Source organism: Bradyrhizobium sp. CCGUVB14, assembly GCF_024199935.1.
Taxonomy (GTDB): domain Bacteria; phylum Pseudomonadota; class Alphaproteobacteria; order Rhizobiales; family Xanthobacteraceae; genus Bradyrhizobium.
Genome location: NZ_JANADS010000001.1, coordinates 7,019,918 through 7,481,290 on the forward strand (window position 1 = coordinate 7,019,918; position 461,373 = coordinate 7,481,290).

Genomic DNA, 461,373 nt, shown 5'->3' on the forward strand with positions numbered 1-461,373 from the left:
GCGTGATCCCGGTGGCTCCCTTTGTCCTGACCGTCTTCGGAGTGACGGGCGACCTTGCACGCCGCAAACTCTTGCCGGCCCTGTTTCGTCGCGACTTCGCGGGCCAGCTGCCGGATGCGGCGACCATTTTCGGCGTCGCACGTGGAGCAATGCCTCGGGATGAATTTCTCGCAATCGTGCGCTCCGCGATTCTCGAACATGTGCCGGAATCGAAAGCAGCCACCGTCGAGTTAGATCGCTTCCTCGCCCGCCTTCACTATGTGGCCGCCGATGCAGAGGGCGAGAACGGATGGAGCGATCTTGCAGCCGCCTTGTCGAACTACGCCGGGCGCATCCAGGTCCACTACCTCGCGACTGCGCCGCATCTGTTCGGATCGATCTGCGAGAGGCTGGGCCACTACGGTCTTGCGGAGGGTGACTCGCGGATCGTGATCGAAAAGCCGATCGGCAACGATGTCGAGTCCGCAGTCCGATTCAATCAAACCGTCGGCAATATCTTCCCGGAGGAGCGCGTCTACCGGATCGATCACTATCTCGGCAAGGAGACGGTGCAGAATCTGATGGCGCTGCGCTTTGCTAACGCTCTGTTTGAGCCGTTGTGGAATGCCGCCCACATCGACCATGTGCAGATCACAGTCGCCGAATCGATTGGCGTGGAAGAACGTGGGGCCTACTACGACAAGTCGGGCGCTCTCCGCGACATGGTGCAGAACCATCTTCTGCAGCTCTTGTGCCTTGTCGCGATGGAGCCGCCATACTCGCTCGAATCCGATGCCGTGCGCGATGAGAAGCTCAAGGTCCTCAAGTCGCTTGAACGGATCGACGAGACAAACGCAGCGCTCCTGACAGTCCCCGGGCAGTACCGTGCCGGTGCATGCAACGGTGTCGCGGTTCCCGGCTACACGGATGAGATCGCCAATCGCCAGAGTACGACCGAAACTTTCGTTGCACTCAAGGCGGCCGTTGCAAATTGGCGCTGGACCGGCGTTCCTTTCTACTTGCGAACTGGAAAGCGGCTGCAACAGCGTAGCTCCGAGATTGTCGTGACGTTCCGGAAAGTCCCTCATTCGATTTTCAATTCGGAGTCAGGAAAGGCCTTGCAGACGCGACTCGTGATCCGCCTGCAGCCGGACGAGGGAATCAAGCTCTGGCTCATGATCAAGGAGCCCGGGCCGGGAGGCATGCGGTTGCAATATACGCCGCTCGACATGAGCTTTGCGGAAGCATTCGACGTCTCGGTGCCGGACGCTTACGAGCGATTGTTGATGGACGTGGTCCGCGGCAACGCCACATTGTTCATGCGCCGGGACGAGGTCGAAGCAGCATGGCAGTGGATCGATCCGATCCGCCAGGCGTGGAGCCTGACCAATGAACTCCCTCGTCCCTACGTCGCCGGCAGTTGGGGCCCCTCCGCTGCCGTCGCGTTGATCGAGCGCGACGGCCGAACCTGGGCCGAGGACGGTCCATGACAACGGCTCGGTCCGCCAATGGTGCAAAGGCGAGCGCTGCAGACGGAATGTTCGTAATTGGGAGGCTTGTATGAGCATCGATGCAAGGGTCAATGCGCGGGTCGCGGAAGTGACGGATCGCATCGCTCGCCGCAGTCATGACAGCCGTGCACGCTATCTCGACCGCATCTCGGCAGCGGCGGCTACGCCGGTGCGACGGCGATTGGGATGCGCCAATCAAGCTCACGCCTTTGCCGCTTGCGGAACACACGACAAGAAGCTGATGCAGGATGGCCACGTTCCCAGTCTTGGAATTGTCACGGCCTACAACGATATGCTGTCGGCCCATCAGCCCTACGAACGTTTTCCTGAGTTGATCCGCCAAAGCGCACGCGAAGCCGGTGGTGTTGCCCAGGTCGCGGGTGGCGTTCCGGCGATGTGCGACGGAATTACGCAAGGCGAAGCAGGAATGGAACTCTCGCTGTTTTCGCGGGACGTCATCGCCTTGTCCACCGCAGTCGCGCTGTCGCATCAGACCTTCGATGCTGCGGTGTTTCTCGGCATTTGCGACAAGATCGTGCCTGGCCTTGTCATCGGCGCGCTCTCGTTCGGGCATTTACCCGCCGTCTTCATTCCGTCCGGTCCGATGACCTCGGGCCTTGGCAACGAGGCAAAGGCGAAAATCCGTCAAGACTACGCGGAAGGAAAGCTCGGTCGCGAAGCTCTCTTGGAAGCCGAGGCGCAGGCCTATCACGGCCCCGGGACCTGCACCTTCTACGGCACGGCTAACACCAACCAGATGCTGATGGAGATCATGGGGCTGCAATTGCCGGGCGCATCCTTCGTGAACCCAAATACGCCCTTGCGCGATGAGCTGACCCGCACGGCCGCCAAGCGAGCACTGAGTCTCACTGCGCTCGGCAATCAATATTCCCCGATCGGTCGCATGCTTGATGAACGCGCTTTCGTCAACGGCATCATCGGACTGCACGCGACCGGCGGTTCGACCAATCTGACGCTCCATATGGTTGCGATGGGTGCCGCGGCCGGCCTCACCCTCACCTGGGACGATTTCGCCGACCTCGCGTCGGTGACCCCGCTGATCGCGCGCATCTATCCCAACGGCTCGGCAGACGTGAATCATTTTCACGCAGCCGGTGGGATGAGCTTGCTGATGCGGGAATTGCTGGCAGCCGGGCTTCTGCACCGTGACGTCACAACCGTTTGCGGCGACGGACTCGAAGCCTACCTGCAGGAGCCGGCGCTCGGCGTCGAGGGCACGTTGACCTGGCACGACGGACCGGTCGCAAGCGGCGATCCAGCCGTGCTGCGAGGGACAACTGAACCGTTCCAAACAACGGGCGGCCTTCGGGTCTTGACCGGCAATCTCGGACGCGCCGTCATCAAGACATCAGCGGTCGCGAGCGAGCGCCACATCATTGAGGCGCCTGCACGCGTTTTCCATTCCCAGAACAATCTGCAAAAGGCCTTCGCTGCAGGTGAGCTCGTAGGCGATTTTGTTGCAGTGGTGCGCTTTCAGGGCCCAAAGGCCAACGGCATGCCGGAGCTGCACAAGCTCATGCCGCCGCTCGGCTCCCTTCAGGATCGCGGCCTGAAGGTCGCGCTTGTGACGGATGGGCGACTTTCAGGTGCCTCCGGCAAGGTTCCTGCAGCCATCCACGTCACTCCGGAAGCGGCAGACGGCGGCGCCATTGCACGGATCCGCGACGGCGACGTCGTTCGGCTCGACGCCGCCGCCGGCCGGCTTGAGGTGCTCGTCGATTCGAGCGAGTGGGCCAACCGAGCCGTCGCGCGAGCCGATCTCTCGGCAGCGCATGTCGGTGTCGGTCGCGAACTCTTCAGCTTCTTCCGCGAGCGGGTCAGTTGCGCAGATACCGGCGCGAGTGTTTTTGCGGGTTGAAGCCGCGAGGCGGCGACAGCAATCTCGCCTTGTTGGATTTGAAAAGCAGGTCGCTGTGAAGAGCTTCGTCTTGATTCTTCGGTGCGTCCGTCGTGCAGCCGCCGCCCTTTTTCGCCGGAAAAATCCGATGTTAAGCGTCAATAATTCCTGGTTGCGCGGCCTCGAATTTGTTCGCGCCTATGCATTCACTGGAGCTCCCAGACCCCGGTTCAGAACGCTTGTTCACATCAGTTGTGATGCGATTTTTCTCGATCTCTCGGTGCACACGTCATGCACACGCCACCCGCTAACCAATTGAAACGCTTAAACTCTCGCTCCAGTCCATCATTGGAACAACTAACGCAACAGGCTCGTCCAAGCCGCATGCATGAATCAGAAGCGTCAGCACCATACGGCCGCTAGCCGTGAGGCTCTCTATCAGAACAACTGATAAGGTTTCGGCAATTTTCTTTTTGGTCAGCGAGCGACCTCTGTTTCGCGTAAAATCCTATTAGCCTACCGAAAGGCGCCCCTACCATTTTTCCTTGTCAGTCTTCAATGAACGATCCTGGCCGAAGTGCGAGATTTGGCCTCATACCATGACGCGAGGCGTTCGCGCGAACTAACTATGGTTGGATCCCGATAGATCCATCGGTTAGAACACCTAGTGGAATCAAACAAGGTCCGCGGCGGATTACTCCACGCGGGCAGAACCAAACTTGCCGATGATGTGATCCTGCCGGTGTTTCGTCCGACCGTACCAAAGCTTATGTTGAAACGAATTCGCAAATCCCGGAGTACCATCATGCGCGCGCTTCCCACTCTCCTGTTGATCGGGATCACAATGGCTGTGGCCGCTCCGGCCTCAGCGCAACGGTTCGCCGGCAATGCGCCGGTGTGCCTGCAGAGGTGGCAGTGGGGCGGCTCCAGCTACATCACGTGCCAGTACAATACGTGGGACGAATGTCGCGCGACCGCTTCGGGTCTTTCCGCCATGTGCCTGCAAAACCCCTATGTGCCGCAGCCGCCGTATCCGGAGCGCGGTCCGCGTTATCGATAGGGTCTTCCGACTGTAATCGTCGTGTCAGATTCATCGATTTAACTCTCGCCACCGGTCCCATGCCGCGCGTGGACCGGTTGGAATGGGAATGGGGGCCTTGGCGCATGCAAGCGACGCCGGGGCCCTTTTTGATTACTCCCGAATAACCCTCTCGAAAATCGATCAAGTCATCCGAGACCCTGCGGGAACAGGCCTGTCGGCACAGCATCCGATGACATGAAACAGGCCGCCGAACGGCCCTACCCGGGTCCGCCGATGAGCTTGTCGAAGCCCACCAAAGCGCCAAAGGCGATCCCGGTGACGACAATAAAGGCAGCAAAATACCAGATGCGGTTCATGCGGGACTAACCCGCACGCAGCCGAATGGTTCTGGGGAGCAAGCTCTCCGCCCGTCTGGTGGTCTAGGCCGAGGTTCGGACGGAGAGCTGCGCGCCGGGCCCCCGTCGCATGACAATGCTAGGAACGTGCCATGACAGTGGTGTGAAATTTTCGGCGCAGCTCAGTGGACGTTGATCCTGTCCAGAGGAAGCCGAAGTTCGGCCGCGCGCTCCGCCTGATCCCTCTTGCGGAACTCGGTTTCGACCTGTTCGAACCTGGCAAATTCCTTCTGCGCTGCCTCCAGGAGGCGATTGCGCCGGTCTGAATCACGCTGCGTGCTTTCCGACATGATCAGACTCCCCAAGCTACTCACAGGACCTGTCCCAGATAGACTGGACACCGCGAAAAAGGTTCGACGGAGATGGCGGATTTATGACGGCGCTCTGTTGACCCATATGCCTCACGGCAGCGGAGCATGCGTCCCGCGCAGGCTGATCAAACTCTTCCGATGATGGCATTGTGCAGGTGTTTTGCCCGACGTGTCAAACGAACGAAGCCACACGGCCCGCGTTGACCGGTCCGGAGGATCGGCCATGACATCAAGCCTGACACAAAAAACCTCGCGCAATTTGCCGGGACCCGAGCCGCGCAAGGACAGCGAACGCGTCACGCGCGAGGCGATCATCGCGGATGCCGACAAGACCGACGGCGACGACCGCGATCTCGTTCACGGCGACGGCGGCACCCTCGACATGCCGACGAAGCCCGGCGATCTCTCGCGGGACGATTAGCGTTTCGCGTCTGTCCGCGCGCGTGCGCGGAGCCGGCTCGGCCAACCGACACGGACCAGCGTCTCGTCCGGATCGGAGAGCGCGAATTCGTACATTCCCCACGGCTTGTCTTCGGGTGATTGCCGGAATTCGCGCGCGGCAGCGTCGACATCCTCGAGGTAGAGATAGAGCCCGAACGGATTCCTGCCCGGCGTGAGCCATCCCTCGACCGCGTCCGTCAGATGCAGATACCCGCCCTTCGCGTTCGCGAGCATGCGATAGGTATCGGGCTCTCCCAGAGCCGGCCTTTCGCTGTCCGGGCGCACAAAGCCCAGCCGATTGTAGAACCGCTCCGACGCATCGAGGTCATTGCACGGCAGGATCGCGATCAAGGCTCCGGAAGGGCTCATCCGTGCACTCCAAGTCAAACACTTCAAGTCAAACCGGCAAAATCACCGGCCATTCCAAAACCCGTTTTATCGCGTCGCGTCTGCCTGCGCAAAAAAGCCCGCGGCGGATTTCTCCACGCGGGCCGAACTCTTTCGATGATGCGGTTGTGCCGGTGTTTTGCCCGACGTGTCAACGCGACCGGACGGCCCCGGCGCGGACGGGGGGCTCGGGCGCCGGAGCCGCCATTCCAGGCCGGTCGATCGGCGGGAAGACCGGCCACATAACAAAGTCGCGTCCGGAACCGAAAGTTCCCGGCGAAGGCACTATGATTTTAAGGACGCGACAATCGCTCACGCGGCGTGCGACATCGCCGCTGCGCGCCCTTCCCGTTCCTGCAGCATGGCGATCGAGGCGCGCAGATTGTCCCTGCGCGACCGCAAGGCCTGGGCCAGCATCGAATAGGTGGGACTGCGGGGGTCGGCATTGCCGGCGTTGCGCTCCTCCTCGGCAATGTCGCTGTCGAGCATCTGGATCCGCCAGCGCAGATCGGAGATCAGAGCGTGGAGCGCGGTCGCTTCGAAACGGGACGTTGACTGCATGGGATCGCCTCAATCTGAAACGGCTCGATGGGCCGGGCCGTGATGAAGACGTCATGCAGCAAGAGCGATGCCAGCTCGCTTCGAGGGGAACCGGAGCAAGAGCTAGAGCCTCTCACTCCTCCTTCAGCTTCCGCTCGATGTAAGCATCCACCGTCTCGGCGAATGAGCGCTGCACGCCGACCGAGGTGACATGCAGCTCGAGCGCGTCCTGCTGGAGTGCGCGCAGGCCACGGCTGCGCGCGCTGACCGGCGCCATCGCGACATAATCGTCGATGGCGCTCATCGCGAGCGGAATGCCCTTCGGGTCTCCTCGCGCGATCAGCAGCCGCAGAAAGCTCAGGCAATCAGCCAGGCCCGGCATGGGTCGGTCTCTCAGCCTTGCTGCGATTTCGACTTCGGCTTCCTGACGGGCTGGGTATGGGTGCCGAACAGTGCCAGCAGCAACGCGACTTCTTCCTTCGAACCGACCTGGATCATGATGATCTCCTTTTCGCTCCGTTGGTCGGATCCAACGGCTAAGGCGTTCAGGACGATCTGGTTTCAGGAATGTTTCAGTTCTGTTTCGTCCTCAGGAACGGCCGCATCGCGCAGGGCCGACGCGCGCGTCAGACGTTCGGCTGCCACCCGATAATCGCACCGACGAGGCAGAGTAGCGCGCCGAAGGCCGTGCCGACCATCTGCATCCAGTACCGGATCGGCATGGTGTCGCGGTAAAATTCCTGCCGCGACCAGCGCGACCAGTCCCACCAATCATCGCTGACGAACAGGATCTTCCGCTCGACATAGCCGTACCAGGCCTTGCGGGCGCAATAGATGCTGATCCCGATTGCAGCGAATCGATAAAGGAGATCGAGCGCGGGGTTCATGCAAGCATCCGTTCGGCAGGCCGGGCACGGAAGCCGTGGCCACAGCTCCGCCTGTCTTGGTGTCGCCGGCGGGGATGCAGGTTCAATCGCGGTCGCGCGCCCGGCACAGGTTTTACCGGACGGGTCAAATTTTAATCGAATGCTTGGAAGCGGATTCGGCGGAACGAAATGTCTTCGCGCCATGCTGGCACACACGCGCTCCGAGGAGAGATGTGCGATGTATTACGTCGCCGCCGCATTGCTGGGACTGTCAGGGTTGTTCTATTCAGCGAGCCATCACGAGCTCGGCCAGTTCGGCGCGAACGTGTGCAGCTATGGCGGCCCCTTCTGCGACAATCCGGTGGTCGTCTTCACCGGTGCCGCGCTCGCTGCCGCCTGGGGCATGTTCGTCAGCATCAAGTAGGCGTCCATCACGGCCGCAGCTGGTGATCGCAACCTGGTGATCGCACGCGCCGCGCCTGACCGGCGGGCCGGCTCAGGCCGCCAGCTCCTTGCGGACGGCGGCGGCCGAATTGCCGACCTTGTCGACGGCCCGTTGCAGCTTCTCCCTGGAGACGCCGAGCGCGTGGGTCCAGTATTTGACCTCCCAGGCCTCGTGCATGTTGATCTTGCTGCGGTCCGGCTGCTCGCGCTTCGTCAGATGGTCCATCGCCACGTCCTCCCTCGCAGAGAAGAACGCCACCCGGCACCCGCCGTTCCGAAACGGATCGGCGGCGCGGGGCATCGCGCGCTGGGGATCGGGATGTCCCGTCGCGCACACCGCGAGGCCTGCCGCGCTTAACATTTGTTGTGTTTGCGCCTCTCGCTAACCCATCGTCCACAATGTTGAGAAGCCGGTCCGGCGTCACTTAACCTTTGTTGTCAACAGCACGGCGGGGTCTGTGCTTTTTGGCCATCACGCGTCCAGGCGCGTGGGGGTGAAGGACGTGACAAGCGACAATATCTGGGCGCCGCTGTTTCAGCGCCTGAAGACGACGACCGGGGCGGACGACAAGGACCTGCAAGCTTTCGCGGCGCTGCCGTTCACACTCCGTCACTATCGCGAAAACCAGACGGTGCTGCGCGACGGCGAACAGCCGAACGAATGCTGCCTGATCGCCGTCGGCTTCTGCGCCCGCTCCAAGACCATCGCGGACGGAAGGCGCCAGATCCTGTCGATCCACATTCCCGGCGACCTGCCCAACCTGCAAAACCTGCACTTTCCGACCGCCGACCATGATCTGATCGCGCTATCCGACTGCACGCTGGCCTTCATCGCCCACAAGGCGCTGAACGACCTCATTGGCGCGCGGCCCGGCGTCGGCGTCATGTTCTGGCGCGACACGCTGGTGGATGCCGCGGTGTCCCGGGAATGGATCGTCAATGTCGGCCAGCGCTCGACCCACAACCGGCTTGCGCACCTGATCGTCGAGTTGCGCGAGCGGCTGCGCCTGATCGGCCGCGTGATCGACAACACCTTTGCAATCCCGCTGACGCAGGAGCAGTTCGGCGAAGCCATGGGCGTGACCAGCGTTCACACCAACCGCATCCTGCGCGAGCTCCGCATCGACGGCGTTCTGGAGCTTCAGCGCGGCACGGTACGGATTCTCAACGAGCACAAGCTGCAGGAGCTCGCCCAGTTCGACGGCCGCTACCTGCATTTGTCGCCGTCGTCCTAGACGGAGCGGCCATCGGAGAGCGGCCACGGCCACGGCATGTCGCTGGCCCGCCCAGGAACTTTCCGGCTATGATCGCGCTTAGGCCTTGAATTCGCAATTTCCGGAAGGTCAGCCCTGTCGAACCGATCGCAACATCGCCCCACCAAGCACGAGCGCACCGACGCGCCGGCGAAGTCCGCTCCGATGCTGCTGCAGCGGCTCGGTCCCGGGCTCATCACCGGCGCGGCCGACGACGATCCGTCGGGCATCGCCACCTATTCGCAGGCCGGCGCGCAATTCGGCTACGGGCTGCTCTGGACGATATTCCTGACCCTGCCGTTCATGATCGCGATCCAGCTCGTCAGCGCGCAGATCGGCCGGGTCACCGGCAAGGGGTTGGCCGCCAACGTCCTGCAGCTCGCACCGCGCTGGATCGTGATGGGGCTCGTGGCGCTGCTCGTCGTCGCCAACACCTTCAACATCGCCGCCGACATCGCGGCGATGGCGGAGGCGCTTTCGCTGGTCATCGGCGGGCTCAATCACGAGCACGCGCTGATCTTCGCGGCCGGATCGACCCTGCTCCAGGTGTTCGTGCCCTATCGACGCTATTCGCCGGTGCTGAAATTCCTGACGCTGACGCTGTTCGCCTATGTCGCCACCGCCTTCACCGTGAACATCCCGTGGAGCACGGCGCTGCTTGCCACGGTGTGGCCGAAGGCGACCGTCAACGCCGATTATCTCATGATGGTGGTCGCGGTCCTCGGCACCACCATCAGCCCCTATCTCTTCTTCTGGCAGGCCTCCCAGGAGGTCGAGGAGATGAACCAGGGCACGCGCGACAAGCCGCTGCGCGACCTGCCGAGCGGCGGCGATCCCGAGATCGCGCGCATCAGGGCCGACACCACCGTCGGCATGCTGCTGTCGAACGGCATCGCGTTCTTCATCATCCTGACCACGGCGTCGGTGCTGAACGCCAACGGCGTCACCAACATCAATTCGGCGACGGAGGCGGCCGAGGCGCTGCGGCCGCTCGCCGGCAACTTCACCTTCGCGCTGTTCGCGCTCGGCATCATCGGCACGGGCCTGCTGGCGATCCCGGTGCTGGCGGGCTCGGCGGCTTACGGCGTTGCGGAAATCTTCGGCTGGCGTGCCACGCTGGAGGCAAAGCCGGAGAAGGCGGTGGGCTTCTACACCATCATCGCAGCCGCGACCGTGATCGGCTTCGGCCTCGGCTTTACCGGCATCAGCGCAATCCACATGCTGGTGTGGAGCGCCGTGCTCAACGGCATCGTCGCCGTCCCGATCATGGCCATGATGATGTTGATCGTCTCGAACGAGGCCATCATGGGGCGGTTCAAGGCCCGCTCCTGGCTCATTGTGCTCGGTTGGCTCGGCACCGCGCTGATGGCGCTGGCCGTCCTTGCCCTGCTCGGCTCGTCCGCGATCGGTTAGAGCGGCGACAGCGCCGCCGAAATCTGCGACGCGATGACGAAGGCCGCGAACACGGCCGGCACGCTGATGAACCGCAAGAACTGGTCGACCGAAAGCATTGTTGTCTCCCCCAAGACAAAGCGCCCTCGCACGTGCGCGCTACTCCACCCCTTGCGCGACGTGCTGATCGGCTGTCAGCAACCGATCGGAAACGGCGGCTCCGCTGATCGTGAGGAGCGCCAGAACCGAAATCATGGCCAAGAACTGCATGCCCCTTGATCGGTTCCGATTGTGGCCAAAAACGTCTGGGCTTGGCGCAATTTCGGGACGATCCAGAGAAACATTCATGATCACCCGGAATCCCCGGGCTTTCCGCCACACCGCCGAAAAACGACACCTGGCCAAGCGCTTGCAGGCTTCACGGCCGTCGGTCGTTAGCCTAACAATTGTGGCTGGGCCCGAGCTTGCGCCCGGACCACAAAACCAACAACGCCCGGCCGGGCGACAGGGAGCGACATGACAAAATCATCAAAAGCAACAAGTCTCGAAATCCTCGCTTGCGACGCCGGCTGGAGAAACTACCACTTCGTCAAGGTGACGACGGAAGAAGGCATCGTCGGCTGGAGCGAGTTCGACGAAGGCTTTGGCTCGCCCGGCGTGGGCGCTGCGATCCAACGCCTGTCCGCCCGCGTCATCGGCCAGAATGTCTTTCAGCACGAGCGCATCTTCGCCGAACTGTTTGCCGCCACCCGACCCGCGGCCGGCGGTGTCGTGGCGCAAGCGCTGGGCGCCATCGAGAATGCATTGCTCGATGCCAAAGCGAAATGCCTGGGCGTTCCCTGCTACGAACTCCTTGGCGGCAAGATCCGCGACCGTGTTCGGGTCTATTGGTCGCATTGCGCGACCTGGCGGATCAATCATCCGTCCTGGTACAAGCCGCCGATCGAAAATCTCGACGGCGTCAAGGCGATGGGCCGCGAGGTACGCGAGAAGAAGTTCACCGCGCTCAAGACCAACATCTTTTCCTATGACGACGGCAAACCGACCGGCTGGCGGCCCGGCTTCGGTTCGCCTTTTGCACCCGAGATCAATGTCGACCGCAAGATCCTGCGCGACTTGCGCACGCATCTGGAAGCGATCCGCGACGGCGCGGGTCCCGACGTCGACATCCTGCTCGACTGCAACTTCAACGCCAAGACCGAAGGCTATTTGAAGATCCTTCGCACGATCGCCGACCTCGACATGTTCTGGATCGAGATCGACAGCTTCAACCCGCAAGCCCTCGGCTATATCCGCAGGCAGAGTCCGCATCCGATCTCGTCCTGCGAGACGCTATTGGGCCTGCGCGAATTCCTGCCCTATTTCCACGAGCAGGCGATGGATGTGGCGATCATCGACACACCCTGGAACGGCGTGTGGCAATCGATGAAGATCGCCTCAGCCGCGGAAGCCTTTGAGGTCAACGTCGCGCCGCATAATTTCTACGGCCATCTCTGCTCGATGATGAACGCGCATTTCTGCGCGGCGGTGCCGAACCTGCGCATCATGGAGATCGACATCGACCGCCTCGCCTGGGACCGCGAGCTATTCACGCATGAGCCGGAGATCCAGAACGGTCACCTGATCATTCCGGACCGTCCGGGCTGGGGTACCGAGCCAAATGAGGAAGCCTTGCGCGCCCATCCGCCAAAGACGACAGGCGGGCTTCTCAGCTACGGCCGCAAGAATTGACGCTCACGGCGTTACAGGATTGACGGTCGGGGACGTCTTCGGCCCCGGCCGCTCCGGCTCGACCGGCGATTTTGGTTCGGTCGGAAGCACCTTGGCGCCTGCTGCGTGAGCGGCTTCACCCGTGGTCGCATACATTGCGACGTGAGCCGGCTGCGTCTTGGCACGGCTCCACGGCCCATGGTCGACGACCAACATCGCGGCAATCGTCAAGGCGGCCACAATCATCGCGATCACGCCGGGATGGCGAAGCGCTGAGGACATGGAGTTTGCGAAGCGGCCAGTTGTCATCGAAAGACCCATCATTTTTCCTCTCGCAGGTTAATTCAAATGCGGCCCACGAGTTCCGCGCCAGACTTAAGCAAGTTCCGAGCCAATCCCCGGAACTCGACCGTCTCGCTTCGTTCACTTTACGTCGGGGCGCGCGTCACCGACGAACTTGTCGCGGTTCGGCATTTTGATCGCCGCGAGCGATTTGGCATCGAGCGTCGCATCCGCGCCGACCAAACCATTCAAGTTCAGGATGTACGCTGACACCGCGTACACATCTTCATTGCTCAGCGACTGCGGCGCATTCTGCGGCATGGCGCGACGGATGTAGTCGAATAAGGTCGGCGCATAAGGCCAGAAGCTTCCGACAGTGCGGATAGCCTTGGCGGTCGCGATTGTGCCTTGCCCGCCGACGAGGCGATCGCCGATGCCACCCTCGCCCTTGTCGCCATGGCATGACGCACATTGCTGGGCGAACACCTAGCGCCCATGATTGACCGAACCGCTCCCTGTCGGAAGATTGCTGCCATCACGCCCGACATCGATATTCCAGCCAGCGATCTCGGCCGCCGTCGCCGGCCGCCCGATGCCATAACTCTGCGCTCGCGCGGCGCTCGCCGAAGCGCCGAGCAACATTGCGAGGACGACGCCGCAGATCTCACGCCAGCGCATTGGTCACCTCCCCGTCGGCAGCGACACGCCAGGGCCAGATCGCGTTGTTGTGGTAGAAATAATTCTCGCCACGCACCGCAAGCAGCTCGGCGAGCGTCGGCTGCACATAGCCGGTCTCGTCGATCGCACGGCTCTGGATCACCGCGGGCTTGCCGTCCCATTGCCATGGCAGGCGGAAGCGCGTGAGGGCTCGGGTCAGCACCGGCTCTTGCAATTGCGCGTCTTGCCAGCTCTTCCCATCATCGACGGATACCTCGACCCGCGTGATCTTGCCATGGCCGCTCCAGGCGATGCCGGTGATTTCGTGGAAGCCGGGTGCGTTGAGACGCTGGCTGCCCGAGGGACGCGTGATGATGGACTTCGCTTCCATGTAGAAGGAAAACTCGCGTGCCGTACCATCTGGTAGGAGATCGGTGTACTTTGAGGTCTCCTCGCGCGAATAAGCGGGCTCGGCCGTCACGTGCAGGCGCCTCAACCACTTCACATTCATATTGCCTTCAAAACCCGGCAGGAGCAGCCGCAACGGATAGCCCTGCTGCGGGCGAAGCCGCTCGCCGTTCTGGCTATAGACGAGCATGGCATCCTCAAGACACTTCTCAATCGGAATGCTGCGGGTCAGCGCGGCGGCGTCCGCACCTTCCGCGATGATCCATTTGGCTTCCGGCTTCAGCCCGGCCTCCTGGAGCACCAGCTTCAGGCTGACGCCGGTCCATTCGGCACAGCTCAGCAGGCCGACGAGGTCTGACGCAGTCTTGCCATAAGGCTTGGTGTAACCGGGATTGCCAGAGCATTCGAGAAAGTGGATGCGCGACTCCGACGGGAAGCGCCGCAGATCGTCCATGGTGAAGATCAAAGGCCTTTCGACGAGGCCGTGCAGCATCAGTCGGTGCTGTGCCGGGTCGATGGTGGGAACACCACCGTGATGACGCTCGTAGAACAGGCCGTTCGGCGTGATAATGCCGTCGAGTTCCTGCAACGGCGTCCGGCCGGACGCGGAGATGTACTGTTTGAGGCTCTTCGAGATATTCTTGACGACGCCCTTCTCGAAGGGTGACGGGGCTCCGTAGGGCTGGCTGCCCATCGGCTCACCCGGCGCTTTCATCCAATCCGGAACGTTGGGCGGAAGATTTTCGGTCTCGGCGGCGGCTGATGCACCGGCTCCCAGGACAACGCCACCAGCCACGGCACCACTCCCTTTCAGGAAGCGACGACGTGTGGTCGTTGCGGATTCGTCGCTCGTGTCGATCGTGCTGCTCATAGCGGACCCTCGGATGAAGCTCGGCCCGCATGAAACCTTTCGCGACGCGCATTTGCAATTCGCGCGCATTTCAAAAACAGGCGATTTCGATCGGGACTGACCTAAATCCGCCAGCTACGACAGCAGTTCCATTCTTTGCGATGCACAAACGGCTCGCGCGTCACTCACCGGGCGCGATTGCGTTACTGGGGGTCGGCCGATCTGTGATCTGCTGGCCGAACAGGCTGCCGATCAGTTCGACCGCGGTGCGTGCCGTGCGGCCACGCTCGTCCAGAAACGGATTGAGCTCGACGATGTCGACCGATCCCACCACGCCGGAATCGTGCAGCAACTCCATGATCAGATGCGCCTCGCGATAGGTTGCCCCTCCCGGCACCGTGGTGCCGACCCCCGGTGCGACGCAAGGGTCGAGAAAATCGACATCGAAGCTGACATGCAGCACGCCGTTGCTCGCCTTGACGCGTTCGATGACGCGCCGGATCAGCACTGCGACGCCGAACTCGTCGATCTGGCGCATATCGACAACCCTGATCCGGCGTGCACGCATCAGCTCCTTTTCGAGCTTGTCGATTGAACGCGCACCGAACAGGTCGAGCCGGTCCGGATCAATCGAGGCGCGCGGATCGTCGCCGAGCAGGCCGTCGAGCCCGGCCTCACCGCACAGGAACGCCGCCGACATTCCATGCATATTGGCTGTGATCGTCGTCTCCGGCGTATTGTAATCGGCATGGGCGTCGAGCCAGAGCACGAACAGTTCACGGCCGCGCTCCTGCCAATATCGGGCCATGGCATTGACCGACCCCATCGACAGCGTGTGATCGCCCCCGAGAAAGATCGGCAGGGCACCGGTTTGTGCGATCTCATAGCCGCGACGACTGAGTGTGCGCGTCCAGCGCTGGATTTCGCGATAGTGATTGGCCTTCTCCGGCGGCCTGTCCGCGAGATCCCCGACCTCGGCCACGGAGAGATCGCCGTAATCGACGACCTCGAAATCCAGGCTTTCAAGCAACGTTGCAAGGCCCGCAGTCCGCAGCGCCGCAGGACCCATCAAGGTGCCGCGCTGTGAAGCGCCCATATCGATGGGCGCGCCCAGCAACGCGATGCGCCGGGCTCGATCCGCGATGGTTCGATCGGTCACGGCAATCTCCTGAGATCAGCAAGGCTGCAGCAGCGTAGCAGAGATTCGCATCCGTCGTTTCACGGGGGGAGCCGGAACAAATTCCCGCCCGCCGCATTTTCCCTGCAAGGCCGGCACCCGCCGTTCAAAACGGCGCCTGTCGCGGATAGCCAAAGGTCTTCGGGCCCGCTGTTCAAAACGAGCGCACGCGCGGATAGCCAAAGGTGCCGGCCTCAGTTTCGTCGTCTGGTCTGGAGATCGTACTTGAGCACGGACATACCGCAGCCCAATCCTCAGCCAGGCATGGCCGAGCGCGCCATCGATGCGGCGACCGACGTGTCCCACACCATCGGCGAGGTTGCAGGAGGTTTGCGTGCCGCCGTCGATCGCCTCACCTACGCGATCGATGAAGCGCGAAAGCCCGGACGGCCGCTCGCGACAGTCGCGGCGATCACGCGCGAAGCCCCCTTAGCCAGCCTGTTTGTCGCGTTCCTCTTTGGCGTGGCGGTTGCGCGCCGGCGCTAGGATCAAAACAGGCACTCAGGCCGCGCTGACCGTTTCCAGCCGGTTCACCAAAAATTGCTTCTCGAACGCGTCTGCAGGCATCGGACGGCCGAAGAAGTAGCCCTGCCCCTCCTCGCAGCCCATGCTGACGAGGAAATCTGCCGTCGCACGATTCTCGATGCCTTCGGCAACGACGGTCAGACCAAGCTGCCTGCTGAGGCCGATGGTCGAGCCGACGATCGCCGCGTCGTCGGAATCCGCGAGCAGATCGAGCACGAACGAGCGGTCGATCTTGAGGCCATCGAGAGGAAACTTCTTCAGGTAGCTCAGGCTTGCATAGCCTGTTCCGAAATCGTCGAACAGAATGCGGACGCCGAGCTGCTGGATCCGCTTGAAGATGTCGAGCACCCGGCCCTCGTCATGCAGCAGGATGTCCTCGGTGACTTCGATCTCGAGCAGCGAGGGGGTCAGCCCCGTGGCTTTGAGCAGCTCCGCGACTGAATGCGCGAGATCACCGGAGTCGAGCTGCGACGGCGAGAGGTTGATTGCGACGCGGACAGCGTTGCCCGACAGCTCCCACGCGCGCGCCTGCCGGCCGGCCGTCTCCATCACCCAGTTCGCGATCCGCTCGGACAGTGCCGAGGTGTTGACCACCGGCATGAACTCACCAGGCGAGACATAGCCGCGCACCGGGTGCCGCCAGCGGATCAGCGCTTCGGCCCCAATCAGGCCACCGTCTATCAGACGAACCTGAGGTTGGTAGAACAACTCGAATTCGCCGCGGTCGGCGGCAAGCGCCAGTTCGCTCTCAAGCGTCAGCCGGCTCTCCAGCTCCTGCCTGATCGCGTTTTCGAAGATCACATGGCTGCCACGCCGGGTCGCCTTGGCGCGGCTCAGCGCCAGATGGCCGTTGCTCAGGAGATCGTCCGCGCTCTGTCCACCCTCCGGATAGACGGCGACGCCGACGCTGATCTTGACGCGGTGCTGGCGCGAGCCCGTCACAAGCGGCGCCTCGAACGCGCGCGCAATCCGCTCGGCAAACGCGGCAATCGGCTCGTCGCTCGCCGCGCAATCCAGCACCATCGCAAACTCGTCGCCGCTGAGCCGGGCGACCACCGCCCTGCCGTCGGCCTCGGTCCGCAGGCGCTCGGCGACCGCCCGCAGCACGAGATCGCCGATCGCGTGTCCAAGCATGTCGTTGATCTGCTGAAAGCCATCGAGGCCCAGCACGAGCAGTGCGACCTCGGAGGAACGCCGCTGCGCCACGGTAAGCAGGCTCGCAAGCCTGGCGTGGAGCGTATTGCGGTTGGCAAGACCGGTCAGCGCGTCATACTCGGCGAGATATCTGACACGTTCGGCCTCCCGCTTGCGCACGGAGATGTCGCGGAGGATCGCGCCATACTGGAAGCCCTCCGTCCCCTGCCAGCCCGAGAAACTCGCCTCGACCGGGAAGGTTTCGCCATTCTTGCGCCGACCCTCGAACTCGACGACCACGGCGCCGCCGGGGACCAGAAGCGCCTGGCGCGCAGCGTCGCGTATGGCGAAGGTTTTCGAGCAATCCTCTGTCGGCATCGCGCAAAGCGTTTCGAACGGGCGACCGATCATCTCGGTTGGCATGTAGCCAAAGATGGCACTCGCGCCGGGATTCCAGACCGTGATCCGGTGATCTTCGTCGGTGCAGACCAGACCATCGCCGAGCGACATCGCGATGCGATGAAAGCGGCTCTCGGCGATGCGGCCCAGCAGGCTACGGAAATCGATCTCGTCCAGTGCGATCGCCGTCAGATAGGCGACGATCGCGATGTGGAACAGAGACGTGTCGATGACGAGCGGCCAACGTTCCTGCACAAGCGCCGCAGTCGATTCGATGCCGGCTCCGGCTGCGACCAGGATCGCGACGCGGACACCCGGTGCGACACGGCGCCATGAGTACATCATCAACAGGCAGATCAGGCCCAGGCCCATGATCATGCCGGTATTGGACGTCCAGCGCAGCATGCGGCTCTGAAGGACCGATTCGGTCGCCAACGCCTGCAGGACAGGCCCCGCAACGATGCGGCCATTCGGGACGCTGAACCGGTCGCCCAGCTCCAGTGCCGTGGCACCGACGATGACCTTCTTGTCCCTCAGCTTGTCGAGCGCTGCCGCATCTCCTCGCAGCACGTCGACATAGGACACGATCGGAATGGAAGCAGCACGAATGCTGAAGTCGATCAAGAAGGGTGGCCGGCGATTGGCGTCCTGCCCGGCCAGCACGACGGCCATCGACGGCATCTGCGCGTCGCCCAGCTTCTCGCCGACCGGATAGCGGCGGACGAGGCCATCGGATTCGACCGCGACATTGACGACGGCCGGCCACGACTGGTTGCTGAACGGCTTCAGCGGACGATTGACGTGAGCCGCACCACCGTTGGGCGTCGGCTGCTTGAAGGACGGCAGGATCGTCGAGCCGCCGACTTCCCGAAGCGCGGTGAGGAAGGCGTCGTCGGAGGCCGAATCCGACGGCGTGCTGAAATCGATATCAAAAGCAACATCCTGCGCACCGGCGGCTTCGAGCCTGTGCAGGAGGTCGGCGTGCAGGCTGCGCGGCCACGGCCACACGCCGATCCGATCGATCGAGGGCGCATCGATGGCGACCACGACCACGTTGCCGCTAGCCGCCCGCGACTCCCAGGCGAAGCGAAGGTCGGTGAGCGCGTTGCGGAGCGAGCCGTGCCATCCCGTGGACAGCACGACCGCCAGCGCGATCACGACAAGGATATGTGGTCGATAGCGTTTCACCTTGCTCCCCCGCACTGGCGACGCTCGCCGCCAAGTGCTTCCCCCATTAATCCGACAGCACGGCCCTAGTGATGCTTGTACCAACCGTAGTGGTTGCCGTTGTTGCCGCTGTTACCGTTTCCATTGCCGTTGTTGCCGTTGCCGCTATTTCCGTTGCCGGTCGCACCGCTCACACCACTTATGGTTCCCGAGACGCTGTCGGTCGCGTCCTTGATCGACTGAGCGATGGGCGCCACTGTCGTCGTCGGACTCGATGCCGTTGATGCCGCGGTAGAAGCGGAGGCACTGCTGCTCACGCTGACGGCCGTCACGGTCGTGCTGTTGGCGGTCGCGGTCGTCGTGCTCGACTTGCTGTCGCTCCACACCGTGTCGGTGCTGGCGTTCGCGTTACGCACCCGCCCCGGCGCGACGGTGTCGTGGGCGAGCCCGTGCGTAACCTTGTGGAAGTTCAGCTTGACCTCACCGAGCGAGCTCGAGATGCGGACCACGCCGGATTTGGGCGCGGCCTGGTGTGATTGCGTCGGCGCGCCGGCTGTCCTGGTGCCCTTGTCGATTGCACCAAGCGCATGGATCGGATGGCCGTTCGCCGCATTGCGCGGCGCCGAGAGGCCCGACTTCGGCACGGGAACGCGCTCGATCGTGGAAGCGCGCGGCTTGCCTTGCTCGATCGGATTGAGCGTACCGGAACCGCTGAGGCTGAGACCGGGCTTGCCGTGCTCGAAGGCGGTGGCCACCTGCCCCGGCATGACCTGGGCGATCTGGCCAGTCTTGAAATCGGAGACTTCAACCTGGCCGCGGAGCACGCCGACCTTGGTGCTGCCTGCGCCCACCGTGACGCTGAAATGCGTGCCCTTGACCACCGCGGCGAGATACGGCGTCTCGACCTCGAAATGCTTGACGTTGCGCTTCTCGACCTCCAGCAGGATCGAACCCGCCTGCTGGATGATGGTGGTCGAAAGCCCATCCTTCTGTTCGGCCGGCACGCCGACCACCGAGTTGGGCGAGATCAAGATCGTCTCTTCACCACGCACGAGCAGCACGCGTCCGTTGCGCCCGGTGCGAATGGTATCGCCCGGCTTCAGGGTCTCCTGCTGATTCAATGACACCTGCTGGGCGCCGCTGGTCGCGAGCCAGACCTCGCCGGACGATTTGCTGACCGACCAGACGCCGTCATCCGCAGCGGACGCACCAAACGCAGTTCCCAGGATCAGCGCTGCCATCACGGCGCACTGCATTCCAATTCGGACGAACATGATGACCCTCAGCCTGAAGTAACTGCGAGCCTGATGCGTATCCGAGATCACTCAAGATTGGCTTAGCGGGAACCCGGGAGTCCGGAGCCCGCATTAACCAATCGTTGACCATAAAAACCTATGAAAAATCATGTGGCTACTGAATTCTTACCGGCGCCTGGAGACCTCTCCGTCAAACTACGGAGAACGGTCCGCGCTTGGCGCGGCTGGACGGTATCTTGCTGCCGTGCTGGCACTGCTCGGACCGACGCTTGCGGGAAATCCTCACGCGTTCGCGCAGCAGGCGAACCAGCCGGGGTTCGATCCACGCCAGCCGGAGAAGTATTTTGAAAACCAAACCGAGCAGGAATCTCTGAGCCGGCCTCCGGTGAAGTTACCCTCGGTCGGCCAGCCCAATACCGGCGGCGACACCAAGCCACAATTTGTCCTGCGCGGCATCAACGTCAGCGGCGCCCACGTCATCCCTCAGGATCGCATAGCCGCCCTCTATCAGCCCTATCTTGGCAAGAAGGTCTCGCAAGCCGACCTCGCTGCGATCGCCGGCGCAATCAGCGATCTCTACCGTGCCGACGGCTTCCATCTCAGCCGGGCGATCGTGCCACCGCAGGACATCGCCGATGGCCGCGTCCGGATCCAGGTGATCGAAGGCGCCATCGTGCAAGCCGATCTGAAGGGTGACGGCGCCGAGCAGTTCGGCGTGAGGCCAATGCTCGGGCCGGTCCTGGCCGAGCAGCCGTCGCGGCTGTCAACGCTCGAACGCCAGCTCTTCCTCATCAACGGCAGGCCGGGCGTACGGATCACCGATACCGCACTTGAGGAGATCGGTGGCGCGACCGGTCGCTTCCGCCTCACCGTCTATCTGAAAACCTGGCACGTCTTCACGTCGTTCGGCCTGGACAATCTCGGCTCGTCGTCGGTCGGCCCATGGCAGACCTACGCTACGGGCGCTTTCAACTCCTATCTCACGCCGGGCGACACGCTCGCGGTCAACCTGTCGACCATTGCGAACGATCCGCGCGAGCTCGGCTTTGCGCGACTGTCCTATGACGCGCCAGTCGGCGTCGACGGCGTGCGCCTCGGCGCCTCCGTCCTCTACAGCGCAGTCCGGCCGGGAGATGCGCGCCGTCTCGACAGCGACATCACCACGACCGAGGCTTTCGAGGTACGTGCAAGCACCGTTCCCTTCATGTCGCAATCGTCCGGACTGACGCTCACCATGGCCGGGACTTTCAGCAACGTATCGGAGCACGATCTCTACGGCCCCTGGTACAACGACCACATCAGGACCGCGAGCCTCACGGCCGATTACCGCCTCCAGGATCGCTTCGGCGGCACCAACTACGCGACGATGACCTTCCGCCAAGGCCTCGACGTCTTCGGCGCTTCGCATTTCGACGACGATCTGTTGTCGCGCGACGGCGCGTCCTCGAATTTCTCGGTGCTGAATGTCTGGCTCACGCGCTACCAGACGCTCAATGACGCCTGGTCACTCAAGCTGTCTGCAGCGAGCCAGACCGCGTCGCGGCCACTGTTTACCTCGCAGCAGTTCTATCTTGGCGGCGCAGCCTTCGGCCGCGGCTATGGTGCGGCCGAGATCAGCGGCGATAATGGCCTTGCCGGCTCGCTCGAAGTTCGCTTCGACCAGAAGCTCAACTACCGCTATTGGAGCGGCTACCAGCTCTACGCTTTCGGCGACGCCGGCGCAGTCTGGAACCACGGCTACCGTCTGAGCGACGGCCTTGCACTGACGTCTGCCGGTGCCGGCATACGGTTCTTCCTGCCGCAGGATTTCCAGGCAGATCTGGGCGTCGCCGTGCCACTGAGCTATCGGGCGCCCGACAATGAGCGCCGCAGCCCGCGCTTCCTGTTCACCCTGTCGAGCGCGTTCCGGCTTTGCCCCGAACGCGGCAGGCCGAACTGCCTCTAATCTTGCGCCCCGGCGACGCCGGCACGCGGGCCGTTTTGGGGCCCTTCTCACAGACTTGCCTAAATTTAATCCCGTAATGTGCTCACGATTTCTCGATCTGGGCGTTTTCAATGGCCATGTTCAGTCAAAAGTGATTGAGACGGAACAATGAAAAGGGTTTTTGCAATTCTGGCTTTTCTGTGCGTCCTTGCGGCGGGCCAGTATGTCGTCGTCAGCAAATTCGCGATCCGTCACGAGATGCTGTCCTTGTTCGACGCCACGCGTCAGCGGCCGATCTCGGTCGAAATCGCGGTGCGGCGCGATTACGAGACCAAGGCCAATCTCGGGCTTTGGAAGCTTCCGGTCGCCATCATCAGCAACGGCAACACGGTCAAGGCCACCGAATATTCGTTCCTCGCCAACGTGCTTGCCGCGCGCGGCTATCTCGTTGCCAGCATCCAGCAGGATCTGCCGAGCGATCCGCCCCTGATGACCCGTGTCGGCCAGCAATATGTCGGCCGGCGCGAGGTCTATATGCGTTGCGAGGCCAACATCCTCTACGTGCTGACCACGTTGAAGGGGCGGCAGGAGAACGCTGACTACGATCACATCACGCTGGTCGGTCACTCCAACGGCGGCGACGTCTCGATGTATGTCGCACAGCAGCATCCCGAGTTGGTGTCGAAAGTGATCACGCTCGACAATCTCAGGGTGCCCTTCGTGCTCAACGACCGCATGAAGATCCTGTCATTCCGCTCGAAGGATCCGCATTTCCAGACCGACCCCGGCGTGCTGCCGACGCCGGAGGAGGCCAAGGCGCGCGGCATCGACATCATCCACACCGGTGCGCAGCATACCGAGATGAGCGATCGCGGGCCCGACTCGGTCAAGGAGAAGATCCAGGCGACACTCGATCGCTTCCTGCGCGACAGCGCCAGCAGCGCGCTCGCGCCGGCCGATACGACATCCCCGATGATCATGAATCCCGGCGACTACTAGCCGGGATCCTTTGCGGCAGATCAACGCAGCTCCATGCCGGCCGCGATAGCAGGGCGGTACAGCATGGGAGAGGCAATTGTCGCACCATCTCGAAAGGCTTGATACGGCGAGGCTTGGCCTGCCCCTGGCGCGGTCGCCCGGGCTCGTACGACATATCTATCGCTCGGCCCGCAAGCTGCTGCGGTCGATCATCGCCCGCATCGACCTCTCGCAATTTCCGGGATCATGCTGCGGCTGAGCTTTGCGCCAAGCGCGGCAACAAGCCTCTCGAAATGCAAATCCCTGCCGGAAGAACCGACAGGGATCAGCAGAAAGGATGACGGACGGCGAATGAGGTTCATCCGGTGGCCCATCATGGACCTGCACCGGAATTGAAATGCGCAGCGCGTCCCTGCGCAAGATCAATTTGTAAGCACACGCGCGTGGCGCGAGAAATCAGAACTTTCCCTTGTCAGGATTTGCCCTTGCCGGGCTGCATGAAGTTGCCGGTCATCTGGCGCATGTGATCGCCGGCATTGGTGAACTGGCTTCGCAGGAACTCGGACTGGATTCGCATCGCTTCCTGAAGGTCGGTTGCGTGAACCAGCTTACGAGCGTGCTCGAATGCCGCTTTCATGTTCTGCTCGGTGAAGGCGAGCGCCTGCTTGGATACGTCCGCGCTCGCTCCGGGAACGGACGACATCGATTTGGTGGCGGCATCGAAAAACATGCCGAATGCCTTCTCGGCCTGGTCGATGGTCTTCTCAGCCAGGTCGCGCAGTTCGGCCGGAACTTCGAGCTTCGGTTCGATCATGGTCGCACTCCTCCCTCTTTTTCCTGACTGATTATCACATTTGCCGCACCGCCTTCCAGCGGCCAAGCGCCGGCGACGGACGCCATTTGGCGGTCCGTTTTCCGGCCTGAAAGGTGGACAAAGCGTGATTCCGGCCCGTGGCCGGCTCAAGACAGCGGATGTTCGGGGATGGTTTCGTCGGTGACGAGGTCTTCGACGAGCTTGATGACCTCAAAGCGCTGCCGGGGAGCGAGCTTGAGAAAGGCGCGCAGCAGGCGGAGACTTTCGACGGTACCGTTCGCGGGGGCGCCGAGCTTGAGATGCAGTTCAGCCGCGAAATTGAGGTTTTTCATCTCGCACCTATGACAGGATTCGGCCCTTCGGTGTCGGGCATCGGGAGCCCGGTCGAGAACCGTATGCCGTTACCGAACATCATGGCGACGGCGAACTCTAGGTCGGAACACCCCAGCAGATTGACATGCTGAGCTGCATATCTGGAGAGACTCGGCCCGACCCGAGAAGTTGTAATTATGGCAAGGAACAACCCCTCGAGCAAGCCAAACCGTTGGGCTTAGCGATGCTTTGTCGGCATCGTGGCACGGCAATTCCGGATAACAGGAATACGCGCTGCCGTCACCCACCTGCGTCAAGAAGCAGCAATCAGTCACCACACGTTCCCGATCGCTGTCAATTAGACCTGCGTTTCACCTTGTTTCCGGTGTGAACCGCGATTGGCAGCCGCGGACTAACGCTTCTTGAGCGTATACACGTAATCGTTGAGCCCGATCTGGGCGGTTGTATCGTCCACGAAATGAACGTCGATCTCGCAGCCGGTCTCGAGCGTCCTGATATGAGCCGCGGTGAAACCGAGCGAAACGGCAAGGGCCTTGGGATCCACCTTCTTGTCGGCGCGCTGCATCTCGTCGAATGCGCCCTGGAAGAGCATTTCAGGACCGTAGTCCGTCACCTTGTACTGTGGCTTGGCGCAGGCAAATGGACGCGGACCGGAGATCTCCCTGGCCTTCAGGACCACCGTCTTGCCCATCAGCCGCGTGCGCTCGGCATCGTCAGGTTTGCGGTGCGGATCGGCCCATGGTGCGACCACGGCCGTCGTCAGCGTCCAGCTGCCGATATAGAAGGGATCGGCGGCCACGGCAGGGCCAGCCATCGCGATCGACGCGAGCAGACAAATAGTTCGGGTGAATTTCATCCAACGAGTCCCCTTGATCTCCTGGCTTGGACTCGCCGCCCCGCGTCCGGGTTCATCGCTCGCGATATTTCCCGTTCCGTGAACCGTTGTTCAAGATCGTACGACCAAGCGGTTGCGAAACGGCCACGCAGATCACGGGCGCCATGGCTGATGGACTGTCTGATTCGGGCGCGCGTCAGCACCAAAGGACGACGGCATGCTTTCTCGCTGCGATCTCATCAAGGGCGCCGCGGTTGCGCTTCTCACACTCTCGACACAGGGCGCATGGGCGCAGGAGACCAAGATGAACCTTTTCAAGATCGTCACCATCAAGGACGAGATCATCATCGGGCTGTCGCCCGAGGAGCTTCAGGCGCTCGGCGGCAATGACGCGAGCGCGATTGCGCATGCGTTGGCGCAAAAGGGCGACCTCACCGTCTGGCAGTACAACGTACATCGCGGACAGAACGGTGAGATGCAGCAGGCACCCACTGCCAAGATCGGCCTGCTGGCCAACGCCTCGCTCCGCGTCGAGCCTTACACCACGCCCTACCAGATCATGCCGCATCCGTAAGGAGAGACCGAAGAACGCCGGCGGCGCAAGCCGCCGGCGGCCACATTCAGCGGCGCCGCGCCGATGCATTGGTGGCAAAGCCGTAGACCAGCGCCAGCCGGTCGAGACATTCGCGAAAACGCCGCGCAAAATAGTCGTTCCAGCGCTGGGTGCGGACGGCGCGTCGCTGCCCGATCTGATCCATCGTCAAACCAAGCACCAGCACGTCATGCACCAGCGCGGCGCCGTCGGTGCCGAGCTCGCGCTCGACCTGGTTCAGCCGCAATACGGCCTGACGCTGGCTCTCGGTGATGGGCTCGCGGGAGCGCGCGCCGTCGACATATTCGCGGGTCGGGTCCATGGCCTGAGGGCCCCGCTCCGCCCGCTCCCAGTCGCTCTGGTAGGCGCGGCCACCCCGATATTGCGCCTCATCGATCTGGTGATGCGAGTGCAGCCGGCCGAGCGGATCGTTGCGGATCGACCGCACCGCCACGATCTTGTCGTCCTGATCGAGCGCCAGGGGATTGTCGACCTCAACCTCCGCCAATTCTGCATTGAACGGCAGGTCGCGCGACCGGCGGTCGTGAAGCCCGGTCAATTTGTAGGACATGTTGCGTCTGGCACGTGCCACTCGGAGACTCCTTGCGAATTAAGATCAGAAGGAATGCTGGCCGCACCGGTCAGGCGGTGGAGACCAGCCTCAGCACGACGACACCGGCGGTACGGCCGGACACTGCTCCGGGACCGCGGGTCAGGCGCGCATGCGGCGCGCAATAGCTCGAACCAGGCTGACGCCGGTGACCGCAGAAGCTGATCTCCTCTCCCTCCCCGTCACCACCATAGGGATAGCGGCAATCGCCTCGCTCGAGCTCGAGCAGTGTGATCAGTCGCGGCTGGACACCGACGCAGCGCAGTTTGACCGGATTGGCCGGTCTTAATGCTGAAGGCGGCGGCAGGTTCAGGCCGGGTATTGCAACACGAGGCGGCGAGAGCGGACCGGGCTCGCCCGGCAAGGACGGTACGATCGATGGGCTCGCCATCCGTTCGGGCTCGGCGAGCCCAAGCCGCTTGGCACGACCGATCACCGCATTGCGCGTGTAAGCTGTTCCAAACCTTGCGTTAATCTCCCTTCCGATCTCCGCATATGACAGTCCCTTGAAAAAATAGTCGCGAAGCGCGTCGGAATGCTCCGACGACCAGTGGCCCGGTTCCATGCTGCTGTCCTGTGATGCGCCCGATCGCACGATCCTGAGGCGGAACGCACATTCCGTTATTCCGAAGACAAAGTCAAGCGCGAATTCTGATATTCATAATTGCATCAATTCCGAATTTCGGATTACAAGAGGCGGAGCCAATCGGCAATCGAGGGAATCACCATGTTGGACGTTGCGATGATCGAGCGGGGCCTAGAGAAGACGGGCAAGAGCAAGGGCGGGCTGGCCGCGGCAATGGGCGTTCGCCCGGGCGCGGTGTCGGAGATCCTCGGTGGCGAACGCCTGGTGAAGGCCTCTGAAATCATTCCGATCATGGAATATCTTGAGCTGAATCTCGCGCCGATCATGGGGCGCGTCGGTGCCGGCGCCGTGATCGAGCCAGATGTCGAGCAGGTGCCGCCGGAGGGGCTCGGCGATATCGCGCTGCCGTTCCCGATCATGGAAGAGACCGTGGCCTTCGAGATCGTCGGCGATTCGATGCTGCCCAAATACGAAAGCGGCGACGTGATCGTGGTCTACAAGGACCAGCGTCATCCACTGTCGAGCTTCTACGGCGAAGAGGCCGTGGTCCGGCTCAAGACCGGTGAACGCTATTTGAAGACCATCGAACGCGGGAAATCTCCCTCCGTCGTCAACCTCAACAGCTTCAACGCCAAGCCGATCGTCGGCGTCAAGCTCGACTGGGTCGGAGAGATCTGCCTCTCGATGCCCAAGGGCCAGCTCGAACGGCTGCGCGCGAAGTCGGCCCGCCCCCGCAAGAAGGGGCGATAGGCGCGAATTTCCGATTTTTGGAAATTGACCTTGACTTAATTCCGTTTTTCGGAAATAATCTGCCGCACCCTCGCCGATTGGGGGTGCGGCAGGATCGCTTCATGCAGTATTTCGTCGTGATGATCGACTACGGGCGGCTCGGTCGCGAGGCGATCGTCGACCCCGAGATCACAAGACGCGAGGTCATCTCCCGCGTCACTTCCGGCGAATACCAGAACATCTCGTTCATCCACGAAATCGCAGAGAATTCGGTCGAGGACGTCACCGAGGCCATCCTGGCCGAGGCTGCCCTTCCCCAGATCCCGCCTGAAGATGTCGACCTCCAGGCCATCCGCCACGATCACGCCCGCGACCTGCGCAAGCACGAGAAAGCGTGACGCAGGCCCAGGCGGCTTGCGCCACGATTGCGTTGGAGATCACACCGTCAGAACGGTCGATCCCGTGGTCTTGCGCGCGGCGAGATCGGCGTGCGCCTTGGCAGCATCCTTCAACGGATAGGTCTGGCGCACCTCGATCTTGACCGCCCCGGACTTGACGACGTCGAACAGCTCGTTCGCCATCGCGACGAGATTCTCGCGCTTGGCGGCGTAAGTGAACAGCGTCGGGCGGGTGACGTAGAGCGAGCCCTTCTGCGCGAGCAGGCCGAGATTGAGCGGCTCGACCGCACCGGAGGAGGCACCGAACAGCGCGGCAACGCCGAGCGGCGCGAGGCAATCCAGCGACTTCAGGAACGTGTCCTTGCCGACGGAATCATAAACCACCGGCACCTTCTTGCCGCCGGTGATCTCGTCGACGCGCTTCACGAAATCCTCGCGCGTGTAGATGATGACGTGGTCACAGCCGTGCGCCTTGGCGAGTTTTGCCTTCTCGTCGCTGCTGACGGTGCCGATCACGGTCGCGCCGAGATGTTTTGCCCACTGGCTCAGGATCAGGCCGACACCGCCGGCCGCCGCATGCAGCATAATGGTGTCGCCAGCCTTCACGCGATAGGTCTGCCGGATCAGGTACTGCGTCGTCAGCCCCTTCAGCATCATTGCGGCCGCCGTCTTGTCGTCGACACCGTCAGGCAGCTTCAACAGCCGGTCGGCCGGGATCAGCCGCGCCTCGGAATAAGCGCCGAGCGGTGATGCACCATAGGCGACGCGATCGCCCGGCTTCAGATCGGTGACACCTGGCCCGACCTCCTCGACAACGCCCGCGGCCTCACTGCCGAGCCCGCTCGGCAATGGCGCCGGATACACACCCGAGCGGTTGTAGATGTCGACGAAGTTGAGACCAACGGCAGTGTGGCGGATGCGCGCCTCGCCCTGGCCGGGCTTGCCGACATTGACCTCCTCCCAAACCAGGACTTCCGGACCGCCGGTCTTGTGAAAGCGAATGGCATGCGTCATGGGCGTTGCTCCCTTATCGTTGCAGTGAAGGTCCGAGAACCGGATCGGCCTGTGAAATAGGCATTTGGTCCGCCCGTTACAGTACAGAGACGTAACAAGAATGTCACAGCGAACGACAAACGCTCGCTGTTCCGCCTCTGTTCGAAAGAGTTGATAACGGCATCGACGCAACCGGCAGTAGCCTTTGCGCGGGGTTTGGTGGTCGCCTGCGAAGGAGAGCCGAGATGCCAGCCTATGTACAGCATCATCAGGACATCGAAATCGCGCCTGTGATTTGCCCGACATGCATGGGGTTCCTGCCGATGTACGTGCGCGAGGTCGAGCCGCACTGGAGCCTCGCCAAGATCGACTTCGTCTACGAGTGCGCCGATTGCGGCGCTGAGGTCCGGCAGACCATCCGCAAGCCGGAACTGCTGCGGCACTGACCGCACCGTCGATCGCCCCTTAAGTATTTGCGCTGAACGGAAAAAGCGGCCGTCGGCGCGGATCAGGCCCATCCCAAACGAGGCTTGTTCTTTGCCGGGAACGCAGGCAGAACAAGCCTCAAGCAAGACCTTTGGGAGCGCCCTTTCGTGGCTGAACAGAAGGCCTCGACCTCGATCGAGGCAGTGGAGAGCGGCCTCGCCGCGCAAGGCTATATCGCGAGCCGGCAGATCGCGACCGCCGTCTATTTGTCGCAACAGATCGAAAAGCCGATCCTGGTCGAGGGCCCTGCGGGCGTCGGCAAGACCGAGCTCGCCAAGGCAATCGCCGCCTGGCGCGGCATGAAGATGATCCGCCTGCAGTGCTACGAGGGCCTCGACGAGGCCAAGGCGCTCTATGAGTGGAAATACGCCAAGCAGCTGCTCTACACGCAAATCCTCAAGGACAAGCTCGGCGAGGTCCTTGGCGGCGCGCAGACGCTGCACGCCGCGCTCGAACAGCTTCATGATTTTGGCGACGTGTTCTTCTCCAAGGAATTCGTCGAGCCGCGTCCCCTGCTCCAGGCACTGGAGCAACCGGGCGGCTGCGTGCTGCTGATCGATGAGATCGACAAGTCGGATGCCGAATTCGAATCGCTGCTGCTGGAAATCCTCTCGGACTTTCAGGTCACGATCCCCGAACTCGGCACCGTCTCGGCGATCACGCCGCCGACGGTGATCCTCACCTCCAACAGCGAGCGCGATCTCGGCGACGCCTTGAAGCGGCGCTGCCTGCACCTGCATATTGGCTTCCCCGAGCAGCGGCTGGAAGAGCGCATCGTCGAGAGCCGTGTCCCCGGCATCTCGCAGACGCTGCGCCGGCAGATGGTCGGCTTCATCCACGAAATCCGTTCGCTGGATTTGAAGAAGCTGCCCTCGGTGAGCGAGACGATCGACTGGGCCCGCGTGCTCGTGTTGCTGCAGGCCACCGAGCTCGACACCGAGATCGTCAAGGACACCCTCAACGTGCTCCTGAAATACGAGGCCGACATCGAGGCAGCTCACCCGCAGATCACGACCTTCATTGCCAAGGCGACCCGGTCCAACGTCTTCGGTTGACGCCCGATGCGCGAGAACCTTCATCGTTTCTTTCGAGCTGCGCGGGGGGCGGGCGTCCACGTCTCGCCCGCCGAAAGCATCGATGCGATGCGCGCCGTCGCGCAAGTCGGTCTCACCGACCGCGCCATCCTGCGCGACGCGCTGCTCCTGACGCTCGCCAAGTCGCAAGACGAGAAGCTCGCGCTCGGCGACTGCTTTGATCTGTTCTTCAGCCAGCCCGAGCCTCGACAGGATCAACCCGAGGCCGACGACAGCGACGATGCTTCGCAAGACCCGGATCAATCGCCGCCCGCAAGCTCGGCCAGCGACGCGGGCGAAGGACAGCCTCCGGAAGGATTGGGCCCGCTTGCACAGATGCTGATGTCGCAGGATCGCAATGCGATCTCAGCTGCGATCGCCAGCGCCGCAGGTGCAGCCTCGCTCTCCGACATCCGCTACTCGACCCAGCGCGGCATATTCTCCAGCCGTATCCTCGACGCCATGGGCCTTCAACGCCTGCGCGACGATCTCGACGAGCTGACCGCGACGAACCCGGCGCTCGCCGAACGCCTGCGCGCCGCGCTCGATGGCCTGCGCGAGGCGGTGCGTGATACCGTCTCGCAAGGGCTTGCGCTCTATGCCCGCGAAGAGGCCGAAAATCTCCGCAACGAGATCCTGCGCAACGCGCCGCTGGCTCGCATCGAGCGGCGCCAGGTCGCTGAGATGCGGGCGCTCATCCGCCAGATTGCGCGCCGCCTGCGTGAGCGCTACTCCAAGCCGCGTAAGCGCCAGCGCCGTGGCCATCTCGATGTCCGCCGCACGCTGCGCCGTAACGCCGCCTGGGGCGGCGTGCCATTCCTGACCGCGTGGAAACGCAAGCACCGCGATCGGCCAAAGATCGTGGCGATCTGCGACGTCTCGGGCTCGGTCGCACAGGTCTCGGACTTCTTTCTGCTCCTGATCCACTCGCTGCACGAAGTCGTGGACGACGTCCACTCCTTCGCATTCTCGTCACATCTGATCGAGGTCAGCGAAATCCTGGAGAAGAAGTCGCCCGAAGAAGCGATGGCGGAGATCATGTCGAAGGTCGGCTTCGGCTCGTCGGACTACGGCTCTTCGCTGGTCGACTTCGAGCACGACTTCATGAGCACGCTGACGCCGCAGACCACGGTGATCGTGCTCGGCGATGCCCGCAGCAACAACCTCGACCCGCGTGCCGACATCCTGCGCCGCATCTCCGAACGCTCGAAACGACTGGTCTGGCTCAACCCCGAAGGACGGCTCGCCTGGGGCTTTGGCGATTCCGAGATGCCGCGCTATGCGACCTTTTGCAGCGTGGTGCGGCAATGCGCCACCGCGCAGCAGCTCGAGCGCGCAGTCTCGGATATCGTTGCGACCTACCAGTAAGTCCTCAGTTCAGGCCGACGTCAGCTTCGCGCAAGCTCGACGTGGTGAACGGCATTGCACTCGCGAAAGTGATGGGCAATTTCGTCGAGTGCGCGCTGTTCCCATTCCTGCGCTTGCGTCAGCCAGAAAACCCGACGCTCAAAATCGAGCGCGGCGCGCTCACGGCACAGGGATTCCTGACTGCGAATTTCCACCAGCCTGTTCATGCACTCACACTCCTTGTCGTGTGAAGCCATTCCCTAGGACTCAGCGTAGCAGAGTCACGAACCCAGCGCCTCACCATTTCTGTGCATAACGCGACGCAGAATGAGACAGCAACGCTTCCCGTGCACTGCGGCCGTCGCAGCGCAACATCAAATGAAGATCATCAATTAGTGATAAGCGACGGGACGATAATCGTGTCCGAGCGATCTTAACTATTGTGGCGCAACAGACTGCGGCAATTCGTGAAGAGAAGTTCTAAACAGCGCACCGAATTCCCGACTCATTGTCGTCGCATGGTTTTCATGCAGCGCCGCTAACAGGGGCGCACGAACGTGACTATCGCTTGAGGCAACATGAACGACGATTTCGAACTCGATCTTTCGCCGGATCAATGGGCAGCCCTGCGCACACTTCGTAACCCCGTAGCGAACAATCGCCTCGCGAAGGCCTATCTCCTCGACAGCCTCGTCAAGCTTGGTCTCGTTGTCATTGATGACGGCGTGCCCGCCATGACCCCCATCGGACGCAAGGTGCTGGTGCGCGGATCGTGCCGGCTGCTGGACCTCGCGGCCTGACGACCCGCGTCAGAAGATCTGTGCGATCACGATCGCGTATGCGACGAACACGACCCCGAGCCCCCACACCATCGCCGGAATCTGCGACCGGCGACCGACCGCCACTTCGAGAGCGATGTAGCTCAGCGTCCCCAGCGCCATTCCGTTGATGAGGTTATTGGTCAGCACGGTGATCAGCAGCGTCAGCACGATCGGAACCGCGTTGGCCAGATCGGTCATGTCGATGCGGGCAAGTCCCTGCATCATGAGCACGCCGACGAGCACCAGCGCGGGCGCGGTCGCTTGCGCCGGGATGATGACGAAGATCGGCCAGAAGAACAACGCAAGGAAGAAGAATCCCGCGACGGTCAACGAGGTCAGGCCCGTGCGACCGCCGGCCTGCACGCCGGTGATGGATTCGATATAGGCCGTGACGACGGAGGTCCCGAGCAGCGGCCCGACGATTGAAGCCGTCGCATCCGTCGCGAATGCGGCGGTGGCATTCGGGATCGAGCCGTCCGGCTTGCGCAAATTGGCGGCCCCTGTCACGCCGATCAGCGTGCCGAGCGTCGAGAAGAATTCGGCGCACAGGAAATAGAACAGCAGCGGCAGCGCGACGACGAAATGGCTGAAGAGATAGCCGATGTCGAGCGCCATGAAGGTGCTGGTCGGCCAGCGCGGCCATGCCATGATGGCCGATGGCACTGACGTCACCATCTTGCCGTTGGCGCCTGGAACGAAGAAGCCGATCAGCGTGAGCACCGCAATCGACAGAATCAGCGCAGCCGGCACTCGGCGCACCACCAGCACCGGCGTGAGCAGGAGACCGAACAGCGTCAGCAGCACCGGCGGGCTGCGCAGGGAGCCCATGGCGATGTAAGTCGACGGATTCTGGACCACGAATCCGGCGCCCCGCAGCGCAATGAAGACGATGAGGGTACCGACCGCCGCCTGGATGCCGATCTTCAGCGCTTCCGGCACGTCCTTGGCGACTTTCTCGCGCAGCTTCGACAGGCTGAGAATCAGGAACAGCATGCCGGTGAAGGCGACCATGGCGAGTGCGCCCTGCCAGGGCATTCCCATCTGCTTGACGATGACATAGGTGAAGATGACGTTCGAGCCCATCGCGGGCGCCACCGCAAGCGGCAGATTAGCCCACAGCCCCATCATCACCGAGCCGACGATCGCGGCGAGCGCCGTGGCGCTGACGAGATCGGCACGGTCCATCCCGGCGTTGGACATGATCGCGGGATTCACCGCGATGATATAGGCCATCGCCGCGAACGTCGTCGCGCCGGCCATCACCTCGCGGCCGACGCTGGTGCCACGCTCGGTGAGGCCAAAAGCACGATCAAGCAGCCCCAAGGCTGCGGGTGGTACTGGCTCCGCGGGAGCGGCTTGCGGCTTCGTCATGTCGTCCATCCCCAGTCCTCCCCCTACCACACCACCGGATGCGCTTCGCCGGTCTGCACGTTGATGAATCCAAGCGGCGCCTGCTCGCACGGTGCCACCAGCACCCAACTCCAGGGCGCGCAGGTCAGCGTCGCAAACATGAGCCTCTCCGGAAATCCCGGATACCAGCGCGGCCGGAACGTCGGCTCGTACATCCAGTCGACCTTGCGACCTTCCGCATAAAGCGCCTGCATCTCGGCATCGAGCGCATGCGCCGACCGACAACTCATCAGCCCGCCGACCTCGAAACGCACGGTGGCAACGAGCTCGCCCTCGCGCACCAGCGCCCAACCGCCCTGAAGCTCGATCAGCGCGTTGACCGCCTTTGCCATCGCCGCGTCGGACGAGCCGACCACCCAGATGTTGTGCTTGTCGTGCGCCACCGAGCAGGCAACAGCCGTCTCCGGCGTGCGCGGACCGCAGCCGCGCCAAAACATCTTTGCGACGCGCCCATCGCCGGAAAAGCGATCGACGATGGCGAATTTGGTGATGGCCTCGCTCTCGTCGCGCTGCACGGCACCGTCACGCACCGGCAGCTCGAGGGTGTAGAATTCGGGATGCCAATGGAAGGGACGGATCACCGCCGCCTTCATCGTGGTGCGGCCAGGCTCGGCCGGCAGTTCGAAGTCTTCAGGCTTGATCGAGCGCTTGATGTTGACCGTCTTGGTGGCCCAATCCGGCCACTGGATTTCGGGCACCTGACCAAGATAGCGCTTGCCCTCGGAGACCCGCGCGCCATCGGCCCACACTTCGGCGATCGTAAGCTTGGTGACGTCCGAGAGCAGCACGACATCGCCGAAACGTCCTGGAGCCAGGCTCCCGACGAACGGCGTGATGCGCATATGCCGCGCCGGGTTGATGGTGAGACACTGGATCGCGATTTCGGGCGCAAGACCCGCCTCGATCGCGACCCGCGCATTGTGATCGCTGGCGCCGAGCTCGAGCGTGTGGCTGGCGCTGCGGTCATCCGTCGTGAATGCGATCTGCGACCAGTCCTGCAGGCCCTTCGCAAGCAGCCATTTCACGATCTCATCCATCGCGTAGACGCGCAGCTCGACGAACAGGCCGCGGGTGAGCTTGTCCCAGGTCTCCTCCGGCGTCTGCACTTCGTGATCGGAGGCGAGCCCCGCCGCGGCAAAGGCATTGATGGAAGGCAGATCCCGTAAGCCCGACGCATGGCCCTCGACGACGCCGCGCGCCGCGAACGTCGCCTCGATCATGCCCCAGAGCCGCTTGTAGGAGGGATTGTCGGGATTCCACACCGCCGGCCAGTCCATGACCTCGTCGAGACCGGTGACCATCAGGCTTTCGGCCATGAAGCCCGCCTGCTCATCGCGGCCATACCAGCCGCCGCCCCATTCGTAGGCCGTGGGTGGCACCGCCGAGCCCGGCTGCGGGAAGATTTTGAGCGGCGAGCCGCGGCGGCGCGCCTCGAACCAGAACTCGAGATTGCGGGCGCCGTTGACGTTGGAGAACTCGTGGCTCGCCTCGCAGGTCCAGGTATTGCCGTGCGGCAGCACCAGCGCCGCCTCCCATTCCGGCGTCAGATGCGAGCTTTCGATGTGCTTGTGCACCTCGCCGAAGCCGGGGACCGCCGCAAGATCCGGCCGATGCACGCGCTCGCGGACCTCGCCGGGGTAGCTACCGGCCGGCCCGACCCAGGCAATGCGCCGGCCCTTGAAGACGATCTCCTGATCCTCGCTCCAGGTCCGGCTGTGCACGTCGAGCAACCTGCCGACCCGCAAGGAGCGATCGGCCGGGCGACGGCCGAGCGCCGTCAGCACCAGATCCTGGCGGATGCGAACTTCGTCGGGTGCGTTGATCAGGAGATCATCGGGGATCGCATTCATGGCCTGTCTCACTCCACACCGGTGTTTTCGCGCGCCGGGCTTCGCTTACGCAGCGATTTGCCGGCCTTGCCGTTGCGCGCCGCCGCTGCATCGCGCTGACGGACATCGTTCAAAAGGGTCTTGAGCGCCCACTCGACCGTGTCGGCGATCTCGGCACTGGACATGCCGAAGTCCTCGCGCATTGCATTCCAGGCCAGCACGTTGTTGAGGTAGGAGGCGAGCGCCTCCGCCTGTCGGACCTCCTTTGCGGGGAGATGCCGCACCAGCGGCGCCATCGCCTTGCGATGCTGGTCAATCAGATGCCGTCGGAAACCGGCGCGCACCCGGCGGCCCGCCCGCGTCATCGCAATGGCGCGCGCCAGATGCGGGTGACGGTCGAACCGCTTGCACAGCTTGCGGAAAATATCCGGCAGCTCGTCGGGCGAGCTGAAGGGAATGTAGCTGAAGACGTTGTCCTCGATCCACTCGCCGGCCGCCGCAAACAGCTCAGCGCGGGTCTTGAAGTGGCGATAGATGGTTCGTTCGGCCACCTTTGCCCGCTTGGCGACCGCGGCCATGGAGATGTCGTCGGCCGCCTCATCCTCCAGCGTCTCGACGAAGGCCGCGACGATGCGCTGTCGCGTCATCTCGGCATATTCGTCGCGAAGGCTGGCGATATGTCGCTTTGCTGTACTCATGTCATAAGTCTGACATCAGCCGGATTGGAGGGTCAAGCCGAGACTTGAGGCACGCCGCGCCGCGACAATGGGCGCCTGCACGCTCCGGGGCTGGCGACCCAGGCGAGCACGGCTATCGCCTGCCGCCTGAAAAATGGACTTTTGCGCGTCGCCAAAATCGGATTTGCTCGCCCAAGAACTGCGCGCAACGGCGTCGCGCGGACGGCAAGGGAGCCGACGGAAGGAGCTGATCATGAACGGGCTTGGCGGGCTGAACAAATCGCCTGAGGGTGTGGTCATCGGGCTGGTGCAATTGCAGTTGCCAACCGTCGTGACCAAGGCAGATCTCGCCAGGCAGACCGAGCGTATCGTCTGGATGGTCGGCAAGGCCCGCCGCAACCTTTCCACCATGGATCTGGTGGTGTTCCCCGAATACTCGCTGCACGGCCTCTCGATGGACACCAATCCCGAGATCATGTGCCGGCTCGATGGGCCGGAGGTCGCGGCATTCAAGAAGGCCTGCATCGACAACAAGATCTGGGGCTGCTTCTCCATCATGGAGTTCAACCCGCACGGCAATCCCTACAATTCCGGCCTGATCATCGATGACCACGGCGAGATCAAGCTCTATTACCGCAAGCTTCATCCCTGGATTCCGGTCGAGCCGTGGGAGCCCGGCGATATCGGCATTCCCGTGATCGAAGGCCCGAACGGCGCCAAGATCGCACTCATCATCTGTCACGACGGCATGTTCCCGGAGATGGCGCGGGAATGCGCCTACAAGGGCGCGGAGATCATGATCCGCACCGCCGGCTACACCGCGCCGATCCGCAATTCCTGGCGCTTCACCAACCAGGCCAATTCGTTCCAGAACCTCATGGTCACCGCCAATGTCTGCATGTGCGGTTCGGATGGCTCGTTCGATTCCATGGGCGAAGGCATGATCGTCAATTTCGACGGCAGCGTGCTGGCGCACGGCACCACCGGCCGTGCCGACGAGATCATCACTGCCGAGGTGCGCCCCGACCTCGTACGCGAAGCCCGCATCAACTGGGGTGTCGAAAACAACATCTACCAGCTCTGGCACCGTGGCTATGTCGCGGTGAAGGGGGGCGCCATGGACTGCCCCTACACCTTCATGCAGGACATGGTCGCGGGCACCTACCGGCTGCCTTGGGAAGACCAGGTCAAGGTCACCGACGGCACCTCCTGCGGCTTCGCGGCACCGACACGGATGTTCGGCAAGACCGCGAAGGCCGCGGAGTGAAAGCCTCAGACCCCGGACACGGCGCAGCAATCGGCGCCGTATCGGGGATACCAGGCCGGAAAACCAGACGCTTTCCTGGATAATCCGCGACAATCTGGCACGTTAGTTGCTCCTTTTCGGGATCAAACGTCGCCACAACGGGGGATTTATCATGTCGACCATTGCCGCGGCCCCGGCCGCAGAGCGCAAGCCACTTTACGCCTCGCTGTTCGTCCAGGTGCTGGCGGCGCTGATCCTGGGCATCATCCTCGGCGTGGTCACCCCGGACTTCGCCATCAGCCTCAAGATCCTCAGCGACGCCTTCCTGAAGCTGATCTCGATGATCGTGGCGCCGATCGTGTTCTGCGTCGTCGTGCACGGCATTGCCGGCGCCGGCGATCTCAAGAAAGTCGGCCGCGTCGGCGTCAAGGCGCTATTGTATTTCGAAGCGATGACGACGGTGGCGCTCGTGGTTGGCCTTATCCTGGCCTACGTCTTCGGCCCCGGCCACGGCATGAATATCGATCCTTCGACGCTCGATGCCAAGGCGCTCAGCACCTATGCCGATAACGCCCACAAGCTGCAGGGCGCGGGCATCGGCTCCTTCCTGATGAACGTGATCCCGACCACTTCGTTCGACGCGTTGTCGCGCAACGACGTGCTCCAGGTGCTGTTCTTCGCCGTGCTGTTCGGCGTCGGCCTCGCGCTGGTCGGCGGCGAGAAGGGCGCGCTCGTGACCTCGATGATCGACGCGGCCTCGACGGTGCTGTTCCGCGTGATGGGGCTCATCGTTCGCGTTGCCCCACTTGGCGTGCTCGGTGCGGTCGCCTACACCGTCGGTAAATATGGCGTCGGCTCGCTGAAGCAGCTCGTCTCGCTGGTCATGTTGTTCTACGTCTCGGTCGGCATCTTCGTGCTGGGCGTACTCGGTGGCGTCATGGCACTCGCCGGCATCAACATCCTCAAATTCCTCGCCTACCTGCGCGAAGAGCTGATGATCGTGCTCGCGACCGCCTCCTCGGATGCCGTACTGCCGCAGATCATGAAGAAGCTGGAGCGGATGGGCGTGAAGGATTCCGTGGTCGGTCTCGTCATTCCGACCGGCTATTCCTTCAACCTCGACGCCTTCTCGATCTACCTGACGCTTGCCGTCGTCTTCATCGCGCAGGCCACGAACACGCCGCTGTCCTTTGGCGATCTCCTGCTGGTCTTGGGTGTCTCCCTGATCACGTCAAAGGGCGCGCACGGCGTACCGGGCTCGGCGATCGTGATCCTGGCGGCGACGCTGAATGCGGTGCCGAGCATTCCCGCGATCGGCCTCGTGCTGGTGCTCTCGGTCGACTGGTTCATCGGCATGGCCCGCGCGGTCGGGAACCTCATCGGCAATTGCGTGGCGACGGTCGTCGTGGCCGCCTGGGAAGGTGACCTCGACCGCGCCAAGGCGGCCAAGGTTCTCGAGGGTGGCGAGCTCGTGGATGTGACGGCGGGCTAGAGCATGATCCGGAAAAGTGCGCAGCGGTTTTCCGAAAAGATCACGCTCAAACAATAACCCAGGCGCGATGACGATTCGTCTCATCGCGCTTTGTCCGCAGGTCAGTCATTCCACTGGAGGAGCGGCGTTCCATGCGCCCTCCTCCAGACCGACAGGAAGCGCGGAAACCAGGAATGGGCGACCGCGCCCTTGTAGGCCCAGGTGCGATATTTCAAACCCTGCTCGGAGATCAGCTCCTGATAGCCACCGTGGACTTCGGTCGCGGTGCGAATGTCCTTCAATATCCCTTGCGCGCAGGCGCGGTAGGCCTCGCTGCCTGAGGCCTCGTCGAAGTCCAGCATGCGATCCGCGAACTCGACGTTGAACGTCGGCCAGGACGAGCGCCCCTGATAGGCCGGCGCCGCGATCTTGTGAATCATCTTGTTGCGCGGATTATCCGCCGACACCAGGAAGTGGAACGTGCTGGGAATGCGGAAGCGCGGTTCGGCAATGATCAAATCCGTCGTGGCCGAAAACAAGGCGCGCTCGCTCGCATCGCTCATGTCCCAGAAGCCGCGATGCACGCCGACGAAATCCAGCGCGACCAGGGACACCGGCGTGCCCGCCGGTCCATCCAGCGAATGCCTGATATAGCCGTCCTTGCCGAACAGGCGGAGCAGGTCCCGCTTATACTGCCTGAGGTCGCGCCCGAGCAGGCGCTTCAGCTCGTTCTCGTCGACCACACCGAGCTGCACGCCCCACACGAAGGTCGTGTAGACGCAGGCATTGGTGACAAAACGCCGGCGCTCGGCGCGCGTGTCCGTTGCCGCAGAGCGAGGCCCGCTGGCGTCGCACAGCAAATATCGGACGCCGTCAACGTCGAACGGCTCGAGCTCGCCCGCGAGCTTCAGGATCGCGCGCTTCAGATCGCCGCCGTATTCGGCCAGCAACAGCCGACCGGCATGCGCGCATTGCGACATCGCCAGATAGGACGACGCCCGCTCCTCGGCGGAGAGCATCTGCTGGAGACCGGCGAGAATGCCGAACAGCGTATCCGAAGGACGCGAGAAATAGTTCACGCCGAGATACCGGCCGCGTCCCGCTGGAACGATGGTCGTCGTGACGACGTCGGCGCGGACCGCCTCCAGCAACAGGCGCACGCTCTTTTCGAGCAGCCGCGCCCGGCGCACCGCGTCCTGCGCATCCATGATGGTCTCGGGGTCGAGAACGTCGGGATAGAACCAGGCGAAGTCGCGCGGGTAGTAGGCGGAGGCGTGCGGCGCGCCCGTGACGAGGAACGCTTCGGTCACCGAAAAGGCGCTGTCCATCGAGTGCCGGTAAAGGTCCTCGATCGCCGACAAGGAATGATGCGACTGTCTCAGGAAACGATCACCGAGAAAATTGACCGCCTGAAGCGCATTGGCGACAAAGGTCGCGGCCATGCCCTGGTAAAACCGGTTCTCTCGATGGGCTGGAAAGGAAATATCGCTGTTCATTCGCTTACGTCGGCTGATGTCTGGTGATCCCGCGGCTGGGCAGTCGCTATTTTAGCCCTGTCTGATTCGTATCTCTACCCGGTGACTTGCGGGGGCCTTAGCCCTCCCGCGGCCTGAAATTCTCGATCACCCGCAGCAGCACCCGCGCGCCGGCGTCGACGTCCGCGAGCTCGACATGCTCGTCCGGATGATGGCTGATGCCGCCGCGGCAGCGGACGAAGATCATGCCGACATCGGCAATATCGATCATCGCCATGCCGTCGTGCCCTGCTCCGCTCGGCAGTTCGAAGGCGGAAAAACCTTCGGCGGCGATGGCATTCGCGATCTGATCCTTCAGCCAGGGCGCACACGGTGCGGTGCGGTTCTCGTGGGTGACGTCGAGCTGAAGCGCCAGTTGCCGGCGCTTGGCGATGGCCTCGATCTGCCTGACGACGTCGGCGACCGCGCGCTTGCGATGCATATCGGTCGGCGCGCGCATGTCGATGGTGAACGATACGTCGCCCGGAATGACATTGGTCGCGCCGGGCCTCGCCTGGATATAGCCGACGGTGCCGACCAGGCCGGCCTCGTCGGTCCGGCAAAACTGCTCGATCGCGCCAATGCATTCGGCCGCGCCACTGAGGGCGTCACGGCGCAGTGCCATGGGCACGGTGCCGGCGTGGCCTGCCATTCCGGTGAGCCGAGCCGCCAGCCGCGTGGCGCCCGCAATCGCAGTGACGACACCGACGGGGAGATTCTGTGCTTCGAGCACCGGCCCCTGCTCGATGTGCAATTCGACATAGGCCAGCAGCTCGCGCCGGGCGCGCGCGGCCGCACCGATATGGTCGGGGTCGAGGCCAAATTTGACGAGTGCTTGGCGGATCGACACGCCGTCGCAGTCGCGCGTGTTCAAGACGCTCTCGTCGAAAGTGCCTGCGACTGCGCGGCTGCCGAGCAGCGTCGAGGCGAAGCGCACGCCCTCCTCGTCGGCAAAGCCGACCACCTCGATCGCAAACGGCAGGCGCTCGCAACGGCGGTTGAGCTCGGCGACGCAGGCAATCGCCGTGATCACACCAAGTGGTCCGTCCCATTTGCCGGCGTCACGCACCGTGTCGTAATGCGAGCCGAGCATCAGACAGGGTGCTCCCGGCCGCTCGCCTTCGTAGCGGCCGCAGACATTGCCGATCGCATCGAGATGGGCGCTCATGCCGGCCTCGCGCATCCAGCCGAGGATGAGGTCCGAAGCCGCGCGCAGTTCCTCGGTGAGATAGATGCGGGTGAGCTTGCCGTCTTCTTCCGAGATCGCCGCGAGCTCGTTGATCCGACGCACGATCTCCTCGCCGAGCGATGCATTTTGAACGGCGGTCACGGCAGCCATCTCGATCAAGCTTTCATCCTGAAGACCGCGCGGGCGGTCGCAACCCTAACCGATACAAGTTCGGTGCCAGCAAATTCAGGCAGCCGGCGCACTCCAAGCCAGCGCGTGGTTAGCATGAATGCGGGTGATCGGCCGACCGTCCCAGTCCCATCATGCGCACGTGAGAGCCGGTTTAGGCTGCTTAACTACCTTGCATACAATTAGAAGATACTGCCTATAATTTAAGCTGATGATTTCCTGATCAGGGTTTCAACAACGAATAAAACCTATATTCTTCAATGCGTTATAAATGAATGCCCGCTCCGCAGCCTCTGGCACGAAGCTTGCGACATCCTATCCCGGGCTCCGCCAGACCGGCGCAGCCGCGAGATTGAGGCGGTTCATCCGCCAAGGGAGCAACCAATGGATTTTGGCAGGATTTCACGACGGCATTTGTTGCAGGGCGGTGCCGCCCTCACCCTCGGCGCAGCGGCCGGCGCCCGTCCGGCCTTCGCGGCCGACACGACCATCGGCTTCATCTATGTCGGCTCGCGCGATGACTACGGCTACAACCAGGCGCACGCGCAAGGCGCCGCGGCGCTGAAGAAGATTCCCGGCCTCAAGGTGGTCGAGGAAGAGAAGGTGCCGGAGACCGACGCTGTCGAGAAGACGATCGAGTCCATGATCAACCTCGACGGCGCCACGCTGATCTTCCCAACCTCGTTCGGCTACTACAATCCGCACATGATCAAGATGGCTGCCAAGTACCCGAAGCTGCGCTTCGAGCACTGCGGTGGCCTGTGGAGCGACAAGGACCCGAAGAACGCCGGCAGCTATTTCGGCTATATCGACGAAGCCCAGTACATCTCCGGCATCGTCGCGGGCCTGACGTCGAAGAGCGGCAAGCTCGGCTTCGTCGCAGCCAAGCCGATTCCCCAGGTGCTGCGCAACATCAACGCCTTTGCGCTCGGCGCCAAGTCCGTCAATCCGAAGGCCACCACGCAGGTGATCTTCACCGGGGACTGGTCGATGCCGGTCAAGGAGGCCGAAGCCACCAACAGCCTGATCGACCAGGGTGTGGACGTGCTGACCTGCCACGTCGACGGCCCCAAGACCATGGTCGAGAACGCCGCGCGGCGCGGCGCCTTCGTCTGCGGCTATCACACCAACCAGTCGGCGCTGGCGCCCAAGGCCTATCTCACTGGCGCCGAGTGGAACTGGGAAGCGCTCTATCCGAAGTTCGTCAAGATGATCGCCGCCGGCGAAGGCATCCCGAATTTCTACCGCGGCGGCCTGAAGGAAGAGATCGTGAAGGTCTCGGCCTATGGCGAGGCCGTCTCGGCCGAAGCGCGCAAGGCGGCAGACGAAGCCAAGGCCAAATTCCTGTCCGCGGACGGGTTTGCCATCTTCAAGGGCGGCCTGGTCGACAACAAGGGCAAGACGGTGATCGCGGCCGGCACCGATCGCGGCCAGAAGGATCCCGAACTCGAGAAGATGGACTATCTCGTCGAGGGCGTGATCGGAGCGACTTCGTGACAGCGGAAGCAGCGGATTCCGCCGAGGCGGTCGGGGCAGTTGCCCCGGCCGCCAAGCCGGGGTTTCTCCAACGCCACGGCGGCACGATCGAATATGTCCTGATCCCGGGCGCGGCGCTCGCCGGCGCGCTCGTGGTGTTCGGCATCTTCGTCATGCTGTTCGGCAAGAACCCGCTCGACCTCTATTTCTACATGTATTACGGCGCCTTCGGCACCTGGTTCTCCTGGCAGAATACGCTGACGCGTGCAGCGCCCCTCATCCTCACCGCGCTCTGTACGGCGCTGCCGGCGCAACTCGGCATGGTCATCATCGGCGGCGAAGGTGCATTGCTGATCGGCGCGCTGTCGGCGACGAGCGCCGCGCTGTTGCTTCAGGGCATGCCCCCGCTCGTCGTGCAGATTGCCATGGTCATAGCCGGCGTCATCGGCGGCGGGTTGTGGATCATGCTGGCCGGCGCGCTTCGGCAATATCGCGGCGTCAACGAGACGATCTCGAGCCTGCTGCTCGTCTACATCGCGCTCGCCATCCTCAATCACCTCGTCGAAGGCATGATGCGGGATCCCGCCAGCCTCAACAAGCCGTCGACGCGCGAGATCGGCGCCGCCAACATGATCGGCACGATCCCCGGCACCGACGTGCATTGGGGCCTCGTCTTCGGCCTGATCGCCGCGGTCGCCGCCTACATCCTGATCTATCACACCGTGTTCGGCTTCGCCGCGCGCGTTGCCGGTGGCAACATCCGCGCCGCGAAGATCGTCGGCCTCGGCGTCAGCAGGCTGATTCTGACCATCTGCTTCCTCGCCGGCGGCGCCGCTGGTCTTGCCGGCATGGTCGAGGTTGCCGCCGTGCAAGGCCGCACCAACGCCAATCTCGCGGCAGGCTATGGCTTCACCGGCATTCTGGTTGCCTTCCTCGCCCGACAAAATCCGCTTGCGATCATTCCTGTCGCGATCCTGCTCGGCGGCATCAGCGCCAGCGGCGGTCTGTTGCAGCGCCGCCTCGGACTGCCGGACGCGTCCGTGCTGGTGCTCCAGGGCATCATCTTCGTCTTCGTGCTCGCCAGCGATGCGCTCTACGGCCGCATCGGTTTCCTGAAAGGCAAGTCCTGATGGCAGACGGATCGATCGGACTCTGGACCGTCCCGCTCGCCGTGCTCGGTGGCGCCATCCGCGTGTCGACACCCTTCCTGTTCGTGAGCCTGGGTGAGTGCATCACAGAGCGCTCGGGGCGCATCAATCTTGGCCTTGAAGGCACGCTGGTGATGGGCGCGATGAGCGCCTACGGCATCTCCTATCTCACGGGCTCGCCGTGGTTAGGGGTGCTCGCCGCCGGCATCACCGGCGCGCTTCTCGGTGCGCTACATGCCGGCATCTGTTCGTTGCCTCGCGTCAACGACGTTGCGGTCGGCATCGCCCTGATGCTGTTCGGCACCGGCCTCGCCTTCTATCTCGGCAAGCCGCTGATCGAGCCCACCGCGCCGCGGCTGCCCGCGATTGATTTCGGCTGGTGGAGCGACATCCCGCAGGTGCGCGCCGCACTGCGCGTCAACGTCCTGTTCCTGATCGGCGTCGCGCTGGCACCGATCCTCTATTGGGCCTTCCGCACCACGCGGTGGGGCCTTCTCATCCGCACCGCCGGCGAGAGTTCGGATGCTGCGCGCGCGATGGGCCATTCCGTGCTGCTGATCCGCCTGCGGGCCACCATGGTCGGCGGCTTCCTCGCCGGCATCGGCGGCTCGTTCCTGTCGCTGTTCTATCCCGGGAGCTGGAACGAAGGCCTCTCCTCCGGCCAGGGCATCACCGCCGTGGCGCTCGTGATCTTCGCGCGCTGGGATCCCCTGCTCTGCCTATGGGCCTCGCTCGCCTTCGGCGGCGCGGCGGCGCTCGGACCCGCGCTGCAATCGGTCGGGGTCACCTCCGGCTATCACCTCTTCAACGCCGCGCCCTACATCCTGACGCTGGCGATCATGATCATCACCTGCTCGCCGAAACGCACGTTGACCGGAGCCCCGGCCGAATTGTCGATCACCCGCTAGAGAGCCCAATCATGCCCGAGCGCTATCTCAAGTCCGAGCCCTACGCCTGGCCCTACAATGGCGATCTCCGCCCGCAGAACACCGCGCTCATCATCATCGACATGCAGACCGATTTCTGCGGCGTCGGCGGCTATGTCGACAAGATGGGCTATGATCTCTCGCTGACACGCGCGCCGATCGAGCCGATCAAGAGGCTGCTCACAGCGATGCGCGCCCAAGGCTTTCACATCATTCATACCCGCGAGGGCCACCGCCCCGATCTCTCGGATCTTCCCGCCAACAAACGCTGGCGCTCGCGCCAGATCGGCGCCGGCATCGGCGATCCCGGCCCGTGCGGCCGCATCCTGGTGCGCGGCGAGCCCGGCTGGGACATTATCGAGGAGCTCGCGCCGCTGCCCGGCGAGCCCATCATCGACAAGCCCGGCAAGGGCTCGTTCTGCGCCACCGATCTGGAGCTGATCCTGCGCGTGCGTGGCATCGAGAACATCGTTCTCACCGGCATCACAACCGATGTCTGTGTCCACACCACCATGCGCGAGGCCAACGACCGTGGCTTCGAATGCGTGCTGCTGCACGATTGCTGCGGCGCGACCGACAAGAGCAACCACGATCACGCGCTGAAGATGATCAAGATGCAGGGCGGCGTGTTCGGCGCCGTCTCGACGTCGGATGCCTTCATCGGAGCGATTTCGTGATCATCGGCGAGCCGCCTCCGCCGTCAGGTGCGTTTGGCGTCGACGCCATCGCCATGACCATGCGCTTCGGCGACTTCCTGGCGCTGGATAATGTCGAGCTGAAAGTGCGACCGGGCTCGTTCCACGCGCTGCTCGGCGAGAACGGCGCCGGCAAATCGACGCTCGTCAAATGCATCATGGGCTATTACCACGCGACCGAAGGCGACATCCTCGTCGGCGGCCGCGAGCAGGCGATCGCCAATCCGAAGGATGCTCACGCGCTCGGCCTCGGCATGGTCTATCAGCATTTTACTCTGGTCCCGGCCATGACGGTCGCCGAAAACCTCGTGCTGGCGCGCGATGACGTGCCGGCCGTGGTGAACTGGCCGAAGGAGATGAAGGAACTCGAAACGTTCCTCGCGCGGATGCCCTTCAAGGTGCCTCTCTCTGCAAAAGTCTCCGACATCTCGGCCGGCGAGCGGCAGAAATGCGAGATCCTGAAGCAGCTCTATCTGAAGCGTCGCTTCCTGATCCTGGATGAGCCGACCTCGGTGCTGACGCCGGCGGAAGCCGACGAGGTGCTCGGCATGCTCCGCGACATGGTCGTCAAGGGCGAGCTGACCATTTTGATGATCACGCACAAATTCCGCGAGGTCATGGCCTTCGCCGACGAGGTCACGATCCTGCGCCGCGGCAAGCTTGCCGGCGCCGGCAAGGTTTCCGAGCTGACACCGGATGCGATGGCGCGCACCATGATCGGCGCCGAGGAGCTGACCGTGCAACCACCGCGAACCGGCGAAGCGGGACAGGCGCGGCTGGAGCTGGCAAAGGTTCGCGCGCTCGACGATGCCGGGGCCGTCGCCGTGCATGACGTCTCCCTGACCGTTCGCGCCGGCGAAATCGTCGGCATCGCCGGCGTCTCCGGCAATGGCCAGCGCCAGCTGGTCGAAGTCCTGGCCGGCCAGCGCGAAGCGGAGGGCGGCGAAATCCGCGTCGCAGGCGATCCCTATCATGCCAGCCGCGAGGAGATGCGGCGCCACAAGATGTCGCTTCTGCCCGAGGAGCCGCTGAAGAACGCCTGCGTCGGCGGTATGAGCGTCGCCGACAACATCGCCTTCCGCGAGTTCGACCGGGCGCCCTTCGCGAGCGGCGGCTGGTGGCTCAATCGCGGCGCCTTCCGCGACGATGCGAAGAAGAAGATCGGCCAGTACAAGATCAAGACCCGCACCCCGGATACCCCGATCTCGGCGCTCTCGGGCGGCAACGTGCAGCGCGCCGTGCTCGCCCGCGAACTCGGCAGCGAGGTAGAGGTGCTGATCGCGGCCAATCCCTGCTTCGGCCTCGACTTCGCGGCCGTGGCGCAGATCCACGCCGAGATCATGGCTGCGCGCAACCGCGGCGCCGCGGTGCTGCTGGTCAGCGAGGATCTCGACGAATTGCTCGAACTGTCCGACCGGCTCGTGGTGATGTTCCACGGCGAATTCGTATATGAAGCACGGACCAGCGAAGCCGATCTCACCGAGGTCGGCCGGCACATGGCGGGGCACTAACCGCGGAGGCGCAATGAACGGCGAGCGCGACGAGCACTTCCTTCGCCAGTCCTTCGCGGTCGCCCGCCGCTCCCTCACGCACGGCAATCATCCCTTCGGCTGCATTGTCGTCGATGCCGACGGCAAGGTGCTGATCGAGACCGAGAACGGCTACATGCCGGATCACGACGGCACCGCGCATGCGGAGCGTCTGGCCGCCACGGAAGCATGCCGCACGCTCGGCCGCGAGGTGCTGGCGACGGCCACGCTCTATTCCTCCGCCGAACCCTGTGCGATGTGCGCCGGCGCGATCTACTGGGCCGGGATCGGCCGCGTGGTCTACGGGCTCAGCGAGCACCGCCTGCGCGGCGTCACCGGCAATCATCCGGAGAACCCGACGCTCGACCTGCCCTGTCGCGAGGTGTTCGCGAGCGGCCAGCGGCCGACCGAGGTCGTGGGACCGCTACTCGAAGACGAAGCCGAAGCCCTGCACGACGGCGTGTGGACGAAGTAGGTATCCAGCAATCAGTATCGTAGGGTGGGCAAAGGCGCCCTTGCGCCGTGCCCACCATCTAGAAGTCGTGGGCACGCTTCGCTTTGCCCACCCTACGGCAGCTCTGCTCCTGGCAAACACGAATGGCGCCACGCATCCCTGCGCGGCGCCATCCGGAGATCGTCGCCCGTCAGAACTTCACAGTGATACCACCGTAAACCGTGGACTCGGTGCAGCTCTTGGTGCTCTGGCCGGTTGCGGCGACCGTGCAGACGCCGGGCATCGCATTGTGGTCGAGGCCGAACTTGTTCTGCCAGTAGCGATAGGCGACCCAGAGATCAACGAAGTGCGAGTACTTGTCACCCCAAGCCGCCTTCGAGGCGTCGAAGGTCAGACGGATCGGTTCGCTGTTGAGCTCGGTCTTGGACGCGGTCGAGAACCGGCCGATGCCCGAGAGCGCAGGAAGTCCGTTGGAGTCGCCCTTCGGGCCGTACCAGCCGGCGCGGCCGCTGATCGACCAGAACTGCATGTTCGGCGGCAGGAAACCCAGATCCATGTAGTAGTTGACTTCGACGGCCCAGGTCGGGTTGTAGCTGACATTGCCGTCGGAGTTACAGGTCACGCCGGGCGTACCCGCGCCGAACAGACCGCACTGCGTGAAGGAGTTGTGGTTCGAGAACTCCCAATACATCAACGGAGCGACGTTGATATAGCCCTTGTAGGGAAGGTCGAAAGCGAACTGGAGACCGGCGACGACGTCACGCTTGGCGGGCGCGAGGAAGGTGTTCTCGCTGTTGGCGTCCATACCCACTTCGAACGAGATGTTGTGCAGCGGACCCATGGTGAAGGTCTTGGTGTTGAACAGCTCGTTCCAGCCGAGGGTCGAGCGGAACAGGCCGTAGATCTCGGTGGCACCAGCGCAATTGCTGGCGGTGCCGTTGATGTTCACGCCGGGTGCGGTACAGGGCGAGGCCGGATCGTTTTGACCCGACTTGAACATCGAGATCGTAAAGAAGTTGGTGCCGTAGGCCCAGAGATCGAAATGGGTGAAGGAGTAGACCTGCTTGGCGGTGGTGCCGTTGATGCTGCCGTCGGGGCGAACGCTCCACATGCCGGGATCGGTGCCCTTGGGCATCCAGGAGAACGACACGCGGTTATCGATCACCAGGAAGAACGGGAGGTCAGCCGCCTTCTTCGGCGCCTTGACCTGCATATCCGCCGCGTGAGCCAAGCCACCGATGGCCAGCGTAGCAAGTGACAGCGCCGTTGCTGCAATTGCCTTGAAACGAAACGACATCGTGAATACCCCCAAGTTTGGACACGTAAAAATGAATGTCCCTTGGGGGCGACACTTGCTCCGAAGTCCTGAGGTGAGAAGCCTCAACTTTTTTCAAGGCATGCCGCTTGTTTCGGCAGCGCACCGCGTTTCACTGTGGAATTTTGCAGAGTTAGATGCTGCACCGTCGGCGGCCGTCGACAAAGCCGTGCCGAACATTCCCGTCTGATTCTGTTTGGTTTTTGCGTCGACGCGACAACCCGAGCGCGACTGTCGAAGACGCCTATCGTGGTCACGGCGGAATGCATACGAGCGCTGGCGCGACTTTGCTCAACTTCACGTCAAGCCTGCATAGCGGGTTCCGATTTGGCTTGTACCGTCACAAATTTGCAACAGCCGCCTCGTGCGGCGCGCGACCGCAAGAGCCGTACGAGGGGCCGTCGGTGACGTCCGACCGCTGAAAACGGCCGCGACTCACGCGGACGGCCGCCTGCCGAAGCGTTAAGCAAGGGATGACGCTTTTTCACACCTTACGCGGCGGTTCAAACTAGCCCACTATTGAGGCACTTCATCCCATGCAAGCGCATCAGCGAATGTTAGATCCGACGCCTAACGGCCTGCATTCCGGCGAGTCCCCGTTGCTTCAAACGGTGGGGCTCACCAAACGCTATGGGGATTTCCTCGCCAACGATTCCATCGACATCGACATCCGGCCGAAGGAAATCCATGCGCTGCTCGGCGAGAACGGTGCCGGCAAGTCGACACTGGTGAAGGCGATCTATGGGCTGATCCAGCCCTCTGCCGGTGAGATCCGATGGCAGGGCGATCGAATCGTGCTGTCCGGCCCGTCGGAAGCGCGCAGCCGCGGCATCGGTATGGTGTTCCAGCACTTTTCGCTGTTCGACAATCTCACCGTCGCCGAGAACGTCGCGCTTGGCCTCGACGGCAGGGAAACCTTCAAGGACATGTCGGCGCGGCTGGAACAGGTGTCGAGGACCTATGGCCTGCCGCTCGATCCCAGGCGCGAGGTCTGGCAGCTCTCCGTCGGTGAACGCCAGCGCATCGAGATCGTTCGCGCGCTGATGCAGGACCCGAAATTCCTGATCCTGGACGAGCCGACCGCGGTGTTGACCCCGCAGGAGGCCGACCAGCTCTTCATCGTGCTGGAGCGGCTCAAGGCCGAAGGCCGCGCCATCCTCTACATCAGCCACAAGCTCGAGGAGGTGAAGCGGCTCTGCGATACGGCCACGATCCTGCGCGGCGGCAAGAAGATCCAGACCTGCAATCCCCGGCTCGAGACCGCCGCATCGCTCGCACGCATGATGGTCGGCGGCGAGATCAAGGAGGTGAAGGCGCCCGCAGGCCGGCAGACGACGATACCGCGGCTGGTCGTCAACGACCTCTCGCTTGCGCCGGACGAGGCACATGGTGTGCGGCTCGAGCATATCTCTTTCGAACTGAAGGGCGGCGAAATCCTCGGCATCGCCGGCGTTGCCGGAAACGGCCAGGACGAGTTGTTCGCAGCACTGTCCGGCGAGCGGCTGTCGAAGGATCCCGGCACGGTGGTGATCGAAGGCATCGCCGCCGGCCATCTCTCGATCACCAAGCGGCGCAAGCTCGGCGCCGCTTTCGTGCCCGAAGAGCGGCTCGGCCACGGCACCGCGCCGCGCATGAAGCTGTCGGAGAATGCGCTCCTGACAGGACACGCCGCCAGCGGCATGGTCAATCACGGCTTCATCGACACCGCAGCCACGCTGAAGACCGTGGACAAGACGACCGAAACCTTCGACGTGCGCAAGGCCAAGCGCGATCCTGAAGCCGCGTCCCTTTCCGGCGGGAACTTGCAAAAATTCATCGTCGGCCGCGAGATCCTGCGCAACCCGGCGGTGCTGGTCGTGAGCCAGCCGACCTGGGGCGTCGACGCGGGTGCTGCCGCCGTCATCCGCCAGGCGTTGCTGGATCTCGCGAGCGCAGGCGCCGCGGTGCTGGTGACCAGCCAGGATCTCGACGAACTCGCCGAGATCGCCGACCGCATCGCCGTCATGTTCCACGGCCGACTGTCGGAACCGCTCGCCACGCGCGACGCGACGCGCGAAAAGCTCGGCCTGTTGATGGGCGGCAGCAGCCTGGAGCCGAAGGAGGCCGCGCATGCAGTTGGTGCTTGAGAAGCGCGCCGAGCGCTCCAACGCGATCGCGCTGGTCTCCCCGCTCATCGCGATCGGCCTGACCATCGTGACCATGACCATCCTGTTCGCGATCCTCGGCAAGAATCCGCTGCTCGCCCTGCAAGCCTATTTCATCGCGCCCCTGACTGACGGCTATTCGCTGCAGGAGATCGCGGTGAAGGCGACACCTTTGGTGATGATCGCGATCGGGTTGTCGCTCTGCTATCTCGCCAACGCCTGGAACATCGGCGCCGAAGGGCAATTCCTGATCGGCGCCGTTGCCGGAAGCTGGATCGCAGTGAAGACGCAGGGCACCGACGCCGGTGCATGGGTTCTGCCGGCGATGCTCGTGCTCGCCGCAGCCGCGGGCGCGCTCTATGCGCTGATCCCGGCGATCTGCAAGGTGAAGTTCGGCGCCAGTGAAATCCTCACCAGCCTGATGCTGGTCTATGTCGCCGACCTCCTGCTGGACTATCTCGTCCGCGGCCCCTGGCGCGATCCGAACGGCTTCAACTTCCCGACCACGGCTGAGTTCGATCCTGTCGCGACAGTGCCGCTGCTGATCGAAGGTGGCCGGCTGCATCTCGGCTCGATCATCGCGCTGCTGGTCGTTGCGGCGGCTGCGATCCTGCTCGGGCGCACCATCAAGGGGTTCGAGATTCGCGTCGTCGGTGCCGCGCCGCGCGCGGCGCGTTTCGGCGGCTTCAACGCCAACCAGCTCATCATCCTGACCTTCGCGGTGTCAGGCGCACTGGCCGGCCTTGCCGGCATCATCGAGGTCGCCGGCCCCGTCGGACATCTCCAGCCCGGCATCTCGCCCGGCTACGGTTTCACCGCGATCATTGTCGCCTTCCTCGGCCGATTGAATCCGATTGGAATACTAATTGCAGGCCTTTTTCTCGCACTGACCTTTATCGGCGGCGAGCAGGCGCAGATCGCAATGAAGATCCCGTTGGACGTCACCAAGGTCTTTCAGGGCATTCTGCTGTTCTACGTGCTCGCCTGCGATTCCCTCATTCTCTACCGCTTCAAGCTGGTCTTCCCAAACCGTCAGGTGACCCGTGGAGCTGGTTGAAGCCATCATCCTGTCGGTGCTCGCTGCATCGACACCACTGTTGATCGCGGCGACCGGCGAGCTCGTCACCGAACGCGCCGGCGTGCTCAACCTCGGCGTCGAGGGCATGATGATCGTCGGTGCCGCTTGCGGCTTTGGCGGCGCGTGGCTGACCGGCTCGATTCTGATCGGCGCATTGTTCGGTATCGTCGCGGGAACGCTGATGTCGCTGATCTTCGCGCTGATGGCGCTCGGGCTCGCCGTCAATCAGGTCGCGACCGGCCTCGCGCTGACCATTCTCGGCGTCGGTCTCTCCGGCCTGATCGGGGCCGGCTTCGTCGGCGAGCGCATCACTCCGGCGGCGCATCTTTATATTCCCGGCCTCACCGACATTCCGCTGGTCGGCCGCGTTCTGTTCGGCGAAGACGCCTTCGTCTATTTCTCCATCGCGCTCATTATCGGCGTCTGGTGGTTCCTGTATCGCACACGCGCGGGATTGATCCTCCGTGCCTGCGGCGACAACCACGTCTCCGCGCATGCGCTCGGCTATCCCGTGCTGCGCATCCGCACTTTCGCCGTGATGTTCGGTGGCGCCTGCGCCGGGCTCGCTGGCGCCTATCTGCCGCTCGCCTACACGCCGTTCTTCATTCCCGGCATGACGGCGGGCCGCGGCTGGATCGCGCTGGCGCTGGTCGTGTTCGCGTCGTGGCGCCCGGGCCGGCTGGTGGTCGGCGCCTATCTGTTCGGCGCGGTGACGATCCTGCAACTGCATGCGCAAGGCTGGGGTGTCGGCATTCCCTCGCAATTCATGTCGGCGCTGCCTTACCTCGCGACCGTCATCGTGCTGGTTCTGCTCTCCCGCGCGCGCTCCGGCGGCTCGACTGCACCGGCCGCGCTCGGCACCGTGTTCGTGCCTGACCGCTAGAGTGTTCATTTCCGCGGCGTGCGCGATGGGGCGCACACGTCGCGGATCGTGGCTTTCCCCTGATGTTTGGAGATTGATGATGAGGAAATCACTTCTTGCGCTGGCTGCCGGCCTTCTGCTTGCCGGGAGCGTCAGCACAGCCTCCGCCGCCGACAAGCTGAAAGTCGGCTTCATTTACCTCGGCCCGATCGGCGATCTCGGCTGGACCTATCAGCACGAGCTCGCTCGCCAGGCGCTGGTGAAGGAGCTCGGCGACAAGATCGAGACCACCTATCTCGAAAACGTGCCCGAGGGTCCCGACGCCGAGCGCGCCATCGAGCAGCTGGTCCGCGCCGGCAACAAGCTGATCTTCACGACGTCGTTCGGCTACATGGACCCGACGCTGAAGGTCGCCAAGAAATATCCGAACGTGCATTTCGAGCACGCCACCGGCTACAAGCGCGACAAGAACATGTCGACCTATTCGTCGAAATGGTACCAGGGCCGCTACATCCAGGGCCTGATCGCGGCCAAGATGTCGAAGTCCGGCGTGCTCGGCTATATCGGCTCGTTCCCGATTCCGGAGGTCGTCTCCGGCATCAACGCCACGATGATCGCGGCGCAGACCATCAACCCGAACATCAAGGTCAAGATCATCTGGGCCAACACCTGGTTCGATCCGGGCAAGGAGGCCGACGCCGCCAAGGCGCTGATCGACCAAGGCGCCGACGTCATCATGCAGCACACGGATTCGCCCGCAGCGATGCAGATCGCCAGCGAACGCGGCAAGTTCGCCTTCGGCCAGGACTCCGAGATGATCAAGTTCGGGCCCAAGACCCAGCTGACCTCGATCCTCGACACCTGGGGCCCCTACTACATCGAACGCGTCAAGGCCGAGCTCGACGGCACCTGGAAGTCCGAGGACAGCTGGGGCGGTCTCGACAGCCACATGTTCGCGATGGCGCCGTATACCAACATGCCTGACGACGTGAAAAAGATGGCCGAGGATGCCCAGGCTGCAATCACCGCGGGCAAGCTGCATCCGTTCAAGTGCCCGGTCGTTGGGCAGGACGGCAAGGAAATCGAGTGCAAGGGCGGCGCCAATCTCGCGGACGGCCAGATCCTCGGCATGAATTTCTACGTCAAGGGTATCGACGACAAGCTGCCGGGCAAGTAGCACGCTTCTTGCATTGTCTAAAACACCTGCTCCTCCCGGAGGAGGTTCGGAGGGGGTGGCCAGAAGCACCCGGCACTTGTGGTCGCCCCCTCCTTCTATTTCACCCCGCGTGCATCGCCCGCGCCGCGGAACTATGCCGGCGGATGAGGTCCGGGACGTCCAGTCCCGGGATCGCGCCGTCGACCACGGCCCAATTCCCCGCCACCATCACCCGATCGGCCCGATGAGCCCCGCACAGCACCAGTGCAGCCAGGGCATCGCCGTGGCCGGAAAAGCGCAGCTCGTCCAGCCTGAACAGAGCGAGGTCGGCGGCTTTGCCGACCGCGATCTCGCCGAGCTCCGGCCGACCGACGCACGCGGCCGAGCCCTTGGTGGCCCAGCGCAGCGCATCCTTGTGGCTGACCTTGGTCACGCCGTAGCGCGCCCGCTGCAGCAGGAAGGCGGCACGCACCTCCTGCATCAGATTGGATCCGTCGTTGGACGCCGAGCCGTCCACGCCGAGCCCGATGCCGACACCGGCCTCTTCCATCTCGCACACCGGGCAGCAGCCGGAGGCCAGCAACTGATTGCTGCACGCGCAATGGCTGATGGTGGTCTTCGCCTTGCCGAGGCGCGTCATCTCGTCGGCGTTGAAAAAGATGCCGTGAGCGAGCCAGGTCCGCGCATTGAGCCAGCCGCATTGCTCGAGATAGTCGAGCGGACGACAGCCATACATCTGCTGGCAGAATCTGTTCTCGTCCTCGGTCTCGGCGAGGTGGGTGTGCAGGCGCACGTCGAGCTTGTCGGCAAGGTCGGCGGTGGCGCGCATCAGCGAGGTCGTCACCGAGAACGGCGAGCAAGGTGCCAGCGCAATCTGCACCATCGCATCCGCACCGCGCTGGTGATGCTTTGCCACGACGCGCGCGCTGTCGGCGAGGATCGTGTCCTCGTCCTGCACGACGCTATCCGGCGGCAGGCCGCCATCGCGCTGCGACAGGTTCATCGAGCCACGCGTCAGCAGCACGCGCATGCCGAGCCGTTTGGCGACGCCGACCTCGATGTCGACGGATTCTTCAAGCCCTGCCGGGAAGACGTAGTGATGATCGGTCGTGGTGGTACAGCCCGAGAGCAGGAGTTCGGACATCGCAACGGTGACGCCGAGTTCGAGACGCTCCGGCGTCAGCTTCGCCCACACCGGATAGAGCGCCTGCAGCCAGGGAAACAGCTCGCGGTCCATCGCCGCCGGCAGCGCCCGCGTCAATGTCTGATAAAAATGATGGTGGGTGTTGATGAGGCCCGGCAACACGACGTGCTCGCGCGCATCGAACACCCCGACATCGGCAGTTGCCGGTGTTCCGCCAGCCGGCACGAGTTCAACGATACGGCCATCCTTAACGACGATGCCGCCCGCGGCGCCGTCGGCGAGGATGGCCAGGGGATTCCTGATCCAGATCGGCTTTGCGTCGCTCATGAACCTGTTTCTCCTCGCCGTCGTTAACGAAGGGCCTGCAAGGCAGAGGCCATCCCGAAGGCGTTATTGCTGCGACTTGTTGTTGCCACTTGGCGCTGGTCTTGCAAGACTTTCCCTTGGACAAATTCACCCGGCGCAGGCGTCGTTGCAGCCATGGACTTGAATACCATCACAGCGGTCGCCCATCCGCAAACGCGCGGCGACTTGCCCGTTTGGACGCCAGGTGATGCTTGGCTCGCGGGCGGCACGTGGCTGTTCTCGGAGCCGCAAGTCCACCTCACGCGACTGATCGATCTCACCGACCTGAAATGGCCGGCGCTGGCGATCACTGAGAGCCATCTCGCCATCGCCGCCACCTGCACCATCTCGCAACTCGATGCGCTCCCCTGCCCGACCGACTGGCTCGCGGCACCGCTGATCAGTCAATGCTGCCGCGCGTTTCTCGCCTCCTTCAAAATCTGGAAGACGGCGACCGTGGGCGGCAATCTCTGCATGTCGCTGCCGGCAGGGCCGATGATCTCGCTCACCGCTGCACTCGACGGCGTCTGCACGATCTGGAAAGCCGGCGGCGGCGAGCAGAGGATTCCCGTCGCCGAATTCGTCACGGGCAATCAGCGCAATCGCCTGTCGCCGGGCGACCTGCTGCGGCAGATCGACATTCCGCTTGCTGCACTGAAACGTCGCTCCGCGTTTCGCCAGATCTCGCTCGCGCCGGTCGGCCGCTCCGCGGCCCTTCTGATCGGGAGCCTCGATGGCGCCGGAGCGCTGAAGCTAACCGTGACCGCATCGACCGTGCGCCCCGTCCTGTTGTCGTTTCCAAAGCCGCCCGACGCGGCCGCACTTCGCACAGCAATCAGCGAGGAGATCACCGACGATCTCTATCACACCGACATTCATGGCAAGCCGCTCTGGCGCAAGCACATGACGCTGCGGCTCGCAGAGGAGATCCGCGCCGAACTCCTGGGTGCAACGCCGCCATGAGCGTCGAGGTCAATGGCGCGAAATTCCCGCAAGCGCCGCGCGCCGGCCAGTGCCTCCGCACGTTCTTGCGCGAGCTCGGTCATTTCGGGGTGAAAAAGGGCTGCGACGCCGGCGATTGCGGCGCCTGCACCGTGCTGCTCGACGGCGAGCCCGTGCACAGCTGCCTGATCCCCGCGTTTCGCGCGGAAGGCCGCTCGGTCACCACCATCGAAGGTCTCGGCGGCGAACATGGCGCGCACCCGATGCAGCAGGCCTTCCTCGACGCGCAGGGGTTCCAGTGCGGCTTTTGCACCGCCGGCATGATCCTGACCTGCGCCTCGCTGAACCAGGGGCAGCGCACCGATCTCGGCGCTGCGCTGAAGGGCAACATCTGCCGCTGCACCGGCTACCGCTCGATCGAGGATGCGATCCACGGCAAGACCAATGTCGAGGACAGCGTCGAGGCCGGCGGCGCGTTCGGCCGCAGCCTGCCGGCGCCCGCGGGCCCGGACGTCGTCCGCGGCAAGGCGCGCTACACGTTCGACACAGAGGTCGACGGCCTGCTGCACATCAAGCTGCTGCGCTCGCCGCACGCGCACGCACGAATCGTCGCAATCGACAGATCGGTAGCGATGACGGTGCCTGGCGTGCACGCGATCCTCACGCATGAGGATGCACCGTCGGTGCTGATCTCGACGGCGCGGCACGAGAAGGACTGGATGGACCCCGAGGATACCCGCATCCTCGACGACGTCGTCCGCTTCATCGGCCAGAAGGTTGCGGCCGTGGTCGCCGAGAGTGAGGGGGCTGCCGAGGAGGCCTGCCGTCGGCTGAAGGTCAATTACGAGATCTTGCCTGCGCTGATCGACGCTGAACAGGCGATGATGCCGGGCGCGCCTCTTGTTCATCCCGATCGCACCACGGCGAACCGGGTCGCTGATGCCCGGCGCAATCTCGTCGCGGAGACGCACGGCGAGTTCGGCGATGTCGCTTCCGCCCTCGCTACATCCGCAGTGACCTACGAAGCCACCTTTCACAGCCACCGCGTGCAGCACGCGGCGCTGGAGACCCATGGCGGCCTCGCCTGGCTTGACGATACAGGCGTCCTCAACGTTCGCACCTCGACACAGGTGCCGTTTCTGACCCGGCGCGCGCTGTCGGACATCTTCCAGCTTCCCATGGACAAGGTCCGCGTGTTCTGCGAGCGCGTCGGTGGCGGTTTTGGCAGCAAGCAGGAGATGCTTGTCGAGGATATCCTGGCACTCGCCGCGCTGAAAACGGGACGACCCGTCAAGCTCGAGCTCACCCGCGAGGAGCAGTTCATCGCGACCTCGACACGGCATCCGATGCGGGTCCACATCAAGGCCGGCGCCGATGCCGACGGCAAGCTCACCGCGCTGCAGCTCGACGTGCTCTCTAACACCGGCGCTTACGGCAATCACGGCCCCTCCGTGATGTTCCACGCGGTGAACGAGTCGATCGCCGTCTACAACTGCCCGAACAAGCGCGTCGACGGTCACGTCGTCTACACCAACACGGTGCCATCGGGTGCGTTTCGCGGCTATGGTTTGCCGCAGACCGTGATCGCGGTGGAAGCCGCGATCGACGAGCTCGCCAGGCAGCTTGGCATCAGCCCCTACGACATGCGCCGCCGCAACATCGTCAGGCCCGGCGACCCCATGCTGTCGCCGCCTGAGTCGGAGTATCACGACGTGCTCTACGGCTCCTACGGGCTCGATCAATGCATCGACCTCGTCGAGCGCGCCATGCGGGCCGATGGCCCGCAGCCCGAGCTGTCGGCTGACTGGCTGACCGGCGACGGCATTGCGCTGACCATGATCGACACGGTGCCGCCCGCCGGCCACATCGCGGACGCAATGATCGTGCTCAACGACGACGGAAGCTTCGATCTCACCGTGGGCACCGCCGAGTTCGGCAACGGCACCAGCACCGTGCATCGGCAGATCGCGGCGACAATTCTCGCCACCACCGTCGACCGGATCTGCCTGCGCCAATCCGACACCGCCCATGGCGGCCACGACACCGGCGCCTATGGCAGCACGGGCACGTTCGTGGCAGGCAAGGCGACGCAAGCCGCGGCCATGCAGCTTGCGACCGAGTTGAAGGCGGTCGCTGCCGACGCGTGGCTTTGCGACGCCGGGACCTGCACCCTCGAAGGTGAGTGCGTCGTCAGCGGTGTGCGGCGGATGTCCTTTGCCGAACTGGCGAAGTTTTCGCGCGAAGCCGGCCGTCCTCTCACAGCGCAGGGCAATTCCGGGGGAACGCCGCGCTCGGTCGGCTTCAACGTGCAGGGCTTTCGCATCGCCGTGAACAAGGGCACCGGTGAGATCAGGATTCTCAGGAGCGTGCAGGCCGCGGATGCGGGCGTCGTCGCCAATCCCATGCAGTGCCGCGGCCAGGTCGAGGGCGGCGTTGCGCAGGCCCTCGGCGCGGCGCTCTACGAGGAGATGGTGATCGACGCGAACGGCCGTGTCACCAATCCCAAGTTCCGCGATTATCACCTGCCGTCCTTCGCGGACGTCCCACGCACGGAAGTGTTGTTCGCCGAGACGTCCGACACGATCGGGCCGTTAGGGGCGAAGTCGATGAGCGAGAGCCCGTACAATCCGGTCGCCGCCGCGCTCGGCAATGCGATTGCCGATGCCACCGGCATCCGCTTCACCGCACCGCCGTTCAAGCCGGACCGGCTGTTTCCGGCGCTGCACGACAAGTTCGGCGACGACTAGCTCCCGCGATACGTCGAATAGCTCCAGGGTGTCACCAGCAGCGGCACGTGATAGTGCGCCTCCGGTTCGCTGATCGCGAAGCGCAGCGGGATCTCGTCGAGGAACGGCGGATCTGACAACGGCACGTTGCGCTCGGCGTAATATGTGGCGACGCGGAAGCGGAGCTCGTAACGGCCGATCGGCAGCGGGCGACCGCCGATCAGCGGTTGATCGGTACGGCCATCCGCATTGGTGACGCTGCGCGCGATGACGCGGCTCTCGCCGAGCGCAGCGAGCTCGACGAGCTCGACGGGAATGCCCGGCGCGGGCTTGCCGGCGTGATTGTCCAGGACGTGGGTCGAGAGTCGGCCGTGCACCTTCAGCTTGTCGTCGGCGACGACGAGCTGATCGAGCCGCAGCGCCGAGATGCGGCCGATCTCCTCGATCGCGCGGCGCGTCTCGGTCTTGGCAATGTTGCGCAGGCGCACCTCGAAGTCGCTCAGCACGGAATCCTTGGTGTGACGGCGCACGCAGACGATATAGGGGATACCGAATTTCTCGCGATAGGCGTTGTTGACGCGCTCGAACGCGGCGTACTCCGCCTCCGACAGCCGGTCGAGGCCGGCGCTGTTCTGCTCACTGGTGGATTCCGCCGTCAGGCCCGCCGCGCGCTGGGTCTTGTTGGCGAGATCGGGATGCGCACGGATCAGTGCCAGTTGCACATCGGGTTCGGCGGCCTGTATCGCCGAAATCAGTGCTGCATACAGCTGGTTGACGCCGGCAAACGGCCGCTGCGCTGCGAGCTGCTCGGCGATCCAGGGCGAATATTCGACGACGTTGGCGAGCGCGGCGACGAAGTCGGCCTTGCTTGCAGCGTTGAGGTCGGCGAGCGAGATTTGCGCCATCGTGACTTTACCCGATCCCGAACGCATCGGCGGCAAGATGCGCATGCTTGTCGTGCCAATGCTGCGCGATCTGCAGCCGCGTCGGCACCCAGACGCGCTCGTGCTTGCCGATATAATCGAGAAAGCGGATCAGGCCAGCAGCGCGACCGGGCCGGCCGGCGAGACGGCAATGCAGCCCCACCGACATCATCTTCGGCGCGGTCTCGCCTTCGGCATAGAGCACGTCGAACGCATCTTTCAGATAGGTGTAGAACTGCTCGCCTTCGGCAAACCCTTGCGGGTTGATGAAACGCATGTCGTTGGCATCGAGCGTATAGGGAATGATGAGCTGCTTGCCGTTTGCGCCCTTGACCCAATAGGGCAGATCGTCGGCATAGGAATCGCAGAGATAGAGGAAGCCGCCCTCCTCCATCAGCAGCCGGTTGGTGTTGATCGAGGAGCGCCCGGTGTACCAGCCGAGCGGCCGCGATCCGGTCGCCTCGGTGTGGACGCGGATCGACTCGGCAATCTCGGCGCGCTCCTGCGCTTCCGTCATGTCCTTGTGCTCGATCCATTTCAGGCTGTGGCTCGCGATGTCCCAGCCGGACTCCTTCATGGCAGCTACGATTTCCGGATTGCGCTTCAGCGCCGTGGCGACGCCGAACACGGTGGTCGGCCACTTCCGCTCATCGAACATCCGCCACAGCCGCCAGAAGCCGGCGCGCGAGCCATATTCGAACATGGATTCGATATTGGCGTGGCGCTGGCCGGGCCAAGGCTGCGCGCCCAGCACGTCGGACAGGAACGCTTCCGATGCGCGGTCGCCGTGCAAAATGTTGTTCTCGCCGCCTTCCTCGAAATTAACGACGAACTGCACCGCGACCCGCGCGTTGCCGGGCCATTGCGGATGCGGCGGATTGCGGCCGTAACCGCGGAGATCGCGCGGGTAGCTGCTATCAGTCACTCAGACTTCCTCGAAGCGGATCGGCAGCGCGCCCTTCCACAGCACGCTCTTGCCCAGCGTCGCCAGGTTCTCGAGGCCCGAGGTCACCGTGATGAAGTGATTGCCGGCGAGCTGGCCCATCTTGCTGGCGAAGTGGACGCCGCCATAGGCCATCAGGATCTCGGTTTCGCTGATGCCGCCGGGATAGAGGATGATCTGGCCCGGCGCGGGATAGCTGGTGTGGTTCTCGTAGCCGACGCCGAAGTCGAGATCGCCGAGCGGCATCCAGACGCCTTCGCCGCTCCAGCGCACATGGATGATGTGGCTCTCGAACGGCAGCGCCTTGCGGAACGCCGCGACGGTCTTGGGCGCCGCCTGCTCCTCGAAGCGGGCGTCGAAGGTGAAATCGCCTGCGCGGATAACGAGTTTGCTCATCTCATCTCTCTGGATCGGGGGCCAAGGGATCGGAGGCCCACGGGGAACCTGCAAGCAAAGAGCATTCCGGCGGGCTTCGCGCAAGTGGCGCCGAGCCCCTCACCTGCGGTCGTAAGACCAGCCGAACAGTCCGCTCCGCCGCACCTCCGGCTCGGGCTCCGCGGCCGGTGCGGGAGCCTCCTTCAGTTCCGCCTGCGGCGGGGGCGGCGTGGGCGCCGGCAGGTTCTCGCATTTCATGGAATAGACCAGCTTGCCGTCGGCCGTGCGCCCGATCGGCGCGCAGGGGTCGGGATGCGCCGCCGAGGTTTTCGGAGTCAATTTGACCTGCGCCGCAGCCGGCGCCGCGATCAACAGCAGGATCAGCAGATATTTCGACATCGTTGTCGGGCCTTAAACCGTCATTGGCCCCATTCAACCGGATTGCGTCCGTCAAGTCCATCGGGCCCGGTGGGGCGATTGCCGAATATTTAGCCGGGACCAAAAAACTTGCTCGCCCCTTCGTGAAAGCGGCGCGACCGATCGTGAAGCCAGCGCTGCTGATGCCGGGCGGCCCGCATCGCCATGTGAGGCGTGACGACGATGACACTTCTGACAACCGGGACGTCGTCACGGGAGAAACAACCATGCAAAAGACTTTCACGATTCTCAGCGCTGCTCTGATCGCCGCCGTCACCGTCCAGACCGCTGCGGCGAGCGACCGCCATCATGTCCGCAAGGCGCAACCCGCCCCCATCAGCCAATCGGCCCGCGACTCCAACGCAGCGATGTGGCCATCGCAACCAACGGCCCCCGACTGGTCGCGCTACGCCAACGGCGCAATGTCGGCGCCGGCGGGACGGTGATGGTGGAGGCGTAGAGCGGCTGCAACGCGCAGTGCCGTAGGGTGGGCAACGGCGCGAAGCGTCGTGCCCACGATTCCGGTGATGAAACGCAAAATGCGTGGGCACGCTTCCGCCCTCGCTCTTCGAGCTACGGCGGACAAGTCGCTTTGCCCATCCTGCCCGCACCTCTCGTGCCGACGCTGCCGCGTCCACTGCAAGCCCGGCTCGCGATCAGTGACAACGTACGATCGCCCCTTACCGGCGAAGGTTGACAGGCCGTGCAGGTGTTTTGCCCGTTGGGCAACCGTCAGTACGGATTGTAGTAGCGTGGCCCGCCATAGTAGCCGTAGCCCGGCCCATAATAGCCCGGGCCGCCACCATAATAGCGCGGGCCGCCATAGTAATAATTGTCGTAGTAGTCCTGGCGCCGGCTCTCGGCGATCGCGCCTCCGATCAGGCCGGCCGCGGCGCCCATGAAGGCAAGGCCGGCGGCGCTCGGTCCGCGCCGATAATAGCGGTGACGTCGCGCGGCGCTGAAATCGGTCGCGCTTGATGAGCCTTGCCCTGCCGCCGCGGCCGTTGCCTTGGCCGGCGTCGGGGACGCAGCAGCCGACGGCGATACGGACGCCGCGACCAGGGCGAGAGTGGCGAATGCGGCGAGCGCAGTGCTGCGGCCGACCTTCGAATTCACGGACTTGTCACTCATTTGAACGTCCTCTGCTCTCGCCCAAAAAGGAGATATGGAAACGATAGATAATGCGCAAAGCACTGAAATGGTTTCGTGATCGCGGCAATCTGCCACGCTTTGAACGATTGTAAACTGAACCGCCCGATCCAGCTTGCTCCATTCAACCTGAGCGGATAATGAACAGGCGCGCCGTTTTCCGGCCGCCGTAAGCGTTCACGTGAACCAACGCATCAACCGACGCCGTCGGAATCGATGCTATTTTTTTGGTTCAACGTGACTGACGCGTCCTGCCATGAATGCCTATTCCCTTGGATCAAGCTTCCACATTTTCGTCTTCACCGGTCGCGCTGTCGCGACACCCACCACTGCTGCTCTATATCGCCTCGCGCACCCTGTCGGAATTCTCCTATCAGGTCGCCACGGTCGCCGTGGGCTGGCAGATCTATGCGCTGACCGGCAGCGCCTTCTATCTCGGCCTCGCCGGTCTGGTGCAGTTCATTCCGAGCGCGCTGCTCGTGTTCGTCGCCGGACACGCTGCCGACCGCTACGACCGCCGCCGCATTGTCCAGCTCTGCGAGCTGACACAGGGCCTGGCAGCCGGCTACCTCGCCATGCGACTGCTCACGGGGACGTTGATCGCGCCCGAGATCTTCATCGTACTCGGCGTCTTCGGACTGTGCGGCGCCTTTGAGGCTCCGGCCTCGTCGGCGCTGCTGCCGGCTGTTGCACCTGACGGCATGCTGCAACGCGCGACTGCGCTGTCGACCGGCACCTGGCAGGTCGCGACCATCGGCGGCCCGGCCGTTGGCGGCCTGGCCTATGCATTGTCGCCGAGCGCGCCGTTCACGCTGATGGCAGTGCTGTCCCTGATCGCCTGCGGCCTCAGCGGTCTGATCCGTGTCGAGCGAACGGCGCCTTCCGAGCACGAAAGCATCGACGGACTCTTCGCCGGCCTTCATTTCGTGCGCAACAACCCGGCGATCCTCGGCACGATCTCGCTCGACCTGTTTGCGGTCCTGCTCGGCGGCGCCACCGCGCTGCTGCCGATCTATGCCAAGGACATCTTGCAGGCCGGTCCCTGGGCGCTCGGCGTGATGCGCGCAGCGCCCGCGGTCGGCGCGCTCTGCATGACCGCGGTGATCGCACGCCATCCGATCGCTCGGCGCGCAGGTCTACGAATGTTCCAGGCGGTGATCGCCTTCGGGCTCGCGACCATCGTGTTCGCGCTGTCGCGCAACATCTGGCTCTCGGTGATCGCGCTCGCCGCGATGGGTGCCGCCGACACCATCAGCGTCGTCGTCCGCGTCGCGCTTGTGCAGTTGGCGACGCCCGATGCGATGCGCGGCCGCGTCGGCGCGGTCAACTTCCTGTTCATCAACGCCTCAAACCAGCTCGGCGAGTTCGAGAGCGGCATGGCGGCGGCGCTGCTCGGCGCGATGCCGGCCGCCGCGCTCGGCGGCCTCGGCACCATCGCGATCGCGCTGCTCTGGATGAAGCTGTTTCCGGTGCTGCGCGAGGTCGACAAACTCGAGTAAGCGACCTCTAGGCTCGGTAGCTCCAGTACTTTCGGAGCGCATCGCCTGAGGCCTGGAGGTCGAAGCGCTGGTCGGGCGCGAGCTGCTGCACGATCAGATTAAACATGTCGTTGAGGATCGAACGCTTCTCGCCGAAATAGGAGTGATGCAGGCCGACCAGGCTGGTGTCGACCAGCGACGCATCGATCGTATCGATGCCGTCGACCACCGTCAGGGCATCGCCGGCCTCGCCTGCCCGGGGATAGCCGTGCACGAATTTCGAGGCCAGCAACGCCACATCGCGGGACGAGGCATAGAGCGTGACACGCGCCGCGCAACCCTTGAATTTTGCGGCGAGCTGGACGAAGCGATCGCGGTCGATGTCGGGCGCGGCGAAGATGATCTGGCCGAGCTTTGCGGCGCCGGCCGGCAACTGCCAGGAGGTGACGCGTTCGAGCGTGTTGATGACCGCGCGATTGCCCATGCTGTGGGCGATGATGTGAACCTTGCCGGCGCCGACCTCGCCAAGCGCGAGTTGGAGGAACGCCTCGAAATGATCGCGCGACCAGTCGATCGTGCTCTCGTCCACGGTGTATTTCTTGGTGTCGGCCGCCGACGCCCAGCTGTACAGCAGCGTCCGGCCTGCAAATTTCAGATCGACTGCAAGCTGCCCGGCCCGCCGCGCCGCATCCTCGAACGTCACGTTGTAGCCGTGCACGAAGATCAGGACATCATGCTGGCTCGCAGCGGCAAGCGAGTCCTTCAGGCTCGTGACGAAGGCATCCCGGCCAAGCGCGGCGACAGTTTTGAGGATCACGTGCTTTTCGGGATTGGCCGAGAGTTCGAAACGCCACCAGCTCGGGCTGGTGAGTTCGCCGAGGTCGCGACCGCGCGTGGGCACGCTGACCTCTGCGACGCCCAGGGACAGCGTGCCTCGCGCGCCGCTGAAATAATGCGCCGGCGTGTCGTCGCCTCTGGCGCGATCAGTGCCGTAGAAGACGGGGATGGTGACGACGCCGGTTGTCTCATCCGTGGTCGGCCGGACGGTATCGGAGACGACGGGCGGCGACACGCGGCCGCGACGGGTCACGGTCTCCCTGGTAGCAACGGGCGCTGCCATGTCTGCCATCACGCGTTCGACGAGTTCCATCGCCGGGGGCTCGGCGAGCAGCCGCACGACCAAGAGATCGAGCGTCTGGCGAAGCTTGGCCGGATCCTCGCCCTGGCCGGCGCGCGCGGCGAGCTCCTGCAATTCCTCGCCGTAAGCGGGCCATTTGTCGCCCAGCAGATCCTTCAACCGGGGCCCGAGTTCGAGCAAGGCAAGCAACAGGCGAAGCGTGTCCGACATCGCACGTCCCTCGTCGCTGAATGCGGCCAAGGCACTGGCCCGGCCGTCCATCCCTAGCCTAGAGGTTGTGAACGATCTGGCAAGTCCGCTGCGCGTGCCAGCGTCAACTTGCCATCCTGATCTGTCTGGGGCGCGCGCTTTACGACAACGCGCCCAGCACGCCGCGCGTGGCCTTGTCGATCTCCTCGACATAGCGGCGGCGGGCGAAGGTCTCGGTCAGGAAACCGACCACCTTGCGGCTGTCGGTTGAATCGACCACCGCCAGCATTTCGGCTTCCGCCTCGTCGAACACCGCCATCGCGCTCTTCACGTTCATCTCCGGGATCAGCACGATCTCAGTCAGGCGCGCGAGCTCGATGACCTGGATGTCGTCGGCGATGGTGTCGAGATCGCTGGAGAACAAATCGGGCAGCAGCACGAGTCCCACATATTCGTCAGCATTGTTGACAATGACGATGCCGGGCCGCGATCCCAATGCGAATTCCCGCCGTGTCGCGGCGATCGTGGTGCTCGACGGCACCTTGCCGACGTCGGAGCGCATCAGCCGCTCGACGGTGAGGTTGCGCAGCCAGCCGACGTCGTTGGCGCTGCGGATGGTCTCGCCACGCAGATGCAGGCGCCAAGTCGAGAACGAGTGGCCGAACATGAAGCGCACGCAGATCGAGGTGACGATGCAGCCGGCCAGCACCACGGCGGTGACGTCGACATTGCGGGTCATCTCGAGCACGAGGAACGACATGGTCAGGGGACCGCCGACGATGGCGACGCCGAGCGTCGCCATGCCGGTCAGCATCGCCACCAGCGGATCGATCACGAAGTTCGGACTGATCAACAGCAGCACCGCCGAGAAAAACTTCCCGATCAGGCTGCCGACGAACAGCGAGGCGAAAAAGAGCCCGCCACGGAAACCTGATGCCAGCGAGATCAGGCAGGCCGTCACCTTCAGCGCGATGATGATCGCGATCAGGCCGATCGTCATCTCGTGGAAGAGGTCGAGCACCATGGCGCCGTGGCCGGCCGCCAGCACCTGCGGCGTCACGATGGCGAAACCGCCGACGATGAGGCCGCCGATCACCGGGCGCAGCCAGACCGGCAGCCATTTGAACAGCCGCTCGAACATCGAGGACGAGCGCATCACGGCGATGCCGACGCCGCTGGTGACGAGCGCAAGCCCGATCAGCGCCAGATATTGCTCGACGCCGACGGCGCTGACCTTCGGGATTTCGAGGGAGTAAGGCGCGCCGCCGAGCCATTGCGCGGTCAGCGCGCCGGCGAGCGAGGCTGCTAGGATGGGGGCCGCGCTGCCGACCGAATAGACGCCGACGATCAGCTCGCAGGCGTAGAAGGCGCCGGTGATCGGCGCGCCGAAGGCCGCCGCGATCGCCGCCGCCGCGCCGCAGCCCACGATCAGGCGCAAATCGTTGCGCCGGAGATTGAAGAATTTGCCGAACAGCGAGGCGATGCCCGAGCCGATCTGGGTGTAGCCGGCCTCGAGTCCGACCGAGGCACCGCAGCCGTTCGAGATCAAGGTCTGGCTCGACACCACCACGCTGTCGCGCATCGACAGATTGCCGCCGCGCAGCGCATTGGCCTCGATCGGGTCGACCGCGCTCGAGATCTTCCACCGCCGCCGCCACCATTCCATGATGCCGAGCACGAGGCCGCCAAGCGCGGGCGCGATCATCGCCGCCCAGGGGTTGATATAGGTGTTGGCGGAGAGGCGCACGTCGATCGGGATGCCGTAGATCACGACATGGGCGATCTGCGCGATCTCGGCCATCAGCGTCACGATCGCGCCGGCCAGCGTGCCGATCACGAGCGCCAGCGGGATCAAATAGAACTCGTTGCTGCGCAAAAGGGCGCGCAGCCGGACCATGGTGCGGTTCGTCCCCTTGCCGTCGACGATATGCCTGATCCGCGCGAACACCAGCCGCCCTACCCGTCCGACACGCCGTAGCCGGCCATGCGCTGGCGGACCCGCTCGATTTCGGCACTCGACAGCAGCGGCGGTTTGCCGATCTGGAGACAGCCGTGATATTGCCGCGCCAGCGTCTCGACCTCGACGGCGAGCCACATCGCCTTGTCGAGCGTCTTGCCGACCGCGATCATGCCGTGATGGTCAAGCAGGCAGGCGAGCCGGCCGACGAGCGCGCGCACCGCGTGCTCGGACAGCTCTGCCGTACCGAAAGTGGCATAGGGCGCGCAGCGGATGTTGTCGCCGCCGGCGGCCGCGATCATGTAGTGCACGGGCGGGATGTCCAGGCCCATGATCGCCAGGATGGTGCAATAGGTCGGATGGGCGTGCACGACGGCGTTGACGTCGGCGCGCGCCTTCAGGATGTCCAGATGGAAGCGCCACTCGCTGGACGGCTTCTGGCCGGGGGCATGCGAGCCGTCCTTCGACATGAAGACGATCTGGTCCGGCGTCATGGTGTCGTAGGGCAGGCTCGTGGGCGTGATCAGCAGCCCCTCCTCGTGTCGCAGGCTGATATTGCCTGACGTGCCCTGGTTGATGCCGAGCGCATTCATGCGGCGGCACGCGTCGATGATGGCCTGTCTCTTGTCGAGCTCGTCCGCTGTCATCGACATCCCGATTTCATCTCGACCTTCTTGGCGATGGGCGCTTCTTGCGTTGGGAAGTACGTCAAAGCAATGTGGCAGTGCAAGCGAAAGCGGACCTGTTCAGGCGCCGTCTTGCCGGCGGACCAGCCACATCATGAATTAGATCGTAAAATCAACAGATTAACAGATTACCGCAGCCCTACGACAGGCTGGCCCGGACGGCCGCAATCCCGTTGATCACGAACTGCACCGAATAGGCCGCGAGCAGCATGCCGAGCACGCGCGACAGCACGGCATTACCGGTGCGCCCCAGCGTCCGCGCGATCAGGTGAGCCGAGATGAAGCAGAACATGCAGATCAGGCAAACGGCGAGGACGACCGCGATGATGATCGCGAGCCTCGGCCCATAGCCGGCATTGCCCGTCAGCAGCAGCGTGGTCGCGATCGCGCCGGGGCCGGCCATCATGGGAATGGCCAGCGGAAACACCGCGACATCGGAGGCGTGCTCTGCGGTCGCCTTGTCGGCCTCCCGCGCCTCGCGATGCGGCCGGTCGCCGAAGATCATCTGGTAGGACACGCCGAACAGCAGCAGCCCGCCCGCGATCTGGAACGCGGGGATGCCGATCCCGAGCTGGCGCAGCAGCCAATTTCCGACGAGCGCTATCACGACCAGGATCGAGGCCGCGATGAAGGGCGCGCGCAACGCCACCGTCCGCTTGATCTTGTCGGACATGCCGCCGGTCGCGGCCAGGAACGCCGGCGCAAGGCCGACGGGATCGACCACCAGCAACAGCGTCACGAAGGCGGACAGGGCGAAGTCGAGCATGGGCTGGGCGTCTCGGGCGAGCGTGGTTGTCGCAGCCAGCCATAGCTGCTCGCGGGAGCCTTCGCGAGGAACATTTGCCGATCCCGGTTCTTGATCGCGTGAGGATTGAGGAAGGGCATGCCTTCCCGTGTCACCTCATGAGGAGGATCCATGGCTAAGAAAGCAAAGAAACGTGCATCTAAGAAAAAGACCGCATCGCGGCGCCCGCGTCAGGCGCCTAAGATGCTCAGCGACCTGTTTCTGGAAACGCTGAAAGACATCTATTTCGCCGAGAACAAGATCATCAAGACGCTGCCGAAGATGGCCAAGGCCGCCCATTCGAAGGACCTTGCCGCCGCCTTCAACAAGCATCTGCGGGAGACGCAGGGCCAGGTCAAACGGCTCGAGCAGATCTTCAAGATGCTGGACAAGCCGGCGCGCGGCAAGCCGTGTGAGGCGATCAACGGTATCACCGAGGAGGGCGCCGAGATCATGAAGGATTTCAAGAACGCCCCTGCCCTCGACGCCGGCCTGCTCGCCGCGGCGCAGGCTGTCGAGCATTACGAGATCTCCCGTTACGGCACGCTGCGCACCTGGGCCGAGGAGCTCGGCATGCCCGAGGCGGCAAGGCTCCTCCAGGACACGCTGGACGAGGAAGAGGCCACCGACCACACCCTGACCGAGCTTGCCACGTCGGTCATCAACCTCGAAGCGGAGGCCGAGTACCGCGAAGCCGCCTGATTCCGACCATCCCGCCCAATTGTTGCCTCCGGCGCCGCGGAACATCTCCGCGGCGTCGATGCGTCTGAGCGCAAGGGCCTCGTCTCGATCGAGGGCCAGACATGCCCTGAACGCGCGATGCTGGAATTTGCGGGAACCATCACCATATCCCCGTTTTCCAACCGCAGCGCCTTTCCCGAGTTTTGCCATGCAACCCAAAAACCCCTTCGACTGGATGCTGTCCGAAGCCCTGGACCAGCTGACCCGCGGCGAACGGCTGCGCCAGCAGTTCGGCCGTCAGGAAGCCTGCTGGGAGCCGCCGATCGACGTGCTCGAGACCGAGCATGAGCTTTTGATCCTGGTCGCGCTTCCCGGCGTCAATCCGGACAATGTCGAGACGGTGATCCAGGACGGCGTGCTTATCATCTCCGGCCAGCGCACGCTGCCGCCGGAGCTTCGCAACGCCCGCATCCACCGCCTCGAGCTGCCGCAGGGGCGCTTCGAGCGCCGCATCGCATTGCCCCTTGGCCGCTACGCCATCAGCCGCTTCGTGATGGACGGCTGCGTCGCACTGCGCCTCGCCAAATCCTGAGGTCGATCATGGCCACCGAACAGATGAATACCGCACAGACCAATCCAGACGTGAAGATCCCCGACGACGCGCTGATCATCATCCCCGTGCGCGAGATGGTGCTCTTCCCCGGCGCCATCGCGCCGATCGCGATCGCGCGGCCGAAGTCCGTCGCCGCCGCGCAGCAGGCGCTACGCGAGCAGCGGCCGATCGGCATCGTCCTGCAGCGCAGCCCCGAGACCGACGAGCCCGGCCCGGACGATCTCTACAAGGTCGCGACCATCGCCAACATCGTGCGCTACATCACCGCGCCCGACGGCACGCATCACATCGTCTGCCAGGGCGTGCAGCGCGCGCGCATCCTCGACTTCCTGCCGGGGACGCCGTTCCTGGCTGCGCGCTTCCAGCAGATTCCGGAGCCGACCACGTCGTCGGCCGAGATCGAGGCGCGGGCGCTGAACCTGCAGCGCCAGGCGATCGAGGCGGTCGAGCTGCTGCCGCAGGCGCCGCCCGAGCTGGTCGCGATGTTCCAGAGCACCACCGCGCCCGGCGCGCTGGCCGATCTGGCGACCTCGTTCATGGACATCAAGCCGCAAGACAAGCAGGAGGTGCTGGAGACCATCGACCTCGCTTTGCGCGTCGAGAAGGTGTCGAAGCATCTGGCCGAGCGGCTGGAGGTGCTGCGCATCAGCAATGAGATCGGCCAGAAGACCAAGGCCTCTTTCGACGAGCGGCAGCGCGAGGCGATCCTGCGCGAGCAGATGGCGACCATTCAGCGCCAGCTGGGCGAAGGCGACGGCAAGGCTGCCGAGGTCGCCGAGCTGACGGCTGCCATCGCCAAGGCCAACATGCCGCCGGAAGCGGATGCCCACGCCAAGAAGGAGCTGCGCCGCTACGAGCGCATGCCCGAGGCCGCCGGTGAATCCGGCATGGTCCGCACCTATCTCGACTGGCTGATCGAGCTGCCGTGGGCGCTGCCCGCGGAGAAGCCGATCGATATCAAGGAAGCGCGTCGCATCCTGGATGCCGATCATTTCGGCCTGGAGAAGATCAAGGGCCGGATCATCGAATATCTGGCGGTGCGCAAGCTCGCGCCGCAGGGCAAGGCGCCGATCCTGTGCTTCGTCGGACCGCCCGGCGTCGGCAAGACCTCGCTCGGCCAGTCCATCGCGCGCGCGATGGATCGCCCCTTCGTGCGCGTCAGCCTCGGCGGCGTGCATGACGAGGCCGAGATCCGCGGCCACCGGCGCACCTATATCGGTGCGCTGCCCGGCAACATTATCCAGGGCATCAAGAAGGCGGGCGCACGCAACTGCGTCATGATGCTGGACGAGATCGACAAGATGGGCCGTGGCGTGCAGGGCGATCCCTCTGCCGCCATGCTGGAGGTGCTCGACCCCGAGCAGAACGGGACGTTCCGGGACAATTACCTGGGCGTGCCCTTCGACCTGTCGCGCGTGGTGTTCATCGCGACGGCCAACATGCTGGACCAGATTCCGGGTCCGCTGCTGGACCGCATGGAGCTGATCAGCCTCGCCGGCTATACCGAGGAAGAGAAGCTGGAGATCGCCAAGCGCTATCTGGTGCGGCGGCAGCTGGAGGCCAACGGCTTGACGGCCGAGCAGGCCGAGATCGAGCCGGAGGCGCTGAAGCTGGTCGTCAAGGGTTACACCCGCGAGGCCGGCGTACGTAACCTCGAGCGCGAGATCGGCAAGGTGTTCCGCCATGCTGCGGTGCAGGTCGCGGAAGGCACGACTGCGAAGGTCGTGGTGACGCCGAACGACATCGGCACCGTGCTCGGTCAGCCGCGCTTCGAAGGCGAGATCGCGCAGCGCACCAGCATCCCGGGCGTGGCCACCGGCCTTGCCTGGACGCCGGTCGGCGGCGACATTCTGTTCATCGAGGCCTCGCGCGTGCCCGGCCGCGGTGGGATGATCCTGACCGGCCAGCTCGGCGACGTCATGCGCGAGAGCGTTCAGGCGGCGATGACGCTGGTCAAGAGCAAGGCGTCGCAGCTCGGCATCGATCAATCGGTGTTCGAGAAGAACGACATCCACGTTCACGTTCCGGCGGGTGCGACCCCGAAGGACGGACCGAGCGCGGGCGTGGCGATGTTCACGGCGCTGACGTCATTGCTCACCAACCGCACGGTGCGGAGCGACACGGCGATGACCGGCGAGATCTCGCTGCGCGGGTTGGTGCTGCCGGTCGGCGGCATCAAGGAGAAGGTGGTGGCTGCCGCCGCCGCCGGATTGAAGCGGGTGATGCTGCCGGCGCGCAACAAGCGGGATTACGACGACATCCCGAAGAGCGCGCGGGACAAGCTCGAATTCATCTGGCTGGAGCGCGTCGACGAAGCCATCGCCGCAGCGCTCGAGCCGGCGGAAGCCCAAGTCGATGCGAAGATCGAAGCGGCGGAGTGATGCGATGAAGAAACTGCTGGAAGAAGCGAAGCGATCGCGGAAGACGCAGCGGCTGCGCCAGCTGCTCGATCGTGCCATCGACCGGGTGCGCGATGCGCTCGCGGGACCCGAGCCGCGGCTTCAGCCGATCCCGGTCCGGGCCAGGCGCCGCAAGGGCTGAACCCCTCCGCTTCAGCCCTCGCGGTCACTTAACTCAAAACCAAAAGGCCCCCTCTCATCGAGGGGGCCTTTGCGTTATCAGGCCACGGCGTCCTTGGCGGCCTTGACCGGGCGGGCGCGGACGATCTTCCGGGCCGGCTTGGCCTTGAACATCATCTCTTCACCCGTGAACGGGTTGGTGCCCTTGCGCGCCTTGGTCGCGGGCTTCTTGATGACCACGAACTTGGCGAAGCCCGGCACCAGGAACAGGCCGTTCTTCTTGAGCTCCTTGTGGCCGACGTCCGTCAGCGTCTCCATGACGCTCTTGACGTCGCGCTTGGAAAGCTCGGTGGCGGTCGCGATCTTTTCGATCAGCTGCGATTTGGAAAGTTGGGTCGGCATCGTGTCTCCTCTGATTCGTTGCCGGTTGCATATTAGACCAACCGGCGAAGGCCTATAGCCTTCTGCACAGTTTTGTCGCGGTTTTACGGGCTTTTTTGGCCCCCTGAGGCAAAAAACCCTGCATTTTAGCGGCTTCCTGCGCGGAAGGCGCCTCGGGCAGCGGTTTTTGCCTTGTTTCAAAGGCCCGCAAGCAGCCTTGCTAAAGCTGATTCGATGCTTTCGACAAGCGACGACCGGCATCTTTGTAGGATGCCGGTCGCATTTCACCCTAGAAAATAAGGCTGGATCGCCATCGTGCGGCGTTTTTACCTGCTTTTTACGGGTCGCAACGCACTAGATGCGCTCGATGATGACGGCAGGCGCCATGCCTCCCGCGGCGCACATGGTGACGAGACCGCGCTTGAGGTCGCGCCGTTCGAGCTCGTCGAGCACGGTGCCGATCAGGATCGAGCCGGTCGCGCCGATCGGGTGACCGAGCGCGATCGAGCCGCCATTGACGTTGACCTTGGCGCGGTCGAGCTTGAGATCGCGGATATATTTTTCCGCAACGACCGCAAAGGCCTCGTTGATCTCGAAGAGATCGATGTCGTCGATGGTGAGCCCGGCCTTCGCCAGCACCTTGCGCGTCGCCGGCACCGGCGCGTTCAGCATCAGGGTCGGCGAGTCCCCCATGTTCGCCATCGCCACCACGCGGGCGCGGGCCTTGAGACCATGCGCCTTGGCATAGGACGGTGACGCCAGCAGGATCGCGGCGGCGCCATCGACGACGCCGGACGAGTTGCCGGCGTGGTGCATGAAGTCGATGTCGAGGTCGGGATATTTCTGCAGGATCAGGCCGCGATAGGTCGTGCCCTTGTCGTCCAGCGCATAGTCGGCGACCGCGGGGAATGCGGGCTTCAGGGCCGCGAGCCCTTCCATCGTGGTCTGCGGCCGCGGATATTCTTCGTGGTCGAGTGCGAGGCTGCCATCCTCGCGATGCACGGGCACGAGGCTCTTCTTGAAGTGGCCGCCGGCAATCGCCTGCGCCGCACGCTTCTGGCTTTCGAGGCCGAGCGCATCGACGTCCTGCCGCGTGATGCCTTCCAGCGTCGCAATCGCGTCGGCGCAGACGCCCTGATGCGACTGCGGGTGCCGCGCACGCAAGCGCAGATTGCCGGAGTCCATCATCATCGGACCGCCGCCACGGCGTCCCTCCATCGACATCATCTCGCATCCGCCGGCGATGACGAGATCTTCCGCGCCCGCCATGATCGAGGATGCCGCCATGTTGACGCTGGTGATGCCCGAGCCACAGAAACGATCGAGCGTCACCGCGCTGGCGCGCACGTCATAGCCGGCATCGAGCGCCGACATGCGGCCGAGATCGCCACCTTGCGTTGCGACCTGCGCGCTGCAGCCCCAGACGATGTCGTCGACATCGGCGGTGTTGATGCCGGTGCGGTTCGCAAGCGCACGGAGCACGGTGGCGCCGAGCTGCTGCGGATGAATGCCGGAGAGTGCTCCCTTGCCGGCCTTGCCGACACCGCGCGGGGTGCGGCAGGCATCGATGATCAGCGCGTCGGTCATGGGCGTTGTCCTCTTGTTCTTGACTGTTGAGGACGGTTTTGAATCAGGGGGACAACGGAGTCAATCGGCGCGCCGCGCACCCGCTTCCCACCCCTCCGCAAAAAACGCGAAAACAACCCCATGCAAAGTAGGGATTGGGGTGCCGGGTGCGACCTCGCCTATTCGTAGAGCAATTGACACGTCGGGCAAAACGGGAGCAGCAATCTATGATCGCCAGAATATCAGCCGCCACCCGATCGGCTAACGATGGACGTGCGGCCGCCTGGGTTCATCGGTCGGCGACGCCACAGCCGCGACTTCAACGCGCGGCGCCATCGGCGCAGCCGTTCCGGGCTCCGGAAAATTCAGCACGACGGTCTGCTGGTCGCGCACGAACCTCGCCTCGCGGCCCTGCACCGCGCGCAATCTCCAGCCCTGATAGTCGTCGCCTGTTCTCAGCCGCACGGCAGCCTTGGAGGTCTGGTCGACGAAAATGCCGAGGCTTCGGTCGTCGCCGATAACGGTGCCGACCAGCGAAAGCGGTGGAGGATGCGCCTCCTGCGCCGGCTTCGGCGGCGGTGGCTTCGCGACCGCGACCTCGGTCACCGCGACCGGCGGCGGCCGTCGCGAGGGCGAGAATACCGGACGCTCGCGCGTGCCGCTGAGGCTCTCAAACGAGACCTCCCACAGCGGATTGCCTCTTCGCGCGGGCCCACCCGGCTGCTCGGCGGGCGTGCGCGGCGCCCAAACGGAAGCCGCGATGGAATCCCCGAGCGGTGTTGCGGCGAGATCACCGACGCCACGCGCGGCTTCGTCACTGAAATTATCCGCGGTCAGCGCCGCATGTGGTGCAAGCACGCCGAGCGTGGAGACCAGGAACAGATACCATGTCAGTTTCGCCACGGTTGTCCGCTCCGCCATCCAGTGCGCTCGTTGTTGCATGCGACGTGACCCTGATCAAGCAGATCGACCAAGCCAACATCGCACGCAGGCGCCGACGACTCTCGCGCACGACTGACGACGTCGTCGGACGTTGCTCGCGATGTCTTTCGTCTCAGTCGCCTGCACAGCCCTGATCGTCGTCGCCTGCCAGGTGTGAGTTCCATCGCCTGCGATCGTGCCTGTCATCGTCGTGTAAACAACCTGTCAGAGAGCGGGTGCTACACAACTACCCGCGTCGATACGACGCAGCAATTGTCATCTCTCCGTCATTCCTCAGCGAAGCGGGATCCGGGTCTGTCCATGATTGATTCCGAAGCGCGATCACGTGGTTGGCTTGGTCGGATCGCGCGAAATCAATCGACACGACGATGGCCGATCGGCGTGTTCGCTGTCGTGTCCTGGTTTGCAATGCTGGGGCTCGGAGCGATCAGCTTCGTGGCTTTGCTCGGAACCAGCGGGTTTACTCAGCCCTCACAACCAAAACGCGAAGCCTGTCAGCGGCCGACATCCGGCAGCGCCATACAGGAACCGCAGGACCTTCGCAGCCACGACGGGATTCTGCAGGTCGAGCTTTCCATTCACAACAGCAAGCAGCCGGACGGCTCGACCCGTTACTGCTACCTGACGCCCGATGGCGAGATGTCGCCGACATTGCGGGTCCAGCCGGGCGATCTGCTGATCGTGCGCTTCAAGAATGATCTGACCGAGCTTGCGCCGGCACGCCCGGCCGCGGATCAGCCGCAAGCACTGCCGTTCCCCGCGCCGCTATGTGTGTCGAAAAGGATCTCGGATCCGTGCGGCAGCGACGCCATGCGAGCGACATCGGCCAATCTGCACTTTCACGGGCTGACGGCGCCGCCGGTATGCCATCAGGACGATGTGCTGAAGACGTCGATCCAGCCGGAGGATCCGCCCTTCGAATACCGGTTGCGCATTCCCGCCGACGAGCCGCCGGGAGTCTATTGGTATCACCCGCATATTCACGGCTTCAGCAAGGCCCAGGTGCTCGGCGGTGCGTCGGGCGCGCTGATCATCGAGGGCGTCGAGCGGGCTGCTCCGGAACTGGCTGGCCTCCCCGAGCGGGTGCTGGTGATCCGCGACCTCGACCTTTTGAACCCCGACGCACCGCCCGCAAAATCCGAGCCGATCGTCCCGAAAAATCAGCTCGACAGTGACGGCGACACTACCAACAACGGCACCGGCTTCGGCAGGCCGGCGAAAGACCTGTCCGTCAACTTCGTGCCGGTGCCTTATCCCGATTATCCGCCGGCATCGCTCAAGATGAAGCCGGGCGAGCGACAGCTATGGCGCGTTCTCAACGCCTCGGCGATCACCTATCTGAATCTCGCCGTCGTGTTCCGGCGCGCGCCGCAGCCGCTCGGCATCGTCGCCATCGATGGCGTGCCGGTCCATTTCAACGGCAGCCCGGCGCCTGCGGTCGAGTGGGTCAATCGCATCGGCGTGCCGCCCGGCTCGCGCGTCGAATTCATCGTCGAAGGCCCGCCGCTCGGCGTACCGGCGCTCTTGGTGACGCGAACGGTCGATACCGGGCCGGCCGGTGAGAACGATCCGAACCGCGCGCTCCTGTCGATCACGGCCGCGGACGATGCACCCGAACCGCAATCGAGGCTGCCGGCAAATCCGCAACCACTGCCATCAGCCGTTCGCCCCTGGATCGGAGACGTCACGCCGGCGCGCGTCAGGAAACTGTACTTCTCCGAGCAGCCGACCAATCCGGACGATCCCAACGGCCCCGTGACGTTCTTCATCACCGTGGATGGCGAAAAGCCAAAGCCGTTCGATGCGGGGTCGGACATTGCGGACATCGTCGCCAGGCAAGGCGACGTCGAGGACTGGATCATCGAGAACCGCTCGACGGAATTGCACGACTTCCACACCCATCAGCTTCACTTCGAGCTGCGCGAATGGTCGGGCATGCAGGTCAACGAGCCGTTCGTGCGCGATACCGTCAACGTCCCCTATTACAACGGCCGCATGCTGCAATATCCGAGCGTGCGGCTGCGCATGGATTTTCGCGACCCGAACATCGTCGGCACCTTCGTCTACCACTGCCATCTCCTCGAGCACGAGGACAACGGCATGATGGGACGAATCCGCGTCGAGGCTGCCAACACCGCCGTTTCCACCGAGTCGTCAGGTCAACTACTACCCAAGGGAGCGCAGAATGAGCCTAAATAGACGCAAGTCACGTTTGCTAGACAGTTGCCGCATCGGACTGAGTGCACTGGCGATGGGGCAATTCTGCCTAAGTCCGGTGCTTGCGGGCGGTGCGCCGTCCCCCGCCGATCACTACACGCGGTCACCGATCAAGCACGTCATCGTCATCATCGGCGAGAACCGCAGTTTCGACCACGTGTTCGCCACTTACGTGCCGAAGGATCGCCGGCACACCATCGACAATTTGCTCTCCAGAGGCATCATCAAGCTCGACGCCAACAAGAATGCGGTCCCCGGCCCCAACTTCGAGCAGGCGCATCAGCTGGCGGCAAAGGACATCGGTTCAAAGGACGCGTTCCTGCTGAGCCCGCCGAAGCAGACTTTCCCCAACGACCAGCTGCCGGCTCCGCTGGTCGGCGGCCCCAAGGTCTCCTACATCCCCAACCAGTGCGGCAGCACGCCGATCGCGCAATGCCAGGCGAGCCTGACGCTTGCGCAGCAAACGGAAACCGGCCTGGACCCGAACTACTATTCTTCACTGCTGACCGGCGGCACCGGCCAGACCTCGAAGACGCCGGACCAGCGCATCACCGCCGTCAACACCCTGCCGGCCGGCCCGTTTCAGCTGACCAACGGCAACACGTTCCTCTACGAAAGCTACGCAGCGAGCCCGGTGCATCGCTTCTACCAGATGTGGCAGCAATTGAATTGCGGTAAGGGCTCTGCCAGCCGTGACAATCCCTCGGGCTGCACCGGCAATTTGTTCGCCTGGGTCGAAGTGACCGTCGGCGCCGGCGCCAACGGCGCTGCGCAGCCGGAGACATTCAGCACCCAATATGCGCCGGACGCAGTGACCACGGGGGAAGGTTCGACCGCGCTCGGCTTCTACAACGTGCAAAAGGGTGATGCGCCCTATTTCACGAGCCTGGCGGACAAGTACGCGATGAGCGACAACTTCCACCAATCCGTCAACGGCGGCACCGGCGCCAACCACATCATGTTCGGCCATGCCGACGCGCTCTGGTTCAGCGACTCCGACGGCAAGCCGGCGGCTCCGCCGAACGGCGTGCAGGTCTTCGGCGGCACGCCCGATGCCGGCGTCGTCCATATGATCGAGAACCCCAATCCGGCGTCCGACACCAACAACTGGTACACCGAGGACGGTTACGGCAATAGCTTCAACTCGGGCTATCCGCCTCCGTTCTCCGTCTCGCCCGCCTCGGGCGGCGGATCGTACAGCGACTGCTCCGATCCCAACCAGCCCGGCGTCAAGCCGATCCGGGATTACCTGCAGTCACTGCCGCGCCCGATTGATCCCCACTGCGAGCCCGGCCACTATTACCTGCTGAACAACTACAATCCCGGCTGGTTCGGCAACGGCAAGAACGCCTACGTCGACCATAATCCGTCGAATACGCCGTTCACCATTCCGCCGTCGTCGACCCGCAGCATCGGCGACCTCCTCAACGACAAGAATATTTCCTGGAAGTATTACGGCGACCAGTGGGACAACTACGTCGACGATCCGTACCAGCTCAATTGGGGTGCGACGGGCCCGACCGCGGATGAATACTGCAACATCTGCAATCCGTTCCAGTACGACACGTCCATCATGTCGCATCCGGACCAGGTTGCCGAGCACCTGCACGACTCGACGAAACTGTACGCAGATATTTCCGCTCGCACCCTGCCTGCAGTCTCGATCGTCAAGCCGAGCGGCTTCGTCGATGGCCACCCGGCGTCCTCCAAGCTCGATCTGTTCGAAGGCTTCACCAAGAAGATCGTCGACCAGATCCAGGCCTCGCCCTACGCGCACGACACCGCCATCTTCATCACCTTCGACGAAGGCGGCGGCTATTACGACTCAGGCTACGTGCAGCCGCTCGACTTCTTCGGTGACGGCACCCGCATTCCGCTGATCGTGGTGTCACCGCTTGTGAAGCCAGGCCATATCTCGCACCACTACGCCGATCACGTCTCGATCGTCAAATTCATCGAGCGTAACTGGCAGCTGCCGACGATCACGCATCGCAGCCGCGACAACTTCCCGAACCCGGTCGCCGAGTTCGGCAACCCCTATGTTCCCCTGAACAGCCCGGCGATCAGCGATCTCTTCGACTTCTTCGAGTTCGCGGAGCACGAAGAGCCTGGATTCCCGGGATTCCCCGGCTTCCCGGGGCATTAGTCAGCCTGATCCCAAACCGGATATCGAATGATAGCGGCCGCCCTTCACGGGCGGCCGTTGCTTTTTGGGGATCAACGAACCGGTCGACGTCAATGCAGGAAAAAGATCACGCCCCCGCCGCGTTGTTTGCGATCACGTTGCGGTAAAAGCTCGCGCTGAGCTTTGGCGTGCGCACCTGGGTGTCGAAATTGACGTGATAGAGCCCGAAGCGCTTGTTGAGCCCAAACACCCATTCGAAATTGTCCATCAGGCTCCAGAGGAAGTAGCCGCGCACCGGCACGCCCTCGGTGGCGGCGCGCTGGAGCTGGGCGAGATAATTGCGCAGATACATGATGCGGTCGGTATCGTAGATCTTGCCGTCCTGCATCACCTGATCGTCGCCGGACGTACCATTCTCGCTGATATAGATCGCATCCGTCTTCCAGATATTCGCAGCCAGCTTCGGCACCCAGTAGATCGTCTCGGGGCCGACGCGCAGCCAGTTCGAATTCATGTGCGGAAAGTCTTTCGGGACTGGCAGCGGCATGAAGCCGGCCCCCTGGTCGGAGGCGACGATGTAGTGCTGCGGCGCGTAGATGTTGAGGCCGAGGAAGTCGACCGGCGACGAGATGATCTTCAGCTCGGCGTCGGTGTATTTCGGTGCATCGGCCCCGGCGTAATTGAGGAACGCCTCGGTGTATCGGCCCGTCATGATGACGTTGAGATAACCGGCGTTCAGCTCCCGCAACGCAATCTCGGCGGCACGGACGTTCGCGGGCGTATCGATCGCCGGAATACAGGCATCGATGTTTTCGGCCGGCCCGACGCGCGTGCCGCGGCGACCGTGAGCGCGCACCGCCTGCACGGCGAGCCCATGCGCGAGCGCGCTGTTGTGCCGGATCTGGTTCACTTCGGCCTGCGGCAGGGTCAGGCCCGGCGCATCGATGCCGACGCCGTAACCAAAATAGACGAAGCGGCCGCTCTCGTTGAGCGTGAAGACATTCTTGACGCGATCGGTCAGGTGCTCGGCGACATAGGCGGCGTAATCGCCAAAGATCTTGCAGGTCTCGGTCGAACGCCAGCCGCCAAACCGGTCCTGCAGCGATTGCGGCAAATCCCAGTGATAGAGCGTCAGCCACGGCTCGATGCCGTTCTTCAGGAGTTCGTCGACCAGGCGATTGTAGAAGTCGAGCCCTTTCGGGTTCGGCTTGCCGTCTCCGTCGGGAAACACCCGCGGCCAGGCCACCGAGAAGCGATAGGCCTTGCAGCCGAGCTCCTTGATGAGCGCGATATCGTCCTTGTAGCGGTGATAATGCTCGTTGGCGCGGTCGCCGGTGGTGCCGTCCTCGATCTTGCCGGGGAGGCGGACGAACTTGTCCCAGATCGAGGCCCCTCGCCCGTCCTCCTCGACCGCACCCTCGACCTGATAGGACGAGGTCGCCGTGCCCCAGAGGAAATTCTGCGGAAAGCCGCCGGCGCTGCGCGACACCACTGCGGACATGGCGTCGGCACGTTCCAGCGGAGCGGTCATGCCGGCTGCGGACAACCCCGCGATTTTCGCGAACTGGCGACGCGAGACCTTGTCCGACATTGATGCTGTGCCCCGAATTGATTGATGCGGCGGCACAATGACGGGGCGCAGGCGGTTTGAAAAGCGCCGGAACCGAAGTTTGAGGATGCAGAATTGCGCGGCCCAGGGGCGCGACATGTCGATGCAGGCGGCGGATTCGCCGCGATCAGCGCGAGCGTTTCGGCAGCTTTGGCAACCTGTCGGGATTGAACGCCGGGACCTGCCCGGCTCGCTCGGGGGCTGCCGCCGGCTGCTCCGTCAGGATGAGCGTTCCCTGGAGAACGACGCCTCCTGCCTGCCCGGCCGTCGCCGTGTAGGTCGCGATCTTGTCGGGGCACGTGCCCTTGATGTCCAGCGTCAGCTCATCATAGACGCCGAAGACGGTGACACGTCCTTCGGTATGACGCTTCGTCGACACGGTCGCGGTGAAGCGATCGCCATCGAGCTCCAGGGAACCGTGATACGTCATCAGGCTGTCGCGGCCCCAGATCTGGCCATCCGCGACATGGACGATGCCGGTGCCCTGGTCGAGCGGCGTCTTGTACCACGCTGCGTAGGTGCCGTCCTTCAGCATGGGAGCAGTCTCCCTTGGTCTATCCGTGCCAATCATCCGCACGGTCAGCACTAAGGAACGGTTAATCGCGCGGCCCGTGTCATTCCGGGCTCCAACGAACGAGACGCGGCGTTGGGCGGGCAGAAGCTTCCCCAACCCGCCTCAGAACGTCACCCGAGCTCCCGCGTAGAACGCGCGCGGCCGCGCCGGGCTCAGCGAACGGGGATCATTGAAATTGTTGCCGCCATTCGCAAAGTTCGGCAGCGCGGTGGTATCGAAGAAGGTGCCGTAGGTCGAGTAGCGGTTGTCAAAGACGTTGTCGACCTTGCCGTAGATCTGGAAGTTCTTGGTGATCTGGTAGGACGTGTGCAGGTTGAACACGGCGTAGCTCGGCAGCTTGGTCTCGAGATTGGCTTCGTCGCCGACATAATACTGGCTCGAGACCCAGAGTGCGTCGCCGCCGATTTTCCAGGCATCGGTGAGGGCGTATTCGATACCGGCCTTGATGCGATGGCGCGGGATGGCCGGAATCTGGTTGCCGGGCACAATCGATATGATGCCGCCGTTGGCGACGGCTGTCGGACTGTTGGAGGCGACGTCGAGTGCATCGAGGAAGCGGGCGTCGACGAAGGCATAGCTCGCGTGGAACTGAACCTCGTTGGACTTGAGGCTGATCTCGGCCTCCAGGCCCTGCCGGCGCGTCGAGCCGACGTTCTGGAAGAAGCCGAAGCCCTGCAGCCCCGCGATCGGCAGCGCCAGGATGTCATCGTAGTTGGTCGCGCGGAATCCGCCGATCTTCCAGCCGAGCTGGCCGATGGTCAGATCCTTGGTGCCGCGGAAACCGGCTTCGACGGTCTTGGACACCACCTGCTTCAGATCGGGATCGGAGACGAGAAACGCAGCGATCAGGCAGGGATTGTTCGGATCGGCGCAGCCGAGTTCGAGCGGCGTCGGCACGCGGTTGGCTTCCGAATAGCCGGCATAGGCGGTCAGCTCCGGCGTGATCTTGTAGGTGCCGCCGATCACCGGATTGAAACGGTTGTAGGTGTGGTCGCCGTTCAGGGCGGTGCCGAGCTGATCCTCCAGCGTGACACGGGCGGCATTGAAGCGGCCGCCGCCGGTGATCGCGAAGGCGTCCGTCACGTTGAACGTGTCGAGCGCGTAGAGACCCTGATACTGGTTGACGGTACGCAGCGACACCGGACCGATCGAGGTCGGGTTGCCCGACTGTCCCAGAAAGATGCCGTTGCCTGTGACGACGTAGTTCTCGCCGATCGTCCCGAGCTCGGAGCTCGCGTCGAAATGGGTCACGCTGGCGTCGTAGCTCGCGCCGAGCACGAGACGGTTCTCGTGCCCGAACAGCCTGTCGCTGTTGGTCGCCTGGCCGGAGATGCCGAACGAGGTCGAACGCGTCGTGGTGCGATCGATCTCGCCGAGCACCGCTCCGGTCGCGAAGGGATTGGCGAGCTGGACGCCGTTCAGGCCGAAGGCGGGTGTGGAGTCGTCGCCGAAGCACAGCGTTGTCGGATCGGCGCCGCAGGGTTGAGCGTCGGTCGGGTTGCCGTCCTGGGTCTTCTGGTTGAAGCCGCGCACATGCGCCGTGCCTTCGAAGGTCCAGGTCGGCGTCGCCTCGACCTTACCGGTTAAATTGACGTAGCCGACCTTGTTGGTGTTGGTCTGCGGCGTGGTGTACGTCGCGCCCCAATAGTTTTGGAGCAATTCAATCGGCACGGTGCTAGGGCCGGCCAGATGATTGTCGGCGACGCCCATGTTGACGTGGAATTCGTTGCCCTCGAAGCGGTAGCCGACGTCGCCGTAGAAACGACGAATGTCCGAGGATGAGAAATTGCGGAAGCCGTTGTCATGCGCGCCTTCCAGCGCGCCATAGACCGCCCAGTTGTTGTCGATCTTCTTGCCCCACTGCGCGGAGCCTTGGATGCGGCCGAACGAGCCGCCCATGACGTCGATCTCGGCGCCCTGATAGGTAAAGCCGTCCTTCATCAGCAGGTTGACGGCGCCGCCGAGCGCGTTGAGGCCGAAAGCGGGATTGTTGGTGACGATCGTCGCCGAGCGGATCGCCGCGGTCGGGATCGCGTCCCAGTTCACGGTGTCGGAGAACGCTTCGTTGATGCGCACGCCGTTCTGATAGACGGCAAGCCCCTGCGGCGTGCCGGCCAGCGGCGAGGCGACATAGCCGCGAAACTCGATGTTCGGCTGAAATGGGTTGCCGGTGACTTCAGTGAGATTGACGCCCGGGACATATTGCTGAAGCGCATCGCCGATGTTCAGCGAGCCCGTGCGCTTGATCTGGGACGGATCGACGGCGCTGACGCTCGCCGGGATCTTGTCGACATCGATGCTGCCGGAGGCACCAGGCGAGGTCGGGTAGACGTAGATCCTGGGTGCCGTGGGCTTGCCGACGCTCGCAGCCGTGCGCGCGACCGGCCGCGACGGCGCTCGCCGTGCGGCTGGCGGCGGCGCCACCACCTCCACCGCGGGCAGGTTCTGAACGTTGGTCTCCTCGTCCTGCGCCGCGCGCGCGCTCGTTCCGAAACAGAGTCCGGACACCAGCCCGGTCGAAACCGAGGCCATCAGCAGAATTCGCGTGTGTCCCAGCTTGCGCATTCCCATTGTCCCACCCGTAACCCTCGGCTGTTTTTCGCCGTTTGGTTACGACGAGTGTATTCGGCGGCGGCTCGGGCACCAGCCACAAAAGGTCGCGTACAATCCGCACCCGTTTTCCCGACGAAATCGGGAATTTTTCCCGATCGGGACTTTTCCCCGACTTGACCGGGCGCGATCAGGCCGCCGCGGTCGGAACCAGCGCCTCCACAGTGACGCCGCCCTCGCCGGATGCCACGTTGAGCGTGCCGCCCAGCGCCAGAATGCGCTCGCGCATGCCGACGAGGCCGAAGCCGAGTTTCTGGCCGGGCTCCATGCCGCGGCCGTTATCGCTGACCCGCACCCGGGCGCAGGAGCGGCCGTCGCGGCCCGGCTGCTCCGCCGGCTCGATCACCACATTGATCGCGGTCGCGCCGGCGTGGCGGAACGCGTTGGTGAGCGCCTCCTGCACCACGCGATAAATCGTCAGGTCCGCGGTCTCGCCCGTCACGCCCAGCGCCGGCGAGATCGTGGTTTCGATGGTCACCTCGGGATGGGATTCCCGCCACAGCCGCGACAGCGATTCCAGCGCCTTGCCGAGGCCGAGCTCGGCGAGGCCGACCGGCCTCAGGCGCTCCAGCACGCGACGGGTGAACTGCTGCAGCGCGTTGATCTGCTCAAGCAGCGCGCCGCCGTGTTTTCGCACGGCCTCCGCGCTCGGCGCGCGTCCATCGGCGAGCTTGGCCAGCGCGCTGGCATGCGCGCGCAGCGAGAACAGATACGGCCCGAACTCGTCGTGCAGTTCGCGCGCGATCTCCTTGCGCTCGACGTCCTGGAGCGACACCGCGCGCTCGGCAAGCCGCCGCTTGTCCTCGACCGCCTCGCCGAGCGTCGCCGCGAGATGATTGAGCTTGGTGCAGATCGCAGCGAGCTCGGGCGCGCCGCCGGGCGCCGCGCGCGCGTCGTAACGGCCATCCTCGAGTTCGCCCATCGTCTGCGTCAAGGATTGGAGCGGTGCGAGCGCCCTGCCGACCACATTCATCATCACCAGGAACAGCACCAGCGCGATGACCGAACCGACCTCGAGCTGCGTCACGATGGCGTCCCAGATCTCGGCGATCTCGTCATTGGGATGCGAGGTAATCACCAGCGAGCCGGGCTTGCCATGCACCGAGACCGGCACGCTGACGGCGGTCTGCTCGGGGTGAACCAGGCTGACGAACCAGGCGGGCGGCCCGGAGGTGTCGTCATCGGTCTCCGTGCGAGGCGGCGTCAGCGGGTTCCCGCCGGCGTCCCGGAGCGCAATGCTGACATGGCGGAGCCGATTGAGGTCACGCGCGATCTGGTTCAGCCTGGCATCGGGATCCGGCGCCTCGTTGAGATCGGCAACGATCATCTCGATGAATTCGCGCGCCAGCCGGATCACGCTCTGGTCCTCGGCCTGCACGCGGGGACCGGCTTCCGCGACCTGGCGGCCGATGTTGACGGCGAGCCCGAGCGCAAGCAGCAGCGCCAGCAGGAGGTTGATGCGCCCGCGCAAGGATAGATTTTGCCACATTGCTCTCGCCTGCCCCACGAAGGATCGCTCGCGCCCGTCCGATAGCGTTGACAGAGACGAAGCGCCCGATATCTAATCGGAAGCGTACAGCAATCCCGGCCGGGTTGCATGACCCGACATGAGGCGCACGTCTCGCCTCGTCCGGCATCATGCGGCACGAAAAAAGAGTCCGGTGCTGTCGCGGGGAACGCCTATGCGCATTCTGATCGTCGACGATCATCCCATTGTCGCCTCCGGCTGCCGCGCCGTGCTGGCCGACGAAGGCGAGATCGAGATTTTGGAGGCCGCCGACGCCGAGGACGGCGAATGCGTCTTCATCGTCGAGCGCCCCGACCTCTGCGTGATCGACATCAACCTGCCGACCGTCTCCGGCTTCGAGCTCGCGCGCCGCATCCTCGAGCGCGCGGCCGATGCCCGCATCATCATGTTCAGCATGAACGACGACCCGGCCTTCGCCGCGCGCGCGATCGAGTGCGGTGCCAAGGGCTATGTCTCCAAGACCGGCGATCCCGATGATCTCGTCGAGGCGATCCGCACCGTCGGCAGCGGCGGCACTTATCTGCCGAGCGCGATCGCGCGCAGCATCGCCTTCGCAGGGCCGACGCTGGCGCAAAGCCCGCTGTCGAAGCTGAACGCGCGCGAGATGGAGATTTTGCGGCTGCTCAGCGCTGGAAAGAGCCTGTCCGAGATCGCCTGGCTGGTACAATCGTCCTACAAGACTGTCGCCAACACCTCCTCGATCATGCGCCAGAAGCTCGGGGTGAAGACCTCGGTCGAGCTGGTGCGGCTGGCGATCGACAGCGGCGTGGCCTGACCCAGAGTTTGCGCGCGCCGCAAATTTCGGTCACACAAGCATTGCATTCTTGATGTGGTGAGATGCCACGGAGCACAATTGCATGACGATCCAGACTGTCTCGACCAACACTTCCTATGGCGGCGTGCAGGGCGTGTATCGCCATGCAAGCCAGGCGACCGGCACCGACATGGTGTTCTCGGTCTATGTTCCGCCGCATGCCGACGGCGCCAAGCTGCCCGTGGTCTGGTATCTCTCCGGCCTCACCTGCACCCATGCCAACGTCACCGAGAAGGGCGAATTCCGCAAAGCCTGCGCCGAGCTCGGCCTGATCTTCGTCGCCCCCGACACCTCACCACGCGGGCCCGACGTGCCGGGCGATGCCAACAACGCCTATGATTTCGGCTTGGGCGCCGGCTTCTATGTCGACGCCACGGAAGCGCCGTTCGCGCGCAATTATCGCATGTGGAGCTATGTCACCGACGAGCTGCCCAAATTGGTATCGGGAAATTTTCCCGTCGATGCCAAGCGGCAGTCGATCATGGGTCATTCCATGGGCGGCCATGGCGCGCTGACCGTGGCGCTGCGCAACCCGCACCGCTATCGCGCCGCCAGTGCCTTCGCCCCGATCGTGGCGCCGTCGCAGGTGCCGTGGGGCATCAAGGCGCTCACAGGCTATCTCGGGCCGAACAAGGAGGCCTGGCGCAGCCACGACACGGTGGCGCTGATCGAGGACGGCGCGAAATATTCAGGCTTCCTGGTCGACGTCGGCGAGGCCGATAATTTCCTGAAAGAGCAGCTCAAGCCGGAGCTGCTGCAGGCGGCCTGCAACAAGGCCAACATCCCGCTGACGCTGCGGCGCCAGCCGGGCTATGACCACAGCTATTATTTCATCTCGACGTTCATGACCGACCATCTGCACTGGCACGCGGAGCGACTGAAGGGGTGAGTTCTCTCACCCTACTCCGGCTTGCCGTAGTTCGGCGCCAGCAGGCGGTTGCGGATCAGATAGCTCATCGTGCGCGACCAGGATTCGTCGGTGTTGCCGCGCATGTCGGCGCTGGCGGCCGTGATCATCTTGCCGGTCTTCACGTCGCGCAGATAGATGTTGAGGTTGATGATCAGGTTCGAAACCTTCTGCACCATGCCGGTGATCTCGAGGTCGGCACCCAACTGACCGGCCAGCTTGAGGTCGCAGTCACCGCAGGCCTGCAGATTGGCGTGATGCGCGGCATCCCTGATCGGCGCGATATCGAGCAGCTGGAACCGGCCTGACTCAGCCAGTTCCTTGCGCAGCTGGTCGCTGATATGCGCGAGCCGCGCCTCTTCCGGCCTGGAGCCGTAGAACTCGCCGGGCAGGCTGGTGTCGATCAGCTCGAAATCGAACACGGCGAGCTTCGGCGGATCGGCGGCTGCCTGCGATCCCATCAGCAGCAAAGCCGCGAAACATATCAGCGCTCGCATGATCGTGATTCCGCCCGTGGTGTCGCGACGACCAAATGCGGGGTTGCAAGCCCGGCCAAATCGGTCATGCTTCAAGAGAGACAATTCTTCACCGACGGTCAAGCCGGGGAGAACGTCAGGAGGAAGCATGATCCGATGGTTGCTCGGCCCGATCGGCCTGTGTCTGGCAGCGATGCAAGCGCTCGCGGCCGACCCGGTCACGATCGGCGTCGGCTATCTCGGCGTCGCCGGCACCAGATCGACGCTCTCGCTGGTCGAGCAGCCCGCGGACAATGACGGCGTCGCCGGCGCGAAGCTCGCGATCGAGGACAACAACACCACCGGGAAATTCCTCAACCAGCGCTTCACGCTGGAAGAGCGCCGCATCAAGGAAGGCGAGGACGTGGTCCAGGCCGCGACCGCGCTTGCCGAGCACAACGGCTTTGTCATCACCGACCTGCCGGCCGATGCGCTGTTGAAGGTCGCCGACGCCCTGCGCGACCGCGGCACGCTGCTGTTCAACGCCGGCGCGATCGACGAGCGGCTACGCGAGGCCGATTGCCGCGCCAACGTGATCCACAGCGCGCCCACGCGCTCGATGCTGGCCGATGCGCTCGGCCAGTATCTGGTGTGGAAGCGATGGCCGCGCTGGCTGCTGGTGGTCGGCTCGCATGACGAGGATAAGCTCTACGCCGATGCGCTCCGTCGGGCCGCCACGCGGTTCGGCGCCAAGATCGTGCAGGAGCGCACCTTCGAAGACACCGGCGGCGCGCGCCGCACGGACTCTGGCGTGACGCTGATCCAGCGGCAGATGCCGGTGTTCACGCAACAGGCGCCCGCCTACGACGTGCTGGTCGCCGCCGACGAGAGCGAGGTGTTCGCGGCCTATCTGCCCTACCGCACCTGGGATCCCCGCCCCGTCGCGGGCTCGGCCGGCCTGGTGCCACGCAGCTGGGACGCCGCGCAGGACCAGTGGGGCGCGACGCAGATGCAGAACCGCTTCATGAAGCTGAACTCACGTCGCATGACCGCGCTCGACATGCAGGCCTGGACAGCCGTGCGCATGATCGGCGAGGCCACCTCGCGCACCAATTCGGGCGACGTCAAGAAGGTCACCGATTTCATCAAGGGACCGGACTTCTCCGTCGCCGCCTTCAAGGGCACCAAGCTGACGCTGCGCGACTGGAATCTCCAGCTCCGCCAGCCGATCCTGCTGGTCGACGGCCGCATGGTGGTATCGGTGTCGCCGCAAGAAGGGTTTCTGCACCAGGTCTCCGAGCTCGACACGCTCGGCTACGATCGTCCGGAGAGCAAATGCAAGCTGAAATGAGGACACGGATGTTGCGCGTGGGACTGCTGTCCGGACTGGTGCTGGCGGCAGCGCCCGCGCATGCCTTCGTCGCCTATGTCTCGAACGAGAAGAGCAACACGGTGTCGGTGATCGACACCGACAGCTGGACGGTGACCAAGACCATCAAGGTCGGCCAGCGTCCGCGCGGCATCGAGTTCACCCGCGACGGCAAGTTCGTGATGGTCGCGGTCGGCGACGACGATACCATCCAGGTGATCGATGCCAAGACGCAAGCCATTGTCGACACCCTGCCCTCCGGACCCGACCCCGAATTGTTCACCCAGGACGCCGCCGGCAAGACACTCTATGTCGCCAATGAGAACGACAATACGGTCACCGTGATCGATCTGGAGAAGCGCACACGCCTCGGCGATATCCAGGTCGGCGTCGAGCCCGAAGGCATGACCATCAGCCCCGACGGCAAGACTTTGATCAACACGTCTGAGACGACCAACATGGCGCATTTCATCGACACGTCGTCGCGCCAGATCGTGGCCAACGTGCTGGTGGATGCGCGGCCGCGCTTTGCCGAGTTCAAACACGACTCGTCCGAATTGTGGGTGTCGTCCGAGATCGGCGGCACCGTGTCGATCGTCGATCCCCAAAAGCACGAGGTGATCGGCAAGGTCAATTTCGAGATTCCGGGCTTGAGGAAGGAGGCGATCCAGCCGGTCGGCATCGGCATGACCAAGGACGACAAGATCGCCTTCGTCGCGCTCGGCCCCGCCAACCGTATAGCCGTGGTCGATGTCGCCACGCGCAAGGTGACGAAATATCTGCTGGTCGGCCAGCGCGTCTGGCACATGGCGTTCACGCCGGACGAAAAATATCTGCTCACCACCAATGGCGTGTCGAACGACGTTTCCGTCATCGACGTTGCCGCGCAAAAGGTGATCAAGACCATTCAGGTGGGCGAACTGCCCTGGGGCATCACGATCGCGCCATGACCAGCCCCGCTCCCATCGCCGAACCTCGCGAGACACCACGGCCCGATCCCACCACGGTGCCGGCGCTGTCGATCGACGGCGTCAGCCATTCCTACGGCCCGCGCCGGGCGCTGATGGACGTGTCCTTCAACGTGCAGCCGGCGAGCTTCACCGCCCTGCTCGGCCTCAACGGCGCCGGCAAGAGCACGCTGTTCTCGCTGATCACGCGGCTGTTCGGTATCCAGACCGGCCGCGTCGGCATTTTCGGCCATGACGTCAGCCGTTCACCCGGCGAGGCGCTGCGGTTGCTCGGCGTCGTGTTCCAGCCGCGCACGCTCGATCTCGATCTATCGCTGACACAGAACCTGCTCTATCACGCCGCGCTCCACGGCATCAGCCGTCGCGAGGCGGCCGCGCGCAGCGCCGAGCTGCTCGCGCGCATTGGCCTCTCCGACCGCGCCGGCAGCAAGGTGCGCGATCTCTCCGGCGGGCAGATGCGTCGGCTGGAGATCGCACGCGCACTCCTGCACCGGCCGCGGCTGTTGCTGCTGGACGAGCCGACCGTCGGGCTCGACGTCAAGGCGCGCGCCGACATCATCAGCCATGTCCGCCAGCTCGTCACCGAGCAAGGCATCGGCGTGCTCTGGGCCACCCATCTGTTCGACGAGATCATGGCCGGCGACGACCTCGTGGTGCTGCACCAGGGCAAGGTGCTGGCGCAGGGGCCGATGAGCCGCGTCATCACCGAGGCCGGCGCGCAGGACGTCAACACCGCCTTCATGCGCCTGACCGGTGCGCAAGTGATGCCGGGAGGCGGCGCATGAGCAGCATCACCACGCGCGACGCGCCGCGCGGCTTCTCGGCCGGCGAGTACATGACCTGCCTGACCGGCATCGTCTGGCGCGAGGGCCTGCGCTTCCTGCATCAGCGCGAGCGTTTCGTCTCGGCGCTGGTGCGGCCCCTGGTGTGGCTGTTCATCTTCGCCGCCGGCTTCCGCCAGGTGCTCGGCATCTCCATCATCCCGCCTTACGAGACCTACATCCTCTACGAGGTCTTCATCGCGCCGGGGCTGATGGCGATGATCCAGCTGTTCAACGGCATGCAGTCCTCGCTCTCGATGGTCTATGACCGCGAGATGGGCAATATGCGTACGCTGCTGGTGAGCCCGCTGCCGCGCGGCTTCCTGCTGTTCTGCAAGCTTCTCGCCGGCACCGCGGTGTCGCTGCTCCAGGTCTATGCCTTCCTGATCATTGCCTGGTTCTGGGACATCACGCCTCCCCCGATCGGCTATCTCACCGTGTTGCCGGCGCTGATCCTGTCCGGGCTGATGCTCGGCTCGCTCGGCATGCTGATCTCCTCCGGCATCAAGCAGCTCGAGAACTTTGCCGGTGTCATGAACTTCGTGATCTTCCCGATGTTCTTTGCCTCCTCCGCGCTCTACCCGCTCTGGCGGGTGCAGGAGGGCAGCCCCTATCTCTACTACGTCTGCCAGGCCAATCCGTTCACCCATGCGGTCGAGCTGATCCGGTTTGCGCTGTATGGGCAGATCAACTGGATCTCGCTCGCCGTGGTCGCCGGCTGTACAATCGTCTTCATGATCGCCGCGATCTATGCCTATGATCCCTCGCGCGGGCTGGCACGGCGCGGGCCCGCGGGAGGCGAAGGATGACGGTTCGAACACTCGCTCGGACACTTGCCATGGCAGCGCTTGCGTTTGCGGTCTCGACCGCCGCCGCGCGCGCAGCCGATCCGCGCTATCCCGACTGGCCCTGTTCGCAGGCCAAGGTGCCCGAGATCTCGCTTGCGGCGGTCTGGGCCGGTCCTGCGCTCGACGACGCCGCGAGCAAGTGGAAGGACGACAGCAAGGTCAGCGCCCTGGTCTCGAAGCTTGCGGCGCGCAAGACGCCGCTGGATGAAGCCGAAAAGTCGGTGAAGGAATTCTTGAGCGGCTCCGCGGCCGACAAGACCGCCAACGCAAAACTGCTGTTCGCCGGCCTGTTCGACACGCTGAACGCCCAGCGTTCCCAGGTCATGAGCGGGCTCGAACGCGTCAGCCGCAAGCAGCGCGAGGCCGCCGACAAGATCCGCGACGAGACCATCCAGCTCCAGGCGCTGCAGGACGCGACGCCGCGCGACGACACCAAGGTCGACGCGATGAGCAACCAGCTGATCTGGGAAACCCGCATTTTCGAGGATCGCCGCAAGGTGGTGCGCTTCGTCTGCGAGGTTCCGACCACGATCGACCAGCGCCTGTTCGCGCTCGGCCGCGTTATCCAGCAGGAAATGGAATAGCGTCAGTCCCTCTGACGGCTTTGATAAAAGTTCCCGCGATATCAACGCGATCATTCATGTTTGCCGCGCTATCTGCCGGAACCAAATCGTTCTAGGATGGCTTGTCCTGTGAATCCAGTAACGGGAGGCCTCGATGGGAACAGCAAAATTCATCCTCGCAGGTGCTGCAGCCATCACCGTGCTCGCATCCCCCGCCTTTGCTGACGACATGACCGGAATGGTCACCAGCATCAATCGGCTCAACAACACGATCTCGATCCAGCAGATGCAGAAGGGCACGGTCGGCGGCAGCGCCGGCGGCGCGGGCGCGCTCCAGCAGTACAAGGCCAAGGACGCCGCGATGCTGGATTCCGTCCATGCCGGCGATCGGGTGACATACACCGCGACGGACAGCGACGGCACGGGCACGCTGACGAAGCTGCAGAAGCAGTAGAGATGGGTTCTCACCTCTCCCCGCTTGCGGGGAGAGGTCGGATCGCACTTGCGATCCGGGTGAGGGGGTACAGGTCTCACGACGATGTCGCGCGTGGAGAGAGGCCCCTCACCCCAACCCTCTCCCCGTAAGAACGGGGCGAGGGAGCGCACCTGCGCTCGCTGACGCCCTTCATTCACTGCTCCGGCCGCGGCTCCGGCTGTGCCTCCTCCGTCGGCAACTTCGCATGCTCCCAGCCGTCGGTACCATCAGGGTACCAGGCGACGTTGGCATAGCCGTAAGCGAGCGCGCGCTTGGCGGCGTTCCAGGACATCCAGCAATCGGCGAGGCAATAGATCACGAGCAGCGCGGCCTTGTCTCCGTGCGAGGCTTGCGCAAGACCGCGCTGAAGATAATTGTCCATCGCCGACGGCAGCGCGCCGTAGCCCGTGTCGGGCAGCCAGACGCTGCCGGGAATGTTTTTCCGCGGCGTATCCCGCCACACCGTGCCCGCAGGCAGGTTCTTCGGCTTCGGCGCGCGCGGCAGCACGTCGATGAAGGCACCGCTCTTCGCGCGCCAGATCGCCTCGGTCTCCGCCGTCGTCAGCACGCGCGCGCCTTGCAGCGTCGCCGGCACCGGCGCGCGGTAATTGTCGGTGCGATAGCCCTCGGGCTCGAACGGCTCCTGCTGCTGCGCCAAAGCCGGCCCCGCCAGCATGGCGGCGACGAGCGCAGCGGCAAGAGGCCGCCTCATGGCGCCTTCTTGGCCGCCTCCACACCGAGCGGCTTGTCGTTTTCATCCAGCAACGGCACGCCGAAGTCGAGCAGGATCTTGTTGATCTCGCCCTGGTTCTCCTGAATCAGCTTGTTGAGCTGACGCTTCCAGTTCTGGTCGGCGGCGCGCACGCCCATACCGATGCGATAGACCAGTTTGGGGCCGGTGGTTTCCTTCACCAGCGGCGTCACGTGCATCGCGCCGACCTTCTTGGCGTAGTAGCCCGCCATCGGTCCCCACAACACGCCGGCGTCGATCTTGCCGGCAGCGAGATCGTCGATCATGGCCTGCGCCGAATTGTCGTAGCGCGTGTCGATCATCAACGGATAGGGTTTTGCGTCGCCCATCAGCCCTGCGATGGCCATGTTGGTCGCGGGCGGCGTGCCGGCGACGATGCCGACATGCTTGCCTTTCAACTTCGGGTCTTCGAGCGTGTCGACGTCTTCCAGACCGCTGCCCGCTTTCGCAACCAGCGCATACGACGTGCGATAATAGGGATTGGTGCCCTGCACGAGGTCGTCGCCTTGCGGGAAGCCCATGATGACATCGCAGCGATGCGCCCCCAGCGTCATGCGCACGAAGCCCGTGGCCTGCGGGAAGAAGACGTAGTCGAGCTTCTTCTGAAGCTTGTCCGCGAACAGCTCGGCGAGCTTGTTCTCGATGCCCTCGCCCTTCTCGTTGGAGAACGGCAGATTGCGCGGATCGGCGCAGACGCGCAGCACCTTGGGGTCGACCAGCTCGAACGAGAGGTCACCACTATCGGTCGTCTGCGCGCGAGCGATGTCGCCGATCGCACACGACACCGCCATCACACACAGTGAAATCAACCAGCGACGATGTCGTCCGGCCTCCATCGCGCTTCCTCCTCATTTCATTCGAATGCTATCCATGCAACGCAGGACGCACCATGTTCTGCCAAACTTCGCGTTGGCTTGTTGTGCTGCAGTGCAATGCGGCAAACCCTGAACTGAGGCGGAAACGTGTCGCATCTCACATCAAAGATCGCAGCCCTGTCCCTGCTGGGACTTGCGACGCTAGCACGCGCCGGGGCGGCCGAATTGCCTGTGAGCGAAGTTGCACCGGGAATCTTCGTGCACTCCGGGACCATCGCCCTGATGACCCGCGGGAACGAGGGCGACATCGCCAATGTCGGCTTCATCGTCGGCGAGGCTGCGGTGGCCGTGATCGATACCGGCGGCAGCCTTCGTGAAGGCGAAGCGCTGCTGGCCGCGGTGCGGGCCCGTACCAGCAAGCCGATCCGCTACGTCATCAACACCCACGGCCATCCCGACCATGTCTTCGGCAATGCGGCCTTCGTGGCGGAGGGAACCAGCTTCGTCGGCCACAGCAAGCTGCCCCAGGCACTGGCCACGCGCGGGCCGTATTATCTCGATAATTTCCGGCGCATCATGGGCGATGAGCTGATCGATCCCGTGAAGATCGTGCCCCCCACTGAGCTGGTTCGGGACACCATGACGCTCGATCTCGGATCGCGCCGGCTGACCTTGCGCGCCTGGCCGACCGCTCACAGCGACAACGACCTGACGGTGTTCGACGAGACGACCAGGACCCTGTTCGCAGGCGATCTGGTCTTTCTCCGCCACATCCCGGTGATGGATGGCAGCATCCGCGGCTGGCTCGCCCTGCTGAAGGAGCTGGAGGCCGTTCCGGCAGTTCGCGTCGTTCCCGGTCACGGCCCTGTGAGCGACTGGCCTGCCGCGCTCTCGGATGAGCGGCGTTATCTCTCGACGCTGCTGTCGGACGTCCGTGCCTCGAACAAGAAGGGCGAGCCGATTCGGACCGCAGCCGAGAAGGCCGCGGCCGCCGAGCGGTCGCATTGGGAACTGTTCGACGACTACAATGCCCGCAACGCAACCGCAGCATTTTCTGAAATTGAATGGGAGTAGCGGCCGCGCTACCCTTGTCCAATAATTGCGTCGTCCGCACAGGAGATCAGCTTCGCTGACTCCGAGGAACCTGACCATGATGGGATGCACACGCCGCCTGCCGTTGATCGCCGCGTTGCTCGGCATCGCCTTCGCGCTGCCCGCGAGCGCCGAGGAGGCCTACGATCCCTGGCCTGGCCTGGTGCAGGATAGCTTCAGCAACCGTCCGATGAACGACGGCAATGCTGTCATCGCCATCGAAATGCCCTATCGCGCCGAGGACGCGGCGATCGTGCCGGTGACCCTGCGCAGCAAGCTGTCACCGGGCGATGCGCGCCGCATCCGATCGATCACGCTGGTGATCGACCGCAACCCGGCGCCGATGGCTGCGAAATTCGAGCTTGGCGCGGATGCCAATGTCACCGAGATCTCCACGCGCGTGCGTGTCAATAATTACACCGACGTTCATGCGGTGGCGGAGCTTAGCGACGGCCAGCTCTACGTCTCCAAGACCTATGTGAAGGCGTCGGGCGGTTGCTCGGCCCCGGCGGGGAAGAACGCGGAGGAAGCCCAGAACCGCCTCGGCCAGATGCGCTACCGGCAATTCGCGCGCGAGGAGGCGCCCGCGAGCCGCATCCGCGAGGCCCAGATCATGATCGGCCATCCCAATAATTCCGGCCTGCAGATGGATCAGGTCACGCAGCTCTATATTCCCGCCTTCTTCATCAACCAGCTGAAGCTGACGCAGGACGACAGCCCCGTGCTGTCGATGGAAGGCGGCATCTCGATCTCGGAAGATCCCAACCTGCGCTTCACCTACGTGTCCAACGGCGCGAAGCGATTCCGCGCGGAAGCCAAGGACACGGACGGGCACGTGTTCCGCAACGAGTGGGACGTGGAAAAACCGGGGACGTGAGGCGAGGACCACCCTCCCCTGGAGGGTGAGACACAGCGACACAAATCAGAAACACCGCACCTCGGCCTCGGCCTGGGCCCGCCGCAAATCATTCACGGCCGAATTCGCCTGCTCTGATGTCCGGAACTGGGTGCCGAGATTGCCGCGAACCTGGGACATGCTGAGTGCGGTCTCCGCGGTGACATAGCGTTCGTAGCTGACAATCGAGGCGACCACGTCGATCGAGCAGGAGCATTGCTCGATCGCCTGCCGCGTCTCACCATTGGCTTTCATGCAGCCATAGACATATTCCGCGCGCGCCGACGTCGGATAATCATTGGCCTCCTCGGCCCGCACCGTGCAGACGGTCGCCGCGAGCACGACCATAGCGGCGACAATCGGTCGTACCTGTCCCGCAAAACTCATGAGCATCCTCCCGCTGGTTGCGATGGAAGCTATGCTATGCCTATTGTCCTGAAAAGCACCCTATCCGAGGAAATGGCTCACAAGGTGATGAGAGTTTTGGCACGAATATTGGCGCTCGCAACGACGTTGGCGCTGACGCTGGGTACGGCGGCCGATGCCGCCGACACCATCCGCCTGGCGGTGCAGAAGACCGGAACGTTCTCCTGGGAACTGGCCACCATCCGCGAGGCCGGGCTCGACAAGGAGGCCAATCTGGCGCTGGAAGTCACCGAGCTTGCGAGCCCCGAGGCCGGCAAGATCGCGCTGCGCGCCGGCAATGCCGACATCATGCTGTCGGACTGGCTGTGGGTGTCGCGCGAGCGCGCGCTCGGCGCCAAGCTCACCTTCTATCCCTATTCCAGTGCGCTCGGCGCTGTGATGGTGCCCGCGGCATCACCGATCAAGACGCTTGGCGATCTGAAGGGCCGCAAGCTCGCCGTCGGCGGCGGTCCCCTCGACAAGAGCTGGCTGCTGCTGCAAGCACGGATGAAGCAGGACGGCATCGACCTGAAGTCGGATGCGACGATCGCCTATGGCGCGCCGCCTTTGATCGCCGCCAAGGCGCTCGACGGCGAGATGGATGCGAGCCTGAATTTCTGGAATTTCTGCGCCCAGCTCGAGGCCAAGGGTTTTCGGCGACTCGCCGGCATCGAAGAGATCTTGCCGAAGCTCGGCGCCAAGGGCGCGGTCTCTGCCGTCGGCTATGTCTTCGACGAGGGCTGGGCCGCGAACCACCGCGACGCCGTGGCGCGTTTCATCGCCATGACCCGCAAGGCCAAGCAGTTGCTGGTGACCTCGGATACGGCCTGGGACAAGATCGCCCCGCTCACCGGCGCGAGCGATCCGGCCATGCTCAAGACCTACCGCGACCGCTATCGTGACGGCATTCCACGCCGGAACATCAGCGATGAGGAAGCGGACGCGCGCGTGCTCTATCGCGTGCTGGCCGAAATCGGCGGCCGCGAGCTGGTCGGTCCGGCGGCCGAGCTCGATCCCGGCACGTTCTATCACGCCGTCCCCGGAGACTGAGGTGCTGCGCCTTCTCTCGTTCGCCCTGTTTCTCGCGATCTGGTGGACCGCCGCGCTGTTCGTCGGAGGCGCAAAGCTGCCCTCCCCGCCCGCCGTGCTCAATGTCATTGTCGCGGAAGCGTCGAGCGGCGCGCTGTTCCTGCATCTCGGTGCGACGCTGGCGCGCGTGGCGCTCGCCTTCGTGCTGGCGATGTCGCTCGGCAGCGCCATCGGCTATCTGATGGGCCGGGTCAAGCTCGCCGACCGGCTCGGCGATCCCTGGCTGATCCTGCTGTTGAACCTGCCGGCGCTGGTGGTGATCGTGCTGGCCTATATCTGGGCCGGGCTCACCGAGACCGCCGCGATCGCGGCGATTGCCATCAACAAGCTGCCGACCGCGGTCGTCACCTTGCGCGAGGGCACCCGCGCGCTCGACCGTTCGCTGGACGAGATGGCGATGGTCTTCGCGATGCCGCGCTGGCGCGCGTTCCGCCATGTCGTGCTGCCGCAGCTTGCGCCCTATATCGCGGCCTCCGCCCGCTCCGGCCTGTCGCTGGTGTGGAAGATCGTGCTCGTCGCCGAGCTGCTGGGACGGCCGAACGGCGTCGGCTTCGAGATCGGCGTTGCCTTCCAGCTGTTCGACACGCCGCGCCTGCTGGCCTATTCCCTGACATTTGCCGCGGTCGTGCTCGTGATCGAGACGGCGCTGGTGCAACCGTTCGAGGCCCGCGCAACGCGGTGGCGGCCCCGTGCGGCTTGAGGTCGAGATCACAGGCAAGACTTTCAAAAGTGCCGCGGGCGGAACGCACGAGGTGCTGGCACCCGTCAAATTCGCGCTGCAGTCCGGCGAGGTCGGCGTGCTGATCGGCCCCTCAGGCTGCGGCAAGAGCACGATGCTGCGCATCATCCTCGGGCTCGACCGCGATTTCGACGGCCACGTCGCGCGCCCGCCCGAGGTGCGGATCGGCATGGTGTTCCAGGAGCCGCGGCTGCTGCCGTGGCGATCGGTCGAGCAGAACGTGCGATTGGCAGCACCCGATGTCGCCGAGGCCAAGCTGTCGGAGCTGTTCAAGATCCTGGAGCTGGAGGCGCACCGCAGCCACTTCCCGGGCGAACTGTCGCTGGGCCTCGCCCGCCGCGTCGCGCTCGCGCGCGCCTTCGCGGTCGAGCCCGACCTGCTCGTGCTCGACGAGCCGCTCGCCTCGCTCGACGACGCGCTCGCCGGCCGCCTGCGCGACGAGATCGCGACACTGGTGGCGAGCCGCTCCGTGATGACGCTGCTCGTCACCCACAGCCTCGACGATGCCATCCGTCTCGGCGACCGCCTGTTCTTCCTGTCGCCGCGCCCGGCGCGCATCGTGCAGGAGGTGCCGATTGCCATCCCGCGCGCCGAGCGCGGCGAAGCCGAGATTGCGGCGATCAGGGCGGGGCTTGCGCTGCGCATCCAGGCGGAACAAGGCGACGAACGCGCCGGGCGGGATGTCTCATAGGCAATCGCGCGAGGCGCGTGCTAGGTTGGGTCGCAGCGGAGTCTTCTGATGAAGCGAACGATCGCCCTGACGGCGCTTGGCCTCGCTCTGCTCGCGCCAACATCGCGCGCGCAGGACATGATGCGGGACCTCGATCTGACGTCGCCTGCAATGGTCTCCGCCGAGATGAGCCGGCAGGAGGTCGAGGCGGTGCTGGCCAATGCGAGCGTCGGCGCGCCCGCCGATTTGACCGGCAAGCGGCTATCGGGGCTCGATCTCAGTGGTCTCGACCTGACCAAGGCCGTCCTCCGCGCGGCACGGCTCAACAAGACGAAACTCGCCGGCGCCCGCCTTGACGGCGCGGTCCTCGATCAGGCGTGGCTGTTGGATGCGGATCTCACGGGCGCGAGCCTGAAGGGGGCCAATCTGTTCGCGTCACAGATGGCACGCGCTCGCCTCGACGGCGCCGATCTGACCGGTGCGCGCATTGCGGCCGATCTCAGCGGCGCGAGCCTGGTCGGCGCGTCGATTGCGGATGCGCATCTCGGTGCCGACATGCGCAACCAGTCGATGGGACTGATGCGCGCCGTGCTGCGATCTGCCAATCTGGCGCGGTTGAACGCTCGCAACGCCGACCTGTCCCGGGTCGACCTCGAATTTGCTTCCCTCAAGGGGGCCGACCTGACCGGCGCGTCGCTCAGGAACGCTCAGCTCGGCGGCGCCGACCTGACCGGCACGACCATCATCGACGCCGATTTCGACGGCGCCGATCTCGCCTCCGCCAGGCTGATTGCGCCGATCGGCCTTGACCGGGCCAAGAATTTCGACAAGGCAAAGAACCGTGAGCGCCTGATCAGGGAATAGCGGCGCGCTTTTGGGAGGACTGGCTGATGCGTTGGTGTCTCGTTTTGATCGCGGTGTTGGCGTGTGCCGGTGAGGCCGCCGCGCAGACCAAGGGCAAGGGCATCCGGCTCTGGAATTTGACCAGCGAGACGATCTCCGGCTTCCAGCTCGCACCTAGCGGCAAGACCGATTGGGGCCCGAACCAGTGCCTGAACGACAAGGACAAGGAGGTCGACCACGACGAGCGGCTGCGGATCACCGGCGTCGAGCCCGGCCGCTACGACGCCAAGGTCAGCTATCCCAATTCACGGCAGTGCGTGGTCCGTGACATCGAGATCAAGGCCGATGCGGTGTTCTCGATTGCGGATAAGGATTTGAAGGACTGCACGAAGTAGCTCCTGCTCCTCATCCTGAGGAGCCGCGCAGCGGCATCTCGAAGGATGAAAGGCCCGGCTGCAGCAGCGGGGCCCTGCATGGTTCGAGACGCGCGTTCCGCGCTCCTCACCATGAGGAGCTTAGAGCAGCGCGTCACGCCTTGTCGTTCGGGTGCGGATATTCGCAACGCCAGCGCACGGCCTGCCACTTCGGATGCTCACCGACCCATTGCGCGATATAGGGCGGTGCGGCCATCGAGCATTGCGCCGGCGAACCGCCAAAGTTGAACACCAGATGCTGCTCCTCGCAGGTCGCAGGCGAGAGCACCGCACACACAGTCACCACCAGGTCGATCGGATTCATGCCGGGATCCTTGCGCGAGAGCACTTCAGACTAGCACAAAGGGATACGTCCCGAGCAGCCGGAAGTTTCAATCCGGCGTGAGGAGCAGTCGAGGAACCCGCTTTGCTAGAAGTTGATGCCGAACACCACCCGCGCCTGGTGCCGTTCGAAATTGACGAGATCGAGATTGGCCCCGGATCCGGCCGGCCGGCCCCAGGCCTGCATGCTCCAGCTCAAGGTGAGCCGCGATTGCTCGGAGAGCTGGAAATAGGCGGTCGGTCCGACGAACAGGGCTTGCCCTGAGAACTCGCCAAGACCGATGCCTTCATACTGGCGGAAGTAGCGCATCTCGCCGCCGAGCAGGAAATTCGGCCGCACGCGCACCATGCCGGCGACAGCGGCGCCGATGGTGGAGCTCTTCTCGGACAGCCCGCTCACCTCGAACCGCGCCCATTCGGGCTGGTAGATCAAATTGAGCGCGCCGATGACGAAATTCGGGATCAGCTCGCGATCGAAGGCGAGCGTGAAGTCGGTGCCGTACATCCGTCCCTTGGCGCCGCTGACCTCATCGATGCGATCGCCATGGGTCTCGGCAGCGATCGTCATCCCGAATGGGGCCTTCTCGCGATCGAGCAGGCGATAACGCAGGTCGAGCGAGAGGCCCTGGAAATTGAACTGACGGCGGTCGTCGATATCGGGGACGCCGGTGATGTCGTGCAGCGTCGCGGTGCCGCCGACCTCGACGCGAAAATTGGGCAACGGCACGATTTCGATCTCGACCTCCTGGCCGAGGGTGCGATAGGTGCCACCGCCCTTGCCGAAGCGTCCCGTCGTCTGGGTCTGGAATTCGCGCTCGCCGGGATTGCCGACATCACTGCCGATCATGAAGCCGAAGATATGCTCGGTATCGAAGCCCTCTTCGGCCCTGGCGCACATTGGCGTGAGCGTGAGCGTGCACGCGATCGCCGTCCGGAATGTGTGAGCTCCAATGCGCATCACGAACACTACCACGGCTTCGATGGCCCACGCCATCGAAGCCGTGGCAGGTCGTCAGTCTTACTTGCGCGCAGCGCAGGCGTACATGTTGATTTCCATGCCGACCGGCACTTCCACGATCTTCGGAGCTTTCCAGGCCATTCGGGGTCTCCCCAGGGATTGAGCGCGACATCGCGCCGGGCAAAACCTAGGGCTGCGTCAGTCACGGCGCAAGCCTGGAATCGGACCACGAACACAGCGAACTGTCACGCGGGACGCGCACAGTTCACTCTCGGGCAAACCGCCTTCGCTCCCAGTCAAGCGCGGCTGTGCTCAACGCAACAAGCGCAGCAATGCGCGGCCGGCGCGCGAGTTCAGCTCCTTCGCATCCAGCGTTCCATCCTTGTCGGGATTCGCCGCGTTGAAGCGCTGCTCCACCACTGCGAGATATTCATCGAGCGTCAGCGTGCCATCGTGATCGGGGTCGGCGGCGGCGAGTTCTTTCGCCGTTAACCGTCCGCGCAATTCGCGCATGTCGAGCGTCCCGTCATGATCGGGATCGAGCTTTGCGAACAGCGCGGCGGCGGCCTTCTTCACCTCGGCCAGATCGAGCGTGCCGTCATTGTCGGTGTCGAACATCTTGACCGCGCCGCCGGATGCCGACCAGGCCGGACCGGAGAGCACGGCGAACGTGAGCGCAAGCGCAACTGAGCGACGCGATATCATTTTGACCTCCCTCATCATGAGCCCCGATTCGCGCAGGCTCGCGACAACATAAGTCCGCAAGCCGGCCGCGGTTCAAGCCGAATTGCCATGGTCACCGCGACGAAACCGGGGCCGCGCTGATATTCTCGCGCTGCGTCAATCTTCGCGTCGTGGAAATTGATGCAGCGCATTCGCGCAAGACGAGTGAAATTTCTCGAAGATTACCGCATCAAGCCTGGCATCTGGCGTCCAAACTATCGGCACCGCGCTTTCGACTTTCGTATTGACGGGTTTTGCTTTCGGGCGGAGTGTTGCAATCGCAGCGTCAAAAGGCGCGCATATTGGGAGGAACGGATGAAACGCTTTGCGATGGCCGCGAGCCTCGTCATATCCGCATGCTCGGTTGCGAGCGCACAAACGACCGATCAGTTGGTCAAGGGCGCAACCGATACGTCGAACGTTCTGAACTACGGGATGGGCTACAATCTGCAGCGCTTCTCGACGCTGAACCAGATCAACAAGGACACCGTCAAGAACCTCGTCCCGGTCTGGAATTATTCCTTCAACGACGATCGCAGCGAGGAATCGCAGCCGCTGGTGTACCAGGGCGTGATCTACGTGACCTCCCACAACGCGACCATGGCGGTCGACGCCAAGACCGGCAAGCAGATCTGGAAATCCAAGATCGAATATCCGGCGGAAACGCCGCGCATCGTCTGCTGCGGCATCATCAATCGCGGTGCCGCCCTGTTCGACGGCAAGCTGTTCCGCACCACGCTCGACGCCAACGTGATCGCGATCGACGCCAAGGACGGCAAGGAGCTGTGGCGGCAGAAGGCGGCCGACATCAAGGAAGGCTATTCGATGACGGTGGCGCCGCTGGTCGCGGACGGTGTCGTCATCACCGGTATCTCCGGCGCCGAATTCGGCACCCGCGGCTTCATCGACGGCTGGGATCCGGCCACCGGCAAGCATCTCTGGCGCACCAATTCGATCCCCTCACCGGACGAGCCCGGCGGCGACACCTGGAAGGGCGACACCTGGAAGCTCGGCGGCGGCTCGACCTGGATCACGGGCTCCTATGATCCCGAGCTGAACACGGTCTATTGGGGCATCGGCAATCCCGGCCCGTTCAACGCGGCCGTGCGGCCCGGCGACAATCTCTACACCTGCTCCGTGCTGGCGATGGATCCCAAGACCGGCAAGATCAAGTGGCACTACCAGTTCTCGCCGAACAATCCGTTCGACTATGACTCGGTGGCCGAGATGGTCCTCGCCGACATGAACGTCGAGGGCAAGCCGACCAAGGTGCTGATGGATGCCAACCGCAACGGCTTCTTCTACGTGCTCGATCGCACCAACGGAAAAGTGCTCGCGGCCAATCCTTACGTGAAGGTGAATTGGGCGACCGGCGTCGATCTGAAGACCGGCCGTCCGATCGAGACCGACGTCGTCAAGGATGCGCGCGAGGGCAAGAAGGTCACGGTCTATCCGTCGATCCTCGGCGGCAAGAACTGGGAGCCGATGTCGTTCAACCCGCAGACCGGCCTCGCCTACGCCAACACGCTCGCCTTCGGCGGCAAGTACAAGTCGGAGCCGGCCACCTTCAAGCAGGGTGAATGGTATCTCGGCATGGACCTGACCGATCCCTGGGAATGGGGTGACGGCGCGCGCGGCCATCTGAAGGCGATCGATCCGATGACCGGCAAGGCGAAGTGGGAGGCGGCAAGCGACATCCCGCGCTTCTCCGGCGTGCTGTCGACCGCGGGCGGCGTCGTGTTCACGGGTGCGCTGACCGGCGAGTTCGAAGCCTTCGACGCCGACAGCGGCAAGAAGCTCTGGCAGTTCCAGACCGGCTCCGGCATCGAGGGACAACCGGTGACCTGGCAGCAGGACGGCGTGCAGTACATCGCCGTCACCAGCGGCTATGGCGGCGTCTACTCGCTGTTCTCCGGCGACGAGCGGCTGGCCAAGGTGCCGCCCGGCGGCTCGCTCTGGGTATTTGCGGTGAAGCAGTAACGGCAAGACACGTTGAGAGACATGGCTCACAAGACGGTGGCGATCCTCGCCACCGTCGCGGTGCTGACGGTCGCGCTTGCGGCGACCGTTCGTGCCGCGGATGATTCGAACGGCAATCCGCTGCAGGCGCAGATCGACCACGGCAAGTCGACCTATGCCGAAAAATGCTCGCACTGCCACGGCCCCAACATGATGAATTCCGGCACCATCACGCCGGACCTGCGCGCCTTTCCCGACGACAAGACGCGCTTCGTCACCACCGTGAAGAACGGCAAGAACAACAAGATGCCGCCCTGGGGCGACATCCTCAACGACGACGAGATCGGCGATCTCTGGGCCTTCATCTCGAGCCGGAGGAAGCCATGAGAGGTCGGCTGGCAGCACTCGGTCTCGTCGCGACGCTTGCGGCTTCGACAACGGCTTTGGCAACGGTGGCGTGGGCGGCAGATCCCCTCAATGTCTGCCTTGACGAGGACCGGCCGCCGCTTTCGGCGCATCACCGCGGCAAGCCGGACTCGGGCTTCGACGTGCTGCTGGCGCAGGCGATCGCGGACCGGATGGGGCGCCCGCTCAGGATCCAGTGGTTCGAGAGCAAGCTGGATGAAGATTCGAGCCCGCAGCTCGAAACCAATGCGCTGCTGTCCGACGGCCGTTGCTCGCTGGTCGGCGGCTACGCGCTGACAACGGATTCCCTCGTCAAGCCCGGCGTGCCGACGGCGCGCCTACCGGATTTCGCAGGCGCCACGCGCGATGACCGGCGCCGCCGCGTCTCGCTCGGCGAACTCGCTCCGACCCGGCCTTACGTCTATTCGCCGATGACGGTGGTGCTCGGGCCGAAGGCGCGCGACCGCAAGATCAACGATATCGGCGACCTCGCAGGCCTGCGCCTCGCCATCGAAAGCGGATCGCTCGGCGACGCCATCCTGATGACCTTCGACAAGGGACGGCTGATCGACAACATCACCCATCTCGTGCCCGCCCGCGACGACCTTCTCGGCGCGCTCGATCGCGGCGATTATGATGCGACCCTGATCGATCTCGCCCGCTACGACGCCCACCGCGCCGCGCATCCGGACACCGCGATATCAGCCTCCGGCTATTATTATCCGATCGGGGCCAATCGCGGCTATGTCGGGCTCGGCAGTGATCCCGCTTTGATCGAGGCCGTCAACAAGGCGCTCACGGATCTCGCGGCCGAGGGCAAGATCGCCGAATTCGGCAAGCAAGCCGGCCTGACCTATCTGCCTCCGCGCGAGCCGGCGATCCTCGGAGACGTCTGGACGAAGATCATTCAGCGGTGATGCGGCCTCACGTGCCGCCCCATCACCACTGTCATGCCCCGGCTTGACCGGGGCGTCCAGTACGCCGCGGCCCATCGGATCAATCACTCACGTTTCGGAATACTGGATCGCCCGGTCCCGGCTCCGCCAAGGATACGCCGAGGCCCACAAAGGCGCTCGGCGCGCCGAAGCTTCAGCGAAGGCGGCAAGCCGGGCGATGACAGCGAGGGTGTGGCGAGATCATCGTTGAACGTGCTGAAATCACGAGGCCGCTTCTGTGCTATCTCTGAAGTCTCATTTCACGACGGTGCCCCTTGAACGCCCCGACCACCCCGCCCTCCTCTGGCCTCCGCGATCTCCTCGCCCGCGAGATCAAGAGCAGCGAGCTGTTGCGCGCACTGATCGTCGTCGGCCCGTTCGTGGCCGCTTGGTTCATCTCGCGCGAGACGGCGCTCCTGAATTTGGGACTGATCGCGGTGTCGCTGCTGATTCCGGCCCTGCGGCAGCACTTTCCGCCCAAAGTGGTCGCATGGCATTATCTGGTGATACTCGCGATGTTTGCGGCGCTCTTCCTCGCCGCCCCGATCAAACCGCTGTTCGTGGTTCTGACCGCGCTTGCCGGCTTCCTCGCGGTGGCGGTGACACGTTACGGCGAGCATTTTCGTACGCTCGGCAATTGGGTGTTCATTCCGGCCGTCTACCTCGCCTGCGAAGTGCGCGAAGGCGTGAGCGCCTCGGAGGCGCTGCGGCATGCCGGCATCATCATCGTCTCCTCGCCGGTGGCACTGGCGCTGGTCTGCGTCATCCAGATTTACGATCAGCGGCGGCGCGATAATGCCGCGACCTCGTTCGGGCCGCCTGCGGCCGAGTGGATGCTGCCCGCAGCGGCCACCGCCATGGCGGTGTTCGCCGCGGCGGCGCTGGTCGAGATCCTCGACCTTGCGCAGGGACAATGGGTGATGTGGTCGGCCGCGAGCGTCGTGGTCGGCGATCTCTCGGCCTCCACCGATAAGCTGAAGCAACGCGCCATCGGCGCCTTCGTCGGTGTGCCCTCGGGCTTCCTCGCCGGTCTCGCACTGCCGCAGAACCGCGTCGGCTATGCGCTTGCGGTTCTCGCAGCCACACTGACGCTGATCTCGTTCTCCCGCTATATCGTCGGCTTCGGCCTGCGCTGCTTCTTCATCGCGCTCGCCGCATCCTTTGCCGGCGGCGCCAGCGGCATTGCGGAGGAGCGCGTCGCCAATGTGATCATCGGTGGCGCGTTTGGCCTCATCGCGGTTGCCCTGACCGACATCGTCTGGCAGCGCGTGATGCGGAAAGGTGGTTCGCCCCCTTCGCATCCGACCAAAGCCTAGTGTCGGGAACGCATTTGCGAGCTATGATCGGACGGTACAACCGGACGCCTCTTGCCGTCAGGGACGAGAAAGGCCGCTCGCATGAGACCCGATGCCGTCGCCGTGGCCGCCCTGGTCATCCTGCTTTTCCCGATGGGCTATTTCCTGCTGGCCTCGCCCGCTTTCCTGCTGGTCAAGCTCGACATCCCGCCGGTGACGCAGCTGCTGCGCGGGATGTTCAACATCCAGTTCAGGATGATTAGCGTGGCCGGCATCATCGGGACGGTGGCTTTCATCTTCGCGGGACGACCGCTGTTCGCAGCGGGCATCGGCCTGATCGCGGCCCTCGCGATCTGGGGACGCCCGTGGTTCATGCGCCAGATGGACGATCAGCTCAGCGCCAGAGATGCGGGCAATGCGGACGCGGTGCGCCAGCTACGTCGTTTGCATTGGAGCGGAATGCTCTGCAACGCGGTGCTGGTGGCCGCTCTCGTGGCCAGCATTCCCTACGTTGCCACATCGACGTGAGGGGATCGCGGGTCCGGCCAACGCAACCCGCGACGAGCCGCAGCGTGACGCCCGCTTAATTCTCGTCCACGGCAACAGCGCTCTGCTGCCCCTTGTGGATCGAGGACGGCACCACGCCGAAATATTTCCGGAACACGCGGCTGAAATGCGACGAGCTGGAGAAGCCCCAGGAGAATGCGACATCGGTGATGGTCTTGCCGCCGTGCGCCTCGAGCTCCTGGCGGCAGTTCTGCAAGCGGGCCTGCCAGATGTAGTCGCTCACCGTCGTGCCGCGCTCGGAGAACAGCATGTGCAGATAGCGCTTGGAGCAGCCGAGCTCGGCGGAGATCTGGTCGATGCACAGATCGGGATCGCGCAAGTGCTCGCGGATGAAGAATTGGGCACGCACATACATCGCCTCGGGCCCGACCCGATCGAACATCGTGTCGGCTTCGCGCAGCGGCAGCAGCAGCAGGTCGATCAGCGAATCAGCAACACCGACCGCGCTGTTGGCCGACAGCTTCGCCGCCTCGTCGAACGTGGCATGGACGAAATCATGGGCGATCCGCCCGGTCCCCGTCTTCGCCGACAGCTTGCAGGCCGGCATGCGCTGCGACGGGAAGCCGCGATCGCGCAGCAGCGCCTTCGGCACGATCACCACATCGTGGCGCGTGAAGGCGGGACTGACGATCAGATGCGGGCATGAGACGTCATAGGCGATGATGTCGCCGGGGTTCAGCTCGATGTGGCGGCCTTCCTGCTCGAAATAGGACACGCCGTAGGTCTGGAAGTGAATCTTGATGTACGGGTGTTCATTGGCCTTGGCGCGCGCCAGCGTGTGCGCGATGCGATGCTGGCTGACCTCGATCTGACAGAGCTTCAGGCGCGAAACGGTGGTGTAGTCGATGCGCCCCTCGAGCGAGGATGCTTCGAGCGGATCGACATCGAAGTGTCCGCACAGACTCGTCAGCCCGTCGATCCAGCTTTGGATCTGGCGCTTCGGCGTCAGTCCGGTCGTCGAGAGCGTGTGAATTGTGTCGGACATTAATCCAGCCACTGGTGATACCCGGAGATTCTACGCGAATCGCGGCCAGCGCCTGCTGGAGCCCTCAGCCATGATTGCGTGACGTTTACCTCAAATTTGGGCGGTCTTTTGAACGAGCGCCATCGTTCCTTTGCCACCCTTGAAAGTTAATCCTCCGCCTTAGTTGCAGCGCCGTCAAGGGGAACCTGATCGCTGCGCGCGGCGCCAGGCCGCACGGAAGCCGCTGAATTCGCTACCGCAAAATCAAAAACTTTGCCTCCGTGCGCTGTCGAGCAAAGCGGGTTCACTCTTGGGCAAGTTTCCCGTTGGCGAAGTCGTTAGGGATTGCGGCAGGAACAAAAAGAACGGGCCGCTCCTGCACGTGGACCCGTAGCTCTCATCGGAGGAGGAAACAGCACAGCATCGTTTCTGGTCCCCAACGTGACCGCCCTGCACGAGCAGACGCCGGACGAGAAGCCCGGTGATTGAGCAATGCTTCGGAAACAATAAAACGAGACCAACGGAGGAATGACTATGCGCAAGGTGCTACTGGCGACCTTTCTTGGCTCCGCGGCGGCTCTCGCCGTCGGGAGCGCGTCAGCCAATGACGAAGTGCTCAAGATGTCGCAGAACCCGAAAGACTGGGTGATGCCGACCGGCGACTATGCCAATACCCGCTACTCCAAGCTCAACCAGATCAATGCACAAAATGTCGGCAAGCTCCAGGTTGCCTGGACCTTCTCGACCGGCGTGCTGCGCGGCCACGAAGGCGGCCCGCTGATCGTCGGCAACATGATGTACGTCCATACGCCGTTCCCGAACAAGGTCTACGCCATTGACCTTTCCAACGAGAACAAGATCGTCTGGAAGTACGAGCCGAAGCAGGATCCGAACGTCATCCCGGTGATGTGCTGCGATACCGTTAACCGCGGCCTCGCTTTCGGTGACGGCAAGATCTTCCTGCATCAGGCCGACACGACCCTCGTCGCACTCGACGCCAAGACCGGTCAGGTTGCATGGACCGCCAAGAACGGCGATCCGAGCAAGGGCGAGACCGGCACCTCGGCACCGATGGTCGTCAAGGACAAGGTGCTGATCGGCATCTCCGGCGGCGAGTTCGGCGTTCAGGCTCACATGAGCGCCTACGACATCAAGACCGGCAAGCTGGCCTGGCGCGGCTTCTCGGAAGGCCCGGATGACCAGATCCTGGTCGACGACAAGACCACTGCGCTCGGCAAGCCGATCGGCAAGGACTCCAGCTTGAAGACCTGGCAAGGCGATCAGTGGAAGATCGGCGGCGGCGCGACCTGGGGCTGGATCTCCTACGATCCAGAGATGAACCTGATCTATTACGGATCGGGCAACCCGTCGACCTGGAATCCGAAGCAGCGTCCGGGCGACAACAAATGGTCGATGACCATCTGGGCGCGTAACCCGGATACCGGCGTCGCCAAGTGGGTCTACCAGATGACGCCCCATGACGAATGGGACTATGACGGCGTCAACGAGATGATCCTCTCGGACCAGTCGATCAACGGTCAGGCCCGCAAGCTGCTGACACATTTCGATCGTAACGGCCTCGGCTATACGCTCGATCGCGGCACAGGCGAGCTCCTGGTCGCCGAAAAGTACGATCCGAAGGTGAACTGGACCTCCGGCGTCGACATGGACAAGAACTCCGCCACCTATGGCCGTCCGAAGGTGCTCGACGCAGCTTCGACCGACAAGGCCGGCGAAGATCACAACGTGAAGGGCATCTGCCCGGCCGCGCTCGGCACCAAGGACGAGCAGCCGGCAGCCTACTCGCCGGACACGCAGCTGTTCTACGTTCCGACCAACCACGTCTGCATGGACTACGAACCGTTCAAGGTGAGCTACACCGCGGGCCAGCCCTATGTGGGTGCGACGCTCTCGATGTATCCGCCGCAGGGCGATACCCATATGGGTAACTTCATCGCCTGGGACGGCAAGACCGGCAAGATCGTCTGGTCGAACAAGGAGCAGTTCTCGGTCTGGTCGGGTGCGCTCGCGACCGCCGGCGGCGTGGTGTTCTACGGCACGCTCGAAGGCTACCTGAAGGCAGTCGACGCCAAGACCGGCAAGGAGCTCTACAAGTTCAAGACTCCCTCCGGCATCATCGGCAACGTCACCACCTATGAGAACGGCGGCAAGCAGTATGTCGCAGTGCTCTCGGGCGTGGGCGGCTGGGCCGGCATCGGTCTGGCAGCTGGCCTGACCGATCCGACCGCAGGTCTCGGCGCAGTCGGTGGCTACGCCGCGCTCAGCAACTACACGGCGCTCGGCGGTACGCTGACCGTGTTCTCGCTGCCCGCGAACTAGCCTCAGCTCCGTATCGCTCCGGCGCGTGGATCAACTCCACGCGCCGGCTCGTCTCCACCGAACGCCTTCGAGGAACACCTCTTGCGTAAAATCTGCTCTGTCATTGCTGCGATGATCTTCGTTGCGTCCGGAGGAATTGCTGTCGCGGACGGCTCGGGCGACCCGACCGCCGTCAAGCAGAACGAAACTGGCGAATGGCTCGATAAGGAAGGTAACCCGACCTACAAGGTCAACGGCGAGACCGTCGACTGGTACACCTATTCCGGATACCGCCGCTATCACTCGGACTGCCATGTGTGTCATGGCCCGGATGGCATGGGCTCGACCTATGCACCCGCACTGAAGGATTCGCTCAAGACGATGAGCTATGCCGATTTCCTCGGCGTCGTCGCCTCGGGCCGCAAGAACATCTCCACCGCCGCAGAGAACGTGATGCCGGCCTTCGGAGATAACCCGAACGTCGCCTGCTACATGGACGATCTCTATGTCTATCTGCGCGCCCGTTCCAACGAGGCCTGGGGCCGCGCCCGTCCCGGCAAGCATGAGGACAAGAACGACGCCTATACCAAGAATGAAGACTCGTGCATGGGCAAGAAGTGAACGTTTGGGACCCGGCTGAGACTCAGGTCTTGGCGCCCTGCGAGAATTTGAGGAGTTACCGATGAAGACACGTGCCGCCGTTGCTTTTGAAGCCAAGAAGCCGCTCGAGATCGTCGAAGTCGATCTGGAAGGACCGAAGGCCGGCGAAGTCCTGGTCGAGATCAAGGCGACGGGTATCTGCCATACCGACGCCTACACGCTCGACGGTTTCGACAGCGAAGGAATCTTCCCGTCGATCCTCGGCCATGAGGGCGCCGGCATCATCCGCGAGATCGGTGCAGGCGTGACCTCGGTCAAACCGGGCGATCACGTCATTCCGCTCTACACGCCGGAATGCCGGCAGTGCAAAAGCTGCCTGAGCCAGAAGACCAATCTCTGCACCGCGATCCGCGCGACGCAGGGCAAGGGCGTGATGCCCGACGGCACCAGCCGCTTCTCCTACAAGGGCAAGCCGATCTACCACTATATGGGCTGCTCGACCTTCTCCAACTTCACGGTGCTGCCCGAGATCGCGGTGGCGAGGATCCGCGAGGACGCCCCCTTCGACAAGAGCTGCTACATCGGCTGCGGCGTCACCACCGGCGTCGGTGCCGTCGTCAACACCGCGAAGGTCGAGCCGGGCTCGAACGTCGTCGTGTTCGGCCTCGGCGGCATCGGGTTGAACGTGATCCAGGGCGCCAAGATGGCCGGCGCCGACAAGATCATCGGCGTCGACATCAACGACACCAAGGAGGAATGGGGCCGCCGGTTCGGCATGACCGATTTCGTCAACCCCAAGAAGATCACCGGCGACATCGTCCCGCATCTGGTGACCCTGACCGACGGCGGTGCCGACTACACCTTCGACTGCACCGGCAACACCACCGTGATGCGCCAGGCGCTGGAAGCCTGCCATCGCGGCTGGGGCACCTCGGTCGTCATCGGCGTCGCCGAATCCGGCAAGGAGATCGCCACCCGTCCGTTCCAGCTCGTCACCGGCCGCAACTGGCGCGGCACCGCCTTCGGCGGCGCGCGCGGCCGCACCGACGTGCCGAAGATCGTCGACTGGTACATGAACGGAAAGATCCAGATCGACCCGATGATCACCCACACGCTCAAGCTCGAAGACATCAACAAGGGCTTCGACCTGATGCACGAGGGTAAATCGATTCGTTCAGTCGTCGTGTTCTAGCTCGCAAGCGTCACACCCAAGGAGGATCGACCCATGACTGCACTCCATCCCTCGATCGACAACGGTCTCAAACAAGGCACCGGCCACTTTGCCGGCGGCACGCTCGCCTGCAAATGCAAGGACCATCAGGTCAAGGTCGGCATCAAGGGCGACGTGGCGCACAACCACGCCTGCGGCTGCACCAAGTGCTGGAAGCCGCAGGGCGCGAACTTCTCGGTCGTGGCCGTCGTGCCGCGCCAGAACCTCACCGTGCTCGAGAACGGCGACAAGCTCCAGATCGTCGACGCCTCGGCGGTGATCCAGCGTCACGCCTGCAAGGCCTGCGGCACCCACATGTTCGGCCGCATCGAGAACAAGAACCATCCGTTCTACGGGCTCGATTTCGTTCATCCGGAGCTGTTCCAGGAGCAGGGCTCGCAGGCGCCGCAATTCGCCGCCTTCGTCTCCTCGGTGATCGAATCCGGCGTCAAGCCCGAACAGATGGCCGGCATCCGGTCGCGGCTGAAGGAAATCGGGCTCGAGCCCTATGATTGCCTGTCGCCGGCGCTGATGGATGCGATCGCGACCCACGTGGCGAAGGCCAAAGCCGCCTGACAAGGCCGCAAGACAATTGTCCGTCCCCTCGGGAGTCATCGGAGGGGACGGACAGCTCTCGAATGATTGCGGCGAGTTTGCCGCCTGTGCACTTTGCGTATGCGAGCGCGTTCCGCTCCCTCAGTCCTGGTCTCTGAATGACTGCGCAGTGCCGCCCTCTTCCTGCTTGAAGTCAGCGCGCCTTGCGATTCTCCCTCCCTCGACTGAGGACTACTGCTTCGTCCGCGCAGTCCCTCTGGCGGACGAAGCTTTTTTCACCTCGCGCAGATTTTGTATTTGCCGATCGCGCGGCGTGTTGCCGCGCCCTGCTTTTGACAACCTTCGTTGCGATCTTTTCCCGTCGAGAACAGCTCGTTAAGAACACTTGGCTGTGAACGCCGACCCGGCGCGATGTCTGCTATCATTCCGCCGTGATGATGCCGCGCGACATTCAATCAATTAAGAACAAAACGGGAGGTATCGAGCACATCCGCACATGACGATTCGCATTTCAGCTTCCTGCCGGGATTTGCCCGCGGAGGATCACAGGCGGAGATGCGACGGCACGACGTACGGACCATTTCGCCGATCGACATCGGCAAATCCTGAAATCATCGAGCTTATGAAGAGCGAGGGACGATCATGATCAAATTGAAGATCAACGGCCAGGAACAGAGCTGGGACGGCGACCCGGATCTCCCGCTACTCTGGTTCCTGCGCGACGAGGCCGGGTTAACCGGCACGAAATTCGGTTGTGGCCAGGCCCTGTGCGGCGCCTGCACCGTCATCGTCGACAAGGAGGCGGTCCGCGCCTGCATCACCTCGGTCAACGACGTCGCCGGGCGCGAAATCACCACGATCGAGGGGCTGCATCCCAATGGCGATCATCCCGTCCAGAAGGCCTGGCGCCAGGTCAATGTTCCCCAATGCGGCTTCTGCCAGGCCGGACAGATCATGCAGGCGGCTGCGCTGCTGATGGACAACCCCAAGCCGTCGCATGACCAGATCCGCGAGGCGATGTCCGGCAACATCTGCCGCTGCGGCTGCTACCAGCGCATCGAGAACGCCGTCCACCTCGCATCGACGGGAGTGTGACATGAATTTCATCGACAATCCCCGCAAGCTTCGTGGCTTCGAAAAGCATCTGAAGGTCGAGAAGGTCTCGCGTCGCAGCATCCTGAAGGGGCTCGGCGTCACCGGCGGCTTCGTGCTTGCCGCCCCCGTGATGTCGCGCCAGGCCTTTGCCTATGAGACCGGCGCCGGCAAGATGCCGCATGGCGTCGTGGTCGATCCGCGCGTGTTCGTCGCGGTCGCGCCCGACGGCACCGTCACCATCCTCGCCCACCGCTCCGAGATGGGCACCGGCGTGCGCACCAGCCTGCCCTTGATCGTGGCCGAGGAGATGGAGGCCGACTGGTCCAAGGTCAGGGTGCAGCAGGCCCATGGCGACGAGGTCAAGTTCGGCAACCAGGACACCGACGGCTCGCGCAGCACGCGGCATTATTTGATCCCGATGCGCCAGATCGGCGCCTCTGCCCGAACCATGCTGGAGCAGGCCGCGGCCAAGCGCTGGAACGTGCCGGCGACCGAGGTGAAGGCCGTCAATCACGAGGTCGTCCACAGCGCCAGCGGCCGCAAGCTCGGCTTTGGCGAGCTCGCGGCAGATGCCGCCAAGGAATCGGTGCCTGCCATCGAGGGCCTCAAGCTGAAGGACCCGAAGGACTTCCGCTATCTCGGCAAGGGCCAGGTCAGCATCGTCGATCTCCACGACATCACCACCGGCAAGGCGCGCTATGGCGCCGATGTGCGCCTGCCCGGGATGAAATACGCCGTGATCGCCCGCCCGCCGGTGACCGGCGGCAAGCTCACCTCGTTCGATCCGGACGCCGCGCTGAAGGTGCCGGGCGTCGAGAAGGTGATGAAGGTTCAGGGCTGGCCGTGGCCGTCGAAATTCCAGCCGCTCGGCGGCGTTGCCGTGATCGCCCGCAACACCGGCGCGGCGATCAAGGGCCGCGACGCGCTGAAGCTCGTCTGGGACGACGGCGCCAACGGCAAGTACGACTCGGTCGCCTACCGCAAGGAGCTCGAGGAGGCTTCGCGCAAGCCGGGCCTGGTCGTGCGTCAGGAGGGCGACGCGGACGCCGCGCTGAAGTCCGCCGCCAAGGTCGTGGTCGGCGAATATTACTTGCCGCACCTTGCCCATGCCAGCATGGAGCCGCCGGTCGCGGTCGCCGACGTCAAGGGCGACAAGGCGGAGATCTGGGCGCCGGTGCAGAGCCCCGGCGGCACCCGCGAGGACGTCGCCAAGACACTCGGCATCCCCGAGGGCAATGTCACCGTCAATGTCACGCTGCTGGGCGGCGGTTTTGGCCGCAAGTCGAAATGCGACTTTGCGCTCGAGGCCGCGCTGCTGTCGAAGGAGCTCGGCACGCCCGTCAAGGTGCAATGGACGCGCGAGGACGACCTCCATCACGACTTCCTGCACACCGTCTCGGCGGAGCGGATCGAGGCGGGCCTGGACAAGGACGGCAAGGTGATCGCCTGGCGCCACCGCAGCGTGGCGCCCACCATCGCCTCGACCTTCGCGGCCGGCGCCAAGCACGCGGCGGCGTTCGAGCTCGGCATGGGTCTCGTCGACATGCCGTTCGAGATCGCAAATATCTCTTGCGAGAATCCGGAAGCTGCGGCGTTCACCCGCATCGGCTGGTTCCGCTCGGTCTCGAATATCCCGCGCGCTTTCGCCGTCCAATCGATGGTCGGCGAGATCGCCAACGCGACCGGCCGCGACCAGAAGGAGACGCTGCTGGCGCTGATCGGCAGTCCCCGCATCGTCAAGCCGGCGGTGAAGGACTTGTGGAATTACGGCGAGCCCTATGACAGCTACCCGATCGACACCGCGCGCCTGCGCAAGGTGGTCGAGCTGGTCGCCGAGAAGGGCGAATGGGGCCGTCAGGTTCCAAAGGGCCACGGCCTCGGTATCGCCGTGCACCGCAGCTTCGTCAGCTACATCGCGACCATCGTCGAGGTGGCCGTCGACGAGAAGGGCAAGCTGACGGTGCCGCGGGTCGACACCGCGATCGACTGCGGCACCTATGTCAACCCCGAACGCATCGCGTCGCAGATCGAGGGCGCGGCGATCATGGGCTTGAGCCTCGCCAAATATGGCGCGGTCACCTTCAAGGACGGCAAGGTGGAGCAGAAGAATTTCGACGACTTCCAGGTGATCAGGATCGACGAGGCTCCGCTGGTGACCAACGTCTACATCGTGCCACCCGGCCCCGACACGCCGCCGAGCGGCGTTGGCGAGCCCGGCGTGCCGCCGTTTGCGCCTGCGCTGACGAACGCGATCTTCGCAGCGACCGGCAAGCGCATCCGCGCGCTTCCGATCGGCAAGCAATTGGAGGCTTGACGGAACAGAGACGGCCTCGCGCCGTTTCTCTTCGATCTGACAGGAGCAGATCGATGACCAACATTCCAAGGGCGCTCGCAGTCTCGCTGCTGTCGAGCGCCTTTCTTTTGACCGCGACAGCCGCGTTCGCCCAGAGCACCACCGCGCCGCCGACCACGGCGACACGCCCCACCGCGCCGGAACAGAATTCGCTTCCCAACGCCAGCGCCCCACCCGCCTCCACGACCCAGACCACCGGACAGAGCAGCACCGATCCGAAGGTTCGGGAGATGAACCAGGCGGAAAAGGACAAGGTGGACCGGCAGGGGAAGTAGTGCGGGACGCTCTCGCGCACTGATGCTCCCATTTCGTCATGGCCGGGCTCGTCCCGGCCATCCACGACATTTGCCGCAGCACTGAGAACGTGGATGCCCGGGACAAGCCCGGGCATGACGAGCGCGTAGCAACGGCCGCAATCCCATCACCCCACGCAAAATGCGGCGGACGTTGACCGTCCGCCGCACTCGCCACCCCCCTGCTGCTCCGCCTAATTCGATCCGCCGCGGAGCTTACTTCTTCAGCGCGAACACCCAGATCACGCCGCCTTGCGGCACGTTGGACTCGATGCCGATATTGTTGGTCGCGAGCGCGTCCTGGATGCGCTGCGCGTCCACGCCCCATCCCGACTGGATCGCGATATATTGCGTGCCGTCGATCTCATAGGACACCGGCATGCCCATGATGCCGGAATTGGTCTTCTGCTCCCACAACACTGCGCCGCTCTTGGCGTCGAAGGCGCGGAAGTTGCGGTCGTTGGTGCCGCCGGCGAAGATGAGATCGCCTGCAGTCGCCGTCACCGAGCCGAACAGCTGCGACTTCGGGAAATTGTGCTGCCACACCTTCTTGCCCGTCGCAGGATCCCAGGCCTGGAGCTCGCCGAAATGATCGGCGCCGGGCTTCGCCTTCAACCCGATGTCCTCGGGCTTGGTGCCGAGCCAGAGCTCGCCCGGCTTGAGCGGCACCTTCTCACCGGTGAAGCCGCCGCAGAAATTCTCGTTGGCGGGGACATAGACGAGACCGGTCTTCTGGCTGTACGCGGCCGACGGCCAGTCCTTGCCGCCCCACAGAGACGGACAGAACTCGACGCGCTTGCCGATCGTCGGCTTGTGATCGATGTCGACGATCGGACGGCCGCTTTCGGCGTCGATGCCCTTCCAGACGTCGGTGGCGACGAACGGCCAGCCGGCGACGTAGTTGATCTTCGTCGGCGTACGTTCGAGCACCCAGAAGATCGCGTCGCGGCCGGGGTGGATCAGGCTCTTGAAGCTGCGGCCGTCGCGCTGCAGATCGACCAGCATCGGCGCATCGACCTCGTCCCAGTCCCAGGAATCGTTCTGGTGGTACTGGTGGTAGGTCTTGATCTTGCCGTTGTTGGGATCGAGTGCAATCACCGACGACGTGTAAAGATTGTCGCCGGGATGGGTTTCGCCGGGCCACGGCGCGGCGTTTCCGACACCCCAATAGATCGTCTTGGTGTCCTTGTCGTAAGTGCCGGTCATCCAGGCCGAGCCGCCGCCGGTCTTCCAGTCATCACCCTGCCAGGTGTCGTGACCGGGCTCGCCTTCGCCAGGAATGGTGAAGGTGCGCCACAGTTCCTTGCCGTCCTTGGCATCGTAGGCGACGACGTAGCCGCGCACGCCGAGTTCGCCGCCGGAACCGCCGACGATGACCTTGCCGTCGACGATCAGCGGCATCAGGGTCATGTACTGACCCTTCTTGTAATCCTGCACCTTGGTGTCCCACACCACCTTGCCGGTCTTGGCATCGAGCGCGACGACGTGATCATCGGTGGTGGCGAGATAGAGCATGTCCTCCCACAGCCCGACGCCGCGGCTGGTCGGATGCAGCTGGAATAGATCATCGGGAAGCTGACGCTTGTAGCGCCAATATTCGTCGCCGGTTTTCGCGTTCAGCGCGATCACCTGCCCCATCGGCGTCGCCACGAACATCACGCCGTTGTTGACGATCGGCGGCGCTTCATGGCCTTCGACCACGCCGGTGGCAAACGTCCAGACCGGCGTAAGGTCTTTCACGTTCGAGGTGTTGATCTGCTCGAGCGGGCTATAGCCCTGCCCGTCATAGGTGCGCCGATAGAGCATCCAGTTGCTCGGTTCCGGATTCTCCAGGCGCTGCTGGGTGACGGGCGCATAGCTCTCGATCGGGCCCGCGATCGCGGCGGTCGAGGCAACACAGGTGAAGGCGACGAAGCCGGACAGCAGTAATTGCTTCCTGGTCATTGACCTTTTCATGGACGTTTCCCCTTTTTCATCCGATTGAATTCTTGTGTTGAATTCTTGTCGTTCGTCCCGAAATCCGCCCCTCGGCGGATGCGGCCTCTCGTGAGGCGGGCACATCCCGCAACGTCCATCATCCCGGCTGCGCGCCACCTACCTTTCCGATGAAACCGCCCGCGACGCTGAGCGAACCGTCAGCGAGCGCCAGCGGCAGCGCGGCAAGCCGCCGCGGCGCCGGCCCGAACACCACCTGCGCACCCGCGCGTGGGTCGTATTCGGAGTTGTGGCACATGCACTTGAACACGTCCTTGTCGCCGACATCGCTCTTGACCCAGGCGGTGACGGGACAACCGGCGTGGGCGCAGATCGCCGAATAGGCGACAATGCCGTCGACGGCACGCGCGCGCGTCTGTTCGTCGAGCTCGGCAGGATCGAGCTTGATGATCAGGATCTCGTTCAGCCGCGAGGCACTGCGCACCACCGATGTCTTGGGATCCTGCGGCCAGGCATGCACCGGCGGCCCGCCAAGCGTCAGATCGGATGCCTTGATGAGCTTTCCTTCGTTGTCGCCTTCGGAGAACACGAGCGCATCGCCCTTCTGCGGCCGCTCGTCCGAGCCGGGCGGATCTTCGCCTGCGCGCGCGGGCGCGGAGCAGCCGAGACAGGCGGTGGTGGCGAGCGCGCCGAGCAGCAGCGTTCGCCGCGTTTGCTCCGCGCTCACATCGGCTTCGGTTTCCGCATTGCTGTCGGATGATGATGAGGTGCTGAATGATGCGCGCGACATGCATGCTAGCAGGCGCTGGAACTCTGCCGAAATGAAGGCGAAGAGTTGGCGCCGCAGTGCATCAATATGGCTATGCTCGCTTTGATTGAACACGATCGCACGCATTCAAACGCGTTTTTGCCATTTCAATGTCATGCCGCGCGATCTGCATGATGATTTTGCAGATCAGACCGATGATGTTGGAATTGGTGCAACGCGCTAGTCGTGGCGCGATGCAACCGGAAAGCGATTCAACTGCACGTTTATCGGGCAGGCATTTTGTATTTCAGGACCGGAGCACGTGGCGCGGCGCCGCAATGCGTCCCGCAATGGTCGCCGACGCCATCTCAAAACTGTCGGCGATGCGTCGCGCCTTGTCGATGAAGAGGCTGGCTGCCGGCGGCGGGCAGACCTCGCGCGCGGTCTGTTCGAACAGGTTAAGCCAGCGGTCGAAATGATCGCCGACCAGGCTGAGCGGCACATGCGCCCGCATCGGCGAGCCGTGGTAGCGCCCGCTCATCAGCACCACCGACGACCAGAAGTCTTTGAGCTTGGCGAGATGTTCGTCCCAATTCTGCACGATCGCGAACACCGGCCCAAGCAACGCATCCTCGCGGACGCGTCCATAGAAACGGGTGACGAGTTCCCCGATCATCTCCTCGGTGATCCCGGTGCGCTCGATCGCATCCTGCGTCAACAGGTTCCGCCGTTCGGCCGCAGCGTCCCGCTCGGCCTTCAGTCGATCCGACATGTCGTGGTCCGTTGTTTCTTCCCCTCTCCCCTTGTGGGAGAGGGTGGCTCGCCGCGAAGCGGCGAGACGGGTGAGGGGTTGTCTCGACAAACTCACACATTTGAGTTTGCGGAACCAACCCCTCATCCGGCGCTTCGCGCCACCTTCTCCCACAAGGGGAGAAGGAAAAGGAGCGCCTCATCCGATGTTAGACAAATCACGCGACCGCATCTTTGCGATAGCGCAAACTGCGGGTACTTAGCACCCCGCCTCGCAATCAAGCGCCGTAGCTGTAAAAGCCCTGCCCGGTCTTGCGGCCGAGATGGCCGGCATCGACCATTTCCTTGAGCAAGGGGGCCGGACGGTATTTGGGGTCGTTGAAGCCCTTATAAAAGACCTCCATCACCGACAGCATGGTGTCGAGGCCGACGAGATCGGCCAGCGCCAGCGGCCCGATCGGATGGTTGCAGCCAAGCTTCATGCCGGCGTCGATCTCCTCCGCGGTCGCAATCCCCTCCTGGAGCGCGAAGATCGCCTCGTTGATCATCGGGCACAGGATGCGGTTGACGGCGAAGCCCGGGCTGTTCTTGGCGGTGATCGCCACCTTGCCGACGCGCTGGGCGAAATCGAGCGCCTTGGCGTGGGTGTCGTCCGAGGTCTGCAGGCCGCGGATCAGTTCCAGCAGCGCCATCACCGGAACCGGGTTGAAGAAGTGCATGCCGATGAAGCGATCGGGCCGATCGGTCGCAGCCGCCAGCTTGGTGATCGAGATCGAGGAGGTGTTGGTCGCAAGCAGCGTGCGCGGCGACAGCGTGGCGCAGAGGTCCTTCAGGATCTTGACCTTGAGTTCCTCATTCTCGGTCGCGGCCTCGATGACGAGGTCGCAATCGGAGAGCTTGGCGCGGTCGGTCGTGCCGGTGATGCGCTTGAGCGTGGCGTCGCGATCGGCCGCCGACATCTTCTCTTTCTTGACCAGGCGCTCGAGGCTGCCGCCGACGGTGGCGACACCGCGGCTCACCGCCGCATCGGAGATGTCGACCATCACGACCGAAAGCCCGGCCGCGGCGCAGATCTGGGCGATGCCGTTGCCCATGGTCCCTGCTCCGATGATGCCAACGGTATTGATCATGGAATGACGTCCTTCTCGTTGAGCGGGCGCGACCTTGAGCGGCAGCATGCCCGGTTTGACCTGAATTTCGAGCCGCGGGCCGCCTTGAGTGCTGCACCGCATCCAGGCTCTTCCTTAACCCATCCGTGGCGAGAATAAAGTCGCCTTTCCGCTGGCAAAGGGCATGATTTCGTGGTCTCGCGGCCCGATCGGCCCGAGTTTTGCGGCCCGTTCCGCCCCCTGAAATGCCGAGATTCAAGTTGACGCGCGACCATCATTTCAATAATCGTTGAAATATGGAAAAGACAGATGCCGTCACGGCGCTCGCCGCTCTGGCGCAGGACAATCGTCTCGATGTCTTCCGCCTGCTGGTGCAGGCCGGCCCCGAAGGCATGACTGCAGGCGCAATCGCGGAGGCGCTGGATCTCGCGCCCAATACGCTGACGTTTCACTTCGACCGGCTGCGGATGGCCGGCCTTGTCACGGTGCGGCGCGAAGGGCGCTCGATGATCTATGCGGCGCGGTTCGAGACCATGAATGCGCTGGTCGGCTTCCTCACCGAAAACTGCTGCGGCGGCGTCTCCTGCACGCCCGCATCGTCCTCGAAATCCGCGCGAAAGCGCAACAAGGTTTTGGCCTGAAAGGACAGAGCATGAAGCGCCTGCACGTTCACGTGTCCGTCGACGATCTCTCCCGCTCGATCGGATTCTACTCCGCCCTGTTCGCGAGCAAGCCTTCCGTGGTGAAGCCCGACTACGCCAAATGGATGCTCGAAGACCCTCGTGTCAATTTCGCGATCTCGACGCGCGGGCGCACGCCAGGCCTCGACCATCTCGGCATCCAGGTCGAGACCCACGACGAGCTGCAAGAGGTCTATGCGCGGCTGCACCAGGCCGGCGGCGACATCATCGAGCAGGGGCAGACGGCCTGCTGCTACGCCAAGTCGGAGAAATCATGGATCGACGATCCCGCCGGCATCGCGTGGGAGACTTTTCATACCACCGGCGAAAGCATCGACTACGGCGATGGCAGCGGTGAGAACCGCGCGCGAGTTGCGCATGAGAAGACAGGCGCCTGCTGCGCGCCGCAGGCCGCGCCAAAGCCGTCACAGGCCTGTTGCTGAAGGTGGCGGCAGTGGACGCAATCATCTACCACAATTCCGCCTGCGGCACCTCGCGCAACACGCTTGCCATGATCCGGCACGCCGGCATCGAGCCGCATGTGATCGAGTATCTCAAGACGCCGCCGTCACGTGCCCTGTTGCAGCAGCTGGCCATACGCATGGGTCTTTCGGTGCGCGAGCTGCTGCGCGAGAAGGGCACGCCCTATGCCGAGCTCGGGCTCGACAACCCTGACCTGACCGACGACGAGCTTCTCGACGCCATGATGGCGCATCCGATCCTGATCAACCGGCCGATCGTGGTCACGCCGAAAGGCGTGAAGCTCTGCCGCCCGTCCGAGCAGGTGCTGGATCTCTTGCCCCCGCAGCAGGGCGAGTTCGTCAAGGAAGACGGCGAGCGCGTCCGGCTGGATCGCAGCGCCTGATGCCGGGCCTTGCACAGCGCGCATTTGCCGAATGGCTCGGGACGGCGTTCCTGCTCGCCGCGGTGGTCGGCTCGGGGATCATGGCCGAGAGGCTCGCGGGCGGGAATGTCGCGCTGGCGCTCCTGTGCAACACCATCGCCACCGGCGCCATTCTCGTCGTGCTGATCCTGATGTTTGCTTCCGTGTCAGGCGCCCATTTCAATCCGGCGGTGACATTGGCCTTTGCGCTACGCGGCGAAGTGGCCTGGATCGACGCTGCGATCTACATTGTCGCGCAGATCGCCGGCGCAATCATCGGCGTGTGGATTGCGCATCTGATGTTCGGGCTGCCCGTCCTCCAGATGTCGCTGACCGAACGAAGCGGTGCGGGACAGTGGCTCGCCGAAGCGGTGGCGACCTTCGGACTGCTGCTGACGATCTTCGGCGTCGCGTCGCGAGCCTCGGCTGCCGTTCCCTACGCGGTCGGCCTGTACATCACATCGGCCTATTGGTTCACGGCCTCGACGTCGTTTGCCAATCCCGCCGTCACCATGGCCCGATCGCTATCCGACACCTTTGCAGGCATCGCCCCGCACGACGTGCCGGCCTTCATGATCGCTCAGCTCATCGGGGCAGCCCTCGCCATTCCGCTGGCGGGCTGGCTGTGGGGCAGAGCAAGCGTGAAGCACGCTGCTGCCTACGAATGAATAGAGTGTCCAAACCGCTCGTCACCTGTATTCTCTGACTGTCGGCGGGAACGGCAGGGACCAGTGTGAAGCGGCATCGCAGCCACGATATCGACCATCTCATGACATGCGGCCTGGCCCTGGGGCATCAGGCCGGATGAACGACTTCGCACGCTCCATCGTTGCCGCGTTCACGCTGATTGGCGAAGCCGATCCGGAGCTGCTCGGTATCGTCGCCTTGTCGGTGCGCGTGAGCCTGACGGCCAGCATCATCGCGCTGCTGATCGGCGCGCCGCTCGGGGCACTGCTGGCGATCACCCGCTTTCGCGGGCGGCAGGTGGTCATCGTGCTGACCAATGCGCTGCTCGGACTGCCGCCCGTCGTGGTCGGGCTTGCACTCTATCTTCTGCTGTCGCGCTCCGGCCCGCTCGGCGCAGCGGGCCTGCTGTTCACGCCGGCGGCCATGGTGATTGCGCAGACGCTGCTGGCGACCCCGATCGTGGTTGCGCTGGTGCATCGGCCGGCAAGCCTGCTGTGGGCGGAATATGGCGACCTCGCACGGATCGACGGACTGTCGACACTGCGCAGCATCGGCCTCTTGTTCGCACTCGGCCGGACCTCGCTGCTGACCGCCTTTCTCGCGGCGTTCGGGCGGGCGATCGCCGAGGTCGGCGCCATCATCATCGTCGGCGGCAACATCCGCGGCTTCACCCGCACCATGACGACGGCGATCGCGCTTGAGACCAGCAAGGGCGATTTGCCGCTGGCGCTCGGGCTCGGACTGATCCTGCTCGCGCTCAGCGTCGCCGTCTCGACCGTCGCCTTCCTGCTAGTGGGACGCGTTGGGGAAAAATAGCTGCTCGCCGCCGACCTTGTAGCCGGCGATCGCATCCTGCCCCTTTGGCGCGATCAGCCAGTCGATGAAGGCCTGCCCGTCCTTCGCCTTCACATTCGCATGCTTGTCCGGATTGACGAGCATGACGCCGTACTGATTGAATAGCCGCTTGTCGCCCTCGGTCAGGATCGCAAGCTCGCCCCGATTCTTGAACGACAGCCAAGTGCCGCGGTCGGACAGAAGGTAAGCCCCCGACGACGACGCCATGTTCAGCGCCGGCCCCATGCCTTGCCCGATCTCGCGATACCAGCTGTCCTTCCCGGTCGCAGGATCGATGCCGGCGTCCTTCCACAATCTCAGCTCGGCGGCATGCGTGCCGGACTTGTCGCCACGCGAGATGAACGGCGCCTTTGCCGCCGCGATCCTGCGCAGGGCATCAGCGACGTCCTTGCCGCCGGCAATCTTCGCGGGGTCGCTCTTCGGGCCGACGATGATGAAATCGTTGTACATGACGTCAAAGCGCTTCACGCCCTGCCCTTCGGACATGAACTTGTCTTCGGCCGGCCTGTCATGGACGAACACCACGTCGGCATCGCCGCGCCGCCCGATATCCAGCGCCTGGCCGGTGCCGACGGCAACGACCTTCACCTCGATGCCTTCGGCCTTCGAGAACAACGGCAGCAGATAGCCGAACAGGCCCGACTGCTCCGTCGACGTCGTCGAGGCCACGGTGATGCTGCGGTCCTGCGCGTGGGCGCCTGTCGACCAGACCAGAACCGCGACGATGGCGGCAAGTTTCTTCATTGCGTCGTCCTCACTCCCCCGATGTTTCAAACTAGGCGGGAAGGACGACGCAGGAAAGCCCGACATTCGGCGCAAGATCAGCGGCCGGGGCAGCACCGCATGACGTCATGGCGGCCGCAGCCTCGTGATGATGTTTGATATCTCGTCGAGCTGGGCTTTGGCCGTCGCCAGCAGACCGATCAGATCGCGCGCCGACTGCGCCGATGCATCTGCCCCCGCCTGATCGATCACGCTCAGGCCTTCGGTGAGACGGGCGATGACACGCACGAGCTCGTCGCGGCGCGCCTCGAGATCCGCAAGCGTTGCATCGAAGCGCTCGTCAAGCCGCGCGCTTTGCAACGAGCGGATCGGAACGATCCTGTCTTCCGGAGGATCGGACATGCGAAGGTTCGCCTTGCTGCCCGAATATCCTAAGCGAGGCGGCGCGGAACGTTGCGGCGGTGCTTTGTCGCATCCGGGTTCCCGGACCGGTTTGCGCAGGGAACGCCCTCACGCCGGCCTCACGGCCGTTGAACCCCGCGTGAGCTGCCGCGCAATCATGTGGCACCGCGGAATATCGCCCGTTTCGCCTGATCCATTCAGTGAAACGGTTTGGAGCGTCCCATGACCAAGACAAGCATCACTGCCGCCCTCCTGATCATTCTGCCGCTTGCGATCGCGGGCCCGGCCCAGGCGTGGCCCGGACAGTCGTCAAGCATCGACTGCGCCCGGGGCGGCGAACCCACGGACTGCGAAGCGCTCACCATGGCGCTGGTCCACAAGCACGCCCTTGCGCATCAGCACATCCGCAAGGCCGAGCACGCGGCCGTCCCGCATGCACCAACGCATCAGCCGGATCGCGACGAAGATCCGCTCGCATCGATGCATTTCGAATGAACGCTGTGGCGCGAGGCTGTGCAGATGTTCTGCAATTGGTCCCGCCTAGATTGACAGGGGTGTGACGGCCGGGGCAGTTTTTCACATTGCTGGCGAATCAGCGATTGCCCTTACGGCCCGAGTACCTCTTGGACAACTCCCAGTGCTTTCGAGACTGATATCGTTGCTGAGCCGCATTCCTGCGGTGAAATGGGCGTTCAACCGGCTTCGGCCCCTGCCGCATAGCGGCAGTCTCGACGTGGCGCCGATCGCAGCGGAAGAAGAGCCTGCCGTCATCGCTGTTGCCGAAGCTGCGCCGGCCCTCGATACCGACATCAGCACGGAACCGTTGCATCGCGATGCCGGCATCGAAGTCGCGGCCCCGGTCACCGAAGACAACACTATTATCCCTGTCATCGAAGAGAGCCCGATCGCGGCTGCGACCGATATCAGCGTCAACGACGATTCATCGCTGGAGACGCCGGCAGGCGTCGAGCCTCTCGTCGTCGAAGAGATCGCAGTTCCGTCGCTTGAGGTCGCAATCGCGCCGGTTGATGCGCCCGAACTCACCAGCAGCGAGCCGCCCGCGGAACTCGTGACGGATGTTGAACCTGACGTCGTCGAAGAGACCTCGATCTCCGCTGTCGAAGTCGAAGCCGTTGATGCTCCCGAGCCCGTTGCCGTCAGCGATCTGCCTGTCGAACTCCAGACGACATGCGAACCCGAGTTCGTGAACGGGACACCGGTCTCCGCTGTCGAGGTCGAGGCAATCGAGGCACCTGAGCCCGTCGTCGGTCGCGATGCTGCTCCGGAACTCCCTGAAGATGTCGAGCCGATCGTCACGGAGCAAGTCGTCGTTGCGCCTGTCGAGATGGCGACGATTCCGGTCGCGGTCTCCGAGCCCGTCACTGAAGACGAACCCGTAGCCGTCGCTGCCGTGGAGATCGAGCCGATCGCGGTCGATGAGACGCCCGTCGTCGTCGTCGACGCTGAGGTCCCCGCGCCTGTCGTCGTCGAGGCCAGCATCGACAGCGAGCCCGCTCCCAGCGTCGCCGCAGAGATCGACCCGGTCGTCGCGAACGATCCCGAGCCCGTCGCGGCCACTCTTGCCGAGGCGACGATCGCTGACGCACCCGTTGCCGCCACGCACGTCGACCCGGAACCGGCGCCCACTCCGAAGAGCCCGAGCACGCCGAAGGCGCGCGCAAAGATCGTCGAGCCCGCCGATCGTGCCGCGCTGATCCGGCAACGCTGGACGGAGACCGGGATCAGGATGTGGAATCCGCGGCTTCACGGCACCGGCGAAGCCACACTGAATATCCAGGGGCGCATCGGACTGCTGCCGCCCGAGCCCGGCGAGACGATGCCGCGCTACGACAAGCTCGAATTCAAGATGCTCGGCGGCCAGATCGTCTGCGAAGGCGTGATCGTCGAGGCGCCCGTGCATGCGGGCCAGCGCAGCTTCACCCGGCTCGCCGAGCCGCGTGGCGCCGATCGCACCCGCGAGCCGGTGCGGGAACGCCAGGCCGCCCTCGCCTGATCCTTTTCCTCTGCGATGACGCGCCCCATATGCTAGGCTGACGCCTGGGATATGGGAGATCGCATGTCCGCAAAATTGCAAAGCCTGATCGTGATCGCCGCGCTCTGCGTTTCGCAAGGCGCGCTCGCCGCGTCCCATAAGCGGCCGCGCCACGTCCATGCGGCGCCGCCTGCCAGCGATCCGGCATCCCCTTACAAGGCCAACCGGCTGTCCTTCTCACGTGGCGAGACCATCCTCGACACGCCCGGCCAGACCACCGTGCTGACGCGGCAGATGCTCGACGACATGAACGCGACGAGCTTGCGCGACGCCATGCGCTCGACCGCCGGTGTGACGATCGGGCGCTAGGCCACTTCCCGCATCAAGGGATCGGATAGCCCTTCCAGACCCATTCCAGTGCCGAGGGCAGCGTTTGCGCGATCGTGGGACGATCGACATGCTTGGCGTTGCGCACGAACAGGAACTGATAGTGGTAGCCCTTCTCCGCCAGCACCTTTGCCATCAGCGCGTTGGACAAGGTCCAGTCGTGCATGCCGTCGGGAATGGTCGGATTGGGATAGAACAGATCCTGGTCGCCGCCGAAGAACCAGAAGCGGATCGGCTTGGTCGGCGCGGCGACGATCAGCGGTACGCCGGGCGGCTCGGCCGGCGTCAGCACGCCGGCCTTCGAGATGAGATTGGGCGTGGCCGGTCCCGTCCATGCGCTGTGATATTCCCAGGCGCCACCGCGCAGTGACGGATCATGCGGCCATTGCTGGTTGACCATGGTCGGCGAGAACGCCAGCACGCGGTGATAGAGTTCGGGATGGAACCAGGCCATGGTGAAGGCTGCCACGCCACTCGAGCTCAGCCCCGTGGTCGCGCGTCCTTCGGGGTTCCTGGTGAGCTTGACGCCGGCGTTCTGCTCGACCAGCGGCAGCACCTCGCGCTCGATGAACTGCGCATAGACACCCGACACCGCGTCATATTCGCGGCCGCGCTGGCTGCCCTGCGCATCCTGCCCGCCATTGCCGACCTGGATCGCGATCATCGGCGGCACGCGGCGCTGCGCGATCAGATTGTCGAGCGTGGTCGGCAGATCCTTGTAGGCAGCGGAGCCGCCGTCGCCGATCACGATGAAGGGCGCTTCGGTACCAGGGACATATTGCGCCGGCACATAGACGTCGATGGTGCGCGACCAGATGCCGGGATGGCTGGTGGTGACGATCATGTTCGACTTGTCGTCCGGCGCAGTCACCGTCGTCATGATCGAGGAATTGGTGCAGCCGGCGACGTCGTCGCGGATCAGGCCGGGATTGTAGATCGTGCTGTCCTTCGACGACAGCGTGAAGGATTTTGTCGTGCCGCGCGGCACGCCCTCCTTCGCAATGGTCTCGGGCGCCGGATTGTGGGTGGGACCGATGATGAAATTGCCTTCGGCGCCCGGCGGCGGCAAGGTGCCATCGGGCAGCTCGGTCGCGCGCGGATAGTTCGGATTGGAGGGATCGCGCGTCGGCGGCGTGGTCTTGAAATCGAGGCCGGTGGTATCGATGAAGAACGGCGCCGCCTTGTCGCTGGTGTTGGCGCCCGGCGGCACGGCCATGTTCTGGGTCACGCAGGCCGGCTGCGCGAAGGCGATCGATGTGAAGGAGACGAGGGACATCAGCGTCCCCGCAAGGACGGACAATGATTTGGTCATTTCAGCTCCCGATGTTGACGGGTCTTTCTGGCCCGTCTTGACGCAAATTATGGCGGCCGGCTCGCACGCGGTCAAACGCGATGGGCGCAGTGCAGCAATCGTCGCCATGCTCAAACCGGACAGCGGCCGTTATTCCGCGCATGACGTGGCATTTTTCGAACATCGGGCCGTTGCTGCCGCATCGCGCAACATCTAGCGTGCGACCCGACGACCCGCGGCCTCACCCGCGGTCGCAACGACAACAACAATCCGGGAGGACGATCCATGAGAAAGCTCACGGCCGCGCTATGCGCGATGGCGCTCTTCACCCCAGTTGCGCAAGCCCAGACCATCAAGGACTTCCTGGCGGCAGTCATGGTGAAGTGGACCGCGCCGTTCGAGCCGTTCCAGCTCATCGACAACATCTATTATGTCGGCACCGACGGCATCGCCGTCTATGTCATCAAGACGTCGCAGGGCCTGATCCTGATGGACACCGCGATGCCGCAGTCGACCGGCATGATCAAGGACAACATCGCCAAGCTCGGCTTCAAGGTCGCCGACATCAAATACATCCTCAACACCCACGCCCATCTCGACCACACCGGCGGCTTCGCCGAGATCAAGCAGGACAGCGGCGCGCAGCTCGTCGCCGGCGCGCGCGACAAGCCGCTGCTCGAAGGCGGCTACTATCCGGGCGACGAGAAGAACGCGGACCTCGGCTTTCCTCCGGTGAAGGTCGATCGCACGGTGAAGGAAGGCGACAAGGTCACGCTCGGCGACACCACGCTGACGGCGCATGAGACGCCCGGCCATTCGCCGGGCTGCACCAGCTGGGAGATGACGGTGAAGGACGGCGGGCAGGACCGCGAGGTGCTGTTCTTCTGCAGCGGCACCGTGGCGTTGAACCGCCTGGTCGGCCAGCCGACCTATCCCGGCATTGTCGACGACTATCACGCAACCTTCGCCAAGGCCAAGGCGATGAAGATCGACGTGCTGCTCGGGCCGCATCCCGAGGTCTATGGCATGCAGGACAAGCGCGCGCAGCAGATCAAGAACTCCACGCCGAATCCATTCGTCAAGCCGGGCGAGCTTCCGGCCTACGCCACTGGCCTGTCGGACGATTTCGACAAGGCGCTCGCCAAGCAGACGGCCGCGCTTCAACCGGCGAAGTGAAGGCCGCCGTCACCTCTGCGCGGCGGTCGTCCGCGACCGCCGCAATCGGCGCGCGGCCGAGATTGCTATGGTTAGCAGATCGTAGCCGCGACCATCTCGGACGATCTGCCGCGCGAAACGCCGCTCGCTTCCGCGGCATATCCTTAACAGCCCCTCACCAATGCACGCGGGTGGAAAATCCCGCGGTCGCGTGCAACCAGCGCTGGCGCATCCTCGTGGAACCCGTCTAACGCGCTCTTTACCCCCGCTGTGCAAGATCGCTTTCGTTTGAAGGGATTTGGGGCGCGGATTGCAATGCCTGCCGTCGATTTGAAAGCCTGTCTCGCCGCCACGGTGCGGCTGTTTCGCGTGCCGACCGATCCGGATCTGACGCGCGCGCAGTTCGACGCCTTCTCCAAGCAGATCCCCCTGCTCTACTTCATCCTGATCACCAACACGATCGCAGTGGCTTATACCTACGTGCCATTAGCGCCGGCCTCGCTGAGCATGATCGTGCCGGCCGTGTTGACCGCGGTGACCGCCCTTCGGACCGTCTGGTGGCTGCGCCAGCGGCATGTTGTGCGCAGCGACGCCGACATTCTGCGCAATCTGCGCCTCACCAACTTGATCGCAGCACCGATCGCTGCAGGTTTTACGGCCTGGTCGTTCGCGCTCTATCCCTATGGTGATGCCTTCGCCAAGAGCCAGGTCGCATTCTACATGGCCGTGACCATGATCGGCTGCATCTTCTGCCTGATGCATCTGCGTTCAGCCGCGCTGATCGTGACGCTCGTCGTCAACGTCCCCTATGTGCTGTTCTACTTCGTCACCGGCGAGCCGACGCTGAAGGCAATGGCCATCAACAATCTGCTGGTCTCCGGCGCGATGGTGACGGTGCTGTTCATCTACTATCGCGACTTCGCCGATCTCGTCTCCAATCGCAAATCGCTGCTGATGCAGCAGGCGGCTACCCAAGCGCTCTCGGACGAGAACTTCCGCCTCGCCAACCTCGATTCCCTCACCGAGCTGCCGAACCGCCGTCGCTTCTTCGCCGAGCTCGCGAGCGCCTTCAATGATGCCGACCGCAGACACGTTCACGTCGCGGTCGGCATCATCGACCTCGACGGCTTCAAGCCGATCAACGACAATTACGGTCATTCCGTCGGCGACCGCGTCCTGATCGAGGCCGGCCGCCGCATCCGCGAGGTCTGCGAGGGCTTTGGACCGCAACGGGTGGAGTTTGCGCGCCTGGGCGGCGACGAGTTCGGTCTCGTCGTGTGCGGCGACCCCGAGGATGTCGATCTGGCGCGGCTCGGCGAGCGCATCGGCGAGCAGGTCAAGCTGCCCTACCAGCTCGACACCGCCCATACCGGCCTGTCCTGTTCGATCGGCTTCGCACTTTATCCGAACTCCGCGACGACGTCGGAAGCGCTGTACGAATGCGCCGACTATTCGCTCTACCACGCCAAGCGCCACCAGCGCGGCCGCACCGTGATCTTCTCGGGCGAACTCGAGGCGGAGATCCGCAGCCGTGGCGTGATCGAGAACCTGCTGCGGACGTCCGATTTCGGCGCCGAGATGGAGCTGGTGTTCCAGCCGATCGTCGATGCCATGAGCGAGCACACTGCGGGCTTCGAGACCCTGGCGCGCTGGCACAGCCCTCGCCTCGGCTGGGTCTCGCCCGCCGACTTCATCCCGGCGGCCGAGCGCATCGGCCTGATCCGGCCGCTGACGCAGGTGCTGCTGGCGCGCGCTCTCGCGACCGCAAAGTCCTGGCCCGACCACATCCGCCTGTCGTTCAATCTCTCCGCCCACGACGTCTGCGCGGCCGAGGGCATTTTGCCGCTGATCGCCATCATCGAGAGGAGCGGCCTGCCGCCGCACCGGATCGATTTCGAGATCACGGAGACGGCCGTCACCTTCGACTTCGTCCGTGCCCAGCAATCGATCGCGACGCTGAAGGCGATGGGCTGCGGCATCTCGCTGGATGATTTCGGCACCGGCTATTCCTCGCTGAGCCATGTGCACCGCCTGCCGCTGGACAAGCTCAAGATCGACCGCAGCTTCGTCGCGGACATCAACGAGAATCCGGTCAGCCACAAGATCATCAAGTCGCTCACGGGCCTTTGCGACGACATGGAGATCGCCTGCGTGGTCGAGGGCGTCGAGACCCGCGCCCAGCTCGACACGCTGCGCCGGCTCGGGTGCGACTTCATCCAGGGCTATTATTTCGCAAAGCCCATGCCGGGCGCGGCAATCGAGGACTATCTCGCCAAGGAACGCGAGCGCCTGCACGGCTCAACCAGCAAGGTCGTCGCCTGAGGCATTACACCGCGCAATAGCGCTCCTGGATGTCCTTGTCCGCGAGCAGTGCGGCCGCACTGCTCTCATGCACGACCTCGCCCTGATCGATGATCACGGCGCGGTCGGCCAGGCGCAAGGCCCATTCGACGTTCTGCTCGACCAGCAGCAGCGTCTTGCCTGCGTCGCGCAGGCGGCGGAACAGCACGCCCATCTCCTCGACCAGCACCGGCATGATGCCTTCCGAGGGCTCGTCCAGCAGGATCATCCTGGGATCGGCGATCAGCGCGCGCGCGATCGCCAGCATCTGCTGCTCGCCGCCGGAGAGCGTCACGCCCTCCTGGTCGAGCCGCTCCTTCAGCCGCGGAAACGTCTCGGCGATCTCGTCGATCGCTGCGCGCTCGTCGATCGCGCGGCCGGCTGCCACGAGGCCGAGCCGCAGGTTTTCGCGCACGGTAAGACCGGGAACGATGCGCCGTTCCTCGGGGACATAGGCAAGCCCAAGGTGGAAGCGCTGATGGGCGCGGAGCGGCAACAGCTCCTTGCCAGCAAAACGGACGTGCCCCGTCGCCTTCGGCATCAGCCCCATGATCGCCCGCAAGGTCGTGGTCTTGCCGGCACCGTTGCGGCCAACCAGCGCGACCACCTCGCCCTCCTTCACGTGCAGCGAGATGCCGTGCAGGATGTGGCTCGCGCCGTACCAGGCATGGAGATCGTTGATATCGAGCAGCGCGGTCTCAGCCATAACCTTCACTCTGTCCGAGATAGACCCGGCGGACCTCCGGATTGCTCCTGATCTCGTCGGGCGCGCCGTCCGCCAGCAGGCGGCCGTGATGCAGCACCACGACGCGCTTGGAGAGGCCCAGCACCATCTTCATCTTGTGCTCGACCAGCAGCACGGTGCGCTTGTCGGCGAGCCGCTCCAGCAGTGCGACCATGTCCTTGGTCTCTTCCGGCCCCATGCCGGCGGTCGGCTCGTCGAGCAGCAGCAGTTCCGGCTCCGAGACCAGCGCGATTGCGATCTCCAGCGCGCGCTGCTGGCCATGCGAGAGGAATTTTGCCAGCTCGCCGCGCTTGTCGAGCAGGCCGACCGCGTCGAGCGCGGCGTCGGCCTTGGCATTGAGCTCCGGCAAATGCGCGCGGTTGCGCCAGATGTCATAGCTGACGCTCAGCGCCTGCGCCGCCACGCGCACGTTCTCGTGCACGGACAAGTCCGGGAAGATGTTGGTGATCTGGTAGGAGCGCGAGATGCCCTGATGCACGAAGCGATGCTGCGGCAAGCCGTTCAACTCACGCCCGCGGAAGTGCAGCTTGCCCGAGGTCGGCGTCAGCGCGCCGGAGAGGATGTTGAAGAAGGTGCTCTTGCCCGCCCCGTTCGGCCCGATGATCGAGGTGAGCTGGCCCGCAGCAAAGGACACGGTGATGCCCTCGAGCGCGGTGAAGCCGCCAAAGCGCTTGCCGATGCCGTCGGCACGAAGCAGTTCGCCGGTCATGGCCGCGCCTTTCCGACACCCAGCGCGTCCAGCAGCGTGCCCCAGATCCCCTTGGGCAGGAACAGCACGAACAGCACGAAGATCGCGCCGACGAAGATCTGCCAGTGCGGCGTCCAGACCGAGATGACGTCCTCCAGGACAAGGAATGTGGCCGCGCCGACGAAGGGCCCGAAGAAGCTGCGGGCGCCGCCGAGCAGCACCATCATCACGATCATGCCCGACGTCTGGTAGTGCAGGATATCCAGCGGCACGATCGACAGATGCAGTGCCAACATGCAGCCGCCGAGCGAGGAGATCGCGCCCGACAGCATGAACACGATCAGCTTGCTGCGCTCGACATTGTAGCCGCAAGCCCGCGCCCGCTGTTCGTTCTCCCGGATCGCCTCGATCACCGCGCCGAATGGCGAGTTCAGGATGCGCGACTGGAACCACATGGCGAGCGCCGCGAGCGCCATCAGCACGTAATATTTGTTAACGGGATCGAGGAAGTTGACGGAGAGACCAAACAGGTTGATGCGGTCGACGGTGAAGCCGCGCAGGCCATTCTCGCCGCCGGTGAATGACGCGGCCTGCAGTGCGACGTAATAGACGAGCTGGGCCAGCGCGAGCGTCACCATGGAGAAATAAATACCGCGCGTCCGCGTCGAGACGATTCCGATCGCGGCGGCAAGGCAGGTGCTGAGCAGAACGGCGATCGGCACCGCCATGAACCAGGGCAAACCGTAGCGGCCGATCGCGATCCCGGTGAAATAGGCACCCGCGCCAAAGAACGCCGCCTGGCCGAACGACAGCAGCCCGGTGTAGCCGAACAACAGATTATAGCCCATCACCACGACGCCGTAGATCAGGACGTTGACGGCCAGCGCCTGCGACGGCAGCAGCCAAGGCAACACGGCCAGCACCGCAACCGACAGCAGCACGCGCTGCTCAAGAAGCCAGCCGAGGCCGCCGGACGCGGGCTTGGCGACTGCTTCGCCGCTCGAAGGTGACGTCACGCGGTTCTCCCCCTCACGCCGAACAGGCCTTGCGGGCGGATCAGCAGCACCACGGCCATCAGGGCGAACATGACGATGGTCGCCATTTCCGGCGCAAACAGCGCCACCAGGCTGATGGAAATGCCGACCATGAGACCGGCGACGACGGCACCCACGATCGAACCGAGGCCGCCGATCACCGTGACCACAAAGGCTTCCGCCAGCACCAGCGAGCCCATCTCCGGATTGACGCTGCGCATGGGGCCCGCGAGCACACCGCCAAGCGCGGCAAGCGCGACACCAAGGCCGAAGATCGCAAGCCAGACCCGGCCGATATCGACGCCAAGCACCTGCATGATCATAGGATCACGCGCGCCGGCGCGCACGATCAGGCCGATACGGGTCTTCTCCAAGGCCAGCCAGAGCAACAGAAGTACCACGGCGACCAGCGCAATCACGAACAGGCGATAGCGCGGGAAGAAGCCGATACCGAGATCAAGCACGCCGATCAACTGCGGCGGGGTCGGGAACGGAATGCCGTCGCTGCCGAACACGATGCGCACGCCCTCGACCAGGATGTAGCTCAGACCGAAGGTGAGCAGCAGCGGATCGTCGATCGAGCGTCCGTAGAGCCTGCGGATCAGGACGAACTCGATCAGCATGCCGAAGGCGCCCATCAGGATCGGCGCCAGCAGCAAACCCCACCAGAAGCTTCCGGTGAGAGACGCCAGATACAGCCCCGCATAGGCGCCGATCATGAACAGCGCGCCATGGGCGAAATTCACCACGCCCAACATACCGAACACGATCGTCAATCCGAGCGCAGTGATCACCAGGACCGCCCCAAGGGCGATCCCGGAGAGAAGCTGCATGATGATCAGCGACAGGTCCATCGTCACACTGCTTCAGGTCGCGTGGCCGAGCTCGCTGCAGCTGCGCAGCATGTCATCGGAGCCGGCGTCGTTGGCGAGAATGGCGAACAGATCATTGTCGTTCGCCATGGCCGACTTCTTCTTGGACTCCAGCACCAGCACCGACTGCACCGACTGATGGTCGCATTTGCGGTAATGCTGCGGACCCTTGGTCAGATCGTATTGCAGCTTCTCCAGCGCATCGACGACCTTGTCGGTGTCGGTACCGCCGGCGGTCTGCATCGCCGCCAGCAGCGATCCGACGCCGGAATAACCGTACGCGCCGTAGTCGGTCGGGATCGCGCCGGCATTGGCCGCTTTGAAGGCCGCGTTGAAATCGGCCGCTGTCTTGCTCTGGGTCTCTAGACCCCAATAGTAATTGGCGCCGCCGACCACGCCCTCGAACACGTCGGGGCCGACCGCGAGGCGCTGGTTATGCAGGATCACGGGCACGACGATCTTCATCTGCTGCTTCACGCCGAAATCGACCGCCTGCTTGATCGCATTGGCCTGGTCGCGGCCGAAATTGGAGATGCAGAGCACGTCCGGCCGCATCGACATCAGGCGCGGCATGAAGGTGGAATAGTCGGCGGCGCCGAACGGATGCAGGATCTCGCCGACATTGTCGGCGCCAATCGCAGCTTGCGCGCGCTTGAAGCCGCGCAGCATTTCATGGCCGTAGGCATAATCCGCGACCAGATGTGCGACCTTCATGCCCTTCTTCAGGGTCTGCCGCGCCACGGCAGAAGTCGTCATGTGCGGGTTCAGCGCCTCATGGAAGGTGTATTTGCTGAAATCCTTGGCCTCGTTGATGGTGTCTGACTGGCTGATCGACACATAGATCACGCCGCGGGCACGGGTGACCTCGTTGACTGCGAGCTGCACGGCGCTCGAGAGCGCGCCGACCACGGCATGGACCTTGTCCTTTTCGATCAGCTCCAAAGTGCGGGTCGCGGCCTCGCCGGCGTTGAGCTTGTCGTCGCGCACCAACAGCTCGACCTTGCGGCCGCCGATGCCGCCCTTGTCGTTGACGAGCTTGACGGCGAGCTCCGCACACTTGACCTGATCGCGCGCTTCCGCGGCGAACGGGCCGGTCAGCGGCGTCGGAAAGCCGATGCGGATCGTTTCATCCGCTGCGCGTCCAAGCCGGGGCATGGCGAGCAGCGCCGCACCGGCCGAGAGGCCGGCGAGCGCGGTACGGCGGGATATTTTCGCGGTCGAACCGGATTTGGGCATGATCTCCTCCAACTGTCTTTTTTCTAGAATCGCTTCAGGGCTTTCAGGACTCTTGTGGGCGTGATCGGGATCGCATTGATCGTGGCATCGAACGGCGAAAGCGCATCGTTGACGGCGTTGAGCACGCAGGCGGACGCTGCGGCCGTGCCGGCCTCGCCGACCCCCTTGGCGCCGAGCTCGGTGTCGGCGGTCGGCGTCTCGACATGCGCGATCATGATGTCGGGCATCTCCATCGGCATCGGCACGAGGTAGTCCGCAAGCGAACCGTTCATCAGCTGACCGGTTTCGCTGTAGCGGCATTCCTCGAACAGGGCCGCACCCAACCCCTGCACAATGCCGCCGCGAAGCTGCTCATCCACCAGCATCGGATTGATGACGCGACCGCAATCCTCGACGATGAAATGCTTCAACACCTTGATGAAGCCGGTCTCGACATCGACCTCCAGCAAGCAGCCCTGGATGCCGTTCGTGAAGGCGAAGGGATAGCCCTGCGGCGCGAAGTGGTGACTGACGGTGAGCTGCGGCTGCGTTCCCGGCGGCAAGGTATCGGAGCGGAAATAGGCAATGCGCGCGATCTCGGAGATCGGCATCCGCTGGTTCCGGGTCGCGGCATCCACCACCTGGCCGTCGATGATGTCGAGCGCCGCCGGTTGCTCCTGAAGGATGAGCGCCGCGATCTCCAGAATGTTGCGTTTGAGCACGCGCGTGGCCTGCAGTGCGGTCTCGCCACCGATGCCGGCGCCGCGGCAGGCCCAGGTGGCGCCGCCATGCGGCGTGACCTCGGTATCGCCGGTGACGACCTTGACATGGTCCTGCGCGATACCGAGCTGATCGGCCACGATCTGGCTGATGATCGCTTCGGTGCCCTGTCCCTGCTCGGTGACGGAGATCAGGCAGCGCACCTCGCCGGACGGCGTCAGGCTGAGAGTGGCACCGTCCTGCGAGGAGATGCGCGCACCGCCGACACCATAGAAGGCCGGCCCCGGATTGGTGATCTCGATGAATGTCGCAATCCCGATGCCGCGATAGACGCCGCGCTTGCGCAAGTCCGCCTGCTCGGTACGCAAGGAGTCATAATCCATCATCTCGTGCAGGCGCTTCAAACACGCCTGATGCGACAACGCCTCGAAACGGTAGCCGGTCGGCGAAGTCTGCGGATAGGAATCGTCGGCGATGACGTTCCGCGCACGGATCGCGAAGGGATCGAGGCCAACCTTGCTTGCAGCCATATCGACCAGCCGCTCGGTGACGGCGCAGGCGATGGGATGGCCAACGGCGCGATACTGACTGGTCTGCACCTTGTTCTGGAACAGCACTTCCAGCGTGGCGCGATAGTTCTTGAAGCGATAGGGACCGCCCATCAGGCGGATCACCTGGTTGCCCTCGACCACGCTGGTGCGCGGATAGGTCGAGAAAGCCCCGATCGCAGTGAGATCGAGCACGTCCATCGCAAGAATCTCGCCCGTGGCGTCGAGCGCCATGCGGGCCCGGACGCGATGATCGCGGGCGTGGATGTCGGAGACGAAGGATTCGATGCGGTCGGCGACGTATTTGACGGGACGGCCGAGCAGGATCGAGAGGCCGACCACCGCCATGTCCTCGTGATAGACGTGCAACTTCATCCCGAAGGAGCCGCCGATGTCGGTCGCGATGACGCGGACACGGGCCTCGGGGATGCCGTAATGGCGCGAATAGAGGTCCTGGAACTGATACGGCGTCTGCGTCGCGTGATGCACAGTGAGCATGCCCGCGGACGGATCGTAATCAGCGACGATGGCGCGCGGCTCCAGCGTCACCGCGGTGTGACGGCCGAACGAAAATTCCTCTTCCACCACGTGGGCGGCGTGCGCGAAGGCATCATCGACGGTGCCGCTATCGAGCTGGCTACGGAAGCAGACATTGTTGGTGCTACCGGCATTGATCAGCGGCCCGCCGGCCCGGCGCGCCGCGTCGATATCCACAACCAGCGGGAGGTCCTCGTAGTCGACCCCGATCAGCTCCAGCGCATCCTCGGCAATCGCCCGGCTCTCGGCGACGACCGCGACCACCGCCTGCCCGGCCCAGACGACGCGCTCGAGCGGCAGTGGCCATTGCGGTGTGGAGGTCATGCCCTTGAAGTGATCGAGCGTGCCGGTCCAGGACGTGCAGATCTTTGCCAGATCCTCGCCGGTCGCGACGAGATGCACGCCTTCGAGGGCGCGCGCTTCGTCTGTCTTAATCGCGACGATCTTCGCATGGGCATGCGGGCTGCGCAGGAACGCGGCATAAAGCATACGCGGCAGCTTGAGATCACTGACATAGCGTCCACGTCCAGCCAGCAGGCGCTTGGCGTTGGGCCGCGGCACCGAACGGCCGATATAGGAGTTGGGACGATCGAGCGAGGTCAGCGGCGCGCTCATGGCGTACCCCCGGCTTCCCGCCGTGCTTTGGCAACGGCGTCGATCGCATCGACGATCGCCTCGTATCCGGTGCAACGGCAGTAATTGCCCGACAGCGCGTCGCGGATGTGCTCGCGGCTCGGCTCCGCCACCTGCGAGAGCAGCTCTTGCGCGTTCACCAGCATGCCCGGCGTGCAGAAGCCGCATTGCAGCGCGTTGCGGCGATGGAATTCAGCTTGGAGATCGGCGATGACGCCGCTCTCGGTGAGGCCTTCAATGGTGTTGATCTCGGCGCCATCGGCCTGCACCGCGAACATCAGGCAGGAATGCACGGCGCGACCGTCGATCTGCACGAGACAAGCGCCGCAAGCGCCCATCTCGCAGCCGGCATGGGTGCCGGTCAGCTCCAGCGCGTTGCGCAGGCAATCGACCAGCGTCTCGCGCGGCGCAACCTCGCAGGCGACCTTGCGGCCGTTGACGACGAAGCGGACGCGCACGGTCTCGTCGACTTCATCCAGCAGGGATTCGTCGAAGCCACTCATGCACCGTCCCTCAAGCGCCCGAGCAGGCGCCCCAGCAGCACGCGCGCGAGATGCAGCCGCATCGCCGGCGGCACCTCGTCGCTGTCGGGCGGCGCGAGGTCGCTTTCGAGCGCAACTTGTGCAGCGGCGATATGCTCCGCATCCAGGCTCGACCCGATCAGGGCCGCCTCGGCGCCCTTCACGCGCGTTGGAATATTGCCAACCGAGAAGAAGGAGATGCGGATGTCGTCGATGTGGTCGCCGGCGCAGGTTGCGAGCATGCCGCAGCCGACCAGCGCATAATCGCCGCGACGGCGTGCCAATTCATCGAAGGCAAAGCGCTGGTCAGCCTTGAACAAGGGAATGTAGATTGCGGTAATCAGTTCACCGGGCTGCAAGGCGGTCTCGAACAGGTCGAGGAAGAAATCGTCGGCCTTGATGCGTCGGGTACCGGAGGAGCCGGCGATCTCGATCTCGGCATCGAGCGCCAGCGTCATCGCCGGAAATTCGGAGGCGGGATCGGCGAGCGCGACGCTGCCGCCGAACGTGCCGCGATTGCGGATCGCGGGGTGGGCAACGAAGGGCGCGGCCGCGTGCAACAGCGGCGCGAACTCGGCGATCAGCGGCTCGCTCAGCATTTCGCAATGGCGCGTCAGCGCGCCGATGCGCAAAAAGCCGCCTTCGCGCCTGACGCCGCGCATCTCGGCAATGTGGGTGATGTCGATCAGGAGCCGCGGCGCCTGCAGCCGCAACGACAGCGCCGGCACGAGGCTCTGGCCGCCGGCAATGAAGCGCGCGTCGTCGCCAGCGCGCGCATGAGCATCCAGCGCCTGGTCGATCGTCGCAGCACGAAAATAGCTGAAAGCCCTCGCCTTCACCGCCGTTTCCTCGAGATCCATCGGCTCATCAGCCGGGATGCCAGATTTGTAACCATCTGGTCTCAAAATCCTGACACGCCGCCGGAGAGCGGTCAACAGGAAATGACCATTTGGTCACAAATGCACCTTTAGGCTAAGAAGGCGGAAGAGATCGCGATTCACGGTCAAATGGCGAAGAAGACGCAGAAGACGGCGAAGCGACCGGCCCGACGCAGGGCCGAGACGGACAAGGCCGCGCCAAAGCGCCGCAACATGCGCGCGCCCGACCGCGAGCGCGCGATCGTCGACGAGGCCATCCGCTTCTTTGCCGAGCGCGGTTTTGAGGGCCAGACCCGCGAACTGGCAAAACGCATGGGCATCACCCATTCGGCGATCTATCGCCACTTCCCGAGCAAGGAGGCGCTGATCGAGCGGGTCTACCAGGAGGTCTATCTCAGCCGCTGGTCGCCGGACTGGGGTCCACTGATCCGCGACCGCTCACAGTCGCTGGAGGCGCGGCTGACGCGCTTCTATCTCGACTATGTCGAGCGCGTGTTCGAGTACAATTGGGTGCGGATCTTCGTCTCATCCGGCATGAAGTCGTTCGGCATCACGGGCCGCTATCTCGACATCGTCCGCCGCGAGATCATCGAGCCCGCGGCGGCCGAGCTGCGGCACGATCTGAAATTGCCCGATGCAAAGGCCCATCCGCTCGGCGAACGCGAGACCGAGCTGTTCTGGGGCCTGCACGGCCGCATCTTCTATCTCGCCATCCGCAAATTCATCTACGAGACGCCGATCCCGTCCGATCTCGACGCCATCGTCCGTGACGCCGTCCAGACCTTCATGGACGGCGCCAAGACGACGATGCCGAAGCTCCTGGTTCGCGGCTAGCTACTTCGCAAGGCTCGGCAGGTCGAGCCCCTTGTCGCGGGCGCAGTCGATCGCAATGTCGTAGCCCGCATCCGCATGGCGCATGACGCCGGAGGCCGGGTCGTTCCACAGCACGCGCTCGATGCGCTTTGCTGCCTCGGGCGTACCATCGGCGACGATCACCATGCCGGCGTGCTGCGAATAGCCGATGCCGACGCCGCCGCCATGATGCAGCGAGACCCAGGTCGCGCCGCTGGCGCAATTGAGCAGGGCATTGAGCAGCGGCCAGTCGGATACCGCATCCGAGCCATCCTTCATCGCCTCGGTCTCGCGGTTCGGGCTTGCCACCGAGCCGCTGTCGAGATGGTCGCGGCCGATCACGATCGGCGCCTTCAGCTCGCCGCGCGCGACCATCTCGTTGAAGGCAAGGCCGAGGCGATGGCGATCGCCGAGGCCGACCCAGCAGATCCGCGCCGGCAGCCCCTGGAACTTGATGCGCTCCTTGGCCATGTCGAGCCAATTGTGCAGATGCTTGTCGTCGGGCATCAGCTCCTTGACCTTGGCGTCGGTCTTGAAGATGTCCTCGGGGTCACCCGACAGCGCGGCCCAGCGGAACGGCCCGACGCCGCGGCAGAACAGCGGACGGATATAGGCCGGCACGAAGCCGGGGAAGTCGAACGCGTTCTTCAGCCCCATGTCCTGCGCCATCTGGCGGATGTTGTTGCCATAGTCGAGCGTCGGAATGCCTTGCGCGTGGAAATCCAGCATGGCCTGGACGTGCTCGACCATCGACGTCTTCGACGCCCGCTCGACGCCCTTCGGATCGGAGGCACGCTTGCTCTCCCAATCGGCCAGCGTCCAGCCTTTCGGCAGATAGCCGTTGATCGGATCATGCGCGCTGGTCTGGTCGGTGACGATGTCGGGCTTGACGCCGCGGCGCACCAGCTCGGGGAAAATCTCCGCGGCATTGCCGAGCAGTCCGACCGAAACGGCCTTCTTCGTTGTCGCGGCTTCCGCCATGATCGCCAGCGCTTCGTCGAGGGTTGCGGCCTGGCGATCGAGATAGCCGGTGCGCAGGCGCATCTCGATGCGGCTCGGCTGGCATTCGACCGCAAGCATCGAAGCGCCCGCCATGGTCGCCGCCAGCGGCTGCGCGCCGCCCATGCCACCGAGGCCGGCGGTGAGAATCCATTTACCAGAAAGACTGCCGCCATAGTGGCGGCGCCCAACCTCGACAAAGGTCTCGTAGGTGCCCTGCACGATGCCCTGGCTGCCGATATAGATCCAGGAGCCCGCGGTCATCTGGCCGTACATCATCAGGCCCTGGCGATCGAGCTCGTTGAAATGGTCGAGCGTCGCCCAATGCGGCACGATGTTAGAGTTGGCGATCAGCACACGCGGCGCATCCGCATGGGTTCGGAACACGCCGACCGGCTTGCCGGACTGAACCAGCAGCGTCTGGTCGTTCTCAAGCTTGCGCAAGGCGGCCGTGATCCGATCAAAACTCTCCCAATCGCGCGCGGCGCGGCCGATGCCGCCATAGACGACGAGCTCGCTCGGGCGCTCGGCGACATCGGGATCGAGATTGTTCATGAGCATGCGGAGCGGTGCTTCGGTCAGCCAGCTCTTGGCGCTGATGTCGCTGCCGCGGGGGGCGCGGATGGTGCGGTCATTGTCCAGTCGGCGGTTCATGAAGACCTCTTCAGACAAGTCTTGGAAATGGATCGGGTGAGAGCGAAGTGAGCGCGACGGCCGGGAGCGCATCAGCTTCGATCAGCGCGGCGGCTTTGGCGAGGTCGTCGGCCATGTAGCGATCGGCACCGAGCTCCGCGACCTGCTCGCGAAGCAAGGCGATAACCGCAACGAGCGGCGCGCTGGTTGCATGCGGCGCGCGCAGCGTGATGCCCTGGGCTGCGACCAGAAGCTCGATGCCGAGGATCGCGGCAAGATTGTCGGCCATATCGGAAAGCCGCCGCGCGGCATGCGCGGCCATCGAGACGTGGTCTTCCTGGTTGGCGCTGGTCGGCGTCGAGTCGATCGAGCAAGCCGCGGCGCGCTGCTTGTTCTCGGCATAGAGTGCGGCCGCCGTCACCTCCGCGATCATGAAGCCGGAATTGATGCCGGGATCCGGCGTCAGGAACGGCGGCAGGCCGAAATTGAGCGCTGGATCGACCAGCGTGGCGATGCGCCGCTCGCTGATCGCGCCGATCTCCGACAGTGCCAGCGCGATCGTATCGGCGGCAAAGGCGACCGGCTCGGCGTGGAAATTGCCGCCGGAGACGATCTCGCCGGTCTCCACCAGCACCAGCGGATTGTCCGTGACGGCGTTGGCTTCGACAATCAGCGCGCGTGCCGCCTGCGTGATCAGGTCAAGCGCGGCGCCTGCGACCTGCGGCTGGCAGCGCAGGCAATAGGGATCCTGCACGCGCTCGTCGCCCTCGAGATGCGACAGCCTGATATCGCTGCCGTCGAGCAGTGCGGTCAGCGTTGCTGCCGCGGCGATCTGGCCAGAGTGGCCGCGCAGCGCCTGGATTTCGGGCCGGAACGGCGCCGTCGACGCCATCGCCGCATCGACCGACAGCGCGCCGGTCACGAGCGCGGCGCGGGCGAGGCGAAACGCGCGCAGCACGCCGGCGATGGCGTAGGCCGTCGAGAACTGCGTACCGTTGATCAGCGCGAGCCCTTCCTTGGGGCCGAGCGTCAGCGGCGCAAGGCCGGCCGCGGCCAGCGCCTCGCTGCCTGACACCGTCTTGCCATCGACGATCGCCTGCCCTTCGCCGATCATCACTGCGGTCATGTGCGCGAGCGGTGCGAGATCGCCGGAGGCGCCGACCGAGCCCTGCTGCGGGACCAGCGGATAGACACCGCGCGCCAGCATGGCCTGCAATTGCTCGATGACCTCGCGGCGCACACCGGAGGCGCCGCGGCCGAGCGAGACGATTTTGAGCGCCATCATCAACCGCACGATCGCCTCCGGCGTGGCCGGGCCGACACCGCAGCAATGCGAGACGATGAGATTGCGCTGGAGCAGCGCGGTCTGATCGGGCGGAATCCGTTTTGAGGCCAGCTTTCCGAAGCCGGTGTTGATGCCATAGACCGGCGCGGCAGCCTGCGCGGCCTTGGCGACAATCTGCGCAGCCGCCTCGACGCGCGGCCAGAACGCGGGATCGAGTTCGACGGAATCGCCAGCCAGCACACGCGCAAGATCGTCGAGGCTCACCGTACCCGGCCTGACGACGATTGTTGCGCCCTGCCCGGTCACTGGCCCCTCCAGACACGGCGGTGCAGCGGATTGAAGCCGATGCGGTAGACGAGCTCGGCGGGACGCTCGATGTCCCAGATCGCGAGGTCGCACCATTTTCCGGCTTCCAGCGTGCCGGTCTCCTCCAGCACACCGAGCGCCCGCGCGCCTTCGCGGGTGACGCCGGCGAGGCACTCGGCCACATTCATCCGGAACAGCGTCGCGCCCATGTTCATGGCGAGCAGCAAGGAGGTCAGCGGCGAGCTGCCGGGATTGCAGTCGGTCGCCAGCGCCATGGGGACGCCGTGCTTGCGGAACGCCTCAACCGGCGGCTTCTGGGTCTCGCAGATGAAATAGAAGGCGCCGGGCAGCAGCACCGCCACCGTTCCGGCCTTCGCCATCGCACTCGCGCCGGCTTCGTCGGTGTGCTCCAGGTGATCGGCAGACAGCGCCGAGAACTTCGCAGCGAGCGCAGCGCCGCCGAGATTCGAGAGCTGATCGGCATGGAGCTTGACTGGCAGCCCAAGCGCCGTCGCCGCCTGGAACACCAGCGACGTCTGCTCGGCCGAGAAGGCAATGCCCTCCATGAAGGCATCTACCGCATCGGCAAGTCCTGCTTTCGCGACCGTGGGGAGCATCTCCTTACAGACGAGATCGATGTAGCGATCTTTGTCGCCATCGGCCTCCACCGGTAGCGCATGCGCGCCAAGGAAAGATGTGCGAATAGCAATTTTCCGCTGGCAACCGAGGCTCCGCGCGGCCGTGAGCTGGCGCATCTCGGTCTCGGTGTCCAGGCCATAGCCGGACTTGATCTCGACCGTGGTGGCGCCCTCGCCGATCAGCGCATCGAGCCGCGGCAATGCGCTTGCGACGAGTTCCGCTTCGCTTGCCCTGCGCGTCGCAGCCACGGTCGAAACAATGCCGCCGCCGGCGCGCGCAATCTCCTCGTAGCTCGCGCCCTTCAGGCGCAGCTCGAATTCATGGGCGCGGTTGCCGCCATAGACGAGATGGGTGTGGCAGTCGACGAGGCCCGGCGTGATCCAGCGGCCCTCGCAATCGACCCGCTGGATCGCATCCGCATCCGTCGGGAAGTCTGCGGCTGCGCCGGCATAGGCGATGTGGCCGCCGCGTATGGCGATGACGCCACGTTCGATCTCGCCGAGGTCGGGACGATCGGCCCGCATCGTGGCAAGCCGGGCGTTGTGCCAGATCCGGTCGAAGCGCTCTGCCATACGTGTGTCCCTTGGCCGTGGGATGCTTGACTTATATGTCTAGACATATAATCGTAAGGCGGTTCTGTCCAGCCGGTGTGCAAACATGACCCGACTGCATTTCGCCTCCGCGCTCCTGCCCTCGGGCTGGGCCAATGACGTGCAGGTGGTGATCACCGCCGGCGCGATCGCGGAGGTGACGCCGGACATAGCGCCTGCCGCCGGCGACGAGCGCCACGCCATCGCGATTCCGGGATTGGCGAGCCTGCACAGCCACGCCTTCCAGCGCGGCATGGCAGGGCTTGCCGAACTGCGCGGCAATAGCACCGATACGTTCTGGACCTGGCGCGAAACGATGTACCGCTTTGCGCTGGCAATGACGCCGGACAATGTCGCCGCCGTCGCGACCCTGCTTTATGTCGAGATGCTGGAGCAGGGATTTACCCGCGTCGGCGAATTCCATTATCTGCATCACGATCGCGACGGCTCGCACTACGCCGATCCCGCCGAGATGGCCGCACGCATTGCGCAGGCTGCCGAAGCCTCCGGCATCGGGCTGACGCTGCTGCCAAGTTTTTATGCGCATGGCTCCTTCGGCGGCGCCGCGCCGCACGACGGCCAGCGCCGCTTCATCAACTCGGTCGATCAATTCGCCAAGCTGATGGCCGCCTCGCGCAAGGCGATCGCAAACTTGCCGGGCGCCAATATCGGCATCGCACCGCACAGTCTGCGCGCAGTGGCGCCGGACGAGCTCGCGGCGATTATTCCGCTCGCCGAGGGCGGACCTGTGCACATTCATGCCGCCGAGCAGGTGAAGGAAGTCGAGGATTGCCTGGCCTGGTCGGGACGACGGCCGGTGCAATGGCTGCTGGAACACGCGCCGGTCGATCGACGCTGGTGCCTCATTCACGCGACCCACATGACGGATGAAGAAGTCAGCGCACTCGCCAGGACCGGCGCGGTGGCGGGTCTCTGCCCTGTCACCGAGGCGAGCCTTGGCGACGGCATCTTTCCGGGGCGGGAATTTCTCGACGCCGGCGGGCTGTTTGGTGTCGGTACCGATTCCAACGTACTGGTCGGCGCGGCCGACGAGCTGCGTCAGCTTGAATACGGCCAGCGGCTGAAGCACCGCGCGCGCAACGTGCTCTCAGCCGGCGCCGGCCGTTCGACCGGTCGCACGCTGTTCGACGTCGCTCTTGCGGGAGGCGCCCGGGCTCTGGCACAGCCGATTGCAGGCCTCACGCCGGGTGCCCGTGCCGACCTCGTCACGCTGGACGCTGCACATCCGTCGCTGGCAGGACGCGCGCGCGACGCCGCGATCGACGGCTGGATCTTTGCGGCAGGCAACGGCGCGATCGATTGCGTCTGGGCCGGCGGCAACAAGCTTGTCGAGAGTGGCCGGCATCAATTGCGTCAAGCTGCGCGCGGACGCTTCAACGCAGCGGTGCGGAGGCTCGTTGCATGAGCCTCGCCACCGACGCGGCCGACAAGCCCACGCTCTACAAGCGCATCCGCGCCGACATCGAAAAGCGTATCCTGACCGGCGAATGGCCACCCGGCCACCGCATTCCCTTCGAGCACGAGCTGGTCGCACGCTACGGCTGCTCGCGCATGACGGTGAACAAGGCGCTATCGGAGCTCGCGCAGGCCGACCTGATCGAGCGCCGGCGCCGCGCCGGCTCGTTCGTCCGCCGGCCGCAGCATCAGTCTGCAGTGCTGAAGATCGCCGACATCCGCGCCGAGATCACGGCGCTCGGCCGCGGCTATGGCTATGAGCTGATCAGCCGCAAGCTTCGCGCCGCGACCGCCGCCGATCGCGAGCGTCTTGGTGTCAAGAAAGCCGGCAAGGTGGTTGCGATCAGCTGCCGCCACAGCGCCGACAACGTGCCGTTTGCGGTCGAGGACCGGCTGATCGATCTCGCGTCCGTGCCAAATGCTGCGTCCGCGGATTTTTCGCGCGAGCCGCCGGGTTCGTGGCTGCTCCATCATGTCCCATGGACAGAGGCCGAGCATACGATCAGCGCCATTGTCGCGGATGACCGCACGGCGGAAGCGCTCGACATCGCCGTCGGAGCACCCTGTCTCGTGATCGACCGCTATACCTGGCGCAGCGCGCGCACCATCACTGCGGTGCGGCTGCTCTATCCCGGTGACTCTCACCGCCTTGTCGCCCGATTCAAGGGAGGCTGAGAGAACGATGTCGGCACAAATTGTGCAACGCTTCGGGCAACGGTCCATTGGGGCCGACAGAGATCAACAGGACGTCAAACCATCTGGGCAAGAGGACGACAATCATGCGTAGTTCGACAGTTTTTGCGACAATCATTGCTCTCACAGCCGCCACTCCCGTGCTCGCCGACGACGTCAAGGTCGGCGTCGGCATCTCCGGATGGACGGGCTTCGCGCCGCTGACGCTGGCGAAGGAAGCCGGCATCTTCAAGAAGAACGGCCTCGACGTCACCATCAAGAAGATCCCGCAGAAGGACCGCCATCTCGCGATCGCCTCCGGCGACGTGCAGTGCGCGGCGACCACGGTCGAGACCTGGATCTCCTGGAACGCCAACGGCGTCGCCACCAAGCAGATCTTCCAGCTCGACAAGAGCTTCGGCGCCGACGGCATGGCCGTGCGCAACGACGTCTCCTCGATCAAGGAGCTTAAGGGCAAGACCGTTGCCGCATCCGCGCCAGGCACCTCGCCCTATTTCGCGCTGGCCTGGATGCTGAAGAAGAACGGCCTCACGGTGAAGGACGTCACCGTCGTGAACCTCGAGCCGGCTGCGGCTGCGCAGGCCTTCGTCTCCGGCCAGAACGACGCTGCGATGACCTACGAGCCGTATTTGTCGACCGTGCGTGCTGCTCCGGACAAGGGCAAGATCATCGCCACCACGCTGGACTACCCGATCGTGATGGACACGTTCGGCTGCACGCCGAAATTCCTCAGCGAAAACCCGAAGGCGGCGCAGGCACTGGCCGACAGCTATTTCGAATCGCTCGACATGATCGCCAAGGACCAGGCCAAGGCCTATGAGATCATGGGCGCCGACGTGAAGCAGACCGGCGAAGCGTTCGGCAACTCGGCCAAATATCTGCGCTGGCAGGACAAGGCCGCGAACCAGAAGTTCTTCGCGGGCGACTTCCTCGCCTTCAACAAGGATGCCGCCGACCTCCTGCTCGAGATCGGCATCATCAAGTCCGCGCCGAAGGTCGAGGACCTCTACGACGCAAGCTTCATCAAGTAAGCCCCGACACAGCGCTGGTCCTGCCCCACGGCGGACCAGCGCAAGATCGACCATTCGGATAGACCATCGATGCGTCCCCTGGATTCCGTGACATCGAGGCAGCGCGTGGCCTATGGCCTCGCGTTCTTCGTGCTGTTCGTCGCCCTCTGGTCCTGGGCGACCTTTGGCGGCCATGTGTCAAAAACCTTCCTCGCCAATCCGCTGACCATGCTGCAGGAGGGCTATGACCTTCTGGCCAAGCAGGGATTTCTGTTCGACATCGGCATGACGATCTGGCGCGTCGTCGGCGGCTTTGCCCTGGCCGCGATCATCGCGGTACCGCTTGGCGTATTGATGGGCGCCTACAAGCCGATCGAAGCCTTCCTCGAACCGTTCGTCTCCTTTGCGCGCTATCTGCCAGCCTCGGCCTTCATTCCGCTCTTGATCCTGTGGGCCGGCATCGGCGAATTGCAGAAACTGCTGGTCATCTTCATCGGCTCGGTATTCCAGGTCATCCTGATGGTCGCCGTGACAGTTGGCGCGACGCGGCGCGATCTGGTGGAGGCCGCCTATACGCTCGGCGCCAGTGACCGCGGCATCATCCGCCGCGTGCTGCTGCCCTCCTCCGCACCCGAGATTGCGGAGATCCTGCGGCTGGTGCTGGGCTGGGCCTGGACTTACGTCATCGTCGCCGAGCTGATCGGCTCGTCCTCCGGCATCGGCCACATGATCACCGACAGCCAGGCGCTGCTCAATACCGGTCAGATCATCTTCGGCATCATCGTCATCGGGCTGATCGGCCTCCTCTCGGACTTCATGTTCAAGGCATTCAACGCCTGGCTGTTTCCGTGGAGGCTCGCATGACGACCCTCAAGATCGAACAGGTCTCGCGGACTTTCCCCGCGCGCCACGGCAACGCTCCCACGAGAGCGCTGGAGCCGACCGACCTCTCCATCGGCAACAACGACTTCGTCACGATCCTTGGGCCCTCCGGCTGCGGCAAGTCCACCCTGCTTCGCATCGTCGCCGGCCTCGATCGCCCGACCGGCGGGCGTGTCACGCTTGACGGGCGCGAGGTCGCCGGCCCCGGCGCCGATCGCGGCATGGTGTTCCAGTCCTACACGCTGTTTCCCTGGCTCACCGTGCGAGAGAACATCGCCTTCGGCCTGCGCGAGCGCGGCGTTTCCGAGGCGGAGCGCACCAAGATCGCCGACGCCTTCATCCGCCAGGTCGGCCTGTCCGGCTTCGAGAATCACTGGCCAAAACAGCTCTCCGGCGGCATGCAGCAGCGCACCGCGATTGCGCGCGCGCTCGCCAATGATCCAAAGATCCTGTTGCTCGACGAACCTTTCGGCGCACTGGACAACCAGACCCGCGCCCTGATGCAGGAAATGCTGCTGGGCATCTGGGAGCGCGACCAGAAGACGGTGCTGTTCGTGACCCACGACATCGAGGAGGCGATCTTCCTCGGCAGCCGCGTCATCGTCATGAGCGCGCGTCCCGGCCGGATCAAGGCCGAGATCAATGTGGACCTGCCGCATCCACGCTCCTACAAGATCAAGACCACGCCGGAATTCGTCCAGCTGAAGGAACGGCTGGTCGAGGAGATCCGCACCGAGGCTCTGAAGGTTGCCGAACATGCCTGACACTCACCCCCGCGCCAATGGCGAGCGCGTCCTCGCCGATCTCAATGCGCTGCGTGCCCTCGGCGCCTACAAGACCGGCGTGCACAAGCCAACATTCTCGGCGCCGCACAAGCAATCGCTGGACTGGCTGGTGCGGAAGCTGCCCGAGGCTGGCCTCACCGGCGCGATCGACGGCATCGGCAACATCGTCGGCACCAGCACGAAGTCGGGTCCAAAACTGCTCGCTGGCTCGCATCTGGAAAGCCAGAACTACGCCGGCTGGCTCGATGGCCCGCTCGGCGTCGTCTATGCGCTCGAGGCCGCGCGCGTGCTCAATACCGATCCCTCCGTGAGCGGCTCGGTCGAGGTGGCCGCGTGGGTTGACGAGGAAGGCCATTTCGGCAGCTTCCTCGGCTCGCGCTCCTATGTCGGGCAGGTGACCGAGGCCGAGATCGACGCCGCGCGCGATCGCACCAATGGACGCACCATGCGAGATGCGCTCGGCGACATGGGGCTCACTGGACGACCGCGCGTCACGGCCGAGCCCGGACGGCATGTCGGCTATCTCGAGGCGCATATCGAGCAGGGCGACACGCTCGAGAGCGGCAAGCTCGCGATCGGCGTGGTGACCTCCATCGTCGGCATCTGGCAGTACCGCATCAATTTCACCGGCGAGCAGAACCACGCCGGCACCACGCGCATGGCCGTGCGCAAGGACGCCGGCCTCGCGTTGGCCAGATTTTGCGTGGCGATCGACGAGCGTTTCCCGGCTGCGTGCGGCCCCCGCACGGTCTGGACCACCGGCCGCATCACGCTCGATCCGGGCGCGCCGAGCATCATTCCGGGCGGCGCGGAGATGTTGTTCCAGATCCGCGACGACAATCCTGCCGTGATCGCGCGGCTGGAAGAGCTGTTGCGAACCATGGCGGACGAGGCCAACGCCAAAGGCCCGTGTAACGCGACCGTGGAGCGGATCCGCGTGGGCGCGCCCGCCATGATGGATACAGGCTTCCAGGACGCGATAGACGCCGCAAGCAAGGCCCTGGCCGGCGGACGATCGCTGCGCATGCCGAGCGGCGCCGGTCACGATGCACAGATGCTCGCGACGATCATGCCCGCCGGCATGCTGTTCGTGCCCTCGATCGGCGGCATCAGCCATCACTGGACCGAAAACACCGCCGATGCCGACATCGTCACCGGCGCGCAAGTCTTCGTCGACGCCTGCCGGCGAATTCTGGCAGGCTAGAACGACGTACCGCCACCGAACCTGAACTGCTGGACGATGTCGTATTTGCCCTTCGTCAGCGGCACCGCGTAGTCGAAGCGCAGCGGGCCGAACGGCGAGGCCCAGATCAGGCCGACGCCGACCGACGAGCGCACCACGCTGCTGTCGTCATATTGCAGCCCGCAGGTCGGACAGGCCTTGGTGTTGACTTCACCCGTCGCCGCCCATGACGTCGGCCCCTGATAACCCCAGAGCGAGCCGGCATCAGCGTAGACCGCGCCCTTCAGGCCGACTTCCTTGGGCAGGAACCAGAACGGCATCTGCATTTCCATGGACGCGCCCCAATACTTCGTACCGCCGAGCGCATCGCCGGTGGCGCCGAAGCTTGCATAGGTGATGTCACGCGGGCCGATACCGTTGGGCGCGAAGCCGCGCACGAGGTTCGCGCCCATCTGGAAGTGATCCAGCATGCGCAGATCGTTGTTGCCGATCTTGTTGAGAACACCGCCCTGGAGATGGATCACACTGATAATCTCGGACACCAGCGGCGTGTAGTATTTGGTGTCCAGCGCGGTCTTCAGATAAGTGACGTCGCCGCCCACCCCGGCAAAATCCTGCTTGAAGTCGACGAGCAGGCCGTCGTTGGGGTTCTTGGTGTTGTCGAGCGTGTTGTAGGTCAGCGTGTAACCCACGGCCGACGTCAAGGTCGGGCCGTTCGCCAATTCCTTGCGGATCGGCAGGCTCGATTCGCCGTCAGCGTAGCAGCCGTAGCCGTAGTATCCCGAGCTCGTCGAGTTGGTGGGATCCACTCCGCCCAACACGCTCTGGATATAGGCCGGCGTCGGATTGAAGGCCAGCGACGTGTTGGCTGCGTTGTTGTTGCAATTGTTGTAGGCGGTGGGGAGCGTGATGGTCTGCTGATAGAGCGAGTAGCGGAGCTGGAGCGACAGGTCCTCGCGCAGCGCGAAGCCCAGGCGCGGCGAGAAGCCGAGCGTCGTCACCGAATAGCTGGTATAGCTGTTCGACAAATTCTCGCGCCAGTAGGTGTCAAGTCCGAGTGCGATCCGGTAGTCGAGCAAATAGGGCTCGACAAAGGACAGCGACACGCCGCGGGCGTACTGGCCGTAGGTCACCGACGCCTTGGCATAGAGGCCCTTGCCGAACAGGTTGCGCTCGGAGACCGAGACCTCGGCGAGCGCGCCGTCGGTCGTGGAGTAACCGCCAGAGACCGAGAAATCGCCGGTCGACTTCTCCTCCATGTCAACGATCAGGATCACGCGGTCGCTGGACGAGCCGGGCTCCGTGGTGATCTTGACGGTCTTGAAATAGTCGAGGTTCTTCAACCGGCGCTCGGCGCGGTCGACCAGGGCGCGGTTGTAGGCGTCACCCTCGGAGATGTCGAACTCGCGGCGGATCACGTAGTCGCGCGTGCGGGTATTGCCCCGCAGGCTGATGCGCTCGATATAGGTGCGCGGGCCTTCGTCGACATTGAACACCACCGAGACGGTGTGTGATTCGAAATTGCGATCGCCGCTCGGTCGCACCACGGCGAACGCGTAGCCGCGGCGCGAGGCCTCGATCTGCATCTCCTCGGTAGACTTCTCGACCAGCTCGACATTGTAGAGCGAACCGACATTGACGCGCGACATGCCGCGCAGCGTACTCGCGTCGAAATTGGCGATGCTGGAGCGGAACTCGACCGCGCCGACACGGTACTGCTGACCTTCCTCGATCTTGAAAGTGACGAGGAAGCCCTTCTTGTCCGGATCATATTCGGTCAGCGCCGCCACGACCTGCGCGTCGGCGAAGCCGTTCTTGAGATAGAATCGGCGGATCAGGTCACGGTCGGCCTCGACACGATCGGGATCGTAGATGTCACCGCTTGAGAGGAAGCTCAGCAGATTGGTCTCATGGGTCTTGATCACGTCGCGCAGGCGCGCGGCCGAGTAAGCGCTGTTGCCGATGAACTCGATCGATTTGACGCCGGTCTTGGCGCCCTCCTCAACCGTAAAGACGAGATCGACGCGATTGTTCGGCTGCTCGATGATTTCAGGCGTGACGCGCACGTCGTAGCGGCCCGAGCGGCGATAGATCTCGGCGATCCGCAGCGTGTCGGATTGCACCATCGCGCGCGAGAAGGTCCCGCGCGGCTTGGACTGGACCTCCGCCGTGAGCTGCTCGTCCTTGATCTTCTTGTTGCCCTCGAAGGCAACGCGACCGATCACGGCGTTTTCCACCACCGACACGACGATATGGCCGCCCGCCCGGTTGACTTTCACATCCTGAAACAGACCGGTCTCGATCAATGCCTTGAGACCGTCGTCGAGAGCCGCCTGGTCGAACTGCCCGTTGGGGCTGGCCTTGAAGTAGGAGCGAACCGTCTCGGCCTCGACGCGGCGATTACCTTCGACCACGATCGTATCATTGACTTGCGCCGCCGCGACCGGCTGCGGCAACAGCACCGAGGTCAGTGAAGTTGCAATCGACACGCCACCCACGACCGCCGCGACAAGCCAGGCCCGCAAAAACGACATTCCACACCTCAAGAGCACCTGACTTGCTCTGAAACGGGAAAGCTGTGGCCACGGTGTGGCTTTCAGATTGCTGTACTGTTTCTGCGGATTGAGTTTGATTGATCCGCCGAAGCACATAGCGCCATACGCGCGGCGTTTGCGCAAATCGCCAGAAATATCAGGCAAAACAAGGCTTGTTTACACGCCGCTGGAGCGATGCGAGAGCCGCTGACATCAGCCAACGCGCATGGGATGTCCGCAATGAAGCCGATCGTCACGACCAGTCTCGCGCTGGTCGCCATCCTCGCCTCGACCGTGGCCATCAACGCCGACACGGTCGGCAGGCGCGACCGCCTGCAGCCGTCGAAAGAGGCCGTCTATGAGTACGGTCCGCACGGCCCTGATCGGACCTATCAATCCGGCTCCCGCACGCGCATCTATGTCAGCAAGCGCTCCTGGCTGGATGGCGGGACCGAGGTTCTCCCCGGCGACCGCAAGTTCAGCGACTACGCCCATCCACCCGGCACGTCATTCGCCAATCAGAACAACAACCGCCCGCTCGACCGGCAGCCGCTCAGCTCGGCTTCGGACCTCGGCGGATTTGCGCAGAGGATCCCGCTGGCCTGGTAACGGGCTTGGGGCCATCTCGCATACCCGTCACGTCTTATGTCGCGCCCTTCAACCGATCGGCCATGCGCTCGGCGATGGCGACCGTGGTCAAGTGAGTGTTGGCGCGCGGCACTTCCGGCATGATCGAGGCATCGATCACGCGCAATCCCGTGCATCCGATCACCCGGCATTCGGGATCGACGACCGAACGCGCGTCGCTCGGTGCGCCCATTCTGCAGGTGCCGCTGGCGTGCTGCGCGTCGCTGCACTCGGCGAACAACCAGTCGTCGAGCTCCGCGTCGCCCAGCGGCTCGTCCATGGAACGTCCACTGGCGCCATAGTCGACGCGGCTGGCGATCTCGGTCACCGCAGGCTGCAGGCAGATATCACGCAGGCGGCGAACCCCGTCGCGCATCCGCGCGAGATCGCTGGGGTCGGACAGCATGCGCTCCTCGACTTCAGGATCGACCTCGGGATCGGCCGAGACGATGCGGACGTGCCCCTGGCTGAACGCCTGATAGACGGAGACGGCGATGCGCCCCAGCGTGACTTCCACCATCGATTGCGACGAGCGCGCAAGATTACCGGCAATCATGATCATGTCGTTGTCGCCGGCGCCCGCGAGACCGGACGAGTAGCGCAGGCAGCAATTGGTGTGCCGGTGCATCAGCGTGCTGACCTGACTGCCTTCGCGCAGATGCAGCAATGCGTTGACGATCGGATGGTCCAGCAAATTCTCGCCCGCCGGCAAGTCGGCACGGACCGGGATGCCGAGCCTCTCCAGCACGGCGGCGGGCCCGATGCCGGAGCGCTGCAAAATGGCCGGCGAATGGATGGCACCCGCGCAGAGGATGACGTCACGCGTCGCGCGGGGTGTGTAGGATCGGCCGTTCACGCGGACCATGACGCCGTTGGCGTGCAGCCGGTTACCCTCGAAGGTGATGGTGTCGACCAGCGCGCGACCGACGATGTCGAGATTGGCGCGGTCGCGCGCAGGCTCCAGATAGCCGTCATTGGTGGAGATCCGTAGGCCGCCCTCGCTGTTGATGGCGTAGGGCGAGACGCCGGTGCCCACGGGCGCGTTGTGATCCTCGCACCAGCCATAGCCGAGGCCGAGCGCCGAGGCGCGCAGCGCGCGGTCGACATTGCCCCAATCCGGGATCGGCGCGCGGTACACCGGGATCGGACCGCGATCGCCGTGATAGGGCGCGTCGGGGAAATTCTTGTCCGTTTCGAGCTTGCAGAAATAGGGCAGAAGCTCGTCCCACGACCAGCCGGTGCAGCCCGCGGCCGCCCAGCGGTCGATGTCGTCAGGAACGGCGCGGATTGCGATCTGGCCATTGATTGTCGAGCTGCCGCCCATGGCGCGGCCACGCCAGAGCAGCAGCGGCTGCTGCCGCTCGGTGCGGCGCGCCAGCAGCTTCGGCCAACGGAAGTCGTCGTCACCGATGGCGCGCATGGGGTTCGGGATGCGAATGTGGTCCGGCGTGGTGGCGGTGCGAAGATCCTGCCCCGCCTCGAGCAGCAGCACACGATGCGACGGATCTTCGCTGAGGCGCGCGGCCAACGTCGCTCCGGCGGAACCTCCGCCGATGATGATCGTATCGTATTCCTGTTCAATCACGTCCTGTGCGCTCCTTCGACAGCCCCATGGGACGCGACGATCATTCCTTCAAACCGGTCCCGGCCACACCACGCACGAAATTTCGTCGCATCAGCGAGAAGAACAGCGCGCTGGGAACAAGGGCGACCGCAGCAGCCGCGCTGAGATGGCCGATATCCACGGTGAAGCCGGTCTGGAACAGGGCCAGCCCGACTTCGAGCGTATACGTATCCTTGTTGGTGGTCACGACGAGCGGCCATGCGAACGCGGTCCAGGCCTGGAAGAATGCCAGCACCCCAAGCGCCCCCAGCGGCCCCCGCATCAGCGGGAGCACGATCCGCAGAAAGATCCACCCCTCGCCTGCCCCATCCACCCGCGCGGCTTCCAGCAGCTCGTCGGGGATCGACGTCGTCACATATTGCCGCACCAGGAAGATGCCGAAACTCATGACGAGATAGCCGACCAGGAGGCCGGGCAGCGTGTTCAACATACCCGCGGCCTGAACATTCAGATAGAGCGGGATCATGTAGACTTCGAAGGGCACGACTGACGTCGCGATGATGACGCCGAAGACGGCCGGAAACCAGGGAAGATCGAACTTGCCGAGCACGTAGCCGGCGATGGCGGAGGTGGCGACGATGCTGGTCGTCGAAATCCCTGCAAAGATCAGTGTATTGCCGATCCAACGCAGCAGCGGCGTTTCGTGCAGCACGCCGAGAATGTTCTCCAGTGTCGGCTGGTTTGGAATGATGGTGGGCGGCCAGGCCAGCAATTCTGGCGGCGTCTTGAACGCGTTGCTGATCAGGAAGACCAGCGGCAGCAGCATCATCAGGCCGACAACGGATAGGACAACGTCGATCGCGAGGCCGGCTGGCGTGTTGCGATCGATATCGCTGGACGGATGGTCTGGATCGCTCACGCCCGGCTCCGATCCCGAAACAACCTGAACTGCGCGCCCGTGAGAATGAGCACGATCACGAGAAGGACGACGGCCTCGGCGGCGGCATAGCCGACCCGGTAATTTCGAAAGCTGTTTTCGAGCATGTCGAGGACGAGCACGCGAACCAGATGCCCCGGCGCACCCTGGACGTCCGAGGCCAGGACGAAGGCCTGTGCATAAATGTTGTACGACGAGATCAGCGTGATCACCGACACGTACAGCATCACCGGCTTCAGCAGCGGGATTGCGACGTACCGAAACGCCTGGAACGCGGATGCGCCGTCGAGGCGCGCCGCCTCGTAGAGCGCCTCCGGAACGTTTTTCAACCCGACGAGAAAGATCAGCACGGCATAACCGATCGCCTGCCAGGAGCACAGAACGATCAGGCAGACCACCGACAGGACGGGGTCGAACAGCCAGGACTGCGCCGGGATTCCGAACCATCCGATCAACGCGTTGAGCGGCCCGAGCCGCGCATCAAAAATCCATTTCCAGGCCATGGCCGCCGGCACCAGCGAGACGACGTGCGGCAGGAAGATCGAGGTCTCGTAGAAGCCGCTGCGCCGGAGCCCCTGCCGGCTGTTGATCAGCGCAGCGAGCGCGAGCCCCACGGGAATCGTGATCACCAGCACGCCGAAGGCAACGACGGTGGTATTGAAGATCGCTTCGAGAAACAGCGGATCACTCGTCAGCTCGACGAAGTTGTCGAGCCCGACGAACGGCTTGCGCCGCGAGATGATGTTCCACTTGAACAGGCTGAGACGCAATGTCTCGGCGATCGGGTAAACGCGCAGGCAAGCATAGAGGCCGAGAACCGGGAGCAGCGCCAGAACCGGAAACAGCCATTTCGGCTTGAAACGCATGGAGTCTCCCGGAGCGGCCGCCGGCTAGCGCTGCAAATGTGTCGACGCGACCATCGATTGCGAGCTCACTTGGCCAGCAGATCTTCCCGGGCGAGGATCTTGTCACTCTCCTCAGCGGCAGATTTCAGGAAAGCGTCGATGGCGGCATCGTTTCCTGCCAGCGATTTGTCGGTAAAGGCCTTCTCGAGCCGGGCCGCGAGCCGGGTGAGAATTTCACTCGCGGGACTGATCGCGGGCACCGTGAAGAAGACGTGGTCGGCGGGGGTGTTCACGAACGCGCCGAGCTGGGGGATCTTGCTGATAACCGCAGAGTAGTCGAGCCCCTTGCGATTGGGCACCCACGCCGTGTTCTCGACCAGCCACAGCAAATTCTCCGGCTCGTTCGCCTTCTGAACGAAGTCCCAGGCGATCTGGCTCTTCGGCCCCTTGTTGGGGACGTAGAGATCCACCGGGACCATCAGCGTGCCCTTCGGCAATGGCGCCGTCGCGTATTTGAGGTTGGGCGCCTTCTTGGCAACGTCGCCGATCACCCAGGATTCCCGGATGAACATCGCGGTCTGGCCGAGCTCGAAGGCTTCGGCGTCCGCCTTCATCTCGGGCAACACCGTCCGATAGGTCACGACGTTGTCGAGGTACAGCTTGAGCGCGTTGCGGCCGGCTTCGTTGGCATAGGCGGCGCGCCACTTGCCGCCCTTCTCCTCCAACAGCGTGCCGCCGTGATTATAGAGGATGGTCCAATATTTCTCCGCGATGCCGGAGCCACCACCGCTGAGACGCAGGCTCCAGCCGCTGACGGTCGGCGTGCCGGATGCGTCACGTTGGACGAGCTTCTGCGCATAGGCCGTGTATTCCGCCATCGTCTTGGGAGGCGAATTGAGACCGGCCTTGGCAAACATGTCGGTGTTGTAGAACAGCGCGCCCTGCCCCTGGAACAGCGGCACGCCGTAAATCTTGCCGTCATACGTGGCGGTCTTCACCCGCGTCATGTCGTAATTGGCTTTGACGAAATCCACGATCGCGGCCGGCGGCTCCGGGATGAGGCCCGCCTCCAGATATCGCGCAGCCTCGACCTCCATCTCGATGACGTCTCCGGCGGAGCCGGATGGAAGCGAGAGCGCCAGCCGCTTCTCATGCTCACGCAAGGCGATGGCCTCGACGCTGATGTCGAGATCGGGATACTTCGCCTTCAGCTGGTCTCCGACGCGCTTGTAGAACGGGGCGAGGTCGGGCCAGCCGCTCCAGATGGTCAGCTTCTCCGCCGACGCAGGCAAAGCCAGCATCGGGAGGGCGGCAGCCACCGCCAGCAACCGGGCCGCCGACAGCCAGAAGGATTTCGCAATGAAGGCCATGTCCCCGCTCCCAGAACTCTAAAAATTCCGATCAAAGGCTGTCATGCAACCGGTTGCGTGTCAATTGCGATCCGTTGCCGCTTTCCAAGGCTGTTGACCAAATCGTCAGCGGGTTTTTCGTTTCGCAGGCGCCGGACCGGTGCTCGCGCGAACGACGAGGTGAGAGTTCAGCTTGTGGCGGATCTCGCCCGATGCGCCACCATTCATCTGGCTGAGCAGGAGGCCAACCGCGACATCGCCGGCATCGGCGCAACGCGCCGACACCGTGGTGAGTTGCGGGTAGGTGGTTTCGCCGAGAACATCATCGCAGCCGACCACGCTGAAGGATGTGGGCACGTCGACATCGAGGGCCGCAAGCCCGGCCAGCAGCCCCTGGGCTACGAGGTCGTCAAACGCGATGGCCGCGGTGACGCCGCTGGCGACGATCGGGGCAGCGGCCAATCGGCCAGTGTCGTAGGATGGCGGGCGAGCCGGAATGGCGATCACCTTGAGCCCGCGCTTCGCCGCCTCTTTTCGGACCGCATTGCGCCGCTGCTGATTGGACCATGACGTCGTGGGGCCGCTGACATAGGCGATGTGCCGGTGCCCAAGCTCGGCAAGATGCGCGATCGCAGCCGCAACACCAGGCGCGGTATCGATCAGGACCCGCGTGATTCCGTCGATGTCGCGATTGATGAGGACCAGCGGCCGGCGCGCGGCATAGATGCGGATTTGCGTCTCGTCCAGACGGGAGGAGGCGAGCACAAGCCCCTCCACCTGGCCGATGAACCGCCCGAGCAGCAATTCCTCGCGCGCGGGATCCTCGTCCGAATTGCCCAGAAAGACGCAAAGTCCCGCCCTGTCGGCATGAAGCTGCGCGGCTCTGATCAGCGGCGGAAAGAACGGGTTCGCAACGTCTGAGACGATGAGTGCGACGTTGCCGTGTCGCCCGGTCGACAATGCGCGCGCGACCTGGTTGGGCACATATCCCAGTTTGTCGGCGACCGCCTTGACGCGCCGGACGGTCTCCTCGCTCAGCATTCCGGGGCGCGTGAAGGCGCGCGAGACGGTCGCGCGTGAGACCCCGGAGATCTTTGCGACCTGACTGATGGTCGGCGCAATCTCTGAGCGCCGCTCGCTGCCGTCGGAATCGCGTTTCACCGGTGGCGCCTCCTGTGCGGGATCTCGACATTACACATGCCTTGATCGCCGCCGGGGCGCAAGCTTGACATGCAACCGATTGCATAACATTCTTGCCCTTGTAGGTTGATCTGCGGCCGGACAAGACACGAGTAGATATGATGGCTTCGGTCGCGCCAGGGATCGCGATATCAGAGACGCGGGATGCGATGGGCCGGGCTGCGGCCCTGGACATCGCTGCTGCGCTGCGCGATCGCCTCGCGCGGCAAGATCGCGTGCGGATGGTGTTCGCCGCCGCGCCGAGCCAGGCGGAGATGCTGGACGCGCTGGCCGCAGAGCGCGATATCGATTGGCGACGCGTGATTGCCTTTCACATGGACGAATATCTCGGGCTTCCGGCGCACGCACCCGAGCGCTTCGGCGTGTGGCTCACCCGCCATTTCTTCTCGCACGTCCCTCTGGGCGCCATCCATTTGATCGGACAAGAACCGGATCCGGACCGCGAAGCGGCGCGTTATGCGGCCCTTCTCAGCGATGCCCCGATCGACATCGTGTGCCTCGGCATCGGCGTCAATGGGCATCTGGCGTTCAACGATCCGCCCGTCGCGGATCTGCACGACACCAAGCAGGTCAAGATCGTCGAGCTCGACGCGATCTGCCGTCAGCAGCAGGTCGACGACAAGTGTTTTGCAACACTCGGCGACGTGCCGACGCACGCGATCACCCTGACGGTTCCCCGGTTGCTGGACGCGGATCAGCTTTTCTGCGTGGTGCCCGGCGCGGCGAAGCGAGCAGCCGTCGAGCAATCCCTGTACGGCCCGATCGGCGCGGCCTGTCCGGCGAGCGCATTGCGTACGCATCCGCGATGCATGCTGTATCTCGATCGGGACTCCGTACCGCCACGGCTGCAAGCCACGGCACGCGCATGAGCGATCGGGCGACACAAATCTCGGGCCGCGATCCGGAGACTGGTCAGCCTCATACGATCACCATTTCCGACGGCTGCATCTCCGACATCGCGCCCGGCGGTGCTGATGACGAGCACTGGTTGTCGCTCGGACTGTTCGATCTGCAATTGAACGGTTTTGGCGGCCATGACCTCAATGGCGGCACCGATCCACAGACGGTCCGCGATCTCGCCCTCGCCGTCCATCGCAGCGGCGTATCGCGTTTTGCGCCAACGCTGATCACGGCATCACGTGCTGCACTCATCGATGCGTTGAAGGCGATCGCAGAGGCGCGCGACAGCGACCCGCTGATCTGGCACGCCATCCCCTTCGTCCATGTCGAAGGGCCCCATATTGCGCCCGAGGACGGTCCTCGCGGCGCGCACCCGGCCGAACACGTCAGACCACCGGATCTCGATGAGTTCGACGCCTGGCAAGCGGCCTGCGGCAACCTCGTCGGCCTGGTGACCTTGTCACCGCACTGGCCGAAGACGGCCGACTATGTGCGAGGGCTTCGCGCTCGCGGAGCCCATGTTGCGCTCGGCCATACCAACGCCACGACGGATCAGATCTCCGCAGCGGTCGAGGCCGGCGCCATATTGTCGACGCACCTCGGCAATGGCATCGCGGCCCAGCTACCGCGGCATCCCAACCCGATCTGGACGCAGCTCGCGGAAGATCGGCTCTGGGCAAGCTTCATCGCCGATGGCCACCACCTTCCGCCCGAGACTTTCAAAGCCATGCTGCGCGCAAAGGGCCTCGGGCGATCCATGCTTGTTTCGGACGCCGTCGCGCTCGCCGGCTGTCCACCCGCGATCTACGACATGCCTGTGGGCGGGCGCGTCGAACTGAAGGCGAATGGCCGGCTGGAAGTCGTCGGCACGCCGTTTCTGGCGGGCGCGGCGGCCAGCCTGCCGTTCGGGATCGCGACGGCGAAACGCATGACCGGATTGACACTCGCCGAGGCATTGAGGCTGGCAACGATCAATCCCCGCGCGCCATTCCAGCTTCCGGCTCTCGCAGTCGGCTCGCCCGCCGATCTGCTTCGATTTCGTCTCGGCGATGATGGCTCCATCATTCCCGAGACCACCTATGTTGCCGGTCAGCCCTTTCCGGCCAAGCCTTGAGGAATTGAGATGAACCAACTTCGCATCGGGTTGGTCGGTCCGGGCGCGATCGGTGAAACGCACGCGCGCGCGATCAGGGCGCTCGACGAGGCCGTTTTGGCCGCTGTCGCCGGCGGCACGCCCGAGCAGATTGCCGCGTGCATTGACGGCGAACCCGTTTCGACATTTGCAACCACCGAAGCCATGCTGGCCGGCGCAGAGATCGACGCCGTCGTCATCTGCACGCCGAGTGGCGCGCATCATGATGCAGCCCTCGCCGCCATCAGGTCCGGTCGGCATGTGCTTGTCGAGAAGCCGCTTTGCGTCGATCCAGCCGAGGCTGCATCCCTGGTCCGCGCGGCCGAGAGCTCGCAGCTGACATGCGGCGTGGTCTCGCAGCGCCGCCTCGAGCCGCAGCACCAGGCGATCAAGACGCTGCTCGACGCAGGCCACCTCGGGCAACCGCGCCTGATCGAAGCGGCAATCCACTGGTATCGTTCCGACGCATATTATGCCGAGAAGCCATGGCGCGCCGAAGCCGATCACGGCGGCGGCTCGCTCTTCAATCAGGGCGTCCACAATCTGGATCTGATGCTTTGGCTGTTCGGACCGGTTGCGAGCGTTCAAGGCAAGACGGCGACGCTCGGACATTCACACGCGATCGAAGACACGACGGCGGCGCTGCTGTCCTTCGCCTCCGGCACGCTCGGCGTGATCGTGACGAGCACGGCACTGCCACCGGGACGGCCGGCCATGCTGCGCCTGTTCACCGATCGCGGCAGCTGCGAGCTCGCGCACGACAGCATCGTTCGCTGGGATTTTCCCGGTGTCTCACAGCCGGCGAGCGCGACGGGACCGGGAAGTGCCGCCAACGACCCAAAGGCGATCGGCATCGAGGGGCACATCGCGCAATGGCGCGACTTCGTCGGGGCGGTCCGGGAACGGCGGACACCCGCCACGCCGTTCCGGGATGGATTCGAGGCTGCGCGCGTGGTCACCGCCATCTATCGCTCGGCTGCGGAAGGCCGGGCCGTCACCCCCAAAGACATCTCGCCACTGGTATAGCTCGATGGCCGATAGCGCCCCCATGCTCGACATCGCCATCATTGGCGCCGCTCATCCGCACGTCGAATATGTGCTCTCGGAAATCGCCGTCAGGACCGACGTCAGGATCGTAGCGGTCGCCGATCACGACGCCGCGCGCCTCGCCGAACTCGAACGGCGCACGCAGGCGCCCGGCTACACCGACCCGATCGCGCTTTTGGACGCGCACAAGGTCCAGGCCGTCGCGGTCTTCACCGAATTCGGTCTTCGAGCTCCGATCGTTGCCGAACTGCTGCGCCGGAATATTTTCGCGATCGTCGACAAGCCGATGGCGGTGACGCTTCCCCAGCTCGCCCTGATCGAGGACACCCTCGCAGGCCGCAACCTGCTGACACTTCTGCTCGAGAAGCGCTTCTATCCTGTGACACTCGCGCTTCGTTCGGTGCTCGACAGCGGCGAACTGGGAGACATCGTCTCGATCAGCTCGACCGGACCCCACAAGCTCGTGCCAAGCCGGCGTCCCGCATGGATGTTCGAGCCGTCGACCTATGGCGGCATTCTCGCCGATCTGACGGTCCACGACATCGATCTGGCGCTTTGGCTGACGGGCTACACCAGCGGCACGATCAGCGGCTGGGTCTCGCCTACCCCCGCTGCCGGCACGACGAGCTTCCCTGCCCTGGGACGCGCCATCCTCGCCTGCGACAACGGCCCGCAATTCTCGATCGAAGTGGACTGGATTCAGCCCGAAGCTTCTCCCCGCCACGGCGATTATGCCATGCGGATCTCGGGGACACGCGGGCGGGCGGACGTTCTCTTCGCCGAGAACCGGCTGCTCGTCGAAACCGCGACACGAGCGAGACGTGAGGTCGAACTTCCCCCGGGCGGCTCGCCTGCCGGCTTCGCCTTCGATCATCTCGCGCGCGGCGAAGCCTTGCAAATTTCGGCAAAGGACGCCCTGCGCGCCACGCGCATCGCGATCCTCGCCGAGGAAAGCGCGAAGCAAGGCGGCAAACCGATACGCTGGGGCTGAGAGGCGAAGCTCGACGTTACGGCAGATTGTCCCGCAGAAAAATGTCGATGCGGATGCGCTCCTGGTCGGGGCTGATCGGCTCGCCGGCACAATGCGCAAGCAGGACGCGCGCCGCAGAACGCGCCTCGTGGCCGGGATCCTGGTTGATGATGGCATCGAGCGTGCCGCGAACCAGGAAACGCCGCGTGTACTGCGTCAGCTCATGGGTGATCCAGACCACCTCGCGCGCGCGACCGGAGGCCTCGAGCGCATCGGCGATGCCACGGTTTCCGGCGCCGCAGCAATAGATGCCGCGCAGATCCGCATGGCGTGCGAGCAGCGCGGCGGTGAGCTCCCGCGTGCGCTCGCTGTCGTCACGCCCCTCGATGACTGGCAACGCACGCAGGTTCGGATATTCGCTGGACAGGATCTGGTGGAAGCCGAATTGCCGCTCGGTGTGATCGCGCAGCGACAGCGATCCCGCGATCACGGCGACCGTTCCCTCGCCCCCGGCCAGGAAACGTCCCATCAGCGTCGACGCAGTCCGTCCCGCGGCCGGGTTGTCGATACCAACATAATGCAGGCGGCGCGAGCTCGGCGCGTCCGACACTAGGGTCACCACGACAACCCCGCGCGCGGTGAGTTCGTCGATCGCGGCGCGCACCCGGGGATGGTCGAGCGCGATGACGGCGACGCCCTGATAGGCCGGCGACAGGTTTTCCAGCGCGCCGGCCAACACATCCGGATCGAACACGTCGACATGGAGGATATCGATGAATCCGCGCTGTCCGGCGATCCAGTCCGCGGTGCGCTGGACCTGCTCGGTCAGGTTGGTCATGAAGCTATTGCTGCCGGACGGCAGCACGAAGGCGAAGCGAAAACTCTGCCCACGTGCGAGCCGTGCGGCCGCCACGTCCGCGCGGTAGCCGAGCTTGGCGACCGCAGCCTCGACGCGCGCGACGGTCTTGGCGCGCACGCCCTCGCGCCGGTTGACGACGCGATCGACAGTAGCGAGCGAAACGCCCGCCGCACGCGCGACGTCTTCCAGCGTGGCACGAACGGCCGGCTGCGTCGCGCCAGCTGTCATTCGCGCGCCGCCCACAACATGCCGCGGGTCATCAAGGTCCGGATCTCCGGGACGTCGAGCTCGTAGGCACGATGGCCGAGTGAGGAATAGAACACCCTGCCCGCGCCGTAGCGCTTCTTCCAGACCACGGGCATCACCACCCCATCGATCCAGGATGCGTGCTCGCCGGTAAAGGTCGTCGTCGCCAACACCTCAATGGCGGGGTCGATATGCATATAATATTGCTCGGACCGATGCTCGAAGTCTTTCAAGCCTTTCATGATGGGGTCGTCAGGCTTGGTCACGTCGACCTTGTAATCGATGATGTTGCCGGGATGCGCAACCCACTGCCCACCACACAGAAACTGGTAGTCCACAGAATCGCGGAACGCATCGCACATGCCACCATGATGGCCGGCGAGCCCGACGCCCCCACGCACCGCTGCACAGAGATTAAGCGCGTCCGCCTTCTCGATCTTCGACATGGTGTAGATCGGGATGATCAAGGAGAGATCATGGATTTTGGGATCGCCGAACGCCTCCGTCGTGGTTTCGATCCGGACCTCGAAGCCTTCCGCCTTCAGCCAGCCGCGGATCATCGAGGCACAGAGATCGGGATCGTGTCCCGGCCAGCCACCCCATACAATCAATGCCTTGCGCATGGTCATTTCCTCAATCGATCTGTCCGGTTTCACGTCCGGCCGGCAACATCGCCGGCCGCTCGACGCGGTTCTCGATCTTGACGCGCCGTCCTTCGTCGGCGGAGGTCTGGAACGCCTCCATCACCTCCAGCACATGGAAGGCGAGCGCGCCGCTGGCGCGGTGCGGCCGGTTGTTCAGGATCGCGGAAGCCATATCGGCGACGCCGATGGAACGGAACTCGCCTTCGACATGACCGTGTGTCAGCGGCACCGTCTCAAATTCGCCGCCGGTCTTGGCGACCTGCACCTCGCCCCCGAAGCGGTTCGGGTCCGGCACCAGCATGCTGCCCTTGTCGCCATAAATCTCGATCGGTGCGTGCCGATGTTTTGGGACATCGAAGCTCATCGCGATCGAGACGACCGCCCCGCTCTCGAATTCCAACGTGCCCGCGACATGGGTCGAAACCTCGACCGGGATCAAGGTGCCGTTCATCGGCTGGCTGGTGACCAGGCGCTCGGATCTCGGCCGCGCGGTCGAGCCCATCACGCTGGCGACCGGACCGAGCAGCTGCACGAGATCGGTGATGTAGTACGGACCCATGTCGAGCATCGGCCCGCCGCCGCGCAAATAATAGAATCCCGGTGCCGGATGCCAACGCTCGTGGCCAGGGCAACCGAAGAAGGCGCTGCCTGCCACTGGCGTGCCGATCGCGCCGTCGTCGATCAGCTTGCGTGCGGTCTGGTGGCCGCCGCCGAGGAACGTGTCGGGCGCGCAGCCGACGCGCAAACTCTTCTGCGCTGCAAGATCCATCACCTTGCGGGCTTCCGCGACGTTGATGCCGAGCGGCTTCTCGGAGTGAACGTGCTTGCCGGCGTTCAGCACCGCGAGACTGACGTCGGTGTGGGCGAGCGGCACCGTGAGATTGATGACGATCTCGATATCGTCGCGCTTGAGCAGCTGATCGACCCGCATCGCCGGCAGTCCGAACGCGGCGCCCTGCCGCTCCGCGACATCGCTACGCATGTCGGCCAATGCCCTCACCTCCATGACCGGGAAGCGCTGCGCCGCCTTGATGTAAGCGGTGCTGATGACACCGCAGCCGATGATTCCGACGCCGACTTTTCTCATTTTTTTCTCCGTGAAGTCCTGCTCACCCCTTGACCGCGCCCGCCGTGAGGCCGGCGACGATGTGCTTCTGTGCCAGCAGGAACAGAATGATCGTCGGCAGGATGGTGAGCGTGATGAAGGCCAGGATCAGGTGCCACTCGGACGAATATTCGCCTTGATAAATCATGATGCCGAGAGGCCAGGGATAGAGCGCATCGGTGTTGAGCATCACCAGCGGCAGCAGATAGGCATTCCAGCTGTTGACGAAGGTAATGGTCCCGACCGTCGCCAGGATCGGCCTCGACAAGGGCAGCGTCACGTAGCGGAAGAATTTGATGTAGCTGCAACCGTCGACCAACGCCGCCTCGAGCAGCTCATGGGGGATGTCCTTGAAGAAGCGCCGCAGCAGCAGCACGCTCATGGCTAGGCTGAAGGCGACCTGCGGCAGCGCGACGCCGAAGTAGGTATCGAGCAGTCCGAGATCGCGCACTTTGATGAACAGCGGCAGCACGGCGGTCGCGGCAGGAAACAGCAGGCCAAGCGTCAGGTAGCTCAGCAGCATCGATGAGCCGTAGAACCTGACATGGGCAAAGGTGAACGCTGCCATCGAGGCAGTGATCAGGGTCAACGTCACCGTCAGCGTCGAGATGATCAGCGAGTTACGCAGGAGCTGCCAGTAGCGCCCGGAGAACAGGATGTCGGCATAGTTCTGCCATTCCCAGTGACGAGGCAAGCCAAACGGATTCACCCGCAGTTCGCCCAGCGATTTGAAGCCGCCGAGCAGGGTCGCGAGTAGCGGCACCAGCACGAAGATGGCAACGACGGCGAGGAACGCCGCCTTGAACAGCATGGCGGGATCGAACGGCGCGCGGGTGGTCTCGGCACTACTCATCGCGCATGAACCATCGCTTGTAGGTGAAGGCAAAGGTCACGCAGATCACGAACAGGATGACGCCGATGGCGCTGCCGTAGCCGACCCGCATGCGCGAGATGCCGTTGTTGTAGAGGAAGCTCACCATGGTGTTGGAGGAATCCGCCGGTCCCCCGCGCGTCAGCGGCATGACGAGATCGAACAACTGCAATGAGCCGACGATGGCGAAGAACACGGAGAGCCGGATCGTGGGGTAGAGCAATGGGATGACGACATGGCGTAAGGTTTGCGACCGCGTTGCGCCGTCGATCCGCGCCGCCTCGACCAGGCTCTTGTCGAGACTCTGGAGCGCCGCGATGAACAGCATCATGTGGAAGCCAAAGTACTTCCAGACGATCACGATCAGCACCGCCAGCATCGCCGTGTCTGTCGAGGCCAGCAGATGCGGCGGCTCGGCGCCGAAGGTGCGCCAGATCGAAGCAACGAGGCCGTAATCGCCATCATAAACGAACGAGAAGATCAGCCCGGTCGCGATCTCGGCCAGGATGTAGGGCATGAAGAACAGCATCCGCAGCCCCACCGCGCCGCGGAACTTCTCGGCGAGCATCAAGGCCAGCGTGAGCGCGAGCGGCAGCTGGATCGCGAGCGAAACTGCGATGATCAGCCCGTTGTTGCGCAGCGCGAGCCAGAAGGCGCGCGTCTCCAACACGAAGCGGTAGTTATCGAAGCCGATCCAGTTGGTCGGCTTGCCGAAACCGTTCCAGCTGAAGCCGGAATACCAGGCGGCCTCACCGATCGGCAGCACCACGAACAGCGTGAACAGCAGCAGCGCCGGCGGCAGGAACAGGATCAGGACAGTGAAGCGGCCGTCCCAGCTCGGGCCGCGGGCCACGACCTGCGGGGCCGTCTCGTCAGCAACGCCCATCGGCGACGCGATCGCGATCCGTCGCGCCACCGTCAGTTACCCTGCTTGTACGCCGCTTCGATCGCTTTCGCAGCGTCCTGCGGGCTCATGCTGCCACCGGCGATCTCTGCCGTGACATCGTTGACGACGCGACCGACGGAGGGTCCAAGGCTCTGGTCGTAGAAGTTCTGATGATAGTTGGACTTCGCCAGATTGGCCGCGATCTGCTTCATGAACGCGCTGTTGAGGCCGGCCTCGCCGCCCTTGACGACGGGAACGATGAAGTTGCCGGCGGCAAGCCGCGCCTGCACGTCCTTGGAGATAAAGTACTTGAGGAAGTCGGTGGCTTCCTTGGGCGCCCCCTTGGTGATCAGCCAGCCGGTGATGCCTCCGAGCGTGTCTGACGGATCACCCTTGCCACCGGGGACGACCGGAAAATCGAACCAGCCGAGCTTGTCGTCGGTGAGACCGACCTTGTCGGCGGCGAGCGCGCGCTGGGTGTGGTAGAAGGACGAGATGGCCAGGATCATCGCGGCCTTGCCGTCACCGAAATAGCCGACGGCCTGCGGGTTCTTGAAGCCGAGGAAGCCGTTCTGGAACGGCTGCAGATCAACGAGTTGCTTGAACAACTCGCCGGATTTCTGAAAAGTTTCACCGGCAAAGCCGCCGTTTTCACCCTTCAGCGCTGCATCGAAGGCCGGCTTGCCGCCGACGCGCACTGCGAGATGCGTCCAGTAGAAATGCAGCGGCCATTTGTCGGCACCGCCAACCACAATCGGCGTAACACCCGCGGCCCTTAGCGTTTTCACCGCGCCGAGCAGATCGTCCCATGTCTTGATCTTGCTCGCATCGACATTCCCCTTGGCCATCAAATCCTTGTTGTAGAGGAAGCCGACCTGCGACAGCGCGATCGGAAGTCCAAAGACGCGGCCGTTCTGGGAGAAGGCGGCGAGCGCCGCCGGTGCGATCGTGTCACCGTAGCCCCCGCTCTTCACGGAATCGGTGATGTCTTCCAGCACGCCCGCGTCGATCTGCGTCTTCAGCACCCCGCCGGCCCAGCTATAGATGATGTGCGGCCGGTCCTTCGATTGCAGCATGGTCGGCAGCTTGGCCTTGTAGGCCTCGTTCTCGAGGTACTGCATCTCGATTTTCACACCCGGATGCGACGCCTCATAGGCACGCGCAACCTCCTCCCAGATCTTCACCTGGGCCGGATTGACCTCGATATGCAGCCATTTGACGGTGGTGTCGGCCGACGCGGAACTGGCCCAAAGCAGGCATGCAACAGCGGTGAGTCCCAGCTTGGCAAGCAGCCTCATCACATCCTCCCGATCGAGTCTTATTCTTTGACTGCAATCCTGCCTTCAATTTTTGAGGTACGCAACTAAAATTCTGACCTATGCACCTCACGGGCAGAATGGCTAAGGTGCGGAAAAGAGTCGGGGCGGCCTGATCGCCGCCCGCAACAAACTTGAGAGGTGCCCATGGCTGCCATCTATTCCGACCTCGCCGGCAAGGTCGTTCTCGTCACCGGTGGTGCAGCGGGAATTGGTGCTGCGATCGTGCGGCGCTTCGCGGAGCAGAAATCCAAGGTCGTGTTCTTCGACATCAAGGTCGACGAAGGCCAGCGCCTGGTGCGCGAGCTATCCAATCAGGGACTGGCTGCGCATTTCCAGCACGTCGACCTGACCGACATTCCCGCGCTACGCGCCGGGGTGGCGGAGGCACGCAAGGCGCACGGCGCGATCAACATCCTGATCAACAACGCCGCGCATGACGAGCGGCACAAGACCGAGGAGATGACGCCGGAATATTGGGACGACCGCATCGCGGTGAATCTGAAGCACCAGTTCTTTGCATCGCAAGCCGTGCTGCCGGACATGAAGGCTGCGAATGCCGGAGCCATCATCAATTTCGGCTCGGTGTCGTGGATGGCCGGACAAGGCGGCATGGCCGCCTACACCGCCAGCAAATCAGGCGTGATCGGTCTGACGCGCTCGCTGGCGCGTGACTACGGTCCCTACAATATCCGCGTGAACGCGATCGCGCCGGGCTGGATCATGACCGAGCGCCAGCTGGAGAAATGGATGACGCCGGCGGGCGAGGTTGAACTGCAGCAGCGACAGTGCCTGAAGCGCAGGCTGGTGCCGGACGAGGTCGCGAAGTTCACCGTCTTCCTCGCTTCCGACGAGGCTTCCGCCTGCACCTCGCAGCACTATGTCGTCGATGGCGGGTGGGTCTAGGATGCTTTGAGGATGGCCGGCGCACAAGCTTCGAGCCGGGACGCGTTGATGATGAGGCGTGTTGACTTGTCAGGTCGGCGATTATACGCCGTACAGCTTTCGTCGCACCGGCAACGTCAAAGGCAGCATCATGATCAAGCGCGTCCTACCGTATGAGGGATTGCTCCACGAGGTTGTCGAGCACAACGGTGTGCTCTACATCGGCGGGATTGTCCCCGAGGACACAAGCCTCGATATGGCCGGCCAGGCACACGATGTACTGGGCCAGTTGTCGCGCTTGCTGGACACACTGGGATCCGACCGGTCTCATGTGCTGCAAGTGACGATCTTCCTGACGAAGCTCAGCGAGAAGGCCGCATTCAATACGGCCTGGAAAGCATTTTTCGCGGAGACTTCTCTACCGGCGCGCGCGGCTATCGGAGTGGCCGACCTCGGCCCCGGCGTCAAGCTTGAGATGACCGCAATTGCGGCTCGTCGAGCCTCGAGCTGAAGGCAGACACCTGATCCGACGCGAACGAACGGCGCGCCGTGGTTCGAGCTACCCGATTGTACTGCTGTCAGTGCAGGCCTGCGATCGCCAGATCAACGTGGATAGCGCAACGCGCCTGGTCAAGAATCGGCTGCAGGTTACGAAAATCAATGACCTTTCGGTCGCACGCTGAGACTTGCCCGGCTCAAAGCGGGCATCCGTGCACGGTCATGGTGCGCCGCCTTATTTCGCCGGTCACCGAAAATGGCCGTCAGCCATCACTGTCATTCGGATGGAAGGCGCCGGCGCCGCCAGAAGTCCGAACCGGACCAGCGCTTCTCCATCCAATGGTAGCGTGATCGGAGCCGCAAGTTCTGAGAATGACGTTCGAGGATCGCGCGCGAATAATCCTCGAGCCGAATTCCACCACCTAGCAGGACCTCTGCCGCCATCCGCCCGGACTTCAGCGCGTCGATGATGCCGGTCGATGCCAATGGATCCATTGAGGCTGCAGCATCTCCGACCGCTAACCAACCGGGTCCGGCCGCAACATCGAGCGACGCGCTGTCCGCGAGCACGACGGTTGGTGGAATTGGGTCGAATTTGTAGGCCGACATCAGCTCCGAGATGTGCCGCGTGCGACAGCCGAGCGCGACGAACCGCTCAATCGAGCGCATGCCGATACCGGCAAGTAGATCCCCGTCGGTAAACAGCATGAAAATCCGTCGATCTCCAGGCAGTTGAGCGCTATACCACCATCCTTCGGGCACACTCTCTATTGTCGTCGCTAGATCGTCGTCGCTGCCTGACCGCCCGGCAACTGCGACGACGGCGACCTGCTTGTCAGCCCCTCGTCTTGTCGCCCCAACGGCTCGTGCGAACGTCGATCGCCGTCCGGAACAGTCAAATACCCACTGACATTCAATGGTCGTCTCGTCCTCACCGGATCTGACACAGATGGTCCAACCATGGTCATCTCGACTGGCTGTGCTCAGCCTGCCTTTCAAGGCATGCGCACCGGCTCTCCGTGACGCACTCCGCAAATGCGCGTCGAAGGCGGATCTGTCGATGTGAAACCCCGCACCATACGCGCTCAATATTCCGGGCCGCATCGCCAGTTCATCAGACCCCCAAGCCGACCGGCTGCCCGTGCATGGAAGCACAGGAGTTCGGTCAAGCACGTCGGTCAACCCCAAACCGCCGAGGATCGGGCGGGAGGCTCCCGGGAGTGTCTCGCCTCCGCTGAACGCCTTTTGCCGCTGGTCGTCGACAAGGAGAACCTTGACACCTCGACGGCCAAGAACCGTTGCGACAACGGCGCCGGCGGGACCGGCGCCAAGCACAAGCGCATCGGAGCTGACGACGGTCAGGCTGCTTCTCCGGCTGCCGGACGATCATACGTGGTCAGCTCAATCTGATGACCATCGGGATCCAGTACGAAGATGGAAAAGGCGATGCCGGTATCCTCGGGCGGATCAAAAGAAACGCCAAGCCCCTTCAGCTCCGCCTGGGCCTGGCCAAAAGCTTCCCCACTCATACGGAATGCAACATGGGTGATGCTGAGCGCTTCGTCGATATTGCAAACCGGACCAGCTTTGGGTCTCTGGAAGAGACCCAACCTGATCATGTCGTTCCCCACCATCCAGGTCGTGGTCCACTTGTGCACGATGTCAAAGCCGAACACGGCACGGTAGAACTTATACGAGGTCGCGAGATCGCGGACGTTCAATCCGATATGGTCTATGTGCTGCAGGTCCATGACTCCGCTCCTCAAGCCGCTCAATGCACCGCGTCCTGACCGAAAATCTGCCGCCTGTGCAGGCCCGGCCTTGATCGCACTGGGTACACTCTTCCCGGCGAAACCGCCCTCGCCCCAGCGACCGCCTGCAACGCGGCGGATGCTGGTGCCGCCGTCCGTCCACCCGGAATGGGGCAACCAGCGTCGATCCACTGGGTCAGGATGGCAAGTCCATCAGAACCATCGATCGTCGTCCGCTTGATCGCATCGAGCATTTTGAAGGCGCTCGGCAGCAGATCGGTGATGAAGCGGCTGCCGCTGGCGTTGCCCGGGCTGATCCAGCCATTTTCAGCATCGCTGATTGCGGCCATGAGAGCCTCGGGGCCCGCCTTGAACCAGGCAGCGACCGATTGTCTGACACGCGCTCCATTCATGGTACCCGCCAGTTCGCGAGCTTCGTGTGCCTGGGCATTCGCCGCGCTCGACGAAAGAGACTGAACGAGCTTCTTCATCGCATCGCCGGGACCGACCGGAGCCGCGGCCGCCTGCTCGTAAACGTTCCCAAGCCACCTCACCCAATCAGCCCAGAGCGCCAGCTCGCCCGGCGAGAAGATCTTGTACATCGGGCCTTCGTAGGTGGTCCTGTTGTTGAGGAAGTAGCTGCTCGATGGATTTCCCGGCGTCACGTATCGCGAGCTCGCGAGCTCGTCCAGAAAGGCTTGTGGATCCTCGAACCAATCGTTCATCCGGTTGGGAATCACGCCGAACTCCGGAAGATTGAAATGATTTCGCTGCGCGAAGTATTTCTTCTGCTTGATGAGCTCGACCATCCGTTGCTCGATAGTGGGCGGATATTCGCGCCACACCGCGAAATCTTGACTGATATCGCCTGTGGTCGCGAACGCAACGTAACCGGTCCAGATCCTCTCCCAAACCTTTGCGACCTCGGCCGGCCCGGCTTCGGCTCGTACGTAGTCGAGATACTGCTTGACTGCCTCCTTTGCTTTCGCGCCGTGCCCATAGACCGCGTTATCGATGCCGATATGCATCCTGTAAAACTGGGCACTGATATTATTGGCCTCCAGCCGTTTCACGCCCGGCCAGAGCCCGAGAACCTCCCACTCGAGCTGCAAGGTCATCCCGAGAATTTCCGGGAAGAACGCGTCTGAATGCTGCGATATGCAGAGTTCGAACAACGGGTTCGTAAAGGCTGAATCGAATATGTCGGGGTTGTTCGCGTAGTCCCTGCTCCTGATGTTCGGAAGATAGATCCCGAGCGTTTGCAGCAAGGCAGTATACAGGTTCGCGTGGTTGAGCGCGGGATCTCCGCCACCCGTTTCGTCGCTCCAGATTTCGAAAAGCAGCGAATTGATTTCCGAGATCGGCCCGGCGTTCGTGGCGTAGCGCAACCATGATCCATCCAGCTGGTTGAACGGCGCCAATTGAAGCTGACGCTTGATCAGCAACTCACGCGTCCACCAGGATTCGGCGGGTTGGCGCTCGCCCGCCGCCAGATATTCATAAATCTGCGAGAGCCGCGCCTCGAATGCCGAGGGCGAGTATTCGAAGAACTCCCAGAAATTCTGGGTCGGATCGCTCCTGAACTGCTTGGTCTTCTGCAAATCCCGCGCAGCCTGCAGGAAGTACCGAGCAAGTTCCTTGGCTTTGGGACCGAAATCTGGGTAACTCTCGTAGTTGAGCATGATGTAGAAGTAGTCGCGGTCGCGGAGGCCGTCGTATTTTCCTCGTCCCGTTTCGACGAGAACCCGCTCGGCCAGATCCGGCACTGGGACGACGAAACCGAGGTCCTTCCACTTTCGAACCATTTCGTTGTCGGCCTGATAGTCCTGACGAACCTCGTATCCGATCTGAATGCTCGCGCCCAGGAAACTCATCCAGGCAGAATCCGTCGTTTTGAGACGTGCAGCGTAAATCTCAAGGACCTCGCCTTCGTCGGGCGACGGCACGACATTCTGGATATAGGTGCTGAACGCCGCAATTACCTGCTCCCGATAAGCTTCCGGATGCACGTGCAGCGTGGCATGTGGCAGTTCGAATGGCCAATGCTTCGCACTGCCATAGTGGTCGTAGAATTCGCGAAGGCGGAACTGGTATCGATTCAGCGCCTCACCATCCTTCGGTTCGGGCAGGCGCCAATTTCGGCCACGAAACGTCCATTGTGCCCACACGAACGTGACGAATGCCTGCTTCGCCTCGGCTGCAAACGTCGCAATATCCTTCCCATCCGTCGACGGCCACTCAAAGATAGGCTGAAACGTCCGTTCCGAACCGACGCCCCTGTCCCATTGCTTCCTTGGATACAGAACACTCGCCAAGTTGGCGGCTTCGCGCTCAATCGGGAAGTCTTTGCGGGCTTCGTCGAAATCGAACTCGCTGACGACCGCATCAGGCCGTTGCGCCGGCCACCAATAGGTGTTGCATTCGTAGAAATCCGCCTGCCACGGCAACGCCATCCACTTTGTCAGATCACCGGGCTCCAACCGCGCCGCGACCTCAAATGCGCGTTCGTAGAAATGTTCCGACGTGCAGATCGCAGTCAATTCGATCCCAGGGTAGAATGGACCCCCGACACAAGCCGACAACGCGCCTTTGGTAAGCGCGAATGGCTGGTCATTCAGCGCGATCTGATCAATCGGCACCGGACGAACCATCGCGAGTTTCAACTCTTTCAGAGTGTCGTAACCGTCGAAACGCCCCTCGGACCACAACCGAAGCGACTCATACTGTCTTTTCGTGAGCTTCAGCCAGTGATCCGGGTCTCCGATATTTCCTTCGGAGTCGCCTTCGTTCCCCGAGAGCTGGGGCATAAACTTCAGGCTCGCCTGCTTTTTTGCATCATCGCCCGTGAGATTGGGGTCGCGAACGACGCTAAAGAACCGTTTGCGCAAGTCATCACCGGCTTCGCCATTGCGGGCGAGAGCAGCCAATAGCTCATCGCTCAGGAAGTTGGCTGCCTTTCCTGGCCCATGGCCTCGCAGAGCCCGTTCGTTGACCCATTGCGTGTCAACCGCGCGGAACAGGATCGGATAGACGTCGTCCAAAAAGGAAACCCGAGTCCTCTCACGCTCGGGAGCCGTGGAGCCGAGATGCCAGGGCAATCCCTTCTCCAGGGCCGTATCCTCCATCGCGTCGAACAGCGTGACGAGACTGTCGGTATGAGGCGAATAGTCGGGAGGAGCGACGATCACCCACGCGTTGCCTTCAACCGGAACAACGACGCCTTCTGCAATCTCCACTTCGACACTCACCGATCCGTCAGCAGTGTCGTCGTACCAGCCATCGTTATTTGCATAGTGGTCGATCAGGTATTTGTCGTCATTCGACCTGGCTGCGGAATGCCCATGTCCCCCCAGCACGAGCAGCCGTCCGAGGTCGTCGGTGCGCAACTCCCCCAGATAAATCGGGTCCGGCACGTCGTAGATCGTTCCCTGGAGCGGCGCCGAGGCTGTGCTCTCTCCACTCACGGCCGCCGTGGCCTTCATGACGAGCGCGCGACGATCCGTCGGCCAGTCGTTGTTTCGCAGCGGAGGCTGCCGCGCTTCCTCAGTTGTCCCCTCGAAAAGAGCCAAGGCCGCCTTGGCACCCGCGAATTCATGCCAGGAGGCTTTTTTGTTGGCGAGCGATACCTGCCAGGTGATTCGATGGGTGTTTTGCGCGGTCAACTCCGCGACAACATCTCCGTCCGCGTCGAAACCGTAGACGCGGAATCTCGCTGCCTGCCGCTTCACGCGGCCAGAGCGGTCTTTAAAGCCACCTTCCGGAGCCGCTGGAACACCCGGAGCTTCAGGCCCGACGAAATAGTCCTTGGAATCGCCCACGCGCGCGATCCCTATCTTGGGAAACACCGCGCAATAGGCGATCTGCCGATCAGCGCCTTCGCTTCGAGACCCCTTAGTTTCCTCAGCCATCACAATCTCCCCGTCACGGTAGTAATTGATTTGTCGTTGTGCGATCACAGAGGATCGTGGCTCGGCCGATGAGGCCACGATAGAGCTCGCTCCAAAATGATCGTCGCGTCCTTCGAAACAGAATGAAGTGACCGCATCAGTGACCGCCCCATACAACGACGATAACGAGCGCAGTCATGATCGCGCTGAGCAGCGCATGCCCAACGGACATGTGCGGCGTCGACCAGAACACGACGACGTACCCAACGAATATCGGATGGGGAATGTAGCGATATAGAAGGGAATCTGCGGTTTCTGCTTCAGTTTGCGGAAGATTTTCCAGGAGCAGATAGGCCTGGCGAACACCAAATAGGTCCCAATGATTGATTGGAAACGTCGCGCCAATTGCGAGAAGCCAGCCGAGCCAATAGATCGAAAAGATGAGGACGCGCGCGCCTTGTTGCTGGACATCCCACACCACCATGGGGATAGGCGCCCACATCAAGAATATCGATATCAGCAAGACGCTGGAAACGAGGACATAGGTGCTTCGCTCCAGGGCAGCAGGGATGAGCCTGAACCACGCATCCTTGAAGCGCTGTTGAGCCATAATCCAGTGGACGACAACGAACAACAGCGCGAGCGATACGTCAATCGTGATCGAGTAGCCGAGCGACGCAGGCAGACCGCTATCCACGCCGGTCGGCGCAACGAAATCGATCAGAAATCCCATGGCATAGATGAATGCACACCAATGGAGAACGTAGCATATCTGCGCGTAAGCAAACGAAGCATTCCTGACCGTGAACGAGCCCACCTGCGGATTCGCGCTCATGAGCGCCCCTTACAAATATATTCTGAAAATTCTGGAGGGCTCACGTCCCCGCAGGAGAGCCATTGAAACATGTCGACCCTATCGCGAAGATGCTCCATCTATCAATCACTACTTTTAATTGATATGCGCATTTCAAGAGGCGACCAACATCCGTTGTTGCACAACCCTCTCCTCGGCAGATTGCGCTGCGCCGCTGCGAGCGTATCGTCGTTGCCAGAACGGCGATTTCGGCCAACGCCGCTCCAGGCCATAGAGATAGTTTCGGTTCACCACATATTCGGTGTATCGGGCGTCGAGATATCGGGCGTAGCGATCCTTGCCGTCGGAACGCCCGCCGAGGACGCCGGCAATTGCAGCGGCGGCGCGAATGCCGTCCTCCAACGCGTTCATGATGCCCTGTGAGGAAATTGGATCACAGGCCGCGGCCGCATCTCCTACGGCCAACCAATTGGCGCCGGTGACGCGGTCCAGGCGAAAGCTTGGTGCGGCGCGCACGACGATATCCTTCAGCCGATATCCTTCGATCGCCTGCGCCACATGGCTCGTCGTGCGGAGAAGAGCGAGCCACTCGCTCGCGTGCGCAAGATTATGGTCCCGAATGATCGAGGCGTCCGAGGCAAAGGCGATGGCGAGCCTGCGATCGGGCAACCGCGCCTTGTACCACCAGCCGAGCTCCTGCGCTTCGAGCAGAGTAAGTTGCGAGGGAGCGGCCGCCTCCGGCGCATCGAAGAAGCCGTAGACAAAGCTCAATCGATCCAGCGGGATCTGGCGCGCGCCCATCTGGCGTGCAATCACCGAGCGTGATCCGGTGGCATCGACGATGTAGCGCGCCGTGAGATGCCGGCCGTCCCCGCTCGGGGTGATCGCGCCGAGAACGATGCCTCCGTCCGCAGCCTGCTCCAGTGAGGCGCATTTGGCGATCGGGAAAAGGGCCACGCCGCGGCTTTCTGCTTCTCCGAGCAGCAGTGCCTCGAACCGGGCGCGGTCCAGGTGCCAACCGCTGCCCTGCGGATTCAATACGAAATCATTATGACCCAGCTCCGTCCCGCCCCATGCCGAACAACTGCCGAGGCATGCCTCATGCCTTTGCTCGAGAAACTTCTCCCAAGCCCCTAGTTCACCGAGAAGTTTCCGTACATCGGGCGGGACGGTCTCACCGACCGCCAGCCGCGGTCTGGTGGTTACGGAATAGGACAGGCCGGTCCTGACGCCTGTTCGAGCGAGCGCGATAGCGGTAGCGCAGGCGGCAATTCCTCCACCGACCACGACGACGTCGCTCCTGATCGCTCCGCTCAATGGACACTACCCATCCCAAACATGCGTCCGGTCTTGTGCCGCTGCCGCTTCGGCGACGGCGTGGTGAGCCGCAGCATTCGAATGACCTCGTCGACGGCCGGACAACCATTGGCGATCCAGCGTTGAACGACTGCACGACACGTCATGCCGGGAGAGTCCACGGCCATCTGGCCAAATACGCCTCCCATCGGTCCATTGGGCGCAATCCACGTTGTAAGGAAGGCGCTCGCCCCGGGATCTCCCGGCGTGATCATGTTGTTACGAGGCGATGCGAGAGCTGCCATGAACGCAGCCGGCGGCTGATCGAACCACCAGGCGATCGTATGCGCCACTCCGGACTCGTCAGCGAGCGAATTCGCCGTGTGCCCGGGCGTGCCTGTCTGCTGTGACTTCAATTGCTTGAGCACCGCCGCCATGGCAGCCGCGGGTGGCAGCCCCTTTGGCGGAGGCGGCTTCGGACCGCCGGCCAAGGACAAGGTATAGTCCCTCAGGAGATCGATCTCATCATCGGTAAACACCCTGAACATCGCGCCTGTCTGAAACTGGATCAGCTGGTTCAGCCTGCTGTTCTCCCAATCACCGGGTGTCAACAGGTCGGACTTTATGAGCTGCAGGAACTGGTCCGGCACGGCGAAAAGCTCGTTGATCGGCGTCCCGCGCAATGCGTGGGCCTGGTGGTTTCGACTGCCGAAATCGGCCTTGCTCTTGATGAGCGCGATCATCCTCTCTTCCAGGCTCGGAGGATTGGTTATGAGATCATGGAGCTGCGCGCCCAAACTTCCGATCTGCCCGAATGCGACGTAGCCGTTCCAGATCCGCCGCCATGCCTTGTTGACCGCGTCGGTCCCACCGGCCCCCTGTATCGTCTGGAGATAGAGCAGAACCGCATCGAGCGCACGACGACCGTGGCCGTTGACGGCGTTGTCGATACCGATATGCATGACGTAGAAATGCGAATTCAGTCCCAAGCTCGCGAGGAGATCGCGGGTTGGCTTGAGACCGAGCACTTCCCACTCCAGCTGCAGCGTCATGCCGAGGATCTCTGGATAGTATTCCTCGGTGAACTCCGAGATCGCGAGCTCGAAGGTCGGCACCGTAAACGCGCTGTCCAGAAGCTCCTCGTCGAACGCAAACTCGCGGCTGGTGAGCTCCGGTGGATAGAACCCGACGCTATGACAGAGGTCGAGATAGATGTTGCAGTGGTTTTTCGACACCTCCCCGTCGCCGAACTCGTCCATCCAGATCGAAAACAGCAGCGCGCGCACTTCGTCCGTCGGGCCAGCCTTCCCGATGTTGCGAAGCCAGGCGCCGTCCAGCAAGTTCAGCGGCGTAAACTGCTTGATACGGGTAATCATCTGCCCGACGTTCGTGATCAACGGGTCGGGGTCCACGAGATCGGCATCATCCGACAGTTCCTGGTAGATCAGCTGCATCCTGTCCTCGATCACCTGAGGCGAATAGGGGAAGAACGTGCGATCGTACGAGGCAACCGTGGGATCGAGCGAAAAGACTTCGGCCCATTTCAACCAGAAGTCCACATAGCGCCGCGCATTCCGCAGCGCTCCGGGATATTCGTCGATGTTGAGAAGTTGATGAAACAACTCCCGAACAGCACCCGGATTCAGATTGTCGGGGGTCGGCCCGGCGTCATCATGTGTCGGCTTCGGATCTGGAGTGGGAATTTCCGTGGCATAGTTCGGGAAAGGCACGACCGGCGTTTGGCCGGTGTCGCGCAGCAGGCTCTCGACCTCGAGGTACCAGTCTTCATGCACGCTGGTGCCAGGTGGACTGGACTGGGGCAGATCGGCAATCGCCGGAGACTGCAGCACCGTGCCGATGCGGTGCCAGTTGTAGAGCATGTCCTTGCGCTCTTGATATCTTCCCCAATTCTCCGCATCCGCAGCGTCAGTGCCCCAGCCGCGCAGCGACCATAGCTGCGGCCCCAGCTGGAAGCCGTCGGTTGGATCGTTGAGGTCGCGTGGTCCCCAGCCCACCTGGGATGCGTCGTAGACCGCAACTGGCCGCTGCGCCGGCCACGACCAGAACAAGGTCCGAGTCTTGCCCACAGGAGGATCGAGCGGATGGGTTGCGCAAGAATTGTAATCGGTGTGCCACGGCAGGGCCAGGAACTTGGAGAGATCACCGGGCTCAAGACCCGACTGATCGTCATGGCGAGGAACGTAACCGACACTGAGGAATGGTCTACCGCCGGCGAGTCCGGCATCGTAAGCAAGCGCCTTCGCCCGAATTCTGAACGGCCCGGCTCCCGACGTCTGCCAGGGAAGTACGTAGAGCGCCGGCTCGCGCATCACGAATGTCAGATCGATCCCCGGGCTCAACCTGCCGCCGATGCAATTGACGAGCGTCGCTTTGTCGAGGAACTCCCCCGGGCCGAGGGCGCTCAAGCCAGGCCGAAAATGGCCGAGCCCCTTGTTCCATTGCTGCAGGAAGAAGTACTGCGTTCTCCGCAGAGCGAGCAGCGACTCATCTGCATCGCCGAGGTGCAAGGGCATTAGTGTAGTATTTCTCTTCTGATCCTGCGACGGATCCCTGAAGACTGCGGAAAGACCCGCAAGTGACGTCCGCGCGGGATCGGTCGTTTCCGTAATCCGCGCCAAAGCAGCATGTGCGGAGATGCCGGTTTGGCTGAGATTGGCCACCCAGTGCTGCTGGCTCGCGCTTTTGAGGATGGGCGCAACCTGGTCGACGAAAGTGGGCATGTAGGCCGGGTTGTAGTCCTTGGTCGCGTTGTCGAATATGTCGGGGGCGAGTTCGAGCTGTCGTACCCAGACGTCGTAGACATCATCCCACATCGAGACGACGTTGAGGATTTGCGGCGCGAAGGAAGGATCGGTCGCCGTCACCCACGCGCCGTGGGCGGCTGCGCGGCCGCCGTCCTCGAAGACGATCGTCGCGCTGACTGGCCCGTCCGACGTGTCGTCGAACCATTGATCGTTGTTGACGTCATCGTCGAGGGGCGACTTTCCCGCAATCTTCCACGCAACCGCGCGGCCGCGACCGCCGAGCACGAGAAGCCGGCCGGAGGAATCGGTTTGAATTTCGCCCAGGCTGTCGATCGCGCCAGAGGGGCAATCGAGTTGCCCAAGGTCATCGGATGGAAACGATTTCGGGTAGTTCGGCATATCGACGACCGCTCCGCGGGCACCGTCGAAATATCTGGCAGGTGTCGGTGCATCAAAGCGGACAGGCGCTGCCGACACGCCGGATACGACACGCGGGCCCGGATCGATCACGAGCTTGCGCAAGCGATCCGGCGAAGCGAGCGTTCCGAGCTTATCGGGCGGCTGCGGAGCGCCGGCCTGCGTCAGGGACGGATTTCGGATCGGGGGGAGATTCCCGTCCTCGTAGCTTGCGATTCCCTGCGGATCGCTCTCGGCGAGAATGAACCAGTTGGTCTTCTTGTTCGCGACATGCACGGTCCAGATGATGTCTGCGATCCTTCGCCCGTCGATCTCGTCGCCGATCCGCACTTCGCGCCCGTCGCCACGGGGCCAGCTTTCCGAACCGCCATCAGCGTAGGAAAAAAGGCGAAACCGCGCGGCGTGACGCTTCAGGGCCCCGGACCCATCGCGAAGATCGCTGCTGCGAATGGGATCGGACTCCGTCCCGCGCCGGATCGGCAATCCGCCTGTCAGACGGCCGCCGCCGGGAAGTAAGCTGCCCGCCATCGTCTCCGGCGCGATGACATAGTCATCGGAATTGCCGACACGCGCGACGCCGATGGCGGGATGAATTCTGAATATGGTCATGACGCCGGGCCCACAAGATGCTCGGGGGTTACCATCTCGCTTGCGCTGATGAACCCCCGATGAGGAAACAGAAAGGTCTTGCGAAACGATCAGTAGGGAGTCCGGCTCATACGCCTTCGTACCGGGACGCCGTGAAGTCTGGTAGCAGACCGAGCTGACGCTGATGCGACGGCCAGCGGTCGAGGCTCCAGCTCGTCATAGAATCCGGCGAGGTCCGCTTTCATCGCTGCCCTCGAAGCATTGTCGAGATAGACCATGTGGCCCGAGGGATAATTTCGAATCGTTATCCTGCCGGCCATATCCGAACTGCCAAGGGGCATGTTTTCGAAGTTCAGGATCGTTTGAAAGAACGGTGTGACGGCATCGTAGTAGCCGTTGGCCGAAAACACTTTCAAATTGAGGTTAAGCGCCATGGCTGCGGCAAGGTCGCCAGCGGTGTAGAGGGTGTCGGCACCACCCTTCTGTGCGCCTGTTGGATCGACGTGACCGAAATCCCAGTTGTTGAACGCCTGATCGTTCGAATCCAAAAATGGCGATACCGACGTATATTTCAGCTCGTCATTGAGATAGACGTTCCACATGGTGGTATAGACGCCGCCGATCGCGTTCATCGTCGGATCGTTGTTGCCGGAGTTCGGATCAATCGACCCGGCGATTCCCTGTTCGCTCGCTTTAACGCGCCCATCATAGGCGCCGATCGCCTTCCCATCGCTCTGGAGTAGACTTGTCAGAAAAACCGTTCCCTCTCCGGCGGCGGGATTGAGCTTCCAGTAGCTCAAGACGACTTCCGGTATTCCAATCATTTCGCTCAGACGTCGAAGCACCGCCTGATCAATCTGTGGATACCGAGGCAACGCTTGAGCGTAGTCCCCACGGGCGAATTCCTCGACCGATTTCATGAAGGAAGCAAGGTCGCCTGGCACCGGCTTGACCTTGTGGTGAAAGAGCGCGTCAGCCGCCAGGGTCGGCAGCATCCCGATTGGATTGCTCGTCTTGGAATAGTCCAGGATGGAGGATTGCAGGACGACGCCATTCAGGTCCACGCCATCCTCGTGCAGCATCCAGGTGAGGACGCAAGTTCTGGGCGTGCCGTACGACTCGCCAAAAAGGAATTTCGGCGAATTCCAGCGCTGGAAGACGGTCAGGTAGCGCTTGATGAACTGTTTGATGCACCGGGCGTCCTGGTCGACACCCCAGAAATCCCTGTTCTTGTTCGGCGCGATGGCAGCCGAATAGCCGGTCCCGACGGGATTGATGAAAACCAGATCCGAATGATCGAGTAGGCTATCAGGATTGTCTTCCAGCGCGTAGGGCGCGGGCGGCGTGAAGTCCGGCAGGCTGGTCTTGATGCGGCGCGGGCCGAACGAACCGAGCAACAGGTAGACTGACGACGAGCCTGGCCCTCCGTTATAGAAGAAGGTGACAGGGCGCTCCTTTGCGCTCTTCACGTTCGCGGTAAACGCCACATAGAATATCTTCGCCGCCGGCTGCCCGCTATAGAGGTCGGCCGTGACCAGATGCCCGGCCCGGGCCGTGTATTTGAGCGTCGCGCCCCCGATTTTGAGCTGATGCTGGGTGGCAACCGACCTTTCCGTGACGTCCGTGATCGAGTCGTTCTTGCGCGAGCCGTAGATGACGGTATCGATGAACGGCTGGTCCGACGACAGTTCTTCAGAAGGCATCAGGCTCATGAATGACCTCGTTGAAATCGGATGTTGGCCGGCTGGTCCCGTCGAAATGCTAATGCGCTTGCCGCAATATTCAGTCTCGTCACAACAGTCGTGATCGCGCCGTGCGGCCCGAGAGGGCCGCAACGAGCACCTTCCACGATCTCGGTGGGACGCTATGCTGCAAAGGGCTCGCGAGGAACCCGCAATAAATTCTCAATGGATGATAAGAATCGCACAGCTCAACTTCCCGGCGAGGCAATGATCGGTCGGGCAAGCAGCTCTGCTCCGCCCTAAGGCACGATGCGTCTCAACAGGGGCGCCTCGAAATTCGCCTGAACCGCCGAGGGAGCCGCACGACCGGTCGTGTGACGGATCACGCGCGGGATATCCTTTTCATCGAGCACGACGTCGATCAGGATCGGAGACGCGGTCAGCTCAGCCGCCTGTCGCAGTGCCTCGTCGAGCTCGGCCAGCGTTTTGGCCCGGGCATGCCGTGCGCCGAAAGCCTGGGCCAGAGCGGCGTAATCCCAGCGGCTGAGCGCATTGTAATAGTCCGGCTGTCCCTGCGCGCTGTCATAGTACTCAGGATGCCCCATGAACTGCTGAATGCCCATGATCCCGTTGTTCATCACGCAGATCACCGCGGGCAGTTTGTACTGAACCAGTGTGGAGAGCACCTGCGGCCCCTCACGGAAGGCAGCGTCTCCCACGAACACGACCGGCCGCCTGGTGCCGGCGCAGGCTGCGCCGACCGAAGCTCCAAGGCTGTATCCGATCGACATCCAGATGGATTGCGACACATATCCCTGCCGGGCGGCGATCGGCAGTCCTGCGGAAGCGAAAAGCGACAGGCCGGTATCCGCGATGACGAGCTTGTCCCGCACGAAATCCGACATTCGCGCGAACAGAAGATCGAAAGTCATGGGTGAATCGCCGGCAGAGGGGCTGGAGCCCGGCTGTCGCAAGGCAGTCCCGTCCCACCGAAGCGGCACGGCCGCATGACTTGCCAGCCGGTACGTCAGCCCGACCACGAACTCCCTGAGCCCGACATCGGGGTAGATGTGATGCCCGATGCGTATGCCACCGTGCGATGCAAGTATCATGCTGTTGTAGTCTTTCGTGACGATGTCGCCGACGAAATCCGTGATCGCGGTGCCCAGAGCAATGACGAGATCGGCCCTCTCGACGAATTCCTGAAGGTCGGGTGGCGCGAACCGTCCATCATAGACGCCGAGGAAGCCCCTTGTGGTCTCGGCCAGCACCGATTTTCCGGCCAGCGTCGTCACGTAAGGCAGCCCGCCCGCGCGCAACAGCTCGGCGAACTCCCCGTGCAATTGCCAGCGGTCGAGCTCTTCGCCGGCCCACACCACAGGGCGCTGCGCGCCGGCAAGCCGCGCCAGGGCGTCGTCGAGGCATTCCGATAGCGAATCCGCATTGACCGGCGTCAGCGAGGCGCTGAGCTTCCCCACCGGCAAGGGGCAGGACTGCCCCCACAAGTCCTGGCTGATTTCGAGATAGACCGGGCGCCGGTGCGTCATGCAGGCGATCAGGACCTCGTCGATCTTGTCCGGCGCCTCCTCCGCCCGCTCGATCACGGCTGTCGCCGCCGTCACCTGCGCATAAATCGCCAGGTCCGCCTTCAGCCGGCCGGTCGAGTGCAGGAACATGATGCCGTAATCGACTTCGAGATCGAGCTGGTTGGTAGAGGGACCTCCATTGATGACGACAACCGGACATCGCTCGACAAAAGCGCCGGTGACGCCGTTGAGCGCACTCAAGGCGCCGACGCCATAGGTCCCGCACATCGCGCCATAACCCCGGATGCGGGCATAGGCGTCGGCCGCATACGCTGCCTCCATCTCATACGTCGTGAAAACAGCCTTCAGCCGGGAATTTCCGGCGAGCGCGGCAAGCATCCCACTGCAATAACTGCCCGGCACGTTGAACAGATGCTCGATGCCGAGCTCCTCCAGGCGGGTAACGAGATAGGATGCCACCGTGCCGTTGCGGGGCCTTTCAAGCATGGCCATCCACCTCCAGCGCCGGTTCGGCGTCCGCCGTTACCGCTGTCTCGAACCGGATACTGCAGCAGCCATGACCAGACGGCATACAGACCAGCAACAATCGATGATTGATCGTGTGGCGCCACCAAGTGGCGCACACCTGGAGATAGTCGGACTGCAAGATGAAAAAAGGAGCAATTCCGCCCTGTATTAAGCGGGGAAGCGTGCGCGCGAGGTGACGGCGCATCGCCAGCTTCCCACCCTTCTTTTTTTCTACCATTACGCGAGTTTAGCCCTCGCCGCTGTCTTGGGAACTCGCTATAAATTCTCTATGCTTGATAAGAAATGCACAGGCGATCTCGACTGGGAAGACTTGCGCTATTTCGCAGCGCTTGCGCGGCATCGCTCGCTGTCCGCAACTGCCCGTGCGCTGCGCGTCAATCATGCGACGGTGTCCCGCCGAGTTGCTCACCTCGAGGCGCTTCTCGGGCGCGCCTTGTTCGAGCGCCGCGCCGAAGGCTACATGCTGACGGCCGACGGCAGGGCCGTGCTGGAAGAAGCCAAGGTGATGGACAGCGCAGCGCTCTCGGTTCTGCGGCGCCTCGATGCGAGCGCAGAACTCAGCGGCCTCGTGCGATTGACGGCCGGACGCAGCCTGGCCGAAGGATTCCTGATCGACCGGCTGGACGGGCTGCATCGACGTCATCCGGGAATAGATCTCGAGCTCATCGGCGATGTCAGGCTCCTGAGCCTTGCCCGGAGAGAGGCCGACATTGCCTTGCGTTTCGGTCACCCTAAGGGCAGTGAGCTCGCCGCCCGGCGCGTGGGCACGATCTACTTTGGCCTCTACGTCGCTGCGAACCTGCGCTCCGAACCGGACATGATGACGCGATTGCCGCTTGTCGGCTTCGACAGGGACGGCGATTCGATTGCCGAAGCCGAATGGCTCGAGCAGCATTTTCCGGGACGCCGGTTCTCCTTTCGCGCCAACAGCCAGATCGCGCAGGCTGCTGCGACACGGGCAGGCTTCGGAATCGCGCTGCTGCCGCGCTATCTGGCCGACAATGATCGCAAGCTTGCCGAGATCGACTGCGACGCGCCGATGCTCGAGCGCGAGCTCTGGCTTCTGATCCGTCCCGACCTGACGAAAGTGCCTCGTGTCCGCGCGGTCGCCGACTATCTCGTCGAGATCTTCCGCCGCGAACGGCAACACTTCGCGGGCCATTCCCACGCCGCCGGGCGTGAACCGATGGAAGTGCAGCCGGCGGAAGAAGAAGAGGCCCCGGAAGCCTGAGCTGCGGGGCCTCTCCTCCGCCGGCTGCACCGTCGTGCCGATGAATGGCCAGCCACCATCCACCGGCACGACGAGAAGTCACGCGCTCACACCAGCCAGTCTCGTCACGAGTTGCTTCAAATCCGGCGTCCCGATCCCGGTGACGAGGTCATAACCCGGCCCGCAACTGTAGGCGCCGTTGCTTTGAGTCAATATGTCGCGGAAGCAGTTGCTGCCGATCATCGGGTAGATCAGCGGATTGAGATAGGGAAGCGGTGCTTGGCGGTTATTCTGCCGCGCCTCGTTGATCAGCGCACACAAACCGGCCCAGATCGGCGCGCTCCAGCTGGTGCCGCCATACTGCAAGCGCTGGCCGTTGAGGATGATCAAGCCGCCTTCATTGGGATCCGCCGCAGCGCCGACATCGGGGACCATCCGTTGATTGCCGGCCGGCACACCATTGCCCTGTTGCCACGACGGTCGCGGAAAGAATTTGCTCTTCCCACCGCCGCTGCCCGTCCAGCCGGTTTCGGACGCCACCTGCCCGTTCGCCGCCAGCCGCAGCGACGTGCCGCCGACCGCCACGACGTGCGGGCTGGTCGCCATCCACTCGGCCGCCAGCGGGCCGTTGGCATGATGGCCGTCCGGCCCCGGGTTTGACCCGGCATCGCCGGTCGACACGAACACGTTGACGCCCAGGGCGGCGAACCGGACGAAACGGGCCTCCTCGGCGTTCACTTCGCCCTGCGTCATGAAGGCTTCACTGAGGCCAAGGCTGATCGACACGACACGCAAAGTCGGTTGCGCCAGCGCGTCGGCGTAGATGCGGTCGAGCGCGCGGTCGAGATCGATAAAGGCGAGCGTGCCGGTGGCGTAGATGCGCACGTTCGCCTCGGGAGCGATGGTGCTCGCCCATTGCGCATCCAACGTCTCCTCGCCCGAGGGGGCAGGCAATGCTCCGCCCTTGACGTTGATCTTGGTGATGCGCGCCATGCTGCCGGCAACGCCGTTGGCCGTCCAAAACGCCGTCAGGTCGGAGTCCAGCGGGAACGTATCGATCAGGATGGCAATCTCCTGCCCCTTCCCGCTCAGGCCGAGCCCTGCGCCGCTGTAGGCCTTCAGGATTTCCGGAGCCAGATACGGCGGCGCGTTGGCGATCGCCGGCTCCACGGCCGCCTCCGACTTCACCTGCATGTACGAGCGGAGATGCTTGCGGGCTTGCCGATAGGGTTGCAGCCCGCCGATATTCACCACCGCACCAGCAACATCCACCGGCAGGCTCGGGACGTCGGACGCCGCGGTGTATGTCTGGCCCTCCCGCGTGACTCGCACCATGTGCACGCCGAGGCTCGCCTCGACCTGCGAAGCGGGAGCGGTGGCGTAGATGGTGGTGCGGTCGGGCGTCACCTGCGTGATGGTGAAGCCCTCCTTCTTCAGCCAGCTCTCCAGCGCGCCGGCTGCGGCCGAATCGACCGCGTATTTCGTCTTCAGCTCCTGTGGCGAAATCGTTTCGCCCTTGTCGACACGCGCCTCCAGCTCCTTCTGGACATCAGGCGCAACGCCAAGCGCAAAACTCACGTCCATCTTCTCGTCGCGGTGCCGCGGATCGGCCGCGCTGGCGATCAGGCCGTGCGCCGTCACGCCCGACGACGGAATGGGGACCACGCTGTTTGGAAACATTTTTCTGTCTGTCATTTTTACAGCCCTCGTTTCACAGGTTCATTGTTCGGATGGCAATTTGCTCAGGTGACAATTCTCGGCGTCGTCATTTGCAATTTCATTTTGATGCCGCACCTCGTTGAAACGAGGCGAAGCCAACCCGCACGCGAGCTTAGCCCTCGCCGCTCTCCTGGGAATTCGCAATAAATTCTCTGTGCTCGATCAGAAATGCACAGGCCCCCAAGGAGGAGCCGCAATGTGAGCCGGCTGACCAATTGCACGACTGCGGCGACACACTCGCTGACACCGATCGGGCTCCTGCGACCGTGGCGATCCAGAAGTGCGAGTTCTATGATTGAGGCTCAGCGCGTTGGAAAATTCGGCGCGGTATCGCCGACTGTCAACCGCTCCGATCCATCGTCGGTCAATTCGAGGAGATACCGCAAAGCAGAACCAGGTCGGCAAGAGAGTCGTCGAAAACAATTGCCGCGGCAAACTGTTATCGATACCGTAAGCTGATCATCGTTCGCTGTCGCGAGCGTCGGCAGGCCAAATCCCGTGGCACGGAGGCAGGCTCCACACACACCAAGCAGACATCGCGTTGAGATGAAGCGAACTCGGACGACGACCAGAAAGGCGCCCAAGCGGCCAGCGACCATGGCTGAGGTGGCGGCGCGGGCGGGCGTTTCCACCATGACCGTCTCGCGTGCGTTGAAGAGCGATGGTGCCGTCTCCCAGGAGACGCGGCAGCGCATCCTCGCCGCCGTCGAAGAGCTCGGATATGTGCTCGACCTGTCTGCGGGCGCACTGTCCTCGAAGCGGACGGGTTTCGTGGCGGCCCTCATCCCTTCCATCAACAACTCCAATTTCTCGGACACTGCGCGCGGGATCACGGAGGCGATCGAAGGCCAGGGGCTGCAAATGCTTCTCGGCTACACCGACTACGATATCGACAAGGAAGAGCAGCTCGTGCGGGCGATGCTGACGCGCCGGCCCGACGGGATCATCGTCACCGACGGCCGGCACACGCCGAAGGCGCGGCGGATGCTGCAATCCGCCGGCATTCCGGTAGTCGAGACCTGGGATCTGCCTGCCGATCCGATCGACCATGTCGTGGGCTTCTCCAACGCCGAAGCGTCGCGCGCGCTGGTGCACCGGCTCTATCAGAAGGGCTACCGCAACATTGCGTTCATCGGCGGCGCAAGCAGGCGCGACACGCGCGGCGCAGATCGCCGGCTCGGCTACAAGCGAGCCGTCGAGGAGCTCGGCCTGCCGGTCGGGCGTACGATCTCGTTCGGCAATCCGCCAATCTCCATGCAACAGGGCGGCGAGGCCATCGTCCAGCTCATCGAGCAATGGCCGGACGTGGACGCCGCCGTTTGCGTCTCCGACCTGTCTGCCTTTGGCGCGATCATGGAATGCCATCGCCGCGGCTGGGCAGTCCCTGGCCGGATCGCGGTGGCCGGCTTCGGCGACTTCGAGGTTTCGCGCTGCTCCTGGCCGAGGATCACGACCGTCGCCGTCGATTGCCGCAATATCGGACTGGAAGCCGGCAGCGTCCTGCTGCGCGCCATCGACGATGTGAGGGAAGGCCGGAGACCCGGGCCCGAGACCTTGATCGTCCCCTTCGAGGTCATCGAGCGCGAAAGCAGCTGAGCCCGGCTTGACAGCGTCGCCCGACCGGGTACGGTGTTATCGATAACAAATATGACGCCATAACGGATCACGATCGCCAAGCGCCTGGTCAACGGTCGGGAGATGCTCCCAATCGTTCGCGGCCGGCTGGCGATTTCGGGAGGAGAGCCAGGCATGGCATCGGGTGCGCTGCGCTTCGATGGAGTCGTCAAATCGTTTGGCGGCACTCGCGCGCTCAAAGGCGTCAGCTTCGGCGTCGGGCGCGGCGAAATCGTCGCCCTGCTCGGCGAGAACGGCGCGGGCAAGTCGACCCTCATCAAGGTGCTCGGCGGCATCCATCGTCCGGATGCCGGCGCGGTGACGATCGCAGGCGAGCCCTATCACCATGCGCCCGGCGGCCGCGCCGACCACCAACCTGTCGCCTTCATCCATCAGGATCTCGGCCTCGTCGAATGGATGACGGTGGCGGAGAATGTCGGCCTCGCGCAGGGCTTTCCGCGAACCCGGCCGTTCGGCCTCATCGACTGGCGCGGCGCCGAGGCGCGCGCGACCAAAGCGCTCGCGCTCGTGGGCTGCGATATCGACCCGACCACGCGCGTGTCGAGCCTGTCGCGCACCGAGAAGTCGCTGGTCGCCATCGCCCGCGCGCTCGTCGTCAATTGCGATTTCCTCGTGCTCGACGAGCCGACCGCGAGCCTGCCGGCAGATGAGGTTGAGCGCCTGTTCGCGGCGCTGCGGCGCCTGCGCGAGCAGGGCGTCGGCATGATCTATGTGTCGCACCGCCTCGACGAGATCTTCCGCATCGCCGACCGCGTCGTCGTGTTGCGCGACGGCCAGCTCGTCGGCGAGAAGGCGATCAGCGAGACTTCGCCGGAAGATCTGGTGCGGCTGATCGTCGGTAGGCCCCTGCTCGACATGTTCGAGAAAGCGGCTTCCCACTCCGGCAAGACCCGCGTCACGGTGCGAGGATTGATCACCCCGAAGGCCGGCCCTGTGGATTTCGACGTGCGCGAGGGCGAACTCCTCGGCCTCGTGGGCTTGCGCGGCGCGGGCCAGGAGGACGTCGGCCGGGCGCTGTTCGGCGCGGTCGCGCATCGCGGTGAGATCCTGATCGACGGCACGGCGCCCGATCTGTCCAGCCCCGTGACCGCCATGGCCGGCGGCATTGGCCTGGTTGCCCGCGACCGAACGGAGGAATCGATCGCGGCATCCTTGTCGATCCGCGAGAATGCCTTCCTCAACCCGGGCGCTTCCGGGCGCGGCCTGTTCGACGTGCTTGCACCGCGCCGCGAAGCGGAAGAGGCGGTCAAGCTCGGCGCCCTCGTGGGCCTGCGGCCCAATGATCCGCATCTCGCCATCGAGGGGCTGTCCGGCGGCAATCAGCAGAAGGTCGTCGTCGGACGCTGGCTTGCCACCGGCCGCAAGCTGCTGGTGGCCGAGGATCCGACTGCCGGCGTCGACGTCGGCGCCAAAGCTGAGATCTATCGGCTGATCGCGCGCGCCATCACCGAAGGACTTGCCGTCGTCGTCGTCTCCACCGACTTCGAGGAAGTTGCGCATATCTGCCATCGCGCGCTCGTCTTCAACCGCGGCCGGATCATCACCGAGATCGCCGGCGACAACCTTACGACCGAAGCCCTGATCACCGCCGCGTCGGCCTCCGAGGCCGCGTAAGGGACAAATCGCACGGGCTCGCGAGAGGCCCGCCGGGAGGAACGCATGGGAATGAATTCGATCGAATCGAACGCACTGGAGCCAACGCGCGCGGATCTCGCCGGCGCGTCGCTGTCGCAGAAGATCACGCGGCTGCTGCCAGTGTACGGCCTGCCGATCATCACAGTGGCGCTGATCGCGCTGTTCTCGATCCTCCTGCCCAACACGTTTCCGACGCTGCTCAACCTGCGCTCGATCGTGTCCGATAAGTCGATCATCGCCATGCTGTCGCTCGCAGCGATGATCCCGATGGCCGCCGGCAAGATCGACCTCACGGTCGGCTATGGCATCGTGCTCTGGCACATCCTGGTGATCAGCCTGCAAACCGCCTTCGGCCTGCCCTGGCCGGTCGCGGTCCTCGTCGTCATCTGCCTGGGCGCCTTCACCGGCCTTCTCAACGGCCTGCTGGTCGAAGTCGCGCGCATCGACAGCTTCATCGCCACGCTCGGCACCGGCACGGTGCTGTATGCGCTGGCGCTTTGGCACACCGGCGGCCGGCAGGTCGTCGCGATGCTGCCGGAAGGGTTCCTCGCGCTCAACGGCACGATGATCTTCGGCCTGCCGATCACGGGCTTCTATGTGCTCGTTCTCGCGGTGGCGATGTGGCTGATGTTCGAATATCTGCCGCTCGGCCGCTACATTTACGCCATCGGTGCCAACCCGAAGACGGCCGCGCTCAACGGCATTCCGGTGCAGCGCTTCACGGTCGGCGCCTTCATGGCCTCGGGCATCCTCACCGCTGTCACCGGCGTTTTGCTTGCCTCGAAGCTGCGCATCGGCCAGGCGAGCGTCGGCCTCGAATATCTCCTGCCCGCCCTGGTCGGCGCCTTCCTCGGTTCGACCACCATCAAGCCCGGCCGCGTCAACGTCTGGGGCACCATCGTCGGCGTCGCGGTGCTCGCGGTCGGCATCGCCGGCATTCAGCAGTTCGGCGGCTCCTTCTGGGTCGAGCCGCTTTTCAACGGCCTCACGCTGCTCGCCGCAATCGGAATGGCCGGATACGCGCAGAGGAAGCGCGGGGCCGTTGCGAAGGTCCCGGTCGGCGCACCCGATCGCAGGGCTTGAAACCAACCAACGATGGAGTTCGTGGCCGGCGACGAGCCGGCCACAACGGAAAGTCCGGCGCAAAGCCGGCGATGAAACCGAAACGGCAATTTACCAAGGAGAACGCTCTATGTTGCATTCGATGATACGAACCGGCGCTGTCGTCGCCGGCCTCGCATTCGGTCTTGCCTCCGCCCACGCCGACTCGCTCGCTGATGCCAACGCCTTCGTCGAGAAATATGCTTCCAAGGTCGACAAATGGGACGGTCCGACCACCGCTCCGAAGATCGCCAAGGGCAAGACCATCGTCGTGCTTGCTTCCGACATGAAGAACGGCGGTGTGCTCGGCGTCACCAAGGGCATCGAGGAAGCGGCGAAGGCCGCCGGCTGGACCGTGCGCACGCTTGATGGCGCCGGCTCGGTCTCCGGCCGCACCGCCGCCTTCGGTCAGGCCATGACGCTCAAGCCCGACGGCCTCGTGATCTGCGGTTTCGACGCGGTCGAGCAGAAGCCTGGCATGGAGGCGGCCAAGGCCGCCAAGATTCCGATGGTCTCCTGGCACGCCGCTCCCGCCATCGGCCCAGTGCCCGAAGCCGGCGTCTTCGCCAATGTGACGACCGATCCGATGGCCGTCTCCACCGCCGCGGCCAACTGGGCGTTCGTCGATGCCAAGGGCAAGCCGGGCGTGATCATCTTCACCGACTCGACCTATGAGATCGCGATCGCCAAGGCCAAGAAGATGAAAGAGGTGATCGAGGCGCTCGGCGGCAAGGTTCTCGAATGGGTCGATACGCCGATCGCCGAGACCTCGACGCGCATGCCGCAGCTCACCACCTCGCTGCTGCAAAAGCACGGCGCCGCCTGGACGCATTCGCTTGCGATCAACGACCTCTACTATGACTTCATGGCGCCCTCGCTGTCCGCGGCCGGCATCAAGGGCACCGGCGCGCCCGTCAATGTCGCTGCGGGCGACGGCTCCGAAAGCGCCTATCAACGCATCCGCTCCGGCGCCTACCAGGCTGTCACCGTGGCCGAGCCACTCAACCTCCAGGGCTGGCAGCTCGTCGACGAATTGAACCGCGCCATCGCCGGAGAGAAATGGTCGGGTTATGTCTCGCCGCTGCACGTGGTGACCAAGGCCAATGTCGAGTTCGACGGCGGCCCGACCAATACGTTCGACCCGGGCAATGGCTATCGCGACGCCTACAAGAAAGCCTGGGGCCTCTAAGCGTCCTTCCCCTCACCCCGAGCACGGCATGACCGTGCTCCCTCGGCGGTCGGCCGGAAGCTGACCGCCGATTTTCTTCCACTCCATCAGACAGACGAGCCAATACCGATGTTCATCCGTTGCGCTTTTTTCAGTGGCCGCATCAAGCCGGGACGCGAAGCCGAATTCACCGCCTATGTGCGCGAGAAACTCGTGCCGCTGTGGACGCGCTTTCCCGGCGCCGACGAGGTTCGCGTGCTGCGCCAGGAGGAAAGCGACAGCGACGCCCAGCGTTACGAGATGGTGCTCGCGATCCGCTATCCCTCGCGCGAGGCCATCGAGCAAGCGCTCGCCTCGCCGGTTCGCTTCGAGAGCCGCGAAGTGACCAAGGGGCTGACGGAGATGTTCGACGGCTCCATCTTCCACACGGTCTTCAAGGCCGATGATTTCGCGCTGCCGACCGACTGATCGCGGAGATCTGACGCCGTGAGCACTTACGACGTTCTCGACCAGCGATTTCAGGCGCTGATCATCGGACATGCCAAGCTCGACAGGCTCTGGACCGGCAGCCGCTGGGCCGAGGGCCCGGTCTATGTGCCGGCCGCCAAGTCGTTGCTGTGGTCCGACATTCCCAATGACCGCGTGTTGCGCTTCGACGAGACCGACGGTTCGGTCTCGGTGTTCGAAAACCCCTGCGGCTATCACAACGGTCATAGCCGCGATGCGCAGGGACGTGTGATCGCCTGCGAACACGGCGGCCGCCGCATCTCGCGGCTGGAGCCCGATGGCCGCTGGGTGGGACTGGTCGAGCGCTTCGAAGGAAAGCGTTTCAATTCTCCCAATGATGTCGTGGTCAAGTCGGACGGAACCATCTGGTTCTCCGATCCGACCTACGGCATCGACAGCGAGTATGAAGGGTACGCCGGGCCCAGCGAGATCGGCGCCAGCAACGTCTATCGTTTCGATCCGGCGAGCGGCGCACTGTCGGCGGTTGTGACAGACATGGTGAAGCCGAACGGTCTCGCCTTCTCGCCCGACGAACGGCTGCTCTATGTCGCCGAAACGGGCGCGACGCACGTGCCGGGCCTGCCGGCTATCATCCGCGCCTACGACGTTGCACCGAGCGGGCTTGCGGTGAGCGAAGGCCGCACCTTCGCGACCTCACCGGCCGGATTCTATGATGGATTCCGCGTCGATCGGAACGGCAATATCTGGACGTCGACGGCGGATGCCGTCGCCATCTATGCGCCCGACGGCACGCTGATCGGACGCATTCCGGTGCCTGAGATCGTCTCCAACCTGACCTTCGGCGGACCAAAACGAAACAGGCTCTACATCACCGCCCAGACATCGCTCTACGCGATCTTCGTCAACGCGCACGGATTGTCCTGAGCCCGCACGGGCGCATCAGGTGGGCGGCGTGCGCGCCGCCCAGAATTCCATGAGCGCGGCCTGATCCATCGCCCCGCACCCGGTCGCGGTCAGCAGGCGATGGATCTCGGCGCAGACGACAGTCATCGGCATCGCGATGCCCGTCTGGCGCGCAAGATCCTGCGCGCCGTTCAGGTCCTTCACCATGTTGTCGATGCGGCCCGTCGGACGATAGTCGCGCGCGGCAAAGCGCGGCATGTATTCCTGGAGGATCGCGCTGTCGGCGCGGCCGCCAAGCAAGGCTTGCGGAATCTTGGCCGCATCCACGCCGGAGGCCTCGGCCAGCGCCGTCGCCTCGGCAACGGCGACGAAGTTGAGCGCGCACAGAACCTGGTTGATCAGTTTCGTTGTCTGTCCTGCGCCGCTCGGACCCATATGCGTGAAATTCGAGGCGACCTCGGCGAGCACCGCCCGCGCCTCCGCGACATCGGCAGCGTCCCCACCGGCCATGCAGGTCAACTGGCCGATCAAGGCTTTCGGCGCGCCGCCGGACAGAGGACTGTCGACCCAGCGCAGACCGGCTGCGGCCGCGTCCTTCGCCAGCGCGCGCGTGGATTCCGGATCGATCGACGACATGTCGATGATGAGCATGCCCTTCCGCGCGCCTTCGGCAACGCCTGCCGGTCCGAACACGGCGGCTCTGACGATCTTGGGCGAGTTGAGGCTGAGGATCACGGCGTCAGCTTCGGCCGCAGCCTTCGCAGCGGTGGTGGCCGCGGTCGCGCCCTTTTCGACGAGGCTAGCTACCTTCGCAGCATCGAGATCGAACACCAACAGGCGGGTGTTGGTCTGAGCCAATCGAGTTCCGATCGCGCCGCCCATGGCGCCGGCGCCGATCAATGCGACTGAACAGGGCATTTCGACATCTCCGCGGTGAGTTTCGGCGGCACGGCTCAGAGCGAGGCCGTGATCCCGCCGTCGACATAGAGCACGTGCCCGTTGACGAAGGAGGACGCGCCCGAAGCGAGGAAGATGCAGGCGCCGACGAGTTCCTCGACCTTGCCCCAGCGGCCCGCGGGGGTGCGCTTTTCGAGCCAGGCCGAGAACGCGGAATCCGCAACCAGCGCGGCATTGAGCGGCGTATCGAAATAGCCGGGCGCGATCGCGTTGACCTGAAGGCCGTGTTTCGCCCAGTCCGTCGCCATGCCCTTCGTCAGATTTCCGACCGCGCCCTTCGTCGCTGTGTAGGGCGCAATCGACGGGCGCGCGAGCGCAGTCTGCACCGACGCGATGTTGATGATCTTCCCGGCGCCACGCGCGATCATGTGGCGCGCGCAGGCCTGGCCGACATTGAAGACCGAGGCGATGTTGGTTTGCAGCAGGCGTTGGAACGCGTCCGCCGGGAAATCCTCGAGCGGCGCGCGGTGCTGCATGCCGGCATTGTTGACGAGGATGTCGATGGGCCCGATGTCGGCCTCGAAGCGGTCGACGGCCGTACGGGCCGCGGCGTGATCAGCGGCATCGAAGGCGAGCGTTCGCGCGCCGGCAATGGAGCTCGCGGCAGCCGCAAGCTTGGCTTCGTCGCGACCGTTGAGAACGACCTGCGCACCGGCCTCGGACAGGCCGCGCGCAAGCGCAAAGCCGATACCTTGCGAAGATCCTGTCACCAGCGCTCGGCGTCCTGTCAGATCGAACAACTTGATTGCCACCCTGTTTCCTTTTCTTGCGGCTCGACATACCACTCTCACTACACTATGTTATCGATAACATAAACTGTCAAGACCGCGCCAAAGAGGAGCGCTCACCTGCATGTCGAAGCCTGAAATCCTTCAGATGGGCCCCTATCCGGAATGGGATCAGCTCCCGCTTGATGAAACCTACATCGCGCACCGCTACTTCGAGGCGGCCGACAAGCCCGCCCTCCTCGCCGAAGTGGGAGCCCGCGTGCGAGCCATCGCTACGCGCGGCGAGCTCGGCGCGAACGCGGAACTCATCGCGGCATGTCCAAAGCTCGAGATCATCTCGATCTACGGCGTCGGCTTCGATGCCGTGCATCTGGACAGCTGCCGGTCGCGCGGCATCCGCGTCACCAACACGCCGGACGTGCTGACGAAGGACGTAGCCGACCTCGCGATCGCGATGATGCTCGCGCAATGGCGCGGCGTGAACGGTGCCGAGCGCTGGGTGCGGGACGGTTCATGGGTCGCCAAGGGACTCTATCCCCTGAGGACACGAGCCTGGGGCAAGCGCGCAGGCGTCCTCGGCCTCGGACGCATCGGGTTTGAGGTGGCGCGCCGGCTGGCCGGCTTCGACATGGACGTCGCTTATTCCGACATCGAGGCGAAGCCATACGCCGGCGATTGGACCTTCGTCGCCGATCCGGTCGCGCTCGCCGCGCGTTCGGATGTCCTGTTCGTCACGCTCGCCGCCTCGGCGGCAACGCGGCACATCGTCGGACCTGCGGTTCTTGAAGCGCTCGGCCCCAACGGGCTGCTCGTCAACGTCTCGCGTGCCTCCAACATCGACGAAGAGGCACTCATCTCGACGCTTGCCAGCGGCAAGCTCGGCGCGGCGGCGCTCGATGTCTTCGAGGGCGAACCGAACCTGAACCCGAGATTCCTGGAGCTGCCGAATGTCCTCCTGCAGCCTCACCACGCCTCCGGGACGGTCGAGACCCGCAAGGCGATGGGTCAGTTGATGCGCGACAATCTCGCCGCGCATTTCGCTGGCCGCACGCTGCCCAGTCCCATCCTCTGACTTCTCGACGGGGCACCTGCCGCAGAAGGAACCTTCTACACCCGTCCTGCAAGCCGGTGATACAAAGTCGCGCGCAAGCCAGGAGGCCCTACACCTCGCGCAATCCTGCAAAAAGCGGTTTGAATTCGCTATCCGCCCGATACAACACCGCAGGTCGTCCCAACGGCGCAGCGACCGATATCTCCTGCCCGCCTGCAAATGACTGACCGGTCCAGACATGGATCCAGTCGCTCCCTGCCGGAAGGTAGAGGCTCCGCTGATCCTGGGAAGCCTGCCAGACGGGCGCGACAAGCAGATCGCGGCCATAGAGATAGCAATCCTGAATGCCGTAGGTTCGCCGGTCGTCTTCGTGATGGAGGAACAGCGGACGTTGGACCGGAAGGCCCAGACGCGCAGCTTCCAGCGACAAGGTTCTTAGATAAGGCGAGAGGTGAACGTAGATCGCAGTCATCCTGGCGAAATGCTTGAGGACCGCTGGATCGCCATCGAGCTGCAGATTGTCACGGGGCCTGTTGCCTTCGTGGCTGCGCATCACGGGCGTGAAGGCCGCCATCTCGCTCCAACGCATCAGCAACTCGGGCGTGCGCAGATTGCCGAACAGGCTGGTGTAGCCGCCGATGTCGGAGTGATGAAACGCGTTGCCGAGCAATCCCGACGACAGGGCGGCGCAGATCACCGTGACCAGACCGTCATGCCGCGAAAAGTCGACCGATTGATCGCCGGCCCAAAGCCACGGGCACGACTTCTGCACACCCGTGAAGCCGGACCGCATGAAGAACACGGCCTCTCCGGTGCGGCCGCGGCTCGCCACCGCCTTCGCGTTCACTTCGGCCCACAGCGTCGGCCAGAGGTTGTGCGCAAGCCTTGCATCGACGCCGCTGGCGAGACGCACGTCCACCGGCAGATACTCACCGAAATCCGCCATCCAGCCGGACAGACCATAATCGAGCATCTTCTTGCCGATGATTTCCTCGGAGAACCATGCCGCGGCGTCCGGATTGGTGAAATCGACGGTGCCGCAGTGAAACTCGCCGAAGTCGATCAGGGCCGTTCGCCCCGAGGCGTCCTTGACGAAGTAACCGGCATTCTCGGCCTCCTCGAACAGGACGCCGTCGTTACAGAGATACGGGTTCACGTAACCGAGAAAGCGGATGCCTTGGTCGTGCAATTCGGCGATGCGCTGCCGCAGGCCCGGATAACGCGTCTCGTTGGCCTTCCAGTCCCAGAACAACCGCGCACCAAAGGCGGTCGGCCGGATTCCGACCCAATCCTCGCACCAGAGGCCGGACACCTTGACGCCGGCGGCGCGCATCTTCGCAAGGCGAGTGAACGAATTCGCGCCATCCTTCAGGCCGACGATCGCGCCGTTGTAGATCCATTCCGGAAGCGGCGGTTGGCGGCCGAAACGACCAGACAGCGTCTCCACCAGCGCGACGAAGGTCGGAGCGGCAAACAGCTCGATGCGTTCAGGGACGGCCCAGACTTCGATCTCGTGAAATTCACATTCGCGAAAATCAAACACGCTGTAAGCAGACGTCTCGACGTGAAGCGCGTAGCGCGCCGACGACAGGTAGGTCGGCTGCGGATAGTTGGTGTGATAGTAGTCGCCACCCGCCTGCCCGGCCACGTCCGCCTTGAAGGTGATCTCGGTGGTCTTGTCGCGCCCGACACCCGGCTCGGAGCTCCACAGCGGAAACCGCCGGCCACGCAGGTCGAAATAGGAGAATTGCTCGCCGCCACCCCAGACATGCTCGTCGCGGTCAGCCGCGACGCGCAGCCAGAATCGGTTCACGGACGGATCGAGCGACCGTAGCGCCAACGCATTGCCTTCGAGCGTCACGGCAAGGCGCGGAGGCTGCCCCTTGGCCGCGGACAGCAGGAGCGTGTTGCCGTCGATCTCGGCATGCCCGAGCGGGCAGCGTTCGGCCAGGCGATCTTCGATTACGAAGCGGCCGCGGTGCATTTTGATGCTGTCATCGCCTCGGCCGACGAAGAAACACGGCGCCGCGGCACTGTGAGCGAGAATCCGGCGGCCCGACATGGAAAGCGCAAAGCCGGATGGGGTTGTCTCGAGTTTCAAGTCCATTCCACTTGGCCTTTCCGTCAGCCCTTGATGCCGCCTGCGGTCAGCCCCGAGACGACGCGCTCCTGGAAGATCACGATCAGAATTGCGATAGGCACGATGCCGACGACGAGCGCAGCCGAGATCACCGGCCAGGGAAACGCAAACTCACCCTGGTAGAGCTGGATGCCAACCGGCAGCGTCCGCAATCCGGGATTGGAGTTGAACGACAGGGCCAATAGGAATTCGTCCCAGGCGTTGACGAAGGCGAGGATGCCGGCAGTGAAGACGCCTGGTGCCGACAGCGGCACCACAACCCTGAACAGCGCGCCAAATCGCGTGCAGCCGTCGATCATGGCGGCATTCTCCAGATCGCGCGGGATGCCTTCGAAGAACGACGTCAGCACCAGGGTGCACACGGGCAGGCTGAGCACAGTGTAGGGCAGGATCAGCGCCGTCCACGAGTTGAGCAAATTGAGCGCACGCATCGTCTCGAACAAAGGGACCAGCAGCGTCACCAGCGGAAAGGTCGAGACCGCGATGATGACGGACATGATCAGCCCCCTGAACCGCAGGTTCAGCCGCGCCAGCGCATAGGCCGCGAGAACCGACACCAGAAGCGTGAGCGCAGTCGAGAGCAGCGCGACCATGAAGCTGTTGAACAGGAAGGTGAGCAGCGGCTGGTCGGAAAATGCCTGGACGTAGTTCCGCAGCGTCGCCGCGTGCGGCAACCAGGTGATCGGCTTTTGCGTGAGCTCCGCCTCGGTCTTGAACGAGGTCAGCAGGATCCACACCGCCGGAAACAGGCCGTTGACGACGAGAACGAGCGCGGCAATGGCCCGGAGCGGCTTTCCCGACAGGACCGAGTTGAGGGTGGAGGCGACCGCCGTGCTCACGATGCAGCCCCGCTGCTGCGGATCATCCGCAGGTAAAGCGCCGTGACCAGCATCGACAGTCCGAACATCACCACCGCGAGCGCCGATCCGTAGCCGAGGTCGAGAAACGACACGGTATTCTGGTGGATGTACATGGCGAGCGTCGCGGTTTCGGTGCCCGGCCCGCCGCCCGTCATCATGTAGGGAATGTCGAAGGTCTGCAGCGCGGTGATGGTGCGGAAGATCAGCGCGACCACGATGGTGGGCTTGAGCAGCGGCAGCGTGATCTCGAAGAACTGCCGCACGCGGCCGGCGCCGTCGACGTCCGCGGCCTCGTAAAGCGAACGTGGAATGGTCTGCAGGCCCGCGAGAATGATCATCGCCATGAAAGACGAGGCCTTCCAGATGATCGCAAGGCAGATCGCGGCGAAGGCGAGACGCGGCGAGTTGAACCAGATCACGCCGGGCAAACCGATCCGGTTGAGCACATCGTTGACGACGCCATACTCGGAATGGAAGAACCAGCCGAAGATCAGGCCGGCGAAGGAGAGCGGCAGTGCCCAGGGGATCAACAGCGAGAGCCGCACCGGCCATTTCATCTGGAACGGCAAATTGGCGAGCAGCGCCAGCGCGAACCCGACGACGAGCGAGCCGGGCACGGTGATGAGCGTGATCAGCACCGTGTTCCAGGTCGCCTGCCAGAACACGGGATCGTCAGGCATCTGCCTGAAGTTCGCGAGCCCGGCAAAGCGCGCCGGCAGGCCCGACGTCAGCGACAGGTCGAGAAAGCTGGTGTAGATCAGCCGCGACACCGGATAGACGATCATCACCCCGAGCAGAATCGCGGCGGGCAAGAACAGCAGCACCGCAAGCGTGGTGTCGTCCGGATCGAACCAGCGCGACAGAAACGCACGTCGTGCGGTAGCGCCGCCCGCTCCGTTCTTGACCGTGGATGTCGTTGTCATGCAGACCAACCCGGATGTGCTGGACGCCGTTAGCGGATGATCCGCTTGAGGCGCGCCTCGATCTGGGCGGCGCCGTCCGCCGGCGTGGTGGCACCTGCCAGCACCGCGTTGACCGTGGTCCGGATCGCTTCGCTGACCTCGTTGTAACGCGGCGTCACGGGTCGCGGTTTTGCGGTCTCGACGATCGCCTGAGCATCGGCGAACCATGGCACCGCCTTGGTTACGTCGGCGTCCTTGTAGAGCGTGCCGTAGGTCGGCAGCAGCGAGCCGTTGATGGCCACGTATTTGGAGACCTCGGAGCTCGACAGATACGCCACCAGCTTCTTGGCTTCCTCCTGGTTCTTGGAAAAGGCGGACACACCCCACTCCCAGCCGCCGAGGCAGGTCGCCTGCTCGCCGCCCTTGACCGCCGGAAGCCGCGCGACACCGACCTTGCCGGCCACCGCGGACTCGGCGCCTTGCGACATCGCCCAGGCGTAGGCCCAGTTCACCGCGAACAGGACGTTGCCGGCCTGAAACTCCTTGCGCGTGTCGTCGGTTGCAACCTCGGCGATGTTCTTCTTGGCGACGCCGCTGTCGGCAAAGCCCTTCCAGAGCGCCAGCGACTTCGTCGCGGCGTCACGATCGAAATCGAGCTTGCCGTCCTTGGTCACCACCTTGCCCTGGCTCCAATACGGCACGAGGAAGGTGCAGACCGCGCCTTCGATCGCCTTGCCCTGGAAAGACAGGCCCTGCAGGTTCGGATTCTTCTCGCCGTCCTCAACCTTCTTGGCGGCGTCCGCGAGCTCGTCCCAGGTCTTTGGCGGCTGCAGCCCGTATTTGTCGAGCAGGTCCTTGCGATAATAGAGGAACATGGAATCGGCAAAGGCGGGAAGCGCGACCACCTTGCCGTCGACCGTGTTCGCCTCGGCATAGGCGCGGAGATAAGAAGACATGTCGCTTGCGATCGGGCTGGTCCAGCCCGCGGCCGCGAACTGCGCTGGCCGGATCACGTCGAGCATCAGCACGTCGAGCGAGGAATCCTTTGCCGTAAGCACCGTGTTGAGATATTGCGCCTGCAGATCCGAGGTCGTGCCGCCGAGCTCAATACTGACCTTCACGCCGGGATTACGCGCCTCGTATTGATCGAGCAGCGTGCGCCAGATGCCGGGCTGGCCCTGGCTGGTGACGAAGACCTTCAAATTGGTCTCGGCGGCGGCGCCGGTTGCGAATGCGCACGCTGCGCATCCGAGCAGCCATCCCGCCATCTTTGAAATGCGTGCCACACTCATATTGTCCTCCCGGAAAAACTCGCCGCTTGCTCGCGACGTTGCTGGCTTGTCGTTGATGGCCTCGCTGCGCCCCTTCTATTGCAAGGCGCGCTCCGTCTCCGCATCGAACAGGTGAATTTTGGCGGGGTCCAGCCCCAGCTTGATGGCCTGACCGGCTTGCGGCCGAAACTCGGGCGGCAGCCGCGCGGTCAAGGTCGCGCCGCCCACCGCAAAATGCACCAGCGTGTCGGAGCCAAGCGGCTCGACGACCTGAACCTGGCTGTCGAGGCCGACATCGGACGCGCCCGGCGTAAAATGCTCGGGCCTGATGCCGACGATGAATTCGCGCCCGTCAACTGCCGAAAGGGCCGCGCTTGCGAGGCCCGCGAGCGGCAAGCGGTTGCCATCGGCGAAATCGAGATAACCCTTAGTGGCCTTGGCCTTGGCAAAGTTCATGGAGGGAGCGCCGACGAAGCCACCGACGAAAACGCTCGCGGGATTGTTGTAGACCTCTTCCGGCGTTCCGATCTGCTCGATGTCGCCCCCGCGTAGGATGACGATGCGATCGGCCAGGGTCATCGCCTCGACCTGATCGTGGGTGACGTAGACGATGGTGGTGCCGATCGTCTGGTGCAGCCGCTTGATCTCAGTGCGGACCTGACCGCGCAGCTTTGCGTCGAGATTGGACAGCGGCTCATCGAACAGAAAGACCTGCGGCCGCCGCACGATGGCCCGGCCCATCGCAACCCGCTGCCGCTGGCCGCCGGAGAGCTGTCCCGGGCGCCGGTCGAGCAGATGGGTGATGCCGAGCATCTCCGCCGCGTCGCGGATCTTGGCGGCCGCATCCGTCGCGTTCGCGCCGCGTACCTTGAGGCTAAAGCCCATGTTCTCGCGCACCGTCTTGTGCGGGTAGAGCGCGTAGTCCTGGAACACCATAGCGATGTCGCGCTCGCGCGGCGGCAGATCGTTGACGATGCGGTCGCCGATCCGGATCTCGCCACCACTGATGCGTTCGAGGCCGGCGATCATCCGCAACGTGGTCGACTTGCCGCAACCGGACGGACCGACCAGCACCAGGAATTCGCCGTCGACGATCTCAAGGTCAATGGCCTTCACGACGCGGAACGCGCCGTAGCTCTTCTCAAGCTTGCGCAGGCTGACCGAAGCCATGAGCCGTGTCTCCCGTCCCGACGGTTCTTGAAGCCGTGGTGATAGCCGATAGTAGCGCTACGATTTTTGGAAATCAACGACCGAGCCGCACCAACTGATCCAGAGGATAAAGGGGTATAGTCCTGTTCTATCTAACTGATAATAATATAAATATCCTCTTGTTGAGGAACATGATTGTATCAATCGGACGCTTCAGCTATATAATAGCGCTATTATTCGAGCCACTGTAGAGATGGCGGCACCAAAGCCCATACGCACCCGGCGCAAGATGCAACGGGTCACGATCATGGATGTGGCGGCGCGCGCGGAGCTGTCGCCCTCCACGGTATCCCTCTATTTCAGAAAGCCCGATGCGGTCTCGGCGGCGGCAAGCGAGTCGATTGCACGCGCCATCGAAGCGCTCGACTACGTGCCGAACCTGATGGCCGGAGGCCTGGCGGCGGCCTCATCGCGCGTCGTGAGCATCATCGTGCCATCCGTCCGCAATGCGTTCTTCGCCGAGACCGTCGCGGCCCTGCAGGACGAGCTCGGCAAGCAGCGACTTCAGGTGATGCTCAGCCACACCGAATACAAGGAGCACGACGAGGAGAATCTGGTCCGCACGGCACTCTCCTGGGCCCCCGCTGCTGTCGTCTTGACCGGCCTCTCGCATAGCACCGCAACACGCAGGCTGCTCCGCGACAGCAAGGTGCCAGTTGTCGAAATCTGGGAGCTCGGCTCCCCGACCATGGACATGGCAGTCGGTTTTCACCACGGCCAGGTCGGTCAGACCGCTGCGTCGCATCTGTTGCAGCGAGGACGCAAGCGACTATTGTTTCTTGGCGCCCGGCTCCATGAGGATCGCCGCGCCGCGTGGCGGGCCCAGGGCTTCGTCGAGACGGCGCGAAACGCACCTGACGTCACCGCAGAGATCATCCAGCACCCTGCGCCGGCGAGCGCAGAGGTCGGCGCCATGCTGCTCGGCGAGGCCATGCATCGCTTTCCGCACGTCGATGGGATTGCCTGCTCCAACGACCACATCGCCCTCGGCGTGATCTTCGAATGCCAGCGGCTGGGCATTGCCATCCCCGACCGCCTATCGGTGGTGGGCTTCGGCGATTTGAGCTTCAGCGCGTCCGCAAATCCGTCGCTTACGACGATCCGCCCTCCCGGCGACCTGATCGGGAAGGAAGCCGCGCGGCTGATCATCGCACGGCTCCTGCACCCCGACGCTGGGTCGGAACAGGCTGTCATCGATACGCGCTTCACCCTGCTCCATCGGCAAAGCAGCTGACGATCGGCAAGACGTCGCTTTTGCCGATCGGCACATCCCGATTCCCCGCGTGGCGCCCCTCCCGATGCCGCGAGCTTACCGGCCAAGCGCTTTCTTGATTCCGGCGAGACCAATCCGCAGGAATGGGTCCGAATGGATGTAGAAATATTTGACGCCGCGCCCGAGCCAAAACGGCAATTCGTCTGATGTCACCAGCGTCCCGGCGATCTTGCCCGCCGCGCAGATCTTTTTCACGGTAAACTCGACCCGATCGATCACTGCTTGGGGCCGCGGTTCACCGAACGCAGGAGCCGGCGGATATCCCATGTTCTGAGAGAGATCGCCGGGGCCAATGAAGAACACGTCAATGCCCTCCACCGTGAGAAGCTGATCGATATTGTCGATTGCCTGAGGCGTCTCGATCATCGCGATGATCAACCGCTTCTGGTGGTCGGCGGGACAGGCATATCGCACAGCATCGACGATTGCGCGCGCCTGCTCCGCCGTGTCGACCATCGGCACCATGAGGCCATCAGCGCCCGCATTGAGGTAGCGGATGAGGACTGGCCGCTCATGCGAGTGCGGGCGTACGATCGCCGCGCCGCCTGCGCCACGGATGACTTGCGCCGCCACGCGCACGTCCTCGAAACTCCAGGTGCCGTGCTCGCAATCGACGAATATGGCGTCTGCCCCGAGCTCGATGAGCCGGACCGCCAATCCCGACGAGGCATGATGCGGCGTGAGCATCGTCACCGCCTCGCCCTTGGCAAGACGTTCGCGCAGCCTGGCTCCGTTCATGGGAAGTCCTCTCTAGCTCTTTGGCTTGTCTTTCAGATCCGCCGGCGCGCCAACCCAGCGGGCCACCTCGATATCTGCCGATGTGTCGCGCATGAAGGTCGGGCAGATATGCAGCTCCGGAATGACTGCACCCTTTTGCAGGCTTGCGCAGAGCAGGACCGCGCGGGCGACGTCGTGCGGATTCAGCATCACGGCACGCTCATTGTCGAGCGGCGGCCGCGCGCGATTGTCCATGATCGGCGTATCCGTCTCGCCCGGCAGGATGGTCGTCGCACGAATACCCTGGTTGCGGTATGTGTTGTGCAGGAAAGTCATGAAGTTCTTCACACCGGCCTTGGCCGCACCATAGGCGGCGCCGCCGAGCAGATTTGGATTCACCACCGCGAGCGACGACACGGTGATGATCGTGCCTTCCGTCCTGGCAATCATGTCCTCCAGAACGGCCTGCGTCAGGTTGAACACTGCGGTGAGATTGACATTCACCGTGGCGTTCCATTCGGCTTCGCTGAGGAAACGCGCGTTCAACACCTTGCTGGCACTGCCGGCATTGTTGACGAGAATGTCGATCGCTCCGACGTTGCGCTTGGCCCAGGCGACCGTCTCCAGGATCGCCTCGCGCGATGCCACGTCCAGCTCGTGAGCGACAGCCTTTCCGCCGGCCTTCTCGATGATCGCGGCGACATCGCGCAGCGGCTCGATCCGGCGTCCGGTTAGGACAACCGTTGCGCCCTCCCCTGCGAGCAGGATCGCGGTCTCGCGGCCGATCCCCGTTCCGGCACCGGTAACGAGCGCGACCTTTCCATCGAGCAGACCCATGTTTCCCCTATTCGGCTGCGGTCGCCGCCACGCTGGAGCTCTGATAGCCGTAAATCTGCCTCGCCGCCTCGGGCGTGATCAAGCCTTCGGCGAGGTCGAGCTCGATCGCGGCCGCCGTACGATCGGCTGTGCGCCCCCAGCCCCCGCCACCGGGCGTCTCGACTTCCAGGCGGTCGCCGGTCTTCAGCACGACCTTGCCCTTGGGAAACTGGGGCTCGCCATTCCTGTACACCTTGCCGGCGCTCCCGGACTTGCCGCCGACGACACCGAAACAGGGATGTCGCACGCGCTCTGACGCCAGATAGATGTTCATCGGGTTGCGTCCGAGGTTGCGCAACACGACGCGTTGACCGAGACCGCCGCGGCTCCTGCCGGCGCCGCCGGAATCCGCAATCAGCTCCTTGCATTCCGTGAGCGCCGGGACCGCGATCTCGAACATCTCGATCGCCGTCACCCGGCAATTGGACGGGAAGCTCAGGGTGTCGAGGCCGTCGAATTCGGCGCGGGCGCCCTGCCCGCCGTGAAAATTCTGCACCGAACCGTACTGCGAACCATCGTCACGCCGTCCGACGCAATTGGCGGCCCAGATCGGCGCACCGCCGCTATCGCCCATCACCTTGTCAGGCACCACGCCCTCCAGCGCCTTGAAGATCAGCGACGGAATCACATGCCCGATCAGGTTACGCGAATTGCCGGCGGTCCATTCCTCGGGATTGAGAATGGAACCGAGCGGCGCCTCGTCCGTGATCGGCGTGATGCAACCCTCATTGTTCGGCGTATCGGGGTCCAGCAGGCATTTCAGCGCATAGACCGAATGCGCATAGCGATAGTTGGTGCGACAATTGATCGAGTGGAGGATCTGCTCCGACGTTCCGGTGTAGTCGACATGAATGGAATCATCGCGGACGATCACCGCGGCCTTGAGGGTCACATCGGTATCGTATCCGTCCAGCAGGACCTCGGCGCTGTAGGTACCGTTCGGCCACTGCCGGATCGCGCGCCGGGTTTGCGCTTCGGAGCGGGTGTGGATCGCGTCGGCCAGCTCGTCGATCCCGTCGAGACCATACTCGTCCAGGAATTTGACCAGTTCGCGGCCCATGACGTTGTTGGCCGCCACCATGGATTCAAGATCGCCCATCACTTCGGTGGGAAGCCGAACGGACGCGGCAATGATGTCGAGCACGTCCTGATTGGGGACGCCGGCCTTGTGCAGCTTCACGATCGGGAAGCGGATACCCTCCTCGAAGATGTCGCTGGCTTCGGAATGCAGGGGCGCGCCGCCGATGTCAGGAAGATGCGCGATCGAGCCGGCATAGGCCACGACCTTGCCGTTCTTGAAGATCGGCGTGATCATCGTGACGTCGGGCAGATGGCCGGTACCAATCTCGGGATCGTTGGTGGCAAGCACGTCGCCCTCTTGCAACGTCTCCGCCGGAAACTTCGGCAGGAAGTATTTCTGCGCGGCCACCGGCAGCGAGGTGATGAACACAGGGATCGACCAGGTGCATTGGGCCAGCGCACGGCCGCGGCTGTCGAGCAGCACAGTCACGTAATCGTGGTTTTCGCGTACGATCGGCGAGAATGCGGTTCGGCCGAGCACGATGTCGGCCTGATCGGCGATGAAGATCAGGCGATTCCACATCACCTGCAGATTGATGGGATCATTGAAATCGGCAGCATTCACGGACATGGGGCGTGGTCCTCAGGCGATGTTGATCACGAGATTGCCGTTGACGTCGACGTGAGCCGTCCCGCTCGGTCCGACGACAGCGGTCGATTCCCGCTGCTCGACGATCGCCGGTCCCTGGATCTTCCCATCGACCGGCAGCTTGTAGTGATCGTAGACCGGCGTATCGACGAAGCCGCCAGCTTCGCTGAAATAGACCGAACGTGCGCCCTTCCTGGCCTCGGCAACATCGCGCGCATGGGGGCGAGTCACCTGATCCTTCTTGCCGCTGCAGCGCAGACGCCAGGTGATGACCTCGACGGATGAACCAGCGACGGTGCGCCCGAACAGTTCGCGATAAAGCTTGTAGAAATTGCCGAGCAGCTCCTCGTGGAATTGCTTCGGCGGCAGGCTGCGATCCGGCAATGCAACGGTGATCTCGTGGCCCTGGCCGACGTGCCGCATGTCCACGGTGTAGCTGTTGGTGATCGTGTCCGGTGCGACACCCGCGGCGCGCACGACGTCCGCCCCTTGCGCGGAGAGGTCGCCGAGCAGGCGATCCATCGTAGCGAAATCCCAGTTGTCGACCTGCATCGGGAAGCTCGCGGAGAGGTCGACCGCAACGGGAGCAATCAACAAGCCGATCGCCGAGGTGACACCGGCGCCGGTCGGGCAGATGATGCGCTTGATACCGAGCTTGCGCGCGATGCCATAGGCATGCACGGGACCGGCGCCGCCAAAGGCGACCATGGGCAGGCTTCGCGGATCGACGCCGAGGTCGGTCGCATGCACGGCCGCCGCCTTGCTCATGGATTCATTGACGAGATCGTGGATACCGAAGGCGCAGCGCGGCACGCTGACGTCGAGCGAAGCTGCGAGCTTCGACATGGCCGAGAGGGCGGCGTCCTTGGAAACCTTGAACGACCCGCCGACGAAGGATTCGGTGCCCATATAGCCGAGCAGGATATCGGCGTCGGTCACGGTTGGCTCGGTGCCGCCGCGCTGATAGGCGGCCGGCCCCGGCAGCGCGCCCGCCGAACGCGGACCGACGTCGAGCAGACCGAGCGGATTCTTCGCTGCGATCGAGCCGCCCCCAGCGCCGATCTCGATCATGCGGATCGACTGGATCTTCAGGGGAAAGCCCGAGCCTTTGCGGAAGCGATGATAATGCGCGACCTCGAGATCAGTGCCGACCGTCGGCTCGCCGTTCGGAATCAGACACAGCTTTGCGGTGGTGCCGCCCATGTCGAACGACAGCACGCTGCCCTCGCCGGCGATGCGGCCGAATTCGGCGGCTGCAACGGCGCCGGCGGCCGGGCCCGATTCAATGAGCCGCACCGGCAGCTCGGCAGCCCGGCTGCTCGGCACGAGGCCGCCCGACGACGTCATCCAGAGCACCTGGCGATGGATACCCTTCGCGGCGAACTCACGCTCGAGATGCGCGACGTGGCCGGACATCTGCGGCCGCGTGTAGGCGTTGACGACGGTGGTCGAGGCGCGGTCGAATTCACGAACCTCCGGGCAAACTTCCGACGACAGCGACACGAAGATACCGGGATATTCCTCGCGCAGCAGCGACGCGATGCGCTGCTCATGATCAGGATATTTGTAGGCGTGCAGCAGACAGACGGCGACGGACTTGATGCCTTCCTCGCGCAGTCGGCCGGCGATCTCGCGGACCGTCTCTTCCTCGAGCGCCGTGACGACCTCGCCGTCCGCCGATATGCGCTCGATCGCACCGAAGCTGTTCGCGCGCGTCACCAGCGGATCCGGGTATTTCAGGTTCAGGTCGTAGAGATCGTAGCGTCCTTCGTTGCGGATGCGCAGCATGTCCTGGAAGCCGGCGGTCGAGATGAAGCCGGTCTTGACGCCCTTGCGCTCCAGCACCGCATTGGTGACGACGGTGGTCGCCCCCAAGACCTGGAGGCCATCGAGGTCAACGACGTCGCCGAATTCCGCGAGCAGTTCGGACACCCCGCGAACCACGGCCTCGGCCGGATTGGCCGGTGTGCTCAACACCTTGTGGAGATGAAGTTCGCCCTTGTCGTCGAGCAGCGCGAAATCGGTGAAGGTTCCCCCGGTATCGAATGCGAGCTTGGCCATCTTTTTCCTCGAAGCGATTGTTTTCGAGGGTAGGAAATGCGGCCGCACGCGACCACCACAACTCCCGTCTGCCGCCATAGGTTTTGTTTATGGCATGGCGAAACCGGCACAATGCAGCCGAGCTGCGGCGGCGCTCGTGCCATAGATTGCAAGCGTTCTGCCTAGACCGCCCGAATGCCTTGCGGATGACTGCGCATCAGCTTCTCGACGACAGTCAGAAGCACCGAGCGCGTGGCCAGCGCGGGCTCCGACAGCGGCAGATGATCGGAGACGCACAAGGACACGGTCGCCTCGATGGCGGGGCGCACCAGCCGCCGCACCTCGACACCCGCAAAGCTCGACGCGCTGGCGGCGGCGACCGAGGCCGGCAGGATGGTCGAGCCCAACCCCTCGGTCACGGCCGCGCCGAGTGCCGAGACCGATTCAATCTCGGAGGCGACGTTCGGCGTTACCCGCGCGCGCGCCAGCGATTCATCAATCAGGCGGCGCAGGAAATGCCCCTGGCTTGGCAGCAGCAGCTTGACGTCGGCCAGCGCCGACAGCGGCAGCGGTTCGTCCGTCGACTTCTTCGCGGTCTCGGCGCGCGACACGAGATACAGCTCCTCGCGAAACAGCGGCTGGAGCTTGACGCCCTTGATTGGCCCGGAACCGTAGATCATGGCCATATCCATCTTGCCGGTCATGATGAGCTCGCTGAGCACGTGACCGAAACTATCGTTGATATGGACGATGATCTGCGGATGCAGAGCCGACATCTCTTTCAGAATCGGCAGCGATAGCGTGCTCGACGCCGAATAGGTCGCAAGTCCGATCGACACGCGCCCGGCCAGTGCCTTGGTCGACTGGTCGATGTCGATCTGCGCCTGCTCGATCTGCTTCAACAGCAACTGGGCGTGACGATAGAGGATCAGGCCGGCTTCGGTCGGGACAATGCCGTGATTGCTGCGCAGAAGCAGCTTGTGCTTGAAGTGGCTCTCAAGGGCAGCGATCTGCTGCGAGAGCGCCGGTTGCGCCGTGCGCAGCAGGCCGGCCGCGCGCGAGACGCTTCCGGCATCGACGACTTTGACAAAGCTTTTCAGCTTCCTGAAATCGACGCTCATATGTGTCGAATACCGGCTCTGAGGATGTCACTCTGACCAGCAATATCCTTTATCTAGCCTGTTGATTTCAATGAGATTCTTCGCGAAGCGCCCCTGGTTCTTCGGTCCGCGCCCCGGCGTGCTCAACGAAGCGCCCGACAGGCCTTTTCGATACGGTCGCAGGCCTCCTTGATCGCCTCCATCGAGGTCGCGATCGACAGGCGGAAATAAGGCGAGAGGCCGTAGGCAGCGCCCTGCACCGCAGCAACGCCAACACCATCCAGAAGATAAAGTACGAAGTCGAGATCGTTCTCGATGACCTTGCCTTCGGGCGTGGTCTTGCCGATCACGCCCGCGCAGCCGGGATAGAGATAGAAGGCACCGTCAGGCACGAGGCACGACAGGCCCGGGATTGCATTCAGCCGTGCACAGGCATAATCGCGCCGCTCCTTGTAAAGCCTGACGCTGTCGCGAACGAACGACTGGTCGCCGGCTAGCGCATGGGCCGCAGCGGCCTGGCTGATCGACGATGGGCACGACGACATCTGCGATTGCAGCTTGTTGATCGCCGAAACCAGCGGCGCGGGGCCGGCGGCATAACCGATCCGCCATCCGGTCATGGCATAGGTCTTTGACACGCCGTTGGTCAGCAGGATGCGATCCTTCAACGCGGGCACCGCCGCCGCAAGCGTCGTCGCCGGTTCGTCGCGGTACCAGATCTGGTCGTAAATATCGTCCGAGAGCACGAGGACGTCGGGATGGCGCGACAGCACAGCGCCGAGCGCTTCGAGATCGCTGCGGGAATAGGCAGCTCCAGTCGGATTTGAGGGGGCATTGAGGATCAGCCAGCGCGTCCTCGGCGTGATCGCGGCCTCCAGCGCGTCAGCCGTCAGCTTGAATCCCTGGTTCTCGGAGCAGCGGACGATCACCGGCTTGCCGTCGTTGGCAATGACCATGTCGGGATAGGAGACCCAGTACGGCGCGGGAATGATGACCTCGGCGCCCTCCTCCACGCTCGCCATCAACGCGAGGAACAGGATCTGCTTGGCGCCGCCGCCGACGCAGATCTCGTTGTCGCTATAGTCGAGCCCGAGGCGACGCTTGTAGTCGGCAATAATCCCCTTGCGCAGCGCCACGGTACCGTTGACGGCGGTATATTTCGTTTCGCCGCGATCGATCGCCGCGTGCGCCGCCGCCTTGACGTCGTCAGGCGTGTCGAAGTCAGGCTCGCCGATCGCCATGTCGACGATGTCGCGGCCGGCAGCCTTCAGCTCGCGCACGCGCGCGGACGCCGCGGTGGTCGGGGATATCTTGATGCGCGAGACGCGCGCCGCCGGCACGAAGATCGTCAATGTGGTCGTCCTTTTGATTGTAAGTCGTGTCAGTGCTCGACGTCGGTCTCGCCGCGCATGCGGCCGGTGAGGAACAGCTCGCCGAGCTCGTCGTGAGTGATGTCTGCGGGCCGCCCGTCCCAGATCACTTTGCCGAGCCGCAGGATGACGGCGCGCTGGGCGACCTGCATGGCTTTTTTGGTGTTCTGCTCGACCAGCAGGATGGTCTGGCCGGCCGCGTTGATACGCAGCAGCTCGTCGAACACGACGCCGATCGCAGTCGGCGATAGGCCGACCGAGGGTTCGTCGACCAGCAGGATCTTTGGCCGCTGCAACACAGCCATTGCGACCTCGAGCAATTGCTGCTCGCCGCCGGACATGTTGCCCGCCAGCGTGTTGCGGCGTGTCTTCAGGATCGGGAACAAGTCGTAGACATAGTCGCGCTCCGCCTTCACGTTCCTGTCGCGCAGCGTGTAGGCGGCCATCTGCAGATTCTCGTCGACCGTCATCACCGGAAAGTTGCAACGGCCCTGCGGCACCCAGGAGATGCCTTCGGCCAGGATTGCGCGGGACTTGAAGGCTGAAATGTCCTTGCCCCGCCAGTTGATGCTGCCGCCCTTGACGGTCGTCATGCCGTAAAGCGTCTTGAGCAGCGTCGATTTGCCTGCCCCATTCGGACCCATCAGCGCAACGAACTGCCCCTGCGGCACATCGAGATCGACGCCGTTGAGGATATCGAGCGAGCCGTAGCCCGCGCGCAGTCCCTTGATCGAAAGAGAGGGTTCAGCCACCGAGATAGGCCTCCCGCACCGCCTGATTCTGGACGATCTCGTCCGGTGTTCCCTCAGCGAGCTTGCGCCCCTGGTCGAGCACGACCACGCGCCGGCACAGGCTGGTGACCACGTCGATGTTGTGCTCGATGATCAGGAAGCTGACGCCGAACGAGGTGTTGGCAAGACGAATGCTCTCGACCACACGTTCGATCAGCTTCGGATTGATGCCCGCCATGGGCTCGTCGAGCAGGATGAGCTTCGGCTCCGGCATCAGCATGGAAGCAAACTGGATCAGCTTCTGTTGTCCGCCCGAAAGCTTTCCCGCGGGCTGGAAGCGCACGTCCCAGAGGCCGGCGATCTTGATCAGCTCGCGCGCCCGTTCCCGCAGGGCTTTAATGCGATTGCGCGCGGCGGCGCCGATCCCGAAGGTCGACAGGATTCCAGGGAAGGTAAACATCTGGCCGGCGATGACGAGGTTCTCCTCGATATCGAGCGCAGAGAACACCACCGTCTTCTGGAACGAGCGCAGCATGCGTCCTTCCCGCGCAATGTCGTTGAGCGACCAGCCGGTGATGTCCTGGCCATCGAGCTTCACAGCACCTGCGCTGGGCTTCGCAAGCCCGGTCACGCAATCGAAGAAAGTCGACTTTCCGGAACCATTTGGTCCGATCAGCCCGCAGATCTCGCCGCGGTTGACGTGCAGGTCGACACCGTCGACCGCGCGCACCGCGCCGTAGGATTTGCAGAGCCCGGAGATGTCGAGAATCGGCAGCCCGCTCATTTGCGCCTCTCGAGGAATGACCAGAAGCGGCCGATCAGCGGCGCGAAACCGTTCGGGAAATAGAAGACGAGGGCGAGCAGGAAGAAGCCGTAGGCGATCATGCGCAGTTCCGGCGCGACGCGCAGGGCTTCGGTGAGACCGACGAACAGCAGGCTGCCGAAGATGACGCCTGAGATGGTGCCTGCGCCGCCGCCGAGCACGATGATCAGCATCGTGGTCGAATAATACATCTGGAAGGTCAGCGGGCTCACCACCGTGAGGTAATGCGCATAGAGGCTGCCGCCGAGCCCGGCAAACGCGGCGCTGATCATGAACACGATGAGCTTGTAGTACCAGGTGGGGATGCCCACGGATTCAGCCAGCGTCTCGTTTTCGCGGATGGCGATCATGTTGCGCCCAGCGGGCGAACGCACGATCAGATAGATCGTCAGGGTCGCCAACGCCGCGATCGCGAGCACCAGATAATAGAAACCGACGGTGCTGGAGACCGTGAATGAAGCCGGCCCTAGCGCAAAGTAGGGCTTCGGTATTGCGGCCAGGCCCATGTCGCCACGCGTCAGGCTGATCCAGTTCTTCGCAATCGCCTGCCCGATGATCACGAAGCCGAGCGTGCACATCACGAACGAGGTCGAGCGCAGGCGCAAAGCGGGAATTCCGAGCGGAAGCGCGATCGCACCGGCGATGAGCCCGGCGGCGAGGAAATTCAGATAGAACGGGGTGCCGAAATGCACCGCCAGCAGCGCCGATGCATAAGCCCCGATGCCGAAGAACGCTGCCTGCGCCAACGACAGCAGCCCGGTGTATCCGAGCAGCAGATTGAGACCATGAGCCGGCAGCAGGAAGATCAACGCGATGATGATTGCATGCAGCGGGTAGTTCCCGAGGAACAGCGGTGCCAGGCACGCCAGCGCCGCCAGCGCAAGGCCGAACGCGACGCGCAGATCCGTTCCGGTCTTCGCCACTGGGCTTTCTGCCGGTGTCATGGTCTGGTCTCGGACAATCTCGGTCAATGTCACATCCCAGCGATCAAAAGCGCGCCTGCGCGGAGAACAGCCCGTGCGGACGCCACATCAGCACCAGCATCAGGGTTGCAAAGCCGACGGTGTCGCGGAACTGCAACCCGACATAGGTCGCGACCAGGCTCTCGGCGATGCCGAGGATCATCGCCGCGACGAAGGTGCCACGGACATTGCCCAGCCCGCCCATGATGATGATCGGCAGCGTCTTGAAGGTGATGAGCTCGCCCATGCCGCCGTAGACACTGACGTTGACGGGCGCGGTCAGCACACCTGACAGCCCGGCAAGGCCGGCGCCGAGGATGAAGGTCCACAGCGCGATGTGGCGGACGTCGATGCCGACCACCGCACAGCACTCGATATTCTGCGAGACCGCGCGCATCGCCTTGCCCATCCGGCTGTAGGTGACCATCAGTTCGAGGCCGACGAACACGATGAGGCCGACAATGATGATGAGGATGCGCTGCTCGGCCAGCGTGAAGCCAAACAGCGTCACCGGCTCGATATAGCCGCCGGAGAAGAACTTGTAGCTGCCACCGAACACCAGGATGACGGTATTCTGGAGGATCAGCGCGACGCCGAGGGTCGCGAGCACCCCGGCCTCGGCTGGCGCTCCCACGATCCGCTGCATCACGAGATTGCCGACGACGACGGCGATCAATGCCGTCGCCACCACGCCGATCACGATCGCCACCGGATAGGGCAGATCGAAATAGTCGATCGCGAACCAGGCGCCGAAGGTCCCCAGCATATAGTATTCGCCATGGGCGAAATTGATGGCGCGCAACACGCCGAAGATCATCGTCATGCCAACGGCAACGATCGCGTAGACTGATCCGGAGACGATGCCGTTAACGACCTGCTCGATGACCGTGTAGAACATATGAGTCTCGTTGCTTTGCCTTACTTCGGATAGTCGATCTCGGCCGAGTACGCTCCCTTGATCGCGGGCTTGCCGTGCTCGATCTCCAGCAGGATCATCGGCAAGCGGGCCTGATTGTGATCGTCGAACGTCACCTCGCCAACTGCGCTATCGTAGTGGATGGCGGAGAGTGCGGCGCGGACCTTCTCGCGGTCGATGCTCTGGGCCTGCTCGATCGCCTTGGCCAGCAGATGCACCGTCTCCCAATGCACATAGGCGTGATTGTTGGGCGCCTCGCCGTACTCGGCGATGAACTTCTCCACGAAGGCCTTGCTCTTCGGGGAGTCGTACGCCGGAAGCCAGGCCGCCGCCTCGATGGCTCCTTCGAGCGCCTTCGGTGCCGCCTTGATCGAGCTTGCCGTATTGAACTCGGCATTGCCGATCAGCGGAATCTTGCCGGCGATCCCGACCTCGATCATCTGTCGACCGACGATGGGCGTCGAATCTGCATTGCCATACATGATGATGGCCTGGGCGCCGGAATCGCGGATCTTGGAAAGCACGCTGCGGAAATCGACTTCACCTTCCTTATAGTAATCCTCGGTCAGGATCTGGCTGTTGAAGCGAGGCAGGTACTTCTTGGTGAAGGCGATGGCCGCGCGCCCATAGTCGGTGTCGACGGAGAGGACGGCGTATTTGGTGAAGCCCTTCTTCTCGGCGGCGTATTGCAGCACGATCAGCGCGCGGTTCTCGTCGGTCGGATAGTTGCGGAAGGTCCATTTGAAGCCGCCGACACCGGCCTTGTAGGTGATCATGGGGTTGGACGACGCGGCATTGAGGAGCAGCACACCCGCGTCCTCGGCAACCGGCTGCATGGCGAGCGTGACCGAGCTAGAGACGTCGCCGATGATGTAGTCGACCTGGTGCTGGTCGATGAGACGCCGGGTCGCCGAAACGCCCTCGACCGGCGTCCCCTGGCTGTCCGCGGGCATGACGTTGATCTTGCGGCCCCCAACACCTCCGGCTGCGTTGATCTCCTTCGCCGCCATCTCGGCGCCGCGCAGCGAAAAAGCGCCATATCTGGCATTCGGACCGCTCATCGGCGCGACGAGGCCAAGCTTGACCGTGCCATCCTCAGTCCGGGCGAAGGCAATGGAGGAAGCGGATTGCAGTCCAATCAGGGCGGTCCCGATGCAAAATCCCCGTCGGCTCAACTCAATCGTCATTTCCCCGCTCCATTGCTGCTGCAAATCTATGCGCCTGACCACTCCGCCGCTTTTGCGATCTTGCTCTTGGAATTTTTTGCTGCGGCCGACGGTAAAAAATAGATTTGCAGCTGCGGGCGGGGGAAGCACGACTGCGGTCTGCCGCCATAGCGAATTCTTATGGCGGGATCCGCGCGTGCGTGCCGCGAGCCGGCGACCGTCCGGATCAATCCAGCTTGATCCAGACCCCCTTCGTGTTCAGGTACTCGTCGAGCTGCTCGGTACCGCCTTCTCGTCCATATCCGCTCATCTTGTAACCGCCGAAGGGCAAGGCAGGGTCGATGGCGTGATAGGTGTTTACCCAGACCGATCCGGCGCGCAGACTGCGCGAGATGATGTGGGCCTTGCTCACGTCGCGCGTGAACAGACCCGCCGCGAGCCCATATGGCGTCGCATTGGCACGCGTCACGGCTTCATCCAGCGTGTCGAACGGCAAAGCGGAAATGACCGGACCGAAGATTTCGTCACGGGCGATCTGCATGTTGTCGGAGACGCCGGCGAACACGGTCGGCTCGACGAAATTGCCCTTCGCAAGCGCGCCCTCTTTCAGTCTTCGGCCTCCGGCCACGAGCCTCGCACCCTCGTCGCGCCCGCTCCGCAGGAATCCTTCGACCTTGTCGAGCTGTCGCTCGGACACGATCGGTCCAATCTCGGTTGTGGGATCGGCGCCATCGCCGATCTTCAGGGCCGAAGCAAACTTGCCGAGCCGTTCGACCAGCTCGTCGTGGATCGATCGTTCGACGAACAAACGGGAGCCGGCGATACAGATCTGGCCCGAATTGGCGAATGCGGCCATCGCGGCAATCGGCACAGCCTTGTCGAGATCGGCGTCGGCACAGACGATGACCGGCGACTTTCCACCGAGCTCGAGCGCCACCCGCTTGAGGTTGCCGGCCGAGGCGCGAACGATGGCCTGTCCTGTCGCTGTCGAGCCAGTGAAGACGATCTTGTCGACCCCGGAATGTTCGGCCAGCGGCGCACCCGCCTCCTGTCCGGTCCCGGTCACGACGTTGACCACGCCGGGCGGCACACCCGCCTCGTTCATCAGATCCGCGATCAGCAGTGGCGTCAGCGGCGCCTCTTCGGAGGGCTTGAGCACGATGGTGCAGCCGGTCGCGAGCGCAGGGCCGATCTTCCACACCGATGCCGCCGTGGGTGCGTTCCAGGGGATGATGGCGCCAACGACGCCCACCGGCTCCTTTCGCGTGAAGGAGACGATGTCACCCGGAAGCGAATTGTCGATCGTCTGCCCGTGGATCGCGGTGGCCATGCCGGCGTAATATCTGAGCATGCCGAGCACGCGAAGCTTGTTCGCCCGCGTCCTGACGATCGGCATGCCCATGTCAGTCGTGTCGGACTGGCTGATCTCCTCCCAGTGCTTCTCGAAGAGGTCGGCGATCCGCAGCAGCAGCGCTTGCCGCTCAAACGGCTTGAAGCGGCTCCACGGGCCGTCAAACGCCCGACGGGCCGCGGTGACGGCAAGGCCGATGTCGGCCGCGTCGCCACGCGGCACGCGACCGATCACCTCGCCTGTCGCAGGATTGCGCGTCTCGAAGACCTTCCCCGAGCGGGCTTCTACCCATGCGCCATCGATGAACATCTTGCGGGTTCGGCCGTCGATCGGAAATCGAATCTCGGCTTTTGTCATTGGTCCGCTCCTGTCTCGACGGAGGCGGCTGTAAGATGCTCGCCTTCGTTTGATGTCGTGCCTTCATTGCAACGTTTCTTCGCCTCGGAAGCTCACGGATGCAACCCTCTCGACGCCCTCGCGAGAGACGATGTGGCCTGCCTGATCGCAGCAAGATCGTCACCGCCGCCGCGTGTCGCGGTCGGCGTCGTCCGAACGCGTCGGAGACAAAGCCTGCGGCTGATGCGCCCAGCGCCACTGGCTCGGGAACTCCTACGGATCGTCCAATCGGGATTGCTCTTCGCGAAAATCACAGCTCTTCGAGGCGACGCCACGCATGCAACACGCGACGATCATGCAGTCTAAACGCGAAGAAGCAACCGCCGCCAGCGGGTTGGTCATGGGCGCGAGCAATCTCAAAACCGGAATAATGGCAGTATAGGAGAGTACCAACGCCACCGTGGCCGACAAGGAGCACATCACCCGGCCTGTCGTGCGCCAATACGCGCTCTACCTCCTGGACAATGCGCAACTGGGCGTCAATCGCTCGTTCCCAGCCACGAACGCTGATGCGGGGGTGCCCGAAGAACTGATTGGCCACTGCCTCGAACTCGTCGGGGACGAGGAAGCCCGTGGCCGATCGGTCGTTCTCATGCATCGCCTCGCACACCTCTACGTCAACGCCCAGCTTTGCGGCAATGATCTCAGCCGTCTCGATCGCCTTCCGCTCTCCGCTGGAGACGACCCGCGTGGTAGCCGACAGCGATCCGGTGATCGTCACGGCTTCTGTACGCGCCTTCCCAACCGCACTCAGACCCCAGCGCGGAACGGGGATCGACGGATCGATATTCACCTGAGGATGGGTCAGATAGCGTACGACATTTGTCATGATTGAACGATCGCGCCATCGAGCCTGCTTGCAACCGGAGTTGCACCGTTAGTCGATCTATGTGGCAACGCGCACCCCGGAAGCATCAAAGACGTGCACGTCGGAAGTCGCCGCAACGACCGTCACCGTTTCGCCTGGCGCCGGCGTCTGGCGGCCGCGGATCTCGACAACGAACATCCTGCCGTCGACGCGGCGCACATAGGCGAATGAGGCCTCGCCAAGCCGTTCGACCAGCTCAACGATGCCCTCGGCGACGAATCCGCCGTCGGTGCCCCGGACAAGATGCTCCGGACGGACGCCGACCGTCAGCGTGTCGCCGACTTTCAATGAGGGCGCCGGCAAATCGAAGTTGCGAAAGCCGGGTCCAGTCACACGTGCGCATCCACCCTCCACACTGCCAACCTTGGCCTCGAAGAAATTCATCGCAGGCGAGCCGATGAAGCCGGCAACGAACAGATTGGCGGGCGCATAGTAGAGATCCAGCGGCCTGCCGACCTGCTCGATGCAACCCTTGTTCATCACGACGATCCGATCGGCGAGTGTCATGGCCTCGACCTGATCGTGCGTGACATAGACGATGGTGGATTTCAGCAGCCTGTGCAAATTCGCGATCTCAACGCGCGTCGAGACGCGCAGGGACGCATCGAGATTGGAGAGCGGCTCATCGAACAGGAAAACGGCCGGCTCGCGCACGATCGCGCGACCGATCGCGACGCGTTGACGCTGGCCGCCGGAGAGATCGCGCGGATAGCGCTCGAGCAGCTCATCGAGTCGCAGCATGCGGGCCGCCTCCGAGACGCGCCGATCGCGCTCAGCGGGCGGGACTCCGGTGAACTTCAACCCAAACGTCATGTTCTTGCGCACGTTCATGTGTGGATAGAGCGCGTAGGACTGAAACACCATGGCGATGCCACGCTCGGCAGGCGCGAGCGTATTGACGAGCTTGCCGGCAATATGGATGTCGCCGCCCGATGCACCGTCGAGCCCGGCAATCATGCGCAGCAGCGTCGACTTGCCACAACCTGAAGGGCCGACGAGAACGACGAACTCACCGTCCTCGATGCTCAGGTTGACATCGTTGAGCACTGTCGTCGCGCCATAACGCTTGTTGAGGTGCTCGATGCGCAGATTGGCCATTTGACAACCTATTTGACTGCGCCGGAGGTGAGGCCTGCGATGAGTTGGCGCGAGAGGATCACGTAGATGATGACGACAGGCAAGATCGCCATCGACAGCGCGGCGAGCACGGAATTCCAGTCGGTGATGTATTGGCCGAGAAACTGCTGCACGCCGAGCGTCACCGTATGGGTCGAATCGCTCGACGTCAGGATCAATGGAAACCAGAGGTCATTCCAGATCGGCACGATGGTGAAGACGGCGACCGTCGCGATCGCCGGGCGCAGCAGAGGCAGGACCACCTCGAAGAAGATGCGGGTTTCCGGCACGCCGTCGCAGCGTGCCGCGTCGCGCAGGTCCTTGGGGATCTGCTGAACGAACTCGCTCAGGATGAAGATCGACATCGGCAGCCCCTGCGCGACATAGACGAGGATCAAGGCCGTCAGCGTGTCGTTGAGGCCGGCGGACCGCATCATATTGAGGATCGCGACGGACCCGAGCCGGATCGGAACCATGATGCCGATCGACAGAAACAGTGCCAGCGCCGTTGAACCGCGAAAGCGGTATTCGGTCAGCGCCCAGGCCGCCATCGCGCCGAACAGCAGCACGAGCCCCATGCTGACGAGGGTCACGATCAGCGAATTCGAATAGTAGGTCAGGATATGGGAGGAGCGAAAAACCTTCTCATAGCCGACGAGGCTGAAAGTCGTGGCGTCCGGCGGCGCAAGCGGGCTGCCGAAGATGGCGCTGCGCACCTTGAACGAATTCATGACCACGAGCAGGATTGGACCGACCGCCAGCAGGCTATAGGCGATCAGGACGAGATGAACGCTCAGGCTCCTTGCGCGCTGCTCCGCCGTCATTCTGCCGTCCCTTTCAGAAAGCGTAACGGCGGATGCGCCGCTGCACGAAGAAGAGATAGAGGCAGAGGCCGACGAGGATGATAAGGAACATGACGGTCGCGACCGCGGAGCCCATGGTCGGATTGCCGAGCTGCAGCTGATTGCCGAAGAAGGTGCGGTAGAAGAAGGTGCCGAGAATGTCGGTCGCGAAATTCGGCCCCGCAAGCGCGCCCTTGATTGAATAGATCAGGTCGAACGCGTTGAAGTTGGCAACGAAGGTCAAGACCGAGACCAGGCTGATCGTCGGCAGGACCAGCGGAAGCTTGATGTGGAAGAAGATACGGAAATGTCCGAGCCCGTCGACGCGTGCCGCGTCGATCAATTCTTCGGGGATGTTGAGCAGGGCGGCATAGATCAGCATCATCGGGATGCCGACAAATTGCCACACGGAAATGAGGGACAGCGTCACGAGCGCGCTCGATTCGAGCCCCAGCCAGGGAGCGAACAGCGAGCCCAGACCCACGGCCTTCAAGGCGCCGGCAGCGACGCCCCATAGCGGGGAAAGGATCAGGTTCCAGGAGAAGCCGACGATGACAACCGAAAGCATCGTGGGCAGAAACATGACTGTGCGATAAAATCCCTTGAGCCTCAGACCCGGCAGGCTGAGCAATCCAGCGAGTGCGATACCGACTGGATTCTGCACGCACATGTGCACGGCGAAGAAGATCAGATTGTTTCCGAAGGCATTCCAGAATGGCTTCGACCAGAGCGCATCGCCGAGCAGCGTCGCGAAATTGGCGAGCCCGACGAAAGACCGGGCTCCCGACGGATCGCTCGTATAGGTGGAGAGCGTCATCGTCGCAACGAGCGGATAGATCGAGAATAGGGTATAGATCGCCACCGCCGGCCCGAGAAAGAACAGCAGAAGGCCCGCGAGTTTTGCGCGGGGCATCTGGGCTGTGATGTTCGAGACCGATTCGGGCATGACGGGAAGAGATTGAACCTAGCGTGCGTTATCGTCCCTCTCCGTGCCTGCGGCTAGTGCCGCGAGTCAGCGGAGTATGGAGGCAGGATCGAACAAGGAAGATCCCTCTCCCCGCAAGCGCGGAGAGAGGGACTGGGTTCACTTGGCAGGCTTGTACCACTTGTCGAGGCCGTCCTGGAGTTGCTTGCCGGCAGCATCGGGCGTCAGCTTGCCATTCACGACCTGCGCGGACACGTTCCAGAGCTCGTTTTCGAGATTCGGCGTACCTCGCGACAGGATCTGGTATGAGTTGCGGATCGTCGACTTGCAGGTCTGGCGCCAGCCGACCATCGTCGCCGCGACGTCGTCATCGACCTTCACCGGCGTCTTGGCGAGAGGGAAGAAGCCGGGAAGCGCATTGGCGTAGATCGTGGCGAATTCCGGCGTCGTCAGCCATTCCAGGAACTTCTTGGCGTCTTCCTTGTTCTTCGACGCTGCGTTGACGCCCATCGCGATGTCGGTGTGATCCGAGATATAGCAATCCGCCGTGCCGGCCGGCTGCGGCGGCGGGAATGCCCCCATGGCAAACTTCGCCTGGCCGCGGAATGTCGAGATGTCCCACGAGCCAGCCGCATAGATTGCGCCCTTGCCGAGCGAGAACAGGTTCTGGCTGTCAGCGTAGGTCTGCGCCTGGAAACCCGATCCAAGATACGGTGCCCAGCTCGCGATCTCTTTAAAGGCGGCAACGTATTGCGGATCGGTGAGCTTCTCCTTGCCGGCAATCAGGTTGGCGCGACCCGTCTCGCCCTTCCAATAGTCCGGACCGACATTCTGGAATCCCATGGTCGCGGCCTCCCATTGATCAGCCGTCCCCATCACCAGCGGGACATAGGTCCCGTCCTTCTTGAATTTCTCGAGCACGGCGTGGAATTCGTCGAGCGTCTTCGGCTCGGACACGCCGAGTTTGGCGAATGCTTCCTTGTTGTAGATAAACCCTGCGATTACGGAGGCCATCGGAACACAGAAGGTGGTCTTGCCATCGTCGGTCTGCCACGCGGCCTTCGCGACATCAGAGAAATTGTCCATGCCCTTGATGCCGTCGACTGCGTCGAGCTGATGCTTTTGATAGAGCGCGAGCGAGGCGTCGAACGGACGGCAGGTAATCAGGTCGCCGGCGGTGCCGCCATCGAGCCGCGCATTGAGAGCGGCGTTGTATTCCTTGGGCGCGGACGGCGCGAATTCGATCTTGATGTCGGGATAGTGCTTGTTGAAGGCGGGAATGATCTTCGAATTCCAGATATCGGCGTCGTCGTTACGCCAGCTCTCGATCTTCAATGAGCCTGCCTGGGCCGACGCCAGCCCCGCGAGCAACGCCAACGCGGCAACCTCAGCTCCCAATGCGGCCTTGAATGTCCGTCTCATGCTACGCTCCCTTGTTCGGGCCTTCGCCCTCGATTTCGTTGACCTTTGCGCGGCGCAACGCGTCGTCTATGCGGCCTTCCGCAGCAGCGAGCCAGTTGACGGCTTCGCTCATGCTGGCGATGCCGTGGGCAATCAGCACCGCTGGCTTGACATCGCCGCCGGCCTCAAGCAACGCCGCGGCCGCTTTGGCATCGCTGACACCAGCGATCGATGCCACGATCCCGCGCGCCCGTTCCCGCAACTTCGCATTATCGGCCTTCAGGTTGACCATCAGCCCCTGGTGGATGTGACCGAGCTCGAGTCCCATCAATGATGAGAGCATGCCGAGCGCGGCCTTTTGCGCGGCTCCGGCCGCGAGCCGCGTCGAGCCGCGCAGCGCCTCCTCCCCGCTTTCGAGCAGGATTGAGGCGTCGGCGCCTGCGAGCAACGGAGAGGCCGGATGGTGCGCGATGCCGACCACGAAGGCGCCGCGCCTGCGCGCCGCTGCGGCCGCGGCGACGGTGAACGGCGTCGAGCCGCTTGCCGAGACGGCGATCACCGCGTCGCGGGAGAGATCGCCAAGCTCGGTCATCAACCGCTCGCCGGCTACAGCATCGTCCTCCGCCGCACCGTCGATGCGAAATGGCTCGGCGGTCCCGCCGGGCAGGACAATTGCGATGCGGCTCTGGTTAAGGCCGAACGTACCGGGAAGCTCGGCAGCATCCGCGGCCGCCGCAAGGCCAGAAGACCCCGCACCGGCAAAGACCAGACGCCCGCCGGCCCGCCAAATGGCGGCGAGCCGAAGTGCCGCCGTGCGAATGTCCTTTGAAGCAACCGCAACCGAAGCAATCGCCCGGCGGTAGGAGGCAAGCATCGCGTCTGCAAACACCGCTTCATCGGTCGTCACGATGTCAGCGGTGTCGCCGCACCTCTCTCCCGTCTCCGCGCTCGGCAGTACCAGCATCGTGAATACCAATGGTAGATACCTCTTGTATTCGTTTTAGCCACGTGACATACCACTTGTCTAGAGGCGTTAAGAATATTTTTAGGAGGCTCCTTGGCGACAGCCCGGTTCTTTCTCGGAGTAGACGGCGGCGCCACCCGTTGCCGCGCGAGACTGCGGGATTCGTCAGGCCAAGAGCTCGGGCGCGGGCTCGGGCCGGCTTCGAACATCTATCTCGACTTCGACGAGGCGATGCGCGTCGTGCGCGAAACCATCGAATCCGCGATCAGTGCCGGCGCGCCAAGGCAGGAGATCGCAGTCGGCCTTAGCCTTGCGGGGCTTTCGGACGACAGGGAAGCCGAGCGCGTCTCCGCCGCCCTGCCCGGCTTTGCCCGCATCGTCGCTGTCAACGACGCTGTCGCCGCCTGCGTTGGTGCCAATGGCCTTGGCGACGGCGGCCTCATCATCGCCGGCACGGGCTCGGCGGGCATCGCTCGCGTGGGAGCTCGAACGACCATCATTGGCGGACGCGGTTTCTGGCTCGGCGATGACGGATCTGCCGCACGCCTCGGCGAGTCGGCGTTGCGCGCGACGCTGCGTGCGATTGATGGCCTCGAGCCGATGAGCGGGCTCGCGCAAGCGCTCGGGCGTCATTTCGATGACAATCCGTTACGGATGAGCCGCTGGGCAGCGGACGCGAGACCCAGAGACTACGGCGCCTTTGCACCCCAGATCCTGGACGTCGCCAGATCCGGAGACATGCGCGCGCGCGAAATTGTCGGCGAGGCAGCCAGTGCGATCGCGACGCTTGCAAACGCGCTGACGGCGCTCGGCGCGCAGCGCATTGCGCTTGCCGGCGGCTTCGGTGAGCCCTTGCGGCCCTTCTTGCCGCCTGATGTGGCCAAGCGCCTCGCGCCGCCGCGGCGCGACGCAGTCGATGGCGCAATCCTGCTCGCCGGTGGAACGCTCGCGGAGGACCCGCAATGTCCATGACGGTCGAGACGGCGCCAGGCCAGAAACTCTATCGGGCCGTGGTCGACGCGCTTCGGCGCGAGATCGAGACCGGACGGTTCGCGGAGACGCAATTGCTTCCGGCCGAGCGCATATTGTGCGAGCTGCTCGAGGTATCGCGCACCACGTTGCGCAAGGCGATTGCCGATTTGATCGCCGAAGGCGTGCTGTTTCACCGTCATGGCGCCGGCACCTTCATCCATCGTGCAACGCCGCGCGTCGAACAGCCCTCCTCGCGCCTGACGAGCTTCACGGAAGACATGCGGCTGCGCGGATTGGAGGCGAGCTCACGCGAGCTCGAGCGCGGCGTGTTCCTGCCGACGCCGGAAGAGGCCATGATGCTTGGCGTACGGCCGAACGAACGGGTGTTCCGACTGGGACGCTTGCGCCTGGCTGACGGTTCGCCCATGGCCATCGAGCGCGCCGCCGTGCCGATCGGTTTTCTTCCTGAACAGGAGTCGGTCGGCGATTCGCTTTACGAGGCGCTCTCCGCGAACGGCTTCAAGCCCACCCGGGGCCTGCAGCGATTACGTGCGACCCTCCTCGATCATACGGATGCCGAATTGCTCGGCGTCGCACCGAACAGCCCGGCGCTCTATATCCAGCGTATCGCCTATCTCGCCGACGGATCCTGCGTCGAGTTCACGAAATCCTGGTACCGCGCCGATGCGTATGATTTCGTCTCTGAACTCACGCTGTCACCACCGGCCCGAAAGTCGCAGCGATGACGACCCTCATGTTTCAGGAGATCGGCGAGTCGGGCGATGCGGTCGCGCGGCAGCTCAGCGAGAATGCGGAGCCGCTTGCTAGACTGGGAGCGCGCCTGCGCACCCTCGACCCGCCCCTCGTCGCAACCATCGCCCGCGGCTCGTCGGATTGCTGCGCGCTCTATCTGAAATACCTCGTCGAAATCGTTTCGGGCGTACCCTGTGCCTCCATCGGCCCCTCCATCGCGACACTCTATCGTACGCCGATGCGGCTCAAAGGCGGCGTTTCGGTCGCAATCTCGCAATCGGGACGCAGCCCGGATATCGTCGAAATGCAGCGCGCCGCACGACGCGGCGGTGCGCTGGCCGTCGCACTGGTCAACGACGTCGACTCTCCGCTGGCGCAAGAGGCCGAACTGCTGCTGCCGTTGTGCGCAGGCACGGAACGTTCCGTCGCCGCGACCAAATCGATGATTGCAGGTCTTGTCGCGGGCGCGAGCCTTGTCGCGGCCTGGCGCGAGGACCGGCAACTCGCAGACGCCCTCGCCGCCTTGCCGGGCATTCTGCGCGGTCAAGGGACGGCGCCACCCGCGGCGATGCTCGAGAGGCTCGCAAATGCCCGCAGCGCTTTTGTGCTCGGTCGCGGTGCCACGCTTGCGATCGCCGCGGAGGCGGCGCTGAAGCTCAAGGAAACCTGCGCGATTCACGCCGAGGCTTATTCCGCGGCCGAGGTGCTGCATGGGCCGGCCGAACTTGTCGCCCCGGGCTTCCCCGTCATCGCCTTCCTGCCGTCCGACGCGGCGCGCGAAGGCATGCTGCCGACGCTCACGGCGCTGACCAAGGCCGGCGCAACGGTGATTGCAATCGAAGCGGGCGGCGTCGATGAGGAGGATCGTCTCGCGACGGCAAAGGTCGAGGCAACGCTCCTGGAGCCCATCGTCATGATCCACCGCTTCTATCGCCTTGCCGAGGCGCTTGCGCTCCGGCTCGGGCGCGATCCCGACCGCCCGCGCAATTTGCGCAAGGTGACGGAGACTGTTTGATGACCGTTCTGTCCGGCGCGCGGATTTTTGATGGCGAACGTTTTCTCGATGACCACGTGGTCGTCATCGAAGGCGCCCGCATCGCCGCAATCGTGCCCCATGCCGATAGGCCTCACGGCGAGTTGCACGATCTCGGCGGCGGCCTGCTTGCGCCCGGCTACATCGATGTGCAGGTCAATGGCGGCGGCGGAATCCTGTTCAACGACGACCCAACGCCTGAGGGCATCGCTCAAATCGCCGCAGCGCATCGCAAGTACGGCACCGTTGGGTTGTTACCGACGCTGGTAACCGATACGCCGCAGGTGATGGCAGCGGCCATCGCCGCGACGCGCGAGGCGCGACAACGGACTCCGGCGACGCTCGGCATCCATCTGGAAGGCCCGTTCCTGGATCCGCTCCGCAAGGGCGCACACGAGCTCGGTTATATCCGCGATCTCGAGCCGAGCGACATCGCGACGATCGCCGAGGCGAACTGTGGCGCCGTCATCCTGACACTTGCGCCCAATCGGGTCGATGCGGCAAACATTGCCAAGCTCGCGCAGCATCGCGTGCTGATTTCGCTTGGCCACTCCAATGCAAGCTACGCGGAGGCTTGCGCGGCCGTCAAATCCGGCGCACGGGCGTTCACCCATCTCTTCAATGCGATGAGCGCGCCCGCCGGACGCGAGCCAGGCATGGTCGGCGCGGCGCTCGATCTCGACGAGGCTTTCGTTGGAATCATCGCGGACGGTCATCATGTCCACGAGGCAAATTTGCGTATCGCCTTCGCCGCCAAGCGGCATGACCGCTTCATGCTGATTACGGACGCAATGCCACCGGCGGCCGGCGGGCCGGATCAGTTCGACTTACAGGGCCGCCGCGTCACTCGTAAAGACGGCTACCTGCGGCTCGAGGATGGAACGCTCGCGGGCTCCGTTCTGACCATGGACGAAGCTGTACGCTACGCGGTCAACGACGTGCGGCTCGATCTCGCTGACGCCCTCGCAATGGCGTCCCGCATTCCGGCGACGTTTCTCCGGCGCGACAGGGACCTTGGCCGCATCGCGCCAGGCTATCTCGCGAGCCTCGTACATCTCGGTGACGATTTGCGCGTGCTCGAAACCTGGATCGAGGGCCGGCCAAACGCCGACGGCTGCTAGTGCGACGAGCTGGCAACCAACATCTGACCGAGAGACCGATTGAGCCATGTCCTCGCCCTCCATCTCGACCGCACACAAAGTTCGCGTTCTCGTGGTTGGCCTCGGCACCATGGGAACCAGCCATGCCCGCGCCTACAGATCGATCGAGGGATTTGAGCTCGTCGGCCTTTGCACCTCTCGCGCAGCCGAACGTAACGATCTCGAGGCCGAGTTTCCCTCCCTCCCGCGCTTCGAAAGCTTCGACGAGGCGCTCGCCAGCCTGCGTCCGGATGCCGTCGCGATCTGCACCTACACGGAGCATCATGCGGCCATGGCGTTGCAGGCTATCGCCGCGGGGGCGCATGTTTTCTGCGAAAAGCCGCTCGCCGACACGCTGGAGGCCGCGCGACGGGTCGTCAGCGCGGCACGTACGGCCGGAAAGGCGCTGCTGATCGGCTATATCCTGCGCGTGCATCCCGCATGGTCGCAGTTCGTCGAGATCGGCCGGACGCTCGGAAAGCCGCTCGTGATGCGTATGAACCTCAACCAGCAGTCCGCGGGCTCTTTCTGGGAGGTTCATAAGAATCTCATGCGGTCGACTTCTCCGATCGTCGATTGCGGCGTCCATTACGTCGACATCATGTGCCAGGTGACGCGAGCGCGTCCCGTTGCGGTCCATGCGGTCGGGGCGCGGCTGACGAACGAGATCGCGCCGACCATGTACAATTACGGGCATCTTCACATCGTGTTCGACGATGGATCCGTCGGATGGTACGAGGTCGGCTGGGGTCCGATGATAAGCGAGACCGCCCATTTCGTGAAGGATTTGATCGGCCCGAACGGCAGCGTGTCGATGGTCGCGAAAGAGAGCAGCGAAGCCGCCGCGCATTCGGCGGACCATGACACGCATACGCGGACCAACGCCCTTCGCATCCATCACGCGGCGCGCGGCGCCGAAGGCCATTTTGCAAAGCCGGACGAGTTGATCTCGACAGCTGACGAACCCGGCCATCAGGAGTTATGCGAGCGCGAGCAGCGGCTGTTTCTGGGTGCTGTCCGTGGCGAGATTGACCTGTCCGAGCATCACGAGGACGCGATCAACTCACTCCGTATCGTCTTTGCCGCCGATGAAAGCGTTCGGAGCGGGGAAGTCGTCCGTCTGTAGCTCCGCACATCGATCGAATTCGTCGCGCCGCCTGCCCGGAACAAACGGAAGACGCGGTGCGCGCGGGGTGCTCCGACAACAACCTCAAAGCGAGAATTCATCGCCATAAAATGACCGTTTGAAAAATCAGATTCTCAAACGGTTCTTCTGGGCAAGTTATTGATATGGTGGGCGCACCAGGGCTCGAACCTGGGACCCGCTGATTAAGAGTCTGGTCTTTAGCGAACGAAATCAGATGCTTAGCTGTAAAATGGCTAGGAATCGAGCCTAACGAAATCAATCGGTTACAAGCAAACTGTAAATCGATAGCCGGCAGTTGCGAGACCTACGCCGCTTGCGTCCCGAACGTAAATAGCGACCGAAAAGATCAACAAAAACAATGATGTTTGCTCGTGATTGACCACCTTTATCGCCGTTTGTTCACAGGGTTTCGGTGGTCAATCGGTGGTCAGCCTGCGACCCTCATTCCACTGACGAAAAGCCAAAGGCCCGCTGAACCTACGATATCTCATCCAATCCTTTGGGGGAGTGCAGATTTACCCTCACAAAGAGGCTCACGTAACCGCGCAGATAGTAACGGCCTCAAGTTCGGCCAGCACTCAAGTCCGTGATCCGCTCACGGGCAGTGCCTTGTACGAAGATGTGATGCACTTTGAAGCGTTCGGCCTCCACCGCTTCGGTAAGGTCGGCGCAAACGCGGCGCTGGAGTGGATCGCCGAACGAAGCCGCCGGCCTCGCGGTCGAAGCCCAGCGGTTCTCCATACAACGGCAGTACGTGCTTGATTCCGCAACCATGTCGGTGGGAGGAAAGACAACTTCGATCGTACTGCAATGGTGCATACCTGAGGACAAAGCCAGCTTCACACTCTCCGCACCAATAGCCCGGGATGGAGACGCTACCCGCAAGTTCGTCCGGCTCTAGATTCCATATGACCGAGGCGCCTATCTGGACAAGAAGCACCGCGATGCGATTTCTGCCGCGTCGAGCGGCGGGCCCGCAGCAATCCTACTCACGAACAATCATCCCAGTGGAGAAATCTTCACTTACAATGTCAGCCAGGCCGACGCGGCCTGGAACGTACCGGTGCTTCTGGTCGCGCCAAAGGACCAGCCTCTGCTCGAAGAAGCCGAACGAACCGACACCCCGTCACCGTCACAGTGAAGGGGCGTTATGAAAGGAATGTTGCGGGTCAGAATGCGATCGGACGGCTCGATCGCGGCAAGGATAAGACCATTATCGTGTCTACTCCGGTAACGAGCTGGTTCACCAGCACTTGCGAGCGAGCGCCCGGCAATGTCGCGTTTCTCGCAACTGTAAGTCTCGCGGCCGACTCATTCCCCGATGCCAACTTCATCCTCGTCGCTACCGCAGGTCATGAGATCGGGCACGGCGGCATGGAGCTCTTCCTTCGCGACAGGGCGCGCTCCTGATCCTAAGATCTATTGGTTGCACTACGGCGCATCTTTGGCCTGCTATCAGCGCTCGCGCGACGGCAATCAGTGGAAAGTCTCGCCCGAAGTGGACACCCAGTTGCGATTTTTCGGCGTCAGCGAGTCGCTAGCGGCGACGGCGCAGAACCACTTGAAGCACGTGCAGGCCACTTGGCTCGTTGGAGATCGTGCGGCAGGAGAGTTGCGAGACATCAAGGGCGCAGGCTATCCGAACTTCCTCGGCATGTTCGGCCTGCACCCGCTGTTTCATACCGCTCTGTACAATGCCGAAATGACCGGGCCAGCCGTTTTGGAGCCGGTCATGCGGGGTTTCGCGGTAACGCTGCAGGACATCATCGCCAAGCAAGACAAACTGAAGCGTTGACCGCGGCCAAGCGAAATCACGCACATCACTCGTCACTTCGATCGGATTAGGGTCCCGGAAACGTTCCAGCGGCCGTTTTTGAATTCGGCCATATAACCATCGCGCAAAGGCCGGTAGTCGGTTGCGGTCGTGTTGAGTGAAATACCCGGAAGCAAGAGCGGAAGTTTCACGTCATGCATGGTCGCGGCCGTATGCATGATGTTCTCGCGGGTAAGATCGTCCCCAGCCCGTTGAAGAAGGTCGATCGTGACCTGGCCAAGCGAATACGCATAGACATTGAAGGTGTCATACGGATTGGCGCCCGGGACATATTTGTTCATGAATTTCTTGTATTCGCTGACGGCAGCGTCGTCGGCTTCACCGGCAACAGGGAACTTGAACGCCATAATGGTCATAATGCCATCAGCGGCATCGAGCCCCGCGGGCTTGAGAACAGCATCGGGGTTGGCGCAACTTGAAGCGATGAAGCGGATGGGCTGCCAATTGATTTCGTGCAGCTTTCGCAACGCCTGCGAACAAGCCTTGGGAGTTACCCCGTAAATCATGAGTGCGTCCGCACCCGTCGCGCGCAATGTAAGAATTTGGGAGTCAACCGTCGGGTCCAGCACCTCGAATGACGCGGCGCCCGCGATAACATCGTCGGCTGCTGTGCCGAGCGACTCTCTTGTTGCCTTCAGATATTCCTTTCCAGCATCATCATTCTGGTAAAGGATGGCGATCCGCGCGGCGGGCTTTTTCGACCTCAGGTAATCGAGGTAGATCTTGGCCTCATCTCCGTACGGCGGTTGCCAAGGTAAGGCCATCGTCCACGGGAAATGCTCCGGGTCGTTCCATTTCGACGCCGAACTGACGACGAAGAGGGTCGGCACCTTCTTGATCGTCAAATACTTCTGCGTAGCGGAGATATTCGCGGTAGCGGTATTGGCGAGCATGAAGGACACGTCATCGCTTTCGACGAGCCTGCGGGTCTGCTCGACTGCCTTCGCCGGCGAATAGGCGTCATCGAGGCTGATGAACTTGATCTTCCGACCGTTCACGCCGCCGCTTTCATTGACCATCGCGAAGTAGCCATCGAGAGCCTTGCCGATGGCGCCAACGGCTGACGCGGGGCCGCTATAGGGCACAGTGTTGCCGATGCGGATTTCTGTAGCCGATGTCCCAGGGCCGTATTTGGCCTGCCCCCACGCGGATGAAAACAGCGCAGTGCTGGCCAAGACGCCGGCGATCAAGCCGATCTTCTTCAAAGTGTGTCCTCCCCCGAGCATTTGGTGCGTTGCGGTCAAATCGAAAAGCCCGATCCCGTAGCCGCTCGGTATGGGCTCGCTCGATTGGCATTCCGGAGATGGTCAAAGCCGGCTGGGGCTGGCAAACGAGTTTTTTGAAGGGCGCGTTGAGTGAAACTCAAGTCACTCGCGACAACGTCCATGCAGTAGACTTGCGACCGGCAAACAGGCGCGTTGACTGCGCCTATTCACGATTCCAATATCAAGCGTCTCGGCTCATGCAGCGACGCCACTCGAAGGATCGTTCGAAATGACCATTGTCGTGTCCGTCAAATATGTTCTCAAGCCCGGAAAACGGGATGAGCTTCTGTCCTTTGTGATGGCCAACGTCGAGAACACAAGAAAGGAGAACGGTAATCTGGCCTATTCCCATTATCCTTCGTTGGAAAACCCAGACGAGATGTTCGTCTTCGAGAAGTGGGAGACGCTGAAGGATCTGGAAAACCACATCAACATGCCGCACTACGTGGCATTTGATGACAGGAGGAAACCTCTTTTGGAATCCTATGAAGCCGAGGTCTATGAGGCGACGTTGTGCAGCACAACGAACAGGGCTCCAAGGGCCAGTTGATTTTGGCGAGTCTGAGGGCCTCCGATGCACCACCTCGGAACGATGACGCGCAACGAAGGCGATTCCATAAACGGAAGCGCAGCGTTCGACGGCCCGGGATTGGCCTTGATGACGAGACCGAGGCGCTCTTTCTGGGTGGGAATGCAGCCCGCGTCTTTAGGCTTGATTAGTTCGATCCGGTGGTCCTGGCGACCCGGTCAGCCTCCCTTAGAGACCGGGTAGCGGCTGCCGATCGGCCGCTTGCAGGCCGGGAAGGCTCTTGATCCAGGGATAGCCGCGCCTGCCCATGTCATAGCCGCGCTCGAACAGCGCCCTCATGTACGTCAAGTTGAACGGCTCGTTCGATTGCGCACGGAAATCGACTGGAATACTCGCGAGGTTAAACTCGATGCCGTTCATCCTCGTGATGCTGTAGATCCGATAGAGATCGCCGATGCTCTGGTTCTTGATTAAAGTCGAAAGCGAGCGCTGGCTGATCGCGAGGACGTTGTCTTTGACCTGCTCCCATTGTGGCTGGATGCGGCCGTTCCTGATCACGTACAGCCGAGCTCCGAGGGTGAGTTTTTCCGAGTTGCCCACGACGAGGCGCAGAATCGACGGGGGAATGAAGACCTGCCTCGTTACCCCTCCGTCGACGTGAAGCTCGTCATATTGCTTTCCGCCGATGCGCACCTTCATCCGGACGGGAGCAAATACGCCGGGCAACGTTGCGGAAGCGAGCAGAACCTTGCGAAACAGGTCGAGCGCCTCCGGACTGTCGCCTGCCGCGATGCGTCCCATGTCCCACAGGACGGGCCTTTGCGCGTCGAGATTGGTTGTGCCGATCAGCAGCACTCTTCCCTTAGCCCTTTCGCGCGCCACCTCGCGAAGGAATTCGGCATCGACATATTTCTCGATCAAGTGGACGAGCGGCGAATTGTCAACCAATCCCGAACCTTCAAGCAAACTCGGCACGTTGAACGTAAAGATATCTTTTCTTCCGTAGTTCGTGAAAATGTCCCGCAACTCGCGGTCGCGCTCCCGACCAAGGAAGACGAAGGGAGCGATCAGTGCTCCGGAGCTCACGCCGGTCACCAGCTGAAAAGTTGGCCGATCCCCGGCATCGCCCCAACCAGCCAGCAGTCCTGCGCCAAACGCTCCATCCTCGGCTCCACCTGAAATCGCAAGGAAGTTTGGCGGCCGGTCGACTTTATGGAATCCCAGGGTTTTGGAAGCCCCATCTGAGAGTTGGGCTGTCGCAGCATCCGCAGGTGTCTCGTCGCCCCAGTACCGGATGTCATGAAAGCCATCAGGGTCAATATTGGCCGCCGCCTCCGGCAGAGCGTTTCGCGGCGTCAGGGTCGCGCAGCCGGCTGTCAGCAATGTCGCGGACAGCAGCAAAAGCAGAATCGCACCACCGGCTGCGCGGCGCGCACAGGCGAAAACCAGGAGGACCGCTAATCGCAGGAGCATGCCGACCGTTGACCAAACTCGCACATTTGTAGCTTGCGCTAAATCGATGACTTCGCTCTACCGTGCAAAACGCCGAGATCAATTATGATAGACTATATAATCTAATTATACGTAAATGCATAACTTCTGCATCCAGCAACTCACCGTCCCGCGGTGATAGGGGCAGCATTCGAGCATCATCTAGAAAGCGATACGAAATTGGAGGCTCGACAAAGGAGCACTAGCTCGGATCCAATATTTATAGATTGAACAATCTATTTTTGTTGACGCATACAGGTGCTCAGACTAAAGGAGATGTCGGCGCGTCGCTGGTCCGGATCTTCTTTGAGGAAAGCCAGCCCCGAAACCTCACGGGCAGGCGGCGCGCCACCTTGACTGGTTGCGGCAGTCATCCCCCGTCGGCATCTTTTCTGGCGCTCCCTTGTCGGCCGAACCGCATTCACACACGCGCACCGGCTGCTCCTCGTTGCTGACACTTATTTGCGTGGTTTCGCCCTTTCCTTCAGCAAGCATCGGCGCGGAGAAGGCGCGCCGGTAATTTAGATTGATTGATCTATTATTTATTGACGTCGAAAATCACATCTGCTAGATACTAGATCGAATGATCTATTAATTGCTTGCCGCCTACGCCGAACACATCCAAAAAGGAAAGAGAAATGAAAGCACATCTTAGGCTCGCAGCAGCGGTGGCTGTCCGGCTTCTTGTCGCGACGCCAGCGCTTGCCCAGGGACAGCCGTACCTCCCGGTGCAGAAGGCGGTCGGCTTGCTCGCGGATGGAGCTCCCTGGTCGGCCGATGCGCCCAATGGCAGAAGCTTCAAACTCACCCTGAACAAGGACGGCAGCGGAAGCGTTCAAGCGACTCTGTTTACGCAGTCCGTCACCTGGTCAATCAAGGGCGATGCAATGTGCCTTTCCGGCACCATGATATCGAAGTGCCTTCGGTTTCGCGAAATTCCTGGAGGGCTACAGGCTTGGGAAGGAGATAAACCTGACCTGAAGATCACCCGCTAGGAGCTGCGCGCGGACCCGCTCGATTTGGCCGCAGCAAGCCCCTCACCTCCTGCTCCACGCCGCGTCGGCCGACGATCGTCACGATCCTCGCCTCGCTGATGTTCATCGGGAATACCCACCGTGCCAAAGACCAAAGAAATGGCTTTTCTCATCGGCGGCGACATGGCCGTCAATCGCATCGGCTTCGGTGCCATGCGCCTTTCGGCCAACGGATTTCGTGGGCCGGCTCGCGACCCTGAGGTCGGCCGCGCCGTTTTGCGGCACGCCGTCGAACTCGGCATAGACCTGATCGATACGGCTGCCTTTTATCGGAGCAGCGACGGGACGGTGCGCGCCAATGCTCTGATCCGACAGGCGCTCTATCCCTATCCCTCCAACCTGGTGATCGCGACCAAGGTAGGACACATCTTCAACGCGGATGGGAGCCATCGTGTTGCCTCCGGCGCCGAGATGCGAAAGCTGGTCGAGGAAAATCTTCGGGATCTCGGACGGGATCGGCTGGACCTGGTTTATCTGCGCATAGGCGAGATGGCGCCGCCCCACGGCGAGTCGCTCGCGGAACGCTTTGCGGCCCTCGCCCGATTGCGCGAGGAGGGTCTGATCCGCCATCTCGGTCTCAGCAATATCGACACGGACCATCTCACTGAGGCGCGCACGATCGCACCCGTCGCCGCCGTCCAGAACCACTTTCACGTCGGACAGCGCAGAGACGAGGCCCTGTTGAAGGCCTGCCAAGCCGAAAAGATCGCCTTCAGCCCCTTCTTCCCTCTTGGCGGAGGAATGACCCCAATCGACGACGGACGGCTGACACGGATTGCGAGGCGGCACGCAGCAACAGTCCACCAGATCGCTCTGGCATGGCTGCTGGCACTGTCGCCGGTGATGATCGCAATTCCCGGCACAGGGTCCATCCCTCATCTCGAAGAGAACACGGCGGCGGGCCGGATCGTCCTCACAGAGGAAGATCTCTCCGAACTCAGCTGAATTGATGCGCCGTTGGAGACACGGTCATCGTTGTGGAGACCCATTATGCGCCTGAGCAAAGCTGCTTACTTCGCCGACTTCGTAGTTTTTCCACCGGTGATCGCAATGCTGCTGACGGCGGCATTTCAGTCCCCGATGTGCTCGAAGAAAGCGACAGTCTGCGTGGTGAGCGGCCTCGTGCTTTGGACCCTGATCGAGTATGTCGCGCACCGGTTCATTCTGCATGGACTTCCGTATCTGGCTGACCTGCATGAGGCGCACCACGACGATCCGACCGGGTTCGTCGGGACACCGACTTGGTTGAGCCTCGCGCTGATCGGTGGCGGCACGCTGCTTCCGCTATGGTGGAAGACAGGGCTCGGACCGGCCAGCGCGTTCACCGCCGGCATCGCGGCCGGCTACCTCTGGTACGTTGGTGTGCATCACGTCGTGCATCACTGGCGGGTCGCGTCTGACACTTACCTTCACCGGCTCAATCGCCGGCATGCTCTTCACCATCACGCCCCGCTACCGTGCAACTTCGGCGTCACCACCGGTGTCTGGGACTGGATGTTCGGGACGGGATTTGCTGCTCGGGATCGTGCCTGTCGTTCGAACTATTTCTGATGCCTGCACATGTTGCGCGCCGATTACCTCTGTCATGACACCCTCTTCCAACAAAGGAATGAACGTGGAGAACGAAACGAGGGAGACCTGCCGCCTATCGCCGGGGGTGGTGCGTCCAGTGGTCGATCCGGCGCGCTGCGAGGGCAAGGCTGCCTGTGTCAACGTATGCCCGGTTAACGTCTTCGAGATCGTACGCATTCCAGCAGAGACATACGACCGCCTGCCGCTCTTCGCGAAATTCAAAGTCTGGGCGCATGGCATGAAGACAGCCGCGACGCCCAACGTCGACGCCTGCGAGGCCTGTGGACTGTGCGTTTCTGCCTGCCCCGAGCGGGCGATTAGGCTCCAGCGCGAAGACACTTGAAGCCCTTCTGAGGAACAGGCCGGCAATCCGCCTCGTCACCATTCCTACGCGGCACAGCTAGAATCGCTGAAAACCGCGGCTTAGCGCACGAGCTGACCTGCTCGACCTAATTAATAGATTATATAGTCTATTATTTATTGACGACAGCGGTTCCGCCCACTAGATATTCGATTGACCGATCTATTAATCGCAGAGAACAACGACCGCGGGACGATGTTCAGAACCGAGGAGACTGACGAATATGACATGGCGCATCTTTTTGGAGATGATTTCGCTGCTCGCCGTGTCGACGCCGTACATGATCCTTTTGTGGCATGTTTGGCGAGTAGGGCCGCAATAACGGCGATTACGAGCGGCGACCTCTCAATCGTGCTCGGATGCATGCGAATGCCGTCCAGTCGGCGTCACCGCTGTCAGCCCATCCAATTCGACCTGAAATCCAAGACAAAGCAGACTTAGACAGTGACCCGACAGGCCCTCATCTTTCTCGGCGTGGCGATAGCGACTGCGCTTGCAGGGCTCGCATGGTGGTATCACCGCGCGCCCGCAGCGACGTCCTGGCAAGGCTACGCCGAGGCGGACTACGTGAAAGTTGGACCGACCCAGCAAGGACTGCTCACGGCAGTGAACGTCACCCGCGGCGCCTGGGTCGAGATCGGCGCCCCGCTGTTCGCTCAGGATGGGACCGCCGACCGGGCTGCGCGTGACCAGGCGGCGCGCCAGTTCCAGCAAGCCAGGGACCAACTGGCCAATCTCCAGGCGGCCGGCAAACCTACGGAGATCCAGCAGGCCGAAGCCAATCTCGTCGACTCCCGGGCTACCGTCGAGCGTACCAAGGTCGACCTTGATCGCGCCGAGGCTCTGATCAAAGACAGCGCGGTCACCGTCCAGACCCTGGACCAGCGGCGCGCCGATTACAGATCGGCGACCGCGCGGGTCGCCGCGATGGAAGCCGCTTTAGCTCAAATACGCGCCCCGATGGGCCGCAAAGGCGAAATCACAGCACAACATTCCGCCGTTGAAGCGGCGCAGGCGGCCGTTGAAATGGCGGATTGGCGGCTGTCGCAGCGGTGCGTGACCTCGCCTGTGGCAGCCCGCGTCGCCGACGTCCTGGCGCGTCCCGGCGAGACGATGGCTGCCGGAGCGCCCGTCGTGTCCCTCCTTCCACCGGGAAATATCTTCGTGCGCTTCTTCGTGCCCGAACCGGAGCTCTCTCGCATCCATCTCGGCGACGTCGTCACTGTGAGATGCGACCGATGCGATGCCGACATCGCGGCGACCATCTCGTTCATTGCTCCTCAACCCGAATATACCCCTCCCGTGATCTTCAGCGAGGAGAGCCGGGCAAAGCTCGTCTACCTGATCGAAGCTCGACCACCGCCGGCACAGGCGGCCCTGTTCAATCCAGGCCAACCCGTCACCGTGCGACCGCCGCCGGAGGGCAAGTCATGACGGAGCTCGTCATCGACGTCCGCGATCTGCACAAGACTTTCGGCGAACGGCACGTTGTTAAAAGCCTGAGCCTGCAGGTATCTCGAGGCGAGATCTGCGGTTTCCTTGGGGCCAACGGCAGCGGCAAGACGACCACCATCCGCATGCTGTGCGGCCTGCTGGAGCCCGACAGCGGCGAAGGCACCTGCTTGGAACACGACATCCGCCGAGAGGCGGCGAAGATCCGCCGACAGACCGGCTACATGACCCAGAAGTTTAGCTATTACGAGGACCTCACGACCAGAGAAAATCTCGAGCTGGTCGCTGGCGTCTACGAAATGGGCGATCAGCAGACGGCCGTTCGCGACATCATGGAGAGAATGAACCTCGGTCGTTATGAAAAACAACTTGCCGGGCATCTGTCGGGCGGCTGGAAGCAAAGGCTTGCCCTCGCCGCCTGCGTCCTGCATCGGCCAAAGTTGCTACTGCTGGATGAGCCGACCGCTGGCGTCGACGCGAAAGCCCGTCGCGAGTTCTGGGATCTGATCCACGACATGGCCAGCGAAGGCCTCACCGTGCTGGTCTCGACCCACTACATGGACGAAGCGGAACGGTGCAACCGGATCGTTTATCTGGCGGATGGCCATATCGTGGTCCAGGGCACCGCGGACGAAGTCGTCAGCAGCGCGGGCCTCGTCGTCTACGAAGCCGTTGGCGATCGCGTCGACGAAGTGTCACGCCGCATACGTCGTGCGCCTGGCGTCGAGGCTGCCGCCGTGTTCGGGCATGCCTTGCGGATCGCTGGAGCGGATCGCGCAGCTCTGCAGCGCGCCATCAGCTCCTTCCCGGAATTTTCTTGGCACGAGACCGAGCCACGTCTGGAAGACGTCTTCATTCATCAGCTCGCCGCAAAAGAGACGCCCCTATGACCGGCATCTCGCTCAAGCGACTCTATGCGCTTTTGCGCAAGGAATGGATCCAGGTTCGGCGGGACCCGATGACGCTGCGGCTCATCATCGCCCTGCCCGTCATGCAGCTGTTCTTGTTCGGATATGCAATCAACACCAATCCGCACAATCTGCCCACCGGGCTGCTGGTAAGTGAACCGACGAAATACGAGCGTACAATCGTCACGTCGCTGCAGAATACCGGCTATTACGACATCAAACTGTACTCGTCCGAAGCCGACGCAGAACGGGCGCTCATCACCGGAGAGGCGCTGTTCGTCATCAACATTCCTCCCAATTTCGACCGGTCCGTCGATCGCGGGGAGCAGCCATCGATCCTGATCGATGCCGACGCGACCGATCCTTCAGCGATCGGTAATGCAACGGCCGCCCTAGGAGCGATCTCAAACGTACTCACCCGTGATCTGCCGGCCAATCAGCAATCGCAGCCAACACCCGCGCCATTCCAATTCGTCGTACATGCTCGCTACAACCCGGAGCAGTTGACCGTCCTCAACGTCGTCCCGGGCTTGATATGCGTGGTTCTGACGATGTCGACCTTGCTGATGACGACGTTATCGATCACCCGCGAGCGCGAACGCGGCACGATGGAAAACCTGATAGCAATGCCCGTGCAGCCGATCGAAATCATGCTTGCCAAGGTCGTCCCTTTCATTGGGATTGGCTATCTCCAAACAATAACCATCCTCCTCGTCTCCGCAGTCGTGTTTCACCTGCCAATTCGAGGATCGATTCCCTTGCTGCTGCTGGCGCTCGGCCTGTTCATTGCGGGAAACCTCGCGCTCGGTCTGACCTTCTCGACTGTCTCATCCAATCAAATGCAGGCCCAACAGCTCGCGCAATTTAGTTTGCTACCGTCGCTGATCCTTTCGGGCTTCATCTTTCCGTTCCGGGGCATGCCCATCTGGGCGCAATGGCTGGGCGAGTTGCTCCCCACCACGCACGCGATTCGTATCGTGCGTTCGCTGCTGTTGAAGGGCAACGGGGCGGCGGCGATTGCGCCCGAGCTCTGGCCTATCGCGGCATTCACGCTCGTCGTGATGGGGGTGGCTGTCTGGTTCTATCGTGAGACGCTTGACTGATGAAAGCGCTGAAGACTGGAAGGACCTGCGATAAAGCACCGTGGCAGTGGGGAGCCTGATGGGCAAAGTCGTCATAAGCTCGACTAAGAATGGGACCAAGACCATAGCCGTCTTCGGCGCCGGTACGGGGCTTGGCGCCTCGCTCGCTACGCGGTTCGGCCGCGAAGGCTATCGGATAGCGCTGGTCGCGCGCCAACCTGCGCCACTTGAAGAGAGAGTTTCCGAGCTCGCTCACGCCGGCATCGAAGCCATGGCGTTCCCCGGCGATCTCACCGATCTCGAAAGCATACCCGCGCTTGTCCGGACCATTGAGCAGCGGCTCGGGTCGATTGACGTTGCCGTCTATCAACCGGTCGGTGAGCTCGGATTTGTACCGGCCGTGGATCTCAATGCGGCGAAGCTAAAAGCTTTGACCACCATCTTCGCTTTTTCGCCGATCGAAGTTTCGCACGCAGTTCTGCCTGGCATGCTGGCACGAGGCGATGGCGCCATCATCATCGTCGGCGGGCTTCCGGCCGTGATCCGGATGCAGGGAGGGCTGAGCGGCGTTGGCCCGATGATGACCACCGCTAGTAACTACATATTCTCGCTCAATACCGAGGTAGCGTCGAAGGGCGTCTTTGCGGGCATACTGAATGTCGGCGCGGTCATTGAGCACTCCGCTGGCCTTCGCGCATTGAGAGCTGGCGGCGTTCTCGTCAATGAAGGGTATCAACTTATCGATCCCGACGACATCGCCCAGAGACTTTGGACGCTGGTCACCAAGCGCAACCAAGTCGAAGCGATCATCGCGCCGCGCCCCCGGAAGTGACGAACGGATCTGAAGACAGCTTCGTCCACCCGAAATCTGCAGCGTTTGGCACTACATCTGTCACAGCAAAATGAGAGTAAGATGAAAAGAGTACAGTACGATCGCTATGGCGGTCCGGAAGAGATGTATATCGGCGAGTTCAAGTTGCCGGATCTTGGGCCCAACGAGGTGCGCGTAGCCGTCCGCGCCGCGGCCATAAATCCATTTGATTGGAAGCTTCGCCGCGGCGCGATGAAGCTGTTCATGAACAGGTCTTTTCCGAAAGGGATGGGCACGGATTTCGCCGGGATCGTCGAGGCCGCCGGGCAAAGCGTTGCTGATGTTCATGTCGGAGATGAAGTTTTCGGCACGGTCGATTTCAAGAAATCAGGTGCCTTTGCGGAAACGGTCGTCCTGGAGTCCAATTTCGTGGCGAAGAAACCACCTCAACTGACCTTTGGCGAGGCTGCCTGCCTCCCCATCCCGGCCATGACGGCTTGGGCGGCAATCGTACAGCGGGCTCGAGTAAAAGCTGGTTCGAGCATATTCGTGAACGGTTGCTTGGGCGCGGTCGGCTCCTCTGCAGTACAATTGGCAATCGCCCATGGCGCGCGCGTTGCCGGTACGAGCAGCCCCACGTCGATGAGGAGCGCAGATGCAATGGGCGTCCGCCCGGTATTCGCCTACTCGGACAACAATGCCTATGTGAAGGGCGAAAAGTTTGATGCTGTGTTCGACACGCTTGGAACACTCAGCGTCGGCGATGGGATTTCCATGCTCAAGCCGGATGGTGTATTCGTCGACATCAACCCAACCCCCAGCAGGCTGGCTCGCGGACTGCTGTCACGTCGCTACAAGCTTGCATTCGCCACTATGGGGATCAAGCACCTTTCAGCGATCGCCGAGCTCGCTAATAAGGGCTCGCTAAGGCTTAAGGTCGGCATCGAGGCTCCCTTCGACGACGCGCTCGGCACGCTCACAAAGACGGAAGTCGGATCAAGAGCATCGGGCAAAGTCGTGTTCACTATGAGCCCATAGGGCCGCCAAGCCGCCCGCACGAAGCTGGCTCAGCCACTGGACGAGTCCAGACGACCTGAAAGAGGTGAATGACCAAGCTGACGCCACAAGCGAACCAATTTTCAGTTCTCCGGTTCTCTTAAGGCGTCAGCTAGGCCCCGATGAAATTTGCGGCAGCGAGGTCGTCCCTCTCAGCGCAACGTGGGTTTTCGGCTTACCGCGAGCAGACCACGCAAGTCAAAGCGGAAGCCGAGCTTGCGGATTTCCGTCTGCTGTGCGTCGAACCCGGCCGCCTCTAGTGCCGCTGTTAGGTCGTTGGCGTCAACCAGGTTATGGGTGCTTGGTCCGGCGAACCTCCATCTACTCATCGTTACTCGATCGGTCGCGTATATGACCAGTCGCCCGCCCGGTCGAAGAACGCGGTGAACCTCGCGAAGTTCTGTGCATGCGCTGAAGAAATAGACGACGTTTACCGCCAGCACCCCATCGATCGAGCCCGACTCGAACGGCAAGCTTTCAAACTTTCCGAGCGCAAGCTTGACCCTTCCGGATTCTATAGCCGATCGATTTCGTTTCGCGGCTTGGCTAAGCATCGCAGACGATGCATCTAGCCCGAGCACAAGGCCATTCGTAGCGGCTGCCGCCATTTGCGCCAAAGCCATGCCCGGACCGCATCCGATTTCAAGCACGGTTTCCTCGGGCGCGATTTCCAATGCGGCAACGGATACATCGTTGGGGTCGCGATTGACGAACTCCATCACCTTGCCAGCCAAACGACCTCGCCAGCCACTGGGCGATCTCAGTTGTTGGCCGATTGCTTCCCACATGCTCATAGGGTCTGGATCGGTCGTAAAAGTCGATTGTGTTACGGCTTGAGCTTTTTCTCTATCCGATCGAGCAACGTCTCCATCACCATCGGGAAATATTGATCCCAGACCGGACGTTCCGGGTGCTTTAGCAGAGCCATTCCGACCTTAAGCATCTCTTCCGCCCGCTTGTAATCATGTTGTTCGTAGAGAAAGTCTGCGTAGAAATAATGCGCATCCCGGCCATTCGGCGCATTCTTGATCGCTTCTTCGAGATAGCGTCGTGCCTTTTCCTTGTCTCCCCAGGCAAGGGGAAAGCCCGGGACGCGGTAGTAGAGAACGCCGAGACTCGTCGGCGCCCCTGCATCGAGCGCCTTTGGATCGATCTTGTAGGCTTCGAGGAGGAGGTCTCTGGCTCGCCCGGCAAAATTGAGGGCGGTGAAACCGGAGCTAAGGGACGCCTGTTCACTGACAACGATGCCGTCCCAAATAAGCGGCTCAGGCCTTCCAGGGTAACGTTTCACGAGCGCATCAGTCTTTGGGGCAAGCACCGCCATTTTGGAACTACGATCGCTGTCATCGTCGCTCAGATATTTGATCTTTGCCCATTCCTCAGCAACGCTGATAATATCGGCATCGAGAGCGCGGTTGTCCGAGGCTCGGACATACTTGGACATTGTCGCAACTGCGATAACGCCCGCCACCATTGCGAATGCACGCAGTGCCTGTCGCATGGACATTCCTTTCATCAGTGTGAGAAAATTCGAAGGCAACTAGGCGCGCGTCAACTGTCTGATAATCGACCTGTCGACAAGGCGCGGAGCCATTCGCTGCACCAACTCGAAGAACCGTTCCGGCCCCGCCGGATACACACAATCGGCGTCGCGCTCGACCGCATCCCACACTCTGGTCGCAACAGCGCCGGGACTGTCAAAGCTCATATTGAACCGAGCACGGATCGGCCCAAGAGCATCTGCAGCCGGCGTCTGGGTCGCTCTCAACACAGCATGCGTGACACCGATCCCGGTGGGCGCCAGTTCGCGGCGTAGGGATTGCGAGAATGCCCGAAGACCGCCTTTGGTCGCAGAATAAGCGGCAAAAAGTGGATAGGGAATTTCTCCCAGAACAGAGCCTATGTTGACGATGCGTCCCGGCCGATATCGCTCGAGCAGCGGCACCGCATCCCTCGCCATTGCCATCGGAGCGAACAAATTTGTATTGATGGTCGCCTTCAGCTCTTCATCAGTTGCGGCGGCAAGCGGTCCAGCGGGCACTAAACCTGCGTTGTTCACCAGGACCATAAGGGTACCCCATCGTCCGGATATCGCATCGAGTGCGGACAGGCGATCGCGTGCCTCTGTGACGTCGCCAGGAAGGGCAAGGTGAGGACCGCCAGCCAGTTTTGCGAGCGTCGCCTCGAGTGCTTCGGCGCGGCGTCCCATCAGCGCAACGTGCATGCGACGACGCGCGCCTTCTATGGCAAGCGCCTCGCCAATGCCAGACCCTGCACCTGTGATGAGGACGCTTCCGCCTTCAAGCTGCATCGGCTTTTCCGGTCGCCGTGAGGGCCAATTCCTCGAAGATTGCGCCGTAGACGCCGTACATTACGCGCGCGGCGTCAATGACGATGTCCTGCGTCGCCCCGTCTTCGATGCTGTTGACCAGGCTCTTGAAAAACTCAACATGGCCGACGTCCAGCCCGCCATGAGATTTCAGGTACGAGAACCCTCCGCCACCATCCAAGCCCAGGGACCGCTGCACGGCAGTTGCAAGCCGATCGGCAAGCTTCACGGACAGTCCTTCCAGCACATGCACCATTCCGAGCAGCGAATAGGGACTGATCCACTGGATGGCGTAGTAGGCATAACCGACCATTACCTGGCACGCTCTTCCCGGCTTGCCATTCGCCACCACTTCGGGATCGCCTCCCAATGCACGAATATCTTCGAGGATCCACTTCTCGTGACCGCGCTCCTCGTTCAGGTACTCAATAAGAGCGTCCTGGAACTCCTCATCATCTGTCTGCGCGGCAGCAAATCCCATCAAGCGGGCAGTGTGTTTGACGTGATGATATGCTTGAGCAAGGAATGAGAGATAGAGTTCGCGTGATCCGCCGCTCTCAAGCGCATTCCTGACGAGAGGGATGGAAAGGAAACGCCCTAGTTCCTCTGCCGTTTCCGAACTAAGCCGCTCGTAGGTCGTCATGCGATTGTCCTCTCCGGTTTGGGACGCTTCGTGCAGGATTTTCTGCGCTTCAGATCTCCGAACTCTGCCGTTGGATGTGAACAGGCCGCGCTCCGTAGCTTGCTCGCGCGAGATGACGACGGCCTCAGCAGGTAGGGCATATTCAGGGGCAGCGTCACAGAGTTCGACAAGAAGGTCGTCGAGCTCCGCGGGAGTAGCGGACTGGAACCACCCTTCGCCATGCTTCGAAGGAACGAGGAGCGCGAGCAAACGGGTGGGATGTCTCGCTGCACCATCAAGCTGGCAGACCGCCGCTGCGCCAACACGCGGATCATCCATCAGCATCGTTTCAATCCACTCAGGGCTCACATTCCGGCCTGAGGGGGTCACGATCAGATTGTCGCGGCGGCCGAACACTCTCAAAAAGCCGTCTGCGTCGATAATCCCCATGTCGCCCGTGGACCACCGGCTTGGCCGATCGCTTCGGCCCAGGTAGCCATCCATGACCGAGGGACCAGCGACGATGATCTCCCCTTCTTCGACGACGACCTCGAGACCCGGCAAGGGTCGGCCCACCGTCCCTTCACGCCCAGCGCCAGGGCGGTTCATGGCGACGACCGAAGAACATTCGGAAAGCCCATAACCCTCGCAGACCGGAATGTTCAGCCGGGATGCGGCCGAAGCGAGCGCCGCCGGCAGCGGCGCGCCTCCGACGGCGATGAAGCGCAGACTAGTCGGGGCTTGCTTATGCTGCGCCACCAACTGCGAGACGTACAGCGCCAGAAGCTGAGGGACGAATACGCTCGCGGTAGGCTGCACTCGCTCGATTGCCCCCGCAATGTTCGCCATCGCGCCGGTGGCAACGCCGCGCGCTATCTCATCATCGTAGAACGCCGATCCGCCGACCAGCACCGGGACAATGACTCCGCAGATCAATTCGAGAAGCATGGGCAAAGGAAGCACGGACAGATAACGGTCGTCTGCATTGGCCGAGACGAGGCCTGACAGGCTCTTTGCTGACCAGATTGCCTGGTTGCTCTCGAGGCGAACGCCTTTTGGAGCTCCCGTACTGCCGGAAGTATAAATAATCAGGCCCGCACTTCGCGGCGGAGCCTTACCCAAAGAGTTCGCCCCTCCCGTCGGCAACCTCAATGGGGATGGGAGCTCCACCTCGCCATCGGCCCTCGTAACTATGGTGCGGGCGATCGACGCGTCTTTGACGACGTGCTCCAGTTGCGCTTTGCTGAAAAAAGTGGGGATCGGGACGATCGTCTTTCCGGATATGCACGCAGCGAGGAAAGCAACCACCCAGTCCACGCTGTTGTCGCCGAATATTCCAATCGTCTCTGAACTCGTCCCGAGATCGTTCGACGTTGCACCGACCCGGGCAGCCAGACCGGACCAGCTCAAGGATTGTTTACCGTCAGCTATAGCCGTGACGTTGCACCTCAGTTCGGCATTGTGCCGCAGTGCTTGATAGAGATCATCCATCAGCACGCACCCGTCATCTGGGACGGCTCGGTTTGCATCAGGAAAGCCGACATCTGACCGCGCTCGACCGCAAACACTTTCGGAGCGGTCTGGTAGTACGTTCCCCACTCTTGCGGCATCGGAACACGGCTTGGGTCCGCATTGGCCAATTCGATCAGGGGAAGTCGCATTCTCCGAAGGAACTTCTGCAACTGCCCAGTCGCCGTGAAGAACGCCCAGTTAAAGCCGAGCTCTCCGCCGTATGCGATCAGACTTCGTAGAAATCGAGGATAATCCGCCGGGCTACTGCTGACGAGAGATGAAACCTCCACCACCTCTTCCCGCAGCACCAATCGGCCCGCAAGCGCGCCGAGGGCTCGTTCGACCGGCTCATCGAGGTACAATTCAGAGAAGAAGCGCTCCGATTGGTCCCGCAATCCAGCGGCACAGCGAATCGCGTGGTCGTCGACCAGCAACACCAGCGTCCTCGGGAGAGCTCCCAGGCGAGCGCCGTACACGTCGAGGTATTTCGCTCGAACGAAGTGCGCAGCCGCAGGCCACAATGGATCTCCAGCCGACACAACCACGATTTCCTGCCCACCGGGCCTACCAGCAGCATGTGTGAGCTTCATAGATCGAACCCTCCAGTAGAAGGATTCTAAACTAGATCGATCATTCAGTCTATTTCATGGCAAATAGATTGTTTGCTCTAATTTTAGGCGCTGAAATGGGGGTTGCTGGAGCAATTAGTCCAGTTTATAGAAGCCCTTATGCGGAAAGTTGACCCGATCAAACACGAAAAGAAGCGTCAGGAAATCCTGGCAGCCGCCAAGCGCTGTTTCCTCCGGAGCGGCCTGAGTGGCGCGTCCACGGCTCAGATATGCGCCGAAGCGGGGATCAGTCCTGGTCACCTCTACCATTATTTCGAAAGCAAGGACGCGATCGTCGCTGCAATGGCCGACGCCCGGCTAGAGGGAGCCTCCGAGCGGTTCAAGCAGGATGCCTACGAGGCCGGTTCGGTCATACCTGCCCTGCTGTCCGAAATCGAGGAGCCCGGAAATGCAGCGCAAGCAGCGCTCTTCTTCGAAATGCTCGCAGAGAGCAGACGCAATCCCGAAATGGCCAAAATATTGCACGGCCGTAGCCGGAGCATGCGCAACCTTATCGCCGAAGTGATCCGCCATGGACAAGCCCAAGGGGAGATCCGGTCTGAGTTGGACCCCGAGACTGCGGCCATGGCCGTCTTCGGTCTTATGGATGCAACAAAGGCGGTGTCGCTGCACGATCCGAAACAGGATCTCAAAAAGGTGGTTGCGCTGTTTAAGCTAATGATCGAACATCTCTTCTCTGCCCCAGCGAAGGACAAGAGAGCGAATCCTTCTCGCGCAAAGAAGACCGCGCAACGATCGCGATCCGCCTGACCAACAGGCTCGGTCAGGCTGCGGCGTCCCTCTTGCCCGCGCATTGGTGTGAATACCAGCCGCAGCCAATCGCCCCAGCTTCTACTCAGGATTTTACCGACCGCAGTGAGGGTCGACACGCCGGCACGCTCTTCGCTGCTGCGCTGCGGCCATCGTCGCCTGACAAATCCGGATTGGCGGCATCTGGAGCCCGGAGAAAGCGCGAGATGGCGATCTTCAGCATCTCAATGCTCTTCGCGGGGTCCAAATCGGGATCGCGGATCATCATCGCTTTGGCGCCGTCGACAAAACTGACGAGGACCGACGTCGCCACATCCGGATCAAGATTGACATCGATCTGGCCGCACTCCTGGCCTTTACGCAAGAGATTCGCCAATAACGTCCGCATCCCACGGTGACTTTCGCGCAATATCCCGCCAATTGCCGGGTTGCGAGCCGATTCAGCGAGCAAATCCAGCATCAAAGCATTCGCTGAAGGCTCCCGAGCGCCGATTCCAGACTCAATCACTTCCAGGAAGGAGGTGACCACGTCCGTCCCCCGCGTCATTGTGCCAAGGTGCTCGGCAGCTTGCGCCAGGCGGGACTCAACCATGGCACTGACAATGGCCTCCTTGCTCGAAAAGTAGTGATAGAGGTGGCCGGGACTGATTTTGGCCTCTGCGCATATGTTGGACGTACTCGCGCCCCTGAAGCCGTCACGCATAAAGCACCGTGATGCGGCTTGCAGGATCTGCTGCCGCTTTTCTTCATGTTTAACCGGATCGAGTTTTCTCATTGCTACGCCACTTTATTAGAGCATTTCATCTATCATAAGCACCGCCATGATGCGAACATATTTTTAGTAGACTAATCGATCTATCTTTTCAACATTTCTGGATGAGAGTAGATGGTCGTTTCGGATGCTGACGCGACTTGGCGAAGCGCCCGAAGATGCCGCCTGTCTCGTAGCAATCCCGTCTCAGCAAGCAGGGTCTTGGCAAGGGCGTATGGGGCCATCTTGCTCCTAATTTCCACCAATTTGCCCTCTCTTGCGGCAGACAGCGATATCCGCACCAAGTATGAAGTCACCCTCGCCGGCCTTACCATCGCGCACGCCGAGGTTATCTTCGCTGTGCGAGGCAAAGACTACTCCGTCCGGACAAACTACCGGACTTCCGGCGCTGCAAGGCTGATGGGTTCCGCAACTGGAGAGGCCGTATCGAGCGGCACCTACAAAAATGGCATTCTCGCGCCTTCAAAATTCGATCTCGACCATCGGGGCAGCCAGCGGGTTCAAAAGGTTGCATTGGTCATGTCTGGAGGCACTGTCGATAAGTTAATCGTCGATCCTCCCCTGGATCAGGGGACGCAGCGAGCTCCGATCGAGCCGGAGCATCTGAAGAACATCATCGATCCGCTCAGCGGATTGCTGGTATCGGGAGTCAAGGCCGATGGAAAGAGCGATATCGGAGCCTGCGATCGTACGGTGCCAGTCTTCGATGGCGTGCGGCGTTTCGACATTACACTGAAAAGAAAAGAGACGCCGGCCGCAACTCACGGTCCGTTCACGGGCCCACTGACCGCATGTGAGCTGCGAATAACACCCATTGCAGGCGAAATGCGGAGTGGGAGCGGTCCACAGGCGGGAATGCCCGCCAGATCGCTCAGCGAGACCGAATTGACATTCGGGTTCGTCGACGCACAAAAGTTCTACATCCCAGTATCTCTTTCGGCAAAGCTGGGGTTCGCGACGCTCCAGGCGCGTCTCACGCAGTACTCACACTCCGCTCCTAGATAGAAGCACATGATATCGAACAGGAGGAGCTATTGAGCTCCATCGCAAACGGCCCGCGTTTGGGTCAATCGGCAGCTGCATTGGGCGCCGACGAGAGCACGCGCGAATTGCCGAATGAGGTTTCGCTGGATCAGAGCCGCCCGATGCAGCCCCCCGCGACGTGGCCGATCTCGGACCATTTTGACGGGCAACGCTTCCATAACCCCACTCTTCCAAGAGGATTCGCTCCCACGATATCAAGCGCGCTGGGCATGATCTTCGAGAGGAGGAGCCGCTGGCCGGCCGTCGTAAAGAACGCGGGAGTGCCCCGACTACGGGCCTTGTGCGGCATCAATGATGTTGCCATCACCTTCGTGAACCATGCCACGTTCTTGATCCAGTATCGGGGCTTGAACATTCTGACCGATCCGATTTGGTCCTTACGTGCAAGCCCGATCCGATGGCTCGGTCCAAAACGAGTCAGAGAGCCCGGCGTTCCTATCGATGAACTGCCGCGCATCGACGTCATCCTGATCAGCCACAATCACTACGATCACCTGGACCTGGATACGCTACGGCTTCTTGACCAGAAGTTCTCGCCGATCGTGCTGGTGGCGGCGGGCGACCGAGAACTGGTTCGCTCGATTGGGTTTACCTGCGTTTACGAGTTTGACTGGTGGGAGAGTTTTGAGGTTAAGCCCGGCTGCAAGGTAACTTTCGCGCCGACACAACATTTTTCGGCGCGCGGGCTCCGGGACCGCCAAAAAAGCCTTTGGGGCAGCTATTTGATTCAGGAGACTGATCGAAAAGTCTACTTCGGCGGCGATAGCGGATACTCGACCCACTTCTCCGAAATCAGACGAAGGCTTGGATCGCCCGACATCGCGTTGCTCGGGATCGGCTCGTATGAACCGCGCTGGTTCATGCGCCCGATGCATATGAATCCTGCCGAAGCTGTCCAGGCACATCAGGATCTCGGCGCCAAGCAGAGTATCGGAATGCACCACGGGACTTTCCAAATGTCTCACGAGGCGATTGAACGCCCGCTACAGGACCTTGCGGCCGCGGTTGATGCAGCGGGCATAGACCAGACTTCCTTTATTACGCTGCGGGAAGGCGAAACCCGGATTTATCGCGCCAAATGAGGGGCTAAAGCCGATCTCGTCGAATTAGCTCGAGAGAAACAGCTCAATTTTCGCGAAGCGCAAGCATCTTGTGGTCGCATTCGTTAAGACTTGAGCCGCTCATCCAGAATAGCAGGAAGTGCGCCTTTCGACGCCCCCTCCGTGAGCTCGTAGATGCGACCGGATGGGCCTCGAAGCCAGCTCGGTGAGGCGCGAACCGTAGTTCGCGGTGCCTGTCTCAGCGCACTCTCTCTGGCCGATAAGAGAAGCTCCGCTCTGGAGAGCGCTTCATTGACACGGGAAAGTTGCACGATTATATTAGACTAACTAATCTATAATTGGAGAAACCTCCCTTGTCCGAGCCGAACCGGAGGACAGCTACGTCCGATTCCGTGACCATTCCCGGGGTTGCAATTCCTGCCGAAGGCGGCAGCACTCCGCGTCAACACCAAGCGCCATTCTTCGCGAAAATAGCCGTGGGAATGATCGCTGCGCTTTCTATCGCCGTCGTCACGATTGCGATCGTAAATCGCCGCGCATCGATGGCCACCGTTCCGGTTCAAAACGCGCCGGCATTGACCGCCACGAGCGTCGCGCCCCGAGAGTTGATGTGGCAGATGGCGATAGACGCTTCCGGAACGATCGCCGCCTGGCAGGAAGCGAGCGTGGGAGCGCAAATCGGCGGCTATCAGCTGTCAGACGTCCTGGTCAACGTCGGCGACCAGGTTAAGAAGGGTCAAGTGCTGGCGCAGTTCGATCCGGACCTCCTGCGCGCGGACGAAGCGCAGCTGAAGGCTCGCTACGACGTAGCCGAAGCCAACCGACAGCGCGCGTTGAGCTTGAAGACCCGCGGTTTCGTGAGCGACAAGGATGCCTTGCAACAGGAGACGGACGCAAGAGCCGCGGAAGCCCTTCTCGCCTCCAAGCAGTTGCAACTGAAATATACCGAGGTTGTCGCTCCCGACGACGGTGTCATAAGCTCACGCACGGCGACGCTCGGCGCCGTCGTCCCGGTCGGGCAAGAATTGTTCCGCTTAATCAGGCAGAACCGTCTTGAATGGCGAGGTGAACTCACCGCTGCTCAGCTCACGAAGATCCTGCCCGGTCAACGCATCGTCCTGACATTGCCCGACGGCGGCGCCGCTGTTGCGCAGGTCCGTCAGACCGCACCTTCTTTGGATCCGCAATCACGTCTCGGCATCATTTACGCCGACATCGAACCCGGAAGCCGGGCAAGGGCCGGCATGTATGTCAACGGCAAGGTTATCCTAGGCGAAAGCCCGGCTCGCGTCATTCCGGCGGAAAGCGTCGTGATCCGCGACGGTCGAAGCTACGTACTGAAACTCGCGGGAGATGATCCCAAGCCACGAGTGGCGCTCAAAGCCGTCACAATCGGCCGCCGACAGGACAGCAGCGTCGAGATTATTGCGGGTATTGACCTCGGTGATCACGTCATCGTTCGAGGTGCTGGGTTCCTGAATGACGGGGACATTGTACGGTTGGCGACAGCAACCGAAGCCGACGCCGCCTTCGCTGCCGAGGATGCCGGTCGATGAACCTCGCGACATGGTCGATCCGCAACCCCATACCGTCCATCATGCTGTTTGCGGTTCTGGCAATCGCAGGGCTGTGGGGCTTCAGAACCTTGTCGATCCAAAGTTTTCCCGATCTGGACCTCCCGGTCGTCAATGTCACCTTGACTCAACCAGGGGCGGCGCCGTCGCAGCTCGAGACGGAGGTCGCTCGCAAGGTCGAAGACTCGCTCGCGACGCTCAGCGGCCTCAGGCATCTGCGAACATCGGTGACAGACGGCCGCGTATCGATCGGGGTCGAGTTCGTGCTCGAGAAAGGTCTTTCGGAAGCATTGATTGAGACCAAGGATGCGGTCGACCGCGTTCGTTCCGATTTGCCAATTGACATTCAGCCGCCGACTGTCAGCGCACAACGGGCCGGCGGGAATGCCCTGCTCATCTATGCGATTTCATCAACGCGCATGGACGAAGAGGCGCTGTCGTGGTTTGTCGACGACACCATCGCCAAGGTTGTCCTCGGAGTGCCTGGCGTCGGCCGCTTCGAGCGCGTTGGCGGCGTACAGCGAGAGGTGCGCGTGGAGGTCGATCCCGTGCGCCTTGCCGCTCTCGGCATCACCGCGGCCGATGTTTCGCGCACATTGCGCCAGGTTCAGCAGCAATCGTCCGGCGGACGCGCCCAATTGGAGCAAAACGAGCAAGCCGTCCGCACGACCGCTATCGTGCGCCAGGCCACGGATCTGGCTACCCTATCGATTGCGCTCTCGGGCGTACCCAAGGCACGCCTGGACCAGGTGGCAACCGTCCAGGACACCATCGCTGATCGCACGCAACTCGCCTTGCTCGACGGCACATCCGTCGTCGGATTCAGGATATATCGCGCCAAAGGCTTCGATGAGACGAAGATCGCCGCCACCGTTCGACAGGAAATGGAGCGGCTCGAGAAGGCCAACCCGACGCTGAGTATCAAGCAGGTGTCGGGATCTATCGACTATACCCTCGAGCAATACGCTGGCTCGATGCATATGCTTTACGAGGGCGCACTATTGGCAGTTCTCGTGGTCTGGTGGTTCTTGCGCGACTGGCGCGCGACGCTCATCTCCGCCGCTGCCCTTCCGCTGTCAGTCCTTCCCGCCTTCGCTGCGATGGCCTGGCTTGAGTATTCGCTCAATACGGTAACGCTTCTCGCGCTCGCGGTGATCGTCGGTATCCTGGTCGACGATGCGATCGTCGAGATCGAGAACATTGAGCGGCATCGCGCGATGGGCAAGCCGATCCGTCAGGCAGCCAGCGACGCCGTGACCGAAATTGGGCTCGCGGTCGTCGCAACCACGATGACCTTGGTCGTCGTTTTTCTGCCGACGGCACTGATGAGCGGCATTTCGGGCATGCTCTTCAAGCAGTTCGGGTGGACGGCAGTTATCGCTGTGCTGGCTTCGTTGGTCGTTGCCCGCCTGCTCACGCCAATGATGGCCGCCTATTTGCTCACATCGAAACCGTCGGCAGAGCATGAGGACGGCGTCCTGACCACAGCTTATCTTTCGGCGGTCCGCTGGTGCCTGCGGCACCGGAAGACGACGGCGCTAGGAGCGCTGCTATTCTTCTTCGCTTCGATCGCCCTCGTACCGCTCATCCCGACCGGATTGATCCCCGCCTCCGATCGCGGCTACACGACCGTCAATATCGAGCTTCCGCCCGGAAGCTCGCTCCAGAGCACCCTGAGAGTCGCCGAAGATACGCGCGCCGCGTTGAAGGACATCGCCGGAATCGAGAGCGTGTTCACTACCGTGGGCGATTCCCAGCAAGTGGGACCTGGTGCACAGCAAGCGGGCGAAGTGCGTAGAGGAGCCCTGATCCTCATGCTGTCTCCTCGCGGTCAACGTGAACGCCAAGTCACGATTGAAAATCAGGTGCGCACGAGGCTTCCTGCCATCCCTGGCGCACGATTCGCAATCGGCATCGGCGGCCTCGGCGAGAAGATCCAGTTCATTCTCTCGAGTGACAACGTGCAGGCACTCAGAGCGAGTGCTCAGACCCTCGAGCAGGAGCTGCGGGGTGCCGGCCGCTTCACTAATATCAAGTCGACGGCAAGCCTCGAGCGCCCCGAAATCGTCGTTCGTCCGGATCAGCAACAAGCGGCGGAACGAGGGGTCACCACCGCCTCGATCGGTGACGTCGTTCGAATAGCTACTAGCGGGGACTTCGACGCGCAGGTCGCACGTCTCAACCTCGATAGCCGGCAAGTGTATATCCGGGTACGCGTCTCGGATGCGGCACGACAAAACATGGATACACTGGCCAACATGCGCGTGAGCGGAAGGAACGGCCCGGTTCCATTGTCGAGCGTTGCGGCGATTGCAGTGGAAAGCGGCCCGTCCCAGATCGACCGCTATGATCGCCGCCGCTACGTAACGGTCGATGCCGACCTGGGCGGCATGGCGCTCGGAACGGCACAGGCGACTGCCATGGTCCTCCCTGCGATCCAGAACATGCCGTCCGCCGTGAAACTCATCCGCACTGGCGATTCCGAACTTGCAGGAGAGCTCGCGGCCGGATTCGGCATGGCGCTCGTGGCCGGCGTACTGTCCATGTTCTGCGTACTCGTGCTGCTGTTCAAGGATTTTCTCCAGCCTGTCACCATCCTGTCCGCACTCCCGCTCTCTGTCGGCGGTGCTTTCGTCGCCCTGCTCGTCGCTCGCAGCGAGCTCGATCTACCGGTCATGATCGGGTTCGTCATGCTGATGGGTATCGTGGCTAAAAATTCCATCCTGCTCGTGGAATATGCAGTAGTCGGAATGCGCGAACGCGGCCTCTCCATGCATGACGCCCTGGTCGACGCTTGCAGCAAGCGCGCCCGTCCCGTTGTCATGACGACGATCGCAATGATCGCAGGCATGCTCCCGATCGCAATGGGATTCGGCGCCGACGCCACTTTCCGTCAACCGATGGCGATAAGCGTGATCGGTGGCCTAGTGACGTCGACAGCACTCTCTCTACTGATCGTGCCCGTCGCATTTACCTACGTTGACGGATTCGAGCGGTGGATCATGCGCCTGCGCGAACGCTTCATGTCCCGACAAGAGTTCAATGTGCAGACAGAAGATCGCTAATGAATGGCCCGCGCATGACGGATTCAGCCGCCGCCGAAGCGAGCGTCGTCGCCAATATAGCAGAGGTTGGTGCCCTCACCAGGAGCCTGGCGAGGCAGTATGAGGAAATTTTCGTATGTTTTGGGACGGTTCTGCTCGAAACCTTGCAAGGGACGGCGACCATGGCGGATGCGGGACGCACCGCGATGGCGATGGCCGATGCAGCGTCGGCAAGCTTCCGCGACAATTTTCCCAATCAACCCGTCTACGCCTGCAGAAGCGCTTGCGCCGCTTGTTGTTACCTCTTCGTGGCCGTCCCACCGGGTATTGCAGAGGCGATCGCCGCACATATCGAGGTGACTTTTTCAGCGGCCGAGCGAGCCGCACTGATGACGCGCCTCGATGAAGCTGCCGTCGTGGCTGCGTCGGTAGAGGATCCGATACGGCTTCGACGACGGTGTCCGTTGCTGGGCGACGACGACCGATGTTCGGTCTACGAGGTCAGGCCGCTGACGTGCCGAGCCTTCACCTCCACGTCAGTTGCGCAGTGCGAGCAGATCGCATTTGATCCGGCCTTCGCGACTGCCGGTGTCAAACAAAACCCGGCGCTCTATCGCATCCACATGGAGGCAACTTCAGTGCTGCAGGAGACCGCACGCCGTCGCGGCCTGCCTGCCGACCAGAAGGGCCTGGCGCGTGCATTGCTGGATGCCTTCAAGACACAACAGGATCACCCCGCGTCCGCTTCTCAGGTGAAGTGATGCGCTACGTTTTCTTCTTGTGCGTCCTGCTGTCCGGTTGTTCGGTTTTCGCCGACAACTCCGGCTCCGTTCCCGTCTTCCAACCTGCGCGTCCGCCCAGCCAAGAAGCCGTGCGGAAAGGTATCGATAGCTTCGTCAAGGAAGCGAAACTGACGCTCCCTGTCGAGATCTCAGCGATACGAAAGGCCGATCACGGGCCTGGCTCGTATTTCCTTTGTCTGAGAGAGGCACATCCTGTCCCCGAGAAGAGGCAACTCTTCTATGCGGTCTTCTTCGACGATGATGCGTACAAGGACTCCAGACTATCGGTCATTGTTGAAGCGTGCGAGCTCCAGCAATACGCGCAGTTGAACTAGACAAGTCGGTGTCCCCTGAGGCCGAAGCGGCGCTGATGCAAAGATCGAGGACATACATCATGAAAGCTCAAGGCAAGAACATCGACAGCGCCCATAAGAATAACGAAAGCTCCGGCGCAGGCGCCTCGGCACTTTCGAGAAAGCATTGGGCTCAGCCGAATTTCTTCAATGACAATGTGCTGATCGATGCCTTGATCAAGCACACGCTAAGCCTGATGCCTTACGGTATGACCGACCTTGGAGAGGTCATGGACGTGGTCTATCAGCTCAGAGGTAGTGACGAAGAAGCCTGGATCACCGCCTGGGGTGCGCTGGCGGGGCGGCTCCAGAACCGAGCCGAAGAGGCCGGCAGGAAAGGCAGACGCGTTACTGCGTCCACCGCCTACCTTCGCGCCTCGACTTATTGGCGCTGCGCGCTGCTGTACTTCAGCCGGTTCGGAGATGCGCGCATGAAGGAGTATGCGGTCGCCAGTTCAACTTGCTACCAACGCCACCTCGAACTGTCCGGCTCCCCCGGGGAGCGCCTCGAGATCCCTTATGAAGGCAGCTTTCTTCCAGGCTATTTCTACAAGTCTGCCTGTGCGGGGAATAAAGCTCCGTTGCTTATCATCACGCCCGGCCGGGATACGTGGGCCGAAGATACACGGTGGGTTTGCGAAGGCACGCTTCAGCGAGGTATTCACTGTCTTACATACGATGGCCCAGGCCAGGGATTTGCATTGAGATTGAACAATCTCACATTCCGCCACGACTGGGAGAAAGTCGTAAGTCCCCTCATTGACTACGCACTGGAAAAGCTCCCGGAGATCGATGCTTCCCGCATCGCGCTCATGGGCTTGAGCTTCGGCGGATATCTAGCGCCGCGCGCCGCGGCCTTCGATAAGCGGATCAAGATCTGTATAACCGACCCTGGCAATATCAGCTGGGGACGTCCGATCATCGAGCAGTTGGGACAGTTCGGTAATCGCTCGCTTCAAGAACTTCCGGAACAGCTAAAGAATCTGGTGCGCGACTATGCTTGGAAGCATGGGGTACCGAACACGATCAAGGATGTGGTGGAGGCTCTCAAGCCCTACGACAATGCGGCCATCCTCGAAAAAGTGACGTGCGAAACTCTTGTCCTGGATGGAACAGGTGAGGTTTTCCATGGAGCAAAGCCATTCTATGATGCCTTGCAATGTCCCAAGGACTACATGTTGTTCGATGAAATCTCGACGGCGCAGTCACATTGCCAGATAGGCGGCTATGCCACCGCCACCGAGTATCTCTTCGACTGGCTCGTCGAACGGCTGAATCGTGCTTGATTGCCAGAGGTCCAGCGAATGCGCTGGCGCTTTTCGCATCACCCTAAATCATCTGCTCTCACGCCGCTGAACGATATGAGCCACGACGCTGATCTGTTGATCACCGATCATCCCTTGTCTGGGTGACGAGCGAACGCGGAATTCAGCCCATCAACTGTCCGACAATTCAGCGCGCGGGCCGGCCAATTGGCCATGCCCCCTTTCAGCAAGGAGACATTCCATGAATATTGCCATCATCGGTGCGACCCGTGGCATTGGCCTGGCCATGGCACAGGCTGCGCTGGCCGACGGCCATGTAGTCACGACGCTCGCCCGTACACCTGGACGCATGCCCATAAGCCATTCACGCCTGCTCATCATCGCAGGAGACGCCCAAAACGCCGAGGCCATCGCGCAGGTGGTGGAGGGGCAGGATGTGGTCTGTGATTGTCTGGGCACGACCAATGTCACGCAGACGATAACCATGTTCTCGCGTTGCGCGGAAAACCTTGCGAAGGTACTAAAGCCTGAGCAATTGCTGATTGCCGTAACCGGTATCGGCACCGGCGATAGTCGAGGCCACGGCGGCTTCTTATACGACTACCTGTTCATGCCAATTGTTCTGCGCAGGATGTATGCCGACAAGGATCGCCAGGAACGGAACATCAAAGACAATGTTGCGCGCTGGATCATCGTCCGCCCTGGCTTTTTGACCAATGGCCCGCGCACGGGACGTTATCGTGCTCTTACCGATTTAACAGACATCCATGGTGGGAGGATTTCACGCGAAGACGTCGCTGATTTCATGCTTTCGCAGGCAAAGGCACCAAGATTCATCGGTCGGACGCCTCTGCTGATCTACTGACGGACGCCGCCAATTCGAATCTCCGTCTCGAATCTCACTTTGGCGCGGTCGCAGGCTGCTCATTGCCTCCCTTGTCGGTCCATTCCGGAGGAAGCCCGAGACCTCCTCCGACGAGACCGGCCACCCCTGGACTACGACCGAAGGCATCGCATGCGGAGTTCTCGTGGGCGCCGCCGAGATCGGAACGGATCTTCTGCATTGTGGGCAAGGACGGACCCTTGCCGAATGGACTCTCGCCGGTGGCCACGAGGGTACCGAAATCCTCGCCAAATGCGCTCATAAGATCATAGGCATCCGAGGCCTCGGAGACTTTCGGTCGGCTCGTGATGGAATCCGCGCCTCGCGCCCATATCAGCGCGGCCTTCTGCTGGTTACTGCGGTCACGCGCTTCCGCCTCGACCGATAGGCTGCCGAGGCCAACAGGAAGGCGGGGCACCGGCGCCGGAATGCTCAGGAGGGAAGGTACAATCGAGACAGCTTTCGAAGCCCCGGCAGCCAGCTTGTCGGTCGGCTCAGCGTGGGTCATCGCGGCATGGACGGTCAGATCCGCGGCTTCTGTGGCATTCACGACCCGGAGCCGATCACTCAGCTTGACACAGAGCGCGCGATCAACGGCATTGAACCAGCTTGCGCTGCTCGGCCGAGAAATTGGCAGGAAGGGCGCCTGAAGCAACGGACGCTGGCGCGACACGAACCGTCTTGGCCGCAAGAACATCCGCCCTGTCGACCCGCACCATGGACTTCGTCAGAACTCCATCACTGGATGTAAGATTGTCGCAGGAACTCAGCGCACCCGACCGGCTCAGAGGCGCCGTGGCACAGGCGGCAAGGGGCAGGAAAAACGCCAAAGAGACGCGCGACAAATACCTCCGAACTGGCATTCGCCGGCGTCCACCGCCCCCTCATCTAAGGTGTGGACGACACAAGTTTTTACTAGATTGATACATCTAACATTCATTGACACGGGTAAAATCGTCCGATATAAATTAGATCAATCAATCTATTAATCGGAAGACGATGGACATGCAATGCGTCAACTTGGCCGATGTCCGAACCCGACTGAGCCCTCTTGATGCACGCAATTTCGTCGTGCCTTGGCCGCGTTGAGACCCCGCATGGCCGATCTGATGCCAGTCCGTACGAAGCTTCTATTCAAACCCGATTTGATGCGCATGCCGAGCGCGCAACCGAATGGTGACTTATGAACCGACTAGTTCTGCTGCGAAGGATAACGACGAAACACCTGCTGATGTCGGTCACCCTGTTGGTTGGCATTTCCACGGAAGCCTTTGGTGGCGTCGATGCCATGGCTGGTAAATGGTCGGGAATGGGCTCCATGAAGCCCTCGGACGGACCTCGAGAAAAGATCCATTGCAAGGTGGCCTATGACGTCAAGCGGCCCGGCAAGTCTATGAAACTCGATCTGAAATGTGCCAGTGACGCATATAAACTGATGCTGTCGGCAGACATTGAGCAAGACGGAGCCAACATCTCCGGAAATTGGTTTGAGAGCGAATGGCGACAAGGCGGCAAGATTGTAGGCACAAACTCAGGCGATCTGGTCGAGGCCAGGATTGAAGGGAATACCGTGGCCGCGCTCGTGACCATTCGAACGACAGGCAACCGGCAGTGGTTCGTCATGGACGCGCCCGGCTCATGGGTGTCCCAGGTTTCGATAGAATTGAAGCGGGAAGCGCCATAGCCGGCTTCGTAACGAACATCGTTACGTCGCCGCGCGAGCGAGCGCATTCAGCGCAACCCCGCATCGTTAGACCGTTTCCTGACGGCACCTGAACGCAGTCCGGACCGCACGCTATTTTTCGAGTGTTTAGTCTACTCTCGATTGACGCGGCCTCCGGCACTCGGTAAATTCGACCAATTGATCTAGAAACTATCAAGCCGATGCGACTGCATCGACTAGATCGTCGCGGCCCCAAGATGTCCGTGCCAGTTGTCGCCAATGAGTCCACCACCTGAGGCCTTCTCTATGAAGCAGACGATCCCAGCCACCCCTTGCTGTTCCAAAAGCACTACGAACGGTATCCTTTTTGCGGCGGCGCTCGCTTCCCTTAGTGCGACGATCGGCGGCTTCGACCGAGCATCGGCACAGACTGCGTTCACCCTGCCCGCTCCCCCTTTCGAGCTTCCGTTGGTGCCGCCGGCGTCGGGCACCTGGAACGTCATGATCGGTGCCGAGGGCCAGTACAGGCCTGACTTTGAAGGAGCGAACCACAGCTTGTTCAGTCCGGTGCCGATCTTCTCTATCCGGCGCGCAGGCTCTGTGGACCAGTTTCGCAGTCCACGCGATAACATAAGCATCGCACTGATCGATTTTGGCGATCTCCGCGCCGGACCCGCCGGTAAGTTTGTGCCGTCGCGAAAGGCAACCAGCTATTCCGAGCTCACCGGCCTTGGCGACGTGAAGGCTGCGTTCGAGATTGGCGGCTTCCTCGAATATTTTCCGGTCGACTGGCTTCGCGTGCGAAACGAAACTCGCGCTGGGTTTGGCGGCCATGAGGGCGTTGTCTCCGACTTCTCGGCGGATTTCATCGTTCCCGTGACGCGAGCGGTCACTGTCTCGGCGGGCCCGCGCTTTACCTGGGAAAGCACGAAGGCCGTCTCGCCTTATTTCAGCATCGACGCCGTTCAGGCCGCAGCGACAGGACTTCAAGCGTATGACGCCAAGGGCGGTGCGCACTCCGTCGGCGCGGGTGCTCAGGTGAAGTATCGCATCGATCCGCAATGGGAGGTGCATTCGTATGTCGAATACGAGCGGCTGCTCGGCGACGCGGCAAAGAGCCCTATCGTGACCGCGCGCGGTTCGGTTAACCAAACGACGGTCGGCATCGGCGCGTCCTACTCCTTTGACTTCAAGATTCGTTAGGAAACGCGATGCGCACCGCCGGCCGATATGCTTGGATTGCGATCGCTATCCAGCTGATCCTGAGCAGCAGCGCACACGCGTTGTTCGAGACCCGGGACACAAAGCTCAAATCCGTCAAAACGGTCGGCATCATTTCGGCAATGGGGGATCAGTTCACCTACGCGAAGACGGGCCTTACCGGACTCAACAACAGTCCTCGAAGCATACCGATCGCCTCTTGGGGACTGGACGACCTGATCGCGCAGGAGGTAGCGAAGGCGCTGAGCGGCCGCTTCCAGGTGCAGCCTGTCACGTATCCGCGAGCCACCTTCGCCACAACGCAGGAATCCACGATCGGCGCAGTTAATCTCGTTCGGGGCGATCCGTTCAAGAAGCTCGTTGAGACCGAGGTGTCTCCACGAGGGCTCGATGCCTACATCATCATCACCAAGGCCAAAGCCTCCTTTGGCGGCGGCAACCGAAAGGTGGAAGGTGTGGGCCTGATCACCTACAGCACAGTTTTAGAATCATTTGACCTAGTCCACGCTCTCTACGAGGTCAGAGTAGTCGACGGCAAGACGTTCGATGTCATCGAAAAGCTGGCCGCCGGGCCGCAAGACGGCGCGTCGAGCGTCCGGCTCCCGGGTCCTAGCCTAATGATCGATGCAGGCTTCGACACACGAGACGAAAACCTCCGTCGAACGATCGTTGATCTTATCACCCGTAGCCTACCGAATACGCTGAACGACATGCATCTGATCAATCAGCAGCAGTAGAAGGGCAGATGATGAAGGACGCGCCGCTTTGCCTGGCTCGTACGGCATCGCCGCCTGCGAGGCGGATCGAGCATATTGGCAAGCGGCTCTGGCCGGGCAGAGAACCTCGGAAATCGACTAGCGTCATGCACGCCCTCGGTTTGGCCTGCACACGACGAAAAGTTGAACACGCGACATTGCGGCATCACTCAGCGCTGTGGAGTTGATCCGGGCGTGATGCAGCACCAGTGGTGCACCTAGCAGCCGGCTATCGGAGATCACAAATGCGGCTTTGCCGAGGTGCAACGACGATTTCCAACTTCGTGTCCGCTCTACGGTCGATTGTGACTTGGATCGCTCGAATAGCCCTTTGCCTGACGTCCGGCGTGTCCGGGGCCGTTGAATTGGCTGTCGACCCGGCAAGCTTGTTAACTGCAGACACCATGTGGTCGACCGGTTCGCCCCTCTGGTTAGTCCGGTCCGTCGGTGCTGCTGAACTGGCAGGCGCAATCGGAATAGCGGCCGCAGTACTAACCGGGTCCGCGCCACGTCTCATTGTCCTGTCTGCTGCCGGTTTGTTTGCGATAGAGCTCATGGCACTAGGCATTTGCTCGCGCTGGTCTGCACTGGCGACACCCGCACCGCTGGATCAGCTTTCGCTCGCTCTGTCTTTGGTCGTGTTTTGCACGACCAGCGCAAGCTCCCTCCGCCCGCAGCGAAAGCCTCGTGTGCAACCCAGTTCGCGATCATATCTGGACATGAGCCCATGAGAGTACAAGAACGCAACAGCCAGCAGACTACGGCAGCCTCTCTCCTCGCCTTTCTGTCAATGCGTTGCGTTGCCGTCCAGCCGCGGCTCTTCACTAGTCCGCGGTCGTTGGCATCGTTCGCCTTTTTGGCCGGTTTTATTGCAATCACGGTGCTACCGTCCGATTCCGATGCCGCAATCATTCGTGCGCGATATTTGATGAAATACGTTGGGATAGAGGTCGGTGAGCTCGTGATCATAAACAACATCGGCTCTTCGTCCTATGAAGCCCGGCTGCACGCGCAGGTAATGGGCATTGCGACTGTGGCCACTTCACGAAGCGTCAATATGAAGGCGAGCGGGACCATTCGTAAAGGCTCCGTTGTGCCATCGACTTTCTTTTCAGACCAGACCGGCAGCGACCAGTCGCGAACGACGCGGGTGTCTCTCACCGACGGAAATGCGAAAGTTATCGAAATTGATCCGCCTTTCGAGGACAACGCGGAGCGCGTCCCACTGACAGAAGAGCATAAGCGCAACGTGATTGACCCTCTCAGCGCTCTCATCATGACCATGCCTCCAGGCGAGCGGCTGGTGGGCCCGTCTGCCTGTAACCGAACCCTCCGGGTCTTCAACGGACTGTTCCGCGCGGATGTAGAGCTCGCCTATGTGAGAACGGAGCCATTTAACGCAAAAGGCTATTCCGGGCCTGTTGCAGTGTGCTCGGCGCGATACGCCCCGCTCGCCGGCTACGATCCGAATGCGATGATGACGAAGTTTATGATGGCAAACCGAGCCATGGAGATCCGTGTGGCTCCGATTGAGGACAGCATGCTGGTGATGCCCGTGTTAGTCACGATACCAATGCCAGTGGGTGCCGCCTCGGTTGAACTCTTAGACTACAGCGTCGAGCCGGCGCCCGGTGGCCCGGGAAAATGACTTCAGCTAAGCTCTCCATTGCTGATCGCCCTTTGGCGCACACGTAAGCGCAATAGGCTCCGCAATCGAGTGGAAGACTCGGCTGCATGGTTCCAAAATCCTACCCACGCTGCGGTAAAAGTGGGTTATCTGTTAGCAGGCGAGGGCACCAAAACTGCCCATCCGCAACCGGGCATCCCCGTCCCGCGACAAAATCGTTCGGTCAATCTAATTTAATTGACCGAGTGAAGTCCGCCTGATAATTGTTAGATCGCTTGATCTACTAAAAGGCCACGCCGCTGCATCGACTAAGACGTGTCGCAGGGCATCGGTAAGCACGCCTCGGCAATAAGTGCATTGATGAAGCTCGGAGCGAGGGCAGGCACCTCTTCATCTCTCAAGGAGCAAGAACATGAAACGGCAGTTCTGGGTCATATTCCTGGCGTGCGTGGTCGCAACAACGCTTCCAGCGATAAGCGCGGACGCGCAGGTTGCCGCTGCGCAACAGGAGGTAGCAGCCTTTCGTACCGTCGATTTCGATTGGGTCGATACTTCTCGGGGGCGCAAAGTCCCTGCCCGCCTGTATTGGCCTGCCGCTGCGTCCTCGGGCCGGGTGCCGCTGATCGTGTTCTCACATGGCATGGGCGGAACCCGAAATGGCTACACGTATCTTGCCAGACAGTGGGCCACACACGGCATTGCGAGCCTGCATGTCCAGCACACTGGCAGTGACTCCGGGATTTGGTTCGGCAATCCTTTTGGAGTCGTGGATCGGCTGCAGGCAGCGGCACAGGACGACGAGGCTGCAGCCCGGGCCGGCGATTTGCGATTTGCGCTCGACCAGATCCTCTCGACAGCAAGCAGTCCGTATGCAGGCTTCATTGACCCGCACCGGATCGTTGCTGCGGGGCATTCCTACGGTGCCAACACCACACTGCTGATGGTCGGAGCGCGGGTCGTTCGTAATGGGCGATGGGTGGCATTTCGCGATTCCCGCTATCGCGCAGCGATCGTGATTTCCGCGCCGGCGTTTTACGGCGAAAAAGATCTGGCGGGCGTGCTTGCCAATGTCAGCGTGCCGACACTGCACGTGACGTCAACCGAGGACGACATAAGGATTCCGGGCTTCTATTCGCCCGCCAGCGATCGCCTGGCAATCTTCAACGCGGTCCCCAATTCGCGGAAGCTGCTGGCGGTTTTTCAAGGCGGGTCTCACAGCATGTTCACCGACCGACCGCTTGTCGGCGGTGTCACACTCAACCCGATGGTCAAGGAGGCGACGGCAGATCTCACGCTCGCATTCCTGGACTATGCCTTCGGCGGTCAGGTCAACGGTTTGAGCCAGTGGAGCGCCACCTGGCGAAACCTTCTCGCCCAGCTTCCGGCGCCGATGGCGGTTGCCGCGAGTCCCGCGCAAAGGCTATTGCAACCAGCGGCGGCCGGGATACCGACCGCGACGGTTTCCGAAGCGAGCGGCGCGGGCCGGATCGCGCCTAACGAAGCCCCAGACCCAGCCGCGGCGCGCTGTTCGCCGCGCCCGATGGGCTTTTTCAGGGGGTCCTCCGCCTGGGCGGGCGACAACTGCACGGATCAGAACGGGACGCTCAGCCATGGACCAAGCTAGACCGCGCCGCGTCGTTGTCATGACGGGAGCTACATCCGGGCTCGGCGCTCATGCGCTTCAGCAAATCGTCGCTCAGTCCAACACACGTGTTTTCATAGGTGCCCGCGGGAGCGGACGAGCAGTACCGGACGGTGTCGAAGTCCTCCCGCTCGATCTCGCCTCGCTCGCGAGCGTGCGCGAATTTGCAGGTGCAGTGATACGTAAACTGGGAGAAACCCGCATCAACATGCTGGTCCTCAACGCCGGGATCCATGGCTCCAACGCCAAGCAGCGGAGCGCGGACGGCTATGGACTGACCTTCGCGGTGAATCACCTAGCCCATTATTTATTGGCTCGGCTCCTGCTGCCGAATATGGCCGAGCATAGCCGTGTGGTGATCACCTCGAGCAACATGCACGATCCTCCCCTCAAGCGGATCGCGCCCAAGGCACTAGAGCTGCAGGAATGGGCCCACCCGACCCCAAATGGTCCTGGCGCAGGCATACGCTCCTATACGGCTTCAAAGCTCTGTAACATGATGACGGCGCTATCCTTTGCGCGGCTGAACGAGGTGAAGGCCCGCCGGATCAACGTCGTCGCCTTCAATCCCGGACTTACCGGCGGCGTTGGCGGTCGTGATGCCTCTGTCTTGCAGCGAGCATTCGTCAAATTCCTGACGTTTACGATCTTTCCCCTCATTGGCCTGTTCCGGTCCGAGTTCGTCATGAACACACCCGAACACTCCGGCAACATGCTGGCCAACGTAGCTCTGGGCGCGATCAGCCCACTGCCTGGCGGGATCTATGTCTCCCTGGTCGAGGGCGAACCGACATTCCCAGATCCCTCGGAATTGGCGCGTAGCCAGGATGCTCAAGATCGGCTGTGGCGCGAGAGCGCAGCGATGGTCGGCATCGAGGAACAACCGATCATAATGGGCACCCCTGCAGCCCCCGAAAGCGATTTGTCTAGGTAAACGTCAATCTTGACTGGAGCATTTTGGCCATGAGCGAACCGATCTCCGAACAGGCCGGCCTGGACGCCTGCGTCCCTCATATGGCTGCGGCCCAGCACGCCGCCGATGGTGCGATCGAAGCGGCCGCAACAAGGGAGAGGTCATCGATTGCCCCAGACCATGAGGCGCTGCCTAAGCCAGACGCCCCTAAAATCGAGGCGTTCAACGCCGAGGCCACAGGGATGGAGGCACCGAATCTCGGAGCTAAACCGGAGGCGGAGCCCAAAACCGAGGCAAAGCCCGGCAAGCTCATCGTGATAGCCCCCACGGAATGGTCTTCGGACCGGTCCACGAGCCGCGAGGACGGCGGCCCGCATGCGACTGAAGACTACGCGCGCGCGGTTGGCGGCAAGCGCCTGCTGGCTGGGATGGCAGCCGTGGTGGCGCTCGCAGCAGGCGTCGGCGCAATCAGCGGCGCGCTGGCGACAGTGGGCTTTACGCAGTTTGCGGCCAACTACGCGCCGGCGCCGGCGGCCGATAACAGCGGACTGAAAGCATCGATCGCTCGGATCGATGCCGATGTCATCGCGCTTAAAACCAGCCTCGAGAATACCTCCAAGACCGGCACAGACCATGTCAACCGGACCAACGACCGTCTCGACAGGCTCGAAAAGGCGCAAGCCGAACCGATGGCCAAGCTCGCAAAGCTGTCCGAGGCGGTGGAGAAGCTCCGAACCACACAGGCTGCGGTCCTCACACCGACTGCTCCGGCTCAGGCGACAACACCCGCAGCCTCCCCGCCTAAGATCGACGTCATCAAGCTCCCGACCGTTGAAGGCTGGCGCCTGCGCGACGTCGCCAACGGCGGCGCGCTGATTGAGGGCCGGGAAGGTCTCTATGAGGTCTATGCGGGTGATCCCCTGCCGGGCCTTGGCCGCATCGATGCAATTCGCCGTCAGGACGGCCGCTGGGTGGTCGTCACCAGCAAGGGCCTGATCATCGCGCACTGATCCTCCAACAGCCGATTTCAAGAAGAATTTCGTTTCGTAAATTCTTCGACGCCTTCGCTCGCGCCCTCGACGAAGGGCCGCTCGCGCTAACCGAAACGCCTTTTGGCGGTGTGAAAGAGATCGGAGAACGGGATCGAGGGGATGGATGCTTATCTGAACACGAAGTTCATCACCCAAACCCGCGCGTAGTTGCTGCTTCCACCGGCGTCGGACGCTCCCTTCGGCGCCTGAACAGAAGAAGCAAAACACTGCTCCGAAGCCAGCCATTCTAAGTAACAAAGTACGTTCAGTTCGGCGATCCGCCTCTCTTCATCGGGAAACCGTGCAACTCAGCGCGGCCGCAAATTGCGGCCGCTATCAGGTGTAGATGATGTCCTTGACCGCGAGCGGAAGTCTGTGAAGGACGGAGCGACAGTGTTCGGACGACATCCCAGCTCGGCGAGCCTTGCTCCGTAGGGCCGCAAAATCCGAATCGATTTCTTCAATCCGCGGGATCAGAGCCGCGGTGACGTCGACCGGGGAAAGCTCGGTGGCGCGGAACTGTTCCACCAACTCGACGATGCAGAAGCCGCTCGAGGATCAATTCCTCTGCCCGGTGTCCGCCCCCTCCGAGCGAACACCACTACGCCAGGCAATCACTACAGCTTGGTAACCAGAAAGTCGTCGGTGAACTCGCCCCGCGACACCTTGACCGGGATTTCCCCCTCGCTTCCCACTTCGAAGAGGTCCGATCCCGACTTGTTGTCCTTCGCCGTTAGCAGGTCTATGCGACCAGCAATCTGCTCCGCCTGCCAGGCGTTCAGCTTCCAGTTGAAACCGTCGGCGACTTTGCGCATACCGAACTCGTCGTCCGCAGCAACGAGCGTGACAGCAGTGCGCGATTTCGATCCCGGAATGCCCTCGGCGACCGACAATTCGTCCGCACCCTGGGCGTACTTGCGAAGGAAATGCGCGAGCGCGGTCAGGTCATCCTCATTTCCCAAGAAAAGAAAGATTGGATGGAAGTCGCTCGGCATGTAGTCGAATCTGAGCATGGCGTTGACCTTCTACCGATAGATCGTTTCAGACGCCTTCCGCCGCGCCCGTCACCTTCACGATATCCTGGGCGTGGCAAAGCTCGATCGCGCCGACTTCGCCGGGATTGCTGGGAACCTCGAGATATTTGACCTGAAGCCACATCCCGTCTTCCATGTTCTCGACCACTTCAGCCACGATACCCTCGCGAAGCTGAAGCTTGCTGCCGATTTTGACGTCCAGAACATTGATCATGGCGAATTGCCTCTTCCTGTTAGTTCAGAAAAACATGGTCAGGTTCTTCGCGAGCAGGACATTCTGTTCGAGAAGAATCTCTCGCCTGGCAACCTTCCAACTGGCTTCCGTGACCCGGATCGTATCGTTGCGCCGACCGACGAAGGTGTACGTCTCGTACTCGACGCGGTTCTGATAAACCAGAAAGCGGCTGGTGACCTCGAGCTCGCTCGGCTTGTTCAGATCGGGACGAACGGCCTTGATCTGAACGTTACTCACCATGTGCGTGATGCGGGACAGCGGCTCTTCAGCATAGTGAACTCCCGTCAGGATCTGATCGACGCGCTTGGACAACGTCCACTTATCTTCGTCGAACCAGCTCATCCCTTCGCCTTGCTTGGTATTCTCCCGCGCAGCATGTTGGCCGAACTTCACATTGCGGCGGATGGGCATGAAGTAGACGATATCATCGGCCAGCATGTCTAACCACTCGCGAAAGCGGCGCTCGTCGAGAAGGTCGGACTCGCGGTAATAGAAATCTTCGACATCGGCTTTCAGCCGGTAGTACTGCGACGTTCTTTCGATCGCCGAATTGCCGGTTGCGACCGTGGCAACCTTCTCCTGTTCCTGCACGACTGCGTTCATCGGGAAAGACTCCTGCGTTCGATTACATTAGGCAGCCGGCTTCGGCGGAACAGGACCGCCCTGATTGGCGAAGCAGCCGACATCGATTACGGTGCCGGACAAGGTCTCGGCCTCCGGCGAAAGAAGAAATGCTATGACATTGGCAATGTCGTCACCCGTGGCGACGCGGCCCGCTGCAGTACCCGGTGCCCCCTTGCCGAGGCGACTTTGGTCTCCCCCAACCCTTCCCAGGCTCATTCCGCTGATGATGCCGCCACCACCCGGAATGACCGTGTTCACCTTTATGCGGTCGTAAATGAAATCGTAGGCCATGGCGGTGCTCAGCGCGTGCAAACCGCCCTTGCTCGCGCTGTACACCGCCATGTTGGGCTTACCCCACCCTGCCCCCGAGCCGACATTAATGATGGCCCCCCCGCCCTGCTGCTTCATATGCGGCACGGCCATACGGCTCAGCAGAAACGGTCCTTTTAGGTTCACGCTGACGATCCGCTCGAACAACGCTTCGTCTGTGTCGAGGATCGTTCCCAACGGACCTATTGCCGCATTATTGACGATGGCGTCGATACGTCCATGCTTCTCCATGGTCGCATCGACGACCTTCTTGACGTCGGCAGCCTTGGACACGTCCGCTTCCAGGAGCATCGCAGCGAGCTTGCGAGAGGCAAGCTCGTCCCGTAGACTTGGAATCGCAGCCTGGGCGAGACTCGAGACCTGAGCGGATTCGAGACCGAATGCTACCACATCGTGGCCGCGCGCTGCGAGGCCGACTGTTATCGCTCGACCGATACCGAACGTGCCGCCGGAAACGATTACGACCTTTGCTGGATTGGTCACTCTGCTGCCTGCCTATTCCGGGCCGGGGAGCCCAGCAGTTCGTCCCAGTCGGCGCTGCGCATGTAAGATGCCCAGCGATTGTAAAAACCACGTGCAATCTGTTCCGTGATTTGAACGCTGACCTGACCACCCAGCTTGTGGTCGGTGGAATAGGCACCCATCGACTGCTGATAGTTGAATGGGTAGCGGCGAGCGACCGTGCCGGTGCTCGCGGCCGTCGCGTAGAGCCAGTTCTCCATGTCATCCTGCTCGGTCATGCCTGCCGGGCCCGAGTAGCGCATGTAGTACCGGCGCAGATAGTCCTTTGCTTCTTTCGGCGCGTCCTTGTCGACGAGGAAGAAGCGCCAGCCTTCTGTCGAGGTCGGGCTATGTGGATGCCAGGCGCAAAGCCCACGAGGCTGCCGGCCGTGATAGGAGGTATTCGGGAAGATCGTGCCCACGAACGGAAGAAGTTTTGCGTCCTCTCCCAGGCGCTTCTTGCGTTCCTCGAAGCAGTGCCGGAAGTATTCCTCCAAAATTGGATTGTCGAGGAACGACTCGACATACTGGTTCTCGTCGGGCTGAAGGGCACTGTGAACGCCGTGGCCCTGCGGGAAGCTGATCCAGACGTGCTGCGCTTTTTCGAGCTCGTCATCCCGCCGCCCCTTCTTGCCGGCGGCCGCGCTCGGTCCGATTCCGATCAGATCCACCGAGCGGTGGCTGGGATTGTGGTAGGTGTCACCGAGGAAGTTCTCGGCAGCGAATTTCCAGTTTGCAGGAAACACCCATTTGTGGACGCCGATCACCTCCGACCCGCCCTCGCGACCGTCGCGGCAGTCCAGAGCCTGATCGAGATGGATCTTCGCGTCGCCGAGATAGGTCAGGAAATCGGGAGCGCTCTTGTCCCACGTGGCCCAGATCGATCCCTTGTAGTTGTGGAGCTTCGCAACCGACACGAGCGAGTTGGCCTCGCGGTCCAGGACGCCGTCGTACAGGCTCTTGTAAAGCGGGACGCCCTGAAGCTTTCCGTCGGTCGTGTACGTCCAGCTATGATAGGGACAGGTGAACAGGGAGGTATTGCCGGACTCATATCGGCAGACCTTCATGCCGCGGTGTCGGCAGGAATTGAGGAAGACGTGGATCTCGTCCTTTTTGTCCCGACAGAGAATGACCGACTCCTCGCCCATGCGGGACGTGAAGAAGTCGCCGGGGTTGGGGATGAGGCTTTCGTGCCCGACCATCAGCCAAGCCCGCGTAAAAACCTTTTCGAGCTCCTCCTTGTAGACGTCCGCGTCCACGAAGATCTCGCGGCTGACGAAGCCCTTGTCGACGTCCACCAGTTTATCGAATTCGCTCTTCTGGGGCATGCATGTTCTCCAGATTGGATTGGGCGAGTATCGCCCGGTCTCAGGAAGGTCGTTTCGAGGCTCGCGACGGGCTAGGCCTCAGCCACCTCCTTCGCGGCATAGGCTTTAAGGTCGAAGTCTTCGGAGCGCGCAATGTCAGGCGTCACCCGGCCTAGCCTCCCCGATTTGAGCAAGGAGCGCGCGGCCATATGATCGGCCACTCGGTTGACGGATTCGACACACACGAGTGAGCCCGCTCGAAACAAGAAAACCGAAAAGCGGCCGCTCATATGGTCGCCCTTGGCGAATCTCTCATCGCCGGCCAGAGAGATCCCGGCGATCTGCAGCTTGTCCTCGCCCTGGTCGCTCCAGAACCATGGGACCGCACAGTACGCGGTCCGATTGCCCGTCAGCCGCGCCGCCACTAAGCGGCCGTGATCGACGGCGTTCTGCACCGACTCGACACGGAGCAGGCTCTTCGAAAACGCGTTCGGGTAGACTGCGCAGTCTCCAACCGCCGAAACGGACGGATCCGACGTCACCAGATGCGCGTCCACGATAATTCCGTTGTCCGTCGCAAGACCGGCTGCGTGAGCCAGCTCCGAATTCGGGATCACGCCGACGCCGATCAGGACGAGATCAGCCGGCAGGGCTTCATGCTGGGCGGTGTGAACCGACACCACGCGACCCGAGCTTCCCTCGATACGCTGGACCGTATCTCCGAATGAGAATGTGGTGCCGCGGTCCATGTGCCGCTGCGTGAAGTACGTCGACACTTCCGGCGTTACGGCGCGCGCCATAGGCCTCGATGCCGCTTCAACCACATGAACGCGAGTGCCCGATTTCGACGCCGCCGCCGCGAATTCCAGACCGATAAATCCGGCCCCGATGACCACCACGTTGCGGGCTGCTCCCATTCGCTCCCGCAGCACGGCAGCATCATCGAACGATCGAAGCGACAAGACGCCATCGAGCTCGACGCCTGGCAATTCGAGCGCGCGATTCCGGCTTCCCGTGGCCAGAACAAGCGCCTCATACTCGGTATGAGTTCCGGACCTGCCGATGACCTTGCGCGCCGCACGATCGACGGCGTCCACGTGTTCGGATACGATCGAAATCCCCGCGCGCGCGAAATAGTCGGGATTGCGCAGGTAAAGCCCCTCCTGCGCGATCTTCCCCATCATAAAGCCCTTCGACAGAGGTGGCTTTTGGTACGGTAACAGCTCTTCATTGTTGAAGATCGTTATTGGCTTGTCGTAACCTAGCTCGCGCAATGACAGGGCAACCTGCACACCCGCCTGCCCAGCTCCGACGATGACGGTGCCAGGCGCGCTCAAGATTGCGTCTCCGGGGTCCGAACGATCAGCCCGTCGAGCTCGTCGGACAATTCGATCTGGCAGCTCAGCCTGCTACAGCTCCGGCGCTCGCTTGCGGTGCATTCGAGCATTTCGTTCTCGTCGTCACCGGGCCCGCCGCACCGATCGACCCACGCCTCATCGACGTATACGTGACAGGTCGCACAGGATGCGGCTCCCCCACATTCAGCAAGAATGCCGGGCACTCCGTTGGTGAGTGCGGCCTGCATGACGCTCGTCCCTGCCACAGCCTCCACCGTCTGCTCGGTCCCGTCGAATTGAATGTATTTAACCGTCGGCATACGACGTCCTCGGATCGTCTGGTTCCACCCATCTCGACGGAGATAGTCTATCAGATGGACATCATTCTCAAAATATAACTCTGCGCTTTCCCAGCCCCTGTCAAGGGAGCGCGCGCCCGTCATTGTGGAAGTTAGCTATCCGCCACGGGTTGTGTCCACACAGTGGACACCGCCGCCCGCCCCGAGGCCCTATTCCTCTCAGCTTCCCGGGTCGTTTTCGGCTCTGAACGCGGCCTCGAGCCAAAAAGCTGCAACCCAGAGCTCTCGCCAGGTCCTCCAGCTCGACAGCAGCAGTTTCGCTCGACGCTTCATCGTCCTTTCCGACTCAGAGATGAATGCCGCCACCGTCGACCACGATCGTTTGGCCCTTGACGGACCCGCAGTCGATCGACACCAGGAACAGGGGTACGCGCGCGAGGTCTTCGGGTTGGCCTGTGCGTTTGATACTCTGGCGCTCGAGGATGTATTTGAAAGTCGCCTCGGTGACGACTTGTGTGTCCAAGCCGGTTTCTATCAGGGTCGACGTAATCGCATTCACGGTCACCCCATCCTCACCCACCTCCCGCGCCACGGAGCGGATTATTCCCAGCACCGCGGCTTTGGACGTGACGTAATGGAGGTAGTTGACACGTCCCATTGGCACCGTGGTCGAGGAGATGTTGACGATGCGGCCGGTCAGGTTGACGATTGTCTCGTCCATGACTACACGCAAGCGTCAGCGCAGTCTCGGCTGCGAAGACGGCCAGCACCTCTCGAAAAAAGTGCCGACGGCCGAAGCCGCCGGCAGTCTCGGGAGAAAATGCTTACGCGACGCAGATCAAACTACTTGACGAGATTACAGCCGCCATCTTTTTCTGCTCGAAAAGCCTTATCGCCAGGAATCGTGGCGATACGCTCGTAATAGTCCCAGGGAGCCTTGCTCGCCGACGGCGCCTTCACGCGATAAAGGCCGAGGTCGTAGATCACCCGACCATCTTGCCGGATCCGCGCAGGACGACCGAAGAAATCGACCGGCATACTGCGCATCTGTGCATTTACTGTCTTGGCTTCATCCGTTCCGGCGGCCTCGATCGCTTTGAAGTAGTGCTTCACGGAGGCGTATGTCGCCGCCTGAAGCTTGGTCGGCATCCGTTTTTCAATCGCAAAGAACCGCTTGGCGAACGCCCGGGTGCCGTCGTCATCATTCCAGTAATACTGGGACGCGAGATACATACCCTGGGCATCATTTAGCCCAACTGAGTGTACGTCGGCGATGAAGGTGAGTAGCCCAACGAGCGCCTGGCCGGCCGCCTGGATCCCGAATTCATGCGCCTGTTTGACGGCGTTAACGGTGTCGGAACCTGTACTGGCAAGTGCGATCACCTTCGCCCCGGACGACTGCGCGGTCAGGAGAAACGAAGAGAAATCGGGGGAACCATAGGGGTAGCGGACACTGCCCACGACCTTGCCGCCATTCTTCACCAGCGCCTCGGAAGCATCCCGCAGCATCGCCGTACCAAAGGAATAGTCGACCGCAACAATGAACCAATCTTTACCAAGGCGCGCCATCGCCTCCGGCACGATACCCGTCGAAAGAGCAAACGTATCGTCCGCCCAATGAGTGATAATCGCAGAGCAATTCGCACCGGTCAGATCGGACGTCGCCGCGCCCGAAATCAGGACGGAGCGATTGCTTTGCGTCGCAAGCCCCGCCACGGCAAGCCCAACCGAACTCACCGCAAGATCCGTGATCGCGTCGACATGGTCCACGTCGAACCATTGTCGCGCGACGTTGACAGCCACGTCCGGCTTACCCTGGTGATCGCCCGAGATCACCTGAATGGGCTTACCCAACACCTCGTTGTTGAAATCCTCAGCCGCCAACTTTGCCGCAGTTACCGATCCTGGCCCCCCAAGATCCCTGCCGACACCGTATTCGCCAAGGACCCCAATCTTGACGACTCCGTCGGAGATACCGCCGGCAGCGGATTGGGCCAAGCAATGCAGAGGCGTCATCGCAGCTGCAAGGATTATCGCTACTCCCAGCCTGATCCGCATCCGCCTCATTCCCCTCCCTTATGTCCATTGTACGGACATTGTGTCCACGTATTAGCGCCATGCAAACGGATCGTCAACCGCCCGAACTCGACGTTCGCAAAGCCGACACCTGCAGAATTGTCAGGGCTTGTATGGGCCGAGAGCTTGCTTGGCTCGATCCGCGAACTCGAGATCCAGAAGATCCTTGACCTCGGTCTTTCCCTGGATGAGGCCGCGCTCCTTGAAGAAGGCGTAAGCCTGCTCGAGCTTGGCGAGGTCGGGCCTGCCGTTGGGATCACAGCCGCTGGGATTCATCGCCTTGATCAGGGACGGGTCTTCTACTTCAAAGAAGCTCAGATAGGCTTTGACGACCTTCTCGCCCAAAGGCCCGGAGTCGAGCTGACCGCCGCGGTAGGCATCATTCACCACGCGACAACCGCGCAGGAACGCCCGCATGAATGCGTCGGCAACCTTCGCGCGGCTCTTCATGAAAGAATCCGCGTAGATTATCACACCGAGATTTCCGTTGGTGTCCACCTTGTCGCCACGGGCGATCTCCACGCCCGCCCCGCTCCTGGGAGCGAAGGTCGCATGCGCAAGCGCTGCGATCATATCGGAGTGTCCCAGATAAGTCGGACTAACGTCGTCGTACGACAATCCACCCTGTTTGAGCACTGGATTAAGCGTCGATTCCGCAGGCCGCCCTTCGATTGTGTGCCGATCCGCAACCCCTTGAGGTCGGCGTATCCCTTGTACCGACCGCTGTCATAAATGTCCTTTCGGAGCGGAAGACGATAGTAGCCGAAGCCAGGCCTCGTTGAACCGCGATCGGAGACAATCTTGAACTCGACGCCGCGGTTGGAGAGGTTGTACAGGCCAGCCGCAACGATGCCGGCTGCGATGTCGAGTCGGCCGGTGCCGAGAGGAGCCACCATCTGCGCGCCCGACTTGAAGGGCACGATCTCCAAGCTAAGCCCTTCCTTCTCGAAAACCCTTCTTGAAGCGCGAGATACATCGGCAGATCGCTCGTTGTGCCGAGAACTCCGATCTTCACTGTCTCCGCGAACGACTGAAAGACGAATAGGAGCAAACCGGACACGGCGAGTGCGGCGACGTGGCTGACGGTGCGTAAGCGAGGCATCTGGCGACCTTCCCCGGTACACGTCCATTGTATGGACATTTGTTTCATGTTGCCTATAAGGGAGGTCTCGGGACGTTTGGCTGGATCATCTCTGATTTCTGCGAACGAGCTGTTCGACGCGTCTTTTGTCCCGGCTCGGGGTTCATCTATCGCATCCATACTCGAACCGCCGGCCACGGGCCGACAATAGAAGGACGCAAGATCATGCAACAAACTGGCGGTGACGCACTAGCGAACCAGCTCGTCCGAGAAGGGGTCAAACACGTATTCGGCGTTCCCGGCGTGCAGCTCGACTGGGCGGTGGATGGCCTTCGGAAGGTAGCCGACAGGATCCGCTATATCGTGCCAAGGCACGAGCAGGCCACGTCCTACATGGCGGACGGATATGCCCGCACCTCGCGCTCTGCAGGAGTTTGTATGGTCGTGCCCGGGCCGGGTCTCCTCAATGCGATGGCCGGACTTTCGACCGCCTATGCTTGCAGTTCTCGCGTGGTCTGCATCTCAGGCGACATTCATTCGTCAGCAATCAACAAAGGTCTGGGGCTTCTGCACGAAATCCGCAATCAATCATTTATCCTCGGATCGGTTACGAAATGGCACGGACGCGCCGATCGTCCAGTCGATGTACCGAACATCGTTCGTAGCGCATTTGACGCGCTCGAAACCGGCAGGCCACAGCCGGTTGGGCTCGAAATTCCCCATGACGTGCTGAGCACAAGCGCCGAAATTGACTGTGTCGACCCCGCCCCGGCAGAGCGTGCCTGCGTGGACAAGCTGCAGATCGAACAGGCGGCCGCGCTTTTAACCGCTGCCAAGTTTCCGATTCTCTATGTTGGCGGCGGAGTTCTCGCGGGCCGTGCCTCGGAGGCACTCATATCGTTTGCCGAGAAGCTTCAGATACCGATCGTCATGGGTGAAAACGGGCGCGGCTCCATCTCGGATAGGCACCCCCTCGCACTGAATACGCTCGATGGACGCGCGGTGTTTCCGCATGCGGACGTCGTGGTGGTCGTCGGCAGCAGGTTCGTGGACACGGCATTGGGCAAGCCGTCCTGGCCAGCTGACGGCAAAGCGTACGTGTTCATCAATCTGGATCCAGATGTCTTTGGACCGCCACGAACCTGCTCTGTCGCCATTAAAGCAGATTGCGCGGCGGCGCTGCGAGCGCTGGAGCAAGCCTGCCCGAAGCGGCGGCCAATCTCCGTGGACCTCGATAAGGTGCGTCATTGGGCACGCGGCCAGATGGACGAGATCGAGCCGCAAGGAGCGTGGGTCAGAGCCCTGCGTGAGGGCATTCCGGACGACGGCATTCTCGTCAACGAACTCACGCAAGTCGGATACTTCGCGCGCCTGGGCTATCCCGTATACGCACCCGGCACTTTCATCACTCCCGGCTATCAGGGCACTCTCGGCTATGGTTTTCCGACCGCCTTGGGGGCCGCGGTCGCCAATCCTGATCGTGTGGTCGTCAGCATAAATGGGGATGGCGGCTTCGGTTGGAACATTCAGGAACTCGCGACTGCTCGGAAATACGACCTCAACGCTACCATCGTGATCTTCAACGACGGACACTTCGGAAACGTCCGGAAGATGCAGCAGGACCAGTTCGGAAGGGAATTCGGCGTCGAGCTGCTCAATCCGAAGTACGATCGCTTGGCGGAGGCTTTCGAGATCCCATATGAGCGGGCCGACGATCCGCAACAATTATTGACTCTCCTGAAGCGGCGCGCGGGCGAACGAGGTCCCCTCGTCGTGGAGGCCCGCGTGGCTCCCATGCCGAGCCCTTGGCATCTGCTTCGCCTCGTTCCCCCTCCTTTCGCCTCGGATCGGAAAGCCCCCGATGCCGCGACCGTCATCAACGCGAAGTGAGGTCTCAATGAAGCACGTCGACGACAACTTCATCGACGGAAAGTGGTCCAAAGCGGGCGGTAGCGAACGCACCACGGTCGTCAATCCTACCACAGAAGCGGATTACGCGACGGTTGCACACGGATCCCGTATGGATGTCGCTTCCGCGGCGGAAGCTGCGGCCAAGGCATTTCCTGACTGGAGCTCCATGGCAGCCGGGGCGCGGGCCGCCATCCTCGAACGGACTCTCAAGGAGATCGAGAACCGAACGGACGCCTTCGTGGAAGCCATGGCCAGGGAAATTGGCGTTCCCGTCTGGTTCGGAAAGATGCTCCAACTGCCCATGCCGCTCCGAAACGGAGCCGTCGCAGTCGAAGCCATACGTTCGATGCGTTGGCGCGAATTCATGGGCCCGTCGCTCGTCAGCCGCGTCCCGGTGGGTGTGATCGGCGCCATCACTCCGTGGAATGCTCCGTTGCATCAGATTGTCGCGAAGGTGATGGCGGCGCTAGCTGCTGGCTGCACGGTTATTCTCAAGCCGAGCGAGATCGCACCGTCGACTGCCATTCTGTTTACCGAATCCCTTGCTGCCGCCGGGCTCCCGCCTGGTGCGTTCAACATGGTTTGGGGAGGGCCAGAGGTCGGTTCGGCGATCTGCAGCCATCCGGACATCGATATGGTGAGCTTCACAGGGTCGGAGCGTGTCGGCATGGCCGTTGCCGAAGCAGCCGGCCGGCGCGGCAAACGGGTCGTCCTCGAGCTGGGCGGCAAGTCCGCAGCGGTCATCCTGGATGACGCTCCTTTGGAGAAAGCTATCCCGGCTGTTTTGACATCCTGTTTCGCGAACAGCGGCCAGACGTGCGTCGCCCAGTCGCGCATGGTCGTGCCGCGCCGCTTGCGCGGCGAGATCGAGGATCTCTGCCGCGACGCAATGAAGACATGGACTGTCGGCGATCCCCTAGATCCAAGCACACGCTTAGGGCCGCTAGCCACATCGGCGCATTACCGGCGCGTGAGGGAGTACATCGCTCGTGGTGCTGCCGAAGGCGCGAAGGCGATCGAGGGTTCTGGCGAGCGAATCGAACCCGAGCGCGGTTATTTCGTTTTGCCAACGGTATTTTCCCGAGTCGAACCGTCGATGATTATTGCGACAGAGGAGATATTTGGGCCGGTTCTGTCGGTGATCGCCTACGACGATGAACGTGAGGCGATCGCGATCGCGAACGATACCTCCTATGGCCTATCGGGCAGTGTCTGGGGCTCGGACAATGAACGCGCGCTGCGCGTCGCATGCCAGCTCCGTACTGGGCAGGTCAGTCTCAACGGCGCCCCACAGAATTTTCTGACTCCTTTCGGAGGCTTCAAGAAGTCGGGATTCGGTAGGGAGAACGGTCGCTTCGGGGTCGAGGAGTTCCTGCAGTACCAGGCGATCCACGGGGCAGCGGCCGTACCGGACGCGTAACAGACGTGCTTTCGGGAGCGCCTGAAACAAAGCGCAGGATCTTACGATCCTGCGCTTCACAGGCCGAAGGCGACGTCCGTCGGTCGGGATGCCAAATTGCGAGCTCTCTCAATCACCCGGCTGGTGGCCGGCCGAGCCTTAGGTCTTCTCAACGAGCTTCACGAGTGGCTTCATCTTGTCCGACTGTTCGCGGATGAACAAAGCGAACTCCTTGGCTCCTAGGAACGCAGACTGGCACGCCAGGCGTTCCACACGCGCAGATACGTCTGTATCCGACATCGCCTTGCTCAAAGCCCCCGAGAACTGATCGATTACCTCGGCGGGAAGAGCCGACGGACCGAACATCCCGAGCCAGGCCGGAACGTCGAACCCCTTCAGACCTTGCTCGGCAATAGTCGGGATTTCCGGAGCGATGGAGAATCGCTTCGCAGCGGTGACTCCGATAGGAACCAGATTGCCGGCCTTGATTTGTTCGGCGACCGAAGTCAGATCCACGCAAGCGAGCGGCAACTGCCCCCCCAGCACATCAGTGGTTGCCGGCGCGCTACCACGGTAAGGGACATGCTCCAGTTTCGCTCCGGTCATCTGCTTCAGTACCTCGATAGAGAGGTGCTGCGAAGAGTTTACTCCGGTCGACCCGAAGCTGAGCCCTTGCGCGGTCTCCTTTGACTTGGCGACAACGTCGCTTATCGACCGCAAACCAGACGACGGGCTCGCAACCAGAACCAACGGTATATCGACGAGCTTGGCGATCGGCGCGAGTTGCTTGATCGGATCGAACGCAGGGGCGCCGGCAACGTGTGGATTAACAACGACCGCACCAGTAGCGCCGATTCCAATAGTGTTGCCATCGGCTGATGCTCGCGAGACTGCCATCAGGCCCAACGCCCCGCCTCCTCCTACCCGATTGTCGACGACGATAGTCATCTTCAAGCTGTCCGACAGGTAGGTTCCGACGGTTCGCGCAATGCCATCCGAAGAGGCTCCAGGAGCAAACGGCACGATGATGGTGACCGGCCCGGACGCATTTGCAAGCGCGCGCGATGTCGAAACAGCGAGCGTGCCAAAGATGATGGTTCGCCTTGAAATCAGCATGCGCCCTCCTTCGTGTTATTCGCCTTAGCGCGGCGTGCCCCATGGGACGACAACGCGTTCGATCTCGTTGAACACGATCGTGAGTGCGAAACCGATGACTGCGATGACCAGAATACCGGCATACATTGTATCGACCACGAGAAGTTCCCAAGAATTCCAGATCATGTAGCCCAGCCCCTTCTTCGCTCCGACCATCTCGGCCAGCGCAATCAACACGAGGCCAAGCCCTGCGCCGAGCTTGACTCCCGTCATGATAAAAGGAAGTGCCCCAGGGAGAGCGATCGTGCGGAAGGTTTGCCAAGGCGTCGCCTTGAAATGCGTACCGACTTCGAAATAGACCTTGTTGATGGCAAGAACGCCGGCGAGAGTATTGATGGCGACAGGATAGAACACGCCTATCGCCACCATGGCGATCTTGGAGCCCTCGCCTAGTCCGAAGATCAGCAGCAAGAGAGGCAGGATCGCGCTCTTTGGTATCGGGTAGGTTGCCGCGATCAATGGATCGACCACCAGCCTGAGTGGCCGGGACAGACCCATTGCGATGCCGATTGCCAGAGCGGGAATTCCGCCGACGAAAAAGCCGATTGCCAATCTCTGGAGGCTCGCTTCGGTGTTCGACCAGAGCTCGCCGGATACCGCAAGCGCTTTCAAGGCATGGAAGATCGTGCTCGGAATCGGAAAATAGCGCTGATCGAGGAGGCCAGCGCGACCACAAAGCTCCCAGACGATGAGCAGCATGATTGGCGACACTATCGTCATCACCCGTTCGAGCAGCGCCGGGCTTAGCCGGAGCGAACCGCTGCTCGCCGATGGCGCCGATGCAATGGAGACGAAGGTTGCCGGTTCGTCGGAAACTGACATGACCCTATTCCTTTATCTGGCGTTCGCTTTGGAGGCGCGCTTGCTGCACCTCCTCCCGAAGATGACCCCAGATCTGGTAGACGAGCTCTCCGTAGGCCGGCTGTGCTCGAAGCTCGATCACCTTCCGCGGTCGCTCGAAGGGCACGTCGACGACCGCTTTGACGCGGCCGGGGTGAGCCGTCATGACCATGATCTTATCACCGAGGGTGACCGCCTCATCCACGCTGTGCGTGATGAACAGTACCGTCTTCTTGGTCTCTTCCCAGATACGAAGCAGTTCCTCCTGAAGGAGCGTCTTGTTTTGCTCGTCGAGCGCTGAGAACGGCTCATCCATCAGAAGCACCTCGGGATCATTGGCGAACGCGCGTGCAATCGATACACGCTGGCGCATGCCGCCGGAGAGTTGGTGCGGATAGGCCTTCGAGAATTTCGTCAGACCGGTCCGATCGAGATAATGACCGACGATCTCGGCGATTTCTGTCTGGGGAACGCCCCTCAGCTTCAACGCATAGGCCGCGTTGTCCCAAACCGTCATCCAGGGGAAGATTGCGTCCCCTTGGAACACCATCGACATTCGAGGCGATTTACCGCCGGTCTGCGCGCATTCCACGCGTCCGGCGCTGGGCCTTTCAAGGCCGGCCAACATGCGAAGCAGCGTGGTCTTCCCGCAGCCGCTCGGCCCGACGATGACGAAGAACGAACCGTCGGAAATCTCCAAAGAGACGCCGTCGATGGCTGTGAACACCCGATCACCGGTCTTAAAGTGCTTCTGCACATCGGAAAAGCGCACCTTGCACGTTGAGGCGCGCACAGCGGCGGCTTGCTGCCCGAGAGGCATCTCGACGACCGCCCCTCCGGCGAAGTTCGCAAATTTTGTCATGGCCTACCTGATAGTCGGTTGCTCAATTCGTCTTGCTATTGGTTTCGAGCTCCCTTACCGCGCGCTCGGCGAAGGACATGTCGAGCAACTGCTCGATGTCGACATCCCCCTGGATCAGACCGCGAGCTTTGAAGAACGCGTAGTCCTTTTTGAGCCCCCCGACGTTGAGTTTGCCGTCGGGATTACAGCCATGCGGAACCATCGCACGGATCAGCGCCTCGTCTTTCAATTGCGTATATGACTTGTATGATGCGACGACCTTCTCCGCGGCCTCGTTGTTCAGCATCTTTCCGTCTTTGTAGGCGGATTCAAACAGTCGGCATCCTCTCAGGAACGCTTTCATGAAGCCTACGGCTGTCGTCGCGCGGTTCTTCATCAGCGTGCCGGAATAGATCATCACCCCGAGCACGTCGTTCGGGTAAATCTGATCGCCGGTCACCACACGCACCGCCGATCCTTGGTTAAGCGCCACGGTCGCATGGGGCTCGGTCACGAAGGCTGCGTCGATGGCCTTGTTGCCAAGCGCCGCGGCCAGTTCGGAATGCCCCAGATAAGTGACGTCTACGTCGTCCAACGTTAGACCGCCAAGCTTGAGGAGCTCGCTCAGCGTCGACTCGGCAGCCCCGCCCTTCGACTGGGTACCGATCTTCATGCCTTTGAGATCAGCGTAAGTCTTGTACTTGCCGCTCTCGACAAGGTCCTTGCGCACGAGAAATTGCATGTAGCCGTGACCTGGCGGCATCGACGCTCTGTCAGACACGATCTTGAGGTCGACGCCGCGAACCGAAAGATTGTTCAATCCAGCGGCAACCACCCCGGCTGCAACATCGAGTTGTCCGGTACCGAGCGGCGCGACCATTTGGGCGCCAGACTTGAACGGTACGAATTCGACCTCGAGCCCCTCGGCTTTGAAATAGCCCTCCGACTGCGCCAAATGGAGCGCCACGTCGCCGGTGGAACCAAGGACGCCAACTTTGACGATCGATGGCTGCTGCGCCTCTGCATTGGAAAAAGCCGCGGCAATGATCAGCACGAAAGATGCAATGACCGAGCTCATTCGAAGGACGCGCGGCGACAACTGCTGACTTCCCTTCCAACTCCGCATGCAAATCCTCCCAATGTCCATCACGTGGACACCATTGTCATTTTTGTGTATCGGCAAGTCTGGAATGAGTCAAGTAGCGGAGAAGTCGCGCCTAGAGGCGCACCATCGGTTTTTCCGCAATTGACTACTTAACATGTTAAGTATATGGGAACGGCGGCATCGAGCAAAAACCTGGGGAACAAGGAGCGCGAGGAATGTCGGATCTCGGTACAAATCTTTTGAAAGCGGACAAATACCTCGCACGCTTCAAGACGGACGGTGTTCTCAATCATATCGCCGGCAAGGCGTTGCCCGCACTGGACGGCTCGACCTTCGAGACGCTGTCTCCCGTCGATTTGAAGTGCATCGCAAAGGTTGCCCACGGCAAAGCGGCAGATGTTGATCGCGCTGCCGCCGCCGCTAAGAGCGCCTTCCCCGGTTGGGCCGCTATGGATGGCGAGAAGCGCAAAGATCTCCTGCACCAGATCGCCGATGCTATCGTTGCGCGGGCCGAAGAGATCGCATTTGTCGAATGCATGGACACCGGTCAGTCCTTGAAGTTCATGGCGAAGGCGGCGCTGAGAGGTGCGGAGAATTTTCGATTCTTCGCCGATCGCGCGCCCGCGGCGCGAGACGGCGATACTTTGCATGCTCACGGCCAGATCAACATGACCAGCCGGCAGCCAATCGGTCCGGTCGGCATCATCACGCCGTGGAACACCCCCTTCATGCTCTCGACGTGGAAGATCGCGCCAGCACTAGCCGCGGGCTGCACGATCGTTCATAAGCCGGCGGAGTTCTCTCCCATTACGGCGCGGCTACTGGTCGAGATCGCTGAAGAAGCCGGTCTTCCGCCCGGCGTCTGGAATCTGGTCAATGGCCTCGGAGAGGACGCGGGCAGGGCGCTCACCGAGCATCCCGACATCAAGGCGATCGGATTCGTCGGCGAAAGCCGAACGGGCTCGCTCATCATGAAGCAGGGCGCCGACACGCTGAAGCGCGTGCACTTCGAACTCGGCGGCAAAAATCCGGTGATTGTCTTCGCGGACGCCGACCTCGAACGGGCAGCAGACGCGGCCGTGTTTATGATCTACTCGCTCAATGGCGAGCGCTGCACGTCCTCGTCGCGGTTGTTGGTCGAGAAGTCTGTCTACCCGCAATTCGCAGGCATGGTTGCCGACAGGGCGAAACGAATTCCGGTCGGTCATCCGCTCGACCCCAAAACCGTCGTTGGTCCGTTGATCCATCCGGTCCACGAAAAGAAGGTGCTCGAATACATCAAGATCGGCAGCAGCGAAGGCGCAACCTTGTCCGCAGGCGGTGAAAAGATCACCGGTCCAGGCGGAGGCTGCTATGTCACTCCGACACTGTTCACGGACGTGACGAACGACATGCGCATCGCGCAGGAAGAAATCTTTGGTCCAGTATTGAGTGCGATCTCGTTCAAGGACGAGGCGGAAGCGCTCCAGATCGCGAATGATACACAATACGGTCTGACTGGATATCTTTGGACATCTGACGTCACGAGGGCCTTTCGCTTCACCAATGCGCTTCAGGCCGGAATGATCTGGGTCAACTCGGAAAACGTCCGTCATCTCCCGACGCCGTTCGGCGGATTGAAGAGTTCGGGAATCGGCCGCGACGGCGGTGATTGGTCCTTCGACTTCTACATGGAAACGAAAAACGTCGCGTTCGCTATGACCGAGCACACGATCCAGAAACTTGCTCGTTGACAGGAGGCATCAATGCCCATTCCCGCTCCCAATCTCTACCCTCCATTCAATATCGTTCGGCTGAGCCACGTCGAGCTCGCCGTCACCGATTTGCCCAAGGCTCGCGCGTTTTACGTCGACACCTTGGGGCTGCAGGTAACCGACGAAACGTCGGACACCATCTACCTTCGAGCTCTCGAGGAGCGCGGGCATCATTGCATCGTCCTCAAGAAAAACACTCACGCGGTGGCCCGGGAACTTGGATTCAAGGTCTTCGGCGAAGAGGATCTCGAAAAGGCCGCTCATTTCTTCAAGGGCTGCAATTTGCCGGTAGAATGGGTCGAGCGGCCCTATCAGTCCCGCACCTTCCGCACCAGGGACCCACATGGCATTCAGCTAGAATTCTACTCAAAAATGGATCGGCTCTCGCCGATTCACCAGAAGTACGAGCTGTACAAGGGCGTGAAGCCTCTGCGCATCGATCACTTCAACTGCTTCTCTCCGGACGTCGATGCTTCAGTCGCCTTCTACAACGAGATCGGCTTTCGGGTCACCGAATACACTGAGGATGAAGAGACCGGTCGCTTGTGGGCTGCGTGGACTCATCGCAAGGGCGGGGTGCACGATATCGCCTTCACCAACGGCCGCGGCCCTCGACTGCATCACACCGCGTTCTGGGTCCCTACCCCGCTCAATATTATCGATCTCTGCGACTTGATGGCAACCACCGGTTGGCTGAAGAACATTGAGCGCGGCCCCGGCCGGCATGGCATTTCGAACGCGTTCTTCCTCTACATCCGCGATCCTGACGGTCATCGGATCGAGATTTACTGTTCGGACTACCAGACGGTCGATCCGGATCTCGAACCTATTAAGTGGGACCTCAAGGACCCCCAGCGCCAAACACTTTGGGGAGCTCCAGCGCCCAAATCCTGGTTTGAAGAGGGTAGCCATTTCGCTGACGCCCCAGTCCGCGATTCCGCCTTGGCCGCTCAGCCGATCGTAGCGCCCTGAACCGAACATTCGCCAACGATCGACCGAGGACAATTGTGCCTCGGTCGCGCTGGCTGCCGAGGAGATCAGATCATGAACTTCAACTATGGACGCCTCTCCAGCGTTTCCGTAAAGGGAAAAGCGCGATATGGCGCGATCACCGACAAAGGGTTTATCGATCTGGCAGCCAGATTCGAGAGCACTTGGCCGACGCTTCGGCATGCAATCGAGAACAATGCGCTCGAACAATTGAGGGATGCCAGCCTTGGCCTGCGGGAAGACCTGCCACTTTCAGGTCTGACGTTTCTGTCCCCTATCCCCGATCCGGAAAAGATCATCTGCGTCGGTGTGAACTATCCCGATCGCAACGAAGAGTACAAGGACGGCCAAGCGGCCCCGCAAAATCCATCGCTGTTTCCCCGTTTTCTGCGATCTTTTGTGGGCCACGAGACCCCATTGAGCCGACCGCCGGAATCGCCTCAGCTGGACTACGAGGGTGAAGTCGTACTGGTCATTGGTAAAGGTGGTCGTCGCATCCCAGAAGGCACGGCGCTCGATCACATCGCAGCCGTAACGCTCTGCAACGAGGGAACGATCCGCGATTGGGTCAGGCACGCGAAATTCAACGTCACGCAGGGAAAGAATTTCGACGGCACCGGCGCGATTGGCCCTTGGCTCGTGCCGTTCAAGGACGAGAGCCAGATAGCTGACATCGAGCTCACCACCCGGGTGAACGGGATTGTTCGCCAGCAGGATCGAACAAGTCGAATGATTTTTCCGTTCCGACGACTGATCAGTTACATCTCGACGTTCACCACTCTTGCCCCCGGCGACGTGATCGTCACCGGCACCCCCACCGGGGCTGGAGCTAGAATGGATCCGCCGGTCTGGCTCAAGCCAGGGGACATCGTCGAAGTCGAAGGCGATGGTCTGGGAACACTCAGAAACGGCGTCGCGGACGAGCCGGTCATGCCCCCTTAGGCCGGGTCTCTAAGGTCAAAACCGTGCCGATCCGGCCACTTTCAGGACCCGTCCGTCCCGAAGTGTCCGTTCCACTGGCCGGACTCCTGCTCCGGATCGGCGTTTCGTAAACTTTTTCGACCTATTAAACCGCGGCTGGACTATTGCCAGCCGCGCCCATCGGATATTGTCGAGGTAGATCAAGCAGATTCCAGCTCTCGAGACCAGATGGCAAAGAAGCGAAAGACGGCTGCAAGTGAGTCCGACACCGGCATGTCTAGCGTCCGCGCGGTGGACCGCGCGATCGCAATTTTGCAATGCTTTTCCGCCGACCAACCAGCGATGAGCGTTATCGAAATTCAAAAGCGGGTCGGCCTCAGCCGACCAACCCTGTATCGGCTTCTGCACACGCTTTCGACCTGCGGGTTGATCCATGCCGAAGGCGATCCGCAAAGGTTCAAGCTCGCGCACGGGGTCATGAAGCTTTCGCATGTCTGGTTAAAGGGTCTCGATGTCGTCAATGTGGCTCGCCCAATTCTGGAGGAGTTGCGCGACGTCACGGGCGAAACTGCCGCATTGTTTCGCCTTGAGGAAGACCGCAGCATCTGCATTCTCGAATGCGAAAGCCGGCATGTCCTGACGATTAGCCGTGGCATCGGATCTTCGATGAAGATACCGCAAGGCGCGACGGGAAAGGCAATGCTCGCGTTTATGCCGGCCGAGCGGCAAGCAGAATTCCTGTCGGAAATGCCCAGGGATGCTCAACGGAGCAACCTTGAAGAGGCGCTCCGCGCCGCTGCGCACAACGGTTACACCATCAGTCGGGGAGAGATCTTTGTTGGCGCCATCGCCGTCGCAGCCCCCTATTTCGATCACAGGGGAAGCGTCGTCGGATCGGTCGGTCTTTATGGGCCTGCTGCACGCGTCAGCGAGGAGAAGATCTCGGAATTTGCCAGGTTGATCCGTGAGGCCGGCCACAAGATTTCGACGCTGCTTGGTTTCCAGCAACCCGCGTCGAGTGCCATTGCTCAAGATTCGAAATCCGCGGACCTTGCTCCGATGAAGCGCCCGCGCAAGGCCGCCAAGGTCTGATCCGCCAGACGAAAGCTCGTAAGCACGGGCACTCTCCACCATTAGTTGACGCATCGGCCGGGGGACGGCCGTCAAGACGCGGCGGCCCTCCAAGGTCCGCCGGCACTGGTGCATGCACTTTTATCTTGGGGGTTTGTCGATTGCACAACATCTGAAACGCGTGTCCGGCTGGTAGACATACCGTAAGAAACCGGATAGAGACCTCTGATGCGCAAGGCCTTCAGGCCGACACACACACACAGATCTCCGGTGGTAAGCATAGCATGGCCGATCAGGTCGGAACGCAGGCCGTCTGTAGTGGACCTGTCGGGCTAACCCTAGCGATGGGCCTCGCCCAACGCGGTGTGCGGACCGTTATCGCCGAACTGCGCCACAAGGGTGAACCGCCGAGCGTTAAGTGCAATCACGTCTCCGCACGCTCCATGGAGATTTTTCGGCGTTGCTGTGTTTGCAGGGCCGTCCAGGAGGCTGGCCTACCTCCCGATTACCCCAACGACGTCTCGTACCGCGTCAGTTTCACCGGAAAGGAACTTTCGCGAAGCCCAATCCCATGCCGGAGCGATTCAGCGCGCGGTGATCCAGATACCTGGTGGCCGGCTCCCGAGCCCCCACATCGCGTAAACCAGATTTATCTCGAACCGACCTTGTTTTCGCATGCGCAAACCATTCCCGGGTTCACGCTATTGAATCGCGTGGAGATCGAGCACTTCGAGCAAACATCAAGCGGCGCTCTGTCCGCGCCGGCGCCTCTCGGGAGCAAGTAAGGATGCCGGATGGAGATTAGCGCCCGACAACACGGGCTTCACAGCCTCGCTTCTGTCCTACCCCGTCCCGGCATGCTCGTGGCCGATCAGGATATCATCGCCGCTGCATGCCAGGACTATCGCGGCTGGTACCGAGGAAAGGCGCTGGCAGTTGCGCGGCCGCGAACGGTTGCGGAAATCCAAGAGCTCGTCCGAGCCGCTGGCAACCTGAAATATGCGATAGTCCCTCAGGGGGGAAACACCAGCATGTGCGGCGCGGCCGTTCCTCTGGACTGCGATGCGCCTTCGATAGTCCTCAGCACTGCAGCGTTGAATCAAATCAGATCCACCAATGCCGGCTCCTGGTCCATCGTTGCCGAGGCAGGCTGCACCCTCGCGCAGGTTCAAGATGCGGCCCGATCAGCGAACCGCCACTTTGGTCTCGATCTCGGAGCCCGCGGAAGCGCAACGATCGGCGGCGCGATCGCCACGAACGCTGGCGGCGTGGGCGTGGTGCGGTACGGCAACTGCCGCGACCTGGTTCTGGGGCTCGAAGTCGTCCTCCCTGATGGGCAGCTTTGGTCCGGCTTGAGGACCTTGCGTAAGGACAATAGCGGTTTCGACCTGAAGCACCTTTTTATCGGCTCCGAGGGCACACTGGGCATCATTACGGCCGCTTCGTTGAAGCTGCATCCGGCTGAGACTACGAGTGGATCGGCGCTGATCTGTACGGGTTCGCTCGAAGCAGCCACGCAATTTGCCGACCTCGCACTAGAAATGGCTGCCGGAGAACTCTCGGCCATTGAACTGATGCCCGTCATGGGAATTCGCCGATCATGCGAGGAGTTACTGCGCTGTCGGCCGCCGCTAGAGCTGAGCTCGGAATGGTTTGTGCTTTGCCGCCTCGCCAGTCAGCAGCCCGTGCAGGAGAAACTCGAGAACATCGTCGCTCGCGCGCTGGAAGCGGGTTTATGCGCGGATGCCGTTCTATCGCATTCGGTGGCACAGGAAACCCAACTTTGGGCGATCCGAGACTCCTTTTCCGAACTCCACAAGTTCCTCGGGGCTTCGATCCGTTTCGATTATTGCGTTCCCTTGGGAAAGATACCTGAACTCTACCATCGCCTCTGTGCGGCAATCGACAAGGTGGCTCCCGGGTTTGTCCCATTCGGATTTGGTCATTTGGGTGACGGCAATCTTCACTTCAGCGCCTGTCAGCCAGAACGTACCGAGACGAATGAATTCGTCGGAAATCGGCAAGAGATCGAGACCGTAGCTAACGCGATCGTCTGGGAATTGGGTGGTACCGTGAGTGCCGAGCATGGGATAGGTCAACTCCACCTCCATGAAGTATCACAGCAGAAGAGCTCCACGGAGCTCACGATGATGCAGTGCGTGAAGCGATCGTTCGACGCCTTCGAACTGATGAACCCTGGCAAACTACTTCCGACCTAAAGCTCATCTCATTGTTCGCTGATGTTCGATCGTGCCTAGGTGTGCCAAGATGACGATTCTGCTACGCGACGCTGTTCGCGCCTAATCACAAAAAGTGCTCAACCAAAGAGAGTGCTGATTTATAGAGGAGGAGTTCATGCGACGTTCAGTCCTGACACTGGTATTGGTGTTGGCACCATTTGTGTCTTGGGCCGAGGAGCCCGCGACCACCGCGCCTGCACTTTGGGGAAGCCCAACCGTAGACAACGGTTCGTGCTGCTCTACCCTTGCGGAAGTGCGCCAGAACATCGATCGCATTGACCGCGAGCTGGTGCGATTGATGGCTGAACGCGGACGCTACGTCCATGAGGCCTCGCGCTTCAAGGCTAATCCCGCACAGGTGGAAGCGCCCGAACGTGCGGAAGCCGTGGTACGAAAGGCGATGTCACTTGCGGAAGAAAATGGACTTTCGCCACGCATTGCCGAAACCACCTACCGGGCTATGGTGCGTTCCTACATCGACTATGAACAAGAAGTTTTTGCCAAAGCGGCCGCTGCAGGACAAACGCCCTGGAGGAAATGAGTTTGCGAGCACCACGGCACCAGGAGGCTTCGACTCCCTGGTGCCGTGGGCAAAGGACATTCTAGAATTCGGCCGGTCGCCCTTGGCGAACGTCAGTCGATCTCTTGTACTGATATTCTGATCTCGCCGAGCCCATCGATTCCGCCCGTCATCGTTTGGCCTCGCTGCACGGGGCCGACGCCTTCCGGCGTTCCCGTCATGATGACGTCGCCGGGCTTGAGCGCCATCGACTGCGAGCAGATCGAGATGATGTCCGCGACGGGCCAAATCAGCTTCGAGATGTCGGAATCCTGCTTGGTCACGCCATCGACGGCGAGCCAGATGCGCCCGGCGTTGGGATGGCCGACCTCCGAGACCGGTCGTAGCGGGGCGATCGGCGCTGACAGGTCGAAGCCCTTGCCCCAATCCCAGGGACGACCTTGCTCGCGGGCCTGAAGCTGCAGGTCGCGGCGGGTCAGATCGATGCCGACGCCGTAGCCCCAGACATGATCGAGCGCGCGCGCGACTGGGATGTCCGTCCCGCCCTGCCCAATCGCGACGATCAGCTCGATCTCGTAGTGGAAGTTGCCGGTCTGCGGCGGATAGGGAACGCTCGTGCCGTCGTCGACGACCGTGTCGGCGGGCTTCATGAAGAAGAACGGCGGCTCGCGATCAGGATCGCGCCCCATCTCGCGGGCGTGCGCCGCGTAGTTGCGGCCGACGCAGATGATCCGGCGCACCGGAAAGCGTGCCGCCGAATTGTGGACCGCGACGGAAGACTGCGGCGGGGGTGACAGAACGAAATCGGAGTGAGTGACGGTATCAAGCATTGCCGCGGTCCTCTCGGTAAAGATGCAGGGCTTCCTGAATGGGTCGATCGGAATAGGAGAAGATCACGGCATCGCCGTTGATCGCTTCGTGACGCACGCGATGCCAGGACGGCACGACGAAGACGTCGCGCTTACCCCATTCGACCACGACGTCCTCGCCGGATCGCGACGAGATCACGCTGCGGCCCTTGCCTTCGATCGGCACGAACACGGTGGCGTCCGTCGAACGGTACGACGCGGTCACAAAGCCCTTTGGCAGGAGCTGTATGAATGTCGCCATGGTGGCCATGGCGTGATTGCCCGTGATCGGGTTGGTGTAGCGCATCTTGAGACCGTGGCAGGGGTCCCAGGCCGCGGCGCGTCGCAAACGCTCGAGCGACTCGCGGGTTCGCGCAAAGGGATAGTTGAACACCGGCGAAGTGCCGCCGCCCCCTCTGTGATCGACGGGAAGCAGGTTGTGGCCGTAGCGGGCGTCGCTGTCGCCGACCGGCCTCGTGATCGGCTGCTCATCGACGTCGAGATGCTCGGCGAAGGATGCATCCAGCATCTGGATGACGGGAATATCGAGACCGTCCAGCCAGAACACCGGCTCGGCGCTCGGATTGCCGTGATCGTGCCAGGCCCAGGGTGGCGTGATGATGAAATCGCCCTCGTGCATGATGGTGCGTTCGCCGTTCACCGCGGTGTAGGCGCCCTCGCCTTCGAGGATGAACCGCAGCGCTGATTGCGTATGGCGATGCGCCGGCGCAACCTCGCCCGGCATCACCAGCTGCACGCCGGCATAGAGATCCGTCGTGATCTTCGACTGGCCGCGAAGACCGGGATTTTCGAGGACCAGAACCCTCCGCTCCGCCTCCTTGGCGGTGATGAGACTTCCGGCCTCGAGCATGTAGGCGCGGATCTCGTCGAAGCGCCAGGATGCGGGACGGCACGCGCTTCTCGGCTCCGTTGTCACGAGGTCGGCCAACGACAACCACAGCGCCGTCAGGTTTCTCTTGTCGATCTTGTCGTAGAAGGCGCGGCGTTCCGGCGTATCGGCGGTCGGCGCCATGATGGATGGTTGGGACATGGTCTGTCTCGCTGTTAGTGATGGAGCGTCGCGACTGAGGCCACGAGCTTGAGCGACGGCTCCCGCCGGCGCAGGGCGATCACCGCGAAGCCCGCCAGCATTGCCGGCACCGCAGCGGTCAGGACGACGGACTGCGCAGTCCATCCGAAGCCGAGCAGCACGCCGCCCGCGACCGGGCCGATGATCGAGCCGATGCGGCCCACACCCAGCGCCCAGCCCACACCGGTGGAACGGATCTCGGTCGGATAGAGGCCGGCCGCAAGCGCGTTCATGCCGATCTGCGCTCCGACAACGCCGAACCCGGCGAGGAAGGTTGAGATCATCAGCGTCCAGACGTTGGCCGATCCGAATGCGATCCCCGCAATGAAGAGCGCCGAAGCCAGATAGGTGCCGCCGAGCACCAGATAGGGATCGAGCCGGTCGACGAAGCGGCCGAGCACGATCGCGCCGACCACGCCGCCGGCGTTCAGCACCGCCGTCGAGAGGATCGCGATGTTGAGTGGCAGGCCGCTCGCCTTGAGCAGCGAAGGCATCCAATTCACGAGAAAGTACATGACGAGCAGGTTCATAAAGAACGCGATCCACAGCAGAACCGTCATGGATGCACGGCCATCGGCGAGCAGCTTAGTCACCGGGAATCCGGTTGCTTGCGAGCCATGCACCACATAGCGGTTCGCCGCGGTCGGGGAGATGCTCGGATCCAGCCTTGCGAGCAGTTTCGCGATCCGGCTGTCCGCAACGTCGCGCGTCAGGAGATAGCGGATCGACTCCGGCAGCCAGATCAACAGCACGATCAGGGTGAGAAGCGGAAGCACGCCGCCCACGACGAAGACCGCCTGCCAGCCGAACGCTCCGATCAGGGGCGCGCTGATCAGGCCGCCGATCGTCGAGCCCAGCGGGAAACCGCAGAACATGATGGCGATGAGCAGCGCGCGCATCCGCTTCGGTGCATATTCGCTGGTCAGCGCGATGATGTTGGGCATGGCGCCACCGAGGCCGAGGCCGGTCAGGAAACGGTAGACCAGCAGCTCGTTCAGCGTGGTCGCGCGCGCCGTGACCAGCGCGAAAATACCAAACAACAGCACGGAGAGCAGGATCACGCCCTTTCGGCCGAACCGATCGGCGGCCGGGCTGAGGACGAACGCACCCACAGCTAGGCCGGCGAGGCCCGCGCCGAAGATCGGACCGAAGCCGGCCATGGCGATCCCCCATTGCTCGGCAATCACGGGTGCGACATAGGCGATCGCCTGGGTGTCGAAACCATCGAGCAGCGCGATCCACGCGCAAAGAACCAGGATCAGAAGCTGGAGGCGTCCGAATCGCGCCTCTTCGATCACTTCAGTAACGTCGACAATATTCGCAGCGGACATCACGAACTCCAGTGAGCGTGGGTTTCTAGGCTGTGACTTTCAGGAGACTTGGGAGAATGCGGCTAGCGTTCAGGCCACCAAAGGGGCGCTGCGCAGCTTCTGCCGATCGATCTTGCCCGTGCCCGTCTTCGGCAGGTCGGACCTGTATTCGATCAGACGCGGATATTTGTAGGGAAGCAGCTTCGACTTGACGTGGTCCTGCAGCTCCCGGGTCAGCACCTCACTCGCGGCATGACCGTCCCGAAGGATCACGAAGGCTTTCGTGGTCATGCGGCGATCGGGAAGCTCGAGGCCAAGGACCGCGCACTCGCGAACGGCGGGATGGTCCGACAGGCAGAGCTCGATCTCGACCGGGTAGATCCACTGGCCGCTCACCTTGATGAGATCATCGACGCGGCCGACGAAAGTAAAGAAGCCGTCGACATCCTCGACGAGCCGGTCGCCGGTCCAGATCCAGCCCGCCTCGCGCATGGTCTGCGCGGTCTTGTCGGGCCTGTTCCAGTAGCACGGCGCATTGGAGTGACCGCGGACCCACATCACGCCTTCCTGGCCTTGTGCGACGGGCTCCCCTTCAGGCGTGGTCAGCCGGATCTCATAGCCGGGCACGCGCTTGCCGGCGGTCCCGGTCTTCTTTTGCTCGCGCGTGTTCGAGAGATAGATGTGCAGCACCTCGGTCGATCCGAGGCCTTCGACGATCTCGAGCCCGAAGCGCCGCTTCCAGTCGTTGAAGATGTCCTGCGACAGCACTTCGGCGGCCGACAGGCTGAGGCGTACGCTCGACAGATCGGCAGCTTCGATGCGCGGATGATGCAGCATCGCGTTGTAGAGTGTCGGCAGCCCGAAGAAGAGCGTCGGCTTGAGCTGCTCGATCAGGTCCAGAACGGCGCCTGGCTCGGGCCGCCCGGCGAGCAGGATCGTGCTGGCGCCGACCGCGAACGGGAACGTGATCGAATTACCAAAACCGTAAGCGAAGAAGATCTTTGGCACGGAGAAGCAGATATCGCTCTCAGTGATCCCGAGGATGTGCTGCCCGAAGCTCTTCGCGGTGTAGGCCATGTCGTGCTGGAGATGCACGATGCCCTTCGGCCGGCCGGTGCTGCCCGAGCTGTACATCCAGAACGCCATATCGTCGCGGGACGTCGGCACTGCTTCCAGCTCGGCGGGAAATTGGGCAAACCAATTGTCGCCGTCGAGGACCTCGACCGAAGACTCGCCCGCGGCCTCGCCGTTGAGCACGATCAGCGTGCGCAGATGCGTTCCAGCGACCGTTTTCCGGTCGAACAGTGCAGCGTATTCGGCGTCGACGACCGCGACCGTCGCGGCCGAATCCTGCAGGTAGAAGCCGATCAGTTCCTTGGGCGACAGCGTGTTGATCAGCATCGGCACGAAGCCGGCGCGGACCGCACCGAAGAACACCACCGGATAGGACGCCGTGTCGTTCAGCAGGAGGAGCACGCGATCGCCGCGGCGAAGCCCGAGCGAAGCGAGCGCGTTGCCGCACTGGGCGGCCCTGGCACACAACTCGCCATAGCTGGTATTGCCCGTCGCGGTGTAGATCGCGACCTTGTCGGCACGGCCGGCGCCGAGATTGTCGAACAGAATCTCGCTGGCGTTGTAGCGCCCGGCGATCTCGAAGCCGATCTCGCATGCTCCTTTCGCATCGTCGGGTACATGGTCGACGATCGCGTTCACGAGCGTTTGGTCCATTCCGTCAGTCATGGGAGCGCTCCTCGTCATCGTCATGTACTAGGGACCAACGAATTGGCGTCGTAGCGCGCCATGAAGCGCGGCGACATCGCGCGGAGCTGGCTGTCGTCGATCCTCCCCGACCGGGTGATGTAGCTGTAACCAAAATCCAGGGGAGCCAGCTTCATGTGGTCGGAAAAGCGCTCGTACCAAGCCGCGCTGGTCCTTGCGGCCTTGACCAGCTTCTGCACCACCGGGCGGCGCGCGGCCTCGTAGTTCTCCAGCGCACGGCCTAGACTGTGCGGTTCGTGGTCGAGCGCATTAACGAGAGCGATGACATCCTCGAGGGCGAGGCGCGTGCCGGATCCGATCGAGAAATGCGCGGTGTGGAGCGCGTCGCCGACCAGAACCATATTGCGGTGTGACCATCGGTCGTTCCACAGCCAGGGAAAATTGCGCCAGACCGATTTGTTGCTGACGAGAGGATGTCCTTCGAGCGTGTCGGCGAACACCTTTTCGCAAAGCACCCTGCTCTCTTCCTCGGTCTTCTCCGCAAAGCCGGCGCGAAGCCAGGTTGCGCGATCGCACTCCACGATGAAGGTGCTCATCGTCGGCGAGTAGCGGTAATGATGGGCGTTAAAGCTGCCGAGCTCGGTTCCGACGAAAGTCTGCGTCAGCGTCTCGAAGCGCTTGGTGGTGCCGTACCAGGCGAACTTGTTGTGGTCATAGGACAGGGACGTCGCGAAGTCGCCTTCGTGGCTCCTGCGCACCAGAGAGTTCACGCCATCGGCCGCGACAATCAGGTCGTATCCCTCGAGCTCGTCGACGGAGCGCACGAGCTTGCCGAAGTGCAGATATGCGCCGGCGGATCGTGCGCGCCCGGTCAATTGCGTGATGAAATCGAGCCGTCCGACCGCGGAGAAGCCGACACCGTCGAGCACGACGCGCTCGCCGCGATGAACCAGCGTGATGTCGCGCCATGTCTCCATGCGCGCCGAGATGGCTTGCTCCGTCTCTGGATCGTCGGCGCGCAGGAAGTCGAGCGCCTTGTCGGAGAAGACGACGCCAAATCCCCAGGTCGCGCCTTCTGGATTTTGCTCGAAGACATCGACATGGGCCTCGGGGTGCCGGCGCTTCCAGAGCGCGGCGAAATACAGGCCCGCTGGACCGCCTCCCATCACTGCAATGCGACTGAGCCGCATGACCTTTCCTTCCCTGTTGCGTCTTGTCGACCGCTTCTAATTGCGTATTATGCAATGAATTTTATTTCATGCAATATATTTTTGCGTAATAAGGAATCACTTTTCTTATGAGGAATTTAGGAAACGCGATTAGACTCTGCGCGAAGCGCCTGGCGGGAGGGTTTTCGGATGTTCGAAACAGCTTTCATGATTGAGTGGGGCGATTGCGACGAAGCCGGAATCGTCTTTTATCCCAACTACTTCTACTGGTTTGACTGCACCTATCAGCGCTGGCTGCGGAAGCACGGATTGAGCCAACGGGAGCTCAAGCGCCGCTTCAACAGTGTCACGCCACTGGTCAATGTCGGCGCCCAGTTTGTGGGACCTGCCCGCTATGACGATAAACTCGTGATCCGCGCCGAAGTGGCCGAGTGGCAGGAGCGGCGGTTTCGAATCGACTACAAGCTGTCGGTCGGAAACGTGCAGATTGCGAGCGGCTTCGAACAGCGCGCTTGGGCCTCGATCACGGACACGGGCGCACTCCGCGGCGCGAGCACGCCGCAGGAGTTCAAGGACTTGTTGAGATGAAACGGACGCGGGCGAAAGACACGGACGACGAGAGCGGCGGGACGGCCCCCGGCGGCATCCAAGCTCTCGATGCCGCGCTTGCGGTCCTGCGAGTTCTCAGATCCTTCGATGGGCCGGCGACGCTGTCGGATATCGCGCGCGAGGCGGGCATGCCACCGAGTAAGGCGCATCGCTACCTGGCAAGCTTTATTCATGCGGGCCTTGCCGTGCAGAAGGAGCGCTCCGGCCGGTACGACCTCGGCCGCGAAGCCTCAGAAATGGGTGTCGCGGCCATCAGCCGGAACAACTTCGTAGTCCAAGCCTCCGACGAACTCGAGGAATTGGCCACCATGACAGGCCAAGCAGCATTGCTTGCGGTCTGGAGCCACAATGGCCCGACGGTGGTCAGGCTGGAGCGGGGCCCCAGTCTGACAACGACATCAATTGGCCTTGGCAGCACCTTTCCTTTGTTGGACTCCGCCACCGGACGCATCTTTCTGTCGTACCTTCCACATCAGCAACTGAGGGCCCGGCTCGAACAGGAGCTCGACCGCGCTACGGCCACCGGTGTCAGTTGGCCGGATCTAAATCCGGACGCGGGCAGCCTCGAGGCTTTGGCAACCAAAATCCGACGTGAGCGCGTCGCTTTCGTTGATGGCCGTTACATTCCGGGTTTGATCGCGATTTCGACCGCAATCACGAACTGGCAACGAGAGATCGAGGTCGCAGTTACCTTGTTCGGTACCCACAAAGGCCTCCTGCAACCAGATAGTCCCGCGCGAAACGCATTAATCGATTTTGCCTCACGTCATTCGATTGTCTCGCCGGACTACCTTGGCAAGAAAACGCTCCGCAAAAAGGGCGTTACGGACGTACCGGACTAGGGCGCGTACTCATAAATCTTCGTCAACGCCCGCTCTGCTCCGATATCGACCGCCTTTATCCATCGCAGCGGGCTCTTGTAGTTAGCTTAATGTTTGGTCCGGCCCGATTTCGCCTCCTGTTGAATTGCGGAGCCGAGCCGGGACAGCATGGCTTGCGGTAAGACAAGGTGCGTCGCAGCCAAGTTCTCCCGAAGATGCGCGATGCTCGAGGTGCCAGGTATAGGCAGGATGCTGGGCGAGCGGGCGAGCAGCCATGCCAATGCGACCTGCATTGGCGAAACGCCGTACGCCTTCGCCTCCGTCGTCAGGAGACGGCTGAAGCCGCCTAGAGGGAAAAACGGCACATAGGCAACCCCCTGTTCCGCCAGTGCGTCGACCAACTCATCGTCGGCGCGGTGCACGAGGTTGTAATGGTTCTGAACGCATACCACCGGCGCGATGCGCTGTGCTTCCCTGACCTGAGCCGCCGTCGCATTGCTGAGACCTAAGTGGCGGATGAGGCCCTGCCGTTGAAGCTCGGCAAGCGCGGTGAACCGTTGCTCGATGGATCCTTCTGCGGGCGTCATGCCGGTGCCTTCAATGATGCGAAGGTTGACGACGTCCAGGACTTCAACATTTAGGTTTCGAAGATTGTCATGAACGCCGCGCGCAAGATCGGCCGGCTCCTGAGCCGGCAACCAGGCGGCGTCTTCGCCGCGAAAAGCGCCCACCTTCGTCACGATGACTAGGTTGTCGGGATAAGGGTGGAGAGCTTCCCGGATGAGCCGATTGGTAATGTGGGGACCATAGAAGTCGCTCGTATCGATATGATTGACTCCCGCGGCCACGGCTTCGCGCAAGACTGCAAGCGCGGCCTCGCGGTCCTTGGGGGGGCCGAACGCTCCCGGGCCCACCAGCTGCATGGCGCCATAGCCGAGGCGCCTGACAGGCTTGTTGCCAAGCATGTAGGTGCCCGCGCTTGAGACGTCGGTCATCATCTTTTCCAATTCTGTTTTATGTCTACGACGGGATCTACTTGGTCCTAGCGCCGTTCTGCACGAAGCTAGCAGCGCGCGAAATGCGGCTGCGCTTCCAACCGATCTTGGCGGGGCGAGCTATTCGAGTGCGCCATCAAAAAGCGAGCACGATCTTCCCGGAAGGGCGCGGTCCGGTTTCTGCATTCGCAATGACAGACAGGGCATCGCTGAACGGCGCTTCCAAACCGATTTTCGGCCGCAACGTCCCCTCCCCGGCGAGTTGCGCGATGGCCGCTAGATGCCGGATTCCCATCGTGGCGAATGCCAATTTGTATCGCCGTGACAGCATGCCACGCAGGATCCTGCCAGGGGTGGGATTGATGTCTACAAATACGCCCTTCGGCATCAGCATCGAAAGCCCTTCACCTACACCGAGCGTTCCAAGGGTGTCGAAGACCGCGTCGAACTTTCCGTTTCTCGCATATTCGTGCTTGTCAGCGTAGCCGTACACCAAATCGACGCCAGGAGCTTTTTCACTGCCCCGAGCGGTCCGCCCGCATGTGCCAGTAACGTGCGCTCCGTGGGCGCGTGCAAGTTGGGCTGCGAAAGAGCCCACCGCGCCGCTACATCCATTGATGAAAATGCGCGATCCGGCCCGAGCTTTCGCCCTGTCTAGGATGGCAACCCATGCCGTCATTGCCGCAATAGGAAGGCAAGCGGCCTCGCCGAACGAAAGCTGTGGCGGCTTTTTCACGACGTTACCAGCATCCAAGACTGCCGCTTCCGCAAAGGCGCCGGATTTCTTGAAATCGACCGTGCCGAAGACCTCATCGCCGACCTTAATGTTGATGACCTTGCTTCCGACCTCAGTGACGATTCCCGCAAAATCGGTGCCCATTCCTTTCGGAAACCGTCTGCCGGTCACCACCTTCATCGCGCCCCTACGGAGCTTCCAGTCGAAGGGATTGATGGCCGCGGCCTTGATCGACACGCAAACCTCGCCATCTGCGACCTTCTGCAAGTCGTAGTCGCCGACATACATCTCTACCGGCCCGCCATAGCGGTCATATTGTACCCGTTTCATACGCGCTTTGCGCCTCGCCTCTCGTTGATCGCAAGGAAAATATTACACTCTGTGCAATTTTGCAAGTAGTGCGATTTCTGATATGGATCGGATATGGATCAGAATCGCTCAGACCAGGAAGGCTGGCGCGAAAGGAAGCGGCGCGAGACGCTAAGGCGCATCGCTGATTCAGCGCTAAAGCTGTTCAGCGCCCACGGCTATGAGGCGATCACGTTGGATGCGATCGCCGAGGCGTCCGGCATCTCGCGGCGAACATTCTTCTATTATTTCAAGTCCAAAGAAGAGATTCTGGCCGCTTGGCAAAAAGATCTGCCTGAGGCCTTTCGTACCGCGATTCTAACGCAGCCAACGGACCAGTCCCCGTTTGATGCCGTCTGCAACGCGCATCTAAAACTGGCCGCGAATTACGAGCCGGGCCAGGCCATGGTCATCGATCGAATTCTGCGCTCCAACGATCAACTTCGCGCGAGTAACCAGACCAAGTATCTAGAGATGGAACAGGCCGCGTTCGAAGCACTGTGCGAACTCTGGCCGCAGGTCAGACGCCGCAAGGCCCTGCGCATGGTGGCAATGGTATCCGTCGGCGCCCTACGCCTTGCCATTGAGAACTGGACCGAGGAGCAAGGGCGCAGGCCGCTCGCCGCCTATCTGAAGGAAGCGTTAGCCAGTTTGAAAGCGGAGCTATCTGACGCTTAAGCATCTTTGAGTCGATACGCGTTGAGCATAGGGTTGAAGCGCCCCGGCGATTCAAGAGCCGAACGCAGCGGCGTTAATAACCAATCATAATTCGTGAACAACGCGCGGCGGCTCCCGACAGACTCTCAATATCTCAATTCACCCGGCCCTTGCTCGGTCAGCTTGCCCGGTCAGCTAGCCGTGGGAGGTCTATTCTTTGTTGGCACCGCCTCATAGACATGGGCTTCACTCGGATTCAGCTCCAAAGATCCTACAGCGGATGATCGGGAGGACGCCGCGACAATGAAACTGCTACTCGCACGCCGCCAGTTCTGACCGGGTGCAGAAGTGCATTGCTGCTTGGTTCTTGACAGCGCGAAATAAGCAGACGCTGGTTTGGGCGCTGCCGCAGTGGGTGCCGCCTCCATATTCACCGCCCCTGGAAAACTGCAGGACGTCGCTCAACAAATGACTGTATGCCCTCGCGCGCGTCGGCGCTCTTGAGCACGCGATCCCGGATCGCTGGGATGCACGCAATCGCGGCCGCCTCCCCCTGCTCAGCATATTTCGCGGCCGCCTCCTTGGTCACCTGAATACCAAGCGGTGCGTTGCGGGCGATGATCGAAGCAATCTCCATCGCACGGGCGATCTGCTGGCCCACCGGCACGACTTCCTGGACGAGACCGATCTCCCGGGCACGCTGCGCGCTAAATTCATCGCAGAGGAAGAGATGGTACATGGCATTGCCCCAACCGGCGCGCGACAGGTAACGGAAATGCGCGCCGCCTAGGGGGGCGATGCCGCGCTTTGCCTCCATCTGACAAAACCGGCTGTCGTCGGCGGCAACGACGATGTCGCCCGCCAGCATCAGCTCGATTCCGACGGTGTAGACGATACCTTGCGTCGCCGTCACAATCGGCTTCTTGCAGCGCTTGGTGAGACCGAAAACGTCGACGTTGCCCTCTTTGGCGTTCCGTTTCTCGGCGTTCGGCCCGAAGAACTTCGGCATGTCGAGGCCAGCGGTGAAATCCTTGCCTTCCGCGCAGATCACGCCGACCCAGTAGCTGACGTTGTTGTGAAGTTCGGTCAGGGCGTCCGACAGCAGGTCCATCATCGACGGCGAGAACGAGTTCTTCTTCGCGGGATTATCGATGATGATCTTCAGAATGTGATCGTGCGCCTCGGTGCGGATCGTTCCTTCGGTGGTCATTCGAGCGTCTCCTGTCTATCGGTCGTTCTTGATGGCAAGTGCGGTACGGATCGCCGCCGCCCGCTCGGGTGGGAAGGCTGCCGCGCCCTCCTTGAGGATATCGAGGAACGACAGCACGCCTCCGCGTGAACCCCAGCAGCCTTCTTCGACGATACGGAAATTGACCCACCAGCCCGGCGGAGGCTCCTTCAGCTCACAAGCATCCGCCAGAGACCTGAGAACGTTGCGAATGACGGTTGCCCGATCTTCGCGGGTCCAGCAGCAGTCCATGACGACGACGTCCACCACCATGACGTCGCTCGGCTGGTCCGACAGCAACTCTCCGCCATGCGCGATCATGTCGAGCGGCCGCTCGAGGAAATGCACCTGGTAACCTCGCCGCGCCTGCGGGACCAGCCGGCCGACCTCGGGCACCAGCACGGCATCCGTAAGCGTCTTGGCGAGCATCCGGCGCTGCTGACCAGTCAATCGTCCTTGCGGGGTCAACACATGGATAAAGGTCATCGCAAGCTCTCCCCAGCCTGACTATGTCACGCGGCATAGACCCATAGGATGCTAGCTATGTCAACTGGCATACTGTAGCCTGGGATGACGAGGAACCCGATGACGTCTGATACGCGAGTGAAAATGGTGGCCGGAGCCGCCGAACTGATGAGCCGCCGCGGCGTCAATGCGACAAGCGTGCGGGAGGTCGTGCGTCACACCGGCACGCCGCGCGGATCGATCAGCCATCATTTTCCAAATGGCAAGCAGCAGCTCATCGAAGATGCCATCGTCTTTGCAGGAGCCCAAGTCAGCGGTCCGCTGCGCCATCTCACCAGCGAACGCGGTGCGATGGCCGGCTTGCATGCGTTCATTACGTTGTGGAAGAAGACGCTGGAGCGGACGAACTATCAGGCGGGATGCCCGATCCTTGCGGTCGCTGTCGAAGAATACATTGGCGATGTCTCCGACAAGAACACTGCTGGCGGACAAGCGACACAGCGCCGTCTGCTCGATCTCGCTCAAAGCGTTTTTGCCGACTGGCAGCAGATCTTGTTCGCGGCGCTCAAGCGCGAAGGTCTCCCAGCGTCGCGCGCGCGACGGCTAGCGACGCTGATCATAGCGTCGGTGGAGGGCACGGTCGCAATGTGCAGGGCCGCCCGAAGTGCTCAGCCTCTGGAGGAGGTCAGCCACGAACTCGAGGTCCTGCTTATGGGGGCAATCAAGAAACATTAATGAGCCGGGGCAGACGTGAAGTTTCTCGGCGCCGGCTCAGTCAACCCGCAATCCGGTCGAGTTGATGACATCCCGCCATTTGGGAATTTCCTCTGCTATGAACTTTCCGAAATATGCAGGACTGTGCGACGACGCCGGGATAATCCCTTGCGCATCGAGAATCGGCTTGATCGAGCTGTCATTCATCGCAGCCTCGAAGGCCGCATTGAGCTTCTCGACGATCGGCTCGGGGACGCCCTTCGGCGCGACGACGCCGAAGAAGACGCTGACGTCGAAGCCTTTGAGGCCCTGCTCGTCGAAGGTCGGCACATCGGGCAGAACCGGCGTCCGCTCGATCGTCGTGACCCCGAGCGCGCGAAGGAGTCCGCCCTTGATGTGAGGTGCGGAGACGAAGATATCGGCGAAGCTCATCTGAACCTGACCGCCGATGAGATCGTTGATCGCGGGTGCGCCTCCGCGATAGGGCACATGCAGGATGTCGGTTCCGGCGGCGGCGTTGAACATGACCCCGGCGAGGTGGGTCGAAGCGCCATTGCCTGACGAGGAAAAGCTCAGTTTGCCCGGATTCGCCTTCGCATAAGCGATCAACTCCTGCACATTCTGCGCCGGCACCGATGGATGCGCCGAGAGCACGTTTGGCATCTTGCCGATCATGATGATCGGATCGAAGCTCTTGATCGGATCGTAGCTGAGCTTTGTGTATAGGCTTACATTGATGGCAAGCGGTCCCGACGTCCCGAACAGTAGGGTGTAACCATCCGCCGTCGAATTTGCGACGAAATCGGCTCCGACATTGGCTCCCGCGCCAGCACGGTTTTCGACGATGACGGGCTGGCCAAGCTTGGCTCTGACGCCCTCGGCCAGAGAACGCGCCAATGCGTCCGTCGGACCGCCGGCAGCAAATGGTACGACGAATTTGATCGGCCGCTCGGGGTATTCCGCCCACGCCATCGCAGGCATGGACACCGCAATGGCCGACGCAAGAAGTAATTTGCGACAAAGACCGATGAACCGCATAGGTTTCTCCCCCAAAGCAAACCGGCGTCGTGCCGTTTCTCCAACTCCTTGCCGGTTGGCTCTGGCGATCCTGCCGCGCAGTGCGTCCGACTTACTATTTGGGAAATTTGTCCGTTCGATCGGATCAGGCGTATGTTACCGTCACGCTGCCGAAGGCTCCGAAATCAGCGACGAACGTTTCACCGGCCTTCGGTCTCAACATTCCCGTGAGCGTGCCGGTGCTGATCACCTGCCCCGCCTTCAGGCCGATGCCGGTTCGCGAGAGTTCGTTGGCGAGCCATGTCACTGGCAAGATCGGATGGTCGAGCGCGATGGCAGCACTGCCTTTCCGCCGGAGTGTCCCGTTGCAAGTCAGCACGACTTCCTGGCCAGCAATATCGCGCTCCAGCCAGTTCTCGATCGCCGGACCATAGGCGATAGTTCCACTGCCGGCTCCATCCGCAAGGATAGCCGGCAGTGGAGGAAACGCCGCATCGTGGACAAAACGACACTCGGCCAATTCCACGCCCGGGTGCAGCGAAGCGACGGCCTCCTCGACTTCTGCGACGCTGTAAGGAGCTTCACGCGGCGGAAGGTCCGCGCCAAGAACCGCCTGATATTCGACCTCCGGAATGGGACTGCACTGGCGCGCATGCTCGACCGTAACCGGCGACTGCTTGATCAGCGGAGCGTAGACACGACCATAGATCGGCGAGTCCGTGCGCAATTCCCGTTGCAGCCCCTCCCTCATCGCCGCGATCTTCCAGCCCGCGACGGTCCAACCGAGCTCCTCTTCGACTATTCGCGCGATGCGGTAGGCGGTCGCTTTGTCGGGCGGCACAAGACGCCGGTCGAGACCGCTCTGCTGGCGTCCTTCGCGGCGCAGGGTTGCGAGCAGGCTGGCGAGTTCACGTTGGGCCGACTGATCCATCGCGATTACCTCACCAGCAGCGCGGCCGCCCGCGACAGTGGCACGGGCGCTTCGCCCAGTAGCAGGTCGATCGCCTCGTCCTCCCAGCGCTGGCCTTCCAGATTCAGCGCATTCGGCTCTTGCAAGCGGTGCTCAAGCGCGAAGCGGGCGAGCAGCAGGCGGCGGGCGTCGCCGCCGGATGCGCCCAGGCGCACGCCCTCCTGGATGAACAGCACAGCGGTGACGGCGTGATAGAGCTTGCCTGCTGCAAGACGGCAAAAGCGCTCATTCTCCTTACGTGCCGCCACCTCCTCAGCAAAGCGCAGCGCATCGTCAATCGCACCGTCGAGCCGCGTGCGGAATTGACCGGGAACGCCCCGCGTATCGCCGAGCCGGGTGAGAAGATCGTCGCGCAAGGCGCCATGCGCACCGACCTTTCCGATCGCGCGCTGCACGGCATCGAGCGCATTGATGTTGCTAGTGCCCTCCCAGATCAGACCGAGATGGGCATCGCGCACCAGCCGCGCGTTCGGCCAGTCCTCGATATAGCCGTTGCCGCCGCGCGCCTCCATCGCACCGGTCGCCACCGTGACGTTGTCGCGGCAGGCGCGGTATTTGACGATCGGCGTCAGCAGCCGCAGCACCTTCTCCGGCGCGGTCGCCGAATAGAGCAGCGCCGAAAGCGCCTGCTCGGTCGGCACCATGAGCTTCACGAGCTGCCGGCGCATCAGGGGATGATCGACCACCGCCCGGCCGAAGGCGTTGCGGTGATGGGACGCTTGGAGCGCTTCATTCAGGCAACGGCGCATCATGCCGGCGGCGCGCGCCAGATGCGATACGCGGCTGGAATTCACCATCACCAGCATGTGCTTGAGGCCCTGGTCGAGTTCACCGAGCTGGTAGGCCACCGCGCCATCGAAAACGATCTCGCCACTCGCCATTGTGCGACTGCCGAGCTTGTCTTTGAGCCGCATGATCCGATAGGCGTTACGGCTGCCATCCGGCAGCGTCTTCGGCATCAGGAAAAGGCCGAGGCCACGCCCCCCGGCGGGCGCTCCCTCTGGTCGCGCGAGCAAGACAGCTAGTTCCGCATCCGCGTTGGAACAGAACCATTTCTCGCCATAGAGCTTCCAGTGCGCGCCATCACGCACGGCGGTCAGTTCGGCCGCACCGACGTCGGACCCACCGGCCTTCTCGGTCATGAACTGCGCGCATTTGAGAAGTGCGGCCATGTCCTGGCTCCACATGCGCGGAAGATAGCGTTCATGAAGCTCGGGGCTGCCGAAGCGGCGAACCAGCTCGGATGAACTGTCGGTGAGGTTCACCGGGCACAGCAGGCCGAACTCAGCTTGCGAAAACAGGTAGTGAAACACGTATTTCGCGATCGGCGGCATCGCCGAGGACCAGCCGAGGACGCCACCGCGATTGCACATCGCGTGCATGCCGAACTGCCCGAACGCCATCCGCTCCATTTCCCGGTAGGCGGGGTGGTACTCGACCCACTCCTCGTCGCGACCATAGCCATCGCGGGGGTGCAACACCGGCTGATGGCGCTCGGCCTGATCGGACAGATCATAAAGCTTGCTTCCAGCGAGCGCGCCGAGCTCAGCAAGATGCGGCTCGAGGTGCGCCAGTAGCGGCGCTTCCATGTAGAGGGGAAGCAAATCGCGCACACTCTGGTCGATGGCATAGTAATTCAGCCCACGACAGGTGGGCGCCAAAGCTTCGGAGCGTCGAGAAGATGCTTCGCGACGAGCCAAACCGGCATGAGCGGTCATGAGCTTCCCTCCAGATTTTCGCTCTTGGGCCAGGCGCACCCGGCCAGGCTCCGGGTATGACTTGACAGCGCTCCGCGCAAACGACTTCTTGGGCGGGGGCCTTGAGCGAGAGTCAAGGCTCGGCCATCCCGCGGGGGCACACCATCATGGCTTCACGACGACTTCCGCCGCTCCATGCCGTACGCGCATTCGAAGCGGCCGCGCGCCATCTGTCAATTACACGTGCCGCCGACGAGCTCAACGTCACGGTTGGAGCTGTCAGCAGGCACGTCCGCGCCCTCGAGGTGCGCATGGGCACGGCGCTGTTCTTGCGGGGATCTCGGGGCCTGGTCCTGACCTCCGCCGGTAAAGCCTTCGCCGATTCCACCCGCGAAGCGCTGGACCGCATTGCGGACGCCGCCGAAGGCTTGCACCTCCGGCAGTTCCGACGGCTCTCAGTCGGCGTTTACGGATTCTTTCTGTCGCGATTTCTCCTGCCGATGTGGCCCAGCCTCAAGGCGGCCCATCCCGAGTTGGAGATCGACTTGCACACCAGTGCGAACCCCGTCGACCTTCTTGCCAGCCGCTATGATGCCGTCATCGCCGTCTCGGACGGGCAACCCAGAGCGGGCCTGGTCACCCTGCCGCTGCTGCCGATCGCCACGGTACCGGTCTGCTCGCCAGCCCTAGTGAAGGACGGCACGCTGGACTTCACCTCCGTTCCATTGCTGCACAACAGGCCACGACCGGACGATTGGCGGCGCTGGCTCGACCATGCACAGCTCACCAAGGTGCCTGTCCGCGGTGGGAGCAGCTTTGAGAATCTCGGCCTCGCCATCGAAGCCGCGGCAGCCGGGCTTGGCGCCGTCATCGCAATCGAGAGCCTGCTGGCTCCAGATCTTGCCCACCTCAATCTCGTGAGAGCGCATCCCATCGTCCGGCCGACGCGGCGTCACTTTGTGCTCGAATACGAGCAACGCATGGCGGACGACACCGCGGTCGCAGCGCTTGCCAATTGGCTGTCCGACGTCTGTAAACAGCAGAGCACGAGCAAGACAGCGGCCAGGACGTCCACACGAAAACGCTCGTCCGATTGAGAGTTGAGTTTCGCTCAAGCCACACCGAGAAAACCTCGTTTGCCAGTCTGAACCGGCTCTGACACAGACCCTGTCATCAAATCCTGACGGGGAAACGCTCGATGAGGCTGGTACTCGGAATGCTCGTTGCTGGATTGGCAATCGGGGCAAGCGCACCGGCGCGCGCGCAGGTATCCGGCGACATTGTGAAGATCGGTGTACTGACCGACATGTCGGGCATCGTCTCCGATGCCACGGGCGAAGGCTCAGTCGTCGCCGCGCAACTGGCTGCGGAGGAATTCGGCAACCGCGTCGCCGGCAAGCCAATCCAGATCGTCTTTGCCGACCATCAGCTCAAGCCCGACGTGGCGGCCAATATCGCGCGTAAATGGTTCGAGCAGGAGAGCGTCGACGCTATTGCCGACGTGCCGAACTCCGCCGTTGCGCTCGCTGTTCAGGAGGTCGCCCGGGCGCGCTCCCGCGTGATGCTGTTCTCCTCGCCCGGAACAACCGCGCTAACCAACCAGTTTTGCTCTCCAACCAGCGTGGCCTGGACTTTCGACACCTATGCCCTCGCTCGCGGCACGGCCAAGACTGTCGTCGAGGGTGGCGGCAAGACTTGGTACTTCGTCACCGCCGACTACGCTTTCGGTCACCAGCTTCAGAAGGACGCCAGCGCCGTCGTTCAGGCCAATGGCGGCAAGGTGCTGGGGGCTTCGGCCCACCCGCAAGGAACCACGGATTTCGCCTCCTTCCTCCTCCAGGCGCAGGCTTCGAAAGCCAGCATCGTCGGGCTCGCGAATGCCGCCGGAGACACTGTCGCAACGATCAAGCAGGCTGAAGAGTTCGGCCTGACGGCGGGCGGCCAGAAAATGGCAGCCATGCTCCTGCTGCTCACCGACGTCCACTCGCTCGGCCTCCAGGCGACACAGGGCACGTTCCTCACGACCCCTTTCTATTGGGATCTCAACGAACAGACCCGTGCCTGGTCGGATAAATTCGCGGCCCGGCGCAAGGGGCAGCGGCCGACTTTCATGCAGATCGGCGTCTACGAGGCCGTTCGTCACTATTTGCAGGCCATCGAGGCAACCGGTTCGGACGACGCGCACAAGGTGATCGCGAAGATGCGCGCGACGCCGATCGAAAGCGCCTTCACGCATGGCGCCACGATCCGCGAGGACGGCCGCGTCGTTCGCGACATGTACCTGGCGGAGGTCAAAGCCCCCAAGGAGTCCAAGGGAGAGTGGGACCTCTGCAAGATCCTCCGGAAGATCCCGGCCCAGGACGTGACCATTCCGCTGGCCGAGAGCACCTGCCCGCTCGTGAAGCGCTGACACGACATCAGACCCTGACTTCAACACCCGAGGACGACCATGACGACATCCGAGAACGAGTGGCAATATCCCTACGGCACCAAGCAGCGCTACCACCTCCAGCACGTGCATCTCTTTGCCTCCGACGTCGACGCGACCATTGATTTCTACAAGAAGTGGTTCGACGCTGAGGTGATGTGGGACGGGGACGTCGCCGGTGCGCGCAACGTCTTCATCAAGGTGGGTATCGGCGCGCTGCATCTTTACGACCAGCTTCCGCGCGGTGAAGGCAAGAACGCCGTCCACCATCTCGGGATGCAGGTCGTCGGCATTGACGAGCTCTACGACCGCATGAAGGCCGCCGGCTTGCATATTCCCAATCCCATTCGCCGTCTCGGCGGAGGTGGAGGCTATTTCATGCTCGGCGCACCCGATGGCGTCGTCATCGAAATCTTCGAGCCCGGCAGGCTGCGCGAACCAGTGGTCCGTGACTACTACGGTTTCAAGGAATAACGACCCGTGCAAAGCGTTCCTCCGCTCGAAACCATTGCCGACCTCGTGGCCACTCATGCGGCGAAAACTCCGGCCAAGATCGCCCTGACATTCGTGGACGTGACGGCTGACGGTACCTATCGGACAGAGGAGCGCTCCTACGCGCAGTTGGAAAGAAAGGGCGCGGCGCTCGCCAGGCATCTGGCCGCGCTTGGCCTCGGGCGGGGCGACACCTTCGCACTGATGATGGCCAACCATCCCGAATTCGTCGAAGCGATGCTGGCAGCTGCGATGCTGGGCGCGATCTTCGTGCCGATCGATCCCAGAACGATCGGCGAGAAACTCAGCTTCATGCTGTCCCACGCCCAGTGCCGCGGCGTGATCTGCTCGGCTGACTGTGCCGCCGCTATCGCGAGCGTCGAATCCAATGCTCTTTCCTGGGCTGTGATCCTGACAGAGCAAAGCGCCTGGCCACCCTCGATCGCACGGGTCAACCTGAGCTACGGGGACATTCTTAAGGATGGCGGTTCCTGTGATCGGATCAGCGTTTCACCGGTCGACCCCATGATGTTGATGTTCACGTCGGGCACGACGGGTAACCCCAAGGCCGTCGTGATATCCCATGGCGCCTATATGAGCCGCGCACGCGGCATGCACGGGATCGAACTCAGGGCCGACGACATCCTCTACACGGGCCTTTCCCTGACGCATATCAATGCCCAAGGCACGTTGCGCATCGGACTGACCGCCGGGCTGCCCGTCGTCATCAGCCGCAAATTCAGCAAGCGACATCTCTGGTCGATCTGCCGGACATTCGACTGCACCATATTCAACATTCTCGGCGGCATGATCCCCGAGATCTACAGCATCCCGGAAGCGCCCGACGATTCCGACAATCCGGTGCGCCTGATTATCAGCGCCGGCATGCCGCCCGATCTCTGGAAAGAATACGAACGCCGCTACGGCGTGAGGATCTGCGAGATCTACGGCTCGACCGAGGGCGGCGGCGCCCTAACCAACCCGCCGGGATCCGGACCGATCGGCAGCCTCGGCAAGCCGCCGCCAGAGCTCGAAGCAGCTGTATTCGACGACGACGGACGGCACTGCCACCCCATGCAGCCCGGTGAGCTGCGCTTCCGACGCAAGGACAGTGTCCCCATCAAGACTGCTTACTTTAAAAATCCAGAGGCGAGCGAGGCGAAGGTTGCCGATGGCTGGTTCTGTACCGGCGACATCGTTCATCAGGACGAGGACGGCTGGTTCTTCTTTCATTACCGGATCGGAGGCGGTATCCGGCGCAATGGCGATTTCATCAATACCGCTCTGGTCGAAGCGGCCGTGATCAAGTCGGGCCTCGTCGCCGACGTCTTCGTCTATGGGATTGCCACGTCACAGAATGTGGCGGGCGAGAAGACCCTAGTCGCAGCGGTTGTCCCGCGCACGGTTGATTTCAGCAGAGCCGCTCTTCGCGCGTATTGCAGCAGGACGTTGCAAACGCGAGACATCCCGGAGATCATCCAGGTCCTAAGCGAGATTCCCAAAACCATCTCTGAAAAACCGATAGAGCGGCTCTGCATCGAGCGGCTGCAGGAGAGCGGCATAGTAGGCTTAGAGTAAAGGCAATCCAAGCGCCCGCGCATTCGCAACGTACCTACGCAGGCTGTCGTTGACAGCATTGGTATTATCAGTTGAGAAACTTTGTGTTCGGCTGACCGAACAAAGTGCATTGGTCATGCGTGCAGAACCAGACGCCAGGTGACAACCGTGAGCACTATCCCATCGACCTATTCTCGGTTGCAGATCATCCTTCATTGGACCATCGCGGCCCTTGTTGCCTTCCAGATCTTCTTCCACGGCGGCATTGAGGATCTGTGGAAGGATCGGATGACGGGCGTCACTCCAAATGAGGGTAGCCTCAATGCGCATGCGTTCGTTGGATTATTGATCTTCGCCGCGGCGCTATGGCGAGTTTGGCTTCGCTGGCACCGGGGGGCACCAGAACTGCCAGTAATCGAGCATCCCTTGCTCAAGCAAGTTGCGCGCCTGACCCACGGTGCGTTCTACATTCTCTTGCTTGGAATGCCGATCGTCGGTGCTTTGGCCTGGTTTGGCGGCTATTCGCTGCCGGGCCAGATCCATTTTGCCGCTGCCCTCGCCCTAATCTTGCTGATCTTGGTTCACATCGCGGCAGCACTCGCCCATCGCTTCTGGTTCAGGACAGACGTTATGCGCAGAATGTGGACGTGGCGAGCATCAGTCGACTGAATGGCTTGCGCTTGCACAAGACTTCCCGCGCAAGATATCCGGTTATGCAGGGAACGTGTTCGGTTTTAGATAAGTCTCACGCAGTCGGCGGCTATTGGCGGAATGTCGGCCATCTAGGTGGGCAGACTGTGCTCCCAGCGTTGTTGGACGTCCGCTGTTGGCCCATCGCGTCGTTTCGTTGCTACGCAACAATTCGTCGGCTATTGGGGCACAGCGGACTCTGGCAAGCTGTCCGCCCGGCGCGTTTATAGGTTCACGGCCGAGGTTAGGCCGATGCAGAGGTCAGCGCATACCTTAGAAAAAAGGCCTTGATAGCCTGGATCAGCCGATCAGCTGCTAGCAACGGAGCGTCAGCCATCAACTGGCGCGATTAGCATCACCGCCGGATTGGCTTTGATTGCGCTCTATCCTAAGCAGGCGATATTTTTCTTGCACCGCGGGTTCATCATTCTTGCCAAGCACCGCGTTGGTCCCAGCTTGTCGACCATCGAGACCTGGCGCCTTGAGAATCTCGGTTGCCATGTCTTGGCTAGGATCAATGGGACGAATGAAGGGCTTCAGATAAGCGTCCAAGTGGCCCTTGCCCGGCTCGTTGATCTCTTGGGTTAAGGCATTCAAAAACGCCGTCTTGTCGGTCGCCGACCAGTCGATGCGAATAGCCCCCCTGGCCTGCGCTGCCGATGCTGGCATACACAGCGGTACCGTACGGCCAAGAGCCGCCTGAGACATCGTCCAGCGAGCTGTCGCTCAGCGCATCAGACGTCGAAATTTGGGGCGCCTTGTTCTGAGGGACGTCGTTGCTGCTCTCGAGAGACTCGGCTTGCGCCTTTGAATTCGTGTCCTGCCCACTGGTCCTGTTCAACCTCCAGTTTCATCAATGCTGATTGGTTAACCACCGTTACTGGGGCTGTAGACGCCGCTCGTGAAAGTATTGTACGGCCAAGAGCCGCCTGACACGTCGTCCAGCGAGCTGTCGCTGAGCGCATCAGCCGCCGGCGAGATTTGGGACGCCTGGTTCTGAGCGCCGTCCTTGCTGGTCCCGAGAGTTTCGGCTTGCGCCTTTGAATTCGTGTCCTGCGTGTTGCTCATATTCAATCTCCACCTTCATCAATGTTGATCGGATCAACCCGACGTTCGAAACGCTACGCTGGGTTTGCTTCGTGAGTATTTCCAGGGCTCGGAAAGGCAGTTTCGGGGCTCGCCCTTTGTTCACCGCAGAGCGCCCTTTCGGCTAGCCTATCGGGCCGCTGGCGCTGTAGCTGGCAGCCGCAGTGCTGTTGTACGGCCAAGCGCCGCCTGACACTTGGTCCAGCGAGCCGTCGCTGAGTGCATCCGAGGTCGGGGAGATTTGGGGGGCCGTGTTCTGAGCGCCGTCCTTGAGGTTCTCGCCGGGTGCCGCACCCGCTGTGGAATTCGTGTCCTGCTGATCGGTCATATTCATTCTCCCGCTTTGATCAATGCCAAGCGCACTACCCAGACATCAGTTGCAACCGTCCGACGAGGTCATTTCCCGAATATTCAAGGGCTTAGGAAGCCGGCTTCCCTACGTCGCCCTTTGGTTCGTGCGCCGTGGAGTGAAAGCTACCGCTGGATCCATTTCCCCGCGATACGGCAGATGCCGTATTTCGGCGTCGGTCACGGGGAAGTGTCGAAAGGTCCCTGCCTACCATCTCAGGATCTGGCGCCTCTCATCGCGAACTGCTCGACGAGCTTGAGCAGACGGTCAAATCTCTCGCCGGCGACCGACACTTGATCGAGGACGCCGGGATCAAGCTCGTCCTTCAGGCGTGTCGCCTCGTCACCTAGTCCGTGTTTTTGTTCACCATAGGCCATCCTGCGCTCGGTGGCCCGCAGGCGGTCCGAGAGCAGGATTGCCAAAGCGCGATAGAAGCGGCTGGCAAAGGCGGGATCTCCCGCGAGCTTTCGCAGCAGGAGCTGCTTGTCCAGGAACAGGGCAACCGAATCGAGCTTCGCAGACACTGTGGCCGAGGGCGGCGCTGAATCGATCAGCGACATCTCACCGACGAAGTCACCCGCCTCGAGCTGGGCGATCTCGCCGATGCCGGACACGCTCACGCCCATTCGTCCCTGCAACAGCAGGACGATCGACGAGATCGGCACACCTTCGTCGATCAGGACGTCCTGTCGCCTGATGCCGCGGCGAGAGCCGACACGGGCCATCCAGTCGATGTCGGAGTCGTTCAGCACGCCGAATATGAAGAGGACCTTGCGCATATCGGTGACCCCTAACGCGCGTCATCGCGCTTTAGCTCCATGTTTGAACATGATCTATTCGGAAAACCGCGGCACACCTTTCCGGATCATGCTCTAGACCAGTTGACGTTCCGCGAAATCCGCAAACAGACCCGACTGCGCCATCAGCTCGGCGAAGCTGCCGCTCTGCACGATCTTGCCGCCGGCCAGGGCGATAATCCGATCCGCCGATTGAACGGTGCTGAGCCGGTGCGCGATGACGATACGGGTCAGGTTGAGCCGTGAGATCGAGTCGCTCACGATGGCCTGGGATCGGTTGTCGAGCGCGCTGGTGGCCTCATCCATCAGCAAGAGCCGCGGCCGATGCGCCAGCGCCCGCGCGATCAGCAATCGCTGGCGCTGACCGCCCGAGAGCGTGCTCACGCCTTCAGCGACCAGAGTTTGCATGCCCATGGGCATGGACTCGATGTCGCGATCGAGTCCCGCCAGCCGGGCAATCTCCCAGGCGTGATCAAGCGACAGTTGGGCTGCGCCGCAGATGTTTTCATAAATGCTGCCGGAGGCGAGCCTGGAATTCTGCAATACGACACCGACTTGTCGGCGCAACAGTCCAAGGTCGATGGTCTCGAGCGATTTGCCGTCGATGAAAATCACGCCGGACTCCGGTTTCTCGAATCCGAGAAGCAAACGGAAAAGCGTCGACTTTCCGCTTCCCGACGGGCCGACAATGGCAAGGTATTCTCCCTTGCGCACGCTGAGGCTGACATCATCGAGAATCGGTGGCCCACTTTCGCCGTAGCGGAACGACACGTTGGCAAACTCGATCGAGCCGCTGATCTCGCCAACCGATTTGCGGTCGTCGCTGATTTCGGTCGCCGTCGCGATGATCGGCCTGAGCCGCTCGAACCTCGGGATTGCGACCAGCAGCTCTCCGATCGCCAGCGCCCACTCGCCGACCGCGGCGAGCGACAGCCCGAACGCCGCGTAGAATGCGAGGAAGGTGCCAAGGTCATGCAGCCTGACGCTGGATACGTTCTCAGCCAGGGCAAAGATGAGGAGCGTCGCCAACGCGGGAAACGCCGCTTCAAGGCTCTTCTGGAGATTTCCCGCACGCTGCGATGCCATGAAATTGCGCTTCTGCTCGGCGAACCGCTCGACCCAGATGGCCAGCGCGTGCATGGTCGCATTGGCGATCCGCAGTTTTCCGACACCGCCGAGGAGCTGTAGAACCAACCCCTCCAGGCGTCCCTGCTGATGCAGGCTCTCCCGCTCATTCGACAATCGGGCCAGACTGATTGCTACAACCAATGCGACGCGCAGCATTGCGAGCGCAGCAGCCAGCATGCCGAGCCTGATATCGAGGTAGAGCATCACGGCAAAGCTGAACAGGCACGACACCAGGGCAAGGAATCCGCGAATGGCGCGGCCCGCGATGATGGTGCGGATGGCTTCGACACCAAGCGTGCGGTCCGCCAGATCCCCAGCCGAAAAACTGCGAAAGAACGCAGCCGGCATCCGCAGAAGACGGTCGACAATGGCAGCCTGCAACACCCAGTCCAACCGGCTCTCGAGCCGGAGCATGGCGATTCCCTGCATCATCTGAAAACCGCCGGCGACCAGCGTAACGACCACGAGCGCGATGGCGCAGATCAGGAGCTGGTCGGTTTCCGCGCGCGGCAGCACGGAATCGATCAAAAGCTTGATGACCAGCGGCGTCGCCAGCGCGAGAAGTCCGAGGCACAGGGCCGCCAGCATGACCCGCAGGAAATCAGCCCGAACCATCGCGGCGCCGAACCTCAGGAGATCGCGAATCCTGAGCGTGCGCGACGGCAGCGGGCGATAGAACATCACCGCCTCGGGCGCCAGTTCGGTGGCGGTCGCCCGCGTCAGCTCGCGGCGCGTGCCAGCGCCAGGATCAACGACGATATGGCGACCGCCTGCACTTGGCAGAACCGCGACCGCCCGTCGGTCTTCGTCAAGAAATGCGACGAACGGACCGACGCTGTTGGTCCACCAGTCCGCGCGCAGCAGCAGGCGCCGGCTCCGCACCCGCGACACCCGTGCGATGGTCATTGCGTTCGCGAGATCGTCGCTGCCGGACAGCACGCTGGCTGGAGCTTCAAGCGAAATGCCCATGGCCGCTCCGACCTCCCGACAGGCAGCCATCAGATAATTGGCGCCAGCCGCGCCCGGCCGCGACGATCCAGGCTCGGCAGCGATGATACCGGCAAGACGACCTACAATATTGCTGGTCCGTAGCCGATTGAGATTCGAGCGCAGCCGCAGGCGGTCAGCCTCCGCGAGAGCTTCCTCGTCGATCCTGAGACACAAACTTTCCATGACGTGTGCATGGAATCGATCGAGCGCGACCCAGATCTCGGCGAGCGCGAAATCCGTGCTCGCCCGGACATCCACCGTCGTGTCCTCCCGGGCGACGATCCATGTTCCCGGTGGCATCGGCACAGGACGCTCCGCGGAGCCATGGGTTTCCGGCATCCCCATCACCCCGATGGTCCCGTGCTCGATCCCGATCCAGCCGGCTCGCCGGCCGGACAGCCGGAGCACGTCGCCGGATGCCAGCATGTATCGCGATCCGATCGCGGCCTGCTGCACGACCGCAGCCTCAGCAGAGGCCGCGATGATTCCCGACACCTGCGTAGCCCATGCGTCGATCGCGTCCCGATCCTCAAAACAGCCGCGATCGTCGACCACGACCTCGGTCTCGATACCGCCGACCGCAATCACGGCGATCGAATTCCCGCTCGTATCGCGGATGCCAGGGAGGCCGAAAACGATTGCGCCTTGTTCGACCCGAAACAGGTGATGTCGTCGGCTCGCTTCGCCTGCGGCGGTCTCCCTGACCGCAAACAGGTCCACATAGCCGCGCACGACGTGCAGCACGAGATCAACGTCATCGACCGGCAATGGCCGATGGCTCTCGAGCGCCATCGGGGCGGACGCCGCACCTGCGTGCCCGGGCGGAGTTTCGAGCGACGGAGGCTGGTAGGCGCTGCTCATTCGCCAGACACCAGTTGGACGTATTCGCCGCCCTCGGCGAGCAGCTCCTGATGCGTCCCCCGCTGCACAACCCGCCCGTTGCTCATCACCAGGATTTCGTCACAGTCGCGAATCGTGCTGAGCCGGTGGGCCACAATGATGCAGGTGCATCCCCTGCTTCGGAGATTGTCGTCGATCGCCTTTTCGACGATCGGATCCAGCGCTGAAGTGGCCTCGTCGAGGACGACCACGGAAGGATTGCCCACCAGCGCCCGCGCGATCTCGAGCCGTTGTCGCTGACCACCGCTGAAATTCCTGCCGTCCTCGGCCACATGGCAATCGTAATTGCCGGCGCGGACGGCGACCTCCTCATGGATGAGCGCGTCCTTGAGCGCCCGCGACACGCCGGCTTCGGGCACGGTGTCGTCCCAGAGCGTGAGGTTATCACGGGCCGTCGCTTCGAACAGCAGGATCTCCTGATCGACATAGGCGACCGAGTTGGTGAATATCTCCTGAGGGATCTCGGTCATGGACCAGCCGTCAATGCGGATGTCGCCCGACCACGGCCGGTAGAGCCCGCTGACCAGCCGCCCAACAGTGGATTTGCCGCTGCCCGATGCCCCGACCAGGGCCACGCGGCTGCCGGGTTCGACGACCAGTGAGAAATCCTCGATCAGCGGCGGCTCGAGCGCTGAATAGCCGAACGAAATGTCCTTCAACTCGACCCGGCCCGACAGTTTTGCAGGCATGCGCGCGGGGGCGCGCTCCATCGGCACCAGAGGACGGGCGGGATAGTTGAAGACGTCTTCGATCCGGAACAGGTTGGCCTTGATGGCAAGGAAGGCAGTGGTCTGCTGCACAAGCGCGTTGACCGGCTCGACCAGGCTGGCGAGCAGCGCCTGCAAGGCGACGAGACCACCGATGGTCAAAGCGCCGTCGACGATCCGGAGGCCACCCACCCCCAACACCACCGCGGTGGTCAATCCGGTCAGAAAGATAGGACAGGTGTCGAGGAAGCTGGAATAGACGCCGAGATCGCGCTCGGCGTTGAGGACCTTTGCCTGAAACCCCGCCCAGCGCGCGAAAGCATCGTCTTCCAAGCCGCCGGCCTTGATCGTTTCGATCGTGCGAACGATCTCGATGGTGCTTCCGTTCAGCTTGGCGCGTTCGATCGTCAGCTTGCGGTTAAGGTCCTCGCGCTGGCGCGCAACCAGCCTGAGGACGAGTACATTGAGGAGAGCCATTGCGATGCTGATCACGGCCAGAAGGCCGTCGTAGAAGGCCATCGTGATGGCGATGAAGCTCACCGAGATCAGGTTCAGCGCGTTGGCGGCCACCCCGTTCGAGAGTAGCTGGGCGATCTGTTCGCTGGCGGCTATGCGGTTAGCGAGATCGCCCGAGTGTCGCTGGGTGAAGAACTCCATCGGAAGGGTCAGGACATGCCAGATCAATTGGCTGACCATCGTCACCGTGAGCTTGGTCTGGAGGCGCAGGAGCAGCGACTGCTGAAACGCCGTCATCAGCGCCCGCACCACGGCGGTGATCGCCATGCCGATCAGCAGGGGCGTGAACCAGCCCTCGACATGCTTGATCAGGACGTCATCGACGAAGATCTTCGTGAAGGCCGGAACCAGGATAGTGGGCACGACAAGCGCAGTGCTGAGCGCAACCAGCAGCAGCACCGCCCACAGTGAATTCGACAGCCGCCGCAGCAGCAGCGGAAAAAAATCGGGCACGTGCCCGCCGGGCTTGAATTCGGGTCCCGGCTCCATCGCCAGGACCACGCCGGTGAAGGAGGCGTCAAACTCGTCGTGGCCGACCTTGCGACGCCCGACCGAGGGATCGTTGACATAGGCGTAATCCGGATTCAGCCTTTCCAGCACCACGAAATGATTGAAATTCCAGTGGATGATCGAGGGCATCGGCAACTCATGCAGCGTTGCCGGCTCCTTCCTGAACCCCTTTGCCGTCAGTCCGAACTGTCGCGCAGCCTTCAGCACGTTGCTGGCCTTGCTGCCGTCCCGCGAAACGCCGCAGGCTTCGCGCAGCTTTTCCAGCGGCACCCAGAGACCGTGATGGGCCAGGATCATCGCGAGCGAGGCGGCACCGCATTCCAGCGCTTCCATCTGGAACACCGTCGGCGTGACCCAGCGCCGCCGCATGCTCCCGATCTTGTTGCCGAGGCGATCGAGTAACTCCGGCCGGTTGTCGGCTTGATGCGATAACTCGGTCATGCACTGGTGTTCCTAGCCGCCAATGCCGCTGAGCCGCTTCATCAGCGGGATCACCAGATCGATCGGCGGCTGCTCGCGCGTTGTTATCTCGGCGCGGGTCAACGTACCGCTCGAGAGCAGGATCGGCGGTCCCTTGCCGGAGGTCCAGCGATACCCGCTGGCGGTAGAAGGATCACGCTCCAGGGTCACCTTCGCCGCATAAGGAGCGCCGTCCTGCGAGAAGCGCTTCACCAATGCATCGTTATGCAGATCGGCGAGCATGCCCTGGGGCGTCACAGGGAAGTCCGACACCGCCACCACATTACCGACGATCGAGCCATACTCTTCCCGCTTGACGTTGGTCGGCTCGACACGAACCTCCATGCCCGGTCTGATGCTCTTGCCGCGGTCCGGCGGCATATAGACGGTCGCCTCCAGGAGCTGCCCCGCAATTTCGATTTCGACAACCGGCGTGCCCATCGCAAGCACGGCGCCGCTGGACACCTTGACCTCGACGATACGGCCGTCGGCAGGGCTGAGGATCCGCGATCCTCGCTCCAGGTCGGCGACAAGCTGCTCGACCGTCCGCTTCGCATCGTTGACCTTGAACTCCGACTGCAACCGATCGCGCTCACGCTGGCTCTGCAGATCCAACCGCTGCGCGCTGAGCTTGAGAACATCGTTCTTCGCATCGGTGATGCGCTCCCGCGCATTGTTGAGCTCGACCCGACGGTCCTCGAGATATCTGCGCGTTACGGTTCCGTTTGCCGCGGCAGGCTCGAGCTTGGCCACCTCGTCTGTAAGATAGGCGGTGCGCCGCTCAGCGGCCGCGATCACATTGGCAAGGCCGGTTTCCTGAGCCGCGTAGTTTGCGAGCTTGGCATCGATCTCACGCGAGATCGCGCCGGTGAGCTCGATATGCTCGCGCTCGCGCTCGCGCAGGACATCCCTCGCCTGCTGAAGCCGCTGCTCGGTCTCGGTCTGCACGACCCGGGCAATCACCTGATCGCGGCGGACCCCGTCGCCGATGCTAACGTCGAGCGAGGCCAGCTTTCCGCTGACCGCAGACACGGCGTCGACCAGGCGACCACCACTGCTCAACAAAATGCCGTCGCCGGATACGCGGGTCGGAATGCGGCCCAGCACGCTCCAGGCCAATAGCACGGCAAGACCCAACGCCAGCGTCGTAGCGGCCATCCAGTCAAACGGCCGCGTAACGCCGACGACGTGGTCGAGCTGCTCGGGATTCGAAAGCCGCTCGATGGCAGCTTCACGAAAGATTCGTTCGGTGCCCGGTTTCATGCAGCCCCCCGCGAATACGAGCCATCCTCGACCGGATCGATATGGCTGAAATGCTTTCGCAATTTTAAGCAGATGTTGCCTTGTATCACGCGCAAAGTTTGACCACTCGCTTTCCACGACACGATTGGATTAAAGCATACACCCCGGATCTGGCCGGCGTTTATGCAAAAGCCACTTACACCTTGCCGCAAAGATCCCTTCTAGATCACAAGGCAGAGTCCCGAAAACAGCAACAAGCCCAGGATGATCCGTTTGAAGGCTGCTTCGTTGATCCGACCGAACAGGACGATCCCCACAGCCGTTCCGGCAGCCAAGGCGGGCAGAGCAATACCAAAGTCGATCAAGACCTTTAACGAGAGGCTGTGGTGCGAAAGCATGAGAGCGAGGGCGAAAAGCTGCATGACCCCGATGTAGGGCTGAACCAGGCCGCGCTGCTGCGTTTTCGGGAGACCATGGATGTCGCACCAGATCGCAGGAAGTGCGCCGGGCATCGCGGTCAAGCCGCCAACCAGTCCGCCACCAAAACCCACCAGCGCGTTGCTGCTCCGACTGTCCATCTGACGCAAATAGGCAGCCGTTGGCCGCAACAGGGCATACGCCGCGTAAAGCGATACGAGAGATCCAAAGCCCAGTCTGAAGATGCCGGTATCCACATTCTGGAGGAGATAGATCGCGATCGGAGTGCCCAATAGTCCACCAGCGATGAAAATGAGGCTGGTCTTCCATTGCATGCTCTTGCGTAGCGCAAACAGATTGGCCGCTTGAACGGTGATGCTGCAAGCCATCATCAATGGCACAGCTTCCATGGGCGGAAAGGCGTGTAGCAGGATAGCACCGGCGACCGCCGAGAACGCAAACCCAGCAAGGCCGGAAACGAACGCGCCCGCAAAAGCCGCCCCACTCAGCACCAAATAAACCGCTATGTCTGACATGGCATCGCTTCCAGCGAGAATGGTGATCGCGGTCAATAGCCGCACAGCATGGGGCGTCCGAACTCACGCAAGTGACACCAGCCAATCGATCTAGTCGCCGTCGATCGCAATTGTTGCCATTTCGATGGGACGGATGCTCGGCGCGTGATCCAGCATGTATCCTCCGACGAGGTGCAAGATGCCGAAGCCGACCAGGACAGCGATTGTCCACGCCTTGAGAGGTGACGATGGTCGCCGAGCGTGGGATCTACCGGTAATTGCCATATCCAAATGACCTTCTTGCGCACGTTCGAAATTCGACCGTCCTCACGAGTAATTCACAGACGCTCACCACTGGTATCGCGCGACACCTTTGCCGGCGTAAGAGCGCGTCACACTAGAAAATTCGCCCTCGAAAGTCGCCGCGATGGACCAGCCGTTGAGCCATTTCATCTCGACCGCCCCGGTGACAAGCGTGGAGCTGGACGCCTGCGCGGCGCCGTTGACGACGAAGCTAGCGCCAGGCAGCGTCTGGAAGGTCGCGCCGATGCTGCGGTCGGGATTGAAGTCATGCGCCCAGGCGGCGCGGCTGCGCAGGGTCAGGATGCCGTCCTGCATCGCAAAGGACTTGTCGGTACGCAGGCCGAACTCGCTGCGGGTATCGATGACGCTCTTCGAATTGTAAGTGAGCGCAAAGATGTTGCTGCCGACGATCGCCTGCTCGGCATAGCTGGGCAGGTCAAACGTCGTGAACTGGCCGGCGGCATAAGCCGTGAAGCCTAAACCCTGCGTCACAAAACGATAGCCGCCTTCGAGCCGGCCCGACCAGGCATTGGCGTTGAACTCGGCGCGCAGCCGGTCAACGCCCGCGACGGTGACCGTACGGTCGGTGGTGATATCCTGCCAGCCATAGGCCAGCGCACCGGTCAGATAGGCCGCCCCCATGTTGTGCCGAATGAACGCGCCTGCCTGGAACAGGTCGGAGCGTCCTCCGCCGAGATTATTGGTGACGGTGAAATTGGTGCCGCCGCCGGCGAGCGCAACGCCGGCCAGCGTGTCCGGCGAGATGCGATAATCGGCGCCGACCGCGGTGCCATAGATGCTGCTGGTGGTGTTGTTCGACCCGAGCGCCGCATTGCCGTCGGTGCTCTGTGATCCGCCAAATGCCGCGGCCCACACGCTCCAGCGCTGTTCGAACGTCGGCGCGTGGTGGTGCCTTGGCATAGATTGCAGCCAATGCGTCAGCCGGCTTGCGTTTTTGCGCGTAGGCCAAGGCTTCCTCGTCGGCATAACCGGCAGCCGTGCCCCCAGAAGAGACGCCGTCGCCGCGGCCCGCGACGAACGGATCGGTCATCACGCCCATGAACTGGTTCATCGCATTGAAGGTGGTCTGCTGCGGCGCGGTGCCGGCTTCGCCGGAAAGCTGCGTGAGCCCGGCGGGCGTCAGGCCGCCGAACACGATCGGAATGCCGCCAGTGCTGTTGAAGAAATTGACGAGGGCGTTGCCGACATTCTGCTGGTTGGCGTTCAGGCCGGCGCCCGGCGGAGGAACGAAGCCGAGCACGAGATTGAGATATGCGTCGTAAGTGCCATAGCTGAGACTTGCCGTGAAGCCCGACGGCAGATCGGTGTTGACCAGCGACGAAAATGTATCGTGCAACGCGACGCCCGCATGGACGATGGTGTATTGCTTCGCGACATAAGTTCCGGGCGCAAAGCTCGCGTTCACCGTCGCGCCGCCGAGCGTCGCCACGCCGATGACGTTGGTGCGGTCGGCATTGGTCGGCGAAACTTGCACCATGTAGCTCGATGCCGCCGTGAACGAGAGGCTGCCATTGACGGTCAACAGACCGATCGAATTGCCGGGCGCCAACGCACCGCCATTGATATTGGTGTTGCCGACGGTGCCGTTGCCCCCGAGCGTTCCGCCGGTATTCACGGTCACGTCGCTGGAAACAGAACCGTTGACCGACAGCAGGCCGCCATTCACCACGGTGGGACCGCTATAGCCATTGGTGCCGATCACCGTGGTGGCGCCGCCGTTCACCGTGAGGGTCATGGTGCCGTTGAGGCTGTCCAGCGTGCCTCCGGTCGAGGTCACCGCGCCGAACAACGCGCCACTCTTCAGCGTCCCGCCCGCCAGCGCCACCGCGTTGACGATCTCCGTAGTCCCGCCGAGATCGACGGTGCCCCCGGTGTTGATCGTCATCGCGCTCGCAGCGCTGAACCCAAAGCCGAAGATACTGACCAGGGTGGCGCCATTGTTGACCGTGGTGGCACCAGTGTAGGTGTTGCCGACGAAAAAGGTGGTACCGCCATTCGCCGTCAGGCTCATGCTGCCGCTCGTGCTGCTGATCGTGCCGCCGGTCGAGGTCACCGCGCCGGTCAGCGCGCCATTGCCCAACGAGCCACCCGCCAGCGTCACATTGTTGATGGTCTGCGCAAAACCGCCGAGATCGACCGTGCCGCCGGTGTTGACGGTCGTTGCGCTGCCGGCACTGAAGCCATTGGCGACGCCGCCGAGCAGCGTCGCGCCGCTGTTGACCGTGGTCGTGCCGGTATAGCCGGTACCAGCGCCGCCCAGCGTGGTGGTGCCACCGTTCGCGATCAGGCTCATGGCGCCGCCGAGATTGCTCAACGTGCCGCCGGTCGAGGTCACCGCGCCGGTCAAGGCACCATTGGTCAACGTGCCACCCGACAGCGCCAAATTGTCGATGGCCTGGCCAAAGCCGCCAAGACTCACGAGGCCGCCGGTGTTGATCGTCATCGCGCTGGCGGCGCTGAACGCATCGGGGCTGGCGCCAAGCAAGATCGCGCCGTTGTTCACAATGGTCGCGCCGGTATACGTGTTGAGGGTGATGATATTGGTGACACCCCCGTTCGCCGTCAGGCTCATGCTGCCGCCGACGCGGCTCAGCGTGCCGCCGGTCGAGGTCACCGCGCTGGTCAATGCGCCGTTGCTCAGCACGCCGCCCGCCAGCGCCACGTTGTTGATGGTCTGCGCAGTACCACCGAGGTCGACGTTGCCGCCATTGATCGTCATCGCGCTGGTGGCGCTGAACGCGCCGGCATTGCCGGCGAGCAGGGTCCCGCCATTGACGACCGTCGAGCCGCTAAAGGCGTTCGTGCCGGTCAGCGTCCAGGTGCTGGAGCCTGCTTTCTCGAAAATGCCGAAGCCGCGATACTGGGCCGAGGCGCCGACGCTGGACGCGTCAAAACTCCCATTCGTGGTGCCGCCGAGCCGCAACGTATCGGCGCTGCTGAAGGCCACTACATTGCCGGTGGTGGTCGATCCAGCCTGAAGCTCCAGCGTATTGGTGCCGCCGGTGAAGGCGATGGCCAGGCCGCCACCGGAGCCGCCGGCGATCGTCCCGCTGTTGACGACAGTGATGTTCGAACCCACCACACCAGTGCCGCCGATGCCGCTGACGCCGTTGGGACCGGTGACGACCCCCGTTCCGGCAAGTCCGGCCGCGCCCGCCGCGCCGCCGGTGATCGTGCCGGCGTTGGTGAGGGTGCCGCCATTGACCAGCAACACGCCCGCGCCGCCATTACCGCCACTGCCGCCTCTGCCGCCAGACGAGGTTTGGGCGTCGCCGCCGGTGCCGCCGGCACCGCCGGTGCCGCCCTGAACCGTTGCCCCCGCACTATTGGTGAAGTTCGCGCCACCGGTTAGAGCAACACCAACGCCGCCGGCGCCGCCGCTGCCGCCCACACCCGCGGAAGCTCCGCCGCCGCCATTGCCGCCGGCACCACCATTGCCCCCGGCAATGGTCGAGGCGTTTGAGCTTGCGGCTGGACCGGTGAACAGGACGCCGCCACCGCCTTCGCCACCACCGCCTCCACCACCGCCACCGCCGCCGCTGGCAAAGGCACTGTCCCCGCCCGTGCCGCCGACCGTTCCCGACACGGGAGCCCCGTTCGGCGCGGCTGGTATCACCAGGCCGAAACTGCCGCCGTTGCCGCCATTGCCGCCGGCCGTATCGGTGCTGCCAGGCTGGATGGTGCCGCCAGTGCCGCCCGCGCCACCAGCGCCCGTGCTGAGGCTGACGCCGCCGCCGCCACCTCCGCCGCCGCCAAATGCGGTTGTAAGGTCTTCATCGCTCCCATGACCGCCGGTTGGAGCTGCCGCGGTGCCGCCGGCGCCGCCGGAACCACCGAAAAATGAAGCACCGCCTTTGCCGCCGTCGGCAAACGCGGGCGTGATTGCGAGGTGGGCCGCAACGAAGGTGCCGCTGAGGATCACCCCGGCCCGCACGAGGGCCGTGCTCGCCAACGCTGCCTTGACTGAAAAGGCGCGCCTTCTTTGCGCCGAGCCATGGTGTCGCAAATCGGGCGGACGCATCGGCTCATTCATCGCTCTATCAGAACCCATCAGCTTCACCGCCGCCGCGCGAGACTTCCCGAAGCGAAGCTGCTCGTCCCGATAGCCTCCGCTGATGGCATGCGCCTGAACCAACTGCCGAATTCAAGATCGGCAGCTGTTCAAGCGCGTCCCATTGAAGTGGAAGATACCGCTGGGGTCACTCGCGAGCGATACGGCAGATGCCGTATTTCATCGTGGGAAAGGAGGCTGATGCACAGTCTCAACCGTGGTCGGGCAATCGCCAATCCGGCGGCAGCTGCCCATCCTTTCAGCAATCACTCTCGATTGATTCCCTGCCGTCAACGCAGGCTGCGACGATCGCTTCGTGCAATTCCTCGCCGGTGATCGGCTTGTGCAGAATGCGATAACCGCTGGCGGTGGCTTCCTTGATGCGCGACGGCGAGGTGTCTCCGGTCACGATCACGGCAGGAACCGAGCGGCCGAGATGGGCGCAAAGCGCCGCGATGGCATCCAGGCCCGTCGCGCCATCTTCGAGGCGGTAGTCGGCGATGATCAGGTCGACCGGAGCATTGCCGGTCATCGTCGCCTCGGCATGCCTCTGCTGCACCTCGGCGGCAGATCGGCCGGCATAGACGCGATGCCCCTGCAGCGTAAGCAACTGCACCATGATATCGCGAACATCCTCCTCGTCTTCCACGACCATAATGCTGACGGCGATGCCTGCGGGTGATACCTTGTTATCAGGCAAGGGAGTTGCCACCGCACTGGCTTGCGGAACCGTAACGGAAAACATCGAACCGCGCCCGGTGACGGAGACCAGCTTCAGCGGATGTTGCAGCAGTGCGGCGGTGCGGCGAACGATGGCCAGGCCGAGGCCAAGGCCTTGCGTGCGATCCCTCGCCGGGTTCTGCAATTGCACGAACTCCTCGAACACTATGGCTTGCTGGTCTGCGGGGATGCCGGGTCCGGTATCCCATATCTGGATTTCCACCGCAGCGCCCCGCCTGCGGCAGCCGAGCAGAACGCCGCCGGATCTCGTGTATCGAAAGGCGTTCGACAGCAGATTGCCCAGCACCCGTTTCAGCATCATGGGATCGCTGTCCACCTTCAGACGGCTTTCGACAACACGCCAATCAAGGCCGCGATCCTTCGCCGCGGGAGCGAACTCGTTGCTGAGCTGGTAGAACAGTTGGGACAGATTCACCGTCTCCCTCTCGACAGTGACGACGCCGGCATCAAGCCGGGAGATGTCGAGCAATCCATTGAGAAGGGCGCTGAGGTTGCCGACAATGGATTTTGCCTTGCCGGCCAGATCGCGTGCGTCGCCAGATTGGACTGCGCCGCGATGCCCCAGCGCCGCGAGCGTGGCGATCAGCAGACTCAAGGCATGGATTGGCTGGCGCAGGTCATGGCTGGCGGCCGCAAGGAAACGCGTTTTCGCACGATCGGCGGCTTGTGCGCGGTCGCGCTCTTCCTCGAGGTGGCTAACCAGCTCGACATTTTCCAGACGCAACCTGATGGTCTCACGCAGCATGCGGTGCGTCGTGCGACAGTAGTAGAAATTGATGGCCACAAGCCCCGTAAGCAGGGAGAGATATGCGCCGGAGGTGTCACCTCCATTGATAAAGGAACGCGCCATGACCGGCAGCACCGTTGCGATGATCGAGCCGACGAGAGCCGGTGGAAAGGCCGAGAGCGACGGAACCGTGCCGCAGACCAGACCGGTCAGGGCAACAGCGGTGAATAAAAAAGGAACGGGCTGTTCAGGAACGAACCCAACCCAGCCGAGCATTCCCCACAGCAGGCCCGACACGCAGGAAAACGCAGCCGCGAGCCACGCCCATCGCAACACAGACGCTGGTTCACGATTCCGGCTGAAGAATCGGCGCGCCGCCAGGACGCGGATGGCGGTGAGCAGATACAGCGCACCGAGCCATCCAACCAACCAGCTCGCCGGTACGGTGCTCCTCAGGACGTACGCCGCCGCCAGGGAGATGAGGATGTTGGAGGCCACCACGCCATAGGAATTGCGATACAAGAGCTCGACGAGCGCCGCGCGTATCCTGTCTTCCTGCATCGAAGCGCTAGCCCGCCGGAAGGCCGAGACGAACCGCGTAGGCGGTCAATTCGGCGCCGCTGTGCAGATCAAGCTTCCGCATGAGATTCTCCCGGTGTTTGCGGGCGGTCAGCGGGCTGATGCCGAGACGGCTGGCGATGTCGCGGTTGGTGGCGCCGTGAGGGATCATCCCCAGGATTTGCCGCTCGCGCCTTGTCAGCGCGATCGGAGACATGATCGTTGCGCTGGGCTCCGGGATTTCGTTCGGGCCGTCATGCTGGTCCACCGTAAAGCGAACCTCCTCTGCGACATAGGTGTTGCCTTTTCTGATGGCATCGATTGCAGCAATGAGTTCGGATGGATCGCCGCTCTTGGTCAAATAGCCAATCGCGCCCGCGGAAAAAGCTGCCCGAACGGAACGCGGCTCGATATTTGCGGTGAGGACAAGTACCCGCAGCTTCGGCCACGTGGCTCTTAGGTTGGCTATGAACTGAAATCCACTTACACCCGGCATGCCGAGGTCGAGGATGAGAAGATCGGCGGAGCTTTCATTCAGCAGCCGGTGGACCGCCTCCGCGTCCGCCGCTTCTCCAGTGACAGTAAGCTCGTCCACGGTCGATAGAAGCTGCTTCAGGCCCTCCCGCATGATGGCGTGATCGTCAGCAATGATCGTCCTCACCAGTCCACACATGTATCGCACCCGCCCACAACGGTCTTAAGATGTCAATCAACGCCAAGCCAGGATCTGGATCCACAAATCTATTTGCCAGATCACTTTAATGCGAAATACGCCCCCTGCCGTATTTTTTGCACGTGGTCGCGCCGGTAATCTTGCTGCGGTTGCTCACCTTAAGATTGCCCGTCGGTTTTAACCGATCAGCTTTGATGAAAGTGGAGATTGAATATGACCAATAGGCAGGACACAAATTCGAAAGCGCCGGCCAAATCGATCGAGAGCCTCAAGGATGCCGCCCAGAATAAGGCACCCCAAATCTTGATGTCTGAAAAGGATGCACTCAACGACAGCTCGCTGGACGATGTGTCCGGCGGTCGCGTGCCTCCCACCCACGGGGCGTGGTAACATCCGGCATGGTCGCCAGGCTTTGATCAAGGCTGGAGATTGGCATGTCCGCTTTGCTCCATTCCCGCGGAGCGGACATGATTAGTTTTTGAGCACATACCTCAGAGACCGCGGTCCCTTCGGATCGCGGGCCCCCGCAAGAGGTGAAGCCCCGAAGCCTTTTTCGATAGCTCTCGACATATCCCAGAAGACTAGCCGCGCGCGCAGGGTTTCGACGTCGGGTATGACTGATCAACATAGATCAAAGTGGAGATTGAAGATGACCAATGGGCAGGATGCGAATTCAACGGCGACGGCGGAGTCTCTGGGAAGCAGTAAGGACGCCGTTCAAAACAACGCATCCCAGATCTCGACGACGGCAGATGGGCTGAGCGATAGCACCCTGGACGATGTGTCAGGCGGCTCTTGGCCGTTCAGTTCAGCAGCGCGAGCCTCCTACTCGGTCAACGGCCCAACGGGTTAGCGAGTAGCCACAACACTTGGCATTGATGAATTTGGAGATTGTGATGACCAACAAGCAGGATACGAATTCGAAACCTGAAGCCGAAGCTCTCAAGGACGCCGCTCAGAACAACGCAACCCAGATCTCAACGGCGCCTGACAAGGATGCGCTTGGCGATAGCTCCCTGGACAAAGTGTCGGGGGGCGGTTGGCCATACTCAACTATGAGTTCTCAGCAGGTCAGTCCGACCATCTGACTTTGACCGACGGCGGGATCGGTTTGGATCTTGCCGGGCCTTTACAATGGCTGATGCTCCTGCGGGCGGGGCATCGGTCATTTGTCTTTGCTTGCTGCTGCACTTGGCGCAAACCGGACCCTGTAAAACGTCAAACAGCCGTGGATGGACGTTCCGACAGAGGTGACGCCAGTCCACGCGACCGCACTAGGTGAAGGTCGTGCTGATCAGCCCGTTGGAGGCCCGAGGCGGTGAAGGACTCTAGGACTGCAGCCGTTTGAAGGTTTAGATTGCTGTTGGTGCTTATGGTCCAACCCAACGTCGAGACTTAACAGCCAACACCTTGCATCGCTATACAACCGGATCTCCGAGCGATCGGCGCCAAGAGTCGACACCAGGACTGATAAGCAAAGTGCAATTACCTTATCAGTTCCAACTGGCTTCAGCTGCAGCCAATTGGGCCAAACGGGCCTCAGCCTTTAGCTGGCTCAAAAAAGTATGGTCCTATAAATAGTAATCGCCTCAGAGTGTGAGATCGCCCGACCGCTGGGAGACGGCAGCAAAAAGAGCTTGATCTCTCGACCTCCAACCTCGATTCGGTCAAACGGCAGGGTCCGGTCCATAGCACGATCATTGCGTCCGACTCTGCGGTAAGCGCTCGAGCGAACTGGCTGCCCCATCGCCATAAGCGACCATTCAGATGCTCGATGGCTCGTGAATGCTAAAGCCTCGATTGAGGGGTGCTGCACCAAGACTTCAACAAAATTTGTGCACTCACCGGGTAACAGCCTGACGATGTCGTCGTCGCTCGAACTGCAATCTCGACCGGCCTTTCTCCGGTAGGTTTGTAAGACATCCTTTATCCACAAACCATTTTGTCGAAGAAAGGCTCGTGCCGCTTCGCCATACTCATGTGCGCTCGCGTCGTCGTTCGGCAGCGCCCTCCCCTGGCCTGCAGCAATTTCGTTCAGCCATAGCCACATATTGTTATGGCCAGAGCCGTAGAAAAATTTGAAATCGAGTTTGTGCACCCGAACCCCTTCACATTTGGGATTCGAGAACCTGGGTGGCGGCGCGGTTCCAACAATTAGCAACCGAACGCCTGAGGGCATGGGCTCGGAATTGTAAGGGTGCGTTTCCGCATACGACATCTTGCCTCTTCCGCCTCGCGGCAACGGCCGACATGGCACGACTGATAAGGAAATGCGTATTTGCTTATCAGTCGGCGAACTGACTCCGTTTCAACGAAAACGTTAGTCCGAAATCCGCATCCGCTTGATGCCGAAGGTTGTCAATCGGCACGTGGCTCTTGAGAGGATGCGTGTGAGACGCGTCGCGAACAACCAGATTTATTTTAAGACAGCAACCTTAACTTCACGGTTTTCGCCGTTAGCCGGTGAACCCGCACGTCGCGTATGACGGCAACAGCCGGTGCCGACCATGGCGGACTGTCTCCGACCTCCCAAGGGCCAGATGGCGGATCAGATAGCGATCGAAGATCGTTCCTAACAGCCTTGATAAGCGAACAATACGGCCCCTCGGCCCCGCAGAAAAAAACACATCGGAATGCCGGGGCTCGCACCAATGGATTTCATAATGTTGCTTTGACGCACGCCCATTCAGCGCTACATACTAGCTTGGGTTGTCGCGGGGCGCACGAAACAGTAAGTCGATGGGGACTACTCTGTGTCTTCCTCGGATAATGGGTTCTTCGAGACAAGTCCCCATTTTTTCCCATCTTTCCTGGACCCGCGCGCCTTTAGCAAAATAAGATACTGCCTAGTAAATTCGGTATTCAGACCGGTGATATTTTCTAACGTTTTGATATCGGTCCATTTCTTTAACTTGAGCTGGTCTTCAAGAAGCTTCATTGCGATTGCGTCATAAGGATCGTCTTCTTCTTTTTTCTTGAGATAGGCGCCAAGCCAAGTTGTCAGAATCGAACCCGCTGTTCCGATCGCCGTTCCTAATACAACCCATGCTCCTTCCGCCATGACCCTCTCCCTCACTCCCAGACGTTATCTTAGCGTTACTACCGGAGGTTACAAGGCCACACCTGCGCCCCTCCATAGCGGCCAGCGCTCCATAAGGGCCTTTCGGCGACTACTTCGTTTCCTCTACGGTAAGGATCGGATCAACAACTTCGACTTTGAAGGCGTCGCCATTCTTTTTCATGAGCCAAGTAGAAGACAATGAGATGCAGCGACTCGGTACGGCAACGGAGCATCTCCTTACGATAGCAACTTCTCATCTGATGACTCAGGTAACACTCCATCTCACTAACCAAGTTTAAGGTCTGCTCGGTCGATTGCTGGTCTCGTAAATCGAAAGGACTCTACTGACCGAACATTCCATCATTGCTCACTACGCGACTGCTCGCGGAGCGCAAACTGATTAGCATCGTGCGTTTTCTTAACAGCCCGAAAACCGACTTCGTTTCGTATGTTTGCTTATCGGTCATCGTCTGACTGAATTTCAATGCGTCGCCTATCACCCGGTCAAACATTCCGGATGGCAAGCTCACGGTTTTCTGTCGAACCGGCACGTACTACGCACGAATCCGACTTTCGGCGGGGTGAAGTATGTCGTTCGGTCGCTGCGGACCGCGATCGATCAGACCACCATGACGGCTGCTATTCCAAATGGGACATCGGGTCGAGCAGCGCTTGCAACAAAAATTCAAACTGTCCTCGACCGTCATTGACAATTATGTCGCTTCCGTAACGTGACCCTGACAGCAAAAGGCAGGCTGCGGATTGCCAAACCCACCCGTCGATGCAAGGATTGCGCTCCTGACGAGGAACAACCCGTGGATAGTCCGACCCTAGTCAAGATATATGGCGTAGTGGGCGCGGCTTTGTTTTCCTTTTCCTTCAATCTGTTCTGGCTTGAGCGGACCGGCGCATCGATTATCAAACAGATTGTGCCACACGCGCGAACGCCCTCCGCGATCCTGATCGGCACGGTCGCAATCGCGTTCGTCTCGTACTTCCTGCTCATGATCGTCGATCGGCACTGGCGCCTCCACGCTACACAGCCTTGGTACAACAAGCTTCCCGGCGCGTTCGTCGATCCGCCGGACCCACGCGATTGGCTGGCGCAAGCCATCAAGCTCTTTGCCTATCTTCTTTTCATTATCGTACCAGCATGTATCGCGGTCCACTTTGTCGATGAGCTGTGGTTCAAGACGGTCGTCGATCGCCAAGGCATCTTCAACGATCTTACCTTTCATTCGATGACGTCGGCCATCCGGGCTGAGGGCGCGTTTGGCGAGCGCTTTCGCATCGGCGACCGCGATGGCGTAAGTTTCTTCCCCGCGATCGAGCCCATTGGAATTAGCCTATTAGTGGCAGCGCAATGCGCGTGGACGCTATTTCAGATAGGCCGCCTTCTGGGATCGATGTATCGACGCAAATAAGGTGCCCACAACTATACGGGGCACGCTGTCAGTCATCCACCGAGCCGCACGCAGGTAGCCCGTGGTTCACACCCGTGGCCCCGCGACAATTGATGATGTTTTTCCCAGGCGGCTTGCATTTGCCCTCGGTGCGGTATTTTTCGGCGAGGTCGCTTTTCACGCCATAGACTATGTAGTCGGCCTCCACCCAGCTTCTGCCTTGCCCAACGCCTTGTTTGGGGGTCCAGGTATAGATGCCGACACCGCGTTCGTTAGTCGTTGCCGACATAAGCGACGCTCTGTCTCCCGTCGCCGGAACCACCGACACCGTACGGATCGATGCCCGGCAGTAGACATAGCCTTGCGGCAACTGGATCGTAAAATGGCCTTCTTCGCCCTCTCTTGTGGCCTGCGGAATGATCGCAAGCACTGCGGAAACCAAGGTCGGCGACACTCCAAGATACGAAGCTGCGCCCTTGAGAACCCCGCTGCAAGCCTGGTTGTTGGCGCATTCTTTGAACACGTCGCCTGGCTGCTTCGGTTGCATGACCGGATCGACTTTTACGCTTGTCGCGACGAAATCGGTCTGCGCGGCAGCGCCCACGCTTGTCATCAGAAGAAACAATGATGACAATACACGAACGTAAGTCATGCTCGTGCCCTCCGATAAGAAATTATGCATGCAATGTGAGAAAGATTATTCCATTGCCGGGGTGAGTCAACCTCTTGTTGCATGAATATCTCAATACGCACACGCCGCACGCGCCGGGATGCCCAACTGGGGGTCGCGACTTGGGTGTTGATTGCCGTAGGGTTGTGGGACTAAAATTGCCGATATTTGACGCATTCGAACTGTTGGAGTGCGGGCATGCGGTCGTTCATTGTGCGGATTTCGCTATTTGCTTTGTTTCTGATTCAGGCAGCGTCGAGCATCGCGCAGAATCCACCACCACCGCTGCCTCCGGCGCAACCCATTGGCGTGGATCCCGCGCTGGGGCCGATGTGTCAGGGGCCTCTGGGCCCAGGCCGTTGTGAAGACGTGCAGCGGTTTCTGCAGATCGAGCAAATAGCGGCACAGATTCAGTTACAGCAAATAGGTTTTGACCAGGCCGTCGGGCCGATTTGCATGGGGCCCCTGGGACCGGGGCCGTGCCTGCAGGTAAGACGATTCATCGCTATGCAGCGGCTTGCGGCCCAGCAGTTTCAGCTTCAGCAAATTGGCACATTGCCAGGCGGCACACCTCTATGCATGGGACCGCTGGGGCCGGGGCCTTGCGATGCAATCCGCAACTACCTGATGCAGCAGAATCAGGGACTGCCGCCGGTACAAGATTTTGACCCGGCCCGGCCACAACTGGTCAACAACGGCAACACGCTCCAGCCCGAGTGTCACGGACCGCTCGGCCCAACGCCGTGTAATCTGGTCGGCCAAATGAGCCTGGACAGGCTAGGAGGACAAGTTCCGCCATCTGGATCATTCGACGTTGCTCCGGGCGGCGATCCTCAAAGGGCCGCGATTGAATGTGCAAGGCGCGTCGGCCTTGATATGAACCAGTTTGCGGGCTGCGTCGGGCAACAGATCATCTTACCGCCAAGGCAACAGAAAATACTGGATTGCGCGGTGACCAGCGCGGACAGCCAATCCTTTGGTACGTGCGCAGCTCCGCTTTTGGGCATTCAGCTTTCCGACGACCAACGGATACTGGCGCAATGCGCGATGAAGACGAACGGCGACCGTAACGCATTTCTCGGCTGCGCTGGCGGGCAATTCGCAAATCGCAATCTCGGCCCTGACGAACAGGCTGTGTTGAACTGTGCCGCGACCGCGGGAGGAGACACGTCACGATTCGCAAGCTGCTCGGCTTCGAGCCTTGCCGACAAACTCTCCGGAGACCAGAAAACGCTGGCAAGGTGTGCCCTTTCCTCCAAGGGTGATCGGAACGGTTTCCTCACCTGTGCAGGCGGAGATTTCCTCCATCGTAACCTAAGCCCGAAGGAACAGGCGGTACTGAACTGCGCTGTAAGCGCAAACGACAGTGTTGTTGAATTTGCCGCCTGTTCAGCTCCACATCTGGGAGTGCGGCTCTCGGAGGACCAACGGGTTGTCGCCAACTGCGCGATGAAATCAAGTGGTGATCGCAACAGCTTTCTCACGTGCGCTGGAGCCACTTTCCTCAACAGGAACCTCGGTCCAAATGAGCAGGCTGTCCTGAATTGTGCGGCGAACGCGCGGGGCGATGCTTCCAATTTCGCAGGTTGCTCAGTAGGTCAGTTGCTTGGCGGGCAGCTGAGCCGCGAGCAGCGAATAGCCGTCGAATGTGCAGCGCAATCTCGGGGCGACATGACGTCGATGGCGACCTGCGCAGGGACCAATATGTTCAATGCGCACTTGAACCCCGAGCAGCAAATTGCCGTGCAGTGTGTCGTCTCGACCGGCGGGCAACCATACGCGGCAGCTGGATGCATGGCATCGCGGCTCACTATCCGCGAGCTTACAAAGTGCATGACCGACGGATTCGGCGGCAACGGTTGCTTTGGCGAGAATAACGATTTGTTTGGCGGCAGAGGGTGGACCGCCCGCACGCTCGGCCAAATCGTAGGCGGACCAAACTCGTTATTCAGAAATCCCGGACAAATCTGGGGTGGCGATAACTCATTCGTGAGAAATCCCGGCCAGATCTGGGGCGGAGACAATTCGTTTGTTCGCAATCCCGCCCAGTTCTGGGGAGGCAACAACTCTGTGTTCAACAACCCGTCCCAGCTCCTCCCGCAGGCGCCGCCGCCGGTGCAGGTTGGCACAATAGGCGGGAAACGAATTTGCCTACCGTGGTGCTAGTCTCAGGGAGCAGTTCCTTGCGCACGCGTGGGTTCAGGCCTTGTTGTCGCAGTTCTGGCCACTCTTGTCGGTACTCTCATGCCGCGTCAGCGCGACAGAAAGGCTTAAGAACCCAGAGCGCCGGCTGGGGCAAGATTGAAATCAGCTTTTGCTCCAGACCGAGGCCGGATGCATTGATTTCCCTCGGTAACGCCTTCGTGGGCTTTAACGAAAGACCTCGGGATCAAGCCCGGGCATTCAGGGCAGTCGGCCATACGGTCGCCGCCTCACCTCCAAAACTCGTAGTTTTTGCTCACTGGGCTCGCCGCCGCGCGACCTCGGGACGATCGCGTTCGCGAGCCGCCATGTTTTGTTTAAAGCTGAGTTTCTCGGTATGCACGAAGCCCCACACTTAGTGGTAGTCGATCTTCAGACCGCGTCCGGCAAGCTCAGCAACGAATCCGCGTATGGTGAAATCGCCGTCCTTGATCCGTTGCGACAGCCAGACTGGTCTCCCAAAACCGCCTTCGCCTAGTGACCGCCCATCTGGCCCGGGTCAACGCTGTGACCATTGTGGCGAACGAAGCGCAGTAGGTCTGTGATCGGTCCACTTACAGACTGATAAGGTTTCGTATGAAACCTTTTCAGTTGGCAGTCTGGCTCCATTTCTCGCCTGGGATGTTGCGCGAACGCTCTACTTCAAATTGGGTGGCATACAGCAGATCAACTGCCTGCGCACTTCGAGCTTGACGAAACATCCTCTTACACAATTCCGAAACGCAATTCGAAAGAAGTCAAGCATTACCCCACGACTGGAATAAAGTTGTAGTTCCTATTATAACTCACTTACGCTTGTATTTCGATATGGCCAGTCAGCCACAGAGCCTCCGTTGATCGAGAGCGAGTTCGTGCGATGTCCGAAGGTCCAGCAATTGCTCAAGCACCGCCAAAGAAGAAGATTGCGATCTTTCTCGACGGCACGTGGAATGCAATAGATGACAACACGAACGTGTGGAGGCTCAAGTCGTTAGTTGCGCCGAAGGACAACGATGATGCGCTACAGCCGACCTACTATGAGATTGGTGTTAACGGATTCTGGGGCGGCCTCTTCGGTAAGGGCGTGAGCCGAACGCTTACTGATGCATACGAGTGGCTGGTTGATCATTACAATCCCGGAGACGACATTTTCATCTTCGGCTTTAGCCGCGGTGCATACACCGCAAGAAGCTTGGCAGGCTACATTGCCAAATGCGGCCTGCTGAAGGCCGGTGGTTCTCTTGGTGTTAAGCAGCTGTACAAGAGGTATCGCCGACCAGATGACAAAACCATCTGGACTCTCTTGGATGAGCACGCCGCTGGAGCGGTTCAGGATCACACACCTGAAGAGCGGTGTATGCTCAAATACTCGATGGCTGTACGCATCAAGTTTGTCGGCGTGTGGGATTCTGTCGGCGAATTGGGGATACCCGCCTTCAGTATTCCCGGCGTTAGCCGGTCAACACTCGGGTTTCTCCATACTGGTTTGAGATTGCCTATAGAGAACGGCTATCACGCACTGGCTGTAGATGAGCATAGGAGAACTTTTGCGCCTACGCTTTGGACCGTCCGAAAACCAAACGACCCACAAGCCAAGATGGCTCCCCCAAGATCGATAGCTAACGTTGAGCAAAGATGGTTCGTTGGCGCACATGCGAACATCGGAGGCGGTTATGAGACCGACCTTCTAGCCCAACTGCCGCTGAGATGGCTCATGAGGAAGGCATCAACGCACGGTCTCGCGTTTCGAAACGACGTCGAGGTTGATGGCGACCATTTAAAGGCCGAGATCGCCGACTCTTATCGCGAATTCATGTACGGAATCTACCGATGGGTGAGCCCTCCCTACTACAGGCCGATCGGCGCCCGCCCGGTTGAAAAGGACGACGGGACTCACTGCAACGTGAACGAATCTATCGACAAGTCAGTATTCGATCGGTGGACCACCATCCCGAATTATCGACCAACAAATCTCGCTGCCTGGGCTAGACGACACCACGTGGAGATATCGACCCTCAAGGGTTCGGTGTTTGCTGACGATCCAACGATAGCCGCCGCAGACTGAAACGCTGTTAGAAACTGCCTACCGCCAGTTTTTACCTTACCGTTCGCAACTCTCTCATAGACTTTCTCGACGGAAGCGAAACGGCTTATGCAACAAGCGATTTCGGCCCTAGTGCGGAAAATTGCCGCTCCGTTTGTATGGAGAGCATAATGTCTCTGATCGCATCATTTGGAATCCTCACTGCCGCAGCAATTGCATTTCTCTTACTATCCGGCAGATACCATATCCTCCTCGCGATTCTTCCTCTGGTCGGATTGGGCCTCGGCCTCCTCAATAACAAGGATGTTCAATCCCGCCTCGGGGTGCAGAGCCTTACTGAAGCAGCCAGGGTACTAGTCAAAAGAGCTGCAGATATTGCGGCACTCAGAAACACGATTGCTCAATTTTCGGTCGATATTCTTAGGCCAGCTGGTCCTTACTTTTTGGGGCACGACAGGACGTTCAAACCGCTCTTTGTTTTTGAGCGAACGTGGCAGTTGTTTACCGCCAGATTTCTGCTGACAACTGCCGGGCTTTTCTTTTTCTTCAAGTTCGGAGCATCTGACTGGTTTTGGGGTACGTGGTTTTATTCTTTCGTAGCATTACTTGCCGCATTTCACTTCCTAATCACCAGAAGCCAAAGTGATGACTATAACGGAATGAGGTATTGGTTGTTAGCGACCTGGGCGGGTGCCCTGGTGATGTGGGCATTCCTGCTTTGGCTGGCGATCGCTTTACTCAAAAGAATCGATTGGAATGGACATTCGTGCCCAACGATAATTCTTGGATGTCTGGCTGCGCTGTCCCTCGCGGGACTCTCTGGCTTCGCAATCTCGACCGCGCGCTCGGCTATCCGCGATAGGTCCGTCGCTTGGGTTAATCTATTTGTCGGTCTATCGGTCTTTCCGTTCTGCGTCGCTTGGGGGATAGCTAGCCTTTCAGTGGCATACGTTAGGCCCCTTCTCAGCGTTACGCCGAGGGATGCGACTATCGACCAAGTTCGAATAGACGAATTGTCATCTCGAGCGAGATGGGCTCGACAATCGGGCTGGATGAGACAGGATAAGACGCCACTTACTGTTGCAGTAGCGTTGTCAGGCGGCGGATATAGAGCAGCGCTGATCCACGCAGGCGTTCTGCAAGCCCTCGACGAGAAATGTGTTCCCATACGCTATTTGACGACAGTTTCGGGTGGCTCAATCGTCGGGGCATACTATGCGCTCGGCTACACTCCACAACAATTCAAGGAAAAACTAAAACGCCAAAGGCCCGGACTTCCAGACGAGTACCTGGCAGTTTGGAATCAGGCACGAAGCTGGTTAGGAGTGTCAACAAACGCAGAAACATATACTGACTTCTTCAGTCGCGTGTTCTTTGGGTCGAAGGTGCTGGCGGACACCGACCTCTTCCCTCAGTTGCTTGTGAACGCGACCGATATCGAACGTAGCTCGAACGCTCGCGAAGTGTTCTTCAAGGGGCGTAGTCAGGCTCTCCCAGAATTGGACAGGACACGATTAGCCGACGTCGTTGCAGCATCTGCGGCTTTCCCGGGAGTATTTCAACCAAGGACAATCGTCTGGCCAGCACCGGCAGGCGAGCCCGCTCTCGCAAATCGACGATTCGTAGACGGTGGTGTAGTCGAAAACCTTGGCTACACCGGCTTGGTACGTTTCTTAGCCATCAGCGAACGACCGGAGGCTTCACCAAAGGTTGACTACCTCATCATCTCTGATGCTAGCGCGGAGGAAGCCTCAGGCTCTTTGCCCAACACTGTAGATCCTTGGGAATTGTTGTCGCGCAGTCAAGACATCTCATATGCATTCCAAGTAAGCTTGGTCCATGAGTTGCTCGATGGCGAGCAACCCAAGGGTCTACCCAAGCCTTTGTTCGTGCGTGCACAAGAGGCTGACATTAAAGAAGCACTAAAGAAGGACTCGTTTTCCTCGCCAGCCACTGGGACAGTTCCAGGTTCGACAATCGCGAACGAAGTCACCCGATATTCTACTTTGGCAGAACTTGATGAGTCGCAGGTCGAAAAGGCCTTTTGGTTAGGACACGCCATAGGCGAGATGCGCTGGCGCCAAATCGACCATTGGAGGCAAACCTTCACGACAGAAGCCTCCTGTCAGAAATGAAGGGTCTTGGCGTCGAACGCCGAAACCTGACTGACCAGACTACCCTTAACGGCAAACTGGCTCGAAGGCTCGAGACGAGCTTGATCGAGAGAGCGTGTCAGAACAACGTAAGCGCTGTTCCGAACACACGTGTCCGAGACGTCCGCTGATCTCTATGTTTCTCGTGTGTGGAGGGCTGCCAGCCGTTCCGCCTCAGCTAGAGCAGCAGCCTTGGACTTAAACGGACCAACGTCGTGTTCTTGCGTGTCGGGGAGCCAAGCAGGCAAGAACCACCAACCGCCCGGGCGGTAACTCTTGCTGTTCCTTATCGATCCGACGTTTCGGGCTGTAAACCAGCCGGGATCGACCCCGTCCTGTAGCCACAAGATGTTCTGGCCGCTCACTGGCACACCTCAAGAACGTTGGTTCGTCGATCTGCTTTCGCTAGGCTGGTTTTTTAGCCGTTTCGGTAGGCCCAGGGCAACAAACTATCGAGCTGGCGGTTTGCGTGACCGTTGACGATCCTGGTGAGAACATCGGTGATGTAAGCCAGCGGATCAATATGATTCAGCTTACAGGTTTCGATCAGGGAGGCGATGACGGCCCAGTGCTCAGCGCCTCCGTCGGAGCCAGCGAACAGTACGTTCTTCCGGTTGAGTGTGATCGGACGGATCGCGCGTTCGACAGCGTTGTTATCGAGCTCGATATGACCATCGTCGATGAAGCGCGTTAAGCTGTCCCAACGTGAGAGCGCATAGCGGATGGCATCGGCTAGCTTGCTCTTTTGGCTGATCAAGCCGATTCTTGTTCGCAGCCATTTTTGGAATGCGTCGGCGAGCGGCCGGCTCTTCTGGTGCCGAACGAGACGACGCTCCTCGGAGCTGCGGCCACGGATGTCCTTCTCGATGGCATAGAACTCGGCGATGTGCTGAAGCGCCTCGCCCGCAATGGGCGCAGGGCCAGGGGCGGCAAGTTCGTAGAAGTTGCGCCGCATGTGCGACCAGCAGAATGCAAGCTGAACGTCGCCACGTTCGGCCAGCTTGCCATACCCGGCGTAGCCATCGACCTGCAGAATCCCCTTGAAGCCCGCCAGATGGGCGATCGGTCGGTCGGCTTTGCGATCGGCGGCATAGACATAGGCAACGCCTGGCGGATCGGCGCCGCCCCACGGCCGGTCGTCCGCCGCGTAGGCCCAGAGCTGACCAGTCTTGGTCCGCCCGCGGCCGGGATCGAGCACCGGCAGTGTCGTCTCGTCGGCGAACAGCTTTGGCCGCTGCCTGAGTTTGCTGAGGAGGCGCTCATGCAACGGACGCAGGTGGAAGGCTGCCTGTCCCACCCAATCCGCCAGCGTCGAACGATCGAGCTCAATGCCCTGGCGGGTATAAATCTGCGCCTGCCGGTAGAGCGGCAGGTGATCGGCATATTTGGACACCAGCACCTGGGCGACGGTGGCTTCGGTCGGCAGCCCGCCCTCGATCAGCCGGGCCGGGGCCGGCGCCTGCCTGACGCCGTCCTCGCAAGCACGGCAGGCGTATTTGGGGCGCCGGGTCACAAGGATCCGGAACTGCGCCGGGACCAGGTCCAGTCGCTCGCTTCGATCCTCGCCGATCCGGTGTAACTCGCCCCGGCAGCAGGGACAGGTCTTGTCCTCGATGTCGACGACGGCCTCAACCCGCGGCAGGTGCGCCGGCAAGGCACCACGGTTGCCGCGGCGCTTACGAGCCCGCACCTCACGGCCTTCAGGTGCGCTGACGTCCTGCGCCGTCTCGCTATACGCTGCCACCTGCTCGACATCTTCCAGGCCCAGCAGCATCTGATCTTCAGGCAGCGTCTCGGCCCGCCGGCCAAATCGATGCCGCTGCAATTCTTTGATGATCTGACGCAGCCGTTCGCTCTCGCACCGCTCGGCGAGCAGCATCGCTTTCAGTGTCTCGGGATCGTTAGGCAGGGCGTCGCTCACACCCAATTCAGAGCATATTCGCCGCCATCTGGCGACGCGCCCGACGCTCCTGATTCATTTCGCCGCAGCGCCGCCAACAACTATCCCGCTTGGGCCGGCGCCGACGTCTCCCGTGCCTCGTGCACGAGCCGCCAGTCGAGCCCTTCCAGCAGCGCCGACAATTGTGCCGCCGACAGACGCATCACGCCGTCCTCGATCTTCGGCCATCGGAATATCCCTTCCTCGAGCCTCTTGGTGAACAGACACAGACCCGTTCCGTCCCAGAACACGAGCTTGATGCGGTCTGCTCGCTTGGCCCGGAACACATAGACAGCACCCGAGAACGGGTCAGCCCGCATGCTCTCACGCACCAAGGTCGCAAGCCCTTCCATCCCCTTGCGGAAGTCTACCGGTTTGGTCGCGACCATCACCCGGACAGCACCCGACGGGCCGATCACCGAATCGCCTTTAGCGCCTGCACGATCGACGTAATCATCGTAGCGTCCGCACCACGACCCGCCCGGATCGTTATGCCGTCCACTTCGATCTCGATGAGCCCGGCGTCCACCTTGGGCTTACAGCGCACCACCTTGCGCTCTCGGCTAAAGTCAGGTGTCTTTACCACTGCATCCACTACCGCCGGCACAAACTGTACTTCTTCCGTCCCTGATTGATCGCCCACGGCTTCCCGCAACTGACGTCGCCAGCCGAACAATTGCTGCGGTGACAATCCATGGCGCCGGGCTACCGAACAGACCGAGTCACCACTCGTCACGATCTCGGCAACAATCCGTGCCTTGTCTTCGTCGCTCCACTTTCGCCGACGACCGGCTCCGGTGAAGACCTCCAGCCGCCGCACCGGCTCCGTGATAGCATTACGCACAGTGTCCATTCTAAGCCTAACGGTCCGAACCGACCGCAGACTCGCAGATCAACCCATCATCCTGTAGGTGGCTCCAGAACAGCGCTTACAGAACAACTATCTTCTTTTCGAAACTACGTGTGAACCAGTTCACATTCACGTCGATCCAAACGTGATTAAGTGATTGGCGCTTGTCGGGCTACCTCCCCTGTCCTCGTTGGAGCTGGGGTCTTTTATTTGGGTCAAGCAGCCTCTTACCGATCAGTAACTTACGTGCAAAGATGTTAGTAGGGTGCGGCTGAAGAGGTAGCGCACGCGTTCGCAGCCTGCCCCGGTTGCCGGCTTTCTTCCCGACCTATCGCGGAAGCAAATCATGCAGGGGCATTATCATCTCCTCGAAAGTTTTCTTCCGATCGGCTTACTTGCACGACTCCACGGCACAGCTGGGATTCGTCCCGCGGTTATCAAGTTTCCAGCGGCAGTGATATTTGTCGACGTTTCCCGATACACCGCTTTGGTCGAGCAGCTTGCGCGCCGCGGACAAGAGGGACTCGAGCAGATCCCACGACTCCTTGGCCTTTCCTACACCCGCTGTGCTGAATGTGTCTCCAAGCATGGAGGCGAAGTGCTATGTTTTGCGGGCGATTCACTGCTAGCCTATTGGCCAGCAGATCGTGAGAAGCTCGGCTCTGCCGTCCGAATAGCGGTCAATTGCGCAGAGATGATCTGCCGCACAGGTCATCGTAAAGGAGCCGGTATACCGAACGAGCTCAGCCCAGCCCTCCACGTCGGAGTGGGTGCGGGACAGCTTTGCGCGGCCGCTTTGGGCGGCCAGCCAGTCTGGACCCTCCTCGCGATGGGCGAAGCGATCGTAGAGGCAGCTGCCGCACAAGGCATTGCCCGAGGCGGAACCTACGAGATCTCACCCGCTGCCGCTTTAATAGCGGCTGGCGAGAGTGAACCCGAAAGCCTCCTTCGTTGGGCAAGTGTCGGAGATTATCTTCAGTCTCCGCCGCTCGACTGGCTCACCGGATTTCTACCAATGCAAGTGCGGGAGACCCTACTAGCGCCCGTTCAGAGCCAAAGCATCACTAGCGGGTCGCTGGCAGTTGATCTCGATTCCGACCGCCATGTGGATGCTCGCCTCGCAGAGTTGACAGAGATCAGGCCCGTTTCTGCACTTTTCGCGCGAATTGTCGGCCTGGACCTGAATGATTCCGATGCGCTGCTTCAACATCATGAGCTCTGCGCATCGCTGCAAGAGATCGTGCGGGCACACGGCGGGCCACCAGGAGATCTGTTTTGCGGCGATAAGGGACTCATTTTTTCCACCACATTTGGCGCCCGCGGCAATTTCAACCGAGATGATCCCCGCCGCGCGGTGGATGCCGCTCGCGCGATCAATCACGCTATCGATCTGAGAGGATTATCGTCATCGATCGGCGTAGCAACGGGAGACGCACTCTTTGGGGTGGTGGGAAGCTCCCGCCGGCGACAACTAATGGTCCATGGCTCGTCCATGAACCGCGCCGCGCGTCTGATGACTGCGGCGGAAACCGGCATTCTCTGCGACGCGCCCACGGAACGTTCGACGCGAACCGCCTTCAAATTCGAAGAGCGCGGCGCGTTACAGCTTGTCGGGCTTGGCGACATGGCTGCGGTATTTCGTCCGGCTGAACATCACGAACTGCCCACCTCTTCTCCGGTCCTCATTGGTAGGGAGCGTGAGCTCGAGTCCTTACGACGGACATTTGATGATGCTCGCCTCGGGGAAACGCGTCTGCTAGCGGTCATCGGGGAGTCAGGAATCGGCAAGTCGGCGCTGGTGACGGCATTTTCCGATGAGCTCCGTTCTATGGCCACAACAGTCGCCCTCGCCCGAGCCGAAAGGGACGATCGGCGAACATCTCTCCTACCTTGGCGCCGAGTACTTGCGTCTCTTCTGGGACTCTCTCCCGACTCCGAGGGAACTTTCATACTGCGTGCCATCACGTCGCGCGTCGCGATGCACCCTACGATCATGGATCGTCTCGCCCTGCTAAACGGCGTTCTCGGTGTAGAACTCCCGGAGAATGAAAGTACACGTCATTTAGAAGGCGCGCATCGTGGTGACGCTACCATGCGCCTGTTAGGCGACCTGCTTGCGATCATCGCACCGCGCCCCGTGGTGCTCGTGCTCGAGGATAGCCAATGGCTTGACTCTGCATCATGGCGTCTTTTGGAATGGATCATCGCCACCCATTCGTCAATTCTGATCTTGGCGTGTGTGCGCTTGGAAGAGATCCCCGAAGAGCTCAGAAACCTGCAGCGTCGTGCCGAGGCGGCGCGAATGACCGCATCAGAAGTTGATTTGGAAGATCCCGCACGGTCTTTCCGAATTATGGAGGTGGAGGAACTTAGCGACCATTCGACGCGCGAGCTAGTCGCTCGCACAGTCGCGAGCTCTCCCCCGGAACCCGCGCTCGCTGACCGGATTTCTGCGTTAGCGTGCGGCAATCCGCTTTTTGCGGAGGAGATAGCCCTAAGTCTAAAGACGGAGGGGCTGATCGCGATCCGCGACGGCTGCTGGCGTTCGATCCGCCCACTCAATGAACTCAAGTATTTCGAAGGCGTCGAGCGAGTGATCCGCGAACGGATCGATCGGGTCGACCCCAACCTGCTCGATGTACTGAAGGCATCTGCGGTCATCGGCCGATCGTTTACGGTTAGGTTACTTCAACAATTGCTTGAGCTAAGCAGTCATCATCTTACGGCTATTCTCGACTCTCTCGTGGCGATGCATTTTCTGCGGCGAGGCCCAACTGAAGACGCTTATGAGTTTCGTCACGATCAAATTAGAGATGTCGTGTATGGATCAATAGCTGGAGATCGGCGGCATCAACTCCACGGGATCCTAGCTCAATGGCTTGAGCGTAGCGAGGCATCCACAACGGGGGCGGAATTTGCAGTTCTGGCGCAACATTTTGAGGCCGCAGGCAACAAGGAGAAGGCTGTTGAGTATGCGGAAATGGCTGCGTCGAAAGCTTTACAGGTCGGAGCGTTTCGTGAGGTCGAAGACTTTTTAAGAATCTGCTTTAGTCACGAAGTCCGACAGCGCAGATTGAGCGCGGAAGAACGACTTCGGGCCGTGCATCGGAGAATCCAGCTAGCCGAGGCTCATTACAGCCGTGGCGACATTCATGCTGTAGGTGGTGCCATCCGTCGCGCGCTCACCATGGCAGGCGAATCGAATCCGAGCTCCCCAGCCAACGTCGTCGTTCGGCTCGCCGGTAGTGCGCTGCACTTGCTATTTCAACAGATACTTTCCCCATCACGCAGGTACAATAGCTCCCAAAAGGCTTGGGAGTGCGAGATAGCTCGTTGCCACAACCATGCAGCTGCAGTCGAATTCTTCGAGCTCCGGTTTTTGCCAACTATACTTCATCTCATTCAAGCTGTTGTTCATGCGGAACGTGCCGGCGTGTCGCCGGAATTGGCTGTGGCGTGCTCGCAAATGGCGTCGGGCTTTGGAAATATGGGCCAAATGCGTGCGGCCGAACACTTCGTGAGAAAGGCCGAACGCGTTGCAATTGAGTTGGCCGACCCTGCGATATATTCCCACGTCTGCTTTCTGGATGCCATGTGGCGCGTGGGACGCGGCGATTGGTCTGTAGTTGATGGTCGGACAAAGCAATCTCAAGAGCTTAGTTTGCTGGCCGGAGACCAATTGCGTTGGGGGAGCGCCCAAGTCATTCGCTTCTGGTCGCAATTCTACCGCGGCGACTGGGGTGCGCTCGAGCAAACTGCGCAAAGCCTGCTGTCGCGCGCTCAAAGTTGCGGAAACGCACAGCAGGAAATCTGGGCGCTGCGATGCAAGGCATTGTGCGCGCTTCATGCTGACAGGCCACGCGAAGCAGTTGAAGTATTCAAGCTCATCACTTCCGCAATGCGCGGATCGGCCGACTTGGCGGCGCAAGTTTCCTCAAAGGGCTCCCTGGCACTAGCACACGCCCGCGTTGGCCAGAACGATGAGAGCCTTGAGGCTGTTGACGAAACCCTCCGACTGCTCCGTCAAATGCGTCGTCCAACCTCACACAGCACCCTCGTTGGCTTGTCCGGCTTATGTGAGGTTCTGTTGCGAGGTCGCGAGGCTTCACTGTCGCGCGAGTACGATCAATGGAACGACTGGGAATCGGGATCACTGCAAGAACTCAAGCGGTATAGCCAGGTATTCCCGATTGGTAGACCTCGATATGGCCTATGGGCAGGCGTCACGCTGTGGCTGGACGGCCGTAAGGATCGTGCGTTCCGGGTTTGGAATCGGGCACTTTCGGATTCGCAGCGACTTTCCTTACGCCATGACGAGGCAATGATTGCGGCTGAGATCCGACGTAGGCGAGATCGGCTTTGAAGGTCCTGTCATCGTAGCTGGGCAAGCGATTGCAAGGCCCACGGCCTTTGAGCCGCAGGTACTCTGGCTTGATTGTTTGTGGCGATATTTGCGGACTGTGTTTGTCTCAATGATTTTCTCGCGGGAGAGAATATGCTGCTACACGACGGCGCCGGAGCCAACGGCCAGGAACCACGTAAGGCGAATTGGCTGTCCTGCGGCCTCGAGACTCTCATCGATGAGCGGTCGCGCACTGATCGGCCCACCACCGCGAAAGGCGAGCATGATTTTGATATCGTAATTGTCGGCAGCGGCTACGGCGGGGCTATTGCCGCTGCCGAACTGAGCGGTTGCACGGACCAGAGCGGCAGGTCGCCACGCATCTGCGTGCTTGAGCGCGGCAGGGAGTACCTGCCCGGCGCGTTTCCGGGCCGGCAGGCTGATCTTGCCGGACACGTGCGCTTCGCCACGCCCAAAGCGTCACGCCAGGGCGGCGCGCACGACGGCCTCTATGACATCCGGTGGAGCGACGACGCGGTCGTTGTGGTCGCTTCCGGTCTAGGCGGCGGCTCTCTAATCAATGCGGGCGTAACGGAAATGCCGCACCCCACCGTGTTTCAAGAAGCACGATGGCCCAAGGCAATCCGCGAAGCCAGGGATCTGAAGCGCCTCGCTACCCGGCTCCTCCCGCTTTTGGGCGCAAATCGCCTCCCCGGCAAGCGTGCAGACGAGCTGAATAAGACACGGCAGCTGAGAAAGCTCGCCAATCACTACAAGGCAGCACTAACTCGAATCACGGTTGCTGGTGCGGCTCGCTCGAACAGTGCTGCCGTCAAGATAAACAAGTGCCTCATGTGCGGTGACTGTGCGGTTGGCTGCAATCATGGCGCCAAAGATTCTCTCGATAGCAACCTGCTCGTTTCAGCCGCTCGCAAGGGAGCGCGTATTGTTACCGGCGCCACCGTCATTCGCGTTTCAGTAAATGACAATGGCACCGGTGGATGGATGGTGCATGTCAATCACACAGACGAGCACCTACGTGATCGGCAGCCTCATCCCTTCGTAATTCGAGCCAAGCGGGTCATACTTGCCGCCGGCACATTGGGCTCGACTGAGATTTTATTGCGCTCGCAAGGCGAGCTTCGCTTCTCAGCCCAACTCGGTCGCAAGTTCTCCGCAAACGGCGATATGCTGGTCACCGCCTACGACGTAACCGAGCCTGTCAACGCCGTCGCGGATGAAGCGCGGCCCATTCATGCGCCCCCCAAGTTGGACGCGGAAGCGATCGGTCCGACCATCACCGGCATGATCGATCTAAGGGACGGCAACCCGAAAACAGATCTCGTGATCGAGGACCTGGCGGTGCCAGGTCCGCTTCGCCGCTTGTTTGCCGAGGCGACCACCACGTTCCGAGTCCTCAATCAACTCGCTGACCCGGACTTCAAATCGCACGAGGCCGGATGGCCAAAGAAAGATACTGCGGCGGTCGATCAACGTGCGATCAAACACTCCCTCGTGCTCGCTATGATAGGCCGTGACGACGCCGAGGGCGAGCTGACCCTTGGGGACCGGCCGGTACGCGACAATGCCGACGGGCTGCTAACCGTGCGCTGGCCCGCTCTTCGAACGGATCCACGGCTGCAGCAACATCATGCACGACTTGCCAAGCTAATGGAGCAATCGAAGCTGGGCGGAACCGTCGTCAACAATCTGATGTGGCGGCCGTTCTCCGATGCGCTGGAACGGCTGTTCGAAGCTCAACGCGGGCCTTTGGTGACTGTTCATCCGCTCGGTGGCTGCGCTATGGGCGACGACGTTCGCCAAGGCGTTACAGACGATTGCGGGCGCGTGTTCGACGCCAATGGGCCGAGCCGGCAATCGGTGCACGAAGGACTGGTTGTTCTCGACGGCTCGATTGTACCGACCTCGCTTGGAATCAATCCGTCGCTGACCATCTCGGTCCTGGCGCTGCGCGCCATCATGCAGCTGAAGGCGCAATGGAAGCTGAGGGACATCCGGCTTGGCCTTCCACTCGGTGAGCTCGAAAGGCCGATCTGCGCCACCACTGATATCATCCGCAATCCCGCGCCCACACGGATCGAACTCACTGAGCAGGTTCGCGGTCACGTGCGACTGCGCACTCCGACTGGAGCGTACAAGCCGCATCGCGTGCAGATCACGCTAACCACCGAGCCCACCGCGCTTGATACGCTCTTTGCCTGCGAGGCAGACGGGCAGCGCAGCCTCAGCATCGCGCCTGGCAAAGGCACGCTTACAATCTTGAAAGCCGGGAGAGACTTCGATGCAGTCTCTGACCAAGCCCGACGGGAAGATATCGCATTGGAAGCGAGCATCTCCGGGCAACTACGCCTCTTCGAATTTGCACAGTCCAACTGGTTTTTTCGAACGGCGCGCGCGTTGTGGGCGTGGGTTGGCAATCGTGGCCTGCGCGACCTTGTGCAGGACCGTCTGCAGTGGTTCCAGGAGTTTCTGCATTTGCGACCGCGCCCCGAACAGCTTGAACCGACGCCGTCACGTGGTAGCCGAATGTGGCAGTTTGTCAGTGGGATTGTATCGGTTTGTTCGCGCGCAGGCGCTGTCCGCTTGATCACATATGATCTGACCGTCGGCACGGTGATCTATAGCCCCGGGTTCGATGCTTCGCGGTTCAAGGACCAGACGATTCGAGCAGTCAAGCGCCTCACATATTATCGAGCCGCCAGCCCCTTTACGCAGCTCCTGCAGATGACGGTTGAGCATTTTCCGGAGATGCGCCCGCCGGTCATCCGCAAACTTCCGCTGCTCGAGTTGAACAAGCGCTACCTCGCGCGGCAACAGATACCCCTCGTGCGCGTCGTGAATCAGCAGGACGGCATCGCAGCTTTAAGCGATATGCTCTCGTTCGTACTGTATGCGTTTCGAGTTGTCTTACAGATTCACGCCCTGAGCTTCCGCCGGCCAGACGCGCCACTCGCTCGGATACCGCAACGCCTGCCAGAAACAGCGCCCGGCCTACCGGAGCCACAGATCGAGTGGCTGACGGTTGATGAGAAAATCGAGCCGCCCGTCCGAATCCGACTGACCCGCTACGATGGCTCGGCACGGCAGCCGGTTGGGGGCGCCGTTACACGGCCTGTACTCCTGATTCACGGCTATAGCGCGAGCGGTACAACATTCGCGCACCCTGCGGTGACGGGAAACCTGGCGCATACGCTGTGCAAGTCCGGCCGAGACGTGTGGGTCCTTGATATGCGTTGCAGTGCAGGCCTGCCCACAGCAGCTAGCGACTGGCCGTTCGAGATGATGGCCGCCCAAGACATTCCGATTGCAATCGAGCATGTATCTGCCGCGCGCACGAACGGCCATAGCCAACCTTCAAGAGTTGACGTAGTAGCGCATTGCATGGGGGCCGCTATGTTCAGCATGGCTATGCTGGCAGACGGCCCGCGCCACGAACGACTGCGTCATAAGATCGGTAGAGTTGTGTTCTCGCAGGTCGGACCGGTCATGATCCTGAGCCGCACCAACGTGCTAGCCGCATACATCATGCGTTACGCGCGGCCATTCGTTTCCATGCACGAGTACACGTTCAGCCCCCAAGGCGAAAGCACCCTCGTCGGCCAGTTGTACGATCGTGTCCTCACTGCGATGTCGATGCCGCGCCACGAATTCAAGCGCGAGAATCCGTTCTTGCCTCCCAGGGCCACCCCATGGGCGGGGACGCGACACCGCATGGATGCCCTCTACGGTCGCACGTTCTCGCTGAAGAATCTGTCGACGACAGTGCTTGATCGACTGGACGACTTCTTCGGACCGATCAGTATTGAAACCGTATCGCAGGTTATCCATTTTGCCGGCTACAATACCGTCACGGACAAGCGCGGCGTCAACCGCTATGTAACGCCGCAACGGATCGCCGAGAGACTGACATTTCCAATGATGTCAATTCATGGCGACAAGAACGGTCTCGTCGACGTTGCGACGCTCGCGCTCATGCGAAACACCCTCGAAGTGGCAAGCGTGCCTTACCTCAACGCGATACGCGGCTATGGTACGGGAGACCCTACCGCAATGTCGCAGTCCCCCGATCAAATTGAGAAGCTAATCGCCGATAGCGCGACCTCTTTGGCACCTGGGCAGGGGTCCTATCTCACCTGGCGGATCGAGGGGTATGGCCACCAGGATTGCCTTATTGGCAAACGCGCAGGTCGTAACTGTGGCGTGATTGCCAAGTATCTGTGCGCTCCCGATCCACCTGCAGGTGCCGCATGCTCGGCTGCTCCACAAGCCGGCCGAAGCCGCATCTCGACCTTCCAGGCAGCAGCTCCTGCGTATGGGGTACGAATCCGGGTCCTCAAATATCCCGGCAAGATCCGTATTCTCGCAAGCGACAGCCCCGGCCGCGGTCGCCCGCGTTGCGCGCTTGTCGTTCCGGTCGCGCAAGACGGCGACCGGTTGGTGCCGCTACATCTCGGCGGTTCGAGGGCGATGCCGACGGACATCAATGGCCTAAGGAGCTTAGGTGTATGTATCGGTAAACCGGTCAGACTCCGCAAGCGACGGCGCCGACGTCTTGGTCCCTACTTTTTCGACGTACCGTTCAGTGATTGGCCCCGCCATGCTCCCGAGGTACTGGTGCTGTTGTTGTACAATCAAGCCGACGGTATCGGCGGCAATCCGCGTCCGCCGGATCGAATTGTCCAGTCGAAATCGCGGCTGACCAACGCTGTGAGCGAAGCGCTTACGTATGACACAATCAGCGACTTGCGTGGTGGCCTGATCCGAGGATCTACATCTGATCTCACGTCTTTTGACGATGTTGCGACGCCACCACGCGTCACTTTTGCGTTGGGTAGCTGCCTGTATCCGAACGATATCCTGAACCACATGCCAGCCGCTGAGAGTGCGACCTGGGGCGTCGCTGATGCCACGCTACTCAGGCTCGGCCAACGGCTAGGTGAGGCCGCACCTCCGACCCTGTTGCTGTTGGCCGGAGACCAGATCTATGCGGATGCGACGGCGGGCCTTTTCGATCCAAGATTGAAGAACTCGCTGTACCGCATGTCGCAGGAGCGCCGTGGCGAAAGCCCAGGCGCAAGGGCCGTGTTGCAGCGCCTCGACCTCGACGTCCGAATGATGCTTGACGATCATGAAATCCGCGACAATTGGGCACCGAATGACCCGCATGCGGCCACACTCCTGCGACGCGGAAGGGCCGCATACTGGCTATATGAGCGCGCCTCCCCCGAGGCGCTTCCCGCGCTCTGGCATAAAGTCATGCACAAAGGCCTTCCATTCTTTCTCGCGGACGCTCGGACACAGCGGGAGCCGCGCACTGCTGCAGACTGGCGCAACAAGGCGATCATGCACCCTGCGCAATTCCGCAAGCTTTGCAAATGGCTCGCGGTGCCCCGGTTCGCGAAATCGCCGAAATTTGTGATGACTGCTTCCGCGCTATTGCCGAGACGACTGACAGTTTCGCAAGAACCTGCAATCGCGCTCGCTTCCGACGCCTGGGAAGGATACCCCTTGTCATTGCACTCCCTGCTACGGTTTATTTGCGACCATCAGATCGAGGGCGTTGTGTTCCTTTCGGGCGATGAACACATCAGCAGCGTGACCGAAGCACGCGTCACATGCCTCGGCACTGGAAACAGCTGCACTCTGCACTCCATACATAGCTCTGGGCTGTTTTCACCCTATCCATTCGCCAACGGTTCGCCCGGGGATTTTGTCGCGAAGGACGCGTTTGGATTCAAGCATTCCGACGGAGTCAATCCGCTCCAAGAGTATCGATGCGAGGTTACAACGGAATTTTATCCCGGCGACGGTTTTGCGCTGGTCACAGCCCGCAGCACCTCACCAAGGTGGTTCCTAGATGTGGAGTTTTCCAGGAGCGAGGGATCGACGTCGCACCCTAGCATGCGCCTGATCTAGACGCTCTCTGAAGGCAGCGTATTGAGATAAACCAAGCGTCGGGAAGTTAAGCAAGTCGCTTGGGACGTCGCCTTTGGGTCGAAAGGCGACCTTCAGCATTCGCCCTTCCTTCGTCTGCTTCAGAATAAGGAGCCGACCTCAACGTTCTACGGACCCCTGCCGCTGACTGATAAGCATTTCGTGAGACTGATAAGGTTTGCGACCAAACCTTATCAGTGATCCACATTGACGCCATTGCATATGGAGGCTCATCAATCGGCGGCTGCCCCATTCGAAGGAATGGGCTGGATAATCCAGCATCCGATCAATCTTTCCCTTCCTCGCAATCTGCGGCAGAACTTCGCTACCGATATTGATTCTCGACGGCTGCCTTACTGACGCCAAGCGGCTGGCCCTTGCGGGCATTGTCCAAGACTGCTGCCCTCCGAAGGCAAAGGTCACACGTTCGAATCGTGTCGGGTGCGCCAGTAAAATCAGGTACTTATCGAACTTCCGACTTGTTATCGGCGGAAGCGGGTAAGCACCGGGTAAGCGCCCTATCGCTTCTCACGGATCTTGAACAAGCGCTCTAAGTCGGGGTCATCAGCCGCCCTGGAGGCTGCGCGCGCGAGCTCAAGCGTTACAGCAGCCGCTTCTTCATGACGATGGACTGATGATCGCTGCTATGCGTCGAACATCGCGCCCCCTTTTCTTCGCTCTGTTTGCGCTCGTTACGCCAGCCACTGCGGCAATCGACCCTATGGCCATATCCATGCATGCGAGCCGCGGCTCGACCGACCTTGATCCGTGGCAAAGGATAGATTTCCGCTCGTCGGGCCTCCCCCTCCGAAACACGGCTCAGATCAAAGTCGCGATCCGCACTAAGGGCCCTAGCATCCAGGGCATGATAAGGGTACCGGGTGCACCGGTATCCAACTTCGACACCGGCAATGGCTTGACGGTCGTTGATTTAATTAACGTCGGCAACGACAGCAGCGGCTACGCATAGATTGCCGCTCTAGAACTTCTGTTCACGCAAACAACGCTCGGCCAATTCTATCAAGTCTTCGCAGTCGACTATGGTGAGAAAGTTGACTAGCGGCATCTTTAGCCAAAGTCCTGTCGTTAGGACGACCGAGGTTCCGATCAGGTACGCTAGGGCATTACGACCCTTTCCGACCGCAGCGGCTGCTTGCGTTGCCGATTTCGATCAAGTCCGCTTCAACTCGGGCTAGTTACGGAAACGGAATTTGCATCAAAAGGGATTAGCTTCTCTAGGCTGAGTTGGCCTTTTGCGGGCTGTGCGCATGCTAGAGACGCGACCGCCATCGTGCGACGTTCCGCGGGCATCACGCGCCGCGCAATACGTGCGCATGTCGAGGGATCACCAAAAGTACTCGCCGGAAAATCAGCGAACGGTGATCGCTGCGTACGCTTCCCAGCGCAATATTGAGGTGGTGCGGACCTATATCGACGAAGGCCGCAGCGGCCTCACCATTATCGGACGGGACGGTCTTAAAAAGCTGATAGCAGACGTCCAATCCGGTAGCCCAGACTTCAACTGCATTCTCGTTTACGACGTCAGCCGGTGGGGGCGGTTTCAAGACACGGACGAGAGCGCGTTCTACGAGTACATTTGCAAGCGTGCAGGCATAAGCGTTCACTACTGCGCCGAGGAGTTCGAAAATGACGGAAGCTTGGCGTCCGTCGTTCTGAAAAGCTTAAGTCGGGTCGACGCGGCAGATTTCAGCCGCAAGCTTTCACGACGCGTCTTCGTCAGCCATTGCCATTTCGTCACTCTCGGATTTTGGCGCGGCGGCCCGCCTGGCTATGGCTTTCGTCGCCAGACGGTCGACGAAGTGGGCAAACCGCGGGTTCTGCTTTTGCCCGGCGAACAGAAGCATTTCAAGTTAGACCGGGTCGTCCTTGTGCCCGGACCGAAGTCAGAGATTGATGTGGTCCAACGCATATTCGCCGACTTTGCGAGTCGCAAACTGACAAGAACAGAAATCGCCAACAAGCTGAACGCCGAAGGCATTTTCAATGCCATGGGGCGACCTTGGATGATGCAAACGATCGACGACGTTTTGCGGAACGAAAAGTATGTTGGTCACAACGTCTTCAACCGCCGCTCTTCGAAGCTGATGCAGAAGCCGATCGAAAATCCACCTGATATGTGGATACGGCGCAATAACTCATTCGAACCGATCGTGTCGCAGGCGCTGTTCGATAAGGCGCAGAGGGTCTTGTCTGATCTCGATCACGGTCGAAAGCTTAGCGATCTGGAAATTCTCAGTAAGTTGAAGGCCCTTTGGCGAAGAAAGGGGCATCTCTCTATGCGATTGTTAGAGAGAGCGAAAGATTTGCCCGATTGGACTGTCTACGCGAGGAGGTTTGGTTCTCTCATGAAAGCATATCAGCAAATCGGCTTCGAACCGAAGCCGCGCTACCGCTACGTGGAGACGGGGCTCAAGATCGATGCGATCATTCGCGCAACTGCTGAGGGTATCATTTCCAATCTGAAAGCCGGCGGCGGTACGTCGTTCCTACCGGAGCTTTACTTACTCACGGCCGAAACGAACCTCACAATCGCAATAGCCGTCGCATGGTCTGTGTCAGACGGAACAGTCGCCGGGCGACGGTCGAGAAGATGGGAGGTGAGGAAGCTCAGATACTCTCGGTCGGACTTCGTTTTGGTGATTAGGATGGATGCGGCCAACAGCGAAACGCAGGATTATTTCCTTGTGCCTACGCCTAACCTGCCGCCTACCCAAGGGCGCCGCAAGCTGCGCGTTTCAGATCGAATATTCGGTCAGTTCCGGCATGATGACCTCGGTTCCGTCCTGCACGCGCTGCGCGAGAAGCTCAGGCAACGCCGCGAAAGCTGAACCATCAGTTCGCGTGCACCCATGGCCAACTCTTCTCAAACCAAGCGAGCCCGGCAGTTGCGGCGGCAAATATTGCGGTGATCCAAAAGTTTGATCGACCACCGGCGGCGGCGATAGATCGCAAATAGAGAAACGCCCCGAGCAGAGTTCCGTAGTTCCTTCGAAAATCCCCGTTGAGCTTGGCAATCTTCGACAGTTCGGTCGTTTCGACTTCATTCGGCATAGGCTGGCTCCCAAGTTGGACCAGCACCTTATGAACCACTGTTCTGCCCGACGGAGCAAGTATTATTTCGGTATATCAGCACATGTCGCGCCATACGACGGCTGCGAACTTCGTCGCAATTTGGCCTAGACCTAGCTCTGACGGATCTTAACTCGGTTAGGTTGCGGTGCTAGAAATTCGGGATGATCGATTTCGTTAAAAGCATTTTGGGCCGCGAGCTTCCGCCGGATGCAGCGTTATGGCATCGCTGGCGGCTGTTCGTTCCTTTTGTCCGCGACGTCAATGGCGCTTGGATCTTATCCGACGAAATTTGGCGACGACGTCGCAACGGACGATGGGAATACAGCCGCCGTCCACCGACATACGACGACTACCTTGACCGGGCCTGGTGACTTGGCGGAATGAGGAACGCAAACAGTAGCGTCCAGAGCGTCAGAGCACAGATCGGTATCGTATAGTATTGGGTGAATATCGGGTGGGTGATGAAGAAAGTGAGATTGATCGCAAGCCCGCTTCCGAGCAAGAGCGCAAGACGGTTCTTACCCTGATGCCAGCTCCCGAGGGTCCAAAGCAGCGACAGAACAACTAAGAGCGACTGGGGGTCGCCGAGATAGGCTCGAATGGTCTCACCGTCTAGTGAAGGAGCAACCACATCAGCTGCGCTATATGTGGTCGAGAATGGACTACCGGCGTTGATGGCATTGGCGACGAGGGTTGGGCTCATGCCAATCACGAACGCGACGGCGAACAGCACTCCATCAGAAAACTTTGTTGCTTTGCGCGTGGCAAGAAAGGCGACGAGCAGATAAGCGCAATAGCCCGCCGACAGAAGAAGATTCGGCACCCGCATATTGACCGCGATTCCGATCAAAAGGCCGATGATCGGAACGAGAACCATCCTCTGCCTTTGCCGCTCTTCAGCGAACAGCCGAGCTGTCAGAAGTCCGGCAGTGGCGCAGAGCACCATGGTTGGCGCGATCGAATAGCTCGCTTTGACCGGATTGATCATCATGTAAATCGCGACAAGGCCGAAGGCCGTCGCGAGGGCCAGTTGCGCTCTCGATCGCGACAGCCAGATGGCGGCACAGGCAAACAGGAAGATGATCAGCGTACAGACGGAATATAGCGCCACGACCTGGTGACCGGACGGGAATAGCGCCAGCATCAGGCCGGTGCCGGGAGGATACTGAAGGACCAGCTTGCCCGTCGCTGACATTGGGGTGTGGCAGACCGGCGCCTGACCATCGACCCACGTCGATAGGTTCTTCATCTTGGCGAGAAAATAACCGTCGTCATCCCGCGCGAAGTTGGTATCGAGGCCACCAAGACCAAAGCGCTGAAACAGATGCGCTTGCCGCAAGTAGCAGATATCGTCGTTGACGCCACGGTCCTCAGACCATCGCGAGATCGAGACCAGATGGCTGGCAAGGATCGCAGCGCAGAGCAGGATACCGATGGCCTTGCCGAGACGCAGGGAGCTTTCAGGCAAGTTCAAGGCACATAGTCCTGTGTGGTGACAGTGAGGCCATGCAGGTCTTCAATCCCTGGGGGTTTGCGGATTGAAGGCAACCGGCTTGCCTGTCGCTACGCCGGTATGCTCGCGCCGTTCAATCTCATCGACGACGAACAGGGGCCTCTCCTTGCTGCTCAAATAGATCCTGCCGACATATTCGCCAATGATGCTTAGCGAAACGAGCTGGAAAAGCGAGGCCAAAATTGTCGAGATCATCAGGCTGGTCCAGCCCGGCACGACTTCAAGATACATCCAGGAATAGAGGGAATAGCCAGCAACGACCAAGAGAACGAGAAACATACCGAGCGCAGCCAGTGACGAGAACCGCAGCAGCACCATGGAATAGCCAAGGAAGGCATCGGTCGCAAAGGCGACCATCTTGCGGAACGGGTATTTGGTCCTGCCGGCGAAGCGTTCCTGCCGGTCATAGACAAACGCCACCTGTCTAAAGCCGAGCGAGGCGACCATGCCGCGGATGAATCGATCCCGCTCCGGCATCCGGGCGATGAGGTCGGCAACCCGACGAGACATCAGCCGGAAGTCGCCGGTATCGCGCGGGATGATGATGTCGGTGGTGCGCTCGAGCAGGCGATAGAACAGGCTAGCGGACTTCTTCTTGAACCATCCCTCGCCGGCGCGGCTTCGTCTCTGGCCGTAAACCACATCGGCACGAGTGTCTCCCATGCGCTTGAGCATCGGGCCGATCAACTCCGGTGGGTCCTGAAGATCGGCATCAATGACCAGAACCACGCTGCCATTGACCGCGGCGAGGCCTGCTGTGAGCGCGATCTGATGCCCGAAATTCCGCGATAGCCGGATGCCGGTTACCTGGCCACACTTGGTAATCTCGCCGTGAATCATGTCCCATGTGTTGTCGGTCGACCCGTCGTCGATGAGGATGATTTCGTAGTTATCGCCGAAGATGGCCGCAGCGCTGGCGCGGCAACGCTCGACGAGATGAGCAACACCTTCCTGCTCGTTGAAGCAGGGCACAACGATCGAGAAAAACGGCGCGGCCGAAGCGTCAGACGAACTAGCGACCGATGCGTGTGTCATGGAGGACAATGCCTTAAGGGGCCGAACGGGAGGTGGCCGCCGGGTCGAGACCGTTGCTGATCCGAAAGCCCACACAGGCAGGGTCAGGATGGGTATAAAGTCCGACGCTGAAGCAGCCTCCGACATGTTTCACCCATGCCTCAGCCAGCGGCGTGAAGGGATTGGCCTGCGCCGTCTCCATGTCTGTCAGCTGCCGCTGAAGGCTTTCGAGATAAGGGCCGAGTGAGTGCTCATCCGGATGATAGCGGACGGAAATCGTATTCTGCACGCCTAAGGCCGTCAAAAATTGCGGGAGCGAGTGGACGCCTTCATAGGCGATCGGTCCTCCGGCCTCGATGATGATGGGCCGGTCGGGCGTCGACCTCGCGAGCTGCGCAAGCCTTTGCACCTCGACAAAAAACGTGCTGGTCGCTTCGATATTTCGTCTAACGGCCGCCGCGAGCGCTGGCGGCCGTCCGAGATGGCTCGTCACCAGGAAGAAAACGACGAAGAACGCGGCGGCGCACAGCGCATGATCCACGGTTCGTTTCGGGTAGCGAAGCCCGACTCTAGATGCAATCTCGGCAATCAGGATGCATGCCGTGAGCGGGATCAGCAGCATTGCCGGAAAGTCATAGCGGTTGTTGTGCGGGAATAGCATGCGATAAAGCCCGCACTGGGCGGCGTACATGGCGATCACGAAGGCATACGCGGCGAACGCCGGCGCTGACTCCAAAAATCGCTCCTTCCAGGTGCGGGTCGGTATGACCCCAAGCAATTGAAGCACAACGATCGGGAGGAGCCACACCCACCAAGTGCGCCCCAGGCCGTCTATCAAGCCTAGCGCCGCGTACCGCAACGTGACGACGGCTCCGGCGGAGTGGCCGTAATAGTCCGCACCTGCAGAGCGTAACTCGCGAAGGACGACAAGACCGATGGCAAGGATACAGGCCGCGAGCAGCAAGCCGAGCACAGCGACAAAAAGCAGGGACAGCCGCTGGCCCATGACCGCATAGCCAAGCACAAAAGCCGGCAGTCCAGCGGCGATCGGCAGGAAGGTTTCCTTGAGACCGGAAAGAATGATGGCGAACACGGTGAGCGCAACGGCCGCACAGAGCCTCACCGGTCGTCGCTCGGCAAAAAGGATGGCATCAGTTGAGAACAGCATCAGTCCGAGGCAGGCTGCGCCAAATATTTCGGACGGTCCCAGCCGAGACCAGACATCGGCCCACATGGGCAGCAGTGCTACGGCCGCCGTGAGGGCGCCGCTGAGCCACAGCCCGACGAAGCGCGAAAGTCCCGAGCAGATCGAAGCCAGGAAGATGGCGAAGCAAATGCTGTTAACCAGATACCAGAGATGAACGTCCGCTCCGAGAAGCGAGGTTTCCGCAACCTTCAAGAGGTAGAAGCTTGGACGAAATCGGCCCTGCAGCTGACCGACTTCGGTCTTATTGATCAGCGTTTCCCATATCTCGCCGAATGGCAGCCGGAGATCGGGTCCCAGATAGGTGAAGACTTCATGGTCGTCGATCAGCCCCCAGTTTGCCTCCGTCACCTGCCTGCCGGTGAGCAATAAAGAAAAGGCGCAGGCCAATATTGCAACTGCGAACAACTGACGAGTGCGACCTTCCGGAAAAATCAGCCACTCAACCATTGATTTCATAGAATTATTTTGGAATGTTATTCAACCTAAGATTGGTCGTACGCGACGGGTTGCACACTTGCAAGTCGCACCAGCAATCAGATCGATTGAACTTTCGACGTAGCGACGACTGGCGGGACTTCGCGCCGCGGGGTGCGCCGTCAGCACCGCGACGTCAGAGTAGCTCCCCGCAATCGAATCTGCGCCGAACTTCCAGGAGACATTTCACACCCACGACCGGCCGTGGCTTCCATACACGCGCAAGCCATAGGGATTGATAATTTGACTCTCGCCGTTGGCGCGCTTCTCCGGACTGCCGCTTGCAGAGGCGCAAGAGTTGTTCGTGCGCGCGAGCCGCCCCACGGCGCTCGACACGCGCGAGCTTGAGGATTTTTCTCTCTGGGCAGGTGGCGTGTATCAATTCATCCGGTGCCACATGGGCTTTTCCGCGCCGCGCATGGGCCAGCGAGGCCACTTGGCGAGAACATCTCAGTCCGACGACGGATGTCGCCCCCAATGCGGTACCCCGTCCTACTCCGCGGGCTTGCTCCCGCCAGCTGTAATGAGATTTTCTTTGATCTCTCGGTGCACACGCCGCCCCCTAAGCAATTGAAAGACTTTAACTCTCGGTCCAATCCATCATTTGAGCAAGTTTGAGCTAACGTAAGCCAGCCAGCTGGCATCTATGATCCGATCCGCGAGTCAACAGCTAGGCTAGCGCCGAAGCTGCATTAATTCAGGCGAGACAGAGTCGAAAAACATAGTCCCAATCGCCCTCGACGCGAGGGCGAAATACCCGCATTGATGGATACCTTGGGTTGTCGGCGCGATCGAGCAGCCAGAGCCAGTGAGCGCTGTGCCCGAGGAGAACCCAGACCGGCTTTCCCATGGCACCAGCGAGATGCGCAACGGAGCTATCCGTCATGATAACGAGATCGAGCTGAGCGACTACGGCCGCGGTATCAGCAAAATCCGCGATATGCGGATCAAGATCAATGATCGGCCCTCCCCCGCGACAGCAAGGTCAATTCAGCGACCGGAGGGCCCTTCTGAAGACTATGCAGCTGCACACCATGCAATGCGCAGGCCTGGAAAAAGCTGAGAAGCCGCTGCGCGCGTCGATGGTTTTTGCCGAACGTGACGCTGCGGGACCAGACGATTCCAACCTTTCAAGCGATATCCTGGCCGACGCGCCGTCTATCCGTGGGAGCCTCCCGTTACGGTGATCGTCGCGACTGGACTTTCACGAGAGCAGCCAATTGCTCTCGGACACTGGTGAGCACGCTATCCCAATCGCCCGGACGGGATTGCTTGAATTGTCGAAGCGTGCGATACCAAGGGTGCCGCTCCTGATCGAGCAACCAGCGCCAACAACTATTGAACCGGTTCAACAGCCAGACCGGCTGACCGAGTGCGCCCGCAAGATGCGCGACTGCGCTGTCAACGGTGATGACCAGGTCAAGACAAGAGATCAAGGCCGCCGTTTCAGAAAAATTGCGGAGCTCGTCCGTCCAATCCGCTAAAGGCAATTCGGTCGGCAATCGCCGCGGACGTATTGGCGTCATCTCCTTTTGAAGCGACACAAAGGAGACGCCCGAAATGGCGCCGAGGATGCCGAACTTATCCGGGTCAATCGATCGTTGCCTGTCGTTCGCCAGAGCGGGATTTCCCGCCCAGACCAGGCCAACGCGCAGCCCGGGAAGAGCTTCGACCTGACTGCGCCACCCGGCGACACGCTTTCGATCGACCGATAGATACGGCGCCTCTCCTCGAATTTTCTCCGGCGTGATGTCCAGCCAGCGAGGTAAGCTCATCAACGCACAATGCGCCCGATAGGTCGGCAGAGACGCGCCCCTGACAATGACGTCTTCAACTCCGGGCAGATGAGTTAACAACTCGGCGAGTTGCGGAGGAACCTCGAACGCGACGCGTGCACGGCCCTTGAGCAAGGGGACGAAGCGACAGAATTGAATGGCATCGCCGAAGCCTTGCTCGGCGTGGACGAGCAGAACGCCGCCATCGAGATCGGTTCCGTCCCAAACTGGCCCCGTCAGGTCGGGCCGCGGGACCGCCTTCCGATGGGTATCGTAGGTCTGCCACCCCTCCTCGAACCGTCCGGCGCCGAGCAGGGTCATTCCCAAATTGCGGTGCGCCTCCTTGTAATCCGGCTGCAACTGAATGGCTCGTCGATAGAGATCTATCGCAGGATCCAAACGGCCGCTGTGCCCGATCAGTACCGCAAGGTTGCTATGGGCCTCGGCGTAGTCTGGCTTGAGGTGGATCGCTTCCCGATAGTGATATTCGGCCCCCTCATAATCGCCGCATTCCTTCAACGCATTCGCAAGATTGTTATGCGCCATTGGATAGCCTGGCGATAATCTCAGCGCTTCGCGGCAATAATCTTGAGCTTCGACGGCCCGGCGCTGCTCCCATAACAGGTTTCCGAGGTTGTTGAAGACCTCGGCCCGCAACGGCTGAATCTGGAGGGCGCGTCGGAATTGCGCCTCCGCTTCGTCAGGATCTCCGTCGGCCTTGAGGAGGAGGCCGAGGTTGTTGAGGACCTCAGCGCGGTTCGGATCCAGGCGGCAGGCCTCGCGATACTGCACCATCGCTTCGCGGGAGCACCCCAGATCCTGCAGCAGGCTGCCGTAGACAGCCCGCAAGGAAGCGTCCGTCGGCCGTACGGTCACGAGGAACGATAGGCACGAGCGCGCTTCCTCGAGCCGCCCCTGAGATCGGAGCACCTCGGCAAGGCTCAGATGTCCTTCCGTGTTGTTCGGGTCGAGACGCACGGCCTCTCGAAGATGCCGCTCGGCATCCACCACTCGGCCGCGCGCAGCGAGAGCCTTCGCGAAATTCACACGATAGCTCGCGTTCGACGGCTGGATCGCAACCGCCCGCTCCAGGAACTCTCCCGCTGGCTCTGTCTGCCCCCTCAGATACGCAATGACGCCCTTCAAGTTCAGAGCGCCGTCGTGATCCTCGGCATCTCGCAGAATCGCGTCACACATCGGCTCCGCACTGTCCAAGCGACCCACCAGCGCATCCTGGACAGCCTCGTCGAACATCGCCTTGAGGTCGGCTGCCTCAAAGCGAGCTGATGGCACTTCGGCTTCCACTTCTTCGCTCAACATGGCTGCACTGCCGGAGAACGCGACACGTCACGATCAACTGTGCCAGGCGGAGGCGATCGTACTCTGAAGGCTAGAATCGCTTGGCATCTGGGTTGCCGTTGCAGGATTGAAGGCGGAATTGTTCGCGGTATAGGTGGCCATGGCGGACACCAGTTGGGCCACCTCGCTGTCGAGCTTCAGTCCTGCGGCCGTGAACGACTGCACCGAAGCAGTTGGGCTGCCGCCAAACCAATCATCGATCGTCAACTTGTCGCTGCTGCCCAGGATGTCGATCTGGAGGTTGTTGCCGACCTGGACGAACCACAGGCTCTCATCGCTCAATCCGGAACCAAAGCTTACGGCTCCGGTGCTCGAGCTAACAGCCTTGATCTCTCCTGTACCATCGCCCGAGCCGAAACTATAGGTCTGGCCAGTGCCGCTGGCTGTGACGGTATTGCTTCCGGAGAAGACGATTTCATCGTTACTTCCGGCAATCGTGCCGCTTGCCCCGCTTCCAAGCGTCACAATGCCGTTCGACACCGTCACGATATGACCATAGGCGCCCACGAGGTCGACCGAATCTCCGGTGCCCGTGGCCTTCACAGTGCCGGCCGCGTTGTCCGTGATCGAGTTCGAGTTTCCGGTCACAGTGGCCGTCGTGCTGTTCGCCGTTGCCGTCGACTCGATCGTCACCGTTGCGCTGCTGGTCGTGGCTGTATCGCCCGCTCCCTGCATATCAAGCCTGACGTTCGCCCCATTCGCGACCACGGAAGAGCCTGGTCCTTCCTCCGTGATCACAAAGCTGTCGCCGGTCAGCGTAACACCGCCCGCCGCCGCAGATGTGCCAACGACCACCGTGCCACCGGCCAGGGTCGCCGCATTGCTCGTGCCCGTGACCGTCAGCGTATTCCCGGCCCCCGTCACCGTCGCAGTACCGCTTCCGGTTTCCACGATCGCGTCCGAGGTGGCGTTGATCGTCGCCGAGGCGCCAGCAGCCAACGTAATCGTCGACCCCGTTCCGACGGCAGTGATCGTGTCACTGGCTCCGGTGATGGTGCCGCTCGCCCCGCTTTCAAGCGTCACAGTGCCGTTCGACACCGTCACGATATGACCATAGGCGCCCACGAGGTCGACCGAATCTCCGGTGCCCGTGGCCTTCACAGTGCCGGCCGCGTTGTCCGTGATCGAGTTCGAGTTTCCGGTCACAGTGGCCGTCGTGCTGTTCGCCGTTGCCGTCGACTCGATCGTCACCGTTGCGCTGCTGGTCGTGGCTGTATCGCCCGCTCCCTGCATATCAAGCCTGACGTTCGCCCCATTCGCGACCACGGAAGAGCCTGGTCCTTCCTCCGTGATCACAAAGCTGTCGCCGGTCAGCGTAACACCGCCCGCCGCCGCAGATGTGCCAACGACCACCGTGCCACCGGCCAGGGTCGCCGCATTGCTCGTGCCCGTGACCGTCAGCGTATTCCCGGCCCCCGTCACCGTCGCAGTACCGCTTCCGGTTTCCACGATCGCGTCCGAGGTGGCGTTGATCGTCGCCGAGGCGCCAGCAGCCAACGTAATCGTCGACCCCGTTCCGACGGCAGTGATCGTGTCACTGGCTCCGGTGATGGTGCCGCTCGCCCCGCTTTCAAGCGTCACAGTGCCGTTCGACACCGTCACGATATGACCATAGGCGCCCACGAGGTCGACCGAATCTCCGGTGCCCGTGGCCTTCACAGTGCCGGCCGCGTTGTCCGTGATCGAGTTCGAGTTTCCGGTCACAGTGGCCGTCGTGCTGTTCGCCGTTGCCGTCGACTCGATCGTCACCGTTGCGCTGCTGGTCGTGGCTGTATCGCCCGCTCCCTGCATATCAAGCCTGACGTTCGCCCCATTCGCGACCACGGAAGAGCCTGGTCCTTCCTCCGTGATCACAAAGCTGTCGCCGGTCAGCGTAACACCGCCCGCCGCCGCAGATGTGCCAACGACCACCGTGCCACCGGCCAGGGTCGCCGCATTGCTCGTGCCCGTGACCGTCAGCGTATTCCCGGCCCCCGTCACCGTCGCAGTACCGCTTCCGGTTTCCACGATCGCGTCCGAGGTGGCGTTGATCGTCGCCGAGGTGCCTGCACCCAGCGTAATCGTCGCCCCCGTTCCGACGGCAGTGATCGTGTCACTGGCTCCGGTAATCGTAACACCCGTAACGCCGCTCTCGATCGTGACGGTGCTGTTCGCTACCGCTGCCGTCGCGCTCGAGCCCGTCATGTCGACTGTGCTGCCGGTCGCTCCCGAAACACTCGATCCCGCCTTTTCCGTGATCGAGTCCGACGAACCACTAATTGTGACCGCCGCACTGCTCTCAACCGTCACAGTTGCATTGCTGATCGTCGCACTGTTCGCGGTCCCCGTGACATCCAGAGTATCGCCGGTGCTGCTCGTACTCAGGATAGCACTACCGCTGCCCTTCTCCGAGATCGCAAAGTTATTTCCGGTCAAGGTTACAGAGCCGCTCGCCTGAACCGTGACGGTTCCGCCATTCAGTGTCGCTTTTTCGCCCGTCCCGCTCACCGTCAACGTGTCACCGGACCCAGTCGACGTCACTGCGGCACTGGTCCCGCTCAACGTGATCGCGTCCGAATTGCCGTTTAGCGTTACAGACGCTCCGGAGCTGCTCAGCGTCAAAGTCCCATTGCTCATTGCCAGCGTTTGGGCCGTGCCGGCGACAGTCAGCGACGAACTGGTGCCAAGCACGTTGATCGTATCGCTGCTCCCGCCGATCGTCGCTGTCGTCACCCCGCTCTCGACCGTCACGGTGCTGCCCGTCACCGTCGCCGTCGCGCCGGAGCCCATCATGTCGACGGTACCGCCAGTTGCGCCGGACACGCTCGATGAGGTCTTCTCCGTGATCGTGTTCGACGAGCCCGTAATCGTCACGGCCCCACTGTTCTCGACCGTCACAGTACCGTTGCTGATGGTCGCCTTCTCGCCGGTGCTCGTCACATCGAGCGAATCGCTCGTGCTGCCGCTGCTGAACACCACGGTCCCATTCGCGGCTTCCGACACGACGAAATTGCTGCCGGTCAGCGTCACGGCCGCGCTGCTCTGAACCGTGACGGCCCCGCCGGCCAGCGTTGCCGCGTTGCCCGTCCCGCTCACCGTCAACGTGTCTCCGGTACCCGTCGAGGTCACCGTATCAGACCCGCTCTCCACAATCGCATCCGAGTTGCCGTTGACGGTCAACGAGCCACTGCTGCTTAAGGTTACAGTTCCGCCGGTCATCGTCAGCGTGTCGCTGGTCCCCTTCACCGTGAGTGAAGAACCTGTCCCCAACGCCGAGATTGTATCGCTGCTACCTGTAACAGTAATGCCGGTGACGCCGTTCTCCAGCGTCACGGTCGCATTCGAAACCGATACGGAGGAGTTGCTCGTCGCAAGGTCGATCTCATAACCAGCCGACGTGACCGTCACCTGTGTGCCCGTCGGCAGCGCAATGGATCCACCGCTCGTGACCAGAGTGTCGCCCGTTCCCGTCACCGTCAGTGTCGAGCCCGTACCCACCACGGTGATAGCGTCACTGTTACCGCCGATGATCGCGCCCGTCACGCCACTTTCGAGCTTGACTGTTCCGCTCGTCAACGTTGCGGTCGCGTTGCTTCCTGTCATGTCGACGGACATGCCGCTGCCGCTCACGACGACGGAGGCACCTCCATTTTCGGTGATTGCGTCCGACGTTCCCGTAATAGTCACGGTGCCGTTGCTCTCGACCGTGATCGTCGCACGGCTGATGGTCGCGCTGTTCCCGGTCCCGGACACATCCAGCGTGTCTCCGGTACTGGTGGAGGCAAGAACGGCGCTGCCGCCTCCATGCTCGGATATCGCGAAATTGTTGCCCGTCAGCGTCACGCCACCGCCGCTCTGAACGATAACAGTGCCGCCGGCCAGCGTCGCGGCATTTCCAGTACCGGTCACGGTGAGACTGTTGCTCGCACCGGTCGAGGTCACACTCCCGCTGCTAGTCTCCGCAATGGCGTCGGAGCTGCCGGTCACCGTCGCCGAACCGCCGGTGCCCAGCGTCAGGCTACCGCCGCTCAGAGAGACCGTATCCCCGGTCCCCGTCGTCGTCAGCGAGGCACCGGTTCCCGCAACGGTGATGGTGTCCGAGTTGCCGTTGACGGTCGCGCCCGTCACACCGCTGCTGATCGTGACCGTTCCGCTGCTCAGAGTCGCTACGGCGCCGCTGGCCGTCATCGTGACTGCCATCCCGCTGCCGCTGGTGACGGCCGTGGCGTTCAAGCCCTCGGTAATGGCAACTGAGGTGCCGGTTATCGTGATGCCAGCGCCGCTTTCCACGGTCACGGCGGCATGGCTAATCGTCGCGGCGTTGCCGGTTCCGGCAACGTCCAGCGTGTCTCCCGTGCTGGTCGCCGCCAGGATAACGCTCCCGCTCCCCAGCTCAGCTATCGCAAAGCCGGCTCCGGTCAACGTAACGGCGCCGTTTTGCACCGTTACCGCACCGCCGGAGAGCGTCGCCGCGTTGCCCGTGCCGCTCACGGTCAGCGTATGCCCCGCCGCAGTCGACGTCACCGTGTCGGAGCCGGTCGCCGCGATCGCATCCGAGCTCCCATTCAACGTCACAATTGCGCCGCTGCTCAATGTCACCGAACCGCCGCTCAACGACACGGTCTGCCCGGTGCCGCCTACCGTTACGGAGGAGCCGCTGCCGAGCACATTGATCGCATCACTGCTTCCGCCGATCGTGACGGCAGTGACGCCGCTCTCGACCGTCACCGTGCTGCCCGTGACCGTCGCCGATGCGTTGGAGCCGGTCATGTCGACCGTCCCGCCGGCAGCGCTCTGCGACACGCTCGACCCGGCTTTCTCCGTGATCGCGTTCGACGAACCCGTGATCGCAACGGCCGCGTTGCTCTCGACGGTCACCGCCGCGCTGCCGATCGTCGCGCTATTGCCTGTGCCGACAACATCCAGTGTATCGCTGGTGCCGCCCGCCCCGAGCACGACCGTGCCACTGCCCTGCTCGGACACGGCAATATTGCTGCCCGTCAGCGTCACCGCACCGCCGCTCTGAACCGTCACGGCGCCGCCGGCGAGCGTTGCCGTGTTGTTCGCCCCGGTGACCGTCAACGTGTCGCCGGATCCATTTAGCGTGACCGTCGAATTGGCCTGCTCCGTAACGACGTTGGAATTGCCGTTGATCGTCGCGGTCGCATTGTTCAGCAAGACCGATCCACCGCTGATCGATACGATGTCGCCGCTCTCTGAGCTCAGAGAGAGCACCGATCCCGTTCCCAGAACGGTGATCGTATCATTACTGCCACTGACGGTTGCGCTCGCACCGCTTTCTATGGTCACGGTTCCGGCCGAAAGCGTCGCACGCGCAGCGGTCCCAGTGACGTCGACGCTCGCTCCACCGCCGCTCACGGTCACACTCGCATTGGAGCCAAGGCTGATTGCGTCTGCCGTCCCGCTGATCGTCACGCCGCCCAGACTACCGACTGTAACCGTCCCATTGTTGATCGTCGCGGTGTTGCCGCTGCCGGTCACGGAAAGCGGCATTGCCGGTCCCGCTCACGGTCAGCGTGTTGTTGGCCCCTTGCGAGACGACGGTCGCGCTTCCCTGCTCGACAATTGCGTCGTTGCTTCCGGTGACAGTCGCGGATGCGTTCCGCAGCGATAGCGTGCCGCCACTGACGGAAATCGTATCACTGGTTCCCTGGCTCAGCTCAATAGTTGTCCCTTGCTCGAGCGCCGTGATGGCGTCGTTGCTGCCGCTAAGAATGGCGGTCTCGACGCTGCTCTCAAGCGTGACCGTGCCGCCCGACAACGATGCCGAAGCAAGGCTGCCGACCATGTCGACCGAGTTGCCGGCGCCACTCTCGATGGTGACGGTCGCGCCGAACTGCTCCGTGATCGCGTTGGCGCCTCCGCTGATCGTCACGGACGCGATAGTCCCGACGGTCACCACGGCATCGCTGATCGCGACGACCGCATTTCCATTGGACAATATGTCGAGCGTGTTTCCGGCTCCAATGACGTTCATGGTCATCGGTCCGGTGATACTCTGATCCATTGAAATCAGGTCGCCGCTGCCGTCGACACTGCCGCCGGAGCTCGACGAAAACGCCACGGTGCCGTCATTCATGGTGACGGCAGCGGTTCCCACAATCGTCAACGTTGCGTTATCGCCCAGAACATCGACCGTGTTTTCCGTGCCATTGACCGTCACCCCCGTGACGCCATTCTCGAGCGTGACGGTTACTCCGTTGCCGCGCATAGAGGCGCCGGAGCCGGTCATATCCACCGTGTCGGCCGCGCCGCTCACGGTCAGAGTTGCTGCCGTCATCTCGGTGATCGTGTCGGCGCTTCCCGTGATGACGACGCCGGTATTCGCACCGACCGAGACCGTTCCAAAATTGATCGTCGCAGTATTGCCAACTCCCGTGACGTTCAGCGTGTTGCCGGAATCCAGCAGGATGACGGTGCCTTCACCTTCCTCCGCAATGGTGTCGGCGGTGCCCGATATCTTGAGGGACCCGGACTGTTCGACCGTCACCGTGGCACCGCTGATATCCGCGTTGTCGATCACGGTCACGCTGTCGCTGAACCCTTTGACGTCGAGCGTATCGTCGCTTCCCGTCGCGTTAATAGACGCATCCCCACCGAGGATCGTCATCGCTTCGTTGTTTCCCGAGACCGTCGACGACGTATTTGCATAGGCCAGGACGACCTCGTTGCTTCCGTCGATCGTGGCTCCGCCGTATTCATCGATCGTGATGGCGTTGGCGTCGCCGTCGATCGTCGCGTTCACGCTTTCCTCAAGAGTGACCGTGCCCTCACTGATGGCAATGTCGTCGCCCTGGCTGGAGCCAATTGTGAGAACAGAGCTCGCAGCCACGGCGGCAATGCTGTTGTTATTGCCGGCAATGACGGCGCTCGCGCCGCTTTCGACAGTTATCGTCGCCCCCGCGACCGTGGTGGAGGCGCCGGAGCCTGTAATGTCGATCGCAATATCTGTTCCCGACGCCGTCAGCGTGCTGTCCGACTGTTGGGTCACCGAGTTGGAATTCCCGCTCAGCGTGACGGAACTGCCCGCCCCCAGATCCACGCTGTTCGCGCTTCCGGTGATATTGATTCGAGCGGCAGGCTCGACGGTGATCGTGCCGCTGCTGATCGTCGCGTAATTTCCAATACCGGAGACATCAAGCGTGTCGCCCGTTCCCGTGGCCGTCAATCGACCCAAGCCGGCTTCCGAGATCGCGTCGGAATTGCCGTTGACCGTCGCCGAGGCATCATTTGCGAGCGCAACGCTGCCGCAGCTCATTGCAACGACCTCTCCGGTCCCCGCAATAGTCAGGTTCGATCCGGTGCCAAGCGATGTGACCGTATTGTTGTTGCCGTAGACAACAGCATCCGTGACTCCGTTTTCGATCGTGACGATGCCGCCGGTCAGCGTCGCGGCGGCGCCAGATCCGGTCATATCGACGGTAATGGCCATCCCGCTTGTTACGATCGTGGCGCCCGCATCCTCCGTGATCGCGTCGGAGCTGCCGTTGACCGTAGCGGCGGCGCCCTGTTCCATCATCACAGTTGCATTGCTGATGCTGGCGGTATTGCCCGAACCGGCAATGTCGAGGGAATCGCCGCTTCCCGTCGCAGTCAACGCATCCGAGCCGGTCTCCGTCACGACGTCGTTGGTGCCGGTAAGCGTGAGGGAGGCATCGGCTTCCAAGATGATGGTGCCATTCGACACGGTCGCCGTATCGTTCTGGCCGGTGACATCCAGCGAGATACCGGCTCCGCCCGCCACCACACCCGAGCCCGGGCCCTGCTCCAGAATCGCAAAACCGTCGCCATACAGCGTCACGCTGCCGGCAATGGTGTTCGTTCCAACGCTGACCGTACCGCCGGCGAGCGTGGCGACGTTGCCGGTGCCGGTGACCGCGAGCGTATCGTCAGTACCAGCCGAGGTGACCGTGTCCGATCCGGTCTCCGTGATCGCGTCGGCATTTCCGGTCAGCACGAGTGACGCACCGAGACCCAGGGTCACTGTGCTATTTGAAACCGTCGCGGCATCGTTCGATCCCGTCACATCGAAGCTGATGTCCGTGCCGCTGGTGATGACCTGCGAGCCCGTGCCCTGCTCGGTGATGATAAAATCGTCGCCGGTCAGCGTGACGGCCCCGGCCAGTGTCGCTGTCCCGACCGTGACCGTCCCGCCGGCCAAGGTCGCGGCATTCCCGGCACCCGTCACTATGAGGGTATCGCCGAACCCCGTCGACGTCAGCGTATCTCCCCCCGTCTCGGTGAACGTGTCCGAGCTGCCAGTGACGACAGCGGATGAGTTGGCTTCCAGCGTCAGTGCGCCATTGGTCTCGTTGACCGTATCGCCGGTTCCGGCGATCGACAGCGCCGAGCCAGCCGCGACGGTGATCGTGTTCCCGCTACCATCGACGACCGCGCCCGTCACCCCGCTTTCCACGGTGACAACGCCGCCGCCGAGGGTCGCAGTTGCGCCGGCGCCCTCGATGTCGACGACGATCGAGGCGCCACTCGCCACGACCGCCGCGCCCGCATTTTCGGTCACCGCATCGTCCGACCCGTTCAGGGTCACCGACGCGTCCGCAGCCAGCACGAGCGCGCCGTTGTTCATGGAAACGATGCCGCTGGTACCAGCCAGCTCGAGCCGCGTATCGACTCCAGAGACAGTTATGTTGTCGGAGATCCCAGCAACCGTCGCCGTCGTGACACCGCTGTCGATCACCACCGAACCATTGCTGACCGTCGCGATAGAGCCGGCCCCCGTCATCTCGACGGCGTTGTTCGCACCCGTCACCGTCAGCGCGGCAAAGCTGCCCTCGCCGATGGTGTTGCCGCTACCATTGAGCGAAGCGGCAATGCCGTCCTCAATCGTGATAGCCGCACCACTTCCGTCGATCGTGTTTCCGGACCCATCGACGTCGATCGCGACCTCTGCGTTGGATCCCGACTGCACGACATTCGAGTTTCCGTCGATCCTGATCTGGTCGATGCCCAGCGCCGCAAATACGCTGTTGCCATCACTGTCGATCTCGACGTCGTTGGTGCCAGAGCCCGTCGTAATCGACGTGCCGTCGTAGCGCGCAACCAGGACATTCACGCCCGTCCCGCCATAGATCCTCGAATCGAGGCCGCCGGTGATCGTCACGTTGCTCGCGGAGCCCGCGACCAGAATGGAGTCCGTCCCGCCAACGATCGTGGCGTTCGACATGCTTCCGGCCGTGATCGTATTGCTCGAGCCGCGGTCGATGACCGTGTTGACGCCGCTGGCGCCCATGTCGACGGCCAGATTGGATCCCGTCAGAATCTCGCTAACGGTTCCATCAGCCGCCACGGTCGTTGCGCTGTTCGGGCTGGTGTAGGCGACGTTCGTCGAGCTGACGGCGCCATTCAACAGGTAGGTATCCGCGATGTCGCCGGTCTCGCCGTTCGTCCAGGTAAAGGTCGAGTCCGCCGTGATCAAATTGCCGTTGTCGTAGACGCCAGTGAGCATCGCATTCAGATTGATCGATGCGATGCCCAGCGCCGCAAGGCTGTAGACCTCCCCGCTCTCCGAAACCCCGTCCGAGTTGCTATCGACCCACACCTTGATCCCGGCCGCGTCGGCTTCCGCCGCCGTCAGGATGCCGTTGTGATTGCCATCGAAGCTCGCGAGCATGGCAAAGGACGGAAGCCACTGCGCACCGCTCGTGATGCTGCCTTTGTTGTCGGGGTCAAGGACCAGAAATCCTTCGTCCGGCGTAATCCACGCCGTCGATGCTTTCGATCCATTGCCGGTGACATCGAACGTGACGCCGGAGCCCTGGACGCTGACCGTGTGGACCTGCTTGCCAGCGAGATTCAGCACCAGCGGAAAGTCGGCCCCGCTGTCGTCACTGAAATCTCCGCCGTCATCGCCGCCGCCGTACCCGAAGTCGCCCGAGTCATCCGAGAAGACAGTGCTGTACTCGCTGTCGTCATCCTCGAGATAATAATCGTCGCTGTAGTAGCTGGTCTCGTACGTGTATGCGGACGAACCGTCCGAGAAATAGCTCGCATAGGCCTGCTGTTCGGAATATTCCAGCGCGGCAAGGTCGCCGTCATCTCCGTTGAGAGGGCTGATTTCGCTGCCGTTCAGGGAGACGCTCTGTCCGGTCGACGTCACATAGTTTTGCGCCCACGGCACGAAGACCTCGTTGACCTCGTCCTGAAAGGTCTCCTCCAGGGTCGCCGGCGGATTGGTATTGAGATCGACCGCCGTGGGGACAATTGCCCCGTCCGGCACGTTCTCGAACCAGAACAGCACGGGAGAGGACCATTCGACGACGCCATTGACGACGTCGGCGAAGACGACGTCGTACGTCGTGCCTGTATCCGGCGCCTCGACCGATTGAGCCAGGAACTGGCTCGGCGTCATCAAGCCGCTCTGCCCGTCGTCGGCGAAGATGTAGACCTGGCCGGCGTAGTCGTTACTGAGCTGATTGATGCCGTCGTAGAGCTCGTCGGACGTGACCTCTGTCTGCGCCGGCAAGGTCAGGGAGCCCGATTGATCGAGAGGCGACCCGACCGAGTCGGAGCCGGACGTAGGTGTTCCTTCATAGCTGGGGATGAAGATCGACGTCAGCCCCGCATTCGATGCGGCGCCCGTGTCGGTGTCCAGCCAACCGGCGAGATTGCTCTCTGTGATGCTCCCCACCGTCACAGGATCGGCATCCGACGCAGCAGTCTGCGACGTCGTATCCGTCCCGTGAACGTCATACACCGTGATGACGGTCTGGCCGGATGATCCGCTGCCGAACAGTTGCGTGGCATCCCCGTCACTGCCCTGCAGTTCGAGGTCATTCGTCAGGGTCGTTGCATCCACACTGGCGCCCGATGGCAACGCAGAGCCGAGCGTCGGCTGCACGTCCGCCCAGGCGTTGTCCAGATTACTCGCCGAGTTAGTTGTCGTTTCGCTGGTCTCGATGCCGTTGGCATCATACGTGAACGTTTGATTCGAAATGACGCTGCCGTCGGCAGCGTATTGAATTCGTTGCGTAACCTGACCGCCGTCGCCATCGTAGCTTGTATATTGCTGGGTGTAGGTGCCAGCCGACGGATTTTGCACCGTCTCGGACACCGTTCCATTCGGAGTGATCGACGCTCCGTCGACCGCCGTCCCCGACCCGTTGTAGGTCACAGCCGAACTCGACCCGTCGGCGTTCTCAACAACATCCGCACTCGCATTGCCCTGCGAGTCAAAGACGGAAACATTCTGGCCGCCCGTTGAGGATGTCGGCTCGACAGCTACCGTTGGCCCGGTCCCCGCCGTTGGGGCGACCTGCTGATTGAACTGGACGTTATCAATGATTTGCTGCGCTACATCCGATAGTGTCAGGTCCGGATTAGACTGGAGCCCGCTCGCCCATTGCGCCTGAGCCAGATTGATGAACTCCTCGACCTGATCGGACGGAACGCCCGATGAGAGCAAATCCTGCCTGATCGTATCGACTTCTTTTTGCAGCTCGGCATTCGCACCGGCAGCGGCGCTAACGCCGGATTCGGACTTGCCTGTTACAAAACTGAGCACACTACTCGCGGCGCTCCAGATCGAGTTGACCGCAGCCTGGCCGCCCACAGCTCCAATAACGCCTCCAACCAAGCCGCCGACTACGCCAGCAACGACAGCGCCCGCACCGGTCTCGGCGAACAATCCTGCCCCAAGAGCGGCTCCGGCTTCACCTCCCTCCAGTCCGAAGTAGAGGCGCGCGGCCAAATCCGTCAACGTCTGTGCCGCACCTGATGTATTGCCGCTTTCTATCTGCTCCGCAGCTTCCGCCGAACTGGTGAGAGTGTCATACGCAATTCCGGCGGCACCGAGAACCTTCAACGCTCCGGACGCATAGCTTCCGAGTCTTATCGACGAAGCTCCGTCGAGAGCGGTCGCCGCTTCGGAGGGCGCTTCCGCCCCACTCAACCCCTCGAGTTCGCCCGCAGTCTGGTAAGTGCTCGCGAGCGAGCCATGGCCGCCTGTCGCCTGTCCCTCCAGATATGGCACGAACTCGCTTGAATCCACTCCAAGCCGCGCAGCCCCCTGCGCCGAGAGCTCGAAGCTCGGCGCCGCTTGCCCGTTAGCACCAATGAACCTGGTGCCGTCGGCTGATAGATTTGTTTCAAATATTCCATCTGTTCCGACGACTGCTTGTGATGCTCCGTTCACTTCCGCCAGGACAGCGTTCAGGCCCGACTGCTGATATGTCGCAACAAGCTCGCTTCGCGGAATTCCGTTGACCGCGCCGCCATCTGGATTGCTGAGAAGCGCTTGAACCTCATCAACTGAAAACACACTGGTCGGACGCGCATTTGCCGTTATCGTAAGGACGTCACCCGTGAGAGACGACGCGAATTCAACAGACGCCTCCGACCAAAACGACCGTCCGACAGACTGGCCGTTTATTGTGACGTTCGGCCCGGAGCTATCAAGCATCTGCCGAGTTGCCGTTAGCAAGTCCTGGCCGCTCAATCCTTCCGTAGCCTGCAGGATCCTCTGAAGAGCATCCTGGAATTCGGCGCTATTTAGAAGTGTGGCTCGCGCCGTTGCGTCGATCGATCCCCAGCCTAGCTGTCGCGCGATTTGCGGCGCGACTTGATAGGCATAGGTGCTACTGTTGAACGCGCCTGAGTACAGCACCCCGTTGGGACTGGACGATGCCGCCGAAAATTCCGACGCGACTGAACGGAGGTCGTCGAGCGTAGCCGCCGCATTGAGCTGCGCCAGGACATCGGAAGAGATGTCGCTCATACCAACCTCACCTTCCACGAGAAGCTCAGGTTGCGGAAGATCTCTTCCGGTGGGCGCACCTTGCTCGAGTTCATGAACCAACGCTCTTCGAAGAACGCTTTTATGTTTCGCTCAATTCGCGCAAAGTCCTGCGCCCTGATCCGAGGATGCGGCCCTGTAAATTTTGATACTGTCGCGTTCTCGACGTCGACGTCGTATGTCGTCTTCCCGTCCCAGCGACTCTGGGCGTAGAAATAGAAGTGGTAGTCCTTGTCGCGATATACGAACGCGTGCTCCCTCTCCGGCATCCCGCCGATCCAGGCGATGAAGCAACGGCCTTCTGGTCCGTCGATCGACACAATGTACTTCGAAGATGCATCATCGGTCGGCGGCTGAACCGAAGTAAATGGACCTTCTGCTTCGCCAGACGTCCGTCTCTTTTCTGCATCGTCATTCATCGTCAGATCCTCTGCGTTATTTGCGAAATCCAGCCAAGAGCGCTTTCACGATGATGGCGTCGAGCGTGGCTTGCCGCGCTGGCGTGATGCTAATTCCGGCCCTAGCCAGACTCTGTGCTGTCGTAAAACGTGGCCATGAGAAAGCTTTCCTCATCTGACTTGTCATTTGAACATTTCAAGAAGTCACGCTTGGGCTCCGAAGATGCCCCTCTCGTTCAACAATTTCTCGTAGTCGACGGCCTCAACCACCTTGAAGTACTTCGATTGAAAGTGAGTGGTGAGGTCACGCCCTAGCCTCACAACCGCGCTTGAACGTCCACCGAAGACACCACGTCCATTGCCGACCTGCACAAGCGCGGTATCGTCCTGTAGATTGAACATTGAGCCACCCGTCGTGGTGACGAACGCCTTTAAATTCGGCACCGGCGCATATCCCTGATCGCCGCAGTATCCGCCAATTCGCGCCCCCTCTTTCCTGTTCGACCCTTCGACAAGAAACATGATCCGCCGTTCTGTTCCCCAAACGGAAGGGCCCGCCTTGCTGATCGCACGGAGGTTCTGCAACTCATAGGTTTGCCGTATCGGATCCTCACACGGCTCCGTTTGATTACCAAATTTCAACTGACCAACGATGATCCTTGCTTGGGAGTTTGCTGTAGTCCCATCGTCGACCAGTTGCCCGGTCTGATAGCCCGTCAGTCCACCATCCTTGCTGCCTGCCCGACTTCTTTTGCGGTGGACGAGATCGACATCCCAGACTTGGAGATCGCTGCCGTCAGGTTCGGAAACATAAGTGCGGACAATGAGCCCTCCGGCCGGGTCTTCTAGCACGCCCTTTTGATCTAGGAACTTTCCATTCCAGTCGGAAAACGCGTCGACTAGATCAAGGCCCCAGAACTCCGGCCACACTAGATCCTTCGAAGACGCCACCGCCAGTGGGGTCTGTTGGGCCTTGGGGGCACCTGCATCGGCGGGCCAACTCGACGGCACCGATTGAGGAGCCGGCCAGGCAGGTTCACTTGGAAACGATTGTCCCTGAGCCTTCACCACGAAGCACAAAACGAGCAAACCCGTAGCCACTTGCAGCGCAAGTCGAGCCAAACCACTCGCGAGAACGGTGTATTTCTTCTCCGTCGCTGCCTGTCGTAACTGGCCCGATGCTGTCCGCGTAGTCCTTATGCGTCCGCCCATCGGACGCGCCCCTATCGAAGCATTTTTAGGCGCAAGTTTGATTTGCATTGGTGCTCACCGTTCCCGCAAGCTCTCATGCCGATAGCGCAACACCGGAGACATCACGTACTCGATGATGCGACGCGAGCCGGTCTTGACCTCGACGGTCACCGCCATTCCCGGCGAGAGCGACACTGTTCTATTGTCAATCTGCATTTCGGTTCGATCAAGTGAGATCCGTGCGGAGTAGAGCAGCTCCTGTCCGGCAGGCTCGCTCGATTCGGACAAAGCACCATCGCCTTTCGTCCGACCGGACGGATCCGGCGGCTTGTCCTTGATGATGGCGTCATGGGAGACGCTGACCACCTTGCCTTCCACCAATCCATAGCGTGTGAAATTGAACGTATCGACCTTCACCTCGACCGGCTGACCATCCCCCACAAAGCCGATGTCCCGGTTGGACACCATCACCTCAGCCTCCAGCCGGCTGTCGTCCGGCACGACCAACATCAACTGCTGTGCCGGCGTGACGACCCCGCCGACGGTATGAATGGCGAGCTGCTGGACTGTACCGTCGATCGGAGCACGCAAGACCTGCTCGCCGACCTTCCGTTCCGCTTTGACGAGATCCTGACTTAGCTCACCGACTTTGCGCTCGGCCTCGGCAAGATCGCTGAACACCTGATGCTCATACGCCGACCTGGCCTGATCGACCTGCTTCTCCAGAGCCTGCTTCGCGGCTGCGACCTCCGTCAGCTTGCGGCTTTGCACGATCCGTTCGTTCTGCTGATCAAGGAGCCGCGCTTGCGCATCGAGATAGGCTATGCGGTTGCCAAACTGAATTTCCATCGCCTTACGCCGGATGGTCGCTTCCTCTTCCAACATCGGCATTGATGCGTCGATCTTGGCAAGCGTCGCATTGACCTCATCGGCCTCGGCAAGCTTCTGATCGATCTGCTGACGCAAGGAGGCAAGCTTTGCGGCCTGCTCCAACGCCTGGGCAAGCATCGCCGCACGCGTCTTCTCGACGTCGGCGGTTGGCGCATCCGTCGGAACAACCAGCGACGGAGGCGGCGTCCCGTCCGGAAATGCCTCGCGCAGCCCCGACAGCCTGGCCACGTCGAGCTCCGCCGCAACGAGATCGTGTTTTGTCCGACGCTGCTCCGCCGTGGTGACGGTCTGATCGAGCTCGATCAGCACCTGTCCTGCGGTTACGTGATCACCGTCCTGGGCATGGATGGCACGGACGATCCCGGTCTCGAGCGGCTGAACCGACTTGGTACGACCGGACGATACGATCTTGCCGGGAGCCGTTGCTATTATATCGACCTGCCCAAGAGCAGCCCAGATGATTGCGGCTGCGACAAACGCGATGACAATCGCACCGATCGCCCGCCCGACCGGTGAGGCTGGCGTCTCCAATATCTCGAGTGCGGCCGGCAAAAACTGGCGCGCCGTGGCGTCCGGCGAACGGGAGGTCGCATCAAGAGACGACATGAAGCCCCCCATGGCCACCGCTTTGCAGACCGTGGAGGGACGCATAGCGCCCGCCCCGCGCCATTAATTCGTCATGGGTGCCGTCCTCGACGATGCGACCGCGCTCGATGGTGATGATGCGGTCGGCCATTCGGACGGCGGAGAGCCGATGCGCAATGATCAGTACCGTCCGCCCCCTGGCCATCTTGCGCATATTGGCTTGGATGATGTGCTCGCTCTCGTAGTCGAGCGCGCTGGTCGCCTCATCGAAGATCAGGATCTTTGGATCTGTCACTAGCGCACGCGCGATTGCGATGCGCTGACGCTGGCCGCCGGACAGGCTGGCGCCGCGCTCCCCGACGACCGTGTTATAGCCGTCGGGCAATTCCAAAATGAAGTCGTGGGCACCAGCCAGCTCGGCCGCCTGGATCACCCGCTCCATCGGCATTCCGGGATCGGCCAGCGCGATATTGTCCCGGATCGACCGATTGAACAGGACGTTTTCCTGCAATACCGACCCGATCTGTCGCCGAAGCCACGCGACATCGGCAACTGTCAGATCGATGCCGTCGATCAACACGCGCCCGCTTTCGGGGACATATAGCCGCTGCACGAGCTTGGTGAGCGTCGATTTGCCGGAGCCGGACGGCCCGACAATGCCGACCACCTGCCCGGCTGGAACATGCAGGGACGCATCCTCGATGATAACGGGTCCGTCGACACGGTAGCGGAAAGAAATGTGCTCGAACCTGATGTCGCCGCGAATGGGCGGCAGCGCCGCTCGGCCGGCATTGAAGGCGGGTTCTGGCACGGTGTTCAGGATGTCGCCGAGACGATCGATCGACACGCGCGCCTGATGAAAGTCCTGCCATAGCTGCGCAAGCCGCAGCACCGGCTGGGCTACGCGCCCGGCCAGCATGTTGAAGGCGATTAACTCGCCCACCGTCATTTCGCCCGCAATCACCAAGTGCGCGCCGAAATAGAGCGTGAGCGCAGTCACGAGTTTACTGATGAGTTGCACCAACTGGCTCGCCCAGTTCCCTAGCGAGAGCACGTCGAAGCTTGCACCGACGTAGGCGGCGAGCTGCTCCTCCCAGCGCCGCTGGGTCTGCGGCTCGATCGCCATGGCCTTCAGCGTGTGAATCGCGCTCACGCTCTCGACCAGGAAGGCCTGGTTCTCGGCACCGCGGTCGAACTTTCGATCGAGCCGTCGGCGGAAGATGGGTGTCACCCCAGCCGACAGCACGATGTAGAACGGGAACGAGCCCAACACGATCCAGCTCAGTTCCACTGAATAGTAGAACATCACCGCCAAGAAGACGAAAGTGAAGAATAGGTCTATGACTAGGGTCAGGGCCGAGCTGGTCAGGAAGTTGCGGATGTTTTCGAGTTCGCGCACGCGCGCAACGGAATCGCCCGCCCGCCTTGCCTCGAAATAGCTGATCGGGAGAGCGATCAGATGCCGGAACAGCCTCGCACCCAACTCGACATCGATCCGATTGGTCGTGTGCGAGAAGACGTAGGTACGCAACCCGCCAAGGGCGGTCTCGAAGATCGAGACCGTCACAAGCCCGATCACCAGGACATCCAATGTGGTGTAGCCCCGATGAGTCAAAACCTTGTCGGTGACAACCTGGAAGAAGAGAGGGGTGACCAGCCCAAAGAGCTGTAGAAAGAAGGACGCGACCAGCACTTCAGCGAGCAGGCGCCGATATTTGTGCATCGCCTGCAAGAACCAAGTGATATCGAAGCGTCGTGCGAGATCGGCAAGCGATGCTCGCCGCGTCATCATTACCAGCCGGCCGGTCCATTTTGCCAGGAATTCCTCGCGGCGAAGGCGCTGCGGACGGCCGACCGAAGGCATCTGGATGAGCACGTCGTCCGCCGTTGCGAGGCCCAGGATCAGGAAGCCGCCATCGTTAAGCTCGGCGATGGCCGGTAGCGGCAGGTTGACGAGACTTGACCATCTAAAACTCACTGCGCGTGCCTTGAGCCTCAGCTCGCGAGCGCAGAGCAGCATCTCAGCAACCCCCACTGGGCTTCCCGAGAAGCGATGCTTGATCTGCTCTGGATCAATCGAAATCTGGTGAAACCGCAACAGCAGTTGCAAGCATTGCAAGCCGGAGCTGTTATTCGACGACTCCATAACCCCGCCCGCCTCGAACCCGACTATAGACCCGTTCCGGAACGCATCGATGCCCCTCACTGTGCCTGGACGCACAGACGCTTGAGTCGTCTCCGCGAGAAAACAGTGACAATTCGACCAATTGACATCGACAACCCCCAATTGCGATCGTTCGACCGCTGATCTGCCACTGACAGAGACGCAAACTCTCCCCGGCCGCGAAGCACACACGTGCCTAGCGACTAATCCACACCCGCGAATTTTGAGAAGAACTCGTCCGCCTCTGTTCTTGAGGCTTCAACGCAAACAGCGCTGACCAACGTTCCAGCTATTGCCCCGACGCACCACCACTTCCCACTCTTCCTTAGTTCTTATTGCCAGCCTGCTGCATTCGAAATCTTCGGACAAATGCCGCCAAGCTGGAAGCCCCTTCATTCACGCGCCTATGAATAGAAATACAACCCTCGAATGTCGGCAAGACTCAATTTGTTTCGAAACATTTCGATCGCTATTCCAAGCGATATCATGCAGCGCTCAAACACGCTCACGAACCTTGCCTACTCAGACCGTGTGGTTCGGAACCAATCAGGGAACGATTGACGGTTAGGCTCGGAGAGCCGGCATCCAACACGATGCCTGTCGACACCTCCTACACATGTGGCCCGACTCCTCAACACGTCGAAGATTTACATGGGTCTCGCACTACCCGAGGAACAACGACCACACTGGCTTTCGATGGATTTTTCTTGATCTCCCGGTACACACGTCGTGCACACGCCGCCATCTAACTCACCGAAAACTTTTAACTCTCGTCCCGATCCATCATTGGAACGACCGAGCTTCCGCGATAGGCTCTTCCCGGACCACACACATGCAATCGGAAGCGTCAGCAGAGGTCGTACGGCCGCCGGCGCCTGATGCTCTCTGGCAGAGCAACTGATAAGGTTTCGCCGTTTTCCTTATCAGTCGTCGAACTGACTCCGTTTTGTTAGAAACCTTATCAGTTGGCGGACTGACTCCATTTGTCGGCCGGCCTTCTGATGAATCAGGCAGCTCACCCCGCTCTCCCAATTGGGAGCGATGCCCGCTCGACGCACCCAACCTCTCCTCCTAAGGCAGGCCCCATGATAGCGACGATCGGACAGCAGAATGCCGGGCGTCACCATCAACACCCTGCGCAGGAAATGCGCGAATCGCAGAAATAGCTGAAATTAGTGGACTTCTGCGACGGGCCAATCGGCATAGCGGATGCGATAACATAGGCAACGGGGCGAACGACGGTAAGATAAAGAGTTCGCCCGCCTAACGCGCTCCAACAGCGCGGCTTGCATCGAACGTCTCAGACCGTTCCACCACGAGTCAGACATGCAGGCGAATTCTACGTGCTCAAACGCGCATTGAACCGCGAGCGAAGCCATCTGCTCTCTGGGCAATGCGGCAAATGAACGAACGAACTGCTCTGCAAGCAAGTCGCGTCGAAGCCAAGTAAAAGCCAAAACAGCTCCGCCGTCCGCGGCTAGCAAGTGCATCGCTACAAAACTACAAAAATCAACGGGCCTTTGTACACGCCGCGCGGCGAAGTCGTATATTGGCCGGAAGGCGCCAGCGGCCATCACCGCGGGTACTGCGTCGAAACGTACAACTAGGCTACCAAGTTCATTGAAGCGCCGGGCCGCAATGAGCATCTCGGTGCGGACCAACGCCTGATGCGCTTCCTCGCTGGCTTGTTCGTTGCACATCGCAATCCAAACAAATCTAAGGTTCTGCAGATCCTTCGATTCGTCATCCAGCTCGGATGCCGCAGACTCCAGCTGGCTGTTGCGCTGATAGAACTCAGCAGCGATGGCCCGATAATGCAGCAACGCAAGCTGCTCGGGCGAGCAAACGAGCGGCGCGTCTTCGATTGGTGCAAAGAGCGCTTTGTCATGAGCCGCACAAAAACAGTTCATGGTCGAAAAGTCGCCCACACCAATCTCTTTTGCCTCGAACTCTGTCCGCTGCATCTTCATGATGGCCAGCAACGAGGTGGGGACCGCGACGACGTGGCCATCCCGGGCAATCTGCTTCAGCTGAGAGCGGGAGATGATGTGAGCGCGAACGATCTGGCCCCCGCACGGCGACTGATCGGCAGCAAGGCATTCTTTGAACTTGAAGAAGCACTGATGCTTCTCCGTGAATGACCAGAGCTGTGGAGGAATAGTCATGGTTTTGAGGAAGCCGCCTTAGGCATGGGCCTCATTACTCGGCGGCTTCGGCAGGCTGACCTCTAAGCTCCGCGAATTTTGCCGCCATCGTCGGATTAGATCGAGTTAGCTTCTTGATCGTCACATCTTGCGCCTTGTCGTTCGCGAGGCGGAGATTGCGGTCAGCACCGATCAACGCATCCTTTGTCTTCTGCAGATGATCGATGGACTTGTCAATTTCGGTGATGGCCGTCTGGAAATTCCTTGAGGCGAGGTCGTAATTCCTGGCAAAACCGTTCTTGAAGCTCTCAAGCTGGCTCTCGAACTGGGTGATGTCGATATTCTGCGCCTTAACAAGCGCCAGCTCCGTCTTGTATTTCAAAGAGTTTGTAGCTGCGTTCCGCAGAAGCGTGATCATTGGCAGGAAGAACTGCGGCCGGATGACGTACATCTTCGGATAGCGGTGGAAGACGTCCACAATACCCGCGTTGTAGAGTTCACTGTCCGGTTCGAGCAATGAGACCAGGACCGCATACTCGCAGCCCTTTTCGGCGCGATCCCGGTCGAGCTCTTTGAGGAAGTCCTCGTTCTTGCTCTTCGTGGCGGTCCTGTCACTCTCATTCTTCATCTCGAACATAATGGAGATGATCTCGGTGCCGGCGTCATCCGAGTCCCGGAAGATGTAATCACCTTTGCTGCCGGTCCGCGCGTCGTTGTCCTTTTCGAAATAAGCCCGCGGAAACGCCATCGAGCGCACCCGGTTGAACTCGATCTCGCAGTGCTGTTCGAGGCTCTCGCCGACCATCTTGGTCGAGAGCCGGGCCTTCATGTCCTTGAGGCGATCAATCGTGTCGTCGCGATCCTTGATCTGGGTCTCATACTTGTCCTTCAGCGACTGCTCAGAGAGCTGTTTTTCAAGCTGGACCTGCTTGATGCCGGTCTTTAGTTCATCGCGTTCTTTTTCGATCGTGCCGACGGCCTCGGTCACGGCGAGCTTTTTCTCAAGCTCGACGGCCTGGAGCTTGGCCTTCAACTCCTGAATTTCCTTTTCCTTCGCAGCAGAGGCCTTGTGCAGCTCGCCGGCCAAGAGAGCCTCAGCAAGCTCCGAGGCCGCTTTCTTCTCGCGCTCAGACTCGGCCAGCGCATTCGCGAGCCTGTCCCGGTCTTTCTCGATGGCGCTGAGCGCTTCGGTGACGGCCAGCTTCTGGGCGACGCCACTCCCCTCAAGCTTGGACTTCAGCTCTTGGATTTCGGCGTCCTTGGCCGCTGAGGTCTTTTGCATATCGCCGCTGACCTGGGCCTTGGCCAATTCAACGGCGCTCTGCTTGTCACGCTCGGCCAGTTCCAACCGTTCGTGGAGCTGCTCTGCGAAATCGGCGTCGCGGACCTGCTTCAGAATCTCAGCGTAGCCGGACTCATCGACCTTGAAGGCCTTGTCGCAGTGGGGACAGATGATCTCGTTCATGGTTCCTGTCCGGATGGGCAGCTGCTGTTTCATTGGAAAATTGGCCGCGGACCGGCGGGTATCAGCCTCCAAGCGCAGCGAGAACAAAATTAGAACGCTCCGCTTTAGGCGGTCAAGCCGGAAGCCGCGATTTTGCGCATTTCGCTCGGGCAATCCCCGGCTTTCCGCGGCGTCGCTGGCGCGACGGCACGATGCTCGGGCCATCCTCGACGGCGTTGATTAAGGCATCTCCGCTGCCCGTGGCGAACAGAACTCCAACTGTTTCAATTCCCGGTTCTTTGGGGTGGTTTTGACCGATCAACGATCTCGAATTTGCAGCTGCTCCAGAGTTCCTCGGCGCATTTCTTGTCGATCTTTTGCGATTGTTCGAACGAAATCCCTACGCCGTTCACCCAGCAGTACAGCAGCTCAATTACCCTCAGCGAGGCCGCAAGCACGGGCTTCTCGTCACCGAACTTCATTGGCGCGATCGTCTCACCGTTCTTTTCCGCATTGGTTTGCGTGAGATAATGAGCAACATGCTTGTTGCGCAAATTGCGGATCGACTTCAACTGCGGTGACGATTTTACCGCACGTGCCTCCGCGATCGCTTTGCGCAGACCTTCAACAGCCTGATTGGCGTGCTCCTCGCCACGTTTGGCATTGTACTCTTTGAGCACCCGCGCTGCGATTTCTCTCTCTTCGGTAGACGCTTTAGGGTCCATCGGTTCCGGTGCGGCACCGTACATCGCTCGCGCCGCATCTGCTAAGGCACTGATGACCTTGTCGTCGTCAACAAGCTCGACAACGCTTGGGATGGTTTCGTTGTCGACATGGGGCTGGTCCCAAAAGGCAATGAGCCGCACCAATTCGATTTGATGCATAGCCTCACGGAAGGCATTGAACGCATTGGCGGCATAGGATCGCGGGATCTATTTTGACAGCACATCCGAATACACGACAATCGCATTGTTCTCTCGGATATATAGTAAGTAGTGGGCGTGCTAGACCAGTCGCTCAGTCAGACGTTTGGCTTCGGCTATGCGCTTATTGACGTCCCAAGTGTCAAACATGTTGTTCAATCTTATGTTGGCGGCACGAGATCTCCCTAGTCCGCAATATCGACAAAGCCTCCCACACGCGCAGACCGTTCGCTGGTCCTGATTGTTTGGTCGGCGCGGCGTTCGGCAGCGGCCTTGCGGCGACGACGGTAGAGATCTCGCGCCGCCTTCGCTTCGACAATCATTGGCTCGAATCTACCCCAATCGATCTTCCATTTCTTCTTGCTTCGCAATCGCCAGACTCTGAAGGACCGGACGATGTGGCGCTCAAACGTAGCTCGGCTGCATGTGTTGCCCCTCATGAAGTGACGAATGAGCCGCCGCTCGTCGGCCGGTGACATAGCGCCGATCGCCAGGAGCTGCTGGGTACGTCCCGATGCTCAATCGAATGGCAAATGGTGCAGATCGCGTCGACACCGACCAGAGTGGTAATCCCACTGCGAGGCTTCTCGACGTACTTCCAATTTTCGTGGCCTTGTAAGCGGTCGGTCCCGCCACAGATCGTACATCGTCCGAGCGCGGACCGAGTTGCAAGACTGAGCTTTAACCACCGACCGGGCCCGAGGCCGACTACATTGGAACGGAGATTCTGTCCCCAAAGCGGCCCTGGGATGAGTTCTAAGCGGAGCTTATTCCTTGGCATCGCGTCTCCCTGGCTTTCAGCGCCTTCGACCACATATGTGTCGCGCTAAGACGGCGATAACACCTCGCAATGTATATGAAAGTTCGAGTTCGCCACCCCCTAGAATCCGTGGTATGGTTTTGTCATGACCGACAAGCGCAAAGGCTCCAGCATCAACTCGTATTCCCGTGTTTTGGGCGGCAAGACGTTTGCGGCAATTTCAGCCGTAGAAGGCCTGAAGCTTGGTCGTGCCTCGCGAGAACGCTTGTCGACTCTTCGCGAGAAAGACCTGACACCCGCCCAAAAAAGGGCTGAGGTTTTGCGGGCCTACGTCAAGCCCAAGGGTCGCTAACGGCCTTGACCGGCTACGACGTCTTTGACGACCCGTATTGCTACAAAGGCACGTCAGTCCTCAAGAATCGCGCCCGCCTCACAGACGGCGCGACGCTGGAAGCGTTTGAACTCGAAATGTCGACCCTGCGGTCTGAAGAGCCTCTCCCGGCCGGGAGGTTCACGCCTGCGCATTACAAACGTATCCACCACCACCTTTTCCAGGACGTTTACAGCTGGGCAGGGAAGTACCGTAAAGTCCGCACGGCTAAGGGCGGGAACATGTTTTGCTATCCCGAACACATCGTATCCAGCATGGATGACCTGTTCGAGAAGTTGGCAAGTGCGGCCTTCAAACCCGGCGTAGGCGTCGAGGACTTTCTGGAAGCGGCCACCGACTTCCTCGCCGAGCTCAACGCCATCCACCCGTTTCGCGAAGGCAATGGGCGTTCCCAATTGTCTCTGATGTACCTGGTCGCGCAGCGGGCCGGCCACCCGCTCGTTTTGACGCGCATCGAGCGCGACACCTTCATGCCAGCGATGATCGCGAGCTTCCTCGGCGACAATGGGCCGCTCAAGCACGAATTGCGGAAATTGCTGTGACTTAGTCGCCGCCGGCCTGCCGGGCCAGAAGCTTGCGGGCACGGGCTAGCCGGGCCTTCAGGTCTTCCTGGAAGGCCGGGTCTTTGCGCCGGTTCTCAATGTGCTCGCTGATCGCCGCACGAATCACGTCCGAAACGGCGCGCTGCTCGACCGAAGCAACGGTTTCGAGCGCTTCGGCCTGCTCGTCCGACAGGCGGATGGTCATCGCTTTTGTGGTTTTCATGCGGGAAATCTGCACCTTAACACCGGGCTTGTCAAGTGACATGGTGTCGTGGTATCTTGGTATCAAATTAAGGAGGTACCACGATGACTGAACACCACGAACCTGGCGCCCCGACTGATCGCGAAAAGCAGCTGGCGGCGTTCAAAGAGCGACAATTGCAAGAGCTGCGGGAGTTCGAGGAGCGCCAGTTGAAGGCGCTGGAAGAATTCGAGCGGCAAGAGCTGGAAGAACTGAAGGAATTCGAGGAGCGGCAGCACCCCTACGAGATCAAGATCGACCGCACCGAGTTCAAGGTGACTGAGCACTTTCTCACGGGCGCCCAACTGCGGGCCCTACCCAATCCGCCCATCGGTTCTGACCGAGACCTGTTCGAGGTCGTGCCGGGCGGCTCCGACGAAAAGATCGCGGACACCCAGAAAGTGAAGATGCGCGACGGCCTGCGCTTTTTCACGGCGCCCGCGCAGATCAATCCGGGCCTGATCTAAGGAACGATCGCCGTGCTGCCTTCACACGACACTGAATATCTGAACGCCAAGGCCCCAGGCCATCAGGTCACGACCGAAGGCGGCGTCATCTGCGTGCTTGTTCCTTCGTACCCGCTCCCGAAGGGATTCGACCGGGAGGCCAGCGACCTGCTTATCCGCTTGGCTCCCGGCTATCCCGACGTGCCGCCCGACATGTGGTGGTTCGACCCGCCGGTGTGCCGCACCGACGGCGTGGTCATTCCGGCAACCGAGGCCCGCGAGGGCCATCTCGGGCGCCAATGGCAGCGTTGGTCACGGCACTTCCAGCCAGGCCAATGGCGCTCCGGCATCGACTCGCTTCAAAGCTACTTCGCCCTGATCCGTAACGAGCTGCTGAAAGCAGCACCGGGAGGAACATGATTACGACACTGGTTCTCACCGAGCCGATCTTCCAAGAAATCGAGCAAACCGCACGGCTGCCGGTCGAGACCGCAGGGGTGTTGCTCGCGGGGATCGTCCGGGCGCCGAACGGCGATATCCGGCTCCTTGGCCGTGCGATGCGGTGGGTACCGCAAGACGCCTATCTCGCGCGAGAAGGCGATCACCTCTCCATTGCTTCGCATGGCTATGTCCCTGCCCTCGCGGAAGCTGAGCAATCGGGCGCGATCCCGATCTGGTTTCACACCCATCCCGGGGTAGGCAGTCATCCGACCCCGAGCCCTGCTGACCGTAAGGTCGACCAGGATATCGCTGACCTGTTCCGTCTGCGATCGGGTTCTGAGCTGTACGTCACGCTCATTGCGACACCTCGTGATGACGGCATTACCTTCACCGGCGAGGTAAACTTCGGCGATGGCGGCAAGACCCCTGTCGACCGGTTGTGGCGCGTCGGCGACAAATGGCAGCTGACCAACGCGTTCAACTCAACAGCACCGCAAATTCCAGCAATCTTCGACCGAAGCGTCCGCGCGTTCGGACGCGACGTCCAGCAGACGCTCGGCGAGCTGCGGATTGGAATCGTCGGATGCGGCGGCACTGGTTCGGCGGTTGCAGAGCAACTCGTGCGTCTCGGCGTTCGTCATCTGACTTTGATCGACGCGGACACTCTAACTGAGAGCAATGTCACGCGAGTCTACGGCTCGACGCCGGCAGCGGTCGGAAAGCACAAGACTGAAGTACTGCGAAACCATCTGACGGCGATCGCGCCGGATCTGGAGTGCCATACTGTCACAGCGATGGTTACATTGGAGAAGACTGCGCGCGAACTGACCTCCTGCGATGTCGTGTTCGGATGCACCGACGACAACGCCGGCCGGCTCGTTCTTTCCCGGCTCTCGACGTTCCTAGCTACTCCCGTCATTGACCTCGGCGTGCTGCTCGGCGGTGACGGTGCGCTCGCAAGCATCAACGGCCGCGTAACGACACTGACGCCCGGTGGTGCCTGCTTGGTCTGCCGCGACCGGATCGACCTTGCTCGCGCGCAAACGGAGCTGCGAACGCCAGAGGAGCGGATACGGCTTGAGAATGAGGGATACGCGCCTGTCCTGGGCGGCATTGAGCCGGCCGTGGTGACCTTTACCTCAGGTATCGCTTCGGCCGCTATCAATGAGCTCCTGGAGCGCCTGATCGGCTTCGGGCCAAGTCCCAGGCCGACGGAGGTGCTCTTTCGCTGGCACGAGAGGGAAATCTCAACCAACAACGCCAAGCCCAGGCCAGGTCACTACTGCGACCCGGCTAGCCATAAGATCGGCAAGGGCGATGGCACTCCCTTCCTTGAACAAGCGTGGCCTGGCGAATGAAGATACGTTGGTGGCAATGGGTTTGGCTGGACTGGCTGCCGCGCCAGCCGCTGCAATGCGTCGGCCTTGTCGAATCCGCCGACGAAATTCCCGAAAAGCTGCCGAAAAATGCTGCGGTCGTGGTGGGGACCATGGCACGACCGAAGTGGGTTGCTTTCGATTGTCCCTGCAAGAGTGGCCACCGCATCATGCTCAACCTCGATCGCGCGCGCAGTCCTTGGTGGTCCTTATCTAAGGTTGATGGCCCACTTTCGCTTTCTCCGAGCGTGAATTATTATGACGGCCGGCGCCGATGTCATTACTTCGTAAGAAACGGCAAAATCGACTGGTCGGGGGATACGTTCAGTGAGCGATAAGGGTCAGGAGCCAGCGGCTTCAGTATCTGAGGCTGCGCCTCTGAAAGCTGAGCGTCCGCTCACGAAAACGCCTATGTACGCGGCCATGAATGCTGGCCGCTATCAGCGGCAGGAACTCATCAAGCAGATCAACCGCACCGAGAAAACCCACCTTCTCTGCTATGTGAGCGGCTTGGAAGCCGAGATCGACCGAAACGACGTGATCGGCTTTGTGGAAATGCTCCACAATATTCCCGAGAACTCGCCGATCGACCTCCTGCTCAACACCTACGGCGGTGATGTCGATGCCTGCGAAAAGCTCGTGAAGCTCATTCTGGCCAAGACCGGGACACGGGAATTCCGGGTGATCGTGCCGGACCTGGCCAAGAGCGCGGGCACCCTGATGGCGCTCGCTGCCAGCAAGATCATCATGAGCAATGCCTCGGAGCTTGGTATGATTGATCCCCAATTCCTCCTTCGGGACGCTCGCGGCAACGAACTGATGTATTCCGTGACGGGTTACCTGGAAGCTTATGAGGAACACTGCGGTGCGTTGCGCCGCGATCCTCAAGACCAGATCGCGCTGCTCATGCTCGACGGCTTCGAAGCAAGGACGGTGAAGAAATTTCAAGGTATCCGCGACCGCGTCAGAACCTTCGCCGAAGACATGTTGAAACGGCGCGGCGCACCAAGTTCGACGATTTCCCAAGTATTGATGAGCTCGAGCAAGTGGAAAACCCACGGCCAGCCCATCGACTATGCCGACGCCAAGCAGCTCGGGCTACCCATCGAGTATTTGCCGCCAGATGACGAGCGCTGGAGCCGCTATTGGGAGCTTTACTGCTCGCTTCGCCTCCAGACGGAAAACGGCAAGAAAATCTACGAATCCGCGTACGCGTCCCAAATTGTGTGATCGCTCTACGGCCTGGCGGGCATCGGCTGCACGAATTGCATGGTCAGGGGCGCGTGCGCCCTACCGTCTTCCCAACTCATTGTCAGCCAGTTCGTCGAGGCTGGATACGAAACAACGATCCTTCCTGGCCGATACCGCGCCCCGCGCAAAAACGGATACTTGTACTCATCCAGAGGCTCCAGCAGCAATACGAAACCCAGCCCTAAAATGTTGAGCGCCAGCGCCTCGATATCCTCCTGGGCATTGGTCAGGGGTTGTAGTTGAAAGCGCGTGTTGTTGAGAGTTCGATCGCCAGTGTTCATGGTGCAGTAAAGCCCTGCGCCGTCCGGCCAATGACGAGGGTCGTCGAGCATGTCCAGCAGTGCGGCATCGCGCGAGAACGCGCCTGATAGCGGTGCCCTGCCCCTGGCGAGATTCTTAGAAACTGCCGCCGCTTTGGCGATCTTGAGCAACCATCTTTCAAGGTCGTGCCCGGAGATGAGGGCGTGCCTCGATCCCGCATCTTCCTCCAGGTACGACTTTAGTGAAGAGAAGAAATACTTGGCGGCATCATCGAGTGGATGAAGCGCGCTGTTATGTTTGGTGCAAAGGCAATTCGTTCGCAAACTGTTAGGCGCGAGGATCTTCTCCTCATCCGGCGCCAGCCATGGAAGGCCGCCGACAGAGAACTCGCCATCGCCCATCAAAACCCGGATAACCGACTCCGAGATGATGTGCTCGCCCGAGATCGGGGCAACGCACGAACCCAGGTCGCGCATATAGCATTTGGCCACGATTGACGCCGAAGGAAGCGCTCCGAGGCCAAGGACAGTGGACGGCTTGTGCCAATCTTTGCCATTGAAGCAGCAGCCTCGCCCAGGCTTGGTTGAGCCGCATGGGCAGGGGCCATTCAAAACGGCTTCTCTTCTTCGCCTGGCTTCACCCATGGTCGTTCAGGGCTTTACCCGCCTGTTGTATATCGCGATCCAAGCCTCGTGCTCGGCTTTGAGATTTTCGACCAGGGCCTTCACGGTCGCGTCGTTAATCGCCTGCGGGTTCCCGTGACTGAATTCGTTCCGGCGCTTGTGAATATCGATCAACAGATCGGAAACTGCCGCAAAACCTTGGTCGCGGAGATCATCGAAATAGGTCGTACCGAAGAATATCCTGTACAGATCGAACAAACGGGTTCCGATTCCGGAATAGCGCTTCAGCTGGTCCTCTAGAACGCGCTGTGGAAGCTTCCGCATCGCCGAGCGGTGAAGTCTCTCGATCCGGGTCTCAAAGTACCCCCAGAACAGCAGTACGAGGGCAGCTTGCGCAGATGGGCCCTGGGTGGCGTGTGCAAACGCTTGGAATTCGACCACCGGTCGCTCCCACTCACGCTGAAGCATCTGAAGGTAGATGTAGTCCTCGTAGCGCCCCTCGGCGCCGGGGGCGGTGAAAGTCAACGTCTTTCGACCATCCCTGGTTGTTATCGTCGATGAAAAATGAACCGGGGCCGCACCGCAGGCGGGGCACGGACCTTCGTGCCTGCGAATACCCGGACAATCGCCTCCACACAACATGTAGCCGGACCAGAGGCTGACCCAAGACTTTCCTGCTAGCTCGTCGCACCACATCTGATGATCCCCGCCCACACCACAATAACCTGAGATACCCGAAAGGCTAAGTAGGCTCTTTAAGCTCAGGCTCAGCGGCTCGCCTTAAGCGAAGCGCGTGCGCTTAGGGACGTACAAGACTTCGAGATGCCGGTCCGCTGGGACGACCGCCAGAAAACCGACCTTGACCGGCCAAGAAGACTGGTCCTTCCGGGTGTCATTACGAAGCTGGTGGTCGCGTATGGCACTGTAGACCGACGCCCCTTTGCTGCGAAGATCGTTCAACATCTCGCCTACGTCCTTCGCGAGCGCCAGGCGGCAAGACATCGCGATATCGTCAACGTCCATCAGATCCCGGAGATAGTCCCAGAATGCAGCCGCGAGCTCCTTGGCTTCTTCACTGAGGTCGGCGTCGATCGTGAACGACGCCGCATTGACGGTATCCGCGAATCCCACGGCCTCTTCTCCGGAAGCGATGGCGTTTGCCTTGACCCGGATCTGGTCAGGGTGCTGGTCATCAAGCTGCTTCTGTTTCAGGTCCTTGAGGTTATCGAAGAAGCTCAGGACGCTCTCGATGAATTTAGGGTCATCAAAGATATCCGGATCGTCGTAGCCGAGCGCCTTGGCGATCGCGCGGCGTGACATCACGTTGATGGGCTGTCCGGATTCAAATCGCTGCACCGTCCGAATGTTGACGGAGGCGTTCGCGGCTAGCGCATCCTGGGAAAGGTGCTGAGCGTCCCGGACGCAACGGGCCCAAAAGCCGAGCATTTTAGGGGCAAGCAAGGTGATGTTCATTTCGTTCTCCTTTGACTCAGATCATAGGCCTGGCTCGCCAGGGTCGAACACGGCAGAATGCCGACAGTAGCCGACAACAATCACCCAGGCCCGCCCCGCCATCGTTTAAGTCATTGAAATATCTTTTGTAGCGGCGCGCTCCGGTTGACCATCTTAAGTTGCCGCTTATTTTGAGGGCGAACGGGACGCTCGGTCGGAGGGCGGCCTGAAGACGGGAGCTGGGCTGATGGCCGAACAAAAGATGCCAAACGAATACTGGACCACTGCCGAGGTCATGAAGGGCATCTTCGAGACGAAGACGTGCCTGGCAAAGCCTCACTCGTCGGAGGCCTGCGAAGGGAAGATCATCGCCGCGCATACCATTCCGTACAGTCAACTCGCTAAAATCGCGTCTGACGGCCATGTGTATGCCATTGGCGCCACTCTCGCAGACCTTGCCCGCTCGGATGGGCAATTCACGATGAAGAAATACGGCATCCGGAATTTCTCGGTCTTGAACTGCTTCTGCGCCACGCATGACAAGAAGATTTTCGCTCACATCGAAGATGATGAGCTTGTCTTTGATGGCCATCAGCTGACACTGCTTCAGTATCGAACGCTGGCGTCGGAACTTTATCGGAAGGTGAGCAGCTATCAGTCGACGCTGCATCAAATCGAACAGCAGCAATCAAAGAAGCCAAAAGACAAAGAAGCAATAGAGTTTCTCAAAGCTCAGGCTATCGGCACGTTGGCCGGCGTTCGAGATATCGGCACGGCGTTCGACGCATGCGCCACGAATCTGTTCGGACAAAAGTACGACCAGGTCAGCGCACTTGTCGTTCATTTTAAGAAGCTCCCCTCGGTCATGACTGTTGGGAGCTTTCTTCCTCAATATGACTACAACGCAAAGCCTCTACAGCTCATCTACGATCTTGAGACCATCGCTGACATTGTTTGCTTCAACATTCTTGCGGCGAAGGACCACGCCGCCGTCATCATGCTCTGGCCGAAAGGGCAGCCCAAGATGGGTCGGCAGCTCGCCGATTCGTTCATCGCCCAAAACTCCTCACAATACAGCGCCCTGTCGATCCAAACGGCGTTCGAATACCTTGAAAACACGTGCGTGAGCATGGGTTGGTGGGACGATCAGAAACCCATCATTCACAAGGTCTTGTTGAACCGTATGCAGTCAGGCGCCAACCCGCTCGAAGCACGAGCATCTAGCTGCTTAACATTCAGCGGCGTGAACTTTGATCAGTGGGACTATGACCGCCATGAGTTTCTGAACGCTGATGAACGCAGCGGTTGATCAAAAATGCGATTGTTGCGAGCCGGAACCTTCGTCAGGCTGATGCTTCATTAGCGTATCGGTGCAGAGAAGTTGAGCAGGTTCGACGACACTGGCCGGCTGTCGTCCTAAGCTTGTGTATGTTTCTCTATTTGCGCATTGCCAGCTTGTTGCTGCTCCTATCAGGGTCCGTCGAAACGCAAACGTGCAACACGGCGCCTGCGCCGGTGACTCGAGCTGCACCGATGACGCCTAAAGATCCGCGGAAGGTGTACGGCCTTGAGGCCGCATAGCGATATAGAAGGCTCCGCACGCGGGGCCTTTTCTTGCAAACCATCGAAATCTGAGGAGCGGAGGGCCAGCACTCTTGCCGCGTATTGCGAGAGGAAATGCCCGCGTGCACTAATGACGGCAACTTCCCGGCGCTCCGATGGCATTGATCAAGAGGCATCAATGGACGAATTTGACTTTCCGACCAGCGAGGACGTGTTGGGCTTTGGCTCCGAGCACAACCCAGCGGTATGGGGCAAACACAAAGCGCATCTTGCCGACCCGTCCGACCTGGTTGCTGTGCTCGAAAAGTGCCGATCGAATGGCGCCAAGCTCTCCAGACAGCATGTCTTTGAGATGGCCGACACCAAACCTGAGTGGGGCGTGATCGGTGCGATCGTCTGGGGATTTCCACGCGGCTCGATGCCAGGCGGGAAATGGCTCGCGTTCGCCAAAGCCATCGAGCTGTCGAAGCAATTCGCTGACGCGCTGGACGGATTTAAGGCTGCTCCTCAGTCGGCGACCACGGCCGTGGTGCAGTTGAACAACCTCGTGCCAGGTCTGGGCTTCGCGACGACAACCAAGATGGCGTACTTCGCACGGCTAGTTTTGCAGGAAGGGCCTGCATTGATCTACGACGCCAATGTCATCAAGGCCATTACCGATCCATCGAAGGGCTGGGACCGCGTCTTTCCAAAGACGCGATCGCTCCTGGGGACTTCCGGCTCTCATGCTAAGGGCGTCCTGAGCTACAGCAGCTACATTGAAGAAGCAGCGGCACTAGCCGCGAAACGCAACACGACGCCTGAGGTGGTGGAGGTGGCACTCTTACGGTCCGCCGCTCGCGCCGGCACGTGGTCGTAAGGGCGACCGCCATGTCAAAGACCGCGCCGCCAACGGAATTGTTGGCCGTTGGCGACGTATTGACAGCAACAGGCCGTTAGCTTTGCCAGGTCCTCACCACGGGGCTCCCCCACGAGGCTGAAGCCGCCACGTATTTGTGCCGCCTGATCTGTCCGCGATGAGCCAGTTGCAGCAACATCATCGCAAGACGCGAAGCTGCACTATACCGATGGCCAGCCCCTTGCCGCCCGGCGCGTACCTACGCACCAGATAACGCCAACTGACAGGGAAGCGGGTAGAGAATCTGGCCACGAATTCCTCGGTCGTGAAGCGTCCTTTGAATGACGCCGCAACCAGGAAAACCCGGGCATAGATGCGACCTACTTGTAATTTAGACATCGTCTTCAACTCCTTCGGCTAACCCGGTCAAATGGCGAGTGCGAAGGGATAGGTGCCCTGGTCCCAATGCATCCCGATCACCGCTAGTCCGCGATCGGGCTGGGGACCTTGAAAGGTTGGCCGGGAAGTTGCCGCCTGGCACCTTCACCGGCTCGGCGGCCGCTCTAAAGAGCGCCTGAACCAGCACCACTGTTATTAGAATGGGCCGGTAAGAATGCCGCAATTCACGACATTGCGAGCGTGGCAAATTGTGCTTAGCGGCTCGACGCCAGCAATCGCGGCGAGTCCATGCTCCTCTCGCGCCGGCAATTATAGGCAGCCTGTTGCAATCGTTTCGAGTTTTGCGACTATGCCGTCCAAGCTGGGGAGGGTCATCAAATGGATTATTTTCAAGGGGTAGTGCTGGAATATCTGCGAGCAGACCGCTCGTGTTTTGTGAACCCGGAGTTCTGGTTGCGGGGCAACGAAACCAGCCCGCACGAGAAGCCGCATTGGTATGTTGACGTGCTTGCCATCAATTTGAAGGAACGAGCCGTATACCTCTGCGAGGTCACTTACGCGAAGCAGCCTCGCGCTCTGCTGCAACGGCTCAACAGCTGGCACACCCACTGGCAAACCATTAACAAGACGCTCAGAGAAGACACCGGAGTTGCGCCGGATTGGCCGCTCGTCCCCTGGGCATTTGCACCCGAGCCGGGCCTTAAGATCATCAAGCCTGAGCTGGACAAGCTATTCCCGCACGCCCGGGCGAGCAGCCTGGAGTCCGTCTTGCCGTGGCTCTACTGCACTTACGACCGTAAGCCCGAGGCGGAAAACGAACCCAAGGAAGCCAGACCTGCGCCAGGCGCCTCGGTAGCCTAGACAGCTCAGCTTGCGGCCGATTTTGGAGCCTCGCGTGGATGACTGACATCTTCAAGTTCTGGTCCATGATCAGTAAGGCCGAGACAATCCACCCGCTCGATCGACCAGTCTTTGCTCGCCTTAATGACTCGCACGGCTTCGATCTACGTTGCCTGCCGTGCAATTTCGGCGGCAAGCTGCGGACCGCGCCTATCGTGCTGCTTTACCTGTCGCCGGGCTTCGCTGAGACCGATGTGCGGCTCGCGAGATCGAAAGAAGGACAGGAGCGGTACGTCAAGCAGCGGACCGGCAGGCTCGGATTCACCGATCAACACCCTGAGGCTGCGAGGTGGCGCAAAGAACGGCTCGCCTGGCTGGGTGAACCGAGCGTCATCAACGACAAGGTCGCCATCGCCAATATCGGGGCGTATCACTCCCGAACGTTTACCGATCATCATGTCCTCGCCGCACTCCCCTCCAGCAGGGCCATGCTTGACTGGGCGCAGTCGGTCCTGTTTCCCCAGGCAGAACGGGGCGAACGGATGGTAGTGTGCATGAGAGCCGCAAACTTCTGGGGGCTAGAGGCCGGTCAACGATACGGCAGGGCGCTCTTTGCGCCGCAGACCACGCGAAGCGGCCATATGCGACGAGGCAAAATGCGAGAGAGCATCGAGCGAATGGCTCGTCGCTACGTCTAGGGCCGGCACATTTCGAGCGGCTGCGTGACGGGGTTAGCGCGGAATGTGTAGTAGTGCGCCGCGTCGCAAGGCTCGCTGCCAGTGTTATTGAGCGCCAGCGTGCCGCTTATCCGCACCGCTCCAGATGAAACATCTGCAACCGCATTAATTGCTGCCGCTCACGATACGGTCCGTCGTGGCGTTTCCGGTAGCACCGCGAAGCAACGGCATCGATCTCAACCGCCAACAATCTCCTGCCACGACTAATGCAACCGCAACGACAGCTCGACACAGGTTAGGGCCATGCGGCGTTTAAGTGGGGGGCTTCCGCGTTGAACTGATAAGCTTTCTCTCAAAATCTTATCAGTTCACGTCGCACGTGGTTTTCTAAGCAGCCTACTCCGCTCGCCCTCGATTAGGGTCAATAACGGGCGCTTATGCGCAAACCTATCGCTTCACTCGACGTCTCCGCCTAATGACGCATTTGGCGTGATTGTTCGTCAGGACTTTAAGCTCGTCAGGAAAGGCATAATTTCACTCGGTGGCAGCCTTGGCCATGCTGAAGGCCTGCCCATTTAGCCACCCATTCAATTGGCGGGCTATTTCGTCACGGGCGGAAGCCGAGAGATACCACCCTAAGCTCGACTTTGGCCGATTTATGCGGCGTAGGCGAGCGCGTTCTCCATCCGGCGCCAGATATGGCGCGGAATTTCTATACTGTTCCGGCGCGGCCGGGACATGAAAGAAATCTGATGAGCCCATATTTGGCGTCGGACGGATGCGATCGCATCGCTAAAGGTCAGCGCGGCTTTTGGATACCAAGCCGCGGTTCTGGGCTTGAGCTTTTGTGCCTTGGCGAGGTCGTGGGTCCATAGCGTGACGATGGAGTAGAGGCCGAGCAAGATCGGGGTAGTGCGCAGAATGGCTTTGTCCGACCATTGGCGCTGGGTCTCGACACCGAGGTGAGCGCGAACTTCCTCGAAGGTGACTTCGACCTGCCAGCGACTGACGAACCAGGCGAGGATGTCGCGGGGAAGAGCGTTGAGATCGGTCGCCAGGAAGGCCTGCGGGTCGAACTCGCCGGTTGGGTCGCGGACGAGAAGCCAGCGGATCGGTACCGGCGGAACGCCGCCGCGATACCACAGCGCGGTGCCGGTTGCGATCTCGACAATGCGATTGGTTCGGCCGTACCAGAGACTGACCCGGTAGCGCGTCCAGGACACGTTGCGATCCTTGAGGATGGCAGAGAGTTTTTTGTGGGGCTTACCTCGGATTGGAGGGCGGCCACGACCTTTGCGCTTTGGTCGGGGAAATTCGAACAGGTTGGCATCGAGGCGCAGGCGGGTGACAATGCAGACATGCTTGCGCACTGCGGCAAGGAACTCGATGGCCGCAAAGGCGCTGTCGGCGACCAGGACAATATATCGATCGGGCAGCCAACGATGGATTTGCCAAGCAGCCTGGCGGGCCCAATCGAGCAGCGTCTTGGGCGAGCGCGATTTGCCGTCATAGAAGCGTTTGGAGGGGGCGAGCAGTGTGAGGAAGGGCAGCGCCATGATGCGATCGGCCCACGGCACGCGCACCAACAACATGGCGGAAAGCCAGCGCAGACCGCTGGCTTTGACGAAGTGCCCCTTGGAGGAGCGCACCGGGTCGCGATAGATGCCGCGGGCGCTGATCTTGGGTCCCCAGCGTCGCTCGATGGTGTCATCGAGCCCGATCACCACTGGCTCGCCGGCCGCCACGAAGACCTTGATCAGCAGGAGCAGCAGGCGGCCTGCCGCGGCCCGCGACGACCACGCCGCCCGGTTGAGGACGCGATGGAAAGTACAGAAATCGGGATCGCGCTCTCGCCCGAGGATGCGCAGCGCCGCCGTGACAGTGCGCCGGCCGGGCGCCAGGATAACGCCGGCGAGCAGCATCAGAACATTCGGCCAGGTAGGACGCGTGAACAGATCGGTGAAGACTGCAAGCCGGGCCGCAAAACGCGGCGGCAGCGGATCGCAAGAGCGGGGAAGAAGACGGGCGTGTTGCATCCCATCGGTAGAATCGGCATGTTGAATCGCAGCAACCTCGTCCAGCTGCGACAAATTGAATCGGCAAACCGATCCACTCTGGCCCGCGCGGCACCGATCGAGCACATTGAGCGCTATGGCAAAATCCGACCCAACGCTTGCCCAGATTGCTGCTCAGTTCACGCATCACGACATAGAAAAGAGCCGTAGCGGTTATTTAGTTATCAACCGTCGGACTTCAAATCCGGTCGCACGGCTGCGCCCCATTCCAGATACCGATCGCTTCGAGCTCTTCTACTGGTCGAACGTGAAGGGGCGCTGGACAACGTTTGGCAATATGGGGCGCATGAAACTCATGCTCACGAGCGCTCATGAAATCGTCGAGAACGATCCCATGTTCAGGGGTCCGCGTACCCCATGAACGAGTTCAAAATTGGCCAAAGTCAAGCTAAGGGCAACTTCACTCTCGGCGCGATCAAGCGGAACGTTATTTCTTTGACAACGGGGCATGTCCCGTTCGTGGTGCAAGTGCCGTTAGGATCCTGCTGAGTAAGGCGTTTCAGCGTTACAAGCGCCATGTTCTCGTGCGCACCACCTGAGAGGTAGGCTGCGGCCAAAGGCGCCGAGAACTCGGAAAATGACGACGTGCTGGCCTGGTCTTCCGCCTCCTCCTCAGTCGAACCGTTAATGATGTGAAGGACGACGAATTTGGCCCTCTTCAAGAGAGCGGGATCTCGGATTGATTGAATGAGACTGATGGCAGCGGTAATCCCGGAATTTTCAAAGTATCCACCATCAACATAGTGCAAGTATGAGCCGTTTGACGACACGGTGGCGGCCGGCGTGATAACCGGAAAACGGGCACTCATAAGTGCAGCTGTCGTGAGCGGCACGCGGATCTCAGGTGCTTGATCTTCAAGTGTAGCGATCCCGAACCCGTTGATGTGACTGACCGCAACGGGCTCTCCGCTATTTACCGACGTCGTCATCAAGATCAGCGACGGGTCACGGATTTGCGGCCGGGGCCGCAGATCGTCGAAGGCAACATCGGAAATATCTTTGCCGGTCGCGTCTTTCCAAGAGTTTTCCAAACTGCTCTCTAAGGCGCGCGCGCGATCGAATACTGACAGATCACCCCAGGCGCGCGGCCATAGGTGGGTCAGCAAGTCCATGCCAAGAAGCGACCGCAGCGTCGGAGACAGAAGGTCGTGGTGAAGTGCTGCTTGCCAGTTCTGGTGTAATTCCGACGGCTTGATCGCATCAGACACGGAGACGGCGGGCCTCTCTTGGCGTACGGCGGCGGCGAATGCCGCGGTACCAATGCTTCCGCCCGAGACGCCGATCATGGCAAAGACTTTATGTACGAAGTCCTTGTCCTGTACGCGCAGTTGGTCGAGGACCATAGCCGTCATCACGGCCGCGCGAATGCCGCCACCCTCGGCGGCTACGACGACAACGGGCTCGCGACCAGTATTGGACGGGTTTAGCGGACCAAGCCAATTCTTTAGCGCTTCGGTCGCGTTGGGCGCTCTCGCAATCGTTTGTCTGTCACTTGGTCGGACGATGTGATGATCGTTTGCGTCATTCCTGCTGAGAATGATGAACCAGATCGTTGACAATAGTAACAATGGCACGCGCGTGCGACTGGATACGAAAGCGACGCAAGTCAGAACGCCTAAAAAGAGCATGAGCCAGCAAGCAAAATACGTAGGCCCCGCGCTAGTACCTTCGGTTGGAATCAAAAAAAGAAGTCCGAATGCGACGGCGACAACCAGACCGGCGAGAAAAACGACGATCCAATGCGTATGAAATTGGACCGAACCGAGCCAGTGGCCCGGACGCGCGATCAGAAGTAGGCTCGCTAAACCAGCGATTCCACCGACAGTTGCTAGGAGACGCCCCCAAAAGGATAACGCAAGGTCGATCAGACTGGCGCTAGGTGCGCTGACGTAAGGCGAGGTTAACAGCAAGACGGAAAACCACTGCCACCAGGAGATCATTTCTTGTTCGACGACCGGCAGCCTCGATTCTAAAAGGGCTAAACCAGCCACGAGTGGGATACTACTCGCTAGTAAGCCGACCAAACCAAAGCGTCGCGCTTTGAACGTCACGCCGCCATCTAACCTGACGTCGTTCTCGATCGGAACAACAGTGCGGTGACCGTTCGCGTAGAGTTGGATCAAGCCAAAAATCGCGATCGCGAAGGTCAAATAGCCGACCAGCATCACAAGATTGACAAACGAGAAGGGGTCTTCGCGATTAAAGGGGACTTCGCGCAACAGTTCGCCTGTTTGCCGGGGTAGAAGCATGAGCGCTGCGAACAAGGTGCAGACGATAAGACTTACGCGCAAGGCAACAAGGCCCGCTAGGACATCGGACAGTTCGTCCCAGAAATAATCCCACTTCAGCCACCACCGGGACTTCTGTTGCCTGATATGAAAAAGGTCCCAGAAAAAAGAGCACCCTGGGCCAAGCATTGTTCGCGAGAGAAGTTGGCCGTCTTCAAATGTCAGTTCCCAACTTAGACGCATGTTGTTTTGTTCAGGCGTGCGGACAATGATGCCTACAAGCACACGATCGGGCGCAATCTGCGATATTCCGAAAAAGTAACGTCCATTCAACTCTTGGCTCAGCGCCCGGGAAACTTGAAAGTACCCTTCAGGGCCACCGTATTGACCATAGTACGGCCGATACTCGACGAATTGGGGGCTAATCGCATCTGCCCCTCGATCAAGAGTCCCTTGGAGGGTTTCGCGCACAAGCCATGTCGCGCGGTCGATCAAGGTTGCGTCTTCTGGGACTGACGACGCACCGGCCGGATTGATTGTGTCCAACGGACGCTCCATCGCAGCCTCGGGCGCGCTAGGGTTTTGTCTTATCGAAATACTATCTTAGATATTTTAGAGTGCAACTACCTTCGAGCGTCCCTATGGCTTCGTTGATCGTCGGCTACTGCTGCATGGGGGATCAGGCTCACGGCGTATTTATCCGATGGACCATAGGGCTGCAGAAAGTGCCCCCTCCTCTTTAGAAGCTTCGAAGACTGAAGATTTGGCGCACCGATAAGCTTTTTTAGTTTTCCTTACCAGTCCAGGGATCAGGCTGTCGTTTTCGAGGCTACCTTGAGATAGAGACTGTACGCGACCCGGTCTCTTGGAGCTGCTTCCGAACGACGACCGTTGAACTACCCGGCATCGAATTGGGCAGGCTGGTCGGATCAGCCTGCCCTCTCATTGCCCGAGCGACCGAATTCGGTTATCTGCGCTCAGCAACTTCGAAAATCAGTTCTCCCTCCATTTTCTCTACTACACGTTTTCCCTTGTACGACCCGATGCGCATCCCATCTTTCTCAATCCCCTCGGCTAGCCTTCTCAGGGCAGATACGACATCAGCAGCACTCATTGCAGCTCCCGGCAACACTAGAAGCTCGTCTCGCAGGGCACCTACTTTGATTGGCGCGACTTTTTTCCTGAATTTCGCCTTATCTCACGACGTGCCCTCGTTTCGCTCTCGTCAAGCTTCCGGCCGATACTCTGTCGACTAGACATCAAAACGTACTCGTAAAGCACGTTATCGATACTTTCGCTTTTGGCACTCGTGGCATAACCGTAAGTCACTCCCGAAAATCCGTTGTAATCTACGAGCGGCGCGTTACATGCAAACTCTGACAATTGGTTTTTCATTTCTCACTCCTACATGAAGCAACGTGCTGCCGAAGCAGCCACGCTCTCCTTTACAAGTTCGCAATCGAGATGTTTTTGAGCAAGAGCACTTGACCCTGCCAAGCGACAACCTGCACAGACGCCAGAGTGGCGGCTACCGTTTCCACTCGCCATCGAGCGTCTCGGTGACGTAATCGCCGTCGGTGTCCTTACCGATACAAAGGCCTTCGCGTCGTATGCGAGCAGCCAGATGTTCGAGCGTTTCGGCCACGCTCAGCGGCGTCATCTCTGGGCCGACTACAACGAACAGCTCGTCATGAAGTTGATCGGAAGCCAAGCGAGCCGGTCTTTGTCCACTCTTGATTCGGCTCTCGCGATAGGCTCGCACCTGTTTAGGTCGCGATTCTAGCATCAGCTCGATTTCGTAATCACACTGCGCTGGAAAACTGTCGTCGCCTTTCGCACCATAGATCATAGTCGTGCCGAAAGCCCCCTCGCCGTTCCACAGACGAGAGCTTCCCGCTTCATAATCAACCTGCACCATTTTCGCCATCTGGTCCTCCTGACGGTTCAGACCGAACACTTTACAAGTGCGACTATCGAAGCCGTCAGAAAGCTAACATCCAGCTCTGGCCGCTCAATCACGGCCCGCTCCCTATTTCCAAACCTGAATACTGTCCGGGCCAACGCGGCCATGCTTGAATGTCTTCAACATGTAGTCTGACATCGTACCGTACGTGATCGGCGTCGTGTGAATTCGGGCCAATACAGCGTTGTGATAGAACTTCGCTTTGGTGCGGAAATGCTCATCTAATGGCACCGTCAGCCGTGACTGCTTGCCCATCAGCAGCTCTTGCACCTTCTTGTGCATGTCAGTCCGCGCTGGTGGGCGTACGAGGGCAATAGCGTTGAAGTGCAGCCCGCCATTGATCAGAAAGTCCATAATCTCTGTTTTGTCGCGCTTCCAAACGGGCAGATCATGACAGCCGATGAAGATTGGCCGTAAGAACCTCCATTCCTCAGACTTCGGCTTGCGAACAGAGTGCCTGCAGAGAATCTCGTGAACCCGAGTGACCTCTGAGACCATGATGTCGAGCCGCTGGCCGTTACTCGTTGGGATCTGATTGAACATAAAGTTCAGAAAGAACGGCTGATAGCCCCCAATGATGTACTCTTCAATCATCTCATCATAACCAGCTACAATCTGCTGACGCGCCTGCCGATTTTTCATGTACGTACTCCAATCTGTTGGTGAGGATTTCTATGATCCCTGAAGACACACATAGCCATATGGAGACAACGAACCTCCACGTTGCATTACCGCTCCGTTGGGCAACCAGCGGCGCGTCGGCTATGTCTTCAAGAATTAGTATTTTACAGGAAGCGAAACGGCTCGCGATTAGGCACGTGCCCCCTAGCAATTGGAAAGGGTGCGCAACTTGCGCACCCTCGAATGCCGACTTGGCACGACCATCCGTCGGAGCTGATAGGCTCGAATTGGAATTGCCGATGTTAAGATCGGTACCGGCATCTCTTGATACCGAGCTACTGACCAAATCAACAAAAGCTTATCAGTTCTACTTCGTCCAACTTCCGATTGCACAGTCGCACAGATCGACTAGAATCGCGTCTGCACTTGGTTGAGCGGTTATGGCGGGTAAGCAGGCGAAGATTTTAGCGGTTGATCATATCGACGATCTCTTGTTTTTCGTCGAGCAGACGCGGCATCCGCTTCGTAATCGACTGATCATCTTATTCTCGGTGCGTGCTGGCTTAAGGGCCGCAGAAATTGCGCAGCTGACTTGGGAAATGGTCCTCGAACCAGACGGTACCGTCGGCAACGCTATCGAGCTGCAAGACCGTATTGCGAAAAAGCGCAGCGGACGCCGCATCCCTCTACATCGTGACCTGCAGCAAGCGCTCATCGAGCTTCGAGCGCTTTGCAGCGGTACTGGTCCAATTATTCGATCAGAGCGCGGTGGAGCAATGACGCCGCTCAGTATCGTGGTTTGGTTCAATCGGGTCTTTCGAGAACTCAGTCTTGCCGGATGCTCATCCCATTCAGGTCGTCGTACTTTTATTACGCGAGCGGCGCGGCTCGTCCATCAAGCCGGAGGGTCTTTACGTGACGTTCAGTTGCTCGCCGGACATAGGTCAATTCAGACCACACAGCGCTACATTGATGGCGATAGTGACGCACAGCGAAAGCTGGTCTCTCTCCTATGAACAGTTCGCGCAGAAGGGCGGCCTCTGCTCGCGCTCAGCAAGCGTCTCATGAGAGGGCCAGACAATTGCTCACGACGGTCTGCCAGCTCGCAGGCTCGATGTCATTCATAGACGAGATCGATCAGGAGTTTCGTCTGAACGGACTAGATGAAGCTATTGCGGCCTCCTCCACTGCTCCTATTTTCGATTGGCTTATCAATGTCCTCAGCTTTCAAGGCATCTCGGACAGGGTCGCCCGCGACTACGCCGCGAAACATGGTCGAGCAACCTGGGCCGACCTAGAGCAAAGCCTTAGAGAACCGGCCAAATGCTCTAAATTGCACAGCTACTGGCAATACTTTGACTGCAGGTACGACAAGACCAGCCAAACGTGTGCGGCGCCCGACCACTTTGACAATTGCAAGCTGCCCCAGCTTCGCTTGCGCAACGGACGCCTGAACCAGACGGCGTATTCGCTACATCTGTTCATCCGAGATGTTGCTTGTGGGGATCTTGTCGGATGGGTCCGAAACCAGATCGAAGTGTCCACTGCGGAAGCTGATCGCGACGTTTCTGCAGCACGGCAAGCTGCCTTGGTTGCTCCGCTTCAGAATGTCTACGGCGTTGGCGAAAAGACCCTGTCGATGGCCTTATCGACACTGCTCATTGGCGCCCGTGAGCTCGAACCGCATTGGTTTGATACCGGCAAAGACATGGTGGTCGTCGACTCTCTGGCGCACAATTTCCTTCACCGGACCGGGATTTTATATGATTGCGGCGCGGCCCATAGTTATGGCCCGTCCTGCTACACAAAAGGCGGCTGCGCCGCGGTCATTCGGGTTATCGCTGCCGAGATCGATTGTCGGCAGTTCAATGCGGCATTTCCTTCGGTTTTCCCGAGATTTGTGCAACACGCAATCTGGCGGTTTTGCGCGGCTGAGGCCGCCAATATCTGCAATGGCAACCGCATCGACGACCGGTTTGCCTGCCAAGACCGGTATTGCCGCCTCGGCTCAAAATGCGACCGAAAGCCATTGAAAATCGCACATTTTCAGTAGCTTACCCTGATTTTGGCCTTGACGGTATTATAATACTCCGCTAGATTCGATTGTCGGCCGAGACCGACGCTACGCAAAACCCGAAATAGGTGAACAATGACAATACGGCATCGACGACCAAAACGAACTCACAGCATTCAGAGATTTTCGATCCAGCAAAAGGCCCCAACTTCCGTCGGGGCCTTTCTCGTTTCTGGGAGGTCGCAATGACAAAGAAGGCAGACAAACAGAAACCTGAACCGCTGTTCGTGCTCGGCCTGGATCTCGATAACAAGCCGCGCGGCGCTCGCTTCGACAATGTCGATGATCGCATTGTCAGCGTGGCGCTTGACCTCGGCCTGGGTGCGGTGATCAAGGCTTCAACTGAGTTTGGCCAAGTGGCGCAGAAGCTGCCTGCGGGACGGCTCTACGCTTCGGGCAAAGCTTTCATCCCCGCGATCAAAGAAACGCTACTGACCGAGCTGATGACAATCTTGCGCAAGCCGGGCGATGCAAGCGAAGCGTACAAGCTCGAAAATCGACCGTCGAAGAAAGACGGTGAAGGGCCCGCGGTGCGATGCAAATCGCCGATTACGTCTGGCCTTCCGCGCAGTTGGGAACAAGTCGACGTCGGTCACATGGTCCTCGCCCACGAAGGCTACGACGATGGTTGGTGGGAGGCTGTCGTGGTCAAACGTGAAGATGACATTCTCACTCTTCGATACCGAGACTCGCCCAAGCTGCCGACCTTCGTTCGCCACTTGAATACGGTGGCCCTGGTGAACCCGGGCCCGCTCGCCGACAAGGCTTAATTACCTCCTGAGGCTTGGCTCAAGCCCAAGCCTCCCTTCCTCTCATTCTAATTGGAGAACACCATGTCACATGATTCGACTGGGCGAATTCGCGCGCTCAATGACAAGCTGAGGCAAGACTTATCAACGGGGACAGCGGTCATGACAAATGGCATTGCTGCTATGGGCCCCGAAGCGGTTCATCGTCTCGTTCAAACACTATCGGTCTTTGACGATTTTTGCGCCGCTAATGACCCTTACAGCGAACGCGACTTCGGCGCCTTTGAATTCGAGGGCGTACTCGTGGCATTCAAGATCGACTACTACGATCTCGATCTATGCTTTCATTCACCTGATCCGGCGGATGCTTCAGTTACCAAACGCGTGATCACTCTCATGCGCCTTGACGAATACTAGTCATTACGCGGGCGGCCTCGGCCTTTCTTCTTATCTACAAGGTCGGCCGGAGGCGTCTCAAACAGTGCACCCGGTTTGATCCGCAAGGCAATCGCAACGTGCCAAAGGGTCACGGCCGTAGGATTTCGACGTCCGGCTTCCAGGCCGCTTAAATAGCTTTGCTCGACCCCGATCTTGGCAGCAAACGCCTCCTGCGAAAGCTTGGCGGCCAATCGCCTAACTCGAATGTTCTCTCCGATAAGCCGCCGAATATCCATTCCTGCATGCGTAGGAAAATGGCTCGCGACTTCTATGCACTAAAGTGTATAATTCGTCGCGCGATACGCTGATCTTGCCCGACAGATGGACACTCACGATGAATGAACAGACTTCGAATTTGCCGCCGCCCCTGCCCCAGTTTGACGAACAAGCGCCTATAGCAACGAGTTCAGCTGAATGGCTGTATGTCGCTAACGGTGAGAGAAGAGGTCCGATTTCGGCGACCGCAATACAGCAGCTGCTAAACCGGAAGGAAATCACCGCTGACACACCGGTCTGGCGGAAAGGGATGCTTGAATGGAAGCCTCTACGAGAAACTAGCCTTGCCGAACTGGTTGCCAGCGAGCCCCCGCCAATTTCATCATCCCATATCGGCAACGGTTATGTGTGGGTTCTGGCCCTCATGCCACTTGCGGTCGGCTTGATCGAAGGGATGCTTGCGGCAAACAACTATCCGCGTGGACTCCCGCTGCAAGTGCCTGCGCTATTCAATGCTCTATTGGGCTGGATCGACTATCGGCTGTTAGAAAAGGCAGGCTACAAGTCAACAGGACTGCGCGTCGCCGCGATATTGTTGACCCCTGTGTATCTCTTCATGCGAGCGCGCCGCCTTAATCAAAGACCGGTATACGCAATGACGTGGCTAGCTTCGTTCGCAGTCGGCCTGCTGATTTACGGCGCCGCTGCAGCGGATTAGCCGACCGCGACGTGACCGCCACAATGCATGAAGCACTCAGCCAAGGCAAACCAATGCTGATCAAAAGAAATGTGATACTCACTGCATTCTTCGCATGTTGCGCGTCTGCTAATGCGCAGCAGACAAGCGACCCGACCTTCAACGGCTTTGCGAAGCTCGTACATTGCAACATCGGCACGGTGGTTGCCTGCCTCGGAGAGGCGTGTGCGGTGGTTTCATCTGGCGGCATCGGTCCAGACATGAACATGTGGATCTCTTTGTCAGAAAGACGAGCTGCCCCAAGCAGCAACTATAAGAGTCGAGATTCAGTACCGATAACGGTGCAGGACGTGTCGCCAGCCGCCTTGAACAGCGATCTCTCTGTAAAGTTTGCTTTCGCTGGCATGACGCAAGATGGGTCGAACTCTTTGGGCTTGTTATTCTTCCATCCTCGCGCCAATGGCGGTTACACGATACTTTTCGGTCAGACCACGAATCTTCAGCCCGATCCGACAAAACCAATGAAGGTCACCAAACTTATCCGCGGTGGTAGCTGCGATCTGCAAAACTGAGTCAAATCCTTCTTGGATTGACAGTCTGCGGGCTTGCGGGGCTCTAAGAGAGCAGTAAAGCCGCTCGACGTGAATTTCATAACCAGCGCGTATGAGACGGCTGGTGCGACAATATCTGTCATTGGATCCGTTCCCCTTTCGGCAATTGTTGCGCGCTGAACTACTTCTGGGAGCAAGCGTGCGCGGCCAAATTGGTGATGGTCATGACCGAGGGCATACGGGCCGATAGCTTACAAGAGGAGACCAGATGTGATTTGGAAGATCGGCGGAAGCATTTGTCCCACATGCGGCGGCCCCGGACGAGAGAGCCCGCGCCATCCCGGCGCACTCTGTCAAAAATGCCAGGCCATAGTCGTTGACAGCGCAGGCAATCCAGCAATCCTGGCTAACGAAAGTTTTTCAGGCGGCCTGAAAGTTACCGTCGGTGGCAAGACCATCAAGTCAATGGAAGCCGAGGGGCTGCCTCTGTATACAAACGGCATCGAATGTCGCGCGAAAAGCTACCGGTTTGGAGGTGTGGTCGTCCAACCTCTGCAAGTCTGGCAGGCGCTGGCCGACAGGCGCGGTTGCCCTTGATCGTTCACCGACGCCGTGGTGCTAGGCGAACCGTGGCCTGGAACGCGACGCGCCCGGACGCCGACGAAGGCGGTTTGGGGTACCCAAGGATGGCGTGTATTTTGGTCGGGCGAGACGCTTCGCTGTCGCCAGTATCAGTCTCCCCTCTCCGCCAGCTAGCGCGAGATCATCGAGATAGAGATGGCGCATTGCAAAGTAGAGCGTCAGCCGCTCGCCGTGCCGCAGTGGCGCTTTGCTCTGCCTAAATGTTCGGAGGACCACGCCATCCTCATCCACGACGTCCTTACCATTCAAGATGTAATCCACCGCTGATACCCGATAGGCAGAGATCGGTGATTTCAGCAGATAGCCGACAGCTCTTGGCAGCCGCCCTGGTTTGACCGGCTTGATGTTGGTCGGCTTGAGACCCCGTTCAAGCTCCTGATACCATCCTCGCCTCCTGAGAATGCGCAGCCGCTTTTGCATCATTTGCTTCGAGATGCCCCAGACGAGGGCGTGCATGTGCCAAGAAATGCATCGCTTCGCTTTGCCTCGATGGTGGCCGATCCGCCAATTGACATAGAGAGCGGGTTCAACGACGGCAAAGTAGCTCAACCCCTGAAGTCCTCGCCGAAGCCTTTCCTGAATCTCGATAAGTTCTGCCTCGGATAGACTATCTGCCCCACTTACACACCGTCGGTCGCACAACGTGACGAATAGAATTTGCCGATTATGATCGGTGCCATCATCGCCGTCACACAAGAAGCGCGCCAGTTCCCGACAAACTAACCTTCCCCAGTTAGTCCTAGAGTGGCTGTTGACCGCGAATAGGTGATCGGGCCGTTGAGGCTTGATGCGGTGCCGGTCTAGTGGGGATAGCTTGTGCCGATTTCGAGCACTCTCGAAAGCCGACCGCATTTTATTGCGCTCAAGTATCTGCCAATAAGCGATGCGAGACTTGTCGAAGAGAGTAGGCATGTTCATTCTCACTAAGCATGGGAACAAACAGTCTTTACAAGTAGGTCGCGTAACAGAGATTTGGCGATTGGTGGCTCTAACTCCCTAGTAAGGACGTCTAACTGCTAGTTTGAGCTGATGAAGTGTTCAAGCAGCAGCAGCAGCTGCTGCAGCATAGGCAGCGGGATTGCCACGGATCCTCTGAGCCAAAAGGGTGGCCAATTTGACCACCCTTTCTACCCTGCCTGCTTGCGGATAAAGGATGTCCCGCGAGGGCGAAGCAGAAATTAGGCACGAAGCGAGCGCAGGAACTCAAGCTGAACGTTGACGGGCAGCTTTTCGTAGATCGGCTTAATCGCAGATTCGGCCCACAAATCGCCAAGGATCGTGAGCTTGTGATTCTGTGCAGCTACAGAAAGACCGAGCCGCACAACCATCGCTCCGTTCGGTACATGTTCCTTTTTCTTGGCTGTGCGTTGCTTCAATAGCTTACGTTGCGCCTCGACGTCCATTTTGGCGATCTTGGTGAGGAAGCCGCGATGATCGTCCAATCCCATCGTGCGGACTTCCGCCTGAACTTCTTCGCCGAGCCCGTGATGAAGATATGCCTCTCGAACTCGGCTTCGGCTCCAGCCAGTCGCATCAGCTATGCGCTTGTATCCCTTATCATGGGGCTGCCGTCCGCCCTTGCCGCCGCTGAATGCTGCAAGACCATGAGCTGCTACATATCTCACCAGCTCATTGGATTTGTCGAGTTCACGCAAGCCGCGAAAAAGATTCTCGGCTGCCGCCCACCCCTTTGCTTGATCGGGCGTCAGAATGCGTGCCGAGATCGTGTTCATCCCCAATTTCTTGCACGCAGCTAACCGATGCGCTCCCGCACAGAGAACAAGAGTGCCTTCCGCAACGTCAATAGGAGTCCTTAAGCCGTCGCGTTGAATTGAGGCAACCAGAGCCTCAACAAGATCGGCGTCAATTGGCCTACGATCTTGTTCAATGAGTTGGACAGATTCGATCGGAATGGGCATCACTGGAGCGAGTGATGCATCGATCGCGCTGGCTATGCTGCCCCCCATCGCGTTCGAAGTGCGCGACTTAGTGACGTTTGAATTTTTCATCTCGAGATCTCCTCGTTTTTGGATTCGATAGAAATCGCTGAACTCGCAATCATCACGCACCCGGTACGCCGAATGCATGACTCATCGCGCGATCAAACGACGCGAAAGACTCGTCTAGTTTGCGATTGCGATGAATGATCCCGGTGTCGCGCCCATAATGCGCGCCGCAAATCTTCATCCAGCAGCCTACCGAATTGGATCTACTGGTAGGGGCGAAGTTGATGGTACTAGCTGACCAACATCTAAGCAAGCCCATCGATTATCGAGCGGCGGCGCAAGGTCGATCTTGCCGACGCGCGACGCTCACGCCGGCATCGAGAGGTGCGCTAAATGTCCGTTGCTGATGTCTCTTGATTTTAGAGGGCAGGCCATCTAGATTCTTACAGCATACCATTTGGGTGCTTCCGGAAACATAGACTGAGCCCTCGGCCAGTGCGCAACCTGCCCTCGCGGGCAACGTGTGTTGGCTATGTCTATGGTTCTCGCGCTACGGGGCGTCGTCGCTCCGTCGCTGTGCTCGACGTCTTTACTTGATCATCCGACTACTCTTCCGAGCTCCACTCGTGGAGCCCGAACGCCATGAGCGCGCGCAACGCAGGCTCAATTGATGGCGTGCGGGACCTCACGTATGGCAGCGTTCGGCCGCGATTACTGACCCGGCAGCAAGCTGCCGACTACTGCAACCTATCGCCGAGCTCGTTCTCCAATTGGGTGCGCTTGGCGAAATTGCCGCATCCCCTGCCCGGCACTACGCGCTGGGATCTGAAGGCCATCGACATTGCCTTGGACAAGCTGAGCGGCCTGCATATCGAAACCGAAACATCATCATCAACGCTGGACGAATGGAGGGAGAAGCGTGCGCGTCGTTCTTAAAGGAGTTCATCGGGTCAAGCGACGACTCGTTAATGGCGAAATCAAGGTGCACTTTTACGCGTGGCGTGGTGGCCCTCCCATTCGGGCTGAACCCGGCACGCCGGACTTTATTCGGGAGTACAACGATGCGCATGCTAGTCTTCGCCAGCCGCGCGCCGGCACCCTCATGACGATTATTGCGCAGTTCAAGGCCGCGCCAGACTTCACCGGCTTGGCGGCGTCAACCCGCCGGGCGTATTTGACCTATATCAAGCTGATCGAAGATGAGTTCGGTGACTTGCCGGTGGCAGCTCTGGCCGATCGTCGCGTGCGTGGTGAGTTCAAGGCCTGGCGCGACTCGTTCGCTGAGACACCCCGCAAGGCCGACTACGCCTGGACCACATTGGCGCGGATTATGTCGTTCGCAAAGGATCGCGGTATCATCGCGACGAACCCGTGCGAACGAGGCGGCCGCCTCTACGTCGCAGACCGCAGAGATAAGGTCTGGACTGAGCAGGACATCGGCGCAGTCCTTTCGGTCGCCCCCATCGAGATCCAACTTGCCTTGGTTCTTGCGTTGTGGAGCGGACAACGCCAGGGCGACCTCCTGCGGCTACCCTGGTCAGCCTATGAGAGCCCATACATTCGGCTTCGCCAGTCCAAGGGCGGCCGTCGCGTCGCCATGCCGGCGGGTGCACCTCTAAGAGCCCTACTCGACGTTACCGACCGTCGGGGTCCGCTGATCCTGACTAACACGTTCGGCCGTCCATGGACGTCTGACGGCTTTCGTACGTCCTGGGGAAAAGCGTGCGAGCGCGCCGGTATCGGCGATCTGACGTTTCATGACCTGCGAGGCACAGCGGTGGTTCGCCTTGCGATCGCAGGCGCCAGCGTGCCGCAGATCGCCGCCGTCACCGGTCACTCGTTGAAGGACGTCGAAGCCATCCTGGATGCGCACTATCTCGGTCGCGACATTCAGCTCGCAGAAGCTGCGGTGCTGAAGCTCGAAGCGCGAACAAAACTGTAAACGGTGGTGTAAACGGCGCCGGATTTGCCGTTTGATCAAACCACTAAGTGTTTGATTTATATGGTGGGCGCACCAGGGCTCGAACCTGGGACCCGCTGATTAAGAGTCAGCTGCTCTACCAACTGAGCTATGCGCCCGAAAGGCGGTCAATGCCTTGCGAGGCCGGTCGTTTAGCAAAGCGATCCGGGTCTGGCAAGCGATGTGACGCATGTTTTCCAAGGTTCTTCCACAGCCGCCAAAATGCGAAAAGCCGCTGGATTCCAGCGGCTTCTCAGCGGTTAATATCCGGGAAACCCCGGAGCGCTCAAAGACGCCCTTCCCGATCCGGGCCATCGTCGCGGTCGCGGCCGCGGAAGTGGTCCATGCCACGCTCCATCATGCGGTCCATGCCGCGCTCCATGAAGTGGCGGGGCGGGCCGTCCTCGCCGCCGCCGAACGGGCCGCGGTGGTGGGTCAGCATGGCAAGACGGCGCTTCTGGCCGTCGTCGAGGCTCTTGTAGAGCGGATCGGCGGCATCGGCGATCTTCTTCAGCGCCGCCGAGGTCGCGCCCATGTCATCGGCGCGCTGGCGCAGGCGGGCGACCGGATCGTCCGGCTTGTTGCCGTCCTTGGCAGCGTCTCCGGAACCGGCGTTCATCCGCGCATTGGCGCGGTCGATCCGCAGCTTGGCGAAGTCGCGCACGGCGGCCTCGACCGGCGGCCACAGCTTCTCCTGGTCGGCGTTGAGCTTGAGCCCGGCATGGACCGCTGCGATCCGCGCGTCGACGAAGGCGGCGCGGTCTTCGGGGTTCATGCGGATGTGGCGGAAGTGCTCCATCCACGGGCGATGATATTGGGCATAGACCGCGCCCGAGCCGGCGATGCTGAGCACGGCGATGGCGGCGATGGTGAACTTCCTCATACGAACCTCCTCTGGAAGGATGTCCTGAAGATGAGCGTCGGAAGGCCGAGGCGCAACTTACAACTTGGACAGAGAGGGCGTTCTGACGGAGATGTAATTCACTTGAACGTCCGTTCAGGCACCGCTGGACATCATCCGTAACAAAAAGGGCTTCCGTGCAGCCCACACGGAAGCCCTCCTTCATATTTCGTTTAGATTCGTTCGACGTGCGCTCGGTTCGTTGCGCCAATTCCTTGTGCTAGTTCGTCGTGCTAGTTCGTCGTGCTCTTGGCTTCCTTCAGGAACTCGTCGATCAGCGGCTGGCCGACGCGGCTTGCCGCATCCTTGTAGACCGGCTCCATCGCCTTGCGCATCGCCTCGTCCTGCTCCGGCGTGAGCTTGATGATCTCGCTCTTGCCGCTCTTCTTGATCTCGGCGAGCGCGTCGTCGTTTTCCTTCTGCGACTGCGCATTGTTGAAGTCGGTCGCTTCCTTCATCGCCTTCGAGAGCTGGTCGCGGATATCGGCCGGCAGGTCGTCCCAGAACTTCTTGTTCACGATCACGACGTAGCCGATGTAACCGTGATTGGTTTCGGTGATGTACTTCTGCACCTCGTGCATCTTCTGGGTATAGATGTTGGACCAGGTATTCTCCTGGCCGTCGACCACTCCGGTCTGCAGCGCCTGGTAGACTTCCGAGAACGCCATCACCTGCGGCAGCGAGCCGAGCGCCTTGAACTGCGCCTGCAGCACGCGCGAGGACTGGATGCGGAACTTGACGCCCTGATAGTCGCTCGGTGCCACCAGCTTCTTGTTGGCGCTCATCTGCTTGAAGCCGTTGTCCCAATAGGCAAGGCCGGTGATGCCCTTCGGCTCCAGCAGCTTGAGCAGCCGCGCGCCGAGTGGGCCTTCCGTCACCTTCCGCAGCGTCTTCAGATCGGGAAGGATGTAGGGCAGATCGAACACCTCGAACTCGCGGATGCCGAGCGGGCCGAATTTCGAGTTGGACGGCGCCAGCATCTGCACGCTGCCGAGCTGCAGCGCCTCGAGCTCTTCCTTGTCCTTGTACAGCGCCGAGTTCGGGTAGACCTCGACCTTGACCTTGCCGCCGGTGTACTTCTCGGCGAGTTCCTTGAATTTTTCCGACGCCTTGCCCTTCGGGGTGTCGGTCGCGACGACATGGCTGAACTTGATGATGATGGGCGATTGAGCCGATGCCGGCCCGGTCAATGCCAAAGCCACTGCCGCGACGGATGCCGCGATCGCGAAGGTGCGCATATTCTCTCCCTGTCGTGTTTTTGGGCCATCCGGCGCGCGGGCGGCCTGTCCTCATGCCAGGCACTTCAATACAGGCCGGCGCCGCTGCGTGCTATTGGCCGTTAGCAGGGCTGCTATTCATGATGAATGGCGCAGCCGCCTCTCCCGCAAGCGGGAGAGGCGAAGTCAGCAATGTCAGCTCGCCGCAGCCGTCGTCACATTGTCGCGCTGGCGCTTCATGACGATCTTGTTGAGCGCGCCGAGATAGGCCTTGGCGGACGCCACCAGCGTATCCGGATCCGCCGCACGCGCCGTCATCGCACGTCCCTCCTGCGACAGTCGCACCGAGACTTCCGCCTGCGCGTCGGTGCCTTCGGTGACCGCGTGGACCTGATACAGCTCGAGCTTGGCCTCGTGCGGCACCAGGCGCTTGATGCAGTTGAACACCGCATCGACGGGACCGTTGCCTTCGGCCTCCTCGATCTTGATCTGGCCGTCGACGTCGAGCTTCATGGTCGCGCGCTGCGGGCCATGGGTGCCGGCGATCACGGTCAGCGAGGTCAGCTTGATGCGGTCGTGCGAAGCCGCCATCTCCTCGTCGACCAGCGCCTCGATGTCCTCGTCGTAGATGTCCTTCTTGCGGTCGGCGAGCGCCTTCATCCGCGTGAACGCATCTTCCAGCTGGTTCGGGCCGAGCTTGTAGCCCATCTCCTCCAGCTTGTGCACGAAGGCGTGGCGGCCGGAATGCTTGCCGAGCACCAGCGAGGACTGCTTCAGACCGACCATCTCGGGCCGCATGATCTCGTAGGTCGAGGCATCCTTCAGCACGCCGTCCTGGTGAATGCCGCTCTCATGCGCAAAGGCGTTCCGGCCGACGATGGCCTTGTTGTACTGCACCGGGAACGAGGTTGCCGCCGACACCACTTTCGAGGCGCGGGTCAGCTGCGTGGTGTCGATCTTGTTCCAGTAGGGGAATTTGTCGTTGCGCACGTTGATCGCCATCACGATCTCTTCGAGCGCGGCGTTGCCGGCGCGTTCGCCGATACCGTTAATGGTGCACTCGACCTGACGCGCACCGCCGACCACGCCGGCCAGCGAGTTCGCCACCGCCATGCCAAGGTCGTTATGGCAGTGCACGGAGAACACGGCCTTGTCGGAGTTCGGCACGCGTTCGATCAGCGTCTTCATGAAGTGGGTGTATTCCTCCGGCACCGTGTAGCCGACGGTGTCGGGGATGTTCACCGTGGTCGCACCGGCCTTGATGACGGCCTCCACGATGCGGCACAGATAATCCATCTCGCTGCGGGTGCCGTCCTCGGCCGACCATTCGACGTCGTCGATCTGGTTGCGGGCGCGCGCAACCATCGCGACCGAGGTCTCCAACACCTCCTCCGGCGTCTTGTTCAGCTTCACCCGCATGTGCAGCGGCGAGGTCGCGATCACGGTGTGGACGCGGCCGCGTTTTGCAAACTTCACGGCTTCGGCGCAGCGGTCGATGTCGGCCGGATGCGCGCGAGACAAGCCGGCGATGACGGCATTCTTGGAGCGGCGCGCGATCTCGCTCACCGCCTCGAAGTCACCCTGCGAGGTAATGGGGAAGCCGGCTTCGATGACGTCGACGCCCATATCGTCCAGGAGCTCCGCGACCTCGAGCTTCTCCTCGAAGGTCATGGTGGCGCCGGGGCACTGCTCGCCGTCGCGCAGCGTGGTGTCGAAAATGATGACGCGGTCCTTGTCGGACTTGTTCGCGGGGGCCATTGCAAATTTCCTTTTGAGCTTTTGCGCCGTCAGTCTGCTGGGCGCTTGAGGTGTCCGGTGATCTCGACCAACCCCTGAGCGCCCAGGCGCGTGGCGCCCAGCCGGCCCTCAGGGGCAAGTAAGAAGAAGGCCGCCAATAAGGAGGGTGGGCAGCAGCGCGGCCGGGATCGTGGCGGCGGCCAGAGCCACCTCCCCCGAAATCCCATCGATTTGGCCGCGAATCAGCATTGCCAGACCCTTTTGAGCCCCAAATCCTCGGTCAAAACCGTTGACGGTTGGTTGCCGGGAGGCTCAATGCGCCGTTTCTAGACGAGAAATGGCCGCAACTGCAACGCCAAAAGATGGTCAGGGGGGCTGACCTGGTTACGGGCCCTCGCCATTCGTGCTGTCATGCCAGACGACCGCCCCTTTTTGCCGGATCAGGGGCGGCAACACATACGAAAATCCGAATTTCGGTAAAGCGGAGTATTTTTGAGCGCGCGTTACAAGGATGACGGCCGCGCTTGTCGTCTCTAGAAAGCTACCCCGTGCGACGCGAGCGGGCCCTGCTTTCCCAACGATCCAGCATCTGGCCGAGTTCGCCGACGGCGGGGGACGGAGTTTCGTTGGTGTTGGCGGCAACGGTGGGGTTCAGCCAGTCCGGCTGCGTGTAGCCGCCGGTGCGGCGAGCCGCGGCCCGCCGTTTGCGGGACTGGAAATCGCGCGTGAAATAGCCGGCCGCATACGCGATCCCGAGCAACACGATCAATGTGATGACACCCTGCACCATTGGCTGCGGCCTTTCTTTCAAGATTTCTGCGCAGCAATAGAGGCGACGTCAAGGCTTGACAGGGCCCAAACTGGGGCTCGGTTAATTCCCCACAGGCGCGCGAATTGTCGCGTCACACTGTGCAGAACAGCCGTTCACATTTATTCCCGCATGAATCGGCAAATTGACGAATTCAACGATCTCTAAATCGCACGGAGGATGCGACGTCGGCCCTCGCAACTCATCGCGGACGGGACTAACCTTGCCCTTGCTCGGCCGGATCAACCGGCCAGCTGAACAGAACCTGGGAGGACGCGAATGACACGCCAACAGCAGCGTGAGCAGGATGCCGCGCTTTCACGACGGACGCTGGTCCAGGGACTTGCACTCGGTGCCGCGGCCACGATGGCCGGAGCGGGCACCGCACTGGCCCAGACCGGACCTGCCGCCCCGCCGACGACGATCACCACACCGCCGCGCGACTTCGGCCCACACGGCGCACCGACCACCTATTTCTGGGACCCCGATATCATCGCGGTCGATCCCTCCTTCAACGATCTGGCGCAGCCCAACACAGCGATCAAGCGACTCCATACCGGTCTGCTGTGGGCGGAAGGTCCGGCCTGGAGCGCGCAAGGACGGTATCTGCTCTGGAGCGACATTCCCAACAACAGGCAGATTCGCTGGAGCGAGGATGACGGCCGCGTCAGCGTTTTCCGCACGCCTTCCAACAATTCCAACGGCAACTCGTTCGACTTCCTGGGCCGCCAGCTCTCCTGCGAGCATCTGACCCGGCGGGTGACGCGCTACGAGCATGACGGCACCGCCACCGTGCTGTGCGACAATTATAACGGCAAGAAGCTGAACTCGCCGAACGACGTCGTCGCGCATCCTGACGGCAGCTACTGGTTCACCGACCCGCCCTATGGCGGCCAGCTGTATGAAGGTGAGCCCGATGCGGCGGGCGGACCGAGCAACGCGGGCGGCAAGCTCAATCCGCGGATCGGACAGCCGGCCGGCTTCACACCTGGCAAGCGCGAGCTGCCGACCAATTGCTATCGCATCGACCCAAGCGGCCGCGTCGATCTCGTCGTCACCGAGGAGCAGGTGCCCGATCCCAACGGCTTGTGCTTCTCGCCCGACTTCAAGAAGCTCTATGTCGTCTCGACCGGCAAGGGACCGGGCGACACCGGCCCCGGCGGCAAGGGCGAGATTTTCGTGTTCGATGTCGGCGCGGACAACAAGCTGTCCAACGGAAAGCGCTTCTCCGATTGCGTGATCGACGGCGTGAAGTGCGGGCCGGACGGCGTGCGCTGCGACGTCAACGGCAATGTTTGGGCTTCCAGCAATGCCGGTCGCGCGGTCGGCTATAACGGCGTGACGGTGTGGTCGCCGGACGGCAAGCTGCTCGGCCGCATTCGCCTGCCGGAAGTCTGCGGCAACGTCTGCTTCGGCGGTCCGAAGCGCAACCGCCTGTTCATGGCCGCGAGCCAGTCGCTGTATGCGGTGTTCACCGCGACGCAAGGTGCAGGGCCGGGCTGAGCAGGCGTGAGCTGAATTGCGACGAGGCGCCAGCGTTCCCCGCTGGCGCCTCAAACTTGCGTGCGATGTTGCCCGTTCAGGAAATGAAAGGTTTCAATGCGTCCGATCGTGATCATACCCACTCGGCTCGGTTCAACCCGGCTCCCCGGCAAGGCACTGACCGATATCAATGGTCAACCAATGATCTCTCACGTCTGGCGAAGAGGCCTCGAGGCCGATATCGGCCCCGTCGTCGTCGCCTGTGGCGATCAAGCCATCGTGGACGTCATCGAGGATCTGGGCGGCCGGGCGGTCTTGACTGACCCGGCCCTCCCGACGGGATCTGACCGTGCGCACGCAGCGTTGCAGTTGATCGACGCGGAAGCGGCCTACGATGTCGTCGTCGTGCTTCAGGGCGATCTGCCGACCATCGATCCATCGACGATACGGGCGACAATGGAGCCATTGTCGCGGCATGCCGATTGTTCGATCGCCACGCTTGCCACCGAGATCGAGGATCCCATCGAGCTCCAGGCGCCGAGCGTCGTCAAGATCGCCCTTGCGATCCACCCCGGAGAGACCATCGGTCGCGCGGTCTATTTCAGCCGAGCCGTGATCCCCTCAGGGGCCGGGATGCACTATCATCACGTCGGCATGTACACCTACCGCCGCGAGGCGCTGGCGAAATATGTCGGCCTGCCGCGCGGCGTTCTCGAGCAGCGAGAAAGCCTTGAACAGCTCAGAGCGATCGAGAATGGCATGCGGATGGACGCGAAGGTGATCCAGACGGAGCCGCTCGGCGTGGACACGCTGGCCGATCTGGAGCGCGCCCGAGAGCTTTTGGCATCCAGGGCGATCTAGCCGCCCGAGGCAACACGTGACTTCCCGACGGCGCGCATGATAATTGAGCCATGGCAGATAAAATTCGCGTCGTGGTTCTCTATGGCGGCAGGTCCGGCGAGCACGAGGTCTCGCTGAAATCGGCGGCCTCCGTGCTCAGGCATCTCGACCGTGCGCTTTTCGAGGTGATCCCGGTCTCCATCGACAAGACGGGTCGCTGGCAATGGAACGATCTTGCCAGGATCGACACGCCGCAGGCGGCCTTGCCGATCCTGCCCGATGCGCCCGAGATGCGGCTTGCCAGAGGCGCCGATGGACGCGGCATTCTCGTGCCGATCTCAGAAGGCGCCACAGGCCCGATCGAGATCGACGTCGTCTTTCCGGTCATGCACGGCCCCCTTTGCGAAGACGGCACCGTGCAGGGCCTTCTGGAGCTGGCCGAGGTCGCCTATGTCGGCTCCGGCGTTCTGGCCTCCGCCGTCAGCATGGACAAGGATGTCGCCAAGCGGCTCGCGGGCTTCTCCGGCGTTCCGGTCGCGCCCTATCGCGTGCTCACCCGCAAGACCTTCGCTGCGGATCGTGCCGCGTCTCTCGTCAAGGCGGTCGAGGGCCTGAGCCTTCCGGTGTTCGTTAAGCCGTGCAACATGGGCTCCAGTGTCGGCATTCACAAGGTCAAGGCGTGGGATGCGCTCGGGCCTGCACTCGACGATGCGTTTCGCTATGACCTCAAGGTGCTGGTCGAACAGGGCATCGACGCCCGCGAGATCGAGGTCGCCGTGCTCGATGGCGAGACGCTGTTCGCGAGCGTCGCGAGCGAACTCAATCCGAACGCCCATCACGAATTCTATTCGTACGAGGCCAAATATCTCGATCCCGACGGCGCCCGCGTCGATCTTCCGGCAAGGCTCGACCCGGCACAGATGGAGCGCGTGCGCGCGCTCGCGGTGCAAGTGTTCGCGGCGCTCGAATGCAGTGACCTCGCGCGGGTCGATTTCTTCCTCGATCGGCAGACCGGCGAATTCTGCTTCAACGAGATCAACACCCTGCCCGGCTTCACCTCGATCAGCATGTATCCGAAGATGATGGAAGCCTCTGGCGTGCCGTATGGAGAGTTGCTGACGCGCCTCGTCCATCTGGCGCTGGGTCGCCATCAGCAGCGTCACGCCCTGGAACGTGGCTATTCGAGCTAGGTTGTCTCCTCCGGATTAGCCGGATCAGGAAACAAGCCATGTCGGGAAACAAGCCATGCGCGTTGTGATCTGCGGCGGCGGCGTGATCGGGGCCTGCACCGCATACTTCCTCCGCCGCCTCGGCGTCGATGTCATCGTCGTGGAGCGGACCGAGGTCGCGGCCGCGGCCTCCGGCAAGGCCGGCGGCTTTCTGGCGCGCGACTGGTGTGCGGGCACGCCGCTCGATGCGCTGGCGCGACGCAGTTTTGCGCTCCACGCACAACTGCCCGGCGAGATCGCGGGCGATTGGGGCTACCGCCCGATGAGCGCGTATGGCGGCTATGTGGCTCCCGACGGCGATCCGCGACGGATGACGCCATCAGCGCTCGGCTGGCTCGGCGACGGCGTCGTCATCACGCAGCGCATCGGCACGGCCGAGACGACCGCGATCGTTCATCCGCAGAAGTTCACCTCGGCCGTGATGAACGCGGCGCTGGCGCAAGGCGCCGAGCTTCGCCGCGGCCGCGTCACCGGTATCGTCCGCGACGCGACGCGTGCGAAGGGCATCGCGGTCGAAGGCAGCGTCATCGAAGCGGACGCCGTCGTGATCGCGATGGGACCATGGTCGCTGCTCGCGGCGCAATGGATGAGCCTGCCCGCTGTCTATGGCCAGCGCAGCCCGAGCATCGTCTACGACATCGGCCCCAACGTGCCGGCCGATGCATTGTTCCTGGAATGCGAGACGGATGGCAGCGCCGTGTCGATCGAGGTGTTTCCGCGCGCCGACGGCAGCACGCATGTCACCGCGCTGTCCGACATTGCGCCACTGCCGCTCGATCCGGCTGCGGTGACGCCGGACCGCGATGCGATCGCGCGCCTGCAAGCCATGTCGGAGCGGCTGTCGCCGCTGTTTCGTCCTGAAAAAATCATCGCGCAGCAGGCCTGCTTTCGCCCCGTCACGGAGGACGGCCTGCCGCTGATCGGCCGGGTGCCGCAGAGCGAGGGCCTCTATGTCGCGACCGGACATAATGTGTGGGGCATCCTGAATGCGCCCGCGACCGGCGAAGCGATGGCTCAGCTGATCGCGGATGGTACGACGCGCGAGGTGAACCTCGCGCCATTCAATCCGGCCCGGCTCGCGCCGCTCGATCCGTCGACGCTGCGAGCGCGCTGAGCCCGCTCAACAGCGGAGTTGTGAACCTGCGATGCGCTCGCATGCCCATCGCCGAAATCTGCATGCCTGCACGCGGAATGTCAGTCCGCTCTGCCCGATATTTACGCAGACGCTAGACTTTAGTCCCCATCGTACAATCCTGAATACAGTTTTACTTGCCGAGGATTCTCTCGCCGTTATAGTCGCGCCAATAGCTCAAAGAAGCTTGGTTCAAGGGAGAGAACAACATGAATAAAGCACTCTCTGGTGCATTGCGAAGTGCGCTTGGCGCAGTCGCGACCGGTGCATTGTTGGCAGCGTCAGGCCCGGCCTTTGCGGCCGACCCGATCAAGATCGGCGTCATCGCGGAAGCGCAGGCGATTGCCGGTGCATCGATCCCGCAAGCGGCGCAGCTCGCCGCCGACGAGATCAACGCGGCCGGCGGCGTCGACGGCCGCAAGATCGAGATCATCGGTTACGACAATCACTCCTCCTCCGCCGACTCGGTGCGCGCCTTCCAGCGCGCGGTGAACGAGGACAAGGTCAACGCGGTCATCGCCAGCTATATCAGCGAAGTGGTGCTGGCGCTGGAGCCCTGGGCTTCGCGGCTGAAGACGCCGTTCGTCACGCCGGGTGCGGCCTCCAACGAGATCAGCAAGAGCGTTCACGCCGATTACGAGAAGAACAAGTACACCTTCCACGGCTATCTGACCTCGGCCGCCCTCGCGCTCTCGGTCTGCGACGGCGCCAAGGACCTGCTCGTCGACAGGCTGCACATGAAGACGGCGGTCATCATGAGCGAGGACGCCGCCTGGACCAAGCCGCTCGATATCGGCTACGAGGAATGCCTGCCCAAGATCGGGCTGAAAGTGCTCGATCACATTCGCTTCTCGCCCGACACCACCGACTTCACCCCGATCTTCAACAAGATCGAGGGCTCGAAGCCCGACGTGATCATCACCGGCATCTCCCATGTCGGCGTGCAGCCGACGGTGCAGTGGAAGAACCAGCAGGTGCCGATCCCGATGTTCGGCATCTCCTCGCAAGCCACCAACGAAACCTTCGGCAAGGACACCAACCAGGCCGCCGAAGGCGTGCTGTATCAGGGCGTCTCCGGGCCAGGCGTCGCGGTGACGCCGAAGTCGGTGCCGTTCGCCGAAAACTTCAAGAAGAAGTTCGGCAACTACCCGTCCTATGCCGGCTACACCGCCTATGACGAGGTCTATTACATCGCCGACGCCGTGAAGCGCGCCGGCTCGACCGATGCCGACAAGCTGGTCGATGCGCTGGAGAAGACCGACTGGGAAGGCACGATCGGCCGCGTCCAGTTCTACGGCAAGGACGATCCGTTCACGCACTCGATCAAATACGGCAAGGGCCTGATCACCGGGCTGATGCTGCAATGGCAGGACGGCAAGCAGAGCGCGGTCTGGCCGAAGGACGTCGCCAAGGTCGACATCAAGTTCCCGAGCTTCATCAAGCTCTCGAACTAGCAGGAGTAGCTCCCGGGACCACCTCCCGGGAGCTTCCATTTGCGGCGTCCCGCAGCACCTTCCCTCAAGTGAGACTCTCGGCCAATCATCAATGCGAGCTTTCCAGATCCTGATCGATGGCTTTGCCATCAGTGCTCTCTACGCCCTCGGCGCCACCGGCTTCACACTGATCTTCGGCGTCTCCGGCGTGCTCAACCTCTCCCACGGTGCCATCATGGTGGCGGCAGCGGTGGCGGCCTGGGCCGCCGCCAGCGTGCTCAATGTCGGCACGTATGCCGGCGCGCTGATCGGGGTGGGCGTCGCCCTGCTTGCGGCGTTCGCCACCTACTTTGCGGTGGTGAAGCCGATCCAGGACTCCCGGCGCATCCCGAATGAGGAGAAGGAGATCTTCGTCCTCACGGGAACGCTGCTCTGGGGCATCATGATCCAGGAGCTGATCGCCTATTTCTTCACCAACAATGCCAAGACCGTGCTGCCGATCGTCGAGGGTGTCGTCGAGATCCTCGGCGTCCGCACGCCGAAGAACGAGATTTTCACGGCGATCGTGTGCTGCCTCGTCATCGCGCTGCTGTGGCTCCTGGTGAACCGCACCCGCACCGGCAAGGCGGTGCTGGCGGCCTCCATGAATCCGCGCGGCGTCACGCTGCTCGGGCTCGAGCTCACCAACATCTACATCGTGGTGTGGGGCATCTACGGCATCCTCGCCGGCATCGCCGGCGTGCTGCTCGGCATGTTCCTGGGCGTCTCCTCCTACAGCGTGGGTCCGCTGACCGCGAGCGCGTTCTCGATCGTGGTGCTCGGCGGCCTCGGCAGCGTCTCCGGCTCGCTGATCGCCGCCTTCGTGGTCGGCTATCTGGAAACGCTGACGGCCTACCTGGTCTCGCCCGCTTACCGCACCATTCCGGCGCTGCTGCTGCTCGTGTTCGTCATGTACATCCGGCCCCAGGGCCTTCTGGGGAGGCGCTGAGATGGCGAGCTTCTTTACCTCGCGCCTGTTCTTCGTCTCGCTGGCGCTCGTCATCGTTGCGGCAACCCTGCCGCTTTATGTCTCCGGCTATGTGCTCGGGCTCCTCACCGTCGCGTTCTATTTCGGCGTGTTCGCGATGGCCTGGGACCTGCTGTTCGGCTTTGCGGGCGAAGTGAATTTCGGCCCGACCTTCCTGATCGGCGTCGGCGCCTACACCGCCGGCATTCTCAACGCCCAATTCGGCTGGTCGGTCTATCTCTGCATCGTGCTGGGTGCGAGCGCCTCCGTCGTCGCCGGCCTCGTGCTGGCGTTGCCGGCGTTGCGCGTCCGCGGGCCTTATTTCGGCCTGACCACGCTGGTCGCGGTCTTGATGTTGCAGAACTTCATCGTCGTGTTCGCCGACCTCACCGGCGGCGAGATCGGCCTCACCATCCCCGACGTCATCAGCATCAATGCCGGCACGAACTACTGGATCGCGCTCGGCTTCATGACGATCTCGGCCGCGATCCTCTATGGCCTGTCGCAATCACCGATTGGCCTGGTGCTGCAAGCCAGCGGCCAGGATCCGGTGCAGGCCGGAGCGCTCGGCTTCAACATCGTCAAGCACAAGCTCGCCGCCTTCATCGTCAGCGCGTTCTTCTCAGGCCTGTCGGGTGCGCTGCTGGTGTTCTATTTCGGCACCGCCTCGGTCGGCACCGTCGTCGACGTCGCGGTCGGCGTGAATGTCATCGTGTCGGCCGTGCTCGGCGGCCGGCGCACCGTGCTGGGCGCAGCGTTGGGGGCGATCTTCCTGATCGTCGCCGGCGAATTCCTGCGCCCGACCGGTGAGCTCGCGACCTTCATCGTCTCGGCGGTCGCACTGCTCGTCGTCCTGTTCTTCCCCGGCGGCTTCCTCGGAGCGGCCCTCTCGCGCGAGGCTCGCTCGTAATGGATCAGAGGCTTTCAAACCGGCCCGTGCTCGAAGTCCGCGGCCTGACCAAACGCTTCGGCGGCTTGACCGCGGTGAAGAACCTCGGCTTCGAGGTCAACAGCGGCGAGATCTTCGGCCTGATCGGGCCGAACGGCTCGGGCAAATCCACCGCGATGAAGAGCGTGATGGGCATCGAGCGCCCGACTGCCGGCGACGTGATCTTCGAGGGCGAGAATGTCGCCGGCCTGCCCGCGCACAAGATCGCGCGCAAAGGCTTCGGCATGGTGTTCCAGCACTCGCGGCCGCTGAACCGGCAGACCGTGCTGGAGAACATCATGGTGGCGCTGCTGCCGGACAGCCTGTTCATGCTGTTTCCGGACAAGGCGCTGGTCGAACGCGCCAAATGGATCGCCGATCGCGTCGGCCTCGGCAGCGTGATGAACCGCCGCCCGCCGACGCTGCCCTTCGCCGATTTGCGCCGGCTCGAGCTCGCCAAGGCGATCGCGCGCGACCCCAAAGTCGTGCTGGTCGACGAGCCCTTCGCCGGCCTGACGCGCGCCGAGGTCGACGTCTTCTCCGACCTGATCCGCAGCTTCCGCGATGACGGCCGTGCCGTGATGCTGGTCGACCACAACGTCAAGAGCGTCGCGGCACTGGTCGACCGCGTGCTCGCGATGTATCTCGGCGAAGAGATCGTCACCGGCAAGGCTGACGACGTCATGAAGAACGAGACGGTGCGCCGGGTCTATCTCGGCGGCGCCATCGAAACCCATGCGCGGCCCGAGACCAGCTTCAAGGACAAGGTGCCACTGCTCCAGGTCGAGAATGTCAGCGTCCATTGCGGCAAGGCGCAGGCGCTGGAGAACGTCTCGATCCACATCCACGAGGGCGAGTTCGTCTCGATCGTGGGCCTCAACGGCGCCGGCAAGACCACGCTGTTCAACACCATCTCCGGCTTCCTGCCCTACACCGGCGAGATCATCCGCGGTGGCGAAAAGCTGCGCGGCACCAGTCCGGCCAAGATCGCCCGCAGCGGCCTCGTGCAGTGCCCGGAATCGCGCGAGCTGTTCGGCGAGATGAGCGTGCGCGAGAATCTCGATCTCGGCGGGCAGCATCTCACCGACGACAAGCGCGCGGCGCAGCTCGACTGGCTGTTCGAGCTGTTCCCGATCCTGAAGGAGCGCCAGGGCCAATTGGCGCAGACGCTCTCCGGCGGCGAGCAGCAGATGCTGGCAATCGGCCGTGCGCTGATGATGCAGCCGCAGATCCTGATCCTGGACGAGCCGACGCTGGGCCTCGCGCCCGTCATCCTCGAGCTTTTGTCCAAGGCGCTGGAGAAGCTGCGGCAGACCACCTCGATCACGGTGCTGCTCGGCGAGCAGAACGTGACATTCGCACTTCCGCACGCCGACCGCGTCTATGTGCTGGAGCACGCAAGGATCGTCTGGGAAGGCGACCCCGGCCGCTTCGCCAGCGAAGCCGGCGCCGATTTTCTCTAGTTCGCACGTATCAACAACAAAACAACGCAAGAAGACAAAGAAAGGGAAACGACCATGCGATCATCGAGCATTTTGAGCTCCGCCCTCCTCACCTCGGCGCTGGCGCTGTGCCTCGCCGCCCCCGCCTACGCGCAGTCGAACGATCCGATCAAGATCGGCGTCATCGCCGAGGTACAATCGATCGCGGGTGCCGCGACGCCCGGCGGCGCGCAGATTGCCGCCGACGAGATCAACGCCAAGGGCGGCATTCTCGGCCGCAAGGTCGAGATCGTCACCTATGACAACAAGAGCTCCTCGGCCGACTCGGTGCGCGCGTTCCAGCGCGCGGTGAGCGAGGACAAGGTGTCCGCGGTGATCGCGAGCTATATCAGCGAGGTCGTGCTGGCGCTCGAGCCCTGGGCGGCGCGCCTGAAGATGCCGCTGATCACCCCCGGCGCCGCCTCGAACGAGATCACCAAGGCGATCCACAACGACTACGAGAAGAACAAGTACACCTTCCACGGCTATCTGACCTCGGCCGCGCAGGCCCAACTCGTCTGCGACGCGGCGAAGGATCTCCTCGTCGACAAGCTCAAGTTCAAGACCGTCGCGATCATGAGCGAGGACGCCGCCTGGACCAAGCCGCTCGATGTCGGCTACGAGGCCTGCCTGCCCAAGGCCGGGCTGACGGTCGTCGAGCATGTCCGCTTCTCGCCCGATACCACCGACTTCACGCCGATCTTCAACAATATCGAAGGCAAGAAGCCGGATGTAATCGTTACCGGCATCTCGCATGTCGGCGTGCAGCCGACGGTACAGTGGAAGAACCAGCAGGTGCCGATCCCGATGTTCGGCATCAGCGCGCAGGCGCTGAGCCCGACCTTCTGGAAGGACACCAATGGTGCCGCCGACGGCGTGCCGTCGCTGGCCGTCGCGACGCCCGATGTCGCCGTGACCTCGAAGACGAAGCCGTTCGCCGCGGCCTTCAAGGCCAAGTTCGGCACGCCGCCGGCCTATACCGGCTACACTGCCTATGACGAGGTCTACATCATCACCGACGCCATCAAGCGCGCCGGCTCGACCGATCCGGACAAGATGGTCGCCGAGATGGAGAAGACCGACTTCGAGGGCACGATCGGCCAGATCAAGTTCTACGGCAAGGACGACGAGTTCACCCACGGCATCAAGTCCGGCGCGGGCGCGGTGACCGGCCTCGTCTTCCAGTGGCAGGACCAGAAGCAGGTCGTGGTCTGGCCGGAGAAGATCGCCGAAGGCAAGCTGAAGTTTCCGAACTTCGTGAAGCTGTCGCAGTAAGAAGCCAAAGAACGCTTTCACAACGACGATTGCCCGGGGCCTGTCCCCGGGCATTTCGTTTCTGCCTCGATGCACTCTCGAAGTGAAGCACGCTTGCAAATTCGGCAGGGTCGATCACAGTAAGGACCGCACGCAGGCAATCCCAAGAATCTGCGGCTCATCAAGGAGGACACATGCTCCCCTATGTCGCCCACGACCCTCGTTTCGACCAGCTGGTCTTCGGCCACGTCAATCTTGAGAAACTCACCAGCGGTTGCCGCTGGGCCGAAGGCCCCGCCTACTTCCCGGGCGGGCGCTACCTGATCTGGTCCGACATTCCGAACAACCGGATGATGCGGTTCGACGAGACCGACGGATCGGTGTCGGTGTTCCGTTCGCCGAGCTTCAATTCCAACGGCAACACGACCGATCGCCAGGGGCGGCTCGTGACCTGCGAGCATTTCATGCGGCGCGTCACCCGGACCGAGCACGACGGCTCGATCACCGTGCTGGCCGACGCGTTCGAGGGCCGCCGGCTGAATTCGCCCAACGACGTCGTGATCAAGTCAGACAACTCGATCTGGTTCTCCGATCCGACCTACGGCATCGACAGCGATTATGAAGGGCAGCAGAGTCCGTCCGAGATCGGCGCCTCCAACGTCTACCGGATCGACGGCAGCTCCGGTGCCATCACGCGCGTCGTGTCCGACCGGGTGAAGCCCAACGGGCTGGCGTTCTCGCCGGACGAGACCCGGCTCTACGTCGCCGACACCGGCGCGACCCATGTCCGCGGGCTTCCGCCGACGATCTGGTCCTACGAGGTGAAGGGGCAAACGGTCGGGGAAGCCTCGCTGTTTGCCACCTGCCCGGACGGGCTCTATGACGGCTTCCGCTGCGACATCCATGGCAACGTCTGGACCTCGGCGGGTCGCAGCGTGTTCTGCTATGCGCCTGACGGCACCCATCTCGGTACGGTCCCGATCGGCGAGATCGTCGCCAATGTCTGCTTCGGCGGCCCGCGCCGCAACCGCCTCTACATCTGCGGGCAGACCTCGCTGTATTCGATCTATCTCAACACGCGGGCGGCCGTGTAAGCGGATTGCGCCGATATTATGCGACCTCACGCGTTTCGACGCGTGACGCGCTCGATCGCTCGTTGATGTGCTCCGCGACAAAGCCGGTGTCTCGCCCGATTCCGACAAACCGGCCGGAGCCCCAGGTGTAGAGCCACGGCAGGCCGACCACATAGGCGCCGTCAACCGACGTGATGCCCCGCCTGTGGGTCGGATAGCCGGTCCCATCGAACATCGGCAGGTCGATCCAGGACCAGTCGGAACGGAAGCCGGTCGTCCAGATGATGCTCGTGACGCCGCTCGCTACGAGATCGAGCTCCGTGGGGACCGCACTTGGAGACCATACGGGCTCATAGTGAGGCGTCAGGGGTGCAGCGATCCTGTTCTTCGCGATGTGGTCGTCGATCAGCCGGCAGATGCCGTTGTAGACCCGATCAGCGCTGTCGAGATTGACTTGAAGATCATCGCCAAACTGCAAGGAGGTTCCGCGACCGTCCTTGAGGCGGCCGTAGAGCTTCATGCCTTCGAGCGCGAATTTGCGCAGGTCGATGTCGCGGCCGCCGTCCCGCCCGGTCAAATAGTGATTGGCGTTCTTGCGAACGCCCTCCTTCAGCGAATGCTTGTCGACGGGCAGGTCATACTGGCCGAGATCGTCGAGCCAGTCGACCGCATCCCGGCCGCGATAGAAGCGCGGGCAGCGCGGCGCGCTGCCGACGGCGAGATGCACCTTGCGACCGGCCAGATGCAGGTCTTCGGCGATCTGGCAGCCCGACTGCCCACTCCCCACCACGAGGATCTCGCCCGGCGGCAACTGATCCGGATTGCGGTAGGCGGAGGAGTGGATCTGCGTGATCGATGCATCGAGCCGGTCGGCAAACGGCAACACTTTCGGGATGTGATAGCCGCTCACGGCCAGCACGACGCTGTCGGCGGCGATTTCGCCCAGCGTCGTCTCGAGCACGAAGCCGCGACCAGACTGCCGAAGGCGTGTAACGGTGACGCCTTCGCGGATCGGCGCACCGATGTGCTTCGCAAAATCCTCGATGTAGGAGACGATCTCGTCGCGCAGCATGAAACCATGCGGATCGCTGCCGGTGTACGGAAAGCCGGGAAGCTGGCATTGCCAATTCGGCGTTACCAGACAGAATGCGTCCCAGCGCTGGGTCTTCCAGGAATGCGCGATGGTATTTTTCTCAAGCACGACATGCTCGATGCCACGCGCCTTGAGTTGCGCGCTCATGGCAAGGCCAGCCTGGCCGCCGCCGATCACCACAACCGGATAATGAGAGTAAAGGTCGGACATGATCAGCTCCTGCTATTCTTCAAACGAGACGATTGTGACGGAAGCACCCGGCGTGGCCTCGAACTGCGCGGCCATGGCTTCGATCCGGGCCAGCTGCCCGAGTGCGCGTGAGCACAGAAAGCCGTACTTCTCACGGACACGCTCGGCCGCGATCATCAGCGCGATGCGGCTTCGGTCGCGAAAATCGTCGAGCGCATAGGTCGTGCCGGCGACGAAATGATCCTTGATGACGAGCGAGGGCGAATAGCAGGCCTCTATCCGCTCATCAGGCCAGCGCACGTGGAAGTGCATCTCAGGCATAATGCACCTCGCGCATCTCCTGATAGGCCGTCATGTGTGCCCTGGCGGTGCGGCTCCAGTCATGATGCCGGGCGACCCCAGCGCCATTCGCGATCAGGCGCGAGCGCAGGGGCTCGACGAGCGCACTGAGGGCGGCATCCGCGATCGAGCCCGCGTGATGCGGATCGCACCAGGCAACATCGTCGGGGCCGAGATATTCCGTGAAAGGCGCGATATGCGAGACCGCCGCCGGCACGCCACTGGCCATCGCTTCCAGCACAGTCAGGCCAAAGCCTTCGCGCAAGGACGGAAACAGCAGCACATCGGCCAGACGATAGAGCGACGGCATGTCGGCATCCATCAGCGGACCGGTCTCGATCACGGCATCCGCTGGAAGCCCTGCATCGCGCAGCCGCGACTTGAACTGCTGGCGATAGAAACCATGGTCGAGGAGAGACGCGCCGCCGGCGATGACGAGCTGCGCGGACCGATGCACGGCGTGCACCTGCCGGAAGGCATCGAGAATGCCGAGCGCGTTCTTGCGCTGCTCGACACCGCCGACCGAGAGCAGGATCGGGCCGGCGCGAAGGCCGAGCCGGGCGCGCAGCATCTGGTCGGCGGATGCCGGGGTGGCTGAATAGCGCACCGTGTCGACGCCGTTGCCGACCAGCGTCGCCGAGCGCGACATCTCCGCCATCAGCTGCGCCTGCCAGAACCGGCTGACGACGAACAGGCCGTCGGCGTGAACAATCGAGCGACGGTCGAGTTCGCAGAGCCGCTCGTCCCTGAATGCATCGATGTGATGAACGGTGCGGACGTAACGTTGAATCAGGCCGCGCTGCTTCAGCGTCGCGAGCGCATTGCCGGAGATACCGTCCTGGGCGTGGAAGACGTCGTACTGCCGGTTTGCGGTATCCTCGAAATGCCTGACATAGTCCGCGATGCGCGCCTCGACCATCGCGACGACGTCGCCGGAGGTGGGCGACGCCGGCACGGAGCGCGTCGCGGCGCGGCTACGGCGGAAGAAGCCTTTGCCTGCGGGATCGGGCGCGTGCACGACCGGCTCATGTCCGAGGTCTGCCAGCGCGTCGGCAAGCGCGAGCGCGTGCACCACGCCCCCTCGTGGATTGGTCGAGTGCGTGAGGATCGCGATGCGAAGCCCGGACGAACCGCCGCTCATGCCACGCTCCGCTGCTGATGGCTCCGACCTGGCGCACATCCGATCAAGGGCTGTGCCGCAAAATCCCAGACCGTTGCGCGGCCGCAAGCGGCGCGAATATCCACGCTCGTTCCCACGCTGACCTCTCCGATCGCGGCCGCCGCGATGCCACGCCGCTGGAAGCGCGACAGTATCTCATCGATGGATTCGGGCTTCGCCGACAGGAGATAACCGAAGCTCGGGAATGTGAGCAGCCAGCGCTCGAGCGGCGCACCGGCGGGAATTGGAATCGCCTCAACGTCCAGCGTGATGGCGACCTGCGAACACTCGGCCAGCATCGCCGCAGTCCCGACGACACCGCCCTGGCTGATATCCTTGGCGGCGAGCGCGAGCCCCGTCTCGGCAATGGACGGCAGGATCTCCAGATCGTCGCGCAACCGCTGCGCCGGTGCGTCGGTCGCCGCTTCCCAGTTCGCGAACGGCTCGCGGTAACGGCCGCGAAGATCTATCGCCGCGATGATCTTGTCGCCGGGCCTGGCGTCGAAGCTGGTGAGGAGGCGCTTCGCGCGGCCAAGGATCGCGACGGCAAACTGGCTCTGGCTGCTGCGCACATTGGTATGGCCGCCGATGACGGGCACACCGAATGTCTTCGCGGCGGCTTTCAATCCTTCGAGAATCGGCGCGGCCTTGTCCGCACCATTGGACCAGATCGCGTTGACGATGGCCGTCGGCCGTCCGCCCATCGCCGCGACGTCCGAGATGTTGACCATGGCGCCGCACCAGCCGGCGAACCAGGGGTCGGCGGCGACGAATTCGTTCATGAAGCCTTCGATCGCGAACAGCGTGTAGCCATCCCCTTCCGGGATCGCCGCGCAATCGTCCCCTACCGCGATGGCGTCGCCCCCCGAGAGGTCGAGCGCGGCCGCAACAGAAGCGATGTCGGCCTTGGCGGCGATGCCGCGGCTTTGGCGGAGCCTTTCGGCGAGGCTCGTGAGTGCGGCGTCCGTCAGCATGATCAGGCCGCCAGTTTTGCCAGTGACAGGAAGCCGGTTTCGGGCGTCCGGAACGGCGGGTAGTGGTCGAGGTCGGCCTCCATGCGATGGTGCGGCCGGCCATGGAGATCGAATTCGCCGAGCGAGCGCCAGTGCATGTGCTGGAACAGAAGCGCATTCTGGCTCTGCACGTTGGCAAGGAAGCGCTGGCAGCCGCGCGCATTCGCAGAGGAGACGGCAAGCCGGATCAGACCGGCGCCGACCGCGCTCAGGCGGCGATAGCCCTTTTCAACGGCAAGGCGGGAGCCCCACCACACATCCGCCTCGTGTTCATCGGCGTGAATGCGCACGGTGCCGACGACATCGGCCTCGGCTACGCCGAGCAGCGATACGGCGACGAGCGGAATGGCGATATCGTCGACCGCGTCGCGATCATCGCCGGAAAACACGTTCTGCTCCTCGCAGAAGACATCGCGGCGCAGGGCTGCGGCGGCGGCACGCTCCCAGGCTTCGGTTGCGAACTTCACCTGGAATTCCGGCGCCACGAATGGCTTGAACGGTTCGAACATCATGCGCTGGCTCCGCGTTCGTAGGTGGACAGGGCCGAGCAGGCGCCGCATTTGCCGCAACCTGCCTTGATGTCGGTGGCGCGCAGTCCGCCGGCGCGCAGCATCCCGGCGAGTGGACGCAAGATGTCGTGCATGAATGCCGCGGACGGCGTCGGATGGCTCTCCAGCGGCGTGCCGGCAATCGGCACGAACGGCACGACGAAGGGATAGACGCCGATATCGATGAGCCGGCGCGACAGCGCGAGAATCTCGGAAGGTTCGTCGCCGAGGCCAGCGAGGATGTAAGTCGAGACCTGACCGCGTCCGAACACCGGGACGGCCGCCGCGAACGCTTCCATATATTGTTCGACCTGGACCTGCGCCTTGCCCGGCATGATCCTCTGCCGCACCGCCGGCCCGATCACCTCCAGATGCATGCCGAGCGCGTCGACGCCCGAACTCTTCATGCGCTGGAACCAGGCGAAATCATCTGGCGGTTCGCATTGCGCCTGGATCGGGAGATCGACGGCAGCTTTGACGGCCTGCGCACTCTCCGCAAGGATCCCGGCGCCGCGGTCGGACGTATGCGGCGTGCCCGTCGTCATCACCATATGGCGGACACCGTCGAGCTCGACGGCCGCCTTGGCCACTTCGGCGAGCTGCGCCGGCGTCTTGCGCTCGACCGTACGCCCCGCCGCCAACGACTGCCCGATGGCGCAGAACTGGCAGGTTTTGGTGCGGCTCTGGTAGCGAATGCAGGTCTGCAGCACGGTGGTGGCAAGGACGTCGCGCCCGTGCAGGGTTGCGATCTTCCAATAGGGAACGCCGTCCGAGGTCGCGCGGTCGTAGAATTTGGGTCGCAGCGGAAACGAGACGTCGGCCAGCACCACGCCATCGCGCGAGATGCGGCTGCGCCCGGCCTCGTCCGGACGCTCGACGAGGTAGGGGCTCTCGAAGGCCGGCGCGTTGTGAACCGGAATCATCACGGTCGCGCCGTCGATCGTGAACGGCGTGTGATCCGACGGCCCCGCACCGCCGCGACGGCCGGTTCCCGCGGTCTTGGGATCAGCGAGCCGGACCCCGAAGGACTGCAACTCGTTGATCAGCTGCTCGGTCGGCATCGCCTTGGGTTGCGGCATCTGCGGTCTCATCTGATGGGTCTCCGGGAATGGGCGCGAGGCGGTTCGGGTGAAAGCCGTGCATCGGCCGCGCGGCTCGGTCGTTCAGCACCAGCGAAAGCAGCTCCGGCCGCGCGTAGTGGCCGACCGAATCCATCATCCGCTTGCGTTTGGTGATCAGGGCGAGATCGAGATCGGCGACGAGGATGCCTTCGCCGCTGGTCAGTGGCGGCACCAGATGATTGCCTTCGGGAGAGACGATCGCGGTCATGCAGCCGCCGCGCAGGCCTTTGCGCAGGCCCTCCTCCGGCGAGATCTTGGCGATCTGTTCCTCAGTCAGCCAGCCGGTGGCATTGACGACGAAGCATCCGCTTTCCAGCGCATGATGCCGGATCGTCACCTCGATCTGGTCGGCAAAGATCTGTCCGACCAGCGACCCCGGAAACTGGGCCGCATGGATTTCCTCATGCTGGGCCATCAGCGCGTAGCGGGCGAGCGGGTTGTAATGCTCCCAGCAGGCCAGAGCGCCGACCCGGCCGACCGCGGTCTCGACCACCTTCAGGCCGGCGCCATCGCCCTGCCCCCAGATCATGCGCTCATGAAACGTCGGCGTGATCTTGCGCCGCTTCAGGACGATCGCGCCGTTCGCGTCGAACACGAGTTGCGTGTTGTAAAGCGAGCCGTGATCGCGCTCGTTGACGCCGAGCACCACCACCATGCCGTGACGCCTAGCCGCTTGCGCGACCGCGTCCGTCACGGGACCGGGCACGACGACGGCGTTGTCGTAGAGCTGGATGTGTTCGGCGCCGCTCAGGACCGGCGGACGGACAAAGGAGAAATACGGGTACCAGGGAACGAACGTCTCCGGAAAGACGGCGAACTGGACTCCCTTGGCCGCCGCCTCCGCGATGGCCGCCAGAATCCGGTCGACCGTTCCGGTCGGCGTGTCCAGATCCGGCGCGATCTGAATCGCACCGGCTCTGATCGTGCGTTTCGCTGTCACTGTGTTCCTCCCTCGTCCGTCGCGTGAGCCAGCCGAGGTCAGACGGTCCAGGTGTGGATCATGAACGCGTCGTCCCTGCGATGAAGCAGGATGAGGTCGAGCACATCGAGCGGATTGATCGGCCGGATGCCCGGAATGAGCGACGGTTCGCCATGGCCGTAGAGCGCTTGCAGCGCGAACCGGCAGGCATAGACCTTGCCGCCTTCATCCATGAACTTCGCAAGCTGGTTGTTGAAGTTCTGCGCGCCAGGGAAGGCCTCGTCGCCGATCTTCGGAAAGCCGCGCTGAATGCCGAGCGTGACGCCGGGGCCGTAGAGCAGAACCGACGTCTCGAAACCCTTCCGCTTCAGGCGCAGCGCCTGGAGAATATTGACGAGACCGATGGAGCCTTCGAACGCGACGGTGTGGAAGGTGACGAGCGCCTTCTCACCGGGCTTTGCTTTGACGTCCTCGAACACCTTCTCTTCGTAGTCGACGAGAAAGTCGCCCTTCTGGCGCGCGGGCATGTTCACTGCTGGCATAGACACCTCCTGTTCACGTCCGGCCTCCCGGATCGGGATCAGGTTTTGCAATCAATGTGCCAAAGGGCGTTCTGCACTACAAATCATCAAACCATACAATATGCATTCATTTATACATTCAATGTTGAATGGAGACCTGACTGGATTTGGCTATGCTCGCATTGAGTGCGAAAAATACTGCCTGAAAAATACTGGGCAGCGCGCTCGATCGGTGTGCAACACACGCGGGCCGACCGCCTCGCCGACGCAACCCAACGCCGCGATACAATTGCCTCGACGCTTGCAACAATATACAGTCAATTCTGCTGACGTAACTTGACGGAACCGAGCAATGGCCGACTGGCGACCCGACCTATCGAACAGCGACAAGCCGCGCTATCTCGCGATCGCAGATGCGATTGCCGACGATATCGCCGCCGGACGGCTCGTGATCGGCGATCGCCTGCCGCCACAGCGCAAGCTCGCCAAGCGCCTCGATGTCGATTTCACCACCGTCGCGCGCGGCTATGTCGAGGCCCAGAAGCGTGGGCTGATTGAATCGAAGGTCGGTCAGGGAACCTTCGTGCGCGACAAGCCGCGACCGCGGCGCTCGGCGACAAGCTTCCCGCCCCGTCCCGTCGACCTGTCGATGAACCTGCCGCCCGAGCCCGATGATCCCGAACTGATCGAGCGCATGCAGGCCGGCGCCGAACATGTGCTGCGCGACATCGCCTCGTTGCTGCGCTACCAGGGCTTTGGCGGCACGCAGGCCGACAAGGACGCCGCCTCGAGCTGGCTCGGCCGCCGTGCGCTGGTGCCGGCACAGAGCCGCATCTTCGTCTCGCCGGGGGCACATCCGGCGCTGCTCGGCATTCTCTCGATCCTTGCGAAATCAGGCGAGGTGGTGCTGTGCGAGGCCATCACCTATCCCGGCATCAGGTCCATCGCCGCGCAGCTCGGCATCACCCTCGTCGGCCTGCCGATGGATGACGACGGCATCGAGCCGCAGGCCCTGACCGATGCCTGCAAGAAGCTGAAGCCCAAGGCCATCTACCTCAATCCGACGCTGCAGAATCCGACCACGCTGACGATTCCGGACTCGCGACGGCGCGAGATCGTCGCGATCGCGCGACGCTTCAAGCTGCCGATCATTGAGGACGATGCTTATGGTTTCATTCCCGAGCACGGCCACGGCCACGCGCCCTTCGCGGCGATCGCGCCCGATCTGACCTGGCACGTCGCGGGGCTGGCAAAATGCATCGGAGCGGGCTTGCGCACCGCCTACGTTGTCGTGCCCGATACGCGCTCGGCCTGGCCGTTTGCCTCTGCGCTGAGGTCGGCGACCGTGATGGCGTCCCCCCTCACTGTGGCGATCGCGACGCGCTGGATCGAAGACGGCACCGCGGACACGATGCTGCGGTTCATCCGCGCCGAGACTTCGGCGCGGCAGAAGCTCGCCGCCGAAATCCTGCCCAAGGGGTCCTATCGCGGCGATCCCCTCAGCTTCAATTTGTGGGTCGCGCTGCCCACGCCCTGGCGGCGCTCGGCTTTCGTGGAGCATATGCGGCAGACCGGTATCGGTGTGGTCGCAAGCGACGCCTTTGTCGTGAGCGATGCGCCTCCCGAGGCGGTGAGAGTCTGCATCTGCGGCCCTTCAAGCCGCGCGCAGATCAGATCCGCGCTCGAATACGCCGCTCACGCGCTGGTCGAAACGCCGGCCCTGGCGTCGCCGTTTCTCTGATCCGCAAGGGGGACGATGGCGCAGCGTCAGCTCGTGACACGTTCGCCGCGCCCGTACACCAGCAGCATGAAGATGATGACGAGGCCGTAGATCACCTGACGGCCGGCCTCGGGCATGTCCATGATCGACAGCACGCTGTTGAGCAGCACGATCAGCACGACGCCGATCAGCGTCCCGAGATAGCGGCCGCGGCCGCCGAGGATGTTGGTGCCGCCGATCACCACCGCCGCGATCGACGGCAGCAGATAGGCATCGCCCATGCCCTGATAGGCCTTGGTGGAGTAGCCAGCGAGCAGGACGCCGGCGAGCGCGGCGGCGAGACCGCAGAGGACGAAGCAGATCACGGTGATGCGGCGGGTGTCGACACCGGCGAGATATGCCGCCGCTTCCTTGTTGCCGATGGCATAGACGTAGCGGCCAAGCGTCGTGCGCTGAAGAACAATCGTGACGACCACCGACACGGCGATCCAGACGAACAAGGCGTTGGGGATGCCGAGCGTGCGGTCGCCGGCAAGCATCCGCATCAGATCGGTGGCGGCGGTTTGCGGGGCGTAGCCGCCGGTGTGCGCCACCATCAGCCCGCGCATCACCGCGTTGACGCCGAGCGTGAAGATCATCGAGGGCACGCGCAGATACGCAACCCCGATGCCGTTGATGAGACCGACCAGCAGCCCGACGCCGAGCCCGACCGGGATGGCGAGCGGCCCGCCGATCGACGTCGCCATCATGGCGGCGGCGGCCAGCGTCCACGGCACCGACAGATCGATCTGCGCGATCAGGATCACCATCATCATCCCGGCAGCGACGATGCCGAGGAAGGCGCCGATCTGGAGCTGCTGCAGCAGATAGGTCGGCGACAGCAGTGGCGCGCTGCCGAAGCGGGCAAACGTATAGATCGTACCCGCCACCAGGATGACGAGGATGAACAGCGCCGCGATCAGGATCGGACGGTCGTCGCGCGAGAGACTGAGTGAGGCCGAACTCATCGAAACAGCTCCAGCGTATTCTTGACGCGCAGCACGCCGAGCGCGCCGATGCTGACCGCCGCCAGCAGGATCAGACCCTCGAACAGCGGTTGCAACAACGGCGCGATGTCGAAGATACGGAAGAAGAACGAGATGACGCGCAGGACCATGGCGCCGAAGATCGAGCCGATCGCGCTGCCGGTCCCGCCGAGCAGCGACGTCCCGCCGATCACGACGGAGGCGATCGAGTTGAGCGTATAGGCGCCGGCCTGCGGGATGTCGGCATTGCCCGAGGAGGTCTGGATGGCGAGAAAAAGTCCGCCACAGCCGGCGAAGAAGCCGGCGAGCGTGAAGGCTGCGATCTTGGCGCGATCGATCGGCAGGCCGGACATGTAGGCGGCGCCCTCGGCCGAGCCGACCGCATAGACGGCGCGGCCCAGCACGGAGCGGCGGAACGGCACCCAGACCAGCAGCGCGATCAGGGCGAGCAGCACGAACGGCACCGGGATCCAGGCCACCGGCGCGAACCAGGGCGCCGCGCCATCATCGAAGATATGGACGGTCGCGGCGAAATCCCCGAGCGAATTGGTCAGCGCCCAGTTGAGATCCTCGTCGATCTTGCCGCCCGGCGTCGGCCGCAGGAACAGCGCAATACCGATATAGACCGCGCCGGTCGCGAGCGTCGCGATGATCGGCTGGATGCGCCCATAGACGACGACGCAGCCATTGATGAAGCCGGCCAGCGCGCCGGTCGCAAGACACACGACGATGCCGAGCAGGATGCCACCGACACCGCCGGGAAAGGTGCCGAGGCCGAGATGCAGGCCGAAGATATCGAGATGCAGCGGCGTGCCGCCGGCCGCCCCCGTGAGCAGATAGCTGGCGAAACATCCGACCATGGTCATGACGGCGCCCACGGAAAGGTCCAGCCCCGACGCCAGCACCGGCACGGTCTGCGCCATCGCCAGCATGGCGAGCGCGAAGATCTCGTCGCCGTTCTGCACCAGAACCGCCGACGAGAAGCCCTTGGGGTGGGCGAGGTTGTAGAGCAGATAAAGAATCGAGAACAACAGGACGGCGGTGACGATGCCGATGTTCTGGCGAACCCTGATGGCGATATCGTCAAGCATGGGCGGCTCCGGGAGCGTCCGGCGTCGCGGCGTCGATGTTCAGCGCGCTCGCGATGATGTTGGTCTCGTTGAGCTCGTCGCCTTCGAGCTCGCGCACGATGCGCCCGTCATACATGATCGCCACCCGGTCGCAGCAGCCGATGAGCTCATCATAGTCGGTCGAGTAGAACAGGATGGCGGCCCCCTGGTCGGCGAGCTCGCGCATCAGCCGGTAAAGCTCCTGCTTGGTGCCGACGTCGATGCCGCGCGTGGGATCGTTGAGCAGGATGATGCGCGGATCGGTCATCAGCCATTTGGCGAGAACGACCTTCTGCTGGTTGCCGCCGGAGAGCGTGGCGACCGCGTCGCCGGGCGCGCCGATCTTGATCTGCAGCCGCGCGATGGCGCGCTTGATCGCCTCCGTCTCGCGTGCACGGTCGACCAGAGGCCCGGTCGAGATCGTGTCGAGCGAGGCGATCACCAGATTGTCTGATATCGACATCGGCAGCATCAGGCCTTCGGTCTTGCGATCCTCCGGCACAAGCGCAATGCCGACCGACTTCGCCGCCGCCGGAGACGCGGGGCGCACCTCGCGGCCTTCGACGGTGACTTGTCCGGACACGCCGCGCAGCACGCCGAACAGCGCCAGCAGCAGGGATTTCTGGCCCTGGCCGTCGAGCCCGCCGAGGCCGACGATCTCGCCGGCGCCGACGCGGAGCGAGATGCGATCGAGGCGCTTGTCCCAGCTCAGATTGTCGACAGCCAGCATGGGCTTCGGCGATCCGCGCGCGGGCTTGGGCGGATATTGGGCTGCGATGTCGCGCCCGATCATGAGTTGAACGATATCGGCGGTCGAGCGCCGGCCCTTGTCGAAGGTCTCGATATGGCGTCCGTTGCGGAACACGGAGGCGCGGTCGGCCAGCGCCTCGACCTCGTGCATCCGGTGCGAGATGTAGAGAATGGCGACGCCCTCGGCCTTGAGCCGTGCCAGCATGGCGTACACCTTCTCAACGTCGGCACTGGTCAAGGCCGACGTGGCCTCGTCGAGGATCAGGAGCTGCGGCTTCTTGCCGAGCGCCTTGGCGATCTCCACCACCTGGCGGCGCGACAGCGGCAGGTCGCGCACGCGCATCAGGGGATTGACGTCCTCGCAGCCGATCTCCGCCAGTAACGCCTCGGCGCGGCGGCGCTGCGCCCGCGCGTCGATGAGGCCGAAGCGGCGCGGCGGCGACGCGATCGAGATGTTGTCCGCGACCGAGAGGTCGGGCATCAGCGACAATTCCTGGAAGATGCAGACGACGCCGGCTGCATTGGCCGCCGACGGCGTCGCGAAGCTGACGTCGCGTCCATCGAGCCGCATGGTGCCGGTATCGGGCTGGACCACGCCGGCGATGATCTTGATCAGCGTCGACTTGCCGGCGCCGTTCTCGCCCAGCACGGCGTGGATCTTGCCGCGCTCGCATGCGAAGTCGACGCCTTCGAGCGCCCGCACACCGGCGTAGCGCTTGGAAATTCCGGACAGGGTGAGAAAGGCAGATTGGGTCAGGGTGGCATCCGACATGGCGGGCTCACGCAGCGGCGGCCCGGCAACAGCCGGGCCGCAACCAGGACATCTCCAGCAGGCTCACTGGGTGTTCTTCTCGCTCTGCGACATGATCTCCGGCGCCGTGAAGTTGACGCCGCAGGGCGCGAACTGGTTCGGCGCGAAGAAGTTTGCGTTGAGGTCCGGCCAGAAATTGGTGCCGGGCTTCAGGTCCTTGTAGGTCGCGACCGGGATCGGGATCGAGATCAGCTGCGGCATCACATTGCCCTGCAATGCGGAGATCGCCGCCTTGGTGGCGATGGCGACCAGCGCCGGAGACTGGCCGTAGGACATGCCCTTGAGCCCGTCCTTGGCGTGATCGGCGATCTGCTTGCGGTACTCGTTCTCGCCCTCACCCGACATCGGGACGAAGGGATGCTTCGCCGCCATCATCGCCTGCACGGTGCCGTCGGAGCCGCCTTGCGTGAACACGCCGTCGAAATGGCCGTGCACTGCGAGCGCGTCCGCCGTCACCTTCTGCGAGGTGCCGGTATCCCAATTGCCGACCACTTCGGTGATCTTGAAGCTGTTGCCCGGCGCTTCCATGACCTCGCGGAAGCCGAGATGGCGGTCACGGTCGACCGAATTGCCTGGCAGGCCGCGGACCTCAAGGATGTCGCCCGCCTTCTTGCCGCTCTCGTCGATCAGCCACTTCGCCGACATGCGGCCCATTTCCTTCTGGTCCTCGTTGACCATCATCACCTTGTCGGTGTCGAGGACGTTGTCGAAGGGGACCACGACCACGTTGTTCTTGTCGGCAAGACGGATAATGCGGTCGAAGCCATCGGGAGCCACCGCGATCGTGACGATGGCGTCAAAACCCTGATTGATGAAGTCCTCCATCGCGCCGAGTTGCGCTGCAACATCGGTGCCGGTCGAGACGACCTTGAACTCCTTGATGTTCTCCTTGATGCCCGGCTGCGAGGCGAAGGCCTTTGCGGTCTTCACCATCTGGATGCGCCAGGTGTTACCGACGAAGCCGTTGACGAGCGCGATCTTGTAGGGACCTGGCTTCTTGTCCCATTGGAAAAACTTGGTTTGGGCAGACCAGGGCTTGAAGCAGCCGGGATCGGCGCCCGGACCGGACACCACTTTCGGCCCTGCCAAGGCACTGACCGGGGACAGCAACAGGCCAACGCAAGCGAGCCCCGCAAAACGAAGCGTCCACACCATGTCTCTTCTCCTGAGCTTTTGTTTCCACCCTTAACGCGGCGCAATGGCCAAGCCGGGAATTGGGCTTCCCGTGCAATTTGCGCCGCTAGGATGGCACGCAACCTCCGATGCGCACAAGCCGAATGGCTGCCGCCAGTCTGGCCTGCGGCGAAAGCGCGGGAACGAAACCATCACAATTGCGGGAGACAATGAAGTGCCGGGCGACGCTGAAAGCACACGCACGACAAGCGGATGTTGGCGTCCGGCCTGATGCAGCGCAATCGAATGATTGCGAACCAAAGCACGGCGCAGCGCAAAAAGAATGATACTCAGGGAAAAATGCGGTCGCGATCATGGTCGGCTGCGCGTCCGAATTGCCTGGTGCGGCGCATGTTGACTTTCATGCATGCCCTTCAAATACTCGCGGAAAAATATACAGCCAGTCGCAAACGACTGACCGGAGGGAGGGATAGGATGCCGACTTCACGCAGGCAGCTGCTGAAGGGTACGGCGGCTGCCGCCGCCACACTCAGCCTCGATTGGACCCGGGCCCAGGCGCAAGCCGAGAATTTGCGCATCGGCCTGATCTACGATCTCACCGGACCATTCGCCGCGGGCGGCTCGGTCGCCTCCTCGGTCGGCGCGCAGATCGCCATCGATCTCGTCAACGAGAAGGGCGGCATCGGCGGCAAGACCAAGATCGTGCCCGTCCCCGCCGACTCCCAAAGCAAGGCCGACGTCGCCATCAACGAGGCCGAGCGCCTGATCAGCCAGGAAAAGATCGACATCATCAACGGCGTCTATTCCAGCGCGCATGCCGTGCCGATGGCGGCGAAGGTCGAACAGCAGAAGAAGATCCTCTGGATCACGACCGCGGTCTCGACCGCCGTGTTCAAGGATAAGAACCTGCAATATGTGTTTCGCGCGCAGATTCACTCCGACCAGTACGGCCAGGCGTTTGCGGGATTTCTCGCCGAGCACGCCAAGGGCAAGCTCGGCGTGGAGCCGAAGGACGTCAAGGTCGCGCTGATCCACGAGGACGGTCCCTATGGCGTCGGCGTCGCCGCGGCTGACGAGGCCTATGCCAAGGAGGCCGGCATCCAGGTGGTGCTGCGCGAGGGCTATTCGGCCTCGGCGCCCGATCTCTCCGTGCTCGTGACCAAGCTCAAGCGCGCCAAGGTCGACGTGATCTCGCACGCCGGCTACAACCCCGACATCACCCTGTTTCTGCGCCAGGCGCGCGAGAGCGGCCTCCGCTTCAAGATGCTGTTCGGCGCCGGCGCCGGCTACAGCCAGCTCGACAAGCTGCGCACGACCTTCGGCGCCGACATCGACAATTTCTGCAACATCGATCCTGTGCCGGCGCAGCTGCTCGATCCGTCGAAGCTCGCACCCGGCATGGGTGATCTGATCAAGACCATGGTGACGCGCTACCAGGCCAAGACCGGCGCCACCGACGTGCCGCCGCACTGCTCGATGGGTTTCAATCAGACCTGGGTGCTGCTCAACAACGTGCTGCCGGTGGCGAAGGAAAAGTACGGCAGCTTCGAGCCGGAGGCCATTCGCAAGGCGGCGCTCGATGTCGACATCCCACCCGGCGGCACCATCCAGGGCTACGGCGTGAAATTCTTCCCGCCGGGCACGCCGCTCTCCGGCCAGAATGAACGTTCGACGCCGGTGGTGATGCAGAACGCCGGCGAGCACATCTCCGTGGTGTGGCCGACCAACATCCGTACCCAGGATCCCGTGTTTCCGCTACCTAAGGGCTCGACCTACGGGACGTAGAGCTACAACTCGCGCTGGATCGCTTCCGGCCTCCCCCTTCCATGCCGAGCAATCGCACATGGCCCTTTGGAAAGAACTGGGCACGCGCCTCGCCCTTCGAGACGACCGCTCCGCGGTCTCCTCAGGGTGAGGCTAATCGGCACCCGAGCCCTTCCAAACAGTTGCCACGCACTCTGTCCTCATCCAGAGGAGCCCGCCCAAAGCGGGCGTCTCGAAGGATGGCCGCAGGGAAATCACTCTCACATGCGATAGCCCTCCCCTCCAGGGAACGATAAGAGAGCGCGCTCCGCGCTCATGCCGTTGTAGCCGGCGCTGTCTGCATCCAAAGGTCATTGCTTTCGCGCTGTAGTTGGATTTTCGAGCGTCGGGGCAACCGCACAGGTTGTGAAACGAAGTCTTATTGAAACAAAAATCTTCTAGAATGTGATCTGGATAATGAGTGCTGCTTCATTTCCTACGTACAAGCAGATCAGCCAGTCGCCTCAGGTTGGCTTAACCGGCAACACTGGCTTTCGAAGCCGTCCAGCGCGGATCAGACGGTCTCAGATCGTGAATTCCAGCGATGGGGGTGACCATGCCCGCCATATTCGAATTGCTCTACAAGGAGTACTGCCGCGCGCGCCTCGCCGAGATGCGCAAGCAGCTTCTGCTCACGCGCAAACATCCAAGACAATTTCTGCCGGACGATGATCCCGCCGATCCCGATGGGATGGACCCGCAACACGACGCCGACTTGAAGCGGGCGAGGGAATAATCACGCCACGGCACCGGTATCTTGGAAAGCAGCGCATTTCCAGGAGGCAACATTGAATACGCCCGAATTCTATACTGCGTCGATTGCCTGCCTCTCCTGCCTGACCATTGCCGTGATGATGGTTGTCGGAGCCTGGTAGGTGGAAAGATCGATGGCGGCGAACGCGCGGCGGCGTCCTACAGCACCACGCGCCGTCCCTCTTCCGCCGCCCAATAGCCGGCATAGTTCACCTTGATCGTCTCATAGGCCAGCGCGAGATCCGACAGCGGCTGCCGTCCCGTGGCCGCGCATTCCATGAAATCCTGGATCTCCTGGAGATAGCCGCGCGTCCATTCCTCCTCGAGGCAGACATATTGCCAGCCGGTTTTGCGGTCGACCTTCTCGGTGATGTAGACCGAGGCGAGCTTCTCCTCGGAGGTCTGGTAGCTCATCAGATGATTGTTCGGGGTGATGTTGGCGAACAGCGAGCCCCCGCTGGTGTAGGTCTCGATCAGGTTGCGCACGCCGCCCATGATCATGTCGCCGGAGAACACCGTGGCCTTGGTGCCGTCGGAGAAAGTCGCCGTCAGCGTGCCCCAGTCCTCGACATCGATCGGATTGGCCTTGATGTAGGTTCGCTCCTCCGGCCTCAGCGCGGCCGTGACATTGCCGACATCGCCGGTGACGCTGGCGACCTTGATGGTCTCGCCGCGCGCCTTCGCCTCGACCTGCTTGAGATAGAGCACGGCCGAGAGCGGATGGCAGCCCATCCGGATCAGCGAGCCGCCACCGGTCATCGCCCATTGCGCGGCGTGCGCCGCGTGCGAGCCGGAATGGCTCTCCTCGCCCTTCATGAACAGTATCTTGTCTTTCGTCGCCTTGAGGATCTCCGCGGTCTTGGTCACGGCCGGCGCGTAGATCCAGTCCTCGGCATACATGAACAGCTTTCCGGTGCGCTCGATTGCGGCACGCGTTGCGTCCATCTCCTTCAGGAGGCGCTCATACATCAGTGCCTTCGGCACGTGCTTGCCGATCGGCTGCTTGTCGCCGTCACGACCGAAATAGCCGGCAAACGGCTTTTCGCAGATGACGTGCTTGCCCGCTTGCATGGCTCCGACGATCATCTCGGCATGAAGATTGGGCGGCGTGCAGATGTCGATCACATCGAGCGCGCGGTCCGCGATCAATTCCGCAAAGCTGCGATAGACCCACGGGATGTTATGACGGGCGGCAAATTCGACGACATGATCGCCGCGTGCGGCGACCGCCGCAACCTCGACATCCACGCCGTAGATGCGCCGGAACGCATACATATGCAGCTCCGACACGAAGCCGCAGCCGACGAGTCCAACCTTAATTCCGGCCATAGCACCCCTCCCCCTTGCTTTGGGCGGCACTATAGCGAGATGGCAGAGCTATTCCACCGAGACCCGCACCACGCCTGCGCTCATCATGCCGAGCGCGCGGGCGGCGGGCACCGAGAGATCGACGATGCGGCCGCGGATGAACGGGCCGCGATCGTTGACGCGGCATTGGATGGTGCGGCCGCTATAGGACACCTTGAGCACGCTGCCGAACGGACGCGTCCGGTGCGCGCAGGTCAGCTCGCCGCCTCTCCCGGCTTTCCCGTATCCATAATAAGAGGCAAGTCCGCTTTCGGCATGGGCGACGGAAAATGCAGAAAGCGAAAAACTGATCAGGCAAAACAATAGCGTCGGCTGCGCTCGCACGGCACCGCTCCCGGTTTACCCTGCCACGCGCTGCAACGTCGTCCGGTTCCATTTGGTTCCGGGAACACTGCCGGGCATTGCCCGGCAGTGCCATCACACATTGTTACTGTTTATGAAAGACCAGCGTACGCACCTCGATGCTCTCGCGCGGCGCGGCGTCGGCCGGCGTGGTCGGATCGATAAAGGCGGTATGCGGCCCGAAACGGGTGCGGCCGTCGGTCGCCGAGTCATAGCATTTGAGCAGCAGCGCCTCGTCCGCTGTAATCTCCGGGAAATAGAACCAGCGGTGGTTCGGATTGTATTTCACCGAATAGGTTTCGCCGCGGCGATTGGGATAGATCAGGTCGGACGCGACGAGATCCTCGGGAGAGACCGTGGTGCCATCGACCATCGCGAGCGGTGAATCGCGTAAAGGTCCCCGGATCGGCCGCCAGAGGTTGATCACCTGGACACGCCCCTTGAGCAGTTCCTCGGCTTCGTCAGGCAGATGCTCGCGCACACGGTTGGCACCGGAGACGTCGGTCTGGTCGACATGCACGCGCGTCGCGGGCTGGCGCGGGCCGCCGTCGCGAATATCAGGAGCACCCTCGACGCGCCTGCGCACGGTGTGGTCGAAGATGACGACGCGGTCGGCTTTCAGCGTCGCGCGCAGAAAGGCCTCGACAGCAGGATAGTAGACAGCGCGGATTTCCTCGTCGTTGTAAAAGTCCTTGACCTGGTTCGGATGGCGCACCAGCGCAAAGCCCTCGCGATCGAGCGAGAAATTGTCGGCGATCAGGCGCGCATCGAAGATCGGCACCTGGTGCGGCTCGGGCAACGACGTGCTTTTCGGCTCGCCCGGCGGTGGATCGAAGGCGTAAGTGCGTGGCTTGCCGGAGACCGGCGCGAGATAGTTGAGTTCGGCGGTGACGAAGGGAAGCGATTCGATTTTTGTTTCTTGCAGGCCCATGGCCGGTCTCCCGATGTGGTCGTCCGGTTGATTTTTGACGGAGTCGAGCGTGGCGCAAGAGTGAGGATGCAAATAGCAATGCGGGCCTTGTTCTCGACGTGAAATGCAGAAGGAACGTGTCGAGGAAGGCGACTGAGTTGGAATGCGTTCTATCCGGTTCACGGATGCTTGAGAGCCTTGTGAGATCTCGTGCCCCGGACGCAGCGCATCACTATAAGCGCGTTTACGCGCGTCTTCGACGCGCTATGGGTGCGCTGCTGAGCCGGGGCCCATGTTGTGAGGGAATTTTGCGCCGCATGGGTCCCGGCTCTGCGCAGCAGCGTTTCACGCTGCAGCGCGTCCGGGACACGAGAACAAGCCGAGTGGCTACAACCCCGCCTTCGCAATAGCATCCGCAAACGAGCGGTCGACAATCTCCGCCGCATCGAGCTTCTGCTTGATCAGGCCCCAGCGGAAGTAGAGATCGATCGTGCTCTGCTCGTCCGCGACCACGCCGTCGTCGATCGGCGCGATGCGGATTTTTGCGCGCGACAGCCAATTCTGCGGGACGGCGGTCGGGATGTTCATCAGCTTGCCCCAGGTCTCGGCATAACCGTTGGCATTGGTCAGCGACCACGCCCGCGCCACGGTGAGACGGCGGATGAAGTCGGTCAGCTCCGCGCGCTTGTCGCGGATCGCATCCGGCCGCGCCACCTGGAAGCTCAGGCCCGGCGTCAGGCCTTCCGAAGTGATGATGCGGCGCGACTTGAACAGCACCTCTTCCTGGCTGACGTAAGGCTCCCAGGTCGACCACGCATCGACCGCGCCTTGTGTGTAGGCGATCTTGGCATCCGACGGCGCCAGGAACGCGATCTGCACGTCGCTTGCAGCCCAGCCGTTCTTCTCCAACGCGGCCAGGATCAGCTGATGTCCGATCGAGCCGCGGCCGGTCGCGATCTTCTTGCCCCGGAGATCCGCAAAACTCTTGATCGGCGAATTTTCGGGCACGAGGATCGCGAGCCCCTCGCCGGTCTGCCGGATCGCGGCGATCGCCTTCACCGGAGCGCCGGAGGCGGCGGCGAAGGTGAAGGGCGCGTCGCCGACGAGCCCGGTCTCGATGGCGCCTGCGCTCAGCGCCTCCAGCAGAGGTGCGGCCGCCGGAAACTCCTTCCACTCGATCTTGTAGGGGAGATCCTTGAGCACGCCTGCGGCTTCCATCACCGCCTGCGAATTGCCCTTCTGGTCGCCGACGCGCAGCGTCGTCTGCGCGGGCGCAAGATCAGCGCCCGCAAAAGCGAGCGCTGCAGCAATGATGAACCGGATCATTCCGCCGCGATCCCCCGCTGCTGATCGCGTTCGGCGATCAGCTTGCGTGTCAGCGGAATCAGCTCGCGGCCGTAGTCGATGGCGTCCGGAAGCGGATCGAACCCGCGGATCAGGAAGTGGCTGACGCCGAGATCGTAATAGTCGGCGAAGACCTCGGCGACCTGCGCCGGCGTGCCGACCAGCGCAGTCGAGTTGCTGTTGGCGCCGGTGAGCTTTGCGATCTCGGTCCACAGCCGCTTGTCGACGCGCGCGCCCTGGTCGGCGGCCGCCAGCAGACGCTTGGCGCCCTCGGTCGCGTGATTGGGCCGGCGATAGCCGGTCTGGTCCTGCAGCGCCGTGGCACGCTCGAGGATCCCTTCGGCCTTCTTCCAGGCGGCCTCCTCGGTGTCGGCGAGGATCGGCCGCACCGACAGGCTGAAGCGCGGGCTTGGCCGCCCATGCTTTGCGGCCGCCGCGCGCACCCGCGCGGTGACGTCGCGCACCTGGGCGTAGGATTCGTCCCACAGCGCAAAGGTGTCGGCATGCTTGCCCGAAACCTCGATCGCGGCATCGGAGCCGCCGCCGACGAAGGTGTAGATGCCGCCCTTCTGCAGCGGCTTCACCTGCGAAAATCCGTTCTCGACGGTGTAGTACTTGCCGCTGTAGTTGAACGGCTTCTCGCTGGTCCATTCCAGCCGCACCACGTCGAGGAATTCGCTGGTGCGGGCGTAGCGCTCGTCCTTGTCGTCGAGCGTGTTGCCGTCCTGGCGCAGCTCGATGGCATTGCCGCCGGTGATGACGTGCAGCGAGACGCGGCCGTCATAGAGTTGATCGAGCGTGGCCAACTGGCGCGCCAGCAGCGTCGGCGCCGTAAAACCCGGCCGCTGCGCGATCATCACCTTGAGCTGCTTGGTGATGGTCAGCACGTGCTGGGCGATCTGCAACGCATCCGGCGTGGTCGAATGGAACGCCAGCAGCGCACGGTCGAAGCCCGCGAGCTCATGCGCCTTCGCCACCGTCTCGATGTAATGCGGATCGAGCACCGGCCCCTGGCGCACGATGGTCTCGGAAGCGTTGCTGTTTGCGATGAAGCCGATGAACTCGACCGACATGATGGTCTCCCTGTTGTTTTCTGAAAGCTAGTGGCCCAATGCGGCGCGGCCGAGGCCGGTGCGCGTGGCATCGTCCTGCGGCGTGTGCACGCGTCCGCACAGGACATCGCGATAGTGCCGCTCCAGCGGATTGCTGCGGGACAGGCCGTGATTGCCGGTCAGCGACAGCGCGTCCTCGACCGCGGCGACCGCATTGTTGGTGACCGTCAGCTTGATGACGTTGGATTCGCCGGTGGAGAGATCGACGCCGTCGTCGAAATCGCGGGCGAAGGTGTCGAGCAGCCGGGCATTGACCGCGAGCCTGGCCTCGATGGCACCGAGGATCTCCTGCGCGCGCGGCAGGGTGGCAAGCGGCGCGCCGAGACTGGCGGGAACGCGCTGCTTCAGGAACTGGACGAACCAGTCCCGCGCCGCACGGGCAATGCCGTCATAGATCGCGGCGACGAAGACGGTGTGCACGGTTGCCTGCGTAATGTCGCGCGCATTCCAATCCGCGGGCTTGCGGACATCGACCTCGGCATCGAGCGGGATCACGACATCATCGAAGATGACGTCGTGGCTGCCGCTGGCACGCAGGCCGTGATGATCCCAGGTCTCGACGATGCGCGTGCCCGGCAGGCCCGCCGGCACCAGGAACTGGCCGACGCGCGGCTCGGCCTCGTCGGTCCGGGCCCAGACCAGGTACCATTTCAGGATCGGCGATCCCGTCGAATAGATCTTGTGGCCGGTCAGGCGCCAGCCGGTCTCGGTGCGGCGCGCAATCGTCGCCGGCAGCCCGCCGCGCGACGGCGAGCCGAGCTCGGGTTCGACCCGCAATGCGTTGACGAGCGCTGTGCCTTCGACCGTCTCGCGCGCGAGCTTGCGCGACAGCCGCAACGGCCAGGTCGGGCTCCGCCCCATCACCAGATGGTTGATGTAGTGCATCGACAGCACCAGCGCGGTCGACGGATCGGCCTTGCCGATGATGCCGAGGACACGCGCGGTGTAGCGCGCGCCCGCACCGGCCCCGCCGAGCGCGGCCGGCACCGTCAGCGCGAGCAGGCCGGCCTCGGACAGCTCGCGAAAATTCTCGAAGGGAAAGCTGCCGGTGCGGTCATGCTCGGCCGCACGCGCGGCAAAGCCCGGCGCGAGCGCCTCGGCGCGGGCGATGTAGTCGGGCTCGCTATGGGCCACCCGTCCCTGAACTACAGAAGTCACCATGTCGCATCCAATCCCAAGAGGCCAAGAATCTGACGGCGCAGATCGGCCAGATACGGGTCGCCGCGATGACGCGGATAGGGCCGGTCGACGCGGATGTCGGCCTTCACGCGCGCGGGCCGCTCGCTGAAGACGATGACGCGGTTGGCGAGCACCAGCGCCTCCTCCGCATCATGCGTGACGAGGAGCGTGGTGAAGCCCTTGCGCTGCCACAGCGACACCAGCTCGGCCTGCATGGTGATGCGGGTGAGTGAGTCGAGCTTGCCCAGCGGCTCGTCCAGGATCAGGATCTTGGGATCGTTGACCAGCGCACGGGCCAGCGCGACGCGCTGCGCCATGCCGCCGGAGAGCTGATGCGGATAGGCGGTGCGGAAGTCCGACAGCCCGACGAGGTCGAGCGCGGCATCGACGCGGTGCCGCTGG

Annotated in this window: 414 protein-coding genes, 1 tRNA gene and 4 pseudogenes (2 of these 419 only partly in view); 197 read left to right on the top strand and 222 right to left on the bottom strand. The window is 62.0% G+C overall.

The features are described from left to right. From zwf to NLM32_RS32855, 3 genes are all read left to right on the top strand, one after another. Positions 1-1,469 carry the 3' portion of a glucose-6-phosphate dehydrogenase gene (zwf, locus tag NLM32_RS32845; protein ID WP_254135478.1) on the top strand. The gene continues 10 nt to the left of window position 1, outside the view, so the window shows 1,469 of its 1,479 coding nt (coding positions 11-1,479); its start codon lies beyond the left edge, outside the window; the stop codon is at positions 1,467-1,469. Between the two features lie 70 nt (positions 1,470-1,539). Beyond that, positions 1,540-3,369 carry a phosphogluconate dehydratase gene (gene edd / locus NLM32_RS32850; protein ID WP_254132864.1) on the top strand — a complete coding sequence of 610 codons (1,830 nt, stop codon included), beginning with the start codon at positions 1,540-1,542 and terminating at the stop codon, positions 3,367-3,369. Positions 3,370-4,153: 784 nt separating this feature from the next. After that, the gene (locus NLM32_RS32855) at positions 4,154-4,408 is read left to right on the top strand and encodes a DUF3551 domain-containing protein (protein ID WP_256561816.1); all 255 of its coding nucleotides are present in this window, start codon (positions 4,154-4,156) and stop codon (positions 4,406-4,408) included. A 499-nt stretch (positions 4,409-4,907) separates the two neighbouring features. Here NLM32_RS32855 and NLM32_RS32860 read toward each other — a convergent pair whose 3' ends face one another. Beyond that, positions 4,908-5,075 carry a hypothetical protein gene (locus tag NLM32_RS32860; RefSeq protein WP_254132865.1) on the bottom strand — a complete coding sequence of 56 codons (168 nt, stop codon included), beginning with the start codon at positions 5,073-5,075 and terminating at the stop codon, positions 4,908-4,910. Between the two features lie 244 nt (positions 5,076-5,319). Between NLM32_RS32860 and NLM32_RS32865 the strand changes: the two genes are divergently transcribed. Continuing rightward, entirely contained in the window at positions 5,320-5,517 is a 198-nt protein-coding gene (locus NLM32_RS32865; protein ID WP_254132866.1) for a hypothetical protein, read from the top strand. Here the strand turns inward: NLM32_RS32865 and NLM32_RS32870 are convergent. From NLM32_RS32870 to NLM32_RS32885, 4 genes are all read right to left on the bottom strand, one after another. Then, the gene (locus NLM32_RS32870) at positions 5,514-5,906 is read right to left on the bottom strand and encodes a VOC family protein (protein WP_254132867.1); all 393 of its coding nucleotides are present in this window, start codon (positions 5,904-5,906) and stop codon (positions 5,514-5,516) included. The genes NLM32_RS32865 and NLM32_RS32870 overlap by 4 nt on opposite strands. Positions 5,907-6,236: 330 nt before the next feature. Further along, positions 6,237-6,485: a hypothetical protein gene (locus NLM32_RS32875; RefSeq protein WP_254132868.1), complete on the bottom strand. Its 249-nt coding sequence runs from the start codon at positions 6,483-6,485 to the stop codon at positions 6,237-6,239. 112 nt (positions 6,486-6,597) lie between these two features. Further along, the gene (locus NLM32_RS32880; RefSeq protein WP_254132869.1) at positions 6,598-6,846 is read right to left on the bottom strand and encodes a hypothetical protein; all 249 of its coding nucleotides are present in this window, start codon (positions 6,844-6,846) and stop codon (positions 6,598-6,600) included. 244 nt (positions 6,847-7,090) lie between these two features. Beyond that, positions 7,091-7,351: a hypothetical protein gene (locus NLM32_RS32885; protein WP_254132870.1), complete on the bottom strand. Its 261-nt coding sequence runs from the start codon at positions 7,349-7,351 to the stop codon at positions 7,091-7,093. A 217-nt stretch (positions 7,352-7,568) separates the two neighbouring features. Between NLM32_RS32885 and NLM32_RS32890 the strand changes: the two genes are divergently transcribed. Next, positions 7,569-7,754, top strand: a complete 186-nt coding sequence (locus tag NLM32_RS32890) for a hypothetical protein (protein WP_254132871.1) — start codon at positions 7,569-7,571, stop codon at positions 7,752-7,754. Positions 7,755-7,826: 72 nt separating this feature from the next. On the opposite strand, the gene NLM32_RS32895 is transcribed toward NLM32_RS32890, so the two are convergent. Then, positions 7,827-8,000: a DUF3606 domain-containing protein gene (locus tag NLM32_RS32895; protein ID WP_254132872.1), complete on the bottom strand. Its 174-nt coding sequence runs from the start codon at positions 7,998-8,000 to the stop codon at positions 7,827-7,829. 277 nt (positions 8,001-8,277) lie between these two features. Here NLM32_RS32895 and NLM32_RS32900 point away from each other — a divergent pair, with 277 nt between their 5' ends. The 3 genes from NLM32_RS32900 (at position 8,278) to NLM32_RS32910 (ending at position 12,150) form a co-directional block, all read left to right on the top strand. Then, the gene (locus NLM32_RS32900) at positions 8,278-9,009 is read left to right on the top strand and encodes a Crp/Fnr family transcriptional regulator (RefSeq protein WP_254132873.1); all 732 of its coding nucleotides are present in this window, start codon (positions 8,278-8,280) and stop codon (positions 9,007-9,009) included. A 183-nt stretch (positions 9,010-9,192) separates the two neighbouring features. Next, the gene (locus tag NLM32_RS32905; protein ID WP_254132874.1) at positions 9,193-10,440 is read left to right on the top strand and encodes an NRAMP family divalent metal transporter; all 1,248 of its coding nucleotides are present in this window, start codon (positions 9,193-9,195) and stop codon (positions 10,438-10,440) included. A gap of 495 nt (positions 10,441-10,935) precedes the next feature. After that, positions 10,936-12,150, top strand: a complete 1,215-nt coding sequence (locus tag NLM32_RS32910) for a mandelate racemase/muconate lactonizing enzyme family protein (protein WP_254132875.1) — start codon at positions 10,936-10,938, stop codon at positions 12,148-12,150. Between the two features lie 3 nt (positions 12,151-12,153). Here NLM32_RS32910 and NLM32_RS32915 read toward each other — a convergent pair whose 3' ends face one another. The 4 genes and pseudogenes from NLM32_RS32915 to rocF form a co-directional block, all read right to left on the bottom strand. Beyond that, complete coding sequence (locus tag NLM32_RS32915) at positions 12,154-12,438, bottom strand: hypothetical protein (protein WP_375143653.1); 285 nt, start codon at positions 12,436-12,438, stop codon at positions 12,154-12,156. Between the two features lie 114 nt (positions 12,439-12,552). Further along, positions 12,553-13,089, bottom strand: a pseudogene (locus tag NLM32_RS32920) (c-type cytochrome). Next, positions 13,076-14,347 carry a sulfite dehydrogenase gene (soxC, locus tag NLM32_RS32925; protein ID WP_254132876.1) on the bottom strand — a complete coding sequence of 424 codons (1,272 nt, stop codon included), beginning with the start codon at positions 14,345-14,347 and terminating at the stop codon, positions 13,076-13,078. Before soxC ends, NLM32_RS32920 begins: the two are co-directional and overlap by 14 nt. A gap of 160 nt (positions 14,348-14,507) precedes the next feature. Next, positions 14,508-15,485, bottom strand: coding sequence for an arginase (gene rocF, locus NLM32_RS32930; protein ID WP_254132877.1), 978 nt, complete (start codon positions 15,483-15,485; stop codon positions 14,508-14,510). A gap of 243 nt (positions 15,486-15,728) precedes the next feature. Between rocF and NLM32_RS32935 the strand changes: the two genes are divergently transcribed. Next, positions 15,729-15,989 (top strand): hypothetical protein, encoded by a 261-nt coding sequence (locus tag NLM32_RS32935; RefSeq protein ID WP_254132878.1) that lies wholly within the window; start codon positions 15,729-15,731, stop codon positions 15,987-15,989. Positions 15,990-16,004: 15 nt separating this feature from the next. On the opposite strand, the gene NLM32_RS32940 is transcribed toward NLM32_RS32935, so the two are convergent. Both NLM32_RS32940 and NLM32_RS32945 read right to left on the bottom strand, forming a co-directional pair. Beyond that, complete coding sequence (locus NLM32_RS32940; protein ID WP_254132879.1) at positions 16,005-18,749, bottom strand: EAL domain-containing protein; 2,745 nt, start codon at positions 18,747-18,749, stop codon at positions 16,005-16,007. 65 nt (positions 18,750-18,814) lie between these two features. Next, positions 18,815-20,002, bottom strand: a complete 1,188-nt coding sequence (locus NLM32_RS32945) for a FecR domain-containing protein (protein WP_254132880.1) — start codon at positions 20,000-20,002, stop codon at positions 18,815-18,817. A gap of 130 nt (positions 20,003-20,132) precedes the next feature. Here NLM32_RS32945 and NLM32_RS32950 point away from each other — a divergent pair, with 130 nt between their 5' ends. Next, a complete protein-coding gene (locus NLM32_RS32950; RefSeq protein WP_254132881.1) occupies positions 20,133-21,929 on the top strand; it encodes a ShlB/FhaC/HecB family hemolysin secretion/activation protein in 1,797 nt (598 codons plus the stop codon). A gap of 147 nt (positions 21,930-22,076) precedes the next feature. After that, entirely contained in the window at positions 22,077-22,907 is an 831-nt protein-coding gene (locus NLM32_RS32955) for an alpha/beta fold hydrolase (protein WP_254132882.1), read from the top strand. Between the two features lie 451 nt (positions 22,908-23,358). Here the strand turns inward: NLM32_RS32955 and NLM32_RS32960 are convergent, their stop codons facing one another. The 3 genes from NLM32_RS32960 to NLM32_RS32970 all read right to left on the bottom strand — a co-directional run bounded on the left by NLM32_RS32960 (position 23,359) and on the right by NLM32_RS32970 (position 24,889). Further along, the gene (locus tag NLM32_RS32960; protein WP_194481422.1) at positions 23,359-23,700 is read right to left on the bottom strand and encodes a phasin; all 342 of its coding nucleotides are present in this window, start codon (positions 23,698-23,700) and stop codon (positions 23,359-23,361) included. Between the two features lie 146 nt (positions 23,701-23,846). Continuing rightward, positions 23,847-24,032, bottom strand: coding sequence for a hypothetical protein (locus NLM32_RS32965; protein ID WP_027531907.1), 186 nt, complete (start codon positions 24,030-24,032; stop codon positions 23,847-23,849). A 392-nt stretch (positions 24,033-24,424) separates the two neighbouring features. Next, the gene (locus NLM32_RS32970; protein ID WP_254132883.1) at positions 24,425-24,889 is read right to left on the bottom strand and encodes a hypothetical protein; all 465 of its coding nucleotides are present in this window, start codon (positions 24,887-24,889) and stop codon (positions 24,425-24,427) included. A gap of 196 nt (positions 24,890-25,085) precedes the next feature. Here NLM32_RS32970 and NLM32_RS32975 point away from each other — a divergent pair, with 196 nt between their 5' ends. After that, the gene (locus NLM32_RS32975) at positions 25,086-25,442 is read left to right on the top strand and encodes a hypothetical protein (protein WP_254132884.1); all 357 of its coding nucleotides are present in this window, start codon (positions 25,086-25,088) and stop codon (positions 25,440-25,442) included. Between the two features lie 46 nt (positions 25,443-25,488). On the opposite strand, the gene NLM32_RS32980 is transcribed toward NLM32_RS32975, so the two are convergent. Next, positions 25,489-26,052: a hypothetical protein gene (locus tag NLM32_RS32980; protein WP_254132885.1), complete on the bottom strand. Its 564-nt coding sequence runs from the start codon at positions 26,050-26,052 to the stop codon at positions 25,489-25,491. A 49-nt stretch (positions 26,053-26,101) separates the two neighbouring features. Then, a complete protein-coding gene (locus NLM32_RS32985; RefSeq protein ID WP_254132886.1) occupies positions 26,102-26,635 on the bottom strand; it encodes a GcrA family cell cycle regulator in 534 nt (177 codons plus the stop codon). Positions 26,636-26,797: 162 nt separating this feature from the next. Here NLM32_RS32985 and NLM32_RS32990 point away from each other — a divergent pair, with 162 nt between their 5' ends. Together NLM32_RS32990 and NLM32_RS32995 are read left to right on the top strand one after the other, a co-directional pair. Next, positions 26,798-27,406 carry a S24 family peptidase gene (locus NLM32_RS32990; protein ID WP_027531902.1) on the top strand — a complete coding sequence of 203 codons (609 nt, stop codon included), beginning with the start codon at positions 26,798-26,800 and terminating at the stop codon, positions 27,404-27,406. A gap of 101 nt (positions 27,407-27,507) precedes the next feature. Next, positions 27,508-27,783, top strand: coding sequence for a hypothetical protein (locus NLM32_RS32995; protein WP_254132887.1), 276 nt, complete (start codon positions 27,508-27,510; stop codon positions 27,781-27,783). 39 nt (positions 27,784-27,822) lie between these two features. Here NLM32_RS32995 and NLM32_RS33000 read toward each other — a convergent pair whose 3' ends face one another. After that, positions 27,823-28,797, bottom strand: a complete 975-nt coding sequence (locus NLM32_RS33000; RefSeq protein ID WP_254132888.1) for a quinone oxidoreductase — start codon at positions 28,795-28,797, stop codon at positions 27,823-27,825. 224 nt (positions 28,798-29,021) lie between these two features. Between NLM32_RS33000 and NLM32_RS33005 the strand changes: the two genes are divergently transcribed. The 3 genes from NLM32_RS33005 (at position 29,022) to NLM32_RS33015 (ending at position 31,703) form a co-directional block, all read left to right on the top strand. Next, the gene (locus NLM32_RS33005; RefSeq protein ID WP_057749711.1) at positions 29,022-29,222 is read left to right on the top strand and encodes a hypothetical protein; all 201 of its coding nucleotides are present in this window, start codon (positions 29,022-29,024) and stop codon (positions 29,220-29,222) included. Between the two features lie 147 nt (positions 29,223-29,369). Then, on the top strand, positions 29,370-30,317 hold the full coding sequence (locus NLM32_RS33010) for a MoxR family ATPase (RefSeq protein ID WP_254132889.1): 948 nt from the start codon (positions 29,370-29,372) through the stop codon (positions 30,315-30,317). A gap of 6 nt (positions 30,318-30,323) precedes the next feature. Beyond that, a complete protein-coding gene (locus NLM32_RS33015; protein WP_254132890.1) occupies positions 30,324-31,703 on the top strand; it encodes a VWA domain-containing protein in 1,380 nt (459 codons plus the stop codon). Between the two features lie 20 nt (positions 31,704-31,723). Here the strand turns inward: NLM32_RS33015 and NLM32_RS33020 are convergent, their stop codons facing one another. Further along, a complete protein-coding gene (locus tag NLM32_RS33020; protein WP_254132891.1) occupies positions 31,724-31,909 on the bottom strand; it encodes a hypothetical protein in 186 nt (61 codons plus the stop codon). Between the two features lie 351 nt (positions 31,910-32,260). Here NLM32_RS33020 and NLM32_RS33025 point away from each other — a divergent pair, with 351 nt between their 5' ends. Next, positions 32,261-32,482, top strand: a complete 222-nt coding sequence (locus NLM32_RS33025; RefSeq protein ID WP_254132892.1) for a hypothetical protein — start codon at positions 32,261-32,263, stop codon at positions 32,480-32,482. Between the two features lie 9 nt (positions 32,483-32,491). Here the strand turns inward: NLM32_RS33025 and NLM32_RS33030 are convergent, their stop codons facing one another. The 3 genes from NLM32_RS33030 to NLM32_RS33040 are packed head-to-tail and all read right to left on the bottom strand — an operon-like array spanning position 32,492 to position 36,440. Continuing rightward, positions 32,492-33,883, bottom strand: a complete 1,392-nt coding sequence (locus NLM32_RS33030; protein ID WP_254132893.1) for an NCS2 family permease — start codon at positions 33,881-33,883, stop codon at positions 32,492-32,494. 14 nt (positions 33,884-33,897) lie between these two features. Further along, a complete protein-coding gene (locus NLM32_RS33035) occupies positions 33,898-35,763 on the bottom strand; it encodes an adenine deaminase (protein WP_254132894.1) in 1,866 nt (621 codons plus the stop codon). A gap of 8 nt (positions 35,764-35,771) precedes the next feature. After that, on the bottom strand, positions 35,772-36,440 hold the full coding sequence (locus tag NLM32_RS33040; protein WP_254132895.1) for a TetR/AcrR family transcriptional regulator: 669 nt from the start codon (positions 36,438-36,440) through the stop codon (positions 35,772-35,774). 232 nt (positions 36,441-36,672) lie between these two features. Here NLM32_RS33040 and NLM32_RS33045 point away from each other — a divergent pair, with 232 nt between their 5' ends. Then, positions 36,673-37,686 (top strand): formamidase, encoded by a 1,014-nt coding sequence (locus NLM32_RS33045; protein WP_254132896.1) that lies wholly within the window; start codon positions 36,673-36,675, stop codon positions 37,684-37,686. Positions 37,687-37,837: 151 nt separating this feature from the next. After that, a complete protein-coding gene (locus tag NLM32_RS33050; RefSeq protein ID WP_254132897.1) occupies positions 37,838-39,157 on the top strand; it encodes a dicarboxylate/amino acid:cation symporter in 1,320 nt (439 codons plus the stop codon). 101 nt (positions 39,158-39,258) lie between these two features. Here the strand turns inward: NLM32_RS33050 and NLM32_RS33055 are convergent, their stop codons facing one another. Together NLM32_RS33055 and NLM32_RS33060 are read right to left on the bottom strand one after the other, a co-directional pair. Beyond that, positions 39,259-40,632: a hypothetical protein gene (locus NLM32_RS33055; protein WP_254132898.1), complete on the bottom strand. Its 1,374-nt coding sequence runs from the start codon at positions 40,630-40,632 to the stop codon at positions 39,259-39,261. 97 nt (positions 40,633-40,729) lie between these two features. Next, positions 40,730-41,989 (bottom strand): allantoate amidohydrolase, encoded by a 1,260-nt coding sequence (locus tag NLM32_RS33060; protein ID WP_254135481.1) that lies wholly within the window; start codon positions 41,987-41,989, stop codon positions 40,730-40,732. Between the two features lie 402 nt (positions 41,990-42,391). Between NLM32_RS33060 and NLM32_RS33065 the strand changes: the two genes are divergently transcribed. Genes NLM32_RS33065 through NLM32_RS33090 form a run of 6 tightly spaced genes read left to right on the top strand, consistent with a single transcriptional unit; the run spans position 42,392 to position 48,256 of the window. Beyond that, positions 42,392-43,504 carry a BMP family ABC transporter substrate-binding protein gene (locus NLM32_RS33065; protein WP_254132899.1) on the top strand — a complete coding sequence of 371 codons (1,113 nt, stop codon included), beginning with the start codon at positions 42,392-42,394 and terminating at the stop codon, positions 43,502-43,504. After that, the gene (locus tag NLM32_RS33070) at positions 43,501-44,613 is read left to right on the top strand and encodes an ABC transporter permease (RefSeq protein WP_254132900.1); all 1,113 of its coding nucleotides are present in this window, start codon (positions 43,501-43,503) and stop codon (positions 44,611-44,613) included. The genes NLM32_RS33065 and NLM32_RS33070 overlap by 4 nt, the downstream gene beginning before the upstream one ends. Then, entirely contained in the window at positions 44,613-45,539 is a 927-nt protein-coding gene (locus NLM32_RS33075; protein WP_007612833.1) for an ABC transporter permease, read from the top strand. The genes NLM32_RS33070 and NLM32_RS33075 overlap by 1 nt, the downstream gene beginning before the upstream one ends. A gap of 11 nt (positions 45,540-45,550) precedes the next feature. After that, positions 45,551-46,234: a cysteine hydrolase family protein gene (locus tag NLM32_RS33080; RefSeq protein ID WP_254132901.1), complete on the top strand. Its 684-nt coding sequence runs from the start codon at positions 45,551-45,553 to the stop codon at positions 46,232-46,234. Then, positions 46,231-47,763: an ABC transporter ATP-binding protein gene (locus tag NLM32_RS33085; RefSeq protein ID WP_254132902.1), complete on the top strand. Its 1,533-nt coding sequence runs from the start codon at positions 46,231-46,233 to the stop codon at positions 47,761-47,763. The genes NLM32_RS33080 and NLM32_RS33085 overlap by 4 nt, the downstream gene beginning before the upstream one ends. A gap of 13 nt (positions 47,764-47,776) precedes the next feature. Then, positions 47,777-48,256, top strand: a complete 480-nt coding sequence (locus NLM32_RS33090) for a nucleoside deaminase (protein ID WP_254132903.1) — start codon at positions 47,777-47,779, stop codon at positions 48,254-48,256. A gap of 169 nt (positions 48,257-48,425) precedes the next feature. On the opposite strand, the gene NLM32_RS33095 is transcribed toward NLM32_RS33090, so the two are convergent. Beyond that, positions 48,426-49,532, bottom strand: coding sequence for a hypothetical protein (locus NLM32_RS33095; RefSeq protein ID WP_254132904.1), 1,107 nt, complete (start codon positions 49,530-49,532; stop codon positions 48,426-48,428). A 572-nt stretch (positions 49,533-50,104) separates the two neighbouring features. On the opposite strand from NLM32_RS33095, the gene NLM32_RS33100 reads away from it, so the two are divergent. The 4 genes from NLM32_RS33100 (at position 50,105) to NLM32_RS33115 (ending at position 54,811) form a co-directional block, all read left to right on the top strand. Continuing rightward, positions 50,105-51,676, top strand: a complete 1,572-nt coding sequence (locus tag NLM32_RS33100) for an ABC transporter ATP-binding protein (protein ID WP_254132905.1) — start codon at positions 50,105-50,107, stop codon at positions 51,674-51,676. Further along, positions 51,660-52,751, top strand: coding sequence for an ABC transporter permease (locus NLM32_RS33105; protein ID WP_254132906.1), 1,092 nt, complete (start codon positions 51,660-51,662; stop codon positions 52,749-52,751). Before NLM32_RS33100 ends, NLM32_RS33105 begins: the two co-directional genes overlap by 17 nt. Further along, on the top strand, positions 52,738-53,655 hold the full coding sequence (locus NLM32_RS33110) for an ABC transporter permease (RefSeq protein ID WP_254132907.1): 918 nt from the start codon (positions 52,738-52,740) through the stop codon (positions 53,653-53,655). The genes NLM32_RS33105 and NLM32_RS33110 overlap by 14 nt, the downstream gene beginning before the upstream one ends. 79 nt (positions 53,656-53,734) lie before the next feature. Beyond that, entirely contained in the window at positions 53,735-54,811 is a 1,077-nt protein-coding gene (locus NLM32_RS33115) for a BMP family ABC transporter substrate-binding protein (protein WP_254132908.1), read from the top strand. A gap of 100 nt (positions 54,812-54,911) precedes the next feature. Here the strand turns inward: NLM32_RS33115 and NLM32_RS33120 are convergent, their stop codons facing one another. Then, the gene (locus NLM32_RS33120) at positions 54,912-56,261 is read right to left on the bottom strand and encodes an 8-oxoguanine deaminase (protein ID WP_254132909.1); all 1,350 of its coding nucleotides are present in this window, start codon (positions 56,259-56,261) and stop codon (positions 54,912-54,914) included. Positions 56,262-56,414: 153 nt separating this feature from the next. On the opposite strand from NLM32_RS33120, the gene NLM32_RS33125 reads away from it, so the two are divergent. Together NLM32_RS33125 and NLM32_RS33130 are read left to right on the top strand one after the other, a co-directional pair. Next, positions 56,415-57,242 (top strand): FAD binding domain-containing protein, encoded by an 828-nt coding sequence (locus tag NLM32_RS33125; RefSeq protein WP_254132910.1) that lies wholly within the window; start codon positions 56,415-56,417, stop codon positions 57,240-57,242. Beyond that, positions 57,239-59,968 carry a molybdopterin cofactor-binding domain-containing protein gene (locus tag NLM32_RS33130; protein ID WP_254132911.1) on the top strand — a complete coding sequence of 910 codons (2,730 nt, stop codon included), beginning with the start codon at positions 57,239-57,241 and terminating at the stop codon, positions 59,966-59,968. Before NLM32_RS33125 ends, NLM32_RS33130 begins: the two co-directional genes overlap by 4 nt. On the opposite strand, the gene uraD is transcribed toward NLM32_RS33130, so the two are convergent. The 4 genes from uraD to NLM32_RS33150 all read right to left on the bottom strand — a co-directional run bounded on the left by uraD (position 59,965) and on the right by NLM32_RS33150 (position 62,587). Next, a complete protein-coding gene (gene uraD / locus NLM32_RS33135; protein WP_254132912.1) occupies positions 59,965-60,852 on the bottom strand; it encodes a 2-oxo-4-hydroxy-4-carboxy-5-ureidoimidazoline decarboxylase in 888 nt (295 codons plus the stop codon). The two genes, NLM32_RS33130 and uraD, sit on opposite strands and share 4 nt — an antisense overlap. 7 nt (positions 60,853-60,859) lie before the next feature. Beyond that, a complete protein-coding gene (puuE, locus tag NLM32_RS33140; protein WP_254132913.1) occupies positions 60,860-61,795 on the bottom strand; it encodes an allantoinase PuuE in 936 nt (311 codons plus the stop codon). Next, positions 61,796-62,209, bottom strand: coding sequence for a DUF3830 family protein (locus NLM32_RS33145; RefSeq protein ID WP_027531871.1), 414 nt, complete (start codon positions 62,207-62,209; stop codon positions 61,796-61,798). It lies immediately after the preceding gene. A gap of 99 nt (positions 62,210-62,308) precedes the next feature. Next, entirely contained in the window at positions 62,309-62,587 is a 279-nt protein-coding gene (locus NLM32_RS33150) for a hypothetical protein (RefSeq protein WP_254132914.1), read from the bottom strand. Between the two features lie 23 nt (positions 62,588-62,610). On the opposite strand from NLM32_RS33150, the gene NLM32_RS33155 reads away from it, so the two are divergent. Further along, on the top strand, positions 62,611-63,051 hold the full coding sequence (locus NLM32_RS33155; RefSeq protein ID WP_254132915.1) for a hypothetical protein: 441 nt from the start codon (positions 62,611-62,613) through the stop codon (positions 63,049-63,051). A 286-nt stretch (positions 63,052-63,337) separates the two neighbouring features. Here the strand turns inward: NLM32_RS33155 and NLM32_RS33160 are convergent, their stop codons facing one another. Continuing rightward, positions 63,338-63,736, bottom strand: coding sequence for a hypothetical protein (locus tag NLM32_RS33160; protein ID WP_254132916.1), 399 nt, complete (start codon positions 63,734-63,736; stop codon positions 63,338-63,340). 278 nt (positions 63,737-64,014) lie between these two features. Here NLM32_RS33160 and NLM32_RS33165 point away from each other — a divergent pair, with 278 nt between their 5' ends. After that, entirely contained in the window at positions 64,015-65,253 is a 1,239-nt protein-coding gene (locus NLM32_RS33165) for an MFS transporter (RefSeq protein ID WP_375143595.1), read from the top strand. 7 nt (positions 65,254-65,260) lie between these two features. Here the strand turns inward: NLM32_RS33165 and NLM32_RS33170 are convergent, their stop codons facing one another. The 4 genes from NLM32_RS33170 to NLM32_RS33185 form a co-directional block, all read right to left on the bottom strand. Beyond that, positions 65,261-66,580: an alpha/beta hydrolase gene (locus tag NLM32_RS33170; RefSeq protein WP_254132917.1), complete on the bottom strand. Its 1,320-nt coding sequence runs from the start codon at positions 66,578-66,580 to the stop codon at positions 65,261-65,263. A 139-nt stretch (positions 66,581-66,719) separates the two neighbouring features. Next, on the bottom strand, positions 66,720-68,507 hold the full coding sequence (locus NLM32_RS33175; RefSeq protein ID WP_254132918.1) for a chloride channel protein: 1,788 nt from the start codon (positions 68,505-68,507) through the stop codon (positions 66,720-66,722). 8 nt (positions 68,508-68,515) lie between these two features. Beyond that, positions 68,516-69,169 (bottom strand): L-fuculose-phosphate aldolase, encoded by a 654-nt coding sequence (locus NLM32_RS33180; RefSeq protein WP_254132919.1) that lies wholly within the window; start codon positions 69,167-69,169, stop codon positions 68,516-68,518. Positions 69,170-69,341: 172 nt separating this feature from the next. After that, a complete protein-coding gene (locus tag NLM32_RS33185; RefSeq protein ID WP_254132920.1) occupies positions 69,342-69,968 on the bottom strand; it encodes a MarC family protein in 627 nt (208 codons plus the stop codon). A gap of 150 nt (positions 69,969-70,118) precedes the next feature. On the opposite strand from NLM32_RS33185, the gene NLM32_RS33190 reads away from it, so the two are divergent. From NLM32_RS33190 to NLM32_RS33205, 4 genes are all read left to right on the top strand, one after another. Further along, complete coding sequence (locus NLM32_RS33190) at positions 70,119-70,688, top strand: ferritin-like domain-containing protein (RefSeq protein ID WP_254132921.1); 570 nt, start codon at positions 70,119-70,121, stop codon at positions 70,686-70,688. A gap of 187 nt (positions 70,689-70,875) precedes the next feature. Next, positions 70,876-71,259, top strand: coding sequence for an Hsp20/alpha crystallin family protein (locus NLM32_RS33195; RefSeq protein ID WP_148771077.1), 384 nt, complete (start codon positions 70,876-70,878; stop codon positions 71,257-71,259). Positions 71,260-71,267: 8 nt separating this feature from the next. Beyond that, a complete protein-coding gene (lon, locus tag NLM32_RS33200; protein ID WP_254132922.1) occupies positions 71,268-73,661 on the top strand; it encodes an endopeptidase La in 2,394 nt (797 codons plus the stop codon). A gap of 4 nt (positions 73,662-73,665) precedes the next feature. Next, complete coding sequence (locus tag NLM32_RS33205; protein WP_254132923.1) at positions 73,666-73,821, top strand: hypothetical protein; 156 nt, start codon at positions 73,666-73,668, stop codon at positions 73,819-73,821. 77 nt (positions 73,822-73,898) lie between these two features. Here NLM32_RS33205 and NLM32_RS33210 read toward each other — a convergent pair whose 3' ends face one another. The 3 genes from NLM32_RS33210 to NLM32_RS33220 form a co-directional block, all read right to left on the bottom strand. Further along, the gene (locus NLM32_RS33210) at positions 73,899-74,201 is read right to left on the bottom strand and encodes an HU family DNA-binding protein (protein WP_148771079.1); all 303 of its coding nucleotides are present in this window, start codon (positions 74,199-74,201) and stop codon (positions 73,899-73,901) included. 333 nt (positions 74,202-74,534) lie between these two features. Next, complete coding sequence (locus NLM32_RS33215; RefSeq protein ID WP_254132924.1) at positions 74,535-75,767, bottom strand: acetyl-CoA C-acetyltransferase; 1,233 nt, start codon at positions 75,765-75,767, stop codon at positions 74,535-74,537. Positions 75,768-76,007: 240 nt separating this feature from the next. Further along, positions 76,008-76,649, bottom strand: coding sequence for a general secretion pathway protein GspN (locus NLM32_RS33220; protein WP_254132925.1), 642 nt, complete (start codon positions 76,647-76,649; stop codon positions 76,008-76,010). Positions 76,650-76,988: 339 nt separating this feature from the next. Here NLM32_RS33220 and NLM32_RS33225 point away from each other — a divergent pair, with 339 nt between their 5' ends. Both NLM32_RS33225 and NLM32_RS33230 read left to right on the top strand, forming a co-directional pair. Continuing rightward, complete coding sequence (locus NLM32_RS33225; RefSeq protein WP_254132926.1) at positions 76,989-78,887, top strand: multicopper oxidase family protein; 1,899 nt, start codon at positions 76,989-76,991, stop codon at positions 78,885-78,887. After that, entirely contained in the window at positions 78,874-81,051 is a 2,178-nt protein-coding gene (locus NLM32_RS33230; protein WP_254132927.1) for an alkaline phosphatase family protein, read from the top strand. Before NLM32_RS33225 ends, NLM32_RS33230 begins: the two co-directional genes overlap by 14 nt. 106 nt (positions 81,052-81,157) lie before the next feature. On the opposite strand, the gene NLM32_RS33235 is transcribed toward NLM32_RS33230, so the two are convergent. The 4 genes from NLM32_RS33235 to NLM32_RS33250 form a co-directional block, all read right to left on the bottom strand. Beyond that, positions 81,158-82,621: a GH1 family beta-glucosidase gene (locus NLM32_RS33235; RefSeq protein WP_254132928.1), complete on the bottom strand. Its 1,464-nt coding sequence runs from the start codon at positions 82,619-82,621 to the stop codon at positions 81,158-81,160. A 145-nt stretch (positions 82,622-82,766) separates the two neighbouring features. Continuing rightward, the gene (locus NLM32_RS33240) at positions 82,767-83,174 is read right to left on the bottom strand and encodes a hypothetical protein (protein ID WP_254132929.1); all 408 of its coding nucleotides are present in this window, start codon (positions 83,172-83,174) and stop codon (positions 82,767-82,769) included. A gap of 141 nt (positions 83,175-83,315) precedes the next feature. Further along, positions 83,316-85,784, bottom strand: coding sequence for a TonB-dependent receptor (locus NLM32_RS33245; RefSeq protein WP_254132930.1), 2,469 nt, complete (start codon positions 85,782-85,784; stop codon positions 83,316-83,318). Positions 85,785-85,953: 169 nt separating this feature from the next. Beyond that, positions 85,954-87,312: a histidine kinase gene (locus tag NLM32_RS33250; protein WP_254132931.1), complete on the bottom strand. Its 1,359-nt coding sequence runs from the start codon at positions 87,310-87,312 to the stop codon at positions 85,954-85,956. A gap of 193 nt (positions 87,313-87,505) precedes the next feature. Between NLM32_RS33250 and NLM32_RS33255 the strand changes: the two genes are divergently transcribed. Together NLM32_RS33255 and fghA are read left to right on the top strand one after the other, a co-directional pair. Continuing rightward, positions 87,506-88,126: a response regulator transcription factor gene (locus NLM32_RS33255; protein ID WP_254132932.1), complete on the top strand. Its 621-nt coding sequence runs from the start codon at positions 87,506-87,508 to the stop codon at positions 88,124-88,126. A gap of 82 nt (positions 88,127-88,208) precedes the next feature. After that, positions 88,209-89,054, top strand: coding sequence for an S-formylglutathione hydrolase (gene fghA, locus NLM32_RS33260; RefSeq protein WP_254132933.1), 846 nt, complete (start codon positions 88,209-88,211; stop codon positions 89,052-89,054). Between the two features lie 11 nt (positions 89,055-89,065). Here fghA and NLM32_RS33265 read toward each other — a convergent pair whose 3' ends face one another. After that, positions 89,066-89,569 carry a DUF3280 domain-containing protein gene (locus tag NLM32_RS33265; RefSeq protein WP_254132934.1) on the bottom strand — a complete coding sequence of 168 codons (504 nt, stop codon included), beginning with the start codon at positions 89,567-89,569 and terminating at the stop codon, positions 89,066-89,068. Positions 89,570-89,696: 127 nt separating this feature from the next. On the opposite strand from NLM32_RS33265, the gene NLM32_RS33270 reads away from it, so the two are divergent. From NLM32_RS33270 to NLM32_RS33295, 6 genes are all read left to right on the top strand, one after another. Then, complete coding sequence (locus tag NLM32_RS33270) at positions 89,697-90,878, top strand: ABC transporter substrate-binding protein (RefSeq protein ID WP_254132935.1); 1,182 nt, start codon at positions 89,697-89,699, stop codon at positions 90,876-90,878. Next, positions 90,863-91,846: a YVTN family beta-propeller repeat protein gene (locus NLM32_RS33275; protein ID WP_254132936.1), complete on the top strand. Its 984-nt coding sequence runs from the start codon at positions 90,863-90,865 to the stop codon at positions 91,844-91,846. Before NLM32_RS33270 ends, NLM32_RS33275 begins: the two co-directional genes overlap by 16 nt. Further along, positions 91,843-92,649 (top strand): ABC transporter ATP-binding protein, encoded by an 807-nt coding sequence (locus tag NLM32_RS33280; RefSeq protein ID WP_254132937.1) that lies wholly within the window; start codon positions 91,843-91,845, stop codon positions 92,647-92,649. The genes NLM32_RS33275 and NLM32_RS33280 overlap by 4 nt, the downstream gene beginning before the upstream one ends. After that, the gene (locus NLM32_RS33285) at positions 92,646-93,494 is read left to right on the top strand and encodes an ABC transporter permease (RefSeq protein ID WP_254132938.1); all 849 of its coding nucleotides are present in this window, start codon (positions 92,646-92,648) and stop codon (positions 93,492-93,494) included. Before NLM32_RS33280 ends, NLM32_RS33285 begins: the two co-directional genes overlap by 4 nt. A gap of 29 nt (positions 93,495-93,523) precedes the next feature. After that, positions 93,524-94,117 carry a hypothetical protein gene (locus tag NLM32_RS33290; protein WP_375143596.1) on the top strand — a complete coding sequence of 198 codons (594 nt, stop codon included), beginning with the start codon at positions 93,524-93,526 and terminating at the stop codon, positions 94,115-94,117. Between the two features lie 133 nt (positions 94,118-94,250). Then, positions 94,251-94,550: a copper-binding protein gene (locus NLM32_RS33295; RefSeq protein ID WP_254132940.1), complete on the top strand. Its 300-nt coding sequence runs from the start codon at positions 94,251-94,253 to the stop codon at positions 94,548-94,550. Positions 94,551-94,725: 175 nt separating this feature from the next. On the opposite strand, the gene NLM32_RS33300 is transcribed toward NLM32_RS33295, so the two are convergent. Further along, a complete protein-coding gene (locus NLM32_RS33300) occupies positions 94,726-95,283 on the bottom strand; it encodes a PQQ-dependent catabolism-associated CXXCW motif protein (protein WP_254132941.1) in 558 nt (185 codons plus the stop codon). Further along, a complete protein-coding gene (locus tag NLM32_RS33305) occupies positions 95,280-96,158 on the bottom strand; it encodes a substrate-binding domain-containing protein (RefSeq protein ID WP_375143597.1) in 879 nt (292 codons plus the stop codon). Before NLM32_RS33305 ends, NLM32_RS33300 begins: the two co-directional genes overlap by 4 nt. 126 nt (positions 96,159-96,284) lie before the next feature. On the opposite strand from NLM32_RS33305, the gene NLM32_RS33310 reads away from it, so the two are divergent. Together NLM32_RS33310 and NLM32_RS33315 are read left to right on the top strand one after the other, a co-directional pair. Then, a complete protein-coding gene (locus tag NLM32_RS33310) occupies positions 96,285-97,211 on the top strand; it encodes a quinoprotein relay system zinc metallohydrolase 2 (RefSeq protein ID WP_254132942.1) in 927 nt (308 codons plus the stop codon). A gap of 76 nt (positions 97,212-97,287) precedes the next feature. Then, the gene (locus NLM32_RS33315) at positions 97,288-98,106 is read left to right on the top strand and encodes a quinoprotein dehydrogenase-associated SoxYZ-like carrier (protein ID WP_254132943.1); all 819 of its coding nucleotides are present in this window, start codon (positions 97,288-97,290) and stop codon (positions 98,104-98,106) included. A 45-nt stretch (positions 98,107-98,151) separates the two neighbouring features. On the opposite strand, the gene NLM32_RS33320 is transcribed toward NLM32_RS33315, so the two are convergent. Then, positions 98,152-98,511 (bottom strand): hypothetical protein, encoded by a 360-nt coding sequence (locus NLM32_RS33320; protein WP_254132944.1) that lies wholly within the window; start codon positions 98,509-98,511, stop codon positions 98,152-98,154. 87 nt (positions 98,512-98,598) lie between these two features. On the opposite strand from NLM32_RS33320, the gene NLM32_RS33325 reads away from it, so the two are divergent. The 5 genes from NLM32_RS33325 to NLM32_RS33345 are packed head-to-tail and all read left to right on the top strand — an operon-like array spanning position 98,599 to position 102,265. After that, entirely contained in the window at positions 98,599-99,579 is a 981-nt protein-coding gene (locus tag NLM32_RS33325; protein ID WP_254132945.1) for an ABC transporter substrate-binding protein, read from the top strand. Position 99,580: 1 nt separating this feature from the next. Beyond that, positions 99,581-100,318 carry an ABC transporter permease gene (locus tag NLM32_RS33330; protein ID WP_254132946.1) on the top strand — a complete coding sequence of 246 codons (738 nt, stop codon included), beginning with the start codon at positions 99,581-99,583 and terminating at the stop codon, positions 100,316-100,318. Continuing rightward, a complete protein-coding gene (locus tag NLM32_RS33335; protein ID WP_254132947.1) occupies positions 100,308-101,048 on the top strand; it encodes an ABC transporter ATP-binding protein in 741 nt (246 codons plus the stop codon). The genes NLM32_RS33330 and NLM32_RS33335 overlap by 11 nt, the downstream gene beginning before the upstream one ends. A 48-nt stretch (positions 101,049-101,096) precedes the next feature. Next, positions 101,097-101,891 (top strand): pentapeptide repeat-containing protein, encoded by a 795-nt coding sequence (locus NLM32_RS33340; RefSeq protein WP_254132948.1) that lies wholly within the window; start codon positions 101,097-101,099, stop codon positions 101,889-101,891. Between the two features lie 26 nt (positions 101,892-101,917). Continuing rightward, the gene (locus NLM32_RS33345) at positions 101,918-102,265 is read left to right on the top strand and encodes a hypothetical protein (RefSeq protein WP_254132949.1); all 348 of its coding nucleotides are present in this window, start codon (positions 101,918-101,920) and stop codon (positions 102,263-102,265) included. A gap of 133 nt (positions 102,266-102,398) precedes the next feature. Here the strand turns inward: NLM32_RS33345 and NLM32_RS33350 are convergent, their stop codons facing one another. From NLM32_RS33350 to NLM32_RS33365, 4 genes are all read right to left on the bottom strand, one after another. After that, positions 102,399-102,608: a hypothetical protein gene (locus tag NLM32_RS33350; RefSeq protein WP_188104815.1), complete on the bottom strand. Its 210-nt coding sequence runs from the start codon at positions 102,606-102,608 to the stop codon at positions 102,399-102,401. A gap of 105 nt (positions 102,609-102,713) precedes the next feature. Then, entirely contained in the window at positions 102,714-103,619 is a 906-nt protein-coding gene (locus tag NLM32_RS33355) for a hypothetical protein (protein ID WP_254132950.1), read from the bottom strand. A 24-nt stretch (positions 103,620-103,643) separates the two neighbouring features. After that, positions 103,644-103,724, bottom strand: coding sequence for a pyrroloquinoline quinone precursor peptide PqqA (pqqA, locus tag NLM32_RS33360; RefSeq protein ID WP_012029362.1), 81 nt, complete (start codon positions 103,722-103,724; stop codon positions 103,644-103,646). A gap of 171 nt (positions 103,725-103,895) precedes the next feature. Then, positions 103,896-104,288 (bottom strand): calcium-binding protein, encoded by a 393-nt coding sequence (locus NLM32_RS33365; RefSeq protein WP_254132951.1) that lies wholly within the window; start codon positions 104,286-104,288, stop codon positions 103,896-103,898. 333 nt (positions 104,289-104,621) lie between these two features. On the opposite strand from NLM32_RS33365, the gene NLM32_RS33370 reads away from it, so the two are divergent. The 5 genes from NLM32_RS33370 (at position 104,622) to NLM32_RS33390 (ending at position 109,428) form a co-directional block, all read left to right on the top strand. Next, on the top strand, positions 104,622-106,286 hold the full coding sequence (locus NLM32_RS33370; RefSeq protein ID WP_254132952.1) for a methanol/ethanol family PQQ-dependent dehydrogenase: 1,665 nt from the start codon (positions 104,622-104,624) through the stop codon (positions 106,284-106,286). 21 nt (positions 106,287-106,307) lie between these two features. Further along, positions 106,308-106,652: a cytochrome c gene (locus NLM32_RS33375; protein WP_254132953.1), complete on the top strand. Its 345-nt coding sequence runs from the start codon at positions 106,308-106,310 to the stop codon at positions 106,650-106,652. Continuing rightward, positions 106,649-107,587, top strand: coding sequence for an ABC transporter substrate-binding protein (locus NLM32_RS33380; RefSeq protein WP_254132954.1), 939 nt, complete (start codon positions 106,649-106,651; stop codon positions 107,585-107,587). The genes NLM32_RS33375 and NLM32_RS33380 overlap by 4 nt, the downstream gene beginning before the upstream one ends. A gap of 293 nt (positions 107,588-107,880) precedes the next feature. Then, a complete protein-coding gene (locus NLM32_RS33385) occupies positions 107,881-108,921 on the top strand; it encodes an FUSC family protein (protein ID WP_254132955.1) in 1,041 nt (346 codons plus the stop codon). A gap of 81 nt (positions 108,922-109,002) precedes the next feature. Further along, the gene (locus NLM32_RS33390) at positions 109,003-109,428 is read left to right on the top strand and encodes a hypothetical protein (protein WP_254132956.1); all 426 of its coding nucleotides are present in this window, start codon (positions 109,003-109,005) and stop codon (positions 109,426-109,428) included. Positions 109,429-109,483: 55 nt separating this feature from the next. Here the strand turns inward: NLM32_RS33390 and NLM32_RS33395 are convergent, their stop codons facing one another. Next, positions 109,484-110,452: a helix-turn-helix domain-containing protein gene (locus tag NLM32_RS33395; protein ID WP_254132957.1), complete on the bottom strand. Its 969-nt coding sequence runs from the start codon at positions 110,450-110,452 to the stop codon at positions 109,484-109,486. Positions 110,453-110,965: 513 nt separating this feature from the next. Between NLM32_RS33395 and xoxF5 the strand changes: the two genes are divergently transcribed. From xoxF5 to NLM32_RS33430, 7 genes are all read left to right on the top strand, one after another. Further along, positions 110,966-112,771 carry a lanthanide-dependent methanol dehydrogenase XoxF5 gene (gene xoxF5, locus NLM32_RS33400; RefSeq protein ID WP_254132958.1) on the top strand — a complete coding sequence of 602 codons (1,806 nt, stop codon included), beginning with the start codon at positions 110,966-110,968 and terminating at the stop codon, positions 112,769-112,771. A gap of 111 nt (positions 112,772-112,882) precedes the next feature. Continuing rightward, positions 112,883-113,371: a c-type cytochrome, methanol metabolism-related gene (locus NLM32_RS33405; protein WP_254135484.1), complete on the top strand. Its 489-nt coding sequence runs from the start codon at positions 112,883-112,885 to the stop codon at positions 113,369-113,371. 61 nt (positions 113,372-113,432) lie between these two features. Further along, positions 113,433-114,542 (top strand): S-(hydroxymethyl)glutathione dehydrogenase/class III alcohol dehydrogenase, encoded by a 1,110-nt coding sequence (locus tag NLM32_RS33410; protein ID WP_254132959.1) that lies wholly within the window; start codon positions 113,433-113,435, stop codon positions 114,540-114,542. A 33-nt stretch (positions 114,543-114,575) separates the two neighbouring features. After that, positions 114,576-115,136, top strand: coding sequence for an S-(hydroxymethyl)glutathione synthase (gfa, locus tag NLM32_RS33415; RefSeq protein WP_254132960.1), 561 nt, complete (start codon positions 114,576-114,578; stop codon positions 115,134-115,136). A gap of 621 nt (positions 115,137-115,757) precedes the next feature. After that, positions 115,758-116,210, top strand: a complete 453-nt coding sequence (locus NLM32_RS33420) for a (2Fe-2S)-binding protein (protein WP_254132961.1) — start codon at positions 115,758-115,760, stop codon at positions 116,208-116,210. A 1-nt stretch (position 116,211) separates the two neighbouring features. Beyond that, the gene (locus NLM32_RS33425) at positions 116,212-118,524 is read left to right on the top strand and encodes a molybdopterin cofactor-binding domain-containing protein (protein ID WP_254132962.1); all 2,313 of its coding nucleotides are present in this window, start codon (positions 116,212-116,214) and stop codon (positions 118,522-118,524) included. A gap of 53 nt (positions 118,525-118,577) precedes the next feature. After that, positions 118,578-118,838 (top strand): hypothetical protein, encoded by a 261-nt coding sequence (locus tag NLM32_RS33430; RefSeq protein ID WP_254132963.1) that lies wholly within the window; start codon positions 118,578-118,580, stop codon positions 118,836-118,838. A 234-nt stretch (positions 118,839-119,072) separates the two neighbouring features. Here the strand turns inward: NLM32_RS33430 and NLM32_RS33435 are convergent, their stop codons facing one another. The 4 genes from NLM32_RS33435 to NLM32_RS33450 form a co-directional block, all read right to left on the bottom strand. Continuing rightward, positions 119,073-120,800, bottom strand: a complete 1,728-nt coding sequence (locus NLM32_RS33435; protein WP_254132964.1) for a methanol/ethanol family PQQ-dependent dehydrogenase — start codon at positions 120,798-120,800, stop codon at positions 119,073-119,075. Positions 120,801-120,930: 130 nt separating this feature from the next. Then, a complete protein-coding gene (locus tag NLM32_RS33440) occupies positions 120,931-121,581 on the bottom strand; it encodes a Rieske 2Fe-2S domain-containing protein (RefSeq protein WP_254132965.1) in 651 nt (216 codons plus the stop codon). Between the two features lie 265 nt (positions 121,582-121,846). Further along, entirely contained in the window at positions 121,847-122,311 is a 465-nt protein-coding gene (locus NLM32_RS33445; RefSeq protein WP_254132966.1) for a group III truncated hemoglobin, read from the bottom strand. 256 nt (positions 122,312-122,567) lie between these two features. Continuing rightward, on the bottom strand, positions 122,568-123,419 hold the full coding sequence (locus NLM32_RS33450; protein WP_254132967.1) for a 3-hydroxybutyryl-CoA dehydrogenase: 852 nt from the start codon (positions 123,417-123,419) through the stop codon (positions 122,568-122,570). A 275-nt stretch (positions 123,420-123,694) separates the two neighbouring features. On the opposite strand from NLM32_RS33450, the gene NLM32_RS33455 reads away from it, so the two are divergent. The 5 genes from NLM32_RS33455 (at position 123,695) to NLM32_RS33475 (ending at position 126,464) form a co-directional block, all read left to right on the top strand. After that, positions 123,695-124,039 (top strand): helix-turn-helix transcriptional regulator, encoded by a 345-nt coding sequence (locus NLM32_RS33455; protein ID WP_254132968.1) that lies wholly within the window; start codon positions 123,695-123,697, stop codon positions 124,037-124,039. An 11-nt stretch (positions 124,040-124,050) separates the two neighbouring features. Continuing rightward, positions 124,051-124,521: an ArsI/CadI family heavy metal resistance metalloenzyme gene (locus NLM32_RS33460; protein WP_254132969.1), complete on the top strand. Its 471-nt coding sequence runs from the start codon at positions 124,051-124,053 to the stop codon at positions 124,519-124,521. An 11-nt stretch (positions 124,522-124,532) separates the two neighbouring features. Then, complete coding sequence (gene arsC, locus NLM32_RS33465; protein ID WP_254132970.1) at positions 124,533-124,943, top strand: arsenate reductase (glutaredoxin); 411 nt, start codon at positions 124,533-124,535, stop codon at positions 124,941-124,943. Next, positions 124,943-125,629: an MIP/aquaporin family protein gene (locus NLM32_RS33470; protein ID WP_254132971.1), complete on the top strand. Its 687-nt coding sequence runs from the start codon at positions 124,943-124,945 to the stop codon at positions 125,627-125,629. Before arsC ends, NLM32_RS33470 begins: the two co-directional genes overlap by 1 nt. Before the next feature lie 136 nt (positions 125,630-125,765). Further along, on the top strand, positions 125,766-126,464 hold the full coding sequence (locus tag NLM32_RS33475; protein WP_254132972.1) for an ABC transporter permease: 699 nt from the start codon (positions 125,766-125,768) through the stop codon (positions 126,462-126,464). Here the strand turns inward: NLM32_RS33475 and NLM32_RS33480 are convergent. Then, on the bottom strand, positions 126,438-127,247 hold the full coding sequence (locus NLM32_RS33480; protein ID WP_254132973.1) for a substrate-binding domain-containing protein: 810 nt from the start codon (positions 127,245-127,247) through the stop codon (positions 126,438-126,440). The genes NLM32_RS33475 and NLM32_RS33480 overlap by 27 nt on opposite strands. Before the next feature lie 105 nt (positions 127,248-127,352). Beyond that, positions 127,353-127,628: a hypothetical protein gene (locus NLM32_RS33485; RefSeq protein WP_254132974.1), complete on the bottom strand. Its 276-nt coding sequence runs from the start codon at positions 127,626-127,628 to the stop codon at positions 127,353-127,355. A 222-nt stretch (positions 127,629-127,850) separates the two neighbouring features. On the opposite strand from NLM32_RS33485, the gene NLM32_RS33490 reads away from it, so the two are divergent. From NLM32_RS33490 to NLM32_RS33500, 3 genes are all read left to right on the top strand, one after another. Next, positions 127,851-128,123, top strand: a complete 273-nt coding sequence (locus NLM32_RS33490) for a hypothetical protein (RefSeq protein WP_254132975.1) — start codon at positions 127,851-127,853, stop codon at positions 128,121-128,123. 163 nt (positions 128,124-128,286) lie between these two features. Next, positions 128,287-129,642 carry a hypothetical protein gene (locus NLM32_RS33495; protein ID WP_254132976.1) on the top strand — a complete coding sequence of 452 codons (1,356 nt, stop codon included), beginning with the start codon at positions 128,287-128,289 and terminating at the stop codon, positions 129,640-129,642. A gap of 63 nt (positions 129,643-129,705) precedes the next feature. Next, positions 129,706-129,990, top strand: coding sequence for a TonB-dependent receptor plug domain-containing protein (locus tag NLM32_RS33500; RefSeq protein WP_254132977.1), 285 nt, complete (start codon positions 129,706-129,708; stop codon positions 129,988-129,990). Positions 129,991-130,003: 13 nt separating this feature from the next. Here the strand turns inward: NLM32_RS33500 and NLM32_RS33505 are convergent, their stop codons facing one another. Beyond that, entirely contained in the window at positions 130,004-131,320 is a 1,317-nt protein-coding gene (locus tag NLM32_RS33505) for an esterase family protein (protein WP_254132978.1), read from the bottom strand. Between NLM32_RS33505 and NLM32_RS33510 the strand changes: the two genes are divergently transcribed. The 3 genes from NLM32_RS33510 (at position 131,313) to NLM32_RS33520 (ending at position 134,776) form a co-directional block, all read left to right on the top strand. Next, positions 131,313-131,516, top strand: coding sequence for a hypothetical protein (locus tag NLM32_RS33510; RefSeq protein ID WP_254132979.1), 204 nt, complete (start codon positions 131,313-131,315; stop codon positions 131,514-131,516). The two genes, NLM32_RS33505 and NLM32_RS33510, sit on opposite strands and share 8 nt — an antisense overlap. Before the next feature lie 68 nt (positions 131,517-131,584). After that, a complete protein-coding gene (blaBJP, locus tag NLM32_RS33515) occupies positions 131,585-132,475 on the top strand; it encodes a BJP family subclass B3 metallo-beta-lactamase (RefSeq protein ID WP_254132980.1) in 891 nt (296 codons plus the stop codon). A 294-nt stretch (positions 132,476-132,769) separates the two neighbouring features. Further along, positions 132,770-134,776, top strand: coding sequence for a bifunctional diguanylate cyclase/phosphodiesterase (locus tag NLM32_RS33520; protein WP_254132981.1), 2,007 nt, complete (start codon positions 132,770-132,772; stop codon positions 134,774-134,776). A 4-nt stretch (positions 134,777-134,780) separates the two neighbouring features. Here NLM32_RS33520 and NLM32_RS33525 read toward each other — a convergent pair whose 3' ends face one another. Genes NLM32_RS33525 through NLM32_RS33560 form a run of 8 tightly spaced genes read right to left on the bottom strand, consistent with a single transcriptional unit; the run spans position 134,781 to position 143,146 of the window. After that, positions 134,781-135,500: an ABC transporter ATP-binding protein gene (locus tag NLM32_RS33525; protein ID WP_254132982.1), complete on the bottom strand. Its 720-nt coding sequence runs from the start codon at positions 135,498-135,500 to the stop codon at positions 134,781-134,783. Continuing rightward, complete coding sequence (locus NLM32_RS33530; protein ID WP_254132983.1) at positions 135,493-136,248, bottom strand: ABC transporter ATP-binding protein; 756 nt, start codon at positions 136,246-136,248, stop codon at positions 135,493-135,495. The genes NLM32_RS33525 and NLM32_RS33530 overlap by 8 nt, the downstream gene beginning before the upstream one ends. Continuing rightward, a complete protein-coding gene (locus tag NLM32_RS33535; RefSeq protein WP_254132984.1) occupies positions 136,245-137,243 on the bottom strand; it encodes a branched-chain amino acid ABC transporter permease in 999 nt (332 codons plus the stop codon). Before NLM32_RS33535 ends, NLM32_RS33530 begins: the two co-directional genes overlap by 4 nt. Continuing rightward, positions 137,240-138,115 carry a branched-chain amino acid ABC transporter permease gene (locus NLM32_RS33540; protein WP_254132985.1) on the bottom strand — a complete coding sequence of 292 codons (876 nt, stop codon included), beginning with the start codon at positions 138,113-138,115 and terminating at the stop codon, positions 137,240-137,242. The genes NLM32_RS33535 and NLM32_RS33540 overlap by 4 nt, the downstream gene beginning before the upstream one ends. Before the next feature lie 12 nt (positions 138,116-138,127). Beyond that, positions 138,128-139,369: an ABC transporter substrate-binding protein gene (locus tag NLM32_RS33545; protein WP_254132986.1), complete on the bottom strand. Its 1,242-nt coding sequence runs from the start codon at positions 139,367-139,369 to the stop codon at positions 138,128-138,130. Between the two features lie 23 nt (positions 139,370-139,392). Beyond that, a complete protein-coding gene (locus NLM32_RS33550) occupies positions 139,393-141,768 on the bottom strand; it encodes a xanthine dehydrogenase family protein molybdopterin-binding subunit (RefSeq protein ID WP_254132987.1) in 2,376 nt (791 codons plus the stop codon). Beyond that, positions 141,765-142,289 (bottom strand): (2Fe-2S)-binding protein, encoded by a 525-nt coding sequence (locus NLM32_RS33555; RefSeq protein WP_254132988.1) that lies wholly within the window; start codon positions 142,287-142,289, stop codon positions 141,765-141,767. Before NLM32_RS33555 ends, NLM32_RS33550 begins: the two co-directional genes overlap by 4 nt. After that, on the bottom strand, positions 142,286-143,146 hold the full coding sequence (locus NLM32_RS33560) for a xanthine dehydrogenase family protein subunit M (RefSeq protein WP_254135485.1): 861 nt from the start codon (positions 143,144-143,146) through the stop codon (positions 142,286-142,288). Before NLM32_RS33560 ends, NLM32_RS33555 begins: the two co-directional genes overlap by 4 nt. Positions 143,147-143,398: 252 nt before the next feature. Between NLM32_RS33560 and NLM32_RS33565 the strand changes: the two genes are divergently transcribed. After that, positions 143,399-144,019: a TetR/AcrR family transcriptional regulator gene (locus NLM32_RS33565; RefSeq protein WP_254135486.1), complete on the top strand. Its 621-nt coding sequence runs from the start codon at positions 143,399-143,401 to the stop codon at positions 144,017-144,019. On the opposite strand, the gene hutU is transcribed toward NLM32_RS33565, so the two are convergent. From hutU to hutI, 3 genes are read right to left on the bottom strand one after another with little or no spacing between them, the layout of a single operon-like run. Then, positions 144,020-145,690: a urocanate hydratase gene (gene hutU / locus NLM32_RS33570; protein WP_254132989.1), complete on the bottom strand. Its 1,671-nt coding sequence runs from the start codon at positions 145,688-145,690 to the stop codon at positions 144,020-144,022. Positions 145,691-145,700: 10 nt separating this feature from the next. Further along, a complete protein-coding gene (gene hutH / locus NLM32_RS33575; RefSeq protein ID WP_254132990.1) occupies positions 145,701-147,260 on the bottom strand; it encodes a histidine ammonia-lyase in 1,560 nt (519 codons plus the stop codon). After that, entirely contained in the window at positions 147,257-148,471 is a 1,215-nt protein-coding gene (hutI, locus tag NLM32_RS33580) for an imidazolonepropionase (protein WP_254132991.1), read from the bottom strand. Before hutI ends, hutH begins: the two co-directional genes overlap by 4 nt. 85 nt (positions 148,472-148,556) lie before the next feature. Here hutI and NLM32_RS33585 point away from each other — a divergent pair, with 85 nt between their 5' ends. From NLM32_RS33585 to NLM32_RS33610, 6 genes are all read left to right on the top strand, one after another. Next, positions 148,557-149,915, top strand: coding sequence for a formimidoylglutamate deiminase (locus NLM32_RS33585; RefSeq protein WP_254132992.1), 1,359 nt, complete (start codon positions 148,557-148,559; stop codon positions 149,913-149,915). Continuing rightward, positions 149,912-150,640: a histidine utilization repressor gene (gene hutC, locus NLM32_RS33590; RefSeq protein WP_254132993.1), complete on the top strand. Its 729-nt coding sequence runs from the start codon at positions 149,912-149,914 to the stop codon at positions 150,638-150,640. The genes NLM32_RS33585 and hutC overlap by 4 nt, the downstream gene beginning before the upstream one ends. A gap of 104 nt (positions 150,641-150,744) precedes the next feature. Then, on the top strand, positions 150,745-151,689 hold the full coding sequence (locus tag NLM32_RS33595; protein ID WP_254132994.1) for an ABC transporter substrate-binding protein: 945 nt from the start codon (positions 150,745-150,747) through the stop codon (positions 151,687-151,689). A 69-nt stretch (positions 151,690-151,758) separates the two neighbouring features. Beyond that, on the top strand, positions 151,759-152,532 hold the full coding sequence (locus NLM32_RS33600) for an ABC transporter permease (protein ID WP_254132995.1): 774 nt from the start codon (positions 151,759-151,761) through the stop codon (positions 152,530-152,532). Further along, complete coding sequence (locus tag NLM32_RS33605) at positions 152,529-153,314, top strand: ABC transporter ATP-binding protein (protein ID WP_254132996.1); 786 nt, start codon at positions 152,529-152,531, stop codon at positions 153,312-153,314. The genes NLM32_RS33600 and NLM32_RS33605 overlap by 4 nt, the downstream gene beginning before the upstream one ends. After that, on the top strand, positions 153,307-154,539 hold the full coding sequence (locus NLM32_RS33610) for a Zn-dependent hydrolase (protein WP_254132997.1): 1,233 nt from the start codon (positions 153,307-153,309) through the stop codon (positions 154,537-154,539). The genes NLM32_RS33605 and NLM32_RS33610 overlap by 8 nt, the downstream gene beginning before the upstream one ends. Here NLM32_RS33610 and bamA read toward each other — a convergent pair. Then, positions 154,536-157,052, bottom strand: coding sequence for an outer membrane protein assembly factor BamA (bamA, locus tag NLM32_RS33615; RefSeq protein ID WP_254132998.1), 2,517 nt, complete (start codon positions 157,050-157,052; stop codon positions 154,536-154,538). The genes NLM32_RS33610 and bamA overlap by 4 nt on opposite strands. Positions 157,053-157,292: 240 nt before the next feature. Here bamA and NLM32_RS33620 point away from each other — a divergent pair, with 240 nt between their 5' ends. Beyond that, the gene (locus tag NLM32_RS33620; protein WP_254132999.1) at positions 157,293-157,661 is read left to right on the top strand and encodes a hypothetical protein; all 369 of its coding nucleotides are present in this window, start codon (positions 157,293-157,295) and stop codon (positions 157,659-157,661) included. Between the two features lie 34 nt (positions 157,662-157,695). On the opposite strand, the gene NLM32_RS33625 is transcribed toward NLM32_RS33620, so the two are convergent. The 5 genes from NLM32_RS33625 to NLM32_RS33645 all read right to left on the bottom strand — a co-directional run bounded on the left by NLM32_RS33625 (position 157,696) and on the right by NLM32_RS33645 (position 163,535). Continuing rightward, entirely contained in the window at positions 157,696-159,264 is a 1,569-nt protein-coding gene (locus tag NLM32_RS33625) for a GMC family oxidoreductase (protein WP_254133000.1), read from the bottom strand. A 40-nt stretch (positions 159,265-159,304) separates the two neighbouring features. Then, positions 159,305-160,162 carry a carbohydrate ABC transporter permease gene (locus NLM32_RS33630; RefSeq protein ID WP_254133001.1) on the bottom strand — a complete coding sequence of 286 codons (858 nt, stop codon included), beginning with the start codon at positions 160,160-160,162 and terminating at the stop codon, positions 159,305-159,307. Further along, positions 160,159-161,046 (bottom strand): carbohydrate ABC transporter permease, encoded by an 888-nt coding sequence (locus tag NLM32_RS33635; protein ID WP_254133002.1) that lies wholly within the window; start codon positions 161,044-161,046, stop codon positions 160,159-160,161. Before NLM32_RS33635 ends, NLM32_RS33630 begins: the two co-directional genes overlap by 4 nt. Before the next feature lie 65 nt (positions 161,047-161,111). After that, a complete protein-coding gene (locus NLM32_RS33640) occupies positions 161,112-162,395 on the bottom strand; it encodes an extracellular solute-binding protein (RefSeq protein WP_254133003.1) in 1,284 nt (427 codons plus the stop codon). Between the two features lie 105 nt (positions 162,396-162,500). Next, on the bottom strand, positions 162,501-163,535 hold the full coding sequence (locus NLM32_RS33645; protein WP_254133004.1) for a substrate-binding domain-containing protein: 1,035 nt from the start codon (positions 163,533-163,535) through the stop codon (positions 162,501-162,503). A 137-nt stretch (positions 163,536-163,672) separates the two neighbouring features. Between NLM32_RS33645 and NLM32_RS33650 the strand changes: the two genes are divergently transcribed. The 4 genes from NLM32_RS33650 to NLM32_RS33665 are packed head-to-tail and all read left to right on the top strand — an operon-like array spanning position 163,673 to position 167,644. Continuing rightward, complete coding sequence (locus NLM32_RS33650) at positions 163,673-164,443, top strand: glucosamine-6-phosphate deaminase (RefSeq protein WP_254133005.1); 771 nt, start codon at positions 163,673-163,675, stop codon at positions 164,441-164,443. Beyond that, positions 164,440-165,588 (top strand): N-acetylglucosamine-6-phosphate deacetylase, encoded by a 1,149-nt coding sequence (locus tag NLM32_RS33655; RefSeq protein WP_254133006.1) that lies wholly within the window; start codon positions 164,440-164,442, stop codon positions 165,586-165,588. The genes NLM32_RS33650 and NLM32_RS33655 overlap by 4 nt, the downstream gene beginning before the upstream one ends. A gap of 9 nt (positions 165,589-165,597) precedes the next feature. Beyond that, on the top strand, positions 165,598-166,632 hold the full coding sequence (locus tag NLM32_RS33660) for a Gfo/Idh/MocA family protein (RefSeq protein WP_254133007.1): 1,035 nt from the start codon (positions 165,598-165,600) through the stop codon (positions 166,630-166,632). Between the two features lie 4 nt (positions 166,633-166,636). Further along, positions 166,637-167,644 carry a Gfo/Idh/MocA family protein gene (locus NLM32_RS33665; RefSeq protein WP_254133008.1) on the top strand — a complete coding sequence of 336 codons (1,008 nt, stop codon included), beginning with the start codon at positions 166,637-166,639 and terminating at the stop codon, positions 167,642-167,644. 16 nt (positions 167,645-167,660) lie between these two features. Here NLM32_RS33665 and NLM32_RS33670 read toward each other — a convergent pair whose 3' ends face one another. The 6 genes from NLM32_RS33670 to NLM32_RS33695 are packed head-to-tail and all read right to left on the bottom strand — an operon-like array spanning position 167,661 to position 173,532. Continuing rightward, positions 167,661-168,710 carry a LacI family DNA-binding transcriptional regulator gene (locus NLM32_RS33670; RefSeq protein WP_254133009.1) on the bottom strand — a complete coding sequence of 350 codons (1,050 nt, stop codon included), beginning with the start codon at positions 168,708-168,710 and terminating at the stop codon, positions 167,661-167,663. Then, the gene (locus NLM32_RS33675) at positions 168,707-169,351 is read right to left on the bottom strand and encodes a ThuA domain-containing protein (RefSeq protein ID WP_254133010.1); all 645 of its coding nucleotides are present in this window, start codon (positions 169,349-169,351) and stop codon (positions 168,707-168,709) included. Before NLM32_RS33675 ends, NLM32_RS33670 begins: the two co-directional genes overlap by 4 nt. A 10-nt stretch (positions 169,352-169,361) precedes the next feature. Beyond that, on the bottom strand, positions 169,362-170,459 hold the full coding sequence (locus tag NLM32_RS33680; RefSeq protein ID WP_254133011.1) for a Gfo/Idh/MocA family protein: 1,098 nt from the start codon (positions 170,457-170,459) through the stop codon (positions 169,362-169,364). A gap of 22 nt (positions 170,460-170,481) precedes the next feature. Beyond that, positions 170,482-171,330: a carbohydrate ABC transporter permease gene (locus NLM32_RS33685; protein WP_375143598.1), complete on the bottom strand. Its 849-nt coding sequence runs from the start codon at positions 171,328-171,330 to the stop codon at positions 170,482-170,484. After that, positions 171,323-172,264 (bottom strand): carbohydrate ABC transporter permease, encoded by a 942-nt coding sequence (locus NLM32_RS33690; RefSeq protein ID WP_254133012.1) that lies wholly within the window; start codon positions 172,262-172,264, stop codon positions 171,323-171,325. Before NLM32_RS33690 ends, NLM32_RS33685 begins: the two co-directional genes overlap by 8 nt. Before the next feature lie 2 nt (positions 172,265-172,266). Beyond that, positions 172,267-173,532: an ABC transporter substrate-binding protein gene (locus NLM32_RS33695; protein WP_254133013.1), complete on the bottom strand. Its 1,266-nt coding sequence runs from the start codon at positions 173,530-173,532 to the stop codon at positions 172,267-172,269. Between the two features lie 165 nt (positions 173,533-173,697). Here NLM32_RS33695 and NLM32_RS33700 point away from each other — a divergent pair, with 165 nt between their 5' ends. Both NLM32_RS33700 and NLM32_RS33705 read left to right on the top strand, forming a co-directional pair. Next, the gene (locus tag NLM32_RS33700; RefSeq protein ID WP_254133014.1) at positions 173,698-174,456 is read left to right on the top strand and encodes an SDR family NAD(P)-dependent oxidoreductase; all 759 of its coding nucleotides are present in this window, start codon (positions 173,698-173,700) and stop codon (positions 174,454-174,456) included. A gap of 130 nt (positions 174,457-174,586) precedes the next feature. Further along, positions 174,587-174,946, top strand: coding sequence for a RidA family protein (locus tag NLM32_RS33705; RefSeq protein ID WP_254135488.1), 360 nt, complete (start codon positions 174,587-174,589; stop codon positions 174,944-174,946). 263 nt (positions 174,947-175,209) lie between these two features. On the opposite strand, the gene NLM32_RS33710 is transcribed toward NLM32_RS33705, so the two are convergent. From NLM32_RS33710 to NLM32_RS33745, 9 genes and pseudogenes are all read right to left on the bottom strand, one after another. Then, positions 175,210-175,641: an NAD(P)/FAD-dependent oxidoreductase gene (locus NLM32_RS33710; protein WP_254133015.1), complete on the bottom strand. Its 432-nt coding sequence runs from the start codon at positions 175,639-175,641 to the stop codon at positions 175,210-175,212. A gap of 111 nt (positions 175,642-175,752) precedes the next feature. Beyond that, positions 175,753-176,268: pseudogene (locus NLM32_RS46425) on the bottom strand (NAD(P)/FAD-dependent oxidoreductase); the annotation flags it as partial. 23 nt (positions 176,269-176,291) lie between these two features. Then, a complete protein-coding gene (locus tag NLM32_RS33715; protein WP_254133016.1) occupies positions 176,292-176,684 on the bottom strand; it encodes a VOC family protein in 393 nt (130 codons plus the stop codon). Between the two features lie 20 nt (positions 176,685-176,704). Further along, positions 176,705-180,592 carry a LodA/GoxA family CTQ-dependent oxidase gene (locus NLM32_RS33720; protein WP_254133017.1) on the bottom strand — a complete coding sequence of 1,296 codons (3,888 nt, stop codon included), beginning with the start codon at positions 180,590-180,592 and terminating at the stop codon, positions 176,705-176,707. Between the two features lie 136 nt (positions 180,593-180,728). Next, on the bottom strand, positions 180,729-181,406 hold the full coding sequence (locus NLM32_RS33725; RefSeq protein WP_254133018.1) for an isoprenylcysteine carboxylmethyltransferase family protein: 678 nt from the start codon (positions 181,404-181,406) through the stop codon (positions 180,729-180,731). 132 nt (positions 181,407-181,538) lie between these two features. Then, positions 181,539-182,702, bottom strand: a complete 1,164-nt coding sequence (locus tag NLM32_RS33730) for a tryptophan 7-halogenase (RefSeq protein ID WP_254133019.1) — start codon at positions 182,700-182,702, stop codon at positions 181,539-181,541. Beyond that, a complete protein-coding gene (locus tag NLM32_RS33735; RefSeq protein WP_254133020.1) occupies positions 182,699-186,472 on the bottom strand; it encodes a LodA/GoxA family CTQ-dependent oxidase in 3,774 nt (1,257 codons plus the stop codon). Before NLM32_RS33735 ends, NLM32_RS33730 begins: the two co-directional genes overlap by 4 nt. Positions 186,473-186,561: 89 nt before the next feature. Further along, complete coding sequence (locus tag NLM32_RS33740) at positions 186,562-188,163, bottom strand: S10 family peptidase (protein ID WP_254133021.1); 1,602 nt, start codon at positions 188,161-188,163, stop codon at positions 186,562-186,564. Between the two features lie 269 nt (positions 188,164-188,432). Then, positions 188,433-190,166 (bottom strand): alpha-keto acid decarboxylase family protein, encoded by a 1,734-nt coding sequence (locus NLM32_RS33745; protein ID WP_254133022.1) that lies wholly within the window; start codon positions 190,164-190,166, stop codon positions 188,433-188,435. 214 nt (positions 190,167-190,380) lie between these two features. Here NLM32_RS33745 and NLM32_RS33750 point away from each other — a divergent pair, with 214 nt between their 5' ends. Further along, entirely contained in the window at positions 190,381-191,439 is a 1,059-nt protein-coding gene (locus NLM32_RS33750; protein ID WP_254133023.1) for a LysR family transcriptional regulator, read from the top strand. A gap of 78 nt (positions 191,440-191,517) precedes the next feature. Here the strand turns inward: NLM32_RS33750 and NLM32_RS33755 are convergent, their stop codons facing one another. Then, on the bottom strand, positions 191,518-193,113 hold the full coding sequence (locus NLM32_RS33755; protein WP_254133024.1) for a protease pro-enzyme activation domain-containing protein: 1,596 nt from the start codon (positions 193,111-193,113) through the stop codon (positions 191,518-191,520). A 621-nt stretch (positions 193,114-193,734) separates the two neighbouring features. Here NLM32_RS33755 and NLM32_RS33760 point away from each other — a divergent pair. The 6 genes from NLM32_RS33760 to NLM32_RS33785 all read left to right on the top strand — a co-directional run bounded on the left by NLM32_RS33760 (position 193,735) and on the right by NLM32_RS33785 (position 200,068). After that, positions 193,735-194,733 carry a LacI family DNA-binding transcriptional regulator gene (locus NLM32_RS33760; protein ID WP_254133025.1) on the top strand — a complete coding sequence of 333 codons (999 nt, stop codon included), beginning with the start codon at positions 193,735-193,737 and terminating at the stop codon, positions 194,731-194,733. Positions 194,734-194,886: 153 nt separating this feature from the next. Beyond that, positions 194,887-196,386: a sugar ABC transporter ATP-binding protein gene (locus NLM32_RS33765; protein WP_254133026.1), complete on the top strand. Its 1,500-nt coding sequence runs from the start codon at positions 194,887-194,889 to the stop codon at positions 196,384-196,386. A gap of 51 nt (positions 196,387-196,437) precedes the next feature. Next, complete coding sequence (locus NLM32_RS33770) at positions 196,438-197,490, top strand: ABC transporter permease (RefSeq protein ID WP_254133027.1); 1,053 nt, start codon at positions 196,438-196,440, stop codon at positions 197,488-197,490. Between the two features lie 121 nt (positions 197,491-197,611). Further along, complete coding sequence (locus tag NLM32_RS33775; protein ID WP_375143654.1) at positions 197,612-198,697, top strand: substrate-binding domain-containing protein; 1,086 nt, start codon at positions 197,612-197,614, stop codon at positions 198,695-198,697. Positions 198,698-198,805: 108 nt separating this feature from the next. Next, entirely contained in the window at positions 198,806-199,144 is a 339-nt protein-coding gene (locus tag NLM32_RS33780; RefSeq protein WP_254133029.1) for a hypothetical protein, read from the top strand. Positions 199,145-199,162: 18 nt separating this feature from the next. Then, positions 199,163-200,068, top strand: coding sequence for an SMP-30/gluconolactonase/LRE family protein (locus NLM32_RS33785; protein ID WP_254133030.1), 906 nt, complete (start codon positions 199,163-199,165; stop codon positions 200,066-200,068). Between the two features lie 15 nt (positions 200,069-200,083). On the opposite strand, the gene NLM32_RS33790 is transcribed toward NLM32_RS33785, so the two are convergent. Further along, positions 200,084-200,965 (bottom strand): NAD(P)-dependent oxidoreductase, encoded by an 882-nt coding sequence (locus NLM32_RS33790; protein ID WP_254133031.1) that lies wholly within the window; start codon positions 200,963-200,965, stop codon positions 200,084-200,086. A gap of 35 nt (positions 200,966-201,000) precedes the next feature. Next, positions 201,001-201,756: an SDR family oxidoreductase gene (locus NLM32_RS33795; RefSeq protein ID WP_254133032.1), complete on the bottom strand. Its 756-nt coding sequence runs from the start codon at positions 201,754-201,756 to the stop codon at positions 201,001-201,003. A gap of 100 nt (positions 201,757-201,856) precedes the next feature. Here NLM32_RS33795 and NLM32_RS33800 point away from each other — a divergent pair, with 100 nt between their 5' ends. Continuing rightward, positions 201,857-202,804 carry a 2-hydroxyacid dehydrogenase gene (locus tag NLM32_RS33800; protein WP_254133033.1) on the top strand — a complete coding sequence of 316 codons (948 nt, stop codon included), beginning with the start codon at positions 201,857-201,859 and terminating at the stop codon, positions 202,802-202,804. An 88-nt stretch (positions 202,805-202,892) separates the two neighbouring features. On the opposite strand, the gene NLM32_RS33805 is transcribed toward NLM32_RS33800, so the two are convergent. The 5 genes from NLM32_RS33805 to NLM32_RS33825 all read right to left on the bottom strand — a co-directional run bounded on the left by NLM32_RS33805 (position 202,893) and on the right by NLM32_RS33825 (position 209,126). Then, entirely contained in the window at positions 202,893-204,911 is a 2,019-nt protein-coding gene (locus NLM32_RS33805; protein WP_256568605.1) for an alpha-glucosidase, read from the bottom strand. Beyond that, positions 204,908-205,762 carry a carbohydrate ABC transporter permease gene (locus NLM32_RS33810; protein ID WP_254133035.1) on the bottom strand — a complete coding sequence of 285 codons (855 nt, stop codon included), beginning with the start codon at positions 205,760-205,762 and terminating at the stop codon, positions 204,908-204,910. The genes NLM32_RS33805 and NLM32_RS33810 overlap by 4 nt, the downstream gene beginning before the upstream one ends. Further along, on the bottom strand, positions 205,759-206,706 hold the full coding sequence (locus NLM32_RS33815) for a carbohydrate ABC transporter permease (protein WP_254133036.1): 948 nt from the start codon (positions 206,704-206,706) through the stop codon (positions 205,759-205,761). Before NLM32_RS33815 ends, NLM32_RS33810 begins: the two co-directional genes overlap by 4 nt. Before the next feature lie 29 nt (positions 206,707-206,735). Further along, positions 206,736-207,977 (bottom strand): ABC transporter substrate-binding protein, encoded by a 1,242-nt coding sequence (locus NLM32_RS33820; protein ID WP_254133037.1) that lies wholly within the window; start codon positions 207,975-207,977, stop codon positions 206,736-206,738. A 75-nt stretch (positions 207,978-208,052) separates the two neighbouring features. Continuing rightward, entirely contained in the window at positions 208,053-209,126 is a 1,074-nt protein-coding gene (locus tag NLM32_RS33825; protein ID WP_254133038.1) for an ABC transporter ATP-binding protein, read from the bottom strand. Between the two features lie 268 nt (positions 209,127-209,394). On the opposite strand from NLM32_RS33825, the gene NLM32_RS33830 reads away from it, so the two are divergent. Then, positions 209,395-210,399: a LacI family DNA-binding transcriptional regulator gene (locus NLM32_RS33830; RefSeq protein ID WP_254133039.1), complete on the top strand. Its 1,005-nt coding sequence runs from the start codon at positions 209,395-209,397 to the stop codon at positions 210,397-210,399. A 75-nt stretch (positions 210,400-210,474) separates the two neighbouring features. Here NLM32_RS33830 and NLM32_RS33835 read toward each other — a convergent pair whose 3' ends face one another. From NLM32_RS33835 to NLM32_RS33920, 18 genes are all read right to left on the bottom strand, one after another. Then, positions 210,475-211,176, bottom strand: coding sequence for an HpcH/HpaI aldolase/citrate lyase family protein (locus NLM32_RS33835; RefSeq protein ID WP_254133040.1), 702 nt, complete (start codon positions 211,174-211,176; stop codon positions 210,475-210,477). A gap of 12 nt (positions 211,177-211,188) precedes the next feature. Further along, positions 211,189-211,992 carry an SDR family NAD(P)-dependent oxidoreductase gene (locus NLM32_RS33840; RefSeq protein ID WP_254133041.1) on the bottom strand — a complete coding sequence of 268 codons (804 nt, stop codon included), beginning with the start codon at positions 211,990-211,992 and terminating at the stop codon, positions 211,189-211,191. Between the two features lie 7 nt (positions 211,993-211,999). Continuing rightward, positions 212,000-213,682 carry a hydantoinase B/oxoprolinase family protein gene (locus NLM32_RS33845; RefSeq protein ID WP_254133042.1) on the bottom strand — a complete coding sequence of 561 codons (1,683 nt, stop codon included), beginning with the start codon at positions 213,680-213,682 and terminating at the stop codon, positions 212,000-212,002. A 12-nt stretch (positions 213,683-213,694) separates the two neighbouring features. Then, positions 213,695-215,761, bottom strand: a complete 2,067-nt coding sequence (locus tag NLM32_RS33850) for a hydantoinase/oxoprolinase family protein (RefSeq protein ID WP_254133043.1) — start codon at positions 215,759-215,761, stop codon at positions 213,695-213,697. Positions 215,762-215,922: 161 nt separating this feature from the next. Further along, positions 215,923-216,861, bottom strand: a complete 939-nt coding sequence (gene nac / locus NLM32_RS33855; protein ID WP_254133044.1) for a nitrogen assimilation transcriptional regulator NAC — start codon at positions 216,859-216,861, stop codon at positions 215,923-215,925. Positions 216,862-216,983: 122 nt separating this feature from the next. After that, positions 216,984-218,192, bottom strand: a complete 1,209-nt coding sequence (locus NLM32_RS33860) for an aspartate transaminase (protein WP_254133045.1) — start codon at positions 218,190-218,192, stop codon at positions 216,984-216,986. A 29-nt stretch (positions 218,193-218,221) separates the two neighbouring features. Further along, positions 218,222-218,962: an ABC transporter ATP-binding protein gene (locus NLM32_RS33865; RefSeq protein ID WP_254133046.1), complete on the bottom strand. Its 741-nt coding sequence runs from the start codon at positions 218,960-218,962 to the stop codon at positions 218,222-218,224. Continuing rightward, positions 218,955-219,725 (bottom strand): ABC transporter ATP-binding protein, encoded by a 771-nt coding sequence (locus NLM32_RS33870; RefSeq protein WP_254133047.1) that lies wholly within the window; start codon positions 219,723-219,725, stop codon positions 218,955-218,957. The genes NLM32_RS33865 and NLM32_RS33870 overlap by 8 nt, the downstream gene beginning before the upstream one ends. Further along, on the bottom strand, positions 219,722-220,708 hold the full coding sequence (locus NLM32_RS33875) for a branched-chain amino acid ABC transporter permease (protein ID WP_375143655.1): 987 nt from the start codon (positions 220,706-220,708) through the stop codon (positions 219,722-219,724). Before NLM32_RS33875 ends, NLM32_RS33870 begins: the two co-directional genes overlap by 4 nt. A gap of 43 nt (positions 220,709-220,751) precedes the next feature. Further along, positions 220,752-221,624: a branched-chain amino acid ABC transporter permease gene (locus NLM32_RS33880; RefSeq protein WP_254133049.1), complete on the bottom strand. Its 873-nt coding sequence runs from the start codon at positions 221,622-221,624 to the stop codon at positions 220,752-220,754. A 20-nt stretch (positions 221,625-221,644) separates the two neighbouring features. Next, the gene (locus NLM32_RS33885) at positions 221,645-222,829 is read right to left on the bottom strand and encodes an ABC transporter substrate-binding protein (protein WP_254133050.1); all 1,185 of its coding nucleotides are present in this window, start codon (positions 222,827-222,829) and stop codon (positions 221,645-221,647) included. A gap of 205 nt (positions 222,830-223,034) precedes the next feature. Further along, positions 223,035-224,516 (bottom strand): aldehyde dehydrogenase, encoded by a 1,482-nt coding sequence (locus tag NLM32_RS33890; protein ID WP_254133051.1) that lies wholly within the window; start codon positions 224,514-224,516, stop codon positions 223,035-223,037. Positions 224,517-224,805: 289 nt separating this feature from the next. After that, complete coding sequence (locus NLM32_RS33895) at positions 224,806-225,384, bottom strand: histidine phosphatase family protein (protein ID WP_254133052.1); 579 nt, start codon at positions 225,382-225,384, stop codon at positions 224,806-224,808. 57 nt (positions 225,385-225,441) lie between these two features. Then, positions 225,442-226,521 carry an ABC transporter ATP-binding protein gene (locus NLM32_RS33900; RefSeq protein WP_254133053.1) on the bottom strand — a complete coding sequence of 360 codons (1,080 nt, stop codon included), beginning with the start codon at positions 226,519-226,521 and terminating at the stop codon, positions 225,442-225,444. Positions 226,522-226,529: 8 nt separating this feature from the next. Then, a complete protein-coding gene (locus NLM32_RS33905; protein ID WP_254133054.1) occupies positions 226,530-227,363 on the bottom strand; it encodes a carbohydrate ABC transporter permease in 834 nt (277 codons plus the stop codon). A gap of 13 nt (positions 227,364-227,376) precedes the next feature. Next, a complete protein-coding gene (locus NLM32_RS33910; RefSeq protein WP_375143656.1) occupies positions 227,377-228,294 on the bottom strand; it encodes a carbohydrate ABC transporter permease in 918 nt (305 codons plus the stop codon). A gap of 171 nt (positions 228,295-228,465) precedes the next feature. Further along, positions 228,466-229,728, bottom strand: a complete 1,263-nt coding sequence (locus NLM32_RS33915; RefSeq protein ID WP_254133056.1) for an ABC transporter substrate-binding protein — start codon at positions 229,726-229,728, stop codon at positions 228,466-228,468. 1 nt (position 229,729) lies between these two features. After that, the gene (locus tag NLM32_RS33920) at positions 229,730-230,671 is read right to left on the bottom strand and encodes an N-acetylmuramic acid 6-phosphate etherase (RefSeq protein WP_254133057.1); all 942 of its coding nucleotides are present in this window, start codon (positions 230,669-230,671) and stop codon (positions 229,730-229,732) included. A gap of 93 nt (positions 230,672-230,764) precedes the next feature. Between NLM32_RS33920 and NLM32_RS33925 the strand changes: the two genes are divergently transcribed. From NLM32_RS33925 to NLM32_RS33950, 6 genes are all read left to right on the top strand, one after another. Beyond that, a complete protein-coding gene (locus tag NLM32_RS33925; protein ID WP_254133058.1) occupies positions 230,765-231,643 on the top strand; it encodes a BadF/BadG/BcrA/BcrD ATPase family protein in 879 nt (292 codons plus the stop codon). Then, the gene (locus tag NLM32_RS33930; RefSeq protein ID WP_254133059.1) at positions 231,634-232,389 is read left to right on the top strand and encodes a GntR family transcriptional regulator; all 756 of its coding nucleotides are present in this window, start codon (positions 231,634-231,636) and stop codon (positions 232,387-232,389) included. The genes NLM32_RS33925 and NLM32_RS33930 overlap by 10 nt, the downstream gene beginning before the upstream one ends. Beyond that, entirely contained in the window at positions 232,386-233,411 is a 1,026-nt protein-coding gene (locus NLM32_RS33935; protein ID WP_254133060.1) for an SIS domain-containing protein, read from the top strand. The genes NLM32_RS33930 and NLM32_RS33935 overlap by 4 nt, the downstream gene beginning before the upstream one ends. Continuing rightward, entirely contained in the window at positions 233,411-234,550 is a 1,140-nt protein-coding gene (gene nagA / locus NLM32_RS33940; RefSeq protein WP_254133061.1) for an N-acetylglucosamine-6-phosphate deacetylase, read from the top strand. The genes NLM32_RS33935 and nagA overlap by 1 nt, the downstream gene beginning before the upstream one ends. Before the next feature lie 46 nt (positions 234,551-234,596). Further along, a complete protein-coding gene (locus NLM32_RS33945) occupies positions 234,597-235,694 on the top strand; it encodes a Gfo/Idh/MocA family protein (RefSeq protein WP_254133062.1) in 1,098 nt (365 codons plus the stop codon). A 1,447-nt stretch (positions 235,695-237,141) separates the two neighbouring features. Next, positions 237,142-237,510 carry a hypothetical protein gene (locus tag NLM32_RS33950; protein WP_254133063.1) on the top strand — a complete coding sequence of 123 codons (369 nt, stop codon included), beginning with the start codon at positions 237,142-237,144 and terminating at the stop codon, positions 237,508-237,510. Positions 237,511-237,542: 32 nt separating this feature from the next. On the opposite strand, the gene NLM32_RS33955 is transcribed toward NLM32_RS33950, so the two are convergent. Beyond that, a complete protein-coding gene (locus NLM32_RS33955; RefSeq protein ID WP_254133064.1) occupies positions 237,543-238,754 on the bottom strand; it encodes an ABC transporter substrate-binding protein in 1,212 nt (403 codons plus the stop codon). Between the two features lie 289 nt (positions 238,755-239,043). On the opposite strand from NLM32_RS33955, the gene NLM32_RS33960 reads away from it, so the two are divergent. Further along, a complete protein-coding gene (locus NLM32_RS33960) occupies positions 239,044-239,364 on the top strand; it encodes a putative quinol monooxygenase (protein WP_254133065.1) in 321 nt (106 codons plus the stop codon). Between the two features lie 207 nt (positions 239,365-239,571). On the opposite strand, the gene NLM32_RS33965 is transcribed toward NLM32_RS33960, so the two are convergent. Next, positions 239,572-240,816 (bottom strand): patatin-like phospholipase family protein, encoded by a 1,245-nt coding sequence (locus tag NLM32_RS33965; RefSeq protein WP_254133066.1) that lies wholly within the window; start codon positions 240,814-240,816, stop codon positions 239,572-239,574. Positions 240,817-241,472: 656 nt separating this feature from the next. Here NLM32_RS33965 and NLM32_RS33970 point away from each other — a divergent pair. The 9 genes from NLM32_RS33970 to NLM32_RS34010 all read left to right on the top strand — a co-directional run bounded on the left by NLM32_RS33970 (position 241,473) and on the right by NLM32_RS34010 (position 249,092). Then, complete coding sequence (locus NLM32_RS33970) at positions 241,473-241,829, top strand: hypothetical protein (protein ID WP_254133067.1); 357 nt, start codon at positions 241,473-241,475, stop codon at positions 241,827-241,829. A 120-nt stretch (positions 241,830-241,949) separates the two neighbouring features. Continuing rightward, a complete protein-coding gene (locus NLM32_RS33975; RefSeq protein ID WP_254133068.1) occupies positions 241,950-242,813 on the top strand; it encodes an aldo/keto reductase in 864 nt (287 codons plus the stop codon). A 45-nt stretch (positions 242,814-242,858) separates the two neighbouring features. Next, positions 242,859-243,419, top strand: a complete 561-nt coding sequence (locus NLM32_RS33980; protein WP_254133069.1) for a sterol desaturase family protein — start codon at positions 242,859-242,861, stop codon at positions 243,417-243,419. Between the two features lie 64 nt (positions 243,420-243,483). Further along, the gene (locus tag NLM32_RS33985) at positions 243,484-243,783 is read left to right on the top strand and encodes a 4Fe-4S binding protein (RefSeq protein WP_254133070.1); all 300 of its coding nucleotides are present in this window, start codon (positions 243,484-243,486) and stop codon (positions 243,781-243,783) included. A 624-nt stretch (positions 243,784-244,407) separates the two neighbouring features. Beyond that, entirely contained in the window at positions 244,408-245,235 is an 828-nt protein-coding gene (locus NLM32_RS46160; protein WP_254133071.1) for an HlyD family efflux transporter periplasmic adaptor subunit, read from the top strand. After that, positions 245,232-246,143, top strand: a complete 912-nt coding sequence (locus NLM32_RS33995; RefSeq protein ID WP_254133072.1) for an ABC transporter ATP-binding protein — start codon at positions 245,232-245,234, stop codon at positions 246,141-246,143. Before NLM32_RS46160 ends, NLM32_RS33995 begins: the two co-directional genes overlap by 4 nt. Beyond that, positions 246,140-247,264: an ABC transporter permease gene (locus tag NLM32_RS34000; RefSeq protein WP_254133073.1), complete on the top strand. Its 1,125-nt coding sequence runs from the start codon at positions 246,140-246,142 to the stop codon at positions 247,262-247,264. Before NLM32_RS33995 ends, NLM32_RS34000 begins: the two co-directional genes overlap by 4 nt. A 58-nt stretch (positions 247,265-247,322) precedes the next feature. Beyond that, complete coding sequence (locus tag NLM32_RS34005; RefSeq protein ID WP_254133074.1) at positions 247,323-248,075, top strand: SDR family oxidoreductase; 753 nt, start codon at positions 247,323-247,325, stop codon at positions 248,073-248,075. Positions 248,076-248,156: 81 nt separating this feature from the next. Continuing rightward, positions 248,157-249,092 (top strand): NAD(P)-dependent alcohol dehydrogenase, encoded by a 936-nt coding sequence (locus NLM32_RS34010; RefSeq protein WP_254133075.1) that lies wholly within the window; start codon positions 248,157-248,159, stop codon positions 249,090-249,092. 170 nt (positions 249,093-249,262) lie between these two features. Here NLM32_RS34010 and NLM32_RS34015 read toward each other — a convergent pair whose 3' ends face one another. From NLM32_RS34015 to NLM32_RS34035, 5 genes are read right to left on the bottom strand one after another with little or no spacing between them, the layout of a single operon-like run. After that, a complete protein-coding gene (locus tag NLM32_RS34015; RefSeq protein WP_254133076.1) occupies positions 249,263-249,904 on the bottom strand; it encodes a class I SAM-dependent methyltransferase in 642 nt (213 codons plus the stop codon). A gap of 32 nt (positions 249,905-249,936) precedes the next feature. Further along, complete coding sequence (locus NLM32_RS34020; RefSeq protein ID WP_254133077.1) at positions 249,937-250,611, bottom strand: tetratricopeptide repeat protein; 675 nt, start codon at positions 250,609-250,611, stop codon at positions 249,937-249,939. 39 nt (positions 250,612-250,650) lie between these two features. After that, the gene (locus NLM32_RS34025) at positions 250,651-251,421 is read right to left on the bottom strand and encodes an SDR family oxidoreductase (RefSeq protein WP_254133078.1); all 771 of its coding nucleotides are present in this window, start codon (positions 251,419-251,421) and stop codon (positions 250,651-250,653) included. Beyond that, positions 251,411-253,552, bottom strand: coding sequence for an AMP-binding protein (locus NLM32_RS34030; RefSeq protein WP_254133079.1), 2,142 nt, complete (start codon positions 253,550-253,552; stop codon positions 251,411-251,413). Before NLM32_RS34030 ends, NLM32_RS34025 begins: the two co-directional genes overlap by 11 nt. Further along, positions 253,552-254,163 (bottom strand): thermostable hemolysin, encoded by a 612-nt coding sequence (locus tag NLM32_RS34035; RefSeq protein ID WP_254133080.1) that lies wholly within the window; start codon positions 254,161-254,163, stop codon positions 253,552-253,554. Before NLM32_RS34035 ends, NLM32_RS34030 begins: the two co-directional genes overlap by 1 nt. A gap of 138 nt (positions 254,164-254,301) precedes the next feature. Here NLM32_RS34035 and NLM32_RS34040 point away from each other — a divergent pair, with 138 nt between their 5' ends. Then, positions 254,302-254,952, top strand: a complete 651-nt coding sequence (locus NLM32_RS34040; RefSeq protein WP_254133081.1) for a TetR/AcrR family transcriptional regulator — start codon at positions 254,302-254,304, stop codon at positions 254,950-254,952. 85 nt (positions 254,953-255,037) lie between these two features. Here NLM32_RS34040 and NLM32_RS34045 read toward each other — a convergent pair whose 3' ends face one another. Next, positions 255,038-255,727: a TetR/AcrR family transcriptional regulator gene (locus NLM32_RS34045; RefSeq protein ID WP_254133082.1), complete on the bottom strand. Its 690-nt coding sequence runs from the start codon at positions 255,725-255,727 to the stop codon at positions 255,038-255,040. Between the two features lie 222 nt (positions 255,728-255,949). Here NLM32_RS34045 and NLM32_RS34050 point away from each other — a divergent pair, with 222 nt between their 5' ends. From NLM32_RS34050 to NLM32_RS34085, 8 genes are all read left to right on the top strand, one after another. Continuing rightward, a complete protein-coding gene (locus NLM32_RS34050) occupies positions 255,950-256,729 on the top strand; it encodes a DUF3108 domain-containing protein (RefSeq protein ID WP_254133083.1) in 780 nt (259 codons plus the stop codon). A 29-nt stretch (positions 256,730-256,758) separates the two neighbouring features. Beyond that, positions 256,759-257,850, top strand: a complete 1,092-nt coding sequence (locus NLM32_RS34055) for an MBL fold metallo-hydrolase (protein WP_254133084.1) — start codon at positions 256,759-256,761, stop codon at positions 257,848-257,850. Positions 257,851-258,182: 332 nt separating this feature from the next. Next, positions 258,183-259,385, top strand: coding sequence for an efflux RND transporter periplasmic adaptor subunit (locus NLM32_RS34060; protein ID WP_254133085.1), 1,203 nt, complete (start codon positions 258,183-258,185; stop codon positions 259,383-259,385). Beyond that, complete coding sequence (locus NLM32_RS34065; RefSeq protein ID WP_254133086.1) at positions 259,382-262,468, top strand: efflux RND transporter permease subunit; 3,087 nt, start codon at positions 259,382-259,384, stop codon at positions 262,466-262,468. Before NLM32_RS34060 ends, NLM32_RS34065 begins: the two co-directional genes overlap by 4 nt. Further along, positions 262,468-263,208, top strand: coding sequence for a YkgJ family cysteine cluster protein (locus NLM32_RS34070; protein WP_254133087.1), 741 nt, complete (start codon positions 262,468-262,470; stop codon positions 263,206-263,208). Before NLM32_RS34065 ends, NLM32_RS34070 begins: the two co-directional genes overlap by 1 nt. Then, entirely contained in the window at positions 263,208-263,564 is a 357-nt protein-coding gene (locus tag NLM32_RS34075) for a hypothetical protein (protein ID WP_254133088.1), read from the top strand. The genes NLM32_RS34070 and NLM32_RS34075 overlap by 1 nt, the downstream gene beginning before the upstream one ends. Before the next feature lie 59 nt (positions 263,565-263,623). After that, positions 263,624-264,868 (top strand): S9 family peptidase, encoded by a 1,245-nt coding sequence (locus NLM32_RS34080; protein WP_254133089.1) that lies wholly within the window; start codon positions 263,624-263,626, stop codon positions 264,866-264,868. A 220-nt stretch (positions 264,869-265,088) separates the two neighbouring features. After that, positions 265,089-265,712, top strand: coding sequence for an NAD(P)-dependent oxidoreductase (locus tag NLM32_RS34085; RefSeq protein ID WP_254133090.1), 624 nt, complete (start codon positions 265,089-265,091; stop codon positions 265,710-265,712). Between the two features lie 34 nt (positions 265,713-265,746). Here NLM32_RS34085 and NLM32_RS34090 read toward each other — a convergent pair whose 3' ends face one another. Beyond that, positions 265,747-266,280 carry a DUF3313 family protein gene (locus NLM32_RS34090; RefSeq protein ID WP_254133091.1) on the bottom strand — a complete coding sequence of 178 codons (534 nt, stop codon included), beginning with the start codon at positions 266,278-266,280 and terminating at the stop codon, positions 265,747-265,749. 681 nt (positions 266,281-266,961) lie between these two features. Between NLM32_RS34090 and NLM32_RS34095 the strand changes: the two genes are divergently transcribed. From NLM32_RS34095 to NLM32_RS34125, 8 genes are all read left to right on the top strand, one after another. Further along, positions 266,962-267,414, top strand: coding sequence for a hypothetical protein (locus tag NLM32_RS34095; RefSeq protein ID WP_254133092.1), 453 nt, complete (start codon positions 266,962-266,964; stop codon positions 267,412-267,414). A 285-nt stretch (positions 267,415-267,699) separates the two neighbouring features. Beyond that, positions 267,700-268,596, top strand: a complete 897-nt coding sequence (locus NLM32_RS34100) for a MipA/OmpV family protein (RefSeq protein ID WP_254133093.1) — start codon at positions 267,700-267,702, stop codon at positions 268,594-268,596. An 8-nt stretch (positions 268,597-268,604) separates the two neighbouring features. Then, positions 268,605-269,351 carry a hypothetical protein gene (locus NLM32_RS34105; protein ID WP_254133094.1) on the top strand — a complete coding sequence of 249 codons (747 nt, stop codon included), beginning with the start codon at positions 268,605-268,607 and terminating at the stop codon, positions 269,349-269,351. A gap of 263 nt (positions 269,352-269,614) precedes the next feature. After that, the gene (locus NLM32_RS46430) at positions 269,615-270,100 is read left to right on the top strand and encodes a DoxX family protein (protein ID WP_375143599.1); all 486 of its coding nucleotides are present in this window, start codon (positions 269,615-269,617) and stop codon (positions 270,098-270,100) included. After that, positions 270,097-271,017, top strand: a complete 921-nt coding sequence (locus NLM32_RS34110) for a DUF3108 domain-containing protein (protein ID WP_254133095.1) — start codon at positions 270,097-270,099, stop codon at positions 271,015-271,017. Before NLM32_RS46430 ends, NLM32_RS34110 begins: the two co-directional genes overlap by 4 nt. Before the next feature lie 391 nt (positions 271,018-271,408). Beyond that, positions 271,409-272,620, top strand: coding sequence for an acetylhydrolase (locus NLM32_RS34115; RefSeq protein ID WP_254133096.1), 1,212 nt, complete (start codon positions 271,409-271,411; stop codon positions 272,618-272,620). Next, on the top strand, positions 272,607-273,572 hold the full coding sequence (locus NLM32_RS34120; RefSeq protein ID WP_254133097.1) for an SDR family NAD(P)-dependent oxidoreductase: 966 nt from the start codon (positions 272,607-272,609) through the stop codon (positions 273,570-273,572). Before NLM32_RS34115 ends, NLM32_RS34120 begins: the two co-directional genes overlap by 14 nt. A gap of 29 nt (positions 273,573-273,601) precedes the next feature. Continuing rightward, a complete protein-coding gene (locus NLM32_RS34125; RefSeq protein WP_375143600.1) occupies positions 273,602-274,561 on the top strand; it encodes a hypothetical protein in 960 nt (319 codons plus the stop codon). 638 nt (positions 274,562-275,199) lie between these two features. Here NLM32_RS34125 and NLM32_RS34130 read toward each other — a convergent pair. The 11 genes from NLM32_RS34130 to NLM32_RS34180 form a co-directional block, all read right to left on the bottom strand. After that, positions 275,200-275,595, bottom strand: a complete 396-nt coding sequence (locus NLM32_RS34130; RefSeq protein WP_254133098.1) for a hypothetical protein — start codon at positions 275,593-275,595, stop codon at positions 275,200-275,202. Positions 275,596-275,623: 28 nt separating this feature from the next. Further along, positions 275,624-275,830, bottom strand: coding sequence for a hypothetical protein (locus NLM32_RS34135; RefSeq protein WP_254133099.1), 207 nt, complete (start codon positions 275,828-275,830; stop codon positions 275,624-275,626). A gap of 24 nt (positions 275,831-275,854) precedes the next feature. Further along, positions 275,855-276,454, bottom strand: a complete 600-nt coding sequence (locus NLM32_RS34140; protein WP_254133100.1) for a 3-phenylpropionate/cinnamic acid dioxygenase subunit beta — start codon at positions 276,452-276,454, stop codon at positions 275,855-275,857. A 27-nt stretch (positions 276,455-276,481) separates the two neighbouring features. Next, positions 276,482-277,288 (bottom strand): SDR family NAD(P)-dependent oxidoreductase, encoded by an 807-nt coding sequence (locus NLM32_RS34145; protein ID WP_254133101.1) that lies wholly within the window; start codon positions 277,286-277,288, stop codon positions 276,482-276,484. Continuing rightward, positions 277,285-278,634 (bottom strand): aromatic ring-hydroxylating dioxygenase subunit alpha, encoded by a 1,350-nt coding sequence (locus NLM32_RS34150; protein WP_254133102.1) that lies wholly within the window; start codon positions 278,632-278,634, stop codon positions 277,285-277,287. The genes NLM32_RS34145 and NLM32_RS34150 overlap by 4 nt, the downstream gene beginning before the upstream one ends. 71 nt (positions 278,635-278,705) lie before the next feature. Beyond that, positions 278,706-279,950, bottom strand: a complete 1,245-nt coding sequence (locus NLM32_RS34155) for an NAD(P)/FAD-dependent oxidoreductase (RefSeq protein ID WP_254133103.1) — start codon at positions 279,948-279,950, stop codon at positions 278,706-278,708. Beyond that, positions 279,947-280,270, bottom strand: coding sequence for a 2Fe-2S iron-sulfur cluster-binding protein (locus NLM32_RS34160; RefSeq protein ID WP_254133104.1), 324 nt, complete (start codon positions 280,268-280,270; stop codon positions 279,947-279,949). Before NLM32_RS34160 ends, NLM32_RS34155 begins: the two co-directional genes overlap by 4 nt. Positions 280,271-280,595: 325 nt before the next feature. Further along, on the bottom strand, positions 280,596-280,970 hold the full coding sequence (locus tag NLM32_RS34165) for an SDR family NAD(P)-dependent oxidoreductase (RefSeq protein WP_254133105.1): 375 nt from the start codon (positions 280,968-280,970) through the stop codon (positions 280,596-280,598). 122 nt (positions 280,971-281,092) lie between these two features. Further along, complete coding sequence (locus NLM32_RS34170) at positions 281,093-282,307, bottom strand: ABC transporter substrate-binding protein (protein WP_309144868.1); 1,215 nt, start codon at positions 282,305-282,307, stop codon at positions 281,093-281,095. A 120-nt stretch (positions 282,308-282,427) separates the two neighbouring features. Further along, positions 282,428-282,898 (bottom strand): hypothetical protein, encoded by a 471-nt coding sequence (locus NLM32_RS34175; RefSeq protein ID WP_254133107.1) that lies wholly within the window; start codon positions 282,896-282,898, stop codon positions 282,428-282,430. Continuing rightward, a complete protein-coding gene (locus tag NLM32_RS34180; RefSeq protein WP_254133108.1) occupies positions 282,895-283,254 on the bottom strand; it encodes a hypothetical protein in 360 nt (119 codons plus the stop codon). The genes NLM32_RS34175 and NLM32_RS34180 overlap by 4 nt, the downstream gene beginning before the upstream one ends. A 377-nt stretch (positions 283,255-283,631) precedes the next feature. Here NLM32_RS34180 and NLM32_RS34185 point away from each other — a divergent pair, with 377 nt between their 5' ends. Further along, positions 283,632-285,296: a thiamine pyrophosphate-dependent enzyme gene (locus NLM32_RS34185; protein WP_254133109.1), complete on the top strand. Its 1,665-nt coding sequence runs from the start codon at positions 283,632-283,634 to the stop codon at positions 285,294-285,296. Between the two features lie 7 nt (positions 285,297-285,303). Then, the gene (locus tag NLM32_RS34190; protein ID WP_254133110.1) at positions 285,304-286,737 is read left to right on the top strand and encodes an aldehyde dehydrogenase family protein; all 1,434 of its coding nucleotides are present in this window, start codon (positions 285,304-285,306) and stop codon (positions 286,735-286,737) included. A gap of 138 nt (positions 286,738-286,875) precedes the next feature. Here NLM32_RS34190 and NLM32_RS34195 read toward each other — a convergent pair whose 3' ends face one another. The 4 genes from NLM32_RS34195 to NLM32_RS34210 all read right to left on the bottom strand — a co-directional run bounded on the left by NLM32_RS34195 (position 286,876) and on the right by NLM32_RS34210 (position 290,678). After that, positions 286,876-287,832, bottom strand: coding sequence for a tripartite tricarboxylate transporter substrate binding protein (locus tag NLM32_RS34195; RefSeq protein ID WP_254133111.1), 957 nt, complete (start codon positions 287,830-287,832; stop codon positions 286,876-286,878). Between the two features lie 24 nt (positions 287,833-287,856). Next, positions 287,857-288,570 (bottom strand): ABC transporter permease, encoded by a 714-nt coding sequence (locus NLM32_RS34200; RefSeq protein WP_254133112.1) that lies wholly within the window; start codon positions 288,568-288,570, stop codon positions 287,857-287,859. Between the two features lie 127 nt (positions 288,571-288,697). After that, positions 288,698-289,573, bottom strand: coding sequence for an ABC transporter ATP-binding protein (locus NLM32_RS34205; protein ID WP_254133113.1), 876 nt, complete (start codon positions 289,571-289,573; stop codon positions 288,698-288,700). Positions 289,574-289,595: 22 nt separating this feature from the next. Further along, positions 289,596-290,678, bottom strand: coding sequence for an ABC transporter substrate-binding protein (locus NLM32_RS34210; protein WP_254133114.1), 1,083 nt, complete (start codon positions 290,676-290,678; stop codon positions 289,596-289,598). Between the two features lie 194 nt (positions 290,679-290,872). Between NLM32_RS34210 and hpaE the strand changes: the two genes are divergently transcribed. From hpaE to NLM32_RS34245, 7 genes are all read left to right on the top strand, one after another. After that, a complete protein-coding gene (gene hpaE, locus NLM32_RS34215; RefSeq protein WP_254133115.1) occupies positions 290,873-292,390 on the top strand; it encodes a 5-carboxymethyl-2-hydroxymuconate semialdehyde dehydrogenase in 1,518 nt (505 codons plus the stop codon). Between the two features lie 12 nt (positions 292,391-292,402). Next, positions 292,403-293,383, top strand: coding sequence for a 3,4-dihydroxyphenylacetate 2,3-dioxygenase (hpaD, locus tag NLM32_RS34220; protein ID WP_254133116.1), 981 nt, complete (start codon positions 292,403-292,405; stop codon positions 293,381-293,383). A gap of 72 nt (positions 293,384-293,455) precedes the next feature. Next, a complete protein-coding gene (locus NLM32_RS34225; protein ID WP_254133117.1) occupies positions 293,456-294,343 on the top strand; it encodes a fumarylacetoacetate hydrolase family protein in 888 nt (295 codons plus the stop codon). Between the two features lie 207 nt (positions 294,344-294,550). After that, the gene (locus NLM32_RS34230) at positions 294,551-295,414 is read left to right on the top strand and encodes an IclR family transcriptional regulator (RefSeq protein ID WP_254133118.1); all 864 of its coding nucleotides are present in this window, start codon (positions 294,551-294,553) and stop codon (positions 295,412-295,414) included. A gap of 263 nt (positions 295,415-295,677) precedes the next feature. Next, entirely contained in the window at positions 295,678-296,178 is a 501-nt protein-coding gene (locus tag NLM32_RS34235; protein ID WP_309144869.1) for an FAD-dependent monooxygenase, read from the top strand. A 9-nt stretch (positions 296,179-296,187) separates the two neighbouring features. After that, positions 296,188-297,612, top strand: coding sequence for an FAD-binding oxidoreductase (locus tag NLM32_RS34240; protein ID WP_254133119.1), 1,425 nt, complete (start codon positions 296,188-296,190; stop codon positions 297,610-297,612). Between the two features lie 136 nt (positions 297,613-297,748). Next, positions 297,749-298,174, top strand: coding sequence for a chorismate mutase (locus NLM32_RS34245; protein WP_254133120.1), 426 nt, complete (start codon positions 297,749-297,751; stop codon positions 298,172-298,174). Positions 298,175-298,266: 92 nt separating this feature from the next. Here NLM32_RS34245 and NLM32_RS34250 read toward each other — a convergent pair whose 3' ends face one another. The 5 genes from NLM32_RS34250 to NLM32_RS34270 form a co-directional block, all read right to left on the bottom strand. Further along, a complete protein-coding gene (locus NLM32_RS34250; protein ID WP_254133121.1) occupies positions 298,267-298,983 on the bottom strand; it encodes a fumarylacetoacetate hydrolase family protein in 717 nt (238 codons plus the stop codon). Beyond that, complete coding sequence (gene gtdA, locus NLM32_RS34255; RefSeq protein WP_375143657.1) at positions 298,976-300,034, bottom strand: gentisate 1,2-dioxygenase; 1,059 nt, start codon at positions 300,032-300,034, stop codon at positions 298,976-298,978. Before gtdA ends, NLM32_RS34250 begins: the two co-directional genes overlap by 8 nt. A gap of 32 nt (positions 300,035-300,066) precedes the next feature. After that, the gene (locus NLM32_RS34260) at positions 300,067-301,422 is read right to left on the bottom strand and encodes an MFS transporter (protein WP_254133123.1); all 1,356 of its coding nucleotides are present in this window, start codon (positions 301,420-301,422) and stop codon (positions 300,067-300,069) included. Between the two features lie 69 nt (positions 301,423-301,491). Then, a complete protein-coding gene (locus NLM32_RS34265) occupies positions 301,492-303,141 on the bottom strand; it encodes a benzoate-CoA ligase family protein (protein WP_254133124.1) in 1,650 nt (549 codons plus the stop codon). A 20-nt stretch (positions 303,142-303,161) separates the two neighbouring features. Next, positions 303,162-304,310 (bottom strand): FAD-dependent monooxygenase, encoded by a 1,149-nt coding sequence (locus NLM32_RS34270; RefSeq protein WP_254133125.1) that lies wholly within the window; start codon positions 304,308-304,310, stop codon positions 303,162-303,164. A gap of 168 nt (positions 304,311-304,478) precedes the next feature. Here NLM32_RS34270 and NLM32_RS34275 point away from each other — a divergent pair, with 168 nt between their 5' ends. Together NLM32_RS34275 and NLM32_RS34280 are read left to right on the top strand one after the other, a co-directional pair. After that, on the top strand, positions 304,479-304,877 hold the full coding sequence (locus NLM32_RS34275; protein WP_254133126.1) for a thioesterase family protein: 399 nt from the start codon (positions 304,479-304,481) through the stop codon (positions 304,875-304,877). Further along, entirely contained in the window at positions 304,874-305,740 is an 867-nt protein-coding gene (locus NLM32_RS34280; RefSeq protein WP_254133127.1) for an IclR family transcriptional regulator, read from the top strand. Before NLM32_RS34275 ends, NLM32_RS34280 begins: the two co-directional genes overlap by 4 nt. An 86-nt stretch (positions 305,741-305,826) precedes the next feature. Here NLM32_RS34280 and NLM32_RS34285 read toward each other — a convergent pair whose 3' ends face one another. Together NLM32_RS34285 and NLM32_RS34290 are read right to left on the bottom strand one after the other, a co-directional pair. Then, positions 305,827-306,714 carry an oxidoreductase gene (locus NLM32_RS34285; RefSeq protein WP_254135490.1) on the bottom strand — a complete coding sequence of 296 codons (888 nt, stop codon included), beginning with the start codon at positions 306,712-306,714 and terminating at the stop codon, positions 305,827-305,829. A 136-nt stretch (positions 306,715-306,850) separates the two neighbouring features. Then, positions 306,851-307,780 carry an NAD(P)-dependent alcohol dehydrogenase gene (locus NLM32_RS34290; protein WP_254133128.1) on the bottom strand — a complete coding sequence of 310 codons (930 nt, stop codon included), beginning with the start codon at positions 307,778-307,780 and terminating at the stop codon, positions 306,851-306,853. Between the two features lie 93 nt (positions 307,781-307,873). Here NLM32_RS34290 and NLM32_RS34295 point away from each other — a divergent pair, with 93 nt between their 5' ends. Beyond that, complete coding sequence (locus NLM32_RS34295; RefSeq protein ID WP_254133129.1) at positions 307,874-308,476, top strand: TetR/AcrR family transcriptional regulator; 603 nt, start codon at positions 307,874-307,876, stop codon at positions 308,474-308,476. A 409-nt stretch (positions 308,477-308,885) separates the two neighbouring features. Here the strand turns inward: NLM32_RS34295 and NLM32_RS34300 are convergent, their stop codons facing one another. After that, positions 308,886-309,665, bottom strand: a complete 780-nt coding sequence (locus tag NLM32_RS34300) for a crotonase/enoyl-CoA hydratase family protein (RefSeq protein ID WP_254133130.1) — start codon at positions 309,663-309,665, stop codon at positions 308,886-308,888. A 15-nt stretch (positions 309,666-309,680) separates the two neighbouring features. Continuing rightward, a complete protein-coding gene (locus NLM32_RS34305; protein ID WP_254133131.1) occupies positions 309,681-310,169 on the bottom strand; it encodes a tautomerase enzyme in 489 nt (162 codons plus the stop codon). A gap of 99 nt (positions 310,170-310,268) precedes the next feature. On the opposite strand from NLM32_RS34305, the gene NLM32_RS34310 reads away from it, so the two are divergent. Next, positions 310,269-310,883 (top strand): TetR/AcrR family transcriptional regulator, encoded by a 615-nt coding sequence (locus tag NLM32_RS34310; RefSeq protein ID WP_254133132.1) that lies wholly within the window; start codon positions 310,269-310,271, stop codon positions 310,881-310,883. Positions 310,884-310,919: 36 nt separating this feature from the next. On the opposite strand, the gene NLM32_RS34315 is transcribed toward NLM32_RS34310, so the two are convergent. From NLM32_RS34315 to NLM32_RS34325, 3 genes are all read right to left on the bottom strand, one after another. After that, entirely contained in the window at positions 310,920-311,843 is a 924-nt protein-coding gene (locus NLM32_RS34315; RefSeq protein WP_254133133.1) for a tripartite tricarboxylate transporter substrate binding protein, read from the bottom strand. Between the two features lie 181 nt (positions 311,844-312,024). Next, on the bottom strand, positions 312,025-312,810 hold the full coding sequence (locus NLM32_RS34320; RefSeq protein ID WP_254133134.1) for a 2-keto-4-pentenoate hydratase: 786 nt from the start codon (positions 312,808-312,810) through the stop codon (positions 312,025-312,027). A gap of 5 nt (positions 312,811-312,815) precedes the next feature. After that, positions 312,816-314,567: an acyl-CoA dehydrogenase family protein gene (locus NLM32_RS34325; RefSeq protein ID WP_256568316.1), complete on the bottom strand. Its 1,752-nt coding sequence runs from the start codon at positions 314,565-314,567 to the stop codon at positions 312,816-312,818. Between the two features lie 146 nt (positions 314,568-314,713). Here NLM32_RS34325 and NLM32_RS34330 point away from each other — a divergent pair, with 146 nt between their 5' ends. From NLM32_RS34330 to NLM32_RS34350, 5 genes are all read left to right on the top strand, one after another. Further along, entirely contained in the window at positions 314,714-315,643 is a 930-nt protein-coding gene (locus NLM32_RS34330) for a LysR substrate-binding domain-containing protein (RefSeq protein WP_256568317.1), read from the top strand. Between the two features lie 101 nt (positions 315,644-315,744). Continuing rightward, positions 315,745-316,956 (top strand): ABC transporter substrate-binding protein, encoded by a 1,212-nt coding sequence (locus NLM32_RS34335; protein WP_254133137.1) that lies wholly within the window; start codon positions 315,745-315,747, stop codon positions 316,954-316,956. Between the two features lie 39 nt (positions 316,957-316,995). Then, the gene (locus NLM32_RS34340) at positions 316,996-317,448 is read left to right on the top strand and encodes a VOC family protein (protein ID WP_254133138.1); all 453 of its coding nucleotides are present in this window, start codon (positions 316,996-316,998) and stop codon (positions 317,446-317,448) included. A 6-nt stretch (positions 317,449-317,454) separates the two neighbouring features. Further along, the gene (locus NLM32_RS34345) at positions 317,455-319,044 is read left to right on the top strand and encodes an AMP-binding protein (protein WP_254133139.1); all 1,590 of its coding nucleotides are present in this window, start codon (positions 317,455-317,457) and stop codon (positions 319,042-319,044) included. A gap of 147 nt (positions 319,045-319,191) precedes the next feature. Continuing rightward, positions 319,192-319,692 carry a cytochrome b/b6 domain-containing protein gene (locus tag NLM32_RS34350; protein WP_254133140.1) on the top strand — a complete coding sequence of 167 codons (501 nt, stop codon included), beginning with the start codon at positions 319,192-319,194 and terminating at the stop codon, positions 319,690-319,692. Positions 319,693-320,049: 357 nt separating this feature from the next. Here the strand turns inward: NLM32_RS34350 and NLM32_RS34355 are convergent, their stop codons facing one another. The 12 genes and pseudogenes from NLM32_RS34355 to NLM32_RS34405 form a co-directional block, all read right to left on the bottom strand. After that, on the bottom strand, positions 320,050-320,382 hold the full coding sequence (locus NLM32_RS34355; protein WP_254133141.1) for a hypothetical protein: 333 nt from the start codon (positions 320,380-320,382) through the stop codon (positions 320,050-320,052). 198 nt (positions 320,383-320,580) lie between these two features. Beyond that, a complete protein-coding gene (locus NLM32_RS34360; RefSeq protein WP_254133142.1) occupies positions 320,581-320,781 on the bottom strand; it encodes a hypothetical protein in 201 nt (66 codons plus the stop codon). 142 nt (positions 320,782-320,923) lie between these two features. Beyond that, positions 320,924-321,127 (bottom strand): hypothetical protein, encoded by a 204-nt coding sequence (locus NLM32_RS34365; protein ID WP_254133143.1) that lies wholly within the window; start codon positions 321,125-321,127, stop codon positions 320,924-320,926. A 236-nt stretch (positions 321,128-321,363) separates the two neighbouring features. Continuing rightward, positions 321,364-321,927, bottom strand: coding sequence for a cyclic nucleotide-binding domain-containing protein (locus tag NLM32_RS34370; RefSeq protein ID WP_254133144.1), 564 nt, complete (start codon positions 321,925-321,927; stop codon positions 321,364-321,366). A gap of 93 nt (positions 321,928-322,020) precedes the next feature. After that, complete coding sequence (locus tag NLM32_RS34375) at positions 322,021-324,855, bottom strand: NHLP bacteriocin export ABC transporter permease/ATPase subunit (RefSeq protein WP_254133145.1); 2,835 nt, start codon at positions 324,853-324,855, stop codon at positions 322,021-322,023. Positions 324,856-324,920: 65 nt separating this feature from the next. Beyond that, positions 324,921-327,137, bottom strand: a complete 2,217-nt coding sequence (locus NLM32_RS34380) for an NHLP family bacteriocin export ABC transporter peptidase/permease/ATPase subunit (protein ID WP_254133146.1) — start codon at positions 327,135-327,137, stop codon at positions 324,921-324,923. A 12-nt stretch (positions 327,138-327,149) separates the two neighbouring features. Further along, positions 327,150-328,418, bottom strand: a complete 1,269-nt coding sequence (locus NLM32_RS34385; protein WP_254133147.1) for an NHLP bacteriocin system secretion protein — start codon at positions 328,416-328,418, stop codon at positions 327,150-327,152. Between the two features lie 200 nt (positions 328,419-328,618). After that, entirely contained in the window at positions 328,619-329,350 is a 732-nt protein-coding gene (locus tag NLM32_RS34390) for a sulfite exporter TauE/SafE family protein (protein ID WP_254135491.1), read from the bottom strand. A gap of 327 nt (positions 329,351-329,677) precedes the next feature. Next, positions 329,678-330,448: pseudogene (locus NLM32_RS34395) on the bottom strand (autotransporter outer membrane beta-barrel domain-containing protein); the annotation flags it as partial. After that, entirely contained in the window at positions 330,330-333,605 is a 3,276-nt protein-coding gene (locus NLM32_RS46435) for a beta strand repeat-containing protein (RefSeq protein WP_375143601.1), read from the bottom strand. The pseudogene NLM32_RS34395 and the gene NLM32_RS46435, both read right to left, overlap by 119 nt. Before the next feature lie 358 nt (positions 333,606-333,963). Continuing rightward, positions 333,964-335,733, bottom strand: a complete 1,770-nt coding sequence (locus tag NLM32_RS34400) for a hybrid sensor histidine kinase/response regulator (protein WP_254133149.1) — start codon at positions 335,731-335,733, stop codon at positions 333,964-333,966. A 7-nt stretch (positions 335,734-335,740) separates the two neighbouring features. Then, a complete protein-coding gene (locus NLM32_RS34405) occupies positions 335,741-336,391 on the bottom strand; it encodes a response regulator (RefSeq protein WP_254133150.1) in 651 nt (216 codons plus the stop codon). 225 nt (positions 336,392-336,616) lie between these two features. Here NLM32_RS34405 and NLM32_RS34410 point away from each other — a divergent pair, with 225 nt between their 5' ends. Both NLM32_RS34410 and NLM32_RS34415 read left to right on the top strand, forming a co-directional pair. Next, a complete protein-coding gene (locus NLM32_RS34410) occupies positions 336,617-336,793 on the top strand; it encodes a hypothetical protein (protein ID WP_254133151.1) in 177 nt (58 codons plus the stop codon). A gap of 506 nt (positions 336,794-337,299) precedes the next feature. Further along, a complete protein-coding gene (locus NLM32_RS34415; RefSeq protein WP_254133152.1) occupies positions 337,300-337,491 on the top strand; it encodes a hypothetical protein in 192 nt (63 codons plus the stop codon). Between the two features lie 467 nt (positions 337,492-337,958). On the opposite strand, the gene NLM32_RS34420 is transcribed toward NLM32_RS34415, so the two are convergent. Both NLM32_RS34420 and NLM32_RS34425 read right to left on the bottom strand, forming a co-directional pair. Then, the gene (locus NLM32_RS34420; protein ID WP_254133153.1) at positions 337,959-338,501 is read right to left on the bottom strand and encodes a hypothetical protein; all 543 of its coding nucleotides are present in this window, start codon (positions 338,499-338,501) and stop codon (positions 337,959-337,961) included. Positions 338,502-339,149: 648 nt separating this feature from the next. After that, complete coding sequence (locus NLM32_RS34425; RefSeq protein WP_254133154.1) at positions 339,150-339,464, bottom strand: hypothetical protein; 315 nt, start codon at positions 339,462-339,464, stop codon at positions 339,150-339,152. A gap of 815 nt (positions 339,465-340,279) precedes the next feature. Between NLM32_RS34425 and NLM32_RS34430 the strand changes: the two genes are divergently transcribed. Continuing rightward, positions 340,280-340,888, top strand: coding sequence for a hypothetical protein (locus NLM32_RS34430; RefSeq protein ID WP_254133155.1), 609 nt, complete (start codon positions 340,280-340,282; stop codon positions 340,886-340,888). Positions 340,889-340,916: 28 nt separating this feature from the next. On the opposite strand, the gene NLM32_RS34435 is transcribed toward NLM32_RS34430, so the two are convergent. Continuing rightward, positions 340,917-341,519, bottom strand: coding sequence for a hypothetical protein (locus NLM32_RS34435; RefSeq protein ID WP_254133156.1), 603 nt, complete (start codon positions 341,517-341,519; stop codon positions 340,917-340,919). Between the two features lie 216 nt (positions 341,520-341,735). Here NLM32_RS34435 and NLM32_RS34440 point away from each other — a divergent pair, with 216 nt between their 5' ends. Next, positions 341,736-343,703: a hypothetical protein gene (locus NLM32_RS34440; protein WP_254133157.1), complete on the top strand. Its 1,968-nt coding sequence runs from the start codon at positions 341,736-341,738 to the stop codon at positions 343,701-343,703. 295 nt (positions 343,704-343,998) lie between these two features. Here the strand turns inward: NLM32_RS34440 and NLM32_RS34445 are convergent. After that, a pseudogene (locus NLM32_RS34445) lies at positions 343,999-344,246 on the bottom strand (IS630 family transposase); the annotation flags it as partial. A gap of 349 nt (positions 344,247-344,595) precedes the next feature. On the opposite strand from NLM32_RS34445, the gene NLM32_RS34450 reads away from it, so the two are divergent. After that, a complete protein-coding gene (locus NLM32_RS34450; protein ID WP_254133158.1) occupies positions 344,596-345,783 on the top strand; it encodes a DUF2235 domain-containing protein in 1,188 nt (395 codons plus the stop codon). A 149-nt stretch (positions 345,784-345,932) separates the two neighbouring features. Beyond that, a complete protein-coding gene (locus tag NLM32_RS34455; protein WP_254133159.1) occupies positions 345,933-347,897 on the top strand; it encodes a patatin-like phospholipase family protein in 1,965 nt (654 codons plus the stop codon). A 436-nt stretch (positions 347,898-348,333) separates the two neighbouring features. Here the strand turns inward: NLM32_RS34455 and NLM32_RS34460 are convergent, their stop codons facing one another. From NLM32_RS34460 to NLM32_RS34470, 3 genes are all read right to left on the bottom strand, one after another. Further along, on the bottom strand, positions 348,334-349,794 hold the full coding sequence (locus tag NLM32_RS34460) for an IS66 family transposase (RefSeq protein WP_254135492.1): 1,461 nt from the start codon (positions 349,792-349,794) through the stop codon (positions 348,334-348,336). A 122-nt stretch (positions 349,795-349,916) separates the two neighbouring features. After that, a complete protein-coding gene (gene tnpB, locus NLM32_RS34465) occupies positions 349,917-350,273 on the bottom strand; it encodes an IS66 family insertion sequence element accessory protein TnpB (protein ID WP_254133160.1) in 357 nt (118 codons plus the stop codon). Next, positions 350,270-350,707, bottom strand: a complete 438-nt coding sequence (locus NLM32_RS34470) for a transposase (RefSeq protein WP_254133161.1) — start codon at positions 350,705-350,707, stop codon at positions 350,270-350,272. The genes tnpB and NLM32_RS34470 overlap by 4 nt, the downstream gene beginning before the upstream one ends. 343 nt (positions 350,708-351,050) lie before the next feature. Between NLM32_RS34470 and NLM32_RS34475 the strand changes: the two genes are divergently transcribed. From NLM32_RS34475 to NLM32_RS34490, 4 genes are all read left to right on the top strand, one after another. Then, positions 351,051-355,067 carry an AAA family ATPase gene (locus NLM32_RS34475; RefSeq protein WP_254133162.1) on the top strand — a complete coding sequence of 1,339 codons (4,017 nt, stop codon included), beginning with the start codon at positions 351,051-351,053 and terminating at the stop codon, positions 355,065-355,067. Positions 355,068-355,199: 132 nt separating this feature from the next. After that, positions 355,200-360,983 (top strand): alpha/beta fold hydrolase, encoded by a 5,784-nt coding sequence (locus tag NLM32_RS34480; protein ID WP_254133163.1) that lies wholly within the window; start codon positions 355,200-355,202, stop codon positions 360,981-360,983. 652 nt (positions 360,984-361,635) lie between these two features. Then, positions 361,636-361,971: a hypothetical protein gene (locus tag NLM32_RS34485; protein WP_254133164.1), complete on the top strand. Its 336-nt coding sequence runs from the start codon at positions 361,636-361,638 to the stop codon at positions 361,969-361,971. A gap of 298 nt (positions 361,972-362,269) precedes the next feature. Continuing rightward, complete coding sequence (locus tag NLM32_RS34490; RefSeq protein ID WP_256568320.1) at positions 362,270-363,850, top strand: recombinase family protein; 1,581 nt, start codon at positions 362,270-362,272, stop codon at positions 363,848-363,850. 4 nt (positions 363,851-363,854) lie between these two features. Here NLM32_RS34490 and NLM32_RS34495 read toward each other — a convergent pair whose 3' ends face one another. Then, positions 363,855-364,073, bottom strand: a complete 219-nt coding sequence (locus NLM32_RS34495; RefSeq protein ID WP_254133166.1) for a hypothetical protein — start codon at positions 364,071-364,073, stop codon at positions 363,855-363,857. A gap of 182 nt (positions 364,074-364,255) precedes the next feature. On the opposite strand from NLM32_RS34495, the gene NLM32_RS34500 reads away from it, so the two are divergent. Next, positions 364,256-364,465, top strand: coding sequence for a hypothetical protein (locus NLM32_RS34500; RefSeq protein WP_254133167.1), 210 nt, complete (start codon positions 364,256-364,258; stop codon positions 364,463-364,465). Here NLM32_RS34500 and NLM32_RS34505 read toward each other — a convergent pair. The 14 genes from NLM32_RS34505 to NLM32_RS34565 all read right to left on the bottom strand — a co-directional run bounded on the left by NLM32_RS34505 (position 364,444) and on the right by NLM32_RS34565 (position 393,936). Continuing rightward, positions 364,444-365,568 carry a hypothetical protein gene (locus tag NLM32_RS34505; protein WP_254133168.1) on the bottom strand — a complete coding sequence of 375 codons (1,125 nt, stop codon included), beginning with the start codon at positions 365,566-365,568 and terminating at the stop codon, positions 364,444-364,446. The genes NLM32_RS34500 and NLM32_RS34505 overlap by 22 nt on opposite strands. 42 nt (positions 365,569-365,610) lie before the next feature. Beyond that, positions 365,611-366,642, bottom strand: a complete 1,032-nt coding sequence (locus NLM32_RS34510; RefSeq protein ID WP_254133169.1) for a glycosyltransferase family 2 protein — start codon at positions 366,640-366,642, stop codon at positions 365,611-365,613. Between the two features lie 13 nt (positions 366,643-366,655). Beyond that, positions 366,656-368,284, bottom strand: coding sequence for a hypothetical protein (locus NLM32_RS34515; RefSeq protein ID WP_254133170.1), 1,629 nt, complete (start codon positions 368,282-368,284; stop codon positions 366,656-366,658). A 715-nt stretch (positions 368,285-368,999) separates the two neighbouring features. Continuing rightward, the gene (locus NLM32_RS46440; protein ID WP_375143602.1) at positions 369,000-369,188 is read right to left on the bottom strand and encodes a hypothetical protein; all 189 of its coding nucleotides are present in this window, start codon (positions 369,186-369,188) and stop codon (positions 369,000-369,002) included. 292 nt (positions 369,189-369,480) lie between these two features. Next, a complete protein-coding gene (locus tag NLM32_RS34520) occupies positions 369,481-371,397 on the bottom strand; it encodes a tetratricopeptide repeat protein (RefSeq protein ID WP_254133171.1) in 1,917 nt (638 codons plus the stop codon). Between the two features lie 33 nt (positions 371,398-371,430). Further along, the gene (locus NLM32_RS34525) at positions 371,431-376,929 is read right to left on the bottom strand and encodes a hypothetical protein (protein WP_254133172.1); all 5,499 of its coding nucleotides are present in this window, start codon (positions 376,927-376,929) and stop codon (positions 371,431-371,433) included. After that, positions 376,862-384,169, bottom strand: a complete 7,308-nt coding sequence (locus NLM32_RS34530; protein WP_254133173.1) for an autotransporter adhesin family protein — start codon at positions 384,167-384,169, stop codon at positions 376,862-376,864. The genes NLM32_RS34525 and NLM32_RS34530 overlap by 68 nt, the downstream gene beginning before the upstream one ends. Continuing rightward, positions 384,166-384,606 (bottom strand): hypothetical protein, encoded by a 441-nt coding sequence (locus tag NLM32_RS34535; protein WP_254133174.1) that lies wholly within the window; start codon positions 384,604-384,606, stop codon positions 384,166-384,168. Before NLM32_RS34535 ends, NLM32_RS34530 begins: the two co-directional genes overlap by 4 nt. A 183-nt stretch (positions 384,607-384,789) precedes the next feature. Then, positions 384,790-385,845, bottom strand: coding sequence for a hypothetical protein (locus NLM32_RS34540; RefSeq protein WP_254133175.1), 1,056 nt, complete (start codon positions 385,843-385,845; stop codon positions 384,790-384,792). 6 nt (positions 385,846-385,851) lie between these two features. Next, positions 385,852-387,318 carry an HlyD family type I secretion periplasmic adaptor subunit gene (locus tag NLM32_RS34545; protein WP_254133176.1) on the bottom strand — a complete coding sequence of 489 codons (1,467 nt, stop codon included), beginning with the start codon at positions 387,316-387,318 and terminating at the stop codon, positions 385,852-385,854. Further along, positions 387,260-389,398 carry a type I secretion system permease/ATPase gene (locus NLM32_RS34550; protein ID WP_254133177.1) on the bottom strand — a complete coding sequence of 713 codons (2,139 nt, stop codon included), beginning with the start codon at positions 389,396-389,398 and terminating at the stop codon, positions 387,260-387,262. The genes NLM32_RS34545 and NLM32_RS34550 overlap by 59 nt, the downstream gene beginning before the upstream one ends. A gap of 1,190 nt (positions 389,399-390,588) precedes the next feature. Further along, a complete protein-coding gene (locus tag NLM32_RS34555; protein ID WP_254133178.1) occupies positions 390,589-391,581 on the bottom strand; it encodes a hypothetical protein in 993 nt (330 codons plus the stop codon). Between the two features lie 34 nt (positions 391,582-391,615). Beyond that, positions 391,616-393,025: a DUF2130 domain-containing protein gene (locus NLM32_RS34560; RefSeq protein ID WP_254133179.1), complete on the bottom strand. Its 1,410-nt coding sequence runs from the start codon at positions 393,023-393,025 to the stop codon at positions 391,616-391,618. 263 nt (positions 393,026-393,288) lie between these two features. Then, complete coding sequence (locus NLM32_RS34565; RefSeq protein WP_309144887.1) at positions 393,289-393,936, bottom strand: hypothetical protein; 648 nt, start codon at positions 393,934-393,936, stop codon at positions 393,289-393,291. An 896-nt stretch (positions 393,937-394,832) separates the two neighbouring features. Between NLM32_RS34565 and NLM32_RS34570 the strand changes: the two genes are divergently transcribed. Both NLM32_RS34570 and NLM32_RS34575 read left to right on the top strand, forming a co-directional pair. Further along, a complete protein-coding gene (locus tag NLM32_RS34570) occupies positions 394,833-395,039 on the top strand; it encodes a hypothetical protein (protein WP_254133181.1) in 207 nt (68 codons plus the stop codon). Positions 395,040-395,044: 5 nt separating this feature from the next. After that, positions 395,045-395,620, top strand: coding sequence for a Fic family protein (locus tag NLM32_RS34575; protein WP_254133182.1), 576 nt, complete (start codon positions 395,045-395,047; stop codon positions 395,618-395,620). 1 nt (position 395,621) lies between these two features. On the opposite strand, the gene NLM32_RS34580 is transcribed toward NLM32_RS34575, so the two are convergent. Then, positions 395,622-395,885 carry a DUF6290 family protein gene (locus NLM32_RS34580; protein ID WP_254133183.1) on the bottom strand — a complete coding sequence of 88 codons (264 nt, stop codon included), beginning with the start codon at positions 395,883-395,885 and terminating at the stop codon, positions 395,622-395,624. A gap of 41 nt (positions 395,886-395,926) precedes the next feature. Here NLM32_RS34580 and NLM32_RS34585 point away from each other — a divergent pair, with 41 nt between their 5' ends. From NLM32_RS34585 to NLM32_RS34605, 5 genes are read left to right on the top strand one after another with little or no spacing between them, the layout of a single operon-like run. Next, the gene (locus NLM32_RS34585; RefSeq protein WP_254133184.1) at positions 395,927-396,328 is read left to right on the top strand and encodes a multiubiquitin domain-containing protein; all 402 of its coding nucleotides are present in this window, start codon (positions 395,927-395,929) and stop codon (positions 396,326-396,328) included. Between the two features lie 12 nt (positions 396,329-396,340). Beyond that, positions 396,341-396,727 carry an E2/UBC family protein gene (locus NLM32_RS34590; RefSeq protein WP_254133185.1) on the top strand — a complete coding sequence of 129 codons (387 nt, stop codon included), beginning with the start codon at positions 396,341-396,343 and terminating at the stop codon, positions 396,725-396,727. Continuing rightward, positions 396,724-398,106, top strand: coding sequence for a ThiF family adenylyltransferase (locus NLM32_RS34595; protein ID WP_254133186.1), 1,383 nt, complete (start codon positions 396,724-396,726; stop codon positions 398,104-398,106). Before NLM32_RS34590 ends, NLM32_RS34595 begins: the two co-directional genes overlap by 4 nt. After that, positions 398,103-398,462, top strand: coding sequence for a DUF6527 family protein (locus tag NLM32_RS34600; protein ID WP_254133187.1), 360 nt, complete (start codon positions 398,103-398,105; stop codon positions 398,460-398,462). Before NLM32_RS34595 ends, NLM32_RS34600 begins: the two co-directional genes overlap by 4 nt. Then, positions 398,452-399,354: a hypothetical protein gene (locus NLM32_RS34605; RefSeq protein WP_254133188.1), complete on the top strand. Its 903-nt coding sequence runs from the start codon at positions 398,452-398,454 to the stop codon at positions 399,352-399,354. The genes NLM32_RS34600 and NLM32_RS34605 overlap by 11 nt, the downstream gene beginning before the upstream one ends. 5 nt (positions 399,355-399,359) lie before the next feature. On the opposite strand, the gene NLM32_RS34610 is transcribed toward NLM32_RS34605, so the two are convergent. The 3 genes from NLM32_RS34610 to NLM32_RS34620 all read right to left on the bottom strand — a co-directional run bounded on the left by NLM32_RS34610 (position 399,360) and on the right by NLM32_RS34620 (position 401,732). Beyond that, entirely contained in the window at positions 399,360-400,127 is a 768-nt protein-coding gene (locus NLM32_RS34610) for a hypothetical protein (RefSeq protein ID WP_254133189.1), read from the bottom strand. 159 nt (positions 400,128-400,286) lie between these two features. Next, positions 400,287-400,784 (bottom strand): hypothetical protein, encoded by a 498-nt coding sequence (locus tag NLM32_RS34615; protein WP_254133190.1) that lies wholly within the window; start codon positions 400,782-400,784, stop codon positions 400,287-400,289. 255 nt (positions 400,785-401,039) lie between these two features. Beyond that, positions 401,040-401,732 carry a helix-turn-helix transcriptional regulator gene (locus NLM32_RS34620; RefSeq protein WP_254133191.1) on the bottom strand — a complete coding sequence of 231 codons (693 nt, stop codon included), beginning with the start codon at positions 401,730-401,732 and terminating at the stop codon, positions 401,040-401,042. A gap of 226 nt (positions 401,733-401,958) precedes the next feature. On the opposite strand from NLM32_RS34620, the gene NLM32_RS34625 reads away from it, so the two are divergent. After that, positions 401,959-403,020 carry a hypothetical protein gene (locus NLM32_RS34625; RefSeq protein ID WP_254133192.1) on the top strand — a complete coding sequence of 354 codons (1,062 nt, stop codon included), beginning with the start codon at positions 401,959-401,961 and terminating at the stop codon, positions 403,018-403,020. 432 nt (positions 403,021-403,452) lie between these two features. Further along, a complete protein-coding gene (locus tag NLM32_RS34630; protein WP_254133193.1) occupies positions 403,453-404,133 on the top strand; it encodes a hypothetical protein in 681 nt (226 codons plus the stop codon). Between the two features lie 177 nt (positions 404,134-404,310). Here NLM32_RS34630 and NLM32_RS34635 read toward each other — a convergent pair whose 3' ends face one another. Further along, a complete protein-coding gene (locus NLM32_RS34635; RefSeq protein WP_254133194.1) occupies positions 404,311-404,511 on the bottom strand; it encodes a hypothetical protein in 201 nt (66 codons plus the stop codon). A 378-nt stretch (positions 404,512-404,889) separates the two neighbouring features. Here NLM32_RS34635 and NLM32_RS34640 point away from each other — a divergent pair, with 378 nt between their 5' ends. Continuing rightward, positions 404,890-405,372 (top strand): hypothetical protein, encoded by a 483-nt coding sequence (locus tag NLM32_RS34640; protein WP_254133195.1) that lies wholly within the window; start codon positions 404,890-404,892, stop codon positions 405,370-405,372. A 38-nt stretch (positions 405,373-405,410) separates the two neighbouring features. Further along, complete coding sequence (locus NLM32_RS34645; protein ID WP_254133196.1) at positions 405,411-406,049, top strand: hypothetical protein; 639 nt, start codon at positions 405,411-405,413, stop codon at positions 406,047-406,049. A gap of 635 nt (positions 406,050-406,684) precedes the next feature. Here the strand turns inward: NLM32_RS34645 and NLM32_RS34650 are convergent. After that, complete coding sequence (locus NLM32_RS34650) at positions 406,685-408,064, bottom strand: transposase (protein ID WP_254128549.1); 1,380 nt, start codon at positions 408,062-408,064, stop codon at positions 406,685-406,687. A 115-nt stretch (positions 408,065-408,179) separates the two neighbouring features. Between NLM32_RS34650 and NLM32_RS34655 the strand changes: the two genes are divergently transcribed. Continuing rightward, on the top strand, positions 408,180-408,464 hold the full coding sequence (locus NLM32_RS34655; protein WP_254106310.1) for a hypothetical protein: 285 nt from the start codon (positions 408,180-408,182) through the stop codon (positions 408,462-408,464). A 22-nt stretch (positions 408,465-408,486) separates the two neighbouring features. Here the strand turns inward: NLM32_RS34655 and NLM32_RS34660 are convergent, their stop codons facing one another. The 3 genes from NLM32_RS34660 to NLM32_RS34670 form a co-directional block, all read right to left on the bottom strand. After that, on the bottom strand, positions 408,487-410,877 hold the full coding sequence (locus NLM32_RS34660) for a patatin-like phospholipase family protein (RefSeq protein ID WP_254133197.1): 2,391 nt from the start codon (positions 410,875-410,877) through the stop codon (positions 408,487-408,489). Between the two features lie 982 nt (positions 410,878-411,859). Next, positions 411,860-412,258, bottom strand: a complete 399-nt coding sequence (locus NLM32_RS34665) for a hypothetical protein (RefSeq protein WP_254133198.1) — start codon at positions 412,256-412,258, stop codon at positions 411,860-411,862. 102 nt (positions 412,259-412,360) lie between these two features. Continuing rightward, complete coding sequence (locus NLM32_RS34670) at positions 412,361-412,936, bottom strand: hypothetical protein (protein WP_254133199.1); 576 nt, start codon at positions 412,934-412,936, stop codon at positions 412,361-412,363. A 419-nt stretch (positions 412,937-413,355) separates the two neighbouring features. Between NLM32_RS34670 and NLM32_RS34675 the strand changes: the two genes are divergently transcribed. From NLM32_RS34675 to NLM32_RS34690, 4 genes are all read left to right on the top strand, one after another. After that, a complete protein-coding gene (locus NLM32_RS34675; RefSeq protein WP_254133200.1) occupies positions 413,356-413,931 on the top strand; it encodes a site-specific integrase in 576 nt (191 codons plus the stop codon). 65 nt (positions 413,932-413,996) lie between these two features. Further along, a complete protein-coding gene (locus tag NLM32_RS34680) occupies positions 413,997-414,968 on the top strand; it encodes a hypothetical protein (RefSeq protein ID WP_254133201.1) in 972 nt (323 codons plus the stop codon). A 206-nt stretch (positions 414,969-415,174) separates the two neighbouring features. Next, positions 415,175-415,759: a hypothetical protein gene (locus NLM32_RS34685; protein ID WP_254133202.1), complete on the top strand. Its 585-nt coding sequence runs from the start codon at positions 415,175-415,177 to the stop codon at positions 415,757-415,759. Positions 415,760-415,822: 63 nt separating this feature from the next. Continuing rightward, on the top strand, positions 415,823-416,155 hold the full coding sequence (locus NLM32_RS34690) for a DUF3768 domain-containing protein (protein WP_254133203.1): 333 nt from the start codon (positions 415,823-415,825) through the stop codon (positions 416,153-416,155). On the opposite strand, the gene NLM32_RS34695 is transcribed toward NLM32_RS34690, so the two are convergent. Then, positions 416,152-416,412 carry a helix-turn-helix domain-containing protein gene (locus NLM32_RS34695; RefSeq protein ID WP_256568321.1) on the bottom strand — a complete coding sequence of 87 codons (261 nt, stop codon included), beginning with the start codon at positions 416,410-416,412 and terminating at the stop codon, positions 416,152-416,154. The genes NLM32_RS34690 and NLM32_RS34695 overlap by 4 nt on opposite strands. Before the next feature lie 98 nt (positions 416,413-416,510). Here NLM32_RS34695 and NLM32_RS34700 point away from each other — a divergent pair, with 98 nt between their 5' ends. From NLM32_RS34700 to NLM32_RS34710, 3 genes are all read left to right on the top strand, one after another. Beyond that, positions 416,511-417,110 (top strand): DUF4339 domain-containing protein, encoded by a 600-nt coding sequence (locus tag NLM32_RS34700; protein WP_254133205.1) that lies wholly within the window; start codon positions 416,511-416,513, stop codon positions 417,108-417,110. An 11-nt stretch (positions 417,111-417,121) separates the two neighbouring features. Next, the gene (locus NLM32_RS34705; protein ID WP_254133206.1) at positions 417,122-417,661 is read left to right on the top strand and encodes a hypothetical protein; all 540 of its coding nucleotides are present in this window, start codon (positions 417,122-417,124) and stop codon (positions 417,659-417,661) included. A gap of 249 nt (positions 417,662-417,910) precedes the next feature. Next, entirely contained in the window at positions 417,911-418,237 is a 327-nt protein-coding gene (locus NLM32_RS34710) for a hypothetical protein (RefSeq protein WP_254133207.1), read from the top strand. A 21-nt stretch (positions 418,238-418,258) separates the two neighbouring features. Here NLM32_RS34710 and NLM32_RS34715 read toward each other — a convergent pair whose 3' ends face one another. Both NLM32_RS34715 and NLM32_RS34720 read right to left on the bottom strand, forming a co-directional pair. Continuing rightward, positions 418,259-418,831 (bottom strand): hypothetical protein, encoded by a 573-nt coding sequence (locus tag NLM32_RS34715; protein WP_254133208.1) that lies wholly within the window; start codon positions 418,829-418,831, stop codon positions 418,259-418,261. Between the two features lie 629 nt (positions 418,832-419,460). Beyond that, positions 419,461-420,369: a ParB/RepB/Spo0J family partition protein gene (locus tag NLM32_RS34720; RefSeq protein ID WP_254133209.1), complete on the bottom strand. Its 909-nt coding sequence runs from the start codon at positions 420,367-420,369 to the stop codon at positions 419,461-419,463. 501 nt (positions 420,370-420,870) lie between these two features. On the opposite strand from NLM32_RS34720, the gene NLM32_RS34725 reads away from it, so the two are divergent. Next, positions 420,871-421,164 carry an AlpA family transcriptional regulator gene (locus NLM32_RS34725; protein WP_254133210.1) on the top strand — a complete coding sequence of 98 codons (294 nt, stop codon included), beginning with the start codon at positions 420,871-420,873 and terminating at the stop codon, positions 421,162-421,164. After that, positions 421,148-422,170, top strand: coding sequence for a tyrosine-type recombinase/integrase (locus tag NLM32_RS34730; protein WP_254133211.1), 1,023 nt, complete (start codon positions 421,148-421,150; stop codon positions 422,168-422,170). Before NLM32_RS34725 ends, NLM32_RS34730 begins: the two co-directional genes overlap by 17 nt. A 61-nt stretch (positions 422,171-422,231) precedes the next feature. On the opposite strand, the gene NLM32_RS34735 is transcribed toward NLM32_RS34730, so the two are convergent. The 5 genes from NLM32_RS34735 to NLM32_RS34755 form a co-directional block, all read right to left on the bottom strand. Further along, positions 422,232-422,307 (bottom strand) — tRNA-Lys (locus NLM32_RS34735). Positions 422,308-422,474: 167 nt separating this feature from the next. Beyond that, positions 422,475-423,071, bottom strand: coding sequence for a Spy/CpxP family protein refolding chaperone (locus NLM32_RS34740; protein ID WP_254133212.1), 597 nt, complete (start codon positions 423,069-423,071; stop codon positions 422,475-422,477). Positions 423,072-423,322: 251 nt separating this feature from the next. Then, positions 423,323-424,327, bottom strand: coding sequence for a TRAP transporter substrate-binding protein (locus tag NLM32_RS34745; protein WP_254133213.1), 1,005 nt, complete (start codon positions 424,325-424,327; stop codon positions 423,323-423,325). A gap of 174 nt (positions 424,328-424,501) precedes the next feature. Further along, positions 424,502-426,064: a 2-isopropylmalate synthase gene (locus NLM32_RS34750; RefSeq protein ID WP_254133214.1), complete on the bottom strand. Its 1,563-nt coding sequence runs from the start codon at positions 426,062-426,064 to the stop codon at positions 424,502-424,504. 520 nt (positions 426,065-426,584) lie between these two features. Beyond that, positions 426,585-426,830, bottom strand: a complete 246-nt coding sequence (locus NLM32_RS34755) for a hypothetical protein (protein WP_254135493.1) — start codon at positions 426,828-426,830, stop codon at positions 426,585-426,587. Positions 426,831-427,130: 300 nt separating this feature from the next. On the opposite strand from NLM32_RS34755, the gene NLM32_RS34760 reads away from it, so the two are divergent. From NLM32_RS34760 to NLM32_RS34805, 10 genes are all read left to right on the top strand, one after another. Then, positions 427,131-428,354: an SMP-30/gluconolactonase/LRE family protein gene (locus NLM32_RS34760; protein ID WP_254133215.1), complete on the top strand. Its 1,224-nt coding sequence runs from the start codon at positions 427,131-427,133 to the stop codon at positions 428,352-428,354. Between the two features lie 96 nt (positions 428,355-428,450). Next, a complete protein-coding gene (locus tag NLM32_RS34765) occupies positions 428,451-429,194 on the top strand; it encodes a 3-deoxy-manno-octulosonate cytidylyltransferase (protein WP_254133216.1) in 744 nt (247 codons plus the stop codon). 50 nt (positions 429,195-429,244) lie between these two features. Beyond that, a complete protein-coding gene (locus NLM32_RS34770) occupies positions 429,245-430,363 on the top strand; it encodes a D-alanine--D-alanine ligase family protein (protein WP_254133217.1) in 1,119 nt (372 codons plus the stop codon). 55 nt (positions 430,364-430,418) lie between these two features. After that, entirely contained in the window at positions 430,419-431,516 is a 1,098-nt protein-coding gene (locus NLM32_RS34775; RefSeq protein WP_254133218.1) for an FAD-binding oxidoreductase, read from the top strand. Between the two features lie 227 nt (positions 431,517-431,743). Further along, the gene (locus tag NLM32_RS34780; RefSeq protein ID WP_254133219.1) at positions 431,744-432,988 is read left to right on the top strand and encodes an ABC transporter substrate-binding protein; all 1,245 of its coding nucleotides are present in this window, start codon (positions 431,744-431,746) and stop codon (positions 432,986-432,988) included. A 91-nt stretch (positions 432,989-433,079) separates the two neighbouring features. Then, a complete protein-coding gene (locus NLM32_RS34785) occupies positions 433,080-433,955 on the top strand; it encodes a branched-chain amino acid ABC transporter permease (protein ID WP_254133220.1) in 876 nt (291 codons plus the stop codon). Between the two features lies 1 nt (position 433,956). Continuing rightward, on the top strand, positions 433,957-434,883 hold the full coding sequence (locus tag NLM32_RS34790) for a branched-chain amino acid ABC transporter permease (RefSeq protein WP_254133221.1): 927 nt from the start codon (positions 433,957-433,959) through the stop codon (positions 434,881-434,883). Further along, positions 434,883-436,364 carry an ATP-binding cassette domain-containing protein gene (locus NLM32_RS34795; protein ID WP_254133222.1) on the top strand — a complete coding sequence of 494 codons (1,482 nt, stop codon included), beginning with the start codon at positions 434,883-434,885 and terminating at the stop codon, positions 436,362-436,364. The genes NLM32_RS34790 and NLM32_RS34795 overlap by 1 nt, the downstream gene beginning before the upstream one ends. A gap of 54 nt (positions 436,365-436,418) precedes the next feature. Further along, complete coding sequence (locus NLM32_RS34800) at positions 436,419-437,657, top strand: ABC transporter substrate-binding protein (RefSeq protein WP_254133223.1); 1,239 nt, start codon at positions 436,419-436,421, stop codon at positions 437,655-437,657. 173 nt (positions 437,658-437,830) lie between these two features. Next, a complete protein-coding gene (locus NLM32_RS34805; RefSeq protein ID WP_254133224.1) occupies positions 437,831-438,730 on the top strand; it encodes an SMP-30/gluconolactonase/LRE family protein in 900 nt (299 codons plus the stop codon). 16 nt (positions 438,731-438,746) lie between these two features. Here the strand turns inward: NLM32_RS34805 and NLM32_RS34810 are convergent, their stop codons facing one another. From NLM32_RS34810 to NLM32_RS34845, 8 genes are read right to left on the bottom strand one after another with little or no spacing between them, the layout of a single operon-like run. Further along, positions 438,747-440,012: an MSMEG_0569 family flavin-dependent oxidoreductase gene (locus tag NLM32_RS34810; protein WP_254133225.1), complete on the bottom strand. Its 1,266-nt coding sequence runs from the start codon at positions 440,010-440,012 to the stop codon at positions 438,747-438,749. A gap of 12 nt (positions 440,013-440,024) precedes the next feature. Next, complete coding sequence (locus tag NLM32_RS34815; RefSeq protein WP_254133226.1) at positions 440,025-440,312, bottom strand: MSMEG_0570 family nitrogen starvation response protein; 288 nt, start codon at positions 440,310-440,312, stop codon at positions 440,025-440,027. Beyond that, entirely contained in the window at positions 440,305-441,471 is a 1,167-nt protein-coding gene (locus NLM32_RS34820) for an MSMEG_0565 family glycosyltransferase (RefSeq protein ID WP_254133227.1), read from the bottom strand. The genes NLM32_RS34815 and NLM32_RS34820 overlap by 8 nt, the downstream gene beginning before the upstream one ends. Beyond that, the gene (locus NLM32_RS34825) at positions 441,468-442,463 is read right to left on the bottom strand and encodes a sll0787 family AIR synthase-like protein (protein WP_254133228.1); all 996 of its coding nucleotides are present in this window, start codon (positions 442,461-442,463) and stop codon (positions 441,468-441,470) included. The genes NLM32_RS34820 and NLM32_RS34825 overlap by 4 nt, the downstream gene beginning before the upstream one ends. Before the next feature lie 2 nt (positions 442,464-442,465). Next, on the bottom strand, positions 442,466-443,014 hold the full coding sequence (locus NLM32_RS34830; protein ID WP_254133229.1) for an MSMEG_0567/Sll0786 family nitrogen starvation N-acetyltransferase: 549 nt from the start codon (positions 443,012-443,014) through the stop codon (positions 442,466-442,468). Continuing rightward, a complete protein-coding gene (locus NLM32_RS34835; RefSeq protein ID WP_254133230.1) occupies positions 443,011-444,129 on the bottom strand; it encodes an MSMEG_0568 family radical SAM protein in 1,119 nt (372 codons plus the stop codon). Before NLM32_RS34835 ends, NLM32_RS34830 begins: the two co-directional genes overlap by 4 nt. Further along, the gene (locus NLM32_RS34840; RefSeq protein ID WP_254133231.1) at positions 444,056-445,111 is read right to left on the bottom strand and encodes a Nit6803 family nitrilase; all 1,056 of its coding nucleotides are present in this window, start codon (positions 445,109-445,111) and stop codon (positions 444,056-444,058) included. Before NLM32_RS34840 ends, NLM32_RS34835 begins: the two co-directional genes overlap by 74 nt. Before the next feature lie 38 nt (positions 445,112-445,149). Then, positions 445,150-445,632 (bottom strand): MSMEG_0572/Sll0783 family nitrogen starvation response protein, encoded by a 483-nt coding sequence (locus NLM32_RS34845; protein ID WP_027526573.1) that lies wholly within the window; start codon positions 445,630-445,632, stop codon positions 445,150-445,152. A 331-nt stretch (positions 445,633-445,963) separates the two neighbouring features. Here NLM32_RS34845 and NLM32_RS34850 point away from each other — a divergent pair, with 331 nt between their 5' ends. Further along, positions 445,964-447,352 (top strand): PLP-dependent aminotransferase family protein, encoded by a 1,389-nt coding sequence (locus tag NLM32_RS34850; protein ID WP_254133232.1) that lies wholly within the window; start codon positions 445,964-445,966, stop codon positions 447,350-447,352. A 26-nt stretch (positions 447,353-447,378) separates the two neighbouring features. On the opposite strand, the gene NLM32_RS34855 is transcribed toward NLM32_RS34850, so the two are convergent. The 4 genes from NLM32_RS34855 to NLM32_RS34870 all read right to left on the bottom strand — a co-directional run bounded on the left by NLM32_RS34855 (position 447,379) and on the right by NLM32_RS34870 (position 452,181). Next, positions 447,379-448,338: an ABC transporter permease gene (locus NLM32_RS34855; protein ID WP_254133233.1), complete on the bottom strand. Its 960-nt coding sequence runs from the start codon at positions 448,336-448,338 to the stop codon at positions 447,379-447,381. After that, a complete protein-coding gene (locus tag NLM32_RS34860) occupies positions 448,335-449,447 on the bottom strand; it encodes an ABC transporter permease (protein WP_254133234.1) in 1,113 nt (370 codons plus the stop codon). The genes NLM32_RS34855 and NLM32_RS34860 overlap by 4 nt, the downstream gene beginning before the upstream one ends. Next, complete coding sequence (locus NLM32_RS34865; RefSeq protein WP_254133235.1) at positions 449,440-450,987, bottom strand: sugar ABC transporter ATP-binding protein; 1,548 nt, start codon at positions 450,985-450,987, stop codon at positions 449,440-449,442. Before NLM32_RS34865 ends, NLM32_RS34860 begins: the two co-directional genes overlap by 8 nt. A 63-nt stretch (positions 450,988-451,050) precedes the next feature. Next, the gene (locus tag NLM32_RS34870; RefSeq protein WP_254133236.1) at positions 451,051-452,181 is read right to left on the bottom strand and encodes a sugar ABC transporter substrate-binding protein; all 1,131 of its coding nucleotides are present in this window, start codon (positions 452,179-452,181) and stop codon (positions 451,051-451,053) included. 453 nt (positions 452,182-452,634) lie between these two features. Here NLM32_RS34870 and NLM32_RS34875 point away from each other — a divergent pair, with 453 nt between their 5' ends. Together NLM32_RS34875 and NLM32_RS34880 are read left to right on the top strand one after the other, a co-directional pair. Then, positions 452,635-453,945: an ABC transporter substrate-binding protein gene (locus NLM32_RS34875; protein ID WP_254133237.1), complete on the top strand. Its 1,311-nt coding sequence runs from the start codon at positions 452,635-452,637 to the stop codon at positions 453,943-453,945. A 574-nt stretch (positions 453,946-454,519) separates the two neighbouring features. Further along, entirely contained in the window at positions 454,520-454,699 is a 180-nt protein-coding gene (locus tag NLM32_RS34880) for a hypothetical protein (RefSeq protein WP_254133238.1), read from the top strand. A gap of 176 nt (positions 454,700-454,875) precedes the next feature. On the opposite strand, the gene NLM32_RS34885 is transcribed toward NLM32_RS34880, so the two are convergent. From NLM32_RS34885 to NLM32_RS34915, 7 genes are all read right to left on the bottom strand, one after another. After that, positions 454,876-456,045: a Gfo/Idh/MocA family protein gene (locus NLM32_RS34885; protein ID WP_254133239.1), complete on the bottom strand. Its 1,170-nt coding sequence runs from the start codon at positions 456,043-456,045 to the stop codon at positions 454,876-454,878. Between the two features lie 48 nt (positions 456,046-456,093). After that, positions 456,094-456,408, bottom strand: coding sequence for a septal ring lytic transglycosylase RlpA family protein (locus NLM32_RS34890; protein ID WP_254133240.1), 315 nt, complete (start codon positions 456,406-456,408; stop codon positions 456,094-456,096). Positions 456,409-456,511: 103 nt separating this feature from the next. Then, positions 456,512-457,357: a CmcJ/NvfI family oxidoreductase gene (locus NLM32_RS34895; protein ID WP_254133241.1), complete on the bottom strand. Its 846-nt coding sequence runs from the start codon at positions 457,355-457,357 to the stop codon at positions 456,512-456,514. A 366-nt stretch (positions 457,358-457,723) separates the two neighbouring features. Beyond that, positions 457,724-458,662, bottom strand: a complete 939-nt coding sequence (locus NLM32_RS34900; protein ID WP_254133242.1) for an ABC transporter substrate-binding protein — start codon at positions 458,660-458,662, stop codon at positions 457,724-457,726. Next, the gene (locus NLM32_RS34905; RefSeq protein ID WP_254133243.1) at positions 458,659-459,753 is read right to left on the bottom strand and encodes an LLM class flavin-dependent oxidoreductase; all 1,095 of its coding nucleotides are present in this window, start codon (positions 459,751-459,753) and stop codon (positions 458,659-458,661) included. The genes NLM32_RS34900 and NLM32_RS34905 overlap by 4 nt, the downstream gene beginning before the upstream one ends. Positions 459,754-459,780: 27 nt before the next feature. Continuing rightward, positions 459,781-460,953 (bottom strand): acyl-CoA dehydrogenase family protein, encoded by a 1,173-nt coding sequence (locus NLM32_RS34910; RefSeq protein WP_254133244.1) that lies wholly within the window; start codon positions 460,951-460,953, stop codon positions 459,781-459,783. Next, positions 460,947-461,373 carry the 3' portion of an ABC transporter ATP-binding protein gene (locus tag NLM32_RS34915; RefSeq protein ID WP_254133245.1) on the bottom strand. It continues 374 nt past the right edge of the window, so only the last 427 of its 801 coding nucleotides appear in the window; its start codon lies off the right edge, out of view; the stop codon is at positions 460,947-460,949. The genes NLM32_RS34910 and NLM32_RS34915 overlap by 7 nt, the downstream gene beginning before the upstream one ends.

Excerpts from the sequence above, each read along its gene's own strand:
- edd (WP_254132864.1), top strand. The coding sequence starts at position 1,540 with ATGAGCATCGATGCAAGGGTCAATGCGCGGGTCGCGGAAGTGACGGAT.
- NLM32_RS32855 (WP_256561816.1), top strand. The coding sequence starts at position 4,154 with ATGCGCGCGCTTCCCACTCTCCTGTTGATCGGGATCACAATGGCTGTG.
- NLM32_RS32860 (WP_254132865.1), bottom strand. The coding sequence starts at position 5,075 with ATGTCGGAAAGCACGCAGCGTGATTCAGACCGGCGCAATCGCCTCCTG.
- NLM32_RS32865 (WP_254132866.1), top strand. The coding sequence starts at position 5,320 with ATGACATCAAGCCTGACACAAAAAACCTCGCGCAATTTGCCGGGACCC.
- NLM32_RS32870 (WP_254132867.1), bottom strand. The coding sequence starts at position 5,906 with ATGAGCCCTTCCGGAGCCTTGATCGCGATCCTGCCGTGCAATGACCTC.
- NLM32_RS32875 (WP_254132868.1), bottom strand. The coding sequence starts at position 6,485 with ATGCAGTCAACGTCCCGTTTCGAAGCGACCGCGCTCCACGCTCTGATC.
- NLM32_RS32880 (WP_254132869.1), bottom strand. The coding sequence starts at position 6,846 with ATGCCGGGCCTGGCTGATTGCCTGAGCTTTCTGCGGCTGCTGATCGCG.
- NLM32_RS32885 (WP_254132870.1), bottom strand. The coding sequence starts at position 7,351 with ATGAACCCCGCGCTCGATCTCCTTTATCGATTCGCTGCAATCGGGATC.
- NLM32_RS32890 (WP_254132871.1), top strand. The coding sequence starts at position 7,569 with ATGTATTACGTCGCCGCCGCATTGCTGGGACTGTCAGGGTTGTTCTAT.
- NLM32_RS32895 (WP_254132872.1), bottom strand. The coding sequence starts at position 8,000 with ATGGACCATCTGACGAAGCGCGAGCAGCCGGACCGCAGCAAGATCAAC.
- NLM32_RS32905 (WP_254132874.1), top strand. The coding sequence starts at position 9,193 with ATGCTGCTGCAGCGGCTCGGTCCCGGGCTCATCACCGGCGCGGCCGAC.
- NLM32_RS32910 (WP_254132875.1), top strand. The coding sequence starts at position 10,936 with ATGACAAAATCATCAAAAGCAACAAGTCTCGAAATCCTCGCTTGCGAC.
- NLM32_RS32915 (WP_375143653.1), bottom strand. The coding sequence starts at position 12,438 with ATGACAACTGGCCGCTTCGCAAACTCCATGTCCTCAGCGCTTCGCCAT.
- soxC (WP_254132876.1), bottom strand. The coding sequence starts at position 14,347 with ATGAGCAGCACGATCGACACGAGCGACGAATCCGCAACGACCACACGT.
- NLM32_RS32945 (WP_254132880.1), bottom strand. The coding sequence starts at position 20,002 with ATGTTCGTCCGAATTGGAATGCAGTGCGCCGTGATGGCAGCGCTGATC.
- NLM32_RS32950 (WP_254132881.1), top strand. The coding sequence starts at position 20,133 with ATGTGGCTACTGAATTCTTACCGGCGCCTGGAGACCTCTCCGTCAAAC.
- NLM32_RS32955 (WP_254132882.1), top strand. The coding sequence starts at position 22,077 with ATGAAAAGGGTTTTTGCAATTCTGGCTTTTCTGTGCGTCCTTGCGGCG.
- NLM32_RS32960 (WP_194481422.1), bottom strand. The coding sequence starts at position 23,700 with ATGATCGAACCGAAGCTCGAAGTTCCGGCCGAACTGCGCGACCTGGCT.
- NLM32_RS32965 (WP_027531907.1), bottom strand. The coding sequence starts at position 24,032 with ATGAAAAACCTCAATTTCGCGGCTGAACTGCATCTCAAGCTCGGCGCC.
- NLM32_RS32970 (WP_254132883.1), bottom strand. The coding sequence starts at position 24,889 with ATGAAATTCACCCGAACTATTTGTCTGCTCGCGTCGATCGCGATGGCT.
- NLM32_RS32975 (WP_254132884.1), top strand. The coding sequence starts at position 25,086 with ATGCTTTCTCGCTGCGATCTCATCAAGGGCGCCGCGGTTGCGCTTCTC.
- NLM32_RS32985 (WP_254132886.1), bottom strand. The coding sequence starts at position 26,635 with ATGGAACCGGGCCACTGGTCGTCGGAGCATTCCGACGCGCTTCGCGAC.
- NLM32_RS32990 (WP_027531902.1), top strand. The coding sequence starts at position 26,798 with ATGTTGGACGTTGCGATGATCGAGCGGGGCCTAGAGAAGACGGGCAAG.
- NLM32_RS32995 (WP_254132887.1), top strand. The coding sequence starts at position 27,508 with ATGCAGTATTTCGTCGTGATGATCGACTACGGGCGGCTCGGTCGCGAG.
- NLM32_RS33000 (WP_254132888.1), bottom strand. The coding sequence starts at position 28,797 with ATGACGCATGCCATTCGCTTTCACAAGACCGGCGGTCCGGAAGTCCTG.
- NLM32_RS33005 (WP_057749711.1), top strand. The coding sequence starts at position 29,022 with ATGCCAGCCTATGTACAGCATCATCAGGACATCGAAATCGCGCCTGTG.
- NLM32_RS33015 (WP_254132890.1), top strand. The coding sequence starts at position 30,324 with ATGCGCGAGAACCTTCATCGTTTCTTTCGAGCTGCGCGGGGGGCGGGC.
- NLM32_RS33020 (WP_254132891.1), bottom strand. The coding sequence starts at position 31,909 with ATGAACAGGCTGGTGGAAATTCGCAGTCAGGAATCCCTGTGCCGTGAG.
- NLM32_RS33025 (WP_254132892.1), top strand. The coding sequence starts at position 32,261 with ATGAACGACGATTTCGAACTCGATCTTTCGCCGGATCAATGGGCAGCC.
- NLM32_RS33030 (WP_254132893.1), bottom strand. The coding sequence starts at position 33,883 with ATGGACGACATGACGAAGCCGCAAGCCGCTCCCGCGGAGCCAGTACCA.
- NLM32_RS33035 (WP_254132894.1), bottom strand. The coding sequence starts at position 35,763 with ATGAATGCGATCCCCGATGATCTCCTGATCAACGCACCCGACGAAGTT.
- NLM32_RS33040 (WP_254132895.1), bottom strand. The coding sequence starts at position 36,440 with ATGAGTACAGCAAAGCGACATATCGCCAGCCTTCGCGACGAATATGCC.
- NLM32_RS33045 (WP_254132896.1), top strand. The coding sequence starts at position 36,673 with ATGAACGGGCTTGGCGGGCTGAACAAATCGCCTGAGGGTGTGGTCATC.
- NLM32_RS33050 (WP_254132897.1), top strand. The coding sequence starts at position 37,838 with ATGTCGACCATTGCCGCGGCCCCGGCCGCAGAGCGCAAGCCACTTTAC.
- NLM32_RS33055 (WP_254132898.1), bottom strand. The coding sequence starts at position 40,632 with ATGAACAGCGATATTTCCTTTCCAGCCCATCGAGAGAACCGGTTTTAC.
- NLM32_RS33060 (WP_254135481.1), bottom strand. The coding sequence starts at position 41,989 with ATGGCTGCCGTGACCGCCGTTCAAAATGCATCGCTCGGCGAGGAGATC.
- NLM32_RS33065 (WP_254132899.1), top strand. The coding sequence starts at position 42,392 with ATGGATTTTGGCAGGATTTCACGACGGCATTTGTTGCAGGGCGGTGCC.
- NLM32_RS33075 (WP_007612833.1), top strand. The coding sequence starts at position 44,613 with ATGGCAGACGGATCGATCGGACTCTGGACCGTCCCGCTCGCCGTGCTC.
- NLM32_RS33080 (WP_254132901.1), top strand. The coding sequence starts at position 45,551 with ATGCCCGAGCGCTATCTCAAGTCCGAGCCCTACGCCTGGCCCTACAAT.
- NLM32_RS33090 (WP_254132903.1), top strand. The coding sequence starts at position 47,777 with ATGAACGGCGAGCGCGACGAGCACTTCCTTCGCCAGTCCTTCGCGGTC.
- NLM32_RS33095 (WP_254132904.1), bottom strand. The coding sequence starts at position 49,532 with ATGTCGTTTCGTTTCAAGGCAATTGCAGCAACGGCGCTGTCACTTGCT.
- NLM32_RS33100 (WP_254132905.1), top strand. The coding sequence starts at position 50,105 with ATGTTAGATCCGACGCCTAACGGCCTGCATTCCGGCGAGTCCCCGTTG.
- NLM32_RS33105 (WP_254132906.1), top strand. The coding sequence starts at position 51,660 with ATGCAGTTGGTGCTTGAGAAGCGCGCCGAGCGCTCCAACGCGATCGCG.
- NLM32_RS33115 (WP_254132908.1), top strand. The coding sequence starts at position 53,735 with ATGAGGAAATCACTTCTTGCGCTGGCTGCCGGCCTTCTGCTTGCCGGG.
- NLM32_RS33120 (WP_254132909.1), bottom strand. The coding sequence starts at position 56,261 with ATGAGCGACGCAAAGCCGATCTGGATCAGGAATCCCCTGGCCATCCTC.
- NLM32_RS33125 (WP_254132910.1), top strand. The coding sequence starts at position 56,415 with ATGGACTTGAATACCATCACAGCGGTCGCCCATCCGCAAACGCGCGGC.
- NLM32_RS33130 (WP_254132911.1), top strand. The coding sequence starts at position 57,239 with ATGAGCGTCGAGGTCAATGGCGCGAAATTCCCGCAAGCGCCGCGCGCC.
- uraD (WP_254132912.1), bottom strand. The coding sequence starts at position 60,852 with ATGGCGCAAATCTCGCTCGCCGACCTCAACGCTGCAAGCAAGGCCGAC.
- NLM32_RS33145 (WP_027531871.1), bottom strand. The coding sequence starts at position 62,209 with ATGAGCAAACTCGTTATCCGCGCAGGCGATTTCACCTTCGACGCCCGC.
- NLM32_RS33150 (WP_254132914.1), bottom strand. The coding sequence starts at position 62,587 with ATGTCGAAATATCTGCTGATCCTGCTGTTGATCGCGGCGCCGGCTGCG.
- NLM32_RS33160 (WP_254132916.1), bottom strand. The coding sequence starts at position 63,736 with ATGAGTGACAAGTCCGTGAATTCGAAGGTCGGCCGCAGCACTGCGCTC.
- NLM32_RS33165 (WP_375143595.1), top strand. The coding sequence starts at position 64,015 with ATGCCTATTCCCTTGGATCAAGCTTCCACATTTTCGTCTTCACCGGTC.
- NLM32_RS33170 (WP_254132917.1), bottom strand. The coding sequence starts at position 66,580 with ATGTCGGACACGCTTCGCCTGTTGCTTGCCTTGCTCGAACTCGGGCCC.
- NLM32_RS33180 (WP_254132919.1), bottom strand. The coding sequence starts at position 69,169 with ATGTCGATGACAGCGGACGAGCTCGACAAGAGACAGGCCATCATCGAC.
- NLM32_RS33185 (WP_254132920.1), bottom strand. The coding sequence starts at position 69,968 with ATGCTCGACTTCGCCCTGTCCGCCTTCGTGACGCTGTTGCTGGTGGTC.
- NLM32_RS33190 (WP_254132921.1), top strand. The coding sequence starts at position 70,119 with ATGGCTAAGAAAGCAAAGAAACGTGCATCTAAGAAAAAGACCGCATCG.
- NLM32_RS33195 (WP_148771077.1), top strand. The coding sequence starts at position 70,876 with ATGCAACCCAAAAACCCCTTCGACTGGATGCTGTCCGAAGCCCTGGAC.
- lon (WP_254132922.1), top strand. The coding sequence starts at position 71,268 with ATGGCCACCGAACAGATGAATACCGCACAGACCAATCCAGACGTGAAG.
- NLM32_RS33205 (WP_254132923.1), top strand. The coding sequence starts at position 73,666 with ATGAAGAAACTGCTGGAAGAAGCGAAGCGATCGCGGAAGACGCAGCGG.
- NLM32_RS33210 (WP_148771079.1), bottom strand. The coding sequence starts at position 74,201 with ATGCCGACCCAACTTTCCAAATCGCAGCTGATCGAAAAGATCGCGACC.
- NLM32_RS33215 (WP_254132924.1), bottom strand. The coding sequence starts at position 75,767 with ATGACCGACGCGCTGATCATCGATGCCTGCCGCACCCCGCGCGGTGTC.
- NLM32_RS33225 (WP_254132926.1), top strand. The coding sequence starts at position 76,989 with ATGATTGATTCCGAAGCGCGATCACGTGGTTGGCTTGGTCGGATCGCG.
- NLM32_RS33230 (WP_254132927.1), top strand. The coding sequence starts at position 78,874 with ATGAGCCTAAATAGACGCAAGTCACGTTTGCTAGACAGTTGCCGCATC.
- NLM32_RS33235 (WP_254132928.1), bottom strand. The coding sequence starts at position 82,621 with ATGTCGGACAAGGTCTCGCGTCGCCAGTTCGCGAAAATCGCGGGGTTG.
- NLM32_RS33240 (WP_254132929.1), bottom strand. The coding sequence starts at position 83,174 with ATGCTGAAGGACGGCACCTACGCAGCGTGGTACAAGACGCCGCTCGAC.
- NLM32_RS33245 (WP_254132930.1), bottom strand. The coding sequence starts at position 85,784 with ATGGGAATGCGCAAGCTGGGACACACGCGAATTCTGCTGATGGCCTCG.
- NLM32_RS33250 (WP_254132931.1), bottom strand. The coding sequence starts at position 87,312 with ATGTGGCAAAATCTATCCTTGCGCGGGCGCATCAACCTCCTGCTGGCG.
- NLM32_RS33255 (WP_254132932.1), top strand. The coding sequence starts at position 87,506 with ATGCGCATTCTGATCGTCGACGATCATCCCATTGTCGCCTCCGGCTGC.
- fghA (WP_254132933.1), top strand. The coding sequence starts at position 88,209 with ATGACGATCCAGACTGTCTCGACCAACACTTCCTATGGCGGCGTGCAG.
- NLM32_RS33265 (WP_254132934.1), bottom strand. The coding sequence starts at position 89,569 with ATGCGAGCGCTGATATGTTTCGCGGCTTTGCTGCTGATGGGATCGCAG.
- NLM32_RS33270 (WP_254132935.1), top strand. The coding sequence starts at position 89,697 with ATGATCCGATGGTTGCTCGGCCCGATCGGCCTGTGTCTGGCAGCGATG.
- NLM32_RS33275 (WP_254132936.1), top strand. The coding sequence starts at position 90,863 with ATGCAAGCTGAAATGAGGACACGGATGTTGCGCGTGGGACTGCTGTCC.
- NLM32_RS33280 (WP_254132937.1), top strand. The coding sequence starts at position 91,843 with ATGACCAGCCCCGCTCCCATCGCCGAACCTCGCGAGACACCACGGCCC.
- NLM32_RS33285 (WP_254132938.1), top strand. The coding sequence starts at position 92,646 with ATGAGCAGCATCACCACGCGCGACGCGCCGCGCGGCTTCTCGGCCGGC.
- NLM32_RS33290 (WP_375143596.1), top strand. The coding sequence starts at position 93,524 with ATGGCAGCGCTTGCGTTTGCGGTCTCGACCGCCGCCGCGCGCGCAGCC.
- NLM32_RS33295 (WP_254132940.1), top strand. The coding sequence starts at position 94,251 with ATGGGAACAGCAAAATTCATCCTCGCAGGTGCTGCAGCCATCACCGTG.
- NLM32_RS33300 (WP_254132941.1), bottom strand. The coding sequence starts at position 95,283 with ATGAGGCGGCCTCTTGCCGCTGCGCTCGTCGCCGCCATGCTGGCGGGG.
- NLM32_RS33305 (WP_375143597.1), bottom strand. The coding sequence starts at position 96,158 with ATGGAGGCCGGACGACATCGTCGCTGGTTGATTTCACTGTGTGTGATG.
- NLM32_RS33315 (WP_254132943.1), top strand. The coding sequence starts at position 97,288 with ATGATGGGATGCACACGCCGCCTGCCGTTGATCGCCGCGTTGCTCGGC.
- NLM32_RS33320 (WP_254132944.1), bottom strand. The coding sequence starts at position 98,511 with ATGAGTTTTGCGGGACAGGTACGACCGATTGTCGCCGCTATGGTCGTG.
- NLM32_RS33325 (WP_254132945.1), top strand. The coding sequence starts at position 98,599 with ATGAGAGTTTTGGCACGAATATTGGCGCTCGCAACGACGTTGGCGCTG.
- NLM32_RS33340 (WP_254132948.1), top strand. The coding sequence starts at position 101,097 with ATGAAGCGAACGATCGCCCTGACGGCGCTTGGCCTCGCTCTGCTCGCG.
- NLM32_RS33345 (WP_254132949.1), top strand. The coding sequence starts at position 101,918 with ATGCGTTGGTGTCTCGTTTTGATCGCGGTGTTGGCGTGTGCCGGTGAG.
- NLM32_RS33350 (WP_188104815.1), bottom strand. The coding sequence starts at position 102,608 with ATGAATCCGATCGACCTGGTGGTGACTGTGTGTGCGGTGCTCTCGCCT.
- NLM32_RS33355 (WP_254132950.1), bottom strand. The coding sequence starts at position 103,619 with ATGGCGTGGGCCATCGAAGCCGTGGTAGTGTTCGTGATGCGCATTGGA.
- pqqA (WP_012029362.1), bottom strand. The coding sequence starts at position 103,724 with ATGGCCTGGAAAGCTCCGAAGATCGTGGAAGTGCCGGTCGGCATGGAA.
- NLM32_RS33365 (WP_254132951.1), bottom strand. The coding sequence starts at position 104,288 with ATGATATCGCGTCGCTCAGTTGCGCTTGCGCTCACGTTCGCCGTGCTC.
- NLM32_RS33370 (WP_254132952.1), top strand. The coding sequence starts at position 104,622 with ATGAAACGCTTTGCGATGGCCGCGAGCCTCGTCATATCCGCATGCTCG.
- NLM32_RS33375 (WP_254132953.1), top strand. The coding sequence starts at position 106,308 with ATGGCTCACAAGACGGTGGCGATCCTCGCCACCGTCGCGGTGCTGACG.
- NLM32_RS33380 (WP_254132954.1), top strand. The coding sequence starts at position 106,649 with ATGAGAGGTCGGCTGGCAGCACTCGGTCTCGTCGCGACGCTTGCGGCT.
- NLM32_RS33390 (WP_254132956.1), top strand. The coding sequence starts at position 109,003 with ATGAGACCCGATGCCGTCGCCGTGGCCGCCCTGGTCATCCTGCTTTTC.
- NLM32_RS33395 (WP_254132957.1), bottom strand. The coding sequence starts at position 110,452 with ATGTCCGACACAATTCACACGCTCTCGACGACCGGACTGACGCCGAAG.
- xoxF5 (WP_254132958.1), top strand. The coding sequence starts at position 110,966 with ATGCGCAAGGTGCTACTGGCGACCTTTCTTGGCTCCGCGGCGGCTCTC.
- NLM32_RS33405 (WP_254135484.1), top strand. The coding sequence starts at position 112,883 with ATGATCTTCGTTGCGTCCGGAGGAATTGCTGTCGCGGACGGCTCGGGC.
- NLM32_RS33410 (WP_254132959.1), top strand. The coding sequence starts at position 113,433 with ATGAAGACACGTGCCGCCGTTGCTTTTGAAGCCAAGAAGCCGCTCGAG.
- gfa (WP_254132960.1), top strand. The coding sequence starts at position 114,576 with ATGACTGCACTCCATCCCTCGATCGACAACGGTCTCAAACAAGGCACC.
- NLM32_RS33420 (WP_254132961.1), top strand. The coding sequence starts at position 115,758 with ATGATCAAATTGAAGATCAACGGCCAGGAACAGAGCTGGGACGGCGAC.
- NLM32_RS33425 (WP_254132962.1), top strand. The coding sequence starts at position 116,212 with ATGAATTTCATCGACAATCCCCGCAAGCTTCGTGGCTTCGAAAAGCAT.
- NLM32_RS33430 (WP_254132963.1), top strand. The coding sequence starts at position 118,578 with ATGACCAACATTCCAAGGGCGCTCGCAGTCTCGCTGCTGTCGAGCGCC.
- NLM32_RS33435 (WP_254132964.1), bottom strand. The coding sequence starts at position 120,800 with ATGACCAGGAAGCAATTACTGCTGTCCGGCTTCGTCGCCTTCACCTGT.
- NLM32_RS33440 (WP_254132965.1), bottom strand. The coding sequence starts at position 121,581 with ATGTCGCGCGCATCATTCAGCACCTCATCATCATCCGACAGCAATGCG.
- NLM32_RS33445 (WP_254132966.1), bottom strand. The coding sequence starts at position 122,311 with ATGTCGGATCGACTGAAGGCCGAGCGGGACGCTGCGGCCGAACGGCGG.
- NLM32_RS33450 (WP_254132967.1), bottom strand. The coding sequence starts at position 123,419 with ATGATCAATACCGTTGGCATCATCGGAGCAGGGACCATGGGCAACGGC.
- NLM32_RS33455 (WP_254132968.1), top strand. The coding sequence starts at position 123,695 with ATGGAAAAGACAGATGCCGTCACGGCGCTCGCCGCTCTGGCGCAGGAC.
- NLM32_RS33460 (WP_254132969.1), top strand. The coding sequence starts at position 124,051 with ATGAAGCGCCTGCACGTTCACGTGTCCGTCGACGATCTCTCCCGCTCG.
- NLM32_RS33470 (WP_254132971.1), top strand. The coding sequence starts at position 124,943 with ATGCCGGGCCTTGCACAGCGCGCATTTGCCGAATGGCTCGGGACGGCG.
- NLM32_RS33475 (WP_254132972.1), top strand. The coding sequence starts at position 125,766 with ATGAACGACTTCGCACGCTCCATCGTTGCCGCGTTCACGCTGATTGGC.
- NLM32_RS33480 (WP_254132973.1), bottom strand. The coding sequence starts at position 127,247 with ATGAAGAAACTTGCCGCCATCGTCGCGGTTCTGGTCTGGTCGACAGGC.
- NLM32_RS33485 (WP_254132974.1), bottom strand. The coding sequence starts at position 127,628 with ATGTCCGATCCTCCGGAAGACAGGATCGTTCCGATCCGCTCGTTGCAA.
- NLM32_RS33490 (WP_254132975.1), top strand. The coding sequence starts at position 127,851 with ATGACCAAGACAAGCATCACTGCCGCCCTCCTGATCATTCTGCCGCTT.
- NLM32_RS33500 (WP_254132977.1), top strand. The coding sequence starts at position 129,706 with ATGTCCGCAAAATTGCAAAGCCTGATCGTGATCGCCGCGCTCTGCGTT.
- NLM32_RS33505 (WP_254132978.1), bottom strand. The coding sequence starts at position 131,320 with ATGACCAAATCATTGTCCGTCCTTGCGGGGACGCTGATGTCCCTCGTC.
- blaBJP (WP_254132980.1), top strand. The coding sequence starts at position 131,585 with ATGAGAAAGCTCACGGCCGCGCTATGCGCGATGGCGCTCTTCACCCCA.
- NLM32_RS33520 (WP_254132981.1), top strand. The coding sequence starts at position 132,770 with ATGCCTGCCGTCGATTTGAAAGCCTGTCTCGCCGCCACGGTGCGGCTG.
- NLM32_RS33525 (WP_254132982.1), bottom strand. The coding sequence starts at position 135,500 with ATGGCTGAGACCGCGCTGCTCGATATCAACGATCTCCATGCCTGGTAC.
- NLM32_RS33530 (WP_254132983.1), bottom strand. The coding sequence starts at position 136,248 with ATGACCGGCGAACTGCTTCGTGCCGACGGCATCGGCAAGCGCTTTGGC.
- NLM32_RS33540 (WP_254132985.1), bottom strand. The coding sequence starts at position 138,115 with ATGGACCTGTCGCTGATCATCATGCAGCTTCTCTCCGGGATCGCCCTT.
- NLM32_RS33545 (WP_254132986.1), bottom strand. The coding sequence starts at position 139,369 with ATGCCCAAATCCGGTTCGACCGCGAAAATATCCCGCCGTACCGCGCTC.
- NLM32_RS33550 (WP_254132987.1), bottom strand. The coding sequence starts at position 141,768 with ATGAGCGCGCCGCTGACCTCGCTCGATCGTCCCAACTCCTATATCGGC.
- NLM32_RS33555 (WP_254132988.1), bottom strand. The coding sequence starts at position 142,289 with ATGAGTGGCTTCGACGAATCCCTGCTGGATGAAGTCGACGAGACCGTG.
- NLM32_RS33565 (WP_254135486.1), top strand. The coding sequence starts at position 143,399 with ATGCGCGCGCCCGACCGCGAGCGCGCGATCGTCGACGAGGCCATCCGC.
- hutU (WP_254132989.1), bottom strand. The coding sequence starts at position 145,690 with ATGAACCGCCGACTGGACAATGACCGCACCATCCGCGCCCCCCGCGGC.
- hutI (WP_254132991.1), bottom strand. The coding sequence starts at position 148,471 with ATGGCAGAGCGCTTCGACCGGATCTGGCACAACGCCCGGCTTGCCACG.
- NLM32_RS33585 (WP_254132992.1), top strand. The coding sequence starts at position 148,557 with ATGACCCGACTGCATTTCGCCTCCGCGCTCCTGCCCTCGGGCTGGGCC.
- hutC (WP_254132993.1), top strand. The coding sequence starts at position 149,912 with ATGAGCCTCGCCACCGACGCGGCCGACAAGCCCACGCTCTACAAGCGC.
- NLM32_RS33595 (WP_254132994.1), top strand. The coding sequence starts at position 150,745 with ATGCGTAGTTCGACAGTTTTTGCGACAATCATTGCTCTCACAGCCGCC.
- NLM32_RS33600 (WP_254132995.1), top strand. The coding sequence starts at position 151,759 with ATGCGTCCCCTGGATTCCGTGACATCGAGGCAGCGCGTGGCCTATGGC.
- NLM32_RS33605 (WP_254132996.1), top strand. The coding sequence starts at position 152,529 with ATGACGACCCTCAAGATCGAACAGGTCTCGCGGACTTTCCCCGCGCGC.
- NLM32_RS33610 (WP_254132997.1), top strand. The coding sequence starts at position 153,307 with ATGCCTGACACTCACCCCCGCGCCAATGGCGAGCGCGTCCTCGCCGAT.
- bamA (WP_254132998.1), bottom strand. The coding sequence starts at position 157,052 with ATGTCGTTTTTGCGGGCCTGGCTTGTCGCGGCGGTCGTGGGTGGCGTG.
- NLM32_RS33620 (WP_254132999.1), top strand. The coding sequence starts at position 157,293 with ATGAAGCCGATCGTCACGACCAGTCTCGCGCTGGTCGCCATCCTCGCC.
- NLM32_RS33635 (WP_254133002.1), bottom strand. The coding sequence starts at position 161,046 with ATGCGTTTCAAGCCGAAATGGCTGTTTCCGGTTCTGGCGCTGCTCCCG.
- NLM32_RS33640 (WP_254133003.1), bottom strand. The coding sequence starts at position 162,395 with ATGGCCTTCATTGCGAAATCCTTCTGGCTGTCGGCGGCCCGGTTGCTG.
- NLM32_RS33650 (WP_254133005.1), top strand. The coding sequence starts at position 163,673 with ATGATGGCTTCGGTCGCGCCAGGGATCGCGATATCAGAGACGCGGGAT.
- NLM32_RS33655 (WP_254133006.1), top strand. The coding sequence starts at position 164,440 with ATGAGCGATCGGGCGACACAAATCTCGGGCCGCGATCCGGAGACTGGT.
- NLM32_RS33660 (WP_254133007.1), top strand. The coding sequence starts at position 165,598 with ATGAACCAACTTCGCATCGGGTTGGTCGGTCCGGGCGCGATCGGTGAA.
- NLM32_RS33665 (WP_254133008.1), top strand. The coding sequence starts at position 166,637 with ATGGCCGATAGCGCCCCCATGCTCGACATCGCCATCATTGGCGCCGCT.
- NLM32_RS33670 (WP_254133009.1), bottom strand. The coding sequence starts at position 168,710 with ATGACAGCTGGCGCGACGCAGCCGGCCGTTCGTGCCACGCTGGAAGAC.
- NLM32_RS33675 (WP_254133010.1), bottom strand. The coding sequence starts at position 169,351 with ATGCGCAAGGCATTGATTGTATGGGGTGGCTGGCCGGGACACGATCCC.
- NLM32_RS33680 (WP_254133011.1), bottom strand. The coding sequence starts at position 170,459 with ATGAGAAAAGTCGGCGTCGGAATCATCGGCTGCGGTGTCATCAGCACC.
- NLM32_RS33685 (WP_375143598.1), bottom strand. The coding sequence starts at position 171,330 with ATGAGTAGTGCCGAGACCACCCGCGCGCCGTTCGATCCCGCCATGCTG.
- NLM32_RS33695 (WP_254133013.1), bottom strand. The coding sequence starts at position 173,532 with ATGAGGCTGCTTGCCAAGCTGGGACTCACCGCTGTTGCATGCCTGCTT.
- NLM32_RS33700 (WP_254133014.1), top strand. The coding sequence starts at position 173,698 with ATGGCTGCCATCTATTCCGACCTCGCCGGCAAGGTCGTTCTCGTCACC.
- NLM32_RS33705 (WP_254135488.1), top strand. The coding sequence starts at position 174,587 with ATGATCAAGCGCGTCCTACCGTATGAGGGATTGCTCCACGAGGTTGTC.
- NLM32_RS33710 (WP_254133015.1), bottom strand. The coding sequence starts at position 175,641 with ATGCTGTTTACCGACGGGGATCTACTTGCCGGTATCGGCATGCGCTCG.
- NLM32_RS33715 (WP_254133016.1), bottom strand. The coding sequence starts at position 176,684 with ATGGACCTGCAGCACATAGACCATATCGGATTGAACGTCCGCGATCTC.
- NLM32_RS33720 (WP_254133017.1), bottom strand. The coding sequence starts at position 180,592 with ATGGCTGAGGAAACTAAGGGGTCTCGAAGCGAAGGCGCTGATCGGCAG.
- NLM32_RS33725 (WP_254133018.1), bottom strand. The coding sequence starts at position 181,406 with ATGAGCGCGAATCCGCAGGTGGGCTCGTTCACGGTCAGGAATGCTTCG.
- NLM32_RS33735 (WP_254133020.1), bottom strand. The coding sequence starts at position 186,472 with ATGACCATATTCAGAATTCATCCCGCCATCGGCGTCGCGCGTGTCGGC.
- NLM32_RS33740 (WP_254133021.1), bottom strand. The coding sequence starts at position 188,163 with ATGAGCCTGATGCCTTCTGAAGAACTGTCGTCGGACCAGCCGTTCATC.
- NLM32_RS33745 (WP_254133022.1), bottom strand. The coding sequence starts at position 190,166 with ATGCTTGAAAGGCCCCGCAACGGCACGGTGGCATCCTATCTCGTTACC.
- NLM32_RS33755 (WP_254133024.1), bottom strand. The coding sequence starts at position 193,113 with ATGACAGACAGAAAAATGTTTCCAAACAGCGTGGTCCCCATTCCGTCG.
- NLM32_RS33760 (WP_254133025.1), top strand. The coding sequence starts at position 193,735 with ATGGCTGAGGTGGCGGCGCGGGCGGGCGTTTCCACCATGACCGTCTCG.
- NLM32_RS33765 (WP_254133026.1), top strand. The coding sequence starts at position 194,887 with ATGGCATCGGGTGCGCTGCGCTTCGATGGAGTCGTCAAATCGTTTGGC.
- NLM32_RS33770 (WP_254133027.1), top strand. The coding sequence starts at position 196,438 with ATGAATTCGATCGAATCGAACGCACTGGAGCCAACGCGCGCGGATCTC.
- NLM32_RS33775 (WP_375143654.1), top strand. The coding sequence starts at position 197,612 with ATGATACGAACCGGCGCTGTCGTCGCCGGCCTCGCATTCGGTCTTGCC.
- NLM32_RS33780 (WP_254133029.1), top strand. The coding sequence starts at position 198,806 with ATGTTCATCCGTTGCGCTTTTTTCAGTGGCCGCATCAAGCCGGGACGC.
- NLM32_RS33790 (WP_254133031.1), bottom strand. The coding sequence starts at position 200,965 with ATGCCCTGTTCAGTCGCATTGATCGGCGCCGGCGCCATGGGCGGCGCG.
- NLM32_RS33800 (WP_254133033.1), top strand. The coding sequence starts at position 201,857 with ATGTCGAAGCCTGAAATCCTTCAGATGGGCCCCTATCCGGAATGGGAT.
- NLM32_RS33815 (WP_254133036.1), bottom strand. The coding sequence starts at position 206,706 with ATGACAACGACATCCACGGTCAAGAACGGAGCGGGCGGCGCTACCGCA.
- NLM32_RS33820 (WP_254133037.1), bottom strand. The coding sequence starts at position 207,977 with ATGAGTGTGGCACGCATTTCAAAGATGGCGGGATGGCTGCTCGGATGC.
- NLM32_RS33825 (WP_254133038.1), bottom strand. The coding sequence starts at position 209,126 with ATGGCTTCGGTCAGCCTGCGCAAGCTTGAGAAGAGCTACGGCGCGTTC.
- NLM32_RS33830 (WP_254133039.1), top strand. The coding sequence starts at position 209,395 with ATGCAACGGGTCACGATCATGGATGTGGCGGCGCGCGCGGAGCTGTCG.
- NLM32_RS33835 (WP_254133040.1), bottom strand. The coding sequence starts at position 211,176 with ATGAACGGAGCCAGGCTGCGCGAACGTCTTGCCAAGGGCGAGGCGGTG.
- NLM32_RS33840 (WP_254133041.1), bottom strand. The coding sequence starts at position 211,992 with ATGGGTCTGCTCGATGGAAAGGTCGCGCTCGTTACCGGTGCCGGAACG.
- NLM32_RS33845 (WP_254133042.1), bottom strand. The coding sequence starts at position 213,682 with ATGTCCGTGAATGCTGCCGATTTCAATGATCCCATCAATCTGCAGGTG.
- NLM32_RS33850 (WP_254133043.1), bottom strand. The coding sequence starts at position 215,761 with ATGGCCAAGCTCGCATTCGATACCGGGGGAACCTTCACCGATTTCGCG.
- nac (WP_254133044.1), bottom strand. The coding sequence starts at position 216,861 with ATGAGCGTCGATTTCAGGAAGCTGAAAAGCTTTGTCAAAGTCGTCGAT.
- NLM32_RS33870 (WP_254133047.1), bottom strand. The coding sequence starts at position 219,725 with ATGAGCGGGCTGCCGATTCTCGACATCTCCGGGCTCTGCAAATCCTAC.
- NLM32_RS33875 (WP_375143655.1), bottom strand. The coding sequence starts at position 220,708 with ATGACACCGGCAGAAAGCCCAGTGGCGAAGACCGGAACGGATCTGCGC.
- NLM32_RS33880 (WP_254133049.1), bottom strand. The coding sequence starts at position 221,624 with ATGTTCTACACGGTCATCGAGCAGGTCGTTAACGGCATCGTCTCCGGA.
- NLM32_RS33885 (WP_254133050.1), bottom strand. The coding sequence starts at position 222,829 with ATGACGATTGAGTTGAGCCGACGGGGATTTTGCATCGGGACCGCCCTG.
- NLM32_RS33890 (WP_254133051.1), bottom strand. The coding sequence starts at position 224,516 with ATGACAAAAGCCGAGATTCGATTTCCGATCGACGGCCGAACCCGCAAG.
- NLM32_RS33895 (WP_254133052.1), bottom strand. The coding sequence starts at position 225,384 with ATGACAAATGTCGTACGCTATCTGACCCATCCTCAGGTGAATATCGAT.
- NLM32_RS33900 (WP_254133053.1), bottom strand. The coding sequence starts at position 226,521 with ATGGCCAATCTGCGCATCGAGCACCTCAACAAGCGTTATGGCGCGACG.
- NLM32_RS33905 (WP_254133054.1), bottom strand. The coding sequence starts at position 227,363 with ATGACGGCGGAGCAGCGCGCAAGGAGCCTGAGCGTTCATCTCGTCCTG.
- NLM32_RS33910 (WP_375143656.1), bottom strand. The coding sequence starts at position 228,294 with ATGCCCCGCGCAAAACTCGCGGGCCTTCTGCTGTTCTTTCTCGGGCCG.
- NLM32_RS33915 (WP_254133056.1), bottom strand. The coding sequence starts at position 229,728 with ATGAGACGGACATTCAAGGCCGCATTGGGAGCTGAGGTTGCCGCGTTG.
- NLM32_RS33920 (WP_254133057.1), bottom strand. The coding sequence starts at position 230,671 with ATGCTGGTACTGCCGAGCGCGGAGACGGGAGAGAGGTGCGGCGACACC.
- NLM32_RS33930 (WP_254133059.1), top strand. The coding sequence starts at position 231,634 with ATGTCCATGACGGTCGAGACGGCGCCAGGCCAGAAACTCTATCGGGCC.
- NLM32_RS33935 (WP_254133060.1), top strand. The coding sequence starts at position 232,386 with ATGACGACCCTCATGTTTCAGGAGATCGGCGAGTCGGGCGATGCGGTC.
- nagA (WP_254133061.1), top strand. The coding sequence starts at position 233,411 with ATGACCGTTCTGTCCGGCGCGCGGATTTTTGATGGCGAACGTTTTCTC.
- NLM32_RS33945 (WP_254133062.1), top strand. The coding sequence starts at position 234,597 with ATGTCCTCGCCCTCCATCTCGACCGCACACAAAGTTCGCGTTCTCGTG.
- NLM32_RS33960 (WP_254133065.1), top strand. The coding sequence starts at position 239,044 with ATGACCATTGTCGTGTCCGTCAAATATGTTCTCAAGCCCGGAAAACGG.
- NLM32_RS33965 (WP_254133066.1), bottom strand. The coding sequence starts at position 240,816 with ATGCTCCTGCGATTAGCGGTCCTCCTGGTTTTCGCCTGTGCGCGCCGC.
- NLM32_RS33970 (WP_254133067.1), top strand. The coding sequence starts at position 241,473 with ATGAAAGCACATCTTAGGCTCGCAGCAGCGGTGGCTGTCCGGCTTCTT.
- NLM32_RS33980 (WP_254133069.1), top strand. The coding sequence starts at position 242,859 with ATGCGCCTGAGCAAAGCTGCTTACTTCGCCGACTTCGTAGTTTTTCCA.
- NLM32_RS33995 (WP_254133072.1), top strand. The coding sequence starts at position 245,232 with ATGACGGAGCTCGTCATCGACGTCCGCGATCTGCACAAGACTTTCGGC.
- NLM32_RS34000 (WP_254133073.1), top strand. The coding sequence starts at position 246,140 with ATGACCGGCATCTCGCTCAAGCGACTCTATGCGCTTTTGCGCAAGGAA.
- NLM32_RS34005 (WP_254133074.1), top strand. The coding sequence starts at position 247,323 with ATGGGCAAAGTCGTCATAAGCTCGACTAAGAATGGGACCAAGACCATA.
- NLM32_RS34010 (WP_254133075.1), top strand. The coding sequence starts at position 248,157 with ATGAAAAGAGTACAGTACGATCGCTATGGCGGTCCGGAAGAGATGTAT.
- NLM32_RS34015 (WP_254133076.1), bottom strand. The coding sequence starts at position 249,904 with ATGAGCATGTGGGAAGCAATCGGCCAACAACTGAGATCGCCCAGTGGC.
- NLM32_RS34020 (WP_254133077.1), bottom strand. The coding sequence starts at position 250,611 with ATGCGACAGGCACTGCGTGCATTCGCAATGGTGGCGGGCGTTATCGCA.
- NLM32_RS34025 (WP_254133078.1), bottom strand. The coding sequence starts at position 251,421 with ATGCAGCTTGAAGGCGGAAGCGTCCTCATCACAGGTGCAGGGTCTGGC.
- NLM32_RS34030 (WP_254133079.1), bottom strand. The coding sequence starts at position 253,552 with ATGGATGATCTCTATCAAGCACTGCGGCACAATGCCGAACTGAGGTGC.
- NLM32_RS34035 (WP_254133080.1), bottom strand. The coding sequence starts at position 254,163 with ATGAAGCTCACACATGCTGCTGGTAGGCCCGGTGGGCAGGAAATCGTG.
- NLM32_RS34040 (WP_254133081.1), top strand. The coding sequence starts at position 254,302 with ATGCGGAAAGTTGACCCGATCAAACACGAAAAGAAGCGTCAGGAAATC.
- NLM32_RS34045 (WP_254133082.1), bottom strand. The coding sequence starts at position 255,727 with ATGAGAAAACTCGATCCGGTTAAACATGAAGAAAAGCGGCAGCAGATC.
- NLM32_RS34065 (WP_254133086.1), top strand. The coding sequence starts at position 259,382 with ATGAACCTCGCGACATGGTCGATCCGCAACCCCATACCGTCCATCATG.
- NLM32_RS34070 (WP_254133087.1), top strand. The coding sequence starts at position 262,468 with ATGAATGGCCCGCGCATGACGGATTCAGCCGCCGCCGAAGCGAGCGTC.
- NLM32_RS34075 (WP_254133088.1), top strand. The coding sequence starts at position 263,208 with ATGCGCTACGTTTTCTTCTTGTGCGTCCTGCTGTCCGGTTGTTCGGTT.
- NLM32_RS34080 (WP_254133089.1), top strand. The coding sequence starts at position 263,624 with ATGAAAGCTCAAGGCAAGAACATCGACAGCGCCCATAAGAATAACGAA.
- NLM32_RS34085 (WP_254133090.1), top strand. The coding sequence starts at position 265,089 with ATGAATATTGCCATCATCGGTGCGACCCGTGGCATTGGCCTGGCCATG.
- NLM32_RS34095 (WP_254133092.1), top strand. The coding sequence starts at position 266,962 with ATGTCGGTCACCCTGTTGGTTGGCATTTCCACGGAAGCCTTTGGTGGC.
- NLM32_RS34100 (WP_254133093.1), top strand. The coding sequence starts at position 267,700 with ATGAAGCAGACGATCCCAGCCACCCCTTGCTGTTCCAAAAGCACTACG.
- NLM32_RS34105 (WP_254133094.1), top strand. The coding sequence starts at position 268,605 with ATGCGCACCGCCGGCCGATATGCTTGGATTGCGATCGCTATCCAGCTG.
- NLM32_RS46430 (WP_375143599.1), top strand. The coding sequence starts at position 269,615 with ATGCGGCTTTGCCGAGGTGCAACGACGATTTCCAACTTCGTGTCCGCT.
- NLM32_RS34110 (WP_254133095.1), top strand. The coding sequence starts at position 270,097 with ATGAGAGTACAAGAACGCAACAGCCAGCAGACTACGGCAGCCTCTCTC.
- NLM32_RS34115 (WP_254133096.1), top strand. The coding sequence starts at position 271,409 with ATGAAACGGCAGTTCTGGGTCATATTCCTGGCGTGCGTGGTCGCAACA.
- NLM32_RS34120 (WP_254133097.1), top strand. The coding sequence starts at position 272,607 with ATGGACCAAGCTAGACCGCGCCGCGTCGTTGTCATGACGGGAGCTACA.
- NLM32_RS34125 (WP_375143600.1), top strand. The coding sequence starts at position 273,602 with ATGAGCGAACCGATCTCCGAACAGGCCGGCCTGGACGCCTGCGTCCCT.
- NLM32_RS34130 (WP_254133098.1), bottom strand. The coding sequence starts at position 275,595 with ATGCTCAGATTCGACTACATGCCGAGCGACTTCCATCCAATCTTTCTT.
- NLM32_RS34135 (WP_254133099.1), bottom strand. The coding sequence starts at position 275,830 with ATGATCAATGTTCTGGACGTCAAAATCGGCAGCAAGCTTCAGCTTCGC.
- NLM32_RS34140 (WP_254133100.1), bottom strand. The coding sequence starts at position 276,454 with ATGAACGCAGTCGTGCAGGAACAGGAGAAGGTTGCCACGGTCGCAACC.
- NLM32_RS34150 (WP_254133102.1), bottom strand. The coding sequence starts at position 278,634 with ATGCCCCAGAAGAGCGAATTCGATAAACTGGTGGACGTCGACAAGGGC.
- NLM32_RS34160 (WP_254133104.1), bottom strand. The coding sequence starts at position 280,270 with ATGCCGACGGTTAAATACATTCAATTCGACGGGACCGAGCAGACGGTG.
- NLM32_RS34165 (WP_254133105.1), bottom strand. The coding sequence starts at position 280,970 with ATGGACGAGACAATCGTCAACCTGACCGGCCGCATCGTCAACATCTCC.
- NLM32_RS34170 (WP_309144868.1), bottom strand. The coding sequence starts at position 282,307 with ATGCGGATCAGGCTGGGAGTAGCGATAATCCTTGCAGCTGCGATGACG.
- NLM32_RS34175 (WP_254133107.1), bottom strand. The coding sequence starts at position 282,898 with ATGATCGCAGCGCTTGCGCATGCGACCTTCGCTCCCAGGAGCGGGGCG.
- NLM32_RS34185 (WP_254133109.1), top strand. The coding sequence starts at position 283,632 with ATGCAACAAACTGGCGGTGACGCACTAGCGAACCAGCTCGTCCGAGAA.
- NLM32_RS34190 (WP_254133110.1), top strand. The coding sequence starts at position 285,304 with ATGAAGCACGTCGACGACAACTTCATCGACGGAAAGTGGTCCAAAGCG.
- NLM32_RS34195 (WP_254133111.1), bottom strand. The coding sequence starts at position 287,832 with ATGCTGATTTCAAGGCGAACCATCATCTTTGGCACGCTCGCTGTTTCG.
- NLM32_RS34200 (WP_254133112.1), bottom strand. The coding sequence starts at position 288,570 with ATGCTGCTCATCGTCTGGGAGCTTTGTGGTCGCGCTGGCCTCCTCGAT.
- NLM32_RS34205 (WP_254133113.1), bottom strand. The coding sequence starts at position 289,573 with ATGACAAAATTTGCGAACTTCGCCGGAGGGGCGGTCGTCGAGATGCCT.
- NLM32_RS34210 (WP_254133114.1), bottom strand. The coding sequence starts at position 290,678 with ATGCGGAGTTGGAAGGGAAGTCAGCAGTTGTCGCCGCGCGTCCTTCGA.
- hpaE (WP_254133115.1), top strand. The coding sequence starts at position 290,873 with ATGTCGGATCTCGGTACAAATCTTTTGAAAGCGGACAAATACCTCGCA.
- hpaD (WP_254133116.1), top strand. The coding sequence starts at position 292,403 with ATGCCCATTCCCGCTCCCAATCTCTACCCTCCATTCAATATCGTTCGG.
- NLM32_RS34225 (WP_254133117.1), top strand. The coding sequence starts at position 293,456 with ATGAACTTCAACTATGGACGCCTCTCCAGCGTTTCCGTAAAGGGAAAA.
- NLM32_RS34230 (WP_254133118.1), top strand. The coding sequence starts at position 294,551 with ATGGCAAAGAAGCGAAAGACGGCTGCAAGTGAGTCCGACACCGGCATG.
- NLM32_RS34235 (WP_309144869.1), top strand. The coding sequence starts at position 295,678 with ATGGCCGATCAGGTCGGAACGCAGGCCGTCTGTAGTGGACCTGTCGGG.
- NLM32_RS34240 (WP_254133119.1), top strand. The coding sequence starts at position 296,188 with ATGGAGATTAGCGCCCGACAACACGGGCTTCACAGCCTCGCTTCTGTC.
- NLM32_RS34245 (WP_254133120.1), top strand. The coding sequence starts at position 297,749 with ATGCGACGTTCAGTCCTGACACTGGTATTGGTGTTGGCACCATTTGTG.
- NLM32_RS34250 (WP_254133121.1), bottom strand. The coding sequence starts at position 298,983 with ATGCTTGATACCGTCACTCACTCCGATTTCGTTCTGTCACCCCCGCCG.
- gtdA (WP_375143657.1), bottom strand. The coding sequence starts at position 300,034 with ATGGCGCCGACCGCCGATACGCCGGAACGCCGCGCCTTCTACGACAAG.
- NLM32_RS34260 (WP_254133123.1), bottom strand. The coding sequence starts at position 301,422 with ATGTCCGCTGCGAATATTGTCGACGTTACTGAAGTGATCGAAGAGGCG.
- NLM32_RS34265 (WP_254133124.1), bottom strand. The coding sequence starts at position 303,141 with ATGACTGACGGAATGGACCAAACGCTCGTGAACGCGATCGTCGACCAT.
- NLM32_RS34270 (WP_254133125.1), bottom strand. The coding sequence starts at position 304,310 with ATGCGGCTCAGTCGCATTGCAGTGATGGGAGGCGGTCCAGCGGGCCTG.
- NLM32_RS34275 (WP_254133126.1), top strand. The coding sequence starts at position 304,479 with ATGTTCGAAACAGCTTTCATGATTGAGTGGGGCGATTGCGACGAAGCC.
- NLM32_RS34280 (WP_254133127.1), top strand. The coding sequence starts at position 304,874 with ATGAAACGGACGCGGGCGAAAGACACGGACGACGAGAGCGGCGGGACG.
- NLM32_RS34285 (WP_254135490.1), bottom strand. The coding sequence starts at position 306,714 with ATGACCGACGTCTCAAGCGCGGGCACCTACATGCTTGGCAACAAGCCT.
- NLM32_RS34290 (WP_254133128.1), bottom strand. The coding sequence starts at position 307,780 with ATGAAACGGGTACAATATGACCGCTATGGCGGGCCGGTAGAGATGTAT.
- NLM32_RS34295 (WP_254133129.1), top strand. The coding sequence starts at position 307,874 with ATGGATCAGAATCGCTCAGACCAGGAAGGCTGGCGCGAAAGGAAGCGG.
- NLM32_RS34300 (WP_254133130.1), bottom strand. The coding sequence starts at position 309,665 with ATGACCACCGAAGGAACGATCCGCACCGAGGCGCACGATCACATTCTG.
- NLM32_RS34305 (WP_254133131.1), bottom strand. The coding sequence starts at position 310,169 with ATGACCTTTATCCATGTGTTGACCCCGCAAGGACGATTGACTGGTCAG.
- NLM32_RS34310 (WP_254133132.1), top strand. The coding sequence starts at position 310,269 with ATGACGTCTGATACGCGAGTGAAAATGGTGGCCGGAGCCGCCGAACTG.
- NLM32_RS34315 (WP_254133133.1), bottom strand. The coding sequence starts at position 311,843 with ATGCCTGCGATGGCGTGGGCGGAATACCCCGAGCGGCCGATCAAATTC.
- NLM32_RS34320 (WP_254133134.1), bottom strand. The coding sequence starts at position 312,810 with ATGGATCAGTCGGCCCAACGTGAACTCGCCAGCCTGCTCGCAACCCTG.
- NLM32_RS34325 (WP_256568316.1), bottom strand. The coding sequence starts at position 314,567 with ATGACCGCTCATGCCGGTTTGGCTCGTCGCGAAGCATCTTCTCGACGC.
- NLM32_RS34330 (WP_256568317.1), top strand. The coding sequence starts at position 314,714 with ATGGCTTCACGACGACTTCCGCCGCTCCATGCCGTACGCGCATTCGAA.
- NLM32_RS34335 (WP_254133137.1), top strand. The coding sequence starts at position 315,745 with ATGAGGCTGGTACTCGGAATGCTCGTTGCTGGATTGGCAATCGGGGCA.
- NLM32_RS34340 (WP_254133138.1), top strand. The coding sequence starts at position 316,996 with ATGACGACATCCGAGAACGAGTGGCAATATCCCTACGGCACCAAGCAG.
- NLM32_RS34355 (WP_254133141.1), bottom strand. The coding sequence starts at position 320,382 with ATGCCAGCATCGGCAGCGCAGGCCAGGGGGGCTATTCGCATCGACTGG.
- NLM32_RS34360 (WP_254133142.1), bottom strand. The coding sequence starts at position 320,781 with ATGAGCAACACGCAGGACACGAATTCAAAGGCGCAAGCCGAAACTCTC.
- NLM32_RS34365 (WP_254133143.1), bottom strand. The coding sequence starts at position 321,127 with ATGACCGATCAGCAGGACACGAATTCCACAGCGGGTGCGGCACCCGGC.
- NLM32_RS34370 (WP_254133144.1), bottom strand. The coding sequence starts at position 321,927 with ATGCGCAAGGTCCTCTTCATATTCGGCGTGCTGAACGACTCCGACATC.
- NLM32_RS34375 (WP_254133145.1), bottom strand. The coding sequence starts at position 324,855 with ATGGCGCTCGAGAGCCATCGGCCATTGCCGGTCGATGACGTTGATCTC.
- NLM32_RS34380 (WP_254133146.1), bottom strand. The coding sequence starts at position 327,137 with ATGACCGAGTTATCGCATCAAGCCGACAACCGGCCGGAGTTACTCGAT.
- NLM32_RS34385 (WP_254133147.1), bottom strand. The coding sequence starts at position 328,418 with ATGAAACCGGGCACCGAACGAATCTTTCGTGAAGCTGCCATCGAGCGG.
- NLM32_RS34390 (WP_254135491.1), bottom strand. The coding sequence starts at position 329,350 with ATGTCAGACATAGCGGTTTATTTGGTGCTGAGTGGGGCGGCTTTTGCG.
- NLM32_RS34400 (WP_254133149.1), bottom strand. The coding sequence starts at position 335,733 with ATGCAGGAAGACAGGATACGCGCGGCGCTCGTCGAGCTCTTGTATCGC.
- NLM32_RS34410 (WP_254133151.1), top strand. The coding sequence starts at position 336,617 with ATGACCAATAGGCAGGACACAAATTCGAAAGCGCCGGCCAAATCGATC.
- NLM32_RS34415 (WP_254133152.1), top strand. The coding sequence starts at position 337,300 with ATGACCAACAAGCAGGATACGAATTCGAAACCTGAAGCCGAAGCTCTC.
- NLM32_RS34425 (WP_254133154.1), bottom strand. The coding sequence starts at position 339,464 with ATGGCGGAAGGAGCATGGGTTGTATTAGGAACGGCGATCGGAACAGCG.
- NLM32_RS34435 (WP_254133156.1), bottom strand. The coding sequence starts at position 341,519 with ATGACTTACGTTCGTGTATTGTCATCATTGTTTCTTCTGATGACAAGC.
- NLM32_RS34440 (WP_254133157.1), top strand. The coding sequence starts at position 341,736 with ATGCGGTCGTTCATTGTGCGGATTTCGCTATTTGCTTTGTTTCTGATT.
- NLM32_RS34450 (WP_254133158.1), top strand. The coding sequence starts at position 344,596 with ATGTCCGAAGGTCCAGCAATTGCTCAAGCACCGCCAAAGAAGAAGATT.
- NLM32_RS34455 (WP_254133159.1), top strand. The coding sequence starts at position 345,933 with ATGTCTCTGATCGCATCATTTGGAATCCTCACTGCCGCAGCAATTGCA.
- NLM32_RS34460 (WP_254135492.1), bottom strand. The coding sequence starts at position 349,794 with ATGCTGCTCGCCGAGCGGTGCGAGAGCGAACGGCTGCGTCAGATCATC.
- NLM32_RS34470 (WP_254133161.1), bottom strand. The coding sequence starts at position 350,707 with ATGGACACTGTGCGTAATGCTATCACGGAGCCGGTGCGGCGGCTGGAG.
- NLM32_RS34475 (WP_254133162.1), top strand. The coding sequence starts at position 351,051 with ATGCAGGGGCATTATCATCTCCTCGAAAGTTTTCTTCCGATCGGCTTA.
- NLM32_RS34480 (WP_254133163.1), top strand. The coding sequence starts at position 355,200 with ATGCTGCTACACGACGGCGCCGGAGCCAACGGCCAGGAACCACGTAAG.
- NLM32_RS34485 (WP_254133164.1), top strand. The coding sequence starts at position 361,636 with ATGATCGCTGCTATGCGTCGAACATCGCGCCCCCTTTTCTTCGCTCTG.
- NLM32_RS34490 (WP_256568320.1), top strand. The coding sequence starts at position 362,270 with ATGCTAGAGACGCGACCGCCATCGTGCGACGTTCCGCGGGCATCACGC.
- NLM32_RS34495 (WP_254133166.1), bottom strand. The coding sequence starts at position 364,073 with ATGCCGAATGAAGTCGAAACGACCGAACTGTCGAAGATTGCCAAGCTC.
- NLM32_RS34500 (WP_254133167.1), top strand. The coding sequence starts at position 364,256 with ATGATCGATTTCGTTAAAAGCATTTTGGGCCGCGAGCTTCCGCCGGAT.
- NLM32_RS34510 (WP_254133169.1), bottom strand. The coding sequence starts at position 366,642 with ATGACACACGCATCGGTCGCTAGTTCGTCTGACGCTTCGGCCGCGCCG.
- NLM32_RS34515 (WP_254133170.1), bottom strand. The coding sequence starts at position 368,284 with ATGAAATCAATGGTTGAGTGGCTGATTTTTCCGGAAGGTCGCACTCGT.
- NLM32_RS46440 (WP_375143602.1), bottom strand. The coding sequence starts at position 369,188 with ATGACGGATAGCTCCGTTGCGCATCTCGCTGGTGCCATGGGAAAGCCG.
- NLM32_RS34520 (WP_254133171.1), bottom strand. The coding sequence starts at position 371,397 with ATGTTGAGCGAAGAAGTGGAAGCCGAAGTGCCATCAGCTCGCTTTGAG.
- NLM32_RS34525 (WP_254133172.1), bottom strand. The coding sequence starts at position 376,929 with ATGCCGCTTTCCGTGACCGGCAGCGGCAACACCGCGACGATCAACAAT.
- NLM32_RS34530 (WP_254133173.1), bottom strand. The coding sequence starts at position 384,169 with ATGAGCGACATCTCTTCCGATGTCCTGGCGCAGCTCAATGCGGCGGCT.
- NLM32_RS34535 (WP_254133174.1), bottom strand. The coding sequence starts at position 384,606 with ATGAATGACGATGCAGAAAAGAGACGGACGTCTGGCGAAGCAGAAGGT.
- NLM32_RS34540 (WP_254133175.1), bottom strand. The coding sequence starts at position 385,845 with ATGCAAATCAAACTTGCGCCTAAAAATGCTTCGATAGGGGCGCGTCCG.
- NLM32_RS34545 (WP_254133176.1), bottom strand. The coding sequence starts at position 387,318 with ATGCGTCCCTCCACGGTCTGCAAAGCGGTGGCCATGGGGGGCTTCATG.
- NLM32_RS34550 (WP_254133177.1), bottom strand. The coding sequence starts at position 389,398 with ATGGAGTCGTCGAATAACAGCTCCGGCTTGCAATGCTTGCAACTGCTG.
- NLM32_RS34555 (WP_254133178.1), bottom strand. The coding sequence starts at position 391,581 with ATGACTATTCCTCCACAGCTCTGGTCATTCACGGAGAAGCATCAGTGC.
- NLM32_RS34560 (WP_254133179.1), bottom strand. The coding sequence starts at position 393,025 with ATGAACGAGATCATCTGTCCCCACTGCGACAAGGCCTTCAAGGTCGAT.
- NLM32_RS34570 (WP_254133181.1), top strand. The coding sequence starts at position 394,833 with ATGACCGACAAGCGCAAAGGCTCCAGCATCAACTCGTATTCCCGTGTT.
- NLM32_RS34580 (WP_254133183.1), bottom strand. The coding sequence starts at position 395,885 with ATGTCACTTGACAAGCCCGGTGTTAAGGTGCAGATTTCCCGCATGAAA.
- NLM32_RS34585 (WP_254133184.1), top strand. The coding sequence starts at position 395,927 with ATGACTGAACACCACGAACCTGGCGCCCCGACTGATCGCGAAAAGCAG.
- NLM32_RS34595 (WP_254133186.1), top strand. The coding sequence starts at position 396,724 with ATGATTACGACACTGGTTCTCACCGAGCCGATCTTCCAAGAAATCGAG.
- NLM32_RS34600 (WP_254133187.1), top strand. The coding sequence starts at position 398,103 with ATGAAGATACGTTGGTGGCAATGGGTTTGGCTGGACTGGCTGCCGCGC.
- NLM32_RS34620 (WP_254133191.1), bottom strand. The coding sequence starts at position 401,732 with ATGAACATCACCTTGCTTGCCCCTAAAATGCTCGGCTTTTGGGCCCGT.
- NLM32_RS34625 (WP_254133192.1), top strand. The coding sequence starts at position 401,959 with ATGGCCGAACAAAAGATGCCAAACGAATACTGGACCACTGCCGAGGTC.
- NLM32_RS34630 (WP_254133193.1), top strand. The coding sequence starts at position 403,453 with ATGGACGAATTTGACTTTCCGACCAGCGAGGACGTGTTGGGCTTTGGC.
- NLM32_RS34635 (WP_254133194.1), bottom strand. The coding sequence starts at position 404,511 with ATGTCTAAATTACAAGTAGGTCGCATCTATGCCCGGGTTTTCCTGGTT.
- NLM32_RS34640 (WP_254133195.1), top strand. The coding sequence starts at position 404,890 with ATGGATTATTTTCAAGGGGTAGTGCTGGAATATCTGCGAGCAGACCGC.
- NLM32_RS34645 (WP_254133196.1), top strand. The coding sequence starts at position 405,411 with ATGACTGACATCTTCAAGTTCTGGTCCATGATCAGTAAGGCCGAGACA.
- NLM32_RS34650 (WP_254128549.1), bottom strand. The coding sequence starts at position 408,064 with ATGCAACACGCCCGTCTTCTTCCCCGCTCTTGCGATCCGCTGCCGCCG.
- NLM32_RS34655 (WP_254106310.1), top strand. The coding sequence starts at position 408,180 with ATGGCAAAATCCGACCCAACGCTTGCCCAGATTGCTGCTCAGTTCACG.
- NLM32_RS34665 (WP_254133198.1), bottom strand. The coding sequence starts at position 412,258 with ATGGCGAAAATGGTGCAGGTTGATTATGAAGCGGGAAGCTCTCGTCTG.
- NLM32_RS34670 (WP_254133199.1), bottom strand. The coding sequence starts at position 412,936 with ATGAAAAATCGGCAGGCGCGTCAGCAGATTGTAGCTGGTTATGATGAG.
- NLM32_RS34675 (WP_254133200.1), top strand. The coding sequence starts at position 413,356 with ATGGCGGGTAAGCAGGCGAAGATTTTAGCGGTTGATCATATCGACGAT.
- NLM32_RS34685 (WP_254133202.1), top strand. The coding sequence starts at position 415,175 with ATGACAAAGAAGGCAGACAAACAGAAACCTGAACCGCTGTTCGTGCTC.
- NLM32_RS34690 (WP_254133203.1), top strand. The coding sequence starts at position 415,823 with ATGTCACATGATTCGACTGGGCGAATTCGCGCGCTCAATGACAAGCTG.
- NLM32_RS34695 (WP_256568321.1), bottom strand. The coding sequence starts at position 416,412 with ATGGATATTCGGCGGCTTATCGGAGAGAACATTCGAGTTAGGCGATTG.
- NLM32_RS34700 (WP_254133205.1), top strand. The coding sequence starts at position 416,511 with ATGAATGAACAGACTTCGAATTTGCCGCCGCCCCTGCCCCAGTTTGAC.
- NLM32_RS34720 (WP_254133209.1), bottom strand. The coding sequence starts at position 420,369 with ATGCATTCGGCGTACCGGGTGCGTGATGATTGCGAGTTCAGCGATTTC.
- NLM32_RS34725 (WP_254133210.1), top strand. The coding sequence starts at position 420,871 with ATGAGCGCGCGCAACGCAGGCTCAATTGATGGCGTGCGGGACCTCACG.
- NLM32_RS34740 (WP_254133212.1), bottom strand. The coding sequence starts at position 423,071 with ATGAGGAAGTTCACCATCGCCGCCATCGCCGTGCTCAGCATCGCCGGC.
- NLM32_RS34745 (WP_254133213.1), bottom strand. The coding sequence starts at position 424,327 with ATGCGCACCTTCGCGATCGCGGCATCCGTCGCGGCAGTGGCTTTGGCA.
- NLM32_RS34750 (WP_254133214.1), bottom strand. The coding sequence starts at position 426,064 with ATGGCCCCCGCGAACAAGTCCGACAAGGACCGCGTCATCATTTTCGAC.
- NLM32_RS34760 (WP_254133215.1), top strand. The coding sequence starts at position 427,131 with ATGACACGCCAACAGCAGCGTGAGCAGGATGCCGCGCTTTCACGACGG.
- NLM32_RS34765 (WP_254133216.1), top strand. The coding sequence starts at position 428,451 with ATGCGTCCGATCGTGATCATACCCACTCGGCTCGGTTCAACCCGGCTC.
- NLM32_RS34770 (WP_254133217.1), top strand. The coding sequence starts at position 429,245 with ATGGCAGATAAAATTCGCGTCGTGGTTCTCTATGGCGGCAGGTCCGGC.
- NLM32_RS34775 (WP_254133218.1), top strand. The coding sequence starts at position 430,419 with ATGCGCGTTGTGATCTGCGGCGGCGGCGTGATCGGGGCCTGCACCGCA.
- NLM32_RS34780 (WP_254133219.1), top strand. The coding sequence starts at position 431,744 with ATGAATAAAGCACTCTCTGGTGCATTGCGAAGTGCGCTTGGCGCAGTC.
- NLM32_RS34785 (WP_254133220.1), top strand. The coding sequence starts at position 433,080 with ATGCGAGCTTTCCAGATCCTGATCGATGGCTTTGCCATCAGTGCTCTC.
- NLM32_RS34790 (WP_254133221.1), top strand. The coding sequence starts at position 433,957 with ATGGCGAGCTTCTTTACCTCGCGCCTGTTCTTCGTCTCGCTGGCGCTC.
- NLM32_RS34795 (WP_254133222.1), top strand. The coding sequence starts at position 434,883 with ATGGATCAGAGGCTTTCAAACCGGCCCGTGCTCGAAGTCCGCGGCCTG.
- NLM32_RS34800 (WP_254133223.1), top strand. The coding sequence starts at position 436,419 with ATGCGATCATCGAGCATTTTGAGCTCCGCCCTCCTCACCTCGGCGCTG.
- NLM32_RS34805 (WP_254133224.1), top strand. The coding sequence starts at position 437,831 with ATGCTCCCCTATGTCGCCCACGACCCTCGTTTCGACCAGCTGGTCTTC.
- NLM32_RS34810 (WP_254133225.1), bottom strand. The coding sequence starts at position 440,012 with ATGTCCGACCTTTACTCTCATTATCCGGTTGTGGTGATCGGCGGCGGC.
- NLM32_RS34815 (WP_254133226.1), bottom strand. The coding sequence starts at position 440,312 with ATGCCTGAGATGCACTTCCACGTGCGCTGGCCTGATGAGCGGATAGAG.
- NLM32_RS34820 (WP_254133227.1), bottom strand. The coding sequence starts at position 441,471 with ATGAGCGGCGGTTCGTCCGGGCTTCGCATCGCGATCCTCACGCACTCG.
- NLM32_RS34825 (WP_254133228.1), bottom strand. The coding sequence starts at position 442,463 with ATGCTGACGGACGCCGCACTCACGAGCCTCGCCGAAAGGCTCCGCCAA.
- NLM32_RS34830 (WP_254133229.1), bottom strand. The coding sequence starts at position 443,014 with ATGATGTTCGAACCGTTCAAGCCATTCGTGGCGCCGGAATTCCAGGTG.
- NLM32_RS34835 (WP_254133230.1), bottom strand. The coding sequence starts at position 444,129 with ATGCCGCAACCCAAGGCGATGCCGACCGAGCAGCTGATCAACGAGTTG.
- NLM32_RS34845 (WP_027526573.1), bottom strand. The coding sequence starts at position 445,632 with ATGCCAGCAGTGAACATGCCCGCGCGCCAGAAGGGCGACTTTCTCGTC.
- NLM32_RS34850 (WP_254133232.1), top strand. The coding sequence starts at position 445,964 with ATGGCCGACTGGCGACCCGACCTATCGAACAGCGACAAGCCGCGCTAT.
- NLM32_RS34855 (WP_254133233.1), bottom strand. The coding sequence starts at position 448,338 with ATGAGTTCGGCCTCACTCAGTCTCTCGCGCGACGACCGTCCGATCCTG.
- NLM32_RS34860 (WP_254133234.1), bottom strand. The coding sequence starts at position 449,447 with ATGCTTGACGATATCGCCATCAGGGTTCGCCAGAACATCGGCATCGTC.
- NLM32_RS34865 (WP_254133235.1), bottom strand. The coding sequence starts at position 450,987 with ATGTCGGATGCCACCCTGACCCAATCTGCCTTTCTCACCCTGTCCGGA.
- NLM32_RS34870 (WP_254133236.1), bottom strand. The coding sequence starts at position 452,181 with ATGGTGTGGACGCTTCGTTTTGCGGGGCTCGCTTGCGTTGGCCTGTTG.
- NLM32_RS34875 (WP_254133237.1), top strand. The coding sequence starts at position 452,635 with ATGCCGACTTCACGCAGGCAGCTGCTGAAGGGTACGGCGGCTGCCGCC.
- NLM32_RS34880 (WP_254133238.1), top strand. The coding sequence starts at position 454,520 with ATGCCCGCCATATTCGAATTGCTCTACAAGGAGTACTGCCGCGCGCGC.
- NLM32_RS34885 (WP_254133239.1), bottom strand. The coding sequence starts at position 456,045 with ATGGCCGGAATTAAGGTTGGACTCGTCGGCTGCGGCTTCGTGTCGGAG.
- NLM32_RS34895 (WP_254133241.1), bottom strand. The coding sequence starts at position 457,357 with ATGGGCCTGCAAGAAACAAAAATCGAATCGCTTCCCTTCGTCACCGCC.
- NLM32_RS34900 (WP_254133242.1), bottom strand. The coding sequence starts at position 458,662 with ATGATCCGGTTCATCATTGCTGCAGCGCTCGCTTTTGCGGGCGCTGAT.
- NLM32_RS34905 (WP_254133243.1), bottom strand. The coding sequence starts at position 459,753 with ATGTCGGTCGAGTTCATCGGCTTCATCGCAAACAGCAACGCTTCCGAG.
- NLM32_RS34910 (WP_254133244.1), bottom strand. The coding sequence starts at position 460,953 with ATGGTGACTTCTGTAGTTCAGGGACGGGTGGCCCATAGCGAGCCCGAC.